Origin of the sequence: Methylocystis rosea, assembly GCF_003855495.1 — a bacterium.
GTDB lineage: Bacteria > Pseudomonadota > Alphaproteobacteria > Rhizobiales > Beijerinckiaceae > Methylocystis > Methylocystis rosea_A.
Genome location: NZ_CP034086.1, coordinates 3048931 through 3490722, shown reverse-complemented (window position 1 = coordinate 3490722; position 441792 = coordinate 3048931). Strand labels below are relative to the sequence as shown.

Sequence of the window (441792 nt, the reverse complement as noted above, 5' to 3'; positions counted from 1 at the left end):
CTCCGCATTCATCAAGGACGCGCGCAGGCTCCATAGTTGGCCGAATGGCGTCGCGCGCAGCACGACGCCAGGCGCGCGGCCTTCTTCGCGGGTCTTCGCCAACATTTCGTCGAGGACGCGCCGGTCGCGATCGTCGAGTCGCGCTAGGAACGGCGCGCCGGGGGCGAGGTCAAGATTCTTGGTTGCGCAAAGATTGGCTTCGACGACGCGCAGATCGGAGACGCTGACCAGAGCCACAGCCTCGCTCGTCGCATCAAACAGCATGCGATAGCGCGTCTCGATTTCGCGCATTTTCCAATAGTCGCGCTCGCGCGCTTCCTGGGCGAGCTGAAGACGCGATTGCAATTCGCTGATCGCTTCGAGACTGCGTCCGATCGCGACAAAACCCGCCTTCTTGCCAAGACTGAAGGTCGTATATTCCATCGCCAGTTCGCGGCCGCTCGGAAACCGCTGACGCACCTGAAAACAAGAGGAGTCGCCGTGCAAGCGCACATCCTCGATCTTCTGCAGCGCGCCGTCGTCGATCGCCGGCTCCATCATCTCGCCCCAGCGCCGGCCGAGCCACTGTTCGAGCGGCTCTTTCGCCAGTGATTTCGCTCGCACGACATTCTGGATGACGCCGTCTTTGTCGAGCGTCAGCGTTAGTTCGGGGCGCGTGTTGGACCTATCGGGCATTGCCGATCCCCAACGGGCGGACGGCAGGGAACGCTAGGACGTCCCATAGCCCCTCAAGGCGTCCGGCGTTGACGCCAGCAGACATGAACAGACCCCCGGTTTCATTCAGCCTACATCAGAGAATGGACCCTGTTGGTGGAGATTGCTACGCCACAGCCGTCAATTTCTGCGGATTAATTGACTAAATCTGTCACGCGAGCTTGCGCGGAGCGGCTAAAGGTGTCAATTTAAAATGACACATGGCGTGTAAGTTTACTTCACACCAAGCCGAGAGGACCGTGCATGTCGCCGCTTCCGGTCAAGCTTTCACGAACAACGACGCGCGCGATCGACGCGCGCCGCATGCAAGCTGAAGGCGCGCTCGCGGCGCAGAATTTCTCGCCGCCCGACTCGCTCGCGCCATTTCCCTTCACCGCGATCGTCGGCCAGGACGACATGAAGCTCGCCTTCGTGATCGCCGCGATCGATCCGTCCGTCGGCGGCGTGCTCGTCTTTGGCGATCGCGGGACGGGAAAGTCGACGGCGGTGCGCGCGCTGGCGCGCCTGCTGCCGCCCATGCGTTCGGTCGTCGGCTGCGCCTATAATTGCGATCCCGCAGCGACCGCTGCGCTTTGCGACGGCTGTAAAAAACGCGCCGCGCAGGGCGGGCTCAAAACGACGCTGCGCGCCGCTCCGGTCATCGATCTGCCTCTCGGCGCCACGGAGGATCGCGTCGTCGGCGCGCTCGATCTCGAACGGGCGCTGACGCAGGGCGAGAAGTCTTTCGAGCCCGGCCTGCTCGCCAAGGCCAACCGTGGCTTTCTCTATATCGACGAAGCCAATCTTCTCGAGGATCATCTCGTCGATCTCTTGCTCGACGTCGCCGCGTCCGGCGAAAATGTCGTCGAACGCGAGGGATTGAGCGTGCGCCACCCGGCGCGCTTCGTGCTGATCGGCAGCGGCAACCCCGAAGAGGGCGAGCTGCGTCCGCAGCTCCTCGACCGCTTCGGCCTCGCCGTCGACGTGAAGACGCCGACTGACATCCCGACTCGGATAGAGGTCGTGCGCCGCCGCGACGCATTCGAGCGCGATCCGGCGCGCTTCGCCAAGGCCTGGTCGGTCGAAGAGCACAAGCTGCGACGCAGGATTGCGACGGGACGCGAACGCCTCGGCGCCGTCCAGGCGCCGGACGAAGCGCTGGAGAAGGCGGCCATGCTATGCGTCGCGCTTGGAGCCGATGGTCTGCGCGGAGAACTGACGCTGTTGCGCGCCGCCCGCGCGCTCGCGAGTTTTGAGGGCGTGGAGCGCGTCGGCGACGCGCAGCTGCGGCGCGTCGCGCCATTCGCGCTCGGCCACCGGCTGCGGCGCAATCCGCTCGACGATATCGGCTCCGCGACGCGCGTCGCGCGCGGCATCGAGGAGATTTTCGGCGCATGAGCGGCGACGGCGAGGCCGCCGCCTGGGCGCGCGCGAGCCACGCTGCCGCGCTGTTTGCGGTTGACCCTTTGGGTTCGGGCGTCTCGCTGAGAGCCCCGCCGGGGCCCGCGCGCGACGCCTGGGTCGCCCTGCTGCGCGACTATCTCCCGAGCGACGCGCCGATGCGCCGCGCCCCGCTCGCCATCTCCGACGACCGCCTGCTGGGCGGACTGGATCTCGCCGCCACGTTGCGCGCGGGGCGGCCCGTCGCCGAAACCGGCCTGCTCGCGCAAGCGGACGGCGGAGTCGTCGTGCTCGCCATGGCGGAGCGCCTTGGCGGCGCGACGGCGGCGCGTATCGCGGCGGCGCTCGACTGTGGCGAGATCGAACTCGCGCGCGACGGACTTTCGGCCCGCCAGCAATCGCGCATCGGGGTCGTCGCCCTCGATGAAGGGCATGATGATGACGAGCGGCCGCCGGCGGCGCTGCTCGACCGCCTGGCTTTCCATCTCGACCTCGCCGAGGTGAGCCATCGCGCCGTCAAAGAGCGTCCCGCAAGCGCCGCGCAGGTGGCGGCGGCGCGCGCGCGACTCCCGTTGGTCGTCGCGCCTGAAAAGGCGATCGACGCGCTCGTCGTCGCCGCCGCGCGGCTCGGCATCGACTCCTTGCGTGCGCCGCTGCTGGCGCTGCGCGTCGCCCGCGCGTCTTGCGCTCTCCGCTGCGCCGATGTGGTCGACGACGAAGACCTCGCGGTCGCCGCCTGCCTGGCGCTGGCGCCGCGCGCGACATGCGCGCCGCCGATCGAAGAGAGCGAAGTCCCTCCCGAGGAGGCGGGTGACGAGCCCGGCTCAGCGAAAAATGACGCCGACCCCAAGAATGACAATGCGCAGCCGCGCGAGGCGCCGGCGCCCGACGATCTCATCGTCGCCGCCGCGCGCGCCGCCATTCCGGCTGATGTCTTGGCGCGGCTCGCAACCGACGCAAGAACGCGCGCGCCTTCCGCGCGCGGCGGAAAGTCTGGCGCCGCTGTCGTCTCCGCCCGGCGCGGCCGGCCGCTGGGCGCAAGGCGCGGCGCGCTGCGCGAGGGACGCCTCTGCCTCATCGCAACATTGCGCGCCGCTGCGCCCTGGCAGCTCCTGCGACGCGCGCATGCGGCTGACGAGGCGGGGCTCGCCGTGCGCGTGCGCGCCGACGATTTTCGCGTCACGCGTTTCCGCGAGCGTCGCGAAACCACCGCCATCTTCGTCGTGGACGCCTCGGGCTCCTCGGCCATGCAGCGCCTCGGCGAGGTGAAGGGCGCGATCGAACTGCTGCTCGCCGATTGCTATGTGCGGCGCGATAGCGTCGCCCTCGTCGCCTTCCGCGGCAAGAGCGCGGAAATCCTGCTGCCGCCGACACGTTCGCTGGCGCGCGCCAAGCGGCTGCTCGCGGCGCTGCCGGGCGGCGGCGGCACGCCGCTGGCGCACGGGCTCGACGCCGCCGGCGCACTGGCGGAAAGCGTTAGGCGCAAGGGCCAGACGCCGCTTCTGATTTTGCTGACCGACGGGCGCGGCAATATCGACCGCAAGGGCGCGCCCGATCGCGCCAAAGCGCTCGACGACGCGCTCGATGCGGCGCGGCGTTTACGCGCGCCGGGTCTCGCGGCGCTCGCGATCGACTCCTCGCCTGCAGCCGCGGCGCGCGCAGACGCCCCGACGCGCAAAATCGCCGAGGCGATGAACGGCCGCTATCTCAAAATGCCATTCGCCGACGCGGCGGCTCTATCTCAGGCGGTGCGCGCCGCCGTGCCGGCGCCGTGATCTTCCCGCATCTCTTCGCGCCCGTCGCTCGGCTCACTCTCGAGCGGGACGGCGCAGACTGGCCGAACCTGCATGCCAGCCGCATGATCGAAGCTGGCGGCGTCTGCTGGCATGTTCAGCTCATGGGCGAGGGTCCGCCGCTGCTTCTCTTGCATGGGGCGGGCGCATCGGCGCACTCCTATCGCGACCTCGCGCCGCTGCTTGCGTCACGTTTTCGCGTCATCGCCCCCGATCTTCCCGGCCACGGCTTCTCGACATCGCCCGGCGCGCACACGCAATCGCTGCCCGGCATGGCGAAAGCGCTCGCGGCCCTGCTGCGCGCGCTCGGCGCCCTGCCGAAGATCGTCGTCGGCCACTCCGCCGGCGCCGCCGTGTCGGCGCGCCTCGAACTCGACAAGGCGATTGCGCCGCAACTCATCGTCGCGCTCAACGGCGCGTTCGCGCCCTTCGGCGGCGTCGCCAGCCACGTGCTGCCCTCGCTCGCCAAGGCGCTGTTCCTCAACCCTTTCGCGCCGCGCTATTTCGCCTGGTCGGCGGACCGCGCCGCTGTGGCGCGACTTCTCGCCGGCAGCGGCTCGACGCTCGACGCGCGCGGCGTGGATCTTTACGCCAGACTGATGCGCAATCCGGCGCATGTCGAAGGCGCGCTCGCCATGATGGCGCATTGGGATTTGCATGCGCTCAATCGCGACCTGCCGCGCCTCGCCACGCCGCTTGCGCTGATCGTCGCCGCCAATGACCGCACCGTGCGGCCGCAGAGCGCGCGCAACATCGCCGCACGCCTGCCGACGTCACGCGTCCAGGAGATTAGGGACCTCGGCCATTTGGCGCATGAGGAAGCCCCCGAGCTGCACGCAAGATTGATTTTTGACCTCTGGGACGCCGCGCAGCGCCGTCACTGCGAAGAACCGGCCACCGTCACGCCGTGAGGCGATCCGTCGCGCGTTCATGGCGCCCTGGAATGTCAATCTCCGTTGCAAAACGTCAAGTATGATTTACGATCAGCGCAATTGACAAGCGTCGGAAAGGGAAAGCATGCGCATCCTTTTCATTCATCCGAATTATCATTCCGGCGGCGCGGAGATCGCCGGCAATTGGCCGCCGGCCTGGGTGGCCTATCTTTCCGGCGCGCTCAAGAAGGCCGGCTACGCCGACATCAAATTCATCGACGCGATGACCTTCGACATCGGTGACGAGGATTTGCGCAGAGGGATCGCCGACTACGCGCCCGATGTCGTCGGCGTCACCTCGATCACGCCCTCCATCTATAAAGCGGAGCGCGTGCTGCAGATCGCCAAAGAGGCCGCGCCCGGAGCCATCGCCGTGCTCGGCGGCGTCCATGCGACCTTCATGTACGGTCAGGTGCTCGCCGAGGCGCCGTGGATCGACGCGATCGTGCGCGGCGAAGGCGAGGAAATCATTGTCGATCTTGTGCGGACGATCGACGAAGGCGGCTGGCCCGCGCGACGCGACGCCATCAAGGGCATCGCATATGCACAGGACGGCAAGGCGGTCGCGACAGCCGCGGCGCCGACGGTGAAGGATATCGATTCCATCGTCGCCGACTGGAGCCTGCTGAATTGGGACAAATACAGCTACATCCCGCTCGGCGTGAAGGTCGCCATTCCCAATATGGCGCGCGGCTGTCCCTTTACCTGCAGCTTCTGCAGCCAGTGGAAGTTCTGGCGGGATTACCGCATTCGCGATCCGAAGAAAGTCGTCGACGAGATCGAGACGCTGATGCGCGACCACGGCGTCGGCTTCTTCATCCTCGCCGACGAGGAGCCGACGATCAACAAGAAGAAATTCGTCGCCTTCTGTCAGGAGCTGATCGACCGCAAGCTCGATATTCTCTGGGGCATCAATACCCGCGTCACCGACATTTTGCGCGATGAAGCGCTGCTGCCGTTCTACCGCAAAGCGGGATTGATCCATGTTTCGCTCGGCACCGAGGCGGCGGCGCAACTAAAGCTCGATCTCTTCAACAAGGAGACGACCGTCGCGCAGAATAAAAAGGCGATCGAGCTGCTGCGCAGCGCCGGCATCGTCGTCGAGGCGCAATTCATCGTCGGCCTCGAAAACGAGACAGCGGAAACGTTAGAAGAAACCTATCAGATGGCGCGGGACTGGAAGCCGGACCTCGCCAACTGGTCGATGTATACGCCCTGGCCGTTCTCCGATCTCTTCAAGGAGCTTGGGGACAAGGTCGAAATCTTCGATTATGAAAAATACAATTTCGTCACGCCGATCATCAAACCGCAGGCGATGGACCGCGGCGAACTGCTCGATCGGGTGATGAACAATTATCGTCGCTTCTACATGAAGAAGGCGCTGTTCTCCTATCCATGGGCGGGCAGCGGACAGCGACGACGCTATCTCCTCGGCTGCCTCAAGGCCTTCCTCAAGGCTGGCTTTGAACGCAAATTCTATGATCTCGGCAAAGTCGACTATTGGGGACCGCAGTCGCGCTCCAAAGTGAAGTTCAACTTCGACGCGACGCGCCGGCGCGCCGCCGACGAGGATGTCGAGTGGCAGGTCACGCATAAGCGCCCCGCCAGCACGATGCATGAGGCGGCGCAGGCCATGGCCTGCGGCGGCGGCAAGGAACAGCTCGTCGAGCAGGCGGACGACGCGCCGTTCGAGCCGGCCATCATGCGCGAATCCGCGACGCCGCATGAGCATCGCGCGCGCTGAAGGCGAGACGGCGCGCCTCGGTCTGATCGGACCGAACGCCATCACGCAAATGGCGGCGGCGCTGTCCGACGCATGCGGCGCGCCGCTGCGCCGCGACATTTTCGAAGACGCGGGGCTTGCGCGCTATCTCTGCGCGCCGCCGACGCAAATGATTTCCGAAGACGACGTCGCGCGGCTGCATCGGGCGGCGATTGGCCGTCTCGGCGAAACGAAAGCCGCCGAGATCTCGCGCGAGGCGGGACGGCGCACCGGAGACTATCTTCTCGCCAACCGCATTCCCGCAGTCGCCCAACGCGCGCTGAAATTCATGCCGCGTCCGCTTGCGGCGCGGATTCTCGTCGCGGCGATCGCGCGCCATGCCTGGACGTTTTCAGGCAGCGGCGAATTCTCCTATGAATTCGCGCCGCATCTGCGTTTGCGCATCGCCCGTTCGCCGATCTGCAAGGGGCTTTGCACAGAGGCGCCGGCCTGCGCCTATTTCGCCGCGACCTTCGAGCGGGTGTTTGGCGAAATGCTCGGGCCTTCACTGAGCGTCACGGAAACAGAATGCGCGGCGACGGGCGCCGCAGCCTGCGTCTTCGAGGCGCGCTGGTAAGCCCCGCGCCGTTGCGCGCGCAGCAATCCATGAGCTCGCGCTCCGCCCTCGATGGCTTTGTCGCTTGCGCTCCTGGCAATCACGGCGCGCGATTAGCTCCCCGCCGGCACGAGCCAGTCTTCGGCTGGCGCATAGCCTTCGCCCACCGCCTTGCGATAATGCATCGTGAAGCCGCTGATCGCTTTCCGCAATGCATCGCCTGGCGTATCCGCCTCCGACGCGCAGCTCCAAAAGGGACTCGGCTGGCGGGGCGTCTTGATCGCGTGGCTCAGGCGATAGGCCGTGCGCGAACCCCAGGTTCGGCGCAATCGAATGGTGACGACGGTCTCGAGCGTCCCGATCCGGATCATATAGGCGCCTTCGTCGTCTCGCCTTTGAACGACGCTGACGCAATCATCTTGCAGCGCGCTTTCCACTGTGCACACGGCGTCATCCTCCCTGCTTTGCGCCGAGCGAAACGAAAGCAAAGCTCCAAACTGCCGGTATTGAGACGTGCGCGACCATCCTTGTCAAAAATGGCTAAAAAGCGCCCGGCCGATGTGGCCGTCGGCCGGGCGAAAGCCGACGGTCAGCGCGCGGCCTTGCCGCCGAGCTCGGGGAAGTCCTGCAACATGCTCTGACCGTAAAGCGGCTTGCTCACGCCCTGATGACAGGTCCCGCAATTGGCCTTCGGGCTGTCGCCGAGCGGGCCTAACCGATTGGCGGGATACAGAGGTTTCAGCGTTTCAAGATAGACGGCGTTCAGTTCCCGCATCATCTGCAAGCCGTTCCAAGCGGCCGTGCGCTGCGGCGCGCTCTGGGACCAGTCCAGGAATGCGCGGCTATTGTGACAGAAGGTGCAATTAACGCCGAGCGCTTGTGACATGTGCATCATCAGCGCGTAGCTCTGCTCCGTTTGTTGGATGGAGGCGCCCCGTGTGGTCGGCAGGGCGGTTTTGCCCACAACGCGAATATTATCGTCGCCGAGCAGATGCGGCGTGAACGGATCGACGGGAAGCGCCGTCGTTCCATTCGACGTCGATGGATGGCCGAAGCCATAGTTATGCGCCGCCATGCCGCCGGCGTGCCGCGCGCCCGGATTTTCGTACCAGACGTTTTTGGGCACAGGCTGGCCGCGATGACAGGTGTAGCAGGTCACGCCGACATCGCCGACATGCGACGTCCATTCCTTGTTGAGGTCACGCGTCATTTCAATCATGCGCCGGGCGACGATCTTGGTGTAAATCCCGTCGTCGGCGAGATCGTCGGTGTGGCAATAGCTGCAGCCCTGGTCGGGCGACACCCATTGCGTGATGGCGACCATCAGGCGGTTGAACTCATCCGTGCTGAGGTCGGTCAGCACTTTCACGTTCTTGTAAGCGCTGGTCGCGCGCTCGCCCGAGGGCGTCGCCTTATCGATCGGCGCCGGCAAGGCGTTGGCCGCTTCCAGAATGCGCTTGTTCTGGGCGCTGATGAGCTGCTCCTGGCCCGTGCCGCGGTAGCCGGTTTGTGTGCTGATGATCGGCGGGCGAACCCATCCGGGAGTGAACAGCATGGCGACCGTGAGCAGCGTCGCCACGACGATGCCGAGGAGAGAGAAAGCCAGTCTCATGGCGCGCCTCCCGTGGTGAGCGCAGGATCGACGACCGGCGCGAAGACATGCGGATATTCCGGCGCAATGCCATGCAGCACGCCCCAGAGATACCAATTGTCGACGACGGTGCCGGTAAGGAGAATGCCAATGCCGCCGCTCAACGGGCACAGCACGGCGAACCACCAGGCCCAGCGGTGGATGGACTCCATCGTTGCGTTGAAGCCCATTGTCCAGCGCCAGAACAGCGCCGCGCGCTCCGAAGCGGTGCCGCGATCGATGATCTGCTCGATCTCGCGCTCGCCGCCGAAACGCCCGACCGCCAGAATCGTCGCGCCATGCATGGCGAACAGCAGCGCCGATCCATAGAGGAAGACGATCGAGAGCATGTGAAACGGATTGTAGAAGAGATTGCCGTAGCGGATGGAAAAGGCGGCGGTCCAATCCAGATGCGGAAAAATGCCGAACGGCACCGCCTCACTCCAGCTGCCCATCAGCAGCGGACGAATGAAGCCCAGCACCAGATAGAGCCAGATCGCCGAGAGAAAGGCCCATGCTGTATGCGTGCCGAGACCCAAGGCCCGCGCCCGGCGATACATGCGCCACCACCACAGCAACACGGATGACGTTAGGAAAAAGCCGGCGAACAGCCACCACCCGCCCTCGCTGAGCGGCGGAAAGATCTTGATTCCGTATTGCGGCTTTGGCGGTTCAAGCGCCAGCCACGGCAGTTGCCGCACGAACTGCACCGGATCCCAATTCACCGACGCCCACATGTTGAGGCCGATGATTTCGAAGGCGATGAACCCGAAGACAAGCGACAGCGTGCCGAGATAGCCGAGATAGATCGGCCCGATCTGCGCATTGCCGATGCGTCCGAGAAGATGGGAAAACGTCGCCCAACTCGTTCGCTTCATTCCGGGAACGGGAACGCCGGGGTGCGGCGCATCGGCGCGGACCTGAACCTGCGTAAAGATGTTCTGATAATAGGCCACGGTTCGTCTCCCTACGCGTTAGCGCCAGACGGGAAGATTGAGCCACCAGTTCCACCACTCGGGCCAGCCGCGAGTCCAGAACGGGCCGCTGATGATCATGCACACCGCGCTCCAGAATGCGGAGGACACCGCCAGAAACAGGCCGAGCCGATGAATGCCGAGCGTGCCGATGGAGTAGCCGATCGAGTCGCGGAAGAATGTGTCTTCGTGTTCGGGCGTCTTCACGGCCTCGCCCTTGCCGGGATTGGTCGCGGATAGCACCAGCGCGCCGTGCAGCGACAAGGCGAAACATGTCGCGAAGAAGAACGACACCGCGATCATATGCGCGGGATTGTAGTGAAAATGCAGATATTGGTAGCCGGTGTTCGACACCCAATCGAGATGACTGATGATGCCGTAGGGGAAACCGAAACCCCAGGCGCCCAGCAGCAGCGGACGAATCACGACGAGCGCCACATAGGCGAAGATCGCGAAACCGAAGGCGATGGGCACGTGATAGTTCATGCCGAGCTTGCGACAGATTTCAACCTGGCGCAGCGCCCATGAAATGAACGCGCCGGTCGCGCAGAAGGTGATGATCTGCCAGAGCCCGCCTTCCTTCAGCGGCGCGAGCGCCAGACCATATTTAAGATCGGGCGGGGCGATGTTGATCTGCCAGATATTCCAGGTCGGGCCCATCGCCGCGCCCCAGATGATCAGCGCCGTGCCGAGCGCCGAGAGGATGATCGTCGTCACGCCGAAAAAGCCGACGTAAAACGGGCCGACCCAGAAATCGAAGAGGTCGCCGCCGATGAGCGTGCCGCCGCGCACGCGATATTTTCGCTCGAAACTCAGCAGGGCCATGGCCGCGCCTCCCTCGGATGCCAGTCAAATTGTTTGCGTCCGCGGGCGGAAGCGAAACGCGTCCGTCCGCAGCGCGTGATGTGCGTCGAACCGATCAGCCGAATGCGGCGAGCGGGCCGCCGGGAATCGTCTGTTCGATCTGTCCTGTGCGCGCGGGACGCGGCCCTTCCAGCCAGTTGAAGCGGTCGGTGCTGAGCAGAATGAAATGAATCAGCAGCGCCAGCGTGAACAGGAAGGTAAAGAGCGCGACCAGCGTGCGACGCGGATCGAAAAGCAGCCATACTTTGTGCATGCCGATCTCCTATCAGCCGAGGAGCGACAGCGCCGCATGAGCGGCGTTCGTCACGCCGTCGAGCAGAGCGTAGCCCTTCGGACCCGGCAACCAGGGCCGCCAGAACCACACCAGCACATGCGCGATGATCGCGATGAAGGTGAAGATCAGGAAGCTCCTGACGAAGAGGCTATGAAATTCCATAGCCTCCGGCTCTGTCAGACCTGACAGAGAACTCCTTTCTCTCTCGATGGCCATCTATTGACCTCCGTTAGAATTGCCGCGCACGCCTTACGCGGCGGTAGCATCGCAACCCGAGAGTCACGACAGGCGTTCCGCCCGGCTTTCCCGGGCGAAGCTCTGCAACATGGCGCGCGCGATCAAGGCGTAGGAGATCACGATCAGCATGTGCTCGCGCGCTTCGGCGACGACCGATGCGGTCGATGGGCGCCGCGCTTCTCCATGGCTGCGCGCGCGCTGCAAAAGGCGCTGCGCCGCCGTCGCGACGAGGAACGCCGGGAACAACACGCCGAGCAGCAGCTGGAATTTGAATTCGGTCGCGCGAAGATCGGGGGTCGAATAGATCGCGGAACTCATGGCTTCTCCTTCCATGCGAGAACGAGAGTTTTCACCGGCGTCGTGCGATGCGTCATACGCCCCGCCCTTCCATCACCAAGTCGCGCGCGCGTTCGACCCGCGCCGCCGTCACCATGTCGTCGCCGGCGCTGCGCGCCGCGCGCTCGGCGGCGTCGCGCAGGCGTTTGGCCGCAGAGATGCGCACCAGCAGCGGCGTCGCTTCGACGAGATCGTCAAGCATCGATTTCGCGGCGTCATCCCAGGCGATTTCGCGATGCAGCCGCGCGGGAGTCGGCTCGACCTTGTCGAGCTCGGTCCCGAGCGGCAGAATGTTGAAGAGCGCATCGAACAGCGCGTTGCAGACTTCCTGCACGAGATAGACGGCGCCCGAATAGCCCATGAAGGGCGTGCCGGCGTGGCGCCGGATGATCGCGCCGGGGAAGGACGCCGGAATATAGATTGAGCGTCCACCGGCTTCCGCCGCATACATGCGCTCGTTGTAGCTGCCGAAGAGAACGAGCGGCGGCGTCTCCTTCACCGCCTTGCGCACCGCCGCGTTGTCGGTCTTCTCGCCCGGGCGCCGGCTGACGGCGAAGGCGCAGGGCAGGCCCATTTCGTCTTCGAGAAAATGCCGCACGCCGCGCGCATAGGTGTCCGTCGCGACGATGCCGAAGTTGGCGCTTCCAAAGAAATCCTGCGTCACCGATCGCCACAGATCCCACAGCGGCTTGATCGTCGTGTGCTTCTCGCGTTCGATGAACGGCTCGGGATCGAGACCCAGTTCTTGCCCGAGCGTGCGCAGAAATTTCGTCGTGCTGTGCAGCCCGATCGGCGCCTGGAGATAGGGACGCTCCAGCGCCTCGCAAAGATGGCGGCCGAACTCGCGATACATGCAGATGTTGACGTCGGCGTCCGCGAGTTTCGGCGTGTCGGCGATATGGCTGCCGAGTGGAAAGATCATGTTGATCTCGGCGCCGATTCCTTCGACCAGCCGCTTCATTTCCGCAAGATCGGACGGCATGTTGAAGACGCCGTAGCAGGGGCCGATGATGTTGACGCGCGGCTTCTCGCCAGCCGCGCGCGCTTTGCGCTTCGGAGTCTTGCCTTTCTTCAGGCCATATTCGCTCCAGAGCCAGCTCATCGCGCGATTGGCGCACTGCCACTGATCCTCGTCGATCGTGCGCGGCAGAAAGCGCTGGATGCCGGTTCCCTCAGGCGTCACCCCGCCGCCGATCATTTCGGCGATGGAGCCGGTGACGACGACGCTCGGCAGATCGGGATCAAGCGTCGCATGGGCGCGCTTCATCGCGCCTTCGGTGCCGTGGCGCCCGAGTTCCTCTTCCGACAGTCCGGTGACGACGATCGGCAGCTCATGCGGCGGCAGCGCGTCGGTGTAATGCAGCACCGAGGTGACGGGTAGATTTTCGCAGCCGACCGGACCGTCGATGACGACCTGCAAGCCTTTGATCGCCGTGAAGACATAGACGGCGCCCCAATAGCCGCCGGCGCGATCGTGATCGAGGACTAGCATGCGCCCATCTCCTCGATGGGCTTCGCCGCGGTTTTCGCGCGCTGCTTCTTCGCGAACTCGGGACGGTCCCGCGGAACGTCCTGCCAAACGCCCGCCGCAAATCCTTTGCCCACGCCTTCGAAGAAATCATTCATTTCGTCGAAGCGTCCGCGATTGGCGATCGCTGTGTTGACGACTTTCGCAAGCGAGCCTGCGCCGGCGACGCCCATCAGCGGGCGCGCGGAGATGAGATTGGTGAAATAGAGCGCCGGCGTCGCATTCTGCTTCGCCTTCTGCACCACCGGCGTCGTGCCGATGGCGAAATCCGGCTTGAATTCGTCGAAGGCGGCGAAGTCCTGTTCGAGCGAGGCGCGAAACTGCACATGCACACCTTTCGCTTCGAGCCATTCACGATCGGCATCGGAGAAGCGTGTGCGCGGACAGGCGGTGCCGACATAGCGAAGGTCGGCGCCGGATTCGACGAGCAGGCGGCCGACGAGGAGTTCTGAGCCTTCATAGCCGGAAAGCGTTACGCGTCCGGCGATCGGGGCCGCTGACAGGGCGCTTTTTATTGCGGGCAGCAGCCGATTCTTCGCCGCGTCGATTGTGTCGCGCGCGACGTTGCACGCGGCGCCGATCGCCTCGAGCCAGGCCGCCGTTCCGTCGTGACCGACGGGCGCCGAGCCCACCACGGCGCGCCCGGCGGCTTCGAATTCGCGCACGCAGGAAGCATAGAACGGGTGAATCGCGGCGACCGCCGCGCAATCCAATGCGCCATAAAGTTCGCGCCACTCGCGGGTCGGCGTCACCGGCCCGGCGGCGAGGCCCAGGAGATCCAGCATCGCGCCGATCTGCATCGGATCGGCGGGGAACATCTCGCCGAGCAAGGAGATCGTCGGCTTTTCGGCGCGCGGCGCACGCGGCGCCTGAACCGGTCCCTGCTCCGCCTCGAGCCGCGCGAAGCGCAGCATGGCGCCGGCGAGCACATCCTTTGCCTCGGCATGCGTCGGCACGCCAAAACCGGGCACGTCAATGCCGATGACGCGCACGCCGTTGATCTCTTTCGGCAGCAGTCGTAGCGGCACGCCCGACGCGGTCGGCACACAGAGATTGATGACGACGATTGCGTCGTAATTCTCAGGATCGGCGAGGCCGTGAACCGCGTCGCGAATGTCCTCGAATAATTTGCCGGTGACGAGCGTCTCCGAATTGAACGGCACATAGCCGACGGTGCGCTTCGCGCCGTAGAAATGCGACGTGAAGGTGAGGCCGTAAACGCAGCAGGCGGAACCTGAAAGCACCATCGCCGTGCGGCGCATGCGCAGGCCGACGCGCAGCGATCCGAAGGCCGGACACATGCTCTGCGGCTGATCATGCGGGCCTTGCGGATAGTCCTTCGCATATTGGCCGAGCGTCTCGCTCATGCCGGCGGCTTGGGCGGCGGAGCGTAGCCTCTCCTTGCCCGCATGACAGCCCAGTCCATCCGTCTGCAGCGCCGCGGCGGCGACATCATTCGCCGTGTCGAGAGCGACCGTGTTGGAGCCGAGATCATCCATCTTTCGCTTCCCTCAGATCGCTTCGTAGACGACTTCGAGAGAGGGCTTTTGCGTCAGCGTTCCGCCGCACATGTCCTGCGGCGTCGCAGGCTCGAGCACGACGTCGCGTCCGACCGATTCGCCGGAGAAAAGGCCGAGCAGTTCGTCCTGCGTCAGCGGCGTCGGACGATGCGCCTTCGCGTCTGCGACATTTCCGGCGAGTTCGGCAAAGAGCGCGCCCCAGCGTCCATCAGGACGGCCGATGATGTCGTAATTCGCGCTCTTGCGGCGGATGTCGTCGTCGGCCGGGATCGACGCCAGAATCGGTATGCCGGCGGCTTTTGCAAAGGCCTGCGCTTCGCCGGTGCCGTCGTCCTTGTTAATGACGAGGCCGCCGACGCCGACATTGCCGCCGAGCTTATGGAAATATTCCACCGCCGAGCAGACATTGTTGGCGACGTAGAGCGACTGCAGATCATTCGAGCCGACGACGATGACCTTCTGGCACATGTCGCGCGCGATCGGCAGGCCGAAGCCGCCGCACACCACGTCGCCGAGGAAGTCCAGCAACACGTAGTCAAAGCCCCATTCGTGGAAGCCGAGCTTTTCCAAAAGCTCGAAACCATGAATGATGCCGCGTCCGCCACAACCGCGTCCGACCTCCGGCCCGCCTAGCTCCATGGCGAAGACGCCGTCGCGCTTGAAACAGACGTCGCCGATCGCGACTTGGTCGCCTGCGAGCTTTTTCTTCGTCGATGTTTCGATGATCGTCGGGCAGGCGCGTCCGCCAAACAGCAGCGAGGTCGTGTCGCTCTTTGGATCACAGCCAATGAGCAGCACTTTCTTTCCCTGCTGCGCCATCATGTAGGAGAGATTGGCGAGGGTGAAGCTCTTGCCGATGCCGCCCTTGCCGTAGATCGCGATGATCTGCGTGTCTTTGGTCGCGGTCGTCGGCGCCGGATCTGGTTCTATGGCGGCTTCCTCGCGCAGAAGATGCGCGGGCGGATTGGCGAGTTCGTCGGCGGTGAGAAAGCCTTGCGAGTCATTCATGCTACCGCTCTCCAATCGAGAACCATTTTCAGACAGCGCGGATCGTCGAAGGCGATCGGATAGGCGTCTCGCGCCTGCAGCGCGAAGCGCCGATGCGTGATCAGCCCTTCGAGCGAAAGACGTCCGTCTTCGACGAGACCAATCACGCTCTTGAGATCGTCGGCGCGCCACTGGGCCGCGACCCGCAGGCGCGCCTCGCGCATGAAGGCGGGCGGAAAGGCGAAAGCGAGGTGACGCTCATAAAAGCCGGCGAGAACGATCTCGCCGCCAGGCGCGAGACGCGCGATGAGAGCGTCGAGGATCGTCGGATCGCCGCTGACGTCGTAGATCACGCGATAGTCGCGGCGCGCATCGTCCTCCGGCGTCATCACGAGATAGGCGTCGGCGCCTTCAGCGCGTTGCGGATCGCGCTCCCACACGGTCGGCGCGCCGCCGGCGGCGACGGAAAGACGCGCGAGCAACCGTCCAAGGACGCCATGTCCGACGATGAGCTCGGCGCCTTGCGCCGCGACGTCGCCGCGCGCGTGCTGCGCGGTGGCTGCGAGCGCAAGCAGCACGCCTCTGTCGCCAAGCTCTCTGGGAATGGCGGCGACGCGAGCGCCTTTGACGACAAGATGCGAGGCGGCGCCGCCAAACAGTCCCCGAACGGCGCCGTAGCAGGTCGCTCCCGGCGCAAAGACGCGCTGACCAACGCTATAGCCGCTGGCGGGACCCGCTTCGACGATTTCGCCGACGGTCTCGTAGCCGGGGACGAGCGGATAGCCCATGCCCGGGAAGTCCGGCATGCGCCCGCTATAGAGGAGTCGCTCCGTGCCAGTGCTGATTCCGCTCCAGGCGGTTTCGACGACGACGTCGGCGGCGCCGGGCGCGTCGAGCGGCAGGCGGCTGAGCGCCAGCCTTCCTGGCTCTTCAAGGACGATGGCAAGCGCTTCCAACATCATCGGCCTTTCGCGGCGTGCGCGCTGAAGGTGAACCAACTTGGATCGATCGTCAGTTTATATTGACATTAAATTGCGTCAAGTAAATATTACACACGACGCGCAGTCAGCACGCTGGCGAAAAGCGGACGCGACGATCTAAGGGCGCGAATCCGTTCAAAGCCGGCGGCTTGGAGCAGCCGCGTCATTTCAGCGTGGCGGCGGGGGCGGCCGCTGCCCATCGCCAGCAAATAGAAGCCGAAATAGGCGTCGCCGATCGCTTTCGCGCCGGGCGTCTGCGCCATGGGTTCGGCGATGACCAGCGTGCCGCCAGGAGGCAGAGCGGCGTACGCGGCGCCTAGCGCGGCGAGGGCTTTCTCATCGTCGTGATCGTGCAGCACGCGAATGAGCGTGACGACGTCGGCGCCGGTCGGGGGCGGCGTTTCGAGAAAGCTCCCGGCATGGATTTCGACCCGCGACAGCCCCTGCGCCGCAAGGAGACGGCTGGCGCGGGCCGCGACCGGCGGCAGATCGAAGAGCTGCAGGCGCAGCGCCGGATGCCTTGCCGCGACGGCGGCGAGGAAAGCGCCCTCGCCGCCGCCGATGTCGAGCAGACATCGATGGCGGTCAAGCCGATAGGCGTCGAGCACGTCTTGCGCGATGAGCTTTTGCGAGCGCGCCATCAGCTCGCTATAGGCGCCGCACGCCGCCTCGTCCCCGGTGCCGCCTTTGGCGTAGGGCCAGAAAGCCGAGAGCCGCGTCGTCGTTTCGCCGCGCAGCAGCGCGACCGGGTCGCGCAGATCGTCGTAAAGCAGCGTGTGATGCTCGACAAAGGCGGCGACCGAAGGATTGCCGAGCATCGAGGCGCCAAGATCGTCGAGCGCGAAACGGTCATTCGGCAGCGCGCGCAAGAGACGCAGCGACGCCGCGGCGCGCAGCAGCCGATGTGCGGCCTCGGGCGAGAGAGCGAGCCGCGAAGCGATATCAATTACATCCTGCGGGCCGGCCGCGAGCGTCTCAAAGAGCCGCAGCCGCACGCAGGCGAGCAGGATCTGCGAATAGACGAAGCCGGCGCAAAGGTCGAAGAGCGCCTTGGCGCGGCGCTGGGCGATGAAACGCGTGAACGGCGAGACCGCCGCCCAGCGCTGAAATCGCGGGTCGGCGACGAGGCCGTTGCGCCAGTTGAGCCAGCGTTCTCGCCAGGCGGCGCGACCGCCAGGCGCAGGATGCAGTGCGGCCGACATCGGCGGTCCGCTCAGGCCGCTTCGCGGGCGAGCTGTTTGGGAAAGAACAGCGCCGTCTGCGCCTTGATCAGCAAGCGCAGCTCCGTGGCCCCGGGGCAATCGGGAATCGACTCCACTGCGGCCCTGACCAGCTCCTCGAGCCTTGCCTTGGCGCCCCCGACGCCGAGCTGCGCCGCCGCGTTGGGGCGCAGGCGCACGGCGTCCTGGCCGATGGGCTTGCCGAGTTCGTCAGAATCGCACAGCACGTCGCGCAGATCGTCCGCGACCTGATAGGCCTCGCCGAGTTTGTCGCCGAGCATGCGCCAGGGCTCCGCCTCGACGCCGGCGGCGGCCGCGCCGGCCCGCGTCGCGGCGACGAAGAGCGCGCCAGTCTTCGCGCGCTGGTAATCGGCCAGCGGCACGGCGACCTCGCATTCCCAGGCCTGCCCGGCGACGATGCCGCCGGGCGATCCCACCGCCTCCGTGACGATGCCGAGCAGCGTCGCGAGGCGCGCGGGGTCGCGCGCCGCAACCTGCCCGAGCGTCGCGAAGGCGTGAACGATCAGCGCGTCGCCGGTCAGCACCGCGAGCGGAGCGCCATATTCGGCGTGAACCGAGGCCTTGCCGCGACGCAGAGCGGAATCGTCGAAACAGGGCAGATCGTCATGGACGAGCGAAGCGCAATGCAAAAGCTCGATCGCCGCCGCGGCGGCGTCGGCGGACTGCGGATCGGCGTCGCCACAGGCGCCGGCCACGGCAAGGCAAAGCTGCGGGCGGATGCGGTGGCCTGCGGGAAATACGGCGTAGCGCAGCGCCGACGCCAGCAGCGGCGGCGCGCCGGGACCCTGCGCCAGCGCCACGGCGCGGTCGAGCGCCTGTTCGATACGGTCGGCAATTTGCATGGCCCGCCTCCGCTATGTAATGTTTCGTGGTCTTCATTTATGTCAATATAGATTGACACAAGCGGGAAGTTCGATCAACTCTTTTCGACGTGGTGAAGCACCGGCGCGGCGCTCGTGGCCCGCTCTGCGATCAGGATGGATCCGAATGAGAACGCATCGCGTCGTCGTTATCGGCGCTGGGATCGGCGGGCTCGTCTCCGCGCTGCTGCTCTCGGCGCGCGGTTTCGACGTCACCCTGATCGAGCGCGCGCCGGCTCCCGGCGGCAAGATGCGAGAGATCGAAGCGGGCGGCGTAGCGCTCGACGCCGGTCCCACCGTCATGACAATGCGATGGGTGTTCGATCAAATCTTTGATGACGCCGGCGCCGATTTTTCCGATCGCGTAAAGCTGCTTCGCCTGGAAACGCTTGCGCGCCACGCCTGGAGCGAAAGCGAAAGGCTGGATCTCTTCGCTGATCCGGCGCGCAGCTTCGACGCCATCCACGCTTTCGCCGGCAAAAGAGAGGCCGAAGGTTTCGCGCGCTTCTGCGCGCGGGCGCGCGGCATCTACGAGACGCTGCGCGACTCCTTCATTCTCGCGCAACGGCCGAGCCCGATCGATCTCGTGCGCCGCGCCGGCGTTTCCGGCCTTCCCAATCTCACGCGCATTTCGCCCTTTGCGTCGATGTGGGATGAACTTGGCAAATATTTTCGCGATCCGCGGTTGCGCCAGCTGTTCGGGCGCTACGCGACCTATTGCGGCTCGTCGCCGTTTTTGGCGCCGGCGACTCTGATGCTCGTCGCGCATGTCGAGATGGAAGGCGTCTGGCGCGTCGAAGGCGGCATGCACCGGCTCGCCGTCGCGCTTGCCGATCTCGCCCGCGCGCGCGGCGCCAAAATTCACTACGGAGAGGGCGCCAAACGCATTCTCGTCGAAGGCGGGCGCGCCACGGGCGTCGAGACAGAGCACGGCGAGATCATCAGCGCCGATGCGGTGGTGATGAACGGCGACGCCGGCGCGCTGCGGGCGGGGCTTCTCGGCGCGCCCGCAATCGCCGCGCTGAACAGCGCGACGCGCGCGCAGCCGTCGCTTTCGGCCGTGACGTTCGCCATGCGGGCGCGGGTTCACGGCTTTCCCCTCGCCCATCACAATGTGTTCTTCTCGCGCGACTACCGCGCCGAATTCGACGACATCTTCCGCGATCGACGACTGCCCCGCGCGCCGACGGTCTATGTGTGCGCGCAGGATCGCGGCGACGAAGACGTCCGTTCCAGCGACGAAAGGCTTTTCGCGCTCGTCAACGCGCCCGCCGTCGATGGCGCTGGGGAACTTTCGACTGAGGAGTTACGCGAATGCGAGAAGAAGACCTTTCGATTTCTCGCCGACTGTGGTCTCGACATCCAGGCGCCGCGGCAGGCGATCGCGCGCACGACGCCCAAGGACTTCGCCCAGCTCTTCCCGGCGACGGGCGGAGCGATCTACGGCCAGGCGTCGCACGGCTGGATGGCCTCCTTCACGCGGCCGGGGTCGCGCACGCTTCTTCCGGGTCTATATCTCGCGGGCGGCAGCGCGCATCCGGGCCCGGGCGTGCCGATGGCGGCGATCTCGGGTCGTCTCGCTGCGAAGAGTCTGATGGCGGACCTTGCTTCGACGCGGCCGTTGCGCCAAGCGGCTATCGCTGGTGGTATGTCGATGCGCTGAGCGATGATGGCGAATACGGCGTGACGGTCATCGCCTTCATCGGCAGCGTCTTCTCGCCCTATTACGCCTGGTCGGGATGGGCCGACCCCTTCAATCATTGCGCCGTCAATGTCGCGCTTTACGGGCCGCGCGGCGCGCGCTGGGCGATGACCGAACGTGGTCGCAAAAGTCTCAAACGCACGCGGGACGTTCTGTTGATCGGACCGAGCTCGCTGGAATGGCGCGACGGCGCGCTGACAATTCGTATCAACGAGATTGCGGCGCCCCTGCCCAAACCGATCCGCGGCGAAATTGTTGTGAAGCCGCTGGCGATCAATACGAAGGAATTCACGCTGGAGACCAAGGGCAACCATACCTGGAGGCCGATCGCGCCCGTTGCGCGCGTGTCGCTTGATCTCGATGCGCCAGACCTGCGCTGGGAGGGCCACGGCTATTTCGACACGAACGCCGGCGACGAGCCGCTCGAAAAGGCATTTGCTTTTTGGACATGGTCGCGCGCCAATATCGGCGACGCCGCCGCAATCCTCTACGACGCCGAGCGACGCCGGGAGGCGCCGCTATCGCTCGCCTTGCGATTCAGCGCTTCGGGCAAGATGGAGACGCTCGACCCTCCGCCTCTCGCGCCGCTGCCTTCGACGAAATGGCGCGTCCAACGCCGCACGCGCGCCGATGATGGAGTCGCGCAGGCGCTGCGCAGCTTCGAGGACGCGCCCTTCTATTCTCGCTCGCTTGTCTCGGGGAAGTTTCGGGGCGAGGCGGTCAACTGGATTAATGAGAGTCTCTCGCTCGATCGCTTCGCGAATCCGCTCGTTCGACTGATGCTGCCGTTCCGCATGCCGCGCCGCGCCTGACGCCGCGCAAGTTCAACCTCTCTCGTCAGGCTTCGACTGCTCATCGCGCAGGCGCTTTCTTGCCTTCTCCAGCGCCCAAAGCTGCCAGACGCAGAGACCGATCACTACGCCGAAAGAGAACACTAGTTCGAGCACACCGAAGTAGTCATCAAACATCTGCTAGTCGCCGTAGCGTTCGGCGCGCTCCAAACGTTCAAACATTTCGAGGACGCGAAGGAACTGCGGCACGGCGCCATTGTCTGCTTCGCGCAGCGGGCGGACCGGATGACGCGCAACCGCTTCGATCAAAAACATCGCGGCGTCGATCGGCGGCAGAGGCGCGCCGCCCGAAAGCCAGGGCGATGCGATGCTGGCTCTGGCGACGAGCGCGAGCTTTCGAGCGCCGCCGACGCGCGCGCGACGCGTGATCGAGTCGAGCCCGCAGCGCGACGTGAGTTCGCGCCCGATTTCGGCGTAAAGCAGCGCGGCGGCGAGAATCGCGGGCCGGCATGAAAGAGGAAGTTGCGCGATGCCGCGCCGCGCGCGTGTGTAGAGCACATCGGCTTCGCGGAGCAGCCGCGCGACGACGCCTTTGAGCGCCGGCGTTGCGCCGGGACGCGCGAGGAACGCTTCAGGGTCGACGCCCGCCTCGCGCAGCCAGCAAAGCGGCAGATAGAGCCGGCCGGCGCGCGCGTCCTCGCCGACGTCGCGCGCGATGTTGGTCAGTTGCATGGCGATCCCGAGATCGCACGCCCGAGCCAATGTCTGCGGTTCGCGCACGCCCATCATCAACGTCATCATCACGCCGACGGTTCCGGCGACGCGCGCGGCGTAATCCAAGAGTTCGTCGAGCGTCTCATAGCGGCGCCCTTCGGCGTCCCATGCGAGGCCATCAAGCAGCGCCTCCGGCACGGCGCGCGGAATGGCGTAACGGCGCACGAGATCCGCCATTGCGCGGTCCGCGGCGACAGGATTGGGACGGCCCTCATAGGCGCCCGCCAATCGCTCCCGCAGCCGTTCCAAGGCGGAAAAGGAGCCGCCTTCGACATCGACCGCATCGTCCGAGAGACGACAGAAGGCGTAAAGCCCATAGGCGGGCGCGCGCACGCGACTCGGCAAGATCAACGAAGCCGCAAAGAAAGAACGCGACCCCTGTCTGATCGCATCCCGGCAGGCGGCATGATCGTCTCGAGCGGCGAATGCGACGTCAGGCGAAAACGGATGCATCTGGCGCCACCTTGTCGAGTATCCGCGCCGACGACAGAACGCCCGGCAGTCCGGCGCCGGGGTGCGTGCCCGCCCCGACCAAGAAAAGATTGCGCACGTCCTCGCTCGCATTATGCGGGCGGAACCAGGCGCTTTGCGTCAATATCGGCTCCAGTCCAAAGGCCGCGCCGTGGAAGGCGTTGAGCTCCGTTGCGAAATTCAGCGGCGTTACGACCCGCGACGTGACGATCTCCGAAGTGACTCCCGGCAAGATCGTCGCTTCGAGCGCCTGCGCGATCCTCTGGCGATAGCGCTCCGCGAGCGCTGACCAGTCCTGGCCGCCTTCGAGATTGGGCACCGGCGAAAGCACGTAAAACGTATCACAACCAGGCGGGGCGAGCGACGGATCGGTCGCCGTTGGCCGATGCAGATACAGGCTGAAATCTTCGGCGAGGGTCTTGTGCTGAAAAATGTCCTTCAGCAGCTCGCGATAACGCGGCCCGAGTAGAATCGTATGATGCGCGACGTCCTCATATCTGCGCCGCACGCCGAAATACCAGAGGAAAAGTCCCATCGAATAGCTGGCGCGATCGAGCTTGCGATCGCTCCACCGACGCCGAGCGGAAGCAGGCAAAAGATAGCGATAGGTCCAGGCTGAATCCGCGTTCGAAACCACGATGTCGGAGTCGATGCGCTCGCCCGACGCCAATTGCACGCCCTTGGCGACGCCCTTTTCGACGATGATGGAGCCGACCTCCGCATTACAGCGCATCTCGCCGCCCTGGCGTTCAATAAGACCGACGAGACCAGAGACCAGACTGCCCGTGCCGCCCATCGCGAAATGCACGCCCCAACGCTTTTCCAGCGCCGCGATCAGACAATAAATCGCGCTGGCGCGGAACGGGCAGCCGCCGATGAGCAGCGGATGGAAGCTGAAGATTGTGCGCAACCGCTCGTCGCGAAAGAATTGCGACACGAGCCCATAGACGCTGCGGTAGCCCTGAAGGCGGATGAGATCGCCGGCGATGCGCGCCATGTCGAGCGGCGACGAGAACGGAACATCGCCAAGCTCTTCGAAGCCAATGCGACAGATCTCTCGGCTTTTGTCCATGAAGCGCGTGAAGCCGTCGACGTCACGCGGCGAGAAGCGGGCGACCTCGGCCCGCATCGCATCCATATCGCCGCTGTAGTTGAAGCAGGCGCCATCGGCGAAACGGATGCGATAAAAGGGCGACATTGGCCGCAGGTCGATATCTTCGGCCATCTGGCGCCCGCAGAGCGTCCAAAGCTCTTCGAAAAGGAAGGGCGCCGTGATGATCGTCGGCCCGGCGTCGAACGTAAATCCGTCTTGACGATAGACAGAGGCGCGGCCGCCAGGGGCATCGCGCTTTTCCAGAACGGTGACGCTGTAGCCGCGCGCCCCCAGCCGGATCGCGGCGGCAAGGCCCCCAAAGCCGCTGCCGATCACGACGGCGCGGGGCTTCCTCCCGGTGGCCGCCGCCAAGCGGGGTCGCTCAGCCAGTGTCAACATAAGTAGACACTAGCGCGGTCAGGCGGAACGATCAAGGGTTTCGAGTGGGCCGTGTCTGCGCCATAAGGCGCCTGCGCGCAGCCTTACAAATTCAGCACCAGCAGGTCGCTCTTGGCGCGCGAGACGCAGGCCAGAAAAAAGCCGTCCGCCTTTTCCTGATCGGTGAGTCGCTTGTCGCGATGGTCCGCCTCGCCTTCGATGACCTGGATCTTGCAGGTTCCGCACATGCCCTGTTCGCAGGACGTCGGAATCTTGACGCCCTGCTCCTCGAGGAATGCCGTGACGGTCTTGTCGCCGGGGACCTTATACACGGCGCCCGTGCTGGCGATCTTGACTTCGAAGACCTTGTCGAGCACGGCCGGCGGAACTTTCGCGGTGAATCTCTCGACGTGGATCCGCTCCTTCGCCCAACCTTTCTGCTCAGCGAGGTGAATGATCGGATCCTGCCACCAATCGACGCCGCAGATGAAGAGCTGCGTCTCTTCTGGTTGGTCCTGCAGAAGGGTCACCGGATTGAGCAGCTGATTGAGTTCGCTCGCCTCATAATAATATTTCGTATTCTCCGCGAAATTCGATGTCGCGATCATCTCGCTGAATGAACCCGGCGACATCATTGCGTAGACGTAGTGCAGATCGAAGGGAATATCCTGGCGCTTGAGATGGTCCGCGATGCTCAGGATCGGCGTCACGCCAATGCCTCGCGCCATCAAGATCGCGCGTTTCGTTTGCCGCGGCACGCGAAACCGATTTCTCGGCAAGCCCACCTGCAATTTGTCGCCGACGTTCACTTGCGTATGCAGCGCCTTGGAGCCGCCGCGGCTGTTGGCGTCGTTCCACACGCCAATGACATAGCGATGGCGTTCCGTGGCGCTGTTGCACAAGGAATATTGCCGCACCAAACCGCCGGGAACCGTGACGTCGACATGCGCGCCAGGCGAGAAGGTCGGCAGTTCGGCGCCGGTGGGATCGACCAGTTCGAACGAGGCCATATTGTGGGCCTCCTCGCTCTTCTTGGCCACAATCACTTCACGCAGAGTTTCGTCCATCGCGTCGTCCGATCAAGATGCGGAACAGAGCGCAGAAAGTAGCAAGAAGCATACCCTTGGGGTCGCCGCAGACCCGAGCCGCGGCGAACCGACAATGTCACCTATCGGCCAAAAGCCCCTGGTTGCGTCTCCACTGTCGCGGTCTTGTGCGACATTCTTCCTCGCAATCTGCGCGCAGTCCTTCCCGGGCCTGTATAGGTCATTGATCTCGTTGGCTATTCTCCACCCACAAAACTGGGCGCCCTTCTTGAATTAAGAAGTCGACGAGGAGGCCGCATGGCTGACGCCGAAACCGAAATTCAGAGCCTGAAAGAACGCCCGCAGGACGCCGACGCTCTGCCAAGCGACATCCGCGGCTATCACCGGCGCACGAAACATGCTCCGACGCGCTATGCGCTTGGGCCGGCTTTTCTCGACTGGACCTCGCAGCCGTCGCCCTTCCGGCGCTTCGACGGCGCGCCGCGGATCGAACTGCCGTTACGCGATCGCGAAGAGACCGCGCCTTTCCCCGGCCCGGCGCTGCGCTCCGCGCCGCTCGACCGCATGGCGCTCGGCCTGTTCCTGGAGCTCGGCTTCGGGATCAGCGCCTGGAAAAGTTACGAAGGCTCGACGTGGGCGCTTCGCAACAATCCGTCTTCCGGCAATCTGCATCCGACCGAAACCTATCTCCTCGCCAACGCCGCCGAGGGACTCGGCGAGACCGCCGCGCTTTATCACTATGCGCAGGAAGATCATGCGCTGGAGCGGCGCGCTGATTTTGAAACGCCGCTGGTTCTGCCCGAGGGCGGCTTTCTGCTTGGTCTGAGTTCCGTCCCCTGGCGCGAGAGCTGGAAATATGGCGAGCGGGCGTTTCGCTATTGCCAACTCGATGTCGGCCATGCGATCGGCGCCGCCGCTCAGGCCGCCGCCGCGCTGGGCTGGCGCGCGCATCTTTTGTGCGAACCGGGCGACGCCGACATCGCGGCGCTGCTCGGACTCGATCGGCCGGACGCTTCTCATCGGCGCGAAGAAGAACATCCTGATGCGCTCTTGTGGATCGCCGCTGATGGGAACGCGCCTCCCGCCATCGACGTCTCCAACCTTGCGCGCGCGACGCGAACCTGGACGGGCGCGGCCAATCGCTTGAGCGAAGATCACGACGGCTGGCCGCTCGTCGACCGGGCGGCGCGGTTCTGCGTCAAGCCCCACACGCCGGCAGTGGAGCCCTTGTCGCGTGTTGCGCCGAAACCCGCCTTCCCATTCCCGCTGCCGGACATCGGGCGCGTGGTGCGGCGTCGGCGCAGCGCGCAGCGCATGGACGGGATCGCCCGCCTCTCGCAGGAGGCGTTTTGCGCGATGCTGACATCCACGCTTCCCGGCGCCGAGCCTTGCCTGGCGCCCTTCCCCCGGCCGCCGCGCCTGAATCTGCTGCTCTTCGTGCATCGCGTCGAGGGCGTGGAGCCGGGTCTCTATCTGTTGCAGCGCGACGCCGAAACAACGGCGCGGCTACGCGAGATGTCGGCGCTGGCATTGCTTTGGACGCCGATCGAGATCGGGCCGCTCAAACTCTTTCGTCTGCGGCGCGGCGCCGTCGAACGCGAGGCGAGTATGAACGCCTGCCGCCAGGCGATCGCCGGCAAGGGCTGCTTCGCCGTTGCGATGATCGCTGATTTCGATCGCACGCTTCAAGAAGATGGCGGCTTCGGCTATCGCTGGCTGCACTGGGAGGCCGGCGCGATCGGCCAGGCGCTCTATCTCTGGTCAAGCGCCATCGGCCTCTCCGGCACGGGGATCGGTTGCTTCTTCGACGACGAGATCCACGCGATGCTGGGTCTGTCGCCAGAGCAATACGCCTTTCAGGACGTCTACCACTTCACCGTCGGCGCCGCGCTGGAAGACCCGCGCATGCTGACGCTCCCCGCCTACCCCGAAGAGATGCGCGAGCGAACATGAACATCCAAATCGAAAGGCCGCATGTCGAAGCGCTGATTGCGCGCTTTCCCGCCCATTCGGGGCTCTCGTCGCAACTGCGTTTCGGCGACAGAGTCGAACTCGATCTCGCGCATCTCTCCGGCGCCGAATTCGATTTCCTCGAGGAGCTGTATCAGCAATCGGGTCCCGAATTGCGCGCCAGAGCCGCGCAGCTTGCGACGCTGCGCTCGGCGCTGGAGTCGCAGGGCAAGCGTTTTGAGGCAGGCGATCTCGAAGACGTCTTGCCGGCGCTGATCAAATACATGACGACCGACGCGCTGCGCGGCTGGCTGTTCACGGCCAGCGTCGCCGCCAAGGCGCTGCCCTATGTCGTGACGCGTTTCGACTATGTGCCGACTTCCAACGACGAGGCCGGCAAGATCCTGGTGGAACTGAAGGCCAACGCCAAGGGCACGCTGCAAACCAATCTCATGCGCATCATGGCGCCGGACATCGTCGGCCGAACCATCAGCGAAATCCTCGCCGCCAAAGGCTTTCTGCGCGAAACGCCGGCTTTGATCGAGGCCTTCGACGCGGCGAGCGAGACCTATTTCGATTGGCGCGGCCGCTATGGCGCGCAATTTTCCGGCAAAGGCTCCGGCTTTCACGCCGAAGACCCCAACGCCACGCATCGCGACACGGACTGGACGCGCAAGGACGTCATCGTGCTCTCGACGAGCGGCGGCGAGGCGCGCCTCGTCAACGACGAGGCGGTGCTTTCGGCGCGCAATCTGACGTTGGAGGCGCCGGGCGACGTGCTCGGGCATTTCCTGCGCAAGGCGGGCAAGAGCAACAATTTCTCCGGCGAGGACGAAATCGCCGAGCTGCGCGAACAGATTCCGCCGGGACTCTTCACGCAAGTTCCCGTGCATCCCTACATCCTGATGTTCCATCTCGATCTGCATCATCACGTCTGGGTGCATGTCGACGAGATGCGGCTTTATCGCTATCAGCCCGAGTTGAAGAGCAAGCTGGTGCTGCCGGAGGAGCAGACGGATCTCATCGACATTCTGACCGCCGAAATGGACGTGCTGATGGATGACATCGTCCAGGGCAAATCCGGCGGCACCACGGTGCTTTGCGCCGGCCCGCCCGGCGTTGGCAAAACGCTGACCGCGGAAGTCTATTCGGAAATCATCCAGCGTCCCTTGTACCGCGTGCATTCGGGGCAACTGGGCCTCAATGTCGGCACGATGGAGACGGCGCTAAAAGAGATTTTGACGCGCGCTCAGCGCTGGGGAGCGGTGATGCTGATTGACGAGGCGGACGTCTACATCAAGCGCCGCGACGACAACATCGCGATGAACGCCGTCGTCGGCGTTTTCCTGCGCGTGCTCGAATATTTCAATGGTCTGCTCTTCCTGACGACGAACCGCGTCGACGACATCGACGAGGCGATCGTCTCGCGCTGCATCGCGCTGATCAAATACAACCCGCCAGACGCTGACGCGAAGCGCCGGATCTGGCGCGTAATGACAGAGCAATTCGCGCTCAACGTCGATGACGCGCTCATCGACGACCTCGTGGAGATTTTCCCCGCCGCCACGGGCCGCGACATAAAGGGGTTGGCGAAGCTCACGGCGAAGTTCTGCCACCAGAAGAATGTGCCGCCGAGCGTCGCCGTTTTCCGCCGCTGCGCGATCTTCCGCGGCCTCGACACGGCGCATGCGGCGTAGATTCAGTCGTCGAATCCGCCGGACAGTCGCTCGCCCCAGCGTTCGCGAAAGGCGTTCGCCACATTCTCGCTCGCAAACGTGACTTCGATCGACCATTCCGTGGTGCGCGTATCGTCGGGCCACGCCCGTTCCGCGCGACGCCAGAGGATGCTTGGCCAGTCGGGATTACGCTGTGGCTTACCGCTTTCGCGCGACGACGGCCGGCCGACGCGCGCGATCAGCCAGTCCATGATTTCCGGCCGAAAGGCGGCGCCAAAAAACAGTCCGTGCCGACCCATGCGGTCGGGCGTGCGAAAGATACGCTGATTGAGCCAGGCGAAGGCAGGCGGATCAGGATCATTGTGAAAGCAACGCAGCGTCAACAGACGGAAACCCATGGGGACGGGAAGCGCCGGAACCGCGTTGACGCAGCCCGCTGACTCCTGCAACGCCGCCGTGTCGGAGCCATGAGTTTCCGTTCTCACGCGCTTTCCCCCCGCGCCTCGGGCGGCGGCCGGTCGACCGCCTTGAGCGCGTCGAGCACGGCGATCAGCGCGCGGCGCCCATCCTCCACCGCCTCCGCCTCGGTGCCGCCGACGCCAAAGCAGCCGGGAATATCTGGATAAGAGAGCACGTAGTAGCCGCCCTCCTCTGGCGGTCCGCGGCCCAGCTCGGTTCGATAGACGGGCGCCTCGCTCATTTGTCCAACTCATCCATGAGGTCCACCATCGCGACGAAGGCCTTCACGTGAACGCTTCTCACCTTCGCCTTCATCGGGATGGCGACGCAATTCGGCACGGAAGGATGCGTGAACACGACATGCGTTCCCGTCACCTTGCGGAACTTGATCGCATATTGCGAGGCGGTGATTTCAAAATCGGCGGGCGTCCAGGCGCCGCCCGGATCATTGCGAAACGCCTCCAAGCGCTTGTTATGCACGGCGTCGCCTCCCGTCGGTCCCGGCTCGAATCTTGCTCGCCATCGATGCAAATTCGCAGCCAGCCTTACGGAGCGCCTTCATGTTTGTTCGCGTCTGCAAGGAAGACACCCTCATGGAGGGCGGAATGCGCGTGGTCATCGCCGACGCGCAGCTCATCGTTCTCGCCTGGCCGGAAGACGGCGTCGTAAAGGCGTTTCAGGGAGTCTGTCCGCACACCAACGCTCCCTTGGCCGACGCCGATTTCGACGGGACGACGTTGACCTGTCCGCTGCATTTCTGGTCGTGGGACATGAACAGCGGCCAACCGACCCATGAGCATGCGACGCCGCTCGCCGAATATCCGGTGCGGATCGAAGACGGCGTCGTCTATATCGACGCTGAAGGCGTCGCGCCGATCTTCGCAGAACCCTGATCAACGCTGGTCCGCATATTGCGAGACCGCGATCACGCAAGGAAGGTGGGCGAGCATGGCGGTGGATCTGAAGACCGATTGGACGAATGACGATCTCGCCAGGCTGATGGCGTCCGTCGAAGACGACCGGGACTGGCGCCTCGAGGTCAGCGTCGCGGGAGTCGCCGATCTTAGCGACAAAACCGCCAATCCCACCGGCGCCGATTACGACGAGACGCTGCACTGTTTCTTCGAAACCTGGATGCAGGGAACTGATTTTGTCGGCGCCTCGGCCGCCGCAGACAAGACGCTCGTCGGAAAGATCGCGAACGCCTTGCGCGAAAATTATCCCGGACTGAAGGCGGGGAAGTTCATTTACGTGGCTTTGTAGCGCATTTGGCGACGCGACGAAGACGCACGTCGCTTCAGTCGCTGGCGTGCGTCTTGCTTTCGCCGAGTCGCGGGGGGACGATGACACACGTGCGATTCTGCGAATTTCTGTCCAAGCGAAGCGCCCCCTTCGTGATCGTTTTGGGCGCGAATGAGATTGCTTCGGCGGTTGCGGCGCGTCTGACGCGGGAGGGCTACCGCGTCGTGCTCAGTCACGACCCTTACCCGCCCGTCATTCGGCGCGGCATGTCGTTCCACGACGCTCTGTTCCAAGATCGCGCCGAGGTCGACGGCATTCAGGGCTACCGCGGCGAGACTGCGCTGGAAATCGTACGGGTGTTGACCGTGACGGGCGTCGTTGCCGTGACCTCGCTGCAACTGACCGATCTCCTTGCGCTCCGCACGCCCGACGTGTTGATCGACGCGCGAATGCAAAAGCACCGCATGACGACCAATCTGCGAAAGATCGCCAATCTCGCCATCGGCCTCGGCCCGCATTTCGCCGCCGGAGTGAACTGCGACGTCGCCATTGAGACGCATCCCGAACACGCCGGCGAGCTCGTCGAAACCGGCGAAACTCGGCCCAACGATCATGTTCCACGCTACCTTGGCGGCGTTGGCCGCGGCCGCTTCGTTTATTCCGCCCGAGACGGCGTTTGGCGCACGCCGCTCGACGTTGGCGCCAGAATTTTTAAGGATTACCTCCTCGGCCTTCTCGACGGTCACCGCGTCCTTTCGCCGATGGACGGCTTCCTGCGCGGCATCGCGCGCGACGGGGTCGTCGTGCCGCAAAATGTGAAACTCGTCGAGGTCGATCCGCGCGGGCGCGCCTCGACTTGGACGGGCACCGACGAATATGGGCGCGCCATAGCGGACGCCGCTTATCGCGTGATCGCCAAAGCGGCTCACGCACGCCATTGGACGCGGCCCGTTACCGTATCCTATCACTGAGGCTCGAAGCCGTGACGACGACCACTATCGACAATGCCGTATCCATATACGATCGCATCGGCGGCTTCGACACGGTCGACCGGCTTGTCGAAACCTTCTACCGCAACATGGACGAACTACCGGAAGCGCGCGGCATACGCGCCGTTCACGCGGACGATCTTGGACCGACGCGGGCCATTTTGAAGGTCTATCTGGCCGAATGGCTCGGCGGCCCCAAGGATTATTCCGCCAAGAAGGGGCATCCACGCCTGCGCATGCGACATAGCCATTTGCGCATCGGTCCGGCCGAGCGCGACGCCTGGATGCTGTGCATGAACGGCGCGCTGGATACGACGATCGAAGACGTCGGCATACGCGAAAGCCTGCGCGAAAATTTCACAAAGCTGGCCGATTGGATGCGCAACGATCCGGACAATGCGCATGACAAGCGCCATTGAGCGTAAACCGCGCATCCGTCAACGAGGCCGGTGCGCTTACGCGCCTCTCACCCGGCCCATCGGCTGAGGTGCGCGCCTCGAATTAGCTGCGATAGCCTTCTTCAGCGAGCACCTGACGCACGGCCGGGCGCGTTTTCATAAGCGCGTAATGCGCCTGGCAATTGCGCGGCAGCGTCATGCCCGTCTTGTCGGCCCAAAACTCCACATAGAACAGCGCCGCGTCGGCGATCGAAAAGCCGCCGGCGACATAGTCCTTGCCCGCAAGTTCCGTATCGATCGCGATCAGCGCCGCCACGACGATTTCGCGACCTTCGGCCTTGATCGCTTCGACGTCGGCCTGTCGCCCGGCGTAGCGCTCCGGCGTGAACACGCGTCGAAAGCCTTCGCCGTGAATATGCTGAACGCAAAAATGCATGGCGGCCAACGCCGACTCGCGCGCATCCGCGCTCTCCGGCAGGAGCTTGCGGCGCGGATAGGCCTCCGCAAGCCATAGAGCGATGGAGTAAAAATCCGTCAGCGCGACGCCATCGTCGCGCAACAGAGTCGGGATCGTCCCATGCGGGTTGATCGCCAGATAGTCCGGCTTGAGGTGATCGCCCTTGACCAGATTGACGATATAGGCCTCGAAGACCAGCCCTATCTCTTCGAGCAGGATGTGTATGCCCGTAGAACAGGATCCGGGCGTCATGTAGAATTTCATTCCCGGCTCGCCTTGCGCAGCTGATCGGCGTCGATTGATTAGCCGAATTTGAACAGCACGCCGTAGCCGCCGCGCGGATAGTTCCACTCGATGTCGCCGCTCGGCTCGGCGATGATCCGACACGTGCCGCATTCGACGCAGCCGTCGGTCGTGATCTCGACTTGCCCAGTCGAGTTCATTTCATAGCAGTGCGCCGGACAGACGTTCACCAGACTGAGCAGTTGCGGCGAAGGCGTGGTGTGCGGACGCACCTTGATGTGGGCGCGGCCGGCGTCGACGAGATAGCGATTGAGGTAAAGCTTGTCCTCCACCCGGACCGCTGCTTCTGCGCTCATTGTCCTACTCCGTTGCTAGAGGGCATCGCGCCCAACTACCTCCACGCGCGCGCCAGCCGAAAGGCGTCGCCGACCAGTCCGGTCAGCGAACGCGCCGCCAGGAAGGAGCGGAACGTGGTCTTCTCTTTTTCCCGCTTCGGCGTGCCGTCGACGCGCAGGAAATTCGCCATCGCCTTCGAGACGAGCTGCGGATAGGTCAGGAAGAAGTTCTGCGCCTGAATGTGAAGCAGATCCGGCATGTCGCGATATTTCTTCAAATCCTTCATGACGAAGGACTCGTCGAGCATCTTCTTGTAGAGCGCCAGATTCTCCTTCGTCATCGGATCGCGGCGCGATTTGATTTGGAAGATCGCTTCCGCGGCGATCCGTCCGGAGGTCATCGCCAGATTTGAGCCTTCGCGATGTATGGCGTTGTTCAACTGCGCGGCGTCGCCGACGACGACCCAGCCGTCGCCATAAAGCTGTGGTATCGCCTTGAAGCCGCCTTCGGGGATCAGATGCGCGGCGTATTCCTTGACTTCCGAACCTGCGATGAGCGCCGCCACCGATGGATGCTGCTTGAACTTTTCCAGCAGTCCGTACGGCGTCTGTCCCGTCTTCTCGAAGTCCGCGACGAGACAGCCGATGCCAAGCGAGATCGACTCCTTGTTGGTGTAAATGAAACCCATCCCGGTCATGCCTTGCGAGATTGTGCCCACCGCTTCGATGACCGCGCCTTCGTCGCCGCGCAGATTGAAGCGGGCTTCCAGAGTTTCCTGCGGGAGGAAGTGCATTTCCTTCACCGCCAGAGCGACATTGCTCTTGTCGGGCGTCTTGCGCAGGCCGGCTCTTGTGCCGAGCAGCCCGCTCACGCCTTCCGCCAGCACGACGACATCGGCGCCGACCTGTCCGTTCTTGCGGTCCGTGCGCACGCCGATGACTTTTCCATAGGCGTCCTGCAGCAGCTCTAGGACCGTGGTTTCGCACAGCACGACCGCGCCGGCCTCCTGAACCTTCTTGGAGAACCATTTGTCGAATTGCGCGCGGATGATCGTGTAGCGGTTGGGACGCTCCTCGTTGAATTCGTCCGAGCGATAATGGAGTCCCGTATGGGAGTTGTCGTCCATCATCCAAAAGCGCTGCTCGACGAGATGACGCTCCAGCGGCGCGTCCTCACGGAAATCCGGGACAAGCTTCTCGAGCATGTCGGAATAGAGGATCGCGCCCTGCACATTCTTGGAGCCGGAATATTCGCCGCGCTCCAACTGCAGGACTTTGAGGCCCTTGCGCGCCAGGGTCAGGGCGGCGGCGTTGCCGGCCATGCCGGCGCCAACTACGATCGCGTCGAATCTTTCTTCGATCATGCCTCTCTCCCCTAGCTCGCTAGACGGTCGCGCTGATGCGGAGACAATCGTTTCGAGAACGCTTCCGTGAGTGCAGGCAAAAGCCGTACCGCGTCGGTGACGATTCCAACATGAGCGAAATCGAAGATTGGCGCATTCTTGTCGGTGTTGATCGCGACGATGTAATCCGCGCCCTCAACGCCGACGCGATGCTGGATCGCGCCGGAAATGCCCGCGGCGATATAAAGCTTGGGCCGGATCGTCTTACCGGTCTGGCCGATCTGCCGATCAGAACTGACCCATCCCTTTTGCACCAGGGGGCGCGAACAGCCGAATTCCGCGCCGATCGTGCTCGCCAGCTGACGGATGAGTTGGAAGTTTTCCGGAGAGCCGAGACCGAGACCGCCCGCGACGACGACGTCGGCGAAGGCCAGGTTGGACTTTGTCGAATCGCGGTCGGGCAGAAACGACAATACTTTCGTGACAATGTCGTCTTCCACCAGGCCGAGCGGATGTTCGATCACGCGGCCGAGCGGCTTTTCGACGCGCTCCGGCATCGGCATCACGCGCGGGCGAACGGTCGCCATCTGCGGGCGATAGTTCAGCGTGAAGATCGTGCAGAGCAGCGAGCCGCCGAACGTCGGACGCGTCGCGGCGAGCGAACCTTCCGCATCGACGTCGAGTTCCGTACAATCGGCGGTGAGACCGGTCAGCAGCGTCGTCGCCACCGAGCCGGCAAGATCGCGCCCCAAAATCGTCGCGCCCAGCAGCAGAATTTCCGGCTGATAGGCGTTGACGAGATCGGTCATCGCCTTGGTGTAGCTCTCATTGCGGTAATCCGTGAGGATGTCGTCCGCGACGAGATAGGCGAGGTCTGCGCCATAATTGAAGCTTTCCCGCACGACCGCCTGCGTCGCCTCGTTGCGCGCGCCCACGACGACCGCGGCGAGATTGACGCCGAGCTTATCGGCGAGAATCCGCCCCGCGCCCATCAGCTCCCAGGACACGGGGTGCGCTTGTCCCCGCTCCTGCTCGATGAAGACCCAGACGTGCTTGTAGGCTTTGAGATGTTCGGGCAGCTCTTTTTTCGCCGCCGCGCGCCCCGCCGGAGCAGGAGCTTTTGCCGTATCGTTCATGTGTCGCGCTCCTGTTTCAAGATCAATAGCCGCGCGTCAGTTGTCCGAGCTCGGATTCGAGTTTCGGCCGGCGCTTGAACAATTCATCGACGAAGGCGTCCCCCGGCTTGTCGCCGAGTTCGATGAACTGGGCCTTTTCCGCGCGCGGCTTCGGCGCGAAGACGCGCTTGACGATCGTCGGCGAGCCGCGCAGTCCGCATTTGGTGATGTCCTCGACGCCGGCGTCCTGCGCGCTCCATTTGATGATCGTCGCGCGCGCCGCCGCCAACGCGTCGCTCAGCGAACCAATGCGCATCTCGTTGACGCCTTCGAGGACGGAGATCAGACAGGGCATTTTACTGCGCAACTTTTGAACGCCGCCCTCGCTGCGCCGCTCGACGTCGATCGTTCCCGCCTCAAGGTCGACGTTGTCGATGTGCGAGACATAAGTGAGCTGCATCAGGCCGAGCCGCTTGGCGACGCCGGGGCCGACCTGCGCGGTGTCGCCGTCGATCGTCTGCTTGCCGGTGAAGACGACGTGAGGCGGGCCAAACTCCACGCCGATCTTGCGGATCGCCGTCGCCAGCGCATATGTCGTCGCCAGCGTGTCGGCGCCGGCGAAGAAGCGGTCGGTCAACAGCACCGCGCGATCGGCGCCAAAGGTCAGCGCCTTGCGCAGACTGTCCTCTGCCGAAGGCGGACCCATGGTGAGAATGGTGACCGCGCCGCCGAATTTTTGGCGCAGCCGCAACGCTTCTTCGATCGCGAACAGATCATATGGATTGATGATCGTCGGAACGCCCTGGCGCATGATCGTGTTGGTCACCGGGTGAACGCGGATCTGCGCCGAGTCGGGCACTTGCTTCATGCAGACGACGATATGCATTCGAGTTGTCCCCGTTGATCCTTAGGCGTTCACTTCAGAACGTTGAGCTGCACCAATGACGGCGGCGCCGCCGGCTTGACGGCGTCTTTGTGAACTTTGAACAGGCGCTCGTCGATCGGCGTCGACGTCAGGAAGTCCTGATAGGCGCGCTCCAAAAAATCCTTGCAGCGCTGGGTCACCGTCGCGTCGTCCAGCTCGGCTAGATCCTCGCTGAAGAGATATTGTCCCATACGCCGCAGAATATGGAGGCGCGCGACATTGACCACTTTCGGATCATATTCGACGCCAAGCAGCGAGAAGAACTCTTCGGCGCAGGACGCCTTTTTCAGTTGCTCCAGAACGGCGGGCTCCGACATTTTGGTCTCCTTCATGTGATTTCCGCCGGCTCCGCCTTTGGCGCGGCGCCATCAGGGGCCTTGATGGTCGATTCGCGTTCCCGCAGACGCCTTTGCAGGTGCGACACGCGCGTCTCCAGGAACTCGACGCGATCGAGCAGGACCGAGAACGCCTCGCCGACCGGATCCGGCATCAGATGGTGATTGAGGTTGATGCGGCCATCGAATGTGCAGCGGCCGACGTCGCGGTGCACGATTTTTGCCGGGATTCCGACCACCGTCGCGTCGCGCATCACACTTTCGATCACGACGGAATTGGCGCCCACACGCGCATTGCGGCCGATTGTGATCGGACCGAGAATCTTTGCGCCGGCGCCGACGATGACTTCGTCCTCGAGCGTCGGATGGCGCTTGCCCGGCGACCACGAGACGCCGCCGAGCGTCACGCCGTGATAGAGCGTCACGTCATCGCCGACGACCGCCGTCTCGCCGATGACGACGCCGGCGCCATGGTCGATAAAAAAGCGTCGACCAATCGTCGCGCCGGGATGAATGTCCACATTGGTCAGAAAGCGCGCGAACCAGGAGAGCAGACGCGCCCAGAAGCGATGTTCGTTGATCCACAGCCAATTGGCGAGGCGGTGCCAAATGACGGCGTGCAGCCCGGGATATGTGAGCAGCGTCTCGAAACGTCCACGGGCGGCGGGATCGCGCGTCGCCACGCACGCCAGATCTTCGCGGATCAGTTGCAAACGCGTCGGCTCGGGCGCCGTGGGCGCCGCCTTGGTCTGCGCTGCCTCGTTCGTCATCGCGGCGACCCGTTCGAGCATGACGTTCACATGCCTCTCGCATGAGTGCTCGCGCAGACATTGCGCCAGATCGACGTCAAGGCTTCGCCGCTGACCGGCCCCTTGTGATCAAGCGCATGGGCGCGCACGCAGGAGACGATCTCGCCGAGCTCCTCGACACTGACCGACAGATCCAATCGCCGCAGCATCGCGGTGACGGCCGCTGAGCCGGAATGTTTGCCGATCACGATCTCATGCGCACGGCCGAGCATGCTCGGATCGAAGGCTTCATAGGTACGCGGGTCTTTGAGCAGACCGTCGACGTGAATGCCGGATTCATGTGTGAAGACGTGCTCGCCGACGATGGATTTGTTGAGCGGGATCGGCCGGCGCGCCGCGGCGGAGACGAGCGCCGCGACGTTTCGCAATTCGGTGAGCACAATCCCGGTTTCATATTTGTGCAGCTGACGCGCCGCCACGGCGACTTCCTCGAGCGGCGCATTGCCGGCGCGCTCTCCGAGACCCATCACGGTGACCGAAGCATGCGTGGCGCCTGCCTTGATGCCCGCCAGGGTATTGGCGGTGGCGAGGCCCAGATCGTCGTGACAGTGGATTTCGATTTCGAGATCGCTCTGCGCGCGCAGTTTAGCGATCAGATCGAAGGCGGCGAAAGGATCAAGCACGCTCAACGTGTCGGCGACCCGGAATCGGCGAGCGCCGGCGGCTCGTGCGACCGCCATTGTCTCCATCAGGAATTCGGGTTCGGCCCGCGAAGAATCTTCGCCGCCGACCGCGACGTCGAGGCCCTTGTCGCGCGCGTAAGCGACGACGCGCCGCGTCATCTCCAGCGCCTGGGCGCGCCCGCCACGCAATTTCGCTCTGATTTGAGTCTCCGAGACGGGCACGGAGAGATTGACCATCGAGACGCCCGACGCCAGCGCCGCATCGACGTCCTCGACGCGCATCCGGCACCAGGCGATGGCGCGCAGCGGCAATTGGGCGTCGACGATCGCTCGGATCATCGCGATCTCCACGGCGCCCATCGCCGGCGTTCCGGCTTCGAGTTCGGTAACGCCGGCGCGCGCCAAGGCGCGTGCGATTTCGAGCTTCTCTTCGCAGGTGAAAGCGACGCCCGGGGCCTGTTCGCCGTCCCGAAGCGTGGTGTCGTTCAACACCACATCCAGCGCTCTCTGCGTCGGCGAAGCGACGGGAGGGAGCCAACTCTTTCGGGGCACATATGTCGTCATCGGCTCATACGAACGCTCGAGGCGCCCGCTTCTATGCAACCAAGGAACAACCGCACAATCGCTTCACGCATCCCGGCGCTCCTTCAGTTGAAGGATTTTTGACAGCCGCAGGTGGAGCTTGCGTTGGGATTCTCAAAGGTGAATCCGGAGCCGGCGAGATCCTGGCGAAAGCCGAGCGTCATGCCTTCAAGGCGCGGACGCGAAGCCGGATCGATCAGCACGCGTATGCCGTCCGCCTCGACGACGATGTCGTCGTTTTTCTGCTGCGGATCTAGATCGACGACATACTCGTAGCCGGCGCAGCCGCCTTCCTTGACCAGAATGCGCAGACCACCCTCTCGTTGAGAGGCCCGCGCCATCGCATCCTTTACCGCGGCGACGGCTGCCTGCGAGACCGTGATCATACTGGAGCCTCCGAGATGAACTTGCCTGTGCCTGTATCAAGCAATCGACATGCCATCGCCAACGCGGGCAAAAACCGCCAGTCCGACCAGCAAATTATGAGATTGTCGAAAACTCGACAAAAGTTGTTCGAATGAACTTACACTGTCTGTCCGGCAGGCGTCGCGGGCGCTTGCGCCGCCGATGCGACGCGGCTCGTCCCGGTTTCCGCGCCATAGCAGAGCGCGTAATCCGCACAGTTCGAGCACACAGGCGTGCTGCACATGACGAAACCGTCGTTCTCGCACATCATGCGGTAGATGAACCGCTTCCAGCGCATGTTCTTGTCGTTGCGTCGGGCGAGCGGCGCGAAATGGCGTGCGATCAGCCGCGTCAATTCAGATCTGTCGCGAAGACCGAGGTCCTCCCACAGATGGTTGGGCTCCATGGCGCGGCGCGCGATCATCGCGGCGAGCCAGCGACCGAATTCGCCCTCGCTGGAGCGATTCTCAAGAAGGAGATCCCGCACCATTTCGATTTCGTCCGCGTCGGCGAGACTCGTCTCGCGGTCGCCGGAAGATTCGATGCTTCGCGCAGCGAAGTAGTGAGAAAAGAGATCGCCGAGTTCAGTGTCCGTCAGACCGGCTTGCGCCGCGAGACTTCCGCCCTCGCTCGACGCTAAGGCGAGGATCGACGCCAGAACGTGGCGGTCGAAATGCGCATCGGCTTCGATATTCGCCGCTTCGGGCAAAACGCCAGTCAGCTCGCGATAGGCGCTCTCAGCGTCACGAACGCTTGGCCCGCTTTCCGCCGCCGCGGATGCAGCGCCGCCGCCGCTCTCGATATTGGGGAAGGCGTGCACCATCACGTCACGCTCCGCTGACAACATAACGTCGACCTCCCGCGTGCGGGAGGTCGACGCTCATGCGTTGACGGGTTAGGCGATCGCCTGGAGTTCGGCAGCGGTCTTGCCGATCTGGCTCTCGTCGACCGCCTTCATGATGCCGTGCTCCATCAGCATGTCTTCGAGCTCGTCCATCGTGATCGGCGTCGGAATGATGCCCTTGCCCTGGTTGGCGTGGATCTTCACCGCAAGATTGCGGTAATGATTCGCCTGCTCGGACTGCGGCGCATATTCCAGCACCGTCATGCGGCGCAGTTCCGCGTGCTGCACGATATTGTCGCGCGGCACGAAGTAGATCAGCGTCGTGCCGAGCTTCTTCGCCAGAGCTTCCGCAAGCTCGAGCTCCTTGTCGGTCTGACGCTCGTTGCAGACCAGACCGCCCAGGCGCACGCCGCCGGAATTGGCGTATTTCAAAATGCCCTTGGAGATGTTGTTGCCGGCATACATCGCCATCATCTCGCCGGACATGACGATGTAGATTTCCTGCGCCTTGTTCTCACGGATCGGCATGGCGAAGCCGCCGCAGACCACGTCGCCGAGCACGTCGTAGGACACATAGTCGATGTCTTCGTAAGCGCCGTTTTCCTCGAGGAAGTTGATCGAGGTGATGACGCCGCGGCCCGCGCAGCCAACTCCAGGCTCCGGTCCGCCCGACTCGACGCAACGAATGTTGAGATAGCCAACCTTCATCACTTCTTCGATTTCCAGATCCTCGACGCTGCCTGCATTGGCGGCGAGGCTCAGGATGGTGTCCTGCGCCTTGGCGTGCAGGATGAGGCGCGTCGAGTCCGCCTTCGGATCGCAGCCGACGATCAAAATGCGATGACCCATCTCGGCCAGAGCGGCGAGCGTGTTCTGGGACGTCGTCGACTTGCCGATGCCCCCTTTGCCATAAAATGCGATTTGCCGTAGTGACGACATGTCTGTCTCCTCTTGAGCCCTTCGACAGCTACCCAGAGTTACTGGGCAGTTCCTATGCATCAGAAACTGGTCGCGGGTTATGGGAAGGAACACATCGCTCGGCGTAACGTAGGCGTGCGTTCAGCCCTCACTCGCATTCGACAGGTAGCAACCGCCATGCCAGTGCGGCAATTGTTGCTAGTCGCTTGTTTTCTTGTGATTTGATCAATCGATGAGCGCAGCCCACATCGGCCGCTTTTGTGAGGGAAGCCGACAGTCACGACATTTGTTGTGAACAGAACATCGCACGCCCTCGTTGATCCCCGACATTTGGAACAGAGCTTGCTTCATTAATTCTGCACTGCATTTGGCGGCGTATTCGAAAGGAGCAGGGATGCAGATTGGCGTCGAAACCGCGAAGGCGGTCGATCAACGGCGGGTGTTCGTCCTCGACGAAGACGAGATCGTGCGCGCCGCGCTCCAGTTCATGCTGCACGACGAGATCGAGACCCATGAAATCGCCAGCATCCAGGAGGCCTATGAAAAGGGCGTCGGCTGGCTGAAGCCGGATGTCGTTCTGCTCGGGGCGTCTTTTCTAAAGAGCAATGGCGTCTCGGTCCTTAAAGAATTGGCGGAGCGTTTCGCCGGCGTGCGCATATTAATCGTCTGCGATAAAGCTGACGAGGCGCTCGCGGTCGACGCGATGAAGCATGGCGCGCATGGCATCTTGGTGAAACCGCTGAAGATCGAGAATGTGCGGCAGAAGGTTGACACGGTCCTCGGGCGCGGCGGCGCCAAGCCGCTCGTGCAGTTGGGGCTACTTTAATTCAATACACGCCGACGTCTCGTCGGCGCTGCGATGGAGCGACGGCATTACCCCGCAGTTGACGCAATGGTTGACGACGCAAGGCTTTCCGACGGAAGGCGTGAACGCCGTCGGCGTCGACGGCCTCACGCCGCTTCTTCGAGCGGCGGCCGAGGCGAACGTCGATGCGTTGCGCGAAATCATTGCAGAGGGCGGGGATCTCCACGCCATGACGCGTGATGGCAACAACGCGGTTTGGTTGGCGTGCAAGCAGGACAGCGTCGAGGTCATCGAGCTGCTCTCCGCCGCCGGGGCCAACCTTCACCATCGCAATCCCGACGGCTCGACGGCGCTGATCTACGCGGCGTCGGCGGGCAAGACCGCGGTCGTGACGCTCCTGCTGGCGCTTGGCGCAGATCCCCTGCAAGAGAACGTCGATGGATTTTCGGCGCTTGATCTGGCGTCGAACATCGAATGCCTCCAAGTCTTGCGCATCGCGTCGCGCCAGCGCCGCGATCGGCTCAAAGCTGAAGGAATGGTCGAAACATGACGACGATCGACGACATCATCGAAAATTTCTCCCTGCTCGACGATTGGGAGGACCGCTACCGCTATGTCATCGAGCTCGGCAAAATGCTCGAGCCGCTTCCAGATGCGTTGAAGAACGATCAGAATAAAGTCTCGGGCTGCGCCAGCCAAGTCTGGCTGGCGACGACGATTTCCGACGCAAACGGCGGCGAACCGGCGTTGATGATCCGCGGCGACAGCGACGCACATATTGTCCGCGGCCTCGTTGCAATCTTGCTGGCGCTCTGCTCCGGCAAAACCGGCGCGGAAATCCTAAAGGCGGATCCTGTCGCGCTATTCGAGCGTCTTGGCCTACGCGAACATCTGACGCCGCAGCGCTCCAACGGCTTCAAGTCGATGGTCGGGCGCATCCACGCGGAGGCTCGCGAGTTGCTCGCGGCCTCCAGCGCGGTGTCCTGAACACTCGGGAATGCTCAGCGCGACAAGATCATCACCAGGCGATCGACGCGCTTGCCGCCCTTGAGATGCGAGTCGTAAATCTCGTCAATGTCTTCGGCCGTCGTCGGCCGATACCAGACGCCCTCGGGATAAACCACCATCAGCGGCCCCGCCGAGCAAAAGCCCATGCACCCCGCGGAGGTGAAGCCGATCTCTCCGCCGCCGTCCGCTTCAACGCGCTTGCCGAGCCGGTCCCAAAGCGGTTGCGCGCCGAGCGAGCCGCAACTGCCGCGCGGATGGTTCGGCGGCCGCTGCGTGAAACAAGCAAAGACATGTCGCTTGTAAAGTTGAGGAAGCTCAAATTCTTCTTCAGGCGTATCCGACATACTGCACCGAGCCTTTGTGAGGATTGTAACACGGCGCTCTGTGAGAAATGCGCTTCGTAGACGAAGGCGCTCAACCATGACGCCGCGGACCGTGGACGTGGAATGATTGCAAATTTCAGTCCAGCCTCAGCAAAGCTGACTGGCGCCTTACTTGCTCGTTTGAACAGAGCAGTCGCGAACGCGGCTCGCGCCACGTAGGATACTCCGATGGAACCACGAAGCGACATGACACAGCTTTCCGAGCCGAACAGTCGCGTCGGCCGCAGCGATTCTTCGCCCGAGGCGCAGGCGCTTTATGAAGAAGTCGTCCTTGCGCTGCGGACCGTGTTCGACCCGGAAATTCCGGTGAACATATACGATCTGGGACTGATCTATCGCATCGACGTTATCGATCGACGCGACATCGACATTGACATGACGTTGACGGCGCCAGGTTGTCCCGTCGCGGGCGAAATGGTCGGGATGACGAAGAAGGCTGTCGATGCGGTCGACGGAGTCGCGAGCGTAAAGATCAATCTCGTGTTCGATCCGCCGTGGCATCAGAGCATGATGAGCGACGAAGCCAAGCTGGAATTGGGATTTTTCGACTCTTAAGCCGAGTCGCTCGGCAAGACGTCGAACGATGCGTCTCGTCATGCAGGCATGATATTCGCAACGGGATGTGCAGGCGTGAGATGATTCCGCCGTCTCTCTTCGAGAGCTTCCGTAATCTTCCTGCACATCGAGGCCGTCATGATCGAACTTACTTCCGGAGACGGACGCAGTTTTTCCGCCTATCGAGCCGAACCCGCTGAGGCTCCCAAGGGCGCCGTCGTCGTGCTGCCGGACGTTTACGGCGTCACCCCACATCTGCAAAAGGAAGTCGAAAGCTTCGCGGCTGAGGGTTATGTCGCGATCGCGCCCGCGCTTGCGTCTCAGGAAGGCGAGAGCGACGGTCCTTCCGTCACGACGGCCCTGCAGGACATTCAGGCTACTGTCGACGCCGTCAAGGGCGTCGGCAAGGTGGCGATCGTCGGCTATGATTGGGGCGGCTATCTCGCCTATGTTTCTGCCAATAGCCTCAGCGACGTCGCCTGTGCGATCAGCTATTATCCGGCCGGAATTTCAGAGGAACGCTGGGTGAAGCGGAAAATTCCGACGCTGCTGCACCTGCCTGAAAATGATCCGTCGTTGCCGATGGAAGAAATCGTCCAATTTCGCGCCCAACGACCCGACGTAAGCGCCTTCTCCTATCCCGAAGCCCGCAACGGCTTCAATTTCGACGCCGCGGAGAGTTTCAACGAAGCCGCCGCGCAATCGGCGCGCGAGCGCACGTTGTTTTGGATCTCGCAATATGTCGAGGGTCAGAAGCCGATCGCGCTGAAGAACTCCGGCTCCTATGCGCAGGCCAAGGTCGACAAGAAAAAGAAGAAGAGCGGCGACGACATGGGTCCGCCGGACGCGTGAGGACGCGCTTCGCCGCAAGCGCCTTGGCGCATGCGGCGCCATTGTCCAACGTCAAGCGTCAGACAAGCTTTTGATTACGAGATTGGCGAGGAAGGGTTCGTCGTTGCGCGGATGGTTTGAAACATCGCAAACCTCCGCGCATTGTCACCGATGTGAGGCAGGAAGGCGGCGCCTTCTCGAACGCTCCGTCAAGACACTCACGAAGCTGCGGTCTTGCCTCAGTCAGACGTGATCATGACTTCGGGAGCCTCGTCCGGCTCTTCGAGACCCAACCCATCCTCCTCCGCGAGCTCCACGCCGGTGAGGCAAACGTCGCCGTCGTCAATGACGATTTGAATGGATTGCAACTTCTTGCCCTGGCAGGGACCGATGAAGCAATGCCCCGTGTCGAGATCGAACTGCGCCTGGTGATGGCCGCAGGTGAGGAAATTCCCCTCTTCATCGAGAAAATGCCCTGCCTCCGCGTCGAGACGCTCGCCCTTATGCGGACAGGCGTTCTCGAAACCATAGAAATTGTTGCCTTTGCGCGTGATCAGGATCGGCCAGGGCTTTGGCTCGCCGGTCTCCTCGATCCGCATCAAAATGAAGCCCGTGGCGTCGCCGTCTTCGATCTCCCCCGTTTGACAAATCGCATAGAGTTCGTTCATCCGCCGGCTCCTCGTTTGGCGCGCGCCTTGCAAAACCACGCTGTCTCAGCGACGCGCCCTGCCCGTGCAATTGACGAGCCATGCGTTGCGCGCTGTGATGCAAGAATTGAAGCCCATCAATACTTCTGGCCAATAGATCCGGCCAACAAGGAGCGACGATCATGAGCGTCATCGAACATGATTTCGGCTTGTCGAACCGCCTCACGGAGCGGCGCTTCGGCCAATTGCTGGAACTCGACGCGCTGCATGAGGCGAATATTCGCGCCAATCCGCTACCTTATCTCGAACGCGCCAGCGAACGCATCTTCCGCCTGCAAGCCGCCATGTTCGAGGCGATCCAGGCCACCAAGCCGCCGACGCCTGGCCCGGCGTCGGATGCGGAGAATGTCCTGGTCGACAAGGCGGAGTATCAGCGTCTGAAGACCTGTGTCGCCTTGCTGGAAAAAGCCTACGCCGATTATGGAGCGCAAGACGAGAGCGCCTAGAGCGCGGCGCGAGACGCGCCCGCACCACGCTTGGAAAGCGATCTCAGGCGGCTTTGGCTTCCGCCATCGGCTCCCATTTGTAGAGTTCTGCGCCCTCTTCCGTCTTCGTCAAGGAGAAGCCGCAGCCTTTGAGTTCCGCAGCTAACCCCTGCGCGTCGCCGGCTTTCACTTCGACATAGACCGGCGCATTGCGCTTCAATATCGCGTCGATCAGCACTTTGAATGCGCCGTTGTCGCGATGGTCGGCGGACACCGCCGCCAGCGAGACGTTGATTGTTTCAATGTTGCGCAGACCCCAATCGAGTTCATCGCGACGCGCGAGCAAGGCCCCGACGACATTACGCTTCGCATCGAGAATAACCGGCGAGAATTCGGCCGTGCAGCACTTCATGATTTCCGTCAGCGCCCGCTCCTGATCGCTTTCGCTTTCGATCGAACACGGAATGTCGGCAGCCGTTTGCCGCATCAAGGCCCAAAGGTCTTTCATGTCGTCAAGCGATGCATTTCTATGCGCGAGGTCAGCCACCTGCTTCTCCTTCGATTGCGCGCTTGCGTGCATTGCGCGCGAACATGCCTTTTGCAAGCAAGTCTCGTTCCCGCTGCAGCGCCGAAGGCATTGGCAAGAAACTTGCTGCCTTCCCGAGTGAGGGATTCAAACATCAACGCGAGAGGAAACATGGCTGACGAAGGCTTTTTCATCGACTGGGACGGCAACGCGCGCAGCACGAGCGATCCAGGCGGCGGCTATTTATGCGAAGCCGACACAGTGGCGCGCTATGTGGCGATCATGACCAAGAGCGGTGCGCTCATGCATGAAGGCACCTATTACAAAACCCTCGCCGATATCGAAAAGGCGGGTATCAAGGCCTCGCTGGTCCCCGGTTCGCATCCCTGGGGAAGCAAGGCGGAAGGTTTTTGATCCATCGCAACGGGAGCTGCGCTCATGCTGCCGACGACCATTCTGATCGATGAAGACCCGCGCTGCGTCGTCCGCCCGATCGACACGAAGGATCTCAATCGATTCTTGCGCAACGGTAAGGCGTTTCTTCTCGCCGAAAAGCCAGCCGGGAAAGTGACCCATCGCGCGGCGACGGAAGCGGAGCAAATCCGGTGGCGCGAAGCTTTCGCGCTGCATAAGGCATGGGGCGGCGACGACGAGGCATTCTTTGGGATACCGCTGCACGGAGAGCCTTCAGCGGCCCCCGAGTGAAGGCTCAGGCGAAAGCCGGGAGGCCAACCTTCATTCGTCGAGACTCGGCGCGAGGATGACTTCCGCCGGCGCGCCCGGACCTTGGCCCTCGACGAAGTCCAATCCGCTGACGCGAGAAAGCCCGCCGTCGCTGTCGATCAGCACCACGGCCTCCTGCGGCAACTCCGCCAATTTCACGATCAATTCAGCCACGGTCATCGTGCGCCTTTCATACGTACCATCCGCTGCGCCACTCAGCCTGGATGGATCATGATCTCCATCGTTTCGTCCAGATCGTCGTCGTCGGAAATCTCTTCTTCGGCGAGTTTGACGCCACACAGGCACACATCGCCATCCATGACGACGAGCGCGACGGGCTCGATCATTTTATCCACGCACGGCCCCGTGACGCACACACCCGTCTCGACGTCGAATTCGGCCTTGTGCCTGCCGCAACGCAATCTTTGACCGTCCTCGCTAAAAAATTTGCCATCGCCGATGTTGAGCCAGGAGCCTTGGTGCGGGCAGATGTTTACATAACCCACGCATTGATCGTTTTCGGTCCGAACGACGAAAATCGAAAAGGGGCGCGTTTCTCCTTCATCCGTGACGCGCGACAGGCTGAAAGGCGCCGCTTGGCCGCGCTCCAGACTGTCGAGCGCGCAAATGACATAGAGACTCACATCGCCCTGCATGCCAAAATCCCCGTAGTCGTCTATCCACTCCCGCGTAGGCGCATCGCGCGCGAGAGCGGAAATTTCAGCGCGCGATAGTGTCTGAAAGACAACAATCTTCCTCGCGCCGCGTCCAGGGCGCGAACAAGCATTATTCTTGCCGAACCCTGCGCCAAGCGCGATTATTGCTTCGTCGTAGAGGTCGAAGGCTTTCAGCGGAGGCGAAAAGTGGTCATGCTCCAGGTTGACGAACGCAATCAAGACGATCTTTCGCGCCTTGCCGGCTGCTACCTCTACGCCGGGACGCACATCAGCGTCGAAGACGGCATCGTCCATCGCGAAGACGGCCCCGCGGTGATTTTTCCCGATGGCGTGGTGCGTTGGTATTTGCGCGGCAAGGAAGTCAGCCGCGCCGTCAATTCATTATTTTACGACAATAAGTGGCCCATCGCCAATGGGCTCGACACGGCCGAAAAGCGCGCCCGTTTCGCCGAAACCTTCCTGACCTGAAACCAAGCTTCCCTTCCGCAATACGTCCTTCGCGGAAGGGATCCTTTTACGCGACGCGATGGGCCAAATCAGGCCGCCGCATTGTTGGCGGCGATGCTCGCGCGCAGTTCTTCGAGCTTGTCGCGCGTCAGACGGAACACGCCACGACCGCCGGAAAGCGCCTGATAGGCGTCGGGCGCGTTCAGGCTGACCCAGTCGAACCAGGCCTGCGCGGAATTCGGCGTCGGCCGCTCGCTGATTTCAACGACGCCGCCGTCAGGCGCAAAGCGAACATGAAGCATGACGATGTCGGAAGACATTTCTCCCCCCTCCCTTATAGGCCCGACGCAAAGCCGAGCAGTTCGACCTTGACATTTTCCGTGCCGAGGATCTTCGCCTGGCACGCCAGGCGGGACTTCGAGCCGATGCCAACGATGGTGTCGAGCCTTTCGTTCTCTTCGCGCGCGATCTTCGAAATGCCCTTGCGGCCTTCATGCACGTAGATGTGGCAAGAGCCGCATTGCGCTTTTCCTTCGCACTTGTGATTGATCTCCTCGCCGCTCGACATGATGATCTGCAGCAAGGTTGCGCCCTCGGCGGCGTCCACCGTCTTTCCGGAGGGCATGATGGTTACGGTCGGCATTTCGATACTCCTGGTTGGGATCTAGACGATTAGTAAATGGCGGCCCCCGCGCCGACATTGATCGACGCCTCCTTCATCGTCTGCACGATGAAAGCGATTTGGCGCTCTTGCAGATGGACGTGGAAAGGCATCGCGACGGCGCGGTCCGATACCTTTTCGGCGACGAGAAAACTGCCGCGACGATAGCCGTAGTCGAAATAGCGCCGCTGCGTATGCAAGGGATTGCTGTAAGCGGCGGCTTCCACCTTTTCGACCAGCAAATCCTCGACGATCGAGTCGCGGCTGGATTTGCTGAAGCGTGTGCCGAGATGAACGACGTAAAGAAACCAGTGCACCTCGTCGACTTCTGGCCCGATGAAGGGATCTTTGATGCCTTCGAAGGATTTGACGTGCTTAAAGTAGTAGTGCTCGATGAGCTTACGCTTCTCGAGAATTTCTTCGAGCCTTCGCAGCTGCGCCATGCCCAGCGCCGCGCTCATGTCGCTCATCGCCGCCTGATAGGGCGCGCTGGAGCCCACCACGACCGATGCTCGCTCGCTCGGTCTATGCGCGCGAAAGCGCCGCATCGCCACCGCGACGTCAATGTCGTCGGTGACCACCATCCCGCCTTCGCCGCAGACCAGCGGCCCGGGCTGCGAGAAATCGAACACCGACGCGTCGCCGAAGGTGCCGACAAGCGCGCCCTTGTATTTGGAGCCGATTGCTTCGGTGGAATCTTCGAGCAGGATGAGCCTATGCTTGGTTGCGATGTCGCGCAGCTCCGCCCATTGCGCCGGATGGCCATTGGTGTTGCTCGCCACGATCGCGCGCGTTTTGTCGGTGATCAGCGCCTCGATCTTTCCGCTTGCAATGACGCCAGACCAATAGTCGATGTCGGCGAACACCGGCTTGGCGCCGGCAAGTGCGATCGCATGCACGGTTTCGCGGAAGGAATGCGGAGAGGCGATCACTTCGTCGCCCGGACCGATCTCATACGCGGCGAGCGCGAGCAGCAGCCCCATCGTGCCGCTTGGCGCAGCCACGGCGTATTTGCGTCCGAGATAGGCGGCGAAGGCGGCTTCGAAAGCCTCCATCACCGGGCCGCTGGACAAGCGGCTGGAGCGCAGCACCGCCTCGACGGCGGCAATGTCGTCGAGCGTGATGTCGGGATCAGAGAGCGGAATGAGATCGCCGGCCAATGCCTCAGCGGGCGCAGGCGGCTTCGCTTCGAATTTATCGTTCACTTCGGCCCGCGCATTCATCGCAAACTCCCCCGGAAGGCGACGATAACGCCGGTGGCGCGCGCCGGATCGTCGGTAACCGTCACGCAATGATCGGCGCCGTCGAGCAAATGCACGTCGCAGGCCGTAAAGCTGCGGAAAGGCGTTTCGAGCACGTCCGACACGTCGCAGCGCGTCCAGGAGAGATGGGAGAATTTGGCGCGCAGCTCCGAAAGCGCCGGCGTCGCCTCGGCCCCGAGCAATCTTTCGATCTCCGTCAGTTCCACGTCGCTGATCGCCATCATCTATCCTCTGTCGAGATCAAACTCACTGCCAGAAGCGCCGCTCGGCGTCTTCCTTGAGATGGTCGAGCAACTCAGCAAGACGTGGAAACTCGCTGTCGAGCTCCCACACGCCGATTGCATGGTCCTTGCGAAGAAGGCGCCAATTGCCCTTGCGCTCGTCGAAGAGCACTAAGGCGATATCGATGACGCCGCCGTCCGGGTCGACGTTCCGCGAACAACACGGGCTCTGAATGCGATAGCCGTTCGCCGTTTTCGTCACGACTGGCGTGACATAGCGGTAGCGACGCCGTTGTTCCAAGGCGCGCACGATGCGCTTGTAGTCGAATTCGTTCGGCTGAGCCGACGCGGCCCCACCGAGTGTCGTGACCGTCGGTCGCATGCTCGCCATCGCTCCTCTTACAAGGGCGCGATCTCTTCCTCGAGACAACCGACGACACGGCCGTCAGGAAATTCAACGAGATAGATCGGCGTATTCGTATCCGTATGCGATCCGACCTGCACGATTTCGCCCAAACCGCCGTTGGCGACGAGCAGCGCCTCCGGTTTCTCGTCGGGATAACTTCCATCATTGACCAGATCGACGAGCGTCTTTACGCGCTGACCCCATTGATATTTCGGCATTCGTGGTTCGAACACGTTCACACTCCTCAAGGCAGCGGGAGATCGACGTCATCGCGCGGATTAGCCGACTCGAGTTCCTTGCGCTTCATGCCGACGCGATTGCCGCTTTCGGTGAACTCAATCCCGTAGATATAGAATTGTTGGAGAAAGGTGCCGATGCTGACGACGTAGCCTTCCTCGCCTTTCTTGGCGAGAACCTCGCCGATCTCCTTGCCGGCGTATGTCCCGTCGTTGCGGATCGTACGCTTCGCCTTCACTTTTTCGCCGAAGGAAAAGACGGGCGGCGCAGTCAGTTCACAAACTTCACTGTCGCGAACGATGTTGCTCATCGCTGTCTTCTTCCGTGGTGCCGGCCTGCAGTTGCACGCTGCTCAAGCCGCCGGGAATCGTCTCGTCATCGACCTGAGTCGGCGCCGTCGAACTGCGTGACGGAACCGCAAAGCCGCGTTTGTCACCTCGCCCGACAAGAGGCAACATGCGTGCCACGCTGCAGTGTGAAGAGGCCGAGCGAAAAAGGGCTGCGGGTCTGTACCTTTGCCGACAAGCGAGACATGGCAGTCAAGAATGAATGTAAAAAATGCAACATCGGTCGAAATTTGTTTGGCTACGCTTCTGCGCTGAAGACGCGACGGCAGTTTCGGCCATGCATCTTCCGCCGACGCGCACGAATCACCCAGCGCTTTGGTCAGCTCGACCGCCGCCGCGCCAGGCGCGAGAGTAAGGTAGCGATCGCTTAGCGGATCAGGATCTCGCATGCGCGATCGATGGGGAGCGCGATCGGTATGATTCCCTGGATCGTGAGAAACTTCAGCTCGTTTTTCGTCAGCACGGCCGGGTCGACGATGGCGTGATGCGTCGTCGTCGAGCGCTTCATGATCTGCCGGGCGTACGTGCGCAACAACTGATCGTGGAAGCGACAGCCGACAAACAGGAAGCTGCGCTCGGACCGGCGATTCTTTACCGCCTCCGGCAAGGGCGTCTGAATGTCGATCTCTGTCAGCACCTCGACGTAATCCGCGTCGGAGATCAGAAAATTCTTTGCGGGCGCAATGCTGCCATGCGGCTTGTAGAGGACGGTCTTCCAAGCGTCGGCTTGGTCCTTGGTGGCTTCCGTTCCGTCCGCTGCGTAGAACCGATACCAGCGATCCTCGCCGATGCCGGCGCGGGTGATGCCCTGGATCTCGCCCCAGTCGCTACGCCCTTCGAGCGCCGAACGCATCGTCGCGTCGTACCAGCTGTCGACGATCATGGGCAGCTGCAGCGATGCAAGGTAGAAATGCAGCGGCGTCGGCGCGATGCTGTCGTTGAAGGCCTGCGACATCAACGTCGAGACGGTCGAACGATGCTTCATGTTCTCGATGTGCTGCGCGCTTGCCCAGCAGTTGCCTTTGGCGCGTTTTGGCAGCGCCACCTTTGTCCCGAAAAACGCGGCCAGCGTCTCGGGCGTCATCGGCACCTCGGTTGGCGAGAGCTGCGTCAACCCAGGACCGATATAGGGAATCACGGTCCCCGTCTTCAGCTCAGCGGCGATTTCGCCGAGCGCTTCCTCGGCCTTCTCGCCTTCAAGGAGGACATAGCTGTCAAATGGCGCGTTCATCGCGTTCACTCCCCCTCGCCGCGCTTGCGCGCATTGACTGTGATCGGGAGCGAAGTGCCGGCCGCCATCTCGGGCAGATCGAGAACCCAGCCGTTGGCGATCTTGATCCAGCCGCCCCACAAACTCTCGTGCTCGGTTTCAACGATCGGCTCTTCCAGGTCCTTTTTGGGGACGTAGATCGACAAGCCGGTCTCTGGCGAACGGCGGATCATGATCTTCATTACATTGACTCCTTTGGCGCGGTCATCGCGCCCTAGTTCGTGAGCAGCTGCGCTTCCGTATGGCGCGACGCCCGCGCGATTTCTCTCAACTTGGCGACGATGCCGGGCAGCGTCTCCAGCACATCGTCGATCTCTGCGATCGTGTTTTCTCGCGACAGGGAGAAGCGTATCGCGCCATGCAAGGCCTCATCCGGCACGTTCATCGCGCGCAGCACATGCGAAGGCTCGGTCGATCCCGCCGTGCAGGCCGAGCCGGTTGAGGCGGCGATGCCGACGCGATCCAAATGGGTCAATATCGCTTCGCCCTCTATGTCGGAAAAGGCGATGTTGGACGTGTTGACGAGCCGATTGTCGACGTCGCCGGAAATCTGACACTCGTCGATCCGCTGAGTCACGCCGGTTTCGAGCCTGTCGCGCAAGGCCGCGATATGGACGGCGTCTTCTTGCAGGCGCAATCGCGCCAATTCGGCGGCGGCGCCAAGTCCGACGATCCCCGGCGTATTCTCTGTCCCGCCGCGGCGCGCCCGTTCCTGATGGCCACCACGAAGGAACGGAGCGAATTTCGTTCCCTTACGCACATAGAGCGCGCCGATTCCCTTCGGGCCGTGCAGCTTATGTCCGGAAAGCGAAAGGAAATCGATCTGCGTCGTTTTCAGATCGATCGGAATCTTGCCGACCGCCTGCACCGCGTCGGTATGAAACAAAGCGCCTGCCTCATGCGCGAGACGCGCCAGTTCTTCGACAGGAAACAGCGTGCCGGTTTCGTTGTTCGCCCACATCGCCGAGACGATCGCCGTCTTCGGCCCCAGCGCCGCGCGATAAGCGTCGAGATCGATGCGCCCGCGCGCGTCGACGCCAATGAGATGAACGGTGACGCCACGGTTCTTTTGCAGATGTTCGACGAGCGACAGGATCGCGGGGTGCTCGACGGCCGTGGTCACGATCTCGTCGTGACCCTCGCGCGCCGCGAGCCCGGCCAAGATCGCCGCATTGTCCGATTCCGTACCGCCTGAGGTGAACACAATCTCGTGATCATGCGCCGCGCCGAGCAGCGCCTGCACGCTGCGCCGTGCCTCTCGGACCGCGCCCGAGACCTCGACGCCGAAGCCGTGTGATGACGAGGCGTTGCCGAATTCCTCGCTGAAAAACGGCAGCATCTTCGCCACGACCTCAGGGTCGGTGCGCGTCGTCGCGTTATTGTCGAGATAGACGCGCCGCATCGACACTCTCGCTCAAAGACGCGCCGCGGCACCCGGCACAGGCACGAGCCGCACGAATTCGCCGAGCTCTTCGATCAGCTTGGCCTGGATGCCCTCGAGCGTGGCGCTGCTCAACTTGCAGAGCACGCAGGCTCCCGTGAGTCGCACCATGATTTTGTTGCCGCAGATTTCGATGAGCTCACAATCGCCCCCGTCGCGGCGCAGATTGGGGCGAATCTGGTCGATGACGGAGCGAATGACCTGCTCGCGCTCCGGCGACGGAGCCGTTTCGATCTGTTCAGCTTCTTCGTTCTTCTGGTTGTCGTGCAACATAGCTTCGTCCTCCGCAACGCAGTCCCGCGGACGCGCTCTCATGAATTGTGAAGTCGGGCCGAGATTATCCGAAAGACTTGCCGCAGGAGCAGCTTGATTGCGCGTTCGGATTGTCGAAGGTGAACCCCGAGCCCTGCACCGCGACGACATAGTCGATGGTCGTGCCTGTCAGGAGTTCGTGGCTGGTGTTGTCAATGAACACCTTGACCCCGCTGCGCTCAATCACCGTGTCGTCGGGACTGGCTTCACGCACAAGACCCATTTTGTATTGATAGCCAGCACAACCGCCGGCCTCCACCATGATCCTCAGCCCATCGACGGGATCGGCGGCGCTCGAAATGGCCGTCTGCACTGCATTTAGGGCGCTGTCGGTCAGGTTGATCATGTCGTTCTTCCAGTATCCAAATGCGGCTGCCTCACTCAAAGCAATTCATGTGCCGCGACAATCGCGCGCGAAACGGCGCAGGAGCCCGAAATATCGGGAGGTTTTGTCTTGTTTCGTACATTGCCAACCGGCCCATGTCGGTTCCGTCGCGCCGATCGCGCCATCGAGGCTTCGAAACTGCGGCGAAGTTTTTGCATGGGGCGCGGCGTAACGAAGGATCCCCCGCGCGGATGCTGCGTACGGATTGCAAAGCGGAGAACTGTCGATGACTCAAATTGAGAAGACTGCCCTTGCTCGGCTGGATCGGGAGGGCCGCCTGCTCAACGCAGTGCTTAAGGGGCCGACCGGCAAGCCGGGACGTTTCGGTTTTCGGGGCGATATCGCGCTAAAATTCCAGGCGCAGCTGGCCGACGAGAAGCGGCCGCCGGATTATAGCATCGAGCAGGTGCTCACCTACGCGAACGAAGGCGAAGCGACGATCCCGATCCTCGCCGGCTATCTGCATAATTTCGCTTATCTCGAAGCGGCCCATGAAGTGATCGGCGATCTTCTCTCGCCCACGGGCGCCTACTTCATGTTCTGCAACAATATCGACCTGCTCGCGAAATTCCGCGTCAAGCTCGGCGAGATCACTTACAATGTGCTGCCCTGCGATGAATCGACCGTTTGGAAGGAGATGATGGATCTCGCCATGGTCGACAAGAATGACATCAAGAAGCTCGACACCGGCGGCAAGCTCGACGTTCTTCTCGACACCGCGCAGAAGTTCAACGACGCTTACGAAGTCATCGCGTATCAACAGGGCGTCGAGCGCATGGAGCCCGTCAAGAACCGTAACGAAAACCGGCCGGTTTGATCCGGTGGATCCATGGAGCCGGGGTCGGCGGCTGATGCCGGCCCCGACCGTCTCCGGCTCCCGTCCCCTGCACTAGATAGCCGCAAAAACGTGGAGACAGTTTTTGCGAGAGGCGTGCGCTAGGGAACCGTTCCAATCGCGATGCGATTCGGGGGACGATGCCGCGGACTTCAAATCTTTACCTCCGCCGGCCCACGGCTTCGGGCGAACTTTCCGCTGAGGCGGAAGCGGATCGCGTCCGCGTCATTCGCCGGCGCATTCCCCTTCTTCGGCGTCTTCGTCGACATCTTCCGCCAGTTTGACGCCGACGACGCAGATGTCATTGTCGATGATCGCGAGAGGCACCGGAACGAGGCCGCGTCCCTTGCACGGGCCCTCAATGCACATGCCGGTGCCGAGCTCGAACAGCGCGCCGTGCTTGCCGCACATTAGGCGCAGCCCGTAATTGGGCTCGAGAAACGTATTTCGCTCCCAATCGAGATTGACGCCGTCGTGCGGGCATTTGTTCAGATAGCCGAACACTTGCTTGCCCCAGCGCACGACGACGATCGGAAACGGCTTCTCTTCGCCGTTGTCGTCGAGCCGCACGAGGTTGAAGCCGCGCGCCTTCTGGCTTGGAATGTCGCTCATTGCGCAAAAGGCGTAAACGACGACTTCCGGCGTCGCCTCGTTCTGCTCGATCGTCGTTCCCTGCTCGCTCATCGCGACATCTCCTGCTCCTGCGCCTCGCGCCGCTTCGCCAGCAATAGCCCATTCGCCGCAAGCGAAAATTCCCGCCAGGCCGCGGCGATGTCCTGCATGATGACCCGGGTGTATTCTTGAGACAATTTGTGTTCGTCCGGGAAGTTGGAAAGGGCGCAGGACGTCTGGTTGAAGGCGACCACGTCATCCATGATCGACTGCAGCAAGTCGCCAAAAGGCTTTTGGATGCGCGGCGTCAGCGCCGTGCGGCCGCGTTCGATCGCAACGTCATCCATGTCGAAGGGCAGCGTCGCCAACTGGCTCAGCGCTTGTTGGAACACCTCCTCCATCGCCCCGAGCACAGCCACCTGCGTAAGATTGTCGCGCTCTTGCGACGCCAGGGCGCGGTTGAGCCGCCGGCGATAATTTTCGAAAACCTCGTCGGCGCGCGTGTCCACCCAAGCGGAGAAACGCGCCAGACTCGCCTCGTTCACCGGCATTTCGTCGAACAGGGCGTCGCCGGAGGTCGCCTTTTTCGCCTCGATGCCGGCCAAGACGCGCTCGATGCGTCTCGCGGCGTCCAAAGCGCCTTCCAGATAACCGGCGTTGCGCGCCGCGGTTTCCGAGCCGCCGAGAAAGAGCTTCTTATCCCACAGCGCTTGGCGCAACAGAGGATTCGCGACGTCGTGCGTACCGTCGGCGCCCTGCTGCGCGCGGTCAGCCGCGCTGCACGTCAGTCGCTCTTTCGCCCAATCCTGATAGTGAATGTGCAATGGTTCGACATTGCGGGCAAACACATTGCAGATTTGACTCTCAAGCAACACCGGCAGACCTACGCCGAAAGCCTCGCGCAAATCAGCGTTGAGGGCCAAGAAGCCGCCGAGCGCATGAAGACCCGCGGCCATGTCGCAGGCGTCGAAGATTTCGCCGATCACGGCTTGCTCATGCGTGACGAAGGCGGAGCCGGAGAGATTCTGCTCCCGCCAAAAGGCGTCGCGATATTCCATCACAACCTTCGCCTGCGCCGCCATCCAGGTCTCGGCGCCAAGCATGGCTTGGTCCGTCGCCTCGTCCAAAGGCGGCGTGAAGCGAACGGCCTCGCACAGCAAGCGCGGCGGCAGAGCGAGAACGACGCGGCGCGCCGCAATCTCCATAGGTTCTTCGCCGGTCTTGAATTCGAGCATCACGTGGTCGCCGCAATCGCGCAGGCCCGCCAGCTCGTGACCGAGCTGCATTGACGCCGCCGGCAGTGCGCGGGCCAAAGCCTGCACCAAGACCGTCATCCCGCCGTGCAAACGCCGCGCGTCGTCGTAAAGGCGCTTGTCTTCGATGCGTTCGGCGCTTTTTTCGCCTTCGCGCAAATGCAGCACGGCGCCTTCATCGTGCTGGGCGAAGTCAGGCAGCGCCAGTTCTTTGACGAGTTGCGCGATCAGCGGTTGCGTTTTTGGCCAAAACCAAGTTGGGCCAAGGTCCAAACCGCCGCCGTCGCCGCGCGGCGCCGTGAGAATGCGCCCGCCAAGGCGATCGCGCGCCTCGAAGATCGCAATGTCTTGTCCGCGCAGATGGAGCTTTCGCGCCAGCGCCAAACCGCATAACCCGCCGCCGATGATCGCCACGTCCAACATGTTGCGTCGTCCGCTCCCTGTTCGATGCAGTGGATAGCAATTAGTGTGCAAGATTCTCGGCGACGCGCGAACGGCTGATCTATCGGACGTCATGGCACGAAACTTGAACCTCCCGGCTGGAGTTGCACAGCTAAGGAGTCGAAGATGAATCTGGCCACCGAATTCGCCAACTGCTCGCCGGACGAGTTGAAGGAATTGCTGAGCGGCGGCACGTTGACCGTCTACTCCGTCGCGCGCCCCGCGACGGCGAACATAGCGGTCGACCGCAGCGGCGTGCTGGCGGCCTTTACGTTCGCCTCGCCGGCTTTTGGTCCCGCCACCGACGGCGTTGAGACGCCCTTGTTCGTCGCCGATTCCGTTCCGGCGTCCACGACCGGCACCCCCGGATTTGCGCGGGCGCGCAAGGCCGACGGCACGGTGGTCGCGGATTTTTCCGCCGGCAGCGGCGATCGGGAAATCAAATTCGCCGAGGTTTCCTGCTCGCCCGGCGCTCCAGTGAAGGTTGTCAAATTCACCATTAAGCAGGGCGATTGGCCGGAGCGGCCCGACTATTACGGCACGCGTCCGCGCTCCGGCTATCCGCTTCCCGTCGCTCCGTGACGCTTGGCGACGCTTGGCGACGCGCGACTATTGTGAACTTGCAGACAAGAGGTCCGACCGATGGCTGAACCCCTGACCGGCGCGCTCGTCAGCGCGGCATGGCTAGCCGAGCATCTGAGCGACGGCGACATTCGCATTCTCGACTGCACCTGGCATCATCCGAGCACCAATCTCGACGGCCGCAATCAATATCGCGGCCGGCATTTGCCGGGCTCCGTTCATTTCGACGTCGATCACATCGCCGATCCGAATTCCGATCTGCCGCACATGTTGCCGGATGCGGCGGACTTTGCCAAAAAAGTCGGACTGCTCGGCATTGGAGACGGCGACCGCGTGATCGTCTACGACCGGCTCTTCGGCGGTTCGGCGGCGGCGCGCGTGTGGTGGATGTTCCGCGTCTTCGGCCATGACAACGTGGCGATGCTCGACGGCGGATTCAACCAATGGGTCGCCGCCAAACATCCAACCGAAATGTCGCCGGTGCGTCCGCAGCCCAGGACCTTCACGCCGAACTTCAGGCCCGAACTCGTCCGCAATTTCGATCAAATGAAACGCGTTGTCGGGAACGGCGGCGAGCAGATTGTCGACGGGCGCGGGCCGGGCAAATTCGACGGCTCGCAAGCCGACGTCTTTCCCTTCAAGAAACTCGGACATATTCCGGGCGCCGTGAACGTGCCTTGGGCCGATCTGGTCGATCCGCAGACAGGCGTGCTCCTCGATTCCAAGGGGCTGCGCGCGCGGTTCGAAGCAGCCGGCGTGGATCTGAGCAAGCCGATCGTGGCCACCTGTGCTTCGGGCATGACGTCCTGCATGGACGCGCTGGCGCTCTATCTCCTCGGACGGGGCGATGTCGCCGTCTACGACGGATCCTGGGCGGAGTGGGAGCGCGCCGAACAAGCGGCGGTGGCGGCTTAAGAAGGAGAGCAGCGCGTGAGCGTTCGCGATGACCATGAGCTCGAAACGGGAGACGAGTATGCTCTCTCCACCGCGGCCGATCGGACGCGCTTCACGCTCCACAACAAAGCCGACGGAATGATCGCTGAATTGCACGGCGACGACGCCGCGCGCTTTCTCAAGGATTACGACGAATTGAAGCTCCAATATCCCGACTGGAATGCAGATAGACTGCTCGCCCAACTTTGGGATCAGGGCGGCTATGGCTGGCTCGCGCAACAGGAAGAGTGACGATGACGACTCTCGTGAAGATCACTGAAGATGGACGAAAACTCGAAGTCAAAGGCTTTGCGCTCTATCTTGACGGCGCTCTCGAAGCGGTCGATCTCACCGAGGTGAAGATGCACCCCGCGAAGCGAAAAATCTGGTCGATCATGCCGGACGCGACCCATGTCGCCGGGCGCGTGGCGCTGAACGCGGAAGAGACCGCAACCGTCAGGAAGGCGCTCGCCGACGCTCAGGCGATGATGCTGGCCGATCCAATCGCGATCGCTGAGCGCTTTCGCATCGCCGCCATGTGGAAGGCGCGCGAGCAGGGCATCGAGTAGCGCAATTCACGATTGGCGTTGCGAGCCTCCTGGACGGAGGCTCGCATTTTTTCTACTCAAACCAGCGCGACGTCTTCCGCCGCATGCGTTTGACAATTGGTCGGACACACGCGCGCGCAGGCGCCGCAGCCGATGCAGGCGCCGGTATCATTCATCACCATAATTTTCTTTTCGACTTCTTCGTCCTCATCGTCGTCCAGCGCAACCAGTTCGCCGTCCTCGTTCAAACCTTTCAGCGTCATCACGTCGCGACCGCACACCTTGAAACAGCGCCCGCAACCGATGCATTTACCGGGATCGATCGCAACAAGGTATTCTGGACACCAATCGCGCCCATCGCGCGTCGCTTGTGACATGGCCGTATACTTTCTTTTCTCGAGTTAGACCGTCTCCAGGGACTTCAACTTTGCGCGCTTCTTCTCCAGCTCGGCGAAAGCTTCATGCGCCCTTTGCGCGATCTCAGGGATCGTGGGCCAATTGATCGGCAGCTCTTCCGAAAGATCATGCAGATCCATTTTGGCCTGCATGGCCTTCGCCGAAAGCTTTTTGATTTCCTGCTTCAGATCGTCGATCTCGCTCATCAGTGACCTCAGTATTTTGCGACGTCCGGGTATTTTTCGATCATCTCGACGCCGGACTGCACATATTTGTCGCCTTCTGACGCGAGCTTCTCGAAACTGTCGAATCCGAAGCGATGCACGTCGCGCAGCTGCTTGTTCACGACGATCAAGCGTCCGCCGATCAGCACCATGCGGCCGAAACCCTCGTGGCTCATCTTCAGCATGGGCGAGATCATGACGCCCGTGGCGCGTTCGATGGAGAGCGCGATGGCGTTGAAGAAGAGCTCCATGCGCCAGATCGTCTCGGGGTCGGGATCGCCGATGATCGGCAGCGCGCGGCGCGCCTCTTTGTCAAGAACATAGGGAGCCAAGAGTTCGAGGTCGCCCTTCGTCTCCCAGGTCCCGTGCGTGTCCTGGGCGCGCCAGACCTTGATGAGCTCCTTCATGAACGGAAGCTCGGCGACCGGAGTTTTTTCGAGCACGGCGGTAGGTTCAGACATGGTCGTTCCTCACTCTTCGAAATCGAGCACGCGCTCTTTTCCCTTGGTCAATGCTTTGCGCAGCCATGGCGGCGGCACGCCTCTCAACACTTCCTGGAGCTTGTCCAGGAGGTCTGAGATGGCTTCCGGTTGATTGACCTTCATCGGATGAATGTTGTTGGCGACGACTCGCGCCGCGCCAGAGCCGCCAATGGCAGCGACATAAAGAATGGCGCAATTCTTGATCGCGTCGATCTTCGGCGCGAGCTTGTCCTCATTGCCATCTTCCTTGAGATCGCCGTCAAATTGGATGGCCTCGACGAATTCGTGACCTTCCGGTCCAATCTCGTAGATCGCGATGTTCTTGGCCCAGCCGAAATGCGCGTCGACGCGTTTCAAATCCTGGGTTGCGAATGCGACTTTCATAGCGCCTCCTTTTTCGCCCCTAGTGCGAGGTTGCGGCGTGTGACGGGCCGACGCCATCGCGCCAGCTGTCAGGTGTCGGTTCGTGGTTGTCTTCGTGATCGGCCATCAACAGATTGCTGATGTCAAAGATCAAATCGCGACCGCCGCGATAGCCGACCATCAACTGATGCCCGCCGCCGAGGCGGTCGAACATCGGAATGCCCATGCGAAAGAACGGGATCTTCAAGCGAGAGGCCGCTTGCCTGCCGTGCGAATGGGTGACCATCAGATCGCAGTCCTTGGCCTTCGCCAAATTCTCGAGGTCTTCGAGATCGCCGATCAGCACCTCTTCGGTCGGCAGTCGTTCGAGCACCGGCGATTGCGTGGTCGTCACCGCGACAAGAAGTTGCGCGCCCATTTCGGTGAGCAGACCGCCGATCTCGTTGAGCAGATCCGGCTCGGCGCCGACCGCGAGTTTTCGCCCGCCGATGTGGAAATGACCGTCCAGCATCGCGTCGACGAGCTGGCCGCGCTGGCGACGATATTTCATCGGCGCCGGGCGACCGCTGATGTCCGTCAGGAACGACATGAGCGCATCATTGGCCTCAAGCCCGCACAGCCGTTCAAACAGCCGGAACGGAACGCCGGTCTTCTTTTGCATGGCTTCGGCGGCCTGCCGCATTTGCGCGCCGATCGCGATCGTCCAGCCGGCCTGGCCCATCATGGATATTTCTTCTACGCCGACGCCGCCGATCGTCGTCGGGGTGAAATCATCCGGTATGTGGCCGTCGAGCGAACCGGCGAGATCGGGCAGAAAAGTCGGCTCCAAGCCGAAATCCTCGATGATCGTGCGCAATTCATCGAGATCGCCCGGCGTCAGATGGCAGCCTGGCAGCACATTGATTTTCGTCGGATCGCGGCGCGCGGCGCTCTTTGGCGCCTCGACCATCGTTTCGACGATGCGCGTCACCGTCTTTTCCCAGCCGTCCTGGAAGGCGTCTTTAAAGTCGGGCGTCGACACATAGACGATCGGCAGATGCGCGACCGCCGCGTTCTTCTCGCGAATGAGCTTGATGTAGCCGTCGACGTCGTCGCCCTTCGTCTCGGTGACCCCCGTCGAGCAAATGCCGATGATCTCTGGCTTCGTGCGGTTGTAGATGTTGAGCACCGCTTGCTCGACATTGTCATAGCCGCCGAGGACCGTCGCGACTTCGCTCATCGCGGTGGTCTGCATCGGAATGGCTTCTTTGAAGTGCCGCGTGAACAGCACCAGGCCGAAAGACGTGCAGCCCTGCGAGCCATGCAGGAGCGGCATCGCGCCCCGCAGGCCCATGAAGGCCAAGGCGCCACCGATCGGCTGGCTCATCTTGAGCGGATTGACCGAGCAGGCCTTCTTGCTGACGGAGACGTTCGCCATCGCGTTACTCCGCCGCGATTGCGTGAGAGGCCGAGACCATCTGCGCGAGAATTTCTTCGATGCGCACGGCGCAGGCGCCGCAGCCGCCAGAGGCGTTCGTCTTCTCGCGCACGCCTTCGACCGTCGAGAGATTGTTCGCGAGGATCGCATCCTCGATGACGCCGAGTTCGACGCTCTTGCAATTGCAGATCTTTTTCGCGCGGCGAGCCTCTTCCGCCTTCACCGGATCGGCGGCGAGCGCCGCCGCCTCGGCTTCCGCCTGCGCCATCGCGCGGCTTTGCCAATTTTCTCCGGCCGTTTCCCAAGGCGCCGGCTTGCGCACCTGCGCCCAAACGGGATTGTAAAGCGCCTTGTCGATCTCTTCGACGAGCTTCACCATGCCGACATAGCCCATATAGGCGTGATGCCGCTCCTGGTTGATGTCGAGCCAGGGCATCGAGGCTTTCAGCGCGATGAACTGCGAGCGGCCGCCCGAGAGCATGATGTCGGCGCGCGCATCCTTGAGCATCTTGTACATTTCGCGCGGCGTCATATCCTCGATCATATGGGCGTCCTGACCCATCAGCTCCTTGATGCGCTCCTTGTCTTCCTTCGTCGACTTCTTGACGGAGGTGCCGACAAGTTCGAGACCCGCCTCTTGCAGCGCCGCGACGACCGACCAGGATTTGACTCCGCCGGTGATCAGCAGCACTTTCTTGCCTTCGAAGCGCGGCTTGTATTTGGCGATCGCCGCCCAGGCCTTTGCCTCTTCCCGCGCGATCAGCGCCTCGGTTCGATCCATCAGTTCGGCGGGCGCGCCGCGCTCGATCAGCATGCGCGCGATCTCGCGCAGCGAGTCGCTGCTATCCTCGATGCCGTAGAAGGAGCCTTCGAAGAAGGGGATGCCGTAGCGCTCCTCCATCTTGCGCGCGACATTGATCATCGCCTTGGAGCAGACCATCATCGCGGCCTTGGCGCGATGCGAGGAGGCGACCTCCTTATATTTTCCGTCGCCGGAGATGCAGGCCATGATGCGAATGCCGAGCTCGTCGAGCAGCGGCTTCACCTGCCACAATTCCCCGGACAGATTGTATTCGCCGATGATATTGAGGTCGTAGGGCGTCGTATATTCCGGCTCTTCCGTGCCGATCACATGTTGCAGCAGCGCCTCGCCCGCAAGCTTGTTGCCGAGATTTTTCGGCCCGACGAAGCCCGGGGAGTTGATCGGAATGACCGGCTTGTTGAATTTCTCGCGCGCCGCTTTGCACACGGCGTCGATATCATCGCCGATCATCGCGGGCACGCAGGTCTGATAGACGAAGATCGCCGGCGGATCGTATTTTTCGATGATCTCGCGGATGGATTTGAACAGCCGCTTCTCGCCGCCGAAGACCACGTCGGTCTCGTTGATGTCGGTCGTGAAGCCGGTGCGCCACAGATTGGAGCCGGAGGACTTCGCGCCGCGATTGTCCCAGCTATTGCCCTCGCAGGCGATCGGGCCATGCACGAGGTGGGCGACGTCGGTGAGTGGTTGAAGAGCGATCTTGGCGCCGTCGAAGGCGCAACCGCCAGCCGCGCCGCCGGGCTGCAATTGCTTGGTGCACCCCTTCTTGCGTTCGGCTTCTGATTTGTTCGCGTTCTTACCGCAGCCTGGCTCGTTGAAAACGTCCTGGATCGTGGCCGAAAGCGAACTCATGCCTCTTCTCCTTCACGTTGCGACAGCGATACTGCGAGCAAGGTGTGGCTCCCGCTGCAAAGCGGGAGCCACGTTGTCTTAACGGATGATGTCGAAGCTATAGTCGCTCTTCGCCGGCACGTTGGTGGTGGCGTCGATCGATTCGAAAATGCGATCGAGCACCCACACCAGAACGTTCAAGCCGCCCTGATAGCCCCACACCGGATAGCGGTGGTGATGATGGCGATCGAAGATCGGGAAGCCGATGCGGATCAGCGGCGTGCCGGTGTCGCGCTCGAGATATTTCCCGTAGGTGTTGCCGATCAGGAAATCCACCGGCTCGGTGAACAGCAGCGAACGCATATGCCAAAGATCTTTGCCGGCATAGACGTGGCAATTCTGACCGAACGGCGAGGAGTCGAACAGCTCCTGCACTTTTGCCGCCCAAGCCTTGCCGCCATTCGTGGCGAGCACGTGCGTCGGTTCGGCGCCAAGCTCCAGCAGGAACCCGGCGAGGCCGAGGCACAGATCCGGATCGCCGTAGATCGCGAATTTCTTGCCGTGAATGTGGGCGCTTGAATCGGCCACAGCGTCAACAAGACGACCACGCTCGCGCGCCAGCTCTTCAGGGATCGGCTTGCCGGTGATGCGCGACAAGGTCATAAGGAACTTGTCGGTCGCCGAGACGCCAATCGGGTGATTGAAGGCGGCGACTTCCTGCCCATGCGCGGCGATCAGCGGCAGCGTCTTCTCGGTGCAATATTCCTGCATCGAGATCGTCGCCTTGGCGTTGATCGCATCGGCAGCCTCTTCCAGCGTCGTGCCGCCGTCATACATGCGGAACTCGCCGTCCGTCGGCGTGTCGAAGACTTCGCTGTTGTCGGCGAGGATCGTGTAGTCGATGCCCATCAAGCCGAAGATGCGCTTGACTTCGCGCATGTTGCCGACCGTGTAGCCGTCGAAGCCGCCGATGAAGTTGATCTTGTCATTCGCCTTGCGCTCGAGCTTGGCCGTTGTGCCGGCCTTGCCGTCCCAGAAGTGCTCGATGATGCCCTTCAGCGCATTGTCGTAGCCGGTGACGTGGCTGCCGACGAAGGCCGGGGTGTGAGCGAAGGGAACGTCGTATTCCGCCGGAACCGAACCCTTTTCCTTCGAGGTCTTGATGAAGGCGTTCAGATCGTCGCCGATGACTTCCGCCATGCAGGTGGTCGAGACGGCGATCATCTTCGGCTTGTACATGTTGTAGGTGTTGGCCAGGCCGTCGATCATGTTGTTGAGGCCGCCGAACACCGCCGCATCTTCGGTCATCGACGAGGACACGCAGGAGCTCGGCTCCTTGAAGTGTCTCGACAGATGGCTGCGGTAATAGGCGACGCAGCCCTGCGATCCATGAACGAAAGGAATCGTTTGCTCGAAACCGACGGCGGCGAAGACCGCGCCGAGCGGCTGGCAGGCCTTGGCCGGATTGACCGTCAACGCCTCACGAGCGAAGTTCTTCTCGCGATATTCGGGGGTCTTGGCCCATTCCCGAACGCGTTCCACCTCAGCCGGATCGCGCGGGTTTTCGAACATCTTCTTCTTGTTCGCCAGCATCTGCTGGTACTCGGGACCTCTGAAGAGGTCAAAATGGTCTAGGACGTGTTCTGCGCTCTGCGGCATGGTCGAACCCTCGCGTCATGCATTTCGGGGAGCCGGCGCGCGCCTTCGCGACGCGCCGGCGCTGATTTATTCCGCGGCTTGGAGCAGCGGCAGTTCCTCGGTCTTCCAAGGCGCCTTGGTCATTTTCCAGACCGGCGAGTTGATCGCCATGTCCATGTCCCGCGCGAAGATCGCGAAACCGTCATAGCCATGGTAGGGGCCCGAATAGTCCCAGCTGTGCATCTGGCGGAAAGGCACGCCCATCTTCTGGAAGACGTATTTTTCCTTGATGCCGGAGCCGACGAGATCGGGCTGGATCTTCTCGACGAATTTTTCGAATTCGTAGCCGGTCACGTCGTCGTAGATCAGCGTTCCGTCCTTAACGTAGTGCTGGGCGGTGCGCTGATAGTCGTCGTTGTGGCCGAACTCATAGCCCGTGCCGACGACTTCCATGCCGAGGTCTTCGTATGCGCCGATCACGTGACGCGGGCGGAGGCCGCCGACGAACAGCATGACCGTCTTGCCTTCCAGACGCGGACGGTATTTGGCGATCACCGCGTCCATCAGGGGCTGATATTTGGCGATGACCTGCTCGGCGCCTTCCTTGATCTTGTCGTCGAAATAGCTAGCGATCTTGCGCAGCGATTCGGCGATCTTGCTCGGGCCGAAGAAATTATATTCGCACCACGGAATACCGTACTTCTCTTCCATGTGGCGTGAAATATAGTTCATCGAACGGTAGCAATGCAGAACGTTCAGCTTCGCCTTCGGCGTCGCTTCGAGTTCGGCGAGGCTGCCGTCGCCCGACCATTGCGCGATCACGCGCAGGCCCATTTCCTCGAGCAGAATGCGCGACGACCAGGCGTCGCCGCCGATGTTATAGTCGCCGATGATGGCGACGTCATAGGGCGTCGGCTCGAAACGCGGCGCGGCGTCGGGAGCGATCTTGTCGAACACCCAATCACGGATCGCGTCGTTGGCGATGTGATGGCCGAGCGACTGAGAAACGCCGCGGAAGCCTTCGCAACGCACCGGGACGATGGTCTTGCCGTCATATTCCTTCGACTTGGCCTTCGACACCGCTTCGATATCGTCGCCAATGAGGCCGATCGGGCATTCCGACTGAACGGTGATGCCGTTGTTCAGCGGGAACAGCTCCTGGATCTCGTCCATGATCTTCGCGAGCTTCTTATCGCCGCCGAAGACGATATCCTTCTCTTGGAAGTCGGACGTGAACTGCATCGTGACGAAAGTGTCGATGCCGGTCGTGCCGATGTAATAGTTACGGCGCGCCGCCCAGGAATATTGGCCGCAGCCCACCGGGCCATGGCTGATGTGGATCATGTCTTTGATCGGACCCCAGACAACGCCCTTCGAGCCGGCGTAAGCGCAGCCGCGAATGGTCATGACGCCGGGGATCGACTTGATGTTCGACTTCACGCCGCAATCCGGCTTGCCTTCCTGATGCACGTTGAGGTGCTTGGCGCGGCGCTTGGCGGTCTTCTCGGGATAGACCTTCAGAACTTCTTCGATGAGCGCTTTGTTGCGGTCCTTGATCTCCGCAACGCTCAATGTGGGCGAAACACTCATTTGATGTCTCCTTCAATGCTTTCTGGATTTCAGCTCGACCTCCCGCGTGCGGGAGGTCGTCGCTTATGCGTTGACGGGTTAGGCGATCGCCTGGAGTTCGGCCGCGGTCTTGCCGATCTGGCTCTCATCGACCGCCTTCATGATGCCGTGCTCCATCAGCATGTCTTCGAGCTCGTCCATCGTGATCGGCGTCGGGATGATGCCCTTGCCCTGGTTGGCGTGGATCTTCACCGCAAGATTGCGGTAATGATTCGCCTGCTCGGACTGCGGCGCATATTCCAGCACCGTCATCCGGCGCAGTTCCGCGTGCTGCACGATATTGTCGCGCGGCACGAAGTAGATCAGCGTCGTGCCGAGCTTCTTCGCCAGAGCTTCCGCAAGCTCGAGCTCCTTGTCGGTCTGACGCTCGTTGCAGACCAGACCGCCCAGGCGCACGCCGCCGGAATTGGCGTATTTCAAAATGCCCTTGGAGATGTTGTTGCCGGCATACATCGCCATCATCTCGCCGGACATGACGATGTAGATTTCCTGCGCCTTGTTCTCACGGATCGGCATGGCGAAGCCGCCGCAGACCACGTCGCCGAGCACGTCGTAGGACACATAGTCGATGTCTTCGTAAGCGCCGTTTTCCTCGAGGAAGTTGATCGAGGTGATGACGCCGCGGCCGGCGCAGCCAACTCCAGGCTCCGGTCCGCCCGACTCAACGCAACGAATGTTGAGATAGCCGACCTTCATCACTTCTTCGATTTCCAGATCCTCGACGCTGCCTGCATTGGCGGCGAGGCTCAGGATGGTATCCTGCGCCTTGGCGTGCAGGATGAGCCGCGTCGAGTCAGCCTTCGGATCGCAGCCGACGATCAAAATGCGATGACCCATCTCGGCCAGAGCGGCGAGCGTGTTCTGGGACGTCGTCGACTTGCCGATGCCCCCTTTGCCATAAAATGCGATTTGCCGTAGTGACGACATGTCTATCTCCTCTTGGGCCCCTACTCATTGCCGCAGCTCTCTCGCGGCGCCTTGCTTCGCTGCCGAGTTAGAGAAGGACTCCCAGTAAGAGGTTCTCTTCGACGGCCCTCGATTCTGTCGAGCCGGTCCCTCTTTCGCAATGTCCATGCCAGGGCTTGCAGAGTGTGATCGCCGAATGAACATGGCTTTGAATCAATCATTTGTGAATGAGCTACGACCGGTTGTTCGATGTCAAAAAGCTAACAACCATGTGATGTGGGCGACAAAGTTATTGCCGACGCGGTAGAAAGTTTTTGGGCGTTTTTTCGCCGCGCACGGGTGGTTTTGATTAGGGCCGCTTCCTTGGAAGACGCGGCGGCGCGATGGCGAACCCCGTGCGTGTGCGCCGCGCGCGCTTTGCGGTTTGGGGTTGAGGGTTGCAGCCATGGCAGGATCGTTGCTTCCAGAATCGATCCGGCGGGTCGCGCGCTTACGACAAACCGCGGCGGCTTACAGACGCGGTTGGAGCATAAGACACAATGTCAGCAGTCATCAGCCTGCGGGATCGCGGCATTGTCGAAATTGCCGGGGCCGACGCGACGAAATTCTTGCATAATCTCGTCACCAACGACATCTCCAAGCTCGTCCCGGGCGAAGCCCGCTTCTGCGCGCTGCTGGCGCCGCAGGGGAAGATATTGGTCGACTTCCTTGTCTTTGTGGAAGGCGACGGCGAGACGCGCCGCTATTTTCTTGATTGCCCGAGTAGCTTGGAGCCGGATCTCCTGCGTCGCCTTGGCATGTACAAATTGCGCGCGGCGGTGAGCGTCACATCCAGAAGCGACGAATTCGCAGCCTTCGCCGTTCTCGGGGAGGCGCGACCGGAAATTCCTGCGCTGGCGATGGCGCGGGACCCGCGCTCCGAGACGCTCGGCTGGCGTTTGATCGCGCCGCGCGGCGCGAAAGCGGTAGACGCTCGCGACGACTATGAAGCCGCGCGGATCGCCGCCGGCGTTCCGCAAGGCGGTGTTGATTTCGCCTATGGCGCCGCATTTCCGCACGAAGCGAACATGGACCTGCTCGCCGGCGTCGATTTCACCAAGGGGTGCTATATCGGCCAGGAAGTGGTCTCGCGCACGAAGCATCGCAACCTCGCGCGCAAGCGCGTGACGCCTTACCACGTGGACGGCGAAGCTCCGCCGCCCGGAACAAAAGTCATGGCGGGCGAGATCGAAGTCGGCGTGGCGGGCTCACACAGCGACGATCGGGGCCTCGCGTTGATCCGCCTGGACAGACTTGCCGACGCTATGGCGGCCGGAACAGTCCTGACTGCTGGCGGCGCGTCCCTCCAGTTCGTCGTGGGGTAGGCTGCGAGTTGAAGCCGGTCTAAGGCTGATGCGGCGCGTTTATCCAGATCAGCGACGACCCGCTTTCAACCCCGCCTTCACGTCGCAGAGCGCGCTTCTCGCAACCTTATTCGCCATGCGCTCTCTAGCCTGATCGGCGAGGATATGTGTCATGGCGGAGCGCCGACGGCAGGCACATCACTTCATTGCCTCGCCCGCGAGACGCTCGCGGGCCGCTTCCGCGACGAGCGGATCGCTGTCATTGATCAAATGTCCGATTTCGTCCACGTTCAGTCTGGTCGCGACGTAATGGCGCACACGCCAATCGACGTCATCTCTCAAATCCGACAATTGTTCGGGCGTCATCCTTTGCGCCGCTTCAAGGCGCACTTCGGCGTTTGAATCTCGACACATTCGCCCGAGCCACTGTGCGTCGACCCGTTGCGCGACAATACGCCGGACTTCCACTTCAGGGTCATCGAACATCATCACCAGCAGCGCTGGCGCGACCTTCCGCGCGATGACGATACGCACGTAATAGTCCTCATCCTGCATCATCGGCAGGAGGTCTGGATCATCAAGCAGAGTGGCGACGCGGATGCGCACCTCGCGATGCGGATCATTGCGCAATTCGCATTGATAGCGCGCAGGCAGTCGCCGCACGGCTTCCCAGCGCACGGTTTCATCGGGATCCGACAATAAGCGCGGCAAGAGAAACGGATTGGCGAATTTCGCCGCTATGGCGCGCACTTCGAAATGGGGATGCGCGAGATAGCCGTCGGCGAGTTCGGGATTCCAATTGAAGAAGCGATCGATGCGCCGCGCATATCGGTCGTGTACGCATGCTTTGCGCAATTCGCACCGTCCCGCGGCCAGCAGGTCTCGATGCGCGCAGTTCGCACAATCGATATCCAACCCGCGCCAGTCGCGCGCTTCGTCGATCTCACGCGTCATCGTCAAAGCCGATTCTGTCCAGAACGCCGAGAAGAACCTTGGCGCCGATCTTGTCAGATGGGTCGAGTTCGAGAAGCTTGGCGATGGCGACCCGGCTCTCGTCGAACTCGCCAAGGCGCATCTGCAAATAGGCGTAGCCCTTCAACGTAAAGAGAAAGAAGCGCGGCAGAATTTCGTCGTAGCGATCGAAAACCGCGTCCTGCGCCGAGGCGCGTCGCCAATCTCGCGGCATGTTGTTTTCGCGCGCCGCTTTTTCGAGACAGCGATTGGCGATCTCCAATGCTTCTCGCAATCTGCCTTTGTAGAAGTAAAAGCGATAGAAGCCGATCAGCACCGCGGCGTGGTCCGGGGCCCATTGCTGGGCCTGGCGTAAGTAACGCTCCGCCGTTTCAGAGTCAGCGTAGGTTTCGCTGGCGAGATGGAGAAACTCTTCGGCCTCCAGCGGCAGACCCTCGCCAAGCAGGGCCCCGGCGAGAAGTTCCTTCTCGTCGGGGCTTAGAGCAGCTTGCTCGCCATTCACCATGACGCGCGCCTTTAATGCACATGCTCCACCACGGGTCCGCTGGTGCTCTTGCACGATCCCGTGTTCTTTGGATCGTGAAAGACCAGCCCGCCGCTTGAAGAGGAATCGGCGAAGTCAATCGTGACGCCATCGAGCAGCAGGCGGCTTTCGGCCGGCAGGAAGAACTTCACGCCTTCGACGACGAACTCCTGATCGCCGGCGCGCGGCGCGGCTTCGACGTCAAACAGCGCGCTGAGCCCGGAGCACCCGCCCGGCGACACCATCAGGCGAAAGCCTCCGCCTGGATTGGCGCTGAACTGAATCATTCGCCGGATGAATTTTTGTGCGGCCGGCGTAAGCGTAAATTTCATTGCGGCCTCCTCAAGCCGGTGCTTGGTAACGGGGATAGGCGTTGTCGATCACGCAAGTGTTGTCGACCGGGCAGACCGCCGCGCACTGCGGCGCGTCGAAATGGCCGATGCACTCCGTGCATTTCTTCGGATCGATGACGAATGTGCCGTTCTTCTCGGTGATCGCCACATTCGGGCATTCCGGCTCGCAGGCTGAACAACTCGTGCACTGCGAGGAAATGATCTTAAGCGTCATGTCTTGCTCCCTAGCTGGTTCCTTGACGCATGTCTCAAGCCGCGTTGATGAGCGCGCCCTGTCGGATTTCGGCGTCGCCGCGCTCCTGATGTTCGATTTCCCCGCTGTTCACCTTGTCGAGATAGGCCTTGAACCAGGCGATCGCCGACTTCTCGATGAACTCATGGGCGAATTGATCGACGGGCTCGATCCCGGCCTTGATCAGGTCGTTCTTCGGGCAACCGCCGATCTTCGCGACGAACACCGCATGGCAGTCGTTGATGGCGCGGATAACCGTCTCCAGACTGTCCTCGTCGCCATATCCGCCCTGGCAGTAGAGATCGACGCGGCGATGTCCGACGAACTTCGCGCCCGAGGTCGAGAGTTCATAGACCTGGAACTCTTTGGCGTGACCGAAATGTTCGTTGATGAGGCCCGAACCCTTCGTCGCCACCGCGATCAGCAACTTGATGTCGCTCGCCGCGCCTGCCAGCGTCGCCAGCTCTTCCTGCTTCGCGGCCACCTTGGCGACGCGCTCTTCTTCGACCTTCTCTTGATAGGCCTTGCGGGACTCAAGATCGTAGTCGACCTCCATCGCCATGATCTTTTCGGTCGTGAACTCAGCGCTGCGATCTTCGCCGAGCAGGCCGACCGCGTCGGCGCGGCACTGGCGGCAGTGGCGCATCATATTCATCTCGCCTTCACAGCTGTCCTGCAGCGCCTTTAGCTCTTGCGCCGACGGACCGCGCTGACCGTTAAGGCCGAACACCGTGCCGTGCTCCGGAGCCGAGATCAGCGGCATGATGTTGTGCAGGAAGGCGCCGCGAGATTTGACGGCCTTGTTCACTTCGACGAGGTGCTTGTCGTTGATTCCCGGGATCATCACCGAATTCACCTTGCACAAAATGCCGCGCTCGGTGAGCATTTCCAGGCCCTGCAGCTGGCGGTCGGTGAGAAGCTTCGCCGCTTCGACGCCGGTGTAGCGCTTATGCTTCCAGAACACCCAGGGATAGATCTTCGCGCCGACTTCCGGATCAACCATGTTGATGGTGATCGTGACGTGATCGACGTTGTAACCAGCGATCGTGTCGACGTGATCCGGCAAGGCGAGACCATTGGTCGACAGGCAGAGCTTGATGTCCGGCGCGGTGCGCGAGATCAGATCGAATGTCTTGAAGGTTTTTTCCGGATTGGCGAGCGGATCGCCCGGGCCGGCGATGCCGAGAACCGTCATTTGCGGAATGGTGGAGGCGACGGCCAAAACTTTCTTCGCGGCCTGCTCCGGGGTCAGCTTCTCGCTGACGACGCCGGGGCGCGATTCATTGGCGCAATCATATTTGCGGTTGCAATAGTTGCATTGGATGTTGCAAGCGGGCGCGACGGCGACATGCATGCGCGCATAATGGTGGTGAGCTTCTTCGCTGTAGCAGGGGTGGTTCTTGACCTTCTCCCAAATCTCGGTCGGCAGGTCGCCCTCACCGGCGCCCGAACCGCAGCTCGCCTTGCCGCTGCCGCCCGACGTGCCGCACCCCTTGTGCTCGGCGATCTTCTGCATCACGTCGCCCATGGCGACCGCCCCGTTCACCCCTTCAGCTGCCTCCGCCGTTCCAACATCCAGAGACGTCATGGCTTTGCTTCCTTCTGTCGCTGCAAAGTCGTCTGTGCCGACTCTCGGCTGAGACGGAGCGATGCATCAGTTTGTCGGAGGGATCGCAACAACCATGCCAGCGACTGAACTAACCTTTTGCATTATATTTCAATGCTGTATCGCGATCCAACAATGTAAATATTCAAACACGTCCCTACAATCCGTATGACGACACTTGTTACAGATTCAACATCGTCGACAGTGTTCGGCGACGCAGGGCGGCTCATCCGCTAGACGAGCGTCTGCCGCATTATCCATGTCGAGGTATTTACGCCGCGTTGTCCAGATCGACGCGCGGCTACCGTGGATTTACATCCAAATCGAAACGTCACGACGCAACCGCGCGACGTCATATGATGCGTCGCTCACAGGTTTGGGAATCTTTATCGCGTTCTAAGCCGCTCGGAAACGAGGTCGGTGAGAGCCTCTCGAAGGCTGCGATTCGCCACGACGTCGATCACTTCCCCGACGAAGGCTTCCGTCAGCAGCGATTGGGCTTCCGCTTGGGGAATCCCGCGCGCCATCAGGTAGAAAATCAAATTCTCGTCCAACGCGCCGACGGTCGAACCATGCGCGCATTGCACGTCGTCAGCAAAGATTTCCAACTCAGGCTTACAGTAGGCCTGCGCCCCTTCGGACAACAACAGCGTGCGGGCCATCATGCGCGCATCGGTTTTTTGCGCGCCGGGCCGAACCAGGATCTTCCCCTGAAACACCGCCTGCGACGAGTCGTCCAGGACGGATTTGAACAGCGCCTTGCTTTCCGAACGTTCCGCCGCATGATCGAGGAACAAGGTCGCGTCGGCGTGCTCCTTGCCCTTCAATATGTTGGCCCCGCGCAGGCCGGCATGGGCGCCCTGCCCGTTAATGTTGATGAAGGACTGGTTGCGCAACACGGCTCCGCCGAGATTGAATCCGAAATCGCTCAGCTGGGCATCGGCGGCGAGCGAGGCGACGAATGTCGAGACATGCATCGCGGCGGCGCCTTCGCGACTGATCTTGAGTCGCTCGAGGGACGCGCCCTCTTCCAGCACAACTTCGGTCGCGGCGTTCACATGGTATTCCTGCGCCGTTTCGCCCTCAAAGCTCTCGATCAGAGTCGCCCGCGCGCCTTTTTCAACGATGACAAGCGAGCGCAGGAAATAGGTCGCCGGCTGCGCGCCCGCCACGAAAACCAAATGTATCGGCCTGTCCACGCATACGCCGTCGCCAACACGAACGACGACGCCTTCGCCCATGAAAGCGGTGTTGAGCGCAAAGGCCGGATCGTCGACCTCTCCCACATTCCCGATCCGCGCGGTCGTCGCGGCGTCGCCCTTGGCTAAGGCCTCCGACAGCGACATCACGCTCAGCCCTGCTTCCAAATCGCCAAGATCGGAAAGCTCCGGAACAAAATAGCCGCCGACGAACACGACGCGACGCGACGCGACGCCCTCAAGAACCGCCGCATTCCGCGCGCTTTGCTTCGCGCTATCTTCCGGCGGCGCGGCCAGGGGCTTCACGTCGCGCAGCAGGGCGCGCAAATCCGTGTATTTCCATGCCTCGTCGCGGCGGTTGGGAAGGCCGGTCTTGGCAAAGGCGTCGAAGGCGGCGGTGCGCAGCTTCGCAAGTTGCGGCGCGCTCGCGCTTTGCTGCATGGCGAAGATTTCCGCCAGCCGAGCCTCGGCGTCGGTGAGTTTGCGCGCGGGAGTGGTAGGTGCGTTGCCCATGACTTATGCCGCCTCGCTTTGGTAGCGCGCGTAGCCCGTTTCCTCGAGTTCCAGAGCAAGCTCCTTCCCGCCGGTCCGCACGATGCGGCCGGCCGACTGCACATGAACGACGTCCGGCGTGATGTAATCGAGCAGCCGCTGATAATGGGTGATCACAACGATGCCGCGGTCCTTCGAGCGCAATTGATTGACGCCGTTGGACACGACTTTCAGCGCGTCGATGTCGAGTCCCGAGTCGGTCTCGTCGAGGATGCACAGCTTGGGTTCAAGCAGCATCATCTGCAGCGTCTCGGCGCGCTTCTTCTCACCGCCCGAGAATCCGACATTCACCGGACGCCGCAGCATCTCCATGTCCATATCGAGGATCTTGGCGAGCTCCTTGACGCGCTTGATCAAATCGGGCGAAGACATTTCCTCCTCGCCGCGCTTCTTGCGCTGCGCGTTGAGCGCGGCGCGCAGAAAGGTCATCGTTGCGACGCCCGGCACCTCCAGCGGATATTGAAAGGCGAGGAACAGCCCCGCCGCGGCGCGTTCGTCGACGCTCATCTGCGACAGATCGGCGCCGGCAAGCAGCGCCTGTCCCTCAGTGATTTTATAGCCGGGCCGGCCGGAGAGCACATAGGACAGCGTCGATTTACCCGAGCCATTTGGCCCCATGATCGCATGCACCTCGCCCGCCTTCACGGTGAGGTCATAGCCATTCAGGATCTGCTTGCCGGCAATCTCGGCCTTGAGGTCGCGAATTTCCAGTAGCGCCGTCATTCCACCACTCCCACTCTATAGAGGCGTCAGCCGACGCTGCCTTCGAGACTGACCGAGATCAGCTTTTGCGCTTCGACCGCGAATTCCATCGGCAGTTGCTGCAACACGTCGCGCACGAACCCATTGACCACCAGCGCGGTCGCATCTTCCTGCGATAGGCCGCGCTGCATGCAGTAGAACAAGACGTCCTCCGAGATCTTTGAAGTCGTCGCCTCGTGTTCGAACACGCAGGACGGGTTCTTCGCTTCGATATAGGGGATTGTGTGCGCGCTGCAGGCGTCGCCGATGAGCAGCGAGTCGCAATTCGTGAAATTACGGGCGCCCTCCGCCTTGCGATGCGCCGAGACGAGCCCCCGATAGGCGTTCGACGAGCGGCCGGCGGAAATGCCCTTCGAGATGATGCGGCTGGACGTGCCCTTGCCGAGATGGATCATCTTGGTGCCGGAGTCGACCTGCTGGCGACCGTTGGAGATCGCGATCGAGTAGAATTCGCCGCGCGAATTATCGCCGCGCAACACGCAGCTGGGATATTTCCAGGTGATCGCCGAGCCGGTCTCGACCTGAGTCCAGCTGATCTTCGAATTGGCGCCGCGGCAATCGCCGCGCTTTGTGACGAAATTATAGATTCCGCCCTTGCCGTTCTCGTCGCCCGGATACCAGTTTTGCACGGTCGAATATTTGATTTCGGCGTCGTCGAGCGTCACGAGTTCGACCACCGCCGCGTGCAACTGATTCTCGTCGCGCTTGGGCGCGGTGCAGCCTTCGAGATAGCTGACGTAGGACCCTTTGTCGGCGATGATGAGCGTCCGCTCGAACTGCCCGGTGTTTTTTTCGTTGATCCGGAAATAGGTCGACAATTCCATCGGGCAGCGCACGCCCGGCGGGATGTAGACGAAAGAGCCGTCCGAAAACACCGCGCTGTTCAGCGTCGCAAAGTAGTTGTCGGAGGTCGGCACCACGGTCCCGAGATATTTGCGCACCAGTTCGGGATGCTCGCGCAGCGCCTCGGAGATTGGGCAGAAAATCACCCCCGACTTCTTCAGCTCCTCTTTGAACGTCGTTGCGACGGAGACCGAGTCGAATACCGCATCGACCGCGACGCGCGGGCGCTCTTCGCCCTCCGGCCGTTCGACGCCGGCAAGAATTTCGCGCTCATGCAGCGGAATGCCGAGTTTTTCGTATGTGCGCAGCAGCTCCGGGTCGACTTCGTCGAGTGATTTCGGACCGGCTTTCGATTTCGGCGCGGCGTAATAATAGAGATCCTGATAGTCGATCGCCGGGTAATCGACGCGCGCCCATTTCGGCTCGGTCATCGTCAGCCAGCGGCGATAGGCCTCCAGCCGCCATTCGAGCATCCATTCGGGCTCGCCCTTCTTCGCAGAAATGAAGCGGACGATCTCTTCGGACAGGCCTTTTGGAGCGAGGTCGGATTCGATGTCGGTGACGAAACCATATTTATATTGATCAGCGCCGACACGACGAACCTGTTCAACTGTCTCTTGCACCGCCGCCATTTCGCTCTCCGTTCACTGTTGCGCTTCGTCCAGGCGCGCCTGGACGAGGCGCCTCACTTCCGGATCAGGATCGTCGCGCAGACGCGCCAGCAATTCCGTCCCGCATCGCTCCGCCACCAGGAAGCGGACTCGTAAATCTTCGTCGGCGACGAGCAGTCCCAATTGCGCCGGCGCCAACCGCTCTGCAATAATCATGCGCACGCGGGGTTCGGGATCGCGCGCCATGGCCGGAAGCTTGTCGAGGGCGACCCGGCGCGCCGCTTCGCATCGCACCTGCGAGTCGTCATCGTTGGTCGCGCCGGCGAGGATATCGGGCGGCGCGCGACGCGCGGCGATCAGGCGCACGCCGCTGTCTTCGTCGAAAAGCAGCTTCACGAGACCTGCGCCCTCGACTCGCTGGGCCATCGCCATGCGCACTTTGCGGTCGGAGTCGCCGATCAATTTTTCAGCGAGACGCAACGGCAGACGTTGCGCCACCATGGCTCTGACGTCCGGCTCCTCGTCATCGATCAGCGCGCGCAACTGAAAGACGCTCGCATATTTGACCGCGCCGACGCGCAGTTCAAAATAGGGATGATCGAGATATTTCGCAGATTCTTGCGGACTCGCGGCGAAGAACCTGTCTATGCGGCGGGCCCTTCGGTCGCGCACGCAAACCTGGCCGAGATCGCAAAGGCCTTTCTCGCGAATCTCCCCATGCGGACAATCGCGGCAGGATAGGAAGTTTCCAAGCCAGTCGACAGCGTCCATGCGATCCATGCGTTGCATCGCCCCGCTCGGCCGCACTTATAGCGCTAGGCCGGCACGCATGTGTTTTCGACAGGGCACACGACCGCACACTGCGGCTTATCGAAGTGCCCCTCGCACTCGGTGCATTTCTTCGGGTCGATGATGTACATGTCGTTCTTGAGGCGGATCGCCGCATTCGGACATTCGAATTCGCAAGCGCCGCACACTGTGCATTGTGAGGCGATGATTTTGTACGCCATGTCGCGATTCCTCATGGATTCACTGCAAGCTTGTCCCCTCCTTTCAAATCGCATGCCAGCCGCATACCACGCCTGTTTGCCGCCAACGGCAAGCCGCGGAACGAAAGCCGATGATCGCATGTCGCCTGTAAACGCGCGGGCCAGGGTCGGTTTGGACCGTCCGCCCGGTTTAGTCCGTCCGCCTCCAGGCGCGTTCGCTCACCCCCTTCGGGTGAAACGATACGGCCCGCTTGGCTGCACGAACTGAACAAATGTTCTAAAAGCGACAATCGCCGGATGCGGTCAGATGCGCTTTATTTCGATGTTGTATTTCTTCAGCGCATAATTGACCTGGCGCAGCGACAGGCCGAGCAGTCGCGCAGCCTTGGCCTGGACCCAGGCGGCCTTCTCCATGCCTTCGATGAGGCGCTCGCGGTCGATCATCTTGCGGGAGGATGCGAAACCGTCGCTCTCCCCCGCCCCGGCGGCGTCCAGCGGCGACGAGTTCTCCTTGACGAAGGTCGGAACCGACGCAGCTGCGCCGCGGCTCGCCGTCGCCATCTCTTCGGGCGGAGCGGGGGCGCGCATGCCGGCCGGTTCGGGATGCGCATGCGGATAGGCGCCGCTGGCGCTGCTGGTCCATAGCAAGGCCGAGAGACATTTGCCGGACGCGCAGGCGAAGTCATGATCGACGATGGTTTCGTCGCGCGCCAAAGTCGCCGTGCGGCGCACGCAATTTTCCAGTTCGCGCACGTTGCCCGGGAAGTAGCAGCGTTGCAGCGTCTCAATGGCGCTCGCCGAGAGTTCGTGCTTTTGATCGTTTTCGCTGTTGAACGTCTCAATGAAATTCTGCGCCAACAGCGAAACGTCGCCAGGCCGCTCGCGCAACGGCGGGAGAAACACCGGCACAACGCTGATGCGGTAATAGAGGTCGGCGCGGAACTCGCCCTTCTCAACCGCCTCTTCGAGATTTTTGTTGGTGGCGAAAACGAAACGAACGTTGACTTTCAAGGTCTTGGACCCGCCAACCCGCTCGAATTCGCCTTCCTGCAGCACACGCAGCAGCTTCGCCTGGAAGGCGGGCGATATTTCGCCGATTTCATCGAGCAGCAGCGTGCCGCCATTGGCCAGTTCGAAGCGCCCCGCACGCTGCGCGACGGCGCCCGTGAAAGCGCCGCGTTCATGACCGAACAGCTCCGATTCAAGAACGCTTTCCGGCAGCGCGGCGCAGTTCAGCTTGACGAAGGGCTTGGCGCTGCGGCGCGACAGGTCGTGCACCGCGCGAGCAAAAAGCTCCTTGCCTGTGCCGCTCTCGCCGCGCAGCAGCACGGTCGAATTGGACTTCGCGACGATGGCGATGGTGTCGAGCACTTCCAAGATCGCCGGGCTCTCGCCGATGATGCCTGCGACGTCGGGCCGCTCTCCACGAATCTCCTTCGGCAGGCAGGAGACCAGCGCCTTCTCCAGCGTGCTGCATTCGTTCAGCAGCCGCTGCCGGTCGGCCGAAAACATGCGGTGCAGCTTCACCGTTTGGCCGATCAGATTGGCGATCATCGTCAATAAACGCAGATCGGCGTCGAAAGCGTAGGAGATCCAATCTTCTGACGAGCGATTGATCGACAACGTCCCAACGACGCGGCTATCGCTCTTGATCGCAACAGCGAGGAAGGAGACTTTCGCGCCCACCGCCCGGGTGATCGTCTCCGCGGCCGTCGCGAACAAGGCGTCGCGGGACACGTCCTCGACAATGACAGGCATGGCGGTGGCGACAAGTCGGTCGATCACCTTGGCCGGCAGCGTGTCGATCGGCTTGCTGCCGTCGCGGCTGGTCCAACCCGAGGTCGCGACGATCTCCGGATTGCCGTGCTGGTCGAGGATCGTGATCATCCCCAATTTCATGTCGAGGAAGGAGCTGAGCACGGCGACGACATTGCCCAGCGTCTGCTCGAGGCGGGCCGGCGCGGTCAGGATTTTTGAGATTTCATAGATGCCGAGCAGCGCCGTATCGGCGGACGGGGGTCTCGCCCGCGGCGGCTTTGCCGCCATGCCTCCTGTGAGCGTAGAGCGTGAAGTGGCTACGTCGTCCATGGCCGCCTTCCTCGAACAGCCGCCGTCAGCACGAAGCCAGGGTTTCCGTTCGCACATGCGAGGATCGATTCCGATCGTCTCACGCGGTTCATAGTTTGTTTTATGCAAGAACCACGCACAGCAGCGCTTTGTCGCCCAGGCGCAGCGCACAATGTCGGTTTTACGACAAGTGCAGCGCGATATCGGTCGAAGCGTGACATTCGTGCGCAGTTTTGTTGAGGTTACGACATGGCGGTGTCACGCGCATCGATCACACGCTGCCCTGCGCCAATTCCTCGATCACCTTCCACCCGACGCTGCCCTGCGGATCGGCGCGGGAGAGGATATCGAGATATTCCTTTGCGGTTTCGCTGTGACCGCGCTTCAATTCGATGAAGCTTAGCGCCTTCAGCGTATAGAGGGCGAAGCGCGCCGGCCCGTCATGCGCCTCGGCCGTCGCCGGCCACGCCATAGGATCGCTTGGCCAACCCGCCTGACGCGTGGCCTCCTTCATGCCTTGCGCGGCGACGTCAGCGGCGTAGTCGAGACTGCCCATGTAGGTGTGGATTTTGTAGAGACAGTAATAGGGCGCCAGCTCCTGCGGCGTCAGCGCCAAGGCCTGCTTGAACAGGTTGTCGGCCTTCTCACGGTCAGTCCGATAAGCGACGACGCCCTGCTGCAGCAGTTCGTTTGTCTTCGGGTCAAGTTCGCCGAAGTTCACGACGTCAGCGTCGGCGCGCGAAGCGTTCATGGCCGGCTCAAAGCAATCGCTGAGCCAATATGGGGATCGTCGTGGACGTCATCCGCAAAACGCCTCGCGCGATTTTCGCGCGCGATCGAGACGGCTGAGTAGCAGACGGAAATGACGCTCGACGAGGACGGGGCCGGCATGGCGCTTTTCCGATCTCCCAAGCGCCTCTTGCCTCCTTCAAAAGCAATTCAGTACATGTTCGTACAAAACCAAGGTCCACGACGCACAAATGGCACGCAGTTTGCGTGCGCGCCGGGCACGCGGGGGCCGCCAAACGCCAAGAGGCGCGCGATCGCGGACACAACCAAGCAAATGAAAAAAGGGCCAGGAATGATACGCGAATTCCGCTACAAGGGGGAAACCTTCCGGGTGAACGCGCATGGCTCTCCCGGCCATGAGGAAGTGTTTATTATCCATTTGGTCGACGACGAGGAGATGGGTGAAATCTCGATCGACCGCATGACCGAGGAAAACGACAGAGACGCGCCGATCGACGCCATTTGCATCATGCTCTGCGACAAGCTGATCGCCGAACAGGACATCGCCTGCGCCGAACCCGACGGGGCTTTCGTCTGGGTGGAAGGCAAGCGCATCCGCGACGTGCTCCCGAGCAACGAAGCCGCGCCACATTAACCACCGCGCGGCGCCAGCGAACCATCAAGGCGGACCCAAGCGCCGCGCGCGACTCTCCTTCCCTGGAAACGCCTCTTCCCAGCCGCCCCTCTGCTCTTTGCGCCCGACGAATTTTCTCGCCTGCGGCGCATCGGCGAAATCCGCCCGCAGCGATTGGCGCTTGACGTCCGGCAGCCGTATGTAATCCGCACAGGGAGGACGACTCCATGAGCGTCGAGAGCAACCGGCTCGGTCAAGAGACCAGCCCCTATTTGTTGCAGCACCAGCACAATCCGGTGCACTGGCAGGCTTGGAGCGCGGAAACGCTCGCGCTCGCCAAGCAGACGGGCAAGCCGATATTGCTCTCGTCTGGCTACGCCGCCTGTCATTGGTGCCATGTGATGGCCCATGAATCGTTCGAGGACCCCGAAATCGCGGCGTTGATGAACGAATTTTTCATCAATGTGAAGGTGGATCGCGAAGAGCGGCCGGACGTCGACTATCTGTATCAACAAGCTTTGATGATGATGGGTCAGCGCGGCGGTTGGCCCTTGACGATGTTTCTGACGCCGGAGGGCAAGCCCTTCTGGGGCGGAACATATTTCCCCCCTTCTGCGCAGGGCGGAAGGCCCGGATTCGCCGAGCTTCTAAAAACCATCGCGGAACTTTGGCGCACGCGCGCCAATGCGATCGAACATAATGTCGCCGAGCTCAGCGCAGGACTGGCCAGCCTGTCCGAAACGACTCCCGGAGAGCCGGTCTCGCCCGACCTCGTCGAGAGCATTTGCGCGCAGTTGGAGCAACGGCTCGACCACGTGGACGGCGGCTTCGGGTCGGCGCCAAAATTCCCGCAGGCGACCAGCCTCGACTTTCTCTGGAGGGCCTGGAAGCGAACGGGTCGCGACTCGTTGCGACAAGCCGTCGTTTTGACGCTCGATCATATTTCGCAGGGCGGCGTCTACGACCATTTGGGCGGCGGTTTCGCGCGCTACTCGACCGACAATCGATGGCTGGTGCCGCATTTTGAAAAAATGCTCTACGACAACGCGCAGCTGATCGAACTACTGACGGAGGTCTGGCAAGACGAACGTCGCGAACTGTATCGCCTGCGCGTGACAGAGACGATCGAGTGGATGACGCGCGAGATGCGCGCGCCAGGCGGCGGGTTCGCCAGCAGTCTCGACGCCGACAGCGAAGGCGAAGAAGGCAAGTTCTACAGTTGGAGCGAAGCAGAAATAGGGGAAGCTCTGGGCGCGCGCGCGCCGTTCTTCGAACGCGCCTATGGCGTCAGCCGCGAAGGCAACTGGGAACACGGCAAGTCCGTCCTCAACCGTCTGGGCTCAATCGAGCTGCTGGATGAGGAGAGCGAGGCGGCGCTGGCGGAAGACCGCGCCGCCTTGTTCTCGGTGCGCGAGCGCCGCGTCAGGCCGGGGTGCGACGATAAGGTCTTGGCCGACTGGAATGGATTGACGATCGCCGCCATCGCCAAGGCGGCATGCGTGTTTGAACGTGGGGACTGGCTCGATATCGCCATCGAAGCCTTCGATTTCGTCAAGGGCGCGATGACGACGGACGATGGTCGTCTGCTCCATTCCTGGCGTTGCGGGCGCCCACGTCATATGGCCGTCCTCGACGACTACGGCGCAATGTGCCGAGCGGCGCTGGCGCTCTACGAAGCCACCGGCGCGCCGTCCTATCTCGAACGCGCGCGACGCTGGGTCGAGCATGTGGAGCATCATTATCGCGATCGAAACGGCGGCTATTTTTATGCCGCCGACGACGCCGATACGCTGATCGCGCGCGTGAAAATCGCCGAGGACTCCGCCCTTCCCTCCGGCAATGGCATGATGCTGCAGGTGCTGGCGCAGCTCTATTATTTGACGGGCGAGAGCGTCTACCGGCAACGCGCCGAGGCGATCGCAAAGGACTTTTCCGGGACAATTCGCGAGCGCGTTCTTGGTTTTTCGTCACTGTTGAACGGCATAGAAATGCTGCGAGCGGCCTTGCAGATTGTCGTGATTGGCGAAACGGACGCCGCGGATACCGCGGCGCTGAAGCGCGTGATTTACGGCGTCAGTCGGCCCGGTCGGGTTTTGAGCGTCATCGCGCCGGGCGCCGCGCTGCCTCGCGCGCATCCGGCTTTCGGCAAAACCTTGCTGGGCGATCGCGCCACGGCTTATGTCTGCCGGGGAATGGTCTGCTCGCTGCCTATCGTCGAGCCCGATGCGCTCGCGGCGGCTCTGCGCGAGACGTGACTCGCTTCCCGCATCCGACGTCGCCTATTCGCGTCGCCATACGCTCGCCAGCCATGGCTGTTCGCCCGGCGGCGCGCCGCTGGGCCTGTAATAATGCTCGACCTCGATGAAGCCCACCGCCGACCCGAAAGCGCGCCAGCTTTCGGGGGCGTGAAACACGCCATAGCGTTCATTGCTCCATCCTTCCTGATCCGCGCCATGCGGAATGGAGCTGAACAGGATGCCCCCGGGCTTCAGAGCGGCGCGAAGCGCGCGCAGGACGCGTGGCAATTCGCTGCGCGGCACATGAAACAGCGACGCATTGGCGAAGACTCCGTCAAAGTGGCGATCAGGCAAATCGAGCGCGAGAAAATCCTGCAGCCACACCTCGCAACCGCTGTGAATGCGCGCCATTTCGACAAAGCGCGGCGCTCCATCAAGCCCGATCGCGACATGCCCAAGCGCGGCGAGCGCCTTCAAATCGCGTCCAGGCCCGCAACCGAAATCGAGCAAGGTGAAAGGAGGCTCGCCGCGAATGTGGCTGAGCATCGCCGCGATATTTTGTGTGACGTCGTGGCTGCGCGTTCCCTCCCAGAACGACTCGGCGCGCTGATTGTAATGTTGCAGCGTGCCGCCCGTGACCGCTTTCAACTCGTCCGCGCTTGCAGCCATTGTGGGGCCTCCGAACAATCTTCTCGCTATCGCCGACGCCGCGAGCACGTCGCGCTGCCTACCCGTCGATGTGGCGCAGGGAGCGACACGATCGCCTTGGAGCCTCGCGCGGGAGTACACGGCACATATGATGCTTGCCAGAGCCAACTTTGGGAACGGCTGAAGCACAGGCGGCCGGCGCCGCGACTGCGACAATTCTACACCAAACGGATCCACGATGAGTGAACCGGTGCGCGCCGTCCTGATTGAGCTCGAAGGCGCCGCCGTTCCGATGGCTTTCGCGACCGGGACTCTCATGCCGCTCGCGCAGGCGCGGCTAGGCGCCTTCATCGCAGAACATGCCTCGGACCCCGATGTGGAAGACGCCTTGGAGGAAACGGGGCGTCTCCTTGGCGGATTCGACTTGAAGCTCGAGGAAGCCGAAGCGCTGTTGCTGCGCTGGATGAAGCAGAACCGCAAGGCGACCCCGCTGAAGACGATCCAGGGCCTGATCTGGCGCGAGAGTTATGAGGCAGGCGCGATCAAAAGCGAGCTTTATCCGGACGTCGCGGAATCGCTGAGATCATGGGCCTCATCGGGCCTTCGCCTGTTTGTTTACTCGTCCCATTCGAGATTGGCGCAGCAACTCTTGCTGAGCCACAGCGCCTGCGGCGACCTCACAAGCCTGTTCGAGGATTTCTTCGACACGTCCATCGGTCAGAAAGTCGAACCGGCCTCCTACCGCGCGATCTGCGAGCGTCTCGATTTGCCTTCGGGATCAGTGCTGGCGCTGTCGGGCGATGGGGACGAATTGGACGCCGCCCAGTCGGCGGGCCTTGCCACGACGCTCATCGCGCGAGAAGGTCCTGCGGATAGTCGCCATGCGGTTTGCCTTGATTTCGCGTCAGTGAATTTGGGATCGTGACGCGCTCGCGCCAAGGAAAACATCGCTGACGGCTTCGGGCAGATGGAGACAGATGGCCACGTTCACTCTTGAAACCAGAGACGGCGCCAGCCAGGAAATCACCGGCAAAAATGGCGTCTCGCTGATGAAATTAATCCGGCGCGCCGGCGTCGAAGAGCTAGTCGCGCAATGCGGCGGCAGCTGCGCCTGTGCGACGTGCCATGTCTATCTCACCCTGCCTCAGGGGATTGAAATGGCCGACTCCGGACCCGGAGAAAACCGGATGCTTGCGACAGCCAGCCATCGCAAATTCAATTCGCGTCTCGCCTGTCAAATCAGGTTCGAAGAAACGTTCGACGGAATGGCGATCCGCATCGCCCCGGAGGATGCGACCGGCTTTTGATTCGCCCGCACCGTTTCGAACGTCGATGGTTGCAGCGAACGTTCCCGCGGAAACGCTATATGGTCTGGAACTTGCTCAACGGCCATGCACGCAGCGCCAAGATGCAGGGTGAGCATCCATGCCGATGAAGGAAGAAAGCGTTCTGCCCGGGAAGTGCTATCGGACGAAGGGCGGCGAAATCAACTCCGAAAAATACACGGTGATCAGCATCACCCGTGGGATCGTCACTTATCAAAGCTGGACGTCCGACCCCAATCGCCTGTCTCTACGCACGAACACCGGCCTCAAGGCCTTCGCCGAAGTTCTGTTCAAAGAAATCCCCTGCCCGAACAGGGATCCAGGCCAAAAGATCGAATATTTCGATCCCTCATAGAAATCACTCTCTTTCCGGCATCCTCTGGCGCGCATGATCAATCGCCGGTGGCGAGAACCTTCAGCGTTCGCGCCTCAATCCCGGATCTCGTTCTGAATTGAAAAAATATCGTAAGGAGGATCGTTGTCCGAATTGGCGTAGCCCAATGGCGGCGCGTCGCCGCTTCCGCCTGATGCGCCGGATCGGCGACTGATCCTGCCGATGTCGCCGCCATAAACATGGATGATGATGGATGTTTGATCATCCAGCGCGTTGCGAAGCTCGACGGCCTCGCCGCTCGCGGACGACCGGGCGGCTTCCACAGCGCTCGCTTGCAATAGACGGGACGCGCCGGCCTGCGCGCTGTTCGTGGGAGCATCGAGTTGCTGGCGGTTGATTGCGCCGCGCAACACGCCCGCAATCTCCCAAACCGAAGGCTGAGAGATTGTCACGCAGGCGCCGCCCGACAAAATTGTGCTCACGACGGAAAAGCGATCGAGCCCGTCGCGATAAATCTGGAATTGCTGGCCTCCGGCGGGATTTGGGACGGCGAAGACCGTTGGCAGCCAATCGTCCGTCGTAAAGAGCCGGGCCATGAGATCGCGGCCGATCAGCAAAATCTCCCGCTCGCTTTCGGCGAGTTCGACCATGGACTGAATGTCCCAGATGAATCGCCGCAGCGAGGGAGGAACCGGGTCTCGCCCGATGACTCGTAAATTTGGATCAGCCGCATTTATCTCGATCATGATGTTGAACGGTCCGCCAGGATTTTAAGGAATGCCTCAGTGAGGCGGAGGCGAACGACTCGCGCGCTCATCGTTCCTCCTGCGCGCAAACCATTTCGATGCAGGATACCGCCGCATCGATGTCGCTTTCCTCAGTTGTGAGCGGAGGAAATAAACCCAGGACCGACCCCATCGCGCGCGCGAGGAGCCCGTGCGCGGCCAGCTTCGCGCGCATGGGCTCCGCGTCTCCCGCGAGCGTTAGCGCCTGCATCAGGCCAAGGCCATCCCTTGCCGTAAAAGCTGCACGACGCCGATAAAACAAGGCGGACAGCCGGTCTTCGAGATACCAGCTTCGGTTCTGCACACGTTCCTGAAAGCCTGGCGTCGACAGAGCGTCGATTAGCGCGTGCCCAGCCAGAAGCGCGGCCCCGTCAGCAAGCGTCGAGCCGCCGAGCGCGCCTCGTGCCAGTCTTTGCGTGACGACGAGCGCAGCCAGCGGCGGGGCGTCTGCAGGCGAGTGACTGGCGACCATCATGTCAGGGGTGACGCCGGTCCATTCGTGCGCCCAAAGCATGCCTGAGCGGCCGAAGCCGCAAAAACTTTCGTCGAAAGCGAGTATGAGCCCATATTCGTCTGCGGTCTCGCGCAGTCTGGCGAGGACGCTTCCTGAGACGACCTCAAAACCGGCTTGCGTCCTGACCGGCGCGATCAGAATTCCCGCGGTCCTGACATCGACTTCCGCCTGCACTGCAGCGTGATCGTCGGTTCGGAGAGTGACGATCTCGTCGTCGCCCTCAAGGCCAGGCGGAAGGCTCTCCGATCCATCAGCAGGCCCGACGCAGACAATAAAGCGACGTCGCTTGGGGCGACCGACGAGGCGATGGTAGCGCCGAACCATTTCGACGGCGACACGCCAGGCGTCGGACTCGGAGGGAAGCAAAAACACGCGGTCGCCAAAAGAAACGGGCGAAATCTTCGCGCATAAAGCATCCGAGAGCGCCGCGGCTTCCGCCGCTGATTGAGGCGAACCTATCGGCGCATCCGTGCGGAGCGTTGATCCTGCATAATTTTCCGGAAAGAAGAGCGATGCGCCAGAAAAGTCGAGCGGCGCGCCTCCGACGCATGTGTCGTCGTCGACGGCGGGAGTGATGGGCGCGTTAGGCTCGCTCGTCGAATCTGGGAATGTGGCTGACATGTTGCTCTGAGCTCGCCTGGTCGCCGCTCCGATGAGCTCGGGCAAGCGTGGCGTTTCAGGCGCCGTGTTCGATGAGGTCAGGGAGTCTTTTGGCAAGAGAGTTCAACACGCTCTGCGAGCCTTTGAGCATGACGTCGTAGACCGCGTCCGCCGTAGGGGCAGCGTCGATTCCGTCCTGGACAAAAACAAAATGCGTGCCGCCATCCGGCAGCTGCGAGATCGTCCACGTAACTGTCGTGTCGATGTATCGGCCAAAACCCTTCAGCTCGTCATCACCGCCCGACCAGCTGAAACGCAACATACGGCCGGGCTCCACGGCGAGAACCTGGCACTTGAATTCGCCGTCCCAGCGCTCGATCGGGCGGCTCCAGATCGTGAACTTGTGGCCGACAACCGGCTCAACGTCATTTGGAAAGAACCAAACGGCGAGCCACTCCGAATCTGTCATCGCGCGCCAAACGGCCTCGATCGGATGTTCGAGGTCCTTCTCCGTCGTGAGACTGCGTGTCTGTGTAGCGTCAAGCACCGAGTCCTGCTCCCGTTACCGCCTAACATGCAAGGCTCAAGCCAGGCCTGCGGGCGGCGCGGAAGTAGACATCATGCGTTTATCGACGCCCGGCTCGGCTCACGCGCAGCATGCGCTTTGGCTCTGAACATGCATGGCTCATGGCTCAGCTCTCGTGAACGCTTTTGTACAAAAAGGCGAAGCGCGGGTCGGGTCAGCATGAGCGCTCCGCATGACGGACAAAGAGGAATGGGTCGTCTGGAACGGCTCGATGGGAATATTGGATATGGCGACCATCGGCGATATCCAGCATGACGAGACCGGCAGGAGGGCGTCTCTGGCGCCGCCCTATGGCGTCGTGGGGCCCTTCAGTCTTGACGAACTTGAAACGCTGGGCCGGATCGCCTTTGGCGAATGTCTGGTTATGTCACGCCAGCGATGGCGAGAGGATCAGCTCAATCTGCGCCTCGAGGCGCGAGCAAAGCGCCGCACGCTATTTTTTCGGGCGGATCTCGACGACGACCATGAACATCGGGAAATTTTAGGGCTGCCATTCGAGGGCCTGCTCAATCTGTCCGAGATCAACGCCGCCTTCCGTCAGTTGGCCAAGACCGCGCATCCCGATGCAGGCGGCAGCGACGAACAGTATCGCCGCATCGTCGAGGCGCGCGACGCGCTGCTCAAGCACCTCACGATGACGGGTTGACCATCATTGAGCGCCAACCAAACCCAGCGTCAATTCTGAGGCCGGCTGCCGCTTATGTGGAATCCGAGTGCGTGCGCGAGCAAAAAATACAGCGCAGGCATAGGCCAGAATTCTTAAGCTTGCCCAGCGGGAAGTGAACGCGGCAAACATGGGCTAGACTGCTAATTTATAGCGAAAGCACAAGTCCACAGGGAACATCTTATCCGTCGAAAAGGTTTTATGCTCGTGAAAGCTAGGCCCGGGCTCGGCTTTCCAAGGCGTCGCCGCGACTGCGGCCGCCTCCTGACAAGGAGGAATTCATGAACTGGGACACGATCGAAGGCAATTGGAAGAAGTTCACCGGAAACGTGAAGGAGCAGTGGGGCAAGCTCACCGACGATGACATTACGCGCATCAACGGGAACCGCGAGCAGCTCGAAGGCATGATCCAGGAGCGCTACGGCGTCGCCAAGGACAAGGCCAAGGAGCAGGTCGACAGCTGGATGTCGCGCCACTAGCTCCCGCCCACCATTGCAAGACGCCGGCGAAATAGCTTCGCCGGCGTTTTCATTTTGAAATGCAATCCACCCGCGCGCGAGCAATGTGTTCGCGAAATTGCGTTCAGCAATTAGAGCGCCGGAACATCTGGCTTTGCGCCGAGGTTTTATAAAGGCGCCCAAGACGAAGGTCTATCGATGAAGAAAACTGTTCGCCCGTTCACCGTCGAATATCGATCGAAACGTGGCAAATCGCACGCTTCCCGTGGCGGCGGCGCGTTCCGCTTTTCGGAGCAATCGACCGAACGTGCGCCCGCGCGCAAGCACATGCGCCCTGAACTCTCCGCCTGGCAGTCGTTGTTCAAGCAGGAGGCGCGTTCTTTATGATGAATGCAGCTTCTCCGAAAATCGCCCTTAGACAGGGCAAGAGAGCGCTGCTTCGGCGCTCTCTAAGCGAGGCGCTCGGAAAGCGCTTCTCGCTTTTATATCTCGACTTGATCATGAAGCCGGTGCCCGAGGACCTCAAAGGACTCCTGATCAAATTGGACTTCGCGGATCGTCCCAACAAGATGCGCTGAGATTCGAGAAATCTCTTTGCGCGTCACTCGACCGCGCTAATCTGGCCAAGCTCTTCCAGAAGGGCCAGCATATCGTCAGGCAGCGGCTCCGTAGCGATATCCGAAAATTGGCGCCGAAGCTGCTCACCGAGCCGCCTCACGCTCGGCTCCACATCAACCGCATCGCGTATGTATCGATTTCCTCGCATTGTCGTCTCTATCAGCCTCTGTTCATGTGGCGGCATCAGGAGCTCTCCACACGGGGAATGAAGCGCCGATTCGAAAATCTGTTCCGACAATGGTCCATATTTTTTAAGGAATAGAAAAGCTTAGCCGCAAATAAGCGCTGTGGAGAACCCCAAACTAAGCTTCACAACGTTCAGTCGCAGCTGACTATTCATAGCGGCGGTCGGTAAGCCTCGGCTCTCGAACCGCCTCCGTTCAAGCCGCAGCTATTTCTTGCCAATGCGAAATTGCACGGGCACTTCGAAGGTCAGCCCCTCGTCCGCGATCACCGGCGGCGGCGGCGGAACGGGGTCGGCGCGCTTCATCATCGCGAGCGCAGCGTCGTCGAAGAGTGGATGTCCCGCAGAACGTTTGATGCTGTAGCTGACGACATGGCCGTGCCTGTCGAGCGTGAACGAAACGCTCGCTTCCGCGGATCGACGCCCGGCGGCGCCAGGATAGCGCTTATGCCGGTTGAGATGCGAGAGCAGGGCCTTTTGCCACGTCAGCTTGACGGCGTTGGCGACGGCGTCAGCCCCTTGAACAGGCGCCACGGGCCGGTCGGATTGTCGGTCGGCGTCAGACTTGGGCGGCGCAGTCGCCTCGGAGGCGGCAGACTCGGCCGAGACGACCGGCTGCGCCTGATGTTTCTTCTCTTCTTCGATCGGCTTCTCCGGCCGAACGTTGTGCGTGAACTCGGCGTCTTCCGACTCGGCGTGGGTGATCCGCTCTTCGTTCGTCTCCTTCGCCTCTGATGCGGCGACGGAAGGCGCAGCGGCGGCCGCTTCGTCAGAGAGGGGTCCAGGCGGCAGATCCGCGGCCTCGGCGTCTCGCGGCGCGGCAGGCTCGAGAGACAATTCAATCGCTGGAGCGCCGGACGCGTCCTCGTCGAGGTCGCCCCGCAAGGTCACCAGCGCGGCGACGGCGCCGCCGACGTGCAGAAACAGCGCCAGGGCGACTGCGGCGCCCCAAAGCTTGCCGTTCGACTGCGGCTTCTGGAGAGCGGCGGCGGCGCTCATTGCGGGGCCTGCTCCTTGCCGCCCGCGTCGAGCGCGACGAGCGCCACGCGCAGATAACCGCCAGCGCGCAACCGCTCCAAGATCGCCATCATCTCGCCATAGGGCACGCTGGTGTCGGCTCGCAAATAGATGCGTTTCGACTTGTCGCCCAGGAGCCCGTCGAGAGCAGAAACGAGATCGTTGCGTTTGACGGGCGTCTCGCCCAGGGCGAGCGCGAGATCGCCCTGGATCGTCACGTAAATCGGCTTGTCGGGCTTTTCATGCGGCGCGGCGTTGGAAGCCGGAAGATCGACCGGAAGATCGACAGTGGCGAGGGGGGCCGCCACCATGAAGATGATGAGCAGCACGAGCATCACGTCGATAAACGGCGTGACGTTGATTTCGTGCGTTTCCTGAAGATCGCTTTTGAGATGAACGGCCATGATCTACTCCGCCGCATGAATCTTGTTGGTGGAGGCCTGTCCGGCGCGATCGAGGTCGCGCGAGACGATACGAAGCAACTCGCCGGCGAGATTCGAGACCAGTTCCAGATAGGACGTCGCCTGGCGCGCAAGATGATTGTAGATGAGCACCGCCGGGATGGCGGCGAAGAGGCCGACCGCCGTCGCGAGCAGCGCTTCGGCGATGCCGGGCGCGACGACGGCCAGATTGGTGGTCTGCGCTTTGGAAATGCCGATGAAGCTGTTCATGATGCCCCAGACGGTGCCGAACAGTCCGATGAAGGGGCCCGTCGATCCGACGGAGGCGAGCAGTCCGGTGCCCCGCTTGATCGAAAGCGCTTCGGCGCGCTCGATTTCGGCGAAGCACGCTGCAATGCGCTCCTTCACGCCCGGCGCCGCAAGAATATCGGACGACAGCTTCATTTCCCGCGTCGCCTCGCCAAGCAGCGCCTGCGTCAAACGGTCGCCGCCGCCAAGCGCCAGTCGCGCCTCGGAGAGGCCGCGCGCCTCGGAGAGGCGGCGTATCGCCGTCGTCACGCGCTCGCGCGCCCGTTTCAATTCGATCGTTTTGGCGATGAGGATCGTCCATGTCGCGACGGACGCCAACAACAACCCGATCATCACGATCTTCACGACGATGTCGGCGTTGACGAACATCGTCCACACAGAAAGATCATGAGGTTTAGTGGCCGCTATCGCTGCATCGAGCGCTGGCGACCCTGGTGCGGCTGCGACGCTCTGCGCAGCGAGAAGCGCGATGATTGAGATCACGAGAAACTGCAAAGAACGTTTCATGCTTCAGCCCATGTTCGGATCAGATTGTGATAAACGCCCGACATTTTGACGCAGGCAGGATCGCCGGCGCCCAGCCGAGTCGTCAGGGATTGGATGGCCTGGTCAAGATCGAAGAGCAAAGCGCGCGCCACATTGTCGCGAATCATGCTCTGCATCCAAAAAAACGAGGCGATGCGCTCACCACGCGTGACGCCTTTGACAAGATGGAGACTCGTTGAAGGATAAAGCACGAGATCGCCTGCCGGAAGTTTCACTTCCTGCTGTCCGACCCGATCCTCAATCACTAATTCGCCGCCATCGTACTCGTCCGCCTCTGAGAGGAACAGCGTGCAAGAAAGATCCGTGCGAATGCGAATCGGCGTTCCGGGAATGCCGCGGATCGCATTATCGACGTGCAATCCGAAGTCGTGCCCAACGCCATAGCGATTGAAGAGCGGCGGAAAAATCTTGTGCGGCAAGGCCGCCGAGACGAACATCGACGACTGCGCAAGCGCCTCGAGCACATGTTCGCCAAGTTCGCGCGCGACGTCGCCGGCTTGCGGCAGTTGAAGATTGTTCTTCACCAAAGAGGACTGCGAGCCAGCGGTCGCGCGGCCATCCTCCCACTGGGCCTGGTCCATGGCCGCGCGAAAAAAGGCCACCTGCTGCTTGGAAAGAACTTCGGGTATGCAAATAAGCATCAGCGCTATGCTTCTCCCCAGTAGCGGATGAGATTGTGGTACACGGTCACCAGCTTGCGCAGATCCGGATCGTCCGCGCCCACGCGCGGCGCGAGTTCCTGTATCGATTCGTCGAGATCGCAAACGAGGCTGCGCGCCTCGTCGGCGCGGATCATGCTTTGCAGCCACAAAAATGAGGCGAGACGTAGGCCGCTGGTGACGGGCGTCACCATATGCAGACTGCCGGCCGAATAAAGAATGAGATCGCCCGCCGGCGGCTTGAACCGCCTGGATCCGTAGATGTCCTCGACGATCAGTTCGCCGCCCTCATATTCGTCGGGATCAGAAAGAAGCACAGTCGCGGCGAGGTCAACGCGGATACGCGCGCCGGTCATGGCGTCGCCGCGTATCGCATTGTCGACATGCGGATCGAAGTGGTCGCCGACGCCGTAGCGGTTGAACAACGGCGGATAGATGCGCAGCGGCACAGCCGTTGAAACGAAAGCGGCATTGGCGAGGAGCGACGAGAGCAGCCGCTTGCCGAGCGCGCGCGAGATTTCAGAGTCAGGCGGGAGTTGCTCGTTGCGCTTCGCCTCGCCGGCGTTCGCCCCGGCGGTGGAGGCGCCGTCCTCCCACGCCGCCTGCGCCATCGCCTCGCGAAGGACGTTGACCTCCTTCCGATCAAGCGCGCCTTGTATGTGAGCAAGCATTCGAAGCGCTCCCTTAGAACAAAATGCTCGTTTCGAGATAGACGGAGCGGCCGGGCGACATCTGCGCGAAAGGCGTCGACGTCTGATAGAAGGCGTCATAGATCGTGCGGTCGAAGAGATTGTTGACCGAGAACTTCATCGTGATGTTTTGGCCGATCTTCGCCTCAGCAAAAACATCGAAGCGCCAGTATGAAGGCAGGATCGTTGGAACGTTCAGAAAATTCGTCGCGGTCGGCGTCGGCAAGCCAAACGCGTTGAACGATGTGCCGCCATTGGCGACGATATTGTTGCCGCCATAGATCCTGGAACGGTAGATGGCCTGGCCGCCAAATTCGAGCGCATTCGGAGCGAGGCCGATCAGGTCGCCGAATTTGTACTTGGACAGCAGGCTGAAGGACTCATGCGCGATATTTGCGAGTTGAAGACCGATATTCGTTCGCGCGTAGGAGTTGGTCACCCGCGAGTCCATCAGCACGATGCCGCCAAGGACCATCCACTTATCCGTGATATTGCCCGCAACCTCGAGGTCGACGCCCTGGACGTAATAGGACGCGTTGCCGGTGGTGGTGCCGGAGTTCACTTCTCTCGCGCCGCTCACATCCGTCTTAAAGAAGGCGGCTGTCGCGAGCAGATGCCTGTCGAACAGCTCCCATTTCAGACCGACCTCCGCCGCCTTGTTGAGTTGGGGAGCAAAGATTTGCGACGCCGTGTTCAGGCCGCCGTAGTTTGCCGCGCCGCCGTCAAGCTCGGCTCCGACGGGCGTCGCCGAGGTGGCGTAGGCGGCGTAGGCGCTGACGTTCGGCAGCGGCTTAAAGACGACGCCGGCGTTCCAGTTGAACAGACCCGAATGGCTCTTGGCGAATGTCGAAAGCGTCTCCGTGCGGCTTGTGATGTTGTAATCGTCAAAGCGCGCGCCGCCGTTCACGATCACGACGTCCTGATAGTTCGCAGTTTCGATCAAATAGCCTGATTTCGTGTCGACGGCGATCCGCGTGGGATTGGTATTGCGGTAGGGCGTGTTGAGGAACGGCAGATAGGTGCACGGAAGATAGAGGTTACAGGTCACCGTATTGCCGGTGGGTATCCCATTCAACTCGGAAGCGAGGCCCTGATAATTGGTGCGCGTGACGCCTTCGCGGGCGAACTCCACGCCGGCGACGAGCGCATGCTTGACCGGTCCCGTATCGACTTTGAGCGTCGCCTCCGTCTGGTTGTCGAGCGTGTTCACCACCTGATATCGGCTTTGCGCGCCGATTCTCACTGTCGAAGCGAATAGATCCGCGCTCCCCGTCAGCGATCCGATATAGTCCAGAACGGAGCGGCTCTGCCGGAACCGATTGTCGAATACGAGATTGTCGTTGTAGCGATAGTGGGCGGTGAAGGTGCCGAAATTCTGCATCGCAACTTGGAAATCGCGGTCGAGGAAACCGTACCAGTTGGAGCGAGGAATGACGCCTTCGGGGAACGGTCTATTCCAGACTCGGTTATACGGCACGCCGAAGTCCGGCAGGCCATTTTGATAGACATGCGTGTATTGAGCGGTCAGCGTCAGGTCCTCGATCGGCTTGAACACCACTGAGCCCGCGACGCCGTCGCGATAGTCGGTGACAAAGCTGCGGCCCGCGACATTCGAGTCGTGATAAAGAGCGTTGACGCGCACCGCGAGGATCGGGCTGATCACTTTGTTGACGTCAGCCGTCACCCGCTTCATGTGGTCGGAAAAGCCGCCAATCGCTTTGAGTTCGACGAAGTCGCGATCGGTCGCTTGTTTCGTTACGATGTTGATCGCGCCGCCCGCCGTGCCACGACCGGCGAAAGTCGATCCTGGCCCGCGCAGAATCTCGACCTGCTCGGTATAGAAGTTCTCGCGAATGCTGACGCCGGGATCGCGCACGCCGTCGACGAAGATGTCGTTGCGAACGTCGAAGCCGCGAATGAAGAAGCGATCGCCGAACGCGTTGCCGCCTTCGCCCGTCCCCAGCGTCACGCCTGCCGTGCTGCGACCAATTTCACGCAGCGTGAAGGCGTTCTTGTCGTCGAGCACTTCCTTGGTCAGCACCGTGATCGTGCGCGGCGTGTTGAGCACCGGCTCGGTGAATTTCGGCGAAGACAGGCGGTCGACCTTATAGGGCGCCACTGGATCGGCGTAAGGATTGGCGTTGGGCGCCGTTGCGAAGATCGGAAGGCCTCCGCTGCCTGCGCCTTGGCCGCCGGCGTTTGAAGCGCCCGGCGCGCCGCGCCGCTGCCCCGAGGCCTGACTGGCGGCGGCATGACGCGCCGGATGCGGCTGAGCGACGGCGATCGGCTTGGGTTTCGCCGGCGCCGCCGCGCGCGGCTTCTCCTGCGGCGCGTCGACTTTAACGGGCGGCAGCGTCGTCGAAGCGGATTGCGCCAGAGCCGATGCGCTGACGCTCGATGCAAGCGCCGCAGCAACGCTCAGCGCCTTCACCGACGTCAGATCTCCTGCACGAGTCCGCGGAAGCGACTGAGTCAACATTCGTAGAGAAATTGGAGTTTTTACGTCGCTCATGGGGAACCGCCAGGGAGGGTTGTGCGTTGTCTACTTTCGCCTCGTGCGAAGAAGTTGATTAAAGCTAAATTTGGCGGCGGCCACGGTCAACTGATAAACTGTTGAATGGAAGTATTGTAATCTGTATAGTTTCAGACAGATACAACAATTTTTTGGACAATTGTTACCTTTCGGCCACACGCTAGTTTGGAAACGCTTTAATTCCAAACTACGCGGCAGTAATTTTCCTGCGAAGATATTGTTCTTGATCCCAGCGCAGCGCCGCGCGCGTAGAGTTTCCGCGCAAGAGTTCGATTTGGCCGACGATTGGCGGCCCCCCAGTCGGGCGCCGCTATGCGCTGACGCAGGTGCGTCGACGCACTCCCGTCGAAAGCCGCGACGCTGCGCAACGCTGCAGTATCTAGCGCGGCACGCGACTTGCTTTGACATTCGTGAGTCAATCACCGCGCGAGGCTGCCATGCAGATCAGCGTCAAGGTGGCGAAAGCCATTGAACGCAGGCGCGTTTTTGTCGTGGACGACAATGAAAGCTTTCGCGCGGCGATCGAGTTCATGCTCCATGACGAATATGAGGCGCATGAACTCGCGAGCGCGTCCGAAACGCTCGCAAAAGCGGAGCAAATAAGGCCGGACTTACTGGTGCTTGCCGAAGGCGTCATCCGCGTCAACGGGCTGGATCTCATTCAAGAGTTTCTGGCGCGGGTTCCCGAAACCAAAATCATCGTCATCGTTGATCAGATATCGAGCGGATTCGGCCAGGAGTGCGTCGCCGAGGGCGCGCACGGTTTTTTGGCGAAGCCGCTGCAAATTGCACTGCTGCGCGATAAGGTCGACGCGCTGCTGAGCGCCAGGAAAAAGTCCGGCGCGATCCCCCGGGCCGTTCTGAACCTGCGCTAGCGCCTGAACAGCCGCCAATCGACATTATGCAGGGAGGTCGCCATGGAGCCCGCCATTCCGCCGATCGAGGACGGCGCCGAACGCGACAGCTTAGAGATCGCAATCGACGATTGCGTGCGTCGCTTCTACGCCAAGGGCGCCGAAGATCCGCTGTTGGGTCCTATCTTTATGGCGATTGACGGTCTCGACCAGCATATGGGGATCGTCGCGAATTTCTGGTCCAGGACCTTGCTCGGCACGGAGCGCTATCAGGGCCAGCCCTTCGCCGCGCATATCAATTTACCGATTGAGCCTCAGCATTTTACGCGCTGGCTCGAACTCTTTAGCGAAAGCGCCAATGAAGCGCTGCCGAAGACGCAGGCCGAGCAGGCGATCGCGAAAGCCGCCCACATGACGCAATGCTTCCAGTCGGGGCTGTTCCCCTTCGTCGACGCCGATGGAAAGCCGTCGCGCGTTCCGGCGCCATAGCGTCCATCGGCCGCCCACGAGCGTTAGTCGACCGCGATCATCACATCCGACGACTTGATGACTGCTTTGACCTTCGACCCTTCGCGGAGTCCAAGCTCCTCGACGGATTCGTTGGTGATTGAAGCTGTGACGGTCAATCCGTTGACGTCGATCGTCACATGCGCCGTGGTTGCGCCCTTCTGGATGTGCTTGACCGTCCCGGGAAGGCTGTTACGCGCGGAAATCTTCATGTCGTCGGCTCCTAAGAAAAGCAGCTATCGCTATGGCCTCCCTCGACGGCGCCCGACGTCGTTACGGCTACGGCATAATAATCAGCCGCTCGAGCCGGGTTTCCTTCGATGAAATGGGATTGCACGATCGCGTCTATATCATCGGTATGGCGCGGCGCATATCACACGCCTTCCGCATAACCGACCAATAACTATCCAATCTGTTACAAATCTAGGCAGCAGCGCGATCATGTCCTTCACGTCAGATTGCTTCGACTGCATGCAACCAAAGCGGCTTGCCGCCCGCCGCTGAGTTTCGGCGCGGATCAGGCGCAGTCGGTCGTCATTGCGTCGATCGCTCGAGCGCCATGGTAAGGAAGAATCGCGTAGATGTCGGTCGACGTGCTCGGTTCTCCGTGCCAGATCGTCAAAGATTGCGCTCAATAGGTCGCGCCGCTGCGCGATCGGGAGTGCGGAAATCGTTAAGCGCGACAGCCGACTCATGGCGGCGAAATGCCGCATAAGGCATGTAAGCGCCTGTAAATCAGCTATCGACCCGTTACGATGCGCGTGGCGACTAAGCGCAAGTCTTCGCGCCGGCGTCGGCAAGGCGACATCCATGTCGGTTGCGGCGCGAGCACGGTGTGGATGGAGCCGATCGCCGATCAATCGGGCGGCGGCGCCGGAGGAGACGGCAGAAGGCGCAAGAGTTGATCAAGCATGCGCGCCAACGCCGATGTCGAGGCAATTGCAGGCCATTGTTTTTGTGAGGCTAAGGGCAAAAAGGCGGTATGGCACGGTGCTTGCGTCAAAACCTGTGAAAACACCCACGCATGTCGTGAGGCTAAATAGTATGGGTTTGCAGCTGGCAGGCGGCGCATGCGCGCCGAAGGCGCGCGAATTCGATGTGAGAGACACCGCTCTCGTCGGCATCTACGAAATATCGAAGCTTCTGGCGTCGCCAAACCGTCTGGAAACTACGCTTGCGGGCGTGCTCGCGCTGCTTTCGAGTTTTCTTGATATGCGCCATGGCTTGGTCGCGTTGCTCGACGCGGCGGGCGGGCCCGAGGTTGTGGTTGGGTCGGGCTGGAGCGAAGATTCCGCCAAGCGTTTCTTCGACCGGCTGCCCGAACGCGCCGTAGGGCAGATCGTCGCGACGAAAATGCCGCTCGTCGTCGAGAATGTCGCAGCCTCGCCGCTCTTCCAAGGCTCCGACTTTTCCGAATGGGGACCGACCGACGGCCGGCCGTTCTCGCTGATCGGCGTCCCGATCAAGGAGGGCGACGCCGTCGTCGGCACGCTGACGGTGGATCGCGTCTACGACGATCGTTCAGTGACGCTGTTCGACCATGACGTGCGCTTCCTGACGATGATCGCCAATCTCGTCGGGCAGACCCTTCGACTGCACAAGCTCATCGCACGCGACCGCGAACGTTTGATGCAGGAAAAGGCCTGGCTCGAAAAAGGCGACCGCCTTCCGCAGATCGAAGCAAAGAACAGCGGCATCAATGGCGTTGTCGGCAGCAGCCCGGCGCTGCGCGCGGTGATCGATAAGATTCGCGTCGTCGCCAAGGCCAAGTCCACCGTCCTTCTGCGCGGCGAATCGGGCACCGGCAAGGAGCTGTTTGCCGCGGCGATACACAATCTCTCGCCGCGCCGCTCGAAACCCTTCATCAAGCTGAATTGCGCGGCGCTCCCCGAGAGCGTGCTGGAATCGGAGCTCTTCGGCCATGAGCGCGGCGCTTTCACCGGCGCAGTGAACATGCGCAAGGGCCGTTTCGAACTGGCCGACGGCGGCACATTGTTTCTGGACGAGATCGGCGAAATCACGCCGGCGTTTCAGGCAAAGCTGCTGCGCGTTTTACAGGAAGGCGAATTCGAACGGGTGGGCGGCACGCGCACGCAGAAAGTCGATGTTCGACTCGTGTGCGCGACGAACAAAAATCTCGAAGAGGCGGTCAAGCGCAACGAATTTCGCGCCGATTTATACTACCGCATCAGCGTCGTGCCCATTTTCGTGCCGCCGCTGCGCGACCGTAAGGGCGATCTCGAACCTCTCGCCAATGAATTTCTGCGTCGCTTCAACGCGGAGCAAGGCGGACGGCTGAGCTTTTCGGAATCGGCCCTGCACGTGCTCACGGCCTGCGCCTTTCCGGGCAACATCCGAGAGCTGGAAAACTGCGTGTTTCGGACAGCGACTTTGGCGCAAGGGAATGTCATCACCGACAAGGATTTCTCCTGTCGCAACGACGGCTGCCTCTCTTCGGTGCTTTGGAGCGGCTCATTGGAGCGTTCGGCGCCTCCTCCACCCGTCGCGAGCGTGCCGACCCTGGCGCCGCCGCGAGAGCGTCAGCCTGCGCCGCCGCCGGCGACGACGAGTGAGCGCCCTAACGCCGACCCTTCGCCCGAGACCTGTCCCGGCGCCGAAAACTGCACCGCCGTGGAGCGTGACGGCCCTTCCGATCGCGAACGTTTGGTGGACGCCATGGAGCGCGCGGGCTGGGTCAAGGCCAAGGCGGCCCGGCTGCTTGGACTGACCCCTCGTCAGATTGGCTACGCGCTGCAAAAACATGGCGTCGAGGTCAAGAAGTTCTGAGTTCCTCCGCGCTGGCGAAGCGCTCGGCGATTTGCTCTACCAGCGACAGTCGTGGCGTGCCGTCCGCGTCGTCCCCAGCGGGCGCCGCGCTAAAGCCGGCGCCCACCCTTCTCAGCAGTCGCCCGCATCAATTGAGACGTCGGCGATCACCTCGCCCTTATTGTCCTTCAGCGAATATCGGACGATGGCGCCGCTCGCGCGATGATTCGGCATCGTCAGACACACGCGCTCCTGCAGCTGGGCCCTCAATGCGGCGAGCTTCTTGGCGTTGCCGATTAGAGTTCGCGCTGTTTCATCGTCGACGATCGTATAGCTGTAATTGAACGCGTTGCCCGGACCCGCCGTCGCCTTATCGAGACGAACGCCCTCGCTGACCATCTCTGGAAGCGTCGCGTTCACCTCCGCCGCTTCTCGCTCCAAAGCCAGCGAGAGAGGCTCCGGCGGCTCATCGATATTAAGGCTTTCCCGATATTGCCTCGCGAGAAGGAAAGCCGTCGCCACGATGACGATCAGCGCGGCCGCTTCCCAGACTCCCATCCATGATTTCGTATCGCCCTCGTCCCTCACGGCAGCCCTCGCTCCAACCCGCCTCAATTTTGTCTCGGCGAAGCGCGTTGCGCAAGGTGGCGGTCATATGAGTTTTTCAGTGCACCTTGAATTCCTTATCAAGTAGCTTCAACTCAGCCGGTTTGATGAGGTTCGAATGCGCGACGGTGACGGAATGCAGCGGGCCATCGAGGCTGCGCATCCAGAAATCGAGAAATTTGCGCAGCTCCGGAAACTCGGGATGAAGATCATATTCCTGCCAGATGTAGGATTGGATGATCTTCGGATAATCCGGCAGACGATAGAGAATATTCGCCGTCGTCAGGCCGTAGCCTTGAAGCTGCAAACGGAAGCCGCTGGACGCCATGGCATGCTCCTTGACGATCTGATTCCCTTCAGATTAGGAGCAAATCCTCGGAGAGCAAGCGCCAGGAAAGGCAAAGGCCTGAAAAAACAATGTGCTATCAGCAGCCGGAGGTGAGTGCCAAAAATGCGCTCCTCAACGCCGGCGCAGCTTAGAAAAAACTCTGGGCGCGGAAGGCGCGCAAAAACAGCAGCGCCGTCGCAAGCGACGGCGCTAGCTCATGTTTATTTTGTCGACCAGGCTCCGCCCGGTGCTTCAGCTTAGGCGGGCCCAGGTCTCGACCCCCGCGACGGGCTGATCAGATCTCAGCCGATTCGTAGCTGGTGATTTCCATCCCGACGCAGATTTCGACGATGATCGGTTGCGACCAGGCCATGGCGTTGCTCCTCCATTTTTCGTAGTCCGCCCGACACGACGGCTCCGGTGGAGAATAATGAAGCGCGCGCATCGTTACACCTTCAAAATTTCGCCATCCACGCTTCCAAAATTTCCCGATCAGGACGGGGGTCGGAAGAACGAGCTCCTTGTCTCAGTCATTCCACATCGTCCAGCAGCGGAAGCGACACCGTGATCCGCGTGCCGCCGGACTCCTGCCTTTCGATCCGCTGCGCGCCGCCAAGCGCGCGCACGCGCTCGTTCATGCCAAGCAGACCCATGCCCGGAGCAACACGCTCCGAAATGCCGACGCCATTATCCTCAATCGTGATCTTTAATTGCGGCGGCGCTTCTGCGTCGACCTCCGAGGAGTTTGCTGACGCGTCAAAGCCGAATTCCAGCGTGACTTGGCCCTTATCCGCGCCGGAGTGGCGGAAGATATTGGTTACGCCCTCCTGCACCACACGGTAGGCCGTCAGCGCCGTCTCCTCATCAAGCGATGAGAGATCGTGGCGCGCGACGAGCCGCAGATCGACCTCGGGATGGGTGAGCGTCCAGGAGGCGAAGAGCGCCTTCAGCGCTGGTTCTAGACCAAGTTCCTCGAGGCCTTTTGGCCGCAGCCGTCCGAGCAGGCCTCTGAACAGCGATTGAAGCGACTCGCTCGCCTTGTCGATCGTTGCGCTCATCTGTCTCAGTCGGCTCAGGTCGGGAGCAGGATGCGAGAGAAGCTCCTGTAGCGTCGCCGACGTGGCGCGTATCGAAAACAGACATGGACCGGCTTCATCATGCAGATCGCGCGCGATATCCTTGCGCTCGCCTTCCTGCACCTGAAAAAGCCTATCGACGAGATCGCGATTCTCCTGCTTGACGCGATCAAGCGTCGCCCCGAGCGAATTCAGGGCGGCGGCGATCGATCGAAATTCCGTCGCGCCGCTGACCGACAGCCGCACGCCGCTCCTGCCAGCCTCCAATTGCGCCAGGCCGAACTTCAGCGCATCGAAAGGCGCAAGCGAGGAGCGCAGGAACAGCAGCACGAGCGTCAGGAAGATGATCGTGACGGCGAGGCTGATCGCCGCCAGCCATAGCATGTCGGACCAGATCTCTTCGAGTTCGTCGAAGGGGTTCGAAATCACCACAATATTGCTGTAGGCGCGCCCGCCGACCATCACGGGAATCGTCAACACGCGCGGCGAGGCGCCGACGAGCTTCACAAACCATTCCGGCACGTCCTGACCGGAATGGCGGATCTTCTCCAGCCAGTCGCGCGGCGCGGTCTCGTTAGCGGCGAGGATCTCAACATCAGCATGGCGAAGGTTCCCCAGCGACGCGTAGAGCCGCCGCAATGCGGGAAGCGGATCTTCATTTTCGGGAAGATTTGCAATCGTTGCCAGGACAAATTCCCGCATCAATCTGAGATTGCTTCCCGCTTCCGCGCGCACGCGCGGGCCAGCGTGAAGAAGCTGGATTGCAAGATTGATCAGCAACGTCGCGATGAGCACGACGCCGATCAATCCGCCCAGTCTGGCTTTAAGCGAAACCCCGCGCATGAACGCCCTCGTTTCCATGCTTAACCGTTGACGTCCATTTACAGTCGATTGACAAGACTAGCGGTTTTCACAACATAGGTTCAGGCTCTCAAACAAGCGAAAAAGGATGCGCATTCTCATCGTCGACGACCACCCCATGGTGATCGAGGGCTGCCGCGGCATGCTTTCGGGACAAAAAGACATCGAAGTCCTCGAGGCGCATGACGCCAATGAGGCGCTTGACTCCTATGCGTCCGCAGCGCCCGACGTCGTGGTGCTCGACATCAATCTACCCGGCGTGTCCGGCTTCGAACTGCTGCGCCGCATCTTGAAGCGGGACGCGAACGCTCAAATCATCGTTTTCACCATGAACGACGATCCGGTATTTGCGGCGCGGGCGATCGAGGGCGGGGCGCGCGGCTATGTCGCGAAGAACGAGGACCCACGCGTCTTTATCAAGGCGATCCGCGCCGTCGCGGCGGGCGAGCGCTATCTGTCGAACACTCTCGCGCTCAAGCTCGCCTTCGCCGATCAGAGCCGCGCCAGCAACCCCCTCGACGCGCTGAACGGCCGGGAAATCGAGATCCTGCGCAATCTCGCCGACGGCAAGGATATGACGGAAATCGCGCATATTCTTAAGGTCTCCTACAAGACCGTCGCCAATAATTGCATTCTTCTAAAGCGCAAGCTTGGCGCGCGTTCGAAAGCGGATCTTCTGCGTATCGCCGTCGAAAACAAGGTTGCAATGAAACTTGCCTAAAGCAGGTTCCGAAAAAGTTGACAGACTTTTTCGATGAGACCCTGCTCCAAAGGCGATTCCTTCGATCCCATGATTTCATGTGACCGGAAGCGCTTTAGGCGCCGCTATCTGAATTGCTTCTGTGTGCGATAACGGGCGGCGAGCATCCGCAGCGCCTCCTCCCGTTCAGCTCCGCTGTGGCGCAGATTGTAATAGTGCTGGCAAACCTCGCCATAGGTCTGCTTTTGACCGGCGATCGCGGCGACTTCTACAAGCGAGTTGATCAGCTCCGCGAAGTCCTCGGCATGGCCGTCGGCCGCGAGCATCTGCCCGACCTGAGCGGTGCGATTCGCGAGCATGCGGTCGGACTCGAGGAAATGCGGCTGCGCCGAGAGCAGAGCCGCGCGTATGCGCTCTACCGCAGATTCGCGCGCGCCGACGGCGCCGCCGGCTTCGCGTTGCGCGAGCCAGAGCGCAGGTTCAGTGCGATCGGTGGCGCGCAACCAGACGTCAACGCCCTTAAGGACTCCCGAGTCGATCAGATCATCCTGCTCGGCGGCGCGCCGCTCTTCGCCGCATGAGGCGAAGAGCGCGCAGACGCCTGCAAGAATGATCGCTTCGCGAAAGCGCATCGCCGAGCTATTTCCCTTCCACTTTCTTCTTCAGGCCCTGAAGGCCGTCGCGCAAGTAGCTCGTCATCGCCGCGCGCGCGGCGTCATCATTGAGGTTTTCCGGCGGCTCATTGCTGGTGTCGCCGCGATAGAGACGGCCATACCATTTCACTGCACTCCCTCCCCCTGACGCAGGTTCGATCGTGAAGGTGACCGTGTAGGAACTTACGGGCAGCGCGTCGAGATTTGGATCAGACATGCGCCAGGACAGCTTGAACGCCGAAGCGTCATATTCATCGAGCCCCTCCTTCAGAACGCCGCCCTTCTTGAGGGTGATTTCGCGCTCCGCGCCGGCGGCGTCTCCGCCCTTGGCGGCGACGCTCTGAACGTCAGGATGCCAGTTCGCGAGCCCGTCGAATTTACCGGCCACAGCCCATACGGCCTTGGGATTGGCGGCGATGACGATCGACTCGTCGACCTTGATCGGCGTCGGCCCATGCGCGAGCGCGGGCGCGCAGATCAGAAGGGCGAAGAGCCCCAGCAGCTTTCTCATTTTGATCTCCTTGGTTGGGGAAAGCGGTAGGACGGCGCGGTTCTGCGCGCCCGAATGAAAGCCTGCGCAAAAAAAGTCGCGGCGACGGCCATGAACGTGAGAAGCGCAGCCGCCACGCCAAAGAACGGGCGCAGGTCGAGCGCGGCTTCACGCGGTCGGACGGAGGCGACCGCGGCATAGTCCTTCCACAGTCGCTTGCCGTCTGAAAGATGAGCGTAGGAAAGCCCGGTCTTTTCAGCGAGCGAACGCAAATAGTCTTCCTTTACGGAAGACAGATGCTCGACGCCGATCGCCGCACTGGCGCCGAATGGCGCATTGCGGGCGTTGTAGCCCTCGCGCCGCTCCGCGCCTTCAGGCGGCAAGCCGAAGCGGCTCTCGTGCGGGACGTCGTCGGCGCCGAGAAATCCAACCTCGCGGCCCCTATCGTCAAATTTCGGGATGGGCGAAAGCTCATAGCCGCCGACGCCAACGACAAGGCCGCGCACCTCGCCCGCACGCCCTTCGAATGTCGGCGCGCCACGCGCCGGAAGCGGCGGGGCCTCCTGGCCATCGCTGAAAAACAGCAGGTCGCTTTTCAATTCCCTCGCCATATCGATTGCGCGGAAAAAGCCTGCGGATATCCGGCTGTCGCCTTCCCATGCCATGCGCCAGTCGAGCGCCTCAATCGAAGCTTGCAGAGGCGTGAAGTCCGCGCAGACGTCGATCGGTTCGAACAGCAGGAATGGCCTGCGTTCGGTAAAAACGCCGAGAGCGACATGCGACGGACAGGGCAATTCCGCGAGCATGGCGCGAAGCGCGGCTTTCACGGCGTCGAGACGGCTGACCGGCCGGCCGGAGACGACGTAATCGCGAACATTCATACTGCCGGTGATGTCGACGATGGCGAGAAAATCGAATGACGGACGCCGGATCATAACCTTTGGCGCGAAGAAAGTGGCTGCGAGCGACAGCGTCGCCAACGCGAGAAGAGCGACGCGGGGATCGCGCACATCCGGGCGCATCACGGCAGTCCCTTCGGTTTGCCGGGAATATCGGTCCAGAGCTTCTTGGGATCGGCGCTCAGTTCGTCGCCGCTCTTTCGCTCGAAATCCGGAAAATCCCGGACGAGCCGCGCCGCGACGTCGAGATTGAATTTCGCGTCCCAATAGTCGGGCGCGAGCTGCAGCGCACGTCGATATTCGCGCTTGGCGAGATTGACGAACGGATTGGCCGCTTCGAGTTGCGATCGTTCGACATGATCGAACGCCTTGCGCAGCAGCGCGTTCGCCAAGAGATAATGTCCCCGCGCGCGCGCCTCGATGCTCCCGCTGCGATCGAGCGCCTCCACCAAGGCTCGGGCGCGATCGACGTCGCTTCGCGCCGCAAGAAAGGCGACGCGCGCCAGAATCGTTTCCGGCCTGTCGTTCGCGTCGACGGCGACGTCGCGGCCCTCGCGCATCGCTGCGATCGCATCATTGGCGACGACGGCGCCGCGCCATTGGGTAAGCAATGCAGCCGTCGTGAGGATCAGCGTGAGAAAGAGCGCGACCAGAACAGACGATTTTGCTTCTCGCCAAAGCGCGCGCGCCCTGTTGCGCAGGATCGTGATCCTCGTCGCGAACGCCGTCATCGCGCGTTGTCCCCGACGCTCAGCCTGACCTCTGCGAGCTTCGCGACAAGGAGAAGCAGCGTCGCGGCGAGCGCCAGCCCGAACCCCCACGCGCTCAGATCCGTGCGCGGCAATTTTTCGACATATCGGACGGGATGGCGTTCGAGCCTGTCGATCTGTTTTAAGGCCTCCTCCGTCGCCTCGACGCCTTCAGCCTCGAAGGCCTGGTAAGGAACGCCGAGCGATTTGAAGAAGAGATCGAGATGGCGCTCTGGCGCGGCCTGTGGCGACTCATCGTCGCCCGCCGGCTGATCGGAGATGCCTCTGCTGCCTTGGGTGCGCAGGAACAGCCAGTAAAGGCTGACGTTCGTCTTGCGGAATTCCGCCTTTAGATCATCGCGCAGCTTTGGATCAATGACGCCGGCGCCGTCGGATATCAGCAGGACCGCGCGCGACAGATCGGCCTGGCTCGTCTTGAACATCGAGAGCGCCATGGCGAGCCCGCGCGCAATATTCGTATAGTCGAGGCCCGGACGGTCGATCGCGTCGATTGCGGCTTCGGTGGCGCCGATATGATCAGAAATCGGCGTCACCAGCATCGGCGCCGTCGAAAACGCCGCGACGCCCACGAGATCGTGACGGCGCGCTTCGACAAAGCGCTTGAGAATGCGCTTCGCCGCCGCGGCTTTCGATTCCTCGCCACCCGCGGGCGTTCGCCCCGCGAAGGTCTCGTTCATGCTGCCGCTGCGGTCGATCAGCATGACGATCTGCGCGCCCTCGGAAAAGCGCTCGACGTCCGCGCCTGCGACATAGGGGCTGGCGGCGCCGAGTAGGCTGGCGCTGATGGCCACGACGCCGCAGAACTTCAGAAGAACGCCGGCGACGGTGGAAAGGCCGTCGACCGGCGCTGCGAGGAGCGAGGGGATCGTCGCGCCGCGCAAGACGGACCGCAGCAGTGGAAGCAGGGCCAAAGGCGCTAGGAACAGCGGCTCGATGTGCTCAAAGCCGAAGCCGCTCATCCTGCGCGCTCCTGCCTGGCGAGCCTGCTGACAAATTGCGCGAGCTGCTCGGCGGCATCGTCGTCCTTAGAGCTCTCGCCGCCAAAAAAAATGCGCTTCGAGGTTTCGAAGAATCGCTCGAAGTCACCCCGCAGCGGCTTGAATTCCGGACGTCTGCCGAGAAACTCCGGAAGGTCGCCTGACAGCAGAATTGCGCCATTGGCCCGATCGAGCGCGCGATGCACCGATTGAATCGTCGCAGCAAAATGGACGTCACCAGCGGCGCGCCGCGTCGAGATTTGACGCGCGAGCGCTGAGAAGATTCGCGCCTGCCGTTGCTGGAAGGGCGGCCAGGCGCGATCTCGCGCGACAAGAGCGAGCGCCAGCAGGGCGGCGACGCCTGCGCCGAACGCCAGATTGAGCGGCGTGGCCTCGTCAACGAATGCCGACGAACCGTCTGGACGCAGATAATCCGACGCCTGCTCTTGCTTCTGCGGCGCGACCTCCCGCAAAGGAGAAACGCCAATTCTCCATGGGGGAACGGCGATGGTCTGCGCGCCTGTCGCCGTCGAAATGGAGAGTTCGAACCCAGGAATCTCAATGTCACGCGCATCGAGCGCGACATAGAAATTCTGATATGTGAGGTCGAGACGCCATAGGCGCGCGCCGTATTCTGACGTCTCGCTAAGTTTGACGTCCCGGAGATCGAGCGAACCGGTCAGCGGACCGGGATTGGGCAATGACGCACGCGAAAGCACGGCGTCGGCGGGGGCAGAGACATCGATGCTCGCATGGATGAGATCGCCCACGAAATAGCCGAACGGGCGCGCAGAGTGGATGCGCACCGTCGTTTCCTGCGCACATGCAGGAAGAGCCGCGGCGAGCATGAGGGCGATACATGCCATGCGCATCGCAGGGCTCACGCCGCCGTCAGCCGCATGCTGAGATCGCTGGCGTCGAAACTGTCTTGGATAAAAATCGGCGCGCGGCTGCGTCTTGAAGTTGCGCGGGCGAGATTTTTGCGGCGGAACTGCTCCGCTTCAACCCAGCGCCGCTGAAGCGCGGGCCTCATCAACAGGAGCTGACGGCGTCCGCTCTCGCTGTCGCAAAGCTCCAGCACGCCCCATTTTGGCGGCGCAGCTTCGAGTGAATCGATCAGAACGAGCGGCGCGACATCATGCAGTGAAAGCGCCTCGAACGCCTGCTCGATCAGTTGCGCGGGCCAGCGAAAATCGGAAATGAGAAACACCAGCTTGCGCGTGGCGCCGAGAGCCGCCGCGGCGTCGAGCACGCCTTTGGCGCTCGATCCGCCGGGCGTTTCGACGCCGATCCTTTCGACGGCGGCGAGCGCCGCCCTTCTCGAACGCGTCGCCGGCAACGTCGCCCGACCGACCAACGCCTCTTTGAAACCGAACACGCCAAAGCGATCGCCGCTGCGTGTGGCCGAATACGCCAGCGCGCCGCAAAGATCGACGGCGACCTGAAATCTGTTGACGGCTCCGGCGAAGCCCATCGACGCGGAAAGGTCCACGAGCGCGTAAACGTCGATCGCCGCCCTTTGCTCGAAGCGACGCACATAGGTTACGCCGAACGGATCGCGCAGCGTCGCGCGGAGGTCGATGCGGCGGGCGTCCGGATAGCGCATGAAAGGCGCCTGATCGCGAAAGACTCCAAAGCCGCCGACCTCGCTCGACGTGTGAGCGCCGACGTGGTTGGCGGCAAAGCGACCGCGCGGTCGATATAGGATGTCGACGACCGTATTCACGGAACCGGCGTCGCATCGAAAGCCGCGCGGCACAGTCGCTTGACGATGTCGTCGCTGCGCAAAGCGTGAATCGGATCGACAAAAATGCGGTGCGCCATAACTTCAATAAAGACATCGCGCACATCTTCGGGGATGAGATAGTCGCGCCCTTCGAGCCAGGCGCGCACCCGCGCGGCGCGCACCAGCGCCGCCAGTCCACGTGGACTCGCGCCGCCCTTGACGAGACTGTCGAGGTCGACGTCCGGCAGCGACACGCCTGCCGAACTTGGGTCGACAAGAGCTCGCCAGAGGTTCAGCACATAACGTTCAAGCGCTTCGCTCGATCTCACATGTGTCTGGATCGCGCGCGCAACGGCAGGCGTCTCGCGATAGTCCAACGTGCCGGAGTTCACCCGCTCGAGAAGCGTTTCCGTATCATGGAACGCTGGATCGAAAACGAGCCTGCGGCGCGCGTCCTCATCGTCCGGCGCAGCCATAAGAATTTCCATCAAAAACCTGTCGCGGGCGGCCGCCGGCAGTTCGAAGGTTTCTTCCCGCTCCACCATGTTTCGATCTGCAAACACATTGAGATAGGGGAAGTGATGCACGCGATTGAACGCCGACACGCTGCGCTCGGCCATCAGCCGCAGCAACAGCGAATGAACCTGCGGGCGCGCGCGGTTGATCTCATTGAAGAAAAAGACCGGCAGCGTCGCCGCATGGCGGAGAAGCTCGGATGGATCGACGCGTGGGCGACCGTCATCGCCCAAATAGGTATGATAAAGAATGTCGCTCGGCATCATGTCGACCGTGCCTTCGACGCGAGCGAAGTCGCCGCCGAGCGCGCGCGACACGGAACGCAGCAGCGTGGTCTTGCCGACTCCGACATCGCCCTCGATCAGCACATGACCGCGCGCGAAAATGCAGATCGTCACGAGCCTGACGACGCGCGCTTGCCCGATGACCGCCTTTTGAATTTCCTGTTCAAACTCAAGGGCGCGCGCGCGCCAATCGGAGAGCTTCTGGGCGACGTGCAGAGTTTCGTTCAAGGCCTGACCTTAGCGCGCCAAACATAAAGAGGCGGCCACGATCTCGGGAATAGAGCCGATGCGCTGTTGTCGAATACGCCGGCTCCAGATCGTGGCCGCTAGATCATCGCGCTTTTGTCGCGATGAAACTTATTGAGCAATCTTGCTCACGTCATATTCCCACTTGCCGGTCTTCTTGAAGTTCTCGACCCGCTTCTTGTTGCGCTCTTCCATGCCCTGAACTGACGCCTGCTGTTTGGCGATTTCCTTCGGGTCGTGCTTGGGATCGTATTTCGACCCCTCGACCTTGTCCGGGAAGCCGGGCTTGGGTTCCCAACAATTTCCGGGCGCCTTGCACTTGGTGCCGTCATAGGCGAGCGCGCTCCCGGCGCTAAATAGAATGCCGACGGTGAGCGCCGCGGCGAAATGCATCTTACGCATCCCTGTTTCCTCCTTTTTGCGAGGCTCGCGCCTCGGTGTTTGCGCCTCCGGCGACGGCGGCGTAGAACTTACTTCGCCTTCTCCTGGCACTTTCCAGGCGGGCTTTCCGGCAGGGTTTCGTGACCCGCGTAGGGTTTGAAAGACTTGCGCTGAGCGTCCGTCAGCCAGGTCGCCTTCTCCGGCGCTTCCTTGAAGAGATGTCGGATCCAGGCCATGACCTTCAGCATCTCATCGAGCGTGAGGTTCTGATACTGCGGCCCCATCGACGCTTGCCCGCCGCCATAGATCGTCGAGAACAGGCCTTCGTCCGTTTCGTTCTGCGGATAGGTCCAATAGGCGTCGTTGAGGCCGGGGCCGATCTTTCCTTCGGCGAGGTGGCCGTGACAGCCGGAGCAGGCGGAAAGGAAGAGCTGTTCGCCCAGCTTCAGACAGCTTGCATCCTCGTTATAGGGATTCTTGCCGGACGTCATGAATTCCTTGACGCCCGCGGTGTCCTTGCCCTCAGGCAGCGCATCATCAAAGTTCAGCACCTCGCCCGTGATCGTGTTGCGGAATGTGATCCCTGCGGTCTGCGCGATGGCGCCGAGCGCTACCAAACAGGCCGCAGCGCCAATGAGGGACAGGGAAACGCTTCTTTTGTTATTCGACACGTATTTCGTCCTGTTTTTCGTTTGCGCGCGGCGCATCATTGGGTGACGGGAAGAAGAGGAACGCCTTCCGCTTTGAGGATGTCATCGATCTTTGGCCGAGCGACGATGAGCGCCTGATCGATTTCAGTCAGCAAGGCTTTGTCGTCGCGCCGCACCGCGACCGATTGATCGAAGCGCTGCGGCACTTTTTCGCCACTGCTCTTCGCCGCATCGTCTTCGATCAGCGTCATCCGCAGCGGCGCCGATGACGCCTTGACGTAGCGCGCGACGTCGGGCGCGAATCCGACCGCGACGTCGGCGGCGCCGCTGATCACCTCCCCGACCATTCGGGCGGGATCAATCTGCGTGTATTGATTGCGCGCCGATTTGAAATTCACCAGCGAATAGAGATAGGCCATGTTGTCTTCGTATTTGCCCATATCCTTGAGCAGCGTTTCGCCCGGAGAGCCGAACGCGACGGCGATGTGGCCAAGCTTCTTCAGACGTTCGTCGGACCATGATTTGATGTCGAGGTCGCGATCGGCCCGGCTGACGAAGACATAGCCGGTGCGATAGTACGGCTTCGACGTCGCGACGCGCGGATCGCCGGTATCGAGTCCAATGACGACGTCGCAGAGCTTCTTGTCGAGAGAATCGCGCACGAGATAGATCGCCGGCTGCTGCGACCACACGAACTGGGCCTTGCGTTTCATGGCGTCGGCGAGCGCGACGCCGATTTTGTTCTCAAGTCCCGAGCCGTCTTCCATCGACAGCGGCGGCTGATTCTTCGCCGCGCAGATGCGAAGCGCATTGGGATCGGACGGCTCTGCCGTCGAAGCGGTCGCGGCGTTCGAGACGGCGTCGCCAGTAACGCCAAGCGAAGCGCCTTCTGCGCTCATGGCCGCAAGAGCGACGAAGAGCACACAGCATGCGCCGACGGGCAAGCGAGTGAATCGCGACATGGCTTTCTTTCCGTGATCATTTCGATCGCCTGTTCGGACGCATGGGGGCGCGTCCGAACAGGCGTCTCGTAACCGCCTCAGGCGGATGAGATCGATGGAACGAGCGGCGATTAGTTCGCCTTGTATTCGCCCACGCTCAGATCGTCGTAGGGGCCTTTGCCGTCGAGCGAGAACACCATCACGCCGCCGCCCATCTGCGTGTAGTTGGCGAGCTGCTTGAAGGCGCCAACCGCGCCGAGGCCGGCCGTCGGATCCTGGAGATCGAACACGAGGCCAACGCCCGGCCAACCGCCGACGCCATACATGATGGCGAGATATTCGACGCCCTTGTGCTGATAGACGATCGGATGTCCGATGACGCCGGACGGCAGCTTGAACTTCCACAGCAGTTCGCCGGTGTCGCTGTGACGGGCCTTGATGAAGCCGTCGAGCGTTCCGTAGAAGACGACGTTGCCGGCGGTGGCGGCGGTGCCGCCCCAAACAGCGAAGCGCTCCATCTTCTCCCATTTGAACTTGCCGGTGATGGCGTTGTAGGCCTTGATCTGGCCGAGGCCTTCAGCCTTCTGACGATCGCCCTTCGGACCCGGAAACATGTTGAGCGTCGCGCCGACGAAGAACTGACCCGCGCGATAGGGAAGCATGAAGGGCTCCCAGTCCATGCAGATGTGGTTCACGCCGAGGAAGAACAGCTCCTTATTCGGATCGTAGGAGTCGAGGCCCTGGTTGTGATAGCCCATCGCCGAGGGACAGATGTCCTTGGCGAGATGGTCCATCCGCGTGCCATATTCCGGATCGCGCACCGGCAGGCCGCTCTTCAGATCGACCTTCTTGAACACATTGACCGTGTCATCGATCTTGTCGGCGGAGACCAGCGTGCCGTCGGTACGGTCGAGCGTATAGACGATGCCGTTGCGGTCGGGATGGGTCAGCAGCTTGCGTAGCTTGCCGTCCTTGTCCTTTTGCTCGCTGAGCATCATGAAGTTGATGCCGGCGTAGTCCCATTCATCGTGCGGCGTCTTCTGATAGCCGAACTTCGCCTCGCCCGTGTTGAGGTCGCGGCCCCAAATGGTCATCGTCCACTTGTTGTCGCCAGGACGCATCGTCTCGTTCCACGGCGCCGGATTGCCGCTGCCGTAGTAGACGAGGTTGGTGCCCGAATCGTAAGCGAACCAGCCCCAATTGGTGCCGCCGCCGATCTTCCAGGCGTCGCCTTCCCAGGTCGCTGTGCCCAGGCCCTTCTGACCATAATGCGGATTGGCCTTGTTGAAGTCGTCGCCGATCAGCACATCCGAATCCGGACCGGTCGCGTAGGCGCGCCACTTCTGCTCGCCGGTGCGCACGTCATAGGCGGTCATGTAGCCGCGCACGCCCAATTCGGCGCCCGAGCTGCCGATGAGCACAATGTCCTTATAGATGTGCGGCGCGACGGTGAGCGTGGAGCCGACCTTGAAGTCGGAGTTTTCGATCTTCCAGTATTCCTCGCCGGTGCTGGCGTTCAGCGCGACGACATGGCCGTCGAGCAGCGTCTTCACGATCAGCGCGGGCGCCTTGCCGTCGCCGGGCCAGTAGGCGAGACCACGATTGACGATGTCGCAACAGGCGACGGCGCGCGCCGCGGCGTTCTGCTTGGGCTTATGCTGCCAGAGAATGCGGGTCGGGTCGTCGAGGTTGAGCGCGAACGTATTATTGGGGAAAGACGTGTGAACATACATTTTGCCGTCGATGACGATCGGCGAACCTTCGTGACCGCTGAGCAGACCGGTTGAGAACGACCAGGCGACCTTGAGGTTCTTGACGTTATCGGCGTTGACCTGGGTCAGCGTGCTGTAGTGGTTGGAGCTGTAGTTCTTGCCCTGCATGGCCCAGTTGTCTTCGCTCTTCGTCAGAGCTTCGAGCTTATCCTCGGCAGTCGCAGCGGACATCGTCACGATCGGCGCCGCGATCAGCACGGACAACAGGGACACGGAATTCAGCAGTTTCCTCATCGACGAGTCCTCCTGCAACCTCGCCCGGACGCCTTCATGGCGTCTTCGACGGCGACGTCGCCCCGCAAATAGACGGCAAAATGCAGCCGCCGTGGTTCATTGACGGTCGCCTATTCTCGCTGCGCGCCGGCGCAAATTCGAGAGACGATCCGCCGGCATATAAGTTTAAGCGCAAGGCCGAGTCTTCACGATTTATCGGTAATGTGTCTCGGGAAAGATCGGCATGTTTACTGCCCATGCTTCCCGACGTCGTGGCGCTTGACGCAAAACCGCACACAGATTTTGTTGAGGGACGATCTCTCCTCCTCATTAGAAGCATCGAATGCCAAAAACTGTCGCGCCCATGAATTCGCCTGCGCGCCGCCATCGCCTGTTCCCTCCGGCGATTCCGCGCTCGACCGCTCTTCCGGTCGCCCTGGTCATGCTCATGCTGCTCGGCGTGACGTTTGCGCGCATCGGCGCGCAGACAGCCCACGCCGCGCTTTACCCCGACGACCGGCGGCAAGCGATGACGGAGGCGGACGCCAGTCGCTTCGCCGGCGCCGGCGTGCTCATGTGCTACTCGGATTTCGGAACGCTGGAGCGCGCGGCGGCCGCCTGGCTCGTCGGTTCGCATGACCTCGTCGTGATGAACGCGCATAATTTCGTCGACCGGCGTCTCGTCCCCACGCATCCGGTGACGAATTGCTTCTTCAGGATCGCCGGCGGCGATTACTATTTCAATGAGGACAGCCTTCGCATCGGCGCGTCCGTCGAATCGAAAGCCCTGCACATCACGGACGATTGGGCGTTGCTGCGTCTGCTTCAGCCAACGCCTGAAACCGTGAAGCCGCAACCCGCGCCGGACGTCAGCGATGTCGCCACCGGCGCGCGCTTCAAGGTCGTGATGGTCTCTCCGGCCGGACATTCCAATACCCGCCTCGCGGCCAGTACTGAATCATGCGATGTTTATCGCGTCGACGAACCCACCGAAGGTCATATTCGTCGCGTGCGTCACGACTGCAATGACGGCTATGGCGGCTCGGGTTCTGGTCTCTTCACCGAAGACGGCCGCCTGATCGCCATGCACAGCGCTTCGCTCGACATGAATCAGAAGCGGCCCTTCGATATCGAGACGCATTACGGTTCAGCGATGCTTTTCGAAGGCGAACTCGCCGAGGCGATCCGCGACGCAGCGTCGAAGGCCCGTTAGCTCATTCCTTCGGCGGGATGGATCGCAGCCAGACGAGGAGCGCGTCGAGATCATCGGGCGACATTTTCGAAAAATGCGCCTTGGAGAGCGTCGACATGGGCGGCTTCAGCAGCGCGCCGTCGCGCGCCACGCCCTGTGTGATCGCGCGCTTCAAGTCATCGTCCGACCAGGCGCCGACGCCCCTTGCCGGATGCGACGTGATGTTGGGGGCGACGACGACGCCGGCGGCGTTGCGGAAGGTCTTTCCGCCCGCGCCGAGACGATTTTGATAATCAGGCGCCCCGTCGATCTCCTCGCTGTGACACGACAGGCAGCGGGCGAGCGACGCGACATAGAGGCCGCGCGTGTTTTTATCGGCAAGAGACGCTTCATCGAAGGGGGCCGCCGCTCCGGGCATCGGGTGGGGCGTCCATTCGCCGCTTCGCTGCTGCGGCGACTGAAGCGGCGCGTGGATCGGCGTCGTTGAGCGCAGAAAGGCGATGATCGCTTCAAGATCGCTCGGCGTCAGCGGCTTATACGAGTCCGATGGCATGACGGGCGCAAGGCGACCATCCCGGCCGACGCCGTCGACGATCGCGGCGCGCAATTCTTCATCGGTCCATGCCCCGACGCCGGTCTCTCTATCTGGAGAGATGTTTGGACCCCGCACGACATAGGATTTGTCGGAAAATGTCTGCGCGCCGCCGCTCAAGCGACTGGAGAGATCGTAGCCGGCTGCGCCGCGGGGCGTATGGCAATTGTCACAGGCCGTCAGCGCTTCGACGAGATAGCGGCCGCGTTCGATATCGCCAGCATGGGCTGTAGGACCGATCAGGCAGAACGCGAGCAGAGCGACCGGCATAACCAGACAGGATGGCGGACCTTTGGCGCTCATCAAGCAGAGGCGTTGTTCTCGGATACGGCGCACTTAATGCAACCTTCTCTTTGCGTCCGGCGGTAATATTCCCTGACAATGCAGGAACATTTGGCAATGACGCCGCAGGCATCAGCGCCCGAGCGAAAGGTTCGAGCCGTCGAGGAGGGCATAGTCGAAACGTGCGCCGGTGACGATCGCCGCGTTGAAATTGGCGCCGGTAAGAACCGCATGGGTGAGATTGGCGCGCGTAAGGTCCGCCCCGTCAAAATTTGCGTCAGGGAGTTCGGCGCGCACGGGAACCATGCCCTGATTGGCCGGATCGGCGCCGAGATCCGCGCCGATCAGCTTCGCCTTGCGAAAGTTGACGCTTTTTCCGCCGCCGATGATGCGCGCATCCGAAAGGTCGGCATCGGCAAAACTGGCGCCATCGAGGATCGCGGCGTAAAGCGTCGCACCCTTCATCTGAGCGCCCGAGAGGTCGGCGCTCTGCAAATCGGCGCGCGTGAAATTCGCGCCCGACAAATCGGTCTTCGCCAGCTTCGCGCCCGCAAGCTTGGTGGAGAAGAAGTCTGCGCCATGCAGGTTAAGGCCGGAGAGATCGACGTCGGAAAGATCGAGATTTGAAAGATCGACCGGCTTACCCTGCGCTTCGGCGATTTTATGTTCGATCTCGGCGCGAGTCATCTCCGCAGCTAAGGCGCACAAGGGCGCGGCGACGAAAAGAAGCGCGCTCGCGACAAATAAAAGTTCGCGACCGACGCGCTTCAGATTGGGCGAACTCATCACGCGAATCCCCGGCATATGGCTCTGCAAAGGTATGTACGGCGGCCCAAAAGACGCAACAGGACAATATCCCGGGTGCGCGGGGAAACAGCGCCAGCCGTCGGCCGCGGCGCCGGCAGCACGTAGATCGCCTTGCGCTTTCGCGATAGGAATGGAGATGCAACGCGCACAACTTTTTTCCTCCGGTCTCGTCGTCGCTCTCTTGTTTCTAGCGGGCGCGCATTCGCCTGCCCTGGCGAGCGACGCTGAATTGCCAAAGCGCCGGCCGGGCCTATGGCGCATTTCGACGATCTCGCCGGAGATCGGGCTGCAGACCAATGACGTCTGCATCGAAGAGGGCGACAGCATCATCGGCGCCCAGGACGAAAGTTGCGCGAAGCCTTCTGTTACGCACGCGAGTAATCAGATCATCGTCACGATCGAATGCGGCGCGAAGGATGCGCGCGACGTCACGAGCCTCCTGTTCACCGGCGATTTCCAGAGTTGGTATCGCGCGCAGTCCAAGGCAACGGCGAAGGGGACTCGCTCAGGCTTCACGATCGACGCGAAGTTTCTGTCCGAACGCTGCACGAATTAGCCGCTCCAGACGATCCAGTCGGGACTGCGTCGCCGAAAGCCCTGCTCTGGCGTGCTGTTCGAAGATGAAGATGGGAGCTCGGTCTCTGAATATGACCAGCCGTCATCGGTCTTCGGGCAGTTCGACGATGAACGCGTAACTGAGGTCGGCCGATATCTCGACGCCGCGCTTGAAGCTGCATTGCTCCAAGCGGCCGACTAGGCAGCGCGAAATTCGCGCGCTGACGCAATTCCTGCATGTAGCATTACTCTTATCTACGTTCCTGCCCATCTCAGCGAGATCCACCAGGGGATGACGAACGTCCCTGATCGGGTGGAGTAGCGGGAGGCGTGCGCCGCTCGACTCGGTATTTGTCGTGCAAACCGGCGAGCGCGCGATTTACGTAAGTATGGAACTGCGTCGCTTTGTCGATCGGCACGGTGAAAACGGCGATCCCGAAACCTATCGCTGCGGCGATCAAAGCCGTAATGACGACAGAAACGAACCTCGACGCGATCGTCCGAACGATCCCGCGACGGGGAGCGGGATGGACTTCGAACCGGCTTTTGTATCCTTGACTGTCTCCTACAATCTCGGGGGCTTTTTGCTCATATACTTGCTCGTGGGCGTGCAAGATCGCTCCCGCCTCTCGCGGTTCAACCTCGGCCTGAACAAATTGCGGTTGTTCGGCCTCCTGCCAGTGCGCCTGACTCTGATCAGGAGCTGTGTCAGTCGAGGTCCCCAAAACGACCTGTTCCTGCTCTTCCTCTCGCCGGGCGCGCGCCGCGGCCTCGATGCGTTCAGATCGCCGGCGCTCTTCTTCACTTTGTTCCACAGCGGCGAGTCTTTGCTCCAGAGCCGCAAATCTTTTCTGCAGAGCAGCGATCGTCCATTCGCTGCGCAGCATCTCATTGTCACGCGGCGGCGCCCCGGCTGGCGCGAACGGAGCCGTATCAACCTGCTCTCTTCCACGACGATTTTCTTCTCCACGACGCTCTTCCTCCCTTTGTTTGAACGCGACGAGGGTCCAGTCGCTGAGAAGGGTCTTGCTCATCTTTCACTCCAGTCATTCGATGTTCGCATCAGACGCCTCGCGCGGCATTGTCAGTCTCGGAAAATCCCGTAGATGCTTTCAGTGTCTCAACGGTTCAAAAGCTAGGCTGAGACGATGCTTGGCGTTTGTAAAGCTCGACGCGCGAAGCCGAGCACGAGAACTCCTTCCCTGAAAATTAGGTCCTCACATAGGCAGAGCATCCCAATGTCGATCTTGTTTCAACCCGTGCGCATCGGCGAGATGGAATTGCCGAACCGCATCATCATGGCGCCTCTCACCCGCTGCCGAGCCAGCGAAGGGCGCGTCCCCAACGCGCTCATGAGGGATTATTATGTGCAGCGCGCTTCCGCTGGGCTCATCCTCACTGAAGCAACATCGATCATGCCGATGGGCGTCGGCTATCCCGACACCCGGGGATTTGGTCGGAGGCGCAGACCGAAGGATGGAGACGGATCACGGAGGCGGTACACGATGCTGGCGGACGGATCATGCTGCAGCTCTGGCATGTCGGCCGCGTCTCGCATCCCATCTACCTCAACGGCGCGCCTCCTGTCGGGCCGAGCGCGATCGCGACCGCCGGACATGTGAGCCTGTTGCGCCCCTACCAGCCCTATCCGATACCCCGCGCCCTGGCGCTTTCAGAGATCGCGGAAATCGTCGCGGCCTATCGGCGCGGCGCTGAAAAAGCCAAAGCGGCCGATTTCGACGGCGTCGAGTTCACGGCGCCAATGGCTATCTGCTCGACCAGTTTCTCCAGGACAGCGCAAACACGCGAACGGATCGCTATGGCGGCTCGGTCGAAAACCGCGCGCGCCTCATGCTTGAAGCGACCGACGCCGCTATCGCCGTCTGGGGGCCAGGCCGCGTCGGCATGCATCTGGCGCCGCGCGGCGATTCCCACTCGATGGGCGATTCCGACCCTGCGGCGACGTTCGGCTATGTCGCGCGGGAACTCGGCAAGCGCGGCGTCGCCTTCATCTGCGCCCGCGAACATGCGGGACCCGACGCGCTCGGGCGCGTTCTCAAGAAGGAATTCGGCGGCGCCTATATCGTTAACGAGGGCTATGATGCTCAAGCCGCCGAAGCCGCGATTTCCGCTGGCGACGCCGACGCGGCGGCTTTCGGCAAGCTATACATCGCCAACCCGGACCTGCCCGAGCGTCTTCGCAGGCATGCCCCGCTGAATGAACCCCAACCGGCGACCTTCTATACGAAGGGTCCGGTGGGGTACACGGACTATCCGGCCATGAGCGCTTCCCGATCACACGAAATCATGTGATCGATACGGAATCGGTCAAAATCAATGGCGCAGCAGGTTCTCATCGAAAAAGTCTGTCCACTTTTTCGTAAACCCGCTCTGGCGGCATGAGCGGAGTTCGCCCGCCCAGGGGATCTGTAAGGCTTTAGCTGGGAGGCTACCGGCGCGCCACTTTGGCGGGAAGAACGACGACTCGGGTTCCAGGGGTCGTTTTTTGGTAGAGATCCATCGCGTCCTGATTGATCATCCGGATGCAGCCAGACGACTGGCTCTTCCCGATGGTCCAGGGCTCATTCGTGCCGTGGATGCGAAAGAGCGTATCTCGATCCCCTTGCCAGAGATACATCGCGCGGGCTCCCAACGGATTGCCGGGACCGCCATGCATGCCAAGACCGCTTTGCAGCTCAACCAGCTGTTTTTTAAGGTCGGGCCTGCGTTCGATCATTTCCTTTGGCGGATACCAGTCGGGCCATTCCTGCTTGCTCTTGATCGTCGCTTCCCCTGACCAGGCGAAACCGTCGCGACCAACGCCGATGCCGTAGCGGGTCGCCCGGCCGCCCGCCTCGACGTAATAGAGATAGTGTCCGGCGGGATCGACCACGATCGTCCCAGGAGCTTCTCTGGTCGAGTAGGCGACGTTCGTGCGATGGAATGCTGCATCGACGAGGCCGGGTCTGACCGCTGGAACGATGAAGCCAGCGTCCTTCATCTCGCCGTAGAGATTGCCGCCCTGGACGGCGACGGCGTCGATGCGTCCCCCCGGCGCGGCAGGATCGCTGCGAGGCGTCGGCGCAACCGCGGAGGCGCTCAGCGTCGCAGGCGTTTGCGTGCTGGCGCATCCGGCAAGGCCGGCCCCAGCCGCTGCTGAGGCAAATATGATCAGGATTTGTTGGATTCTGGGAGGCATGGGGGATCACCGTCCTCGGCTGCGTCCCTTCAATATAGCTATATCCGCGCCGTTAACCAATTCGCCCGATAGGGATCGGCGCGGAGGATGGCGAGGTCGGAAGCGCAACATGGCTGCTAAATCGTGATCAGATTAGCTTACGCCTCCCTCATTCTCCAGGGCGTCAACGACTTGCCAAGTCTTCGGACCAACGATGCCGTCACTGTCTAGGTGATAATCGTGCTGCAACTTTTTGACCGCCGCTTCAGTCGTGGCGCCGAAGCGCCCGTCGACTCCGCCAGTGTTGAAACCGACAGCGCTCATTCGGCTCTGCAGACGACGAACGGGTAGGCCCGTCGAGCCGATCTTCAGCACGGGGTGGCTTTGATCAGCTTCGTCAATGTTGATCCACGTAACTCGGCCCACCACGCCATCAACCGCGATCTCCCGCGCCTGCTGAAACTTCTTAACGGCGCTCTCAGTTTTCGCCCCGAAGACTCCGTCAACGGGGCCTACATCGTATCCGAGAGATTTAAGGGCCTCTTGCAGGTCGCGCACGGCGGGATCATTAGATCCTTTCTTCAGTACTGGTTCTGCCATGGCATACCCTCCTGCCAAAAAAACATAAGTTAAATTGCGCTGCGGCCTCTCACCAATGATCGGTTTGGACCGACGCTAAAAAGAAAGCATGCCGCTCACCAGAGCCTGCCAAGTAACCGGACCGACAATTCCGTCCACTTTCACCGAAGGGATGTCGAGCGAAAGCGCTTGCTGAAAACCACGCACCGATGCGTCTGTCACGGGTCCGAAGATTCCATCGACTTGCGGTCCCTTGCTGGGATCGCCGGAGAGGTTGCGGAACTGAAATTCCTCCTGCACCCCCTTAACCGCGTCGCCTTGGCTTCCTTTTTTGACCTGCACGACAAGGGCCGCCCAAGTGGTTGGGCCGACAATCCCATCCGCCGTCAATCCCTGGCTTGCTTGAAATGCCTTTACCGCCGCGTCGGTTTGCGGACCGAACAGACCATCCACGACGGCGCTATGTCCGCGCGCCCTCAGCAGATATTGCAGTGTCTTGATGGGATGTTCGCTAGAGCCGGTCTTGACCACTGGCCAAGGGCTGATGCTGCCAGACATTTACGCCTCCCCGCAAATTCGTGGAATAAAAATTATGAGCCCTGCTTGAAGAGGGTCGCGATCGACTGAAGCCGCGCTCCGAATACGCGACATGAGCGGCGGTTAAAGTATAAGACCCGAGAGGCTCTCGAGCGTCGCGCCGGCTGCGCCGGCGGGAGCCATCCAGGTCCGCTCGTCCATGACGCCAGTGACCGGGAGCCCGGCGTTAGTCTGGTATTGACGGACGACGTTCTCGGTGGTGGGGCCGAAAATGCCGTCGATGGCGCCGGTGTAACCAAAGCCCGTCTTGAGCACGCCTTGCAGCTTGGCCACCACCGGCCCTAAGGATGCGGCCTGAAGCGTCGGCGACGCCTCGCGGTAGGGATGCACGTGGCTCCATGTGATCGGCCCGACGACGCCGTCTGCCGCCAGCCCGTTCGATTGCTGGAAGTCCTTCACGGCCTCTTCCGTGCGCGGTCCGAAGACGCCGTCTACGTTGTCGGGTCCCAAGACCTTGTTGCGCGCGAAGACTCGTTGAAGTCGCTTCACGTCATCTCCGGTATCGCCTAGTTTGATCGTCGCCGGCATGTCGAGTTTCCCTTCGTTCATCGGTCGCTCGCGTTTAGAAATCCTGCTCGATGAGCTTCCTCCACGTCAGCGGGCCGATGATGGCGTCCTTGGCGAGATGGGCCGCCGTTTGGAAGGCGAGCAGCGCCTGCTTGGTATTCGCGCCGGCGGTCCCGTCCAGAACCAGGGGCAGGATCGGACTGCCATCCTCGCCGACATCGCCGGCGGTGAGGAAGAGATTCAGCAACGCCTGCAGCGTCTTGATGTCGTCGCCCGCGACTGGCTGCAGTTCGGCCTTCCGGAGGTCGATGGTTTTCATATTTACTGCGACCTGCGTCATGATTTCGTAGTCCTCTCATTTGCACGCCGCTCGTGAGCCACTGACACATCTTAATTCGCTCAGCGCGGTTGTGATCATGCAAATTGATGACGATGCGCGGAAATCGGCTGACCCTGCTTCAGTTGCGACACGAACATTTCCGCATTCGGCGCCTTATTGGAGATGCGCCCGCGCTACTGTTCGTTGCCGCCGTGCTGCGGTTTCTATCGCCAGCGAAACAACAGAAGCCAGGCAGGGCATAGCAACAGCCTGCTGCCCGATCGCGATTTCCGCTGAGGGTCATTAGCGGTCGGATGCCGTCTGGAATGTCGACCCCAGCAGTCGCTTTCGAACATCAAACCCACGAAGAGAGCAAGCGATGCGTTTCGCTTCGTCGCGCCAACAAAGATTCACTGTGTGGAAGAGCGGGTTTCTTGCAAAATGGAAAATTCGGCGGCGTTTTCCAAAACGCGAGAAATGCGCAATCTTTCTTAAATAGTTGATTTAACACAGTATTCTGGTGCCCAGGGGCGGGATCGAACCACCGACACTGCGATTTTCAGTCGCATGCTCTACCAACTGAGCTACCTGGGCTCGCGCGAACGCGATGTGTCGGGCTTATAGAAAGCGCGCAACGACTTGTCCAGACCCGCTAGGGTGGCGAGACCGTCCCGCGATCATGTAGCGCGACAAAACAAATGGCCTCCGGCGACAGATCAAATGGCCACGCCCCAGAGGGGCTAAGACCCTCCACGAGCGAATTCCGCTCCGGAAAAGGCATGCGGATAAAAGCCCGGTGGCAAGGCTCTGGGCAGATGGCGAAAGCCGGGCGCTTGCTGCTCCCCGAGCGCTATTTTACTTTGATCCTCAAGGCTCAGAATTCTTGCGACGTGCCCGGAACCTCGCAATCTGCTCCATCGCCTTGAGGGCGGGCGGATTGGCCTGGCCCAGCGGAACGACAGGCGGATCGTCAAGGTTCAAGGCGCAGCTATCGGGGTCGTTCTCACCGATCGTCCACGCAGGGCGAACGACGAGATCAGCCTTTTCCAGGCCAGAGCCGAGAATTTCGGAAGGACCGGCCTCGAGGCTCGGAATATACGTGGGGACAAGCTTGTAGCGACCTTTTCGTTGGAATTCGCTCACGAAAAGGTCGAGGTTGCGGGAGTCTTTTGGCGTCATGACGTTAACGCGCGAGACGAAGCCAACGATGTTGTTCCGTGCAGTCGATCTAACCCTATCCATGTTCGGGCCGACTATGACGGCGTAGGCCGCTGGATTCGAAATATTTATTCCGGTGATGATCGCGATACGAAGCTTGTTGTCCGTGTCACGGTCGCCGAAACGCTCGCGCCAGGCGCGGAAGATAGCAACCGCAGGGTCTCGTTCTGCGAAAGCGAGGCCAAGAACCGGGATCATATCCGTGGTGGGTGCGCACATGTAAAACACCGCCCGCCATTTTGCAGCGTCCCATTTACGGGCATCGATGGGGCTGACGATCCGGTAATCGGAATGGCGCGTTCTCTCTGGGCTGAAGAGATGCTCCGGAGGAGGGCCGACGGCGGGTTTTAATGGCGCATGCAAAGCTTCCGCTTCAACAAGCGAGGGCGTCCAGGCTGTCGTGCGAGAGATTTCGATCTCCGCATCATCGGCTTCGTATCTGTCGTCGAGCGACAGCCGCTTTGCATTGCCGAAGAGGTCGCCCAGCATGATTGGGATGTTGGAGAAAGTGATCGAGCGAGAAAAGCCGCTTTCACTTCCAAGAACGGTGTCGCCCCAAAGTTCGGCATCGGCCGGAACTGCGAACGTAAGAAAGAGCCGTAGCACGGCGTCTTGCAGCCAGCGCGGAAACCCTTCTGCCTCTTCGCGAGTGACGTAGCTCAAAGACGGTCGGTGCGTGACAACGGCGATCGTCGAGCCATTTTCCTCAGCGAACTCAAGGTGCGGTGTGAGAGCCGCGTCTGCTTTCGATTGAACGCGGATAGCGAGACTGTCGAGTTGCGGAATCACACGGAAATTGAGGCTGGTCGCCAGCAACGATTCGAGTGCCCCAAGAAGCGCCTCGGCGATGGCCAGTGAGGTCAGGGCGTTCTCACACTCTGCTGCAATATCGCAGCCAAGGACACGGGAGCGCAGCAAGACAGTGTCATTGAGCATGTGGTCCGGCTTCGGAAGTTCTGCCGAATGTCGGGCTGCTGCCATAAGGTCGAAGACCTTCACGATGCCTGCGGGCGTTTCTTCATCAGGGATCGCAGCTTGCGCGCGGAGTGCATCTTCGCCGCCCATGAGGAACAAAAGCGTGTTGCTGACCTGTGGCAGCCCTAATCTGTCGAGAGCGGCCGGAAATTTCCTCAAGCGGAGCAAGTCTCCGAAGTCGGTCGCAATCATCATGGCCGCAAGGCGGTCGCCCTGTGCGATGCGGCAGTTCTCGGCGAACGTGATCTGCTCTTGCGTTCGCGACCGGGCATTGCGAACGATGACGCCCAGCTCGTAAGCCCAAAGCGCATATGGTACGCGACCTAGCTGCAATTCGCATTCGAACCACTGGCTCAGCAGAGAGGGGTCGATATCATCGAGGCTACCGGACTGTTTGAACCTGCGGAAATTATTCGCCACTGCCGCGAGCGCGTAAGTGCGCGCAGCCCAGTATAGGCCCGAACTCATGTATGCGAAGCTGCAACCGCGAAGAGCGTGGACGAGCTCATCTTCGTATTCGGCCTTTAGCAGCAGCCCGACTGCGCGGCCGTATAAGCGGATAGCTTCGTAGTGCAGACCTTTATTTAGCTTTTGGTGTGCCCGCTCGGTGTTGAGCTTGGCGGCCGTGCCTTCCTTTTTGCGCTCAGCCAATGCCACTGTGAGGGATTCGTATAGCGAGTCGAACGTTTCACTTTCGGGGACAAATTCGCCGATTTGCATCAGACAATTGGCAATAGATTCGAAGGGGAAAGTGCCGAGGCCGCGGGACTGCTCGATGACCGACGTAAATTCGGTCCAGATTGCATCGAGCGTGCCCGCATCACACCCCGCGCGGATTGTGGAAATACGGATCAGCAGGAGCAGCGCGTGCGCGTGAAGCGCATTGTTGGGGCGTGAAGTGTTGCCTTTGGCGGATTCAAGGGACTGAACGAGGGCTGCGCTACGCACAGCAATCGCGGCGGCTTCGGGCGTCAGCATGTCATCCCGCACGGCGCCGACGAGCAGCGGCAAGAGGTTGCTCAAACGCTCGAGATCGTTGGCGTCTTGCGAGCGGATGGCGAGCTTTTCGACCTGGTCGTAAAGCTCGCTGAGCTTCTGCGCGTCGTCGAACCAGAAGTAGGATGTCCAAGCCCATTCGTAGATTGCCGCAAGCCGGTGCGTCGAAAGCTCATGCTGTCGGGCGATACTGACGGCGCGTTCGAAACGCCCATCCACCTCGAAGCGGGGCTTCTCCAAGCCCCTGGCGAGTTTGGCAGTCCGCAACGCGTCATCGGCTAGAGCAGGTGCCCGTCCCTCATAGGCCGCGTTGTCGGCGATCAGTTTTTCGAGCCCGTCAAGTTCGGTCTGCCTTTTGTGATCGCGCGGCCCAATCACAGTCGCCTCGAACTGCTTGCCGACGCCCAAGCACTTCTGCGCTATATCGAGGCAGCCATGGTCGAATACGCGCTCTAGTATCCACGTCCGGTCCATGATGGTGACCGGCACGCCGTACTCCTTCGTCAGAGCGTCCTGAACCTCTGCAGACTGGCGTGCGGACACATATTGGTTAGTGATGAAATATACGCGCTGGTACCCGCGACCGGTGCCGACGATTTCCCTTACGTCTGAGCGGACCTTGCTGCGCCACTCCCGCTTCGCGCTAAACGCGAACGCCCATCGCTCACTAGCCGCCAATTTGTCGGGAGAAAACCATCGCTCAGCGATTTCCGGAGACACGGGATAGGTCTCAGAATCCGTCTTGCCGTCGCCGCCGCCGGTGGGCCCTGTTTGTGGCCGCAGGTTCGGGGCGATAAATTTTTCAGCGAGCCGGACCGCGAACTTCTCGAAAACGTATTCGGCCTTCTGATTGGTCAACGTGTCGAGATGATGGGACAAAACCTCCTGCGTCAGCGCGATCTCGGTCGTTCGCTCGGAGTCGGAGAAAAGGTAAGGCCGCCGGGCACGCATGTAGCGCGACGGCGGATAGCCCTCGCTCGAATTATTTCCAGAATCCGGGTCTTCGTAGGTCATTCCCAAATCTAGTTTGGCAATCCGAAACTCGAAATGCGCGCGTTTATTTTTCCACCTTTCGGCCGACGAAGCGAACTCAGATAGCCGAACGCCGCATGTGGGGACTATTTACGCTTAGTGCAAGTCGATGCTGGGATCGGGTCGGGGACCGGAATGCCAGTCATTCCTGGACCTACTTGCGATAGGGCCGCCCACGACGAGCATGATGCGCGCGACCTGCAGGCCCTCGGCGTCGTAGAGCGTCTAGTCATCGGGGCAGACCTCGCGCTCCCCGCCAAGCAGCGAAAGGCTTGTTCGGCGCCAGCGCGACTCGCTCACAATCCCCTCACGATGATCTCGGCCGCCCTCTTCGCACCCGATCCCCCCGCGGCCGTGTAGGTCAGCTCAGCCCTGTCGATCCGCCCTCCGGTCTCGCGGTAGATGGCGCGCGTCTCCTTACTGTCGTTCATGGTCAGCACGAAGCGCCCTTTTATGCCCCTTAAAATCGCCGCCAAGGCCTCGTGATCGGCGCGAGGGAATGGCGCCCGATAGTAGCCCTCGGTCCCGTAGTAGGGTGGGTCGACATAGAACAGCGTTTCCGGCCGGTCCCAACGCGCGATGAACTCGCGCCAATCAAGACAGTCGATCGTCACGCCGCCAAGCCGCTCATGGACCGCCTCCAGCACGCCGCCGAGCCTATTGAGATCGAAGCGCGCCGGCCCATGAGTGTCCATGCCGAAGCTCTTGCCCCGCACCTTTCCCCCGAAAGTGAGTTTCTGCAGATAAAGAAACCGCGCCGCCCGCTCCAAATCAGTGAGGAGTTCCGGCGGCTGCTCGGCCAGGCGCTCAAAGTCGGAGCGGCTCGCGACCTGCCATTTGAGCGTGTCCATAAACTGCTGGTAGTGGCGCTGCAGGATACGGAAAAAATTCGCGACGTCGCGGTCAGCGTCATTGATCGTTTCGACCCGCGCGGCCTTCCGTCGCCGGAAGAACACGCCGCCCATGCCGACGAAGGGCTCGGCGTAGACCCTATGCGGCGTCGCCTCGATAAGGGCGCAGAGACGCTTCGCCAGCTGCTTTTTCCCGCCAATCCAGCCGGCCGCCGGGGAGACGGGCGCGACCTCACGCCAATCACTTAGATCGTCCATTGTTCGTTAATCCCGAGTCCGCATCCTCCCCTTGGCGGGGAGCGTTATCGGTTGGTTGCGCTGCGCGGGACTTGATTTGCCGTCTGGACCCGCGTCCGGGGCGACCCGGCCCCGCTAAGAGAATTCTAAATCGACCGGCGTCCCCGGCTTGTGCCACGCGCATAAACCAGACCTGTAGCTCCCTCGCTCACCCGTTCTTCCCCTTCTCGTCGTCGCCCGCCTTCACATGCACCGTGGTGTAAAAGCCGCCCGCCGACTCCCAGACTTTTTCGACGCTTTCGGCCTTCCAGCGGCCGTCGATCGGCTTGCCGAAGCCCGAAACATTGACCGGCGCCTCGGCGTGCGCGTGCGGAAGGCCGGGGCTGTCGAAGCGCCCGCTCCCCGTGGCGTTTCCCATTTCATAGGCTTCCGACTCGGCTGCCTTCTTCGCCTCGTCCTCGCTGCGAAACGGGTGCGGCATGGCGTGCAGCGGTCCCTTACGGCCGGTCTTGTGCTTCGCGACCTTCCGCTTGCCCGCCTTTTCGTCGTGCCAGCTGGCGGCGACATCGCCCACCTCCGGGCGCGGCTCGATCTCGATCTCATAGGCGAAGCCTTTGCGCCGCATGATCTCGATCGGCGTGAGGTTCTTGCCAGAGGCGCTCTTGCCAGCGCCGCGCTTCACCGCGATCAGCTTGCCGCCCGCGGGCTTGCAGATCGCGCCCACTTCCTCCGAAAGCTCGGTTGCAAAATCGATATGCGACTGGTTCCAGCGCAGCCGATAGGGCACTTTGATCTTGGCGACCTCGGAGTCGACCTGGGCCTCGAGCCCCGCCTGCTTGGCGACGTCCTCGATGATGTCGCCATAGGTCTTGTCGTCATAGTGTTTCGAGGCGTGGGCTTTCAGCTTGTCGACATAGTCGGCCGCCCGCAGCACGATTGTGATCCGGTCTCCCTCTTCCGGAGCTGGATCGCCGCTGCAGACGATTTTCTGCACGCTGAACTCGCCCTGCATCACTGGGCCTTCGTCCTCCCAGCCGCCGAGAATCGAGAATTTTTCGCCACGACCGGGAAGGCCGAATTTCGAGGGCGGGCCGACGCAGATGATTTCCGCTTCGTCGCTCTCGTCGCCGGCCTGCTCCGTCACCTTGCAGGAAAGCCAAAGACCCGAGAGACCGGGAAGGATATTCCGTCCCGAGCTGTTGTTGATGATGAGGATCGGCTTGCGCCACATGGGGAGAGATCAGTCCCAGGGATTGACGGTGGGGACGGTCGGCTTCTCCGGCGTCCGCGGGATTTCGACGAAGCGCGGCGCGACGACGAAAGGGCCTTCCCTGGCGAGGCCGGGATTGGCGTCGAGCAGCGCCTCCATGGCGCCGTCCAGCTCCGATCCCATCTGCTCCCTGGCGAGGATGTCGAGCCGCACGGGCTCGATGATCAGGCGTTTCAAAACCCACCTCCCGCATGCTCGCCGATGAAGAGCAATTCGATGGTGAACTCCCAGCGCCAGCCGACGCCACCCGGCGCGATGCGGCGTTCCTCGCGCGAGACGGTCTGGACCGCGACGAGCCCTTGATAGCCGCCGACCATCCCGCTCATCCGGATGTAGGGAACGGGCTCGCGCGCCTTGCAGTGGCGTTTCAGCGACTGGAAATTGTCGAGACCGCCGAAAATATGCGGCCGACAGGCAAGATGGAGGGTCTCGATATGATCGCCGCCCGACGTCGGCTGGTAATAAGGATCGCTGTCGAAGACGGGGTGACGCGCCCAGTTGGCTTCCATGATCTCGCCGAAACCGAGCGGCGTGATGCCGATCACGTCGACGATCGCGGAGCCGATTAGGGCGATCGGTTGCGACATCATCAGCCTATGTCGTGAAGGGCGTTGTCGCGCGCGCTGCGGATGCGGCGATCGAGCGCGGCCAGCTGGCGGCGCATGGCGCCAGCGTCCTTGACGCCGTGGAAATGCGCGGTTCCGATTTGAATGGCGCCGCCGCGACCGAGCCGCGACTGCTTTCCTGGCGTCGCTGGCGCGCTTCCGCCTGTCGAACCGCCGCCGCGGCGAGGCGCGCCTGTTAATGTGGGATTGACGCGCGTTCCTGAGGTCGGAGCGCCAAAGTTCTGTAGCGCGCGCATGGCGTTGGCCGTCTCCTGCGCTTTTTGCTTGAGGGCTTCCATCTGTGCGATAGCGCCGGCGCCGTCGACGTTCGGCCTCACCGTCACATTCAGCTTTTGCAGCGCGTCGTAGAGATCGTTAGCCTTGGCGACGCTCTCAGCCGCCGCCTGATTGATTTGCTGCGCGTCGATATGAGGCGTCGCGCCCTCGATTTGCGAGATCATCGGCGCGGGCGCCTTGACCGGCCGATCGAGGCGAAGTCGCCGCTCATACGCCGCAAGCGACTCGCCAGTGCCGGTTCTGGCGCGCTCCTGCGCCTCGATTCTCGCGCGCAGATCCGGATCGTTGACCACGCGCCTGGCTTCCGCCGCCGACAACGTTTCCTTGCCTGCCTTCGAAAGGATCCTGTCGGCTTCCGCAGCGCGCTCCCAGCGCTCCGCCGCGGCCTGCCATTTCTCGGAGGCATCGCCGATGGGCTTCAGCGACCAACGCATCAGCCCGTCGCCGATTTCGGAAACCAACGCTTTTAAGCGATTAAGGCGGTTAGCGGTCGTGTCGAGATCAATCTTGAGATTCTGGTCGAGCGAGCCCTTCCATGAGCCGCTGGCGAGCATCTCAAGGTTCTTGCGGATTTCGGGCAGCGCCTGGCCGCTACGCGCCGCCTCGTCCCACCATTCCTGTCCGAAGATTTTCACGGCCGCTGAAGCTTTTTCGGAGCTTTTCTCCAACCGGTCCAGTACGTCGAGGATTGTCTTCGTCGCGTTCGTCTTCATGCCCTGCTCGACCTGTTTCAGGGTCAAGCCGAGCATCCTGTAACCTTCCGCGGCCTGTTTCGCGCCGCGGCCGCCTGACGCCGCCGTGCGCATTTTCGACGAGAAGGCGTTCCAAAAGCGCGCAGCAACCTCTTCCTGCATGCCGATCGAATTGAGCGCCGTCGTCACCGCAAGCGACGTGTCGAGCGGAACGCTGGCCGCTTTCGCAGCGCCGGCCGCACGCTGAAACATCTCAACGATGTCCTTCTCTGCGGAGGCCGAGGAGTCGCCGAGAGCGTTCACTTTGTCCGCAAATTCTTCAAGCTGCGGAATGGTCCACTGCGTCTGCGCTTTGATTTTCGCGAGACGCTCCGACGCCTCTTTCGGCGCGACGTCCCAGCCCGTCGCCGCTTTAGCGGCGAGCCGCATGAACGCGCCCAGGTCCTTGTAGGCAATTCCAGCTTGCCCAGCCATGGCGGTCAGCGCCGCCGTATCGGTCCGCGCCATGCCCATTTCGCGCGATACCTTGTTGATCGCTCGCTCGACATCGAGCCAGCTCTCGCCTTGATCGAGCGTGACCTTCTTTTTCACATCGGCCATCGCCTTTTCGAAGTCGATCGCCTGTTTGGTTCCATAGGCCATCGCCGCGCCGACTGTTGCGACGGTTCCGCCGACGGCCGCGCCAACAGCCACGGCCCCGCCCGCGCCGACGAGATAGCCGGCTCCAGGAGAGACCTGCGAGGCGGCTTCCGCGAAGCCTTCTTTCAGCGCGGCCTTTCGCTTGGCCACGGCGCCGCCAAGCGCGCCGGCGGCGAGAACGCTTCCTCCGCCAGAAGCCGCTGCGCCGAGCCGGACCTTTCGATCGGCCGCGCCCAGCGCATTCGTCGACTTCGTCAGCCGGTCAACGGAAGCGCGCGTGCGATCAATGCCGCTCGCGCCCGTTCCGATCGCGCGTAAGCCGGTCGCGGTCTTGCCGGCGGACTTGGCGCTCTTGTCGAGCGCGCCGCCGAGCTTCACGCTCGCATGCCAAGCCTTGTTGAGATCGCCGCCGAAGCGGCCTGTCGCGCGCCCGGAGAGCCTCGATGCGCTCTTGCCGAAGTCGGCGAGACTCTTCGTCGCCGCCTTCAGCTTTCCTTCGCCGTCGGTGAGGAATTTGAGCCTTACGGCGACGTCGAGATCGGCCATGATTTTAGCTCCTGCGTCGCTCGCTCTGCGCCGCCGCAACCGCTCGCGCCGGTTCCCGTCTCACATCAATTTCGTCATCAGCTCGTTGAGCAGCCTGATCTGCGCGCCGGCGCCGTCCTCATCCTCGATCTGCTGTCCCTCGAAGACGTTGCGGATCACTTCGTCGAGCGGCATGCGCAGCACGCGGCTCCAGGGCTCGTTCATGAAGCGGCACGCCAGGAGGCCGATGCGCCGCAGATCGGACCAGTCTACGGAGAGGCGCGATCCTCCTCGGTCAGGGGCAAGAAAGGGAGGCAGGCCTTTGTGACGCGATCGGCGTCGGTAGCCTCCATGCCGCGGATCACGGGCGCCGACAGTGCGGTCATCGCCGCAAACAGGTCGATTGAAGTGACCTCGCGGCCCGCTTTCTGCGCCTCTTCGTTGACACGGAGCGCTTCGGCGAAGATGAGCCGGCGGATCGAGACTTTCCGCAGCCATTCTCCCTTCCAGCGGAAGGGATGGTTCAGCGGAACCTCCTCAATCATGCCCGCCGGATCTTCGAATTCGAGGATGGCGACTTCCGCCTGCGACTGGGACGGGCCGGCCGGAGCGCTCGCTTCCCTCACCTCGCCCTCGGCGCCATCGGGAGGGAGCGGCACTTGCGCAAAATCGGCTTTCACGGCGCTTTCAACGCCACTTTTGGCATCGTTCACAGCGCTGTCCCTCCATTGATCGCGAGATTTGCCGCCATGTCGGCGAAGAGCGCGGCTCCGCCGATGACGGTCGCGCCCGGCCCCATGAATTGATCGAAGCGATGCACCACGACGGCGTCGACGATGTCCTCGTAGTAGACGATGCTGGAGAACTCATATTCGGTCATCGACGATTTGACGCCCTTGCGGACATCCGCCTTCACCGAGTTCAAGAGGCCTTTCATCGTGATGATGCGGCCCTTGTTGGCGCCAGTCCGGAAAGAGCGCAGATTTTCGTAGTAAGTGGCGGTGACATAATCGCCGGGCTGTTTGCCGCAAAGCCCGCGAATGCGCGGATCGTCGCTCTTGAGTTTGATCGTCGCCTTCAGCGGCTGCATGTCCTCGGGCCAAGCGACGCCCATCATGTGGCCGCCCGGCGTGAAATCCTCGGTCTGAAACGTCAGCTCCGGCAGGGTCACTTCGTCGAGCACGCGCCAAACATTGAGCTGGGCGAAATACCAGTTGCAGCCGCGAACGATGTTGTCCATCTGTCAATCCTTTTCGCGCGCGGTCAAAGAGTTCCCGACACGTTGTATTGCGCCATCGCCGCTTGAATTTCAGAGGCGAGAATGTCGAAGCTCTGCTCGCGCCGGCCGGTGTAGATCTGCAGATCGACAAGCGCCGGGCTCTCTTCCCAATAGGCGTTGAAGACGAGGCCGCCGACGCGCAGCACCGCGTTGGAGTTCTGATCGCGATCCCAGATCACGTCGAAGCCGGGCAGGATCGCCGGCTCGGGGAGCGACGCCAGTTCGCCGAGGAAGTCCATCACCGACTGGCGCAGAACGACGACGAGATTGGTCCCGATATTCTGGCCGAGATAGCGAACGAGCGTGCGCGGAATGACCTCGCGGATCGCCTTGCGCGTGCGCACGACATTGATCAGCCGCCACAGCGGATCGTTGGACGTCGTGAAGAAGCCCCAGAACATCTTGCCCTGCGGCGAATTCACGCTGCGCGAGGTGCGGTTTTTTTCCAGCTGCACGATCGTGTTGACGCCGCGCTGCAGGAGCCAGTTATGCTCGCTGTCCGGGTCGGTGTAATTGCACTCGACGGCGCGCGAAGGCCCGAGAATGCCGAGCGGCTGATTGCCGGGATTGTAGTAAGGCCCGCCCATCTGCTTGTCGGTCTTCGCCATCAGCGCGGCGATATAGGGGGCGCTCGCGCGGGTGACCGGCAGGCCGGCTTCCGAGACGCGCGCGCCCTGGCCGCAGCAGATGACGTTGAGCGTATCGGCCCAGTCCGCCGCCCATTCGGCCGCCACGGTCTTATCGGCCGAAGGCGTGTCGGCGATCGCCAGCGGCGTGATCAGGCGCTCGCAGATGGCGTCGAAGGCCGCGATGATCGGATTGGCGGCGTCGCCCGGCCGCAGATGTGCGAAGTCCGGAGCGATCAGGAGATCGGGCACGACGCCGGTCTCGCCCTGCGCCGCCATCATCGCCCAGGCGCCGGTCTTGGCGACGGAGTCGCCAACCATCTTCGTCATCTTCTGATCAGCGGTGTCGGCGACCAGAATGTCGGGCACATTGGCGACGATCGAAGCAACGATGCCGGAGTAGTTGCAGGCCTCGATAAGTTGCTTGAGCGTGCCGGTGCCGGCCGCCGTGACCATCTCCGTGTCGCTCGTCGTGAAATGGACAGGTGTGTCGACGGGGAATTTCGAGCGGTCAATGCCCGTTCCCGGCGTGAAGACGCCGCCGATCGTCGACATGTCGGCGATGAGAAAAGGAACCTTGTCGGCCCGGTCGAGGAACGTCCTCACGCCGACATTAGGGGTGGTCGCAGGCATTCAAAACCTCGCTTGCAAAACCTTGCTTGACGCCCGATCAAACGCGCCGCACCCTACGAGGGCTCGCCGTCGTGTTTGGCCACGAAATTTTTCATGAGGAGAACGGCGTCAGCTAGTCGCCCTGGACGGTGATCATCTCGGCGTCTTGCCAAATGATCCGGTCTCGCCAGATTTGCGGGCGCGCCCAGACGTAAGTCTGCGAGCATTTTTGGTAGCTCTCGCGGATGGCGACGAACATCGCCGGCCAGACCGTGCTGGCGTTGATCGCGTCCTTGTTGAAACCGCTAAAAAACTGCGTCGTGTCCGGCGTGTAGCCGAGCGTCGTGAAGGCGGTGTCCCAGGTCGTCGCGTGACGGGCCCAGTCCCGACCGATGACCCAATCGTAATCCTCGATCTGGAGCACGTCGTATTCCGGCGCCTCCCAATAGGAGATTGGCAAATTGACGATCTCGAGCATCGGGTACGAAAACACCTGCGGCGTATAAACCAGGATCGCCGTTTTGACGGCTGGATGCGCGGTCTTCACGGCGTCGCGGATGTAATTGGTCGATTGCCCGAGCTTGTCGCCCAGCCAATTGACGAAAGCCGTCTGCTCTGGCGAGCTGAAATCCGCCGTCACGCTCGTAAGATAAGGCATCGGAGCATAGAGCCCCGTATCGGCGTTATAGGCGAGCAGCGTGGCGTAGTCGTAAAAGCATGGTCCGCCGCCGCCCTCGACATAGGAGTTATCCCACCACCACGGCTCGCCGATCTGGAAATAGGCCTCGCCGCCGAGCGCGATGATGCGTCCGACCAGATAGTTCGCGACGCCTGCCAAATAGTCGAGTGCATCGGTTCTGCACGGCGAGATAAACCGGCTTGGCGGGTCCCAGCCGGACTCCCCTGGGGCGCCGGCATGATCGCGCTGATACCAGTCGGTTGGCATCAAATAATGGATGATCTCATAGGAGACCGAGACCACGATCTTCTCGAACCCTTTGGCGACAAGATTGACGACGAGATCGTCCCACCAGGCGCGGGCCGCCGAATTGATGATCGGCTTGCCGATATCGACGATGAAACGCTCTTCGCTCTCCGACCAAGCGACCGCGTGATGGTGCGAGAGCCCAATATAAACATTATACCAGCCGCGGTAGCCGAGATCATGGGCGGCGTCGACGATGCGCTTTGGCGCAAGGTGATAGGAGTCGTCGTAGCCGTCTGTCATGCCGAGCCTATGCGGCGCGACGCCGGCGCGCCATTTGAAGAGATCAGGACCTTCGACGCTGATGTTGCTCATGGACAAATGGGCGATGACCTCTTCGGCGAGCGGCGTGAGAACCGGCGGATCGGCCGGGAGTTCGTAATCCTCTGGGATGAGCGAGAGAAACATCCGCTTGACGCTTGTCCAGTCGACAGGCTCCGTCCCTTCCCAGCCGCCGCCGACCTGCGAGAACTCCAATTTGATATGTCCGGACATGCCGTCGTCGGCCATGTCCGTCGCATAGGCCGCCGGACGCACATAGCTTAAAGACCCGTCAAGGTGCTCGACCGTGAAGGTCGGCGGGCGTTCAGAGAGCATGGAGGCGACGCCGACCATCTCGAAATCGAATTCGAGAACGGCGCCGCTGAAATCGTGGGCGCTCTCATAGCGGCACAGCGGATGCGAGATCGTGTCGTCGCATTCCCAGATCAGTCCCACGAGGTCATTGGTGGAGCGAAAGATCAGAGCGACCGTCAGCGCATCCTGCGCGGGCGTCGTCAGCGCCGCCGACGCCTCCACGTTGGAATTAACGGTCCAATATTCTGGCTGAAAGCGACGCATGTCAGACGCGGGTTCCGGCGAGCGCGCCGAAGATGCCTGAGATCACGTCGAGGCTCGCCTGCGTGACGATCTGCAGAATGTCTCCCGTCTCGAACTGCAGACTCTCGCCGTCGCTGGTCGAGATCGTCGCGATTGTTTCACTGGCGGCGAAGTCGATTGCGCCAACCTCGTCGCCGTTTTTGAGGATACGAAGCATGTAAGCCCCGTGCGGGGCGACGAGGCAGCGAAACTGCGATCCCGCAAAATTTGCAGGGAACGCCACGCCGACGACAAAGACTTCGCCAAGCACAAGCGCATTCGGCGACGGGATGCCAGGGTAGGTCAGCCGGATCAAATGCGGATCCGGGGTATTATAGGCCTTTAGCGAGTCGAGGATGTCGAAGAGCGTCTCGCGCAGGATCGGCGAGGGATCGATCGACGCGCCATGCGCAAGCAGATGCGCGTCGATATCCGCCTTTATTTGCGCGATGGATTTCGCCGTCATTTCTTCCGGCCGAAAATGTGGATTTTGCCCGTCGCCAGATTGCCGTTGTCGACAAAGAACTTCATGCCGGTGACTGGGTCCGTCGTCGTGTTTCTCGACGCCGATATATCGACAATCGCGCTTTGCCCGCTGTCGGAATAATCGCCAAAGCCCGTCTGTCCAACGATGCGCTTCACATTCGCCGTTTCGGCAGGATTGAAGAAGCGAAGAAAGCCGCTTAGCCCTACGCCCCCACTGTTTTTCAACCGCGGACTCGTCGCGCCGGAGAGGTCGATATACGCCGTTTGATGCGAGGCGATCGAGCCGGCCGCATTCGTCAAGCGCGCCAGGCTGGAATAGCCGTCGATCATCCAATAGCCGCCGATCTGCAGCTCCAACTTCAGATTGGCGCCATCGTTCGCCGGAACGAGATTTTCGAGGACGATCTCATAGTCGTCGAAGTCGGAAGTGAAGTGAGTCGTATCGGCGAGCTGCGCGACGTCCGCCGCGGTCAATGTCGCAAGCTGGATCCATGGTCCCGCGGGCAGAACGGCGGCGGTGCCTGGCAGTCCGCGCTCGACCATGCTGAGAATGGTCGCGGCGTCCGTGCCGGAGATGTCAATTATCGGCTCCCATGAGGCGAGATCCTCATAAGCCGGCGCCGGTCCTGGCAACCCGACCTGCGAAACGCCGCGCCTGAAGTTGAAGACGAACTGTCCGAGATTTTTGGGAAGGCCGTCCGACATAAACGAGATCGGCGAAATAGCTATCGGTCAGATCGGCGATGAGTTGCTGCGGCGCAAGCAGGGCGAGAACCGCCTTCCTGGCCGGCGCGTCAAAGGCGATGACGCGTAGATTGCCCGTCTCGCTCGAAAACGCGAACGCCGGCGCGCCTGTCGCGATCGTCCTGCGCCGCAGCTCCATCTTCCATTCGCCGGCTGGCGGCATGGCGTAGCCAGGCATGCGCACCACAATACTGCGGGAAATCGCCTCATTGTTGGAGAGGTAGATGCGTCTCATACTCACGACGGCCAGCCTCCTTCGATATCGATGGCCGAGAACGCCTGTTCGTCTGGCGCCGCCTGGATCTCTTCGGCGAGCGCCGCCTCGCGATCGAAGCACGCCTGCACATGTGCTCGGACGGCCCGCGCGATTGCGATGATCTGATCCCGATCGAGGGTCACGAAGCCCTGGTCGGCGATCTTCCACTGGACCGAATAGCTGGCGTCGAGCGTCGCCGCGAGACATGCGCCAACGAATTTCGCCTGAGATCTGTCATCCGTCGCCACAGGGGAACCATTGACGCTGATGCCGCCTGTCTCCGCGCGCCAACGGCGATCCGCAAGCGCCTGCAGAGCCGTTTCTTTGAGCTTCGCTAGCGTGTTTGCGGGAGCGGGCGTGTTTCCGAGCGCGGCCCAGGCCTGATATTCGGCCCAATCATCCGCCATCTCGGGGCCGATGATCCTGCCGTCGGCGTCGCGCACGACGGCGTCACTGAGAGGTCGCGCTGTGTAGGTCATTTCTTCCGCCCAAAGAGATAAATCTTGCCGCTCGAAATGTTGCCGCTCGACATGTAGAGCTGCATTTTGGTGATGGCTCCCGGGCCGCCTATCCACGCTCCCGAAAAGGCGATGAGGGCAGAACCCGAGACGCTGCTATCGTAAAAGCTGTTTTGCCCGAAGATCCGCTTGAAGTTCGCCGTTTGGCTCGGATTCAGGATGCGAAGAAATCCGCTCAATCCACTTTCGGCGGCGTTGTCCATTCGCCCGCTGCTACCGCTCAGGTCGATCGCGGTCGTGACGTGCGGGGTGGCCGAGCCCACAGAATTGGCAATGAGCGAGATGTTCGAATAGTCAGTCGTCTTGTATGCGCCGCCTGAGAAAATCTGCGCCCGAAAGTCAACAGCGTCAGTCGCCGGACGAATGTTCTCGAAGACGATCTCGTATTCATCATATGTGTTGTCGAGCGGCGTCACCTCCAATGCGGCGCTGTTGCTGGCGACGAGCGGCGCGTCGATGAGCACCCACGCGCCGGCCGGCAGATCGACGGGATTGACCGCGTTCTGCGTCGCGAGCGAGCCGAGCCCCAGATTTGTCTGCGCCTGAGTTTTTTCGCCGGCGCTCAGCGCTTGCGCCGCATCGAAGCGCAGGCGTGCGGCGAGAGCGGCGGTCACGGTCGACGCGAAATTGGCGTCGTCGCCGAGCGCGGCGGCAAGCTCGTCCAAAGTGTCGAGCACGCTGGGCGCGGAAGCGACCAGCGCGGCGATGGCCGTTTTCACAAAGGCGGTCGTCGCCAGTTTGGCCGAATTGTCGCCGGCGGCCGGAGTCGGCGCCGTGGGGGAGCCAGTAAAGTTGGGCGAAGCGCGCGGCGCCAGGAGCGCAACAGCGGCGACGAGATCGGCGAGAGCGGCGGCGGACGCCTTGGACGCGATCTCAGCGTCCGACGTAAAGCGCATCGACGGCGTGACGGAGATCAACGTCGCCGGAATGGCCGTCGCTAACAGAATGTTGAGGAAGGACTCAATCTGCTGGGCATGGGCCTGCGCCTGGGCGGCGGTCGGCGCGATTTCGTTCTGAACCGCCGCGATCGCCTGACCGACTCCAAGATTGATCAGGTTTTGGAACGAGGCTTCGAGCGCTTCCCGCGCACGGAGACGCTCGCCGATCGACGTCATCGCAGCGTCCCATGACGCCTTGTTCAGCGTCATGTTGGCCGGAGCGGCGTAGTCGTTATCTGGGGTTGGCAGAGACAATGGCGTCGGCCCCTTCTTCATCGACAATGGCGTTGAGCGTCGCGCCCGTCATCTGATGCTCGCCGAGCGGCTTGATGCGGGCGCGGCCAACCATCACCGTGCGGCTGAGCCGCACGTCGTAGATCGTCTCCGGGTCATACGACCCGGCCGAAGTCGCGCCGCCATGCGCTTGCTGCGCCATTGAAGCCTCCTTAAAGCGCGTAGACCGCGCGGTTCTGCAGGAAGGGAATGTCGGTCACTTCGGTCGTCGTCATGTCGAGCCGGTAGCGCGCCGTCGTTGTCGAGGGCACGGTGAACGTCGCGAGGATGCGCCGGCGCAGTCCATTATCGGAGTCTTCGTCGGTGATCGTGGTCACGCTCGGCGTGTAGATCGTCGCGCCGATAACGAGCTTCGGCGCCGCCGTATGCTTCACTGGCTCGAAAGCGTCGATTACGGAATCGGTCTGCACCGTCGTCGTCGCGACGCCGAAATTGATGACCGCGCTAATTGCGACGAAATCTCCACGGTTGCGGAAGGTCATGCCGCGCGCATAGGCGTCGAGCACGAGCGCCGGCTGCAGGTCCGTCGTGCCCATGAAGACGGCGCGAAGCTGAACGAGCGCCGGCAGGCCGTTGAGATCGTCGGCGCCGTCGGCGTTATCGAGCGTGAGCGGTCGCCATTGCGCGTTCGGGATCGAGGGAACCTTGATTTCCCAGGCGAGCTTCGTCCCCGCCGCCTCCCATCCGGCGTGCAGCAGTCGGATCTCGGTCATGCCGCCGTCGAGCGTGAGCGGCTGGAAGTCGAAGGTCGTGCGCGTTCTGGCGAATTTCGCGCAATTGAGGCGGAAGGCGAAGTCGCTGTCCGTCAACGGCTGCGCCCACACGCCGTCGGAACAGATGAAACGCGAGCCTTGCGCGAAGGCGTTGCCGGAAACTGTCGCCAGCGCATGATTGCCCGTCGTGACCGTCACCCAGGCGTAGCGCTTGCCGCCGTCGAGCAGCGTCGGCGCCAGAGCAAACTTGTTCCATCCGAGGACGAGGTCTTCAGGCTGCTTTTCGACCCGCGCAATGACCGCGCTGAAATTCGGCGCGCCATGTTCGAAGCACTCGCAGACGAGCAAATGCACCGGCCCGCTCGCGGCCTTCAACGTGAAATTAAGATCGACGCTGGTGAGCACGGATGGCTGAGTATTGAGCCATTGCTGCCCATGGATCGAGCCGTTGAGACCGACCGTCGAGGTCACATATTCCCAATAGGTCTCGATGATCTGACGCGTGATGATCTTGCGGACGCTGATCCATCGATAGATGCCGTGGCCGCTCGGCGCCGCGGCGATGATTTCAAAATCCTCTCCGCCGTAGCTGAATATCGCTCCGACGTTCTTGCCGATCGAGTAATTCGCCCATTCGGCGACGTTCTCGCAAGTTGTCACCGTCGGGCCATATTCGGTGACGCTGCGCGACAGCGTCTTCTGGATGGCGTCGACGATCGTATGGACCGCGCCGGCAATATTGACCGAGCCGCCGTCGCCGGCGACTTCAAGCCGCGTTTCCTCCGTCCATTCCGGCAGGAGGAGATTGCCGCTCTTCCTGATGTTCGACGCCTCATCGTCGATGAGCGCGAGTTGCATGTCGCGTTCGGCAGCGTAGGCGAATCGCACGCCTTCGTGCACGCGCGCGAGCCAGGAGGCGTGCACATGGTCCCATTTGTCGCCGACCAGACCCGGATCATAATCATAGGCGAGCGCCTCGGGGGGGACACTGGATCCGACCAGGAGCTGCGCAATCGAACGCTTCATCTGCCGAACGATCGCCGGCGACGGGATATCGCCGAGGCGCGCCTGAATGTTGGCGATGTCGGTCTTGATCGTGCGAACGGACGCCGAGATTTGGCCGATCTCGCCCTCGACGCTGACAAGCCGTCCCTCATGCTCGTAGAGCGTTTTGACGCGCGCGGCGTGATTGGGCTCGATCGCGACGACGCCGATCGGCGACAGCTCGACCCAGGCGATGCAGCAGCGATTCGCTGGAATCGCCGGCTTCAGAGGGGTCGGCGATGTCGCGCCGAATGCGACAGTGAAATCGATTTTGCGCTTTTCGACCTTCGGCGCCTGCTGCGCGATGGTCGCCTCCGTCTCGGCATCCGTCTCGAACAGGCGCTCCTCAGTCGTTGTTTCTACCGCGCCGTCCGCGAGGAGGGCGAGGAAGCGATTATCGCCGGCGACGATCGGCAGATATTGCTGAATGTTGATCGTCGTCTGCACGGCGTTGCGATAGAGCTTGCCCTCGGAAAAGAGGGTGCCTGGTGAAACGATCAGTTCCAGCGCATTGGGATTGGAGACGGTGAAGTCCGCCCAATGGGTGGGATAGTCGATCGCGCCGGCGACGAGCGCGTCTTCAGACGCCCGAGCGTTGAGGCCGATGTTCGTCCAATCGTCCGGTTCGGCGACTTCCGCCTCGTTGAATTTCACGACATCCATGTCAAAGCCTCGTGCGCGAGATGAACTGGCCGAGCGCATATGTCCCGTCGAGCGGGACGCCGTCGGCGACGGTGATTTGCCGCTTCGTCTGGAAACTGACGCGATATTCGGTCTCGGGCGCCTTCGCCGCACGCAGCGCCGCGCGCGCACGTTTGAACTTCTCACGCGAAGGCGTGCGGCCGGCGTGGCGGCCGAGCGCCGCGCGCCCATAAACGAAGCCCCTGCGCGGCGTCGACGTTTCGACGTAGACGAGGTAGCGCGCCATGAAGGGCGGATGGCGAACCGTCGTGCGGCCGATCACGGCGCTGCCGAAGACGAAGTGTTGCGGATAGGCCTTGGCGTCGATGAGAGTCGCGTCAACGCAGTCAAGCAAGGCAGGGACAGCCGCGCGCGTCCCGATCGCGAAATTGAGCGCCGGCGCTTCGTCGACCACGAATCGCTTGAGTGCTTCCGGCCAATCGGGAAACCACAGCCGCACCCCATAGTGGACGGCGAGCCAGGGAAGGAAGGCGACTGGCGTCCGCGCCGCTTCAACGATTTCTTCGATCGGAACCGGCAGAACGTCGGACATGCCGGCGGCGACCGCCTCTTCAAAGGCTCCGCGCGCGCCGGGAAGGAGTTCGCCGACAGAACTCATGTTTTGGCTCATGTCTGCGCCTCCGCATCGAGAGCGACGTTGCGCAGAATTGGGATTGCGTAGGGATTCGCGGAGACGTCAGTGGCCGGCGCCGTCGCGCTGGCGCGCAGCACGCCTGGACCATAGGCGGCGCCGGCGAGCGAATTGACCGGCACGAAATCGCCAATCTTCATGCGCTCCTTGGCGCTGGCGCGAATGCGCGCTTCGGCTTCGCTCGTGACCGCGGTCAGGTCAGGCCCCTTGGCGACGACGAGGGCGCCGGCGAAATCATAGAGCCTGCGCTGGGCTCTCAGGCAAATGACCGAGACGGCCTCTGGCTTTACGTCTTCCGCGAGCAGGCGATCGCTAACGGTAAACATTTCCTCGTCAGTAAGATCGCGACCGTCGGGTCCGGCGAGGACGATGTCGATGTCGCCGCGGCGGCCGTGAACGGCGCGTCCATTGACGGCGGCGTGATGCAGAATCGGGAGCGCCGTATAGGCTTCAAAAAGATAACGCTCGCGCGTGCCGGCCGCCGGGCGCGAAAAGGCGAGCAGATAGCGCAGGAGGAGCCGTTCGTCGGACTCCATCACCGCGGGTATAGACTCGGTCGCCGGGATGACGGCGAGACGCGCGATATTGACGCGCGCGACGACATTGTCGAGATCGTCGCCTTTGGCGAGCGGCGCGAGCACGGCGCGCACCGCATCATTGACGCGCGCGCGATCAAGCAGGCGCAGATATGACCACGCCTCGCTGGTGATGACGGCCGGATCAGTTTCGAGCGTCTGGACGTCATACTGCGGCAGGCTCGGATCGATGGCGCGCGCGGCAGCCCAGACCGCGATAAAACGCTCCATGAAGGCCGATTGCAGCGTTCCATAGTCCAACGGCTCGATGGCGTCCGGCGCCGGAAGGCGGGAGAGGTCGATCGTTTCGGCGGAGAGGACTATCATTGCATGGTCCTCAAAAGTGCGTAGCGGTTTTGAGATGAGGCCATGCGCATTAGGCCACGCCCCGCAATTCGGCGACGGAGAGCGGCAGGTTGAGATCGACGCCCTCGACGATCGCGTAATTGCCGAAACGGCCCTCTGGGTAATAGGACCCCTCGAACAGCACGCCGAGAGCGCCGACGCGGTCGAGCACGACGAGCTGCAGGCGGCGGATGCGATATTCCGGCTCGTAGGCGTGCACGGCGACGATGACGTCGCGGTAGAAGCGCGCCGCCAGCGCCGCTGAGATATTGCGGCCGATGTGGCGCGTCGGATTCATGCCGAAGTCGAGCAACATGACGCGCTCGGTCGGGATCGTCATCACGATTTTGATAATCGATTGCTCGAGATGGGCGCGACCGGAAAGCGGCCTGCCTGTTCTCGCGTCGATCCCGTTCCGATAGCGAACCATGCGAACGCCTTTTAAGAGGCCTTTTCAGCCTTCGGGTTTTTGGGTTCTTTCTTGAGCGCGATCGTTTTCTGCGCCAGCTCATATTCGGCCTCGGCGTCGAGAAGCTTCAGCTCAAAGCCGACTGTCGGCCGCGCAGGCTTGCCTTCCTCGTAGACAGGCGGAACACGTCGGCCGGCGACGACGAAGCCGGCGCGTTCGGTGGTGACATAGGTCTTCGGCTCTTCGGGCGCTTGCGGATTCTTCATCCTCTCCTCCTTCACGCGCTGGTCTCGATGAGCGCGAGCGGGTTGATGTAATAAGTCGTGTCGCCGGCGACGAATTTGATCTTCTGGATGCTCTCGCCGTGGATGCGGGTGGTCTTGCCCTTAATCCGCGCTTCGTCGGCCTCAGCTTCGAATTTCTTATCGCCCTTGATCGAGATCTCGTCCTTCCTTTGCTCTACGCTCGTCTTCTCGGTCGTTGACGTGATCTTTTCCTTCGTCTGCGCGACGCTCGTTTTCTCGGTCTTGCGCGTGAGATTTTCTTGCGTCTGCGACACGCGGGTCTTGCCAAACTCGCGCACGGCCTCGTCCTTGCCCTGGCCTTCGGGCCGCTTCAGCTCATCGTCGAAAGCAGAGGGAAGCGCGTAAGACGCCGCGCCGATGATGCCCGAAGGCGAATGCAGTCGCATGCGGTCGCCGACGGCCGGCAACGCCGGAGAATTCTTATAAGCGCCCGAAGAGTTGGAATGCGGCTTGACCCAGGGCGACAGGATTTTCTTGCCGTCCTCGTCGGTCCCGAGTTCGAGCCGCACTTTCCACTTCTCTTCGTCGCGCTCGGCGACATGTCCCTCGACATGAGAAAGCGCCAGGCGGCGATTGACGCGCACCGACTCGCGGCGCAGGCGGCGGAGCTCGGAGGCGTAAAGATTCACGCGTCGCCTCCGGTGAAGAAGTTCGCCGGCGCGACATGGAAGAGCGTCTGTTTCCAGGTCACGGCGTAATAGACGACGCCTTGTGCGACGGCCTTGATGGTGAAGAGCGGCTTCGCTTCGGCGTCTTCGGGCGGCCCGACGTCTTCCATGTCCCAACGCGTGAAGTCGTCGTCGGTCAGCGACAGCAGCAGGCCTTCGCAGATGGCGAGCGCCATTTCGTCGCGCTCGACGCGTCGACCGCCGACGAGCAGATCTTCCGTGACCACATAGGCGGTGAGGTCGACGACGAAATCATCGGCTCCGGAGAGCCGCCCCTCCGGCTTCGTGCGCGTCGCCGCCACGGCGATCGACGGAGGGTTGAACGTTCCCTTTTCGAGCACGTCGCTGATGTCGAGCTTGCCGAGATGCGACTTCACGTCGAGATCGACGAAGCGCGACTTCAGCCTCGAAACGATGGCGTCGCGCAATCCCTTGACGCGGGCATTGACCAGAAGCTCGGCGCGGGTGAGCGTCGTCACGGCAGGAGCCTCCCGAAATAATCAGTGACAAGCTCCTTGATCTCTTCGGCGTCTTCCGCCGACACGCCCACGAAGGGACGCGCCGGGATCGTCACCTTCTTGGCGAAGACGCGCTTGGCGCCGAGCATGAAGACGAGGCGGCCAGCGCTTTTTGGCGTAATGACCGCGCCTTCCTGATGGACATGCGCAAATTCCCAGGCCGCACCCCATTCGCCGCTCGTTCCCGATGAGGTGGAAGCGATGCTGTCATGCAGATGGCGGCCAGTGCGAAACAGGATTGGCGTGCCTTCCTTATTCGGCGACCATTTCGTGCCGTCAGGACCCGGTCCGCCGCTCTCGATGCGCTTGCGCGTCTGGTTTTCGCCAAGCTGCACGATCTCTTCGACGAGCGGGGCGGCGTCGAAGTCGGAAAGACCCGTCACCAGCGCGCTGATCGCGGCGAGATCATGCTTGTCGACTTCGATTTTGACGCCGAAGTCCATCACCAGTCCCTCATGGAGGCGCGCGAGAACTGGCGCTCGGGGGCGACGACGATCGCTTCGCCTGGCGAGCCCGTCGTCGGCGCGCCGTCGACCGACCCGCTGCCCGAGGAGTTGAACGTGAGCGAGCCCTTCTTGCCGGAAGCGACGCCCTCTAACCGCGTGACCGCGATGTCGTAGCGCGTCTTGATCTCTTCGGTGGAGCGCGCAAACGTCACGGCGACGCGATACATCGCCATGTCGATCGCAAAAAGCTTCAATGCGCCAAGCGACTCGGCGTCGAGATCATTAAGCTGCGCCCTCGTATATCGGGCCTGCAGGATGATGCGGATTTCCATAGAGACGTCGGCAAGAGCCGCGTCGAAGCGCGCCCAGTCCGGCTCGCGTGTCGTCTCATCGGCGCAGAGCAGCGCCGCGTCGCTTGGATAGCGCGCTTGGACGTCGTCTTTGGTTGCGAAGGGTTCAGCCATCAGATCCTCGGCGGCCAGGTCCAGTAGCTCACCGAATCTTCGGAGGCCTCTTCGAGCTTGATCACGCTGCCGGCGTGACGCGCGTCGGCGGGCTGCAGGACCATGAGATCGAGGATGACGTCGCTGTGGACGCGGGTGATGATCGCCGCATAGGGGCCTTGGCCCATGCCAGGCGTTTGCCTATTGGCGTCCTCAATAAAGTAGTGAACGATGCGTCCAACGGTCGGTTTCATGCGCCTGCCTTTGCGTGCTGTCGTGCGCGGGGCGCGAGTTTGGACGCCGCGCCCCGCGGTGGCTTTTTTGGTCGTCGGCATTTTGGTTGCGGAGGCCAGATTCGAACTGGCGACCTCTTGGTTATGAGCCAAGCGAGCTACCGGGCTGCTCCACCCCGCAGAACTTATTTTCAGTTCCAATCGCCCTCGATCGCGCCGAGGGGCTTCAGCTCATCGAACTGCGCGCGCGTGAGCGTCGCCGTCTCGCCGGGCGCATAGGTCTTGGCGCCGTCGACGACATTGAAGACGGCGACAAAGCTCTTGCGCTCCGGCTTCGGCGGAGTCTTTGCCTCCGGCGGCGGCGACGGCCGATTTTCCGTCGCCGGGCTTTCCGCTTGCGCGGCGGAGTTCTCCGCCGAAGCCGGAGACTGGTCGGGCGCCGTCGCGCTTTGCGGCTTCTTGGCCATGTTCGCCCCGCTTTAAGAGATCGCGTTCTGGATCAGCGCGCCGGCCGCTTTGCAGACAACCAGCTCGTTGATCGTTTCGCCGACGCGAACGACGTTGCCGCCCTTGAGACCGATATTGGAGTCGAACATCGTGAAGGCGAGCCGCCCGCCAAACTGAGGCGAGAAGCCCCAGGTGACAGCGCCCTCGTCCACTCTCTGAATGCTGCTGTCGAGATAGGAGAAGCTGATGTGCTTGCCCCAGACGCGCTGCATATTGGCCGGCTGGCCTTTACGCGCCGTGTTCACCCAGCCGGCGCCGATCAGCAAGGACTTTAGCTCGAAGTATTTCGTGAATTCCTCGCGCGTGATTTTGCCGGCCCCCTGGGTCGTGCCCTTGATCGCCTGAACGAGCTTTGGCTGCTTGCGCAACTTCTGCCAGACGCTTTCACTCATCGTGCAGGTGTTCGGCCTGAAGATCATCACCCCGTTGAGGGCCTGATCAATCTTCGCCTCCGGATCGCCGGTATCGACGTCGAAGCGATCGGCCGCATTCGCCAGAGCAATGATATTCCCTGCGTCGTAGCTCGCCGCGGATTGCACCTTCGCCGCCACGCGAATTTCGCGATCAAGTTCGACGAGCTTGGTCAGCATCTGCGTCGCGCGCGCCTCGGGATCATAGGTCGAGAGCTTCTGCTCGCGCTGCGCCCGAGCGGCGTCGATGTCGGACTGTGGGATCGGGTCCTGCAGACCATAAGTTTCGACCGAGCCGTCACGCTCTTCGCCGGAGAATTCGACCTCGCCGACCTTGCCCTTGCGGCCGACTTTGGTGTCCGGGACCGTGAAACCCTCGGCGAGAGGATATTCCGTCCACTTGAAGGTCTCGCCGCCGACCCCGACGCGCGGCATCGCCTGATCGGCGATCAGCGAGATGTCCGGATTGGCATATGAAATGGCGATGCCGGTGAGCACCGGATTGACGACGAAGGGGCGGTTGGGGGCCATGCGTGCCTCGAAGAGTTAGGAGTTAACCGCCGCTCAGCCGGCGATGACGGAAGGCGCCACGAGATAGGGGAAAATGTCGCCGGCGACGGCGGGAACGAGCGCCTTGCCGATGACATGGCGCGCCGCTCCAGCGGCGAAGACCGCAGGAACCGCCGCGCCATTGGCGTCGGTCGTCAGCAGATCGCCGGCCGCGATCACGCCGCCGGCGACGACCTCGTGAACCCCGCCCATGGCCACGTCGACGACCTGACCGGCCCCAGTCGCGGCGAGCGCCAGCACGCCGGCGATCTTGTCGGTCGCCGCCGTCGCCGGCGCGACCTCGCCGCGGTTGGCCGTGAATTTGACGATCGTCTTGTCGCCGGCGGCGCCGGTGATGGTGAAGCTCTTGAACCAGGCGTTGGCGCTCATATTCGCTGTCCTTAGATGAGGTCTTGGCGGAAGCCGCTCAGGCGGCGCCCGAAGAAAGCCTGTCGCTGAGCGCGATCATGGCGGATAGAAAGTCTTCCGCCTCGCCGTCAGCGACCATCTTCTTCGCCTTTGCCGACAGCTGCGTCGGCGTGAGCGCCGACAGCGCCGCAGCGTCTCCATCGGGCTCCTTCTTCTCATCGAGGCCGGACTTGGTCAGCGCCGGGCTCTTCGCCGCGAGCAGCGCCTTGACGCTCTCGAAGCCGGAATCGGTGGCGCAGAGCTGCGCGTAATGATCCTTCTCGGCTGGCAGGATCTTCTTCTCCTTCAGCGCGCCCTCAATCAGCGCGTCGACGCGCGCCTTGCGGTTGGCGTCTTCGATGTCCTTGAGCTTCGTCTCGGACGCGGAGAGTTTGGAGACAGCCTCGTCATGGACCGCCTTCGGCACGAAGCCGGCGTTGAGCGCGGTAAGCAGCGCGGCTTCATTCGCGCCGGCGGTCACGCCGAGCGCGGCGGCAAGCTTTTCCATTTTCGACTCCTGGGAAGATGCGGCGGCGAGCGCCTTCTGGCCGCCGAGGGCGGGCGCCGTGACGAGCGCCACCGAGCGCAGCCAAGTCGTCACGCCTTCAGACGTGTGGAAGAAGTCCGGCGAGATGAACCGATAGGACTTGGCGGCGAGTAGCGACTTGCCTTCGGCCAGCCATTCGACTTTGCCTTGCAACGCGCCGCCTTCGACGCGCAGCTCATTGATCCAGCCGACCGCGTCGGCGCGCGCGCCGGTCCTCGCCGCATGATGCGTTGAATGATTGACGTCGATCGGCACGGCGACGCCATCCGCCTTGAAGCGCGCAATCAGCGCCGCAGCGTCTACATCGTAGGTTCTCCCATCGCGGGTATCGATCCGGCCGACCTGCGGAAAAATCGCGATCCACTCCGGCGGCGCGTCCCCGACGGGGAGCGCGGCGGCGAGCGCGTGGAATGCGAAATCGGCTTGCGGAGCGTTCTGCATGCGCGCACACTGCGCTTGCGCGTCGGGCTGCTTGGCTACGAAAATTTTCTGATCACGCGACGCGCCGAACCCGCGAAGCGATTTTTGCCCTCAGCGGCGTGAAATGAACGCCGAGGCCCGCCGGGCCCAATCCCTTCCCCCTAAAATCGACGTTAAATGCCCATTGAACGCCGTGGGCGCGTTTTTCGAAACCGCGCGCAGCAACGCAGCGGATTTTTGGACTCGGGCGCCGGCGGGCCATTTCTGGGGGTTCTCATTTCGGGCCGTTGAAGGGGCGCGGCGATCGGCCTATATCGGAGGTCGTGACGGCGCAAAATCCGAGCAGCCGGCCGCCTCTAGGCCGCGGAGGGGTGTCGTCCTCCCCGTCACGCTTCTCCCGCCTTCGTTTTGCCAATCCGCTCCTGTTTGCGGCGGAGCCGCCCAATTTCGTGCGAGTTGGTTCGCAGGAACGTTTGCACGCGCAAGAAGCGCTGCGCCGATCGTTTGAGGACGAGCTTCCACCACGCGCCCTCGATCTCAGCGACGAGAGTCCGAAAATCCTCTCCCCGATCCTCGTCGATGATTTCGCCACCGTCGACTATCTGCTGCACGAGCCGGAAGCTGTCAGGATCGACATGCTCGTGCTTTTTGACCTTGCGAGACATCGTGGCGTTGAACGCGACAATGAGGCGCGACTTCGCGCGCATGTCCTCAAGAAAGCGTCCAGCCGTCGCAACGGGCAAGGCTAATGGCTCTCCGATTCCCATGAGGAGTTTCGGCGCGGGCGAATTGACGATCTCGGCGATGCGCTTGCGCGCTGCGTCCTCGCCGGCGGCCTCCAGCCGCGCGGCGACATTGTCGACGAGCGTATTCGCGCGCGACAATCCGGGATTGGTTCCCCAGCCGGGATCGATGCCGACGGGCACATGGGTGATCTCGCCCGTGCGGCGGTTGACGAATGGCCTCGTCTCGATCGTGGGCGGATCCAACAGGTAATCGCCCGTCGACGCCAGCCGCTGATATTCGAAGCGGGTGATCTGGCGAACGCTGCATTTGCAGCCCCAGCCGTTCGGCGGAAAATGCGTCGACCAGAAGGGATCGTCGACCAGCAGCATGATTCCGACGAAAGCGAGATGCTGCTCGCGCGGATTGGCGCTCGCAGTCCTCACATAAAGGAGATAGGGGAGACCCGCCTTCGTGCGCTGAATGCGTTCCCACTGGCCGGCGGCGCGGGCCGTGCGCACGTTCGACCAGAAAATATTTTCGAGCCGCGCCGGCCGTGAGAAGTCGACGATTTTGTTCTTCCATTTGCCGGTCGGATCGTCGACCTTGCGCTTGCCATACCAGCCGAGCGCCTGCAGCTCTGGAATGAGCTTCTTGCGCCAGCTCTCAAACCCCTCGCCCTTGTCGATCGCGCGCTGAATGCTGGTCTTGAAGAGCGTCAGCAATTCAAGGTCGACCGCCTTCGCGACGGTGAACGCATAGGCATGCTCCTGGCCCCAGACATCCTGCCAGGAGAACGCCGGCTTGAGGCTCTTCTCTTCGAAATAGCGGGTGATTTCGGGCGGCGTCTGGAACCCGCGCGTCGCCGGCTTCATCAATCCCTCACGTCGCCCAGGCCGCGCGACTTGGCGGTTGCGCGCGCCAGCGCCTCTTGGAGCGGCGCGGAGTCGATTCCCGCCTTTTCGATATTGGCGAGCGCCTCTTCATAGTTCTCGGCCCTGCCGACAGCGGCGAGCAGACCGGCGAGCAGCGGATCGCGGATCTCACGCCAGTCGGTAAGCGCCAAGTCGACGAGCGTGTCAGTGTCGTGGAGAGCCGTGATCGCCTGAGTTGGATCATCAGCGGCAAGCCGCGTGCCGTGAATCTCGCCGCAGCTCGGGCAGCGCGTCCCAAGCGCCGCGAGCTGCTCGGCCGCGACCTTCTTGCCTGTAGCGTCCTTCTTTTTGGCGCCCTTTTCCGACTGCCGATCACCGACTGCCGATTGCCGCTTCTCCGCTTCCTCCTGGCTCGCGTCAGCTTGCGCGGCAGGCGCGCCGAGCAGCTCCTCGTCCTCGTCCGGCTCGGGAATGGAGGCGCGCTTGCGCACATAGTTCTGGCTTACTTTGAGGCCAAGCGGTACGGCTTGCCCGAGAAACGCGCCAAGCGCTGCGAGGTCCTCGTTCTCGGCGAGTTCCATCTGGACCGTCGGATAAATATCCTGCGGGCCGAAATTCATGGCGACGGCCGGGCGGATCAGATCGCGATTCACCGTCGCCGAGTTCTGTCGCGCGTCGAAGCGCACGATGTCCATGCGGACATTCTCCTGCACCTTCGCCTGCGCGAGCGAGCCGCCGCTCTTGGAGACTTCGGCGGTCATCGTCTGACCGAGAATGATCAGAGAGACTTTCCCGTCGAGATAGCTGATGAAATTGCCGAAGACGGCCTCGCCGCGATTGCCGTTGGTCTCCTGAAAGTCGATCTCCATGCCCTGCGGAATGATGGCGGCGGCGTCATTGGCGATGGCGCGAACGGCGCGCAGCAGCGTCGCCTTGTCCTCGTTGGTCGCGCTCGAATGAAATTTGCCGATGCGGAAGGGAATGCCGTAGATCTCGCAGAAGGCCGCCCAATCCTGCAGGGCGAAGGTCTGCATGACGAAAGCCCAGGCGGCCGAGCGCGCGACGCCGCGCCGCACCGGCGATCCGGCGCGCAGATAGGGCTCATGCTTGATGAAATAGGGCGCCTCGATCCTGGGGCCGGGCAGGCCTGAGTCCTCGATGAGGCAGAGATCGCGCAAGCCCACTTCGTCGTAGCGGAAATAGCGCGGGTCGCGATGCTGATAGACGACCGGCCGCAGCGCGCCTCCTTCGTATTCCCAGATCGGCTCGACGACCGAATAGCCCTTGCCGACGCCATCCTGGAGCGAAGCGACCATGTCGGGGAACATCGGATCGGCGATCAGGCTCTCGATGAAATCGACAGCCTTCGGATTGACGCCCTTGGGCGCCGAGACGGAGATCGTCACGCCGTCGAGCGCCAGGCGGCGCGTCTGCAGCTGCGAGGCGTAATGGAGGTAGCGCTCCTCCATGTCGATCGCGAGCGTTAGATAGGGCTTGGCGAGGCCCATATTCGCGCCCCTCATGATCTCGCCGAGCCTCGCCGGCGTTAGTCCAGAGGCTTCCGAATAATGGATGAGGGCGCGCGCGCCATAGCGCTCGGGCGCGGCCGTCTCGCCTTTGAGCAGCGGAACCATAATAGGTTGGCCGTCCGGCCCGATAATGGACGAGCGGCGGGTCTCTACCATATCGATCGCTCCGCGCTTTGGTTTTCAGGAAACAACCAATCGCCGGGCTGCTCGCTGCCGACCCGCGGCGCCGGCGTATAGCCATATTCGACAGGACCGAGCGTTGAAGCGTGCCACATCAGCACGCCGGCGATCGCCGTGTCGCCGTGACGCTCGAAGCCGTCCGCGCCCTTGTAGCGCATGTCGTCGGGCACCTTGATGATCCCCTTGACATAAGCGAGCGCCTGATGATCGCGCAGCACGTCCTCATGGCGCGGCAACACCATCGTGCGATCGGCGAAGGCCTCGATATAGGGCGGCGAGTTCACGCGATACCATTCGACCGTGAATTTCACTTCGAGCGCGCGCTCACCCCAGCGCTGAACGGCTTTTTCGGCGAGATAGGCGCCATTGCCGGTGGCGTCGAGCGCCGCGCCGGAAAAGCGCGGCAGGCCGTCGCCGACATAGTAGAGCACGTCGCGCTGCTGATCGAAGGGGACATTGCGCATCTCGACGATGAATTGCGTCCGCCGCGTGAGCATGGCGTCCGTCGCAGCGACGAGAATGTCGGATGCGTCGCCTTTGCGCGCGAAGTCCTGGCCGAGATAATGCGGCCGGCGCGGATCGAGGGCGCCGAGGAGCGGTTTCAGCTCGCGCTCGCAAAACGCCTTGCACTCGGCCTTACGGACATGTTCGGGATAGTTCTTGAAGGCGTCGGGCAGAGACCAGCGCAAGATCGGAATCCCGCCCTCCATGCAGGCTTCGATCTGCACGCGCGTGAGCGCCGCGCCTTCCGCCTCCGACGGAATGGCGTCGAGTTCCTGCTCCATGGCGCTTGTGCGCGGTCCATAGGAGCTGCGGATTTTTTCTTCCCATTCGACTTCCGCTTCGGCCGACCAGGTCTTGCCGGTGATGAGGCAGACCCGTCGGAACAGGCCGTTCTCCACGGCCTTTTTGAAGGGGATAAAATGGACTTTGAACGGGGTCTTTCCGGCCTTCGCTTCGCGGATCAGCTCGTTGAAGGGATTGAGCACACCATTATGGGTGCTGATGACCCTAATCTTGCCGCCCCAGATCAGGAGCGCGTTCACCGCGTCGAGCACGGCGCGCACGTCCTTGTGAAAGGCAGCCTCATCGATAACGACGACGCCCTGCAGCCCGCGAATGTTTTCGGGGCGCGACGACAGCGCTTCGACGCGGCACCCCGAGGAAAAACGGATGCGATAGGCCGAAATGAATTTTGAAGAGCCGTCCTCGCGCTCGTCTTCGAACATGAAGTCTTCGATCTGCGCCAGTTCGCCGGCGACGATCCTGGCGAAATGCGCCACATAGCCGATGAATTCGCGGCCCTTGTCCTTGGTGTCGCCGATGTAGAAGACGTTCTGGCCGCCTTCGCTCTTCTTTTTCGCGGCGATCAGGGTGTCGTCGAGCGCCTCGGCGTAAGTGACGCCGGTGCGACGCCCTTTCTCGGCGGCCTTCAGGTCGCTCTCGTCTTCGATCCAGTCGAGCTGGTGCGCCATCAGCACGCCAGCAGCGAGCGGATCGTGATCTTCAGGGATCTCCGCGCCGCGTGGGAGCTCCTCCGGGAGGCGCGCCGGATCGCGAGGGAGAATGGGCGCCATGCCCGTTCCTTCGCTCATGTGCGCACGCCCAGCACGTCCCGACGGATCTTCGCGACCTGGTCGGCCGAGAGACCCGCTTCGCGCGCGACCTTGGCGACGGCGTCGGCCGCCTTTTCGGTCTTCGTCGCCAAATCCTTTTCGGCCTTCGTCTTGCGGTCGTGCGAGAGCTTCTGCGCGGTGACGACGGCGAGGAAGCCGCGAGAGAGCTTCATCGCCTCGTCGGCCGACAGTCCAGCGCCCTCGGCCTCGCTGATGATCTCGCCGATGAGCGCTTTGATGAACTCGGCCAGCGCGATATTGCCTTCGTCAATCTTCTCTGGGGTCAGATGCGGCGCGAGGCCTGAAAAAATGTCGCGTTGCATCTGCAGGCGCTGGCTAGCGCGATGAGCGGCGACGCTCGCGCGATTGAAAGCGCTCTTGCTGATGATGTAATCGGCGAGCCCCTTGTCGACGAGGCGGCCGTTCAGTTCGTCCAGGATTTCTTTTTGGGACCGCTCGCGCTTGTTCAGCTCCGAGAAGGCCCAGCGGATGTCTTCCTGTCCCTCTTCGGGAACGAGATCGAGAGAAGAAAGCCGACCGCGAGCGGAGGCCATGTCAGGCCTCCGGACTCGGCCGCTTCACGCCTTCGATGCGGATGCGGCGCTCGACATGGTCGAGGCCCTTCTGGGTGATGGAGGCAATCAGCACGCTGCCGGATTCGGCAAGCGTCACAGCCCCCACCATTTCCAGGTAGCGCAGCTCGTCGTGGACGAATGCGCGCGGCCGGTTGATCGCCCAGCGGACCTCCAAATCCTCGCGCAGCGCCTCGCTGTTCCAGCGGCCGTCCGGCTGTTCGGCGAGATCGCGCAGCATAATCAGGCGCGCATGTTCGCGAATGACGTCGCCCATGCTCATCGGCGCATCTCCCGCTCCCGGTCTTCACGCTCGGCAAGGCGATCCTGGGCGCGTTCGTTCTGCTGGATGACGGTGTCGATCTTGTCGGCCAGCGCCTCGAAACGCGCCTTGATCACGGAGCCGATCTCGGTGATCTTCACGTCGACCGCGTGGAACTCGATGCGCGTCGGCAGATGCTTGATCTCCACCTGCACGGCGGACACATCCGATTCGAGCTTGTCGATCCGTTCAAACTGCCGCGCGTCGTCGTCGCGCAGATCGCGGACAGCTTCATTGACGCTCAGCTTCAATTCGTCGAACGCCTTTTGATCGCGCCTTGTCAGCGCTCCCCAGACTGCGATGACGATCGCCGCCGCCGTTCCCGCCCATTGGCCCGCCGTGCCCCATTCGAACGTCACCAAAACCTCCCAGAGAACAGAAACGCCAAGAAAGTGATCCAGACCGGCGAGAGGCCAATCGCGGCGACGAGCGCCATGCCGAGCGCGTCGCGCGTTTCATGTCGCATCGCGTTGCCTCCTCAGCTTCCAAACGGTCGCCACGAAGACGATGAGCAGCAGGGCGAAGCGAACAAGCGCATGGACGCCGTTGACGTCCGGCTGGCCGGAGACGAAGAATTCCTTCACGGCGCCCCGCCCCTATTTTTCACGGGATGAAGGAGCGACGCGGCGGCGGCTTTCTGCGCTGAATTTGCGCAGAACGTCGTTATAGAAGAGCCCATCGCTCACGAGGCGGCGGTTGGCTTCCGAGGCGACGGCTCGGTTTCTAAGGCCCCAGACCTTCAGAGCTGCGCAGCGGTCGGACTTGGCAAGGGCACCGGCTTGCCGAAGTTCTTTGGCGGATCGGGCAGGGTCGGCGCCGCGATTTCCGGCGGCGTCGAGCGCGCGCACGATGGCAATGTAATCGCGATCGAGAAACAGAGGCCGAGCGCCAAAATCGGTCGACATCGCATCAGGCTCATGAGCCGCGTCCCTTCCCGTCAGGTTGGATATGAAATGATCGCTCGCCTGCGCCGCTCTTGCGTCTTCCTCGACGCGCGCCGTGGCGTCTCTGGCGACGTCCTTGGCGGCCGTCTCCCATTCGCTGACCTTTGCATCCACGGCCGCCTTGCGCGTCGCTTCTGCCTGCGCCCACGCCTTGCGGTCGATCGCCGCGCGATGCGAATAGCCGCCGTCGAAAATCGCCAGGACCAGCGCCCCGACGGCTAGCAGCGCCGCCGCCTCCCTCTTGAAGACCGGCATCAAAAACAGCGCCGCGGCCGCGCCGATCGCGAACAGAAGCGCGATGGCGCCGTAGCGATGATCGCTGGCGAAATCGAACGCCGGCGCGACATGCTCCGAGACTTGCTCAAAGAGCTTCGAGAGCAGCCAGATCATCGCCACATGCTCCAGAGTTTCCAGGCGAGCGCGAGACATACGGCGACGCCGAGCCAGAAGCGCAGCAACGGCCGGGGATCAATCCCTCCGCACATGGCTATTCTCCTCCAGCCAGCTCGGCGTTGACGTCATCGACCTTGGCGCGCTCGACGTGACCGACGCCGTTGAAGATGCGCCAGACGCAATAGGCGAGGACGATGGCGAGCGCGATATTGACGCCGACCATCACGCCAGGATGGTCGCGCACCCAGCCAAGCACGACCACAAACATGGTCGGCGCTGACTTTGTCGCCTCGTGAATGTTTTGGACATGCGCGGCGATATCAGAGGCGTTCTGCGCCGCATTCGATGCGGTCTGCGTCGCGTCCGCCGCCCGAGTGAGATAGTCGGCCCCACCGGACAACACGACGGTTCCGACGCCTGTCGCGAGGTTTTTCTTGATCTGGTCGGTTCCGGCCATCGTGCGCGAGCCGGTCTTGCGGAGATCCTGCGCTGTCACCTGCTCTTCGGAGGGCGCGGCCTTCGGCTGCGGCGCGGCAAGCGCGCGCTTCGCGGCCTTCAAATAGGCCTTACGCTGGGCGAGCCCGTTGTAACCGCCGTTAACGAGACGCGTGACCTCATTGACATCATCGCGGTCGGCGGCGGCGTTTAGACGCTTAGAGGTCCAAAAGACCGCCGCCGCCAATGCGGCATAGGGGAACTTTTCTAGAAGCTCAGGCTTGCTCACAAAATCAACGCCCAGAGCCGCGCTCACAAGGTTGTAGCCCGACAGAGGTTTCTTAGCGCTGCCGCGCCCGGTGTTCTGGATAATTCCTCGGCCTTTGAAGCGAACGCCGTCGCCGCGTTGCGTATTCCCAATGTCGGCGCGCCCTTCATAGGCGGCGCCGCTCGCGTATTCCTTTGTCGTTTGGAAGCCGTCGCTCTCGTGCGCGCATTGCGCCAAAAACTGCGCTTGGCGCAGCAGCGTGGTTAGCTTCGCAATCTGAATCATCTGCGGCATGGCGTCGGCGACGCCGTTGATGATCCAGCTCTTGCCCTTGGGCGCGATCGCGCGCAGCACGCGCTTCCAGTCGGTCATTGCAGCGCGCCGATGATTTCGAGATAGGCTTTCATGGACGAAACGCTACGCGCGGGCGCGTCCCGAATTGGCCCCGAAGACCTTCTGGAGAGTGATTTTTTGGCGGCTAAAAGAGCGAGCCTTGCCGTTTGTCTTTCATCCGCGCGCGGATGTTTTGCACGGTGCGCTGATGCAGGCCGGAGCGCCGCGCAGCTTCACTGAGACTCGCGCCGTTGTCGAGCGCTTCGCGGGCGCGGCGGCGCGCCTCGGCGGCCGTCCCGGAATCGCCGAGCGGCAGCAGGATCTTCACGCCATGCCGGGATCTGCCAGAGTCGCTCTCGATCGCCGCGACGAAATGCGCGCAGAGCTTGTCGGCCGCCTCACGTCCGACGCATTGCACGAGCCAGTGATCGTCCGGCGCGCGGGCGGGTATGTAGCACTCGGTACCGCCCTTGGCCTTCGCCAACTGCAGCGCCGCCACAGGTCCCGCCACTTCGGCGATCTCGGCGAGGAGCGGCGGCAGATGAGAGACGTCGGCTTTCACGACTTCTCTCCCATCATGCGCGCGTCGCGCTCGGCGTGAATGCGCCGGCGCAGCTTCCTGACCTTTGGATCCGGATGCCAGCCAGGCAGGCGGCGTCGCTCGGCGAGTTCGAGATCGCGCTGGCGCAGATAGGCGTCGCGCCGGCCGGGCGGAATGAGCAGCAGCTGGAGCCAGCCTTTCGGCGCATTCTCGCGGCGCTCCGCCCAGTCGCGGCCCGCTTCCTCAAGTCCCTCTCGCTGCAGCCAGATGAACCAGGCGTAATCGGTCGCCGTCGAGCCTCGCGGATCATAGCCGCCAAGGCACATCGGCACTCGCTCGACGAATTGCGCGACGAGATCGGGCGGAGTTTCGCGATAGACCTGCGCGTAGCGCTCGCCGCCGGTGAGCCAAGTCTGTTTTTGCATCAGCGCGACGCCCTTCGACGCCACCTTTAAGGCGCGTTGAAGGAAGGCTTCGGTCTGCCTGAAAGGCGGATTGGTGATGACCCATTCCGCTCGCTCTGGCGCCGGCTCGCTCGCCGACGGCTCACAGCCGAAATCGATGAGCTGCAAGCCATGGTCGCTCATCCGCGAGCCGTCTTCGAGCGGATAATCGGCGACGTCGCTCATCAGCACATTGGCGCAATATTCCTTGATCGTCTCCGCCATATGGCCGAGACCTGCCGCCGGCTCCCAGCAGGAGCCGATGCGCGTAACGCCCAGCGCGCTAAAAACTCTGGGAAGCACGCTTTCAAACAGCGTGCGTGTCGCCCAGGGCGGCGTCGGAAAGAGTTCGAGACGGCGCAGCTCCTTGTCCGACGGAGTCACGTTCGTCTCCCGACATCATCGTGGCGATGCGGGTCGTTGATGCAACGGAAGTTCACGCCATCGACGTTAGCCGCATATTGGCCGACGCCGATCGACTGCTCGGCGGTCACCGCGCGCACTCCTTGTTGCATTTCGGACAGGGGACGCCCCTCAGCTCCTCTTCGTGCGACGCGACGGTGATCCAGGAGCTGCGACTTCCGCAGCGCGGACATTTGAACAAAGCGATCTGCTCGCCGCGCCCGTTCCAGCCGCGATCGGCGAAGCTCATCATCGCGGGCCGCTTGGCGGTTGCGCGCTTGAAGAAATCGAGCTGCAGGGCGTCGGTCATGCCGCAATCTTTAGGACTCCGCCCTTGCGGCGCGCCGGCGCGTTGAGCTTCGGTAGCTTCCGGCCGCGCGGCGGTGCGAGCGCAACGCACTGAGCCTGCGCACGTAGCGTGCGCGCCTGGCCCCAGACGTATTCGAGGCACTTTGCGCGGTCCCAACCGAGGCCGAGTCGACGGGCGCGGCGCAGCTCCGAATTGGCGCGCCGCACGATCGCCTCGCGGTCGTAGCCTCCATCGTCTTTGAGGAGCTTATGGGCCATCACGCCGCTTCCTTCTTGGCTTTGACGCGCTTGCGCAGCCGCGCGCCGAGCCTGTTGGCCAGCCGGTCCCAATGTTCGGCCGAGTAATATTCAAAGCCGGCCGGACAGCCGCAGCGATAGCCGAAGGCCGGGAAATCGGACGCCCACGTCTCGTCGAAGCTCTTGCCCTTGATGAATGGCGTGAAGACGCCAGCGTCGAAGCATTTGCGCGCGACGCAATAGGCGATCTCGCGCTTGGCGACGTCGACGTCGTCCGACTCTGGCCATTCGACGCCGGCTTCGCGCGTCATCATGGCTTTCAACGCCTCGATGACCTTTTTGGCGTCGCGGTGATCTTGCAGGAAGCGCGGATGTGCGATCTTGGTCTGCCGTTCGGCGAAAGCGATCAGCGCGCGATCGTCGCGGCTGTCGACGACGCCAAGATTGTAGGCGGAAATCCATAGCGCCCTGAGCTTGCCAGCATAAGGACCGGAGACGGTCTCGCTCGCGCGTCTGATCTGCGGATGTTGACCGGCCAGCGCTTTCAAAATCTCGATGAGCTTCGCCGCCTGCGCCTGCGAAAGCAGCGAGGAGGAGGAGACACGAAATTCGCGCGTCAGCAGCGCGCGATAGTCATCGTCCGTGTAGTGCGGGATCTGCCGCAGCAGGGCGTGGATGGCGCGGGTCTGCGCGGCCGTCGTCATCGCAGCTGCTCCCGCAGCATGCGACCATGCGCGACGGCGAAATCGGCGACATCGCAAAGCCGATCGGCGACGCGCCGCGCGATGGTGGCGATCGCGTCGAACGCCAGCGCCGGAACGCTGATGAAGAAGAACAGCGCCAGCCATAGCGCATAGCGGGCGGCCAGCTGCGTCTTGCGCAGATTGATCTTCATGACGCCTCTCCTTCCGCCTGCAGCTTGCGCACGAGACGCCGATCGACGATGGCTTTGAAGGGCAGATCGTCGAATTTCACCTCGACATGATCGCCGTCGAAGCGGCCGAGCAGCACGCCGCGAAGGACGTCCTTGCGTCCTGCGTTGTCGGCGAGCACGATCTCGATCGGCGAGCCTTTCGTGGGCGCGTTCATTCGGCCGCTCCCTTGATCTCGACCTCGAAGGGCTCGACGTAAAAGCGTTCGCCTTCAGCCCCGATCGAAACGCCGGTGATGAGCCGCGCCTTTGCCGGCTCGCGGAGCATCGCCTCCTTGTCGATCTCATCCTTCGTGCGCAGGAAGGCGTTAACGCCGAGCGTCTTGATACGGGCGATCACATCTTCGACGTTGCGGATCGTCACCTTCGCCGGCGTTAGGCGCCACTCGATCTTGCCTGTGCCGAGATCGGCGAACTTGCGCTTGCCGCCGGTGAGCGTCTGGCGATTGGCGTCAGCCCAGATGCGTAGCCCCTCGGTCAGTCGGTCAACCTCCTCGGAGAGCGGGTTCGCCGTCGCTTCGGCGTCCTTGGTCGCCTGGGCGATACGATCGTTCATGTCGGCTTCAATGCGGGCGATCTCGCGCTGACGCACGCCGATGTCGTGAATGAAGCTGGCGGCTTCCTCGCGCGACTGCGGCACGGGGACATTGGCGCCGCGCGTTTTAACCTTGGGCTTTTTCGACATTGGCGGGCTCCTTAACGAGTTCTGAGTATCGTCTTGAAAGGGCTCTTACGGCGGCCTGGAACCGCTCCTGGGCCTCCCGTTCGGCGAGCGAATATTCGGCTCTGACGAGCGCGTCATAGGCGTTGAGCAGCGCGGCGACGGCGGACTCGCCGGCATGCATGCGCAGCGGTGCGATCGCGCGCTCGCGCGCCGCTCTCACATTGAGCGATGGACTTCGCCGATAGGCCGCCTCGGCCGCGAGGAAGTCATAAACGACCTCGGCGAGAGTCGGCGGCAGCGGGATCGGCACATCGAGCATGATGGGCGCAGTCGGCGCTGCGGACGCTGCTTCGACATCCTCGTCTTCGCTCAGCGCTTCCTGCGCGGCGCGCTGCGCCAAAAGCGCCTCGGCCAGCGCGCGCGTCTCCTCAACGGAAACCTGCATCGCGAAGCGATCGCCGGAGCGAACGATCTTTTCAGCGAGCAGGAACGCATCGATCGTTGCGCGCTGCGGCAACACGCCCTGCGCACGCAGACCGGCGATCGCGAGCGCCTCGATTTCCAGCTCTCCGACCGTCGCGCGCAGCGCCGCGTCTTCTTCTACCCTCGCCTCGATTTTGCGGATCCCGCTAAGCACGGTCGTGCGATCGCGAAGAAGCGCCGCGCCGATCTGCACGAGATTGCGTTGCGCGAGCCTATCCGAAAGATACATGGCGATCTGCCGCGGCGTCTTCAGCTCCGCCTTGCGCCGCGGACTCTTGATCTCCTCAGGCCGAACCCCGTAACGACTGCAGACGACGTCCAGGATGTCGGCGATTTGGACCTGCGCGCTCATGCCGCGTCTCCATTTCCGCCGTCGCTCGCGACAGCGGCGGAGTTTTCTGACGCTCGCTCCGGTCCAGACCGACCGCTCGCGTCCTGTGGCCATTCGCGGTCGAGATATGGGCGAAGATCGACGATGTTGCCGGCGCGGCGGCCATCACTGATCGCGATCTCTCGCCTGGCTTTGGCGACATGGTCGGGAGTCGTCAACGCCTCGACTCGAGCGTCGGCGGCCTTGCGCCACCTCTCCTCGCGCTCGTAACCGGCCTCGAGCGTGCGCGCCTCGAAGGCGAGCTGGTCGAGCGCGCCCGCAACAAAACTGCACCCCTCAGGCGTCATGTCGCGGCCTTCAAGGGCGCAATGGCGCATCATCTCGGCGACCGCGCCGATGTCGGCAGAAAGATGAGGCTCACGCATCGTGGCCTCCATCGCTTTTGAGGCGCGAGTGCTGACAACCGCTGCGGCAGGCGTGAAAGAGCGCCGTGCGCGCGGCGCTGGAGCCGACGTGGCGCTTCTTCTGCTCGTCGAGGCAATGATCGCGGCCGATCTCTCCAAGAACGGGACAGTGGACGCTTTCATTCATCAACGCGCCACGCACCCGCGCCTCGACCGCCGCGAGATCGCCCGAGTAGCGCGCCCTGCAGACGCTGGTGACGACCGAGGGGGACATGCCGATCCGCTTCGCGGCGGCAACGCCCGAGGTCGCCGTTGCGAATTTCGCCAGCTCTTCGACCCAGTCGGGCAGCGCGTCGCCCCATGCTTCGCGCGCGCTGGCGAGAAAATCGGTGGTTAATTTTGATGGTGAAGAATTAACGTTAACGGCCGTGTTCATGCGCGCAGCTCCGATACGACGGCGTCGCCGATGACGCGATTGCTGTTGGGATCGAAGACGAAGCCGGCGGCGCAGAGTTTGGGCGCCAGCGGTCCGGTGTTGGCGGATTTGACCAGCCGATAGACGCCGGGCGACGAGCCGTGACCCTCGTGAGTCTGCGGGCGCGACACGGTTTGCAGCACGCCGGCGTGCAGCAGCGCCCGCACATAATGATCCGCTGTTCGCTGCGCGACCGGACGCTCCTCCGTCGAGGCGCTGACGGCCAGTTCGATGACGGTGAACTGATTGAGCGCGCGTATGGCGTTCCACATCGCCTCGCGGGCGGTCAGCGGCGCACGTTGCGGATCAGGTCGCTTGATCGGCGGCTTCGTCTGCCGCTTCTTGACGGCGTAGACCGCCTGCAAGGCATAGCCGTCGCGCTTTGCGCCGATACGCACGACAAAGCCGCCGGCCTTTAGGAATTCGACGTAGCGCTTGACCGTCTTATAGGCGACGCCTTCCGAACAGAGGGCGATTTCGCGAATGGTGAAGCCTTTCGGCCGCGCCATCATCTCCCGCCAGTAATGCGCGGGCCCAGAGGGCATGGCGACTTCGATATGAATGGGCTTGCGGGTCATGCGTGGCCCTCGTTCTCAAACCAGCGCATGACCGCCTTGTTCAAATCACGGAGCTGCGATTCAGCAATGACCTTCTGCCCTTCCCGAGGGCATCTTTTGAGAGCTGAAAGGATCGCGGCATACGCCAGTCCATTAGCGGCCGAGAGCAGATGGGCAGGCGACGCGCCCTCAACCACAAGTTCGGCCATGATCGCGCCAATATGCGCACTCGGCGCCGAAGCAATACGTTCAATGATTTGATCGAGCGTCGGAGCCGCCATCACGCCGCCCTCCCATTCTTGGCGCGCGCGACGATCAGGCGCGAAGCGCGCGCCTTTGGCGGCTCGCCGGTGTAGATCGGGCCTGTGTAATTGGCGCGCGTCACTTCTTTGGCGCCGGCGTTGCGCGCCCATTGCGATACGCCGTCGAGTGACGTGGCGATGCGTCGCGCGCGGCCATCGCCCTGAATGCGGATTTCTTCGAGAAGATCGTCGCCGATCGCGACCGGCAAAAGCAGGTCGGCCAGCTTGCGCGCGTCTTCGAGATCGCAGGGCTCTGCCCCGAACCAGGCGAGCACGCGGTTGTGAAGACGCTCGATCCTTGCGAGCTTCTGCGGCAGCGCCTCTTCGCCGATGAGCAGCACAGGCACATTGCTGCTCATGGCGATCTCGCGCATGAGTTCCGCGTAACCCTTGTCGACGACCTTGTCGGCTTCATCGATGAACAGCGGCCGCCTGGGCTCTTCGGCGAGCATGGCGATCGCCTGTTCGGCAAGTTCCGGAATCGAGCCCTGCGGGCGCGCAACGCCGCCTTCGCGCAAAATCGCCGTCAGCAGCGTCTTGCGGGTCCAGGTGTCGCCAACCTCGACACGGATGGCGCGCGTCTTGTTCTGCGCGTAAATCGACGCATAGGTTTTGCCATCGCCGGAGCGGCCATGCATCACGCCGATGTTCGGCAGGCTCGGCGCTCGATCGATGACTCGCGCCACCAGTTCCCGAAAGCCCGAGACGTTTTTAAGCGCCGCGAAATTCGATGAACCCGTTCTTGGCGGCGGCGGTTTGATTTTTGGAATGGCGTCTGACATTATGTCCTCGTCTGATTATTTCTGTCCTTTGAGGGCGCGACCGTTGCGAGCGGTCGCGCCCTTCCTTTTTGGAACACACTCAACGCATGCGCCGCCGCTGTTGCGCGCGGCGGAACTCACCGCAACGCGGACTCGCCGAACTCCTCGAACATCTCCTTCATCGCGTGATATTCGGCGCCGACCTGGTAGCCGCCGAGCCACAACGCCTCTTCGTTCGAGAGGCGCTCATTGTTTTCGAGACGCGCTTCCAGTTCGCGCGCGCGGCGGAATCGCTGTTGGCGCGTTTCAGGAAGATGATGAACGGGGGCGACTTCCGATTTTGCATCGACAAATTGATTGGAATTCGGAAGCGGAGACGCTTGGACCTTTCCTGCCGCCTCGCCGGCGGCCTCAAGCCCCGCTGTCGTGTAGCTCTCTTCGCGCTTGGGAAACTCGACGAGTTTGCCGGCGTCCTTCGCCGCTTTGCGGACAATCACGTCGACCATGTCGCGCGCCTTGATCTGCCGCATGTCGGCCCGCAGCTGCGCGGCGCTTTCTTCGAGCAGACGTTTCTGCTGCGCGCGCGCTTCCATGACCGCCGCCTTGGGATCAATTCCCGCGAGTTCGGGGCAGATCGCTTCGCCCAAAAATTCCGCACCATCCTCTGAGAAGAGCCAGGCGCGCCCCATGTCCTCGGGGTCCATGCGCACGAAAACGCGTGTTTCGGGCATGACGTTCGGCGCCAGATAATAGGAATGATCGATGCGCACGCCCTTCTTGGTGACGATGCGCGTGCCATCGCCGCCGGCGATCGGAGCGAGCAGCAGATCGAGCGCGCGGACATCGTCGATGCGCCGCACGACGCCGTCGAACGCGGCGGCGATCTCGAAGGGAGTCGCGCCGTTCAAGCCGCTGTGCGGACGATTGGCGTAGCGCCCCCGGGCCCAATCGTCGCAGATCCCCTGCAGCTCCGCGCCGGCGTATTTCGGCTTCATCGCGCCGGCGTCGTCGAGTCCGAGCCGCTGCGAGAACGCCCGGCGCTCTTCGATCACCTTTCGATCGCCGACGTTGTGGCCGATGAACCCCTCGATCAGCGGCGCAAGATCATGCTGAAAGGTGCGCACCGCGCGTTCGACATGGCCTTTTTCCTGCGGCTGGAAGGGTCGCGACAGCTCGACTTCTATGCCGAGCGCCGCGAACAGACGTTGCGTGCTCTTGGCGGTGAAATCCGAGCCATTGTCGGTGTGAACCCGCTCGGGAACGCCCCAGGCGAGGATTGCCCGGCGGATGAGCAGCGCCACGGCCTCGGCGCGCGGCGTTTTCGAGACGTAAACGATAAGGCGACGCGAGAAGATGTCGACGCAGAGATAGACCGAATGGCGACCGTCGACGCACATGACGTCGGCCGGCGACGCGTCGATCTGCCAAAGCTCGTTGAGCCGCGACACGGGATGCGAGTTTGACCCCGTGAGCCTGTATTTGCTCTTGAAGGCGTCCGGATTCGTCGCCTTGGTGAGGAGAACCTTGTCCTCGCGCTCGATCTTGGCGCGCAGGCGCTGGAACGAGCGCAGCGAGACGCCGTTGATCGACGGAAATTTATCTTCGCAAAGCGCTTTGAGATGATCGCTCGTCAGATGCGGCTGTTTTGCGATGGCGGCGAGCAGGAACGCTCTTACCTTTCCCTGCTCGCCGGACTCTAGAGCACCCTTACCCCTACGCGCGGCGCCCTTGTCGACGCCGAGCCGTGAAATTCCATTGCGCAACTTAAGCGTGCGCCAGTGGCGCAGCGTGCGCGGCGTGACGACTGGGATCGCTTGCCGCACCCAGGGCGCGACCTCGATTTTTTCCATGCGGTAGAGCGCGACGAAGGCGCGGTCGGCGAAATTGCGCGACATGGCGCCGTCGCGCGCCAGGCGATCGGCGGCGGCGAGCAGCGCGAGACGCGCGTCGCGGGATTCAACGGCTGGCAGCGTTAGCTGCGCGTCATTCGCCGCCGATGTTTCGAGTGGCGAAAAACACTCCGCCTTCAGATCGACGGCGCCGACATGTTTCGCGACATAGGCGGCGAGAGTCGCGGACGGCAGAAGATCCATGTGGAATTCCAGTCCGCCGCCGCGACCCTGGCGCGCCCGCACCTTGTCATTTTGCGCAAGCCAGCCCTCGCGCTCGGCATAGTCGCGCCAGCCGCGCTCCGTGGCCGGAAGGCCCGGAAGCGCGAGCGATGCGAGATCTTGTGCCGAGAGCCAGTCGCGCATTGATCAGGCCTTCTCGTCCTTCTCGGCGTAGACGAGTCCGACGTCGGCCATGAATTGGCGCTTGGTCTTGTTGCTGGCCTTCGACCAACGATCGAGCAGGTCGGCGTAGATTCGCGCTTGCAGATCATCGGTTTTCGGCTTGTCGACGCCGATCGCGACGCGCGCCTGTGCGACGGTCTTGACCTCGCCGCCTCTGATCGCGGCGACGGCCTTGCGTTGACTTCCGCCGTCGAGCTCCGCGAGCTGTTTCAGCTCGTTTTGATTGTCCTCGATCATCGTCCCGCGCAGTTGCGGAATGACCAAGGGATCAAGCGCCTTGGCGATATGGACCGCCTCTCTGATTTTTGAATCCGAGAGGCCCACTCGCTCGGCGGCGTGCTTCGAGAAGCGCTCCGATAAAATAATGCCCGTTTCGGGCATTATTTTATCAAATTGAATCTGTTGATCTTTTCTCTTGCGGCCCCGCGCCTCGCCGCGTTTGGCGTCGTAGCGCCGTTTCGCTTCAGCGAGGAAGATCGCGCGATCGAGCGCCGTAAGTCCGGCGTCGGCGAGATTCTCGAAAATCTCCGAGTCGCGCGCGCCGTCGTCGCTCTCTGCGCGGATGACGACGTCGTCGCCGACGATGAGATCTTTGCGGCCGATCGCCCGCAAAACCTCGAGCCGATGCGCACCGGAGATAAGCTTATAGCCGACGCCCGTCGGCCGCACGATGATCGGCTGAATGAGCGGCGAAAGGCCCTCGTTGAGGCGCTGCTCGGCGATCGCCGCATAGGCGTCGACGGTCAGCTGATCGACCGGGCGCAGCCGGTCCGAGGCGTCGATCTGCGATAAGGCGATGGTCTGTGCGCTCATTCGGCGGGCTCTTGGTTTGAAAGGAAAGAGCGCGGCGGCCGGAGAAGGCCGTGGGAGGCCGGGAACACGGCCGCCGCGCAGTCGGGCGGGAGCAAGGGGGAAGACCGCCCGATGTGGTGGTTAACCATGTCTTAAGCCGCCCTCTTACGAGGTCTGGACGGGCTGGAACCGCGCGGGATACGCTTGATTTCCGGGCGAGGGGTCGCCTCGCGGGAGATCAGCTTGCCGTCTGCATCGAACCACTGCGGCCAAAGCTCGTTGAGCGGCACGCCGAGAAACTCGGCGATGGCCAGGTTCGCGCGCAGATGCGGGTGGATGAACGCCCACACCATCGTGGTCCGACGCAGGCCGACGCCGCGGCCGATTTCAGCCAAACTTGATCCGCGACGGCTAATCTCGGCCCGGATCGCATATCGATCCCACCCGCCTTTTATTTCTCTTGCCTGCAAGGACTCGCCCCGTTCGCTTAGACCAATGTTGGTCGAAGATTGCAGAGCTTTGGGCGACTGTCAATCAAGTTTGGTTTGCGTGGGCTCATGATCGGCCAAGATGAACCGAACTTGGTTGATTTTCCCGCGCGGCTCAAAGGCCTATTGGCGAAATATCCTTCCTACGCCGCCGCCGCCTCGGACCTCGGCATACCCGCGACGACCTTGGCGCGGCTCGCGCGCGGCGCGAATGATCCGGGGTCGGACACGCTGCTGAAGCTCGCGACGAGGCTGAATGTCTCAATGAGCTATTTGGCGGGAACGAGCGACGATCCGACGCCGACGCGCCTCGCAAAGCCCAGCCATCGCGAGAAGACCGCGCCGCTCGATGTGGCCAGGGTTCCCAAGCTCGACGTAAGGGCCGCAGCCGGCGCCGGATCGGTCAATCAAATGCACGCGGTCAATGCGACCCTGCCGTTCCCGCTCTGGATGCTGCATAAGCTCGCGGCGCCAGGCGCCAAGGTGAGCTTCATGCGCGCGTCTGGCGATAGCATGTGGCCGACCTTCGATGACAAGGCGCTACTCCTCGTGAATGAGAGCGAAACGGAGCTGCCCAGGATGGCTCCGAAGGCCTCTGGCGACCTCGATATTTTCGTCTTCCTGCAGGAGGACAATTTGCGCGTGAAGCGCCTAAGCCGTGTTGGCAAAGAGATTGTCGCGACGAGCGACAATCGAAAATATAGTCCCGAAATTCTGCGCGGCCCCGACCTCAAGCGCCTCAAGATCATCGGCCGCGTGATATGGTGGGATAATCGATTGTGAGGTAATTTCATGCGTCGTCTATCGCTGATCCTTTTTCTGCTCGCGCCACTCGAAGCGTTCGCCCAGACCGCTACTCAGGAGCGTTTCACTCGAAACGTTGCTCTTCTTATGTATGGCGAGTCTCGCTGCCCTAAGCTGCGGGTCAATATGCTGATCATTGCGCAAGTAGCGCCGACTTTTAAATTAAAGCCGGCTGATTGGGCCGAAGGAGGCCGCCTTCACCGCGTGTTGGCTAGTCAGTATCAGACGATTAAGGAGACTTTCGCGCAGGAGAGCGATGACGTGGTTTGCGGGATGATCGAAGACGGCTTCGGTCCGGATGGCACGATCGCTCCCGGGGTTATCAAGCGCCGCTGAAATCGCCTTAAATCCTGACTGACCCGCGCGCCGCGTGATATTGTGGGACAATCGATTGTAAGTCGTTTCGAAGAAAGGTAATTTACGGTGCACGCCCTTGTCACGGAGCGCATTGCATTATCTGAATTATTAGGAGGCCGGCCTTGCAATTTCAGGTCACGATCGACTGTAGCACCGCACCGCTTAGCGGGGATTCGATCTCGCGTAGCCAGGAACTCGCCAACATTCTAATCGCCGTCGCCGCGGATTTGTTGGACCAACGCTTGGCGCCTGGCGACAAACTGCCGTTGCGTGACCGCAACGGTCACTCTGTCGGAACAGCCCAACTGACCAAACAACCCCACGTGCTTTCGCTTCGAGCGTGCTCCTAAAGCACGCGGGAGGCGGCGCTGATCGTCTACGCCAAACAGGCGGCCAAGTGCCCGCCGTTGCGTCGGGAGCTTTTAAGACGCCGTGTCGACGCTTGGTTCTGAAGACGGCGAGCGCGGAAAGCGTGCGCTGGAGGGCACTGGACCCTAAGGCTGCCTTGGCTGAAATTCCGTTCGATTTTTGCGCCTATCTTTCGCACGCCGCGACCTCTTGAAAAGCTTAAGGGCGCGCCACTCGTGCGAAAGTCTTGATTTATGCACGCTCCGTCGTCGCCAACATGTCGAGCACGGGGCATGACGGGGCAAGGTCGCCAGAGCAACGGGCGATGGTCGCGCCAAGAATGCGCTCAAGCTTGGTAAGGTCGGCGAGCTTTGCCCGCACGTCATCAAGATGAGTTTGCGCAATCTCTAGCACCTCGGCGCAAGAGGCGCGGGACGGCTCGGCAAGAGCCAAGAGAGCGCGGATTTGCTCGATGCTAAATCCAAGTTCGCGGGCGCGGCGGATGAAGGTGAGCCTTCGGACGTGCGCCTGTTCGTAGGCTCGATGTCCGCTCGCCGTCCGTGCCGGCGGCGGCATGAGCTCGATACGCTCATAATAGCGCACGGTTTCAAGTTTGACGCCCGTCGTCGCCGCGAGCCTGCCAATCGTCAAGGGCTGCATGGATTTTTCTCTTGCGCCTGTAGTCACTACAGGGTGCAGGATAGCCCAACCATCAAGGAAGGACGAGCCATGACCACCAATGACGCCGCGCAAGCGACTACGCCAGCCGTTGCTTCTCCTCCCGCTCCGACGTGGTTCGCAGCGTTGGGGCTCGTCGCGGGTCTCGGCGCGGTCGTCGCCTCCTCGTGCTGCGTCATACCGCTCGGCCTCGCAGCGCTCGGCGCGGGCACGGGCATTCTCGGCGGCCTTGAGATGGTCGCCGAATGGCGCGTCCCGCTTCTGGCGATCAGCGCCTCGGCCATTGTCGGGGGATGGGGCTTATGGTGGTGGAAGCGTCCGGCTCCTTGCGCTTCAGGTTCGGCGTGTGCGTCGCCGCAGCGATCACGCGCAACGCTGGGGCTGCTCCTGTGCGTCTCACTCATTGTGGTGCTGGCGGCGAGCTGGAGCTATATCGACCCCGTGCTTCTCAAATTTTTCAAGGGGCGCTGAGTGCAACTGGTCTCGACGATAACCTGCCCATCTTGCGGCCACCAATCGGCTGAAACGATGCCAACGGATGCCTGCCAGTTCTTCTACGAGTGCAAGGGCTGCGGGACGTTACTCAGGCCGAAGGCTGGGGATTGTTGCGTCTTCTGCTCTTATGGCGACGTGCCATGTCCGCCAATTCAGGAGGCGAAAGAGCATGGCCGCGCCGCCGGATGCTGCTCGGGTGCACCCCTCGCATAAGGCCCATTATGGAACCCGAACGAAGGTCTGGAAATGACGCGAAGCAGTCGTGCAGCCGATGGCGCCGCTAATGACCCTAAGCAGTCATATCTGGGCTGCGCGTCGCTTCAGCTTTCTCCTGAAAAGCGATTGCGGCTTTCTGTATGATTTCGTTGGCTCGTTCCTCGAAGATAGCTTTCATAAAAGCCTGCTTATCAGTCTCCATTTTCAATCGGTAGAAATTAATCGTTTGAGCGTCAGACAATTCGATAGGTACAGTAACCTCGCCTTGCTGTGGTATGCTTACAGTAATATCGACGATGATTGGGCGGGGCTTGAAGACTCGCATTACGATTTGCGCATCCTTCAAATCCATCGGTTCAGCGTATCCTTTCGTCGCATCAAACTTCAGAATTTGCATGTTGCTACGAAAACGTATCGTATTCAGCACATCAAACTCTAAGCTCTTGGTGTCCTTGCGTTGAATAAAACGAACTCCCGGCGTCAGAGGAACTGGAACCTGTGGGTATGTGACAATCCCCGCCTGCGACAAAAAGCCGGACCAAAAATTAAGAGCGTTCGTGAGCGCTAAGTCGAGATTACGCTTTGTTCCATCCGAGCATTTTGCCATTATTAAGGTTTGAAAATCCGAGTAGATTCCTTCGGCGTCTTCAAACAGCGTTATGGCAACTACTTCTTGAACATCATCTGCAGAGGCTATCAACGAAGTGCCCTGCGGCGTCCTTCGTTTGACTTGTGCGTGTTTGGTCGCATTCGCTACATCTGCGATAAGGCGATAATCGGGACATGCAGCCTCAATGTCTCTTCGTGATTTGGCCAACTGGGCGGGCAAATGTTCCCGGATATGGAAAAGAGCAGTTGCTAAGCCTATAGCTGCTCTAAGATGCTGGTCCCTCCCGGACTTTCTTTCGTCACGTTTGATGACGTATTCATCATGTGCTGCAATGACACTATTCATAAACAATGCTCCGAGATCGTCGAACATTGTCGCCCTCCCGTGCTTTGCCGTGAAGCGGCCACTATACAGCACGGGCGGTTGCACCGAAGGCATGTGGTGGCGGAGCGCGCGCTTAGTTGCATAAGACCAAATCCGGGATCTAAAGCGATGTCCGGTAATGGCGCTTTGCGGAATTCAAATCGACCCACGGCTGCTGTTCAAAGCCCCTTTCCAGTTCCTAGTTTACAAATACGCTAGACTATTCCAGACAGGGCGCTCTCCCTAGATGTTTGGACGTTTCGCTGCTTTGGTCCTTGCACTCTCGATCGGCGCTGACTTCCGAGTTCGCGTGCCAGGCCAAGCTGCAACTCCCGCTTTTCCCGGCTTTTTTGATTTTCGAGGCGCTGCGCCGCGCAAGATTTTAGGCCATTTGATCTGTCGCGGCGCATACCGCTGTCAAAGCCCTGCGGAACGCGCCATCGCCCGCTTTTCCGGGCCATATGACCACTCAATCCCGCGCAATCCCACCTAAACCCGCCGAGGCCATCTGATCTGTCGCGTTACAGATCACGTGCAACGCAACGCATCAGGCGGCCTAGCTTGTCCCAAAATTTTTGGCGTGGGTTGAGTTTCATTCGTTCTACTGTGAAGTCCAGCATTGGCGGATCGCAGTTCGGCGCTCGCTAACCGCAGTCGCCCGACATGGAATTCTTAAGAGGTACTCGATGATCACTCGCCAGCTTGGCGCGAACGGCCCCATTGCATCAGCCATCGGACTTGGCTGCATGGGCATGTCGGACCTTTACGGCGCTTCGGATCGCGCGGAAGGCGTCGCCACCATTCACGCCGCTCTGGACGCTGGCGTCACGTTGTTCGACACCGGCGACTTCTACGGCATGGGCGACAATGAGATGCTGATCGAGGAGGCGCTGCGCGGCCGCCCGCGCGACGGCGTCATCCTCAGCGTCAAATTCGGCGCCCAGCGCGATCCGGACGGGAACTGGATCGGCTTTGATGGGCGGCCGTCCGCCGTGAAGACGGCGCTCGCCTACAGTCTGAAGAGACTTGGGGTCGATTATCTCGACATCTATCGCCCGGCGCGACTCGATCCGAACGTGCCGGTCGAGGAGACTGTCGGCGCGATCGCCGACATGGTCAAGGCGGGCCATGTGCGGTTTATCGGACTCTCGGAAGTCGGCCCGGAGACGATCCGCCGGGCGGCCGCCGTTCACCCGATCGCCGATCTGCAGATTGAATATTCGCTGGTTTCGCGGGGGATCGAAAGCTCGATCCTTCCGACGTGCCGCGCGCTCGGGATCGGCCTCACCGCCTATGGCGTCCTGTCGCGCGGGCTGATCAGCGGCCACTGGCAAGCCGGCGCGCAAACAGGAAGAGGAGATTTTCGCGCGAGCATTCCGCGCTTTCAGGGCGAAAACCTTGGAAAGAATTTGGCGCTCGTCGAGGAAATCAAGCGTATCGCCGACGCCAGGGGCGCAACTGTCGCGCAGGTCGCCATCGCCTGGGTTTTGTCGCGCGGCGACGACGTAGTGCCGCTCATTGGCGCGCGGCGGCGCGACAGGCTCGCCGAATCGCTCGGCGCGCTTGCGTTGACGCTCGATCGCGAGGAGCTTTCCGCCCTGGAGAATCTCGCGTCTTCCGTCTCCGGAGCGCGCTACGCGCAGGCGCAGATGGCGCATCTCGACAGCGAACGACGTTGAAATCGCGTCAGGAAGCCCAGGATCGGCAGAGGGCGGATCGCGAACGAGACGACGTCGGCCAAAGTTCACGCTGATCGAGATTTCCGCGGACGGGCGCGCCGTTGCCGGTCAAATCATTCGGTCACAATTATCGGCTTGCTATTTGCGCCTAATCGGCAAAGATCCCGCTTTCCTCATCTCACCATGGAAGCCTTAGATGCAGCGACAGTTTGACTCTTTCGTTTCAGGCGCCCCCGATGTTCTCGCCGTTCACTGGGGCTGGGTCATAGCCCTTGGAATATTGGTCGGGGCGCTTGGAATCCTCGCAATCATCCGAGCCAGAATGGCGACGTTCATCGCGGTCGGCTTTCTTGGCGCGCTGCTTATCGTCAGCGCGGTGTCGGTTCTCATCTTCGCCTTTTCGGCCGCGGGCCTGTGGACAGATTTCTTCGTCCACGTCATCTGGGCGGTTCTTCTGGCGATCGTCGGAATCATGCTGCTGACGCGCCCGGCGATCAGCGCGGAAGCGATCACGCTCCTCATCGCCTTCTATTTCATTGCCGAAGGCATACTCGTCATCGGTTTTGCTCTGACCTCCCAGATCGACGGTCTGTGGATGTATCTCCTGCAAGGCGGCGTCGCGCTGCTACTGGGCGCGCTGTTGGTGACCGGATGGCCGTTCACCGGGCTGTGGGCGATCGGCACCTTCCTGGGCATCGATTTGCTGTTCAAAGGATGGGGAATCATCGCTCTCGGCTTTGGCCTTCGGGCGATCTCGGAAGGCGCTCTGCTTTAAGCGTCTGGACGGGCGCGTGAGCGCCCGTCAGCCTCGATCGGGCGGGTTGGTCGCCGTCATCAGGCCGGAGCCGAACAAAGCTCCCGCCACCCCTGTTGGGGAAGCGCGCGCTCGCCAATCAGTAGGCTGAAGCGTACGACACGGCTGCGCCGGCTTGCCTTGAACCATCCGCGGCGACCGGATCATGACGGAAGCGGCCCGCCACATTGCCGGGCCGAGGACATGGCAGCCGCCACCCCGGCTCGAACGCGGGACCCCACCCAATCGCTCAACCCTATGAGGATTCGAGCGCTATGCCAAGAACGACGCGAGCTGCTCGCTGACAAGCGCAGAGTTGGCGCGCCTCGGGAACGCGTGAGGCCGCTCAGGCAAGCCTTCTGCCCAGCCAGTCTATCATATTTTCGACTCCTTTGACGACCAACATGATGAGATCATTGCTAATTTTGAGGAAGAATGCCCCTCACGCCCCATCTTCGCCGGCTCGAAGCCGAAGCGGTTTTCATTTTGCGAGAAGCGGTGGCCGAGTTCCGGCGTCCGGTGATGCTCTATTCCATCGGCAAGGATTCGAGCGTGATGTTGCATCTCGCGCTCAAGGCCTTCTATCCAGCCAAGCCGCCCTTCCCGCTGTTGCATGTCGACACGACGTGGAAGTTTCGCGAAATGATCACGTTCCGCGACCAAACCGCGGCGCGCGTCGAAATGGAATTAATCGTTCATACGAATGAAGACGGACGAAAGCGCGGCGTCTCGCCTTTCACCTGCTCCTCATCCGCATACACGCAAGCGATGAAAACCGAGGCGCTCAGACAGGCGCTGAACGACGGCGGATTCGACGCGGCCTTCGGCGGCGCGCGCCGCGACGAGGAAAAAAGTCGGGCGAAGGAGCGCATCTTCTCGCTTCGAACCGCTTCGCACGGATGGGATCCTAAGACTCAGCGCCCCGAACTTTGGCGGATTTTCAACGCTCGTCTGGGAGCCGGCGAGACCATGCGGATCTTTCCGCTGTCGAATTGGACCGAGACCGACGTCTGGGATTACATCGCCGCGGAGAACATCCCGGTCGTGCCTCTTTATCTCGCAAAGGAACGGCCGGTCGTTCGCCGCAACGGCGCTTACATCATGGTCGACGATGAGCGGTTTCCGCTGGCGCCAGAAGAGGTCGTCGAATCGCGGCGCGTGCGCTTTCGAACGCTGGGTTGCTACCCGCTGACGGGAGCGATCGAATCCGAGGCGGACACGCTTGAGGCGATCATCGCGGAAATGCGACAGGCCTCGACCTCTGAACGTCAAGGCAGGCTGATCGATTTCGACGAGTCTGCGTCGATGGAGCGAAAGAAGCGCGAGGGCTATTTCTGATGACCGCCCCCTTTATCGCCGATGCGGAAATCCTCGCAAAAGCCCAGCCAAGCCGGACGCGGCCCACTTTGCGGGTCTTGACCTGCGGATCGGTCGACGACGGCAAGTCGACGCTCGTCGGGCGCCTTCTCTATGAACGTCAGCTGATCTTCGATGATCAACTTGCCGCTCTGCGCAGCGACTCGCTGCGGCACGGCACTTTGGGCGAGGAGATCGATTTCGCTTTGCTTGTCGACGGACTTGAGGCCGAACGCGAGCAAGGCATCACGATCGATGTCGCTTACCGCTATTTCTCCACCCCGGCGCGTTCGTTCATTTTGGCCGACGCGCCCGGTCATGAGCAATATACGCGCAACATGGCGACGGGAGCGTCACACGCCGAGATAGCCATACTGCTCGTCGACGCGCGCAAGGGTCTGCTGACTCAGACGCGGCGACATGCGACGATCGCCTCTCTCCTTGGCGTTCGGCACATCGTGCTGGCCGTCAACAAAATGGATCTTGTCGATTACGACGAAGCCGTGTTTGAAAGAATTGTCGGCGAATTTGAAAGCGTCGCCGCATCGCTCGCCTTTCGCTCCGTCGAAGCAATCCCCATCTCCGCCCGCCACGGGGACAATGTCGTCGCCGACTCGGCGAATATGCCCTGGCGTGACGGCCCCAGTCTCTTGACCTATCTCGAAAACGCCGACGTCGAGACTGATGGCGGCGAAGCGCCGCTGCGGCTGCCGGTGCAATGGGTCAATCGCCGAAGCGACGCCTTCCGCGGCTTCGCCGGCGCCATCGCTTCCGGGCGCCTCCAGGTCGGCGATGAAATCGTGGCGGCCGCCTCCGGACGGAAAACCACAATCGCGCGTATCGTCGCCATGGGCGGGGACCTGTTCAGCGCCGCTGCGCCGGACTCGGTCATGGTGACCTTCGCCGACGAAATCGACGCGTCTCGCGGCGACGTTCTCTGCCATCCGACCACGCGCCCGAACGTCGCCGACCAATTCGCCGCGCATCTCATTTGGATGAGCGACGACAGCCTTCTGCCTGGCCGTTCATATTTGATGAAGATCAACGGCCGGTCTCTTGCCGCGAGCGTGACAGACATCAAGCACAAACTCGACGTTGATACTGGCGCAAAGAGCGCCGCCAAAACGCTGAGCCTCAATGAGATCGGCTTTTGCAACGTCGCGACCGCCGCCCCCGTCGCCTTTGACTCTTACGATGAAAACCGCACGACGGGCGCCTTTATCCTGATCGACCGCTTCAGCAATGCGACCGCAGCCGCAGGAATCATCGCCTTCCCTCTGCGACGCGCGACAAACATTCATCTTCAGGAGCAATCCGTCTCCAAGGCGACGCGCGCGCGTCTCAAACATCAGACGCCCGCGGTCCTTTGGTTTACGGGACTTTCCGGCGCGGGAAAATCGACGATCGCCAATCTCGTCGAATCAAAGCTTGTCGAACGTCACGCCCATACGCTGATGCTCGACGGCGACAATGTGCGGCACGGCCTCAACAAGGACCTCGGCTTTACCGAAGCCGACCGCGTCGAAAACATCCGTCGTGTCGGAGAAGTCGCGAAACTGATGGTCGACGCGGGCTTGATCGTGCTTTGCGCCTTCATTTCCCCCTTCCGCGCTGAGCGGCGGATGGTGCGAACGCTGGTCGGCGAACAGGAATTCATCGAGATCTTCATCGACGCGCCTCTCGATGTGTGCAAGGAGCGTGATCCCAAGGGATTGTATAAGCGCGCGCTCGCCGGCGAGATCAAGAATTTTACCGGCGTCGATCAGCCCTATGAAGCGCCTGAGTTTCCCGAACTGCAGCTGAGTTCAGCCGAGCGCTCGGCCGAAGCCATCGCCGATCAGATCGTCGCTTATCTTGAGGCGAACGGGATGTTGGGGGTCTAGTCAGTGCGGCGCAGCTCAGCATCGGCTTCATCATTCCGCCTCGCTCCTCTGCGATTTCGTAATTCGTGCGCACGTTGGAGTAAAAAGTTGAGCCTAGCCTTTGAATCGCTCGGACGGGGTTACTATACGAGGGTCGGCGGCTAGCTCGCGGAGTTTCGCCGCATCATTGGCGCTGTTCTGATCCAGGACATGCGCTCACGCTATGGATACAGTCATATCGGCTATTTGATCGCAATCGCCTGGCCGCTTTCGCATATTGGCGTTATCATGTCTGCTCACCTGCTGAAGACCAGCATCGCCCCTGTTGGCGACAGCCCAGCGACGTTCGTCGGAACTGGCGTCGTGCCTTATATATTATGTCTTTATCCTGCACGTCTGTTGGCGATGGCCATTCCGCAGAATCGCCAATTGTTGAACATCCCAGTCATCCAGCCGCTCCATCTCATTTTCAGTCGTTGCATCCTGGAAACGCTCAACGCTCTCATCGTGCTTGCGCTATTCGTGTTTGTCGTCAGCTTGTTCGATATTGACATCTTGCCTGTAGACACCGCCAAAGCGATTGGCGCCGCCGTGTTTCTCGGCATCGGTCTAGGATTTTTCAACGTCGTCATGTGCGCGCTCGTTGGGAATTTTTTTCTGCTTTTCTTCATCCTCGTCATGATTGGCCTTTACATGATCTCGGGCGTCTTTCTGCCGCCGACTGCGATGCCAGCAAGCGTTCGGGAATACATGGCATATAACCCTCTACTGCATCTGGTTGAATGGCTGCGCTCGGCTTATTATACAAGCTACGATATCGAGCTCATCAACAAGTCCATGGTTCTGTGGGTCGGCGGCATCAGCCTGACGCTCGGTCTCATTGGCGAGCGGTTCTTGCGCGGCAAATTCTTCTCCTAACTCGCGCTTCGAGCTTTTTTCCGCAACGAACCGATTACAGAGCGGTTTCTGCGCGGACATGCAACGAACCGAATGACCCTGATCTAAACCGCTTGCCCGCGACACGCGCTTCGCCTAGACCGGCGCGGCACGCATGGAGGCGAGATGAGCAACATAAAAAGGATCGGCGCGGGGCCGCGTATGAGCCAGGCCGTCATTCGCGGCAACGCCGTCTACACGGCCGGCCAGGTGGCCGACAAGACCAAGGGCGGATCAGTCGCCGATCAGACTCGCGAAATCCTCGCGCAGATCGACGCGCTCCTCGCCGAAGCCGGCAGCGCCAAGGCCAATATCCTGTCGGCGACGATTTACCTTGCCGACATCGCGACCTTTGCGGAGATGAACGACGTTTGGGACGAATGGGTCGACAAGGCCAATCCGCCTGCGCGCGCCACCGTCGAAGCGAAGCTCGTGGCGCCGGCCTACAAGGTTGAGATCGCCATCATCGCGGCGCTTTAGCGCCGCTCAGCGGATTTTCCGGGTCAAAAGCGTAGCGGATGGTCTCGAAACGCATGCCGCGCGCGTCGATGAGCAGCAGACGGCCGACCAGCCCCTCGCCGAAGCCGACGATCTCGCGAACGACTTCGAGCGCCATCATGGCGCCGACGATTCCGGCCAGCGCGCCGAGAACGCCGGCTTCTTCGCAGGTGGGGATTTCCCCCGCCTGCGGGGGGCCCGGAAAGAGGCAGCGATAGGTCGGGTTAGGGCCGCCGTCGGGACCGCGGTCGAAGGGCCGCAGCGTCGTCAGCGACGCGTCGAAGCCGCCGAGCGCGGCCGTCACGAGCGGCTTTCTTTCGTAATAGCAGGCGTCCGAGACGAGATAGCGCGTCGCGAAATTGTCCGAACCGTCGGCCACGACATCGTAGCGCCCGATCAGCGTCCGGGCGTTCATCTCATCGAGTCGCAGCGCATGCGGCTCGACGAGGACATGCGGATTGAGGCGCGCGATAGCGTCCCGCGCGCTTTCGACCTTGGGCCGGCCGACGTCCTGCGTCGCGTGGATCACCTGGCGCTGCAAGTTGGACAGCGAAACCGCGTCGTCGTCGACGACGCCGAGCGCGCCGACGCCGGCCGCGGCGAGATATTGCAGCAGCGGCGCGCCGAGGCCGCCAGCGCCGACGACGAGAACACGCGCATCCTTGAGCTTGCTCTGCCCCGGCCCGCCGATGTCGCGCAGCACGAGATGCCTCGCGTAGCGTTCGATTTCTTCAGGCGAAAGGCTCAAGAAGACGCTCCGGCGCCGCGCGGGATTGCGGCGGCGCGACCATAGCGGCTTCGCTCTCTTGTCTCCAGCAGCGAGTTGCAAGCGCAAAAATGACGAGGGTCAGGGTTGGACGGGCTGCCGCTTTTTCACCGATCGACGGTCCTCGGCGGACGCCTGGCTCGTTTCGCGCAACGCCTCAAGGCCGACGCCGCCGAGCGCGGCCGCGCCGCGCGCATAAGCGATATTGTCGAGGAACTGTCGCGCGCAATTCTCCCAGGTGAAGGTCAGCGCATGCGCGCGCGCCGCCTCCCTGCTGATGTCGAGCGCCGCCAGCGCGGCCGTCCCTAGATCCTCGTTCAGCGCGCCCGCGCCGCTCGCCCCGATGACGTCGAGCGGTCCCGTGACCGGATAGGCTGCGACCGGCAGGCCGCAGGCCATGGCTTCGAGCAGCACGATGCCGAACGTGTCGGTGCGGCTCGGAAAAACAAAGACGTCAGATGCCGCGTAGAGCGCCGCAAGTTCGGCGCTCGTTTTGACGCCGAGGAATTTCGCCTGCGGAAATTTGGCTTCGAGCCCCGCGCGCGCCGGTCCGTCGCCGGCGACAAGCTTCGTGCCCGGCAGATCGAGCGACAAAAACGCCTCGATGTTTTTCTCGACGGCGAGGCGCCCGGCGTAAAGGAAAATCGGCCGCTCATAGGGAAGCGGCGTCGCCGCATCGGGGGTAAACAACGCGTGGTCCACGCCGCGCGACCAGCGCAGGACCCGCCGAAATCCCCGCTCCGACAATTCGCGCGACAGGCTTGGCGTCGACACCATCACGCCGGCGCCGGCGTTATGGAAGCGGCGCAACGCCGCATAAGCGACCCCGACGGGAAGCCCAAAACGCGCCTGGATATATTCGGGGAAGCGCGTGTGGAAGCTCGTGGTGAAAGAGCGGCGCGCCCGCAAGAGGACGGCGCGGGTCACAAGGCCGATCGGCCCTTCCGTCGCAATATGGACGTGGTCATAACCATTTTCGAGCCGCCGGCGAACGGCGCGCGGCGAAGCGAGCGCCAGCGCGATCTCCGGATAGGTCGGCATGGGCAGCGAATTGAAGTCGCGCGGGGTCAAAAAGTCGATCTCGGCGCCCAGCGCGCGCGCCGACTGCGCCATGGTCTCCAGCGATCGGACGACGCCATTGACCTGCGGACGCCAGGCGTCCGTCGCAACCAATATTCGCATCAAGCCGCCGCCGCTCTCTCGGGCAAGGCCCTGGCGCGCTCGGCCGCGTCGGCCGCCTCGCGTTCAGCCGCCGTCTTGTGCCACCGCAAAATCTCAAATGCGCCATCGTCATGTTCGGCGATCGCGGTGCAGCTTTCGACAAAGTCTCCGGTATTGACGTAGAGCTTGCCGCTGATCGTCTTGATCGTCGCGTGATGGATATGTCCGCAGATCACGCCGTCAACGTTGCGGCGGGCCGCCTCGGACGCGAGGGCGTTCTCGAAATCGCCGATGAAATTGACGGCGTTCTTGACCTTCAGCTTCGCCCAGGCGGAAAGCGACCAATAGCCGACGCCGAACATGCGGCGCGCACGGTTGAACCAGGTGTTGACGACGATCGCAAAATCATAGGCCCAGTCGCCGAAGAAGGCGAGCCAGCGGGCGTTGCGCACGACGATGTCGAACTGATCGCCGTGGATGACCAGCATGGTCTTGCCGTCGGCGGTTTCATGCAGCGCGTGGTCGACGACATCGACGCCGCCGAAGTTGAGGCCGGTGTATTCGCGGGCGAATTCGTCGTGATTGCCCGGCACGTAGATGACATGCGCGCCCTTACGAGCCTTGCGCAACAGCTTTTGAATCACGTCGTTATGCGCCTGCGGCCAATACCAGCCGTTTTTCAGCCGCCAGCCGTCGACGATGTCGCCGACAAGATAGAACGTGTCGGCGTCGTTATGTTTGAGGAAATCGACCAGCAGTTCAGCCTGGGCGCCGCGTGCGCCCAGATGCAGATCGGACAAAAACAGCGTCCGATAGCGCTTCACTGCATATTCACTTGCCGGATCCGACATCTGCGCTGTGTTGGAGCGCACCGCTTGGGAGACATTCACCCTGGCGTTTCTGTCGAGCATGAGCTGTCCGCCTCTCGCCTTCGCCGCTTGGCCTGATTGACCAGATTCGCATCACAGCCAGATGACATGGCCGTCTCGGCTCGAGCAGGCGCAAGCGCGGGGGTTCGCTGTTCGATATTTCGAACGCAGTCGGCTATCTTGCCGATCGATTCTGAAACCTACGGGCGCAGCTGAAGCGCTGGAGATCATGGGCGTCGAAGGTCAGGACAAGCAAAAAATGTTGCAGGCGGGCGCGCTGGCGCTTTCTGGACAGCTCGGCGCGACCGTGCAGCGGCTGCGGAAAGCCTATAATTTGTCGCTTTCCGAACTCTCTTCGCAATCTGGAGTCGCCAAGTCGATCATCAGCCAGATCGAGCGCAATGAAACCAATCCCACGCTCGCCACCATCTGGCGTCTCGCGCAGGCGCTCGACGTCTCGATCGAGCGGGTATTGCAGACGACGGAAGACGGACCCTTCCTCGAGAAAACCAGCAAAGCGGACACGCCCATCCTGGTCTCCGACGACGGCAAATGCCGGCTCGAGATCATCGGCTGGATCAAGACGGTCGAGTGGCTGCAGTGCTATGAATTCGCCGCCGCGCCTGGAGGCGTATTGGAATCCGAGGCGCATCAGCGCGGCTCGGTCGAGAGCCTGTCCGTGCGCGACGGCGAGCTTGAGGTCGAGGTCGCCGGAGCGAAGTCCAGCGTGAAGGCTGGGGAAACCCTGCGCTATCGCTGCGACCGGCCGCACATTATCCGCAACCTCGGCAAAACGCCGGCGCAGGCGACGATGGTGTGCATTCTGAAGGCGGCGGTGATGGAATGACCCGCCGCCGCGGACGCGCGAAGCGTTCTGCGGCGGTGGATGGCGTGTCCCTCGGTCAGGAGGAGTGCAACTCGCCGACGTGCTTTTGCGAGTAAAGCTGGACGCCGAGCTGCTTGATCAACTCAAGCTGCGTCTCGAGGAAGTCGATGTGCTTTTCCTCGCTCTTCACCACGCCTTCGAAAAGCTGCTCGGAAACGCGATCATTGATCGAGAGACAATAGGCCGCGGCTTCGAGATACAGCTCGCGGGCGGCGAACTCGGTCTCGAGGTCCGCCTTAACGATCTCCTCGACGGATTGGCCGATGCGCAGCGGATCGAGCACCTGCATATTCGGGAAGCCCTCAAGGAAGAGGATACGCTCGGCGAAATGATCCGCGTGACGCATCTCCTCGATCGACTCTTCCCGCCATTTCTTGGCGAGTTCGAGAAAACCCCAATTGTGGAATATGCGGTAGTGCAGCCAGTATTGATTGACCGCGGTCAATTCTGCGCGCAACCCGCGATTGAGATAGTCGATGACCTTCGCGTCACCGCGCATGTCCGCATCCTTTCCATGAAAATAGACTTACGCCGCCAATTCGTCGGCGCGACAGCCTTCACAATCGCCGCTCCCCGAGCACTCATCCAATCCTCTCGCGGCGTGCTGGTCGACGATGGCGACAATGCTGCGCACGCAGCGCCCGCATTTCGCCTCGCAGCCCATATGCCGGAACACAGCTGAAACCGAAGGCCGGTCACCGCGTGGCCCAAGCGTATCGCGCACATCGCGGTCCGACAGGACGTTGCACGAACAGACGATCATTACTTAGCCTAGTTTGGAAAGGTTGCAAACTACTTTCTGGAAAGGTTGCAAATTTCCCTTCTTTGGAAAGATTGCAAACTACCTTTCGTATCAGTAGGTTACAACATCTCCTTCCGTTTGCCAACTCTCGCGTGTCGCCTTTCGGACAGACCCGCGCCGATGACCTCTGATTGGCAAGGACCATGCCGGTTTATCAAATACATCTCGAACGGATTGGTCTCGCGGCAAGTGTAAAAAAACGAGCCGCGAACGACGTCCGCGGCTCCTGATCTCGGGGCTTCTTGGGGTTAAATCTTTCCTACCAGTGACGGTGTCCCCAGCCGCCGCCGCCCCAGCCGCCGCGTCCGCCCCACCCTGGTCCACCCCATCCCGGTCCGCCCCAGCCTGGTCCACCCCAGCCTGGGCGTCGCCAACCATAGCCGCCGCCCCAGCGGGGACCACCCCAGCCGTAGCCGCCGCCCCAGCCATAGCCAGGCTGCCACCAGCACCGGTAGGGTCCGCACACCCAGCGCGCCTTCTCGACGCCGGGGCGGAGCTGAGCCGCGGGCGCGCGATCAATCCCCGGCAGCGCGGAAGCCTCTGGCGCGAATGCGTTCGAAGCGAGAACGAAGAGAAGCGCGGCGAAGGCCGGCTTGACTGGCGCCGATAGGGTTTTGACGGCTGCCGATCTCATGGAGCATCCTCCTTTTGAGAAATGATGGAACCGTTTTCCAATTACGGCGAATGCGCTGAACCGAGGCTGAAACTTCCGTTCATCAGAGGGTTATGAATGTCCAAACTCCTGGGCGCCCTCGATCAGGGCACGACGAGCACCCGCTTTGTCTTGATGGACAAGGTCGGCGGGATCGTCGCTAAGGCGCAGCGCGAGCACCGGCAAATCTATCCCCGCCCCGGCTGGGTCGAACATGACGCGGCCGAGATTTGGCGCAATGCGCAGAGCGTGATCCAAGCGGCGCTGGCCGAGGCCAACCTCTCGGCCAGCGACCTCTCGGCCGTCGGCGTCACCAATCAGCGCGAGACGACGGTCTTGTGGGATGCGGCGACCGGCGCGCCGCTTCATCACGCGATCGTCTGGATGGATACGCGCACGCAGGCCGCCGTCGACCGGATCGCGGCGCAAGGTCTGGGCGATCTTGTCCGCGCAAAGACGGGACTGCCGCTCGCGACCTATTTTTCCGCGCTCAAGCTCGGCTGGCTTCTCGACGAAATCCCCGGCGCCCGCGAAAGAGCGGCGCGGGGCGCGGCGCTGTTCGGCACGATCGATTCCTGGATCATCTGGAATCTGACCGGCGGCCCCGGCGGCGGCCGTCATGTCATCGACGCGACCAACGCCTCGCGCACGCAGCTGATGAATCTCGAAACACTGCAATGGGACGATGAGCTGCTGCGGATCTTCGACATTCCCGCGGCATGCCTGCCGAAAATATGCTCGTCGAGCGAAGTCTATGGGGAATGCGTCGGCGCGCTCGCCGGCGTTCCGCTCGCCGGCGCGCTTGGAGACCAGCAGGCCGCGCTGCTCGGGCAAGCCTGCGTCAATGTTGGCGACGCCAAGAACACTTATGGCACCGGCTGTTTTCTGCTGATGAACGTCGGGGAGACCTCGCGCATATCGACCAAGGGCCTGCTGACGACGCTCGCCTATCAGCTTGGCGACGCAAAACCCTGTTACGCGCTGGAAGGCTCGATCGCGATCGCCGGCGCTCTGGTGCAGTGGCTACGCGACAATCTCGGGATCATCAAAGAGAGCCGCGAGATCGAAGCGCTGGCGAGGAGCGTGCCGGACAATGGCGACGTCTATTTCGTGCCGGCCTTCTCTGGACTTTTCGCGCCACGATGGCGTGGCGACGCCCGCGGGATCATCGCCGGGCTGACGCGTTTCTCCAACAAGGGCCATATCGCCCGCGCGGCGCTCGAAGCCGCGGCGTTTCAGACCCGCGAAGTCCTGGCGGCGATGATCGCCGACGCGGGCGTTGAGATCAGCGCGCTCAAGGTCGATGGCGGCATGGCGGGGAGCGATTTGTTGATGCAGTTTCAGGCCGACGTCATCGACGCGCCGGTCGTCCGCCCCAGCCAGCTGGAGTTGACGGCGGTCGGCGCCGCCTATGCGGCGGGCCTCGCCGTCGGCGTTTACAAAAGCCTGGATGACATCGCCACGCACACGCGACAATCGCGTCGCTTTACGCCCCATATGAGACCGCAGGAGCGCGCGCGCCTGATCGCATCCTGGGAAAAGGCCGTCGAGCGTTCCCTCGGCTGGGCGGTCTGACAAGTTGGAGACGGCGCGCTATTCGAAATCCGCGCTCAAACCGTGCTTTTCGAGCTGCTTTTCGACCGCGTCGAGAATTTTCTGCAGCTCCTCGATGCCGATCGGCGTTTCATCATCGGGCGCGTCCCAATGTTCGAGGTCGTCGAGACGCACGATGAAATCGGCGTCTTCTTCAGATTCGCCGTCCGGCGGCGCGGCGGGGATGGTGAGCGTTTTCCCGGCGCGGCGCACGCGAATCGCGCCCTCCGTCACTTCGACCTGATAGCCGCCTGCGCGTCGCGCCATCGCTCCCTCCAGCCTCGCAGCCTCATGCGTCGAGAAGTCCGGCGCGAGCGGCGGCCTTGCGCATGAGGGTGGGCAATCCTTCTTTACCGAGATTGGCGCGCGCCGCCCAGCGGCAATCTGAAGGCGCCGCTTTGGCGCGCGTTTGCGCAACGAATACTGTCGCCTCCAGGGCGAAATGGGTGAACACATGCGTCACCGGCTCTTCGAGCGCGCGCCACCGCGCCGCGCAGGGCGCGAAACCCGAGAATTCCGCGGCGGCGATGTCCTGCGTCAAAGGCGTCGAAGGAAAGGCGTTCATGCCGCCAAAGAGCCCCCGCAGGGGCCGGCGCAGGAGCAACGCCTCGTCGCCGCGCCGCAGGATAAAGATCGCGCCGCGGCGTCTGGGCTTCGGCCGCTTGAGCTCGCGCGCTGGGTAGTCGCTCTGCGCGCCGAGACGCCGCGCGGCGCAGAAAGACGACAGCGGACAGGCAGGGCAGTCCGGCGTACGCGGCGCGCAAACAAGCGCGCCGAGCTCCATCAGCGCCTGAACGGAATCGCCGGGGCGCGCGGGGTTCATGAGCGCCGCGGCCTTTTCGCGAACGAGCGGCGCAATCTTGCGCGGCGGCGTCTCGATCGCGTGCAGACGCGCGACGACGCGCTCGACATTGCCGTCGACGGCGACGCAGGGCTGATCGAAAGCGATGGCGGCGATCGCCGCCGCCGTATAGGGACCTATTCCGGGAAGCCGGCGCAGCGCCGCTTCCTCGCGCGGAAATCCGCGGGCGGAATCCACGACCGCGCGGGCGCAGGCGTGCAGATTGCGTGCCCGGGCGTAATAGCCGAGCCCCGCCCATTGCGCGAGAACGTCATCGAGCGGCGCGCGCGCCAGATCATCGATCGCCGGCCAGCGCGACAGGAAGGCCGCATAGCGCTCCTTCACCGTCGCGACGGTCGTCTGCTGCAACATGATTTCGGAAAGCCAAATCCGATAGGGGTCCGGCGCTTCGCCGGCCCGCGCGCGCCAGGGCAGGTCGCGCCGATGGACGTCGTACCAGGCGAGCAGCGCCGCGCCCGGTTTGGTCGATCTCGCGCGAGGCTTTATCATGAGAGCGATTGATAGAGGGCGAAGCCTCGCCCCGGCAAGGAGGGCGGCGTCGCCGCAAGTCCAATGAGCGTCCCCATGCGCGCCAAAGGCTTCAAAGCGCGCTCGCTCGCGGATTACGTTGCGCGCGAACTCGACCCGCTCATCGCCGCGCGCGGCTTCGGAGAAGCTTCGCTGCTCTTGTGCTGGCGTGAGATCGTCGGGGCGCGAATCGCGCGTATCTGCGCGCCCGCCTCGCTGCAGTGGCCGCCGCAGCGGCGGGCGAAGCCGGCCGACCCGTCGCCGGGCAAACGCCGCGAAAAGACGCCGCGAGAGCCGGCGACTCTCGTGCTGCGCGTGGACCCCGGCTTCGGGCTTGAGGCGCAGCATCTCGCCCCGACCATTATCGATCGGGTCAATGCCCATCTCGGCTGGCGCTGCGTCGCGCGGATCGCGCTACGACAGGAAGCGATACACCCCGCAGCTGCGTCTCGGCCGAGCCTTGGCCGCGCGTCCAAGCCCGACGCGGCGGCGCGCGCGCGCGCCATCGCGGCGGCCGAGGGCGTCGCCGAGGAAGGCCTGCGCGACGCGCTTATCAGACTCGGCGAACGCGCGCTCGCCGGCCCGAGCGGCGCGCCCGGCGACGCTTGACGGCGCCCCGATCCGCCCTTGCGAAGGCTTGCAATCGCGAACGCTTGCTTTTAGGTTCGCGCCGCTAAACGCCGCCATAGCTCAGTTGGTTAGAGCACCAGATTGTGGATCTGGGGGTCCCCCGTTCGAGCCGGGGTGGCGGTACCATATCTTTCAATTAGTTATGTCACGTTTTTTTCTGTTGTGCATTGGTCAATCACTCTCGGTAAGCATTCGGTAAGCAGAACACAGCTTCCAAGACGTTGTGGCTATGAGCCCGACAACGATGGGATCATCGCTGCGCCGCCCTGTTGGCCCTGGTGAGGCGTTTGCCGCACTGGACGACACCAGATCATCTGACCGCGATAGGATTGTGCGGCGCGGGACTGACTCTCCTGGGCTTTATCGGCTGTCGCTGGTCCGACAGATTTCTCGTCCCGTCGTCGGAGGGTTGTTTCCCAACTGGTTCGGCGATTCGCTCGACGGCACGCTGGCGCGCTATCGAGCAATTGAGCGACCGCACTACGGCTATTTCATCGACCATTCGTCCGATTTTATCGCTCAGACTCTGATCGTCGTCGGTCTCGGCGTCTCGTCCTAATTCACGGTCGGCTCGTCTCTGCTGGGCTCTCTCTCTATATTCTGATGAGCTCCTACACCTATCTGAGAGTTGTGACGGAGCGGGTGCATCGCCTCTCATATGGCGGCATGGGAGCGACGGAATTCCGCCTGCTCGTCGCCGCATGGGCGCTCGTCGCAGCCTGGCTCGGGCCCGGCGTAACCGCGACGCAGGCCTATGGCTTCGCGGTGCTCGAAGTAGTCATCGGCGGGCTGTCCGCAGCGACCTTCCTTGGCTTCGTCGTCGTGATTCAGAAGGATCTTGCGCATGCAGCGCGACGATCGAATCGCGCGAGCCGGCCGAAGAGGCGCAATATTTATCCCTCCTCTCCGGCAATGTTGGATGGGCTCCCAGCCAGCCCCAACTCAACGATCCCTTGTCCGCGAGCCGCAACGCATGACCTGAACCCGAGCCCAGGGAATAGCGGTGCGGCTCTTCGATCAAGTGGCTACAATTGCGTGATCGGTCGCTCGCTTCCGATGCCACTCCGCTTACATTCGCCCCGCGCTCTCCCAGAGCTCCACGACGTCAACTCATACACCTTTTGATCGCATAGCCGAATCGCTGGTGGGTGCCCTCTGGCATTCCGTTTATGTCGGAATGTGTCCGTGTTGAAGATCTCGGGCTTGCCATGCTCGCCAACGCTCCATTCACCGCTTCGCAAAACTCCGCCTCCATCGTGATCGACACGCGATGCGCCAGGGCGTCGTCGGCCTCCGGCATGTGGCTACGCTGATGAAGCGAACGAAGCGCTCTATCACGTCGTCGACCATGTTGAGGATGCGGACCCGCCGGACACAAGCGAACTGGTCATGCACGAAGTCCAGCGAACAGCGTGCGTCCGGCCTTGGCTCTATCAGGATCGGCGCCCGTGTTTCTGATAGCGCGGCGGAGGGCTCGGCGCTTGCACACCGTGAGCCCTTGCTCGCGATAGAGCCGATAGATGCGGTTCTTGCCGGAACGCTCGCCTTCCTGACGCAGCAAGACGATTAGCCTCCTATAGCCAAAGCGGAGGCGCGCGTTGGCTAAATCCCGAAATATTACACGCAGTTCCTTATCCGGCGGCCGCTTTGGCGCATAGCGAAACCGTCGTGCGGTCGAGGCGACGATGCTGCAGGCCCGACGAAAGGCCCCATGACGGCCCGAAGGTGCGCGACGGCTTCGCGCTTGGCGGCGGGCCCTACCATTTTTTGCCAGAAGCTCCCGGAGTGCCGCTGCGTCGAGCATCTGGTCCGCCAGAAGCTTCTTCAGCCGCGCGTTCTCTTCCTCGAGCGCCTTCAAAAGCTTGGCTTCGGAGACGTCCATCTCGCCAAACTTGGCTTTCCAATTGTAGAGCGTCGCTCGGAAACCGAATATTTGCGCGCTAGGGCTCGGACCCATAAAGTTGTTGGCTTGGGTGCGACATCGACAGCTTCCGAAAGGAAGCAATGATTCCCGACCGTTTTTGGCTGACCGACGCCCAGTTTGCGAAGATTGCGCCGCACCTCTCCACTGACACTATTAGCACGTTCGTCGTTTTCCGATTCTGCGCGGAATTCCCGAACGGCTGAACAGTGAATCCTTCATTGCGACAGCGATGGAGGCGAAGCATGGCTCGGGCCTGCAGCCAGGATTTGCGTGATCGCGTGATCGACGCCGCGTTGGCGGGATTGCCGGCTCGCCATGCCGCAGCGCGGTTTGGGATCGGCGACGCGACGGCGATTGTGTGGATGCGGCGGGCGCGCCAGACGGGCGAGCGAAAGGCGCGCAAGCAGGGCAGCCGCGACGCTCGAAGGTCGATTCACATCGCGACTATCTGCTGGGACTGATCAAGGCGACGCCGGATTTGACCATCAGCGAACTCTTGGAGCGGCTGCTCGCCGAGCGCGGCGTTAAGGCCAGTCGCGCGAAGCTGTGGACGTTTCTCGACCGCTGCGGTCTGACATTCAAAAAAAGTCCGCCCATGCGAGCGAGCAAAACCGGACGGACATCATAAAGCGACGCCAAGACTGGTTCGATGGTCAGCTCGACCTCGATCCCAAGAGGCTCATCTTCATCGACGAGACTTGGGCGACCACGAACATGGCGCGCAAGAGCGGCCCCCCGCGAAGGGCGAGAGGCTGCACGCCAGCGTCCCGCATGGACATTGGAAAACGACGACCTTCGTCGCCGGCCTTCGCCACACGGACTTAACGAAGCCTTTTGTCCTCGACGGACCGATCAACGGCCTCTGGTTCCAGGCCTATGTCGATCAGGTTCTCGTTCCAACGCTACGCAAAGGCGACATCGTCGTCATGGACAATCTCGGCAGCCACAAGGGCGCTGGCGTGCGCAAGGCGATCGAGGCGGCAGGCGCAACGCTGCCTTATCTCCCGCCCTACAGTCCGGATTTTAACCCGATCGAGATGGCCTTCTCGAAACTCAAAGCGTTGCTGCGAAAGGCCGCCGAGCGAACCGTCGACGCCCTCTGGGATAGGATCACCGCCGTGCTCGAAGAGTTCACGCCGCAGGAATGCGCGAACTACTTCGCCGCCGTCGGATATGAGCCCGTTTTATGTGAATCCGCTCTAGGGGCAAGGCGCGAGTAGACGATCGGCGCGTGATCAGCGGGATTGTCCACGTGCTGAAATCCGGCGGGCGCTGGATCGACGCGCCGTCGGAAGACGGGCCGCGGAAGACGCTATACAATCGTTATGTCCGGTGGGCGGCCAAGGGCGTGTGGGTCAATCTCTTCCACGCGCTCGCGCAAGCTGGGGCCCGCCGCCGTAGCTTCTCCGCTTCTCATCGACTCCTCCGCGGCCAAGGCGCATCGCTCCGCCAGTAGCGGCAAAGGGAGGAGCGCGCCCAGGCGATTGGTCAATCGCGCGGCGGGCGCACGACCAAAATCCATCGCTGACAGACGCTCAATGCCGACCCGTCGCCTTCATGCTCACGGGCGGCAATGTCGCCGATTGCACCGCCGGCGCAGAGCCTCTGTCGAAGATGCCCACCTGTGACATCCTGCAAGGCAATAAAGGTTACGACAGCGACGCCATCCGCCGGCAGGTCGAGAATGTTGGCGCGATGCCGAACATCCCGCCCAAGGCCAACCCTTCCCTTACCGAAACCGCAACGCCATTGAGTGCATGTTCTGCCGGTTGAAGGACTTCAGGCGCATCGCCACGCGTTATGATCGAAGCGCGACTAACTTTCTCGCAGCCGTCTGCATCGCGGCGACAATCAGCTATTGATGGAGTGGACGCCCCGGCGGCATCACTGTGCCAAAGTGGCGGTGTTGAGAACACCTTTTTGAGGGAGGCGTCTGTGGGAGAGGTTAGCACGATCGGCTTGGATATCGCGAAGAACGTCTTTCTCATGGAGTTGACGACTCAGGGCGCGTGGTATTTCGAAAGAAAATCGCCCGACGGAAAATCATCGAGTTTTTTGTGACTCAGCCGTCTTGCCTCGTGGCCTTGGAAGCATGTGGCGGAGCCCATCATTGGGGACGGGAGATCAGAAAGTTGGGCCACACCGTCCGTTTGAAACGCCCACGTATGTAAAGCCCTTCGTGAAGCGGCAGAAGAATGACGCAGCCGACGCCGAGGCCATCCGTGAGGCGGCGCAGCGGCCAAACATGCGGTTCGTCGCGTCAAAGTCGAAGCGCAGCAAGCGAGCTCCGTCGTCTTTCGAGCCCGTGACCTTCTGGTGCGTCAGCGCACCCAATGCGTGAATGCCTTACGTGCCACTTGGCAGAGTACGGATGCATCGCGCCCAAAGGGATGACGCACGTTGAAACGCTGATCGCCTTTGTCAAAGACCGAACCAACGCTCTGCCAAACGGTGCGAGGTTGATGCTCGAAGTTCTAATCCGATCGCTGGCTTCTCTATAAGAAATCATCGCCGTACTCGATGCAGAAATTGCTCGTCGCGTAAAAGAAGATCCGGGAGCTCGTCGGCTGACGACGGTTCCAGGTGTCGGACCGATCTCGGCGGCGCGATTGCAGCGCTGGCGCCGCAAGCAGAGTTATTCAAGCACGGACGCGACTTCGCAGCCTGGCTTGGCCTTTCGCCTCTTCAAAGATCTACAGGCGGTAAGACCCAGCTCGGCGCGACCTCAAAAATGGGTGAGCGAACAATACGTCTGTTGCTCATCATTGGGGCACGCGCCGTTGTTCGCCAGGCTTGCAGCCGGAGCGGCGCATCGAATCCGTGGCTCAATCGGATGTTCGCACGCAAGCCGCGGATGCTGGTCACGGTCGCTGCCGCGAACAAAGCGGCTCAAATAATCTGGGCGCTCTTGGCGAACGGTGGAATCTATCAGGCTCCAGCGGCGGCGTAAGCAGTCGTACGCTGCGAGGTCGTATCCCTTCGGCGTGGGCCGCCTTTCGAATTTTGAGCAGGAACGCGATGCTGCGCAGCTAAGTCGGCTTTATGAGCGAGGCTAACTGCACAGCATGGGTCGGATGACATTGATCACGGGCGTCGAACGGCGCCGACGGTGGAGGGACGAAGATCGGGTTCGGATACTGGCGGCGATTGAGGAGCCCGGCGCGGTGGTCGCCGAGGTGGCGCGTCGCGAGGATGTCTGCACGAGCTTGGTCTACAAGTGGCGCCGAGCGGCGCAACGGAACGGAAGCATCGACGCTTGCGGGTTTTCGCCGGTAGTCATCGAGACGCCGCCGCCGCAATCACCGCCTCTGAACGACATCGACGCGAACGTCATCGAAGTGGACATAAAGGGCGCCCGTGTTCGGATTGGCGCCGGCGCGCCTTCTGCGACGATCGCCGCGACATTGAAAGCGCTGCGCCGATGATCCCGCTGCCGGCGGGCTGCCGGGTCTGGATCGCGACCGGCCATACCGACATGCGGCGTGGCATGCAGGGGCTGGCGCTTCAGGTGCAGGAGCAGTTGAAGCGCGACCCGCACGCGGGCGACCTGTACATCTTCCGCGGTCGCCGCGGTGACCTGGCGAAAATCCTCTGGCACGACGGGGTTGGCCTGTCGCTTTATGCCAAGCGTCTCGACCGAGGAAAGTTCATCTGGCCCTCGGCGAGTGCGGGCGTGGTGTCGATCTCGGCCGGACAGATGGCCTATATGCTGGAAGGAATTGACTGGCGAAACCCGCAACTCACCTACAGGCCGCAAAGCGCGGGGTAAGGCGTGAAAAAAGCTGGGGTCGACTGCATTTTGGGGCGCCACAAATCACTGGAAGTATGATTCACTTCGCGTCATGGACGCTGCGGCCAAAGCTCTTCTCGACGAAAACGCCGTGCTGAAAGCGCAGCTCGCCGTCGCGCTTGCAAAGGCGTCGGAAGACATGGCGCTGATCGCGGCGCAAAAGCTCCAGATCGCCAAATTGCAACGGCAGATCTACGGGCAGAAATCGGAGCGCTCTGCGCGGCTGCTCGATCAGTTGTCGCTCGAGCTGGAGGAGTTGGAGGCGAGCGCGACGGAAGACGAACTCGCCGCGGAGCGCGCCGTCGCGAAGACGACGACGGTCGCCGGCTTCGAACGCAAGCGGCCGGAGCGCAACACCTTCCCCGACCATCTGCCGCGCGAGCGCGTGGTCATCGAGGCGCCGAAGGCCTGCGCCTGTTGCGGCGGTTCGCGCCTGCGCAAGCTCGGCGAGGATGTCACGCGAACGCTGGAGACGATGCCGCGCCAGTGGAAGGTTGTGGAGACTGTGCGAGAGAAGTTCACCTGCCGGGACTGCGAGAAGATCACGCAAGCCCCCGCGCCGTTCCATGTCGTCGCGCGCGGCTGGGCGGGGCCGAGCCTCCTTGCGATGATCGCCTTCGAGAAGTTCGGCCAGCATCAGCCGCTGAACCGCCAGGCCGAGCGCTATGCGCTGGAAGGCGCGCCGATCGCCCTGTCGACCATGGCCGACGCGGTCGGCTCCCTCTGCTCCGTTCTCGATCCGCTGCGGCGTCTTGTCGAGGCGCACGTCCTCGCAGCCGAGCGGCTGCATGGGGACGACACCACGGTTCCCGTGCTGGCCAAGGGCAAGACCGACACAGGACGCTGCTGGATTTATGTGCGCGACGACGCGCCCTTCGGCGGCGCCGGGCCGCCGGCCGCGATGTTCTATTACTCGCGCGATCGGCGCGGGGAACATCCGCAGGGCCATCTGGCGGGATACTCCGGCATCCTGCAAGCGGACGCCTATGACGGCTACAACAAGCTGTATCTTGCAGACCGCGAGCCCGGCCCGATCCGGGAGGCGGCGTGTTGGACCCACGCACGGCGTCCGTTCTTCGCAATGGCGGACATCGACGAAAACGCGCGTCGCAGGGCGGCCGGGAAGAAGGAAATCCCGCTGTCGCCGATCGCCATCGAAATCGTGCGCCGGATCGACGCACTGTTTGCGATCGAGCGCACGATCAACGGCAAGAGCGCGGAGGAACGTCTTGCGGTTCGCCAGGCGTCGAGCCGCCCACTCGTCGACGAGCTCGAAAGCTATCTGCGCGAACAGGTCGCGAAGCTGTCGCGCGGACACGATCTCGCAAAGGCGATCCAGTACATGCTGAAACGCTGGACTGCCTTCACGCTGTTCCTCGGCGACGGACGCGTTTGCTTATCGAACAACGCTGCGGAACGAGGGCTGAGAGGCATTGCACTCGGCAGAAAAAGCTGGTTGTTCTGCGGTTCCGATCGCGGAGGCCAGCGCGCCGCGGCGATGTACAGCCTTATCGTGACCGCGAAGATGAACGGCGTCGATCCGCAGGCCTGGCTCGCCGACGTCCTCGCCCGCATCGCAACCCACCCCGCGCATCGGCTCGACGAGCTGCTCCCGTGGAACTGGCACAAGAACGACGCCGCGTCGGCGCTGGCGGCATAACCGCCGCGGACCTACCCTGCGGCCTACGGCGAAGGCTTACGCGAGGTCGTCGAGGACGTAGGGTGATCGAACGGAAAATATGGCGCATCAGTCGGTGAGACGGGGTCAGTCAGCCAGTTCATAACCAAGTGCGCCAAGCACGCGCTTCTGATTTGGAGCTGATCCGCCGAACTTCCATATGGGCCTGCGGCGTCTGTGTAGCCACATTCGAGGCCGGACAGATGTCGGCACCCAACCACGCGCCGTGGGTTCCGAAAAAATGCCTTGGGTCCAAAGGGGCGTCCACAGATGTTTAAGAGTCTGGACCCTAGATCGGCGACTTCGCGCCCGGTTCCTGCTCCCGCAAAATGCCAATGATCTGCTCTCCCGTAAACCGTTTCTTATTCATCTCGTCCGTCCCGCGATAGGCCGGACTCTAATCGATCGTGCAGGAGTTTTTCAGAGGCAGTTCAGACCGCACGCGAGCGACGTGGCAGGTGAGCCAAATTCCGGGATCAAACATCTAGCCTTGCTCCGGGATCACCAAATAGGGGCCAACCATAGCTTACCAATGCCAACGATGCTGCACAGTTCAAACTCGGTGAGCTCCGCACAATAGATAGTTTGCATTCGACGCCTACCCCCAAAGATGCTTTGTCCAGGACCGAGCTCGAGGCAAAGAAACGGTGGCGTAGTTGCTAACCTTATACCCGCTGCCGACCACGAGGGTTGGAAATAGACGGTCGAGTGAGTGGGCCAATGTACCATCGATAGCATCCAAATCGGGTTCAAAATCAGAAATATCAAACGGCAATTGGGTCGCCTTGGTCACTGCCGACAGGCGAAACCAGAACATCGAGTCCGCAACAAAGTCCTCGAGCTTCGCTCCTTCAAGTCCAATTCTAGCGAGAATTGCCCTAGCGGCCCTTTGGCTATTTTCGGTCTCGCTCAAGTCTGACCAAGACGCCATCGCGGTTAGGGGTGCAACAAGTCCTACGCTCGCGTTCGCGGCAAATTCAGCCATCGCGGATTCGATAGCATTCCGATTGCCAACCATGCTTTCAATCGACTGACTCCCGCTGGGCTCCTCGAGCTTCTGCGAATGAAGTTTACAGCCTAAAGTATAGCCCAAGTTTTCGGCTATATGCAATGCTTTCAAAAAGGCCCCCACGTCCCTTCCGCGATGGCTCGCAATCACGATTCTGACCGGATCCATAAGATCGACGGCCTTGATTGCCGCTCCTTCATCCCAAAAGGCAGGTAAGGAGAGGATGACATCACACGGCATGACAGACCGGGCTATCTCTATTGCAGCGGCGCACGCCTCGGTCGAGGCTTCATGAAATACATGAAGACAGAGGACCATTCTTCCTTTGGGCTTTCTGCTGCACGCCAATCGATCTGCGATGCAGGAAAGGGTAGGATCGTTGGATGCTCCTTTCGCTCGAACATTCGCCACGGCCGAAAGATAGGCATAGCCGAATTTGCGATCAGGTTCGAGGTAAGCTCCCTCCGCCCATTCGTTCCAGGCGTTTACGAATACGAAGCGTCGACCTGCCGGGTTATTGTTTTTCGACCATTCGACAGCGCCCCCCAGCCAACATCGAAACTTCTGAGGCGTTGAGTTGTGAAACACCTGCCCATTTCCCGGCTTGCGCGCTTCATTGTCCCACGCGGGCATAACGCCGGCAAAATAATCTCGATGGCGCCCTTCTTCGCCAATTCGTTGTAAAAATTTGAGGTTTGCGTTCACAGCCTCGCCGTAGTCGTATATCTTCCCCGAGAAGTCCCCATTTAAGAATTGCAGCCCAGTTTCATCGACTCTTCGAACATGCACGGCGTGAGGCGGAAATTGGCAGACCGCGTCAAATCCGATCTCTTCTGGATAGTCGAAACCGAAGGCGTTGGTTGCAACTAGATACAAGCCCGGCAAGCCAGCTTTTAGGGCCAATTTCCGCCAGATCTCAGCCATGTTTGTTACGTCCGGAATGATAGTCGGGCGATAGACCAAGATAACCGGCATGCCGTCGACGCGAATGTATCTCTTATCTCCCATGAAACGGCTGAGATCTTTAAAAACGCGCTCGTAGTCCAAGTGCGTGTGGATCTGCTGAATTAAAATATCGTGCTCCGAACCGTCCCAGCGCCTTGTCCAGTTCTCATTGGCCCAGCAAAGGCAATACGGAAAATCAAATTCAATTGCGGATTGACTGAGAAAAAGTTCCAGCGGCCGATCGAGCAACCTATGGCCATCAAACCAATAATAATGGAAACAAAATCCCGAGACGCCGTAGTGCTTCGCTAATCCGATCTGACGCGCCATAACTTCGGGGAGACGCAAATCGTAAAATCCAAGTTCGCCTGGAAGTCTGGGTTGATAATGTCCCACGAATTGGGCTGTGGCCTTAGAAACGTTGGTCCATTCGGTGAAACCTCTTCCCCACCACCGATCGTTCTCTGCTATCGGATGAAATTGCGGGAGATAGAAAGCTAGGATGGCAGGATCGTCCGCGGAAACCTGAACAGAGTGCAATGATAAAGGCGCGTACTGCGGCGCGCGGCGACCCGCTGCAATTTCGACTTGCGTGATGTATTGACTGCGATAGGCTTCTGCGGCCTCGCTCACGCTGCTCCTGGGATTTGCAGGCGTAGCGCTTCCATCATCCCTTTTCTTTTCCGTCGAACTCGGCGGAGGAGAAGGATTTCGACCTTCGCGCCGACCAAACTTCACGAAGTGAATAAGCGGTATGCTGCCGGCTTCGCGGACGTCGGGATTGGCATCTAAATACCTGTTTGTCGAAAAATCTGGACCCGGATCGTATCCCATGCGCCAGCCATAACGAAGATAGTGTTCGATTTGGTCGCCGAACACATCGGGATATCGCGCTTGGTAGAATTCAGCGTGGAACATTTCCGATTGGCTAACCAAGTCGTAATTTGCGGCAAACGCCCTCGCTATTGGTGGTAATGTTAGATTTGTCGCCGCATCGCGGATCCAATCCGGCGAAGCAAACTCGTCCGGCGCCCCCCGCGGCTTTTCTGGACAGCGCAAATAGTGAAGGAGCGGATTTACGCCGCTTAGAGCGGCATCGTGATGGATATGCAAATACCATAAAGTGTTGAAGCCTTCGCTCGGATTTCGCCCTTCGCACCACCCTGCTTCAAGATAGTGCTGAGCTGCGTCGACTTTTGCTTCGACTATATCCGGATACACCCTATAATAATACTCGGCGTCGACAAGCCGTCGTAGACTGGTCCTTTCAGGGTGTATCAAATTAGTGAACTTGACGGCTTCCGGGAAAATCCATCGCAACCAACCGAAGGCCACTGCGGCGATCTCCAAATCTTTGATCCTCTACCACGCGAACCGTCGGCTGCTCGGGAGCATCGAGATGTCAGCCCAGGCGGTCGCCAGCAAACATACCGACGACCACGGCTCTTGTTAAGAGCCGGATTCCGAGCTATTAGCATTACGGACCCGAATTTTGGTCCTTCCCCCAATCTTTGCCGAGTAGCGAGTTTTTTGTCTCACAACCGGTTGCGGCACCGTCATGGATGATCCATCAGAAAAAACTGCGATCGTTATTCTCGGGATGCACCGAAGCGGCACGTCGTCAATTGCGGGAACTCTTGTCAAACTGGGAGGAACAGCGCCCAAGAGCCTGATGCCGGCAAATGAAGCAAATCAGCTCGGCTATTTCGAATCGATCCCTATCATGGAGCTCAACGACGAAATACTCGCCTCCGCGACTAGTTCATGGCATGATTGGCGAGCTTTCGATCCTGCTTGGTACAATACCAAATACTACGATATTTTTAGAGAGAAGGCAAAGACGACAATCGTCGCCGAATTCGGTGATTCAGACCTCATAGTCGTAAAAGACCCTCGCATCTGCAGGGTGGCACCATTCTGGTTTGACACGCTTAAAGCCGCTGGCTACCGCTCACGGGTCGTTATGCCACTGCGCAGTCCGCTCGAAGTTGCGACTTCCTTGCAAACTGCATACGGCTTTGACCTTGCGACGGGTATGCTTATGTGGTTGCGGCATACTCTAGACGCTGAGACAGAGAGCCGCAGTTTCCCACGCGCTGTCGTCTATTGGCCGGATTTTCTGTCCGACTGGCGAGCCGCAATCGCGCGTCTAAGGGAGCGGTTTGATGTTACTTGGCCTAACGCGGTCGACGCCCCACACGTAGAAGTTGATCAATTTCTGACGCCATCGTTGCGTCATTTTGCTCAGGCGGAGCATGAGTTCGCTACGCATCCCGATGTGAATGAATGGGTTCAGCTCGCATACGAAGCGATGTTCACTCTTGCGCGGGATCCCTGTTCCCGCATCCCGTTAATAACTCTGGATCAGGTAAAGGGCGAGTTCGACAACGGTTCGACTATATTCAGTCGCGTGCTGTTTGCGACGCAAGCGCACATAGCTAAACTCGAAGCCGATGCGGCCGCAGCCCGCATAGAACGCGATGCAATGGCGTTGGAACGCGATCGTTTGGCTGCGGAGATCGAGCGGGACCGCGCGCGCTTCGATGCTCTTGCGTTAAGTCAAGCCGTACTACTGGGACAGTTGGGCTCCGCGCGCGACCGCGCGAAGCGGAGGATGGGCGACGCGCAGCCAACCACGTATCGGTGCACTCACTCTTTTGAGGATGTGAACGAACGATTGCGGGTGCCAAGCAGGGCCCGCAATCGCAACCGACAAAAAGGCAGCATTTCGCTTGACCGAGAGATTTCCGCCGCAATAAAGTCGCCTGGTGCAGAAGCCATGATGTGCGACAAAGCGACGGCTGCGTTTGACGATCAGTTGCAAACTATCCAGGCTAGCGGCGAGTCTATTCGGCGCAATATCGTTAGGCTTCAAGCGATGCTAACGGCGGACCGCGAAGCGGCGAAAGCCGATCGGATCGGAGAACAGACTGCGGCGCCTTCGATCCATGCTAGAGAGGCAGATAATGGAGATTGACAGCAAATCTCTACCCACCGCGGAGTTTGCAGGAAAGGGAGGACATCCGCTCTTTGACGCTAAATGGTACCATGCCACCAATCCGCATCTACCCTCTGAACGAGCGACATTTCATCATTATCTCACGGAAGGCTGGCGGCGGCTGAAATCTCCGCATCCGCTTTTTATCGTCGATTACTATTTCACTCAAAGGCCCGACGTACGCCGCGCCGGTGTCGAACCGCTGCAACACTTCATTCGGCAGGGATGGCGGGACGGCGCCAGTCCCTGCGCATTATTCGATGTGAATTACTATATGTTGCAGGACCCCGATCTGCGCGGGCTGGACCCGCTCACGCATTTTCTGACGTTTGGCTCGCTAGAGGGCCTCAAGCCTAACCCAGAATTCGACCCTGCGTTTTACCTGGAACGCCATGTCGACGTGCTCATTGCCGGCGACGAGCCGCTGACCCATTACGCGCGTGTCGGACATTTGGAAGGACGTGAGACTCGGCCAGCCACTAGGCTGAGTTCAGCCGCCTCGACCTCGGCGAAGATCTTGTTGCCCTCTGCGGACGAGAATAAGTCCCGCGCGCTCGACCCAGATTACGAGCGCCTTGTACGTAGCGCCCCGACACGGGGCGATGCCCGCTCCACATTCGTGAGCGCTGCTAAGCAAGATCCGCGAGTCATCGCTTTTTATCTTCCGCAATATCATCGTGTAAAAGAAAACGATGAATGGTGGGGCGAAGGCTTTACTGAGTGGACCAATGTTCGTAAAGCTCTACCGAATTTTGAAGGCCACTATCAGCCACATGTTCCTAAAGATAACTATTACTACGATCTCGACGATGTCAGCGTTATGGTCAACCAGGCGAAGCTTGCAAAGGAATACGGAGTCACTGCGTTCTGCTATTATTTGTATTGGTTTGATGGTCGGCGTGTGCTCGAAAAGCCGCTTGATAGAATGCTAGCCACGCCTGCTGTTGACATTGAATTCTGTGTTTGCTGGGCGAATGAAAACTGGACCCGGACGTGGGACGGCAAAGCGAATGACATTCTGCTGGCGCAGAGCCACTCGCCGGAAAGCGACCGTCGATTTATTCGTGACGCAATGAAGTATCTTGCCGACCCGCGCTACATTCGAGTCGACGGCAAGCTAATGCTCCTCGTGTACCGAGCCGACCTCATTCCGAATTGCGCGGACTCGATGGCGATTTGGCGCGACGAAGTGCGGCGCGCCGGGCTTGGCGAGTTGCACCTATGCGCGGTTCAATTCTACGGGATCACCGACCCGGAGCCATGGGGTTTCGATGCAGCCGTGGAATTTCCACCACATGGCTGGCTAGTTCCAGAAATAAAGCCGGATTCGCCGCCGAAGCTCCTGAACGACAAGTTTTCTGGGCACATTTTTGACTACTCTAAGGCAATAGATTTCGCATTGCGTAAGCCAATTCCTGACTATCGGTGGTATCGGGGAGTGTTCCCAGGCTGGGACAACACGGCACGCCGTCAGGATACGCCCCATATCTTTGCCAACAACCATCCATTCGAATTCCAACGTTGGTGCACCGAGTTACTACAACAAACAATGCTCGTGGCACCCTCTCAACATCAGATTTTGTTCATCAATGCGTGGAATGAGTGGGGCGAGGGCGCGCATCTTGAGCCCGACGCAAAATTCGATCGACAGAATCTTATGGCGCTGCATGCCTCTCTTGAGGAGGTACGCCAGCAAGACGCGATCGGCAGCGTCCTGCGGCGGCTACGTCAGGCCGGCACTTATGCTGGGCGGGAGCAGGATGAGCGCACCCTGCTCAATTTCATAAAAGGACAAGAACAGTCGCTGCGGGAGCTCTCATCTCGGCTAAAATTGTGTGTCTAAGTCACAGACTGGGGAGAGAACGAACTCAATGGCGAAGCCTTTGATAAGCGTTGTTGTACCAATGTACAACCACGAGAATTATATTGAGCGAGCACTTGCCTCGATATTCGAGCAAGATTACAGGCCAACAGAAATCATCGCCATCGACGATGGTTCTAAAGATCGCACATACGAGATTGCACGAAATTTTTTGGGCCGGCATGCGCCATCCGCCATCGTTCTGCGGCGGGACAACCGAGGTGCTGCGCAAACGATCAATCAAGCGATGAGCTTAGCGCGCGGAGACTATATCAACATTCTCAACTCCGATGATTTCTTTTCACCTCGGCGACTGTCGCGCTGCATGGATGCGGTACGACGCACTGGAAAGCAGCTTGTGTTCACGGGAGTAAACTTTGTAGACCATACCGGTCAAATGGCATCCGAAGATGACTATATCCGGAACTTGAAAAATGCGTCCTTAGAGAGTCGTAAACTACCGACGCTGGGCTTTGCCCTTATGCGTCATCAGCTTGCAATATCGACAGGTAACTTCTTTTTTGCATCCAAGCTCGCCTGGCGAGTGGGGCCGTTTCAAGACTATCGCTATGTGCACGATTGGGATTTTATCTTGCGTTCTCTTTTCTTTAGCGAGCCAGCTTTTATCGAAGATAAACTTTACAATTATCGGTTTCACGGAGAAAATTCGTTCAAGAGCCTAGCAAACGTCGCGGAATATGAGACATCGGAAGTGATGAGAAATTTTCTGTGCCTAATGACGTCAAGGGTGCCTGAAAACCACCGCGCGCCGTGTCCGTTTTTCTGGCCAGAGGTCTTCGAATATTATATACGTCAATGGAATTATCACATATATCTTCCTCCTAGATTTAGGCACGTGCTTAGCGAAGGGGAGCGAGTACTGTGAGAGCTCTCGTTTTTGCCCATTTTGACGCACATGGACAAGTAGATGATTACGTCCTACATGCGCTAAGGTGTTTTCGGCCGTATTTCGACCTGATCTGCTTTTCTTCTACGGCGGCTCTAAATACCGAGCAGCACAACCGCGCCTCGCTTTATGCGGATATCATCGTCATCAGGCCCAATATTGGCTACGATTTCTTTAGCTGGCGTGAAGGATTTGAAGCGCTACCAAACGCTGCGTTTGATGAGATCGTGTTCATCAACGACAGTTGCTATACTCCACTCTTTGATATTCGAAAATTCTGGGAGCGGGTCGACGCGCTCGGCGCCGACCTATGGGGCGCTGCGATAAACTACCAGTTTCGTCCGCATGTGCAGTCCTTTTGCATGGGGTTTGGCCGGCGGTTGGTGAGCTCTGGATTCGCCAAACGCTTTTGGAGGTCGCTCGAAATTGAGCCCGATAAATTCAATCTGATCTTGCGCTTCGAAGTGGGCTTGTCTGCGCGGGTCGAGGATGAGGGCTTCCGCATCGGTGCAGTGGTAGACCTTAGTGATTTGGATAACAGCACACGCCAGCGCGCCTATAAGGACAACGAGCCCTTCCCCAGCAGCGCCGCGTCTGCAACAGTTGCGCGTGGTGAAAAACCCGCTAACTTACAAATCATGTCGGATCCCTTCCCAAACCCGAGCCAGCTCTTTTGGGCGGAATCGCTGCGCCGCGGATCTCCCTTCTTGAAAGTGGAATTACTGCGAGACAATCCACTCGACGCAAATTTGGCCAACGTCAGACACTATTTCACGAGGGAGAAGTGGTACGATGTCGGACTTATCAATCGACATCTTGAGCGCGTCGCACCTAAAGCGAAGTGGTTCAGCCAAGCGTTCACATTTGCAGAATAGCTGAATCGCTTCCCGCGTTCCTCAGCGTGGAGCGGGGCCGCTTTTGATCGCACGAATTTCATTCACGAGCTGACGATAATATTTGTCGCCCTCTTTCGTACTGGGTTCGAGAGAAGAGTCGTATCCGTCACCATAAACATCCATAAACACGGCGCTTCCGTCGGGGAAAAGATTATTTTGACAACCGGCCACAGCGTCTGCATTGCAGGGCGTGCGTACCGCGCCCCATAGGTTCCAGCTATTAATGAAAACGATGGATAGATTTGGGTAGTCCCAGAAGCGATTGAATTGCTGATGAAGCGTAAGCCTTCGCCGTAGGCCGCAGGGTAGGTCCGCGGCGGTTATGCCGCCAGCGCCGACGCGGCGTCGTTCTTGTGCCAGTTCCACGGGAGCAGCTCGTCGAGCCGATGCGCGGGGTGGGTTGCGATGCGGGCGAGGACGTCGGCGAGCCAGGCCTGCGGATCGACGCCGTTCATCTTCGCGGTCACGATAAGGCTGTACATCGCCGCGGCGCGCTGGCCTCCGCGATCGGAACCGCAGAACAACCAGCTTTTTCTGCCGAGTGCAATGCCTCTCAGCCCTCGTTCCGCAGCGTTGTTCGATAAGCAAACGCGTCCGTCGCCGAGGAACAGCGTGAAGGCAGTCCAGCGTTTCAGCATGTACTGGATCGCCTTTGCGAGATCGTGTCCGCGCGACAGCTTCGCGACCTGTTCGCGCAGATAGCTTTCGAGCTCGTCGACGAGTGGGCGGCTCGACGCCTGGCGAACCGCAAGACGTTCCTCCGCGCTCTTGCCGTTGATCGTGCGCTCGATCGCAAACAGTGCGTCGATCCGGCGCACGATTTCGATGGCGATCGGCGACAGCGGGATTTCCTTCTTCCCGGCCGCCCTGCGACGCGCGTTTTCGTCGATGTCCGCCATTGCGAAGAACGGACGCCGTGCGTGGGTCCAACACGCCGCCTCCCGGATCGGGCCGGGCTCGCGGTCTGCAAGATACAGCTTGTTGTAGCCGTCATAGGCGTCCGCTTGCAGGATGCCGGAGTATCCCGCCAGATGGCCCTGCGGATGTTCCCCGCGCCGATCGCGCGAGTAATAGAACATCGCGGCCGGCGGCCCGGCGCCGCCGAAGGGCGCGTCGTCGCGCACATAAATCCAGCAGCGTCCTGTGTCGGTCTTGCCCTTGGCCAGCACGGGAACCGTGGTGTCGTCCCCATGCAGCCGCTCGGCTGCGAGGACGTGCGCCTCGACAAGACGCCGCAGCGGATCGAGAACGGAGCAGAGGGAGCCGACCGCGTCGGCCATGGTCGACAGGGCGATCGGCGCGCCTTCCAGCGCATAGCGCTCGGCCTGGCGGTTCAGCGGCTGATGCTGGCCGAACTTCTCGAAGGCGATCATCGCAAGGAGGCTCGGCCCCGCCCAGCCGCGCGCGACGACATGGAACGGCGCGGGGGCTTGCGTGATCTTCTCGCAGTCCCGGCAGGTGAACTTCTCTCGCACAGTCTCCACAACCTTCCACTGGCGCGGCATCGTCTCCAGCGTTCGCGTGACATCCTCGCCGAGCTTGCGCAGGCGCGAACCGCCGCAACAGGCGCAGGCCTTCGGCGCCTCGATGACCACGCGCTCGCGCGGCAGATGGTCGGGGAAGGTGTTGCGCTCCGGCCGCTTGCGTTCGAAGCCGGCGACCGTCGTCGTCTTCGCGACGGCGCGCTCCGCGGCGAGTTCGTCTTCCGTCGCGCTCGCCTCCAACTCCTCCAGCTCGAGCGACAACTGATCGAGCAGCCGCGCAGAGCGCTCCGATTTCTGCCCGTAGATCTGCCGTTGCAATTTGGCGATCTGGAGCTTTTGCGCCGCGATCAGCGCCATGTCTTCCGACGCCTTTGCAAGCGCGACGGCGAGCTGCGCTTTCAGCACGGCGTTTTCGTCGAGAAGAGCTTTGGCCGCAGCGTCCATGACGCGAAGTGAATCATACTTCCAGTGATTTGTGGCGCCCCAAAATGCAGTCGACCCCAGCTTTTTTCACGCCTTACCCCGCGCTTTGCGGCCTGTAGGTGAGTTGCGGGTTTCGCCAGTCAATTCCTTCCAGCATATAGGCCATCTGTCCGGCCGAGATCGACACCACGCCCGCACTCGCCGAGGGCCAGATGAACTTTCCTCGGTCGAGACGCTTGGCATAAAGCGACAGGCCAACCCCGTCGTGCCAGAGGATTTTCGCCAGGTCACCGCGGCGACCGCGGAAGATGTACAGGTCGCCCGCGTGCGGGTCGCGCTTCAACTGCTCCTGCACCTGAAGCGCCAGCCCCTGCATGCCACGCCGCATGTCGGTATGGCCGGTCGCGATCCAGACCCGGCAGCCCGCCGGCAGCGGGATCATCGGCGCAGCGCTTTCAATGTCGCGGCGATCGTCGCAGAAGGCGCGCCGGCGCCAATCCGAACACGGGCGCCCTTTATGTCCACTTCGATGACGTTCGCGTCGATGTCGTTCAGAGGCGGTGATTGCGGCGGCGGCGTCTCGATGACTACCGGCGAAAACCCGCAAGCGTCGATGCTTCCGTTCCGTTGCGCCGCTCGGCGCCACTTGTAGACCAAGCTCGTGCAGACATCCTCGCGACGCGCCACCTCGGCGACCACCGCGCCGGGCTCCTCAATCGCCGCCAGTATCCGAACCCGATCTTCGTCCCTCCACCGTCGGCGCCGTTCGACGCCCGTGATCAATGTCATCCGACCCATGCTGTGCAGTTAGCCTCGCTCATAAAGCCGACTTAGCTGCGCAGCATCGCGTTCCTGCTCAAAATTCGAAAGGCGGCCCACGCCGAAGGGATACGATGAAGCGTGGCACCGTTTAGTTTTGGCACCGCAGTAGCTTTGTCGCTTATGTATCCACTGCCCGGAAAACGTTGATAGGCAGCGCTTACAGATAGTTCCTCGGGCTTACCATTGTAAAACGCTATGCGCTGGTTACACGGTGCAGATCCATTGAGCTCTTTAAATCTGTCCTGACAATTTTCGATGAAGCTCCATTCTTCCGATGAATAACCTGCGCGTTCCGGACTTCCGAGCAGCCCCCACATCTTCCGTATTGTATAAAAGTGCGAGAGATCTGCGAGTGCTTCCGGATCTGAGGCGAAGGGGTGTTTGCCATCGGCGTCGAGGCATTTGTGAGCCGGTGCTTTAACGCGTGCACGGCTCGCGAGCCACAAAGGCTTCCCAAAATAGAGGAAACCCATGTTCTTATAGCGTCCGGTCCTCGGATTAAGCCTTTCGTTCCAGAACCGTTGCATGTCCGGTTTTGGGCACGGAGTTCCCGTAATTGTTTTCGCTTGGGGAGACGGATCATTTTTTACTGGCGTAAACGGAACAACCTTAGGTGCACCTGGAATACCGCTCCATATTTCTAATAGCGCGTCCACTGGTTGCTGGACCATCTTCACCGGATCGGTAAGCGGATCCCACCAGCGATTGTCGAATACCTGGTGCTGAGCTTCGGGATCTGCGTAATAGGAATTTGTTGAATCGATGGCAATGAAATCGACGCCGGCGTCTCGCAGCTGTTCCGCATGTTTCACGAGGACTTGTTTGTCCCGGCTCAGGCAGTAATATCCGAGTTGGGGCCGTCCCGACCAATGATATTTAAAGAGTGCACCCCATTCTTGACGGCCCGCCAGAATTTCCTCAATGTCGTGGTTCCGTCCCTGGTCGGTAAACATGCATTGCCAAGGTTCATACAATATGCCGAACTCAACCGACCGATCGGCCGATAAGCCAACTGTCCCCGCTCTCATCCAAACTGAGATTGCTAAAAGCAGGGAACTGATCTTCGGGAATGATTTCATGCGGAAACCCGGTAGAATTCTCGGTTCAAGCCAATCTCCGAGGACACGGGCAGTCGGCTGTCATCATCACGCGTTTCGTGCCAGCTCGAAAAAAACGAGCGGTCCGGATCGCTCTCGACCCGGGTGGGATAATTGGTAGGACATAAGGCATCGTATTTCAAGACAATCGGCGTTTGTGAAAACTATCCCGCTCAGAATTCCATCGATCTATCACCGTAGTCAGGGAAATACATCGCTGCGTTAGGGATACAAAAAAGCAAAGCGTCTGCGCCGAGAACTTTCGTCGATCAGCGATCAGAGTTCCGGTGTTGATAACCCTCGGGAGCGATGTTGCGGAGAGATTGGCGCATAGGCGATGGAAAACGCCAGCGCCACATTCCTCGACGCGGTGCGCAAATCGATGCGCCAGATAACATCGGCGCGCCGCGCGGAGTTTATCGACCCGGCGCTACTCACCGCTGAGTAGAGTCTTCAATGCGAGCGCTATATGCGACGCGCGGAGATAAGTCGAGCGTATGGCTTCCGCAACTGATTGCCCCTGTCGTCAGCACGTCGACCTGACGAAGCTTCGCGACAATCTCCTCGGGCTCGTGGCGTTTCCTGCCCATCTTAATTCCTCCTCAAAGGCTAAAAAGCCATACTTCAGGGAGGGCCACTTTTAAGGGGCAGACCACTGATAACCAGCGGCAATTCGAGCGCAGCGCGATCACGACGCCCCGTCATGGGTGCGGCCCGGCCGGCACGCCGTGGCGTTCGAGCGTCAGCCCATTGTTCTGCATGGTAAGCGCTGTTTTGACCGCACCTTTTCTGGGGCTAGGGACGGGGCGATATTCGGAGCGTTGAGGAGCTCCGACACATGTCGATTTTAGAGCATAAGCACGTGTCGGAGATTGAGGCGGCTCCGCCACGACGTGTCGAGATTTTTACTGGGGCCGGTCGCCGCCGCACGTGGACGGCGGAAGAAAAGGCGTCGATCGTTGCGGAGAGTTATGAGGAAGGCGTCCACGCCTGCCAAGTTGCTCGCCGACATGGTTTGACGCCACAGCAATTGTTCACGTGGCGGCGCGCGGCGCGGGAAAGTTTGAAGGCTGTTGACGCCGAAACTCCCTCAGCATTTGTTCCTGCGGTTGTTGAAGCGACAGCTGTGAAAGCAACGCCTGCCGAGCCGGCCGACGCCCAAGCGGCCTCTGTTCGGCCGCCGATTATCGAACTTGAGATCGGCGGTTCGCGCGTATGGATATGGCGCGGGGCGGAGGCGGCGCTGGTGACCGCGATCGTCGGCGCGTTGAAGGACGATAAAAGATCGGACTGCGCGTGATCGGCCCGACGGGCGCGGTCCGCGTCATGGTGGCGACGAAGCCCGTCGACTTCCGTAAGGGCGCGGAGGGTCTCGCGGCGCTGGTGCGCGAGACGATGCAGGCCAATCCCTTCGACGGCGCGATTTACGTTTTCCGCGCCAAGCGCGCGGATCGGATTAAACTCGTGTTCTGGGACGGCACGGGCGTATGCCTCTTCGCCAAGCGACTGGAGGACGGCGAGTTCCGCTGGCCCAAGATCGATGACGGCGTCATGCGATTGTCGGCGGCGCAATTGTCGGCGCTGCTCGAAGGACTCGATTGGCGGCGCGTGCGCGCGGCGAAAGAGACGCCGGCCCCCGCGTTGCCGGGATGAGCTGCGACACAGTGAATCAGGGCCTCGAAGAGCGTCGAAAGACGGCAGAAAATATGGTGTTCTGCGGCTATGGCGCAGGCGATCGAGAGGCTTCCCGACGATCCGAACGAACTGAAGGCGATGCTTCTCGCCGAGCGCGCGCGCAACGAGCGCCTGGTTCAGATCATCAAGGAGATGCAGCGCCATCGCTTCGGGCGGCGCGCCGAGACGCTTCCCGAAGACCAGATGCTGCTCGCGCTTGAAGAGGTCGACCAGACGGAAGCCGGCGCGGCGGCGGCGGCGGAAGCCAAATCCGCCGCCGAACGTGAGAAGGCGGCCAGAAAGCGCCGCACGAACCGTGGCGCGCTGCCTGCCCATCTGCCGCGCATCGAGACCATCGTCGACATCGACGAGAAGGCCTGTCCCTGCTGCAAGGGCGCGCTTCACCGGATCGGCGAGGATGTCTCCGAGCGGCTCGACATTGTGCCGGCGCAGTTCCGGGTGCTGGTGACTCGGCGTCCCAAATACGCCTGTCGCGCCTGCGAGGGCGCGGTCGTGCAGGCGCCGGCCCCGGCGCGGCTGATCGAAGGCGGACTGCCGACCGAGGCGACCGTCGCCCACGTGCTCGTTTCCAAATATGCAGATCACCTTCCGCTCTATCGGCAGGCCCAGATCTACGCCCGGCAGGGCATCGCGCTCGACCGTTCGACGCTCGCCGACTGGGTTGGACGCGCCGCCTGGCATTTGCGGCCCGTGCATGAGCGACTTCTGGAACACATAAGATTGTCGACGAAAATCTTCGCCGACGAGACAAAGGCGCCGGTGCTCGACCCCGGACGGGGGCGCACCAAGACCGGCCAGCTCTGGGCTTATGCGCGCGACGACCGGCCTTTCGGCGGCGCAGATCCGCCGATCGCCGTCTATGTCTATGCGCAAAACCGAAAATCCGAGCAGCCGCTCACGCATCTTGCCGGCTTCACGGGCGTCGTGCAGGTTGACGGTTACGCCGGCTATCGTGCGCTGGCGCAGAAGAACAGCGTGTCGCTCGCCTTCTGCTGGTCGCATGTCCGCAGGCGATTTTACGAACTCGCCGCCGCCGGCCCTGCGCCGATCGCCAGCGAGGCGCTCGAGCGCATCGGCGCGCTCTACGCGGTCGAGAGCAATATCCGGGGTCAGAACCCGGATGACCGGCGCGCGGCGCGACAGGAAAAATCCCGCCCCATCCTCGACGCCCTCGAGCCATGGCTGCGTGAAAAGCTCACGCTGATCAGCCAGAAGACCAAGCTCGCCGAGGCGATCCGCTACGCGCTCTCGCGCTGGGACGGCCTAACGCGCTTCGTCGACGACGGGCGCATCGAGATCGACTCCAACATCGTCGAGCGCGCCATCCGCCCCATTGCCCTTAATAGGAAGAACGCTCTCTTCGCGGGTTCCGATGGCGGGGCTGAGAACTGGGCGATCGTCGCATCGCTTATCGAGACCTGCAAGATCAACGGCGTCGATCCGCAAGCCTATATGACCGACGTCCTCACGAAGATCGTCGACGGCCATCTCGCCAGCAAACTCGACGAACTCATGCCCTGGGCCTACGCGCAGCCGGTCGCACTCAAAGACGTGGCCTGAAAACAGCGGTTACTCTGCATGATCCGCAACACGCCCTTGACGTTCACAGGCGGCTTGCCTCGACCCGCAGCTGGCGGTTCGCCAGCGCGCACACGCGCCGATAGCCATAGGTCGGACTCGCTTCGACGATGGCGCGGATAAGCGGCGCAAGGTCCGCGTCCTGCGCCTTGCGATAGCGGCCACGGGGCTTTGTCGCGCCCTTCATGCTCTCGGCAAGGGTGGAGCGGGCAACGGTGAGCGTTTCGGCGACAGCGCTCATCGGGAAGCGTCCGCCTTCCAGACACGAGCGGCAAGGTCGGTTTTTTTTTGCCCGGCCGTGTCAACCGCTTCCCGGAGGATCGCGACCTCCAACGTCTTCTTGCAGAACAGGCGTTCCGGTTCACGGACCTTCTTCTCGAGATCACGAACTTCCGAGGCACCGACCACATCCTCGTCCGCCGCCACGGCGGCCTGACCGCCCTCGGTCATACGCCGCTTCCCTGCGAAGAGTTGAGACGGCGCGATTCCGGCGCGTCGGGCGAGGAAGGATACGCTCATCACCAGCTCCGAGCTTCTTCCACGAGGCGGACTTTCTCGGCCGCACTCCAATGCCGGCGCAGTTGCACAGAGGTGATGACTCCGACGAGCGAAACGGGCGTCTCGGGGACATTGGTCCTAGTCGTATTCCTAGGCTTACGCCTATGCCTTATCGGCTATGCCGGATGTCCGGTCAAAACAGGGTGCGCGCCGAATGCTCCTAATTTGCGGCGAGAATCCTCGCCGTCGCCAGGCAGAATCCACTCAAGCTACTGTCCGAATTTACTAGGCCTCTCAATTACCAAAATCTCGGGAGCGCGCAATCACGTCAGCAGAAGGATCGAAGAACCCCCTATGGAGCGAGCGGCTTTTTTGCCGTCAATACTGTTCCGTAGGCGATATCTAGTTGCTGTTGTAGACTAAGTTTCGAATTATAATCTTTTGTATAGTCAGCTGGCGAGGCTTCTACGAATTCTCGTACCTTTGTATTCAATAATTGTTCCTTTGCAGGTTCATCTAGACTGGATATCCAATGGAGGAATAAGTGACGGGCGGACCATAGTGGAGCAAAAAAATGTGGCACGTATTGGTTACAGTCGACAAGCTCCTCCGGTAGCAGGCTTCGCAAGCCTTGCGCTGTCATATTGAAATAATGATGCGGATAACCATGATAAGGACAAAGAAATGGTGCAGCGATGTAAATTCCCCCGCCGGGCTTTAGGACCCGATATAATTCCTTCGCGGCTGCTGCAGGGTTACGAACGTGCTCAAGTACCGCAGAAGATATCACGTAATCGAAGACGCCGTCCTTGAACGGGAGTTTCTCGGCAATTCCTAGGACATCCGTAGTGTCGTAAGGAACTACTTCAAAATTAACGACGTTATGGTAGTACGAGGGACACAAGCCGGCCCCAACGTCTAAGATCCAAGAGGTTGGGTTACTTTCAATATATTTTAGATTGACGTCATCATATCCGTGGCTGGAAACAGCGGTCGTAGGTGTAATCCCGGCGCTAATCCTATATTCGGGGCGAAGACAATCAAGCGCCCCACAGTCATGAATTCCCAAAAGCTCATCTTTGTTTAACAAATTGCTTACAATATACTTAAGTTTTTTCTCCTTCTGCCGCGCGACAGCCGCTCTGCGCGCAAAAAATCTGTTCTCAGCATAGCCGAGCGCTTTAAAATGATGAAGGCCCGACTCGATGATACCCTTAGAGATCGCTTCCTGGATATCTTTGTTGGCATCCAAATACTCAGTTTCACTGAAGTGTTCGAGACTAGCTGGCACGAGATATGGCGTCACGTTGTCCATCTAATTAAACCTCTATCTGCACGTTAAGTCGCTCAGTGAGCAAGTTCCGCATCAAGCCTGCGCAACAAGTCAGTGCGGTCGACATACTGGCCAGGCTCGGATTTTTTCAGAGACACGAAAAATTCAAAGCCTACGGTTGCAGAGAACGAGGCGATTCCCATGTTGATTAAGCCTAGCACATTGAGATCCTGCATGACCAAGCGAAAGCTGGACGGAGTGAATACCCATGCGTGCGCATCTTCGAACTGGTTGCGGACGATATAGTCTTGCATTCTAGCGTACGCCTCCGAGACCGTGTGGACAAGTCTTGTTCCGTGAAGTTCGCGATCGAACCAAACCAAACTACCGTCACGCGTGGTGTGATAAGCGTATTGATCGAAAATTTGCCCAGGTGAGTGCTGCGTTCTGCGTTCCAGATGCGCTTGCAGTATCGCACCAGTCGTTGAAACAGTTTTAAAAATATCGAAACAGTATCGCTTGTCCGGAACCACGAGGCTCAGTACACCACCGCGCTTGAGGAGCCGCTGACAATCCCTTAGAAATCCGACCAAGTCGGCAGTATGCTCGATGACGTTAGAGGCGATAATAAAATCGTATTCGTCGGGTTTCTGAATCGCGTCGAACAGGGTTTGATTTTCAATCACGTAGTCAACATCTTCAATTTTGGACGTATCGACGCTCCACGCGGCATATTTTTTTCGTAGACCTTCTGCATCTAAATGATCAACGACGTCAACATTCCAGCCGCCGTTCTTCGGCGCAAGCGGATTATAGCTTGGGCCGACCTCAAGTCCTTTTCCCCGCTTATCAATAAGTTGCAGAACGAGCTGCTCCCTCATCGCTTTTTGTTCCCTTAGGCTAGAGCTCATGATCCTGAGCGCTCACCACAGCTGTTGATTAAGCTGGAAAAAACAGGCATCGCACCCGACGGTTCTATTCTCGCTTCCGGCAGACAATGACCTCGGTATACTCACCGAGAATTCCATGAGTTTGATCGGCAAAACGACAAATTCTCACATCGAAGGGCGCCCATTTAGCGATCTGATCCCCAATGTCATAGCCGTAATCGATTGTGACGAGAGCGCCCCTCTCGTCGATGGGATTGCCATGATATTCCGGTACTTCGACGAGCTGCTCAACTTCGCCGTCCGCTTTCAGCAAAGCTCGCGCTGTGACGGCGGTCACTAGCCATTTCCGGATCGGAAACGTATGCACATAATATCCGCGTGGCTTGAGGGTTCTCCACACCTCCAGATAGACCCTTTCCGGATTGAATACATGCTCCATAACGTCAAGTGTAATCGTTAGGTCGAAGGTCGCGGAGTTGAACGTCATTTGCTCCAAATTTTCATTTCGGAAAGAGCCACAGGTTTCGCCTGGGGTCCGATCCGGAAAATAATGTGTCGGAACATAGCCGGGCGCCTCCGCCGCCATGTAGCGTGATAGACCCGAGGGACTTGGCGAGGACTCGTGAATTTGCAGTTTGCGCCAGTTAGGCAGTATCTCGTTCATGACGAGTGCTAGACCGCGTTCGCGAACACTCGATCCACAATTGGGGCAAACGAGGAAATCCCGGAACCATTCAGAATGGGACTTCATCGTTTGGTGCGTTGAGCACACCGGGCAGAACGATTCAAACGAAAACATTCGAGCCTCTTGTAAGCGTGAACCTCCGGCGTTGTAGCCGCTCCGGACGGACAATTTCCGCTAGCTATGATCCGTCACACTGATAGCGCACTCGATCTTTGAGCAGGCGGAGGCCAAAATTGTATAACTGCTGATCAAATTTAACCTGATTTTCACATATGTACTTAATCTCTGGATTCTCTAGTCCTTTGAGTTCAACGAGCTTTTTATTCAGTCTCGCCATAGGTTTAAATTTCAAATTGGCACCCAGTAATTGGCAAATGTGCCGAGTCGACGACTCTGTAAACTCAGTGAGCCCAAAGGTGATCGATTTCAGATTCTCGATTGCATCATGAAGGTCTGCCTCTGTGACGCGGCTATTGCGATCAGCAGTCGACAAAAAGCGCGCGTTTGCATATTATCGAATAGATTCAGGCCGTGCTGGCCCTCAGCGAGCACATTCGTTAGCCAACGCTCGAACTCACCTGGGTTCGTGAAGTCCACTTCATGCATCCGCTCAGAAATAGAACGAAGCTCGGGGCTGACGTAACCGAACAGGTCTTCACCTTCTGGCGCTGTGATCGCGTACTGATATCGGATCACCGACATTAGATGCTGCAAGGGATCTCTAAGAAAGGTGACGATTTTGAAATGGGCGGGAACGAACTGTCGCACGACCTCGTATGCTACGTGCCCCGATACGAAGGGAAAACGCGTCCAAAAATCAGATTTGTGCCACTCGCAATGCAGTTCGATATGCTGAGCGGTTTCTGCCGGAGCATAAAGACTAGATAAGAGATCATTGACTGAGGTGCCGGCCGTTTTGGGAATGTGTATAAAAAAAACGGGGACCATTCGCGCCTATCTCCTGGATAATTCGGCTTTTTTTGAATTGCGGGTATGACACGGTTCGTTACGACAAGCAAGCGAAACGAACGTTGCTGTGCTGCACCCGAAAGAAGCATATCTGAAGCATATCTTACGTACCGTCTGGTGGCTGTTAAAACCTCGCCGGTAGCTGAGTCGAACTGAGGAATTGCGTGAGCAGCGAAGGGAGTGTAGTCAGAGTGGCGGCGACTTTTGCCTGGGCGCTATATGAATGGGTGCCTTGCGGGATCATTGTATGATTGAATGGAGTCTGAGGGCTCCAGCGCGAGACGAAAGAGCTGGCCTCAGAATTTCGGACAGTAGCTTGAGTGGAATTTGCCTGACGACGGCGAGGATTCTCGCCGCGAATCGGACTATTCGATGACAAAGCGAAAGCCGGACGCATTCTCCGGCGTTCAAAGCGGCAGTGGCCTTAGCCGCGATCAAGGGAGAGAAGACGCTGGCCGAACTGGCGCAGTAGTTCGACGTCCATCCAAACCAGATCACGACGTTGAAAGGCCAGTTGCTGGAAGGCGCGGCGGGCGTTTTCGGGCAGGAGAAGACGGAGCCTAAAGAGGCGGCCGTGGATTTGAAGGCGCGCTTCACGCCAAGATCGGTGAACTGACGCTGGAGAATGATTTTTTGGAAGGCGCGCTTACAAAAGCGGGTTGGGGAGCGCAAAAAGATGATCGACCGTACCCATGACCTTTCGATCGTTGACAGGCGAAGGCGCTCGGGCTTTCCCGCAGCACGGTATACTTCAAGCCGCGACTGGTCTCTGCCGAGGACTTGAATTTCAAGCGCCCCCTCGACAAGCTGCATCTCGATTGTCCTTTTGCAGGCGCGCGGATGCTGCGCGATCTGTTGCGACCCGAGGCCCCCCGTCGTCGGCCGCCGGCACGTCGCGACGCTGATGAAGCGAATGGGAATCGAAGCGTTCTATCGGCGATCGAATACGAGCAGGCCTTCGCCCGGACACAAGATCTACCCGTATCTCCTGCGCGGCGTGACAATCGAGCGGCCCGACCATGTCTGAGCGATGGACATCTCCTACATCCCGATGCGGCGCGGCTTCGTCTATCTCGCAGCGGTCGTCGACGTGGCGAGCCGGCGCGTGCTGGCGCATAGCGTGTCGATCACGATGGGGACGGAGTTTTGCATTGAAGCTGTGAAAGAGGCGCTGGCAAAGCATGGCACGCCCGAGATTTTAAACAGGATCAGGGGGAGCCAGTTCACCAGCCTCGACTTCAGGCGCGTTCTCGACGCGAAAGTCTCGATCAGCGTGGACCGCAAGGCAGCCTAGCGCGACAATGTCTTCGTCGAGCGGCTGTGGCGCAGCGCCAAATACGAGGAAGTCTATCTGTGCGCCTACGACAGCGTCTCCGAGGCGCGCGCTTCGATCGGCCGATACTTGGCGTTCTATAATGCGCGCCGACCCGCATTCGAGCCTTGACGGCGCACACCCGACGAGGCTTACTTCAGCCTTAAGAAAACGGCGATGGCCGCATGACTGTCGCCTTCGATTTGTCACAGCTCTGGTCGGGCCTACGGCCCTCCCGCCGCCACGATCGCAGAACCCCGCGTTCAGCAAACCCGGCAGAGATCTTAAAATCCGCGGAGAGCTATCCAAAGAGGCGGAGCCAGCTCTGTATGAGTCTGCCGGTTGTGCCGAACACGTCTTTGACAAAACAATTTTAGTAGGAGGTAGGAAATGTTCAGTTTTGTGTTGGAAATTGTCGCTGAAGCGGAGAAAAAGGCGGCAGGAGGCGCTACTCTCACTCATGTGCTTCCGCCTCTGAGGAAGTTGGGTCTCGATGACTTTGGACTTTTATTTCTTTCGATGCCTAACTCGCTATGGCCGAATTTATCTCGGATTTTACCGCGTATGGCCGACAAGAACGTACAGGAGAGGTTTACTGGCAGCTCCGGTATTGAGCTTTTTAGACAAACAGCTATTTTCGTTCGACAGCTGGAGAACAACTTTGTCCGAGAAAGTCGAACCAGTCTGCGGGACAAACAAATTTTGGATTTTGGATGTGGATATGGTCGCCTTATTAGGATGATGTATTATTTTTCGAGTCCCTCGCAGCTCATCGCCGTTGATGCTGAAGAAACACCGCTGAGGATCTGCAAGGACGACGGGGTAGAAGCGCACTTTGTGAATACGAAACATATACCTACGTCTATTCCCATTCGAGATGGCTCCGTTGACCTCGCGTATGCCTACTCGGTGTTCACCCATTTGCCCAAGTACGCTGCGGAAGCCTGTCTTAACGCGGTCAAGGCGGCTCTAAAGCCCGGCGGACTTTTCGTTGTTACGGTGTGTCCCGTTGAGCTGTGGACCCAGGGAGGAATTGCTGAGCGAGGCGAAGCACAAGCTTTGATTAGGCAACATAATGTCGAGGGCTTTGCTCACCGACCGCACGAGATTCACAAACATTACGGGTGGTCCACAGTAAAATTCGATTTTTTTCACCAATGCGGTTGGAGCGTGGTTGGCTATGACACCAGCCTCACCGCACCGCTGCAGGTTATATTGACGTTACGACGGACTTGACAAACGGTTGCCGGATTAAACTAGATACAAATCACCAGAGCGTGTTTGGAGTGCTCCGTTATACTCTGACCACGCCCTTGACCTGTCCCTGAACTTTCCTCGAACAGCAGTTAGCGTCCCGTTTGTTGGTACGCCCGAAGGCGCGAATGGAGCAACAGGCGATCGCGGAGCTGGTCGAGGTTGTGCAGCCGGTCGCCTGTTGCCGTGAGATTGGCCGCATATTCCGTCGGCGTGCGTAGCCGAGCGAAGAGTGCGGGCGTCGATGATTGTAGTCGCTGACCCAGGCACCGATCTTCGCGCGCGCGTGATCTAGAGTATCCGTTATGCGCAAGGGGGTTTTCGGCCCATGGACGGTTATTGCGCCATGGGGCGTTGGCGAGGACGACGAGCTTGCGCATGACGGCGGTTATGGCGACCTCGGCGGGTTTTCCGGCTTCGACGAGCTTTTAATGAAGCGCTCGACTGTCTTTGTTGAACCTGCAAGCGACGAGCGCTGGCATATAAAGGGCTTGGCGAAGGAAAGCCGCGAATGTATGCGTGGCCTTTCCATGCGCCGGATTGTCTTTGCACGGGCGCGAGGCTTGCGGCCTGTTTGCCTACGAGGTTTCCAAGCTCAGACACTTCGATCAGCAAAGCGAAAGCAGATCTTGGAGACGCCGGGGATTGGAGAGGAGAATCTTGAACGGGCGCGAGAGTTGCGCGTTATCGAGGATGAGCTTTTCGATCGCGGCGTCGATCTCCTCGCGTTTGACGTCGATCTTCACGAGGCGCTTTTTGTTCTGCTTTTCGAGCAGGGCAAGCGTGATCGCCTTGGCGCGATTTTTGGCGGCGGTGCGGTCTTTGATGAGCGCGGCACCAGATGCAGCTCCTTCAGTTCAGCGATGGTCTGGCTGTCGAAAGGCCGTGGTTCGAGGCCGAGTACCTCGCCCATGCGCGCGAGCATGGCGGCGTCGACGCGATCGGCTTTGACGAGCTTGCCGGCCGCCTCGGCGAAACGGCGCGCTTGGCGGGGATTGACCTTGGCGATCGGCACGCCGGCGGCGCCGAACGCGCGTTCCAGCGCACGGTGATGGGGCCTGTTGGCTCGAACACAACGCTCTTCACCGGCGCGGCGGTTAGCCATTTGAGCAGGGCTTTGCGACCGGTCTTGTCATTGGCGAAACGGCGCGAGGCGCCATCGGCGCGCGCCTCTGCTTGTCATTGGGGCCAAAAGCCCGAGCATCCGTCCAGGCCGAAGGAAACGAGGAGGGCGATCAAACTCTAGCTCGACCCGTCAAACGGTTCGCGGTTTCCCGATCCGTCCCTCGCCGCTGACGAGAGGCGGCAACCTTCTCCTAGCGGTTCCTTCTCGCCCAAGCGGCGCCAAAAGTCATAAGACAATCGCTTTCTTTTAAAAGAGGCTCATGGCCAGCAGCGGCGAAGAGGTTTGCGCATTCGTTTGGCGTGAACGCCTCGAGCAAGGCGCCAATCCTGTTCCACAAGGCATCGACGCTGCGCTCGGCGGCTTTGCGCAAGAGCGCCTTGAGTTTCGAGAAGGCTTTCTCGATTGGATTGAAGTTGGGGCTGTAGGGCGGCAAGTAAAGCAGCTCGCCCGGGCGGCCTCGATCGCTTTGCGCACGCCGGCGCCCTTGTGGCTACTGAGATTGTCCATCACGATGACGTCTCCCGGTTCGAGCGTTCGAACGAGAACCTGGTCGACATCGGCCTGGAACCAGACGCCGTTGATCGGGACGTCGAGAAACATCCGGTCAGGCCGGAGAGGCTTAGACCGACGACAAAGGTCGTGGCTTTCCAATGGGCGTAGGGAACGCTGGCGCATAACCTCTCGCCCCGTGGGGCGCGGCCGTTTCTTCGGGCCATGTTCGTGGTCGCCCAGGTCTCGTCGATGAAAACGAGTTTCTCGGGGTCGAGGTCGAGCTGACTGTCAAACCACGCGTCTCGGCGTTTCACGATGTCCACCGGTCCTGCTCGCTCGCATGGGCGGTTTTTTTTCCAGCTGATGTTGTGGCGATCGAAAAAGCGCCATAGCGCGCCAATGCTGAAGCGATGCCTGCGCTCGGCGAGATGCGCTTGAAGTCATGCTTCTTGAGCCAGTTGAAATAGGTCGCCTCACTGACCCGGCCAGGACAATAAATTAGATTTATTCAAACTGTTCAGGCGAGAAGATCGCCAGAATTTCCGATCCAGCCGAAAATTCTTAAATTTTATGTTTTTCTGTGGGGACCTCTGTGGTCGCGAGATAATGCTGGAGCGCATTGATATTCTGATCCGTCAATTCAGGGTGCTCTTTCAGATAATACGAGGTACAAAATAGCGGGTGAGGATCTCGCCCCTCTTTTGCGCCATGTGCATAGTAGTGTAGCAGCGGATTCATGCCCTGCTCTTTCACGTCGGGATAGCGTTCGAGATACCAGTTGGTATCGAACATCCGGTTCGGGTTTCTACCCTCGGAAACGCCATACTTGAGGTAATGACCGTATGGGTCGACACCCGTTGCAGCTACGTCGACATATTTGGCGAGATACCATTCAGCGTCGAACAAAGGGTTCGTGCCACCGTGCGGCCTGCCATCCACTTTTTTGGATAACACTCGCAAAGGTTTGGTCAAACGCCACGATTTAGTGCGTTTCATGGCGGTGATCGCTTGATCCCGCCAAACAATTTCTTCCCGCGCCTCCGCTAGACGAGCCGCGCAGTCCGTCAACTCACATTCGGCATCGATTATTCGATCGTTGAGCTGTGCTTGCCTTGCACGCGACTTCGACAGCTCCCGTTCCAGTTCTGAACGGAGAGCCCGGGCGTCATTCCCCACCGCCACTGCAGTTTCAAGTTGAGCTTGGAGTGACTTTAATTTTTCCCTGTCGGTTCGCAGAGCCTCGACGCTTTTCGTCTGCTCAGCCAGGACAGCGTCCATCTCGCATTTTGCCGATGTTAGCTCGTGCACCTTCTCTTCCAACGCACGCCTGAGCTGGTGTAGTGCAGACTCGGCGACCTGCGCGCGGGATTTTTCGCGTTCTGCAACATCACAGGCTGAACTGAGTTTCATCGAAAGCTCTGACAAACTGTCCTTGAGTTCGGCAATTTGCTGCAATTTCTGCGAAACCTCGGCCCGCGAGTCGGCCAGTTCTCCTTTCAGCGACATCAGCTCTTGTTGGGCGTTGAGAAGCGCCTCCATGTCGGCGCTGGCTCGAGCCTCATGCTGAGAAATCGTCGCGCTGAGCTGGGCGATTTGCTGCGATTTCTGTGAAACCTCACTCTTCGTCGTCGCCAACTCCTCCTTGAGCGACAGCTGCTGTTGTTCGGCGTTGAACAGCGCCTCCAAGTCAACGCTGGCTCGCGCCTCATGCTGGACAATCGTCGCGGTGAGCTGGGCGATTTGCTGCGATTTCTGTGAAACCTCAGCCTCCGTCGTCGCCAACTCCTCCTTGAGCAACAGCTGCTGTTGTTCGGCGTTGAACAGCGCCTGCAAGTCAACGCTCGCTCGAGCCTCATACTGGACAATCGTCGCAGTGAGCTGGGCGATTTGCTGCGATTTCTGTGAAACCTCCGTCTTCGTGTTCGTCAGTTCATCTTCGAGCAAGAGGTGCTGTTGTTCGGCTTTGTGAAGCGCCTCCATGTCTGCAAGCGCACGCGCTTCGTGGCGAGCAACCGTCGCGCTGAGCTCGCGGATCACGGTCGTGAGCGACTCCCTTTCTGCCGTTTCTTTTGCGAGATCGCGCACCGCCAATTCCTTATCCGCCGCTGCGCGATTTAGTTTTTCCGCGAGGTCTGCGGTCTCTTCAGACTTCGCTGCGACCTCGGCCTCGAGCTTCTCCGACTTCTGCCTTAACTCCTTCGTAAGTTCTCGCTCAATGGATAGATCCTTTTCCAGCAAGAAAAGATTTGCCTCAAGCGCATCCGCTCTCTTCAGCGCATATCCGAGCTGGGCGTCGTGCTGTCTGATCTGGGCTTCGAAGGCCCCCGCACGCTCTTGCGCTTGCTCTAGTTCCGTTGTCAGTTCAGCGGTAGAGGCGCGCTCCTTCTCGATATTGGCTTCTGCAACTGTAGCACGAGCGTCCTGTTCAACCGCGCGTGCCTGCTGCTTCGCAAGCAGTACCTGTGCCTCCGTAAGATCTGCATGCAGTTTTTCCCTTTGCGCCTCTAATTCTGCGAGAGACATCTGGAATGTTTCATTTTGGTGGCGCAACTGAACGTTGGCGGAACGCTCCACGGCTAGATCGCGACGCGCCTGCAAGGTATGCTCTTCACCGTTCACGAGATTCGCATATGCGTCGGAAAGCCGGTCACGCATATCCGCCAATAACTCGTGGTAAGTCCTTTCTATAGACACTTGATCCAGATAAATTTTCTGGAGTGCCGCGTGCATGTCGCCTTTAGCATCTACTAGCGTATCGAGCGTAGGCGCTTCAGAGGCGCGCACCCTCTTCTTTTTTCGTGCTTCGCCCTTGCCCTTGGGTGCTTCACCGGTCGATGGTTCTGAGTGTTGTACAGTGCTTGATGCTTGAGTGGTAGCCATTATCTAAGCCGCCGTTGAGAGCCTACCCAGGAGAACGACTTCCTGCCGTCAAATACTCCTTTGATTAACATGTCTTAGAGTGCAATGGAAGATAAGCACCCTTGAGCCGCTTATCCAAGCTGGTGAAGAGCAGTGGAGAGCGCGCCGAACTGAAACGTGCCAGCCAACCCCACCTACTTACGTCGTCACTCTCTGAAGAGCACATCGATGCCCGTCTAGGAAGGCCAGGACGATCCGTGATGATCGTGGTCGCCGCAGTTCATCAATGCGCTCTCCGGTCCACAAACAAAGGAATTCTCGCGCTGTCTGATACTCCTGTCGGAGATAGGTGTGTGAAGCGTCGAATTTTTGAAGAGAGCCTGAAGACGGTGGCATTGGTCGACGAGGTCACTCTGTCAGAACTCAAGGCCAATCTGCGCCCGCCTAGCACTACTCTGGCAGCTAATGTTGAGGGTTTTGTCGATGAGTCTCTCACAATACGGACATCCCTTTGGAGGAGGCGGGCGAAGAAGTCGAGAATGGTCTGACGGATGGCCGCCATGCTTGATTGTGGCGCGGTCCCCGGCTTTTTTTCGCCCCGCAGCTGCGAGGCGGAGAGACGCCCGCAGGTGAAGATCGAGAGCTCAGAGATAGGTGGCATCTCCCATCAACCTCGCGTCGTGCAGCGGAGAGAGCATGCAGACACCGTCGAGACGGTCTTTATTCTGTTCAAAAGGAGTTCGTCGAGGCTGCAGATGTACTTTGTACTTAGAGCAGCCGATATGATTTCGACTCCTCAATTTGCGCCTTGGGTCCGTCCAGAGCGCTCGCCGCGATGCGCTCATGTGGACGCGGTTGCTCTATCTTTGAAGCGGATCGAAGCATCGTTGAACGGCACCGAGGTCGAAGGTAGAGTCCGAGCTGCCGGACGATTCAGGCGAAGAATTTGCCCCGAAGGAAACGTTCGCCGATGAGACCGAGCGTGAGGCTAATGCCGCCGACCCACAGAATCAAGGACTTGTTGATCAGCTCGGCATCGTAGCTCGTATAATATGCGGAACGAAGCCATTCGACGAGTTGCAGCAAAGGGTTATAAGCCATGTATTCGCGAACGCTTTCGGGCATCGCCGTCGGCGGCAAGTAGATGCCTGAAAGAACGTAAAGACCGATCATGATGAAGATGAAAAACACTAAAAAGAAATGCCCTAAAAGCGCGCACATCACGACGTTGAAAAACCCAAGACCGATGCCCAGAAAAACGGCGGCACCAATCGCTTTGGTGGCTTCGAGGGAATCTGCCGGCAAAATGTCGACGTCGAGCAGGTTCACTACAAACATAAAAAGCGCGAGTACGATTATGGCGTTCAAAGTTTCCAGAATGCAGCGGCAAAAAATTAGATGGAGCGGCTGTATAACCGGAATGTTCAATAATTGGCGGTTCTGCGGAATTGCCATCGCCAGAAGACGTGCGGGGTAGAGGCACAGAATGTAAGGCACGATGCCAGTTCCGACGAACATCGTTGGGCTGTCGCCTACAGGCGCGATGTTGACCCTGAGAAGATATGCAAGCGTAATCACTCCGATGTGCGACAGGGGCCAGGCAATCGCAATCAAATAGCCTATATGGTTGTGTCCGAAGCGCGAGCGCATGTCTTGGATAAGAACCGCGCCCATGATTTGGCGAAACTGCGAGATCTGCTGGGCGTGCTTTGCGTAGTGCTCCTGCACGACTGAACGCATGACTATCTCCGCCACTCTGCTCTGAAAGGCTATGAAGGCTACAAGAACTCGTTGCGCTTGGTGGGGCGAGTTCCCCTGTGTCGCACCGCGCCACATTCACTAGGCTCCCAGCATTCCGCGTCGATTTCGTCGGCGAAGGTCACCATGACCGAGTCCGGCGCAGCGGCGCTGAACAGATCCCCGCCCATGGCGACGATACGCGCGATTGTGGTTTTCCGTCCGGAGGCGGCCGCCACGATTTCATCGCCAACCTGAATACGGCCGGAAGCGATGGCGCCGGCGAAGCCGCGGAAGGCGTCGCTTCGGCGATTGACCCATTGCACGGGGAGCCGCAGCGGCGCATCGCCGCCATCAGTCTCGACGTCGGCGTTTTCAAGATAGGTCAAGAGACTGGGGCCGTCGCGCCACGGCATATTCGCCGAGTCGGCGACGACATTATCCCCATGGCGGGCGGAGATGGGGATTGCTTCGACGGAGCGAAAGGCGAGCGATGCGGCGACGCTTTCAAATTCGCCGACAATTCTTTCAAACACGGCTTCGTCGTAATCGACAAGATCCATTTTATTGACGGCGAGCACGATGTGCCGGACGCCAAGGAGAGAGGCGATCGTCGCATGTCGCCGCGTCTGAGTCAGCAGACCCTTGCGCGCGTCGACGAGCAGTATGGCCAACTCGGCGTTCGACGCTCCCGTCGCCATGTTGCGCGTATATTGCTCATGACCGGGCGCGTCGGCCAAGATGAACGAACGCGCCGGGGTGGAGAAATAGCGGTAAGCGACATCGATCGTGATGCCTTGCTCGCGTTCGGCCTCAAGTCCGTCGACAAGCAAAGCGAAATCGATCTCCTCGCCCAAAGTGCCGTGCCGCAGCGAGTCGCTGCGCAGAGCGGCAAGTTGATCATCGAAGATCAGCTGACGTTCATAGAGCAGACGCCCGACGAGCGTCGACTTGCCGTCATCGACCGATCCGCAGGTCAAGACCCGCAAAGTGGGCCGCGGCCGGCCTGGCTGGGCTTTCGCGAGGATTTCCGCATCTGCGATAAAGGGAGCGGTCATCAGAAATAGCCCTCGCGCTTCTTTCGCTCCATCGACGCAGACTCATCGAAATCGATCAGCCTGCCCTGACGTTCAGAGGTCGAGGCCTGTCGCATTTCCGCGATGATCGCCTCCAGCGTATCCGCCTCGGATTCGATCGCTCCCGTCAGCGGGTAGCAACCAAGCGTTCGAAAGCGCACGCGGCGCGATTCGACCACTTCATCTGGCGCCAGCGGAAACCTTTCATCGTCGACCATGATGTAAGCGCCGTTGCGTTGAACGACTGGCCGTTCCTTTGCGAGATAAAGAGGCACGACCGGGATGTTTTCCGCGGCGATGTAGTCCCAGACGTCGGTCTCGGTCCAATTCGACAGCGGAAAGATCCGCATAGTCTCGCCGGCTCCCAAACGCGTGTTGAAAATCCGCCAAAGTTCGGGGCGCTGAGTCTTAGGATCCCATCCGTGCGAAGCGGTTCGATGCGAGAAGACGCGCTCCTTCGCCCGACTTTTCTCCTCGTCGCGTCGCGCGCCGCCGAAGGCCGCGTCGAATCCGCCTTCGTTCAGCGCCTGTCTGAGCGCCTCGGTTTTCATTGCTTGCGTGTATGCGGATGAGGAGCATGTGAAAGGCGAGACGCCGCGCTTTCGCCCTTCTTCATTCGTATGAACGATTAATTCCATTTCGACGCGCGCCGCGGTTTGGTCGCGGAACGCAATCATTTCGCGAAACTTCCACGTGGTGTCGACATGCAACAGCGGGAAGGGCGGCTTGGCTGGGTAGAAGGCCTTGAGCGCGAGATGCAACATCACGCTCGAATCCTTGCCGATGGAATAGAGCATCACCGGACGCCGGAACTCGGCCACCGCCTCTCGCAAAATGAAAACCGCTTCGGCTTCGAGCCTGCGAAGATGGGGCGTGAGGGGCATTCTTCCTCAAAATTAGCAATGATCTCATCACGTTAGTCTTCAAAGGAGTCGAAAATGTGACTGCACTCAGTAGCTGCGGCCAAATCCTCCGGCGAGGTTTTCACCAGCTTGGCGGCCAGCACGCTTTATGGATTATTGGAGATAGGCCGGACTTTGGGATCTAGGCGGCGTGGACGAATTTGATCAAGCACAGGCCTGCGGCGACTGACGATGGATCGGAAATTCCTGGCCGTCTTTCGCAGCGTAGGGCGACGCGCTTGAAGTGTTTGATGCGCCCCATTCCCTATTTGATCCGGGCGCGGGCTCCGATACGTGCGCGCGCACGATCGTTGAATCGAACATCTGGATCAGATGCGCCGACGAACTCATGGAGGCGAGCGTATCGAAGAAGGCCTAGAACACGCCGGCCTTGCTCAAGCGGTCGAACCGTTTCCATACGCTGTTCCAGTGTCCGAACCGCTCCGGCAACGCGCGCCATCTTACGTTTTCGACCGTGAAGAAATGAAGCGCTTCGAGGAAGCGGCGATCGTCTTCGCCTTCACGTCCGCGACGCGGACGGCAGGCCTGGAACACCACGAGCGTATGCGCACAGTCTTCCTCGCCCATTCGCGTAGGGTTATGTTAGGTCCGCAGCGCAATGTTTTGCTTGCCCGGGGGCGGACCTCACATAAGCCGGATTGAACGAAGCCGCGGGTCGTTAGCCGATATGGGGAAAGCGCGTCTCGTCGTTGTTAGCAGGGCCACGGCGGGCGCCGGCGCTTGTGGTGGGAGACGCGAAGTCCGCGCATGGGCAGGAAGTGCTCGAGTGGGCCGCAGTTTGGGGCCCTTGTCGCGGCATTGGCGTCATGTGGATGAAGATTTTTTGGATGAAGATTTTTGCGGTCACGGCGCGAGGCGGCGTCCCGTCGCCGTATCGTACGACGAGCGAAACAGGGAGTTGCGCAGGGTTCCACGCGGAGGTGATAGCCGGGCTCATCACGTGTCGCATCGGAGCGGGCGATGCCTCGCGGTCGGAACGATGCCGATGCGGCGCATGAGTCCGCCGCAGTCGGGCATGGGAAGGCGGAGACAAAGTGCGACGCTCGACGACTCCGCAAGCGCCGACCTTCGGCTCGACCGGATGTTCGGCGGCGACAGTGAGCCGGTGACATAACGCGAGCCGCTCCTCACGGTCGCCCCTGGGCAGGAGGCCATAAGGGCGGATGCGGTGAAAGCTGTCGGGGAGGACATGCAGCGGAAAGCGGCGAATGAACGCGTCCGGCGAGAGGCGACGCATGATCCGACAACGCCCCCGACGGCGATAGCCCTTGTAAGAGAAAGCGACATTGTCGTCGCCGGCCGCGACCAATCTCGAGTTGCTCTCCACATTGACGGCCGCGCCCAAGCGTGAGGCATGGCGCCGTCGCCATGCGAAGCTGAAGTCGCCAGGAGCATATCCGCGCGCGCCGCAATCACGCAATTCTGCGCCGTGGCGCTCGCCGCCGCGCCAAATTCTCGCGCAATGCCATGACGTTGTTCCGCCACATAGTCCGCGTAAACGCCTTAAGCGCCGACCGTCGCCTTCGCAATAGGGCTCCCCTGCGCGGGCGTGAGGGCGCGATTTCAGGGCGGAGCGATAGATAAAAGCGGGGCTTTGATGAAAATATTGATCACCGGAGGCGCGGGGTTCATCGGCTCGGCCGTTGCGCGCGCCGTCATCGGCAAGAGCGTCGATCAGATTCTCGTTTTCGACAAGCTCACCTATGCGGGGAATCTTGCCTCGCTGCGGCCCATCGCGGATAGTCCGCGTTTCTCCTTCCTCCAAGCCGATATCTGCGACGCGGCGGCAGTCGCGCGCGCCTTCGAGGATTTTCGGCCCGACGTGGTCATGCATCTTGCCGCCGAAAGCCATGTCGATCGCTCGATCGACGGGCCGGCGGCCTTCATCGAAACCAATGTCGTCGGGACCTTCGTCATGCTGCGGGCGGCGCTGGACTATTGGCGCCAGCTCGATCGCGCCCACGCGCGAGACTTCCGCTTCATGCATATCTCTACCGACGAGGTGTTCGGCGCCCTCGGCAAGGAGGGCCTCTTCTGCGAAGAAACGCCCTATGCCCCGACGTCGCCCTATTCGGCGTCGAAGGCGGGCTCCGACCATCTCGTGCGGGCCTGGCGTCACACCTACGGTCTTCCGACGATCGTCACCAATTGCTCCAATAATTACGGACCCTATCATTTTCCGGAGAAGCTCATTCCGCTCACCATCATCAATGCGATCGAGGAGAAGCCGCTGCCGGTTTATGGCCGCGGCGAGAATGTGCGCGACTGGCTTTATGTCGAGGATCACGCCTCGGCGCTGATGCGCGTGGCGCGCGAAGGCGACGTCGGCGAATCCTATAACGTCGGCGGCCGCAATGAATGGCGCAATATCGACGTGGTCGAAGCCATCTGCGAACTGATGGACGAATTTCGTCCGCGGCGCGCCGGATCGCATCGCGATCTCATCGCTTTTGTCGCCGACCGGCCGGGACATGATCTGCGCTACGCCATCGACGCCTCGAAGATCGAGCGCGAACTCGGATGGCGGCCGGCCGAGCGGTTTGAGACTGGTCTTCGCAAAACTGTTCGCTGGTATCTTGATAATTCGGAGTGGTGGCAAGCGATCCGTTCGGGCACATATCGCGGCGAGCGCCTCGGCGTGCTTACCGAGCAAGATGAAGAAGCCGTCGCCTGACGCGCGACAGGGGGGCTGTTTGTTTGAAGATCTCGAGCTTTCGGGGCTGAAGCTCGTCACGCCTAGAAAATTTGGCGACGAGCGCGGCTTCTTTTGCGAAACGCATAATGAAAAGACCTGGGCGAACGCCGGATTGAATTTCGACTTCGTCCAGGACAATCACTCATTGTCCCGCGACGTCGGGACGGTGCGTGGTCTGCATTTCCAGACCGCGCCTTTCGCGCAGGACAAGCTCGTCCGCGTGATCAGCGGCCGCATACTCGACGTCGCGGTCGATCTTCGACAGTCTTCGCCGACGTTCGGGCGTCACGTCGTGGTCGAGCTTTCAAAAGAGAACTGGCGTCAGCTGTTCATTCCCATCGGTTTCGCGCATGGTTTCGTCACGCTCGAGCCCGATACGGAAGTCATCTACAAGGTGACGAATTTCTATTCGCCGCAGCATGATTGCGGCGTCGCCTGGGACGACCCTGACATTGGGATCCCGTGGCCGGCCGCCGCCGAAAGCGCCGTGCTGTCGGACAAGGATCGCAAATGGCCGCGGCTGCGGAATCTGACGGAAGTTTTCGCGTAGAGTGGGCAAGATGAAGCGCATCGCCGTCACGGGGCTCACCGGCCAGGTCGTCAGCTCGCTCATCGAGCGTGCGCCGAGAGGCGTCGAAATGCTGGCGCTCGGCCGCCCGCGCTTCGATCTCTCCTCCCGCGACATGGTTCTTGCGTCTTTGCGCAGCGTGCGCTGCGACGCCATCATCAACGCCGCCGCCTATACTCAGGTCGACAAGGCCGAGAGCGAGCCTGACGTCGCGTTGCGCGTCAATGGCGCGGGCGCGGGCTTCGTCGCCGAAACCGCCGCCGAACTGAAGGTGCCGCTGCTGCATCTTTCGACCGACTATGTTTTCGACGGGACGCTCGACCGTCCCTATCGCGAAGACGACGCACCCAGTCCGACCGGCGCCTATGGGCGCTCGAAGCTCGAAGGCGAAAGGCAGATCGCCGCGCGCTGCGAGAATTGCGCCGTTTTGCGCACCGCCTGGGTTTACAGTCCGTTTGGAACGAATTTCGTCAAGACGATGCTGCGTCTCGGCGAGACCCGCGAGGAAATCGGCGTCGTCGCCGATCAGATCGGCAATCCGACAAGCGCGCTCGACATCGCCGATGCGCTGCTCGCCATCGCGGAAAGACTCGTCGACGATTCCGATCCGCGCCTGCGCGGCGTTTTCCACATGACCGGGCAAGGCGAAGCCAGTTGGGCGGACATGGCGGATGCGATCTTTTCGGCGGCGGAGACGAAAGGCCGTAAGCCCGTGCGCGTCAAGCGCATCGCGACGGCGGACTATCCGACGCCGGCGCGCCGCCCCGCGAATTCAAGGCTCGACAACGCCAAGCTCGAAGTCAGCTATGGCGTCGCGCTGCCGAAATGGCGCGACTCCGTGAACGCCTGCGTCGCCCGATTAATTCCAACCTGAACAGGATTCTCCATGCGCGGCATCATTCTCGCCGGAGGAAGCGGCACCAGGCTGCATCCGATGACGCTCGTCACGTCGAAGCAATTGCTCCCCGTCTACGACAAGCCGATGATCTACTACCCGCTCGCCACGCTGATGCTCGCGGGCGTGCGCGAGATCCTGATCATCACCACGCCCGAGGATCTGCTTTCTTTCAAGCGGCTGCTCGGGAGCGGCGCGCAATGGGGCCTGTCGCTGTCTTACGCCGTGCAGCCGCGGCCGGAGGGGCTGGCGCAAGCCTATCTCATCGGCGCCGAATTCGTCGATGGCGAACCCTCGGTGCTCATCCTTGGCGACAACATCTTCTACGGCCACGGCCTGCCGGAAGTGTTGAGCGAATCGTCGCGCAGCTCGGCGGCGGTCTTCGCCTATCACGTGCGCGATCCGGAGCGTTACGGCGTCGTCGAATTCGACTCCGCCGGCCGCGCCATCTCGATCGAAGAGAAGCCGCCTCGGCCTCGATCGAATTGGGCGGTGACCGGCCTTTATTTTTACGATGAACGCGCGCCGGAATTCGCGGCGCAACTGAAGCCTTCGCCGCGCGGCGAATTGGAGATCACCGATCTCAACCGCATCTATCTGGAGCTCGGCGAACTGCAGGTCGCCCGACTTGGCCGCGGATTCGCCTGGCTCGACACCGGCACGCCCGAGGCGCTGATCGAAGCCAGCGAATATGTGCGCGCCATCGAGCAGCGGCAGGGACAGCGCGTCGCCTGCCTCGAAGAGATCGCCTTCCGCGCCGGGTGGATCGACGCCGCGCAGGCGCGCGCCGCCTCGTCAAAACTCTCCAAAAGCGGCTATGGTCAATATATCTCGCAGGTGCTCGCGGAGATGGAGCGGGAATTCTCTCCCGTCGGATAGAGCGGCGAAGCCGCGACGCGGACATATCATGAGGCGTCAGGCCGTGCAGAGTCTTCAGGCGTTTCGCAAAGTTGTAGGCGGGCAAGGCTGCGAGATGCTCACGCAAGCCGGTATTGCCGTGCCGCTGAAGACAGCGACGCAGTGACGAATGCGTTAGATGCGGGATCGTCGCCTGCAAGGCGTAGAGGCATCATCGAGCGACAGCAGCGTGGGAGGAAGGCGACGATAATCGCCTCTTGCTCGATCGATAGAACTATCGACCTCGGCTCTTTGCGGTTGTGTGCTCGTCAGAAGCCGAAGTTCGCTTGTTTCATTGGCAATGATTTTCTGGTTGACGCCATACCGCTTGGCGAGTGCTCTCAGGCTGTCTTGATGGAGGGGACGTGCTCTCCACAGGTCCCGCCGTGCAGCGATCGTGCCAAGATGGCCGCCTGAGAAACCCTGTCTTGCGGAGCGACTTCCATGGGCAATGAAGTTGACCTTTCGGCCATAGCCGTCGGGCTCGATCTGGTGGAGCACACATTTGGATCGGCATGGACTAAGCGCTACGCTTTCGGGTTGATCGGGCGTCCCATCGGAACCCTCGGGGGAAAAAGGTCCACAATGGCCTTCTGGCGCGAGGGAGGTAGGGGTTGGCATGCAAGTTGTGGAAACGACTCGAATTCGTATCGACATGTTGTGTGATCGCCAAAACGAAGCCGACGGGTTCGCGCGATGGCGATAATGTCGATCGGCGCCTTATTGCCGCGCGCCAGCATGCTCTGATGTCGGGCACACAACCTGACCCGCACCTTCCAAGCATTTCAGGGATCGCGACCGCAGTCGACTGCTGTCGCAGCATTTTCGCCTGACCAATCGTCACGGGCAGACGATAGGCCCAAGCCGCTTCGACGATCAGTCGCCGCTTTGGTGATGCCGGTCAATTTCCGCTTGATGCCACTCAAGTGCTCGCCCGGAACGAGACCGATGAAGGCCATGAACTGGCGCGGATTGTCGAAGCGCGGCATATTGCCGAGTTCAGCGATCACACCGGCGGCAGCCACAAGGGAGTCGCCGCGCAACGCCTGGAGGGCTTCGACGTCGGGACCCAAGGACCATTTCGGAATGAGAGTTTCGATTTGCGTGAAATTCTTGCGGGCGATCGTTGATTCATGGCGTTAAGATGGGTCTGAAAGGCGATCTGCTGCGCGGAATGATTGGAGCTCTGATTGGCAAGCCACACACGATGCTTCTTCTTCCATACTGCGTCGGCATAGCGGTGACCCTGACGAAGGAGAAAACCCTGAATGTTTATCGCCCGGGCCTATCCGCGCGAGACGCAGGAGATGGCCTCTGACGCGCTCGAGCGCGCCTTCTTCCAAGGGCGCCCGCGCGCGCGGCGTCTACGAAAATCTATGTAAGCCTCAGGCGCACGGCGATCTACTGATGTCTGCGGGCATGGAATGCATGAATCTCTCCGGCCTGTCACGGGACAGTTCGTGCCCCTAGCCTTGATGGGAGTCCGCTGCTCTTCGCCTCATAACATGATTCCTCGGTGAACGCCGACGCTGTCAGACGTCCGGTAGAGATCCACGTCTATGCCGATAGCATCGTTATCCGCCAGGATGGGCGCGTCGTCGCCGAACATGCGCGCTGCTCCGGGCGCGGAGAGACGATCTACAACCCATGGCACTATGTTCCTGTTCTGGCCAGCAAGCCGGGCGCGCTGAAGAATGGGTCGCCGTTCAAGGACTGAGTTTTTGCCCGGGGTTTCAGAGCGCGTGCGGCGCAAACTTGCTGGGTCCGATGATGGCGATCGTCAGATGGTCGTCATTCTCGTCGCCGTGCTCACCGACGGATTTGCCCGCCATCGACGCGGCCTGCGCCGAAGCGCTCGAAAATGGCGTCCATTCTGCGACGACATCCTCAACATCCTGCGCGCCGCCGCGATCCCGAACCGCCGGCAATCCGCGACCCCGCAAGCGCTTCGCATGCGACATGTGCCGATCGCCGACTACGTCAGATACGATCAACTCAGCGACATCCCGCAGCGTAACGGACCACCTTTGACGCCGATCGGGGTTCGTTTCAATGCTTATTGACACGCGCGCCCTCCAAAGTCCGCTGGCGCTCATTAGAGTAGAGGGCTTGAACTAAGCCGCGTCATCCTTTCTCGCGTGGCTGTTGCTAGCCAGCCAAGCTACGCAACTTCGCGCTCGGGTCCGCAACCACATCGCAACCGGCCTTGTCGCAACCAATGATCCGCAACCCTGATCAAAATTGCGATTACGTCCTCACCCCGGGGCCCCTGCCTCTCCCGTATCGTCAGGACCGGAGAAGGACCCGCTGTCGCTCATGAGGGATCTCGACTGGCGCGACAGTCTCTTCCGGAGCTTACGCTCAGGGGTTTGCGGCCATGATGTAATTGGGGCTCGGGTCAATGCTTGCATGGCACAGGCCCGACAATCCGGCGGCTCGTCGGAAGGAAGCGTTGAGGCTATTCGCCCTCACGCAAGCAAAACCGTCGTTCGAAGCAGCGCGTCACCGGGGCGATCGCCGCCTCATGGCGATCGCTCAGTCGTAGCGAGAAAAGGCTCGGCCGAAGCGTCCATCCCGATTGGCCATTCGCTTGGTCTGAAGCAGCCGATGCCGAATTCCGTATTTAGCGTCGGTAATGGCCCCTCGACCCGCGACCATTCGCGCCACTGAGGAGACGATATGCGGATGAAAAAACCCCGGTCGGTGGGGATCGCCTCTGAAAGGCTCCGCTGTGGTCTTGGCCCCGATTGCGAGACCGCAGCATCTTGGAACAACTTCTCTCGCAGCCATCGGCTAGCACGACATCGCTTGGCTCCGCTGGCGCAACGCCGCAGATAAAAGGGCGCTTGCTCGATCGCCAGTCGCTGGTCCGCTGCAGATAGATTTTCAAACTCTCTTCTCGTGGCAGCGCGACGATCGCTCATGTCGAATCGCCAGGCCGATTCGAACGCTAGCCATGTAGAATGGGCATCGTCGCACGACGCATCTGTGGGGACTTTAGGGGTACAGGGTTCTATATAAGGGTTCGGGTGAACCTGATTTCGGGGTTTTGATGCTGCAAGTTTCTGGGTTTTACGACTCGAAACCCCGAAATGACCTTCGGGGTTTAGCGTGGCTGTACCCGGAAGAATGTTTGATGACTTCTCCGACTTCTTCTGATCCATTGGCGGAGCACAGAAGTCTGCGTCTTTGAAGACTGGCCGGTAGCGATTTGTCGCATGGCGACCGCCGCCGGTCTCAATCGTCAGATGACCGCGCTTCACCAGATCCTGCAGCAGGCTCTGCACCCGTCGCTCGGTCATTCTAATCGCGCGCGCAAGCGTTGCTACGGCGGGAAAAGCGTCCCCCGTCTTTCGATTGAGATGTTTGTTGAGCGCTATAGCGAGCCTGGCTGCGCTCGCCGGCAATTCAGGATCGGCTGCGATTCTTTCTAGCCATTTGGAATTTGAGGGCGGTGAATTTATCCCCCATCGACCCACTGCCTTTGAAGACTATCTCGAGGAGCGCCGCCGCTCTTCACGACTGCGACTCGTAAGGTGCCCAGCGACGTCTTGAATTCGGTGGTCGATCCCCCCGCCGGCCACGGCTATCCGCGTGCGTTCGCAAGTTTTCTTCTGCACATCTGCGCTCGGCATCCCCACACGCGAGCGAACCGCGGTTTACGCTACTCAGGCATCATCGTGAGTTGCTTCGGCCCGGCGGGCCGAATCGGCTTCCGACGTGCTGCGAACTGGCGCGCCAAGCTTGCTGAGCGCCCAAGCGTCCAACGCCTCTTTGGTGTAGAGGACGATTTTTCCGGCCTTGCGATACTCTGGCGAGTCGCCGGTCACCACACCTTTGCAGAGGGTGGGATAGCTGCCGAAGCCATATTTCGTTTGGAGATAATGCGCCGCCGCTCGGCGGCGCAGGAAGCATTGATCCATACTGCGGTTCCCTCGAGGAAGGTTGCGAGAACCCTGCAAACCGCAGAAAAATTAGTCAAACACGTCCGCACATGTCTCACGCCAAATCCCGCCAAGATCCGTCAAGAGCCGCCAATTCAGGCCGTTTCGTCAACGCCGACGGGCAGAGGTTGACAAAGGTTGCCTTCTCACAGGCCACGCATCGCAGATCGCACGCTCAATCGTTCTCTTCGAGAGCGTGCCAAAAGAGCCGTCCTTCAAAACAATTCGGCGCAACTCGTCCACGGATAATGGTGGCCGATTCTCAAAGCGAACGCGCATCCAATTGGCGAGCTCCGTTCTCTTGCACTGCCGGAGAACTGGCGTGGGCCCTTCAGTGGCGCGCGGCGGCCAAATGCTGGCCACTTGGTCGGGGCGGAACCGAACGTCGATTATTTCGCTCTGCGCTCCGCACTGGCTTGCAAATTTGCCATTGCAATCAAATGAAAGGTCGAAATCGTCCCATACGGATGGAAGAACCATGTAGCGTTCACCTAACGCAATATCACGGAATTTGGACGCGACAGGAAACGAACAGGGCTCTCCCCAAGGAACGCCTGTGATCTCAAGCAGCCCACCCGTATGAAGACTGCGAATTTTTTCGATAAAATTCAGTAAAATCAGATGATGCTCGCCAGCCGTCTCGGCAATTCCTCTTACTTGGTCTAGCGTCAAGTAACCCAGTTGCATGTGCGCATCCGAGCGCATCGAACGGGCGGCAGGAAACCGAGCGATGCATTCTCGGCTTTTCGGCCGTTTGGCCTATCCCTTCGCAACTCTCACGCGCGGTCGCCGCGCGTTTCCCGTGTCGGCTGTGCGGCGCGGCGCTCCGCGCCGTCCATTGCCGCGGAGATCGTCGCCCCGATCGTATCGACGGCGCGCCGCAGCGGATCGACGTCCAGGTGCGCATAGCGCGCGGTGGTCGCGGCTTGGGAGTGACCGAGGAGCTTGCCAATAATCGGAAGCCCGAGCGAGGCGCCCGCGCCAAACGACGCAAAGCTGTGGCGAAGATCGTGAAGACGGAGTCCCTCGAGGCCGGAGGCGCGCGTGACCGCCGCCCAAGGCTTTTTCAGATCTGATCGAGGAGCGCCTTCTTTTGCGCCAGCGATGATATGCGGACAGTCTTCTATGCGCGGCAGGTCGGCGAGCACCGCCTGCGCCGCCGCCGACAAATAGATCGGCTTCCTGCCAGTCTTGGAGTCGGAAAGGAAGATAACGCCGCGTTCCAAATCGACCTCTGACCATCTGGCGTTGAGAATCTCGCGCAGGCGAGCGCCAGTGAGAAGTAAGAGGCGAATCGCCGCGATGGCGAAAGGATCGAGCTTCACCCGGCGTTTGTCAGGCTTCGCGAGATGCTTTGCGTGAGGTCCGTTTTCATCGACCGCCCATGGAAGGCCGATCGATTCGGCGTCTCGCAGCGCATCGCCGAGACGCGCCAACTCTGCGCTCGTCAGAAAGCGTTCCCGCCGTTTCTCGGCATAGCGCTCGATCCCTCTCACAGGGTTGGCGGCGAACACAACTTCTTCGCGGCGCGCCGCCCAGTTCCAAATCGCCGAGATCGTCGCAAGCATATGGTTTGCCGCCCGCGGGGTCGCGGCCATCCTCGCATGGAGGCGCGTGAGATCAGCCCTACGCAATTCGCAGATCCGCTTCGATCCTATCGCCGGAAAAACATGTGAATTCAGGATGCGCTGATACTCCGACGCCGTTCGCGGCTTGCGCTTCGGCGTCACGTGCTGGCTCATCCAATCATTGGCGACTTCCCTGAAGGTCCTTACGGCCCGAGCGGTCCTGCGGTCAGCAATCGGGTCCGCGCCCGTCTCGACGGCGCCGAGTATGATCTTCGCCTGCGAGCGCGCTTCGTCCGGGGTCAACCGCCCGTGCTCCCCGATGCTGATTCGGCGTGAGCGCCCGTCCTTGCGAAACTGCGCGATGTAGATTTTTCGGCCGCTGGGGAAGGCCGTGACGCCAAATCCGGCAAGCGCGTCATCCCAAAAGAAGCAGCGATCTGCGCCTCGATCGCATGTTAAGGCGTCGACGGCGCGCTTGGTGATTCTGCCGCTGGGCATGGATGATTTCTCTCGATTTCCGGTAAGCACTCGGTAAGCAGAATTGAGAAAATGACGGCTCTGAATGGAAATCAAGAGAAAACAAAAATATTTAGTTTTTGACTTTATATCAATGCATTATATCATTTCATAAAATTTGAGAAAATGTGACGAATCGGATTGGGGATCTGGGGGTCCCCCGTTCGAGCCGGGGTGGCGGTACCATGCATATCAAGTGTTTCGCATCGACCTCCGCCAAGCCAACAGACGTCGGCTCACAGCGGCAAGCAGGACGTGGCATTCGCGAACGGTTGCTTACCCCTTATGCGGTCCAGGCGGCAGAATGGAATTGGCCGCATTCCGGACCGTAGCGCCTCTTGCCCTCGACGACCTTTGAATTCGCGAAGCGGCTCGTGCCCCTCCATTACTCGCCTCGCTACAAGGGAAAAGGCGCGGAACTTGCGCGGGAAGCTCAAGACGCGTTTCTTAGCGGCTGAAGGCGTGTTCGGCGGCAGGAAGCAGTTCATGAAATTTTTTCGAGCGACGGCGTTCGTGCTCTTTGCAGCGCTGTTGTTTTCGGTCGCCGCCGTCGGCGCCGAGAGAAGCCGTTCCGTCATTCCGCTGACCTTGAGCGAAGATCAATATTCCGGCGGGCGCATCTACCTGCCGGTCCGCATCGGCAATGTCATGGGAAACATGCGGCTTGACACGGGGGCGTCGAGCACGCGCATCAGGCTGGCGCCCTGGAACAAGGACCTGCCGGTGCTCGGCGCAAGCCTCTCCACGGGAGCCTCAGGCGCGACAATGCGCTGTGACGACGTTGAAGCGCAGAATGTCGAACTCGTCGCCGATCAAGGAAACAACATCGCGCGAGCGAAATATCAACTCACGCGATGTCCGCCTGGCGATGCTGACGACCTTTTGGGGCTCGATTTTTTCAAAGGCGCACGATTCAGCCTCGATATCGATCGCCGCGAACTCGTCTTTTTCGGCGACGCGACGGCGAGCGGCCGCCCGAAGCCGTTTCGGCGGCTGGGACCCGATGGGCGTCTTGTCGGCGTCGACCTGCGCCTGGGCGCCACGGCGGCGGTCGGCCTGTTCGACACGGGCGCCACGGCGGCGGTCGGCCTGTTCGACACGGGCGCGGAAGTCTCGGCCGTCGATCAGCAGTTCATACGCAAGCACAAGGGGCTGTTCACGGCGGTGAAGGCCAAAGCCCGCGCAAGCGGCGTCGGCGGAAAACGCATTTCCTTGCAAGTCTACAAGATCAAGTCGCTTGACCTGGGCGAAGGTCGCGTCCTGCGCGACCTCTATGCGATCTCCTATGACTTCGGCGCCTTGCGCGCCGCGCTTGGCCGCGATGTTTCTTTCCTAATCGGCTACAATCTCATCCGGCGATTCGCGTGGGACTTTGATTTTCGCGCGCCGGATTCGCCGACATGGGACGCGAAGTTGAAATAGACGATCCCGCTGCGCCGCGCGAGCGCAGCGGGTTTCGTGGTGAGTCACAGTCGCACGCGCGTTCAAAAGTTCACTTTCGACGCGAGATAGAAGGTGCGGCCCGGAGAGGGATAGCCATCGGCGAGCACATAGTAGTCATCGAACGCGTTGCGCACGCCCGCCGAGAATTTGATGTTGTCGCCCGGCGTATAATCGGCGTTGAAGTTCGTCAGACAATAAGCGCCGGTCCGATAATACCAATTGCCGTTTGTAATGGTCGTCCAGCGAGCGTCCGCGATTTCCAGGCTTGGCGTCAAGGTCAGCTGGGGAATGGGGCGGTATCCGGCGTAAAGAAACATTTTGAAGTCGGGCACGCCCGTCGGCTGAAAATTGAGGATCGACGGCGAATAGACCCGGCGCCGAATGAAGGTGACATTGCCGCCGAGCGAGAAATCCTCGCGTACGAAATAGTCGGCCGAGATTTCAGCGCCCCAGAACCTCCCGCCGCCGACATTCTGCGACTGTGTGACATTGGCGCCGAACTGCGGCGCAGGCACGCTTTGGATGAGTTTGTCGACAAGGCTGTAGAAGACGTCGACCGACACCCGCATTCCCGGCGCAATAAGACTCGACCAGCCGAGATCGAAATTGGCAGCGCGTTCGGGCATGAGCGTGGGATTGGACGTCGCGCCGCCAAAGCGCGTGCTGAAACGCTCGAAAAGCGTCGGATAGCGGGTTCGGCTCGAGCCGTTGAAATAAATGCGGTCGGTGTCGTTATAGCGCCAGATCGCCGCGCCCTGATAGTTCGGCGCCTGCACGTCGATGGGCCGATAGTCAATGACGCCCTGCGGAACTGCAAAGCCTTGCGCCTGGCGCAGATGCCGCCAATCATAGCTGAAGCCGGCAACGATATCGATGTCCTGCCTCGGATAGAATGTGTTCTCCACGGCCGCTGAATAGGTATCTTCTATGCTGGAGATCAGCGGCTGAGTGAAGCACGGCACGCTGGACACGCAGCCCGAACGCGTGCCGCGAAAATTCTGCCCGAAATTCTCCTGCCACTCGGAATGATTGTCGAGGCGATAGAAGAACAGCGCTTTCAGCGTGTCGATGTCGCCGATCTGCGCGCCCGCCTCAACCTCTGCGCCGAGCGCATAATCCGCATAGGCGCTGTTGAAGGATCGAGGCAGCGACTGATTGATGAAGGAAGGATCGTCATAGGAGACCAGCGAATTGTCGAATTTGCTCCAATAGCCGCGCGTCTTCACATAGGCGGCTTCATTGAGCTGAGTTCTCGACAGGAAATAGAGGTTTTGGACTCGCCAATACGGCCATCGCCAGAAGCGCTGCGTGGCGATGGGATCGGTCGTATGAAGCGGTGCGCCCTTTTGTCCCTCTTGGCGGCTGAAGCTTAGGGAATATTCGTCGGTCGCGTTGGGCGTCACGCCCACGCGCGCGTTGATATTGTAGTCTTGCGTATAGGATTGACTGCGCATGCCCGGTCCCTGAGCGAGCGTCGAGCGATAGCTCGCGGGCAGCATCCAGCCGTCGTAGTTCTGAAAAGTGCCGCTGAGCTGCGCGTAATACATGTCCTTTTTCGTGCCGACGAAGCCGTAGGTCATTGGTCCAAGGAATGTGCCGTCTCGACCAAAGTCGAATCGCGTGCGCCATTCGGCTTCAATCTCTCGGGTGGGTCTGCGCGTCACCAGATTGATCTGGCCGCCCATGCCGCCCGGACCGTCGAGCACCGAGACATAGCCCTTGGCGATTTGCACTTCGGCGATGTCGGCGGTGAGAAAGCGCGCGAAATCGAGTCTGTTGTCGACCGGCAGATAAACGCGAACGCCGTCGACGGTGAGCGGCACCTGCCAGCGATCGAACCCGCGCACATAAATATTTTGCTCATTGCGTGAATTGCCGGAGATCTGACTGTTGACGCCCGGCGCGATATTGACCGCGCTGTCGAGCGTTGGCCGCGCAAAGGTCTCCATCTGTCTGTTGGTGATGGTGTAGCCGCCGAAGGCGTCGGTGTGCTGACTGGGCGTCGGACCATTGTCGATCTTTTCCGATGGAACCGCTTGCGCCGAGCGGGGTTCGCCTGCGCCGTCGCCGGGCTCTGCAGCGCGCGTCGGGACTCCGAGCCGGCGTGCGCCGACTTTGATCTGGCCGAGTTCGAAGGCTTTGGGCGCGTTCACCTCGATCGGCGGCAGCGGCGTCTGCGCGCTCATTGGCGCTGATAGCGAGAGAAGAACGCCGCCTGAAATCGCCGTTGTCGTCAGCAGCCTGGTCATCATTGCCCCCATGGAGATCAGAGAGAGTTGAGGAAAGCGAGCAGCGCGTCGCGCTGGGGTTCGGGAAGATTGCGGAAGGCGTCGGCGGACGACTGCGCTTCGCCGCCGTGCCAGAGGATCGCCTCGACGAGCGTGCGCGCCCTGCCGTCGTGCAGAAAATCGGCGCCGTCTCCGCCTTTGCCCGCGAGGCCCAATCCCCACAGCGGCGGCGTTCGCCAGTCCCTTGGACCAGCCTCGAAATCTTCGCGGCCGTCGGCGAGCCCGTCGCCCATGTCGTGCAGCAGAAGGTCGGTGTAGGGATGGATCTCGACGCCGTTGAGCGCGGGCTGCAGCGAGAAGTCCGCGACATGCAGCGCATCGCGATGGCAGTTCGAACAGCCGATGTCATGGAACAGAACTTCGCCGTCCTTGACGCGCGGGTCGTCGAGATTGCGCCTGGCTGGCGGCGCAAGCGCGCGGATGTAATTGACGACGGCGTCGAGTTGGGCTTCGGTCAATTCCGGCGTCGAAGCGCCGCGATAGCATTCGCTGCGAGTCGGCGCGCAGCTCTCGACAGGAAACAGCGACGAGGTTATGCCGATGTCTTCGACGAAGGCGTTGGCGATCTGCTGCTTGAGATTGGGCTGATTGGCTTTGAGTCCGAAGCGGCCGAGCGTTCTCTGCCCGGTCTCAACGCTGAAGACGAAATTCGGTCTGCCCGCGCCGGCGAGAATTTCGGCGTCGGCCACCGACTCCAGCAAACCCAGGCCGAAGACCGGCGGCGCATTGCGCAGCGACGTCTTCGTCTCGGGCCCGAGCGAACCGTAAGCGAGATTGCGGAAGGAGAGCGTCGGCCGACGAAGCCTTACTGTCGCGCCATCAGAGAGCGCCACATCGAAATCGGCGTATTCGACGACCGCCTGGCCTTCGCCAGCAACGCCGGGAACGCCTTCGGGATTGAGCTGAGCGCCGTATTCAGGATGAACGCGCGGTCCGCCATGCGCGTCCTTTCCCTCGACGCTCAGCCTCGCCGCCATCGTGCGCGCGACGCCATTTTCGCTGTCTGGCGCGGCGCCCCGACCATTCTTGACGTGGCAGGCGATGCAGGAAAGCCGGTTGTAGAACGGACCAAGACCGACGAAGTCGGGATGATCCTGCGACGGTCCGATGACCCAGGCCTGGCGGAAGATGCCGCTGCCCTTGCGAAAGCTTGCGGCATGTTCGCCGTCCAATCCTTCAATCGGCTGGATGAAGGCTTCGGTATCGGGGCCGCTCGTCTCGTAGCGCGCTGCGCCCGCAAGCATCGCGGCGCATAGGAGGAGTCCGAAGCGTTTCATGGCGCCGGCTCCAGGCTTTTGACGAGGTCACGCGCCTGTCGCCGCGCCGCGCCGATCTCCTCGCGCCATTGTGCGAGGTGCTGCGGATCGATGGCGTCGCGACGCGCGAAGCGCTCGAGGAAGGTTCTTGTGCCCGCGTCGCTTTCGGAAACCGGAATGAAGCCGGCGAGTCTCTTCGCTTCGCCCAGCGCCGCCATGGCTTTCGCATTGCCGGCGAATTTTTTCTCGGCGTCGTGAATCTTGCGCCACAGTTCGGCGCTCTCGGCATGGCCTTCGACGATCGCGAGATCGAAGAGCAGCGTGATCAGCGGCGGCCGGCGGCCGCCGATCTCAGAATCATAAACAAGGAGGGTCGAGTCGGGCAGCGCAAAGGGATCGGCAAAGCCCTGCGGCGCGCTTTGATAGGCGTCGGGCCGCGCCGGATGCCGGCGGCTGTCGCGCTCCATCATCAGTCGCTGGCCGTCCGTCGACAGCAGGAAGTCGATGAACGCCTGCGCGGCGGCGACATGCTCGGAGCCGGTGGTCATCGCGACATGGGCGGGCAGAAACGCGGTGCGCTCGGGATAGATCATCTCGACCGCCGCGCCATTGGCTCTGGCGATCTCTGCAAAGAAATCGATCGTCAGCGCGAGCGCCGCTTTGCCTTCTCGCACAGCGGCCGTCGGCGCGACTCCGGAATCGAGCAGCGTCGCCTCGCCGGCCATCTCGCTAAGAAGTCGCCAACCTGCGTCCCAACCTTCGCTCTGCAGAACGATGTCATAGAGCGCAGGCGAAAAGCCGACCTTTGAGGCGATCGGCATGGCGAGCTGGCGCGCATATTCTGGCGACGCGAGGTCGCGCCAGCGTCGCGGCGCGGAAAGGCCGGCCGCCGCCAGCGCGCTTGGATTCGCGACGAACCCATAGCCGGCGACATCATAGGCTTCGTAGAGGCCAGCGGGATCGGACAATTGCTGCGCGCCCAGCCGGCCGGGAAGCGCAGCGCGGTCGACCGTTATCTTGCGAAACGCGCCACGGTCGCGCAGCAGCGCGAAATTCGCCGGCGACGGCGCCCAATAGACATCCGCACCGCCCTGTTCGGGCTTGGCGAGTTCGACAAGCGCGTCGCGGGACTGCTTCCAGACGAATCGAACGTGGATTTGCGGGTGGCCGCGCTCGAACTCCCGCTCGTAACGGGTCGTCAGTTCTTCAGGAAAGCTCGTGACGACGGTGATCGTCTCATTGGCCGACGCGCCAGACGGCGGAGTGCATAGAATGCTGAAAAAGCTTGCGAATGCAGCGACGGCGACAGCGCGGATCATGTGATCGATAACCGTTATGTAGTTAGCTTACATAGTGCTTGACTACAAACGAGCGGTACAAAAGTCAATGTTAGAACTTTAAGCAGCTTATGATCAGTACATGTGCAAAACTGTATGGAAAGATCGATATTGATATGTTTTCAGATGACATAGCGTTGTTCATCAAAAATAGTTATATATTTCAACATGATGAACGGACAAATTTTAGCGCCGTTTGCTGTTTGTTCGTATTGTCGGCTTCAATACAAAATGCGCGAAACGAGGATTCTCCGCCGCCTGGCCGGCGCCGAATTCCCTGCAAAACAAAGGCGTGCGACTTGGCGCGTCATTTGCTGAAAAGGCGCCGGAGGGCGCCCCATGCCAGGCTTTTCAGCAAAAGAATTCCTCTCCGACTGCAGTGAGCATTTCGTCATCATCCTCGGCACGAATGAGATCGCCTCCGCGGTCGCGGCGCGATTGACATGGGAGCGGCGCCGCGTGGTTCTCAGCCATGACGCATACCCGCCGGTCATCCGACGGGGCATGGCCTTCCACGACGCGCTTTATGGAGATCGCGCCGAAGTCGACGGCGTGGTCGCCGATCTGACGCAAACGACTCTGGATGTGGTCGACGTCTTGTCCCGGCCGGGACATGTCGCCGTTTCGCCTCTGCCCTTGACGGATCTCATCCCCCTGCGCGCGCCCGACGTTCTCATCGACGCGCGCATGCAAAAGCACCGCGTCACGCCGGATCTGCGCGGGATCGCAGGTCTCGTGATCGGGCTGGGTCCAAACTTCACGGCGGGCTGGAACTGCGACGTGGCGATCGAGACTCATCCGGCGCACACGGGCGAACTGCTCGAAAACGGCGCCACGCTGCCTTCAGACGGCGTCGCGCGCGTGCTCGGCGGCGTCGGCAAGGAGCGTTTCGTCTACGCGGCGCGCGACGGCGTCTGGCGGACGCCGCTCGACATCGGCGCTCGGGTTTTCAGGGATTATCTGCTCGGCCGACTCGACGGCCTTCCCATCCAGGCGCCGATGGACGGCTTCCTGCGCGGGATCGCGCGTGACGGAGTCCATGGGGCGCGGGGCGTCAAGCTCGTGGAAATCGATCCGCGCGGACGCGCCTCGAACTGGACCGGAACCGACGAACGCGGCCGCGCCATCGCCGAGGCGGTGGTCAGGGCGATCGCTGAGTCGCCGGCGGGGGGACGGAGACCATCGCGGACGAGAGTAACGCTCCACTAACCGAACATTCATCTTAGCCGCGGTTGCTTCCGGCCGTCTTGCCCTGTATCCGGGCGATGAGGCGGGACGCAGGACATGGCCGAAGGCAAGATCGATGCTTCACTGGCGCTGCGTAGCGAGGGCCGACTCCTCGTTGGGCGCGACCGCGTGAAGCTTCTTGAGGCCGTCGCCCTTCACGGCAGCATTACGAAGGCCGCCAAGGCCGTCGGCTTCAGCTACAAGGCCGCATGGGACGCGGTGAACGCGATCAACAATCTCTTGCCGACGCCCGCCTTCATCACCAAGGCTGGCGGCCGAACCGGCGGCGGCGCCGAGGTGACGGAGGAAGGGCGTCGGCTGATCGCCACCTTCCACCGCCTCGAAGAGAAACTTGCGCGTATCTCCGAGACGATCGCCGAAGAGGGTCTCGCGGGCGCCGAGGATTTTCTGCTGTGGACCACGGGCATGACAATTTCCGCGCGCAATGTTTTTCGCGCCGAAGTGACTCAGGTCAAGAAGTGGCCGGTCGACGTCGAAGTGACGCTGCGCGTGTCGGAAAAGGATACGATCCTGGCGATCGTCACCAATGAATCAGCCGAGCGGCTGGGCCTTTCTCGCGGGCGCAAGGCGCTGGCGCTGATCAAGGCGTCCTTCGTCAATCTGGCGCCAGCGGGGGACGCGACGCCGCTGCAGCGCAATTGCTTCCGCGGCATAGTCACGCAGCGGATCGACGCCGAACGCAATAGCGAAATCCTGCTCGACGTCGGTTTCGGAAAGACGATGACCGCGGTGACGCCGCGCCACCTCGTTGAAGACATGGGACTGAAAGAAGGGGACGCCGCGCTGGCGACCTTCGACGCTGCGGACGTCATTTTGGCGGTGGAATAGCGGGTCTGCGACGGCGCCAGCTCCAACTCTGGATACCGGCGCAATTCCGCAATAGTCTCTCGTCGGCGCTTTTCGCAGAAGGCTTGGACTCGAAGGAGCATCCTATGAAGCCAGTTTATTTCATTGCCGCGGCCGCATTATCTTTTTTTGCGACGAACGCGCTCGCCGAAACTAAGAAGCCGACGTCCAAGTGGACGTGCGAGGATTTCCTGGCGGTCGACGACCAATTTCAACCCAAGGTGATCTACTGGTCTTCTGCGCAGAGCAAGAAAGGCAAGCCGCTTGCAACAGACGTCGATATCGAAGGAACGGAGAAGGTCATTCCTATAATCATCGATGATTGCAAGAAGGCGCCGCAAGAGTCCTTCTGGAGCAAGCTCAAGGGCGCTTGGAAAAAGGTCGAGACCGACGCAAAGTCGCTTGGCAAAAAGTTGTGAACCCCCTTGCTGGCCAAATGGAAGGCTGAACAATGCTTGAAACGATCGCGGTCATCCTCATCATCATGTGGCTGCTCGGGCTGGTCTCCTCATATACGCTCGGCGGCTTTATCCACATTCTGCTTGTCATCGCCATCATCGTGATCATTCTGCGCGTCATTCAGGGCCGCAGCATTCTTTAGCGAACGCCGCGCGAGGAACGCTCTCGTTTGGCCGAAGACGAAGGCGGGGAAGCGAGCGCTACGCTGTTCGCTGGCTTTCCCCCGCCCCCGCTCCATGTCGACTCGAAGCGCTCGAAGCGCGTCTCGAGCTCCCATTGCAGTCTGGCTTTTTCGGAACCGGCCAGGAAACGTCGACACTCAGCGGAAGGCGAAGTCCCGCCAAGCTGTGCGTCGAGGCAAGCCGAAACGGGTCGCGCGGCCGCAGGATCGCGCCACAGGCTCTCGCCTGGAAGAAAAGCGTAACTCAGGCTGTTTCGAGAGAGCTGTTTCAAGTCGCGGTAGGAAAGTTGGTAGACGCGCGCGGCGCGCTGATATTCGTGCGTGAGATCGATTCGCGATACGCCCTCGTCGTCGGTCGATAGGGCCGTCGGCACGCCCGCGTTGCGATAGAGCGGGAATGGATGGTTCGCGCCTTCGACGCCGAGAATTTGCGCATTGGACGTGAGATTGATCTCGACCATTATTCCATCGCGCGCCATTCGCGCCATCAGACCTTTGGCGTCGTGCTCGAAGCCGATGTCGACGCCATGGCCGATGCGCCCCGCGCCAGCGACCTCGACCGCCTCGCGAATATGGAAGGTCAGGTCCTTGGGAGGCACGAGCCCCATTGTCAGCTCCCCGGCATGGAGACTGATCCGCGCCTTCGGGTGGCGGCGCCCGATGTCGCCGACGATCCGCATCTGTTCGCTATAATTTCCCAGCGTGATTTCATCGTCCTCAGCCGCGACGAGGTTCAATCCGACGACCGGCCCTTCGCGCGAGGCGAGACGCGCCGCAAGCGCCGTCTGCGCAAACAATTTCGCGCGGTCGACATTGCGATAGACCTGGGCGAGAAACCGTACCGCGACGTCGCATCCGGGCCGACGATGAACCGTGTCGCCGCAGGCGAGACGCCGGTCCTTGTCGGCGACGACGGCGACAACGCTCTCCGCCGCACGCTTGACGAGATCGCCGAGACCTTTGGCGTCGAGCGCCGCGAGCATTGCGTCGGGATCGTCCTTCCAGCCGATCTGCTCGCCAAGATCGCGCGCCTCGCCCATCAGCGGACTGATCATCAATTCGAGATATAGGATGTTCTGGGACGCGGCGCGCTCGACAACCTCCGCGAGGGCGGCGCCGATATTGTTTCCCGTCACGTCTGAAAATCGGAAGAAGCTGTTGAAGAACTGATCATGGCCGCTCACGCGCGCGGTGATAACGTCGCGCATCGACCAAGCGTTGACCGCGTCTCGGTAGGCCTGCGTCGAGCGCAACGCCTCGTCCAGAGGCGGCTTGGACGCGGCGTCGCAAGGCGGCGGCAGCGCGGCCTTGCTCTTGACGTCAAAACACCACCCCTCCGCGCGCGCCCAGGCCAATGCGCTCTCCGCATAGACGGCGCCCGCAAGGTGATTGTGCAAATCGGCGCCTTTCGGCATTTCGACAAGGAAGCTGCGTAGAGCGGCGCCATTGCCGCGCAGGCCTTCCAGCGCCGCGGACGTGTCGCTCACGGCGGCGGCGCGCGACATATCGCGCGCATGGACCGCGCAACCGCCCCATGCGACGGCGAGGGCCGTGCAGAAAATCCGCAACGACGCAGAGCCCAGCAGAAATTCAGCAAGCGAACAACTGAGACGCGAGGTCATGAGCAGCTCCGAGACGCGATTTATTGCGGCTTCTTAGCGAACCGCAACGGCCGCACAGCATTCGACGCCGCAAAATGATTTTTTGCAAAGGAAGCTTGCTCATTTCAGTCGATCTATGACAAGAGTGGCGCTCACAATCCCGGGGAAGCCAGATTTTGGCCAATGTCGATGTCGTCGCGCAAAAACTCAACATACAAGCTGTTTCGCATTCTTTTCATTAACTTTGGCCTGCTCCTCAGTCTCGTCGTCGTTGCGGAGATTGTTCTTCATCTCGTCTACAAGGGCGGCAATCCGTTTCTGGCGCCTGCGAGAAACGAGTTGAGGGTAAGCGATCCGCATTACACCCATGGCCTCAAGCCCAATTTTTACGGCTTCGACGCCTGGGGCTCCAATAAATTTCCCATTTTCACCAATTCACTGGGCTTTAGAGACGCCGCCGTGCGCAGGGTGCCGATGACGGCGGACCGCAAGCGCGTCGTCTTTATCGGCGATTCCTTCACCGAAAGCCTTGGCGTTCCTTACGAACAATCTTTCGTCGGCCTCTTCGCTCAGGCGTTTCCCGCGATCGACGTTCTGAACGCGGGCGTCTCGAGCTACGCGCCGTCGGTCTATTACGAGAAGCTCAAGTATTTTCTCGACTCTGGGCTCACGTTCGACGAGGCCGTCGTCTATATCGACATCTCCGACATACAGGACGAAGCCATTCTCTATTCGTATGATAAAAATGGCGCATTGCAGATGGGCTTGTTTCAGACCGGCTCTGAGGAATGTTCGCCGGTGCCGCGCCCGCCGCTGCCGCGCCCGGAGAAGCGATGGTGGGAGAAAGTCTCCTATGTCGGGGAGTTCCTCGGCCAGATGCGCTATTCGGCGCAATTGGGGAGAGCGATCGAACAGGCGAGCCTCGAGGACTTAGCCAAATCGCGGAGCGTTTATAGTCGCGACTACGCGCGCCCAAGTTGGACCTATAGGGACGATTCCAGCTGCTATGGCGCTCTGGGGATCGAAGCGTCAATCGACAAAGCCAAAAAGCAGATGGATCGCCTGCATGAACTTCTGTCGTCGCGCGGCATCGCGCTTTCGGTTGGCGTCTATCCCTGGCCGCAACAGCTTCTCTACGACGGCGAGAACTCGCGGCAAGCTCGGCTCTGGCGCGACTGGTGCGCGGGCAAATGCAGGAGATATTTCGATCACTTCCCCGACTTTTTTCAATACAAGTCGCAAAACGCTGATTTCCTCAAATCGCTGTATTTCTGGGGAGACTTTCACTTCAACGCCCGGGGCAACGAACTCCTGGCGCGCCAACTCATCAAGAATTACGAATAAGTGCGCGGCCGGCCCGCGACGGCTTTGCAACCTGCGGAAATAACGCGATGGGAGTGACGCTCCCCAGGCCCGGCGCGGCGGACCGGCAGCTTGATACGCCCGGCGATATCCCTTAATTTGCGCCTTCAAATGAGGCGATTTGGAATTTGGTGAAGCATCGCGAAGGTTTGCTGTTCGCGAGCCGCAGAGATCGTGAGGCGACCTGGGGGGGTCTCGTCTGAATGTCGCATGAGGACTATTCGAGAGACCGTTCCGCCGCTATGGGGTCCGATCGATCGTTCGGCCTGGTGATCGCCGCGGCGATCACGGTCATCAGCATGTTGCCGCTTCGGCACGGCGAGGCGCCTCACTTCTGGGGGCTCGCCGCAGCGCTGGGTTTCGCCGCGGCGGCGTTCGCCGCGCCAGCCAAACTGCGGCCGCTGAACCGACTGTGGCACCAGCTGGGCTTGGCGCTGCACAAAATCACCAACCCGATCATCATGGGCGTCCTGTTCTTTGGGGTGATCCTCCCGATCGCGGTGATTTTCCGACTGCGGCGCGCCGATCCGCTCAAACTTTCATTCGACAAGAACGCGACGTCCTACTGGACCCTGCGCAATACCCCCGAAGGGACGAGCGACATGAGCAAGCAGTTCTGAGGAGAGATAAAATGAGTTTCCTGCTCGAACTTTGGGATTATCTCAAAACCAGCAAGAAATACTGGATGGCGCCGGTTCTGGTCATCATGCTGCTGATTGGCGCGCTGATCGTTCTGCAAGGCACCGCGGTCGCTCCGTTCATCTATACGCTGTTTTAAAGCGCGATGCGGATACTTGGCATCTCCGCCTTCTACCACGACAGCGCAGCCGCCGTGGTGGAGGATGGCGAAATTATCGCCGCCGCTCAGGAAGAGCGATTCTCGCGCAAAAAGCACGACTCGCGCTTTCCGCGTCACGCGATCGACTATTGTCTTGAGGCCGCCGGCGCCGCGCCTCAAGATGTAGATTTCGTCGCCTTCTACGACAAGCCGTTCATCAAATTCGAGCGGCTGCTGGAAACCTATATCGCCTTTGCGCCGCGCGGATTCCAGTCGTTCAAGATGTCGCTGCCTCTATGGCTGCGCGAAAAGCTCTTTCAAAAGTCGCTGCTGTTGAAAGAGATGAAGGCCTATTCGGCGGATGTTGACTGGTCGAAAAGGCTGCTGTTCGCCGAGCATCACTTCAGCCACGCCGCCAGCGCCTTCTACCCCTCTCCGTTCAAGGACGCGATCGTTCTGACGATGGATGGGGTCGGCGAGTGGGCGACGACGTCGGTCGCTTTCGGCAGTGACAATCAACTGACCATGCAGCGCGAACTGCGCTTCCCACATTCCCTGGGCCTGCTGTATTCGGCCTTCACATATTACACCGGGTTCAAGGTGAACTCCGGCGAGTATAAGCTGATGGGCCTTGCCCCCTATGGCGAGCCGAAATACGCCGACGTGATCCTGGATAGTTTAATTGACCTCAAGCCGGACGGCACTTTCCGACTCGATCAGTCGTATTTCGATTATTGCACCGGACTGCGAATGACCAACGCCAAGTTCGACGAACTGTTCGGCGGACCGGCGCGCAAGCCGGAGGAACTGCTGACGCAGCGGCACATGGATCTCGCCGCCTCGATACAGGCGGTCACCGAGGAGATCGTCCTCAGGCTTACCCGCGCGCTCGCCAAAGAGACCGGCGCACGCAATCTTTGTCTCGCCGGCGGCGTGGCGCTGAATTGCGTCGCGAATGGAAAACTGCTGCGCGACGGCAGCTTTGACCAGATTTGGATTCAGCCGGCGGCCGGCGACGCTGGCGGCGCGCTCGGCGCGGCGCTCGCCGGCTACTATCACTACAAAAAAAATCCCCGAAGCCTCAACGGCGGCGGCGACGCCATGCGCGGCTCCTATCTCGGTCCTTCGTTCCCGCAAGCCGAGATCGAGCGCCGGCTGCATGCCGTTGGCGCCAGATTCGAGCCGATGGCGGAAGGCGATCTTATCGAAGCGGCGGCGCGGGACCTTGCCGACGAGAAAGCGGTCGGTTGGTTTCAAGGCCGAATGGAATTCGGGCCGCGCGCGCTTGGCGGACGGTCGATCCTGGGCGATCCGCGTTCCGACACGATGCAGAAAACGCTCAATCTCAAGATCAAATATCGCGAATCGTTTCGGCCCTTCGCGCCGTCAGTGCTGCGTGAGGATGTCGCCGAGTGGTTCGAGCTCGAAGGCGATTCCCCTTACATGCTGCTCGTCGCCGACGTCGCCGCAAAACATCGTCACGCAATGACGGCTGAGCAGCAGAATCTGTTTGGCATCGACAAGCTCAATGTGCCGCGCAGCTCCATCCCGGCCGTGACCCACGTCGACTATTCCGCGCGGATCCAGACCGTGCATCAGGAGACGAATCCGCGCTATCACGCGCTGCTTTCGGCGTTCAAGCGAATGACCGCCTGTCCCGTGCTCGTCAATACGAGCTTCAATGTGCGCGGCGAACCCATCGTCTGCACCCCCGAGGACGCCTTCGGCTGCTTCATGGGCACGGAGATGGACACGCTGGTGATCGGCGACTGCTATCTGCGCAAAGATGATCAGAACGCGTCGCTGAAGCACGATTATAAAGAAAAGTTTGAACTGGACTGACCGCATCTGGCGTTTTTCGTGAGCAGATCGGATAGCATTCAATGACTGACTTCTGAGCGCGCGCGGATTTTTGCTCTCCGTCAGGATCTCATCTCCAAATTTAAGTGATCGCTATTGGCGTGATGTCGATCGGCGCCGACGGCTTGACGACGCCGTTCTATGCACAGGAAAGGAACGCCGCTCAGCTTGACGGATTATGCAAAGCCGCGTCTCCTTTTGAAGACTGCCTAAACGCCTGAGATTGCATCGCATTTTTTGTTTATTGATGGAGCGGCAAATGGATTCTGATCGCGTCAATCGGGAAAGTCTTGTCCACAATCTGCGCGACGCCCTGCCCCTCTCCGCTCGCCCCCGGCCGGCGCTCCTTGCATTTCTGCGCGCGCGCGGCGCAATCGGGCGAAGCGCGCCGCGGCTCGTCGTCGTCGACATCTTCGATGCGGGCGGAACGCAGGGTCTGATGTGCCGCTTCGACATCGCTGACGAAATCGACGCCCCTAGTAGTTTCGTCGCCCCGTTGACGCAACTTGCGCTCGATCGCAGGCACCCCTTGGCGCAGCGGCTTGCCGAGCGTCGACGGCATACGCCGCGCACGGGGGCGGCCTGAGGCGACTGCGCCTAGAGCAGGTTCCGAAAAAGTTGACAGACTTTTTCGATGAGAACCTGCTCCAACGATTTTGCTTTTGAGCGATTCCTATCGATCACATGACTATGTTGTCTCGACCCGTACGACGCCCTCGGCGAATGTCGCCGTCAGCATGCCCGGAGTCGCGTGCGCCCGTCCGCATCTCCCCTCGCGATCGACGAGAATGAGGCCGCCGCGGCCGTCTACTCTGTCGACGAGATAGCGTATCGCGGCGCGGGCCGCTTCTTCAGCCTGCATCGAGCGAAATTCGACGAAGCAGGCGGCGGTGCGCGCCAGCGTCGTGCGGATGAAATCCTCGCCGACGCCGGTGCAGGACACCGCGCAACTGACGTTATCGGCGAAGGTTCCCGCGCCGATGAGCGGCGAATCGCCGACGCGGCCGACGCGCTGGTTCACGACGCCGCCGGTCGACGTCGCTGCTGCAAGATCGCCGTTGCGATCGCGCGCGACGGCGCCCACCGTTCCGAGCTTCGCATCGGTCGCGTCAGAATGATCGAGTGCGATCTCGTGCTTTCGCTTCGCCTTGGCGAGCTGCGCGACGCGTTCTTCGGTCCTGAAGTAGTCGTCGCTTTCGATCGCCAGATGCTGCTCTCGGGCGAAGCGCTCGGCTCCCGCGCCAACAAGCAGCACATGGCCGCTCTTCTCCATCACTTCATACGCCAGACGCACCGGATTTCTGACGCCGCGTATCGCTGCGACGGCGCCTGCCTTGAGGGTGCGGCCGTCCATGATCGATGCGTCGCACAAGGCGGCGCCTTCGGCGTTGAGCACGGAACCCCGACCGGCGTTGAAAAGCGGATCGTCTTCGAGCAGCGTGACGCAGTGAACGACCGCCTCGAGCGCCGACGATCTCTTTGCAAGAAGACTGGCGCCCGATTCAACGATCGCGCGCAAGGAAGCCTCATAACGATGCGGATCGCGAATCGCGCCGGCGCCGCCATGGATCATCAGAGAAACGTCGCTCATCGCCCAGCCAGCCGCTTGTCGATGCGTCTCGCGCCTGCGCTATAGTCTCGCGCCTCAAACCTTCGGAGTGAACGCCATGCGCAACCCATTGCTTCTTTCCTTGATCTTTGCAGCCCTTGTGTCGACGGCGGCGTCAGAGACGTCGATCATAGGCAACAAGGATGGGAAGGATATCGTGACGGTGCGTGTCGGCGAAGCGTCACAATCGAAGCAGTCGCTCCCGATCTTCCCTGGAATTTCTACAAAGACCGCCGGCGCAAAGGGACTGTCGTTGCTAAAGGTCGTCATTCCTCCCGGCGGCAAGGCGCAAGCTCACACCCATAAGGGCCATGAGTCCGCAATTTATCTCCTGCAGGGCCGTGTCGAGACGCGGTACGGAGAAAACCTGGAAAAGAGCGTCGTGAACGTCGCGGGCGATTTTATCTTCATTCCTCCTGACGTGCCGCACCAGCCCGTAAACTTGAGCGACAGCGAAGCAGCGATCGCCATCGTCGCCCGCAATGACGGCGACGAACAGGAGCATGTCATTCTCCATCCGACAAAAAAATAGCGGACGCTAATCGACCTCGCGCATCGCAAACTGCGCCTTGACGTCTTGAAAGCAGCCTCGAACGCAAACAGCTGTCGAGGCTTTCAAAACCATTCATTTGCAGGAGGACAAAGCTCGCGAAAGCGCGCTTATGAAACCCCATGTTGACTACCGCCCCATACGCCTCTGAAGGCGTCATGATGGCTCAATGTCGATGCGGTTTAACAACGGCCATGACGCTGAAACCGAAAAATTGCAGGCGATGACGCCCGGGCGTTACGCCTTTCAAATCGCGCCAATGTATTAGGCGCCCACTCAGACATAGCGCTCAGGAGTAGTTCCATGCCTCGGTTTGCGGCCTTCCGAGACGATTCCGCCCTGGACCCCGGTCTGTCAGCGCAGAGCGCGTTTGTTCCTGCATCGGCAAATCCGCCGCGAAACGCGCGCATCTTGATCGTCAGCGACATGCGCCTGTTCAGCGAGGCGCTTGGCTTGCGTCTCGGGCAGCATCAGGGAATGTGCGTTGTCGGCGTCGTCGAGTGTGACGCCGCGCTGGCGGTGGCGGCTGATTTGGAGCCCGATATTGCTCTGCTCGACGTCGGCGAGTTGGAAGGCCTTGCGATCGCGCAAGGTCTCGCCGCGCAGCATCCCGATTTGCAAATCGTCGCCATCGGCGCGCCGGCATCGGCTAGCCCAGCATTGGCGGCCGCCTGTCCCTCGATCGTCGGCGTCATCCCTCGCGAAGGGTCGATTGAAGACGTTGTCGAACTGCTCGAGCGATTGACGGCGGCGCCCGCGATTCATCCCGTCGAGGAGCGTCGGCCTATCGGCAAGGAGGCGCTCTCGTCCGGCGCGGACGCAAAGGACGCGCTTACCGCGCGCGAGCGGGAAATACTTGAACTGATCGAGCGCGGGCTGTCGAATAAGGAGATCGCCCGTCGGTTACGCATTGAACTCGGCACGGTGAAGAATCACGTGCACAATGTTCTGCAGAAGCTGCAAGTGCGCGGCCGTGGCGAAGCGGCGCACTCAATGCGAAAGCGCTCCCCCGCACATGACGGAGAAGCGCTTCATACGCCGATCAATCGGGCACCGCTCGCGCTTGCGACTAAATAAGTCCCGCGGCTCGCAGCTGCATCATGCGCTGGATGATCGCCGGATTGACCCTTTGCATCATCGCAGGATCGATGGCCCACGGCGCTGGCGCGCTCAGCGGAGCAAATCCGTCGATCATCGCTCCCGCCGGCGCCAGTCCCGCGTTCGCCGGCGCAGCCGCGCCCAAAGGCTGAGCCGCGGCGAGACTGGGTGTGCGCTCAAAATCCGGCGCGCCGGCTCCTTCGCGCGTGGAGTCGCCGAGATAGCGGACGCCCGACGCGGCCAACAACGAGAAGAGCTGCGCGACGCGTTGCTCGTTGCGCCCCGTCCGCGCCCCAGCGAGGAGCGGATGGTGCGCGAGAAGCAGCGCCGCCATGCCGGTGACGTGAGGCGTCGCCATCGAGGTGCCGTCCCAAGCCGCATAGCCCCCGCCAGGCACAGTGGAGACAATTGCAACGCCAGGCGCCGCGACAGTGATCTGCGGCCCAAAGCACGTGAATTTCGGCGAGAACATCGTCCCCGCGACAAGTTGCGGAACGACGGTCTGCGCATGGTAGCTGTCAGAAGGAAACTCGTCGAGTTTGCCCATCGCGGCGACCGTCAGCACCGTCGGCAGCATGCCGGGAAACTGCACAGGTCCGCTGGAGTTTCCGGCGGCGACGATGCAGGCGACGCCGCTCTGGCGCGCTTCGGCGATTTTCTGGGCGACGAGTTCGGAAGGATCGCCGCTGCCAAGGCTCATATTGACGACGTCGAGCTGCCGTTCGATGCATTCGTCGAGCGCATCGATAAGATCGCTGAACCGTCCGCCGGGAAATACTTTCAACGCGTGAACTTCCGCCCTCGGCGCAAAGCCGCGAATGCCGGCGACGCCATCGGAGGCGGCCGTAATGATTCCAGCGCAATGCGTTCCATGGCCGATTTGATCGTTCGACCAACTCGTCTTGTCGCCGCCATTGGTGAGATCGGCGCCCCGCGTCACATGGCGCAACTGCGGGTGCGCGCTGTCGCAACCTGAATCGATGATGCCGATCTTGACGCCGGCGCCGGTGAATGAAGGATCGAGCCGGTCGAGCTTCATGAGGCGCTGGCCCCAGCCAACCATGCCGTTTTGAGGAAAGCCGTTGAAGCGTTCGGTCAGCGGACGCAATTGCACCGTGTTCACGGCGCCGGCCTGAAGCGCTGGCCCGCGCAGCATACGATCCCAATGATCGGCGGCAGGTTTGACGTAAATCGCCTGGATGGTCTCGATCGGACCGCCGAACACGGTCACGACGACTTCGCCGCGCTCATTCGTGACGCCTTGGCCCGGAAAGCCCTGGCCATAGACATAGACGGTGGCCTTGGACAGCGGCTTGCCGCCAGCGCCCACGACGCGCAGCTGCACGTCGACTCCGACGCCCGCCGCAATCGGCATGGCTCCGTTGAAGTCGAAAGGACGGAAGTCGTCCGAGGCGCGAAGAAAGGCGTCGCGCTCCACGATGACGTTGGGCGGCGACGACGCCTGCAGCGCGGCGCCGCGCGCAGGGTCCATTTCGGCGACGAGAATTTCGGGCGACTGCGAAGCGGAGCCCCCCGCAGAAAAAGCGGTGAGCCCGCGCGGCTGAATTCGCCGCACAATCTTAACGTCGGGCAGCGCATTGGCGAGATCCATGGCCGAAGCGGGCGCGAATCCTGGCACGCGCCGCGAGGCGATCATGAAGCGCTCGGTGGGGGCTATCGCCATCGGTTCGACCCGCACTTCGGCGCCATTTGTTGACGGCGCGGGCGGCTCTGGGTTGTGGCCATTCGGCGCAGGATTGCTATTGTCGGGACCAGCCATTTCGACTCTCCTAATAAAATTGGGCCAGCCTGCGCATCGCTATGAAGGACGCGCGCCGGCGCTAAAATGGTTTCAGCGGAGCGTTTGGTTCGATGATCAGGGTCGCGCTAAATTGTTCGCGCAAGTGACTTGCGCTCGCCGCAGGTAAAGCGACGACCAGCCTTGGTTGACCGGCCTTGCCGGCGCGCTGAAGAATTGCGGCGCCGGGAACAGACTGCATCGCCTGTTCGAAAGCGGCCAAATCCCCTGTGCTCGCCGCGTTGCGGGGCGCCACCAGAAATTGATCGATGCCGTTCGTTGCGCTCATGATTTCGCGATCCTGATCTCTTGAGGGCTTCCGGGCCGATGAATCGGCCCGGAAGCGGCAGCAGATCATCCTTCATGCGTCGCGTCGATTGCGTCGCTCAGACGTCAGCCGTACATCGGCGCCTGCATCTGCGGCACGTAGTAGACGGGCTGCGGCGCTGCGTCGAAGGGCAGGAAGCGCTGGGCCAGTCCGCCTACCGTGCCGCCGATCGTCTGACCAAGTCCCGCATTGCCGAAGCGCCCGCCGATGAAACCGCCAAGCGGCGCGCCAATCGCGCCAAGCGCATCGCCGACGATGCCCTGCGGCGCAAACACAGGCGCAGCCGTCTGGGGGACATAATAAGCTCCAGCCTGTGGGCCAGCTTCGAACGGCAGGAAGCGCTGAGCGAGACCGCCCACCACATTGCCAACCGTCTGGCCAGCGCCGGCGTTGCCGAAGCGTCCGCCGATCCAGTTGCCAACCCGGCCCCCGACCGCGCCGAGCGCATCGCCGATGAAGCCCTGCGGAACGAAAACCGGCTCCGCCTCGAACGGCAGGAAGCGCTGAGCGAGACCGCCCACCGTGCCGCCGATCGTCTGACCGAGACCGGCGTTGCCGAAACGGCCGCCGATGAAGCCGCCGAGCGGCGCCCCGATCGCGCCAAGCGCGTCGCCGACGATCCCCTGCGGCGCGAACACCGGCGCGGATTCGAACGGCAGGAAACGCTGAGCGAGACCGCCCACCGTGCCGCCGATCGTCTGGCCGAGTCCGGCGTTGCCGAAACGGCCGCCAATGAAGCCGCCGAGCGGCGCGCCGATGGCGCCGAGCGCATCGCCGACGATTCCCTGCGGCGCGAACACCGGCGCGGATTCGAACGGCAGGAAGCGCTGGGCAAGACCGCCCACCGTGCCGCCGATCGTCTGGCCAAGTCCGGCATTGCCGAAACGGCCGCCGATGAAGCCGCCAAGCGGCGCGCCGATCGCGCCAAGCGCGTCGCCGACGATCCCCTGCGGCGCAAAGCCGGGCGCCGCCGTCTGCGGGACGTAATAGGTCCCGGCGTAGGGCTGCGGGCCGGCTTCGAACGGCAGGAAGCGCTGGGCAAGTCCGCCCACCGTGCCGCCGATCGTCTGGCCAAGTCCGGCATTGCCGAAACGGCCGCCAATGAAGCCGCCAAGCGGCGCGCCGATGGCGCCAAGCGCATCGCCGACGATTCCCTGAGGCGCAAAGCCGGGCGCAGCCGTCTGCGGAACATAATACGTTCCAGCGTAGGCCTGCGGGCCGGCCTCAAACGGCAGCAGTCCGCCGAGCACGCCGCCAGCGACGCTGCCGATCTGCCGACCGAGATTCTGGTTGCCAAAGGCGCGGCCAAGCGCGCCGCCGCCTAATCCGCCCAGCGCACTGCCGAGCGCGCCGCCGATAAAGCCCTGCGGCGCAAACATCTGATCCATGGTCACGCCCATCGGCGCGACCGACGGCGTTGCTCCGTTGTAAGCCATTTGCATATCTGATCCTCCCAAAGGGCCAAAGAAATCTGCGCCGCTCAAACGCATGTCGCATTTGCTGATCGACGCAGAGCAACGATAAGTCCTTTGGGAAACCCGATATATGGATCGTTGGGCACAGTTGAGGATACATGCGCGGCCAACCCTGGCGCGCTTACCGATCACATGGAATCATGTGATCGGTAGGGAGGTCGCTCAACTTAAAAAGTAAGAATGTTCGAGCAGGTTCTCATCGAAAAAGTCTGGCAACTTTTTCGGAGCCTGCTCTAGCGTCAACAAATCAATGAAGCGCGGCCTCGTCGAACAAGTGCCACAGGGATTTTTGTAGCTTACGGCTTGTAATATGCGCGCCGGCCGGACGGCGCTCAAGAACGAGTTTCTTGTCGTGAAAATCTTCCATGCCAACGCGATGGCCGACGCTGATCACCGTCGCGCCGGCGAGATCTTCATTGAACAGGCGAAGCATCGAAACCTGACTCTCTTCGTCGAGCGCCGACGTCGCCTCATCCATGATGATGATCTGCGGCCTTTCCAGCAAGAGCCGAACAAAAGCCGTTCGCTGCCGCTCGCCGCCGGAAAGCGTTTGGTCCCAGCGCTGCTCTTCGTCGAGATGCTTGACGAGATAACCCAGGCCGCATCGCCGCATCGCGCCTTCGAGCATATCGTCGGTGATTTCCTTGTCGGAAATTGAATAGAGCATGGCCTGACGAAGCGCGCCCAGGGGGATGTACGGCTTCTGCGGCACAAAGGCGATGTGGGCGTCTTTCGGCAAGAGGATACGCCCGGAGCCCCACGGCCATAACCCGGCGAGGGCGCGAACAAGCGTGCTCTTTCCCGTGCCGCTCGGCCCCGCCACCAGCAGCTTTTCGCCAGTTGGAATGACAACGTTCGCGCCAGCAATCACGATTCGGCCATTGCGATGCGCGACCGCGAGATCTTCTAAGTGAATCGTATCGTCGTCGCTGACGCCGAAATCGATAAACTCTTTCTCCTCCATGATGACGGCGATATCCAGACTCTCGAGCGCTTCTGCGAGTTCGTCGACCCGGTTGGCCGAGGCCATCCACTCCGCGACGCGCACCGAATTGTCGATGAACCAGTTGAAGGCGATCTGCACAGAGACGAAGGCGGCGGTAAGCTGCATGACCGCGCCGAGCGTGAGCGCGCCCGTGAGATATTTGGGCGCGACGAGCACGAGCGGGATCAGCGGCACCAGCGCGCCATTTGCGCTCTGCACGGTGGCGATGACCCCGTTGCGATGGATCTGGCGAATCCAGGCGGTGACGACGCGTCGATAGTTCTGCAGGATAGAACTCAATTCGTCGGCGTCGCCGCGAATGAGCGCAATGCTTTCCGCGTTTTCCTTCAGCCGTGTGAGTTCAGAGAGGAACTGCGCTTCAGCTTCATTCTTCTGCGCAACGGCCGGAACCAGCGGACGGCCGGCGAAGTAGGCGAGGCCGCCGGCGATCGTCGCATAAACCACCGCGGCGAAGCCGAGATATCCCGGCAACACGAGGCGCGCGCCAAGCAGATGAAGCTCCAGGGCGCCGCCAACGGTCCACAGAACCCCGACGAAGGCCAATGCCGTCGCCAGCGCCGTCAAAAAGCCGACGGCGAATTCGACCAGCGGCTCGACGGCAAGTTGCACGTCCTTGGCGATCCGGTATTCCGGCGAGGTTTGCTCGGCTGCGGCGATCTCGAGACGGTAGTAGCGTTGGTCCTCGAGCCACCAGCCGGCGAGTTTTTCAGTGAGCCATTCTCGCCAGCGCGTCTGCAACGTCATGCGCGCGACGAGCGTTCCGCTGATGGCGAGGCCGCTGAATGCGACGAGGCCGGGCAACAGGATCGTCGCCCAACTCAACGCTTCGACGTTCTTGCTTTCGAGCGCGTCGAAAAACTTGCGGTTCCATTCGTTGATGCTGAGCTGCGCCCCAAGCTGCAGCCCGATGCACAGGGCGACTAATCCCGTCAGACTCCATGCCCGTCGGCTCTGCTCGCCGGCCCAGAATCCCAGAGCAAGCGCGCAGAACTCCCGCCAACGCGCTCGAGCAGGCCGCGTCGCCTCTGCAGCTACGTTTGCCGCTATAGCTTGACTATTCACAGTCCAAGAGCCCCCTCGGCTCGAGCGCGCCGAACGCGACGAAGGCTCTTCTCGAGCGGCTCAGCGGAGCCCTAATGCGCATATCTTATATGGCGCGGCGAAACAGCCAGACTACAGCTTAGAAGCGGCCTTTTCGTGAAACTTGAGCGGCGTTGATGGGGATATTCCGCCGCAAACCGCTAGGCCGCGCGAGACGCCTTGCGCTCGAAGAACAGCGCCTGGCTGATCGTCGCCTTGACCGTGTCGACCTTGTAGGGCTTGCTGATGAGAAACGCCGGCTCGGGCCGCTCGCCGGTCAGCAGGCGTTCGGGAAATGCAGTTATGAAAATCACGGGCGCGTCGAAGCTTTCGAGCATTTCATTGACGGCGTTCAGGCCAGAGCTGCCGTCGGCGAGCTGAATGTCCGCGAGAATCAGCCCCGGCCGCTTGCGCGCCGCGAGCTCCACCGCCTCCTGATGGGTGCGGGCGACGCCGATGATGCGATGGCCCAGATCGCGCGCGATGAACTCGATATCCTGCGCAATGAGCGATTCATCCTCGATGATGAGCACGTCCGTCGCGACGCGTTCAGCGATTTCCCGGCCGGCCTCCGTTACGAGCGCTTCGACCTCTTCTTCGGTCGCGCCCAGGATGGCGGCGGCGTCAGCGACCGAAAACCCTTCGACCGTGCGCAGCAAAAAGGCCTGTCGCGACCGCGGCGTCAGCAAGCTGATATTCCGCTGTGCTGCGGATATCTCGTCATCGGGCGCTGCTTCGGTGTTCAGCCGGATCGACGACCACGAGGTCATGAAAAGGTGGTAAAGCCCGACTTTGGGCGACATATTCAGCGGAAAGGCATCCGGATCCACCACCAGCGCCTCGAGCGTGGCGACAACGTAAGCGTCGCCGCTCTTTTGCGAGCCGCAAAGCGCCCTCGCAAACCGGCGGAGGTAAGGCAGGTGGACCGCAATTTCTCTGGAGAGGTTCATAGTTTCATCCTATGCCGCCCAGCGCCCAAGTCAATTCAAGCGCCCGCTGATATGTCATAGTGTTCCTTGCTTGCAATGGCGGAACAATTAGTGTTCTTACGCGTTCCATCAAGGGAGGTCGTCCCTCGGCCGCCCCGGGTAGAGGCGGCAGTCTCGGGGCGAACTCGGGGTCGAGAATGAGCCAACGCGAAAATCCTCACGACAACGATGGCCCCTCCCGCGACGCGGAACCAAACTTGAACAATAAGACTGGTGGTCGTGAGGAGGCTGATGCTGACGGCTTCCAGGATGCTGACGGGGCACAAGCTGACGGCGTTGCGCTGGACCCAAAGGTGCAAGCTCAGCTCGGGCGGGTGTTTCGCGCCTATTGCGACGATCTGATCCACCAACCTATTCCAGACAAATTCACTGTGCTGCTGGCCAAGCTGGAAGCCAAACAGCGCGAAAAGAAATGAGCGACGAGGCCTTCGGAGATCAGATGGTGGCGCAGATGCCCTATCTGCGCGCCTTCGCCATTTCGCTTTGCGGATCTCATAGCCTCGCCGACGACCTGGTCCAGGACACTTTGGTCAAAGCCTGGTCGCACGCCGACTCCTTTCAGAGAAACACCAATCTGCGCGCCTGGCTCGTGACCATTCTGCGCAATACCTATTTTTCCGGCTACCGGAAACGCTCGCGCGAAGTGCAGGACAGCGATAATCTCCTGGCCCAGCAAATCCCTGTGAAAGGCGGACAGGAGTCGGCGCTCACCCTTTCGGATGTTCAGGCGGCGCTGGATAAGCTTGCCCCCGAACACAAGGAAATTTTGCTGCTGATCGGGATCACCGAGCTCTCCTATGATGAAGCGGCGGAGATTTGCGGCGTGGCCATTGGCACGGTCAAGAGCCGGTTGAACCGTGCGCGCGCCAAACTTGCCGAGCATCTGGGCCTGCTCAACACTAGCGACATCGACACCGACCCCACCGTGTCGGACCTGGCCGCGCGCCGACCTTCTCGCGCCGTTTGACAGCCCAAGCCTTCGCGTGGGATGCGCGACCAAGAAACCGCGCTATCTGACGGTTACGCCCGGCAGGGTCCCGAGAGTCTTGGCAGCGTCAATGACGGAAGGCCGTAACGGTCAATCAGCCCGGCCGTCGCCTCCCGTGGTGGCGGCGTTCAAAGCGTATCCGCGGGCGCAGGGGGTCGCCGCCCTGCGGGCTGCGCTGGCTTTCTTGCTGGCGATGACGTCTGCCGCCCGCGCCGCGGAAGGCGCGACAAACATGATCGAGGTCTGGCGCCCGATCGTTGGCGCGCTCACATTCGCGCTGGCGACGACTCTCGCCGTGATTTTTTGGCTGGTGAGACAGCGCCGGAAAGCGCAAAGGGCGCAACATGAACTCGCGGAATTAAGTCTGGCCGTGGAAGCGCGCGGCGCCTCGCATTGGAGCGACACCGGCGTTCCTGAGGTCGATGCGATCGCGCATAGCATTCAGGACATGGACGAGCGCCTGCGCGAAAAGCGCAAGAGGCTGTCCGAGCTAAACGATTTACTCCTGAAAAGCTCGACGATTGTCAGCCGCGCCGGGGCGAATCTGCAACTGCGCGCGCTGCTTGACGCCGTGCCGGTCGGAATCATCATCGCCGAAGCCCCGAGCGGCCGAATCGTCGAGGGCAATCACGTCATTGAAGCGATTCTGCGTCGCCCTGTTCGCTACTCGGAAAGCGCCCAAGCCTATTCCAAATGGAACGCCATTCATCAGGACGGCCGCCCGGTCGCGAATGAGGAATACCCGCTCGCGCGCGCCCTTGCTGGGGAGAACCATCCGCAGCTCGAGTGCAAGATCGAGCGCGGCGACGGCGCCTACGTCTGGATCAACATCGTCGGCGCGCCGATCCGCGACGACAAGGGGGCCGTTATCGGCGCGATCGTCGCCATTACCGACGTCGACAAGATCAAAAACGCGGAGATGCACAATCAGATGATGAACCGCGAACTGCATCACCGGGTGAACAATTCGCTCGCGATGATCCAGGGAATCGCCAATATTACCGCGCGCACGGCGCAGGACTTTTCGAGCTTTCAGCAAGGCTTCTCGCACCGCGTGCAGTGTCTCAGCCGCATCTCCACGCTGCTCGTGCAGACCTCCTGGGAACGAACGCCGCTCAGGGACCTGCTCATGATCGCGCTGTCTTGTGGCAGCCACGACTACGCCGAGCGCATCTCACTGTCGGGCGAAGACGTGGAATTGCGCTCCGCGGTCGCCTCCGCCTTGGGTCTGACCATCAACGAACTGCTTGCCAACGCCGAGCAGCACGGAGCGCTCTCCGAAGACGACGGTCGGATCGCGATCAGCTGGCGTATCGATCGCGAAGAGGATCGTCCGCGTCTCATCTTGAATTGGACGGAGACGGGGGGGCCAAAGGTCGAAAACCCGGAGCAAACCGGGGTCGGGCACTTCCTGATCACCAATGTGCTCGCGCGCCAGATGGGCGGAGACGTCAGGCTCTCGTATCGCGCCGAAGGCCTGCAAGCCGAATTATCCGCCGAAATTTAAGAAAAAATGATCCTCTGCGCGGGTCGTCAAACGGCTTGCTGCGGCGTCACCCGCAAGGCGGTGACGCGATTTCTGATCTTCCGCATCACCTCGAAACGGAAACCGTGATAGGTGAAGACCTGCCCGGCTTCTGGAATCGCGCCCGCCTCGTGGATCACCAGTCCCGCGATCGTTGTCGCTTCCTCGTCGGGCAGCTCCCACGCCATGACGCGATTGAGATCGCGCACCGGCACGGCGCCGTCGACCAGCACCGACCCGTCGGGCTGCGGACGCACGCCCTGGACCGCGAGATCATGTTCGTCGCGAATGTCGCCGACGATTTCCTCGAGGATATCTTCGAGTGTGACGAGTCCCATCACCTCGCCATATTCGTCGACGACCAAAGCGAAATGCGTCTTACGCTTCAGGAAGGCTTCGAGCTGATCCTCGAGCGTCGTCGCCTCAGGGACAAACCACGGGGCGAACATCACCTCGCCGACGTCGAGCTTGGAGGCGTCGCCGCCTGCGGCGTTCAGCGCCCGCAGTATGTCCTTCGAATGCAGGACCCCGACGAAATTGTCCGGTCGCTCGCGCCAGAGCGGCATGCGGGTGAAGGGCGACGACAGCACCTCGCGCACGATCTGGTCCGGCGGCAGATCCGCGTCGATCGTGCGCATTTTGGTGCGGTGGATCATCACGTCCGACACATGCAGCACCTGCAAATCGAGGACGCCGCCGAACATGTCGCGCGCGGCGCGCTCGACATTGCCTTCGTCATGCAAAATGTCGACGGCGCTCTTTAATTCGTCATAGGGCGAGCGAACCGTTCGGCCATGGCCGACCTCGACGCCCGCCAACGCGAGCACCATGCGCACGATATATTCGACGCCCGCGAGAAGCGGCCCGACGACTCGAACGAAGGGCGCAATAAACTTCGCGACGCGCAGCGACGTTTCGTCGGGATGATTGATCGCCAGCGTTTTCGGCAAAACCTCGGCGAAGACAAGCAGCAACACGGTCATGATGACGGTCGCATACACCGCCCCATTGTCGCCCGCGACGACGACCAGCACGCTCGTGGTGAAAGCGGAGCCGCCGATATTGACCAGGGTGCCGCCAAGCAACAGCGCGGCGATCATGCGGTTGCGCTGGCGCAGCAGCCGATTGACGGCGGCGGCGCGCTTATCGCCCTCTTTTTCCAGCGAATGCATCCGGGCGTGCGACGCGGCGGTGAGCGCCGTCTCCGATCCAGCAAAGACCGCCGACAGGAATACGCAGACGATGACGATGCCAACCGCAGTCCATATGTCGACCTGCGGCGCGCCGGATTCGAGCCCATGCATGGCGCTATGTCCGCTTTAGCTCGTCTTTAAGAAAGCCAAGCACCTCATTGGCGTCGACGGATTTTGCAATGAACGCCTGGCCGATGCCGCGCAGGAGAATGAAGGTCAGCGCGCCGCGCTCGACCTTCTTGTCCTGATACATGGCGTCGAGGATGGCCTGGGCGTCGTCGCGCCAATCCGGAATGTCGTGGATCTTCGTCGGCAGACCGACGCCCTTCAGATGGCGTTCGACGCGCTCCGCGGCGGCCTCGGGGCACAGGCCGCGGCGCACGGAGAAGCGCGCGGCGCACGCCATGCCGATCGCAACGCCCTCCCCGTGAACCAGGCGCGCGCTGTTGTAATCGGTCAGCCGCTCGAAGGCGTGGCCGAACGTGTGACCGAAGTTGAGCAACGCCCGTTCGCCCTGCTCTGTTTCGTCCCGCGCGACGATCGTCGCCTTGGTCTCGCAGCTCACCGCGACGGCGCAGATCTGTTCCGCCTGACTATGGAATACCGCTTCCGAGTCGGCGTCGAGCCAATCGAAGAACCGGGCGTCGCCAATCAGGCCATATTTCACCACCTCCGCGTAGCCGGCGCGGAACTCGCGGAGCGGCAACGTCCGCAGCGTGTCGACGTCGGCCAGAACCAACGAAGGCTGGTGAAAGGCGCCGATCAAATTCTTGCCATGGCGCGAATTGATCCCGGTCTTGCCGCCGACCGAAGAATCGACTTGCGACAGCAACGTCGTCGGAATTTGCACGAAGCGCGAGCCGCGCCGCACGCTCGCCGCGACGAATCCGGCGAGGTCGCCGACGACGCCGCCGCCAAGCGCGACGATCAGATCGCGCCGTTCGATCCTTGCGGTCAGCACATCGTCGCAGACGCGGCCATAGACCGAAAGCGACTTTGACGCCTCGCCAGGCGGAACGATGATGGTCGTCGCACGCAGGCGGGCGTCCTTTAGGCTCTGCTCAACCGTCGGAAGGTGCAGTCTGGCGACATTCTCATCCGTGATGATGGCGCATGCCGCTCCGGGCGCGATTTCCGCAATATAATCGCCGGCGCGCTGCAGCAGCCCGTCGCCGATGATGATGTCGTAGGAGCGTCCGCCAAGCGCGACCCGGACAACTTCCTGGCGGCGGGCGTCGCCTTCCGTGCGCGCGGGATACAGATGCGTCATGGCTTTGGCGAAACCTTTGCTTTGCGCCCGCTGTCGCAAGTCTTCCAATATCGGCAAGCCTGCAGCGAGAACGGCGAGCGTATCATCCACCATCGCATCCTGCGGAACTTCGCGCGACTCGACGCGAAGATCGGCGAGTTCGTATAGGGGGCGTCGCGCCTCCAGCAACTGGCGCAGCGTCTCCTCCGGATCCTCCGTTTGCAGCAGGGGACGATCGTTCTTGCGGCGCACGCGCTTCAACAGGGTCTTCAGATCGGCGTCAAGCCATACCGATACGCCCCGTTCGTCGATGCGATCGCGCGTGCGAGGGTCGAGAAACGCGCCGCCCCCGGTCGCGAGCACGACCGGGCCGCCGTTCAGCAGGCGCATGATGACGCGCCTCTCGCCGTCGCGAAAATAGCGCTCGCCATATTTGGCGAAAATCTCGGGAATGGACATGCCGGCCGCCGCGGCGACGATCTCAGCGTCCGCGTCGACGAACGGAAGGCCGAGCCGCACAGCGAGCCTCTGGCCGATGGCGCTCTTGCCGGAGCCCATCATGCCGACAAGCACGATAACCCTGCCGTTCAGGGCGGCGCGCACGGCCAAAGCGCGCTCGTCACTGGGCGCTTGCGGAGCTGGTAGGACGACGCCGGAGTGTTGCGGTCGAGTCATTTGCGCAAATCTAACTCGCGCCGAGCGAAATTTCATCCGCGCCGGCGAGGGCGCGCGAAAGATACGCGACCATGAAGGCGGGCAGGCGCGGGTCGGAAAGCGCCGTCAAGCTCGAAACCATATGCGCGTCCGCGAGTTCGGGCGCGCTTTCGGTCGCGATAAAGTCCTTCACCCTGGCGAGGATGGCGTGCGACGGCGCATCGAAATCCAGCTTCTTGACGCAGGCGACATGCTGTCGATCGAATATCGCCGTCCAGACGGCCGACGCATGCGCCTCCGAAGCGGCGAGGCCCGTCTCTTCTGCGAGTTCGCGCACAAGACTGCCGGCAAGATCGACGCGACCGCCCGAGACGACGTCGGAAAGGTCGGGGGTGCCGCAGGGAAAATAGAGCTGACCGGCGAATGAGTGGCTTGGCCCCATTTCCCCGAGGAGATAGGCGCCGTCGCGCGCGCGCGCCGCCGGCATCGAGAAGCAATTGTATACGGCTTCGTCCGGCCAGCCGAATTCTCGCCAGGCAAGAAAGCTTGAGAAAGGCGTCTTGAAGAACGCCATGCGCAAGATGCGCGCGCCGTCTTCGCCGATCGCCCGCTCGACGCGACAGGCGAGCAACACCGAGCCGTCGTAGAGCGCCGGATTGGCGCGTCGACGCTCCTCCCAATGGCGCTCGATGTCGACGGCGCGCTCCTCAACGAAGCCCCAGCGATGGTCGACAAAGCGACACTCGAGCCGATCGAAATCCACAATTTCGAGAGTCACGGGCGGACCGCTCCTTGGCCGCAACGGCGCGCCGGGCCGTCACATCTGTAATCAACGGGACTGCGCGCGATGATTGCCGGATGTCGACTGGACCGACTAAATCGCATCGCACACGTCACGCGCTTTGTTACGCCTGCATCTGCAAAAGCGCCGTGCTGTCGCGAAATTCGACGATCTCGACGATGCGGCCGTCCTCGAAGCGCACGAAGTCGGCAAGCTGAACTTGGCCGCAGCGGCCTGTGCCGCGATGACGCCATTCGACGATCCGACGCGCAGCGGCGGCGCCGCCGTCGACGATGACCTCGGGCATGGCGAGTCCGAGTTGCTCGAACTCGACCTCGATGCTGCGCACGATGTTGATCAGCGCCTCTATGCCGCGATGTCGCCCGGCGTGCGAAACCGTCGTGCGGTCGCCGACAAATTCGCACACGACGTCAGGCGAACACAGCTCACGGAACAGCGCAACGTCGGGCGCGCACGTGAAACTGCCCATGGCGATCAACCGGCGCGCCATTTCATCGCGCGACAGTCCCGGGCTGCGGGGATTGAGAATGTCGTCGAGGCTTTGCGGCAGGAAATCGGCGCCGCGCGCGACGCAACGATGATCCCGGAACTCGTACATTTCCGAAACGAGTCCGTTCCGCCAGCGCAGAAAATGCGCCATGTCCATGCTGTGGATATGGCCGGTGGCGCGGTGGCGCCACCGGCTGATCCATCGCACCACGGTATTGTCGCCTTCGACAAGAACCGAGAGAACTTCCGCGTCGAGCGGTTCATAATCGACGTCGACGCGACGCAAATGGGCGCGCAGCGCGTCGCGCCCGCGCCATTGGCCCGGGGGAAGCACGCCAAGTCGCGAGCAGCTGTAGTTCAACTCGACGTCTTCGACGAAATGTTCGACCAATGTCGAGACGTCATACGACATGCGGCTCCGTACAATCTCATGTACGCGCCGACGCGTTTCGCTCTCGATAACATTACTCGACCGCCCGCCCGGCCCGTGCATTCATTCCCCGCTATGGCGATGCATTTGTCGATGCGCGATGCGCCGACTGCGCCTCGGCAACGCCCCAAACCCGAGTGCGCGCTCGCCTTTTTGGGATCATTATGCGCTAATTACGGTCCTTGTCGACCAGCTTATTCTTGCCGATCCAGGGCATCATGCCGCGCAAGCGAAGGCCGACCTCTTCGATTGGATGCGCGTTATTTCGTGCGCGCGTGGCCTTAAAGGAGGTCTGGCCGACTTTGTTCTCCAACATCCAATCGCGCGTGAATTTGCCCGATTGAATATCGTCAAGCACACGCTTCATCTCGGCCTTGGTGTCCTTGGTGATAATGCGCGGACCAGTGACATATTCGCCATACTCGGCCGTGTTCGACACCGAATAGTTCATGTTGGCGATGCCGCCCTCATAAATGAGGTCAACGATCAGCTTCACTTCATGAAGACATTCAAAATACGCCATTTCCGGCGCATAGCCGGCCTCGACCAGCGTCTCGAATCCGGCGCGGATCAATTCCACGAGTCCGCCGCAGAGCACGACCTGCTCGCCGAAAAGATCAGTTTCGCATTCCTCGCGAAAGGTCGTTTCGATGATGCCCGCGCGGCCGCCGCCGATCGCCGCGGCATAGGAAAGCGCGATCTGCTTGGCGTTGCCGGAAGCGTCCTGATGCACCGCGATCAGGCAGGGCACGCCGCCGCCTTTGAGATATTCGCCGCGCACCGTATGGCCCGGGCCTTTCGGCGCGATCATGGCGACGTCGATATCCTTGCGCGGCTCGATCAGGTTGAAATGGATGTTGAGTCCGTGGGCGAAGAGCAGCAGCGCGCCCGGCTTCAGGTTCGGCGCCATCTCATTGGCGTAGATCTCGCCCTGCAGCTCGTCGGGCGTCAGCATCATGATGACGTCGGCCCATTTGGAGGCCTCCGCGACGGTCATGACCTTGAGGCCGGCGCCTTCCGCCTTGGCGGCCGAGGCGGAGCCGGGGCGAAGCGCGACCGCCACTTCCGAGACGCCGGACTCTTTGAGATTCAGCGCATGCGCGAAGCCCTGGCTGCCATAGCCGACGATGGCGACTTTTTTGCCTTTGATCAAATTGATGTCGGCGTCCCGATCGTAATAAACGCGCATGTGCTCTGCTTCCTTGATGTGCGTGCGCTCTTGGGGGAACGGCGCGCCCCGCGCCGTCGAATTCGCTGGCGGCTCCTTCTACGCGGGCCGCCCGGCAAGGTCAAAATTCTCCAGCCTTAGATGGGATCGGGCCCACGCGAGATGGCGGCGACGCCTGTGCGGGAGACTTCGACGAGCCCGATCGGAAGCATCAGGTCGATAAATTCATCAATCTTGTGCGGTTTGCCGGTCAATTCGAAAATGAAGCTCTCAGTCGTCGCGTCGACGATGCGGGCGCGAAAGGCTTCGGCGAGCTGTAGCGCGAAGGTGCGGTGCTCGCCGCGACCTTTGACCTTGACCATGGCGAGCTCGCGTTCGAGCGAGCGCATCGACATGGTGAGGTCGGTCACCTGATGCACCGGGACGAGTCGCTCGAGCTGATGATGGATCTGGTCGATCGTCTCCGGCGCGCCGGAGGTCAATATGGTGATGCGCGAGAGGTGCTCGGCGTGGGCGACCTCGGCGACCGTGAGGCTCTCGATATTGTAGCCGCGGCCGGAAAACAGGCCGACGACGCGCGCCAAGACGCCCGGCTCATTGTCGACGAGCACGGAGAGCGTATGCGACTCGACCTTGGCGTTCGGCGCAGCGGCGGAATAGGGAGATGGCGGAGAAGCGGGAGCGTTCATCTTTTTTCCTGGACGGTCGGCAAATCGGCGGTCGGCGGTCGATTGCAGCGCTACGACTGCCGAGCGCCGAAACCCGACCGCCTAAACAAGCATCTTGCCTTTTTCGTCGATGACCGCGCCGATCTCTATCCCAGCGTCGTCGGAAAGATCGGCGAGCAGCATGTCGTTATGCGCCTTGCCGGAGGGAATCATCGGGAAGCAATTCTCGACCTTGTCGACGACGCAATCGAAGATCACCGGTCCGTCATAGTCGATCATCTCCTGGATCGCGGCGTCGAGCGAGGCGGGATCAGAGCAGCGGATGCCTTTGGCGCCGAACGCCTCAGCAAGCTTGACGAAATCGGGCAGCGCCTCGGAGTAGCTATGGGAATAGCGCCCGCCATGCAGCAGCTCCTGCCACTGGCGCACCATGCCCATATATTCGTTGTTGAGGATGAAGATCTTCACCGGCAGGCGATATTGGATCGCCGTCGACATTTCCTGAATGCACATCAGAATCGACGCTTCGCCGGCGATGTCGATCACGAGCGACCCCGGGTGCGCGAGCTGGGCGCCGATCGCCGCCGGCAGGCCGTAGCCCATGGTGCCGAGTCCGCCCGAGGTCATCCAGCGGTTCGGCTCTTCGAAATGATAATGCTGGGCGGCCCACATCTGATGCTGCCCGACCTCGGTGGTGACATAGACGTCGCGATCCTTGGTCAGCGCATAGAGCCGCTGCACCGCATGCTGCGGCTTGATCGCGGCGTCCGAATTGCGGAACGCCAGTGACTTGCGCGCCCGCCACTCGTTGATCTTCGCCCACCAATCGTCGAGCGGCTGCTTGTCGGCGCTCATCGCCTCGGCGCGCCACAGGCGCACCATGGCTTCGAGCACATGGGCGCAATCGCCGACGATGGCGAGATCGACCTTGACGTTCTTGTTGATGGACGAACGATCGATGTCGATGTGGATCTTTTTTGAGCCCGGCGAAAAGGCGTCGAGACGTCCGGTGATGCGGTCGTCGAAACGCGCGCCGACCGCGATCATCAGATCGCAGTCATGCATGGCGTGATTGGCTTCCCAGGTGCCGTGCATGCCGAGCATGCCAAGCCAGTTTTCGCCCGACCCCGGATAGGCGCCGAGCCCCATCAGCGTCGAGGTGATGGGAAAGCCCGTCAGGCCGACGAGTTCGCGCAGCAGGGTCGAGGCTGCGGGTCCGGAATTGATGACGCCGCCGCCGGTGTAAAAGATCGGACGCTTCGCCGCCGCCATCATGCGCACGGCCTGCTGCATCGCCTCCATGTCGGCGTCGAGCTTGGGATGATAGGTCTTGTGCGCGGCGCTGCGCGGCGGGGCGTAGACGCCGCGCGCAAACTGCACGTCCTTGGGGATGTCGATGACCACCGGTCCCGGCCGGCCGGACGAAGCCACATAAAAGGCTTCATGCAGCACGCGCGGCAGATCGGCGATGTTCTTGACGAGATAATTGTGCTTCGTGCAGTGGCGGGTGATGCCGACCGTGTCGCATTCCTGAAAGGCGTCGGAGCCGATGAGATGCGTCGGCACCTGCCCGGTGATGCAGACGAGCGGGATCGAATCCATCAGCGCGTCGGTGAGGCCCGTCACCGTATTGGTGGCGCCTGGTCCCGAGGTGACGAGCAACACGCCGACCTTGCCCGAGGAGCGCGCATAGCCCTCCGCGGCATGGGCGGCCCCCTGCTCATGGCGCACGAGAATGTGCTGCACCTTCTCCTGCTGGAAGAGCACGTCGTAGATCGGAAGGACGGCGCCGCCAGGATAGCCGAAAAGAATCTCCACGCCCTGGTCCTTCAGGGCTTCGACCACCATTTCGGCGCCGGACATTTCCTTCGACATCATGATTTTCCGTCTTGCTTCTCGCGGCGGGCGACTAGGATGTTTTTCGTCTTCGGGCAACAAAAAAGGCCCTCTTGGGGCCTTGGGTCAAGCGCCATTGACGGAGGTCGGGCCTAGCCCTGCTCCGTCCGTGGCGCTTCAGATACGAGAATTGCACGCATTACGCGTTCCGCCCCTTTGTTCGCAGGCGACGTTACGGGAGGCGCGGCGGAGAATCAAGCGCGGAGAGCGACTCTTCAGCGGGCGATCCATCCGCCGTCGACAACGAGGAGGTGGCCAACGATGAAGCGCGCCTGTTCGGAGCACAGGAACAGCACGGCCTCGGTCAGCTCTTCGGCCTTGCCCATCCGCCCGATCGGAAACAGCTTCCCGGCTTGCTCAGGGCTGATGTGCTCCTTCTCCATCCATTGGTGGAAGACGTCGCCGGGGGCGTCGATCCCGCAGGCGCAAATGGCGTTGACGCTGATATTGTCCTTAGCGACCTCGAGCGCGACCGTCTTGGTCAGGCCGTCGACGCCGCCCTTGGAGGCGGCATAGGCGCCCTCCGCGGGATTGCCGGTGAGGCTGCCGGTGATCGAGGACTGGTTGACGATGGCGCCGCCGCCGTTTTGGCGCATCTGCCGGATCTCGTGCTTCATACAGAAGAACACGCCGCGCAGATTGACGTCGATGTGGAAATTGAAGCCCTCCTCCGTCTCCTCGGCGATGGGCTTGAAGCGCACGACGCCGGCGTTGTTCACCGCGCAGTCGAGGCGGCCATAGGCCTCGACGGTCTTCGCGACCATGGCTTCGACGTCCCGCTCGATCCGCATATCTGCGAGCGTGAAGAGGCCCTCACCGCCCGCCGCGCGGATCATGTCGAGAGTCTCGCGCCCGCCAGCCTCGTCGATATCGGCAAGCGTGACCCTCGCCCCCTCGCGGGCGAAGGCGAGCGCCGTGACCCGGCCAAGACCTCGCGCCGCGCCCGTAACGAGCGCAACTTTCCCATCAAATCGAGCCATGAACCTCTCCCGCGCCTGAGCGGAAGCTTTCACTCGCCGCCGTCGCGGTCAAGCTCGTAAGAAGCGATCATTCAAGGCGTTCACGCGCCTTCGGCGGCGAGCACGCGCTTTACGGCTTCGTCCGCCGCCATCATGTCATGATGTTTCTGAATGTTGGGGTATTTCGACAGCCCGTCCTCCAGCAGCGACGCGCCCCAGCGCTCCATCGGGAAAACATAGGCGTCGAGATAGCTCAATTTGTCGCCGGCCATGAAGCGGCGGCCCGCAAGATGCGCTTCGACAATATCGAATTTCTTACGCACCAGCGCCTTTGCGGCTTCGCGCACATTGTCGAACGCCTCCTTCTCGCGGGCGCGCGTATAGCGGTCCGGCAAAAACAGCGGGAAAAAGGCCGGGTGGAGATCGCCGGTGATGAAGGAGGACCAGCGATCGGCCTCGGCCTCGTCGCGCGGCGACCCGTCGGGCGCGATCCCCGCCTGCGGGAAGCGGTCGGCGAGATAGCGCAGCACGGCCGCGGCCTGGGTCAGGACCCAGCCTTCGCCGGTGTCGAGCGCGGGCACCGCCCCCGCCGGATTGATCTTCAAATATTCCTTGTCGCCGAACTCGACCGCCTTGGTTTCGTAGGGTTCGCCAATCCATTCAAGCGCGATATGCGGCGCGAGCGAACACGCGCCTGTATGATAGTAGAGCGTGAGCATGAGGGCCTCCGGTTGAGAGCGTCGCTCTTAGAATAGGGCGGCGGCCCGCGAGTGCGTCGCGTCTATCCCTCGCCGCAGTCGAGAATCCAGGTTTTGTCGCAGAAGGCGACATAGAGGCGCTCCTGCCCCAGCGCCGCCCCGAGTTCGCCGGCGAGTTCGTTCAGCATCGCCTCGATATGCGCGTCGGGAAGGCCGCCGAGATAGGCGTGCACCGCTTCGCCGGTGAGGATCGCAACCGGCTCGCGGTCGGAACCGACCGTGCCGTCGTCCTTGGGCCAGGCGTAGGTCACCTCGCCGCGGGTGAACATGCCTGAGAGCGCGGGCTGGCCCGCTTCGACGCGGCGGCGCATCCAGGCGTGCGCGCAGCGCACCGCTTCGGAAACGTCATAGACGCGGCCCTCCGCCTCCCAGCCCTCGCGTAGCCCGACGGTGATGCGGAAATCCCGCCGCGGCCCGCGTGAGCCGTCAACGAGGCGATAGACGCGCTTGCTCATGAGCGGAAGGTAAGGCGCCGGGCGCACGCGAGAAAGGCCGTGAACCGAGATAGCGCCGCGCGCTTATGGGTCTTCGAGAGCGCCCGTGGGCGGTGTCGAACGCGCTTTACCCTTCGTCGCGCGGGCGCAATGGCTGGTCAGCGCTTGCCCGTCCATGTGGACGCGAGCTTTTGCAGCGCCTTATCCGCTTCCTGCTCAGCCTCGCGCTTGGTCGCGTAGGAATGCGGCGACCGCAGATGAATCTGGGAGCCCTCGCAGACAGTCCAACGGAACCGCTCAGCGTAGAGCGGGTCAGGCTCGATTCTGGATGTAAACAGATCTGTTTCGCGCATGGCTACATTATGCGCGCGGCCGCCTGTTTATTCCAGAGCGCTCACGAATGTCATAATCAAACTGTTCGGACGATCGCCGAGATCTCCCCGCCCTAACGCGCGCATTCTCTCCACGGAAGGCTCAAGGAGGCTCCAATGCCCATCCCCGTCTGGGTCCTGCTCGGTTTCGCGCTTTGGACACTACTGCTGCTTTTTACGACCGTCGGCGTTTATCGCTGGAGCCGGATCTTGACCGGTCGCACGGCGATCTCCGACTGGCGCGCCGACGAGCCGCAAGGCGGCGAATGGTATCGCCGCGCTGTGCGCGCCCATATGAACTGCGTCGAGAACCTGCCCGTCTACGGCGCGATCGTTGTCGCGATGCTCGCCGCGCGCGTCGCGAGCCCCCTCCTCGATGCGCTGGCGATCATCATCCTTATCGCGAGGATCTGCCAGAGCGCGGTTCATCTGCTCTTCGAGCAGACGAATGTCGTCGTCTCGGTCCGCTTCGCCTTTTACTTCGCGCAAGCGATCTCAACGCTCGCCATGGGCGCGCTGATCGCGATTTTGGCGCAGGGGTGACGAGAAGCTTCAGTCTCTGAGGCGGCAGCTCATGGGAGCGTCATGCCCGCGACAAGCGCGGGCATGACGCGGAGAAGTTGCGCTTCTTCGATTCAGTCGTCGCGTTTTTAGTTTATCGGCCTCGCCCTTCGCCGTCAGCGCTGCTCGCGCCCTACTGCGCCGCCACCGGCGTGTGTCGCGTCTCGTCGCCGCGGCCGGCGAGCAGTCCTTCGATGGAGATGTCCTCGTCGAGTTCATCCCAATGCAGCCCTTTGCGACTGAGCTCGTAAGCGAGGCGCTGCGCCCGTGTCGCATGCAGAAGACGCGGGAACCAAACGAGCGGCACGCCGAGCGTGCGTCCATCCGACAGTTCGACCCACATGCTGTCGTCGTCAAAGCGCAGGGACTTAGCCGAAATGCTCATGCCAGGCCCTTTCTATGAAGGTTGCGCGATCCTGGACGATTTTCTCCAGTTGGCGCAAGGTCCGCGCGTCAAAACCGTCGCTGGCTGCGAGGCCGACGGGCGAAAGCCAAAACTTCGCGTCGCCCTCGCCTTTTCGCACATGCACATGGATCGGCTCGAGCGGGCTGCCTTCGTTTGAATAGAAAAGAAGCGAAAGCCGTCCTGTCGAAAGATGACCGGCATTTCGCTCTGCTCCCCATTCTCGTCCGCCGCCCCTACCCCTCCAGAAGCCGCCGCGCGATGACCTGCGCCTGAATTTCCGCGGCGCCTTCAAAAATGTTGAGGATGCGGGCGTCGCAGAGCACGCGCGAGACCGGATATTCGAGCGCGAAGCCGTTGCCGCCGTGGATCTGCAGCGCGTTGTCCGCCGCCGCCCAGGCGACGCGGGCGCCGAGCAGCTTCGCCATCCCCGCCTCGAGATCGCAGCGCTTGCCCTCGTCCTTCTCGCGCGCGGCGAAATAGGTGATCTGGCGGGCGACGTGAATCTCGATCGCCATCGAGACAATCTTGTTGAAGACGCGCGGGAAGGAGAACAGCGGCTTGCCGAACTGGATCCGCTCCTTGGCGTATTTCAATCCGAGGTCGAGGGCGCATTGAGCGACGCCGAGCGCGCGCGCCGCCGTCTGGATGCGGGCCGACTCGAAGGTCTCCATGAGCTGCTTGAAGCCCTTGCCCTCCTCGCCGCCGAGAAGATTTTCGGCCGGCACTTCGAAATTGTCGAAGCCGATTTCGAACTCCTTCATGCCGCGATAGCCGAGCACTTCGATCTCGCCGCCGGTCATGCCCTTGGCGGGGAAGGGATCACTGTCCGTGCCGCGCGGCTTCTCAGCGAGCAGCATCGACAGGCCCTTATAGCCCTTCTCATTCGGATTGGTGCGCACGAGCAGCGTCATGACATCGGCGCGGACCGGATGGGTGATCCAGGTCTTGTTGCCGAAGACCTTGTAGACGCCGCCCTCGAGCGTCGCGCGGGTGCGCAGGCCGGCAAGGTCGGAGCCATTGTTGGGCTCCGTGAAGACGGCGGTCGGCAGGATGTCGCCAGCGGCGATCTTGGGGAGATATTTCTCCTTCTGCGCCTCTGTCCCGCCGACCAGGATCAGTTCCGCCGCAATTTCCGAACGCGTGCCGAGCGAGCCGACGCCGATATAGGCGCGCGACAATTCCTCGGAGACGACGCACATGGCGATCTTGCCCATGCCCGAGCCGCCGAATTCTTCCGGAATCGTCAGGCCGAAGACGCCGAGTTCGGCGAGGCCGGAGATGACGTCGAGCGGGATGTAGTCATTTTTCGAATGCCAGTCGTGCGCATAGGGCGTGACATTGGCGGAGGCGAATTTGCGCATCTCGCTGCGGATCGCCTCGAGCGTCTCGTCGAGACCCGACGCGCCGATGGTTTCGGCCGCGGCGTGGTGGTCGATGAGTTCGGCGAGGCGGGCGCGGTTTGCCGGCGTGTTGCCGGTGAGGATCAGCCGGTCGATCGAGGCGGGGCGCCGCGCCGCGATCTGCTGGCTTGAAAGCCCGAAATCGCTGAGCCGGACGATCTCGCCCTGGCTCATCGGAATGCCGCCATAGACCTGGGCGAGGAATTCGGCGAAGCCGATCTGGTTCAAAAGCTCTTCGGTCTCGCCATAGGCGCCTTCCGCCGAGAGGCGTTCGGCATAGTCGATGAGTTCGCGCAGACCCTGCACATAGGTCGCAAGCCAGGCGAGCCCGTGGGCGGCGTGCTGGTCGGCCTCGAACAGATCATTGGCGATCTTGCCGTCGCGGGAATCGCGGGCGCGCACGCTGGCGAGCGCGTCCTTGTAAAGCGCCTCGACGGCGGCGAGCGCCTCTTTCGCGTCACTCGTCCAATCGGCGGCTTCAAGTTTCGTCGCGACGGCTGCGGTCATTCTTTCTTTCCGGAAGTCGAGGCGCCCGTAGGCGCTGGGCGAATTTGCGCCTTACATGCCGCCATTTGGCCGGAGACGCAACCGGAGGGCTGGAGCTACGCTGCGAAGCGACATAAATTCTAAAGCTAAGAGTTTTTTATGGGGCTAGGCCTCCGGGAAGCCGGGGGCGGCCTTCGAGAAAGTTTTTCAAGAATGGTCAATCGCCTGCAACGCGTCGCGATATTCGGGTTTGTTGCATACGCGCTCCTGGCGGCGGGCGCATGGGTCTGGGTAAGCCATGTCTCCAGTCCTCATATCGCAGACTCCGTGCGGGATGTGACCCCGGTCCAGGCAGGTCTGGTTCTCGGCGCCTCGCCTAGAAATCGCAATGGCGATGCGCCCAACGCCTACTTCGCCTACAGGATCGACGCGGCGGCGGCCTTGTACAAGGCAGGCAAGATTCAATATCTCGTCGTTAGCGGCGATCGTCGGGACGATGGCTATGACGAGCCCACAGCCATGCGAGATGCGCTAGTTGCCGAGGGAGTTCCGCCAGATCGCATCTATCGAGACGCTGCGGGCTTTCATACGCGCGACTCTGTAGCCCGAGCGCATCTCCTGTTCGGCCTGAGTGACGCGATTGTGATCTCGCAACGCTTCCACGCCGAACGTGCGATCTTCATGGCGCGCGCCCACGGGCTGCGCTTCTCAGGCTATGCAGCGCAGGACGTAGACGCCTATTTTGGCGTGTTGACGATGGCTCGCGAAACCTTTTCGCGCATTGTCGCGCTTGTGGACGCCTACACGTCAGACAGGGCGGCCAAGGGCAAGGCGATTACGCTCGGTTCAGATACGCCGAGCTAACCGGTGCTTGCGCGCCTTCATGTCGCAGCAATCGGAAAATCTCCTCATAGCCGGAAGCGCGCAAGCCTCATTGTGGGGCCTTCGTTATCCATAGAGGCGGCCCGCCCCCGCGCGGGTCGTGCTGCCGCTCCCGTCAGATCCTGCAGCGGCGATAGCCGCGCATGGCGAGCGCGGCGAGTATCAGCATCGGCAGCGCGACGCCGATGAGCGGGCCGGCGAGCCCCGCCGGGGCGGGCCCCACCAATTCTTCATCCGCCTGCGTGAATTTCGGCATTGCGGCGTAATCCTGCGCCGTCAGCGCGGCGCCGGCCTTGGCGCGCGAAAGGAAGAATTCGCGCCAGTCGAGATGAAAGGCGCGGATACGGTCGAGAAAGGCGCGGTAGCGCGTCTCCCCCGAGCCGGCGATATCGGCGAGCGCCTGATAGGTTAGATAGGCCGGCGAGAGATAGCCGAGCCGGTCGGCCATATCGCGCTGGCGCGCAAGCTGCGCGTCATGCTCGGCGACGATCGCTTCGACGCGCTGAAACGCCGCCTCCTGCGTCGCCAGACGCCGCAACGTCGCCTCCTGCGGACCGCCGGCCGGCTTTTCCGCGTCGCCATGTTCCTGAGCGTAGCGCGCGAGCGAGGCGTCGCGGGCGCGGTCGGCGTCGATCGAGGCCGCCCGCGCCGCGAGCACCATGTCGGTTCGCGACGGCGCGGGATGAGCGAAGCCGGCGATACTGTTGATCGCCGCCGGCAGGATCATGGTGATCGCCACCCAGGCGCCGATCAGCGTCAGCGCGTTAAAGGCGGAGCTCCGGCCGAGCCCGTCGACGGCGGCCGCCAGCGCCGCCCAGAAGAGACCGTAAAGCAGCACGACAATGAGCAGCACTGCGAAGCCGGGCGTCGCAAGCCGCTCCCAGCCGGCGAATATCCAGACGCCAGCGGCGACGGCGAGAAGCGTCGCGAGGATCGGCGCGGCGACGCGCGCCGTCAGCTTGCCGGCGAGCGCGGCGGCGGGCCGGCGCGCCGAGGCCAGCGACATCGACAGCGTTCCCTGCTCTCGCTCGCCGGCGAGCAGATTGAAGGCCATCGCCAGGATGACCAGCGGATAGACGAAGACGACCACGAAGGCGAGATCGGTCGCGCCTGACATCAGATTCGCCGGATTGTCGATCTCATCGGCGAAGAGAAAACTGTCCTTCGAGCCGGTCGTCACCCGGACGGCGGGCGGAAGCAGGTCGCTCTGCCCGGTGGCGACGAGCGCCAAGGGCCCGGGCGCGAGCGCGGCGACCGCCGCGGCGGGGCCTCCGCCCATGAAGGCGGCGTTGCGCGGATCTCGGAACGGCGGCGGCTCCGGCGCGGGCTTTCCCTGCGTCTCACCCTGCTGCAATTGCGCCAGAGTTTTCTGGAGATTTGTCAGGCGCTGCGTCTCGTCGGCGCGGGCGCCCGCGATCGCCGCCTGTTGCGACACGACGCGCGAGGCGCCCATTGCGAGCGCAAAAAGCGCGACGCCCGCCAGCGCGAGCAGCGCGAACCAGATGGCGCCGTCACGGCGCATCATGCGCGCCTCGAACCGCAAGCCTGCGAGAAAAGCCGAAGACATGGGCGCGCTCATACCGGCCGCAGACGCCGCGCCGCAAAGAGCGCGAAAGCGCAAGCGAGCGCGAGCCAGGCTAACAGGCCGATAATGGGGAGGGCGCTGTAGCCGAGGGCGAAGACCGCGCCGGGCGCGCGATAGGCGAAGGAAGCGATCTTTCGCCATAGCTCCGGCCCCGCGACATATTGTTTGTCGTGGGCGAAATGGATGATGTTGTCGCTGACCTGATTTTGGATGTCGCGCCGATGCGCCTCGGCCGCCGTGGCGAAATCGAACTGGCTGCGGCTGTCGACGCCGGCGAAGGCCATGGAGATCGGCCGCAGCGCGAGCAGCGGGAACAGGAAGCCGGGCGCGGCGCGCAGCGCGTCCTGACGGTCGAAGGCCGACTGCAGCGCGCCGAAGTGGCGATCGAAGATCGCATAGCCGGCCTCGTCGTCCTTGCGCAGCGAGAGGCCGCGGAAGCTGACCGGCAGATCCTCGACGCGCGACACGCCGTATTTCTTGAGCGTCTCGTCGCGGAAGGCGACGAAGGCGGGATGGCTCTCGTCATGGCCGAATGTCTTCGCCTTGTCCTGCGCGATGCGGGCGCGAAAGTCTTGCCATGTCGGCGTCGGCGCGAAGGCGCGCGCCGCGTCGGTGGCGAGGCGCGGCGCGAGAAAGGAGTTGGCGAGCCAGAAGGCGAGCAGCGTCACGAGCGCCGCGCGGGAGTTTCTCGCCAAAGCCGAAACGCCCAGCGCGAGAAAAGCGAAGCCCGCGAGATAGGCGGCATAGGCGGCGCCGAGCGCTGCGAGCCTAAGGAATTGATCGGCAAGCGACAGGCGCTCGCGATCGACGAAGAAGACGAGCGCGAGCGCCGCGCCGAAAAAGGCCGGCGCGAGCAGCGCGAAAATGGCGCCGATGAGCGCCATCGCCTTGCCGGCGAGAATGTCTCGCGGCCGCGCGCCCACGCTGAGCAACTGCTTCAGCGTGCCGCTTTCGCGCTCGCCCGAGAAGCTTGCGAAGCCCATCAGGATGACGATCAGCGGCGCGATCGTCTGCAGGATGAAGGCGAGCGACAGCGAACCGAGCCGCGCGCCAACGCCGCCGTCGCGCGCCTGTTTGAACTGGGTCTCGTTCTGCTTATGCGCCTCGAGCCACACCGCCGAGCCGACATAGGCGTCGACGCCGGGATCGGCGAGCGCCAGCGGGCTTAAGGGCTTGAACGCGTATTGGCCGAAATGCGCGGCGGCGTGGGGATTCTTGGCGCTCTGTCCGACCCAGAGTTCGCGATCGGCTCGCGCCGCCGAGTCGCGCTCGCGCAGGATGCGGGCGTTCTCGACATAGCCGAAGGCGAGCGCGGCGAGCATCAGCGCGACGACGAAGGCGCAGAGCCAGACAAGGCGACGGTCACGGAACAGCTCCAGCCATTCCTTGGCGGCGACGGCGCGCACGACGCGCCAGCGGCTCTTCGCCGGCGCAGTCGTGGCGAGCGGGGCGAGGGCGAGATCGCTCACGCCGCCGCCCTCGCGAAGAGATCGAGATAGGCACGCTCCAGCCCCAGATGATCGACGTCGTCGGCGCCGAAGACGGACGCCAGACGCCCCTGCGCCATGATGCCGATCTTGGTGCCGCACTGCTTGGCGAGGAAGAGGTCATGCGTGACCATCAGCACCGCCATGCCGTCCTTGCGCAGCCGCTCGATCAGCGCCGCGAACTCACTCGCCGCGAGCGGATCGAGGCCGGATGTCGGTTCGTCGAGCACGAGCGCCTGCGCGCGCCTTGCGAGCGCGATGGCGACGCCGACCTTCTGGCGCATGCCCTTGGAATAGCCGCGTACGGGACGATCGAAGGCGTCGCTCGGCAGGCCGGCGGCGGCGAGCAGCGAGAGCAGCGTCTCGCGCGGCGCCTCGGCGCCGGAGATTTCGGTGAAATATTGCAGATTCTCAAGGCCCGTCAGCGCGCCGTAAAGCATCACCTGCTCGGGGATATAGGCGAGAAGCGCGCGCGCCTCCGAGGGATCAACCGCGGCGTCGACGCCGCAGACGAGCGCCTGGCCTGCGGTCGGCTGTATAAAATTCAAGAAGAGATTGACGGTCGTCGTCTTCCCGGCGCCGTTCGGACCGAGCAGGCAAAACACCTCGCCCGCCGGCACGGTCAAATTCAAACGATCGAGCGCCGGAGAGTCCGCGCCGTCGTAACGCTTGGTGAGATTGCGCGCTTCGAGCATCGCCGCATCCGCCTTACAGCCCCCGACTCGGCGCGCGTGGCCCGCGCCTGCATCGAGTATGATCTCTGCGTCGAGACTGCATCTTTGCATGAGGGCCGTCAAGCAACGCTGGCCGCGCAATTGACTTGAACCGTCGCTTTCGCCCGCTCATCCTGCGTCGGAGTCGATCTACAAATAAGTCGATTGGGCGGCCGCGCTTTCGCAAGTCCAGATGAGAGAAGACTGATATGCATTCGCTCCTCCTCTTGCCGATCGACTATTTTCTTGCCGCATGGTTTGCGCTAACCGCCGCCTGCACGCTCTACGTCGCCATCGACGGCTACAAGAATCCCGAACCGGTCGTGATGAAGTGGGGGTTCATTCTCGTCACGCTCTATACGGGACCTTTCGGCCTTCTGCTTTATGTCATCGCCGACAAGGAGCCGCGGCCCGGGGCGCATGAGCAATTTGTGCGGCCGCAGTGGAAGCAGGGCGTCGGCTCGACGATCCATTGCGTCGCCGGCGACGCGACAGGCATCATTCTGGCCGCCGTCATCGTCGCCTGGATGGGCCTGCCGATGTGGCTCGATCTCATCGTCGAATATCTCGCCGGATTCGCTTTCGGCCTCTTCATCTTTCAGTCGCTGTTCATGAAGGAAATGATGGGCGGCTCCTATTGGGAGAATGTGCGGCGCAGCTTTTTTCCTGAATTCATCAGCATGAATTTCATGATGGCCGGCATGGCCCCGGTCATGAGCTTCCTGATGATGGGGCATGACATGCGCGCCATGGTTCCCACCGAACTCATCTTCTGGGGAGTCATGTCGCTTGGCGTGATGGCGGGCTTCGCCACAGCCTATCCCTCGAACGTCTGGATGGTCGCGCAAGGGCTGAAGCATGGGCTGATGACGGAGCGGAAGGTCGGCATTCAACCTGAGAAGAGTGAGAGCGCCGAGTCGACCGAACGCGGCGCCCATCATCCGCATCACGATCACAATGGGCATGCGGACGCGACCGAAGAGACAGCGCCGAGTGACGCGATCGCTTCACATGCTGTCGGTCACGCGGCCTCCATGCATATGCACGCGACGCCGGAGGCGACAAGCGCTCAGATCGCGGCTTTCAGCCTGACGTCGCTCGTTCTTCTCGCCACCGGCATGCTCGCGCCCGCCAATTGGGTGAACATGGGGCTTTCTGCGCATGAGGTGGGCGGTCTGATCATGCCGCCCGGAATGCTCATGTTTCGAGACACAACCGCCGAAGCGATGCGCGAGATGAGCTTCGCGGATTCGCGGCTCGTGCGCGCGCGTTTTCCAATTGACGTCCGCGGCGATCGGGAGCTGCCTTTCACGATGGACGACGGCGTTAAGGTCTTCGAACTCACCGCGTCCGTCATCCGCTGGAGCATCCTCCCCGACGTCGCCGTCGACGCCTATGCGTATAACCAGCAGATACCGGGACCACGCATCCATATTCGTGAGGGCGACCGGGTTCGAATAAGGGTGCGCAACGACTTGCCGGAAGGCACGACCGTTCACTGGCACGGGCTCATTCTGCCGAACGCCATGGACGGGCCGAGCGAAATCACGCAGCCGCCGATTCCGCCGGGCGGATACTTCGACTACGCGTTCACGGCGCATCAGCATGGAACTTATTTTTATCACCCGCACGCAGAGCCGGATCGAAGCCAGGCTCTCGGCCTCTATGGCGCGCTCATCATCGACCCCGCAACGCCCGCCAAGGAGGTCCCCGCCGACCAGGAATATGTCATGCAGCTGCAGGAATGGCTGTGGCGCGAAGGCTTGACGTTTCCGGCGATGCCTATGGACGGCATGCAGCCGAATTACTTCACCATTAACGGCAAGTCATTTCCGTCGACGGACACGATCCGCATGAAGCTCGGCGAAACGCTCAAAGTGCGCTTCGTCGGCACCAACAACGGCTTCATCCACCCGATGCATATTCACGGGGGACCATTTGAAGTGGTGGCGCGCGACGGCGAGACGCTTGCTGAAAGCGCACGCTATCTCGCCGACACGGTCAATGTCGGCCCCGGTCAGCGCTATGACGTCATCTGGACGGCGCGGCGACGAGGGAAGTGGCTGATCCATTGCCACATCCCCCATCACACCAGCAATGACAACACCGAGACGAAAGGCGGCGGCGGGTTGATGGCGATCATCGAGGTCGAGTAGCTCATCGACCGCCGCAGCGCTCTACTTCTGCTTATAGGCGTCCGTCACATCCTCGACCGTGCGCAAGCCGGGCTTTGGCGACATCACGAGCACCGCCATATTGCCGGGCGCATGTTCGTTCTTCCACATCTTGGTGTGGGCGAGGGGAATCTTCTCCCATGAAAAGACTTCCGACATGCAGGGGTCGACGCGCCGGTCCAGGACGAAGCGATTGGCGGCCGACGCCTGCTTCAGATGCGCGAAATGCGAACCCTGGATGCGCTTCTGACGCATCCACACATAGCGCGCGTCGAAAGTCAGGTTGAAGCCGGTGGTGCCGGCGCAGAAAACCACCATGCCGCCCCGCTTCACCACGAGGCAGGAGACCGGGAAGGTCTGTTCGCCCGGATGTTCGAAGACGATGTCGACGTCCTTCTTGCCGGTGATGTCCCAGATCGCCTTGCCGAAGGCGCGGGCGTTCTTGGTCCATTCATTGAACTCGGGCGTGTTGACCTTCGGCAACTGGCCCCAGCATTTGAAGTCCTTGCGGTTGATGACGCCCTTGGCGCCGAGCGAGAGCACGTAGTCGCGCTTGCTCTCGTCCGAGATGACGCCGATGGCGTTGGCGCCCGAGGCGGCGCAGAGCTGCACGGCGAACACGCCGAGGCCGCCGGAGGCGCCCCACACCAGCACATTGTCGCCGGGCTTCAATTGATGCGGCGCATGGCCAAAGAGCATGCGATAGGCGGTCGCGAGCGTCAGCGTGTAACAGGCCGCCTCCTCCCAGGTGAGGTGCTTGGGGCGCTCCATGAGCTGGCGGTCCTGGACGCGGCAGAACTGGGCGAAGGAGCCGTCCGGCGTCTCATAGCCCCAGATGCGCTGCGAGGGCGAGAACATCGGATCGCCGCCGTTGCACTCCTCGTCGTCCCCATCATCCTGGTTGCAATGGATGATGACCTCGTCGCCGACCTTCCAGCGCTTCACCTTGGAGCCCACCGCCCAGACGATGCCCGAGGCGTCGGAGCCGGCGACATGATAGGGATTCTTGTGAACGTCGAGCGTCGAAACCGGCTCGCCCAGCGACGCCCAGACGCCGTTGTAATTGACGCCGGCCGCCATCACGAGCACCAGCACGTCGTGACTATCGAGCTCCCAGGTCGGCAAGACCTCGAGCTGCATGGCGGTTTCCGGCGGCCCATGCCGCTCCTTGCGGATCGCCCAGGCGTACATGTTCTTGGGAACATGCCCGAGCGGCGGAATCTCGCCCATCTCATAGAGGTCTTTCTTCTCGCTCAAGGTTTCGTTCCCTCCGACTTTGAATCTTGCGCCGATAAAGTTCCGGCGGAGCTTATAATAGGGCGACGACGCGCTTCATAGCGCGAAATTCCTATGGATCGGCAAGTGTTTCTCTATGGCTGCAGGAAGCCTTTCGGCGCTCGCGCATTATTTATCTGCGCTTGGAGGCAGAAAGAGACCCGATGGAAACCGCGCCCGAGATCGATTTCATCGACATGGAGCCGCGCCCCGAGTTGGGCGCCAAGATCGTCGCCAAGCTGGCGCAGCTGGAGAAGGTTTATGGGCGCATGACCGCCTGCCGCGTCGTCGCCAAGGGGCCGAGCGGCCATCATCGGACGGGCGGCCAACACCATTTCACGATCTACATCGCACTCCCGGATGGTCGGGAAGTGTCGGTGGAGCGCACGCCCGACGCCGACGAGCGCTTCATGGACGCCGAGTTCGCCCTCAACGACGCCTTCAGGCGGGCGCGGCGGCAGTTGCGCGATCAGTCGCGCCAGATACGCGGCAAGGTCAAGCATCACGAGACGGTGCCGACGGCCGTGGTGAAAAGCGTCTTTCGCGCCGACGGCTTCGGCTTCCTCGAAAGCGAGGATGGACGCGAGATTTATTTTCACCGCAACAGCGTGGCCGAACCCGGCTTTGACGCGCTCAAAATCGGCGAGCGGGTGGAGTTTCTGGAAGGTCAAGGCCGTGAGGGTCCGCAGGCCAGGCGCGTGCAGTCGCTGAACGAAATCGCGCCGCGCCTGACATCGCAATAGGCGTGGCCCTTATAGGACCTGGAACTCAGGAAGGCCGGGAAAGCGGGTTTCTCTGGCCGGAGGCAACGCCATGCCGCGTAGGTTCAAGCCCGGCGACCCTGTCAGCTGGAAGACATCCCAGGGAGTGACGACCGGCAAGGTCGTCAAGAAGGTCACGGCGCGGGCGCGCGTGAAAGGCCATGTCGCCGAGGCGAGCCCGGACGATCCACAATATCTGGTCGAAAGCGGCAAGACGGGCGCCCGCGCGATCCACAAGCCGAAGGCGCTGAAGAAAGATGAGCGCTGACTCGACGCGTGCGTCGACCTACTCAAGCCGCCATATCACTCAATGGCTAAGTAAAATATCGGGCGGGCGGCCGCTGGATTTCGGAGGGCTTACCGCCAATTGCGCCCGTCTTCCTCCGGCGCTGGCCGCATGCTAAGCGCAACGGCGGAGGAGAGGCTATATGAACGACATGTCCGCCCCGCGCCGCGACAAGCCCTGGATGTTTCGCACTTACGCCGGCCATTCGACGGCCAGCGAGTCCAATAAGCTCTATCGCTCCAATCTCGCCAAAGGGCAGACCGGTCTCTCTATCGCCTTCGATCTGCCGACGCAGACGGGCTACGACTGCGACCACATTCTCTCGCGCGGCGAGGTCGGCAAGGTCGGCGTGCCGGTCTCGCATCTTGGCGACATGCGCGCGCTCTTCGACGGCATTCCGATCGCCGAGATGAATACGTCGATGACCATCAACGCCACCGCCGTGTGGCTGATGGCGCTCTACATCGCCGCCGCCGAGGAACAGGGCGCGCCGCGCGTAAAACTGCAGGGCACGACGCAAAACGACATCATCAAGGAATATCTGTCGCGCGGCTCCTATGTGTTTCCGCCGACGCAGTCGCTGCGCCTCACGCAGGACCTCATTCTCTTCACCACGAAGGAATGCCCCAAGTTCAATCCGATGAACGTCTGCTCCTACCATCTGCAGGAAGCGGGCGCGACGCCGTCGCAGGAGCTCGCCTACGCGCTCGCGACCGCTGTCGCCATTCTCGACGGCGTGAAAGCCGCGGGAATGCCTGGGGAGGACTTCGCTCAGGTCGTCGGCCGCATCTCCTTCTTCGTCAACGCCGGCATGCGCTTCGTAACCGAACTGTGCAAAATGCGGGCGTTCGCGGAGCTTTGGGAAGAGATCACGCGCGAGCGCTACGGCGTGAAGGACGAGAAGCTCCGCCGCTTCCGCTATGGCGTGCAGGTCAATTCGCTCGGCCTGACCGAGCAGCAGCCGGAAAACAACGTCTATCGCATCCTGATCGAGATGCTGGCCGTCGTTCTCTCCAAGAACGCCCGCGCCCGCGCCGTGCAGCTGCCGGCCTGGAACGAAGCGCTCGGCCTGCCCCGCCCCTTCGATCAGCAATGGTCGCTGCGCATGCAGCAGATCATGGCCTATGAGACGGATCTGCTCGAATATGGCGACATATTCGACGGCAATCCCGAGATCGCCCGTAAGGTTGCTGAACTGAAGGCCGAGGCGAAAGCCGAACTCAAGAAAATCGAAGAACTCGGCGGCGCGGCCGCGGCGGTCGAGATCGGCTATATGAAGGGCAAGCTCGTCGAAGCTAACACCGCGCGTCTTGAGTCGATCGAAGCCGGCGAGCAGATCGTCGTCGGCGTCAATAAATTCATCGGCGGCGAACCGTCGCCGCTCGCCTCGGGCGACGACCAGATCATGGTCGTTCCGGAACATGTCGAATCCGAACAGATTTCGCGGCTGAAGGCCTGGCGCGAAGCCCGCGACCAGAAGGCCGCCCAAGCCGCGATCGAAGAGTTGGCGCGCGCCGCCAAGGAAGGCCGCAACATGGTCGAGCCTTCCATCGCCGCGGCGAAGGCGGGCGTCACCACCGGCGAATGGGGCAATGTTTTGCGCGGCGTGTTTGGGGAATACCGCGCCCCGACCGGCGTCTCTTCGACGGCCCGTCAGGTCGGCGGCGCGCTCGACGCGGTGCGCGGCGAAGTCGAACGCGTCTCGCAAAAGCTCGGCAAGCGGGCGAAATTCCTGGTCGGCAAGCCGGGCCTCGATGGCCATTCCAACGGCGCCGAGCAGATCGCCGTGCGCGCGCGCGACGCCGGCTTCGACGTCATCTATGCCGGCATCCGCTCGACGCCGGCTGAACTTGTCGAGGCGGCGAAGAAGGAAGGCGCGCATTGCATCGGCCTCTCCATTCTCTCCGGCTCGCATGTGACGCTCGCCCATGAGGTGATCAAGCTGATGAAGCAGGAAGGCGTCGACGCGCCGCTGGTCGTCGGCGGCATCATTCCCCCGGCCGATGAGAAGCTCTTGCGCGAAGCGGGCGTGGCGGCGGTCTATACGCCGAAGAACTACGACCTCAACGCCATCATGACCGACCTCGCCCACATCATCGAGAAGGCGGCCGTTTAGAAGGTGCTGATCTACAAATTTCCCCTCACGGTCGTTTTAGTTGCGTTGTTCGTTTCGCCGTTCGCGCATGCGCAATATCTTGCGCCCACGCCGGAGGCTTCGATGAATGCTGACCTCGGCGCAATGCGTGGATTTTACAATTGGCTGGCGCTGGAGCTGCGGCGACGCCTGCCACAGTCTCAATCCCCGGGGGAAGCGCGTGTTGGCGTAGCGTTCAAGATCGCGCCAAGCGGGCGTATGAGGATAGTTCGAATTACGGGCGGTACGGAGGTCCACGCTGAAATTCTACGCCGTCTGTTCGCGAGCATTCGTCCACCGCGTCCCCCGAATGGTCGGGAACTGTATCTGGCGCAGGATTTCTACTTTCACTGATCGGTCGTGGCGATTTAGCACCAGCAGTGGAATTGTGCCGGGCGCTTAAGAATGCACCGAAACAGGCGTCCTCAAATGGAGCAGGAGTGTTGCGTCGAAAATTATTGAATTAGCTGGTTGTCATAGAACCGATGCCCTGTCTCGATGTACGAGCGAAATATTATGACAAAGGGTTTTGGTTTAGCCGCGATTGACCCTCCTTCCGCGAAGACTCGCCGGCTCACTTCTTAAAAATTGACTTCGCGCACTCCGAAGCGCCGGTTTTCACCTTCTCCAAGAAAAGCGACGGCGAGTCCCCCTTCAAGATATTGATCGCATCAGAAGGTTCTATGTTGTCGGCTGCATAGTTCAACGCGCATTCGCAATACATGCGAATCGTTTCTGCCGAAACGCCGGCCTTTTTCAGGGCTTCTTCATTGCCCTCAAGCTGTTTGCTCGCTGCGGGGACGCAAGTCTTCATACCGCCGCTTATAAGACTAGCTCTGTCGCTGCCTGAAACCCCACGCACTTTGACGACCTCAGCCGCATCACTTGAGATATCGGCGAGACGGGAGGCGCCGCCGCTCTTCCCAAAGACCAAGATCGCTCCAGCAGCGGCCGCCATTGCGCTACTCATCGCCGGCGCGGCAAATCCCAAAGCGGCGCCCACGATAAGAAGCAATCTAATTTTCATAGTATCTCTCCCCAGCTCAGCGCGATGCTATTGTCATCTGTGGAAGGATTATTCAATTGGCGTGCTGAACATTATTGGACAGCAGGGTGAGCGCGATGCCGCCCACGGGAGTCGCGCGACAGGTCGAAGACATTGCGGCATAGGCCGTGAGAATCCGCGCTTGTGCCGCGCGCCGCGCATGCGCAATAACCGACCTACAAAAACCAGCCCGGAAGTTTAATGTCTGCCGACGCCATCGCCCGAACCGATTTTTTCAGCCGGGAGCGAACTGTCGCCGCGCCGACATTCAATCGCTGGCTCGTGCCGCCGGCGGCGCTCGCCATTCATCTGTGCATCGGCATGGCCTATGGCTTTTCGGTCTTCTGGCTGCCGCTGTCGCGGATCATTGGCGGCGCGCAGCCGAAGGAATGCGCAGAAACGCTCGGTCTTTTCGCGACGCTTATCGCCACCGATTGCGACTGGAAGATCAGCTGGCTCGGGTGGACGTTCACGCTGTTCTTCGTGTTTCTGGGCTCCTCGGCGGCGGTCTTCGGCCATTGGCTGGAGTCGGCCGGACCTCGCAAGGCCGGACTCGCGGCAGCCTGCTGCTGGTGCGGAGGCCTGCTGATCTCGGCGCTCGGGGTCTATCTCCATCAGATCTGGATGCTGTGGATCGGCTCCGGCGTGATCGGCGGCATTGGTCTCGGGCTTGGATACATCTCGCCCGTCTCGACGCTCATCAAATGGTTTCCCGACCGGCGCGGCCTGGCCACCGGTCTCGCGATCATGGGGTTTGGCGGCGGCGCGATGATCGGCGCGCCGCTCGCCGACCGGCTGATGGGCTTCTATGCGACGCCGGCTTCGCCGGGCGTCTGGCAGACCTTCGTCACGCTCGCGGCGATTTATTTCGCCTTCATGGTCGCCGGCGCGCTCAGCTATCGGGTGCCGCCCGAAGGTTGGGCGCCGGAAGGATTCACGCCGCCCACGGCGGCCAAGAACGCCATGGTGACGCACCGTCATGTGCATCTCGACGTCGCATGGAAGACGCCGCAATTCTGGCTGCTCTGGGCCGTGCTCTGTCTCAACGTCTCCGCCGGCATCGGCGTTCTGGGCATGGCCTCGCCAATGCTGCAGGAAGTCTTCGGCGGCAGACTGATCGGCCTGGACATCGGTTTTGACCTGCTCGCCCCCGATCAGAAAAAGCAGATCGCGGCGATCGCGGCAGGCTTCACCGGCCTCTTGAGCCTGTGCAACATCGGCGGGCGCATCGGCTGGGCCTCGGCCTCCGATAAGTTTGGCCGCAAGCTCACTTACGCGATTTTTTTTGTCGTCGGCATCGCGCTGTATTCGGCCGAACCCTTCGCGGCGAAGGGCGGCATGGTGGGCGTCTTCGTCCTGCTCTTTGCGGTCATCATCACCATGTATGGCGGCGGCTTTTCGACGATCCCCGCTTATCTCGCCGACATTTTCGGCACGCATCATGTCGGCGCCATCCACGGCCGGCTTCTGACCGCCTGGTCGACGGCGGGCGTGCTCGGACCCGTGCTTGTCAATTACATTCGCGAATATCAGCTGAGCGTCGGCGCGCCGCGCGAGGCCGCCTATAATCAGACGATGTATGTGCTCGCAGGCCTGCTGCTCTGCGGTCTCGTCTGCAATCTGCTCGTGCGGCCCTGCGCCGAGAAATATTACATGAGCGACGAAGAGGTCGCGGCGCAAAAGCACGTCACGGTCGCTGAAGTCCTCAAGGAAGAGGACGAGACCCACGCCGATTTCGAGGATTTCGTCGAAGAAGGGTTGGACCCCGTCCCGACGACTGACGCCATTCCGCCTGGCGCCAGGCGCGCGCCACCCGGCTCAAAGGGCGGATCGCTGCTGCTGGTCTTCGCCTGGGCCGCCGTTGGCGTCCCCCTCGCCTGGGGCGTCTGGTCGACGCTCCTCAAGACCGCCGCGCTGTTTCACTGATCTTGTGTAGGTGCGTGAAATGCCTCCCCCTTGCGGGGAGGTCGGCGGGCGCAGCCCGCCGGGTGGGCGCTTGGCGTCCCAGATCGAGTGGATGTGACCCCACCCGCCCCCGCTTCGCGGGGCCACCCTCCCCGTAAAGGGGAGGGACGCGCAAACGCACAGGCGTCGCGCGATTGCCTGCGCCTCGCCTTGATCGGGGCCGGCTTGTTTGCCAGAAGTCGGAGTCGCTTGACGCCTTCGTGATTCGTCGCGGGGCCGACAAACGAGACGAGGGCCTCTATGGCGACCGCTTGCACGAATGGGCTCGACACCGGTTTTGTCGATCTCGGCTATTGGAAAGTCGCCGTTCTTGGCGTGGTGCAGGGCATCACCGAGCTTCTGCCGATCTCCTCCACCGCGCATATGCGCATCGTGCCGGCGCTGCTCGGCTGGAAGGACCCCGGCTCCGCCTTCTCCGCGGCGATGCAGCTCGCGGCGCTCGCCGCCGTCGTCAGCTATTTCTGGAGCGACATTCGCGCGCTTGCCGAGGGATCCGTGCGGGCGCTGGTGCGGCGCGACTTCAACGACTGGACCTTTCGTTTCGTGGTCTGGATCGCGCTCGCGACCGTCCCGATCGGCATCGCCGGCCTCGCGCTGTCGCATACGCTCAACACCTGCGGCTCGCCGCTACGCACGCTGCCGGTGATCGGGATTTCCTGCATCGTCATGGCGGCGCTGCTCGCCATCGCCGAACTCTATTGCAATCACAAGCGCACGCTCGAACATGTCAGCCTGAAGGACGCGATGATCGTCGGCTTCGCGCAGGTCGGCGCGCTCATTCCGGGCGTCTCGCGCTCGGGCTCGACTCTGACGGCGGCGCTGTTTCTCGATTTGAAGCGGGAGGAAGCGGCGCGCTTTTCCTTCCTGCTTGGCCTGCCGGCGATCGCCCTCGCGGGACTGAAGGAGCTGTGGGAGCTGCATAAGGCGCAGCTCGATTTCCACGGCTGGGCGGTGCTGACGCTCGGGCTTTTCGTCGCGTCGATCTCCGCCTTTGTCGCGATCTGGGGCTTGTTGCGAATTCTCGAGCGCTTCTCCGCCTGGCCCTTCGTCTTCTACCGCGCCTTCATCGGAATCGTGCTGCTCGTCGGCTTCTACGCAGGCTTTTTGGTCTGATACGAATTCCGTCGACCCCTGCGCTGGGTGTCATTCCCGACAGGCCGAAGGCCTGATCGGGAATCCAGAGCCGATACAAGAATGCTGGTCTGCTCTGGATTCCCGATCGCGCTTCGCGCGTCGGGAATGACGTGAGAAGGTTCAGACCGAAATAGTTTGAGGCGCTCTACCCTTCCTCATGGAAGAGAGCAGGTCACTCGGCCGCCACTTTGAGACGTTCGCGAGCCTCGGCGCGAAGATCGTCGATCGGCGCGAGCGCGCCCTTTTCTTCATAGTGCCAGAAGGTCCAGCCGTTGCAGGCCGGCAGGCCTTGCGCCAGCGCCCCGGTCTTGTGGATCGAGCCGACGAAGCCGGAGAGCGACAGCGCGCCGTCGGCGCGCACCACCGCGCGATGGCGACGCTTCGCGTCAACGAGCGTCGCGCCCGGCGCGATGAGTCCTGCTTCAACGAGGCTGGCAAACGCGATACGCGGCTCCGTGCGCTTCGACGGGGCCGTCGCGAGCGTTTCATGCGGCAAGGGTTCGATCGCCGCGATCCGCGCCCGCGCCGCGGCGCGATAGTCGCCGTCGCGCTCGATGCCGAGCCAGTCGCGCCCGAGGCGCTTGGCGACAGCGCCGGTCGTTCCCGTGCCAAAGAAGGGATCAAGCACCAGATCGCCTGGCTTCGAAGCCGCGAGAATAACGCGCGCGAGCAGCGCTTCCGGCTTTTGCGTCGGATGGGTCTTGCGGCCCGCGTCATCCTTGAGGCGCTCGGTCCCGCCGCAGATCGGCAGCAGCCAGTCGGACCGCATCTGGCAATCTTCGTTCGCCGCCTTCAGCGCTTCGTAATTGAAGGTGTAGTTCTTGGCGCTTTGGTCGCGCGCCGCCCAGATCATCGTCTCATGGGCGTTGGTGAAGCGCCGGCCGCGAAAGTTCGGCATCGGATTATTTTTGCGCCAGACGATGTCGTTCAGGATCCAGAACCCGAGATCCTGCATGATCGCGCCGACGCGAAAAATATTGTGGTAGGAGCCGATCACGAAAATCGTCGCAGAGGGCTTCATCACCCGGCGCGCCTGCGCGAGCCAGTCGCGCGTAAAGGCGTCATAGGCGGCGAAATTTGCGAATTTGTCCCAGTCGTTATCGACCGCATCGACCAGACTTTGATCCGGGCGATGCAACCGATTGGCGAGCTGGAGATTATAGGGCGGATCGGCGAAGACGAGGTCGACGCTCTCCTGCGCCAGTCGCTCCATTGACGCGACGCAGTCGCCGCACAGGATTTCGTTGCGCGCCGTCGCGCGGAGCGGCCCTTCATTTGTGCGCCCGATACGCGTGACCTGATTTCGGGCTTTGAGGCGAGCCGCCCCGACGCGCGCGCTACGCATGAACTGAACACCATCAACGCAACCAACATGCGAGATAGTGAAGGAGGGAGGTAAAGGGGGCGTTTAGATTGGCAAAATGCAGACGTCTCTTTTTCGAACGGAAGTCTTAAAGAAGTAAAAAGGTTAGCGAATAGTTGACGAGGCCTCACGCCTCGCGGACGGGCGCGAAGCTGACGCGGTGCGCCGGGCTCGCGCCGTGCAGCGCCAGCGCATCGAGGTGACGCTGCACGGCGTAGCCGACATTGGTCTCAAAACCATAGTGCGGATAGTGGACGGCGAGGCGGCGCATCATGGCGTCGCGCGCGACCTTGGCGACGATCGAGGCGGCGGCGATGCTGAGCGCCGTCGCGTCGCCCTTGATGATCAGCTGGCAGGGGCAGTTGACCGGCGGCCGGTCGTTGCCGTCGATGAGAAGATAGGCCGGCGTATGAGAAAGGCCGGCGACGGCCCGCGCCATCGCCGCGAGCGTCGCCTGGCGGATATTGATGCGGTCGATCTCGGCGGGGGCGACGAAGGCGACGCTCACCGCGAGCGCGCTCGCCATGATGCGCTCAAACGCTTCTTCGCGCTGCGCCTGGTTCAGCGCCTTCGAATCATCGAGGCCCCGCGGCCGTCGTTCGGGATCGAGAATCACCGCCGCCGCCGCCACCGGACCCGCGAGCGGCCCCCGTCCGACCTCGTCGACGCCGGCGATCGGCCAGACGCCTTTCCGGCGCAGCTGGGCTTCCAGTCGAAAATGGGGCCCCTTGGCCGTCACCAACGCTCCCCCCGGGGCGAATCGCTAGGGTTCTGCGCGACAGTGGCGTCAGTGCAGGACCGCGCAGCGAATAAAGCGCGGAGGGCGGGCGGCTGGCAACCGGAAAGACGGCGTTTGCGGCGGCGTCCAAAGAATTCTCGGCCCGCGCGAGCGCGATAAGCTCGCCGGAGACCAGCCTAAGAGTGGGCTCAGAAGAGGTTGAGCTGCTGCGGCGCGCGTCGGGGCGGCTCGAACAGATCCGTTCGCATTCTTGTTTTCTGCGCAAAACCGAGCCGGGCGGCCGCGAGCTCAAAACGCCGGCCGATCATCCAGGCGTAGGGCCCCTCGCCTTTCATGCGGGTCCCGAAGGACGGATCGTAAAGCTTGCCGTCTCGCGTCGAGCGCACGAGCGCGAGGGCTCGGCGGGCCCTTTCAGGAAAATGCGTCGCCAGCCATTCGGTGAAGAGATCGCGCAATTCGAGCGGCAGGCGCAGCATCACATAGCCAGCCTCGCGAGCGCCGGCGGCGTGCGCCCGCGCCAAGATCCGCTCGATTTCGTCGTCATTGATGGCGGGAATGATCGGCGCCGTCATCACCGCCGTCGGCACGCCGGCGGCGCTGAGCTTCTCCAGCGCATCAAGCCGCAACTCGGGCGTCGCGGCGCGCGGCTCCATCAGCCGCGCCAACTTGCGGTCGAGCGTCGTCACCGAGATCGCGACCTTCGCGAGGCCCTTCGCCGCCATTGGCGCGAGCAGATCGAGGTCGCGCAGGACGAGCGCGGACTTCGTCACGATGCCGACCGGATGATTGGCGCGCGCCAGCACTTCGAGGATCGAACGCATGATTCGATGGCTCTTCTCGGCGGGCTGATAGGGATCGGTGTTGGTGCCGATGGCGATCGTCTTGGGGACGTAGCGCGGCGCCGATAATTCGCGTTCGAGAAGCTGCGCCGCGCCTTCCTTGACGAAGATCTCGGTCTCGAAGTCGAGGCCCGGCGAAAAGCCCATATAGGCGTGCGTCGGCCGCGCGAAGCAATAGACGCAGCCATGCTCGCAGCCGCGATAGGGATTGATTGAGCGATCGAAGGAAATATCCGGCGAATCATTCCTGGTGATGATCGTGCGCGGCTTCTCGACGTGGAAATTGGTCTTGAGCGCCGGCAAGCTCTCCAGCGATCCCCAGCCGTCGTCGGCCTCCTCGCGGGTCTCCTTTTCGAACCGGCCGCTGCGCTTCGACAAGGCGCCGCGTCCGCGCCGGCGATCGGCGTCGATGAGGGCCGCAGCGTCGATCGGCTGCGGCGCTCCTTTGATTTCTACCGATGCCTGAGCCGCACGCCCCATGTCCGCAACCTCTGCCCAGCGTCGCGCTGAGCATCGCTTGGGCGATTGCTCAGAACTGACGCTAGCCAGAACATATAGAGAACATTAAAGTGAGGCAAGCGGCTATCTGAACGAAAAAGCGCGCCGAGGGGCCCCGCGCGTGTTGAGGCCGACTCTGATGCGCGCCCTCACCGCACCAGAATGTTTTTGAACTGCCACGGATCGCTTTCGTCGATATCTTCCGGGAACAGCCCGGGACGCCCCTCGAGCGGCGTCCAATCCGTGTAATAGCCCTTCACCGGGCCGAGATACGGCAGCTGCACGTCGAGGCAGCGCTTGTAGTCGACCTCGTCGGCTTCGACGATTCCCGCCTGCGGGTTCTCCAGCGCCCAGACCATGCCGGCGAGCGCCGCCGAACTCACCTGCAGTCCGGTGGCGTTCTGATAGGGCGCGAGATCGCGCGTCTCCTCGATCGAGAGCTGCGACCCGTACCAATAGGCGTTCTTGGCGTGGCCATAGAGCAGCACGCCGAGCTCGTCGATTCCGTCGACGATTTCATGCTCGTCGAGAATCTTCCAGCTCTCCTGCATCTTGCCGGCGGCGCCGAACATCTCGTGCAGGGAAAGCACGGCGTCGTCGGCGGGATGATAGGCGTAGTGACAGGTCGGACGATAGATCGCCTGACCCTTATCGTCGCGCAGGGTGAGATAGTCCGCGATCGAGATCGACTCATTGTGAGTGACGAGGAAGCCATATTGCGGCCCCGGCGTCGGGCACCATGAGCGCACGCGCGTATTGGCGCCGGGCGAGAGCAGATAGATCGCCGCGCCGCAGCCGGAGGGATGCGTGCGGCCGATGTCGGGCAAAGATTTTTCATGCGTGCCCCAGCCGAGTTCGGCGGGCTGCAAGCCCTCGGAGACGAAGCCTTCGACCGACCAGGTGTTGACGAAAACATTGCGCGGCTTCGGATCGCGCGCGCGCTGCGTGTCGCGTTCGGCGATGTGAACGCCCTTGACCCCGAGCTTTTGGGCGAGCGCGCCCCATTCGGCGCGCGTCGCCGGCTCCTTGTCGAAAGCGCCCGTGTCGCGCGCGATATCGACGAGCGCCTGCTTGACGAACCAGGACACCATGCCGGGATTGGCGCCGACGCAGGAAACCGCCGTCGATCCGCCGGGATTTTTGCGGCGCTCGTCGAGCACCGTCTCGCGCAGGGCATAATTGGTGCGCGCTTCATTGGACATGGTCTTGTCGAAATAGAAGCCCGGCCATGGCTCCACCACCGTGTCGACGCATAGCGCGTTCAATTCGCGCGCGAGCTTGATGATCGCGAGCGAGGAAACGTCGACTGAGAGATTGACGATAAAGCCCTGGCCTTCGCCCTTCGTCAGCAGCGGGGTCAAGACCTCGCGGTAGTTCTCCGGCGTCAGCTTGGTTTTGAGAAAAGCGATGCCGCGCTCGTCGAGCAAACGGCGATGCGTATCGACCGGGTCGATGACGGTGAAGCGCGATTTGTCGAAATCGAAATGGCGCTCGATCAGCGGCAAAATGCCTCGGCCGATGGAGCCGAAGCCGATCAGCACGATCGGACCGGTGATTTTGCCGTAGTTTGGCCAAGTCGACATGAGGCGCAGCTCCCGAGAAAGATATTGCGCCGCGATAAAGCAAGCGTGGACGTATTAATCAAGAGCTTGAGAGATTGACGGCGGGCGCATGGCGTGGCGCCGCCCGCGCTTTTGCGGGGCTAACGCCAGCGCCCCTCGTCCTTCGAGACGGCCGCTAAGCGGCCTCCTCAGGATGAGGGGCCTTTGGTTTCGCAAAACTGACCTGTTTTAGAGGGTCCAAGCTTTTTAGAGCCCCTGCGGTCCTCATCCTGAGGAGCCGCCCGCAAGTCGGGTTTACCCGACTTGCGAATTTGAATGTCGATCTTCGGCAAGCCCGAGATCGAAGGCGGCATCTCGAAGGACGAGGGCCGCGACGCCAAAGGTTGGCGATGCAGCGCTCCCCCGCGCAACCCCGTTTCACGCGGGCGCAGCGGCGTTGCCGTCGATGCGCCCCTGCAGGCCGTTGGGTAGGCGCGGATTGGGCAGAATGTAGCGCCCGCGCTCGCGCACCATTTTGGTCACCGCCGCGAAATCGAGCTTGCCGGAGCCCAGAAGCGGCACCTGCTCCACAAGCATGATTTCCGCCGGAATCATCAGGTCGGAGGCGCCCTTCGATTTGGCGTAGGCCTGGAAATCGGCGCGCGTCGCGTCCTTCTGCTGCGTGATGAGAGTGATTCTCTCGCCCTTGCGCGGATCGATCTCGGTCGCCGCCGCCGACAGCGCGTTTGGCCAAAGTTCCGCCGCCAGCTGTTCGATCGCCGCGAGCGACACCATCTCGCCGCCGACCTTGGCGAAGCGCTTGGCGCGACCCTTGATCGTCACATAGCCCTGCGCGTCGATGGTGACGATATCGCCCGTATCATGCCAGCCGTTCTCCGTCGGCTGCACCACGCCCGGTTTGTCGATCTTGAGATAGCCCATCATCACATTGGGCCCCCGCACCAAGAGCCTCCCGCCGTCCTCCACACCCGGCACGGGTTCGAGCCGATGTTCGACGCCCGGCATCAGGCGTCCGACAGAGCCGAATCTGTTGAACATCGGCGTGTTGAGCGCGAGGACCGGCGACGCTTCCGTCACGCCATAGCCTTCAAGGATGCGGACGCCGAACTTCTCCATCCACAGATCGCGCGTCGATTGCTTCACCGGCTCGGCGCCGGCGACGACATAACGGATCGACCGGAAGTCATAAGCGTGGGCCGGGCGCGCGTAACCGGCGAGAAAAGTGTCCGTCCCGAAAAGAATCGTGGCGTTTGAGCCGTAAACGAGTTCCGGCACGATGCGATAGTGCAAGGGCGAGGGATAAAGATAGATCGGAACGCCGGAGATGAGCGGCAACGTGAAGCCGACCGTCAGACCGAAGGAATGGAACATCGGCAGCACGTTGAAGACCTTGTCGGTGCGTCCGAAGTCGATGCGCGCCGCCGCTTGGGCGGCATTGGCGAGCATGTTTCGATGCGACAACGCCACGCCCTTTGGCGCGCCCTCTGAACCCGAGGTGAAAAGTATCGCCGCCATCTCCTCGGCCTTGCGCGGGGCGACGGGTTTGCGGAGCCGCCTAAAGGCGTCGAGTCTGTCGGCGAAGGAGATGCGCGCCCGAATATCTTCGAGATAGACGAGCGCAACTTTCTCTTCGAGCGCCGCGACAAGCTTTTCGAGCTTGGCTTTCTCGATGAAGCCGCGCGACGTCAGAATCGTCCTCGCCTGCGCCGCCTCGCAGCCCGCCAGAATATTGGCGGCGCCGGCGGTGAAGTTGATCATCGCCGGCGTGCGGCCGGCCGAAATGACCGCGAGGAACGCTATTCCCGCGCCATTGGCGTTCGGCAGCATCAGACCGATCGCCTCGCCCGGCCTTCCAATGCGCGCAATCTTGCCGGCGAGCGCGCGCGTCCCGATCAGCAGCCTGCGATAGCTGAGCTTGCCGGCGATCGGGTCTTCGAGAGCGACGCGCGACAGCCCATGCGTGCGCGCGGCTTCAACGACGGCTTCAAAAAGCGTGCGATCGGCGTTGGTCGCGCGAAAGACGAGATCCGACATGATCTGATAGAGCGCCGCGCCGGCCGCCATCCGCCGCGCCTTGCCCTTCAGCGCGTCATCGACCGTCAGGCGGATCGGTTCGAGCACGGTGAGCGTGAATTTCGGAAACCAGCGCCGGCGCGCCTGTTCGCGCGTCAGCCGCGAGAACATCGTCGCCTCGGCGCCGTCGATGTGCACCGGGACGACCATCGCGCCGGATTTCTCCGCGATCAGCCCCGCGCCGTCATAGACTTTCATCAGACTGCCGGTGACCGTGAGACGGCCTTCCGGGAAGATGACGAGCGGGTTTCCGTCCTTGACCGCATTGATGAGCGCGCGCGCGCCAAGCGGATTGGCTGGATCGAGCGGGATCACGCGCATGAATTTCAAAAACGGCTTCGCCCACCATGTCTTCGAGATCGCGCGGTCAACGGCGAAGACCGGCTGCTTTGGCATGACGGCGAAAATCGCCGCGGCGTCGAGAAAACTCACATGGTTGAGCGCGACGATCGGATTGGGTCCCGCCTTCTCGAAATTCTCGAGTCCCTTAACCTCGAGACGGTAGAAGGCGCGAAAATAGATCGAGAGCAGATCCTGCAAAGGCGACGCGACGACCGCCTTGACGATCCAGATCGAAGCGACGAGCGCGACGACGGCCATGCCAATCAGGAGCGCCGCGAAAGAGACGCCCAGGCTCTGCAGACCCGCAACCCCCACGCCGCCGAGCGCCATGAAGGCGGCGTTCTGCACATTCACGGCGGCGATGGTGCGGGCGCGCTGCTGAGGCGCGCTCTGCGCCTGAATGGCGGCGAAGGACGGAACGATCATCAGTCCGCCGGCGAGCGCGAGCAGTGAAAGATCAATCGCGGCGCGCCAGGCGAGCGGTTGAGCGAAATAGGCTTGCGGCGACAGCGCCGTCGCTGCGGCGGGCGCATTCGAAAGCAGCAGCGCGAGGCCAAGGTCCGCGGACGCAAAAGCGACGAGCGCCGCGCCGACGGCGGAGGGCAGCAGCACGATCTTGCCCTTGAGCAGGAAGGCGGCGAGCCCCGATCCGATGGCGATGCCCACGGCGAACAGCGCCAGATGAATGCTGACGAGGATCTCCGCGCCATGCAGCGTCTGAGTGATAAGCGAGGGCGTGAGCGACATGGCGACGGAGCCGAACAGCCAGAAGAGGCTCGTCACCACGGCCAGCCGCCGCAGTTCTATTTGACCACGCAGATGCCGCAGCAATTTGAAGGTTGAGCGGAAGACATTGGCGTCGATCGTAAGATCGGGATCGGCGCGCCGCGTTGGGGGAATCAGCCACGCCGCGCCAAGAGCCAGCGCCGCGACGCCCATGACTCCCGCGGCGAGGATCACCCCGTCGCCGACATGCAACGCCATGCCGCCGGCGACCGTGCCGCTGAGAATTGCGAAAAAGGTCGCGCTCTCGACGAGGGCATTGCCCGCCGGAAGTTCCTCGCGCGTCAGATGGTCGGGCAAGATGCCGTATTTGACGGGACCGAACAGCGCGCCGGTGACGCCGAAGAGGATGAGCGCGCCAAAGAGCGTGGGGATATTGGCGAACAGAAAGCCGGTCGCGGACAATGCCGCCACGGCGATCTCCGCGACGCTAAGCCAGCGCACGACGCGCGCCTTGTCGTATTTGTCGGCGAATTCGCCGCCGATCGCCGACAGAAGAAAGAACGGCGCGATGAAGGCCGCGCCGGCGAGCGTCACAAGCGACGCGCCGCCTTCGGCCGCATGCGCCAGGATCAAGAGAACCAGGGCGTTCTTCAGGAAATTGTCGTTGAAGGCGGCGAAGAACTGACGCCAGAACAATGGCGCGAAACGCCGAGAAGCGAGAAGCGAATGCGTCATGTCGAAGCTTCCGGGAGGTGCGTCGTGACTTTCGCCGATCAGCCTTAAGGATCGGTCAAACCGGACGCGTTGCAATGGGCGTGGCGATCGGCGTTGCAATCGGGTTGCGAGGGGGTGAAGGTCAGCCTTTCGCCATGAACTATGTTCAATATGGAGACTGCAGCGCTTTCGCTCTGCCGTCAACAAGAAAATGAACGGTGTTCATGTCGAATTGGGAGACGCCCTTGAACGAGAAGAATGCCGACGCGGGAGCCGACCGCCGGACGCAATTGCGTGACCGGCTTATCGACATCGCGCAGGAAACGGTGGCGGCGCAGGGTCTCGCCGGACTGAAAGCGCGCGATCTCGCCGCCGCGGCCGGCTGCGCGCTCGGCGCGATCTATACCGCTTTTCATGACCTCGACGAGCTGATCCTGCGGGTCAACGCGCGCACGCTGGCGCGCCTGGAGCTCGCGCTCGACGCGGCCTTCGTTGACGCAGAGGCGGAGCAGGCGCTCGAAGCCATGGCGCGGGCCTATCTGAGCTTTGCGAGAAAAGAGGAGCCGAGCTGGCGCGCGCTGTTCGAGCACCGATTGCCCCCTGGCGCGCCCGTGCCGGCCTGGTATGCGGACGCGCGCAACCGGCTGTTCAGTCGGTTGGACGCGCCGCTTGCGCAACTGCTGCCAGGCAAGGACGCGACGGCGCGCGCCGCGCTCGCGCGCACGCTGTTTTCGGCCGTGCATGGAGTCATCGCGCTAGGGCTTGAGGAGAAGATCGCTGAGACCCCGCCAAAGTTGCTGGATGAGCAGCTCGGCGTGCTGATACGACTTCTCGCGGCGGGACTGATGATGGAGTCGGCCCGCTTGATTTGAGCCGCGCGAGCTGACATAGGCGCGCATGGCTTACATTCTGCTGTTTGCGGTAGCGACCTGGGCGGGCGCGCAGAATGCGCTCGCCGGCGGCGGCTCGTTCCTCACGCTTCCCGCCCTGATGTTCACGGGCATGGACGCGCTCGCCGCCAATATCACGTCATGCGCGGCGCTGTTTCCGGCGCAGGTCGCGACCGGCTGGACCGGCCGTAAGCTGGCGAGGGGCGCCAATGGGCTTTCGCTGCGCACGCTGTTCGTTATCAGCATCGTCGGCGGCGCCGTCGGCGCGGCGGTGTTGCTTGGCACGCCGCGCGGACTCTTCGCGCGTCTCGTGCCATGGCTCGTGCTCTTTGCGACGCTGGTCTTCGCCTGGGGCAGCTTCTTTCGCAAGCCCGTCGAAACGCATAGCCATCTCGGCCCGCCGCGCGCGGCCCTCGCGCAATTTCTAATTTCGGTTTACGGCGGCTATTTCGGCGGCGGCATCGGCTTCCTCATGGTCGCCGCTCTGACCATGGCCGGACAGGGCGTGCGCGTCGCCAGCGCGACGAAAAATGTTCTGGCCGGCGTCATGAACGCCTCCGCCGTCGCGATCTTCCTGTTCTCGCCGGATCTGCACTGGCCGCAGGCGCTGGTGACGAGCGTGGGCGCGACGATCGGCGGCGTCGCCGGCGCCCGCCTCATCCATCACATCGACGAAAAAATCCTGCGCACCTTCATCGTCGTGGTCGGCGCGGCGCTGACCGTCGGCCTCTTCCTCAGAGCGCCATAATCCCGGGCGCCCGACGCGTTCAGCGCGTCGTGGCCGCCCCGCCCGCCATCGCTTTTTCGATCTCGGGAATAAGCGTCGTCGCAATGGCGGAAGGCGTCAGCGGTCCGACGAACTTATAGGCGATCGTTCCGTCGCCCTTGATCACGAAGGTCTCCGGCACGCCGTACACGCCGAAGTCGATCGCCGTGCGGCCGGCAGGATCGACGCCGACGCGCGCGAAAGGATTGCCGCCCTCCTCAAGAAAACCTAAGGCCTTGGTCGTTTCATCCTTGTAGGAGAGCCCGTAAAGCTCGACGCCTTTGGCCCCGAGCGCTTCGTCGCCGGCGATCGCCATGAGCGCCGAGTGCTCCTGTCGGCAGGGTCCGCACCAACTCGCGAAGACATTGACGAGGCTCACGTGACCCTTGCTCAAATCTTCGGTCGAGAGACCGGGAACGCCGGCCAGTCCTTCAAGCGCCGGCAGATCGAAAGCCGGCGCGGGCTTGCCAATCAGCGCCGAGGGGATACGCGACGCGTCGCCGGAGAAGAGTCGCACCAGGAAGACGAGCGCCAGCAGCGCGAAAAGCGCCAGCGGCAGAAAGCGCAGCGCCGAGCGCGGCGCGACGGCGTCGCTCACGCGCCCTCTCCTTCATCGCGCGCGCCCGCCGCGCCAAAGCGCGCCAGCGCCGCGCGCAGGCGGCGATAATCCAGGACGATGCGCAAGGTCACGACGCCGAGCGTCGCGGCCGTCACGCCATAGGCGGCGGCGATATAGAACCCGTGGCCGCTCATTCCGCCGCCTCCATGCTTTCGTCTCCGGCGACTTCGCCGGCGCGGACGGCCTGCATCGACAGGCGCGCGAGGCGCCGGCGCAGGATTTCGTTGCGGATCGCCATGATATGCAGCGTCGAAAACAACAGCGTCGCGGCGAGCGCCATGACGATCAGCGGCCACAGCATCGATCCGGAGATCGCGGGTCCGTCAATGCGAAACACCGAGGCCGGCTGGTGCAACGTATTCCACCAGTCGACCGAATATTTGATGATCGGAATGTCGATGGCGCCGACGAGCGTCATGATCGCCGCGATGCGCGCGCCGCGCGGCGTATCGTCCATCGTCTGCCTGACGGCGATGAGGCCGAGATAGAGAAGAAAAAGAACCAGCATCGAGGTGAGGCGCGCGTCCCAGACCCAGAACGTCCCCCACATCGGCTTGCCCCAAAGCGAGCCCGTGACGAGGCAGATGAAGGTGAAAGCGGCGCCGAGGCTGGCGGCGGTTTTCTGCGCCGCGTCGGCGAGGGGATGACGCCACACCAGAACGCCGAGCGACGCCGAGGTCATCACGATATAGGCGAAGATGGCAAGCCAGGCGGACGGAACATGGATGTACATGATCCGAACGGTTTCGCCCTGCTGATAATCGGGCGGCGCCGTGAAGGCGCCGTAGAGCCCGATCGCGAGCAGCAGCGCCGTGGCGCTTGAGAGCCACGGCAACGCGCGTTCTGCGAAACGCAGAAAGCGCGTTGGATTAGCGTAAGTGGACAGAAAGCTCATCGACCGCCGGAAACTCCCGCCGACCGTCTAAGCCCCACGGCCATCACCGTCAATTGGCGGCCTTTGACGGCGGCTTGGTCGTGTCCTTGGCGACTTCCTTGGACTGTTCGGCGAGGATCTGCGCCCTCGGCTTGCCGTGCAGAAGCTCGACCGCGGCCGTCAGCTGCTTGTCCTTCGCCTCATCCGGCGGGACATAAGCTTGCGAGCCGGTCTTTTCCTCGTCGCCAGTCTTGAGATGGCCCTTCAGCGAGGCTTCGCCCTTGGTGTCGTCCTTGCCTTTGAGCTCGTCCGGCACGTCCTGCAGGATGATCATGTCGGGATCGATGCCCTTGGCCTGGATCGTGCGGCCGGACGGCGTGTAATAGCGCGCCGTCGTCAGCCGCAACGCGCCGCTGGAGCCGCCGAGCGGAATGATCGTCTGCACCGAGCCCTTGCCGAAGGAGCGCGTGCCGATCAGCGTCGCGCGCTTGTGATCCTGCAAAGCGCCGGCGACGATTTCGGACGCCGAGGCCGAACCGCCGTTGATCAGCACGACGACCGGCTTGCCCTTCGACAGATCGCCGGAGCCGCGGGCGTTGTAGCGCTGGGTTTCATCAGCGTTGCGGCCGCGCGTCGAGACGATCTCGCCCTTGTCGATGAAGGAGTTGACGACCTGGATGGACTGATCCAGCAAGCCGCCCGGATTGTTGCGCAGATCGAGGATGTAGCCTTTGAACTTGTCCGCGGGGATGTCCTGCTGCGCCTTGGCCATGGCGGTGCGCAGGCCCTCCGCGGTTTCTTCATTGAACTGCGAAATACGGACATAGGCGATGTCGTCGCCCTGTTTGCGCGAGCGCACGGATTTGATGTGGATCTCGGCGCGGACCAGCTTGACCTCGACCTTGTCCTTGTTCTTGCCGCGGAAGAGCGTCAGCTTGACAGGCGTGTTGATCGCGCCGCGCATTTTGTCGACGGCCTGATTGAGGGTCATGCCCTGCACGGTCTCGTCGTCGATGGCGCCGATGAGATCGCCGGACATGATCCCGGCGCGCGACGCTGGCGTGTCGTCGATCGGCGTGACGACCTTCACGAGCCCGTCTTCCTGCGTGACCTCGATGCCCAAGCCGCCGAACTTGCCCTCGGTCTGCGTCCGCATATCCTTGAAGGCCTTGGCGTCCAGGTAGCTCGAATGCGGATCGAGCGAGGTCAGCATGCCGTTGATGGCGTTTTCGACGAGCTTTTGCTCATCGGGCTTCTCGACATAGTCGGCGCGCACCTTGTCGAACACGTCGCCAAACAGGCTGAGGTTCTTGTAGGTGTCGGCGGAAGCGGCTTGAGCCGGAGCGCCGATGACGGCGCGCGCCTGCTGGCCAAGCGTGGCGCATCCCGCTCCAATTGCGATTCCTGTGGCGATAAGGGCTGTTTTGCGAATCATCCGCCGACCTTCCGACTGTCTGACTTTGCCCACCATGGGCCCGAGTCGATTGACGCTCCGTCCTTGCGGAACTCAACATAAAGAATGGGTTGTTTCGCGCCGATTGCGATGGTCGCCGCGGTTTGCGCGGCTCCGTCTCCCATGCTGGCAACCGGCTCACCTGCGAGAACGAACTGTCCCACGTTCACATTGGTGCGACTCATGCCGGCCAGGACCACATAATAACCGCCGCCGGCGTTAATGATCAAGAGTTGTCCATAACTTCGGTAAGGCCCTGAAAAAGCGATCCATCCGTCGCAGGGAGCGATAACCACCCCATTTTCGCGCGCCGCGATCGACAGGCCCTTCTCCTTGCCGCCAAAACCGTCGGGCGCGCCGAAACGCCGCACCACCGATCCCGCGGCCGGGGCCGGCAGCCGGCCTTTAAGATCAATGAAAGCGACGGCGGGTGCAAGCCGCGCCGGATCCTTGAACGGCGCAGACAGCGCTTTGAGCCGCTCCCGCTCGGAAAGCATCGCTTGAGCTTTTGTACGCTCGTCGTCGGCCTTGCGCGCCGCCTCCGCCGCGCGCCGCGCCGCCGCGCTGTCCGCCTCCATGCGCGAGATCAGGTCTTTGAGGCTCGTGGCGCGCTGCGCCAGCGTGCGCGCGCGCTCCGTCTCCGCCTGCAAGGCGCTTTGCGCAGTGGAAAGCGCCTCCTGACGTTCTCCGATCATCGGGGCGAGCCTTTCGCGCTGAGCGCTGAGACTCGCTTGCTGCTCCGCGAGGCGTTCGCGCTCGCGCCGAACGCCATCGCGCACCTGCTCCAGCTCCGATAGATCGCGCTGCAGCTGGCGCGCTTCGGCGCGCATTTGCGGCAGCAGGGCGCCGAGCGCGAGCGACGCCCGGACGGCCTCGAGAATCTCGTTCGGACGCGCGATCAGCGCCGGCGGCGGCTTACGGCCCATCCGTTGCAGAACGGTAAGGATCTCCATGATCAATCCGCGGCGGCTCTCGAGCGAAGAGACGATCTTGCGCTCATTCTCGGTGAGCGCCGAAAGCCGCTCTTCGATTTCAGCCGCGCGACTTTCCGTCTCCTGCAGCCGCTGCGTCGCTTCGATGAGCGCGCCATTCAGTCGTTCGCGCGCGGCGGCGTGATCGACAAGCTGCTCTTCGAGTCGACGCGCGCGCTCCTGGGCGGCGCCCATCGTGTCTTCGACGCCGCGCAATTCTTGTTGCTTCGACGAGATGTCTTTGGCGTCTGGACCTTGTTGTTCGGCATGCGCGGAAAATGCGACAGAAATCGCAAAGAGCGCCGCAGAGATGAGCCCGCGCTCGGTGGCTTGGTTACCCGCCATGCTCGAAACGCTCATGTCCGTCCGCGGCATCAATTTCGCCCGGAGGCCGATATGCGCCGGGAATCGCGTCCACATTGCGGCAAAGCCCGGCGAGGATCGCGCGGGCGCGGCGCAAATCAAAGAGCGCGTCGAGCGATTCTGGCAGTCTGCGTCGCCAGTTCAAGCGTTCGCGATCGGTGCCGGGCAAGTTGATCGCCTGCGTTTGCCCCGCGAGATCGTCGAGTTGCGCCATGGCGAGCAATGACGGCGTGCGCGCGATGAAGGCATGGAGCGCCCGAGCCAAGGCGTCGTCGAAGTCGTTTGATGCGTGATGCGCGCCGTCGATCAGCGACTGCGCGCGCAATGCGTCGAGAAGCGCGTCCTTTTCCGCGCGGCGCGCAGCGCGGGCGGCTTCGGCCAGGTCTGGCGCGATCAGCCCCAGGGCTTCCTTCTCGGCGATGTCCGCCGCCGCCCACCAGCCTTCAAGCGTCGGCAAGTCATGCGTCGAGACGCAGGCCATGGCTTTCATGGGATAGTGCGTCGGCGACGCGAAGCCCTCTCCCGAACGTTCGAACCATAGAACCCGGTAGCTCAGCACGTCGGCATGGGCGATGCGCTCGCGGAAGCCCCACGGCGCCGTGCCGAGATCTTCGCCGACGACGAGACATTGCCCGCGTTGGCTTTCGAGCGCGAGCTGACCCATCAAGGTTTCGAACGGGTAATTGACGTAAGCGCCGGCCGCAGGCTTTTCGCCGTCCGGAATGACGAAAAGCCGCGCCAGGCCCATGACGTGGTCGATGCGCAGCGCGCCCGCGTGGCGCATATTGGCGCGCAGCAGCTCCGCGAAATCGGCGCCCCCGTTCTTCCCGATTTCGATTGGATTTGGCGGCGGCAAGCCCCAATTCTGGCCCTCCCGACTGAAGGCGTCGGGCGGCGCGCCGATCGAAAAGCCGTCGACGAAACATCCCGCGCGGCTCCAGCTCTCGGCGCCGTCGGGCGCCGCGCCGATGGCGAGGTCGCGGCAGAAGCCGAGCGACAGACCAGCGGCGCGCGCGTCCTGCGCGGATCGCGCAAATTGCGCATCGGCGAGCCATTGCAGAAATTGGTGAAATTGGACCCGCGTCGCATGTTCGCGCGCGAAGGCGCTCAGCGCCGCGGGGCGCGCCTCACGCAGCTCTTTCGGCCACATCCGCCAGCTTTGGCCGTTGCGCGCCTCGCTGATCGCCTGGAAGACGCAGAAGCGCGCGAGCGCCGCCCCGCCCTCGGCGACGAAGCGCGCGAATGAGGCGGCGGGCGCGGCGTCAGGCTGGCGGCGCGACAGATTAAGGAAGACGGCGAAGGCGCGTTCGAGCGCTTCCATCTTCAGCGCATGAACGGCTGGATAGTCGACATCCGCGGCGGCGCTGAGAGCCGTGGTCTTCTCGGCGAAATCAAAGGACGCGCCGAGCGTGCGCTGCAATGCAACGACATCGATATAGAGCGGATCGAGGAAACGCCGGTCGGACGGATAATACGGGCTGACGCGCGTGCGGTCTTGCGCAAACAAGGCGTGCAGCGGATTGATCGCGATGAGCGCCGCGCCGGCCTTGGCGCCAGCGCGCGCGAGTTCGCTAAGCGTCGAGAAGTCGCCGATTCCCTGATCGCCGTCGCGGCGAACGGAATAGAGCTGTGCGGAGAGACCAAATTCGCGGCGCGCATCGTGAGGCAGATAGCAGCGCGGCGGCGCGATAGTGAGCGCACAGTCTTCGCCGCCCTCAATCGACAAATGATGACGACCGGCGGGCATCGGCGGCATTCGCGCCTCGACGCCGTCGCAGCGCCGGCCATCCAATCCGCGCCATGTGACGGGTGCGGCGTTCTCCGCGCGCAGCGCGATGTGCGAACAGCTTCCGCCTTCCTGCGTGACGACGATCCAGCCCGGCGTGCGGCCGTCGCGCGCGGCGAGCCGAAGCGTGAAGGACTTGCCCTCCCTAGCCGGTAAACTTGCGGGAAGGGCCCGCCTGTCGCGAAAGTCCGAAAGCCGCGCGAGACTCTCGCGGGCCTCATCGAGCGTGCAGGACGGAAAGCCGAGCTGCGCCAATAGTGCGCAGACCGTCTCGCGCGGTACATCATGCAGCCCGCCTTCGACGTCGCGCCATTGTCGTTCAACGCCTGTCGCCTCGGCGAGACGCGAGAGGATGTCTTCCGAAGCAGGCGCGGAAGATCGGCGCCGCGCGCGCTTTTCCTCGATCAGAAGCGCCACGGAGCGCGGCCCCATACGGAGGAATTGTTCAACGTCTTCGGTCGCGCCGTCGTTCGCCGAATTAAACGCCCATTTCCAGCCGTGATTGTCACGAGCGGGGGGCGGGCGCACGATGATCTCGCCGGAACCGCGATGCAAAATCACGAGAACCCGATCGCCTTCGGCATAAAGCGCGGCGACAAGCGTCTGCGCATCGCCGTCGCGCCAGTCGTCTTCGCGCATCGTCGCGCCGTCAGGACGCAACCATTCGACGTCGGGGATGAGCGAAGCGTCACGCGGCGCGCCGTCGAGAAAGCGATCATCGTGCAAGGCCGCGTGTCGCTTGCGCAGTGCGATGAGCTTCGACGTCGTCGCGATCAGTTCTTCGTCGGCGTGCGCCCAATCGATCCATGAGAGGGCGTTGTCCTGTGCATAGGCGTTATTGTTGCCGGACTGCGTCTTACCCAACTCCGGGCCCATCGCAAGCATCGGCGTTCCGCGAGAGAAAAGCAGCGTCGCGAGCAGATTGCGCGCATCCCGCGCCCGCGCCGCATGGATCGCGGCGTCTGCGCTCTCGCCTTCGACGCCATTGTTCCAGGAAAGATTGTGGTCGGCGCCGTCACGGTTCTCTTCGCCGTTCGCTTCATTGTGCTTATGCGCGTAGGAAACGAGATCACGCAGAGTGAAGCCGTCATGCGCCGTAATGAAATTGACGCTGCGTGACGGGCGCCTGCGCGCAAACACGTCCTGCGAGCCGGAAAAGCGCGTCGCGAGCTCGGCGACGCCGCAGGAGTCGCCGCGCCAGAAACCGCGCGCGCTGTCGCGATAGCGATCGTTCCATTCGGCGAAAGGCTCGGGAAAATCGCCGAGCCGATAGCCGCCTTGGCCCATGTCCCAGGGTTCGGCGATGAGCTTTAAGTCCCGCAGCACCGGGTCTTGCAGGATGGCCGAAAGCAGTGGCGCGTCGCGATCGAACCCCGAGGATCGACGCGCAAGCGTCGTCGCGAGATCGAAGCGAAAGCCATCGACGCCGCCATAGACCGCCCAGGCGCGCAGCGCATCCATGATGAGCCGCACGACAGGCGCACGGTCGCAGTCGAGAATATTGCCGCAGCCGGAGTCGTTCACATAGCGCGCGCGGTCGTCAGCGAGCCGATAATAGCTGGCGTTGTCCAATCCTCGGAACGAGACTGTCGGGCCGAATTCGTCGCTCTCGCCGGTATGGTTGAACACGACGTCAAGAATGACTTCGAGCCCGGCGTCGTGGAGCCTGGCGACGGCTTCGCGAACTTCACGCCAGCCGCCCGGTGCGAGGCGCGGGTCGGGCGCCATCATGGCGATGGGATTGTAGCCCCAGTAATTGGAAAGGCCGAGTGGCGGCAAATGACGCTCGTCGATCCACGCCGCGCAAGGCAGAAGCTCCAGCGTCGTGACGCCGAGCCGCCTCAAATGCGCAATCGCCGCGTCATGCGCGAGACCGGCGAAGGTCCCGCGCAGATGTTGCGGAATGTCGGGATGCGTCGCGGTGAAACCCTTGACGTGAAGCTCGTAGATGATCGTATCGCGCCAGGGATGCTTTGGCCGCAGCGACTCCGCAGGGACTGGCTTCGTGACAATGGCTTTCGGCACATGCAGGGCGCTGTCGACACGCGCCGTCTCGCCATAGGCGAAGAGCGAAGGATGCAGCGTGAAGGCGCGATCGAGCGCCAGCGCATAAGGATCGACGAGCAGTTTCGCCGGACTGAAGCGATGGCCCGCCTCCGGCGCATCGGGTCCGTGAGCGCGAAAGCCATAGCGCTGGCCTTCTGTGAGGCCCTCGATATGGCCATGAAAAACGTCGCCGCTGCGCGCCGGCAATTTTATGCGGGCGATCTCCTCGTCGGAATCATCGAAGAGACAAAGTTCGATCGCCTCCGCATGAGCGGAAAACACCGCGACATTCGCGCCGCTCGCGTCCGGCGTGAGGCCGAGCGGCTCCGGCGCGCCCTCGGTGACGCCGCTCATGCCCCCTCCCCATCCCTCCCCCGCTGCGCTTCGCTTGGGGGAGAGGGAGGCAGACGCGGCGCATGTCGCACATCGCGCGCTATGCCGATCGCTAGGGTTCCCTCTCCCGCGAAAGCGGGGGAGGGACAGGGAGGGGGCTTTATCGCCGAAACAGTCACCCAACCCTCGTGGCGGCCACGTCCCGAAACAGCCTTGCGTAGCGGCGCGCCGGATTGCGCCAGGAGACATCCGTTCTCATGCCATTGACCTGAATCTTGCGCCACGTCTCGGCGTCCTCGAATAGGCGTTCGGCTTCGCGCAGCGCGATGGCGAGCGCATCGGCGGTCGTCGGCGAAAATTGCAGGCCGGTGGCGACGTCGGCCTGCAGGGCCATCTCATTGGCGTCGACGATCGTATCTTTCAGTCCGCCGACGCGCGAAACGATCGGCACGGCGCCGTAGCGCAGCGCATAGAGCTGCGTCAGTCCGCAAGGCTCGAAGCGCGACGGCACGAGGAAGGCGTCAACGCCAGCCTGGATCATATGCGCAAGCTCTTCGCTATAGCCGATATGAACGCCGACGCGGCCCACATGCGCCGCTTCTGCAGCGACAAATCCTTCTTCAAGCGTCTTGTCGCCAGCGCCAAGCAGCGCGAGTTGCGCGCGGCCGCGCATGAGCTGCGGCAAAACGTCGAGCAGCAGGTCGAGCCCCTTCTGCCAGGACAGCCGGCTGACGACGCCGAGGAGAAAGGCGTCGGGATCGACGCGCAGTCGCAGACGTTTCTGCAAAGCCGCCTTGTTCCTGGCGCGCGACGGCAGGCTCCAATGATCGTAGCGCGTTCCAAGATGCGCATCGGTCGCCGGATTCCACGTCTCTTCATCGACGCCGTTCAATATGCCGCTCACGCGATCCGCGCGTGCGCGCAACAGGCCCTCGAGGCCCATGCCGAATTCCGGCGTCTCGATCTCGCGTGCATAGCTGGGTGACACCGTGGTGATGCGGTCGGCGAGTTGCAGGCCAGCCTTCAAGAAGCCGATCGCGCCGTAATATTCGACGCCGTCGATATCGAACGCGTGCGGCGGCAGTCGCAAAGGCTGCAGCAGTTCTTTGGGGAATTGTCCCTGGAAGGCGATGTTGTGGATGCTGACGATCGTCGCCGGCCGCGGCCGCTCTGCATAATGCATATAGGCCGGCGCGAGCGCCGCCTGCCAGTCATGCGCATGCACAACGTCGGGCGTAAAGCCATCGAGCGCGCCGAGCCCGATCTGCGCGCCGGCCCAGGCGAGCGCGGCGAAGCGGAAGGCGTTGTCGGGATAATCGGCGCCGTCCGGTCCCGTATAGAGTCCGCTTTCGCGCGCATAAAGATGCGGCGCGATGAGCGCATAGATCGCGGCTCCGTTATGGCGCGCCGCGTGGATCCAGGCCGGGCCGCCAAAGAGATCATCGAACTCAAGAACCGTTTCGCCCGCATGTAAGACGCCGAGAACCTCGGGATAGCCCGGAATGAGCGTGCGCAGCTCGATGTTTTCAGCGGCGAGCGCATGCGGCAGCGCGCCGACGACATCGGCGAGTCCGCCGGTCTTGACCAAAGGCGCCATCTCCGAAGCAATGGCGAGCGCGCGCAGCGAACTCATGCGCCGAGCCTGTCGATCATCGGCTGGGTGATGAGACAGACCCCGCCCTCGGTGCGGCGGAAACGCGCGGCGTCTAACGCCGGGTCCTCCCCAACGATAAGGCCCTGCGGGATCTGCACGCCGCGGTCGACGACGACATTGGTGAGTCGCGCCGAGCGGCCGACGTCGACATAGGGCAGGACGACGGCGTTCTCGACGGTCGCGTAGGAATTCACGCGCACGCCGGTAAAGAGCAGCGTTCGCCGCAGCGTCGAGCCGGAAACGATGCAGCCCCCCGAGACGAGCGAGGACAGCGCCTGTCCGCGCCGTCCGACCTGGTCGTGCACGAATTTCGCCGGCGGGGTGATTTCGGCATATGTCCAGATCGGCCAGTTGCGATCGTAAAGATCGAGCTGCGGCGTGAAATCGGTGAGATCGATATTGGCCGCCCAATAGGCGTCCACCGTCCCGACGTCGCGCCAATAGGCGTTGGGCTCGCTCGCCGCGCGCACGCAGGAGCGCTCGAAATGATGCGCGACCGCCTTGCCGTGCGAGACGATATAGGGGATCAAATCCTTGCCGAAGTCATGCGTCGAGAGCGTCTCCGCGGCGTCGCGGCGCAATTGCTCGTAGAGAAACTTCGCCTCGAAAACATAGATGCCCATGCTGACGAGCGCACGGTCCGGACGTCCCGGCATTGCCGGCGGATCGCGCGGCTTTTCGATGAAGGAGATGATGCGGTCGTTTTCGTCGATATGCATGACGCCGAAACCGGACGCCTCGGCGCGCGGCACCTCGAAACAGCCAATCGTCACGTCGGCGCCGGAATCCACATGCTGTTGCAGCATGGGCTCGTAATCCATCTTGTAGACGTGATCGCCGGCGAGCAGCACGATATATTTGGGATCATAGCTCTCGACGATGTCGAGGTTCTGATAGACGGCGTCCGCCGTGCCGAGATACCAATGATCTTCGGACACGCGCTGACTTGCCGGCAGAATGTCGAAGCTCTCGTTGCGTTCGGTGCGAAAGAAGCTCCAGCCGCGCTGCAAATGGCGGATGAGGCTGTGCGCTTTGTACTGCGTCGCAACGCAAATGCGCCTGATGCCGGAGTTCAGCGCATTGGAGAGCGCGAAGTCGATGATGCGCGACTTGCCGCCGAAATAAACCGCGGGCTTGGCGCGCCTGTCGGTCAATTCCATCAGCCGAGCGCCGCGGCCGCCGGCGAGGACATAGGCCATGGCGTGGCGCGCGAGGGGCGGATTTTCAAAGGCGGACATCGCCAGTTCCCAACAAATCGATGACGCGGTGATCGCGCGAATGGGGCGCCTTCGCCCTCATGCTGAGGCGGCGTCTCGAAGCCCTTTCGGGCCTCCTCAGGATGAGGAAACCCCTGCCCCGATCTCTTGAAGCGGACATCTTCATCGCCCTGCTCGATTCGATCTTCATTCTAATTCATCGCTTTCGAATGCGAAGAAGAGAGTCGACAGCGGCGGCAGAAGAATTTCGGCGCTCGCGGGAAAGTCGCGGAACGGTTCGGCGCGCGCATGAATCGCGCCAAGATTGCCAAGTCCCGAGCCGCCATAGATCGCCGCGTCGGAATTGACGAGTTCACGCCAGCGTCCCGCGCGCGGCAAGCCGAGCCGATAGGCGCTGCGCGTCACCGGCGTAAAATTCGTGACGACGACGATCGCGCGGGAACGATCCGCGCCAAAACGCGCGAAGGCGAATACCGAACTCTCCGCGTCGTCCGCGACGATCCACTGAAAGCCTTCGGCCTCGCAGTCGCGCGCGTAGAGCGCTTCGTTTTCGCGATAGACGCGGTTGAGATCGCGAATGAACGCCTGAAGTCCGCGATGCGGGGGAAAATCGAGCAACCACCAGTCGAGGCTGTTCGCGAAATTCCACTCGCCCGTCTGACCAAACTCCTGACCCATGAACAGGAGCTTCTTGCCGGGATGGCCCCACATGAATCCGTAATAGGCGCGCGCTGTCGCGAAGCGGCGCCATTCGTCGCCGGGAATCTTGCCGACGATCGCGCCCTTGCCGTGCACGACCTCGTCGTGGGAGATCGGCAGCACGAAGTTTTCGGTAAAGGCGTAGAGCAGGCCGAAGGTCAGCTCGCTATGGCGCCATTTGCGATGGACGGGTTCGGATGAAAGATAGCGCAGCGTATCGTTCATCCACCCCATGTTCCATTTGAAGCCGAAGCCGAGTCCGCCTGCATATGTCGGCCGCGTCACGCCGGCCCAGGCGGTCGATTCCTCAGCGATCGTCACGACGCCCGGATAAAGCGCGTAGACGAGCGAATTGAACTTTTGAAGAAAGGCGACGGCGTCGCGATTGTCATTGGAGCCGTCGGGATTTGGCGACCATTCGCCCGGCTTTCGCGAATAGTCGAGATAGAGCATGGAGGCGACGGCGTCGACGCGCAGCCCGTCGATGTGGAAGCGGTCGAGCCAATAGAGCGCGCTGGCGATGAGAAAATTCGCCACCTCGCGACGCCCGTAATCATAGATCGCGGTGTTCCAGTCGGGATGAAAACCGCGCTTGGGATCGGAATGCTCATAGAGCGGCCCGCCGTCGAATTGCGCGAGGCCATGTTCATCGGTCGGAAAATGCGCCGGAACCCAGTCGAGAATGACGCCGAGGCCGGCCTGATGCGCGCGATCGACGAAGCGGCGAAAGCCATAGGAGTCGCCGTGCCGCCGCGTCGGCGCAAAGAGCCCTATCGGCTGATAGCCCCAGGAGGCGTCGAGCGGATGCTCGTTGATCGGCATCAACTCGATGTGCGTGAAGCCGAGATCGGCGACATAGGTCACGAGCTGATCGGCGAGTTCGTCATAGGTGAGAAAGCGCCCATCCTCGCCGCGCCGCCACGACGGCAGATGCACTTCATAGACCGACATGGGCGAACGTCGCGGGTCAACTTCGGCGCGCGCGCGCATGTGACTCTCATCGCCCCAGTGATAGGGCGCGTTCGAGGCGACGACGGAAGCGGTCGAAGGCCGCAGCTCCGCCTCGAAGCCGAGCGGATCGGCTTTGAGCGGCAAGAGCTCGCCATGCCGCCCGATGATTTCGTATTTGTAATTCGCGCCCGCCCCAACGCCGGGAACGAAGATCTCCCAGACGCCGCTGTCGATCCGCTTGCGCATCTGCGCGCGGCGCCCGTCCCACTGGTTGAAGTCGCCGACGACGGAGACGCGCTTGGCGTTCGGCGCCCAGACGGCGAAATGCGTTCCCTCGACGCTCTCATGCGTCAGCACATGCGCGCCGAGCTTGTCATAGAGCTTCTGATGGGCGCCCTCGACGAGAAGATGGTCGTCTGTGGGACCGAGCACCGGGGAAAAGGCGTAAGGGTCGGCGAATTCCCCTCGCGCCGCGTCGTTCGAGGCGACAAGGCGATACGGCGCACGCGCCTTCAGCGGCGTCACCCCTTCGAAGAAGCCATCGGCGTGAACGCGACCCAGCGGCGCGATCATGGCGCCGTCGGGCGCAATCGCCTCCACTCGCGTCGCGCCTGGGACGAACGCGCGGATCACGTAACCCGCGGGCGTTTCATGCAGGCCGAGCACGGCGAACGGGTCGCCATGGCGCGCGCCGATGATGGCGTCGATGTCATTTGCGGAAGCGCGCCAGTCGGCTTTTGTCACTCTATCGTCCTTGAAGCCGCATCGTCATTGCGAGGAGCGAAGCGACGAAGCAAACTAGATATGATCGAACGACGCTGGATTGCTTCGCTTCGCTCGCAATGACGCAGTCTTACTCACACCGCGACATTCCAGATCTCTTGCGCATATTCGCGGATCGTGCGGTCGGAGGAAAACCATGCAACACGCGCCGTATTGAGAATGCTCGACCGCCGCCACGCCTTCTGGTCTCGCCAGCGGGCGTCGACGCGGCGCTGCGCCTCCCAATAGGAGTCGAAGTCCTTCGCGACCAAAAAGTGATCGTAATAGGTGAGCGTATCGACGAGTTGCGCATAGCGGTGCGGATCGTCGGGCGAAAAGACGCCGGCGGCGATCGCCCGCAGCGCCTCGGCGAGACGGGGACTCGCCGCGATCGTCTCGCGCGCGTCGATGCCCTTCGCGCGGCATTCCTCCACTTCCTGCGCCGTGAGGCCGAAGATGAAAATATTGTCGTCGCCGACACGCTCCCTGATTTCGACATTGGCGCCGTCCAGCGTGCCAATGGTGAGCGCGCCGTTGAGCGCGAATTTCATATTGCCGGTGCCGGACGCCTCCATGCCGGCGGTCGAAATCTGCTCGGAAAGATCGGCCGCCGGGATGATCATCTCGGCGAGGCTCACATTGTAATTCGGCAGGAACACGATCTTCAAAAGGCCGCGCGTCGCCGGATCGGCGTTCACGACCTTCGCCACATCGTTCGCGAGCTTGATGATGAGCTTCGCCTGATGATAGCTCGCCGCCGCCTTGCCGGCGAAGATCTTCACCCGCGGCGCGAATTCGCGCGCCGGCTGCGCGATGATGTCCTGATAGAGCGCGACGGCTTCAAGCACGTTCAAAAGCTGGCGCTTATATTCATGGATTCGTTTGATCTGCGCGTCGAAGAGCGCGGCAGGATCGACGCTGACGCCGACGCGCTCGAAGACCGTGGCCGCAAGGCGCGACTTGTTCTCGCGCTTGGCCGCCGCGAATCGGTTCTGGAACTCGACGTCGTCGGCGAATTTCTCGAGTTCGATCAGTCTTTCCGGCTCATCGAAGACGCCAGCGCCAATCGTGTCGGCGAGCAATCGCGACAGCGGCGGATTGGCCTCGAGCAGCCAGCGGCGGAAGGTGACGCCATTGGTCTTGTTGACGATGCGGTCGGGGTAGAGCCGATGGAAATCCTTGAACACCGTCTCCTTGACCAGCGCGCTATGCAACGCCGAGACGCCATTCACCTTGTGCGAACCCAGAAACGCCAGATGGCCCATACGCACATGCCGGCCGTTATGCTCATCGATGAGCGACACCGAGGAGAGCGTCGCCGGGTCGCTCGCGCCCTTGGCGCGCAGGCAGTCGAGGTGCATGGCGTTGATGAGATAGATGATCTGCATGTGGCGCGGCAGCAGCCGCTCCATCAGCTGCACCGGCCAGGTTTCGAGCGCTTCCGGCAAGAGCGTGTGATTGGTGTAGGAGAAGGTCGCCTGGGTGATGCGCCAGGCCTCCTTCCATTCAACGCCGTGGACGTCGACGAGAAGCCGCATCAGTTCCGCGACGCCGATCGCCGGATGCGTGTCGTTGAGCTGGATCGCCACCTTGTCGGCGAGCCTGTGGATGTCGCCGGTCTGCCTCAGGTGACGGCGGATCAAATCCTGCAGCGAGGCGGAGGCGAAGAAATATTCCTGCCGCAGCCGCAGCTCCTGTCCCGCGGGCGTCGAGTCGCTTGGATAAAGAACTTTGGAAATCGCCTCGGCGCGCGCCTGCTCCGATTGCGCGCCCACGTGATCGCCCTGATTGAAGGCGTCGAGGCGCAGCGCGTCAGGCGCTCTCGCCGACCACAGCCGCAGCGTGTTGACGTGTTTGCCGCGCCACCCGACGACGGGCGTGTCATAGGCGACGGCGACGATGGTTTCGCCCGGCCGCCACACATGCGCCAGCATGCCGTCGGCGAGGCGCGAACTTTCGACATGGCCGAAGAAGCCGACGTCATAGGTGATTTCCGGCCGCGGAAATTGCCAGGAATTGCCGAAGGAGAGCCAGTCTTCGGGATATTCATGCTGCCAGCCGTCCTTGAGCGTCTGGCGAAACAGGCCGTGGTCGTAACGAATGCCATATCCCATGGCGGCGATTTCGAGCGTCGCCATGCTGTCCATGAAACAGGCGGCGAGGCGCCCGAGCCCGCCATTGCCGAGCGCCGCATCGGGCTCCAGGGCGCGCAGCATATCGAGGTCGACGCCAAGTTCGGCGAGCGCGTCGCGCATCGCCTCGGTCAGGCCGAGATTGGTCAGCGTGTCGATGAGCAGTCGGCCAATCAGAAATTCGAGCGAGAGATAATAAACGCGCCGCCGGTCTTCCTGATAATTGCGCTTCGTCGACGCGAGCCAAGAAGGAACGAGCCGATCGCGGGTCGCAAGCGCGGTCGCGACGAACCAGTCGCGCGGACTGGCGTCGGCGTTGTCCTTGCCGACCGTGTAAGTGAGACGCCGCTGCACGTCGTCGCGCAGCGCGGCGACGACGGCCTTATGGGCGGCCTTGGGCGGGTCAAAAGCGTTCAAGGCGATCCTTTCGCGGCGGACGGGGCTCCCCAGACAGTCTTAGAGGCCGCTGTTTTAAGTAGAATTGGAATTTGGCGCTACCGGGCCGCGCCGGCGCCTGAAGTTGAGGCGCCGAGCGCTGCTCATCGAACCTCAAAGGTGAGGGCGCGGTTTTCCGCCTGATCCGGTTCGCCGGGGGATGCGACGAGGCGGCGCCCGCCGACGCCCTGACCCTCGATATAGCCCGTCGCGGCCTCCGCGCGCCTCTGCGCCAGCGCGTCATTGGGCGCTCTGGCGCCCGAACCGCGAACATGGCCCCTGATCGCGATCGTCGCGTTTTCCGGGCACCGGCGAATGATCGCCGCCGCCTTGTCGAGCGCGCGCGTTGCTGACGGCGTGAGTTGCGCGCTGCCTTTGCGAAAGACCAGTACGCCGGGCGTCGAAGAGGCTTTAAGGGCCGTCTGGCAGTCGACGAGCGTCATGCCGCCTGATACGGCCGTGGCTGACGCGCTCGGCCCTTGCGCGTGGACGGGCGATATGGTCGCGCCGGCGGTTGGCGTTTCGTCGGCAGGCGGCGACGTCGCGGGCGGCTTGTCGGCGCCCGCGCTTTTTGTCGGCGCGGCCAGGCGGCGACCCTCTTCGCCGTCGGACTGGCCGATCACGACCGCTCCGACCCAGAGGAGCGAGGCGGCGACCAGCCCTACGGCCCAGCCCTCATGCGCCCAGATCGAACGATGCCTGGCCAAGGCGCCGAGGGCGGCGCCGATAATCAATGCCGCATAGGCCGCGAGCCCGCCCTCGACCAAAGGCGCGGCGGCGTCGAGCGCGCCGAGGCGGACGAGAAGGAGGCCGACGCCGAAAGCGAGCGCGGTCCACACCAGCCAGCGGGCGACGATGCCGTTTTCAGGCGCGCGCCGGGTCAACGCCCCGGCGGCGGCGCCGATGGCGAAACAGGCGAGAAGCCACGGCCAGAGGCGAGGGAATTCAACAAGCACGCGCCGACCCTAACGAGCTAATGGCGTCGCACCAAGACTTAAACGCGCATCGGCATCAAGACGTAGAGCGCAGTGGCCCCGTCGCGGTCCTGCACCAGCGTCGGCGAGCCGGGGTCGGCGAGCTTGAAGAGCGCCGTGTCGCTGTCGAGCTGCTGGGTGATGTCCAAGAGATAGCGGGCGTTGAAGCCGATATCGAGCGGCGGCCCGTCATAGTCGGCTTCGAGCTCCTCGACCGCCGAGCCCTGGTCCGGATTGGTGACGGACAGCACGAGTTTGCTCTCGGAGAGCGAAAGTTTGACGGCGCGGCCGCGCTCGGAGGAGATCGTCGAGACGCGATCGACCGCCTTGGCGAAGACGTCGCGCTCGACGGTGAGCCGCTTGTCATTGCCGGCGGGAATGACGCGCCCGTAATCGGGGAACGTGCCGTCGATCAGTTTGGTCGTTAGCAGCGCGTCGCCGAAGGTGAAGCGCATCTTGTTGATCGAAAGCTCGACTGAAACCTCTCCCTGTGCGTCCTCGATCAGACGCATCACTTCGGTGACGGCCTTGCGAGGCAGGATGATTCCCGGCATGCCGGCGCTGCCTTCGGGCGCGGGAAGCTCCAGCCGCGCCAGACGATGGCCGTCGGTCGCGACGGCCCGGAGCATCGGCCGGCCCTCGACGTCAAGCGTGTGAAGATAGATGCCGTTGAGGTAGTAGCGCGTCTCTTCGGAAGAGATGGCGAATTGCGTTTTTTCGATCAGCCGCTTGAGATCCGCCGGCGCGAGCGCGAACTTATGGCTGAAGTCGCCGGAGGTGACGTCGGGAAAGTCGCTCTCGGGAAGACTCGAGAGGTTGAACCGCGAACGTCCCGAACGCAGCGTCAGCTGCCCGGCGTCCCCCGTCGCTTCCAAAGAGACCTGCGCGCCCTCCGGCAGTTTGCGCACGATGTCGTAGAGCATATGCGCCGGCAGCGTCGTCGCGCCGGGTTGGGAGACCTCCGCCGCGGTCTTCTCGGTAATCTCAAGATCGAGATCAGTGGCCTTGAGCGTCAGCGCGCCGTCCTTGGCGGACAGCAGCACATTCGCCAGGATCGGAATGGTCGTGCGTCGCTCCACCACGCGGTGAACATGGCCGAGCGCCCGCAACAGCGCCGCTCTCTCGATGGTGACCTTCATCGCCGGAAAATCCGCATATTATTGCGGCGCGGCAGGCCGCCGCGCCGGGGGCGAAGACTTTGGCGCGGCGGGACGCGAAGCGCAAGGGCGGGTGACGCGCCGCCGGGGGTTCGTCCACGAATTTCGGCCGGGCGCTGCGCTAAGGCGTCATCACAAAGCATTCAAACCCGGCAGGGAGCGCATGAAACCGCCTGGAGTTTTTTCGGCGAAGTCGTATCGCAAGCTCAGATAATAGGTGCGTTGGGGATAGGGGTGGAAGGCATAGGCCTTATAGCGGCCGATATTGTCGACGCCCGCCGCGAGCGTCCACTCGGGCGTAAGCCGGTAGCTCGCCTTGGCGTCGAAAAACAGGAACGAACTGGAGCCGCCGGCAAGCACGTCATGGTTGAAGTCAGAATTGTCGAGGTTGTTGAAGGCGGCGGTTTGGTATCGCACGCCGGCCGACAGGATGAGATTGGGCTCCCACGGCGGCGTATAGACAGCAAGACCGCGCAGGCGGATGCGCGGAATGCGCAGGAACTGCATGCCCTGCGTATTGGGCTGGCGCCAATTGGATAGGGTTTTCGCGTCCGTGAAGGTCACGCTGCCATTGATGTCGAGGCGTTCCGTCAAGAAGTCCTTCATGTCGATCGCGCCCTCGACGCCGCGGAAACGCACCTTGTCGACATTGACATTGGCGCTGGTTCGAAGAGCCGGATCGATGAGGTTGGCGATGGAGTTCCAGCGGTCGTCCATGAACAGGGTGACGCGCGGCCGCGCCCAGCCGATCGACCCCCACAGGTTCTCAAGCGTATATTCTCCGCTCAGCTCATAGACCGTCGAAATCTCCGGCTGAAGATCGGGATTGGCGATGGTGATGGCGTTCGGGGTCACGAGGTTTTGGAACAATTCATTGACCGTCGGATAGCGATAGGCGCGTCCGATCGCGCCGCGCATCACAAAATCCCGCGACACATTCCATACGAGTCCGCCGCTCGGCGAGAAGGACTGCTTGTAACGATTGGTGAAGAAGGTCGGCGCCGCTCGAACGCCAAAGGTGTTGAAGCCTGTCAGCGTCTGGTTCATGCCGTTAAAGGCTTCCCAAAAGTCGCCGCGCCCTCCGGCGCTGATCAGCCAGTCGGGATGAAAGCGCCATGCGTCCTGGACATAGACGCCCTTAGTTGACGTCTTGCCGGTGTTAACCGCCTGAATCGATGTGAAGAACGTGTCGGTGAAGACTGGCGTATTGGTCTGCGTCGAGGCCAGCGAATAGACATCCCAATGGCCGCCCATCGACACTTCATGCTTGCCGAAAAGATCCCATTCGGGACGCCACGTGCCGCGCGCGTCAAGCGTGCGCCAATATGTGCCGGTTTGCACGACATTCACGCCGCCCGGCTGCACGCCATAGCGAACGGCGGCGTGGCGATAGTCCCGGAGGAAATTATAGGACGTGCCGGTGATGTCGAAATCGAAAACGCCGCCATCCTTCTTTACCAACGACGCCGCCTGCATCAGATGGCTGGCGTTGGCGTGCGCCGGATTTGTGGCCGGCAGATTGAAACGCCAAGGGCCGAACTGCACGGCGTTGCTTGGCGAATTATAGAATTCGGCGCCATTGTCGGCGCGACGCAGGAAGGGAGTCACAACCGCGTCGGAGACGAAAGACCACAAGCCCGCCTGATATTTGGCGTGCACATTGGGTAGGAACTCGTAATCGAGTTTGACCTTGCCAAGATGTTGCTGCGAATGGTCGCGACCGGTCAGCGCGGCAATGAGGCGCGGGCGCCCTTGCGGGTCAACGTCGAACCATCCCTTGGCGATGACGGGCGTTCCGCCGCTCCCTACCGTCGGATTGGCGACGGTAAAATCAGCGGACTGACCGCGCGCGTCGAGCCAGTCGTAACCGACCCAATATCTCAAATTGTTAATCTTATCGCCGATCAACAAATTCATATGGCCTGAGAGGTTGTTCTCCTTGGCGCCGAAGATGCCGAAGTTCTGAAACGCGCCGTCGCCCTGATAATGGACCTCGAATTTCTCCGGCATCCGCGTCGTGATGGTCATAACGCCGCTGATTGAATTGCCCGGGTAGGCCGCCGAAAACGGCCCATACATGATGTCCACACGTTCGATTTCCGCAGGCGAAACCATCCCCCAGCGCGGCGGAAAGCTGGGGCTGTTGCCGAGATAATTCGACAGCAGGACGTTGTCGGCGAACACCATGGTCTGCGCGCCCGCGAGCGTGCTGTTCGTGCGCAGGGACAGTATGCCGTTGCGGTCGCCAATGAAGCGCTCGCGCACGGTGACGCTCGGCATATATTTCACCACGCCCATGGTCGTCAGCGAATTGACCGATTTATCGATTTGCGCGCGCGAGAGGGTCGCGATCTCAGCGCCAGGCGCCGGCTGCATGGCGCTCGGAACGCGCGGCGCGTCGCGCAGGGCAAGCAGCGTCGAGGACGGTTGTTGCGCGGGCGCGGGCGCGAGCGCGCGGCCTGGACCGGGTGGGCCCGGCCGCGCAGCGCTTGCCTGCCGCCGCGCGCCGCCGACCTCGATCGTCGGCAGCGCCTGTTGGGCGAGCGCGACAGACGCCGAGACGCCGCTGAGGCAGACGATACTGAAAATAGCTGGCGTGCGGCGCATGTGGCGCATCGGCGATCCCCCCAGAGCTTGGCTCTGGGCGCGCGCCGCAGAGTATGCACTCTTTAGTAAATTAGCTTAACGTTAGCAGGAGAGGCGCCTGCGTCTAGCGCGGCGTAAGATGATTGCTTCAATTTTACTTACCTGTGTCGGTTTGGCCACAGCCTAACTGCGCTCAAATGCTGGATGGCATAAGGACGCCGCCCCTTAACCGGCCCTTAAACGGCCTTCGTTACGCTTCATCAGGCACTTCGGCCCCGTGCGGCGGCGACAGGCGAGCATCCGATGGCGCGCAGCGATAAGCGTCGCGAACCGCGGTTCGACGACGACGATGACGGCGAATTGCGCGCCGAGCGCCGTCCGCCGCCCCGTTCGCGCGCCCGCAAAACGCCGCGCCGCTCCCGCTCGCTCTTCGGCGCGCTGATCTACTGGAGCTTCACGCTGGCGCTCTGGGGAGCCATCGCCGGGGGCGGCCTCGCCGTCTATTACGGCGCGCGACTGCCGCCGATCGATCAGCTGGCGGTGCCCAAGCGCCCGCCCAATATCGCCATCCTCGACGTGAACGGCGAACTCCTCGCCAACCGCGGCGACACCGGCGGCGCGGCGATCCGGCTCGCGGACCTCCCGCCCTATGTCCCAAAGGCCTTCATCGCCATTGAGGATCGCCGTTTCTATTCGCATTGGGGGGTCGATCCGATCGGCATCGGCCGCGCCATCGTCCGCAACGTCACGGGCCGCGGCGGCATGCAGGGCGGCTCGACCCTGACTCAGCAGCTCGCCAAAAACCTGTTTCTGACCCAGGAGCGCACCATCTCGCGCAAGATCCAGGAGGCGATCCTCGCGCTCTGGCTCGAGCACAAATACTCAAAGGACCAGATCCTCGAACTCTACCTCAACCGCGTCTATTTCGGGTCCGGCGCCTATGGCGTCGAAGCCGCGGCAGAGCGTTACTTCGGCCATGGCGCGAAAACCATCACCTTGTCTGAAGCCGCCGTCCTCGCCGGGCTGATGAAGGCGCCGAGCAAGCTTGCGCCGGATCGCAATCCGGAGGGAGCGGCCGAGCGCGCGGCGCAGGTGATCGCCGCCATGGCGCAGGAAGGCCATATCAGCGAGTCGACGGCGACGACGGCGCTGTCGCATTCCGCACGCGCGCGGAGCGACATCGGCGCAGGGTCGATCAATTACGCCGCCGACTATGTCATGGACATGCTCGACGACACGATCGGCGCGATCGACCAGGACATCGTCGTCACAACGACGATCGACGCGCGCATGGAGATGGCGGCGGAAGGCGCGCTCAAGCAGGAGCTCGACGAGAAAGGCGCGAAATTCGGCGTCGCCCAGGGCGCGATCGTCGCCCTCGATCCCACAGGCGCGATCCGGGCGCTCGTCGGCGGACGCGACTATTCGGCCAGCCAGTTCAATCGCGCGGTCTCGGCGAAACGCCAACCCGGCTCCGCCTTCAAACCCTTTGTCTATCTGACGGGGCTCGAACAGGGACTTACCCCTGAGTCCGTGCGCGAGGATGGGCCGCTCGACGTCAAAGGCTGGCGGCCCGAAAACTACAGCCGTCAATATCTCGGACCCGTCACGCTCACCAAGGCGCTGTCGCTGTCGCTCAACACCGTGGCCGTGCGCGTGGGCCTCGAAGTCGGCCCCAAGGCCGTGGCGAAGACTGCGCATCGCCTCGGCGTCCAGTCCGACCTGCAGGCGAACGCTTCGATCGCGCTCGGCACGTCGGAGGTGACGCCGCTGGAGCTCGTCGCCGCCTATACGCCTTTCGCCAATGGCGGGATCGGCGTCCAACCGCATGTCATTCTCAAGGTGAAGACCGCCGCCGGCAAGACTCTCTATCAGCGCAAGAATGCGTCGCTCGGCCGCGTCATCGCGCCGCAATATGTGGCGATGATGAACGACATGATGCGCGAGACGCTGCTCACCGGCACCGCCCGCAAGGCCGAGCTTCCGGGATGGAACGCCGCCGGCAAAACCGGCACGAGCCAGGATTTCCGCGACGCCTGGTTCGTCGGCTACACGGGCCGGCTGGTCGCGGGCGTCTGGCTCGGCAACGACGACAACTCGCCGACGAAAAAAGCTTCCGGGGGCAATCTGCCGGTCGAAATCTGGAGCCGCTTCATGAGCGTCGCCTTGAAGGGCCAACCCGTCGCCGGACTGCCCGCGGGCGCCTGGCGGTCAGAGAACATTACGCTCCCCGAGGAGATCGCCAAGCCGATGGATGACCTCATCGGCTTGTTCACCGGGGAGTCGAGGCCTGCGCCCCGGCCGCAGTCCGCGAGAACGACGCCGGCGCCGCGACCGCCCGCGCATATCCCCGCCGACTCGCCCGACCAACCGCCCGTAGCGGAGGCGTCGCCCGCGCCACGCGACGCTCCGCCCAGGTCGCCGCCGCCTCGCGCGATCGACGATCTTCTGCCGCCGGAAGACATCCCGACGGTCGGCTCGATCGAACGGCCGCGGCAGAGGCGCGGGGCGCCGGATAGAAGCATATTCGAGGATCTCTTCGGCGGCGGCTGAGGCAGCGGTCGATCGCCGCGCGCGCGACCGCCAGACGCTACTCCGCCGGAGCGCCCACCGAGGCCGAAGGCGGCCGCGCGGCAAAAAATTTGGTGGCCGCGACGATGACGACGAGCGTCGCGAGATACACTGCGACCTGCATGGCGGAAGGCTGGTCGGCATAGCCGATCAGCGTGTGCAGCACCCGGCCGACGATGCTCTTATCCGACAAAATCCACGACGAGTCCCAGGCGGTGTCGGAGAGCGCCGTCACGAAGCCCGCCTGCTGCAGAAAAGCGACGCATTGCGCCGCAAGGCCGGCGGCGAGCAGCGTGATGAGCCATGTCGTTACGGCGAATAGGCGCCGCGGGGGGATCGCGACGAGCCCATAGAATGTCGCGACGCTCGTCAACGCGCCGAGCGCCAGTCCGGCGAGTCCCCCGGCGAAGACGTCCCAGCCGGATTCGCCAGAGGCGAGAATGCCGTAAAGAAACAGCGCCACCTCGGCGCCCTCGCGCAAGACGGCCAGTCCGACGACGGCCGTCAGCGCGAAGAGCGTCTCGTCGCCGCGCGCCACCGCCCGCCCGACGTCGGAAAGGTTCTGCGCCAGCTCGCGCCCATGCTGCGCCATCCAGATGTTGTGCCAGACGAGCATGACGACGGCGATCGCGAGGATCGAGGCGTTAAAGAGCTCCTGCCCGCTGCCGGCGAAAGCTTGCGAGAGCCGGTCGGCGAAAGCGGCGACGACAATCGCGCCCAGCGCGCCAACTCCGACGCCGGCAGCGACGAAGCCGCGAGAGCCGGCGACGCCGCGCGTCACGGCCAGAACAATGCCAATGATGAGACCGGCTTCGATGGCCTCGCGGAAGACGATGATGAGCGCGCCGAGCATGGCTATTCCGCGATGACCTCGCCCTTGGCCGTATTATCGTGAAACTCGCCTTCGAATTTGTAGCGGCCGGCTTTCAGCGGCCGAAGCGTGAAGGTCGCCTCGCTATTGCCGGGGATCACCTTCTCGATCCGCAGGCTCTTGCTTTCAAATTCTTCGGGCGTGGCGTCGAGGTTCTTCACGGTCAGCGTCGCCGGCTGATTGGCTGGAACGCGAAGTTCGGCCGGTTCGAAGCGGTGATCCTTGATCGTGAGCGTAAAGGCGTTCTCAGCCGCAGCGGCGGCGGAAATGCCCATAACCGAGGCCACGAGGACCCCCACAAAATGGTCGCGCTTCAAAAACCGCATCTCCCGAGTTCGCTGAGCGCCGACGGTCCCGCCGCGTCCTCATCAAAAGTAAGAAGCCCAAAACATGAGGTCAATCAATCTAGTCTGGAGCGCTTCCAAGCTGATGTCGCAGGGGCGCGCGCCTCACCCTGGATAGCCGTGCCGCGATTTCGAGGCGCGCAGCAGCGATAGCGCGCGGCCGTCCTGACCGTTGGAGCAGGCTGACGCCGCCTCGCCGATCTCATTCGAGATCTGAGCATGGACGCTCTTATTGACGTGTCCCATCGCGAGATCATTGTCGATCACTGAGCGATAGCGGGCGACGGCGCCGGCGCAGCCCGGGGCGTCCGGCGGAGGCGCTTCGCCCATCCGCGCCGGCGGCGGGTCTGCTGGTCCCGGAGGAACGATCTGCGGTTGGCGCGCGGCGTTGCAGCCGGCGAGGCCAGCCGCGGCGCATGCGGCCAAGAAAAGCAAACCTGCGCGCATCCGTTTCTCCAATGCTTGGCTGAGGTTTGGCTTCTCATAACGGCGAGCGCCCGTCTTGGGCAAATATGTCCTCTTCGCTTGCCGGCGCCGCCAAACCGCGTCAGCATCGCAAAGCGCCCTGACGCTCTTTTGTCCGCAGTTGCTTAAGCTGTTGGAGGAAAAAATGATTCGCAACATTATCCTGCTCGACGGCACATGGAATACGCCGCGCGATTTCACCAGCATCTGCAAAAAGTCCTGGGATGAGAAAGTCGCCGAAAAGCTCATCCCGCCGAAAGGCGCGGACGGCGTCGAGCAGAACGTCCGCTACTTTTCCGGCGTCGGCGCCGAAGGATTCAAGATCGTCGGCGGCGCCGCCGGCCTCGGCCTGCGGACCATCGTGCAGGACGCCTACAATTGGGTCGTCGACAATTATCGGGACGATCAAGAGCTGTATATTTATGGATTTTCGCGCGGCGCCTATGCCGCCCGCGCCTTGGCCGGCCTGATCGGCGCCTGCGGCATCCGAAAGACAAAAGACAAAAACATCTTCGACATCGTGAAGACCAACAAGAGCGCGAAGAAGGCGGCGCGGCTCGGCGCGCCGCCGAGCGATCCCGACGTTCAGGCGAACAATCGCATCAAGCTGCTCGGCGTTTTCGACACCGTCGGCTCATATGGCGTGCCCGCCGGTTTCAGTGGGCTTGCGCCGCTCGGCCGCTACGTCACGCTGGCGGTGTTCGGCGGTTTTGAGGACACGCAGCTCGGTCCGCATGTCGACCACGCGCTGCACGCGATCGGCGTCGACGAGCGCCGCCGTCCCTTTACGCCGACTTTCTGGACGGTGAAGAAAGGGACGCCGCATCCCTCGAACATCGAGCAGAACTGGTTTCCGGGCGTTCATTGCAACGTGGGCGGCGGCTATCCGGAATCTGGCCTTTCGGACATCGCTTTGATCTGGATGATTGCGCGCACGCAGGCGCTCACTGGACTCTCCTTCGACGAAGCGGCGATCCGGCGCGCGCTGAAGCCCAATATCGACGGAAACATCCCCGATTCCGCCGAGAAATATCCGATCGACAGGAACTTTCCGCGCAGCCGCGAGATGTTTCCGGCCGGGGCGCCCGCCAACAGTTTTTTCAGCTCCGGCGGCGATCCCGCCGAGGAACAGGTCAATGAGAAGGTCCATTGGAGCGTGCTGGCCAAGCTCGGTCGCAGCTGCAACATCTATGGCGCCAATAGTCCTTACGATCCTCCAAACCTGAAAGAAGCGATGGCGCGGCTCGGCTCGAACCTCGCCGGAAGGGTGGCGTCCATCACCGAAGAGGAGGCGCGATTGCTGCCGCCCGATCTCGTCGAGCTGGCGAAGGCCAGCGCCGGCCAGCCTGCCGACGCGACGCCGTGAACGGCAGGACGACCCGGCGTCGGTGGCCCGGGGCTCCCGCGTTTTTCGCTTGGCGGCGCGGCGCTAAGGGGCTATAAGCCGCTTGAATTCGTGGCGCGCGGCCGGCAGGTCCCGCGCCGCGATCGTTTTACGGCGCGAGTCATTCGCGACGTGAGTTCAGAGGGGTGGATCGCGCGCCCCCGCACAGCCCGGTAGCCGAATGGTCAATCCGTTTCAATTCCTGCAGGAAGTCCGCGCCGAGGCGGGCAAGGTCACCTGGCCTTCGCGGCGCGAGACGCTCATCACCACCGGCCTCGTCATACTGATGGTGCTATTCGCAAGCCTTTTTTTCGTCGTCGTCGATTCGGCGCTGCGTTTCGGCGTCGGGTTGATGCTGGGCGTCGGTCGATAGACAATTGGAGCTAGTCGCGCCGCTATGAGCATGCGCTGGTACATCGTCCACGCCTATTCGAACTTCGAAAAGAAGGTCGCCGAGGCGATCCGCGAGGGCGCGGCGCAGCGCGGGCTCGCCGACCAATTCGAAGAGATTCTGGTCCCGACCGAACAGGTCATGGAAGTGCGGCGCGGACGCAAGGTCTCCGCCGAGCGCAAATTCTTCCCCGGCTATGTGCTGGTGAAATGCGAACTCACCGATCAGGTGTTCTCGCTCATCAAGAATACGCCGAAGGTCACGGGCTTTCTGGGCGCCGACAACAAGCCGATGCCGATCAGCGAAGAAGAGGCCCTGCGCATCAAGGGCCAGGTCGCCGATGGCGTCGAGCGGCCAAAGCCGACGATCATGTTCGAGGTGGGCGAGACGGTGCGCGTCGCCGACGGGCCTTTCGCCTCTTTCAACGGCCTCGTCGAAGAAATCGACGAGGCGCGTTCACGCCTCAAGGTCGCCGTGTCGATCTTCGGCCGGCCGACGCCGGTCGAGCTGGAGTTCGCCCAGGTCGAGAAGGTTTAAGCCGCCTGCTGCCGGAAGAGGCGCATCCCTCCCCTTGACGGGGAGGGTGGCTTGCGCAGCAAGCCGGGCGGGGTGCAAAGCATCCCCAACCCGATCTCCTGCGGCGATCGACCTCCCCGCACGGGGCGAGGTAGAGGCTCGGATCAACTGGGTTCGTCCCGCGCTTTTGCAAAATCATGTTATGAAAGAACGCCGCCCGTGTTCAGCGGCGATCGGAGCCGCGATGAGCGACGAGCCCGAGAATTTCACGCTGGCGCTGCTGCGCAAGATCGACGCGAAGGTGGATGGCCTTCGCGAAGAGATGGCGACGAAGAGCGACCTAGCTGACGTCCGCTCGGAGCTTAGCTCTGAGATTCATTCGCTGCGCGCCGACGTGGCCTCGGACATGATGAATCTGGAAAAGCAGATCAAGGAGCAGGAGAAGCGCCTGAGTGACCAGATTTCCGGGCTGCGCCGCTCGGTGATGGAATATCATTCCTCGCAAATCGGGCACGGAGTTCTGCTGACCGAATTCGAAGAGCGCTTACGCCGCCTCGAACAACATGTAGGACTCACGCCCGAGGGGCACTGAGGTCTATTGCGGACGGAACGAGGAGGTTTTCGCACCCGTTTTTCTGAGGCGCTACGACAATTCTCGTTCAACGGAACTTAGCCCTGGTCGCTAAAATGAGTCGGGCACTAAGTCATGCGCCTTGAGCGCGTTAAACAAATCGGCGATGTCAGGGTAGCGATCGCCAAGCAGCGTTGTCTCTGTGGCGAAACCCGGCTTGCGGAAAGCAGTAAAGGCGATCTCAAGCCCAGCGTAATAATCTTCCATCCCCATCTGGTAGCTTGGGACATTGGTGAAAACAATAAATGCCGATATGTCAGGCTTTAAATTACCCGGCTGCTTTTCTACTGCGCGGACTGAAGCGATAGCATCGCTCTGCCACCATACACCCTCATCAGTCCCCGACGGCATTGGAGGTAAATTCATATCAAGAAAGATAAGTCGCTCGCCAGAGGCTGGCTTTTCCAAGGCAACTCGGAGTAGACGAGAAACGTCGCGCTTCATTTCGTCCGGCGAGGGACTCGGGCCAGGTTTGCCCAGGATGCCGGGTCGGCCCTTTGCTTTCATTTCGACGAAATAGCTTCGGGCCGTCCTTCTGTGTATTGCTGTTGCATCGCAATGTTTCCGGTCAGAATCCGTTTCGTCAGAAAAGTCGATCTTGAAGCCCGCCCGCACAAGGGAAGCGGCGACCATTAACTCGTGGCGCGCGCCGTGGAATTGATCTGGGACTCGTAGCGACTTCAACAGCCGCTCCCTGGGTCTCGCATTGTCGGCGATGATAAAAAGATCGTGAGCGACGGTGAAGAAGTTAATTGCTGCCACTGTCGACAGAATTTTGCCGTGCGCGCCAGACTTACTGTAAGCCTCGGCATGGGCACGCATAGACTTCCACCATACGTGGAGAGGATGTGCTTCATTGCGGCGAAACCCTTCGCCCATGTCGCGAAGTAAGTCAGACTCCAAAAAGTTGAGAAAGCTGCCTCCGCCAGCCCAATGCAGAATTTGATCCCCGCGAACGATGAAGCGATCGCGGTCACTGCCCGCAACTAGAGGAGGGCGATGCAGACCAAATTGCTGATAATGCCTCACCTTTGCCATTTGGCCTTGGTTGAAGGCGTCGCGCACATATTGCGGCACAACATGCCAGTTCTCTATCGGCGCGTCGGGACGATTGATGGTGTAGGCACCATGACAGTGCTTGAAGCGTTTTCCGCTTCCACAGAAACAGGGCTTATTTCGAGACAGCATATTCTGGGCTGACCTCTCAGATCTGCTTGATTTCTCAATATTAATGAGCCTGGAACCAACGGTTCTGCCAAGTTGATGAGCTTACAATCCGGGCTTTTGCCGACCCCCAAATTAACAGATTTGTTCGATTCAGATCAGGCAGTTGATCATTTCTCGGGCATCGCTTAGAAGCTCGGGTTCCTGCGGCAACTTTGCGCTGGACATCATACGTGGCGGGTCTGCCCCGACGCCATTGGGGAGCTCAGACCGGACCACGAACTGCAACCGGCGCCGACGCGTGAAAAATCGCGGCGGGCGTCAAACGTTGGAGAAAGCAAATGGCGAAGAAAATCGCCGGCTATATCAAACTGCAAGTGCCGGCCGGCGCGGCCAATCCGTCGCCGCCGATCGGTCCCGCGCTCGGCCAGCGCGGCCTCAACATCATGGAGTTCTGCAAGGCGTTCAACGCCAAGACGGGACAGATCGAGAAGGGGACGCCCATCCCCGTCGTCATCACCGCCTATCAGGACCGCTCCTTCACCTTCGAAATGAAGCAGCCGCCGGTCAGCTTCTTCCTCAAGAAGGCGGTGGGCCTCAAGATCGGCAAGAAGCCGGCCTCCGGCTCCAAATTGCCGGGCCGCAACGTCGTCGGAAAGATCACACAGGCGCAGATCCGCGACATCGCGGAAAAGAAGATCGTCGATCTCAACTGCGCTTCGATCGAATCCGCGATGTCGATGATCGCCGGCTCCGCCCGCGCGATGGGCCTTGAGGTGGTGGAGTAAGACCATGGCGCATGTCGGAAAACGTATTGCCAAGTCCCGCGAGGGCATCGAACGCACCAAGCTCTATGCGATTGACGAGGCGGTGAAGCTCGTGCGCGAGCGCGCTAAGGCCAAATTCGACGAGTCTGTCGAAATCGCCATGAATCTCGGCGTCGACCCCAAACACGCCGACCAGATGGTGCGCGGCGTGGTCAATCTGCCGAACGGCACCGGCCGCGTTCTGCGCGTCGCGGTTTTCGCGCGCGGCGCCAAGGCTGATGAAGCCACGGCGGCGGGCGCCGACGTCGTCGGCGCCGAGGATCTCGTGACGACGGTGCAGGGCGGAACGATCGACTTCGACCGCTGCATCGCGACGCCCGACATGATGCCGCTCGTCGGCCGTCTCGGCAAGGTGCTCGGCCCGCGCGGCCTGATGCCGAACCCGAAGGTCGGCACGGTGACGATGGACGTCGCCGGCGCGGTGAAGGCCTCGAAGGGCGGCGCGGTCGAGTTTCGCGTCGAAAAGGCTGGCATCGTGCAGGGAACGATCGGCAAGGCCTCGTTCGACGACGGCAAGCTCGTCGAGAACATCAAGGCTTTCGTCGACGCCGTGGCCAAGGCGAAGCCGCAGGGCGCCAAGGGCACCTATATTCAGCGCGTCGCGCTCAGCTCCACCCAGGGGCCGGGCGTGAAGGTCGACGTGTCGAGCCTGGGCGCCGCCCCGCACTGAGCCAAGTCCTTTCGACAAAAAAGCCGGCGGGAAACCGCCGGCTCCGTTCATTTTTTGGCCAACGCAGCAAGCAGAGCGTATTGATTGTCAAGCAAAGTCCTAATTTCTCTATAGTATGCTGCCTGCTCGGAAACGATTGCCCGCTCATCTTGCATTAGCTTTATTTTAGCAGTCAATATCGCCCCTGGAATTTCGGCAATTGCCTTCGCAATACTTAAAGGTATCTCTAAGCACTCAAGTATTTCGCTTGGCTTTGTCAATTCTGCCTTTGTTAACATCCCTGACTCAAAAGTCAGGTCTGTTTGGCGCTTAATACAAGGGCCACGCTCAATCTCAAACCTGACTACGGATGAAGGGTCTGGAAGCATCACTACAAATTCGTTGTCAATATGCACTGGAATACTTTGCTCCAGGGCGCGGGTGCTTGTCACTCTTACTTTGATGGGCACCGGCACACGAAGGCAAATCGCAGCAATACAATCGTCAGCTAAAGCATCAATCTCAGCATCAGTAAGGCGTGAGATTCTGTTCCCGTTCATTTTTCTGAAAGAGACATCAAAGAACTCATTACTTGCCGAACTATTGCATTTCTTTTCGCTACAAAACGGATCTATAGTTTTCCTGATATCAAATTTCGGCGGCTGAGCTGCTAATCCGCTTGGTGCTGAAAATGGAATCAGGCCCTTCCCAGCTTCTTTTGCTATGTCCGCAATTTTCTGAATAATTTCTGGGATTTTATCTTCGTTAATTGAGGATACTGACGTAAGCAAACCCTTGCTATTAATAGCAAATGTAAATTTATCCTCTGCTGAGGATGCTTCATTCCATAAGGCCGCAAATTGCGCCCGGGAATCAGGAATAATCTCCGCAGTAGGAGCGGCAACAGTTACTGTATTACCGTCCGATTTGAATTCCAGCTTTACAATTCCTCTTGGCAAATAATACACTTTTGCAGATGGAATCTCGTCTCCTGCGCGGACGTGAACTGAATTCTGAGCCGGCCCCGACCCGCATGACGCTGTGAAGATCGATAAACTAAATATCGTTGATGTCCGGAAAATGGACTTCATTTCAATCACCTATGCAAATGCGTTGATGACTCCGTTTTACGCTCGCAACTGGTTTAGTGACTGGTTTATGACAATATAGCTCTGCGTTGTCGTCAAGCTATTGAGACAACTTTCCACAGGTTGCAGCGGCGCTCACGGCAAGTCTGGCTGCCCTTCATCGCGGCCCCCTGTCGCAGGGGCCTTCTCCGCCTTGTGCGGCTGAGCTTTTGTCAATAGGTTCCGCGCGGGCGACGACGGGCGGCGGCTCCGGTTTTTCGCTTATTCAAAGGCGCGCGCGCCGTTTTCGCTTGTTTCGGGATTTGCGCTTCATGTCCGTGCTGATCGACAAGAACACCAAAGTCATCACCCAAGGCTTCACCGGCAAGACCGCCACCTTCCACTCCGTCCAGGCGCTCGACTACGGCACCAAAATGGTCGGCGGCGTGTCGCCCGGCAAAGGCGGGTCGATCCATCTCGATCTTCCGGTCTTCGACACGGTGCTCGAGGCGCGCGAAAAGACCGGCGCCGACGCGTCCGTGGTCTATGTGCCCCCGCCGGGCGCCGCCGACGCCATCTGCGAGGCGATCGAGGCGGAGATCCCGCTCATCGTCTGCATCACCGAGGGCGTTCCGGTCCAGGACATGATCCGCGTCAAGCGCGCGCTCTGCGGCTCCAAATCCCGGCTCATCGGCCCGAACTGCCCCGGCGTCGTCACCGCCGGCGAGAGCAAGATCGGCATCATGCCCGGCAATATTTTCTCACGTGGCTCGGTCGGGGTCGTGTCGCGCTCCGGCACGCTCACCTATGAGGCGGTGTTCCAGACGACGCGCGAAGGCTTAGGTCAGACGACAGCCGTCGGCATCGGCGGCGATCCCGTCAAAGGCACGGATTTTATTGAAGTGCTGGAGTTGTTTCTCGCAGACGAGGCAACTAAGTCCATCATCATGATCGGCGAGATCGGCGGGGCGGCCGAGGAAGACGCGGCCCAATTCTTGAAAGACGAAGCTAAGCGCGGCCGCAAGAAGCCAATGGTCGGGTTCATCGCGGGCCGCACCGCGCCTCCCGGCCGCCGTATGGGCCACGCGGGCGCGATCGTCTCGGGCGGCAAAGGCGACGCCGAAAGTAAAATCGCAGCCATGGAGTCGGCGGGCATCAAAGTGTCGCCCTCGCCTGCGAGGCTGGGAAAGACCTTGGTCGAAGCGCTGAAGGGCTAGCGGCTCGCCCGCTCATCGCTTCGAAAGTCGTCGGGGGCTTTGAGCGCCGGCGCTTTTGGGAAAGATTGAGATGGCGCGTTTTGAAACCAATGGCGGCGCCGGACCCGCCGCGCCGGTGGGCGCGCGCTCGCCGCAAAATGACTTTCTTGCTTCGACATCGTTTCTGCAGGGGGCGAACGCGGGCTATCTCGAGGGCCTGCTTGCGGCCTACGAGGCCGATCCCTCTTCCGTCAGCGCCGACTGGCGCAATTTCTTCGCCGAGATGGGCGTCAGACCGCAGGAGCAGGCCGCCGCCGACGGCCCGAGCTGGGCGCGGCGCGACTGGCCGCAGCCGAACGGCGAATGGGTGAGCGCGATCGTCGGCGAGGCGCCGGCGCCTGTTAAATCGCCAGTCGCTCCCGTCGCCGCCCCGACGCCCGGCGGCGAGGACGTGCTGCGGGCGACGCGCGATTCCGTGCGCGCCCTGATGATGATCCGCGCCTATCGCATGCGCGGCCATCTACACGCCAATCTTGATCCGCTCGGACTGGAGCAGCGCTACGATCACGGCGAGCTCAATCCGCAGACCTACGGGTTCACCGACGAGGACTACGAGCGCAAAATCTTCCTCGATGGCGTGTTGGGGATGCGATACGCCACGCTCTTTGAAATGGTCACGATCCTGCGCCGCACCTATTGCGGGACGATCGGCTTCGAATTCATGCATATCTCCAATCCGGAGGAGAAGGCCTGGCTGCAGGCGCGCATCGAAGGTCCCAAGAAGGAGATCGTCTTCACGCAGGAAGGCAAACGCGCCATTCTCAACAAGCTCGTCGAGGCGGAAGGTTTCGAAAAGTTCCTCGACGTGAAATACACCGGCACGAAGCGCTTCGGGCTCGACGGCGCCGAATCCATTGTTCCGGCGCTGGAGCAGATCATCAAGCGCGGCGGCGCGCTCGGCGTCCAGGAAATCGTTCTCGGCATGGCCCACCGCGGCCGTCTCAACTTGCTTTCGCAAGTGATGGCGAAGCCGCATCGCGCGCTGTTTCACGAATTCAAGGGCGGCTCCTTCCTGCCCGATGAAGTCGAAGGCTCCGGCGACGTCAAATATCACCTCGGCGCGTCATCGGATCGCGTGTTCGACGACAACAAGGTGCATCTTTCGCTCACCGCCAATCCGTCGCATCTCGAGATCGTCGATCCGGTCGTGCTCGGCAAAGTGCGCGCCAAGCAGGATCAGCATCATTGCGCCGACGGCGACCGCCGCTCGGTGATGCCGCTCCTCATCCACGGCGACGCGGCCTTCGCCGGCCAGGGCGTCGTCGCGGAATGTTTCGGCCTTTCCGGATTGAAGGGGCATCGCACCGGCGGCTCGATACACTTCATCATCAACAATCAGATCGGCTTCACGACCTATCCGCGCTACTCGCGGTCCTCGCCCTATCCGTCCGATGTCGCGAAGATGGTCGAGGCGCCGATTCTCCACGTGAACGGCGATGACCCGGAGGCCGTCGTCTTCGCCGCCCGCGTCGCGGCCGAATTCCGTCAGCAGTTCCAAAAGCCCGTCGTCATCGACATGTGGTGCTATCGCCGCTTCGGCCATAATGAGGGCGACGAGCCGGGATTCACCCAGCCGCTGATGTATAAGAAAATCCGGGCGCACCGCACGGCGCTCGATATCTATGCGGACCGTCTGATCGCGGAAGGCGTGACGACTCGCGAAGATGTCGATCGCATGAAGGAAGACTGGCGCACGCGGCTCAACGAAGAGTTCGAAGCGGGCCAGAGCTACAAGCCCAACAAGGCGGATTGGCTCGACGGCCGTTGGGCGGGAAAGAAATCGGGCTGGCAACTCTCGGAGAACGAACGTCGCGGACAGACCGGCGTAGCGCTCGAGACCCTGCAGCACATCGGCGCCGAGATCACGTCGACGCCGCCCGATTTCCACGCCCACCGCACGATCCAGCGTTTTCTCGACAATCGGAAGGCGGCCATCGAACATGGCGGGCCGATCGACTGGGCGACGGCCGAAGCGCTGGCGATCAGTTCGCTGCTCTATGAAGGCTACAATGTGCGGCTCTCCGGGCAGGACAGCGAGCGCGGCACCTTTTCGCAACGTCACAGCGTGCTCATCGATCAGGAGAATGAAGCGCGCTATCTGCCCTTCAATCACATCGCCGAAGGCCAGGGCCGCTACGAAGTGGTCAATTCGATGCTCTCCGAAGAGGCGGTGCTCGGCTTCGAATATGGCTATTCGCTGGCCGAGCCCGACGCGCTGGTGTTGTGGGAGGCGCAGTTCGGCGATTTCGCCAATGGCGCGCAGGTCGTCTTCGACCAGTTCATTTCATCGGCCGAGCGCAAGTGGCTGCGCATGTCGGGACTCGTCTGCCTCTTGCCGCATGGCTACGAAGGCCAGGGTCCGGAACATTCCTCGGCGCGGCTCGAGCGCTATCTGCAGCTGTGCGCCGAAGACAATATGCAGGTGGCCAATTGCACGACGCCTGCGAACTACTTCCATATCCTTCGCCGGCAGCTGCACAGAAGCTTCCGCAAGCCGCTGGTGCTGATGACCCCGAAATCGCTGCTGCGCCATAAGCGCGCCGTCTCGCGGCTCGGCGAAATGGGCATGGCCTCAAGCTTCCAGCGGCTGCTCCTCGACGACGCCGAAACGTCGCCGACGGAGACGTTCGTCCTCAAAGCCGACGAAAACATTCGCCGGGTCATTTTGTGTTCGGGCAAGGTCTATTACGATCTCCTCGACGAACGCGAGAAACGCGGCGTTGACGACGTTTATCTGCTGCGGGTCGAGCAGCTCTACCCTTTTCCGCTCAAGGGCCTCGTCGCGGCGCTTGGGCGCTTCAAGGACGCGGACGTCGTGTGGTGCCAGGAAGAGCCCAAGAACATGGGCGCCTGGTCCTTCGTCGACTCCTATCTCGAATGGGTGCTGACGCAAATCGGCGGCAAGTCGAAGCGCGCCCGCTACGTTGGACGCGCCGCCTCGGCGTCGACGGCCACGGGCACCATGTCCCGGCACCTCGCACAGCTGAAATTGTTCCTGGAGGAAGCGTTCGCGCCTTGAGACGCGACGCGAGCGAAGAGAGAGCCGATGGCTGAAATACGCGTGCCGACCTTGGGCGAATCGGTGACTGAAGCGACGATCGGCCGCTGGTTCAAGAAGGCGGGCGACGCGGTGCGCGCCGACGAGGCGCTCGCCGAGCTCGAGACCGACAAAGTCACGCTCGAAGTCAACGCCCCCGCAGCCGGCGTGCTCGCCGAGATCGTCGCCAAGGAGGGCGAAACTGTCGGTCCTGGCGCGCTGCTCGGACAGATCGCCGAGGGCGCCGCGGCGCCGGCGAAGGCAGGCGAGACCGCCGGCAAAAGCCCCGCGCCTAAACCGGCGCCAGCCCCCGCAGCGCCTGCGCCCAAATCCGCTCCGGCTCCGGCGCCGGCAGCGCCCGCGCCCGCCGCGACCCAGATGCCGCCCGCGCCGTCAGCCGCCAAGATCGCCGTCGAGCAAGGGATCGACGTTGCTCAGGTTCCCGGCAGCGGCAAGCGCGGCCAGGCGCTGAAATCGGACGTCGTTCAATTCGCCGCGCGTCAGGCGGCTGCGCCGCAGCCCGCGCAAGAAGGCCGCGTCCAGGAGCTTCCCGCCCAGGAAGCGCGAGTCGAGGCGCCGCCGCCCCGCGTCCCAGTTCCGCAGGAAGACGCACGCCACGAAGAGCGGGTTAAAATGACGCGCTTGCGTCAGACGATCGCGCGCCGGCTGAAAGAAGCGCAAAACACCGCCGCCATTCTGACGACGTTCAACGAAGTCGACATGTCGGCGCTCATCGAATTGCGCAAACGCTACAAGGAGGCGTTCGAGAAGCGGCACGGCGTGAAGCTGGGCTTCATGGGCTTCTTCGTGAAGGCCTGTTGCCAGGCGCTGGAAGAGATCCCCGCCGTCAATGCGGAGATCGACGGGACGGATATCATCTACAAGCGCTTCTGCCATATCGGAGTCGCCGTCGGCACGGAGAAGGGACTCGTCGTGCCGGTGGTGCGCGACACCGACCGTCTATCGCTCGCCGATATCGAAAAAACCATCGCCGAACTTGGCCGCAAAGCGCGCGAGGGCTCGCTCGACATCTCCGATCTGCAGGGTGGCACGTTCACGATTTCCAACGGCGGCGTCTATGGTTCGCTGATGTCCACGCCGATCCTGAATGCGCCGCAATCGGGCATTCTCGGCATGCACAAGATTCAGGAACGCCCTGTGGTCGTTGACGGCAAGATCGAAGCGCGGCCGATGATGTATCTGGCGCTTTCCTACGATCACCGTGTCGTCGATGGGAAAGAAGCCGTGACTTTCCTGGTGCGCGTCAAAGAGTTGCTCGAAGATCCTGCACGGCTGGCGCTCGGCCTGTAGCCGCGACCCCTTCAAAATCTCCAAAGGCTACACATCTTAAATCAGACGGCGCGCCCGCTAATGGGGCCGTCGGCGGGGACGAAAGGACCGCCTTGGAGGTAGAAATGGAAATGAAAACCGCCACCGAAACCAGAGAGTCTCCGCTGACGCCCGAGCAGTTCGCGCAACTTGGCGATGGCCTCATCGCTTACGTGCGATCGATGAGTTCGGAAGACGTCAACCGGCTTTACCCGCAGGCGCCGCAGATTGCGCCAGGGCTGACGATCTTTGCGCTTTTCGGTGCGGATGGCGCGCCGATCGTGCTTGCGGATTCAGAAGAAGGCTGCATCGGCAACGCCCGTGAAAATCATCTGCAGATGGTGAGCCTGCACTAACCGTCCCACTCAGAGGCGCGCCGCCGGCGCGCCTGCCGCCCGGGCAAACCTCACACGCTCGGCCGACGACCCCTCCCGCAACTCAGCCGTTAGCTTCTCTCGAGCGGGCGCCGTTAATCGGGGGGGAGCTTGGACGCGAGCACCTTGTCGAGACGGCGTCCGTCGAGGTCGATGACTTCGAAGCGCCATCCGAGCTTCTCCACCGTTTCGCCGAGGGTCGGGAAGCGGATCAGCCCATCGAGGACAAGGCCGGCCACCGTTTCAAAGCTCCTGTTCTCGGGCAGGGCAACGTGCAAAAGCTCGGCCATTTCGTCGACCGGCATCCAGCCGGCCAGCAGCCAGCTGCCGTCTTCGCGCTGAAGCGCCTCTGGCTCCTCATGCCCCTCGTCGGATCTGAACGCCCCGGCGATGGCGTCGAGAATATCGGCCGGCGTCACCACGCCTTCGAAATGGCCATATTCGTCGTGCACGAGCGCCATCGGCGTCTCGGCTTCGCGCAGAACATTCAGCGCGTCGAGCGCGTCGATCGAATCGGGCACGACCGGCGCCGACCTCACATGGGATTCGAGGTCGAGCGGCTCGCCGCGCAGCGCGGGTCCAAGCAGGTCTCGGATCAGCAGGACGCCGATCATGTCGTCCATGTCGCCCCGACTGACGGGCAGGCGCGCATGGGACGTCTCGATGAGCTTCTCCCGCAGAAGGTTCTCCGGCTCGCTGAGATTGAGCCAGTCCACCTCCGTGCGCGGGGTCATCAGCGCACGCGCGGCGCGATCGCCAAGGCGCAGCACGCCCGCGATCATCTGCTGTTCGTCGGCCTCGATCGCCCCCGCCGAATGCGCCTCGGCGACGAAGGTCTTGATTTCCTCATCGGTGACCCAGGACTGAAGCTCGTTGGCCTGGCCGACGAATAGCAAGATGAGCTTCGTCGACTCATCGAGCAGCCAGACCACCGGCGTGACCAGAGTGGAAAGCAACGCCATCGGCGCCGCCATGCGGCAGGCGATGGCTTCCGCATGGCGCAGCGCGATGTTCTTGGGCAGCAATTCGCCAATCACGACGGAAAGGTAGGTGATGACGCCGATGACGCCGCCATAGCCGATCCAATCCGCCGCACTGTCCGACAGACCAAGCGCGCGCAGCTCTTGCGAAAGCCGCTGACCCAGCGCGGCGCCTGAAAAGGCGCCTGCGAGGACTCCGACGAGCGTGATCCCGATCTGAACGGTGGAGAGGAAGCGTCCCGGATTTTCCGCCAGCGCCAGGGCGGCGGCGGCGCCGCGGCGACCTTCGGCGGCCAAAGTCTTCAGCCGCACTTTGCGCGACGAAACGATGGCGAGTTCTGACAACGAGAAAATCCCGTTGATGACTATCAACACAAGCGCGACGGCGAGCTCGAACATGACACCTGATAGGGCTTTCTGCGCAGGCTCTCAAGCAAATGGCGCCGGCAAGCGTTGAGGGCGACGACATTTGTCGCCTGGGCGTCGATCCTGCCGAGGCGGGCAATCGACCGGTCCGAAAAGGACATCACAGGGTTCCCTGTGATCCGGAAGCGCTCAGTCGCGAGCCGCGATTTCGATCTTTTTGATGACCCGCTCCGGCTCGGGCCGCGCCAGATCGATGGAGAGCAGCCCGTTGACGAGATCGGCCCCCAGCACCTGCATTCCTTCGGCCAGGAGAAAGGCGCGCTGAAACTGCCGCGCGGCGATGCCGCGATGCAGGAAATGCCGCTCTCGATCCTCGGTTTGGCGCCCGCGGATGACGAGCTGATTTTCTTCGAGCGAGACGTCGAGCTGGTCGCGGGTGAAGCCGGCGACGGCGAGCGTGATCCGAAGCCGCTCCGGCGCGCTTTCGACGCGCGGAATGCGCTCAATATTATAGGGAGGGTAGCCGTCGGAGGCGGTGCGGGCGACGCGGTCGAGCGCCCGTTCGATCTCATCGAAGCCGAGCAGGAACGGCGAATTGAGCGGCGGACGCGACATGTCGTTGAAGCCCTGTTGGCGCCTCTTCGGCCAGAGCCCGTGAAGCGCTCCGGCTCCAGCTATATGGCCGAGCCGGCCGAGCCATTCAAGCGCGGCCGATGCGCGCGCCCGCCATTGACGCGCGAACGACAAACGCCCATGTGCCAGCAAGCTTCCCCTTAAGAGCGGCGACCATGGGCAAAGCACAGCATTTCTTCCTCGCGATCGTCCTTGTCGCGCTTTTCGGGGCGCCGGCGGCCGCCGAAACGCCGCCCCCGATCATCGCGCCGGAAGGCGAACGCTTCACGCTCACCCCCGCCGAGGGCGGCTATGTCCGGCTGAACAAAGAGACCGGCGCCCTGTCCTATTGCTCGGTGAAGGACGGCGTCACGGCGTGTCGGCTTGGCGCCGAGGAGCGCGCCGCTTTTGAGGCGGAGATCGACCGTCTGCGCAAGGAGAACGCCGCGCTCAAAGCGCGCGCCGAGGCTGCGCCCGTCCCGCCCACGGCAAGGCCGAACATCGCGCCGAGCGAAGAGGAATTCGAACGCGCGCTCTCCTTTACCGAGCGCTTTCTGCGCCGCATAATGCGCCTCTTCCGCGAAGAGACATCGCCTGGAGGCGCGCTGTGAGAACCAAAGCGACGACGTGTCCGCGGGAGCGCCCCGGTGGCTGATCAGGGACCCTTCGCCAATTGGCCGCATCTCGACAAGCCGCCCCGGCCTGAGCGGCCAGAGGCCGCGCATGACGTGCTGCTTCTGCCGAATTCGGATAAAATTTCACAGGAAACCAGAGAGATGGCGTCGAACAACACGCTTGAAAATTTCCTCGGCGGCTCGCCGCTCAACATTCTCGCGCGGTTGCTCGTCATTTCGCTCGTCGTCGGCGCCCTGCTGATGTGGCTGGAACTGCGGCCGATCGACATTTTTCGCGGGGTGCAGGCCTTCTTCGACCGCATCTATCAGCTGGGCTTCGGCGCGGTGCGGGAGCTTGTGAGCTATGTGCTCGCCGGCGCCATTTTCGTCGTCCCGGCTTGGCTCGTTCTGCGGCTCGTCAATGTGGGCGCGAGCAAGCGCTGAGGAAGGGCGATGAAACTGACTGTTGAGACCGAGCAGGAGGTGGACGGCCGCTGGATCGCCGAAATTCTGGAAATTCCCGGCGCGTTGAAATACGCGACGACCCGCGAGGCGGCCATCGCTCAGGTGGAGGCGCTGGCCCTACGCGTCATCGCAGACCGCATCGAACATGGCGAACGCCCGACTGAGCCGATTCATATTACTTTCGCGGCTGCATGACGCCATGGCCGAGCGTAAAGGCGAAGCGTCTTCGTGCGGCGCTGGAAAGAAAAGGTTGGACGGAAAAGCGATCCGCCGGCTCTCACCGGACGTATGCCAAAAGTGGGTTTCCTGATTTCATATTTGCGTTTCACGATGGCGAGGAGATCGGGCCACGAATGTTGGCGAGGATAGCCAAACGAACAGGACTGACGCGGGAAGATTTATAGTCTTCGGCGCCGGTCGATGCTCGACGTCTGATCCGGATCTTCGATGAGCTGGCCGATGCCGTCCCGGCGCGGCGGAAGCGGCGGCGGCGCATAGGCCTCAGGTCCGGCGACGGGGCCGAACCCGTCCCGCGCGCCGACTCCCGGTCCTTCGAACGCGGCGAGCGGCGGCTTGCCCGTCGTGTCATTGTCGGTCTCGTCATCCGGCGCAGGCGGCGCGCGTCCCTGCGCGATCAGCGGCGATGGGTCGGGCGGCGGCAGCGTCTCTTGCGGCGCGGGCTTGCAGATGCTGCGCCCCGAGCGGCCGTGCAGGGCGAGATCGACGTGAATATGATTGTAGTGAAAGGCGTTGGAGCCTGGCGACAGCACCGTCGAGAAATGCCCGCATGAGCCGCGATGCACGTCCATCAGAAAGGCGCGTGTCTGCGCGTCGCCGCGCCCCCAGTCGCGGACAAGCGTGATCTCGCGGCCGTCGGCGAGCACAAAGCCGCCGATGTCCAGCGCATTGCCGAAGGAATGTTCAGAAAGCTGCGCGCCGCGCTGATTGTTCATGCCGCGGCAGGCATAAGAGCCCATTGAATTGATCTGAATCACCTGCTGTCCGAAGCGCGCCTGCGCGGCGGGCTGGACAGTGTCGGCGAGCCAGGCGTCGAGTTCGGCCACCATCGAGCAGTCGAGCGTGGCGGTCGCGTTGAACGAAACGGCCCCGCCCTGCAGCGCCGTCACTTTGAACGGCCTCGTCAGGCCGCAAATGCCCGGACCGTCGACTTCGGGCGCGAGCGCGATGTAGTCGGAAGGGTTGACGCGCTTTTCGGCGAGACAGGCGTTTTCAGCCTGCGTGCGCCAGGCCGGGCGCTGCGGCTTCTGCCCGATCGAGCAAGCGGAAAGCGTCGACGCGACGAGCGCCGGCACGAGCAACGAGTGATGGGCGCGGCGGACCATGGCCGCGACAATGGGCGCCGGGCCGTTAATTCAGGGTCGAGAATTGTGGTTAATGCTCAGATATTTGAGGACTGTGGCGGGCGATCCACACGCCCGCGCAAGCTGCACGGGATGTGCTGCTCACGAGCGCGATAACGGGCGACGTGATCAGCGCGCAAATTTGCTCAAGCGCCGCTTCCATGTTTCGCCGGCCTTGAGTTCGGTCTTCAACACCCATTTCCTGCGAATCGTCCTGATCGCCCGCGACGATGTCTCGAGAATGACTTCCGGTTCCGGTTCTTTCGCGCGCGGCGCCGTGAAAATCGGGGTCACTACTGCCTGCGGCGCGGTCTGCGGCTTCGCCTTTTTTGGTTTCGCAGGAACAGCCTCTGCAACTTTGGCCGGCTGACGCACACGACGCGTCCGAGTTGATGCGCCTCGCGCCGGAGGATCGCTTATGACGTCGTCCTGCAAGAGGTTCGGGAGCACACGTCCCGGCAGGCCTGTCGATGGCGAGAGAATCTGGGGACGTTCAGCCATTTTGGCGCCGAAAACCGCGTCCGCCGCGTTTAGAGCCGCCAAATATGAGGCGTCGCGTTCGACCTCTGGTGCCGCCGAAGCGCTGGAGCCATTAAGCGATGGACTCCCACTCGCATTTTCAGGCTCGTCGATCTTCCATGGATTTGAAGTGCGAGATTTGGGAGACCGACCTTTATAGGCCGTTATGAACGGACGAGTGGGCTGGCGCATTGAAGCTGAAGATCTTTCTGTTGACGTATATGGCAAGGAAGGTCGCTCGAAAGACCCGCCTCGGCACAAGCGTAATTGAGTATTGATAAAACGCCCGGGCATGACGCTCAGTCCAAGCGTCTGAGACGAAGGACATTTGCTACCTATAACAGAAAAGCCGCAAGAAGTCATCGTAATGGCCCACTGATGGCGCAAAGGGGACATTGCCGATTTGCGCCTCGCGAGTCCGCTGTCGCCGCCGTTCCGAAGGAAAAACGGCTTCCGTTGAATGAAATGCGCGTTCCCTCTGCTGGCGCCAACTCTGAATTCGTAAGGGTCGGAGGCGTCTCTTGCAGACGCACGCTGCGGCGATGGGCTGCGCGCTCCGATCTCAGAATGTTGTGCAACCCCTCTAGAAAAGCTTGAGGTCTATCCCAACTGAGAAACGATCAAGCGCTGCGATTTGTGTTCTTCTTGTCTCTCCAACAACGAACGACTCGGAGCGTTGCTGAAAGGCACTCTAACGGATCAGCAAAACCCTCCATTCGCTCGCCTGATATGTCGGCGCAACGCGAGAAAACAGAAGTCCATTGACGTTCACCTGGGAGATTTAATCATGCGAAACATTCTCGCTGCAGCGACGGTCGGCCTCGTCGTTTTTCTTGTCCACGACATCGCCCAGGCCGCCACCGCTCAAAGTCCGGCGACGCTACGCTCTGGACCGGGAACCTCGTGGCGTAGAATTGGCCAGATCCCGGCCGGATCGGATGTGCAGGTGTTGAGCTGCAACCCGGGCTGGCGTCACAGCTGGTGCCAGATCCGCTATGGTTCGAAGACGGGATGGGTGAACGCGCCTGCGCTCGGGACCTCCGGATCGCAGGTCATCGTTGCGCCAGTCGTGACGACTGACGCAGCCAGCCTAAAACGGCGCGCCAGCATGTTTTCCTCCGTTATCACGGTGATTCCCGGCGGCAAAAAGGTCGACGTCCTTCGCTGCAGAAGTGGTCTCGGCAGGGGCTGGTGCCGCGTCTCCTATCAGGGCAAGACCGGATTCGTCAGAGGGGGTCTTTTGACGCGCCAAAGGTCCGTCATTCCCCGTTAAGAACGCGGGCGAGGCGAGAAAATTCGGCCCCAAAGGCGCAAAAAATAAAGGCGCAAATCGGACATCGCCGATTTGCGCCTCTTCTGTTCAGGTAAGCGCTTGAGCAGCCTTAACCGGCGTTATGCGCCTTTATCCTCGCCTTTGCGGCCACGCATAAAGGATTCGAACTCCTCGCGGTCGCGGGCGCGGCGCAGTTGGTCGATATGTTCGGCGAAGTCGCGCTCCGCTTCGGCGACCTTGCGACGCTCTTCCTCGAGACGCGCGAGTTCGCCTTCGCGCCACTCATCAAAGGCGACATTGCCGGTCGAGCGCATGAAGGAGGGACCGCCCCAGGCGGCCGAACCCTCTCGAGCGACGCCGCTCACGGCCTCCTTCACCCGCGCGCCCTGCTCCTGGGCGAAGGCGAAGAAGTCGCCTTCAAAGCCCTGGCTGCGCTGCCAAAGCTTCCAGACCAATATGCCGAGGCCGAGCGGCCAGAAGATCAAAAAGCCAAGGATCACCGCCGCGATCTCGTAGGGCCTCCAGGACATTCGTCCGTGATGCCCCCAGGGCGTGCCGCCCTCTGCGGATGACGACATGCGAGAATAACGATGGCAGCTCATGATGGGCTCCAGTTTGTCAACGGCCGCCCGCCGCAAAGCGGGGCCGACACCAATGTAATATGCATTAACATTGGCGCAAGGGAAAGCGCCGCGCCAAGAAAATTGGCGCGGCGCCCCGTCAACCGCTTCGCGTCGAGAAATCAAGCCGCCTTGCCGCTCAGATCCTCTTCAAGCACGGCGTCATCCGCGAAGGCCGCGGCGCTCTCGAGCGTCGCCGCCGGCTCGATTTCAATGTCGATTTCGAGCAGCGACATGTCTTCCTTGCGATGCATCTTCACCATGACCTTTTCAGGGTCGACGTTGATGTGCTTGGAGATCGCGATGAGGACTTCCTTGTGCAGCACGGCGATCAGATCCGAATCGCGCGCCGACTTGCGTTCATGCGCGAGAAGGATCTGCAGGCGCTCGCGCGCAACCGGCGCGGTGGCGCCGCGGCGCCCGAACAATCCAAAAATATTCATGCCGCCCTCCGACCAAAGAGCCGAACGAAGAGTCCCCTCTTGTCCGCGGGAATGTTCACCGGCAGTTTTTCGCCGCACAGCCTCTTAGCCGCTTCCGAATAGGCGCGCGCCGCGGGGCTCATGGCGTTGTGAAGAATGATGGGCGCGCCGACGTTCGACGCGCGCAGGACGTCTTCGCTCTCCGGCACGATCCCAAGCAGCGGTATCGAGAGAATTTCGAGCACGTCGTCGACGCTGAGCATCTCGCCGCGGCCGGCGCGCTGCGCGTCATAGCGCGTCAGCAGCAGATGCTTCTCGACGCGTTCGCCCTTTTCGGCGCGTTCGGTCTTGGCGTCGAGCAATCCGATGATGCGATCGGAATCGCGCACCGAGGAGACTTCCGGATTGGCGACGACCACCGCGACGTCGGCGAAGCGCATCGCGAGCGTCGCGCCGCGTTCGATGCCGGCGGGACTGTCGCAGACGATCCAGTCGAATTTCTCGCGCAATTCATTGATGACGCGCTGCACGCCCTCTTCGGTCAAAGCGTCTTTGTCGCGCGTCTGCGATGCGGGCAGCAGATAGAGATTGTTTAAGCGCTTGTCGCGGATGAGCGCCTGATGCAGCTTCGCGTCGCCCTGCGCGACGTTGATGAGATCGAAGACCACGCGCCGCTCGGCGCCCATGACGAGATCGAGGTTGCGCAGGCCGACGTCGAAGTCGACGACCGCGACCTTGTGACCCTGTTGGGCCAGCGCGGCCCCGAGAGCCGCGGTCGACGTTGTCTTTCCGACGCCTCCTTTGCCGGAGGTCACCACCAAAGTCTTGGCCATTGTTCGTCCTCTCTTAATCGAGCCGCGCGATCTTGACCGTCTCGTTTTCGAGCCAGGCCTGGATGGATTGGCTCTGAACATTCGCCGAGATCTCGTCGGCGGTGAGATAAACGCCGCAAACCGAGAGCAGCTCGGCTTCGAGCTTGCGGCAAAAAATTCGCGCGCGCTTTTCGCCATAGGCGCCGGCCATCGCGCGGCCGCGCAGCGTTCCGTAGATATGCACGGAGCCGCCCGCCATGATTTCCGCGCCCGACGCGACGGAGCCGATGACCGTCACGTCGCCGTCCGGGTGATAAATCGACTGCCCGGAGCGCACCGGCTCCAGCAGGATCAGCGGCGCAGCCGTCGGCGCCGGGGGCTCGGACGCTTTGGGATCGGCGGACTGCGCGCCGCCGGCGCCGAGCGCGTTGGCGATATCCTCGAAGGCTGCTTCTTCGCTTGGGGACAGCGTTCCAGGGCTTGCGTCTTTGGCGCGCGTTGCGCTGACGTCCGGCGGCGGTTGCGGGGTGGCGCGACCACCGGCCAGAATCGGCGGCAGATCGTCGCAGGCCCATGAAGGGTCGACCCCCGACAATCCCATCAGGCGTATGCCGCGCCGGGTGAGATTTTCGAGGAGTTCGGTGAGTTGTGGCCGCTCAATCGTCAGTTTGGCGAGGTCGATGACGATCGACTTCCGGCTGAAAAAGGCGGGCGACTGCTCAAGCAGCGCGTCGAGCTGCTCGAACCAGCCTTCGATCGGCTGCTCGGGCTCCAGCGTCAGGACGGGAAAGGACCTGCCTCTGAAGCGGATGTGTCGGGATGACGCTTGCGTCACGGGAGCCCTCACGCAATTGGGATTTGCGTCATTTGAGGGCGTTAACGTTAATGAAGGATTAAAGCGCGCGCGTAATTTGGCGCCCGGTCGCGCTTTATCAAGAGATTAAGCTGGCGCGGCTTTCGCGCGCGCCGCAGCGCTCTCCATGACGCCTTGCGCGGCGCTCTCGAGCACCAGCGCGGGATCGGCGCTTTTGACGGGATCGAAATGGCCCGAGATGGTCAGCATCGCGACGCCATGGGCGAGCGACCATATTTGCAGCGCCGCGTAGCGCGCGCCCTGCGCCGGCGCGCCCGCCTGCTGCAGCCAGGCCACGACGGCGCGCCAAAGGATTTCGAGCGCATGGTCGGCGGCGCCGCCGGCGCCGGGATCGGCAAGCGTCTTCGCCTGCCCGAACATCGCCGCGTAGAGTCCGGGCTCTTCGCGCGCAAATTTGAGATAGGCGGCGCACATCGCCCGCATCGCGCTCTTGGCGTCAGGCCGGCCTTCGTCCCACGCCGTTTCAATTCGTGCGCCAAAGGTCTCGAAACCGCGGCGCGCCAGCTCGCTCATCAGCGCGTCGCGTCCGCTGAAGTGACGGTAGGGGGCGGCGGGCGAAACGCCGGCGCGGCGCGCCGCCTCGGTCAGCGTCAGCGCCGATGGTCCGCCTTCGGCGAGAATGTCCAAAGCGGCGTCGATCAGCGCCTGTTTGAGCGAACCGTGGTGATAGCCTCGCTTATTGTGCATCTCTCACCCCGGCGCGGATCGGCGTCATCGCCCCGTCGCCGGGTTATCCCGAGAGCTTGGCGACCAGCGCGTCGGAGACCTCGAAATTGGCGTAGACGGTCTGAACGTCGTCATTGTCCTCGAGCGCGCCGACGAGCTTGAGGATCTTCTCGCCCGAATCATCGTCGACCTTGATCGTGTTCTGCGGGCGCCAGACGAGCGCCGCCTTGCGCGGCTCGCCGAATTTCTCCTCGAGCGCCTTGGCGACGTCGCGCAGCGATTCGACGGACGTGATGACTTCATGCGTCTCGTCGGTCGTCGAGACGTCGTCGGCGCCGGCGTCGATCGCCGCCTCCATCATCGCATCTTCAGTCGCCGCCTTCTTATCGAATTCGATGAGCCCGACGCGGTCGAACATGAAGGACACGGCGCCGGTCTCGGCGAGCGCGCCGCCAGCCTTGGTGAAATAGGAGCGCACCTCGCCGGCCGTGCGGTTGCGATTGTCGGTCAACGCCTCGACGATTACGGCGACGCCGCCCGGCGCGTAGCCCTCGTAACGCACTTCATCGTAATTTTCGGCGTCGGCGCCCGAGGCCTTCTTGATCGCGCGTTCGATGTTGTCCTTTGGCATGTTCTCCGCCCGAGCGGCGAGAACGGCGGCGCGCAGCCGCGCGTTCATATTCGGGTCGGGCATGCCCATCTTGGCGGCGACGGTGATTTCTCGGGCGAGCTTTGAAAACAGCTTGGAGCGGATCGCGTCCTGCTTGCCCTTCTTGTGCATGATATTCTTGAATTGACTATGCCCGGCCATGCGCTCCCGCCCTGCTCCTCGATCAATCTTCGCCGTCCGGCGTCCGGCGGCTCATATACGCCGGACGTATCCGGAAATAAAGAAAAGCGCCAAGGCGAGTATGGGCGCCAAAGGAGAGTATGATTGAGCGCAAGCGATGAAGAGCGAAATTCTCGGCCTGAGCCCGACGGGCCGGCCCCGTCCGCACTCCCGGCGCCGCATATCCCGGACCTCGCCGCCGCCAAGCGGCTGCAGGCGATCCTCTCCAGTCCGTCCTATCGCAAGGCCGACGAGGACATTCATTTCCTGACGTCGGCCGAAGCGCGCGGTCCCCGCCTGGAGCTCGAATATCTCAAGGCCGAACTGCTGCTGCGACGCCATGGCGTCACCGACACGGTCGTCGTCTTCGGCTCGACTCGCATCGTCGAGCCGGCTTTAGCGGAAAGCCGCCTCGCCGAATCTCAGGCGCGCGCGACAGCCAATCCCAATGACGCGGCTCTCGCCAGACAGCTTGCGGCGGCGAAACGCGCCCGCGAAAATTCACGCTATTATCAGATCGCGCGCGAGTTCGGCGGCCTCGTCGGCGCCGCCCGCGAGAGCGGAGACCGGCCGCGCCTCGCGATCGTCACCGGCGGCGGACCGGGCATTATGGAGGCGGCGAACCGCGGCGCCTTCGAGGCCGGCGCCGAGACGGTGGGGCTCAACATCACCCTCCCGCACGAGCAGCTGCCCAACAGCTATGTCACGCCGTCGCTTTGCCTGCGCTTTCGCTATTTCGCGCTGCGCAAAATGCACTTCATGCTGCGGGCGCGGGCGCTGGTCGCCTTTCCGGGGGGCTTTGGCACGTTCGACGAATTGTTCGAGACGCTCACGCTGGTGCAGACCGGCAAGGTCAAGCCGATCCCGATCATTCTCGTCGGCGAAAGCTATTGGCGACGCGCCTTTGACGTCGACTTCTTGGTCGACGAGGGCGTCATCGCTCCACAGGACCGCGATATTTTCCGCTACGCCGAAACCGCCCCTGACATTTGGGCTGAAATCCGGCGCTGGGGCGAACGCAAGAAGGATCTTCTATTTGAATGAAGGCCTTAGACTATGTCGGCGACCGCCTGCCCGATCCCCTGCCCCATCCCCCGCCATTGTAAAGCCTATGCCCCGCCTTATCTCAGCTAGCGCGGCGCAAAGCGCGCGCTTTTTTAAAAAGGGAGAATACTCATGAGTTGGCTCAAAGCCATCGCTGGCGGCGTGATCGGGGCTGAAGCCCTGAACCTTATTAAGGATTATGTGGAGAAGCAGGGCGGCCTAGACGGCGTCGTCAAGAATTTCGAGAACTCCGGACTGGGCAAGCAGATCCACTCCTGGGTCGGCCTCGGTCCCAATGAAAAGATCAGCGAGATGGACATCAGCAAGGTGGTCAACGCCGATAAGCTGATGGAAATCGCCAAGAACGCCGGCATCGACATCGACAAGGCGAAAGCGCTTCTCGCTCAGTATTTGCCGGAAGTGATCGACAAGGCGACGCCGGAAGGCAAACTGCCGCCGCCCGACAAACCGGCGTAAGCGGACCAACGCCAATTCCCGACACTGCGACGGCGGCGCCTGCCGCCGTCGGGCCTGTTCCCGCCCACGCTCTTGCTTCAGGCGCCCTGTTTCTGTAATTCCGTCGCGCGGCCCTTTGCGCCCGCTCGCGGCTAGGGCGAGAACCGCCCGAGGCCGCCGCCGCGGAGTTCGCCTTCGCAACGGCCGCCGGCCATTTTGAACAGGACCATTAATGACCAAGCGCGCGCTGGTGACCGGGGTTACAGGACAGGACGGCGCCTATCTCTCCCAGTTTCTCCTCGACAAGGGCTATGAGGTGCATGGCGTGGTGCGGCGCTCGTCGCACCGGGGCGTCGAGGACCATCGCCTGCGCTGGCTCGGCATCAGCGGCAAGCTGAATCTGCACGACGCCGATCTTGCAGATCTTTCAAGCCTGCTGCGCACTGTTCAGGCCATCCAGCCGGACGAAATCTACAATCTGGCGGCGCAATCCTATGTCGCGTCGTCCTGGCGCCAGCCGATCCTCACCGCGAACGTCACCGGCGTCGGCGTCACCAACGTGCTTGAGGCGATGCGGCTCGGCGCGCCCAAAGCGCGCTTCTACCAGGCGTCCTCCTCCGAAATGTACGGGCTCATCCAGGAGCCGATGCAAAGCGAGAAGACGCCCTTCTATCCGCGCAGCCCCTATGCCGTGGCGAAGCTCTACGGCCATTGGATCACGGTGAACTATCGCGAGAGCTTCGGCCTTCACGCGTCCTCGGGCATTCTCTTCAATCACGAAAGCCCGCTGCGCGGCGTCGAATTCGTCACCCGCAAGGTCACGACCGGCGTCGCCGCGATCAAACTCGGCCTCGCGACGGAGTTGCGGCTCGGCAATATCGACGCCAAGCGCGACTGGGGGCACGCCAAGGATTACGTGCGCGCCATGTGGCTGATGCTGCAGCAGGAGAAGCCGGACGATTACGTCGTGGCGACCGGCGTCACCACCACGGTGCGCGATATGTGCCACATCGCTTTCGAGCACGCCGGCCTCGACATGGAAAAATTCGTCATCATCGATCCGGCGTTCTACCGCCCGGCCGAGGTGGACGTTTTGCTTGGCGATTCCAGCAAGGCGCGGCAGGTTCTCGGCTGGAAGCCGGAGATCGATCTTCGCGAAATGATTTGCGAGATGGTCGACGCCGATCTCGAGCGGCTGCGGCGCGAGTCGGCCTAACCCGAAAAAGGGCGCCCGCGATGGCCGCCTTCGAGCGCATCTTGGTGACGGGCGGCGCCGGATTTGTCGGCGGCCACCTCTGCGCCGCCCTGGCCGAGGCCTATCCGCAGGCGACGCGGTCGCTGCTGCTGCGTCCCGGCGAACGCGGCGGCCATGAGGCTTTCGCCGCAGCTGTCGCCGATCTTGTCGATGAAGCCGCGATCGATTCGCTGATTGCGCGCATGCGTCCCGATCTCGTCGTCCATCTCGCGGGTCAGTCGTCGATCGCGCAGGCGCTGCACGCCGCCGAAATGACCTGGCGGGTGAATTTTCATGGTTCTTTCGCGCTCGGGGCGGCGGTCGCCCGGCACTGCCCAACCGCGGCGTTTCTCTTCGCCTCAACTGCGGCGGCCTATGGCGCAAGCTTTCGCGACGGGGTCTTGAACGAGGACGCCCCGTTGCGGCCGGTGGACGTCTACAGCCGCTCGAAGGTCGCCGCCGAGAGCGCGCTTTCGGATCTTCTGGCTCCCAAAGGGCGGCTCATTGTGGCGCGGCCGGTCAATCATTCAGGACCCGGCCAGCGCAATCGCAACTTCGCGCTCGCCTCCTTCGCCGCGCAGATCGCGGCGATCGAGGCGGGGCGCGCCGAGCCCCGCCTCAGGGTCGGCGATCTCTCCAAGGCCCGCGATTTCCTCGACGTGCGCGACGTGATCGACGCCTATATGCGGCTGATCGCAAGTGCGCGGGATCTGCCCGCCTCCGTCTCGATCTTCAACATCGCGTCCGGAAGGGCGCATCGCATGGAGGCGCTGCTCGAGCGGCTGCGCGGACAGGCAAGGGCGCAATTCGAGATCGAGGTGGATCCGGCGCTGCTGCGCCCTGAAAGCGACATCGCCAGCGTCGCCTGCGACGCGACGAGACTGACCGAAGCGACCGGCTGGCGTCCCCGCCACGACATCGACGACATGCTGCAGGCGCTCCTCGACGACGCCCGCGCCGCCCAAGCGCAGACCACAACGCCGTCATGAGCAAACAGTCATGAGCGAGCGGCAAAACCGAGAGCCCGAGCAGGACAGCGAACGCATTCGCCTGCTCGAATTTCAGCTCGATTATCTGCGCGCCGAACTCCTGCATCTGACCCACGAGCGCTATCGGCTGATCTATTCGGTCTCCGGCCATATCTATCGCTTTCTTCGGCCGGTCGAAGCGTTTCTCGCCGACGCCGCCAACGCTGTCGTCGCGCGTTTTCGCCCGCCGCCGCCCGACGCGACGACGCCGTCGGCGTCCGGTGAAGTCGCGCCGGCCGCTCGAGGCGCGCCGCTGCCGGCGCAAAGGCTGCTGGTCGATGTGACGGGAACGATCAAGCGCGACGCCGGCACCGGCATTCAGCGCGTGGTCAAGGAAGTGACGCGCGGCCTCTATAGCGGCGAAAGCTTCGACCTGCCGGTTCTGGCGGCACGCTGCGAGGACGGCCGGCTGCTGACCGCCAATGGCTTCATCGCCGAACTTGTCGGCGGAGACGCCGCGCCCGACTCCGAGATCGCGATCGCCGAAGGCGACCGCTTTCTGATGCTTTCTGACAGCTGGAACGCCTTCGACGAACTCGCGCCGGTTTTTGCGAAGATTCGGGACGCGGGCGGCGAGGTCGTCACCTGCATCTTCGATCTCATTCCGGAGCTTTATCCGCACGCCTGCCACGAAGTGACGGTGCCGCGCTATCGCGCCTGGCTGCGCAAGGCGCTCCTCGAGAGCGACAGTTTCCTCGCGATTTCGCGAACCGTCGCCGACGAACTCGCCGACTATGTCGCCGCGCAAGGGCTGCCGCATCGCCCTGGTCTCAAGATCGGCTGGTTTCACTGCGGCTCCGATCTTGCGCTGCGCGCCGACGCCGCGCCGCGCGATAAAATCAAAGCGGCGGTCACCGGCGATGCGCCGGTCTTTCTCGCCGTCGGCACGATCGAACCGCGCAAGGGTCAGCGCGTCGCCCTTCGCGCCTGTGAAGACCTCTGGGCGAGTGGCCGCGACGTCCGACTCATCGTCGTGGGTCGGCGCGGCTGGTTTGAAGAAGCGGTGGCAAGCGAAATTCTCGGACATAAGGAATTCGGCCGTCGGCTGTTCTGGTTCGACGACGCGGACGACGACGAGCTTTCGTTTCTCTACGACCATGCGGCGGCGCTGATCTTCCCCTCCTATGCCGAAGGGTTCGGCCTGCCGATCGTCGAGGCGGCGCGCCGCGGCCGCCCGGTCATCTGCAGCGACATCCCGGTCTTTCGCGAGGTCGGACGGGCCGGCGCGCTCTATTTTCAGGTCAATGACGCCAAAGCGCTGGCGGAGACGATCGCCGACTTTCTCGACGGCCGCCGCTTTGCCGACCCGGACCAGGTCTTGCGCGTCGCCTGGCGCGACGCCGCGCGGCGCATCGTCGAGGTGGTCGCGCGTGAGGACTGGAGTCGGCGCCTGCCGTAGCCTGCTGGTTTGCGTTGCACCATGAGAACGCCGGATTTCCGCGCTCCCTCAAAGCGTGTTAGAGAGGCGCCAATTGGCCGTGCGGCCCGGCCAGCGCTCTCGCGGCGCGCTGGGCCACGCGGCTTTTCGCTTCCAATGCGGGTAGGGCTTTCGCCTTCTCCCACGCCAAAAACGGAAACGCTCTCCATGCCGATCAATATTCCGCTTCTCAATCAGCAGACGCCGCAGACCGTGCTCAAGATGATCAATCTCGAAGCGTCGCAGCTCTCGCTGCCGGATTCGCGCGAATTGATGTGGGGCGCTTTCGGCGCCTATGGCGTGCTGCAGGCGATCGCGCAGTCGTTCAACCACTCGCTGCTCGGGAGCCTGATCTACGGCGTGCTGAGCGTGGTCCTTCTCTACGGCGGAACGTACGGCCTGCTGCGCGTTCTGAAAGAGGACGCAAAGTTTCAGCGCACCGCCACGGCGCTCGCCATCATGAGCGGGCTTGCGGCGCTCGTCTATACTATCCTGCACCTCCTGTTCGGCATCGCCCTGCCGCCGCCCTTGCCGACCGAAAAGCTGCTGCGCTTTCTGCTCTTTCCGATTCTGATTTGGATGGTGTTCATGTACGCCTTCGTGTTCCGGCACGTGTCGCTGCGCCCGGCGCCGGCCTTCTTCGCGGCGGCGCTGTTCGTCATCGTCATCGAGGTGATTCTGTCGCCGATTAGCCGATAAAAGCAAATCCCTACTCGCACGGCGCGGCGCCCGGCCGCCTCGTTTCGCGAGTTTCGCGGATGCCTCGCATGTGATCGACGGGACCGCGGCGCAATGCTAAACAACGCGCCAGCGGCGCGCAGACGCCCGATTGCCTACGCTAAACGGATTAACGACGCTTATGACCTTATCATTTGATGTTCTGGGCATTGGCAACGCCATCGTCGACACGATCGCACGCGCCGAGGACGACGATTTGCTGCAGGCCGGACTGCGCAAAGGCTCGATGACGCTCGTCGACGAAGCGCGGGCCGCTGAACTTTATACGGCGATGGGTCCGACGACGGTTATTTCCGGCGGCTCGGCCGCCAACACCATGGCGGGCCTTGCGAGCCTGGGGCGCGCCGCGGGATTCGTCGGCAAGGTCAAGGAAGACGACGCGGGGCGCGAATTCGCGCACGACATCCGCAAGGCCGGAGTCGCCTTCGACACGCCGGCCGCCGCCGACGGCGCCGCGACCGCGCGCTGCTTGATTTTCGTGACGCCGGACGGCCAGCGCACGATGAACACGTTCCTGGGCGCCTGTCAGGCGCTCGCGCCGACGGACATCGACGAGGAGACGGTCGCGCGCGCGAAGGTCCTCTACATGGAAGGCTATCTCTGGGACCCGCCCGGCGCCAAGGAAGCCTTCCTGAAGGCCGCGAAGATCTCGCGCGCCAACGGACGCAAGGTGGCGATCACCCTTTCCGACAGTTTCTGCGTCGATCGCTATCGCGGCGAATTTCTCTCTCTCATCCGCGATCGGGTGGTCGACGTCGTTTTCGCCAATGAAAGCGAATTGCACGCGCTCTATCAAACCGGAGATTTCGAGACGGCCCTCGCGGCGCTGCGCGCCGAAGACGGACTTCTTGGCGTCGTCACGCGGTCGGAAAAGGGCTGCGTCGTCGCGAATGGCGCGAGCGCCCTCGCCGCGCCGGCCTGTTCTGTCGATGCGGTCGTCGACACGACCGGCGCGGGCGACCTCTTCGCCGCCGGTTTTCTCGCCGGCTACACGCAAGACTTGCCGCATGAACGCAGCGCCATGCTCGGCGCGCTCGCCGCGGCGGAGATCATCTCTCACGTCGGCGCGCGGCCGCAGAAGGATTTGCTGCAGCTCGCCCGCGACACGGGCGTGCTGGAATAAGTTCGGGTTTCCTCGACGTGAGGCGCTCGATCGGCGATTCAAACAAGCTGGAGGAACGAAAAGATGCGCCTTGTCTCCAAAGCGGTTCTGGCCGCATTTGCCGCCCTCGCGAGCCTCGCGCTCACCGTTGACGCGCGCGCGGAAGCGGAAATGACGAAAAGCGTGACCGGCCTTCAGTATAAGGACGCGAAGGTCGGGACCGGCGCGACCCCCAAGATCGGTCAGACGGCGGTCATGCATTACACCGGCTGGCTCTACAACAATGGCGAGAAGGGCAAGAAATTCGACTCGTCTCATGATCGCGGCCAACCGTTCGAATTCCGGCTGGGCCAGGGTCAGGTGATCAAGGGCTGGGACGAAGGCGTTGAAGGCATGAAGGTCGGCGGCAAGCGCACATTGGTCATCCCGCCGGACCTCGGCTACGGCGCGCGCGGCGCCGGCGGCGTCATTCCGCCGAACGCCTGGCTGATCTTCGATGTGGAGCTGGTCGGGGTGAAGTAGCGCTCAGATCAGCGACTCGGCGACGCCGCCGTCAACGCGCAATCCCGCCCCCGTCGTCGCCGACGACAGGGGCGAGGCGAGATAAACGGCAAGATTTGCGACTTCCTCGACGCTCGCCACGCGCTGAATGATCGATGTCGGCCTTTGCGACGTCACGAACTCCGTTGCGACGATTTCGATTGGCTTGCCGGATTTTCGCCGTTCGGCCTCGAGCATCTCCGCGACCCCTTCGGAAAGCGTCGGTCCCGGCAATATGGCGTTCACCGTCACGCCCGATCCCGCCATGCGCTTCGCAAGCCCTCGCGAAAGGCTAAGCTGCGCGGTTTTCATCACGCCGTAATGAATCATTTCGACAGGAATGTTCAGCCCCGATTCGGACGAGACGAACAGGACCCGGCCCCAGCCATTCTTGCGCATCTGCGGCAGATAGGAACGCGAAAGGCGCACGCCAGACATTACATTGACGGCGAAATAGCGCTCCCAATCCTCGTCGCTCGTGTCGAAAAAATCCTTTGGTCCATACATGCCCACATTGTTGACGAGAATGTCCGCGGTGGGCGCGGCGGCGACAAGCGCCGCGCAGCCCGACGCGGCGCCGAGGTCAGAAGCAACGCCGCGATGTTTTTGCGCGGGCGCAACTTGGAGCAGGCGCTCGACCGCAGCCTCGACCGTCGCACTTTTGCGCCCATTGACGATGACCGCCGCGCCAGCCTCCGCCAGCCCCTTGGCGATGGCGAAGCCGATGCCTTCGGTCGAGCCTGTGACGACGGCGGTTTTGCCGGAAAGGTCGATCCGCACAATGCGATTTCCGTGATCTACGCCTGCTAACGCCCGAAAATCCAAATAGCGGCAAAGAGCACTAAGACGAGTCCGATCAGCAGCGTTCTGTCCGACCTTCGGCGCGTCTCGCCCAGCGCCTCGATCGAGCGCGGCGAAAGATCGACGCCGCGCTCAGACATTTCGCTCACCCGCTGAATCGCCGTTTCGGCGTCCTGCAATGTCTGCGGCAGCCGCGTCGCGAGCTTCGCCAGCTCCGTGAGACTTCTGCTCGCGTCCTCGATCTTCGCCTTGACGCCAAGATTCTCCTCGATCCAGGAGCGCACCACGGGGTCGCAGGTCTTCCAGATGTCGAGCTTGGGATCATAGGCGCGGGCGACGCCTTCGGCGACTACCATGGTCTTTTGCAGCAGCACCAGCTCGGTGCGCGTGCGCATGTCGAAGAGCGCCGTCACTTCGAAGAGCAGGGTCAAGAGCCGCGCCATCGAAATATCGGCGGCGTTGATCGTATGCATCGGCTCGCCGATCGCGCGCAGCGCCTGCGAAAATTCTTCGATGGAATGGCTGGCGGGAACATAGCCTGCCTCGAAATGAACCTCGGCGACGCGTTTGTAATCGCGAATGATGAAGCCGTAGAGGATTTCGGCGAGGAACCGACGCTCCTTCAGGCCCAGCCGGCCCATGATGCCGAAGTCGATGGCGACGAGCCGGCCCCGCTTGTCGACGAAGAGATTGCCCTGATGCATGTCGGCGTGAAAAAAACCGTCGCGCATCGCATGGCGCAGGAACGACTGCAGCACATTGCGGCCGATCGCCTTGAGGTCGTAACCTTCGGCGGCGACCCGCTCGATATCCGAGAGAGGAACGCCGTCGACCCATTCCAGCGTCAGCACTTCGCGATCGGTGCGGCTCCAGTCGACGCTGGGCACGTGAATCTCGGGATCGCCGGCGACATTGTCGGCGAATTCGGAGGCGGCCGCCGCCTCGAGACGAAAGTCGGTTTCAAGCCTGACGGTGCGCGCGAGCGTATCGACGACCTCGATCATACGCAGCCGGCGCGCTTCGGAAGAATAGCGCTCAGCCAGTCGCGCCACGCGATACATATCGCGTAAATCGAGCGCGAATCGGCCTTCGATCCCCGGCCGCAGCACTTTCACCGCAACCTTGCGCACGCCCTCCTTGTACTGCGCCTGGGCGACATGCACCTGCGCGACGGAGGCGGCGGCGACAGGCTCGCCGAAAGACACAAACAGCTCGTCGATGCTTCGGCCGAGCGCCTTTTCGACGATCGCGACCGCCTTGTCGCGGCCGAACGGCTCCATCCGGTCCTGCAGCGCGGTCAGCGCATCGGCGATCTCGCCCCCGACGATGTCGGGGCGCGTCGCCAGAAACTGCCCGAGCTTGACATAGGAGGGGCCGATCTGCGCCAGCGCGCGCACCAGCGCCCGCCCGGCGCCGTCGCGCTTGCCGCCCGCGAAAAGATTGGCGAAGCGCACGAGCGGCGCCGCGGCCGGCGGCAAAAGCGCCGGATCGAGGAGCGCAAAGACGCCTTCGCGCGCCATGATGTAGCCGGCGCGCGCCAGACGATAGAAATGACCGACGCCAAGGATCACGAACGCCGCCGCTCTTTAGATCACGCTGAACTTGAGCAGAATCGCCCAAATTAGCGGGATCGAATGCAAAAGATTAGAGCGCGGCGTCACCGGGTCCCGATTTTTCGCAGCGCGCTCGTTAGAGATCAGCTCTTCCAGCCGGAATGGATCGCCACCACGCCGCCCGTCAACCGCTCGAAACCCGTGCGCCGAAAGCCCGCCTTGCGGATCATCCGTTCGAATTCTTCCGCGCTTGGGAATTTGCGGATCGATTCGACGAGATAGCGGTAGGGCTCCGAGTCTCCCGCGACAAGCTTGCCGATCGCCGGAATGACGTTGAACGAATAGGCTTCGTAGAGCTTGTCGAGGCCAGGAACGGCGACCTGCGAAAACTCAAGGCACAGGAAGCGGCCGCCGGGCTTCAGCACGCGATAGGCTTCGGCGAGGGCGACGTCGATGCGCGGCACGTTGCGAATGCCGAAAGCGACCGTGTAGCTGTCGAAATGCGCGTCGGGAAAAGGCAGCGATTCGGCATTGGCCTGTACGAACTCGACGCCGGAAACGCCGCGCTCGCGCGCGCGATCGCGGCCCACTTCGAGCATGTCGCCATTGATGTCGAGCACGACGATTTCCGCATCATGCGCCGCGCTCGCGGAAATGCGAAAAGCGACGTCGCCCGTGCCGCCTGCGACGTCGAGATGGCGAAAGTCCTTGCGCCCCCGCGCATTGACCTTGGCGACGAGCGTGTCCTTCCACAGCCGGTGCATACCGCCCGACATGAGGTCGTTCATGATATCGTAGCGCCGCGCAACCTTGTGGAAGACGTCGTCGACGAGGCCCTGTTTCTCGTTCAAGGGGACCTCGGAATAGCCGAAATGGGTCGAGCCCTCTCGCTCGGAAGTTCGATCAATCATCAGGCGCTCGGGTGACGAGGAAGGAAGGGGAGGGTATAGCCTGTCGCCGAGCCGGTGGCTACGCCCGCGCCGCCCCAGCCCGCCGGCGCTTTGACGGGATCAACCCACTTCATGCCAGAGCTGCCCGAAGTCGAAACCGTGCGACGGGGATTGGCGCCCGCGCTCGTCGGCGCGAAGATCGAGCGCGTCGAACTGAGGCGCCGTGATCTACGCTTTCCTTTCCCCGAACGCTTTGCCGCGCGTCTTCAGGACCGGCGCGTTCTCGACCTTCGCCGGCGCGCGAAATATCTCCTCGCCGATCTCGACGACGGCCATTCGCTGATCATGCATCTTGGCATGAGCGGCTCGTTTCGGATCGATGAAGAAACGCCAGGCGCGTTTCACCACAAGCGCGACAAAATCGCCGCGCATGACCATGTCGTCTTGCATCTCGATCATGGGCGGCGCGTCGTCTACAACGACCCGCGCCGTTTCGGCTACATGCTGCTCATCGCCACGCCTGCGATCGATGACGACAAGCTGTTTCGCGGTCTCGGCGTCGAACCTTTGAATGGCGCGCTCGACGCGGCGCTCCTTGCCCGCGCCTTTCGCGGACGCGCCGCGCCGGCGAAGGCGCTGCTGCTCGACCAGCGCCTGATCGCCGGCCTCGGCAATATCTACGTCTGCGAGGCGCTGCATCGGGCGCATATTTCGCCGCTGCGCGCCGCGGGATCGCTCGTCACCGCCAGCGGCCGGCCGACGGCGGCGCTGGCGCGGCTGCCGGAGGCGATCAAGCATGTCTTGACCGATGCGCTGAAGGCCGGCGGCTCGTCTCTTCGCGATCATCGCCAGATCGACGGCTCGCTGGGCTATTTCCAGCATAGTTTCCGCGTCTACGACCGCGAAGGCGCCGCCTGCACGACCCCGGGCTGCACGGGAACGATCACGCGCGTCGTACAATCGGGCCGCTCGACGTTTTATTGTCCTGTGTGCCAGAAATAGTGCGGGCTTTTCATTGAAGAATGCGTGACTCGGCTAATTTGGAGAAGGAAAAATGCGGCTTTTGCCCTTAACCATCGCTATCGTTGCGTTGCTTGTCGGCTTAACTCCCGCCCATGCAAAAGGCCGGGCCTACAGCGCGCCGCCCTGCGTGCGGGGAACCCAAGATGTTCCGGCTTGCGCCGCCTATAGCGCCTATCTCAGTGAAGCGCTGCTCTCTCAAGCGTCGCAGGCGACAAATTTGGGAGAAGGCGTGGCCGACGTAGAGTTTAAAATCCTCGCGTCTGGCGCGTTCTCCTTTATCCGATATTCCGGATCAAGCCCCGCGCACGCGGAAATGGCTCTTCGCATCCTAAAGTGGGCCCGCCTGCGGCCGCCGCCTGGACCTTATGCGCTCGCGCATCAAACCTTTCGTTTCCACTGAAGACGGCGCTGGCGGTTATTTGAAGTTGTTTCGCGGTAGCCGGATGGTAAGTGTGCGCCATGGCTATCTTGCATCCCGCTCTCGCGGTTCACGGCCTCTCCAAGAGCTATGGCGATCGCAGAGTGGTCGGCCCGCTCGACTTCTCGCTGGAGGCCGGCTCCGTCACCGGTCTGCTCGGCGGCAATGGCGCCGGCAAGACTACGACCATCGGCATGGTGATGGGGCTGATCGAACCGACGCAAGGTTCGGTCCACGCTTTCGGCTGCGACATGTCGCGCGAGCGCTACGGCGCGCTCGGCCGGATGAACTTCGAAAGTCCCTATGTCGACATGCCGCATCGCCTCACGGTGCGGCAGAATTTGCGCGTCTTCGGCATGCTCTACGGCGTCGAGGATCTCGACGCCAAGATCGAGCAGCTCGCGAAGGATCTGGCGCTTGGCGATTTCCTCGACCGCCAGACCGGACGCCTGTCCGCAGGCCAGAAAACGCGCGTCGCCATCGCCAAGTCGCTGATCAACGACCCGCAGCTTCTGCTGCTCGACGAACCGACCGCGTCGCTCGACCCGGACACGGCGGACTGGGTGCGGGCGCGGTTAGAGGCGCATCGGCGCACGCATAATTGCGCCATTCTGCTCGCCTCACACAACATGAGCGAGGTCGAGCGTCTGTGCGACCGCGTGCTGATGTTGAAGGACGGGACGCTCGTCGACGATGATTCGCCCGCAAGTCTCCTGGCGCGCTATGGCCGCGACACGCTCGAAGAAGTGTTTCTCGACGTCGCCCGCGGCCGCGTCGACGGAGCGCCGGCATGAATTTTTCCTTCAAGCGCATCGGCGCGATGGTGCTTCGCTACGCCTATCTCTTACGCGCGTCCTACACGCGCGTGCTCGACATCATCTATTGGCCGACCGTCCAGCTCCTCACCTGGGGATTTCTGCAGACCTATCTCGTGCGCGCCGGCGCGCTTGCAGCCCCTGGCGGCGCGGCGCAGGCCGCCGGCACGCTGATCGGCGCCATTCTTCTGTGGGACATTTTGCTGCGCGGACAACAGGGCTTCTGCTTCTCGTTCATCGAGGAATTGTGGTCGCGCAATCTCCCCAACATTCTGATGAGCCCGCTGCGGCCGGCGGAGTTTGTCGGCGCGCTTGTGGCATTGAGCCTCATTCGACTTGCCGTCGGCGTGCTTCCCGTTACGATTTTTGCGATCCTGTTCTTCGGTTTCAATCTCTGGGCGCTCGGTATCGCTTTCGCCGCCTTCTTCGTCGTGCTGATGTTGTTCGCCTGGAGCATCGGTCTCTTCGTCTCCGGCATTCTGCTGCGTTATGGACTTGGCGCGGAAAACCTCGTCTGGTCGCTGATGTTCTTCGTGCAGCCGCTCGGCGCCGTCTATTATCCAGTCACGACGTTGCCGGCATGGCTGCAGCCGATCTCGTGGATGCTGCCGCCGACCTATGTGTTCGAAGGTCTGCGCGCCGTATTGATCGATCACGTCGTCCGCTGGGATCTGCTGGCGCAGGGCTTCGCGATCGACGTTTTTCTCTTCGCGGCCGCATCGGCGGCGTTCGGCCTGCTGCTGAAAAGCGCGCGGCGCGCCGGCACGCTGCTGCAGACGGGAGAATGACGATGGCCGCGAGCCGCGCCGACACAGCTCTCCACGCGCGAGGGCTTTTCGAGAGTCGCGCCAAGGCGCGCGAGGCGATCGAAGCCGGTCTGGTGAGCGTCGACGGACGCATCGTCAAAAAGCCCTCCGAGCCGATCGCCGCCGACGCGCATATTGTCGCGCAAGCGGCTTATCCCTGGGTGTCGCGCGGCGGCGTGAAGCTGGCGCATGCGCTCGATCAGTTCGGCGTCGATCCAGACGGGCGCTTCTGTCTCGACGTCGGCGCCTCGACCGGCGGCTTCACCGACGTTCTGCTGACGCGCGGCGCGCGCCATGTCGTCGCGGCCGACGTCGGTCACGGACAACTGCATGCGCGGCTGCGCGCGGATCGGCGCGTGACCTCGCTCGAAGGGCAGGACGCCCGCACGCTGACGGCGGCTCATCTGACTGAGGCGCCAAGCCTGATCGTGATCGACGCGAGCTTCATTTCGCTTAGCGTCCTGCTGCCGCATGTTCTTTCGTTCGCGGGGCCGCGCGCCGACCTTGTCGCGCTGATCAAGCCGCAGTTCGAAGCCGGGCGCGCAGCGGTGAAGAAGGGCGTAGTGCGCGACGAGAAGATTCACGCAGAGGTTTGCGCGCGCATCGACGGCAAAATCGAAGCGCTTGGCTGGCGTGTAAGCGGCGTCATTCCTTCGCCGATCGAGGGCGGCGACGGCAATCGCGAGTTTCTCGTTCACGCGACGCTTGGATAGGACAAACGGATTGTTTGAAATTCAGGCCAAGCCATCTGCCCCTCATCTCACTTCTCCCCGCAAGCGGGGAGAAGGGATATCGGCGCCACGCCTTTGGGACAGAGCAAGCGCGCGATTTTTTCGCGGAACGCCTGCCGTCCCCTCTCCCCGACGCAAGTCGGATGTTTCCGACTTGCGCATCGGAAGCCAAAGTCGGCAACAGCCGACTTTGGGTCGGGGAGAGGTAAGGTGAGGGGCTTGGTGATTGGCCCGCAGCGTCTCGTCATCGAACGACTCGGCAATCGCGGCGAGGGCGTGGCGCTGCTTGGCGGACGGCGCGTCTTCATTCCCTATGCGCTTGCCGGCGAGACCGTGACGGCGGAGGTCGACGGCGAGCATGCGCATCTCGTCGACATCGTCGAAGCGTCGCCGCAGCGCATCGCGCCGATCTGTCCGCACTTTGAGGATTGTGGCGGCTGCGCCGTTCAAACGCTGCGCGCCGACGCCTATGCGGACTGGAAGCGCAGTCTCGTCGAGACGGCGCTCGTAAATACGGGGCTGACGCTCGACGTGGCGCCGACCGTCGACGCGCATGGCGCAGGCCGGCGGCGCGTGACCTTCCATGCCCGGTTCGACGCCGGCAAGGCGCGGGTCGGCTATATGGCGGCGCGCTCGCATCGAATCGTCGAGATCGAAGCCTGTCCATTGCTCGCGCCCGAACTTGCCGGCGCGCTGCCCGCCGCCCGCGCGATCGCGACAATTCTCGCGCCACGCGGCAAGCCGCTCGACATCGCCGTCACGGCGACCCTCGGCGGCCTCGACGTGGAGCTACGCGGCGGCGGGCCGCTCTCCGAGACGGAAACCGGCGCGCTGCTCGCCGCGGCTGACGCGCATGATCTCGCGCGGCTGACGAATCACGGCAAGCTCATCGCGCTTCGCCGGTCGCCACAGATCAAAATCGGCGAAGCGATGCTCACGCTTCCGCCTGGCGCATTCCTGCAGGCCACCCAGGCCGGCGAGGAAACGCTCGCGGCCCGCGTTTTAAGCGCGACGGCGAAAGCGCAAAATGTCGCCGATCTGTTTTGCGGCGTCGGCGCCTTCGCACTTCGGCTGGCGCGGCGCGCGCAAGTGAAAGCCTATGATATGGACGCCGGCGCACTCGCGGCGATGCGCGCCGCAGCTCATGCGACGCCCGGCCTGCGGACACTCGAAGACGTCGCCCGCGATCTCTTCACGCGTCCGCTCAGCGCCAGTGAACTCAATGAGTTCGACGCCGTCGTGTTCGATCCGCCGCGCGCCGGCGCCGCCGCGCAGGCGGCTGAAATCGCGCGATCGGAAGTTCCCATCGTCGTCGCCGTCTCCTGCCATGCACAAAGTTTCGCCCGTGACGCCGCAATTTTGCTCAAAGGCGGGTACGTCATCCGGGAAATCACGCCCATCGACCAGTTCCGCTATGCGGCGCATGTCGAGATCGTGGCCGTTTTTGAGAAGGCGAGTGGACGCAAATCCGCAAAACGGCGGCTGCTTGGATGAAATTGTCGGCGCCTGCGCCGCTCGTGCGTGCCAAGAATGTCACAGGATAGTCAAGAAACGCAGAGGCGCGGCCCGGTTCTCGCAGAGCGGAGTTGCCGGGCGCCCAAATCAGGCATAGGATTTGCGAGTGGTCCAGCGTAGCCGGAAATTCAATGATTTCCGAGGTCTGGAAGGAGAACGTCATGATGAATGCGCTTATCGCCGCGACATTATGCAGTATCGTCCTCGCAAGCGCGCCGGTCGCCATGCGCGCTTATGTCTATGCCCGCCGCAAAGATGATCGCCGCCGTCACTATCGCTGAGGACAGCGCGACAAAAAGGGCGCATCTTACTGCCTGTGACAGCCATTCGGTCTGACGCGCCTCTTTTGCTTTCTCGACTCGCGGCCATTGTCGGCGAGGCGGCCGTCGTAACGGATGCGACGGCGATGTCCCCTTACCTGGCCGAGCCTCGCGACCTCTATCATGGCCGCGCGCTCTGCGTTCTCAAGCCAAGCGTCCCGCAAGAAGTCGCCGGCATCCTGGCGCTGTGCAATGAAACCCGCGCGTCGGTAACGCCCCAAGGCGGCAACACCGGACTCGTCGGCGGACAAACCCCCGACCCAAGCGGCGCATCCGTCGTGCTTTCGCTCGAACGCCTCAATCAGATTCGCGCCGTCGACGCGACGGCCGACGCGATGACGGTCGAGGCCGGCGTAACGCTCTCGCAGGCGCAAGACGCCGCGCAGGCGGCCGACCGCTATTTCCCGCTTTCGCTCGCGTCCGAAGGAAGCTGCACCATCGGCGGCAATCTCGCGACCAACGCCGGCGGCGTGCATGTCCTCGCCTATGGCTCGATGCGCGACCTTGTCCTGGGCGTCGAGGTCGCGCTTGCCGACGGCCGGCTGCTTTCGACGCTCGGCGCGCTGCGCAAGGACAACACCGGCTACGATCTGACGCGCCTCTTTGTCGGTTCGGAAGGCACGCTCGGCGTCATCACCGCCGCGACGCTGAAGCTTTTCCCCTCACCGCGCTCCCACGCCGTCGCCTTTCTCGGGCTTCGCGATCCCGCTCAGGCGCTTTTACTGCTGAATTTCGTCAAAGGCCGTGCGGGTCCGATGCTCCACGCCTTCGAGCTCGTGTCGCGTCAGGGCCTCGAACTCGTTCTGCGTCACATTCCCGGAACGCGCGATCCTCTGGCGCAGCCGCATGACTGGTATGCTCTGATCGAGCTTGCGGCCTTCGCCGATGGCGAAGCCGAGCGCGCCGCCGCCGAGATTCTCGCCGCCGCCATCGAGGCGGAGTTGGCGCAAGATGCAACGCTCGCGCAATCGCTGGATCAGGCGCGCGCCCTGTGGAAGCTGCGCGAAAGCATGTCGGAAGCCCAGAAGCGCGAAGGCGGCTCGATCAAGCACGACATCGCCGTTCCGGTGAATACGATTCCGCGCTTCATCGATGAGGCTGGGCGACGGCTGCGCGCCGCTTTCCCGCAGGCCCGGCCGGTTCCCTTCGGCCATATGGGCGACGGCAACATCCACTATAACGTCTCGCAGCCTGTCGGGGCCGATAAGGCGGAATTCATCGCGCATTGGGCGGAGGTCAACGCCATCGTCCACGGCGTCGTGCACGAGTTCGGCGGATCGATTTCCGCCGAACATGGGATCGGACGGCTGAAGCGGGATCTCCTGCGCGAAACGAAAGACCCGGTCGCGCTCGACGCCATGCGCGCCATCAAGGCGGCGCTCGACCCCAACGGCATCCTCAACCCGGGCGTGTTGCTCTAGCTTCGGCGTTGCGGACAGACGATCTTCACCGTGATCCCGTCCCTGTAGATGAAATATTCGACGCAAGACTGACCATTGACGTCGACCGGCCGCTTGCCGACGTCAGCGGCGCGCAGGAAATCCGTCATCGACGTATGGCCCTTGTCGTCCCAATCCATTTCCGCCCAGTCGTAGCCTTGCCGCCAGGCCGTGATGGCGCGCGCGGCGAAAAAGAACGCCGGAATCGCGAGGATCGCGGCGATTGTCGCCACAATGAGCCATTTGCCGAAGGGCGCCGACATGTCATCCTTTCCTGGAGCGCTTCACCTCGGTGAGCGCCCATTCAGCGGTTTTTTCGCGACAGGCCGCGCCCTGAAGGCTTTCCTCAGTCTCTTTCACGACGACGTCGCCATGAAAGGCCCGGCAGATCCTGCCCTCCAGCGGATAGGGCTGGCCCACGGGCGTGAAGGAGCCCTTCGCGCCGCTCTGCGGATTGTCCCAATTGACGCTCGTCCCGCTTCCTTGCGGATCGAGCGCTGTGCTCAGCGCGGCGATGGCGCGGCGCTGATCTTCCGCATCGAGCGCGCCGGACAGTTTGGGAGGAGATTTTGGAATCGCGCTTGTGACGTCCGATGCGACGCGTTCCGAATTCCACATGACGGAAGGGTCCGAGGCCATGGGCACGGCGATCGAGCAGCCGGCGAGGCCGCCGGCCGTCGTCGTCAGGACGATGAGCCTTGCGCCGCGCGACATTTGAGCAATGACGCAAGCGGCGGTATGTCTGACGCACTGGAACTGCAAAGCGCCACCTTTGAAGCGCCGATCTTTAAATCGGCTTGAGAAAGGATTCTCGCTTGAACGCGTTAACGTCGGGTGACTTTGTCGAGGCCGCCGAACCTTTCGCATTGTTTGGTCAATGGTTCCAGGAGGCTCAACTCAAGGAGTTGAACGATCCCGAGGCGATGGTCTTGGCGACGGCCGACGCCCAGGGCCTGCCCGACGCGCGCATGGTGCTCCTGAAGGAATGGACGCCAGAGGGCTTCGTCTTCTACACCAACGCCGAGAGCGCCAAGGGGCGCCAACTCGAGTCGAACATGCAGGCGGCGGGGCTCTTTCACTGGAAATCGCTTCGCCGGCAGGTGCGGCTGCGCGGACCCGTCAGTCGCGTCAGCGAGGCCGAGGCGGACGAATATTTCGCCAGCCGGCCGCGCGATTCCCGCATCGGCGCGTGGGCGAGCCAACAGTCGCGCCCGCTGGAAAGCCGGTTCGCGCTCGAAAAGTCCGTCGCCGTCTTCGCCGCCAAATTTGCGGTGGGCGGCATTCCACGCCCGCCATATTGGCGCGGCTTTCGAATTGCGCCGGTCGCGATGGAATTCTGGTCCGATCGGCCGTTCCGGCTCCACGACCGCGTCCGCTTTTTCCGGGCCGAGCCGGGTCATGATTGGCAAAAGGAGCGGCTCTATCCATGACAGGGCAAGCAAAGCGCGCGACGGCGGCGCTCGTTGTGGCGGCGGCCGCGGCGCTTTTTTCGGCCGAGGCCGCCGCGCAGGACCCCTTTGATTTCCTCTTCGGCGGCTATGATGGTCCCCGCCGCGCCAGGCGCGCGCCCAGCGCGCCGAGGCGGTCCGAGCGTCCGCCGCCGCGCAAGCGGGACGGCGCCGCGCAGACCCAAACCAAGGGTCAAAATCAACAGGCTCCCGGGGCGCCAGGGACGACCGGAGCGCCGGCGGCGCCGAGCGGACCGGAGGGGCCGCCGCCGCCCTACGATCCCCAGATCACGCGGCTCTCGGAAGTCCTCGGCGCGCTGGCCTTCCTGCGCGACCTCTGCGGGTCGGGCGACGGCGAGGAATGGCGGGGGAAGATGTCGGCGCTGCTCGACGCCGACGCCCCCAGCGGCGCGCGCCGCCAGAGGCTCATGGCGTCCTTCAACCACGGATTTCGCGGCTATGAGCTGACCTATCGCGCCTGCACGCCCAACGCCAAGACGGTGATTTCCCGCTATCTGGCGGAGGCCTCCCGGCTGACCCGCGACATCACCTATCGCTACGGAAACCCTTAAGCGGACTCGCGAAATTAACCTTCCGGCGAGCGTCGCCTCGCGCGGCGCGGGCGGCTTCTCTAGAGTGGCGTCATGAACGAATTGAACGTCGCCTCGCTCTACGACTTGGGCGGGGACCAGCACCGAGCGGCCCTTGCCTATGTCACCGAGGCCTTCGCCGAGGCGATTCTCGCGGGGATCGAAAGCGATTCCTTCGCGCATGCCGCCCTCTGCGCGGCGTTGCGCGAACTGGTGGCGACCTATGGCGAGGAATCGGTGGCGGTCTTCGCCGAAACGCTGCCCGCGAGGCTGCGGGCGGGCGAATTCACCACCGGCCTGAGACATTAGATCGCGCTGCATTTGAGCAAAATCGCTCGAATGCGGATCAATCTCAAAAGTTTACGGCGCGCTCCCCGCCGATAGCGCCGCCACTTCTGCGCAGCGCGCGCCAAATCGCTTGCGGTTATTCGCCGCGACCCCGCGAATGCGGACTGACTTTTGCAGTGCAAGGCCCTAGAACGCCGGACGCTGCGGGCGTAGACGCCCGGCGGCTTTGCACAGCGACTCCTGCGCCTTAAATCCGAAACGACATGCCCCGCACGCTTCTGTGTCTCGCACGGCACGGCGAGACCAACTGGAATATCGAAAGGCGCTTTCAGGGCCAGTTCGACATTGCGCTGAACGCCCGCGGACGCGCGCAGGCGGCCGCCCTGGCGAAGGAGCTCGCCGGCGCGCATTTCGACCGAGTCTATTCAAGCGACCTTCGCCGCGCGCTCGCGACAGCGACGCCGATCGCCGGCGCGCGCGGCCTCGACGTCGCCAAGACCCCGGCGCTGCGCGAGAAAGACGACGGCGTCTGGCAAGGCCACACGCATGCGGAAGTGCAGGCGACGCACGCCGACATCTATCCGAACTATCTGACGCGCCGGCCGGATTTCGCCGCGCCGCAAGGCGAAAGCCTCGAACATTTCGCCGAGCGGGTGCGCAAGGCCTTGACCCAGATCGCCAGGGAAAGCGCCGGCGAAACCGTGCTGGTCGTCGCCCATGCCGGCGTGCTCGACATCGCCTGGCGGCTCGCCGCCGGCAAGAAGCTCGACGAAAAGCGCGAGCATCCGGTGCTCAACGCCACGCCGAATTGGATCGCCTATGAGGATGGGAAATGGTCGCTCGTCGACTGGGCGACGCCGGAGGGACGCGCCGAAATCGCCGCGCCATGGGACGGCCGTGAACTGCCGCGTCGCGAAGCCGCACGCGCCTTGATCGTCGATCAGGATAACGACGTCCTGCTGATGCGCTACGCCGGCGGGCTCACGCCGCATTTTCTGGCGCTCGGACATCATCACTTCTGGGCGACGCCGGGCGGCGCGGTCATGGAAGGCGAGGACTTCGAGTCGGCGCTGCGTCGGGAGGTCTATGAAGAGACGGGCCTCACCCTGCTCGATCCCGGTCCGGTCGTCGCGACGCGCGAATTTCCGATGGAGATCGGCGACGACTGGCATCAGGCGGTGGAGCGCTATTTTCTTATCCGCACCGAACGCTTCGCGCCCGAGCCGCACGACCTGACGCAGGAGGAAAAAATCCATGTGCTCGGCTGGCGCTGGTGGAGCGCGGACGAGATCGCGGTCTCGCACGATCTGATCTTCCCCGAGGGGCTCGAGGCGCTGCTGCGAAAGGTCAGCAAGTGACGAGCGTATAAGAGGCATTGCTGATGCGAGCGTCTCAGACGCATTCCGCTCGCCTGTCATTCCCGACGCGCGTATATGACGCGCGATCGGGAATCCAGAGCAAATCCAGCACTCCTGAGTGGGCTGTGGATTCCCGGTCAGGCCTTCGGCCTGCCGGGAATGACAGGCCCCGCAAATGGATCAAACCGATTTCGTATCTCACTTCGTCATGAAGACGTCCCTGCGCGGGAATTTCTCGAAGACCGACGGATCCTGCCCGAAATTCGTCGCGAGAATGTCCGTCGGATTGCCGGCGATCCATTGCGAGAGGTCGATCGTCTGATAATGCGCGTTGTTGAAGACGATGAGCACGCGCACCGTATCGGTCCCGACATTTTCGAGCGAATGACCCATGCCCTGGGGAATATAGCCGACGTCGCCTTTCGAGAACGTCTCCTGGCGCCAGCGCCCCTTTGACCCAAACAGCGTGACGCAAAGCTGGCCGCTCAGCACATATTGCCATTCCGAGGCGTTCGGGTGCCAATGCAGTTCGCGAAGCGCGCCGGGCTCCATTTCCAGAACGACGCCGGTCATCGTCGTGGAAATCGGGAATTGCGATCCGTCGACGCGCCACTCGATTCCGCCGGGGAACGTCTCGAAGGGCTTCTGCGACAGAAGGCTGTATTTGTGGGTCAGCGGCGGCGGCTTCCATCCCTGCAACGGTCGCGAGGGGATCTCCGGCGGATTATTGCCCCTGGCGAAATAGACTTCCTGCTTGGGGAAACTGTCGAAGGTCGACGCGGGGACGCCGAAATTCTTCGCGAGCAGCTCCTTGGGCGCATGGCCGAGCCAGTCGCTGATGCTGAAGGTGCCGAATTCGGAGAAATAGCCATTGTCGAAGACGAGGATGAAATGACACAGGTCTTTTCCCAGCGTCTCGATGACATGGCCATGGCCGCGCGGAAAATACCAAAGATCGCCCGCCTCAAAGTCGTTTGTCTCCGAGCAGCCCGCCGGATCGATGACGGTGGTGCGCACACGTCCCTCGGTGACGAAGCCCCATTCGGCGGCGGTCGCGTGCCAATGAAGCTCGCGCATGACGCCCTGCTCCATGCGCATGGAAACGCCGGCGATATCCTTGGAGATCGGCAGCTGAGCGACCGTCGCCTCCTTGCCATAGCTCGCGCCGTCGACGCGACCTTGAGATTTTTCAAGCTCGAACTTGAACGTCGGCAGCTCGGCGCCCGAGGTCACGGGGTCGGGCACATTATTATGGAAGCTCGTGTGTCCGCCTTCCGAGCTTATCGGGATCGTCAATGAGAACATTACCAGCCCCCGCTGTTCTGACTGTGTGTCGCAATCTCTCGTCGCATGACAAAGCACATCGGCTGATTCTGAATCGCGACGGCTCAGCTTGCGAGCATGCCTGCTCGAACGGCGCGCGACAAGGCGCGGCTGCGGCGACTGCGCTCCGCCCGCAGATGAAATTCTTCCGTCACGATTTACATTGGTGACAAAGGGAAGCCTTAAGGCGAAAACTTCTCGCCGAGAAGCGGCCCTACCCGGGCCTTGCCAAGCAGCGGCCCTTGCCAAGTAGATCCTGTGTCCGGCCGCCGCCGGCGCCTCGTGGAGACAAATGTGACGCCAGCGACGACCGCCAACGCGCCCGCTCCGCAACGCGGCGACATGCGCCGCTCCGTGCATGTGCCCGAAGGCGGCAGATTTCTCCGGCGGCTCTTCGTGTTTCTGGGTCCGGGCTATCTCGTCGCCACCGGCTATATGGACCCCGGCAACTGGGCGACGGCGCTCGCCGGCGGCTCGAAGTTCGGCACGGCGCTGCTTTTCGTCGCCGTGCTGTCGAGCCTGATGGCGATCGTCCTGCAATCCCTTGCGGCGCGGCTCGGCGTCGGCGCGGAGCTGGATCTGGCGCAGGCCTGCCGGCGGCATTATCCCTTCCCGGCCGCGGTCGGGCTCTGGATCTTGGCGGAAATCGGCATTTTCGCCACGGATCTCGCGGAAGTGATCGGCACCGCCATCGGGCTGCAATTGCTGTTCGGCCTGCCGCTCGCGGTCGGCATCTTCATCACGGTGCTCGACACCTTTCTGGTCCTTGCTTTGGAGCGGGCCGGCTTTCGCAAGATCGAGCTTTTCGTCGTGGCGATGCTTGCGCTGATCGCCTTTTCGTTCCTGGCGCAACTCATCATGGCGCGCCCCGATCTGGCGCAGATCGCGCAAGGACTGGTGCCGACGAGGCGCTTTTTCACCGATCCAGAGATGCTCTACATCGGCCTGGGCATCCTCGGCGCGACGGTCATGCCGCACAATCTCTTCCTGCACTCCTTCGTCGTGCAAACCCGCGCCGTGGCCGAGCCGCTCGATAAGAAACGCGAGGCGATTCGCTTCGCGGTGATCGACAGCACGCTGGCGCTGTTTCTCGCCCTGTTCGTCAACGGCGCCATCCTCGTTCTCGCCGCTGCGGTCTTCCACGCGACCGGCCACACGGAAGTCGCGGAGCTTGGCGAGGCGTATCGGCTCATCGCGCCGCTGCTCGGGCAGCCAGTCGCGGCGACGCTCTTCGCCGTCGCGCTCATCGCCTGCGGGCTCAATTCGACCGTGACCGCCACCCTCACCGGACAGATCGTCATGGAGGGATTTGTGCGGCTGCGGATGAAGCCGGCGACGCGTCGGCTCATCACCCGCTGCATCGCGATCGCGCCGGCGATCGGCGTGACGCTTTACGCGGGCGAGTCGGCGACGGCGCAGCTGCTCGTCCTGAGCCAGGTGGCGCTGAGCGTGACGCTGCCCTTCGCCGTCGTGCCGCTCGTGGCCTTCACGGCGCAGCGCAGCGTCATGGGAGAACTCGTCGCGCCCAGACGCACCACTGCGCTTGCGGCGCTCATCGCCGGCGTCATCATCGCGCTGAATGCGAAGCTTCTGTGGGACGCCGTCGCCGGCTGAGCGCCTTGCGGACGTGACAGAGCGCGCCATTGCCAAGCCGACGCATCTGGCTTAACTCGACGCAGTTTTTTTGGAGCCGCGTCGAGATGAAACTTCCCAATCAATTCTACCGTCCGCTCGCCATCGGCGCCCCGGCGCCGCTGCGCGAACCGCCCGTCAAGGTCGAGCGGATGATCCATTTCGTGCCGCCGCATCTTGAAAAATTCCGCGCCAAAGTTCCCGAGCTCGTCAAACAGGTCGATGTCGTGCTCGGCAATCTTGAAGACGCGATTCCCGCCGACGCCAAGGAGGCCGCGCGCGCAGGCTTTATTGAAATGGCCAAGGCGACCGACTTCGGCTCGACCGGCCTGTGGACGCGCATGAATGCGCTGAACAGCCCCTGGGCGCTCGACGATATGATCGAGATCGTCGGCGCGGTCGGAAGTAAGCTCGACGTCGTCATGCTGCCCAAGGTCGAGGGTCCCTGGGACATCGCCTATCTCGACCAGCTTTTGGCACAGCTCGAGGCCCGGCATGGCGTGACGAAGCCGATCCTTATTCACGCCATTCTGGAGACGGCGGAAGGCGTCAAGAATGTCGACGCCATCGCTTCGGCTTCGCCGCGCATGCATGGCATTTCGCTTGGACCGGCCGATCTCGCCGCCTCTCGCGCCATGAAGACGACCCGGGTCGGCGGCGGCCATCCTGACTACAAGGTGATCGCCGACGCTGAGCCCGGCCAGGGCCTGCGCGCCTCGTTCCAGCAGGACCTTTGGCATTACACCATCGCCAAGATGGTCGACGCCTGCGCTTCCGCCGGCATCAAGGCCTTCTACGGCCCCTTCGGCGATTTCTCCGACGCCCCGGCCTGCGAGGCGCAGTTCCGCAACGCCTTTCTGCTCGGCTGCGCCGGCGCCTGGTCGCTGCATCCGTCGCAAATCGCCATCGCCAAGAAAGTCTTTTCGCCCGATCCGCAAGAAGTCGCCTTCGCCAGGCGGGTGCTTGACGCAATGCCGGACGGCACCGGCGCGGTGATGATCGACGGCCGAATGCAGGACGACGCCACCTGGAAACAGTGCAAGGTCGTCGTCGACCTCGCCAAGCAGGTCGCCGCCAAAGACGCCGACCTCGCCACGATCTACGGATTCTGAGAGATTTGGCTGTGGCGCGACGTCCGATTGACGGCTGCGCCCCGGCTGCGTTACTAAAAGGCAAGTAAACAGCGTGTTAAAGGCGCCTTGGAATGCCGCGAGAAAACTCCGCGAAATTTTCTATTGGACAGGTGGTCAAGCATCGCCGCTATCCGTTCCGCGGCGTGATCTATGACGTTGATCCGGTGTTCGCCAACACTGAAGAGTGGTGGCTTTCAATTCCGGAAGAGCTGCGTCCGAACAAGGATCAGCCTTTCTACCACCTCTTCGCCGAGAACGCCGAAACCGAATATGTCGCCTATGTGTCGGAGCAAAATCTGCTGCCCGACAACAGCAACAGGCCGGTGCGCCATCCACAGGTCGACGAGACCTTCGAACGCGATGACGACGGCGTCTATCGCATGCGGGCGCCCAAGCGCCACTGAGCAGCGGCGCTTCCGATCCCCGCGCTGCCGCATTGCAAAAAAACGCGCAGCGCCGGGATTGACGATCGCGCGAATCGACCACATTTTGTTTGCAGGTCGAACTTCATCGCGGGAGAGACCGGCGCTCGCGCCGGCGCCGAAGGCGAAACCGCCCCGGAAACGCTCAGGCCCAAAGGACCGCGACGAAGTAGAAACTCTGGAAAGCGGCGAAGCGCGCAAGCGTTTCGCCCACCGAAGGGCGTAACCTGACGCTTTTGGCGCAGGGAAATCTCTCAGGTCACCGGACAGAGGGGGCGCGTAGCGAAGTTTTAGCTTTGCTGCGCCAACCATGTCCTGGCGGAGTTGATGGTGACCGAACTCGACGTCGCGACCGCCGCGCCTCCCGCGCTGGCCAAACTTCCGCTCGACGCCGTGCATCGACGGCTTGGCGCGCGCATGGCGCCTTTCGCCGGATACGAGATGCCGCTGCAATATGAGCAAGGCATCGTCGCCGAAACGCTCCATACGCGACGCCGCGCGAGTCTGTTCGACGTTTCGCATATGGGTCAGGCGATCCTCGCCGGCGCGCGCGCCGCACGGGCGCTCGAAAGCCTGACGCCGGCGGATCTGGCGTCGCTTTCGCCGGAGCGCACGCGTTACACGCAGCTGCTCAATGAGAGCGGCGGCATACTAGACGATCTTCTCGTCACCCGTCTGCCAGGCGTCGAGGAACGGCTGCTGCTTGTGGTCAACGCCTCGCGCAAGCAAGCCGATTTCGCGCTTATCAGCGCCGCGTTGCCCCAGTTCGACTTCAATCCATTGGACCGTGCGTTGCTCGCCCTTCAGGGCCCGCGCGCGTCCTCGGTCCTCGGCGCACTCCTCCCCGGCGCCGAGGACCTTCCTTTCATGGGCTGGCGCGCCTTCGACTTCGGCGGCGCGCCGCTCTTCGTGTCGCGCAGCGGCTATACGGGCGAAGACGGATTTGAACTGTCGCTGCGCGCCGAGCACGCCGAAGACCTCGCGCGCCTGTTGCTGTCGCATGAGGACGTCGCGCCGGCGGGCCTTGGCGCCCGCGACGCCCTCCGGCTGGAGGCCGGCCTGCCGCTCTATGGCCACGACCTCGACGAAACCACAGATCCCGTCGAAGCCGGACTCGGCTGGTCGATCGGCAAACGCCGGCGCGTCGAAGGCGGGTTCCCCGGCTTCGAGCGCATTCGGCTCGCACTTGAGCAGGGTCCCGCCCGCAGGCGCGTCGGGCTCGAGCCGCAATCAAAGGCGCCGCTGCGCGAAGGCGCGGAGCTCTCAGCGCGCGACGGCGAAGCTGTTGGCCATGTGACGTCGGGCGGCTTTTCGCCGACGCTGCAACGACCGATCGCGATGGGCTATGTCGCCAGCAATGATGCAAACCTCGGCGCGACGCTTTCGGCGCCGCTGCGCGACAAACGCGTCGACGTCACAGTGGCGGCTCTGCCCTTCGTCCCGCACCGCTATTTCAAAACGCCGGCTGGAAAGGATGCGAGATGACCGATCTTCGCTACTCGAAGGATCATGAATATGTCGCGCTCGATGGGGATCTCGCGACGCTGGGCATATCGGACTATGCGCAGTCGCAGCTCGGCGACATCGTCTTCATCGAACTGCCCGAAGTCGGCAAAAAGGTCACGAAGGGCAAAGAGATCGCGGTCATCGAGAGCGTAAAAGCGGCGAGCGAAGTCTATTCGCCGGTGAGCGGCGAAGTCGTCGAAGTCAATCCCGAGCTTGGCGAAGCGCCGGCGCTCGTCAACGACGATCCGCTTGGACGCGGTTGGCTCATCAAGGTGAGAGTCAGCGATCCTGGCGAATGCGCATCGCTGATGGACGACGCCGCCTATTCGAGCTTCCTGAAGACGATCTAGAGCAGGTTCCGAAAAAGTGCTCCAGCATTTTGATTTTGAGCGATTCCTATCGAGCACATGATTCCATGTGATCGGGAAGCGCTCTAAGCGCAAGGAAAAGAACGATGCGCTATCATCCGCTGTCAGAGGCCGACAGAAACGCGATGCTCGCGACGATCGGCGTGTCGTCGATCGAAGCGCTCTATGCCGACGCGCCGCCCGCGACGCTGCTAAAAACGCCGCTTGACCTGCCGTCCGGCAAGTCGGAGCTCGACGTCGAGCGTTTCTTCGCGAGGCTTGCCGCCCGCAATATGCCTGCGTCGCGCGCGCCGTTCTTCGTCGGCGCCGGCGCCTACAAGCATCACATTCCTGCAAGCGTCGATCATCTCATTCAACGTTCGGAATTCTTGACGAGCTACACGCCTTATCAGCCGGAGATCTCGCAGGGCACGCTGCAATATCTCTTCGAGTTCCAGACCCAGGTCGCTCTGCTCACAGGCATGGAGGTCGCCAACGCCTCGATGTACGACGGCTCAACGGCGACCGCCGAAGCCGTGCTCATGGCGCATCGCGTGACGAAGCGACGCAAGGCGCTACTTTCCGGCGGACTGCATCCGCATTACGCCGAAGTGGTCCGCACCATCTCGCGGCTTGCCGAAGACGAAGTCGAGACGATGGCGCCCGACATTCGCGCCGCCGAAGATCTCATCGCGCGCATCGACGACACGCTCTCTTGCGTCGTCGTGCAGACGCCCGACGTGTTCGGCAATCTGCGCGATCTGACGAAGATCGCGGAAGCTTGCCACAAGAACGGCGCGCTTCTTGTCGCCGTCTTCACCGAAGCCGTGTCGCTTGGTCTCCTCAAATCGCCTGGCGCGATGGGCGCCGACATCGTCGTCGGCGAAGGCCAGTCGATCGGCAACTCGCTCAATTTCGGCGGACCTTACGTCGGTCTCTTCGCGACGCGACATGAATTCCTGCGGCAGATGCCCGGCCGCCTCGCCGGCGAAAGCGTCGACGCCGACGGCAGGCGCTCCTATGTGCTGACGCTGTCGACCCGCGAGCAGCATATCCGTCGCGACAAGGCGACCTCGAACATCTGCACCAACTCCGGCCTCTGCGCGCTCGCCTTCACCATTCATCTGACCTTGCTTGGCGAAGCCGGATTGACGCGGCTGGCGCGCGTCAATCACGCCAATGCGGTCTTGCTGGCGCAAATGCTCAATGACGTTCCAAAGGTCGAAGTGCTCAACGCCACTTTCTTCAACGAGTTCACGCTTCGCATCGAAGGCGACGCCGCGGCGCTTGTTGAGAGAATGGCGGCGCGCGGCGTTCTCGCCGGGGTTCCCGTCTCGCGGCTCCTGCCGCTGGTTGGGCTTGACGATCTTCTCCTCGTCGCCGCCACCGAAGTGAATACGCAAGAAGATCGCGACGCATTCGTCGCGGCGCTTAAGGAGTCGCTCTGATGCTCGACAGACCCGCGGTCGTCGAACCGCTCGATGACGACAAAACGCCTGCGACCTTCACCGGCAATCGCGGGCTCGATCAGGAAGAGCCGCTGATCTTCGAGATCGGCCGGCTCGACGCGACCGGCGTCGACATCGACGATCCTGCGCCCATCGCGACGCGGCTCGGCGCGCTGGAGCGCAATGCGCCCATCGGTCTTCCGGGCCTCACCGAACCGGAGACGATGCGCCATTACGTGCGTCTGTCGCGCAAGAATTATTCGATCGACGCCGGACTCTATCCGCTCGGCTCCTGCACGATGAAGCATAATCCGCGCAGCAATGAGAAGATCGCGCGCTTCGAGGGCTTCGCGGATCTGCATCCGCTGCAGCCGCAATCGACCGCGCAGGGCGCGCTGGAATTGATGCAGATTCTCGCCGATTGGCTGATGACGCTCACCAATATGCAGGCGGTGGCGATGTCGCCGAAGGCCGGCGCGCATGGCGAACTCTGCGGCATGATGGCGATCAAGTCGGCGATCGCGGCCAGAGGCGAAAGCGCGACACGCAATGTCGTCCTCATTCCGCAGTCGGCGCACGGCACCAATCCGGCGACCGCGGCGCTGCTCGGCTTTTCGGTTCGCGTCGTACCGGCGGCGGCGGATGGAACCGTGCGCGCCGAGGCTGTCAAAGAGGCGCTCGCTCCCGACGTCGCGGCGATCATGCTGACCAACCCCAACACCTGCGGGCTGTTCGAGCGCGAGATCGTCGAGATCGCCGACGCGATGCACGAGGCCGGCGGCTATTTCTATTGCGACGGCGCGAATTTCAACGCCATCGCCGGCGTCGCGCGGCCCGGCGACTTCGGCATCGACGCCATGCACATCAATCTGCACAAGACCTTCTCGACGCCGCATGGCGGCGGCGGACCTGGCGCAGGCCCGGTCGTTCTCTCAGAACGCCTTGCGCCTTTCGCGCCCGTTCCGTTCATCCGCCGCAACGGCGACGCGCTGGAGCTCGTCGAAGCGGCTGAGGGCACGCAGAGCTTTGGACGCCTGACCGCCTTCCACGGCCAGATGGGCATGTTCGTGCGTGCGCTCGCCTATATGCTTGCGCATGGCGCCGACGGGGTCGCCCAGGCCTCGAAAGACGCCGTGCTGTCGGCGAACTATGTCCGCGCGTCGCTACGTGACGTGATGACTCAGCCGTTCGGCGATCGCATCTGCATGCATGAAGTTTTGTTCGACGACGCCTGGCTGCGCGGCACCGGCGTGACGACGCTCGATTTCGCCAAGGCGATGATCGACGAAGGCTATCATCCGATGACGATCTATTTCCCGCTGGTCGTCCATGGCGCGATGCTCATCGAGCCGACGGAATCAGAATCGAAAGCCTCGCTCGATCTCTTCATCGCGACGCTGCGCGATCTCGCGCGGAGCGCCAAAGCCGGCGAGGTCGCGCGCTTTGGCCCCGCGCCGCGATTGGCGCCGCGCCGACGCGTCGATGAAGCGCTCGCGGCGAGAAAGCCGGTGCTGCGGTGGGAGAAGAAAACGGCGGCGAGTTAGGAGCGGATCGTTGATGGCGGAATCGCATTGCGAGTCCGTCTCACACGAACGCCCTTGACGCGTTTGCTCGGCGTGTCATTCCCGGCAGGCCGTAGGCCTGACCGGGAATCCAGAGCAACGTCACGAAGGATTATTCTTTCTGAATTCCCGATCGCGCTATGCGCGCGTCGGGAATGACATTCGAACTGTTCGATAGACGCGATATCAGAGCGCCGGCGGCCCGGTGCGCGGCGGCAGAATCGGCAGCACCACCTCAGGCTGGCGCCCGGTCAGCGAATCCAGGAAGGCGACGATCTTGTCGGTCTCGTCACCGCTGAGTGCGACGCCGAGCTGGCTTTCGCCCATCACTGCGACGGCCTTCTTAAGATCGAAGGTCGCGCCAGTGTGGAAATAGGGCGCCGTCAATTCAACATTGCGCAGCGAGGGAACCTTGAAGGCGTATTTGTCGGCGACCGCCTTGGTGACCGCGAAGCGGCCCAGATCGTCCGGCGGCAGAAATTCCGCGGTCGGCTGTTTGACGACGCCGAACCGCGCATACATGCCGCCGCCGACGTTGACGCCGTTGTGGCAGGTGACGCAGCCCTTCTCGATGAAGAGCTTCAGACCATCCTTCTGCGCGTCGGACAGCGCCTGATCGTCGCCCTTAAGCCAGCGGTCGAACGGCGCGTCGGGCGTGATCAGCGTCGCTTCGAACAACGCGATGGCGCGGCCGATATTGTCGTAGGCGACGGGATCGCTCTGTTCGGGAAAGGCCTGTTTGAAGGCCGCCACGTAACCTGGGATTTTCTTGAATTGCTCGACGGCGCGCTGTTTGGCGATTGCGTGCTCCGTCGGATTGATCGGCATCGGCCCCCCGCGCGTCTTCAACATCGCCTTGGGATTGGCCATCACCGAATTGACCACCTGGTCCGAAAGATTGGCGGCGCGCCCGTCCCAATATTGGGCCTTGTTGAAAATGGCGTTCAACACCGTGAGGACTTCGCGGCCGGCGAGCTGCGCGTTGTGCCCGCCGGACAGCGCGCCGCCGTCGACGCCGCCCATGCTCAGATTGTGACAGTCGGCGCAGCTGACATCGCCGCTGCCGGAAAGTCGCGGCTCGAAGAACAGCATCTTGCCGAGCGCGAGTTTTTCCGGGGTCGCCGTCTCTCCAGGAATCGCCGGCGGCGCCGTGGGAATCGGCTCGAACAAATCCTTCGCCCGGTCCCGCAGGCCGGCTTCGGCAAAAGCCGGGCCCCCGACAAGAAGCGCGACAAGAGAGAGGATCGAAGAAAGACGCATGGCGGATTTCACCCGGATGGAAGCGGCGCAAGAGGTTGAAGCTTATACCACAGCTGCATGGGCGCGAGGCTAGATGCGTTGATCGGCGGCTAAGCGTCACACGTCATTGGCTCGCCCAGAGAATGCGAGCCATCCAGCTGACCTCGTCGCGCGGAATCGTGCGGTCAGGATAGGCCGGATTGACCGAACGCAATTCGATGGTTCGCGCCGTCTCGCGCTTCAGCTCCTTGGCCATGATCTCGCCCGAAATGGTCTTGACCACCACCCGGTCGCCGCGCCGCACCGGCGCCGCCGGCGAGACGATCACTACATCGCCGTCGCGATACAGCGGCGCCATGGAGTCGCCGGAAATCTCGAGCGCGTAGGAATGTTCGTCGGTCTCGGCGAGGATGTCGATTTCGTCCCAGCCGGCGCCGGTGGCGAAGCCCGCATCGTCGAAAAAGCCGCCGACCCCCGCCTGCGCCAGGCCGATCAGCGGCCGCGTATGGCGCCAGCGGCCCGCGGCGCTGTTCGCCATCACCAAGGACATGAATTCATCGAGCCCGGCGCCGGTCGCCTGCAACACTTTGGCGATCGATTCGGTCGAAGGCCAGCGCTGGCGCCCGCTCGTCGTTTCGCGCTTGGAGCGATTGAAGGTCGTGGGATCGAGGCCGGCTTTGCGCGCTAGGCCCGACGGCGTCATGCCATATCGCTCGCCGAGCGCGTCGATCGCCGCCCAGATCTGAGCATGGGTGAGAATGTCGGACATGGCTGGCCGCGTTCGGAAGAATTTCCTAGTGGGTAGGAATATATCTATTAACTATGCCGCACAATAGGAAATCGGCGCTGCCGGCTTGGCGCGCGCAAGGGCAGGCGCCATAACCCCTCCTCCTTGCGTCGTCTTCCACGCCGCGCGCTCTAACTTGCCGGGTTGCATGTCTTCCTCGCCCGAGCCCGCGCCAAATCGCCCGCGCCACCCTTTCCTCACGCTCTGGCTTGGGATTCTCGTGGCCATCATTGTCGCCGGGAGCGCGGCCTTGGCCGCTGTCGCGATCCTCGGGCTCGGCGAATTCCTGTCGCTGGTGAGCCGCCTGCCGACGCCGACGCCGCGGACGGCCGCCGTCGCAGCGATCTTCGCGGCGACCTATCTCGTGCTCGCGATCGGCAAGCTGCCCTATTATCGGCTCGACCGCGCCGGCGCCGCGCTGCTCGGCGCGAGCCTGATGATCGGCGTCGGCGCTCTGACGCTGGACGAGGCCTATCGCGCCATCGATTTCGACGCCATCACTTTGCTGCTCGGCATGATGATCGTCATCGCCAATCTGCGCCTTTCAGGCTTCTTCCGCCGCGCCGCCGACTGGCTCGCCGACGTCGCCCGGCGTCCGATCTTTCTGCTCATCGCGGTCGCGGCGGCGACGGGGCTGTTTTCTGCCTTTCTCGTCAATGACGCGATCTGTCTCGTCATGCCGCCACTGGTCGTCGATTTGGCGCAGCGGCTGAAGCGCGATCCGACGCCCTATGTTCTGTCGATCCCGCTCGCCTCCAATGTCGGCAGCGTCGCGACGATCACCGGCAATCCGCAAAATATGATCATCGCTGCCGCCTCGGGCATTTCCTACGGCGACTTCGCTGAGGCGCTTTGGCCGATCGCCCTCGCCGGCGTCGCGCTCACGATCCTTTTGGTGGCGATCGCTTTTCCGCGCGAATTTTTTTCGCGCGAGAAGCTGACGCCGATCGTCGCCGCGCCGCGCCCTTTTCATGCGGCGCTCGCCTCAAAAGCGCTGCTGATCACCGCGGCGATGATCGGGTTCTTTTTCGCCGGCGTCCCGCCCGCCAAAGCGGCGATCATCGCCGGCGGGCTGCTGCTGCTCACACGGCGCATCGGCTCGAAGAAAATCTACAGCGAAATCGACTGGCCGCTGCTGCTGATGTTCGCCGGACTCTTCATCGTCGTCGGCGCCTTCGACAAGGTGGTGCTGACGCCAGGAGAAATCGCGGACGTCGGGCGGCTCCGACTCGATGACGCATCGACGCTCGCGCTCGTCTCCGCCGTGCTGTCCAACATCGTCAGCAATGTGCCGGCGGTTCTCGCGCTAAAGCCGTTCATCGTCGGACTGAGCGATCCGAGGCGTGCCTGGCTGATCGTGGCGATGGCCTCGACGCTCGCCGGCAATTTCACGCTTGTCGGCTCGATCGCCAATCTCATCGTCGTCGAGCGGGCGCGCGCGCTGGGCGTCACGATCGGCTTCTGGACCTATTTTAGGGTCGGCGCGCCGCTGACCCTCGCGACGATCGCGCTCGGACTCTGGAGGTTGTGAGGAGCCCTACGCCTCCTCCCCGCTCTCTTCCGCCGCGCGTCCCGATATGCGCCGACGCGTATGCTCGCGCCGGATCTTTCGATTGCGCTCCGCATGCCGCGCGCGCGTCTTGTCGTCGGACGGCTGCAGCAGCTTGCGAAACTCGTCGCGCTTTTCGTGGATCGACGCGATGACGAAGCCCATCGGCACGCCGATATCGACGAGCACGGTTTCGGCGAGCTGCAGGCTGGCTTCGACCGTTTCTGGAATCGCGTCGGTTGCGCCAAGCTTGTAAAGTTCGGTGGCGTGGTCGGCGTCGCGCGCCCGCGCGACGATGGTAAGATCGCCGCGGATTTCATGCGCCAGACGGACGATCTCTCCGGCGGCGTGAACATTCTCGATGGTCACGACGAGCGCGCGGGCCTGCGCCACGCCGCAACGCATCAGGAACTCGCGCCGCGTCGCATTGCCCCAATAGATTTCGACGCCGTCCTCGCGCCCCGCGGTCACCAGCGACACGACGTTTTCAACGGCGACGAACGGGATGTCGTGGCGCTTCAGCATTTCGCCGACAAGGCTGCCGATTCTGCCATACCCGACGACCACGACGCGGTCCTCGGCGACTTCGGCCGCCGGCGCGAGATCCTCATAAAGCTGTTCTTCCTCCGCTTCCGTCGCCGGCGGGACGAGAGCCGCGCCGATCCGGCCAAGAAGGGGAATGGCGAAAATGCTGATCGTGACGACGATCATCGCGTCGGCGCCATAGTGACCCGGCAGCACGCCGACGGCCATCGCCGAGGTCAGCAGCGCGAAGGCGAATTCGCCGCCCGGCGCCAGCAGCAGCGACGCCTCGGCTGAGGGGCGCCATTCGACGCCAAAGAGCCGCGCTAGAATGAAGATAATCGCGCCCTTAACCGCGATCAGCCCGGCGGCGTATATGAAGATCGGAACCGGATCCGCGGCGACGGCGCCCATGTCGAGGCCGGCGCCGACCGAAACGAAGAAGAGCCCGAGCAACAGGCCCTTGAACGGCTCGATCGTCACCTCGACCTCGCGCCTGAACTCCGTCTCCGCGAGCAGCAGCCCGGCGATAAAGGCGCCAAGGCCCATGGAGAATCCGGCGGCCGCCGAAAGCGCCGCCTCGCCGATGACCACGAGTAGGCAGGCGGCCATGAACAGTTCGGTCAGCTGCACGGCCGCGACCATGCGAAACAGCGGACGCAGCAGCAGCCGTCCGATGAAGATCAGGGCGCCCATGGCGAGGAAGGCCCGCCCAAACGCCCACGCCGCCTGTTCTCCCGTGAAGCCGCCGTTCTTGGCTTCGGCGAGCGCGGAAACGAGAAAAAGCGCGGGCGCAACGGCAAGGTCCTGAAACAACAACACCGAGAACGCGACGCGTCCGGAGGTCTTGTTTAATCGCCGCGCCTCGGCGAGCACCGGCAGGACGACGGCGGTCGACGACATGGCCAGCGCCAGGCCCATCAAGATCGCAGGCCCCAGCTCGACGTGAAAATAATAATAGCCCACAGCCGCGAGCACGCTTGCGCACACCACGACCTGCGCGAGACCCAGTCCGAAGACGAGCCGCCGCATGCGGGCAAGTCGTTCCCAGGACAGTTCGAGACCGATCATGAACAGCAGGAAGACCAGTCCGAATTCGGCGAGATTGGACACGCCTTCGACATTGGTGATGGTGAAATTGCGCGCCCATTCATGATCGCCCGCCAGTCGGCCGAGACCGAACGGCCCAAGCACGACGCCGGCGAAGAGAAAGCCCAGCACCGGCGACACCTTGATGCGATGAAACAGCGGGACGACGACGCCCGCCGTGGCGAGAAAGACCAGAGCCTCGCGATAGGATTCAAGATGCAAAGAGCCTGTCATGCCGCCTCGTCGTTCGCGCGCTGGTCCTTAGCGAAGGATAAATGGGTCACGCGGCGATTGGCGACGAAACAGCAAGAGTCGCGCCGCCGGGCGAGCTTAGGGGAAGCCCGACTGGCGCGACCATGGCGCTGCGCGCGAGATCAGTCCGATTGACGGGGAAACTCTATCCGATTCGGTGGTGTCTCGCGCCAGCAGCGACGGTTGATAATAGTTATTGGTCCGTGCATGTTAACCACAAGGAGAATCGTGTCATGGCCATCAGCGCAGACTTGGGAAGCCAGCTCGAGGCCTTCGTCGCCAAGCTGGTGGCGTCGGGCCGCTACAACTCAAAGAGCGAGGTCTTGCGCGAGGGGGTTCGCCTCATTCAGGAGCGCGAAGCCCATCTTGCCGCCCTGGACGCCTCCATTGCGAGGGGCATCGCCGACGCTGACGCCGGACGCGCCAAGCCCGTGAAAGCGGTGTTCGATCGCTTGGAGGCTAAATTCAAGGCCAAGTCGCAAGCCCGGCGCCGATGATTGTTGTCATCACCCAGGAGGCCGAAGCCGATCTTGAATCGATCGGCGATCATATTGCGCAAGAAAGCCCCGAGAGCGCCGTGACATTCGTGCGGGAGCTCCGGGAGGCGTGCGAGGGACTGGGCGATATGTCGAAACGATTTCCGCTCGTGGCGCGCTATGAACACGCCGGAATCCGCCGTCGCGTCCACGGCAATTATCTTATTTTCTATCGGGTCGGGATTGAAACGGTTGATGTGATCCATGTGCTGCATGGAGCCATGAACTATGAACCGTTGCTGTTCCCTGAGGGATGATTGGCGGTCGCAATTCAGGGACCGCCGTTGCTGCGTTGTAGAGTTTGCCGTCAGCATGAACGGAGCTGACGCTACGGCTAAAGCCCGAGCAGACTCTCATAGACCTGCAGCGTGGCGCGCTGCATCTCCTCGACGGAGAAGCGCTCCTGCGCGTTTCGGCGCGCCCGCAGCGCCAGGTCGTCATGCGCCGAGGCCTGCAGGCTCAGCGCCTCGGCGATGGCGTCCGCCAGCGCCACCGGATCGCCGGGCGGCGTCCGCCAGCCAGTCGCAAGATGGCGCGGCGTTTGCGGCGGCGCCAGGACGATCTCCGGCGCGGCGCCGATATCGGAGATGATCACCGGCGCCCCCATCGCCTGCGCTTCGACGGCGATCCGCCCGAACGCCTCCGGCTCCGTCGCCGGCGCGACAATGACGGCCGCGGCCATATAGGCGGCGGGCATGTCTTCGCAGTAGCCGGCGTTGCGAACGACGTCGCCGAGGCCGGCGTGCTCGATCTGCGTTTCGAGGGCGCGGCGCGTCGAATCGCTGTGCGGGTCGCCGACAAAAACGACGCGCAGATCGCAGATTCCTTGCTTGATCAGCCGCTTGGTCGCCTCGACCAGAACCGAATGGCCTTTGCGCGCGGAAAGCCGCGACGGCAGCAGCACGACGCGATCATGCGCCGCGACGCCCCACGCCGCGCGCAGGCGCTCGACGCGTCGCCGGTCGACGGCGGCGGGCGAGAAGGCGCGCAGATCCGCGCCGCGCGGGATGACGACGATCCGATCCGCGCTTTCCGGATGCAATTCCCGGATGCGCTGGGCGGCGAATTCCGAAATGGCGATCACCGCGTCGCCCGCCGACATGATGGCGTTGTAGCGCTGCTTGATCGGCGACGCGCCGCTATAGGCGCTGTGATAGGTGGTGACCAGCTTTGCGCCGGTCTGACGCGTCGCGTAATAGGCGACCCAGGCGGGGGCGCGCGAGCGCGCATGCACGATGTCGACGCCTTCGTCGCGAATGATTCGCGCCAGCCGCACCGAATTCAGCGCCATCGCGAAGGGATTTTTCGTCGCCGCTGGAAACGGCGCCCAGACGCCGCCTTTCGACTGCAGTTCGCTGACCATGCGGCCGCCGCGTGACGCCACAAGACAGCGGGCGCCGACCCGGCTTAACGCTTCGGCCACGTCCACCGTCGCGCGCTCCGCCCCGCCCGACTGGAGATCGGGCACGATCTGCAGGATCGTTCGTCCGGCGAGTCGCTGGCCGGGGGCGGCGATCATGGCGGGTTCTTGCGACATCGCTCGGCTAACGCGCGCCCCGGACAGAATTGTCCGGCGGCGGCATTCTGTTGCGAGATCCTTTACCAACTATGAGCAAACCGCCTATTTTCAATCGCGACGCCTCTTAGATCATAAGTGAATCTGCTTGTCCGACACGCTCGACTTCCTCGACATTCCCAATCCGGCGGGGGGCGTCTGGCGCATCGCGCGACGATGGCGCGCCGCGACGGCCGAGGCCGGACACGCGCCGGGCCTCGTCTGGCTCGGAGGCTTCGCCTCCGATATGGACGGAACCAAGGCGGGCGCCCTCGACGCATGGGCGCAGGCGAGGGGGCGCGCCTTTCTGCGCTTCGACTATTCGGGCCATGGCCGCTCGGCGGGTCGTTTCGAGGAGGGCTGCATCGGCGATTGGCTGGAGCAGAGCCTCGCCGTTTTCGAGCGCTCGACGCAAGGGCCGCAGATCGTCATCGGCAGTTCGATGGGCGGCTGGATCGCGCTGCTTCTGGCGCGCCGGCTCGCCAAAAAAGGCGAGAGCGCAAGGCTCGCCGGGCTAATCCTGCTCGCGCCGGCGGTGGACTTCACCGAGGCGCTGATGTGGGAAGGCTTCGACGAGGCGACGCGGCGCGAACTCATGGAAAAGGGCGTGCTGCCCGCCAAGGAGCCGGATCACGGGCCGGTCACAAGGCGGCTGATCGAAGAGGCGCGCAATCATCTGCTGCTCGGCGGCCTCATGCGCGCTTATGCGCGCGTGCATATTCTGCAGGGCATGCGCGATGACGCCGTGCCCTGGCGGCATGCGCTGACGATCGTCGAGCATCTGAACGCCGATCCAGTCACGCTGACCTTCATCGCCGACGGCGATCATCGGCTGTCCCGCCCCGAAGACCTCGCGCAGCTCGCCGCCGCAGTGGAGACGATGAGCGCCCCGCCGCCGGGCGAGCCGCCGCGCACGCTTTTCGATTGAGGGGGCGGCTACCCGGCCCGCTCCTGACAAGCGCGCCGCCGCGCGGCGCTTGACACCTCCGCCGGCCCCATCGATGTTGCCGAACGAATTGTTCGGCATATCGAACGCTAGGATGATCGCTTGTCCGTATTGTCAGAAGCGCGGCCGGCCTACGGCGAGGGCTTCGCGCCGAAAACCGTCGTTTTTTCCCCGGACCGTCCGCTTTTGACCGACGGCGGCGGCCGCATCGCGCCGCTCGCGATTGCGTACGAGACCCGTGGAACGCTCAACGCCGCGCGCAGCAACGCCATTCTGCTGTGCCATGCGCTCACCGGCGACCAATATGCCGCGGGCGTAAATCCCGTCACCGGCAAGCCCGGCTGGTGGGAGGCGATGGTCGGCCCCGGCAAGCCTTTCGACACGGATCGCTATTTCCTGATCTGCTCGAATGTCGTCGGCGGCTGTATGGGCACGACCGGCCCGGCGTCGATCAATCCAACGACCGGCAAGCCCTATGGCGTCGACTTCCCCGTCGTCACCATCCGCGACATGGTGCGCGCGCAGGCGATGCTTATCGATCATCTTGGCATCGAGACGCTGTTTTGCGTCGCCGGCGGCTCGATGGGCGGCATGCAGGTGCTGCAATGGGCGGCGAGCTATCCGGAGCGGGTCTTTTCGGCCATGCCGATCGCCACCGCCGCCAAACATTCGGCCCAAAACATCGCCTTTCACGAAGTCGGCCGACAGGCGGTGATGGCCGATCCGGACTGGCGCTCGGGGCGCTATCAGGAGCAGGGCGTGCGGCCGGAGAAGGGACTCGCGGTGGCGCGCATGTCGGCGCACATCACCTATCTCTCGGAAGCGGCGCTGCAGCGTAAGTTCGGCCGCAAGCTGCAGGACCGCAGCGCGCCGACCTTCTCCTTCGACGCGGATTTTCAGGTCGAGAACTATCTGCGCTACCAGGGCCTCGCCTTCGTCGAGCGGTTCGACGCCAATTCCTATCTCTTCGTCACCCGCGCCTGCGACTACTTTGATCTTGCCGCCGACTATGGCGGTTCGCTGGCCATGGCCTTCAAGGACACGAAGACGCGCTTTTGCGTCGTCTCCTTCACGTCGGACTGGCTCTATCCCACCTCGGACTCGCGCGCCATCGTTCACGCGCTCAACGCCGGCGGCGCGTCGGTGTCTTTCGTCGAAATCGAATCCGACAAGGGGCACGACGCTTTTTTGCTGCACGAGCCGATGTTCATCGCGACGACGCGCGGCTTTCTCGATTCAGCCGCAAACGCGCGCGGGCTCGCGCCTGACGGAACCTCGAAATGAACTACACGCCTGCGGCCGACGCGCCTGAGCGGCCCGCGCAGCCGCTCGAGCAATCGCGTCTCGATCTCGCTGTCATCGCCGAGATGGTCGCGCCCGGCGCGCGCGTTCTCGACGTCGGCTGCGGCGACGGCGCGTTGCTGCAGCTCCTGGCGCAAAAGAAGGGCGTCGACGGCCGCGGCGTCGAACTCTCGCAGCGCGGCGTCAACGAATGCGTGGCGAAAGGACTCTCCGTCATTCAAGGCGACGCCGACACCGACCTCTCCGATTATCCGGACGACGGATTCGACTATGTGATTCTTTCCCAGACGCTGCAGGCGACAAGGCGCCCGCGCGCGGCGCTCGCCAATATGCTGCGCATCGGTCGGCGCGCCATCATCTCATTTCCCAATTTCGGCTATTGGCGCGTGCGCGCGCAGCTCGCCTTTAGCGGCCGCATGCCGGTCACCGGCCGACTCGACTATCACTGGCATGACACGCCCAACATTCATCTTTGCACCATCCGTGACTTCGTCGAGATTGTCGACGAACTCGGCGCGCACATCGAGCGCGGCGTCGCCTTTGACCGCGCCGGCGCCCCGATCCGCTTCAGCGCGCCTTGGTGGGTTTGGAATCTCTTCGGCGAACAGGCTGTGTTTCTGCTGGAGCGTGGCGACCAACGACGCTGACCCGTGCGACGGTTTGTCCCGCGTGCGTCGCCTTTCGCGGGTTGACGGTTCGCGTTAGCCTTCCCTTTGGCGGCATTAAGAGAATTATGCGCGGGAGGGAGCGGCGGCGCCTCCGCTTCATGCGTCGTCATCCCTTGGATGACGCGCGTAATTCCGCGCGCTTCGGTAGGAGGCGCGAGCTTGACAGTCGACACCGGCACCGCCGTGCGGAGCTATGACAGCGTTTCGCAAAAGAGCCGCGCCGGTCCGTGCGCGCCGCAGCCTGCGGGCCCGGGGGAGTTGCGCAGAGCGCCGCTCTTCGCCAGGGTCGACGAAGCGACATTGTCGCGTCTGTCGGCGGACGCCAGGATCGAGTCCCTCCAGGACGGCGATGTGCTTTTCCATCAAGGCGCTGTCGTCACGGACCTCGCATTCGTCTTGAGCGGCTATGTGAAGCTGCTGCGCATTTCGTCTTCGGGACGCCAAACGCTCATTGGCATTTGCTCGGACGGCGAGATCATCGGCGAGGCCCCGACCAGCGCCGATGAGAGTCACACGCTCTCCGCCAAGGCGGTAGGCGCGACCCGCGTGCTCAAGCTGCCGGCGGCGCTGTTCGCTCGGCTCGTCAAGGAGTCGCCGTCGCTCTGCGCCGCGGTGATGCAAAACTCCAAGGAGAGCATCGCGCGTCTCCTCGGCGAGATCGAGTCGCTCAAGAGCCAGAACGCAGATCAGCGCCTTGCCAGTTTCCTACTCGGCCTCTGCCCGCCGGGCGAAGACCGGTGCCGCTTCCGCCTGCCCTATGACAAGCGCCTGATCGCCGCGCGTCTCGGCGTAAAGCAGGAGACGCTGTCGCGCGCCTTCGCCAAACTGCGCGCCCATGGCGTCCGCACGGAGACGCGCAACGTGCATGTCGAAAGCGTGTTGCATCTCGCGGATCAGTGCGACCGGCTCGGTCGGCCGCCGCGTCTCGCTTTCGGACGACGCAAGATCGAGAAGCGGCACGACGCCGCTTAGAGCGCGGCTCGCGAAAAAAGTGAAGTCCGGTTTTTCGCGCGAGGCGCGCTATAAGCCGTGAAGGGAGTTCCCCGGCTTTGCCGGAGGCCATAAAAGTGTACACATAGCGGAAATGCTTTGGCCCCTCGCCGTCGGGCGCGAAGAAAGCGTCGGAAAGTATGGCGTTCGATTAAAATTGGCGGCGCGTATGGCTTCTCAGGGCGGCAAGAATGAAAAGATCGCGCCGATTCTGGATGACGCTGCATTTCGGAATCGCCAAAATGCAAATGACGTGATCGCTTCCAAAAGCTTAGAGCGCGCTCAACGCGAAAAACCGGATTCCACTTTTTTCGCGAGCCGCGCTCTAAAGATCGGCTTGCTCCTCGCGGGCGTCGAGATGCTTTTCTTTTCCGTCGCCGCTCGCGGGCAGGCGATTTCGCCCGACGCGTTGACGCACGCCTATCCAGATCAAATCGCCGGTCGCGACGACGCCGGGATCATATTCCGCGATGGAACAAGACAAAATCTCTCTGACGGCAGGACCGACAAGAGCTTCGACGAGAAGCTGAAAAACGCCTCGCTCTTAGATCAGTTGAGCCTTCCCTATCCTAAGGGCGCGCTGACGAAGCCTCCCGGACCGCAGGACGATCCGGGGCGCTTCCGCAACGCCACCTTCTTCGACAAAATGTATGGGGATTGCGACAAGGGCGAAACGCAGAAGCATTTGACCGATATTCCCTGGTTCACTGGCAAGGTGCGAGTCACCAAGATCAATGGCGTCGCCGAAAGGTTGCGCGCGGTCGCCACGGAAATCGATCGTCTGCCACAGGACATTAAGCGTCATGCTTATCCGAGCGCAGGCGCCTTCAATTGCCGCGTTGTGAAGGACACCGGCAAACGCAGCATGCACGCCTATGGCGCGGCGATTGATCTCAACACCGGCTTCTCTGATTATTGGCTCTGGGGCAAAGGCGGTTACCGCAATCGGATTCCTTACGCGATCGTGGAGATTTTCGAACGCCACGGGTTCATCTGGGGCGGCAAATGGGGGCATTTCGACACGATGCATTTCGAATACCGGCCGGAATTTTTCGACACGCCGCCAGGCAGCGAAGAGAAAAAACAACACGGCGATTGAAAAGAACTGCGCGGATCGTACGTAACATCAATTAAAGGAGGGAATTCCTATGAAATCACAGAAGATTTTCGCGGCGTTTAGTCTTATCGCCGCGATAGGCGCGGGATCGATGGGGGTCGTCGCGCCGACCCCGGCGGCGGCGCAGGATCCGGCTTACATGTCTTGCGGGGATCTGTGGTACGCACGCAACCGGATATACGCGCGTAACGGCCATTGCTTCAATACCGACCGGGGACGGGCCGCCTTCGGAGCGGGCTGTTTTCCACCTTACGGGCGGCTGAGCGGTTGGGAGAAAAGCCGCGTCAATCAGCTTCAAATGTGGGAGCGCCGTAAGGGCTGCTGAGCCCCATGTGCCGGCCAAAATTTCGTAGCTCAACAAGAGCCGCCACATATCGCGCGTAGACGGTCCGCCTGCGCCTCTAATTTTCAGACGCGCATTCACGGTCGCGGAAATGGCGGCTATGTTCGTCGCCGTCGACTGAACGCGCCTGCGTCGCAAATTCGGCGTCGGCTCTTGGTCAATTGCGCAGATGCATTTGTCGGGGAATCGCCATGATCGCCAATAAATCAATTGGGCTGCTTTTCTTATCCGTCCTCGCGCCGGCCGCGGCTCAAGCGGGGGCGAGCAATGGCTCGAACGCCCTGGCGCTTTCGGCGATCGTCGGCGAATTGGCGCCTCAGACGAGCGCGCCCAATAAAAAGCTTCTTGCGGCGTTCTTCAGCGGTAAGGCGGACGCGCCGCACGCCAAGGATCTGCGCATTGCGGTCAAGGCGGATGCGATCGACTGCCGCGCCGGCAACGTCGACATCACGTCACGCGCCTGCGAGCTGACCTTCGGCGGCAAGAAGATCGAACTGCGCGGCCGCAAGGCGCACGAACTCTATGCGACCTTGATCGAGAATGGCGTCGCCCTGGACGGCGCCGCCGGCGCCTCGCATGCGTCGCTCTCCGGGCTCGACTGCATCGTCGACGCCGACGAGGTGGCGGAAAAGGCCGGCGGCGGCGCGCGCTGCGCCTTCAATCCCTAAAAGCTACGCCCCGGCACGACTTGTCTTTGGCGCGACTTTGGCCGAGAAGGCGCGTCCATAGACAGGAGTTCCAAAAATGGCTGCGCCGGGCGTCACGGTCTTTGTTTGCGTCTCATGCCGCGACGGCGGCGACGCCGACATGCGTCCCGGCGCGCTTTTGCTGGAGGCGCTGCGCACGCGGCTGAACGAGCGCAATCTCGATATCGCCGTCGAACCGGTGGAGTGCCTCGCAGTGTGCAAGCGCCCGGCGACGGTCGCCTTCGCCGGCGGCGGCAAATGGACGTATGTGATCGGCGATCTCGACGGCGGCGTCCATCTCGACGAGCTGATTGATTCGGCGCAAAGCTTCGCTGCGACGGACAATGGCATCGTCGCCTGGAAGGACAGGCCGGCGTGTTTCAAGAAGGGCGTGGTGTCGCGCACGCCGCCGCTTCGCTAGGGTTACTTCGCCGCTCGCGCGCGTTCGATCGCCTCGCTGATCAGCGCGCGCGCCTCGGCGGCGTCGCCCCAGCCCGCGATCTTGGCCCATTTGCCCGGCTCGAGATCCTTATAATGCACGAAGAAATGCTCGATCCGGCGCCAGGTCATCTCCTGCAGGTCGGTGTAATTCTCGACGTCGACATAGCGTTGCGTGAGCCGCGCGGACGGCACGGCGACGATCTTTTCGTCGCCGCCAGCCTCATCCGTCATGCGCAGCACGCCGATCGGCCTGACCGCGATAACCGCGCCCGGCGCCACGGGACGGGTGTTGGCGACGAGCACGTCGCAGGGATCGCCATCATCGGAAAGCGTATGCGGAATGAAGCCGTAATTGCCGGGATAGCGCATCGCCGTATAGAGGAAGCGATCGACGAAGAGCGTGCCGGAAGCCTTGTCGAGCTCATATTTGATCGGCTCGCCGCCAAGCGGCACCTCGACGATGACATTGACTTCGTGCGGCGGGTTCGCGCCGATGGGAATGGCGTCGAGACGCATTCAAGTGCTCCGATTGAGATCGAGGGCGCGGCCTGAACGGCCGGCGCAGTATTGGATTGTCGAGTGAGGTTCGCGCAACAGCCCTGGCGAGGATCGCGGCGCTGCGCGGTCAGTATCCTCACATTGCTTCGCGTTTATGTCGCCAAATTTGCTTTACCGCACCGGCGCGGAAACGAAGCCGAAGGCGACGCGCGTCAGCATGTCCGCGCCGAAGCGCTCCTCGGCGCGGCGAACCGTCTGGCCGCCGAGACTGCGATAGAAGGCGAGCGCCTTCTCATTGTCGGCGAGCGCCCAGACGATGGTGGAGAGATAGCCGTGCTCGGCGAGTTCGCGCCGGGTGGCGTTGAACAGCCGGCGACCCAAGCCAAGCCCTTGCTGCTCAGGCGCCAAATAGATCTCAAAGATCTCACCCGAATACGGCATCGACGGAACGCGGTTTCGCCCATAGGTCGAGTAGCCGACGATAGCATCATCGAAGTCGAGCACGAGAAGACCGGTGCCGCGCACGATGGCCGAATGCCACCAGTTGGGACCGCGGCGAGCGATCATCCGCTCAAGCTCGGCGCCGGGTATGACGCCGCGATAGGCGTAGCGCCACGAGGCGTCGTGAACGCGCGTGATCTGCTCTGCGTCTCCGGGACGTGCATGACGGATGGAGAATGCGGTTTTGACCATGCCTTTGATGTTAGGTCCCATCGGTTCGTTTCGGCAAGAGCCATAAGCGTTTCAGCCGCAAAAATTCTCCTCGCCGGGACGCTTAGGCGTTTGGCGTCATTGCCTGTTTCACTTTATGACGCTCGCAAGTGGCGCGAGATACCGGGCGGCGACGCGGCGCTTGCGGCGCGGGGCCTTCTTGCGCTATTCTTCCTACGATTGCGGCTAACGCCGCCGGAACGGGACGAGATCGTTGCCCCACGCAACCGCCATTGCGAATGACCCTGTGACGCCCGCGCGCGCACACGGATTCGCGCGGCCGCGTTCCCTGCCGCTTTTCGGCCTGCTGCTTCTTAGTCGCCCCTGAGCGCCCGACGGGCTCGCGCCCAGGCCTTCAGGGGACATGTCATGCAGTCAGACGACAAGAGCCCCTCAGCGGGCGCGGCACAGCAGGATTTCAAAACCGATGAGCAACACGTCACAGCCCGGCGCCGTCGTAGATAATGACGCGCGCGTCCTGATTTTCGACACCACCCTGCGCGACGGCGAGCAATCGCCCGGCGCCTCGATGACCCTGGAAGAGAAGCTCGAGGTCGCGGATCTCCTCGACCAATTGGGCGTCGATATTATCGAAGCTGGCTTCCCGATCGCCAGTCCCGGCGATTTCGAGAGCGTCAGCGAAGTGGCGCGGCGCGTCAAGAACGCCTCCGTCGCCGGATTGGCGCGCGCGTCCGAGAAGGACATCGACCGTTGCGCCGAAGCGCTGCGCGAGGCGAAGCGCCCGCGCATCCACACCTTCATCTCCACCTCGCCGGTGCATATGAAATACAAGCTCCAGCTGGAGCCCGAGCGCGTCTTGGAGATGGTCTCCGCGTCGGTGACGCGCGCGCGCAATCACGTCGCCGACGTCGAATGGTCGGCGGAGGACGGCACCCGCACTGAGCTCGATTTTCTGTGCCGCTGCGTGGAGGCGGCGATCAAGGCCGGCGCAACCACGATCAATATTCCAGATACGGTTGGCTACATCACGCCCACGGAATATGAGCAGCTGTTCCGCACGGTGCGCGAGCGGGTGCCCAATTCCGACAAGGCGATCTTCTCGGTGCATTGTCACGACGATCTGGGGCTGGCGGTCGCTAATTCGCTCGCCGGCGTGCGCGGCGGCGCGCGGCAAGTGGAATGCACGATCAACGGCATCGGCGAGCGCGCCGGCAATGCGGCGCTCGAAGAAATCGTGATGTCGATGAAGACGCGCGCCGACGCGCTGCCGTTCTTCACCGATATCGACGCCAAGCTCTTAACGCGCGCCTCGAAGCTGGTCTCGGCGGTCACGTCCTTTCCGGTGCAATACAACAAGGCGATCGTCGGGCGGAACGCTTTCGCGCATGAAAGCGGCATCCATCAGGACGGCATGCTCAAGAATGCGCACACCTATGAGATCATGACGCCGGAAAGCGTCGGGGTCTCCAAGACCTCGCTGGTCATGGGCAAGCATTCGGGCCGGCATGCGTTTCGCGAGAAGCTGAAGGAGCTCGGCTATGACCTCGGCGAGAACGCGCTGCTGGACGCGTTCAATCGCTTCAAGGATTTGGCCGACCGCAAGAAATTCGTTTACGACGAAGATCTGGTCGCGCTGGTCGACGACGAGATCGTCAACGCTCATGATCATATCAAGGTCGAGGCCTTGATGGTGATGGCCGGCACGCATGGCCCGCAATCGGCGGCGCTCACTCTCGACGTCGACGGACAGAAGCTGACGCATCAGGCGACCGGCAACGGCCCCGTCGACGCGATCTTCAACGCCATCAAGGCGCTCGCGCCGCACGACGCCACTCTGGAGCTGTTCCAGGTTCACGCCGTCACCGAAGGCACTGACGCGCAGGCGGAAGTCTCCGTGCGCTTGAGCGAGAACGGCAAGTCGGTCACGGGCCGCGGCGCCGATCCCGACACGCTCGTCGCTTCGGCGCGCGCCTATGTCTCGGCGCTCAACCGGCTGATGGCGAAACGCGCGCGCGGCAAGCCCGAAGCCATGCAGGCGATCTAGGCCGCGCGGCGACGCCTGACGCATACGGCGGCCGCGAGCGGATTTGACGATCCCGCTCGCGGCGCCAATCGGCCGTCCTTAAAATTCGACGCGCAGCCAACCCGTGACGTTTTGTGACGCATAACGCCGGCACGACGGTGAAGCTGTTGACGAGAGGGCCGCGCGCCTCCGTCGCCGCAAATATATTCAATCAGTGAAAGAACGCGATCGTGCAACGGACAGTGTCCGTGCGGGTCGACACGCGTGCGACTACCATCAAGATATCTTTGAAGAAATAGCACAGCGCTCGCCCATCGTCTGAGCCGCTTGATCGCCGCCGCAAAGGAAACGCGCGCGCGCGCCTGCCGTAGCCATGGCCAAGCGGCCTTGCCTCCCGAGGAAAGTCGGGTCTATCCTCGAAATTGGGGCAATTCGCGTTTTTTTCAAACGGGCGAAGACGAGCGCGCTTTTGGCGCAGGGGGCAGTAATGACGACTCCAATCGAGCGTATCATCATACGACATCTGTCGGGCTCCAAAGCCAATCAGATCGAACAGCTGCCCGTCGGCGACTCGCGCGAATTCACTATCGGCCGCGATCCCACGTCGAAGATCGCTTTCGATCCTGTCGGCGACAGCGTCGTCAGCCGCAAACATGCGCTCATCCGCATCATGGGCGAAGGCGACAATATCTCCTTCAAGCTCTCGGACGCCGGCAGCAGCAATGGCACCTTTCTCAATGGCGAGCGGGTGAACGGCGAGGTCGAACTTCTTCCCGAAGACACGATCGAACTTGGCGCCAAAGGTCCGAAGTTCACCTTCGACGTGCAGCCGCGGCCCGCAAGTTTCGCCGCCAGAACGAAAGTGATCGGCGTCTCAGACACCGCTGCGACCCGCGTCATCAAGACCGCAGAAGCCGCCGCCTCGACGGCTGTGAACGCCGCCGCGACCGGCGCCAGCACGGCGGCAGGAGCGAACGCCGACGGCGGAGCGCCGAAGAAGGTCGGAATCGGCCACGAAACTGTGCAGCGGCTCATCGGAGAAGAACGCGGCAAGGCCAATCGAAACATGACCGGCGCGATCGCCGCGGTGGTCGCCTTCTTCGTACTCGGCGGCGCGGCGCTCTACTGGGCTCAGCATCGCGAACTCGAGCGAAGAGACGCGGAAGACAAGCTCGCTCAAACCGAGACGGATGAAAGGCTGTCGCGTATCCCCGGCGACGTCAACCTCAAGATCGGCATGAAGCCGCGCGAGATTTATGACAAGTACGCGAAAGCGACTGTCCAAGTCGGCATGATGTGGCGGCTGTATGATAAGCAGACCGGAAGGCCCATCCAGCACAAGACGATCGACTATAAAGGCCGGCGCTATCCCGCCTATGTGCAGCTGCCGAACAATCTCGGCGTCGTGCGCTGGCTGACCCTTGAAGACGATCACATCACCAATCTCATGGTCGGCGGCGGCGGCACCGGCAGCGGCTTCGTCATCAGCGAGCAGGGCTACATTCTCACCAACAAGCATGTCGCCGCCGGCTGGCAGGTCGCCTATGGCGCCGAAGGCGGCAGGGACGGCATCCTCTACGATTACGTCGTCGTCTCATCGGGAAAGAAGCGCAAAGCCAAAATCAAGGAGCCGAAGCTCATCGATCTCTATGATTCGGCCTATGCCGACGTGTTTCATTGGATTCCTGAATCCGGCGGCTACATTTTCAAGACCGACGATCCAACGACGGCGCTCACGGGCAACACCCCGGATCCAAATTCCAACAACAAGGCGTCTTTCGTCGGCCGCAACGAAGTTCTCGAGGTCAAGTTTCACGGCAGCCGTTTGGGCGTGAACGCCAGTCTCGTGAGGACGTCGGCTGACGCCGACGCGGCGCTCGTCAAGATCGATTCGCCCCAGACCTTGACCAGGGTGGAGATGGCGCCCAACGCTCCCGTCGAGATCGGCGAGAACATCACCGTGCTCGGCTATCCCGCCGTCTCGGTCGAGAATTTCGTGCTGCGGCAAACCGAAGAGCGCGGCCGCATTCGCAGCCAGCTCGAAAAGATCACCGAGGCGACCGTCACCGAAGGCATCGTGTCGAAGACCGCGAGCGGCGTGAAGTCGACGGAGGGCGGCACCTTCGCCAGCGACATGGGCGACGTTTACCAGCTCAGCGTCGTCGCCACCGGATCAGGCAACAGCGGCGGGCCGGTGTTCAACTCCTCCGGCAAGGTCATTGGTCTGTTCACCTACAGTCGCAATGTTGGCGACACAAAAGCGACCATGGCGGTTCCGATCAAATATGGCGCCGAACTCACCCAGGCGCAGCGCGAATAGCAAAGGGTCCGTCCTCCCATGACGGCGAACCGGCCAGAAGACCCGTTGCGCATCGCAGGCGCCATCCGCACGGATGTCGGATGCGTCAGGCAGCTCAACGAAGACTCCGTCGCCTTCATCGCAAGCGCCGGCCCTTCGGAGGCGCGCGACTTCGGCGCGCTGGCGCTTGTCGCCGACGGCATGGGCGGCCACGCCGCCGGCGAAGTTGCGAGCGCGCTCGCGCTCGAAGTCGTGCGGCGCGTCTATTATTCGCTCGACAAGAGCCCTTCCGAGGCGCTGCGGGCCGCTTTTGACGCCGCCAATCGGGCGATCTTCGACTACGCCGCCAAACATCCTGATTGCGCCGGCATGGGGACGACCTGCACGGCGCTCGGCGTCAGGGACGGTCTTCTGTGGCTGGCGCATGTCGGCGACAGCCGCGCCTATATGATGCGCGACGGCCAGCTTGTCCAACTTTCCGACGATCAGACGCTGCACGCGCAATTGGTGCGCGACGGCGTCATGGCGCCGGAGGACGCAGGCAAAGGCTCCGGAAGCAATGTCATTCTGCAGGCGCTCGGCACGCGTCTCGACGTCGAGCCGACAATCTGGACGGAAGGCCTGCCGCTGCGACAGGGCGACATCGTGATCTTGTGCTCCGACGGCTTAACCAATCTCGTCTCCGACGCAAGGATCGCCGAAGTGGTCTCAAAAAACCCGCCGCCGGAGGCCTGCCGGCTATTGATCGAAGCCGCGCGCCGCGGCGGCGGACACGACAATATTTCGGTGGGCGTCTTCGTGGCGGAGACCGACGCCGCCGGTCGGATGGTCGATCAAGCGGCGACGAAACGGATTAACATCGCCGACCCGTCGACGGGCGCCCTGACGGCGAAGATCGACGCCGTCGCGGAGGGTTGAGCCATGACCGACCCGCAAATGATCGGACATTATCGCATCGTCAAGCTGCTCGGCGTCGGCGCGATGGGCAAGGTGCACGCCGCGCTCGACACCTTCCTCGAGCGCGAAGTCGCGATCAAATCCCTGCGCGCGGAGCTCACGCAGGACCCCGACTTCGTCGGACGATTCCGCGCCGAAGCGACGAGTCTCGCTAAACTCAACCACCCCAACATCACGACGCTCTATTCGCCGGTGCTGCAAGGCAGCGACCTCTACATGGTCATGGAGCTCGTAAACGGCCGGCCGCTCGACGAGATCTTGAGGGAGCGCGGCAAGCCGCTCGGCGTCAAGGAAAGTCTCGCCATCATCGCGCAGGCGGCGGACGGACTCGCCTATGCGCATCAGATGGGCGTCATTCATCGCGACATTAAGCCGTCGAACCTCATGGTCGCGGACGACGGCCGAATCAAAATCATGGATTTCGGCATCGCGCGGGTGCGCGGCAGCGTGCGTCTGACGCGCGCCGGCACGGCGGTCGGCACGCCGCTTTACATGTCGCCCGAGCAGTGCCGCGGCGGCGAAGGCGACGAGAGGAGCGATCTCTATTCGTTGGCCGTCGTGCTTTACGAGATGCTTGCCGGCGCGCCGCCCTTTTCCGGCGCGACCGAATATGATCTCACTCAGGCGCAGATCCACGCCGAGGCGCCGCCGCTCGTGCCGCGCATATCGGGCGTCACGCCGGAAATTGAATCGGCGATCATGACGGCGCTGTCGAAACGTCCGGAGCAACGCTTCCCGAATATGCGCGCCTTCAGCGACGCGCTCGGCGCCACGGCCCTGCGCATCGACGCCTCGAGCATTATTCGAAGCGCGGGACATCTCGTCCAGGATTCGACGGCCGAGCGCGACGTGCCGACGCCTGAGCGCATGTCGACGAAGCTTATCGCCCTTGCGAAAAGTCGCAGCGCGACGCTCGTGCGCCGCTTCAAGCGGCTGCATCCTGCGGCGCAAGGCGCTTCCCTCGGCATCGCGGCAGCGGCGCTCGCCACCTTGGCTTTTCTCGCGCTGATCGAGCCGTCGTCGCCAGCACGGGACGAACGCCAGAGCCGAATCGATCCAGGCGACGGCGACCACCGCCCCATCAGCAAAGTCAATGATGCGCCGATCGCTCGGAGCGGCGACTGCAATTCGCAGTTCGCGACGCGGAACGATCCTTTGGGCTGCAATTGGCGCCAGCCATCCTCTTCAAACTCGAGCGCTTCGATTTCCGAGCTGCGCGCGGCGATGAAGGATCGCGGACGATGGGACGTCGCCTTCCCTCTTGCGCAAAAACTGGCGGAGTCCGGCGACAAGGAGGCGCAGTATTACCTCGCCACTCTCTACGCCAAGGCGCCGGGCCGGCAGAATTTCTCGGAGGCCTTCAACTGGTTCAAAAAATCCGCCATGCAGGGCTATGCCGACGCGCAGGCGTCGCTCGGCGTCATGTACAAGGACGGCATGACGCCCGACGGCAGGCAAGACCCGACCGAAGCGGTGCGTTGGTTTGAGCAGGCAGAAACGCAAAACAACGGCAGAGCGCAATATTGGCTCGGCGAAGCCTATGAGAAGGGCCTGGCAGGACTGGACGTTAGTCGCAGCAAGGCCGAAGAACTCTATTACAAGGCGAGTTTGCAGGACGTCCCCGACGCCGCGGAAGCCTTGCAGAGACTCAAGCGGCGACGCGGCCGGCGTTAAAGTCCGCCTTTGCTGAACTGTCCGCCGCCGCCAGAACCGCCGCCTCCATCGCCACCCCCGCCCCCGCCGCCATGACGGCGACGGTTCGCGACACGTACGCGTCCGCGATGACGCGCGTAATGGCGGCGCGCATGATAATGATGGTAGCCGCCAGAATGTCGGCGGTGAAATCGGAAGCGAAACCCTCCGAGCATCGCGCCAATGAGACCCAGCTGCGCGGACGCCGGCTCCGGCTCCACAATGACAAGAGGCAGCGTGAAAGCGCCGAGCAAGAGAGCTCGGCGCGAAAGCCGACGGTCGGCGCCGTCGTCATTGTCAGTCATGGAACTCGCCCCCGCAGACGGTAGGCGATGATATTGTTCTCGCGGCTGCGTCCTGTCAATTTGCCGCGCGCTTCGTCAGAGATCGCATCGGTTCTTGGAAAATCGCGCTCAGGCCGACGGTCGGCGTTGGCCGCGTCTTTCACAATGTCGTGGATGCAGGATATTCCCGAAGCCGCAAAGATTTGGAGCAGGGATAATGGGGGACATTGACAATCGCGGCGCCGCGCCGTCCGACTTTGTCGACGCGCGCGCGGACGGACCGGGAGTCGTCCGCGTCTTTGAAGATGATCCAGCCGCGCCCTTCTATCGATTGCTGTCGAAACTGCGCGCGCCCGTCGCGATGCGAGACATGATGATGGCGCCTGTGCGCGCCTGCTACAGAGGCGAGGGGCTGGCGATCGACCCGGCGGAACTGCCGCCGGGCGCCGCGCAGCTCTATCCGCAGGTCTCGGTTTCGACGCTCGCCGTTCCTTCGGACGCGGGGCCGATCCGCTGCGAATGTTATGCGCCGCCCGGCGACGGCCCGAAACCGCTGATGCTGTACGTGCATGGCGGCGGCTTTGTCGTCGGACGATCCGAGGACACCGCCTATGTCACCAGCCGCATCGCCGCCGAAAACAACGTCATCGTGGTCAGCGTCAATTATCGCTGGGCGCCCGAATGGCCCTTCCCAGCCGGCCTCGACGATTGCATGGCGGTTTTGCGCTGGATGCGCGATAGAGGCGCGGACATCGGCGGCGACGCATCGCGCATATTGGTCTGCGGCGATTCCGCCGGAGGCAATCTCGCGGCGGCGGCGCCGCTAAGAGGTCGCGAGGAACGCATATCCATTCTCGCGGCCGTGCTTTTATGTCCGGTCACGGATTTTCACTTCGAAGAATTTCCCTCCTTCGAGCGGCTGGCGCCGACCGGCGTTGTGATCGACGCCGCCTTCATGGGATTTGCGCGCGGCGCCTATCTCACAAAGCTCGAGCAGTGGCGAAATCCCTGGGCGAGCCCGGCGCTCGGCGATTTGAACGGCTACCCGCGAACGCTGCTCGTCAGCGGAACCGCAGATCCGCTTGTCGACGACAATCGCGCCTTTGCGGACAGATTGACGGCGGCGGGGGTCGAGGTCACGCATTTCATTGGCGAGGCCATGCCGCACGGCTTCTATTTCTTCCCGGGCATATTGAAGGAGACCGACGCAGCTTTCGCGGCGATCGCGAAATTCCTCCCGGCGGCGCTCCAAGCCTAAGTCAAAACAACGCTCTCTTTGCTGCGCACGAAGCAAAGCTCAAGCATTGGGTCTTGATCTTGGTTGCTGTTTGGCCACGCATTAGCCATTCATTATCGTTTAAATAAGAAATTCGCCTTAGTACCGAAGGTGCTCAACCGCAGTTTGGAGCGGCACATGCGCTTGCGAACGCGCTCTCGCGCCCGGCTTTTTTCGAAGGTGGCGGTGACCGCCGCCGCGACGCTCGGCTTGGCGCGGACGCCTGCCGTGGCGCAGTACTATTATTTCTGGGGCGACCGCGAGCCTCTCATCAATGCGGTTCCTGAGCCAGAGCGCATCGCTCGCCCGCAACGCCCGGCCGCGCGAAAAAAGATCTCCCGTCCAGCGAGCGACAAAAGCGGCGCAGAGCCTTCGCGCGACGCCAAGCCGGAGGCTGCACGGCTCGATCGGCCGCTCTTCGTCGTCGCCTCCATCGCCGACCAGCAGGTGTCGATCTACAACCATAGCGGCTTGGTCGCCCGTTCCGCGATCTCGACAGGCATTGCCGGACATCCGACGCCCAAAGGCATTTTCTCCATCATCGGCCGCGAGCGGTTCCACCGATCCAACATCTATTCCAGCGCGCCGATGCCCTTCATGCAGCGGATCACCTGGTCCGGCATCGCCATGCATCTTGGAGTCGTGCCGGGACATCCGGCCTCGCATGGCTGCATCCGGCTTCCCGCCGCATTCGCGGCGAAGCTCTGGGGCATGACCAGAATCGGCGAGCGGGTCGTGATCTCGCCGCATGACGTGTTTCCCGCCGAATTCGAACACCCCTTGCTGCCTGCGCCTATGATGCGCGCGTCCGTAGAAGCAGAAAAAGCCGCGCCAGGGGGCGACCCTCAGCCTGCCAACGTGGCCGCAGATCGCCCCGCCCAGCCTCAGGCGGAGCAGCCCAAAGCCAACGCCGGCGGTGAAGGCGACGCGCGGCGCGAAAAAGCTGAGCAGCCCAAGGCCGAAACCAGCGAAACTGTCGCGAGAATTGCAGACCCGCAGAAGCAGCCCCTCGCCGCGACCGACCAGCCGGCGGCCAGACCGCAGCAGCCGGCCACTCAAGCCGACGCCGTCGCCGACGCGATTGGAGCCGGTTCCAAGCAAGCCGAGCAGCCCAAGGCGGAAGCCGGCGCTGAGGTCGCGGCCGATACAGCCGCGCCCGCTGCAGACTGGCAGCAGCCGGACTCCGCCGACGCGGCGTCGAAGACGGAGCAGGATTCGGAGCAGCTCAAATCCGGAACCACGGCAGAGAAATCGGCATCGTCGGTCCCCGCAACCCCAGCCCCCGTCGCTGAGCGCCTGACGGTAAACCCGCATCAATATGCCCAGCGACTCAAGGCCAAGGCCCAGGCTGACGCCGCCGCCGCCAGCAAGGCGATCAAGGCTTTGTCCGCTGAAGTGGTCATCAAGCAGAAAGAGGCTGCGCGCGCCGCGGCCGAGCTCCGCGCCGCAAAGGCCGCGCAGGCCTTGGCCGTCGTCAAGGCGGACGCGGCTGCGGCCTCCTATGACGCTGCTAAGGCCGCGGCCAACAGCCAGCAGGAGCCGGCCGTAACGGCGGAACGCGGCGCGTCGGCGGGCGACGAGCAGGCCAAAGCCAGAGCCGACCGTCTGACGAGAGCCTATGGCGAAGCTCTCCTCGCTGAGGACGCGGCGCTGCTGATTCAGACGAACGCCAGCTCCGCGTTGGCCGAAGCCACGGCAAAGCTCGAACAGGCGGGCGCGGCCGTCGTCGCCGGGGAATCGGATCTGGCGGACGCGGAGCGGCGTTTGGATGAGGCGAGAACGACCGCCGCCGCCGCCTCAACCGCTCAAAGAGAAGCCGAGCGGCGGTTGGCGCCCATCTCGGTGCTGATCAGCAAGAAGGATCGGCGGATCTATGTTCGCCAGGGCCTGTCGCCGCTTTTCGATGCGCCAATCGAGATCCGCGATCCGGACGCGCCGCTCGGCTCGCATCTTTATATTGCGACGGCGGCCAAGGAGGACGGGAGTTCGCTCAAATGGTCGGTCCTGTCGATGCCGGAAGCGCAGACGGAGCGCAGGAAGAATCTGGCGTCGGCCGATGCTAAAGCCGACATATCCTGGGATTGGCGCCCTGCGAGCGCGAGCCCGTCCGAGGCGCTGGAGCGCGTCGACATCCCGAAAGACGTACGCGACCGGATCGCGGAGCGGCTATGGACTGGGGCGTCGCTCATCATCTCGGACCAGCCGGTCAGCGGCGAGACCGGAAACGACGGCACGGATCTGACGATCAAATTGCGCTAGCCCGCTCGCGCCGCGCTTCATCGTTCTCCCGCGCGCGACGGCGATATTGCTCGGCAGTTGGAAGCTGCGCCTGTATCCTCCCGGCGTCATGCCCGCGAGCGCTGTAGAGGCGCTGAGCGCAATTTCCCAAGGCGCGCCTGCGTCCATCCACAATGAGAGGTGAGCGATGAACCTGGACATGAACAAGCTCGACTCGCTGCTCGGAACGGTCGTCAATGAACTGGGCGCCGCCTCCAACGCGGCTCTGGTGATCATCGGAGACAAGCTCGGCCTGTTCCGCGCGCTCTCGCAAGGCGCCGCCACCTCCGCCGAACTCGCCGACAAGACCGGCACGCATGAGCGCTATGTGCGCGAATGGCTTTCCGCGCAAGCGGCTTCCGGCTTCGTCGATTATGACGCGAAGGCGCATAAATTTTCGATGTCGCCCGAGCAGACCGCGGTGTTTGCCGCCGAGGACAGCCCCGCCTTCATGGTGGGAGGCTTTAGCCTGATGTCGGCGATTTTTCACGACGAACCCAAACTCGCCGAGGCCTTCAAAAGCGGAAAGGGCATGCATTGGGGCGACCATTGCAATTGTCTGTTCTGCGGCGTCGAGCGCTTCTTCCGGCCGGGCTACCGGACACATCTCGTCGCCGAATGGCTGCCGGCGCTTGACGGCGTCACCGCCAAGCTCGAGCGCGGCGCGAACGTCGCCGACGTTGGCTGCGGCCATGGCGTCTCGACCTTGCTCATGGCCGACGCCTTTCCGAATTCGGAATTTGTCGGGATCGACTACCACGAGGGTTCGATCGCGCACGCAAGGGAGAAGGCGAACGGTCGCAAGAACGTGCGCTTCGAAGTGGCGCGGGCGCAGGATTTCGCCGGCGCGCGCTACGACCTCGTGACGATGTTCGATTCGCTGCATGACATGGGCGATCCCGTCGGCGCCGTCGCGCATATCCGCGATGTTTTGGCGGACGACGGAACGCTGATGCTGATCGAACCCGCGGCCGGCGACAGCCTTGCGGAAAATCTAAACCCTGTTGGGCGGGTCTATTATGCCGGCTCGACCCACATCTGCGTGCCGACGTCGCTCAATCAGGACGTCGGACTCGCGCTCGGCGCGCAAGCCGGCGCAAAGCGCATCGGCGAGGTCGTGCGCGAAGGCGGCTTCTCCCATTTCCGCAAGGCGGCGGCGACGCCCTTCAACATGATCCTCGAGGCGCGGCTCTAACGCGACACGTAAACGCTTCGCGGATGTCTAACGGACGGGCGTCGTGTTCTGACTGCCGTTACGGCGCCGCTGGCCGATTGATCGTGACGTCGCCGCCGGGCGGCAATTGATCGATGACCAGCAATTTGACCGGAACGGCCCCGACCGTCGCGCCGAAATGCCAGCTGTCGACGCTCTCTATGACGAATTCTCCAGCGTGATAGACGCGCGACGCGGAATCGCCCTGCTGGACCATCAGCTGCCCTTCAAGAATATAGGCATAGCGCTGATACGGATGCTTATGTTCCGGCAATCTGACGCCGGGCTCCAGAGTGTACATCGAAGCCACGACCTCCAAGGGCCCCTGCGGAAGCGTGATCGGCTGCCCGGTGGCGGTTTTTGTCGCCCTGGCGATTTCCGTCACGACCTCGGCTGGCGCAGGCTCCTTCGCGACGGCCGCCCCGACCATATTGAAAGCGACGCTCAGGACCGCGACAAACCCCAGGCGAATCATCTGCTGCTCCGTTCGCAATCTGCTTCTTGCATTCGCCATATAGACACCGTTTCCGCGATCGCCGGTTCTTTTAAACCGCCATGCCGAATATCTTGCCGAGCACCGCCGCCCGCAGCCAGCCGCTGCGCTGGACGAGATGACTCTCCCTGTGGATGCGAAGTGGGCTCATGTTCCCTCTTGGTCGGCGCCGCGTCGCGAGCGCATGCGCTATTCCCGTGTCGTGTCGATCGCTAAATCAAGCGCCGCGACGCGCCGCGCCGAAGCCGACCAGTTCGCGATGCTCAGGGCGTTGTCGGCGAGCCAATTGAGGGAAAGCTGCACCTGCAAAAAGGCCGCGGCCGCCTGCATCAGATCTCCGAGCGTCAGATCGCCGGCAAGATATTTCGGCGCGCCAAGCAACAGGGGGACCGCGGGAGCCAGTAGATTGTTGGCGTGCGTTAAAAAGACGATCTTTGTCTGCCCCTGGATCACGCGCCCCCAGGTTGTTGCGAGCAGAAAGAGAAATCTGTCGAACGGGTTCCCGCTCTTGGCGTCGATCTCGGGCAGCCGATCCGGAATGATCGGAACCCCCTTAACGACGGGATGGCGCAGGTAATCGCCAATATCGCGGTCGATGTCATCGTCGACTTCCACCACCGCTCTCGACTCGAACTCATGACGGGCGCGGGTGAGCGCATAGCGGAAGTTCCCCTCCGCCGCGGCCTTTGCTTCGACGCTCGCCACCAGCGGTCGCCCGAGCACCCACATGCAAAACGACGTCACCACTGAATAGACGAAGACCGCGAGCACCAGATAGCCGGGGATGACCACGCCGAGAAACTCATAGGAGCCCCCGACTTGCCAGAGAACGAGGATGAAGGCGGCCGAAACCAAGAAAATATTGATGACGCCTCCGGCGAGATCGACAAAAAGATCGATCGCCAGCCGACCGTCATCGGCGATGCGGGCTTCCGGATTATCGATTGCGGGGGATATGGCGCAAGCCTGGCGCGATTCGTTGACAAGCCATTTCTCGATGAGCGAGGCGGTGAGCCACAATCGCCAGTTGACCTGAAGCCGCATACGAAACTGCGTTGTGGCGATTGAGGCAAGACCGACGCCGACGGCCAGAATGGCGAGTTGCAGAATTCCCCCGGTCACTTCATCGACTTTATGCGTTTGAAGCGCGTCGAAGAAACTCTTGCTCCAGCGATTCACCGCCAGAGCCATGTAAGTGTTCACGACCAGGCAGATGAGGAATCCAACCGAGAGAACCCACGCCGGGCGTTGCGTCTGGCCTTTCCAATAGCCCATCGCAAGCCAGAGGAACCGCTGAATCACGTCGTTCCCTTTTAGCGAGATTTGTGAGATCGGCTCGAGGATTGCGCTGCGCGCGCGCGCGACAAGACCCTATTCATGCTTCGCTTTGTATCTGGTCTGGGCGCAGCAGGAAATGCGAATGGCTCTCGGAAGCGTTTGGCGCCCGGCGCGACGTTCTCAGACGGACCGATGAGCTGGCGCGAGGACGAAGAGCGCCGAAGGGCGTCGACGTCGGGCTTCAGATCATTTGTGGCGAAGTATTGGGGTTCAACGTCATGGAAACATGGTGACGACGACTCGCCATTGTCTTTTAGCAATTTAGTTGCAAACGCATTCAGCAAATTATCCCGGTGGGCTACGACCGATAGCGCGATGACTACGTCTTCGCTTTGGCTCTATGAGGCGTCTATTCTGATCGCAACGCATCGCCCTTTTGGGCGCGCGCCAATGACAACTCGACGATTCTACCCGCAACCCATTCCACGCGCCACGACGCGGGCTGGGTATTCCGCGTGTCGGTCGGATGGCGTTACGTTGCAGACGAAGTTATCCAATGATTTCAAGTAGCTTTAGGCATATTTTCGGGCGCCTCCGGTTGGAATTCGCTTCCCATATCCAGCGCTGAGTGATAGGTTACATGTAACTGAATAGGAGAACAAGCCAATGGCGGCGGCGAGAGGCGCGAAGCCGACGCGCGTGAAGGTGCAGGAGCATCGCGAGCGGCTGCGCGCGCAGGGCCTGCGGCCGATCCAGATTTGGGTGCCTGACGTGCGCGCATCGTCCTTCCGGGCGGAGGCGCACCGGCAATCGCTGGCCGTAGCGGCCGGCGCCCATGCACGCGAGGATCAGGCGTTCATCGATGCAGCGTCCGACTGGGATGATGAATGAGGCGCGGAGACATCTGGACAGTCTCCGGCGGCAAGGACTATGCGGGCAAGCCACGCCCCGTCGTCATCGTGCAGGACGACGCCTTCGACGGGACGGACTCGATCACGATCTGCGCCTTCACCACGGACCCGACCGAAGCGCCGCTGTTCCGGCTGCCGGTAGAGCCGAACGAGCGCAACGGGCTGCGTTCCTCCTCCCGACTGATGGTGGACAAGATCACCACTGTTGCGAAGACCAAGGTGCGCGAGCGGATCGGGCGACTCGACGACGAGGACGTGGTCCGGCTCAACCAGGCCGTGATGGTGTTCCTAGGCCTGACAGTGTCGCCGAAGACGGCCCGGAAAGGCAATGATGGGAAGCGCCGCTGACCGCGAGGTCCGTATCATGAGATCAAAGAGCGATTTGCTCGGAACGCTTGCTGCCATTTCCGGCGCGAAAATCGGCGGCAAGCGGCGTTCGCAATTCTACTCTGAACTGGCGGAGGGGGCGGGATTCGAACCCGCGATACGGTTTCCCGCATACACACTTTCCAGGCGTGCGCCTTCAACCACTCGGCCACCCCTCCGCGAAGCGCGCACTATATTCACGCGCGACCGGAACGCAACGCCAAGCATGGACAGACGCGGCCGCGGCGCCTATTCTCCCCACGCTTTTCGACCGCGCATCATTACTTTCTAACGAAGAGACCATGCTGCGACTCCTCACAAGACTGATCGGCCTTCTCTTGCTCGCGGGCGGCTTCATCGCCCTCATCGTCGATGGCACACGCTCGATCGCCGCCGGCCGCGTCATGGTGACGAGCATCAGCAGGGGAACGGCGGCGGTGTTCCCCGGCCTCTACCAGTCGCTGCAGTCGAGCGTCGAGAATGTCTCGACCTTTCTGTGGGACCCGGTTTTGACCACGCTGATGCTGGCGCCGGTCAGCGTCGCCTTCGGCGGCGTCGGGGCCCTGCTGATCCTGCTCAGCCACCGGCGGTCGGCGCCTCTCTATTACGCACGGCGCTAGTTTCCCTCGAGCCGCCACACTATATCGGCGCCATGACGATCTTCGACGAACTCGGTCTTTCCAAACTGCTCGGGCCCATTCCCGACCGCGAAACGCCAGTGGCGCATGGGGCGCGCCATTTCGTTAACGGGCGGCCGCTCGACCCGCCGTTTCCGCTGGGGTCCGAACAGGTCCTCTTCGGCATGGGCTGCTTTTGGGGCGCGGAGCGCAAATTCTGGCAGGCGGGCGAGGGCGTCTATGTGACGGCGGTCGGCTACGCCGGCGGCGTGACGAAAAATCCCACCTATGATGACGTCTGCAGCGGCCGCACCGGCCATGCGGAGGTGGTGCGCGTCGTCTATCAGCCGCCGGCGATGAGCTTCGAACAGCTGTTGCGCATTTTTTGGGAAAGCCATGACCCGACGCAGGGCATGCGCCAGGGCAATGACGCCGGCACGCAATATCGCTCGGCCCTCTATGTTTCGACGCCGGAACAGCTCGCCGCCGCGAAGGACTCTCTCGCCATGTATCAACGCGTATTGACGCAGGCGAATCTCGGCGTGATCACGACGGAAATCCGCGAAAGTCCGCCGTTTTATTACGCCGAAGAGTATCACCAGCAGTATCTCGCCAAAAATCCCGGCGGCTACTGCGGACTCGGCGGAACCGGCATCGCCTGCCCGCTGGGCTCGTGCGACTAGAGCGCTTCCCGATCACATGGAATCATGTGATCGATAAGGAAACGCTCAAAATCAAAACATTGGCGCAGGTTCTCATCGAAAAAGTCTGTCAACTTTTTCGGGACCTGCTGAGTCCTATTGCGCGCGCAACACCTCGCGGCAGGCGGCGGGCAGGCCCGCCATGGTCATCGGCGGCCAGCTTTTCCCCGATTTCTTCGCGTGCAGCACACCGTCCTGGAACCACCAGGCGAGCGAGGCGTCGCAGCCGTCGCCGGCGGGCGTCGGGTCCTGGTCGCGGCAGTTGGAGCCGTTCGGGCAGTGAAGCCGGATGTGGAAATGGTAGTTGTGCCCATACATCGGCCGCACCTTGTGCATCCAGCTTTCGCCCTGCGCCGAGCGGCATAACGCGCGTTTGATCGCGGCGTTGACGAAGATGCGCTGCACGGCCGGCTCCATCGCCGCGGCGCGGATCAGGGCGATGTGGCCCGCGCTCCAGACCTCGGGACGAACGTCGAGCCCGTCGTCGCGCACCACGTCCGTCGACATCAACTCTTCGCGCTCTTCGCGGGTGAGTTCGCGGTTGGGCATCGGCGTCAGCCAGATGTCGGCGTCGAGCCCGATCTGATGCGACGCGTGTCCAGAGAGCATCGGCCCGCCGCGCGGTTGCGACAGATCGCCGACGAGCAGGCCTGGCCAGCCCGATTCGCGCGCCGCCTTCGACGAAAAATGTTTCAAAAAGGCGATGAGATTGGGATGTCCCCAATTGCGGTTGCGCGACAGGCGCATGACCTGCCAGTGGGGGCCGTTGATCGGAAGCGGCTCGCCGCCCGCGAGACAGCCGCGCGAATAGAAGCCGATCGGATCGGGATGGAGCGGCGCCGCCTCCTGCGCGCGGCCAAACAGTTCTCGCGCCGGCGTCACCGGACTGGAGGGATTGGCGAGCGGCGGCAGCGGCTTTGGATCGAGCACCCCTCTATCCTGCGCCAGAGCGCCATTTGTCGTCGCCAAGGACGCCAAGGACGCGAAGGACGCCAAGCCTGCTGAGGCGAACAGCGCCACGCGCAGCGCGCGCAATATCGAATTTGTCGTCATGGGCGTTTCGCCCCCAGTGTCGAAGAGCGCGTCGCCGGCGCAAAGGTTTGCGATTCATCCTTGCCGGGAAAGCTTACCGCTTCATTTAGCTTGATGGCGCGCCAAGCCACAGCAGAATGCCCGGCGCGGCGCCTGCGCGTTTGGTTAGGAGTCCATCATGCGTATTCCCGTCATCCTTCCTTTGATTCTTTGTCCGTTCGCGTGCGCGAGCGCGGCGAACGCCGCCGCCCACATCCACATCAATCTTTCGACGCAGACCATGCATGTGCAGTCTTCGTCGGGCAGCTATTCGTGGCCGGTGTCGACGGCCCGCGCCGGCTATTCTACGCCGCGCGGCTCGTTTGCGCCCACCGGCATGCAGCCCATGCATTATTCCCGAAAGTATCACATGTCGCCCATGCCCCACTCGATCTTTTTCCGCGGCGGCTATGCGATCCACGGGTCTTATGCGACGGGGATGCTCGGCCAACCGGCGTCGCACGGCTGCGTGCGCCTGTCGCCCGGCCACGCGGCGATGCTGTATCAAATGGTGCAGAATGAAGGGGGCCGCATTTCGATCACCGGCTCGCCGCCACACGGCCACTACTATGCCAGCGCGCGGCGGGGGAGCAGCGTCCACTATGCGTCCTCGCGCGGCCGTTCCTATTATGGCTCGGGCTACGCCGTCGCCGATCCTTTCGCCGCTTTGTTTGGCGGCGGCCTTTTCTGAACGCTTGGAGCGCTTCCCGGTCGCATGGAACATGTGACCGGTAAGGAAGCGCTCAAATCGAGCAGGTTCCTGTCGAAAAAGTCCGTCAACTTTTTCGGCGCCTGCTCAAGGCAAGGGCCCCTCCTAGCCGGGGGTCCTACTCCTTGTTTTCGCCTTTTGCGCCCCGTTAATGGATCGCGACGCTTGCCGCGCGCTTCCTTCGCGCGCGATAAGGAGTTCAAAAAGCAGCAAGGAATCTTCCAGTTGACCACATTCGATCGCCGCCGCTTTCTTTTGGGAGCCGGCGGCTTGGGGGCTGGCGGCTTGGCCTTCGCCGGCTCAGCCTCGGCACAGGCGCCGGACGCAGCCGAAGAGCTGCAAGTTCGCGTCGAGAATAATTCGGCCCCGGAACTCTGCGCCGAGAAGGACAATGTCGAGCTCGACTTCATCTCGCCGCGCGTGCGCAGTCTGCAGATCCAGGCCGTGCACCCCTCCTACATCAACACGATCGCCTCGGATCGCTGGGCACCCGACTGGTCGAGCTGCGATTTCACCGTGGACCCCAAGGCGTTTTCGCAAGCGCGCCGCAAGACCTTCTGGGAGACGCCGGAATTCTGGCTGACGGGATACACCTTTCCCTCCTTCTGGCGCCCCAACGACGTGCCGATCCGCGTCGGCGATTCCGTCGAGCACGGCTTCCATCTAATCCAGCTCTGGATGTGGCATCGCGAGCGCGCCGAAGAGATCATGGTGCTCTATCCGCCCGACGGCTATTGGCGCGCGCGGCCGCTGCCCTTCGACGACATGCGCTGGACGGCTTACGGCTCGTCCTTTCTCGTGGGGCCGGTCGAGACGCAGGAGCGGCCGATCGTCGATCTCGAGGAAATCGTCTTCGAGCCTCAATCGCGCAGCCTGATCCTCAAATTCAGGCGCGGCGGCGAAGGCCGCCTCTCGATCAAGAGCGTCGATCAGGACCGGATAACGCTCGACGTCTCCTTCAGTCAGGCGATGCCGAACGGATTGCCCTTCGCGGCGCTGCGGTCGATGTACGCCATGGAGACGATGAGCGACGCCGCCATCGTCGCCTGGCGCAGCAAGCGCGGCAAGAGCTGGGAGGAAGCGCCGGTCATTCGCTTTCCTGGCGCCAGCGCGACAGAAGTGTGGGTCGGCCGTCATCTGCCGTCGCGCCATAATCTTTCGGCGCCCGACATGGTGTTCAGCAAGTTCCAGGGCGCGCCGCCGGCGGCCGCGCGCCGATGAGTCAGGGCCGATGGTGGGCGCTCGACGCGGCGCGCGGGCTCGCCGTCCTAGCGATGGTGGTTTTTCACGTCATCTGGGATCTCGCGCATTTTGGCTATGCGCCGGCTAATCTCCCCTGGTCGGCGCCCGTTAAAATATTCGGCCATTCGATCGCTTTCGCCTTCCTCTTCATCGCGGGCGTCGCGCTGGTCCTGGCCAATCGGGAGCATATGCGCTGGCCGGCCTTCTGGCGCCGCTTCGCGCTCATCGCCGCGGCGGCGGCGCTGGTGACGGCCGGCACCTATGCGCTCTTTCCCACCTCCTATGTGTTCTTCGGCATTCTGCATTGCATCGCGGCCGCCAGCCTGATCGCGGTTCCCTTTCTTTTCGCGCGGTGGCCAGCCGCATTCGCTTGCGGCGCCTTTTTCGTTCTCGGCGGGGAATTCTTCGCGTCTTCCGCCTTCAACGCCGATTGGCTGCAATGGATCGGGCTTTCGACCAGCGAGCCGATGACCCAGGACTGGCGTCCACTGTTTCCCTGGGCCGGCGCGCTGCTGCTCGGCGTGGCGGCGGGAAAACTCGCTCTCCCCGTTTACGGGGAGAGGCTTGGCGTGAGCGGCGAAGGCGCTAACCCTCTCCCGACACATGCTAGGAGGGAATGGCTTCCCTTCCTCGGCCGGCACAGTCTTCTCATCTATCTCGCGCATCAGCCGGCGCTCTTCGCGCTCTTTATGGGACTCGCCTATCTCATTCCGCCCGCCGTCGACGCGACGGAATTCGTCGCCTCATGCGAAACGCGCTGCATGAATGAGGGCGGAGAAGGAAAGATCTGCCACGACGCCTGCACGTGCACGGCGCGGGAAGCGATCCGCAGCAAGGCGCTCGCCGGCGTGACCGACGAGGCAGAGCGCGGACGAAGTCTCAATGAGATCGCGCAGAGGTGCGTGGCGCGGGGCAATGAATGAGGGCGCGCTTGCCTTCTCCCGGCGCAAACCGGGTGTTCCCGGTTTGCGCATTGGGATGCCGAAGTCGGCAACAGCCGACTTCGGTTTGGGAGAAGGTGGCCCTCGCGTAGCGAGGGTCGGATGAGGGCCCCTCACCCGTCACGCGTTCCGCGTGACACCCTCTCCCGCAAGCGGGAGAGGGTTTCCGTCCCCTTCACATCCCGCCGAGATGCTCCGCGACCGTGAAAATATCCTTGTCGCCGCGGCCGCACATATTCATCACCATCAGATGATCGCGCGGCTTTTCCGCCGCGAGTTCGAACACTTTCGCCAGCGCGTGCGAGGGCTCGAGCGCGGGGATGATGCCCTCGAGTTTCGAGCACAGCTGAAAGGCGCTCAGCGCCTCCTGATCGGTGGCGTTCAGATATTTCACCCGGCCGATCTCATGCAGCCAGGAATGTTCGGGGCCGATGCCGGGGTAATCCAATCCCGCCGAAATCGAATGGCCTTCGAGAATCTGGCCGTCGTCGTCCATCAGAAGATAGGTGCGGTTGCCGTGCAGCACGCCCGGACGCCCGCCGGTGAGCGAGGCCGCATGGCCGTTCGGCACATGGACGCCATGGCCCGCCGCCTCGACGCCGTAGATCTCGACACTCGCGTCGTCGAGAAACGGATGGAACAGGCCGATGGCGTTGGAGCCGCCGCCGATGCAGGCGACGAGTGAATCGGGAAGCCGCCCCTCCATCTCCTGCATCTGAACGCGCGTCTCATTGCCGATGATCGACTGAAAATCGCGCACCATCGCCGGATAGGGATGCGGTCCCGCCGCCGTGCCGATGCAATAGAAAGTGTCGGCGACATTCGTCACCCAGTCGCGCAACGCCTCATTCATCGCGTCCTTCAAGGTCCGCGCGCCCGACTGCACGGGAATGACTTCGGCGCCGAGCATCTTCATCCGGAAGACGTTCGGCTTCTGCCGCTCGACGTCGACCGCGCCCATATAGACGACGCAGTCGAGGCCAAAGCGCGCGCAGGCGGTGGCGGTCGCGACGCCATGCTGGCCGGCGCCGGTCTCGGCGATGATGCGCTTCTTGCCCATGCGCCGCGCGAGCAGGATCTGCCCCAGCACATTATTGATCTTATGCGCGCCGGTGTGGTTGAGCTCGTCGCGCTTGAAATAGACCTTGGCGCCGTTGCCCTCGCCCGCGCGCTCCCGCACATAGTCGGTGATGCGCTCGGCGAAATAGAGCGGCGAGGGGCGCCCGACATAGTGCTTGTGGAGGCTCGTGAGCTCCTCGTGAAAAGCCGGATCGATCTTCGCCTTCTCGTACGCCGCTTCGAGGTCGAGCACGAGCGGCATGAGCGTTTCGGCGACGAAACGCCCGCCGAAAATGCCGAAGCGGCCGTTTTCATCCGGGCCGGCGCGGAAGGAATTGGGAAGCGGCTTGTTCACGGGGGGCGTCCTCGCTCTGCGTCGTTACCCCCTCCCCAGCCCTCCCCCGCTACGCGGGAGAGGGAGTCAGATTCGGCGCTTCATCGAGTTTCCCGCAATGCGGCTCGTTGGCGTCCCCTCTCCCGCGTAGCGGGGGAGGGACAGGGAGGGGGCCGATCCGTCGGCGCAGTCTTAAACTGTCAAACGCCGCTATGAAAGCCGAGCGGCGGCCAGGAAGGCTGCAATCTTCGCCGCGTCCTTGACGCCGCGTTCGCGCTCGACGCCGGAAGACACGTCCACCGCGCGGGCGCCGGTGAGGCGCATCGCTTCCGCCACATTCGCGGGCGTCAGCCCTCCCGAAAGCATCCAGCGTTTCGCAGCGACGCCGCGCAGCAGAGACCAGTCGAAAGCGACGCCGGCGCCGCCGGGAACCGCCGCGTTCGGCGCGGGCTTGGCGTCGAATAGAATGACGTCAGCGACGCCTTCATAGGCCCGCGCCGCCTCGACATCGGCGGCGGTCGCGACGCCCGCCGCCTTGATGACCGGCAGGCCGAAGCGCGCCTTCACCTCGGCGACCCGCGCCGGCGTCTCACTTCCGTGAAGCTGGAGATAGTCGGGCGCTAGCGCCTCGATGATGTCTTGAAGCGCGGCCTCGTCAGCGTCGACTGTGAGCGCGACTTTGCTGGTGCGATCCTGCGCGAGAAGGCCGAGCGTGCGGGCGGTCTCAAGATCGATATGGCGCGGGCTTTTCTCAAAAAAGACAAAGCCCGCCATGTCCGCGCCGGATTCGATCGCCGCGAGAAGCGTCTCGGGCGAGGACAGACCGCAGATTTTAACGATGGCTGATTGCGTCATAGCCGCGCTTGTCGCGGCCATCCACGCCGGCCGCTGCGGTTATTTTGCAAAATTGGCGCGGGTCGACTACCCCCGATTATAGGCGTCCTCGAAGCGGACGATATCGTCTTCGCCAAGATAGGAGCCCGTCTGCACTTCGATCAGCTCCAGATCGATCTTTCCGGGATTGGTCAGGCGGTGCTTGCTGCCGATCGGCAGATAGATCGACTCGTTCTCATGGACGAGATGGATTTCCTCGTCACGGCCGACCTCCGCCGTGCCGCGCACGACGATCCAATGTTCGGCGCGGTGGAAATGCTTCTGCAGCGACAGGCGCTGGCCGGGCTTCACCACGATGCGCTTCACTTGATAGCGCTGGCCTTCGTCGATCCCTTGATAGTACCCCCACGGCCGAAAAATGCGTTTGTGCTCGCCCGCTTCGCGGCGGTTTTCGCTGCGCAGCTGCTCAACGAGCTGTTTGACCTGATCGCCATGCTCATGGCTGAGCACCAGCACGGCGTCTTGCGTCGTCACGACGATGATGTCGTCGACGCCGACCACCGTCGTCAGCGTGTCCTCCGAGCGCACATGGACGTTGCGCGCATCCATGACGACGCCATGGCCGCGCACCGAATTGCCGTTTTCGTCGCGCTCCGACAATTCCCACACGGCGCGCCAAGTGCCGACGTCGGACCAGCCGATGTCGGCCGGAATCAACGCCGCCTTGTCGGTCTTCTCCATCACCGCGTAGTCGATCGATTTCTTCGGCGCATGCGCGAAGGCCTCGGCGTTCAAAATCAGGAAGCCGAGGTCCTGCCGGGCCGCTTCGATCGCGGCCTCGGCGGCGGCGAATATGCCGGGCTCGAACTGCGCGATCTCCGATTGCATGACGTCGGCGCGAAAAATGAAGTTGCCGCTGTTCCAGAGATAGCCGGCCTCGACATAGTCCTGCGCCGTCGCGCGGTCCGGCTTTTCGACAAAAGCGTCGAGTTTGTAGACCTCGCAACAGGTCTCGAGCGGCGCGCCGGGGCGTAGATAGCCGTATCCGGTCGCGGGGCCGTCGGGCTTGACGCCAAGCGTGACGATATAGCCTTCGGCGGCAGCGGCGCTCGCGCGCTTGCACAGATCCACGAGGCCCTGCGTGTCGCGCACGACATGGTCTGCGGCAAGCACGACGACAATGGTGTCGGGCGCGCGGCGCGCGGCGAGGCCCGCCGCGACGGCGACGGCCGGACCCGAGTCGCGGCGCGACGGCTCCAGCACGACATCGGCCTCCGCGCCGATCTCGCGCAGCTGGTCGGCGACGAGGAAGCGGTATTCCAAATTGGAGACGACGATTGGCCGTTCGAACGCCGGGTCGGCCAGCATCGCGATCGTCGTCTGGAAGGTGGAGCGCTCGCCCACGAGCGGAATGAACTGCTTGGGAAACGTCTCGCGCGACTCGGGCCACACCCGCGTCCCCGATCCGCCGCACATAATAACGGGCAGAATCTTCTTCATAAGCCCCTCTAAGCACTCGGCCGCGCCCGCCCCCGGGCAGCAATAATTGTCTGCCCGACTATTGGCAATACGATGGCGAAGCTAAGGGCAGAAGCGCAAGCGCCGCTATTTGCCCTTCTTCTCAAGCTCGGCCTTGAGAGCCGCAAGCTTGGCGAAGGGCGAATCCGGGTCGGGCTGGCGCTCGCGCCGCTCCGGCGCGGCGAAGCCTGCAGGGCGCCGGGCGCGAGCGTCATCGCGCGGCGGGCGGCCCTCGAAGCGCGGCTTTCCGGCCGGACGCCCCTCCTTGCCCGGAGCGTTGCCGGGCCGCTGGTCGCGGCGCGGCGGCCTCTGTTGCTTGTCCTCAGCGCCCTGACCGGGCGTTTGCCGATGCGCGCCGGCCTCGCGCGGGCGCGGAGCGGCATGCACGTGGCGCTGCGGACGCCAGATCTCGATGGATTCCGGCTCGGTCGGCGCGGCTTTGGCGGGCGCAGCGTCCAAGGCGGGCTCTTCCTGCGCTTCGGTCGCGGTCGCCTCTTCTTCGCGCGCCTCGGCGCTTTCTTCTTCCACGGCGACGGACGCTAGCGCCTCTGTCGCCGGCTCTTCCACGGCGGCAGGCGTCTCGACCTGCGCGTCCTCCGAGCCGGCCGGCTGCGACGCGAGAGCGTTCTCCGCTTCCGCGGCGGCGGGCGCCTCGGCGGCGGCGCCTTCGGCCTGAATATCCTCGCTCACGGATTCCGCTGGCTTGGCCGCGGTCTTTGGCGTCACCGGCTCCATCGCCGCCGCCGGCACGATCGCAACGGTAATGGCCGGCCCCGGGCGCTGCGTCGAAGCATAGCCGAGCGACTTCAGGATCGAGGAAAAAGCCTCGCCGGAACAGCCCGTGAGCGAGGTCATCGCGACGGTGACGACGAAGCCGTCGGCGTCGGCCGCGCCGGGCGGCGGCTCGCCCGCGGTGAGCCCCGGACGGTAGGCGATCGACGGCCGAATGAGATCGGCGAGACGTTCGAGAATGTCGACGCGGACGACGCGCTCGCCACACACTCGAAAGCCGGCGGCGCGGTAAAAGCCTTTGGGGATCGAAGCGTCGGCGGCGAAGGAGGTGCGTCCGGAGGCCGCCAGATGCGGCACTTCCTCAAGACCCCTCACGTTTTCGAGACCGCCGTGATGCAGGGCCCAAAGTAGCGCCGAAAGCGCGCGCGGCGCAGGCTTGAGAAGCGCGGGCAGATAGATGTGATAGGCGCCGAACCGCACGCCGAGCTTGCGCAGCGCGGCGCGGTCCTCCTGGGAGAAAGCCTTCACGTCCTTGGCGACGCGCGCGCGGTCCAGCACGCCCAATTCTTCGGCGAGCTGAAAGGCGACGCCGCGCGTCACCCCTTCCAAGCCTTCGCCCTTCTCCAGCTGCTCGAGCGGCCCCAGCAGCTTCTTGACATGTTGCGCGAGCCAGAGGTCGAGGCGCTGCTTGACCTTCTCCAGAGCCGGTCCTGTCAGCTGCTCGTCGGCAAGCACGCGCGTCGTCGGCGCGAGCACGCCAGCGCCCGAGGCGATTTTCCCCACAGGTTCGCCGAGCCAGCGAATCAGGCCGTCATTGCCGAGCGCGAAGGCGTCGTCGACCGCGTCGAACACGCGGGTCGCGCGCGCCTCGAATTCTCCAGCAAGCGCCTTCTGCGCCGCGGCGTTCAACGTCTTGGCCGCTTCGCCCGCCGCGCCGGGATCCGGCGTGAAGCGAAATCCCTGGAGGCTTCCGACATGCTGGCCCTCGACCAGAACGTCGCCGGCGGCGTTGATTTCGGCTTCAAGCATCGCGTTCTCTCTTAAGCGGCGCGCCAGCACGCTGGTGCGGCGGTCGACGAAACGCTGCGTCAGTTTGTCGTGCAACGCGTCGGATATGCTGTCCTCTACCCGACGCGCGACGCTCTGCCAATGCTGAGAGTCATCAAGCCAGCCGGAACGGTTGGCGATAAAACTTGCGGTACGCACTTGCGCGAGGCGGCTCGACAGCGTCGCGATGTCGCCGTCGATGCGGTCGACCGCTTCGATCTGCCGCGCCATCCAGTCCTCGGGGATCTTGCCGCGCCGGGCGATGAACGCGAATATGGCCAGCGCGAGCTCGGCATGAGCGGCGGGCGAAGTCTTGCGGTAGTCGGGGATTTGGCAGGCTTCCCAAAGCCGCGCGACATCGGCCGACGTCTTGGCGTGGCGCCGCGCGATTTCATCACGGCTCGCGGCTTCAAGCGCCCTTTGATCGTCTGCGACCCGGGCGCGCACCAGATCCGGATGCGCCGGGACCTGGTCGAGAGAATGCATGAGCGCGTCGATCGAAGAAAAATCGAGGGCGCTGGTGCGCCATTGCAGCGTCTTAACCGGATCGAAGCGGTGGTCCTCCAAAGCCTCGATCAACTCCTCGTCGAAGGGCGGGCAGCGGCCGGTCGCGCCAAAAAAGCCGTCGCTCATATGGCGCCCCGCTCTGCCGGCGATCTGTCCAAATTCCGCCGGCGTCAGCCTGCGATGGCGTAATCCGTCGAATTTGCGATCGGAGGCGAAGGCGACATGATCGACGTCGAGATTGAGGCCCATGCCGATGGCGTCCGTCGCGACGATGTAATCGACGTCTCCGCCCTGATAGAGCTCGATCTGCGCGTTGCGCGTGCGCGGCGACAGCACGCCGAGCACGACGGCGGCCCCGCCGCGCTGGCGCTTGATCAGTTCCGCGATCGCGTAAACCTCTTCGGCTGAAAAGGCGACGATGGCGGTGCGCGGCGGCAGCCTTGAGATTTTCTTGTCGCCGGCGAAGGAGAGTTTTGAAAGCCTCGGGCGCGTGAAGATCGGCGCGCCGGGAAAGAGTTCTGTAATGAGCGGCGCCATCGTGGCCGCGCCGATCAGGAGAGTCTCCTGGCGTCCGCGCCAGTGGAGCAGCCGGTCGGTGAAAATGTGGCCGCGGTCGAGATCGGCGGCGAGCTGGATTTCGTCGATCGCGACGAAATCCGCCTGGACGTCGCGCGGCATCGCTTCAACCGTCGCGACCCAATAGGCCGGCGCGCGGGGCTTAATTTTTTCCTCGCCGGTGATGAGCGCGACATTGTCCACGCCGACGCGTTCGGCGACGCGATTATAGACCTCACGCGCGAGCAGGCGCAGCGGCAGCCCAATGACGCCCGAGGGAAAAGACAACATACGCTCGATGGCGTGATGCGTCTTGCCGGTGTTGGTGGGGCCGAGCACCGCCGCCACGCCCCTGTCGAACGGCCTTGCGCGGGGGGCGGCGCGGCTCGTCGGGTAAGACGGCGCGACTGTCATTTTGTTCTTTGCTGCCTGACGCGCGCCGAAGCGCGCTTCGTTTCATATCGAAACTTAGAGCAGGGCGCGACTTTACCTTCTGAACAGCCTGCGAACGAATCGCGCCCGAATCGCTGACTCTCGCCGAGTCATGCTCTGTTCCAACAATATATGGACGCGCGGGCAAATCGAAACGCCAGAACTTGCGAGAACGGCCCGTCGATGGCGTCGCACGCGCTCTTGGCGAAAGAGTCGGCGGCGGACTCTTTTCCGCCCTTCTGTCAACGGCCAAGATTAGGCGGTTTGGCGTCTTGCGGTTAAGCTTTGGGATCAACCGGGAACGCAGCAGGCACGAATCGGCGGTCGATCTCAGTTGGCGTTGCGTTCCGGCGAGTTTCCGCCACCTCCCAGCGCCTCATCCGCGGCGTCGACGCGAGGAACGCGGCGCAAACATCCAAGAACGCTTAACGCCATGTCCTTCTCTGGGACGCATGGACGAGGCGGCGCGGCGTTCGCGCGCGCGGCGTCTCGACGTTGCGGCGGCTTTGCACGGCGCGCCTTTACGCGTCATTGGTAAACGGCAAGGTCGATTCGCGCATTGGCGAAACTCTAAACACGAGGCCGGAGAGGCTGTCGCAGCGGGCAAGGCGGCGCGGCCGAACGCAAAGAACAGCCGGGCCGTATCGCTCGCGCTGGGAAAGTTCACCGGAAGGGGATGGAGCGGGTGAAGGGAATCGAACCCTCGTATTCAGCTTGGAAGGCTGCTGCTCTACCATTGAGCTACACCCGCATGACCGCGATTCTATGCCAATCTGCGCGGCGCTTGGCAATGGGCGCGCAGACAATGCATTTCCCATTTGACAGCGAGGCGGGACGCCACTAACCGGAGCGCCCAAACAGTCTCTCAATATAGGCGGGGCGTTCCCACGCTGCTTCTCGAGGACCCATCGACCGTGGCAAAACCCGAACTCGGCGCCAAACGCCAATGTCAGTCCTGCGGGACGAAGTTTTACGACTTTAAAAAGGACCCGATCGCCTGTCCGAAATGCGGCGCGATTTATCAGGTGGTGGCGCTGACGCGAGCGGCGGCGCGCGCGCAACAAGAAGAAGAAAGCGAACTCGAAAAGGAGAGCCCTGAAACCGTGTCGCTCGAAGAAGTCGGGGAGACGGAGACCGTGGCGGAATCGATCGATGTCGAAGATGATGTGGAGATCGAAGCAGATGACGCCGAAGACGACACCTTCCTCGAGGAAGAAGAATCCGACGACGATGTCTCCGGATTGATCGACGGCGACATCGAAACCGACGAAGAGACCTGAACCGCGGACGTCGTCATCAGCGCTGGCCTGGCGCGACCGCGCGCCGCGGCTTTCAGGTCAATTGGAGAAAGGCGGCCGTTTGGCCGCCTTTTTATTTGCCGCGACGCCGGCGCTGCTGGCCGAGCCCCATCTGCTTGGCGAGATTAGACCGCGCCTTGGCGTAGTTGGGCGCAACCATCGGATAGTCGGCCGGGAGGCCCCACTTCTCACGATAGTCTTCGGGCGACAGCCCATACTGCGTGCGCAGATGACGCTTCAGCGACTTGAACTTCTTCCCGTCCTCAAGGCAGATGATGTAATCATTGGTTACCGAACGCTTGACGGGAATCGCCGGTTTCGGCGGCTCGGCGGGCGCCGCCGCGGAGCCCGCGCCAACGCGCAACAGGGCGTTGTAGACTTCGCTGATGAGCCCGGGCAACTCTCCGGCGGGGACTGAGTTGTTGCTCACATAGGCGGAGACGATGTCGGCCGCGAGTTCAATGTTGTTGGCTTGATTCATCGGATTGCTCACCACTTCCTGTTGAGACGGACGCCGCCCCCGTCGCCCTTGATCAATGCTTTGCTGCATAGAATCGTCGCTCTGCCGTTACTTGTTGACTGACTAACAGAATAGTGCGACTGCATCAAGAAATATTATGCACTATTGGCGCTGCCCAATTCAGCATAGTTGATCCGTCAGAATTTATGGGTTTACGGCCATGACGGCCTCATGTTCTCCTTTTTTTGACTTTTTTTCTCCGCTAAAAAGCGCTGGTTTGTCGCAGCCAACGGCGGAGGCGCAGCCCCATGACTGACTTCAGGGCCATTCGCATCGACAAAGACGATCACGGCCAACACGCCGATTACGTCGTCATGCGTGAGCGCGATCTGATGGAGGGCGATGTCGACGTGGACGTCGCTTTCTCGGCGATCAACTACAAGGACGGTCTCGCCGTGACCGGCGACGGACCGGTGGTGCGTCGCTTCCCGATGATTCCAGGCGTCGATTTCGCGGGCCGCGTCACGCGCTCCGCGCATCCGGATTTTGCGGCGGGCGACATTGTCGTTGCGACGGCGTGCGGCCTAGGCGAAGCGCATTATGGAGGCTTTGCGGAAAAGGCGCGGCTATCGGGCGATTGGCTCGCGAAACTGCCGCCGCCGCTGACGCCGGCGCGCGCCATGACGGTCGGCACCGCGGGACTGACCGCCATGTTCTGCGTGCTTGCGCTGGAGCGCCATGGCGCTCGGCCCGACGACGGACTCGCGGTGGTGACGGGCGCGACGGGGGGAGTCGGCTCTTTCGCCGTCGCATTGCTCGCCAAGGCTGGTTGGCGCGTCGCCGCCGTCACCGGACAGGCGAGTCAAGACGCCTATCTCAGACGCCTCGGCGCGTCCGAGATCATCGGCCGCGACGAATTGTCCGCTCCCGGAAAGCCGCTGCAAAAGCAGCGCTTCGCCGTCGGCGTCGACACTGTCGGCGGCGTCACTCTCGCCAATCTTCTTGCGCAGACGCGCTTCGATGGGGCCGTCGCCGCCTGCGGCAATGTCGGCGGCATGGCGCTTCCGGCGAATGTCGCGCCTTTCATTCTGCGCGGCGTGTCGCTGCTCGGCGTCGAAAGCGTGCGCCCGCGCATCGACTTGCGGCGGGCGGCGTGGACCCGAATCGCGCGAGATCTCGATCCCTCTACAATCGACGCCATGAGCGAAATCATCCCCTTCGATGCGGCGCTGGATCGGGCCCGCTCGATCGTTGGAGGAACGATTCGCGGACGCGTCGTCATCGACATGGGCCGGCATCTTCCGCTCTAAGATGCAAATGGTAAGATCGTCGTTCAAACGACGAGGAGCGTCCGTGTCGCGACCGCCCCTGCCGCCCTTCACGCTCGAAACCGCCACGCAGAAAGTGCGCATCGCTGAGGACGCCTGGAATACGCGCGACCCCGAGCGCGTATCGCTTGCCTATACGGTCGACAGCCGCTGGCGAAATCGCGCGGAATTTCTCGTCGGCCGCGACGAGATCGTCGCTTTTCTCACCCGCAAATGGCGCAGCGAATTGGACTATCGATTGATCAAGGAGATCTGGGCGTTTCGCGACAATCGGATCGCGGTGCGTTTCGCTTATGAATTTCATGACGACTTAGGCAGTTGGCGCCGCGCTTATGGCAATGAGAATTGGGAATTCGACGAGGACGGCCTGATGCGGCTCAGACTCGCCAGCATCAACGACCTGCCGATCAGCGAGAGCGAGCGGAAGTATCGCTGGCCGGCGGGCCCGCGTCCGCCCGATCATCCCGGGCTTTCCGATCTCGGCCTTTGAGCCGCCAAGCTAAGCCTTCGGAAGCGCGCGCGAATCGTCGCATTGCGGCGTCCATTTCTCGACAAGCGCGCCCGTCTCGGCTCTAATGCCCACGACGGCCCGCTTGGGCCGATTATTTTTGTTAAGGACGCTCGCCGCATCGGCGCGGCGAACCAAAGGTCAAAAGCGCATGAGTTCGGCTTTTACGAAAGAACAGGACGACGACAATCCGCGCGAGGACCTGCCTGACCGGCCGGTCAGTCCGCACCGCAATCTGGTCACGCCCGAAGGCCTCGAACAGATTGAAGCCGAGCTTACGCGCCTGCATAAGGAAATCGACCGCGCGACGGCGAGCGAAGACAATCACGCGCTCGCGCTGGCGCAGCGCGATCTGCGCTATTGGTCTGCGCGTCGCGCCAGCGCCGAAGTCATCCGGGCGATCGCCGATCATTCGCATGTGCGGTTCGGCCATCGCGTCGTCGTCGAACTCGAGGACGGCGAACGCCGCAGCTTCCGGCTCGTCGGCGAAGACGAAGCCGATCCGACCAAGGGGCTCATTCCCTATGTCGCGCCGCTCGCAAAGGCGCTGATGGGCAAGTCCGTCGGAGACAAGGCGGAGGTCATCCACCACAGCGCGCGAATCGTGGAGATCGGGTAGCGCAAGCGCGCCGATCATGCGCTGCGCGGTTCTCTCGCGCGATTCTCTCGATGACGATCAGGCGGCGTTCCTGATCGCCTTCGTCGGCTTCGCTGACGCCGTCTTGGCGGCGTTCGCCGGCTTTTTCAATCTGCGCTTGATCGAGGCCCAAAGCTCCCGCATCTCCTCCGCCGCGACGCCGTCGGGGTTATATTCGCCGACCCCTTGCCCGAGCCTCGCGGCTTCCTGATAATCGACGCGCGATGAAACGAGCGGCGCGAGAAGACCGCCCATGGCCTGCAACGCCTTGGCCCCGAGTTCGACGCGCGCGCTCTGTTGCGCCGGCGGACATTGGTTGAGCAGAAAGGCGTAGTCCTTGCCTTTCTCCTTCACGCGCATGCGCGTTGCTTCCGACGCCCACAGATCGAAGGCGTTGGGGCGCGCCGGAATGACGCAAAGATCGGCGGCGCGCACGGCCGCCGAAAGATAGTCGCCCTCCTGGCCTGGCGCATCGATAATGGCGAGCGTCACGCCCTTTGCCGCGAGCGCGGCAAGCGCCTTGCTCAGCTTCGCCGGCGGCACGTGTTCGACCGGGATGTCGGCGGCGCCGCGCGCGCGCGACCATTTGACCAGTGTTTGCAGCGGGTCGAGATCGATGATGAATACGCGTTCCCCAGCCTGACGCGCGGCGACGGCGACGCTGCTGGCGAGCGTGCTCTTGCCGGCGCCGCCCTTCTGGGTGACGAAAGCGATTTTGCGCATGTGCGACGGTCCAGTTTTTTGGTTGATGTCGACGCTGTGCACGCGAAGCTTAACGAATGAGATCCCAGCCCCGAATTCATTCACTGAATCGTAATACTTGCGGCAAGGTTAATCGAGGGTTAACGGCTCCGCTTTAGTAGTCGAGACTCTGATCAGGACACTCGTCGATGCTGCGATGACTGATCATCAAACTCGGGGCTGGGAGCGTTCGCTTCACCACGGCGCACGTTCCGCCGCGCTCCCTTTTTCTTCGGCTCCAGAGATTCTCGCGAGCGAGCCGCCCCGCTATGTTAATCAGTGACCATGTCCGATCTGTTCCAAGCCGCGAAGCTCGAAGAAGACGCGCCGCGTCCGCTCGCCGACCGATTGCGGCCGACGCGTCTCGATGAGGTGGCGGGACAGGATCACCTGCTTGGACCCGAGGGCGCGCTGACGCGGCTCGTCCGCGCCGGCGCGCTCGGTTCGCTCGTCTTCTGGGGTCCGCCCGGCACCGGCAAAACCACGGTCGCGCGGCTTCTCGCGCATGAGACCAAGCTCGCCTTCGTGCAGATTTCGGCGATCTTTTCGGGCGTCGCCGATTTGAAGAAGACCTTCGAGGCGGCGCGCGCCAGACGCGCGGCCGGCCAGGGGACCTTGCTCTTCGTCGACGAGATTCACCGTTTCAATCGCGCCCAGCAGGATTCCTTCCTGCCGGTGATGGAAGACGGCACGATCACGCTCATCGGCGCAACGACCGAAAACCCATCCTTTGAACTCAACGCCGCGCTGCTTTCGCGCGCCCGCGTCATGACCTTCAAGGCGCTCGACGAAGCGGCGATCGAACAGCTGCTCAAACGCGCCGAAAACGCCGAAGCCAAACCATTGCCGCTCGAAGCGGACGCGCGCGAAGCGCTGGTCGGCATGGCCGACGGCGATGGCCGCGCGGCGTTGACGCTCGCCGAGGAAATCTGGCGCGCGGCAAAGCCCGGCGAGATCTTCGATCGGACGGGGCTCGTCGACGTCGTGCAGCGCCGCGCGCCGATCTACGACAAGGCGCAGGAAGGCCACTACAATCTCATCAGCGCATTGCATAAATGCGTCCGCGGTTCGGATCCCGACGCCGCGCTCTACTATCTCGCGCGCATGCTCGCCGCCGGCGAGGATCCGCTGTTTCTCGCACGCCGCATCGTGCGCATGGCGGTCGAAGACATCGGCCTGGCCGATCCGCAAGCGCTCGTCGTCGCCAACGCCGCCAAGGACGCCTATGATTTCCTCGGCAGCCCCGAGGGCGAACTCGCGCTGGCGCAGGCGGTGATCTATGTGGCGACCGCGCCCAAATCCAACGCCGCCTATGTCGCCTTCAAGCGCGCGCAGCGCGTCGCGGAGGAGAAAGGCTCGCTGATGCCGCCGAAGGTCATCCTCAACGCGCCGACGAAAATGATGCGCGAAGAGGGCTATGGCGCGAACTACGAATATGACCATGATTCGCCCGAGGCCTTCTCGGGCCAGAATTACTGGCCTGATTCGCTCTCGCGGCAGAAGTTTTACAAACCGGTCGAGCGCGGATTCGAGCGCGAGATCGCCAAACGCATCGACTATTGGGATCGACTGCGCAAAGAGCGCGGCGATTCATGATTGGGTCGTGGCCGAGCTTTTCCTTTTAAAAACTGCTGCATGTGCGAAACAGCCGCGAGCCGCCGCATGGACCAAGCCCGCCAACTCCTTTAAAGAAAAATGAATCAACGCCGACGCGCGATATCCCCCTTGCGCCGCGGCGGCCAATGGCTCGAGCGGCGCGCCAATGCTACGCCCCTGCAGACCGATCGTGACGGAGCTGACTTCGCCATCATGACCCGTTATAGGTCCGTTCTGGTTCTTGCCGTTCTCGCGAGCCTGGCGATTGGCGCCGCGCTGCCGTCGCTCTTTGGCGCCATGCGCAGCCGCGTCGCGCCTGACCGCCAAAGCGAGACGATTCCGCCCGAGTCCGCCGACGGCGAAGTCCGGCTTTCCGCCGCTCAGATCGAAACGTCCAAGATCGCGATGGCGACGGTCGGCCCTGGCGTCATTACGCGGCGGATCACGGCGCCTGCGGCCGTGAAGCCCGATCCGGACAAAATCGCGCGCGTCGCCGCCAAGGTCGCAGGCGTCATCGAAGAGCTGCGCAAGCGTCTAGGAGACCAGGTCGCGCGCGGCGAAACCATCGCGATTATCGACTCCCGCGAAGTGGCCGAAGCAAAAAGCGAGTATCTCGCCGCATCGGCGAATTTCGATCTGCAGAATGTGCTTTTTCAACGCGAAAAAGGACTGTTCGAGAAGAAAATCACTGCGGAGCAGCTGTTTCTGAAGGCCAAAGCGGTCTTCATGGAATCCAAAGTGAAGCTCGATCTTGCACGGCAGAAACTCGCCGCGCTGGACATGAGCGAGCAGGAGATCTCCGCCCTGCCCTCCCAGGCGATTGCGGACCTTCGCCGCAAGGAGATCCACGCGCCGATCTCCGGGCGCGTCATCGAGCGTCTGGTCAGCGTCGGCCAGCCAGTCGGCGGGGAAGGTCAGGCGAAGGAACTCTACGTCATCGCGGATCTCTCTGTCGTAGAGGTCGAACTTGCGGTGCCTGCCGCCGATCTTGGCCTGTTGCGCGAGGGCCAGGAGGTTCGGCTGCAAAATGCGGAAGGTCGCGGATTCGAAGGCAAGATCACTTATGTCAACGCGCTGATCACGCGCGAGACGCGTTCGGGCCAAGTCCTGGCGCGCTTTGCGAATCCCGATTTCGCGCTGCGCCCGGGCAGCCTGCTGGAGGCCGATATCGCGCTCAAGGAGACCCGGGTGAAGCTCGAGATTCCGCGCTCCGCGATAATGATCGTCGACGGCAAGCCCAATGTCTTCGTTCGGACTTCCGCTGGCTTTATCAAGCGCGAAATCGAGTTGGGACGTGGCGATGATGACTCGGTCGAGGTCGTCGACGGCCTGAAAGAAGGAGAGGAGATCGCCGTTTCTAACGTCTTTCTGCTGAAGGCGGAGCTCGGCAAGCGGAGCATCCCGGAGGAATGATGCGCGCGGACGGCCTCTTGTTCTCGTCTCCATCGCTTCGACCGGGCGCCGCAATTGCGCCTTCGACCGCCAGTTGCCGTCGATGATCAAGAATCTCATCGCCTTCTCGGTCCGAAGCCGGTGGCTCGTGGTGTTGTTGACGGCGCTCGCCGTGCCGCTTGGCGTCTGGTCGCTCGTGCGATTGCCGATCGACGCGGTGCCGGACATCACGAATAACCAAGTTCAGATCAACGCCTTCGGACCGGCGCTTTCCGCCTTCGAGATCGAAAAACAGGTCACCTATCCGATCGAGAACGCCATCGCGGGAATACCTGGGCTCGAATATACCCGCTCGCTTTCCCGCAACGGCTTCGCCCAGGTGACCGCCGTCTTCGGCGACAGCGTCGATATTTATTTCGCCCGCCAACAGGTCGGTGAACGGCTCACGCTCGCCAAGGAGTATTTTCCACCCGCCGTCGAGTCGCATATGGGCCCGGTCGCCACCGGACTGTCAGAGATCTACATGTGGTCGGTCGCCTACGCGCCGCGAGGCGGGGATGAACCGGCGCCGGACGGAAAGCCGGGCTGGCAGAGCAATGGCGATTATCTGACGCCGGAGGGGCAGAGACTTCGCAACTTGGTCGAAATGACCGCGTATCTGCGGACGGTGCAAGATTGGATCATCAGGCCGTTGTTGCGCACCGTGCCCGGAGTCGCCGGCGTCGACTCGCTTGGTGGCTACGTCAAGGAATATCACGTTCAGCCCGACCCCGCGAAAATCTTCGCTCTCGGACTGTCCTTCGCCGATCTCGCGGGCATTATCGAGCGCAATAACATCAGCCGCGGCGCAGGCTACGTCGAGCGCAACGGCGAGGGCCTCGTCGTGCGCAGTCCGGGGCGGCTCGAGTCCATGGACGACATCGCCAAGGTCGTCGTGTCGACGAGAGGCGGCACCCCCGTGCGCGTCGAGGATATCGCGGAGGTGGGCGTCGGACGCGAGCTGCGCGTGGGCAGCGCCAGCATGAACGGCGAAGAGGTGGTGATCGGCACCGCGCTGATGCTGATCGGCGCGAACAGTCGTGAAGTGTCGAGCGCCGTCAATGCGAAGATGAACGAAATCCGGCGGCTGCTGCCGCCTGGCGTCGAAGTGCGCACGATCTTGAACCGCACCGTGCTCGTCAACGCCACGATCAAAACGGTCGCCCTGAATCTTGTTGAGGGCGCCGCGCTCGTCATCCTCGTGCTCTTTGTCATGCTCGACAATTTTCGCGCGGCGCTCGTGACGGCGATGGTCATACCGCTGACGATGCTGCTGCTCGGCATCGGCATGCATGTCGGAAAGATCAGCGCTAATCTGATGAGTCTCGGCGCGCTCGATTTCGGATTGATCGCCGACGGGGCCATCATTGTCACCGAGAACTGCTTGCGCCGTCTTTCGCAGCGTCAGAGCGCCTTGGGCCGCGCGCTCACGCTGGAAGAACGGCTGACGACCGTGATCGACTCGGCGGTCGAAATGCGGCGGCCGACCGTCTACGGCCAGGCGATCATCATCCTCGTCTATGTGCCGATCCTGACCTTTTCTGGGGTCGAAGGCAAAATGTTCCATCCGATGGCGATGACCGTCATCATGGCGCTCGCCTCCGAGTTCGTCCTGTCGCTGACGTTCTTTCCGGCGATGATCGCCATTGCGCTTTCAGGTCGCGTGCGCGAAACCGAAAACGTCGTCGTGAGCGCCCTCAAGCGCGCATATGAACCCATTTTGAAATGGGCGATGGCCGCGCCTTTGAAGCCGATCGCGCTGGGCGCGGGCGCCTTCGTCTTCGCGGCGCTTCTCTACTTGACGCTGGGCGAAGAGTTCGTGCCGACGCTCGATGAAAAAAACCTCGCAATGCAGGCGAACCGAATTCCCAGCGCGTCGCTGACGCAGTCGCAGGCGATGCAGTTCGAGATCGAGAGCGCGCTACGCAGTTTTCCCGAAGTCGACTATGTCTTCTCCAAGACCGGCACGGCCGAGATCGCCACCGATCCCATGCCGCCGAACCTGACCGACACGTTCATCATGTTGAAGCCGCGCGACAAATGGCCCAACCCAGGCCTCGACAAGGCGGCGCTGATTCAAAAATTGGAGGCGCGGCTCGCGCAACTGCCGGGCAACGCCTATGAGTTCTCGCAGCCCATTCAATTGCGCTTCAACGAATTGCTCGCCGGCGTGCGCGGCGACATCGCCGTAAAAGTGTTTGGCGAAGACTTTAACGTCACGTTGAAGGCGGCCAACCAAATCGCCGGCATTCTCAATTCGATCAAGGGCGCGAGCGACGTCAAGGTCGAACAAGTGGCCGGATTGCCGATCCTCGATGTCGCCGTCAACAAGGGCGCGATCGCGCGGCTTGGCCTCAGCGTCGCCGCCGTGCAGGACGTGATCGGCGCGGCGATCGGCGGACAAAGGGCTGGAGTGGTGTTCGAGGGCGATCGCCGCTTCCCGATTGTCGTCCGGCTGCAGGACAATTTGCGCGAGGACGCGCAGGCGTTGGAGTCCATTCCCGTCGCGCTTCCCGGAGCGACGAACGACAACGCGCCGGTCGTGCTGCTGAAGCAGGTGGCGAAATTTTCAATTGTGGATGGGCAGAACCAAATTTCGCGGGAAAACGGCCATCGCCGCGTCGTGGTCACCGCCAATGTGCGCGGACGCGACATTGCGTCCGTCGTCGATGAGGCGCGGGCGAAAATCGAGTCGAAAGTTATCCTGCCGCCCGGCTACTGGATTGCATGGGGCGGCCAGTTTGAGAATCTCGCGGCGGCGCGCGCGCGTTTGCTGTTCGTCGTGCCGATCTGCTTTTTCCTCATTCTTCTGCTGCTCTACTCCTCGCTCGGCTCGGCGCGCGACGCGCTGCTGGTGTTCACCGCGGTGCCGCTGGCGCTTTCCGGCGGCGTCGCCGCGCTGTGGCTGCGCGGCATGCCCATGTCGGTCTCGGCCGCGGTCGGCTTCATCGCGCTTTCGGGCGTCGCTGTGCTGAACGGCCTCGTCATGCGCACCTATATTTCGCAGTTGATCGCAGGCGGCATGGCCGAACGTCAGGCGATCTTCAAAGGCGCGATGACGCGACTGCGCCCTGTCGTGATGACGGCCCTCGTCGCCTCGCTCGGATTTCTGCCGATGGCGCTTGCCACGAGCACCGGCGCCGAAGTGCAAAAGCCGATCGCGACGGTCGTCATCGGCGGCCTGATCAGCGCCACGCTTCTCACTCTCGTCGTTCTGCCGGCCCTTTACGCGTTCTTTTGCCGCACGCCAGAGTCAGCTTCCGCGCAACAAAGCGGGGGCTGACCGTGAGCGTGCGCGGCGTCGCCTCGGTCCTGATCTGCTTCATTCTGAGCGGCGGCGCGTCCCACGCCGAAACCTTGATGGGCGCGATGTGTCGCGCCTATGACGCCAATCCGCAGCTCAACGCCGGCAGAGCGGAGCTGCGCGCGATTGATGAGAATGTGCCGCAGGCGCAGGCCGGCATGCGGCCGCGCGTTTCCGCCGACGGCTATCTCGGCGTGCAGCGCAATCGCTATATCACGCAACAACGGGACGTCGATCTCAACGACCCCACCCTCACAGCCCGCACGAAGAGCATCCAAAACGGCGGCAGCGTTCCTCGCTCCGCCCAATTGACGTTCGAGCAGCCGATCTTCGACGGCTTCAAGGCGCGAAACCAAACGCGCGCGGCGGAGTCGGGCGTCTTCGCCGGGCGCGAGCGACTGCGCCTGACCGAGCAACAGGTCCTATTTGACGCGGTCGCCGCTTATATGAACGTCTTGCGCGACACGGCGGCGCTCAAACTCCAAGAAAGCAATGTCGCCGTCCTGAGTGAACAACTGCGCCAGACGCGCGAGCGCTATCAATATGGACAGATCACGTTAACCGATGTCGCGCAGGTCGAGGCGCGTCTCGCAGGAGGAAAATCTCTCGCCAGCGCCGCGCGCGCCGCGCTCGACGCCAGCATCGGCGTCTATCGCAAGACGGTTGGCGTCGAGCCGACAAAGCTCGCGCCCGGCGCGCCTATAGATCGCTTGCTGCCGAAGTCGCGCGAGACAGCGGAGAGCATTGCGCAGATCGAACATCCGTTCATTCTTGCCGCTCTGCACGACGCCGACACCGCTGACCTCGACATCAAGGCGCTCGAGGCGGACTTCATGCCCAAATTGTCGATCGTCGGCGATATTTTCACGCAAACCGACATCGCCGGCATTGGGAACCGCAACATCGGCGGCAGCGTCCTGGGACATCTCAATGTGCCGATTTACGAGGGCGGCCTGACATCCTCCCGAGTGCGCCAAGCCAAGGAAACCGCCGGGCGGCGCCGGTTCGACGCCGATGTTGCGCGCGCCGAAGTTCTCTCGCTGGTGCGCGCCTATTGGGGCGCGCTGCAGGCCGCCAAAGCGCAGATCGCCGCGGCGCAAACGCAAATCGCCGCGGCCGAGCGCGCGCTTTACGGCGTGCGGGAAGAGGCCAAGGCCGGTCAGCGGACGACGCTCGAGATTCTTATCGCGCAGCAGGAGCTGCTCCACGCGCGCATCGCGCTGGTCTTCGCTCAGCGCGACCGCGTCGTCGCCTCCTATGCCGTGCTCGCTTCGCTTGGGCGGCTTTCATCGGCCTGGCTCGGTCTTACGCCCGGCGGTTATGATCCGGCGATCCACTTCGACCAGGTTAAGGATCTCTGGGGCGATCCGACGACGCCCGACCGTTAGAGCAGGTTCCCAGAAAGTTGACGGACTTTTTCGATGAGCGCCTGTTCCACCATTTTGATGTGAGCGATGCCTTATCGACCACGTGACTCCATGTGATCGGGAAGCGCTCTAGGACTTAAGACGCGCCGCGAATGCTGCGATAAGATGCTAGAGTTTAAAAAAGACGCGCCGCCGGGCGGCGAAATCATAAAGGCTGAGGGAGAGGACATCATGCGAGGCGCTTTCATCACGTTCGCTGTTGCGATGCTGCTGGCGTTGCTATCGGCGATCCCGGCCAATGCTTTTTGCATGTTCGGCTGCAATCCAACTGAAGCGCATGCGCGGCAGATTTTCGAGAACTTGCTGAAGCAGCGCGTCGACAAGCCGTTCAAGATCGTCGAGTTCAAACAGACGATGGCCGAGCGCCTCGAGATGCACGCCACCGGAGAAAAGGGCTACGAGATCTTCTTCAATGCGCGGGTTGAGTTTCCCGAAGGCGCAAATCTCGAATGCAAACCTGACGAGGCTGGAAAATTTCCCGAAGGCTGTTCGCCAAGCAATCATTATGTAACTGCGCCGCGCAGTTCCGATCCCCCGGGCAAGCAATATATCGCGCCCGGTTCAACGGTTCTGTTCGATGAGGAATATCGCTTTTATGAAGCGGCCAGCGGCTGGAAAGGCCCGGACGGCAAAGTCTATACGGCGGACTGACCAAAAAAACGGGCGCGCATTAAATGCGCGCCCCGTCTAAACCCGACCTCGCTCGCGAGGCTCGGCCTTATTGCTCTTTGGTGTTCTGCGGGCAGCCGCAGGCGGCGTCACAGGCCTTTTTATTGGCGCGGACTTCGCTCTGGTTGGCGCCGTAATTCATCTTACGGGCCAGATACTCGTCGTCGCATTTTTCGGCGCATTTGGCCTGCTTGTCTTCGTCCGCATTGTGGACGTCGCAATCCGCGAATGCCGGGCTGATCATGCCGGCGACAAGGAGAGCCGCCGTCATAATGGCGTATTTATTCATTTGGTCGTTTCCTTCACTTGCCCGTTGGGCGTCTAGACTGCGCTTGCGCTCGACCCCTCCCGCCATGGAACAGCAACGGCGTCACATAACGCAATAAGCGGCCGGACGATGTCGTAAGTGGCCGCTCATGTCAATTGCGCGTCACTGGCGCCATGTCTCAAGCCGCTTCGTCGGTCTGCGGCGCGGTTCGCGAAAAGCCTGTTGTTTCCATGTCCTTGACGAACACGAAGACGCGGCGTGACGGCTGTCCGACGTTTGATTGGCGCAACGGGAAAAGGGCGCGCGATCGCTCGCGCGCCCTTATGCCGCTGTTCGAACCAATGAGACTGTTAAAGGCCCTTCGAGTTCTGCGGGCAACCGCACTTGTCGTCGCACGCTTTCTTGGCGGACTTGATCTTGCTCATGTCCGCCGTCCAGCCCTGCTGGTCCTTGAGATAGGCGTCCTCGCACTTGCTGGCGCAAACGGCCTGATCGTCTTCGGCGTGCGTGTCGCAGCTGATGCGCGTCGCCTGGCTCGGTGCGCGCAAACCGACACCGGCGTCGAAGGCGAACGACGGCGCGGACGTCGCCAGGAACAGGGCGGCGGCGGCCGTAAGGGCGTATTTATTCATATGCTGATTTTCCTCTTCTTCGCGTCGTGAGCTTTTTTGTTATTGTAGAGCGCTGCGTTGAAGACATTGCAACCGCAACGGCTCGAAACCAACGCAAAGCACAGCAACGCTGTCGGAGGACATCGACTGAGTCAATGGTTTTTTGTCGAGATCTAAGGGGCGAGTTGTCGCAACACATAAGCAAGGATGCCGCCATTTTTGAAGTATTCTAACTCGTCGAGCGTATCGATGCGCGCGAGCAGCGGCACAGTCTTCGTGGACCCATCCGGGAATGAGATCGAGGCGACCAGCGTCTTGCGTGGCGCAAGTCCCTCGCACAAGCCATGGATGGTTACGGTCTCATCGCCTTTGAGTCCGAGCGTGTCCCAACCTGTCCCCTCCGCAAAGGTGAGCGGCACGACGCCCATGCCGACGAGATTGGACCGGTGGATGCGCTCGAAACTTTTGGCGATCACGGCGCGAACCCCAAGCAGCATGGCGCCCTTCGCCGCCCAGTCGCGCGACGAGCCATTGCCATATTCGGCGCCGGCCATGACGACCAGCGGCGCGCCCTCGTCGCGGTAGCGCATGGCGGCGTCATAGATCGGCATGATCTCGCCGCCCGGATAATGCTTGGTCAGTCCGCCTTCCGGCGTGAGGCCTTTCGCATCCCGCATCATGTGATTCTTGATGCGGATGTTGGCGAAGGTGCCGCGCATCATCACTTCATGATTGCCGCGACGGGTGCCGTATTGATTGAAGTCGGCGGGCGCGACGCCATGCTCCACCAGCCATTGGCCGGCGGGCGAGGCCGCCTTGATCGAGCCGGCGGGCGAGATGTGATCGGTGGTGATCTTGTCGCCAAAGAGCGCGAGGATGCGGGCGCCGACGATATCTTCCACAGGCGCGGGCTCGCGCTGCAGACCGACGAAATAGGGCGGGTCGCGCACATAGGTGGACTGGTCGTC

The 441792-nt window shown here is 62.3% G+C and carries 458 protein-coding genes, 5 tRNA genes, 12 pseudogenes and 1 riboswitch (2 of these 476 cut by a window edge); of the genes and pseudogenes, 181 read left to right on the top strand and 294 right to left on the bottom strand.

Going from position 1 to position 441792, the window contains the following annotated elements; translation table 11 throughout:
• A protein-coding gene (gene ppsR / locus EHO51_RS17110) for a transcriptional regulator PpsR (protein ID WP_124739860.1) crosses the window boundary here: on the bottom strand, positions 1-675 show its 5' portion. It extends 642 nt beyond the left edge of the window; 675 of the gene's 1317 nt are visible here — the first part of the coding sequence; its start codon is at positions 673-675; the stop codon falls past the left edge of the window.
• Positions 676-1017: 342 nt separating this feature from the next.
• Between ppsR and bchI the strand changes: the two genes are divergently transcribed.
• The 5 genes from bchI to bchJ all read left to right on the top strand — a co-directional run bounded on the left by bchI (position 1018) and on the right by bchJ (position 7158).
• Complete coding sequence (gene bchI / locus EHO51_RS17105) at positions 1018-2091, top strand: magnesium chelatase ATPase subunit I (RefSeq protein WP_124740203.1); 1074 nt, start codon at positions 1018-1020, stop codon at positions 2089-2091.
• The gene (locus EHO51_RS17100) at positions 2088-3869 is read left to right on the top strand and encodes a magnesium chelatase subunit D (RefSeq protein ID WP_124739859.1); all 1782 of its coding nucleotides are present in this window, start codon (positions 2088-2090) and stop codon (positions 3867-3869) included. The genes bchI and EHO51_RS17100 overlap by 4 nt, the downstream gene beginning before the upstream one ends.
• The gene (bchO, locus tag EHO51_RS17095) at positions 3866-4798 is read left to right on the top strand and encodes an alpha/beta fold hydrolase BchO (protein WP_124739858.1); all 933 of its coding nucleotides are present in this window, start codon (positions 3866-3868) and stop codon (positions 4796-4798) included. Before EHO51_RS17100 ends, bchO begins: the two co-directional genes overlap by 4 nt.
• Before the next feature lie 106 nt (positions 4799-4904).
• Positions 4905-6563, top strand: a complete 1659-nt coding sequence (gene bchE, locus EHO51_RS17090; protein WP_124739857.1) for a magnesium-protoporphyrin IX monomethyl ester anaerobic oxidative cyclase — start codon at positions 4905-4907, stop codon at positions 6561-6563.
• Positions 6544-7158, top strand: coding sequence for a bacteriochlorophyll 4-vinyl reductase (gene bchJ, locus EHO51_RS17085; RefSeq protein ID WP_124739856.1), 615 nt, complete (start codon positions 6544-6546; stop codon positions 7156-7158). Before bchE ends, bchJ begins: the two co-directional genes overlap by 20 nt.
• 92 nt (positions 7159-7250) lie before the next feature.
• Here bchJ and EHO51_RS17080 read toward each other — a convergent pair whose 3' ends face one another.
• The 13 genes from EHO51_RS17080 to EHO51_RS17020 form a co-directional block, all read right to left on the bottom strand.
• Positions 7251-7583, bottom strand: coding sequence for a hypothetical protein (locus EHO51_RS17080; RefSeq protein WP_245434644.1), 333 nt, complete (start codon positions 7581-7583; stop codon positions 7251-7253).
• A gap of 143 nt (positions 7584-7726) precedes the next feature.
• On the bottom strand, positions 7727-8749 hold the full coding sequence (pufC, locus tag EHO51_RS17075) for a photosynthetic reaction center cytochrome PufC (RefSeq protein WP_124739855.1): 1023 nt from the start codon (positions 8747-8749) through the stop codon (positions 7727-7729).
• Positions 8746-9723, bottom strand: coding sequence for a photosynthetic reaction center subunit M (gene pufM, locus EHO51_RS17070; RefSeq protein WP_124739854.1), 978 nt, complete (start codon positions 9721-9723; stop codon positions 8746-8748). Before pufM ends, pufC begins: the two co-directional genes overlap by 4 nt.
• An 18-nt stretch (positions 9724-9741) precedes the next feature.
• The gene (gene pufL / locus EHO51_RS17065; RefSeq protein ID WP_124739853.1) at positions 9742-10566 is read right to left on the bottom strand and encodes a photosynthetic reaction center subunit L; all 825 of its coding nucleotides are present in this window, start codon (positions 10564-10566) and stop codon (positions 9742-9744) included.
• 94 nt (positions 10567-10660) lie between these two features.
• Positions 10661-10858: a light-harvesting antenna LH1, alpha subunit gene (gene pufA, locus EHO51_RS17060; protein ID WP_124739852.1), complete on the bottom strand. Its 198-nt coding sequence runs from the start codon at positions 10856-10858 to the stop codon at positions 10661-10663.
• Positions 10859-10870: 12 nt separating this feature from the next.
• Positions 10871-11095: a light-harvesting antenna LH1, beta subunit gene (pufB, locus tag EHO51_RS17055; RefSeq protein WP_026222719.1), complete on the bottom strand. Its 225-nt coding sequence runs from the start codon at positions 11093-11095 to the stop codon at positions 10871-10873.
• 63 nt (positions 11096-11158) lie between these two features.
• A complete protein-coding gene (locus tag EHO51_RS17050) occupies positions 11159-11434 on the bottom strand; it encodes a hypothetical protein (protein WP_124739851.1) in 276 nt (91 codons plus the stop codon).
• A 52-nt stretch (positions 11435-11486) separates the two neighbouring features.
• Positions 11487-12944, bottom strand: coding sequence for a chlorophyllide a reductase subunit Z (bchZ, locus tag EHO51_RS17045; RefSeq protein WP_124739850.1), 1458 nt, complete (start codon positions 12942-12944; stop codon positions 11487-11489).
• Positions 12938-14479, bottom strand: a complete 1542-nt coding sequence (bchY, locus tag EHO51_RS17040; protein ID WP_124739849.1) for a chlorophyllide a reductase subunit Y — start codon at positions 14477-14479, stop codon at positions 12938-12940. Before bchY ends, bchZ begins: the two co-directional genes overlap by 7 nt.
• Positions 14480-14491: 12 nt before the next feature.
• Positions 14492-15508 (bottom strand): chlorophyllide a reductase iron protein subunit X, encoded by a 1017-nt coding sequence (locus EHO51_RS17035; RefSeq protein ID WP_124739848.1) that lies wholly within the window; start codon positions 15506-15508, stop codon positions 14492-14494.
• Positions 15505-16443: a chlorophyll synthesis pathway protein BchC gene (bchC, locus tag EHO51_RS17030; RefSeq protein ID WP_164479460.1), complete on the bottom strand. Its 939-nt coding sequence runs from the start codon at positions 16441-16443 to the stop codon at positions 15505-15507. The genes EHO51_RS17035 and bchC overlap by 4 nt, the downstream gene beginning before the upstream one ends.
• Before the next feature lie 92 nt (positions 16444-16535).
• Entirely contained in the window at positions 16536-17669 is a 1134-nt protein-coding gene (locus EHO51_RS17025) for a methyltransferase (protein WP_124739846.1), read from the bottom strand.
• A gap of 11 nt (positions 17670-17680) precedes the next feature.
• Positions 17681-18550, bottom strand: a complete 870-nt coding sequence (locus EHO51_RS17020; RefSeq protein WP_124739845.1) for a polyprenyl synthetase family protein — start codon at positions 18548-18550, stop codon at positions 17681-17683.
• Positions 18551-18695: 145 nt separating this feature from the next.
• On the opposite strand from EHO51_RS17020, the gene crtD reads away from it, so the two are divergent.
• Together crtD and EHO51_RS17010 are read left to right on the top strand one after the other, a co-directional pair.
• Entirely contained in the window at positions 18696-20231 is a 1536-nt protein-coding gene (gene crtD / locus EHO51_RS17015) for a 1-hydroxycarotenoid 3,4-desaturase CrtD (protein ID WP_124739844.1), read from the top strand.
• Positions 20232-20251: 20 nt separating this feature from the next.
• On the top strand, positions 20252-21082 hold the full coding sequence (locus EHO51_RS17010) for a hydratase (RefSeq protein WP_124739843.1): 831 nt from the start codon (positions 20252-20254) through the stop codon (positions 21080-21082).
• A 12-nt stretch (positions 21083-21094) separates the two neighbouring features.
• On the opposite strand, the gene EHO51_RS20590 is transcribed toward EHO51_RS17010, so the two are convergent.
• The 4 genes from EHO51_RS20590 to EHO51_RS16995 form a co-directional block, all read right to left on the bottom strand.
• The gene (locus tag EHO51_RS20590; RefSeq protein ID WP_164479426.1) at positions 21095-21238 is read right to left on the bottom strand and encodes a hypothetical protein; all 144 of its coding nucleotides are present in this window, start codon (positions 21236-21238) and stop codon (positions 21095-21097) included.
• A 3-nt stretch (positions 21239-21241) separates the two neighbouring features.
• A complete protein-coding gene (locus tag EHO51_RS17005) occupies positions 21242-22288 on the bottom strand; it encodes a phytoene/squalene synthase family protein (protein ID WP_124739842.1) in 1047 nt (348 codons plus the stop codon).
• Positions 22269-23798, bottom strand: a complete 1530-nt coding sequence (locus EHO51_RS17000; protein WP_124739841.1) for a phytoene desaturase — start codon at positions 23796-23798, stop codon at positions 22269-22271. The genes EHO51_RS17005 and EHO51_RS17000 overlap by 20 nt, the downstream gene beginning before the upstream one ends.
• 83 nt (positions 23799-23881) lie before the next feature.
• Positions 23882-24844 (bottom strand): PDR/VanB family oxidoreductase, encoded by a 963-nt coding sequence (locus tag EHO51_RS16995; protein ID WP_124739840.1) that lies wholly within the window; start codon positions 24842-24844, stop codon positions 23882-23884.
• A 276-nt stretch (positions 24845-25120) separates the two neighbouring features.
• Between EHO51_RS16995 and EHO51_RS16990 the strand changes: the two genes are divergently transcribed.
• Together EHO51_RS16990 and EHO51_RS16985 are read left to right on the top strand one after the other, a co-directional pair.
• On the top strand, positions 25121-26776 hold the full coding sequence (locus tag EHO51_RS16990; protein ID WP_124739839.1) for a SagB/ThcOx family dehydrogenase: 1656 nt from the start codon (positions 25121-25123) through the stop codon (positions 26774-26776).
• Positions 26773-28470: an ATP-binding protein gene (locus tag EHO51_RS16985; protein WP_124739838.1), complete on the top strand. Its 1698-nt coding sequence runs from the start codon at positions 26773-26775 to the stop codon at positions 28468-28470. Before EHO51_RS16990 ends, EHO51_RS16985 begins: the two co-directional genes overlap by 4 nt.
• A 2-nt stretch (positions 28471-28472) precedes the next feature.
• Here the strand turns inward: EHO51_RS16985 and EHO51_RS16980 are convergent, their stop codons facing one another.
• From EHO51_RS16980 to EHO51_RS16970, 3 genes are read right to left on the bottom strand one after another with little or no spacing between them, the layout of a single operon-like run.
• The gene (locus tag EHO51_RS16980) at positions 28473-28934 is read right to left on the bottom strand and encodes a hypothetical protein (protein ID WP_124739837.1); all 462 of its coding nucleotides are present in this window, start codon (positions 28932-28934) and stop codon (positions 28473-28475) included.
• Positions 28931-29149 carry a type II toxin-antitoxin system HicB family antitoxin gene (locus EHO51_RS16975; RefSeq protein WP_029649181.1) on the bottom strand — a complete coding sequence of 73 codons (219 nt, stop codon included), beginning with the start codon at positions 29147-29149 and terminating at the stop codon, positions 28931-28933. Before EHO51_RS16975 ends, EHO51_RS16980 begins: the two co-directional genes overlap by 4 nt.
• Complete coding sequence (locus EHO51_RS16970) at positions 29146-29388, bottom strand: hypothetical protein (RefSeq protein WP_018406810.1); 243 nt, start codon at positions 29386-29388, stop codon at positions 29146-29148. Before EHO51_RS16970 ends, EHO51_RS16975 begins: the two co-directional genes overlap by 4 nt.
• 80 nt (positions 29389-29468) lie before the next feature.
• On the opposite strand from EHO51_RS16970, the gene EHO51_RS16965 reads away from it, so the two are divergent.
• The 4 genes from EHO51_RS16965 (at position 29469) to EHO51_RS16950 (ending at position 31558) form a co-directional block, all read left to right on the top strand.
• Entirely contained in the window at positions 29469-29801 is a 333-nt protein-coding gene (locus EHO51_RS16965; protein ID WP_123174942.1) for a Rieske 2Fe-2S domain-containing protein, read from the top strand.
• 55 nt (positions 29802-29856) lie between these two features.
• Complete coding sequence (locus tag EHO51_RS16960; protein ID WP_124739836.1) at positions 29857-30171, top strand: hypothetical protein; 315 nt, start codon at positions 29857-29859, stop codon at positions 30169-30171.
• An 80-nt stretch (positions 30172-30251) separates the two neighbouring features.
• Entirely contained in the window at positions 30252-31121 is an 870-nt protein-coding gene (locus EHO51_RS16955) for a xanthine dehydrogenase (RefSeq protein ID WP_124739835.1), read from the top strand.
• 11 nt (positions 31122-31132) lie between these two features.
• Entirely contained in the window at positions 31133-31558 is a 426-nt protein-coding gene (locus EHO51_RS16950) for a group II truncated hemoglobin (RefSeq protein WP_124739834.1), read from the top strand.
• A gap of 82 nt (positions 31559-31640) precedes the next feature.
• Here EHO51_RS16950 and EHO51_RS16945 read toward each other — a convergent pair whose 3' ends face one another.
• The 11 genes from EHO51_RS16945 to nifH (EHO51_RS16895) form a co-directional block, all read right to left on the bottom strand.
• The gene (locus EHO51_RS16945) at positions 31641-32258 is read right to left on the bottom strand and encodes a glutathione S-transferase family protein (protein WP_124739833.1); all 618 of its coding nucleotides are present in this window, start codon (positions 32256-32258) and stop codon (positions 31641-31643) included.
• 38 nt (positions 32259-32296) lie between these two features.
• Positions 32297-32593: a ferredoxin family protein gene (locus EHO51_RS16940; RefSeq protein ID WP_018406804.1), complete on the bottom strand. Its 297-nt coding sequence runs from the start codon at positions 32591-32593 to the stop codon at positions 32297-32299.
• A gap of 35 nt (positions 32594-32628) precedes the next feature.
• On the bottom strand, positions 32629-33936 hold the full coding sequence (locus tag EHO51_RS16935) for an FAD-dependent oxidoreductase (protein ID WP_124739832.1): 1308 nt from the start codon (positions 33934-33936) through the stop codon (positions 32629-32631).
• A gap of 11 nt (positions 33937-33947) precedes the next feature.
• Positions 33948-35051, bottom strand: coding sequence for an electron transfer flavoprotein subunit alpha/FixB family protein (locus EHO51_RS16930; RefSeq protein ID WP_029649192.1), 1104 nt, complete (start codon positions 35049-35051; stop codon positions 33948-33950).
• Between the two features lie 22 nt (positions 35052-35073).
• Positions 35074-35916: an electron transfer flavoprotein subunit beta/FixA family protein gene (locus EHO51_RS16925; protein ID WP_124739831.1), complete on the bottom strand. Its 843-nt coding sequence runs from the start codon at positions 35914-35916 to the stop codon at positions 35074-35076.
• 29 nt (positions 35917-35945) lie between these two features.
• Entirely contained in the window at positions 35946-36287 is a 342-nt protein-coding gene (gene nifW / locus EHO51_RS16920; RefSeq protein ID WP_029649198.1) for a nitrogenase stabilizing/protective protein NifW, read from the bottom strand.
• Positions 36284-37060, bottom strand: coding sequence for a serine O-acetyltransferase (cysE, locus tag EHO51_RS16915; protein ID WP_124740201.1), 777 nt, complete (start codon positions 37058-37060; stop codon positions 36284-36286). The genes nifW and cysE overlap by 4 nt, the downstream gene beginning before the upstream one ends.
• Before the next feature lie 26 nt (positions 37061-37086).
• Positions 37087-38286 (bottom strand): homocitrate synthase, encoded by a 1200-nt coding sequence (gene nifV, locus EHO51_RS16910; protein WP_205788977.1) that lies wholly within the window; start codon positions 38284-38286, stop codon positions 37087-37089.
• A gap of 83 nt (positions 38287-38369) precedes the next feature.
• On the bottom strand, positions 38370-38690 hold the full coding sequence (locus EHO51_RS16905; protein WP_018406797.1) for a HesB/IscA family protein: 321 nt from the start codon (positions 38688-38690) through the stop codon (positions 38370-38372).
• A 137-nt stretch (positions 38691-38827) separates the two neighbouring features.
• A complete protein-coding gene (locus tag EHO51_RS16900) occupies positions 38828-39532 on the bottom strand; it encodes a nitrogen fixation protein NifQ (protein ID WP_124740199.1) in 705 nt (234 codons plus the stop codon).
• Between the two features lie 72 nt (positions 39533-39604).
• Positions 39605-40492, bottom strand: coding sequence for a nitrogenase iron protein (nifH, locus tag EHO51_RS16895; RefSeq protein WP_018406756.1), 888 nt, complete (start codon positions 40490-40492; stop codon positions 39605-39607).
• Positions 40493-40865: 373 nt separating this feature from the next.
• Between nifH (EHO51_RS16895) and EHO51_RS16890 the strand changes: the two genes are divergently transcribed.
• Genes EHO51_RS16890 through EHO51_RS16880 form a run of 3 tightly spaced genes read left to right on the top strand, consistent with a single transcriptional unit; the run spans position 40866 to position 42263 of the window.
• Positions 40866-41297 (top strand): response regulator, encoded by a 432-nt coding sequence (locus EHO51_RS16890; protein ID WP_018406795.1) that lies wholly within the window; start codon positions 40866-40868, stop codon positions 41295-41297.
• On the top strand, positions 41239-41826 hold the full coding sequence (locus EHO51_RS16885) for an ankyrin repeat domain-containing protein (protein WP_245434643.1): 588 nt from the start codon (positions 41239-41241) through the stop codon (positions 41824-41826). The genes EHO51_RS16890 and EHO51_RS16885 overlap by 59 nt, the downstream gene beginning before the upstream one ends.
• A complete protein-coding gene (locus EHO51_RS16880) occupies positions 41823-42263 on the top strand; it encodes a SufE family protein (RefSeq protein ID WP_018406793.1) in 441 nt (146 codons plus the stop codon). The genes EHO51_RS16885 and EHO51_RS16880 overlap by 4 nt, the downstream gene beginning before the upstream one ends.
• Positions 42264-42277: 14 nt before the next feature.
• Here the strand turns inward: EHO51_RS16880 and EHO51_RS16875 are convergent, their stop codons facing one another.
• On the bottom strand, positions 42278-42628 hold the full coding sequence (locus EHO51_RS16875; protein ID WP_029652179.1) for a (2Fe-2S) ferredoxin domain-containing protein: 351 nt from the start codon (positions 42626-42628) through the stop codon (positions 42278-42280).
• 225 nt (positions 42629-42853) lie between these two features.
• Here EHO51_RS16875 and EHO51_RS16870 point away from each other — a divergent pair, with 225 nt between their 5' ends.
• Together EHO51_RS16870 and EHO51_RS16865 are read left to right on the top strand one after the other, a co-directional pair.
• The gene (locus EHO51_RS16870; protein WP_124740198.1) at positions 42854-43222 is read left to right on the top strand and encodes an SUF system Fe-S cluster assembly protein; all 369 of its coding nucleotides are present in this window, start codon (positions 42854-42856) and stop codon (positions 43220-43222) included.
• A 138-nt stretch (positions 43223-43360) separates the two neighbouring features.
• Entirely contained in the window at positions 43361-44074 is a 714-nt protein-coding gene (locus EHO51_RS16865; RefSeq protein ID WP_029652181.1) for a dienelactone hydrolase family protein, read from the top strand.
• 218 nt (positions 44075-44292) lie between these two features.
• Here the strand turns inward: EHO51_RS16865 and EHO51_RS16860 are convergent, their stop codons facing one another.
• The gene (locus EHO51_RS16860; RefSeq protein ID WP_018406789.1) at positions 44293-44721 is read right to left on the bottom strand and encodes a Rieske (2Fe-2S) protein; all 429 of its coding nucleotides are present in this window, start codon (positions 44719-44721) and stop codon (positions 44293-44295) included.
• Positions 44722-44882: 161 nt separating this feature from the next.
• Between EHO51_RS16860 and EHO51_RS16855 the strand changes: the two genes are divergently transcribed.
• Complete coding sequence (locus tag EHO51_RS16855; RefSeq protein WP_124739829.1) at positions 44883-45206, top strand: hypothetical protein; 324 nt, start codon at positions 44883-44885, stop codon at positions 45204-45206.
• A 43-nt stretch (positions 45207-45249) separates the two neighbouring features.
• Here EHO51_RS16855 and EHO51_RS16850 read toward each other — a convergent pair whose 3' ends face one another.
• Positions 45250-45732, bottom strand: a complete 483-nt coding sequence (locus EHO51_RS16850; RefSeq protein ID WP_245434641.1) for a hypothetical protein — start codon at positions 45730-45732, stop codon at positions 45250-45252.
• 150 nt (positions 45733-45882) lie between these two features.
• Between EHO51_RS16850 and EHO51_RS16845 the strand changes: the two genes are divergently transcribed.
• On the top strand, positions 45883-46125 hold the full coding sequence (locus tag EHO51_RS16845; RefSeq protein ID WP_029652184.1) for a hypothetical protein: 243 nt from the start codon (positions 45883-45885) through the stop codon (positions 46123-46125).
• A gap of 24 nt (positions 46126-46149) precedes the next feature.
• Positions 46150-46416, top strand: coding sequence for a hypothetical protein (locus EHO51_RS16840; RefSeq protein WP_029652185.1), 267 nt, complete (start codon positions 46150-46152; stop codon positions 46414-46416).
• 30 nt (positions 46417-46446) lie between these two features.
• Here EHO51_RS16840 and EHO51_RS20585 read toward each other — a convergent pair whose 3' ends face one another.
• Complete coding sequence (locus tag EHO51_RS20585) at positions 46447-46614, bottom strand: hypothetical protein (protein ID WP_014892132.1); 168 nt, start codon at positions 46612-46614, stop codon at positions 46447-46449.
• A gap of 35 nt (positions 46615-46649) precedes the next feature.
• A complete protein-coding gene (locus EHO51_RS16835; RefSeq protein ID WP_029652186.1) occupies positions 46650-47090 on the bottom strand; it encodes a Rieske (2Fe-2S) protein in 441 nt (146 codons plus the stop codon).
• 213 nt (positions 47091-47303) lie between these two features.
• On the opposite strand from EHO51_RS16835, the gene EHO51_RS16830 reads away from it, so the two are divergent.
• On the top strand, positions 47304-47579 hold the full coding sequence (locus EHO51_RS16830) for a hypothetical protein (protein WP_040573635.1): 276 nt from the start codon (positions 47304-47306) through the stop codon (positions 47577-47579).
• Positions 47580-47647: 68 nt separating this feature from the next.
• On the opposite strand, the gene EHO51_RS16825 is transcribed toward EHO51_RS16830, so the two are convergent.
• The 12 genes from EHO51_RS16825 to EHO51_RS16770 form a co-directional block, all read right to left on the bottom strand.
• Positions 47648-47878, bottom strand: a complete 231-nt coding sequence (locus tag EHO51_RS16825) for a hypothetical protein (protein WP_029652188.1) — start codon at positions 47876-47878, stop codon at positions 47648-47650.
• Between the two features lie 14 nt (positions 47879-47892).
• Complete coding sequence (locus EHO51_RS16820) at positions 47893-48201, bottom strand: 2Fe-2S iron-sulfur cluster-binding protein (protein ID WP_109024514.1); 309 nt, start codon at positions 48199-48201, stop codon at positions 47893-47895.
• Positions 48202-48230: 29 nt separating this feature from the next.
• Positions 48231-49442, bottom strand: coding sequence for a DegT/DnrJ/EryC1/StrS family aminotransferase (locus EHO51_RS16815; protein WP_124739827.1), 1212 nt, complete (start codon positions 49440-49442; stop codon positions 48231-48233).
• Positions 49439-49705 (bottom strand): hypothetical protein, encoded by a 267-nt coding sequence (locus EHO51_RS16810; RefSeq protein ID WP_124739826.1) that lies wholly within the window; start codon positions 49703-49705, stop codon positions 49439-49441. Before EHO51_RS16810 ends, EHO51_RS16815 begins: the two co-directional genes overlap by 4 nt.
• Positions 49706-49727: 22 nt before the next feature.
• Positions 49728-50093, bottom strand: coding sequence for a DUF3024 domain-containing protein (locus EHO51_RS16805; RefSeq protein ID WP_245434640.1), 366 nt, complete (start codon positions 50091-50093; stop codon positions 49728-49730).
• Positions 50094-50101: 8 nt separating this feature from the next.
• On the bottom strand, positions 50102-50341 hold the full coding sequence (locus EHO51_RS16800) for a nitrogen fixation protein NifZ (RefSeq protein WP_026222711.1): 240 nt from the start codon (positions 50339-50341) through the stop codon (positions 50102-50104).
• 11 nt (positions 50342-50352) lie between these two features.
• On the bottom strand, positions 50353-50655 hold the full coding sequence (locus tag EHO51_RS16795; protein WP_014892123.1) for a nitrogen fixation protein NifZ: 303 nt from the start codon (positions 50653-50655) through the stop codon (positions 50353-50355).
• A 404-nt stretch (positions 50656-51059) separates the two neighbouring features.
• The gene (locus tag EHO51_RS16790) at positions 51060-51923 is read right to left on the bottom strand and encodes an SIR2 family NAD-dependent protein deacylase (protein WP_124739824.1); all 864 of its coding nucleotides are present in this window, start codon (positions 51921-51923) and stop codon (positions 51060-51062) included.
• A gap of 5 nt (positions 51924-51928) precedes the next feature.
• Positions 51929-52144 carry a putative nitrogen fixation protein NifT gene (gene nifT, locus EHO51_RS16785; protein WP_018406774.1) on the bottom strand — a complete coding sequence of 72 codons (216 nt, stop codon included), beginning with the start codon at positions 52142-52144 and terminating at the stop codon, positions 51929-51931.
• Positions 52145-52176: 32 nt separating this feature from the next.
• Positions 52177-53364 (bottom strand): cysteine desulfurase NifS, encoded by a 1188-nt coding sequence (nifS, locus tag EHO51_RS16780; RefSeq protein WP_124739823.1) that lies wholly within the window; start codon positions 53362-53364, stop codon positions 52177-52179.
• Between the two features lie 12 nt (positions 53365-53376).
• Positions 53377-53676, bottom strand: coding sequence for a NifU family protein (locus tag EHO51_RS16775; protein ID WP_124739822.1), 300 nt, complete (start codon positions 53674-53676; stop codon positions 53377-53379).
• A 64-nt stretch (positions 53677-53740) separates the two neighbouring features.
• Positions 53741-54061 carry an iron-sulfur cluster assembly accessory protein gene (locus tag EHO51_RS16770; protein ID WP_014892118.1) on the bottom strand — a complete coding sequence of 107 codons (321 nt, stop codon included), beginning with the start codon at positions 54059-54061 and terminating at the stop codon, positions 53741-53743.
• Positions 54062-54326: 265 nt separating this feature from the next.
• Here EHO51_RS16770 and EHO51_RS16765 point away from each other — a divergent pair, with 265 nt between their 5' ends.
• On the top strand, positions 54327-54917 hold the full coding sequence (locus EHO51_RS16765) for a hypothetical protein (RefSeq protein WP_029652196.1): 591 nt from the start codon (positions 54327-54329) through the stop codon (positions 54915-54917).
• A 243-nt stretch (positions 54918-55160) separates the two neighbouring features.
• Here the strand turns inward: EHO51_RS16765 and EHO51_RS16760 are convergent, their stop codons facing one another.
• Both EHO51_RS16760 and EHO51_RS16755 read right to left on the bottom strand, forming a co-directional pair.
• Entirely contained in the window at positions 55161-55619 is a 459-nt protein-coding gene (locus EHO51_RS16760) for a Rieske (2Fe-2S) protein (RefSeq protein ID WP_124739821.1), read from the bottom strand.
• Positions 55616-57223, bottom strand: coding sequence for a flavin monoamine oxidase family protein (locus EHO51_RS16755; RefSeq protein ID WP_124739820.1), 1608 nt, complete (start codon positions 57221-57223; stop codon positions 55616-55618). The genes EHO51_RS16760 and EHO51_RS16755 overlap by 4 nt, the downstream gene beginning before the upstream one ends.
• Before the next feature lie 144 nt (positions 57224-57367).
• Between EHO51_RS16755 and EHO51_RS16750 the strand changes: the two genes are divergently transcribed.
• Genes EHO51_RS16750 through EHO51_RS16735 form a run of 4 tightly spaced genes read left to right on the top strand, consistent with a single transcriptional unit; the run spans position 57368 to position 59325 of the window.
• Positions 57368-57823 (top strand): hypothetical protein, encoded by a 456-nt coding sequence (locus tag EHO51_RS16750; RefSeq protein ID WP_124739819.1) that lies wholly within the window; start codon positions 57368-57370, stop codon positions 57821-57823.
• Positions 57824-57883: 60 nt separating this feature from the next.
• On the top strand, positions 57884-58738 hold the full coding sequence (locus EHO51_RS16745; RefSeq protein ID WP_124739818.1) for a sulfurtransferase: 855 nt from the start codon (positions 57884-57886) through the stop codon (positions 58736-58738).
• Between the two features lie 15 nt (positions 58739-58753).
• On the top strand, positions 58754-59008 hold the full coding sequence (locus tag EHO51_RS16740) for a hypothetical protein (protein ID WP_124739817.1): 255 nt from the start codon (positions 58754-58756) through the stop codon (positions 59006-59008).
• A gap of 2 nt (positions 59009-59010) precedes the next feature.
• Positions 59011-59325, top strand: a complete 315-nt coding sequence (locus EHO51_RS16735; protein ID WP_026222706.1) for a hypothetical protein — start codon at positions 59011-59013, stop codon at positions 59323-59325.
• A 56-nt stretch (positions 59326-59381) separates the two neighbouring features.
• On the opposite strand, the gene fdxB is transcribed toward EHO51_RS16735, so the two are convergent.
• From fdxB to nifH (EHO51_RS16690), 9 genes are all read right to left on the bottom strand, one after another.
• A complete protein-coding gene (fdxB, locus tag EHO51_RS16730; protein ID WP_026222705.1) occupies positions 59382-59681 on the bottom strand; it encodes a ferredoxin III, nif-specific in 300 nt (99 codons plus the stop codon).
• A 24-nt stretch (positions 59682-59705) separates the two neighbouring features.
• A complete protein-coding gene (locus EHO51_RS16725; protein WP_124739816.1) occupies positions 59706-59906 on the bottom strand; it encodes a CCE_0567 family metalloprotein in 201 nt (66 codons plus the stop codon).
• Between the two features lie 8 nt (positions 59907-59914).
• Complete coding sequence (locus EHO51_RS16720; protein ID WP_124739815.1) at positions 59915-60385, bottom strand: NifX-associated nitrogen fixation protein; 471 nt, start codon at positions 60383-60385, stop codon at positions 59915-59917.
• 9 nt (positions 60386-60394) lie between these two features.
• A complete protein-coding gene (gene nifX, locus EHO51_RS16715; RefSeq protein ID WP_018406761.1) occupies positions 60395-60790 on the bottom strand; it encodes a nitrogen fixation protein NifX in 396 nt (131 codons plus the stop codon).
• A gap of 19 nt (positions 60791-60809) precedes the next feature.
• Complete coding sequence (gene nifN / locus EHO51_RS16710) at positions 60810-62186, bottom strand: nitrogenase iron-molybdenum cofactor biosynthesis protein NifN (RefSeq protein WP_124739814.1); 1377 nt, start codon at positions 62184-62186, stop codon at positions 60810-60812.
• A 4-nt stretch (positions 62187-62190) separates the two neighbouring features.
• Entirely contained in the window at positions 62191-63861 is a 1671-nt protein-coding gene (nifE, locus tag EHO51_RS16705; protein ID WP_029652203.1) for a nitrogenase iron-molybdenum cofactor biosynthesis protein NifE, read from the bottom strand.
• A 78-nt stretch (positions 63862-63939) separates the two neighbouring features.
• A complete protein-coding gene (gene nifK / locus EHO51_RS16700) occupies positions 63940-65499 on the bottom strand; it encodes a nitrogenase molybdenum-iron protein subunit beta (RefSeq protein WP_124739813.1) in 1560 nt (519 codons plus the stop codon).
• Positions 65500-65565: 66 nt separating this feature from the next.
• A complete protein-coding gene (gene nifD, locus EHO51_RS16695) occupies positions 65566-67068 on the bottom strand; it encodes a nitrogenase molybdenum-iron protein alpha chain (RefSeq protein WP_018406757.1) in 1503 nt (500 codons plus the stop codon).
• Between the two features lie 78 nt (positions 67069-67146).
• Positions 67147-68034 carry a nitrogenase iron protein gene (nifH, locus tag EHO51_RS16690; RefSeq protein WP_018406756.1) on the bottom strand — a complete coding sequence of 296 codons (888 nt, stop codon included), beginning with the start codon at positions 68032-68034 and terminating at the stop codon, positions 67147-67149.
• A gap of 518 nt (positions 68035-68552) precedes the next feature.
• Here nifH (EHO51_RS16690) and EHO51_RS16685 point away from each other — a divergent pair.
• On the top strand, positions 68553-69377 hold the full coding sequence (locus EHO51_RS16685; RefSeq protein ID WP_124739812.1) for a YgfZ/GcvT domain-containing protein: 825 nt from the start codon (positions 68553-68555) through the stop codon (positions 69375-69377).
• Between the two features lie 177 nt (positions 69378-69554).
• On the opposite strand, the gene EHO51_RS16680 is transcribed toward EHO51_RS16685, so the two are convergent.
• The 12 genes from EHO51_RS16680 to EHO51_RS16625 all read right to left on the bottom strand — a co-directional run bounded on the left by EHO51_RS16680 (position 69555) and on the right by EHO51_RS16625 (position 80816).
• Complete coding sequence (locus EHO51_RS16680) at positions 69555-70310, bottom strand: 4Fe4S-binding leucine-rich repeat protein (protein WP_124739811.1); 756 nt, start codon at positions 70308-70310, stop codon at positions 69555-69557.
• Positions 70300-70833 (bottom strand): tetratricopeptide repeat protein, encoded by a 534-nt coding sequence (locus tag EHO51_RS16675; protein ID WP_124739810.1) that lies wholly within the window; start codon positions 70831-70833, stop codon positions 70300-70302. The genes EHO51_RS16680 and EHO51_RS16675 overlap by 11 nt, the downstream gene beginning before the upstream one ends.
• Positions 70834-70844: 11 nt before the next feature.
• Positions 70845-71183 carry a HesB/IscA family protein gene (locus tag EHO51_RS16670; protein ID WP_029649216.1) on the bottom strand — a complete coding sequence of 113 codons (339 nt, stop codon included), beginning with the start codon at positions 71181-71183 and terminating at the stop codon, positions 70845-70847.
• 10 nt (positions 71184-71193) lie between these two features.
• Positions 71194-71418: a 4Fe-4S binding protein gene (locus EHO51_RS16665; RefSeq protein WP_018406750.1), complete on the bottom strand. Its 225-nt coding sequence runs from the start codon at positions 71416-71418 to the stop codon at positions 71194-71196.
• Between the two features lie 34 nt (positions 71419-71452).
• Entirely contained in the window at positions 71453-72964 is a 1512-nt protein-coding gene (gene nifB, locus EHO51_RS16660) for a nitrogenase cofactor biosynthesis protein NifB (protein WP_051013311.1), read from the bottom strand.
• Between the two features lie 464 nt (positions 72965-73428).
• Complete coding sequence (gene sufD / locus EHO51_RS16655) at positions 73429-74754, bottom strand: Fe-S cluster assembly protein SufD (RefSeq protein ID WP_124739809.1); 1326 nt, start codon at positions 74752-74754, stop codon at positions 73429-73431.
• A 3-nt stretch (positions 74755-74757) separates the two neighbouring features.
• Positions 74758-75516: a Fe-S cluster assembly ATPase SufC gene (sufC, locus tag EHO51_RS16650; protein WP_018406747.1), complete on the bottom strand. Its 759-nt coding sequence runs from the start codon at positions 75514-75516 to the stop codon at positions 74758-74760.
• Between the two features lie 26 nt (positions 75517-75542).
• The gene (sufB, locus tag EHO51_RS16645) at positions 75543-77030 is read right to left on the bottom strand and encodes a Fe-S cluster assembly protein SufB (protein WP_124739808.1); all 1488 of its coding nucleotides are present in this window, start codon (positions 77028-77030) and stop codon (positions 75543-75545) included.
• Between the two features lie 12 nt (positions 77031-77042).
• A complete protein-coding gene (locus tag EHO51_RS16640; RefSeq protein ID WP_245434639.1) occupies positions 77043-77780 on the bottom strand; it encodes a 4Fe4S-binding leucine-rich repeat protein in 738 nt (245 codons plus the stop codon).
• 44 nt (positions 77781-77824) lie between these two features.
• Positions 77825-78019 carry a 4Fe-4S binding protein gene (locus EHO51_RS16635; protein WP_018406744.1) on the bottom strand — a complete coding sequence of 65 codons (195 nt, stop codon included), beginning with the start codon at positions 78017-78019 and terminating at the stop codon, positions 77825-77827.
• A 282-nt stretch (positions 78020-78301) separates the two neighbouring features.
• Positions 78302-80086 carry a nif-specific transcriptional activator NifA gene (nifA, locus tag EHO51_RS16630; protein ID WP_245434638.1) on the bottom strand — a complete coding sequence of 595 codons (1785 nt, stop codon included), beginning with the start codon at positions 80084-80086 and terminating at the stop codon, positions 78302-78304.
• Between the two features lie 250 nt (positions 80087-80336).
• Positions 80337-80816 (bottom strand): hypothetical protein, encoded by a 480-nt coding sequence (locus tag EHO51_RS16625; protein ID WP_124739805.1) that lies wholly within the window; start codon positions 80814-80816, stop codon positions 80337-80339.
• 330 nt (positions 80817-81146) lie between these two features.
• Here EHO51_RS16625 and EHO51_RS16620 point away from each other — a divergent pair, with 330 nt between their 5' ends.
• Both EHO51_RS16620 and EHO51_RS16615 read left to right on the top strand, forming a co-directional pair.
• Complete coding sequence (locus tag EHO51_RS16620; protein WP_026222700.1) at positions 81147-81449, top strand: hypothetical protein; 303 nt, start codon at positions 81147-81149, stop codon at positions 81447-81449.
• Positions 81450-81655: 206 nt separating this feature from the next.
• Entirely contained in the window at positions 81656-83683 is a 2028-nt protein-coding gene (locus tag EHO51_RS16615; RefSeq protein WP_124739804.1) for a thioredoxin domain-containing protein, read from the top strand.
• Positions 83684-83707: 24 nt separating this feature from the next.
• Here the strand turns inward: EHO51_RS16615 and EHO51_RS16610 are convergent, their stop codons facing one another.
• Positions 83708-84334 (bottom strand): class I SAM-dependent methyltransferase, encoded by a 627-nt coding sequence (locus EHO51_RS16610; protein ID WP_124739803.1) that lies wholly within the window; start codon positions 84332-84334, stop codon positions 83708-83710.
• 217 nt (positions 84335-84551) lie between these two features.
• On the opposite strand from EHO51_RS16610, the gene mtnC reads away from it, so the two are divergent.
• From mtnC to EHO51_RS16595, 3 genes are all read left to right on the top strand, one after another.
• Positions 84552-85238 (top strand): acireductone synthase, encoded by a 687-nt coding sequence (gene mtnC / locus EHO51_RS16605; RefSeq protein WP_124739802.1) that lies wholly within the window; start codon positions 84552-84554, stop codon positions 85236-85238.
• Between the two features lie 52 nt (positions 85239-85290).
• Entirely contained in the window at positions 85291-85620 is a 330-nt protein-coding gene (locus EHO51_RS16600; protein ID WP_124739801.1) for a 2Fe-2S iron-sulfur cluster-binding protein, read from the top strand.
• A gap of 118 nt (positions 85621-85738) precedes the next feature.
• On the top strand, positions 85739-85993 hold the full coding sequence (locus tag EHO51_RS16595) for a hypothetical protein (protein ID WP_014892083.1): 255 nt from the start codon (positions 85739-85741) through the stop codon (positions 85991-85993).
• A gap of 74 nt (positions 85994-86067) precedes the next feature.
• On the opposite strand, the gene EHO51_RS16590 is transcribed toward EHO51_RS16595, so the two are convergent.
• The 3 genes from EHO51_RS16590 to EHO51_RS16580 all read right to left on the bottom strand — a co-directional run bounded on the left by EHO51_RS16590 (position 86068) and on the right by EHO51_RS16580 (position 88418).
• On the bottom strand, positions 86068-86718 hold the full coding sequence (locus EHO51_RS16590; RefSeq protein WP_124739800.1) for a hypothetical protein: 651 nt from the start codon (positions 86716-86718) through the stop codon (positions 86068-86070).
• A gap of 67 nt (positions 86719-86785) precedes the next feature.
• On the bottom strand, positions 86786-87892 hold the full coding sequence (locus tag EHO51_RS16585; RefSeq protein WP_124739799.1) for an aminotransferase class III-fold pyridoxal phosphate-dependent enzyme: 1107 nt from the start codon (positions 87890-87892) through the stop codon (positions 86786-86788).
• Between the two features lie 55 nt (positions 87893-87947).
• The gene (locus EHO51_RS16580; protein WP_124739798.1) at positions 87948-88418 is read right to left on the bottom strand and encodes an SRPBCC family protein; all 471 of its coding nucleotides are present in this window, start codon (positions 88416-88418) and stop codon (positions 87948-87950) included.
• A 211-nt stretch (positions 88419-88629) separates the two neighbouring features.
• Here EHO51_RS16580 and EHO51_RS16575 point away from each other — a divergent pair, with 211 nt between their 5' ends.
• The 3 genes from EHO51_RS16575 (at position 88630) to EHO51_RS16565 (ending at position 89966) form a co-directional block, all read left to right on the top strand.
• On the top strand, positions 88630-89103 hold the full coding sequence (locus tag EHO51_RS16575; RefSeq protein ID WP_124739797.1) for a J domain-containing protein: 474 nt from the start codon (positions 88630-88632) through the stop codon (positions 89101-89103).
• Between the two features lie 299 nt (positions 89104-89402).
• Positions 89403-89600 carry a CsbD family protein gene (locus tag EHO51_RS16570; RefSeq protein ID WP_124739796.1) on the top strand — a complete coding sequence of 66 codons (198 nt, stop codon included), beginning with the start codon at positions 89403-89405 and terminating at the stop codon, positions 89598-89600.
• A 177-nt stretch (positions 89601-89777) separates the two neighbouring features.
• Complete coding sequence (locus EHO51_RS16565; RefSeq protein ID WP_124739795.1) at positions 89778-89966, top strand: hypothetical protein; 189 nt, start codon at positions 89778-89780, stop codon at positions 89964-89966.
• 214 nt (positions 89967-90180) lie between these two features.
• Here EHO51_RS16565 and EHO51_RS21430 read toward each other — a convergent pair whose 3' ends face one another.
• The 7 genes from EHO51_RS21430 to EHO51_RS16530 form a co-directional block, all read right to left on the bottom strand.
• Complete coding sequence (locus tag EHO51_RS21430) at positions 90181-90345, bottom strand: NepR family anti-sigma factor (RefSeq protein WP_432431930.1); 165 nt, start codon at positions 90343-90345, stop codon at positions 90181-90183.
• A 243-nt stretch (positions 90346-90588) separates the two neighbouring features.
• Positions 90589-91380: an energy transducer TonB gene (locus EHO51_RS16555; RefSeq protein WP_124739794.1), complete on the bottom strand. Its 792-nt coding sequence runs from the start codon at positions 91378-91380 to the stop codon at positions 90589-90591.
• Positions 91377-91802: a TonB system transport protein ExbD gene (gene exbD, locus EHO51_RS16550; RefSeq protein WP_109024358.1), complete on the bottom strand. Its 426-nt coding sequence runs from the start codon at positions 91800-91802 to the stop codon at positions 91377-91379. The genes EHO51_RS16555 and exbD overlap by 4 nt, the downstream gene beginning before the upstream one ends.
• A gap of 3 nt (positions 91803-91805) precedes the next feature.
• A complete protein-coding gene (gene exbB, locus EHO51_RS16545) occupies positions 91806-92615 on the bottom strand; it encodes a tonB-system energizer ExbB (RefSeq protein ID WP_124739793.1) in 810 nt (269 codons plus the stop codon).
• The gene (locus EHO51_RS16540; RefSeq protein WP_124739792.1) at positions 92612-93295 is read right to left on the bottom strand and encodes a Fe2+-dependent dioxygenase; all 684 of its coding nucleotides are present in this window, start codon (positions 93293-93295) and stop codon (positions 92612-92614) included. The genes exbB and EHO51_RS16540 overlap by 4 nt, the downstream gene beginning before the upstream one ends.
• A 5-nt stretch (positions 93296-93300) precedes the next feature.
• Complete coding sequence (locus EHO51_RS16535) at positions 93301-93984, bottom strand: Fe2+-dependent dioxygenase (protein ID WP_124739791.1); 684 nt, start codon at positions 93982-93984, stop codon at positions 93301-93303.
• 13 nt (positions 93985-93997) lie between these two features.
• Positions 93998-96514, bottom strand: a complete 2517-nt coding sequence (locus tag EHO51_RS16530; protein ID WP_432431914.1) for a TonB-dependent receptor — start codon at positions 96512-96514, stop codon at positions 93998-94000.
• 458 nt (positions 96515-96972) lie between these two features.
• Here EHO51_RS16530 and EHO51_RS16525 point away from each other — a divergent pair, with 458 nt between their 5' ends.
• Together EHO51_RS16525 and EHO51_RS16520 are read left to right on the top strand one after the other, a co-directional pair.
• Complete coding sequence (locus EHO51_RS16525) at positions 96973-97410, top strand: response regulator (RefSeq protein ID WP_124739790.1); 438 nt, start codon at positions 96973-96975, stop codon at positions 97408-97410.
• Positions 97411-97452: 42 nt separating this feature from the next.
• A complete protein-coding gene (locus EHO51_RS16520; protein ID WP_124739789.1) occupies positions 97453-97878 on the top strand; it encodes a group III truncated hemoglobin in 426 nt (141 codons plus the stop codon).
• A gap of 23 nt (positions 97879-97901) precedes the next feature.
• Here EHO51_RS16520 and EHO51_RS16515 read toward each other — a convergent pair whose 3' ends face one another.
• Complete coding sequence (locus EHO51_RS16515; RefSeq protein ID WP_123174874.1) at positions 97902-98108, bottom strand: TOBE domain-containing protein; 207 nt, start codon at positions 98106-98108, stop codon at positions 97902-97904.
• 832 nt (positions 98109-98940) lie between these two features.
• Between EHO51_RS16515 and nifA (EHO51_RS16510) the strand changes: the two genes are divergently transcribed.
• Positions 98941-100683 (top strand): nif-specific transcriptional activator NifA, encoded by a 1743-nt coding sequence (gene nifA / locus EHO51_RS16510; protein WP_124739788.1) that lies wholly within the window; start codon positions 98941-98943, stop codon positions 100681-100683.
• 111 nt (positions 100684-100794) lie between these two features.
• Here nifA (EHO51_RS16510) and EHO51_RS16505 read toward each other — a convergent pair whose 3' ends face one another.
• From EHO51_RS16505 to EHO51_RS16490, 4 genes are all read right to left on the bottom strand, one after another.
• Positions 100795-101250: a hypothetical protein gene (locus EHO51_RS16505; RefSeq protein ID WP_245434637.1), complete on the bottom strand. Its 456-nt coding sequence runs from the start codon at positions 101248-101250 to the stop codon at positions 100795-100797.
• A 76-nt stretch (positions 101251-101326) separates the two neighbouring features.
• A complete protein-coding gene (locus tag EHO51_RS16500; RefSeq protein WP_123174873.1) occupies positions 101327-101596 on the bottom strand; it encodes an usg protein in 270 nt (89 codons plus the stop codon).
• 295 nt (positions 101597-101891) lie between these two features.
• On the bottom strand, positions 101892-102041 hold the full coding sequence (gene pqqA, locus EHO51_RS20715; protein ID WP_205788976.1) for a pyrroloquinoline quinone precursor peptide PqqA: 150 nt from the start codon (positions 102039-102041) through the stop codon (positions 101892-101894).
• Positions 102042-102126: 85 nt separating this feature from the next.
• Entirely contained in the window at positions 102127-103515 is a 1389-nt protein-coding gene (locus tag EHO51_RS16490) for an ATP-binding protein (protein WP_164479424.1), read from the bottom strand.
• Between the two features lie 106 nt (positions 103516-103621).
• Here EHO51_RS16490 and EHO51_RS16485 point away from each other — a divergent pair, with 106 nt between their 5' ends.
• Entirely contained in the window at positions 103622-104254 is a 633-nt protein-coding gene (locus EHO51_RS16485) for a response regulator transcription factor (protein WP_018406713.1), read from the top strand.
• Positions 104255-104358: 104 nt separating this feature from the next.
• Here EHO51_RS16485 and EHO51_RS16480 read toward each other — a convergent pair whose 3' ends face one another.
• The 12 genes from EHO51_RS16480 to EHO51_RS16425 form a co-directional block, all read right to left on the bottom strand.
• Positions 104359-104865, bottom strand: coding sequence for a hypothetical protein (locus EHO51_RS16480; protein WP_124739786.1), 507 nt, complete (start codon positions 104863-104865; stop codon positions 104359-104361).
• A 7-nt stretch (positions 104866-104872) separates the two neighbouring features.
• Entirely contained in the window at positions 104873-105397 is a 525-nt protein-coding gene (locus tag EHO51_RS16475) for an SRPBCC family protein (protein ID WP_124739785.1), read from the bottom strand.
• Positions 105394-106398, bottom strand: a complete 1005-nt coding sequence (locus tag EHO51_RS16470) for a VWA domain-containing protein (protein ID WP_124739784.1) — start codon at positions 106396-106398, stop codon at positions 105394-105396. The genes EHO51_RS16475 and EHO51_RS16470 overlap by 4 nt, the downstream gene beginning before the upstream one ends.
• On the bottom strand, positions 106398-107006 hold the full coding sequence (locus tag EHO51_RS16465; protein ID WP_124739783.1) for an MxaK protein: 609 nt from the start codon (positions 107004-107006) through the stop codon (positions 106398-106400). Before EHO51_RS16465 ends, EHO51_RS16470 begins: the two co-directional genes overlap by 1 nt.
• Entirely contained in the window at positions 107003-108004 is a 1002-nt protein-coding gene (locus EHO51_RS16460; protein WP_124739782.1) for a vWA domain-containing protein, read from the bottom strand. The genes EHO51_RS16465 and EHO51_RS16460 overlap by 4 nt, the downstream gene beginning before the upstream one ends.
• A complete protein-coding gene (locus EHO51_RS16455) occupies positions 108001-108894 on the bottom strand; it encodes a nonribosomal peptide synthetase MxaA (protein ID WP_164479423.1) in 894 nt (297 codons plus the stop codon). Before EHO51_RS16455 ends, EHO51_RS16460 begins: the two co-directional genes overlap by 4 nt.
• A gap of 8 nt (positions 108895-108902) precedes the next feature.
• Complete coding sequence (locus EHO51_RS16450) at positions 108903-109748, bottom strand: DUF58 domain-containing protein (protein ID WP_164479422.1); 846 nt, start codon at positions 109746-109748, stop codon at positions 108903-108905.
• Entirely contained in the window at positions 109745-110776 is a 1032-nt protein-coding gene (locus tag EHO51_RS16445; protein WP_124739780.1) for an AAA family ATPase, read from the bottom strand. Before EHO51_RS16445 ends, EHO51_RS16450 begins: the two co-directional genes overlap by 4 nt.
• A gap of 129 nt (positions 110777-110905) precedes the next feature.
• Positions 110906-111196 carry a methanol dehydrogenase [cytochrome c] subunit gene (locus tag EHO51_RS16440; protein ID WP_109024373.1) on the bottom strand — a complete coding sequence of 97 codons (291 nt, stop codon included), beginning with the start codon at positions 111194-111196 and terminating at the stop codon, positions 110906-110908.
• A gap of 68 nt (positions 111197-111264) precedes the next feature.
• Positions 111265-111846: a cytochrome c(L), periplasmic gene (gene moxG, locus EHO51_RS16435; protein ID WP_124739779.1), complete on the bottom strand. Its 582-nt coding sequence runs from the start codon at positions 111844-111846 to the stop codon at positions 111265-111267.
• Between the two features lie 35 nt (positions 111847-111881).
• Positions 111882-112787 carry a methanol oxidation system protein MoxJ gene (gene moxJ / locus EHO51_RS16430; RefSeq protein ID WP_124739778.1) on the bottom strand — a complete coding sequence of 302 codons (906 nt, stop codon included), beginning with the start codon at positions 112785-112787 and terminating at the stop codon, positions 111882-111884.
• A 110-nt stretch (positions 112788-112897) separates the two neighbouring features.
• Positions 112898-114772: a methanol/ethanol family PQQ-dependent dehydrogenase gene (locus EHO51_RS16425; RefSeq protein ID WP_029649305.1), complete on the bottom strand. Its 1875-nt coding sequence runs from the start codon at positions 114770-114772 to the stop codon at positions 112898-112900.
• A gap of 322 nt (positions 114773-115094) precedes the next feature.
• Between EHO51_RS16425 and EHO51_RS16420 the strand changes: the two genes are divergently transcribed.
• Positions 115095-115964, top strand: coding sequence for a trypsin-like serine peptidase (locus EHO51_RS16420; RefSeq protein ID WP_164479421.1), 870 nt, complete (start codon positions 115095-115097; stop codon positions 115962-115964).
• Position 115965: 1 nt separating this feature from the next.
• Here the strand turns inward: EHO51_RS16420 and EHO51_RS16415 are convergent, their stop codons facing one another.
• Together EHO51_RS16415 and EHO51_RS16410 are read right to left on the bottom strand one after the other, a co-directional pair.
• Positions 115966-116838: a c-type cytochrome gene (locus EHO51_RS16415; RefSeq protein WP_245434636.1), complete on the bottom strand. Its 873-nt coding sequence runs from the start codon at positions 116836-116838 to the stop codon at positions 115966-115968.
• A gap of 111 nt (positions 116839-116949) precedes the next feature.
• Entirely contained in the window at positions 116950-117603 is a 654-nt protein-coding gene (locus EHO51_RS16410) for a pentapeptide repeat-containing protein (RefSeq protein WP_124739777.1), read from the bottom strand.
• A gap of 157 nt (positions 117604-117760) precedes the next feature.
• Between EHO51_RS16410 and EHO51_RS16405 the strand changes: the two genes are divergently transcribed.
• On the top strand, positions 117761-118180 hold the full coding sequence (locus EHO51_RS16405; protein ID WP_124739776.1) for a DUF3617 domain-containing protein: 420 nt from the start codon (positions 117761-117763) through the stop codon (positions 118178-118180).
• A gap of 271 nt (positions 118181-118451) precedes the next feature.
• Here EHO51_RS16405 and EHO51_RS16400 read toward each other — a convergent pair whose 3' ends face one another.
• Positions 118452-119213 (bottom strand): hypothetical protein, encoded by a 762-nt coding sequence (locus EHO51_RS16400; RefSeq protein ID WP_124739775.1) that lies wholly within the window; start codon positions 119211-119213, stop codon positions 118452-118454.
• A gap of 204 nt (positions 119214-119417) precedes the next feature.
• Here EHO51_RS16400 and EHO51_RS16395 point away from each other — a divergent pair.
• Positions 119418-120492, top strand: a pseudogene (locus EHO51_RS16395) (alkene reductase).
• Positions 120493-120628: 136 nt separating this feature from the next.
• Here the strand turns inward: EHO51_RS16395 and EHO51_RS16390 are convergent.
• From EHO51_RS16390 to EHO51_RS16085, 64 genes are all read right to left on the bottom strand, one after another.
• Positions 120629-121378, bottom strand: coding sequence for a L,D-transpeptidase (locus EHO51_RS16390; RefSeq protein WP_124739774.1), 750 nt, complete (start codon positions 121376-121378; stop codon positions 120629-120631).
• 132 nt (positions 121379-121510) lie between these two features.
• Entirely contained in the window at positions 121511-121957 is a 447-nt protein-coding gene (locus tag EHO51_RS16385) for a peptidoglycan-binding domain-containing protein (RefSeq protein ID WP_124739773.1), read from the bottom strand.
• A gap of 75 nt (positions 121958-122032) precedes the next feature.
• Positions 122033-122494 (bottom strand): peptidoglycan-binding domain-containing protein, encoded by a 462-nt coding sequence (locus EHO51_RS16380; RefSeq protein ID WP_164479420.1) that lies wholly within the window; start codon positions 122492-122494, stop codon positions 122033-122035.
• Between the two features lie 102 nt (positions 122495-122596).
• Positions 122597-123082, bottom strand: a complete 486-nt coding sequence (locus EHO51_RS16375; RefSeq protein WP_124739772.1) for a peptidoglycan-binding domain-containing protein — start codon at positions 123080-123082, stop codon at positions 122597-122599.
• Between the two features lie 13 nt (positions 123083-123095).
• Complete coding sequence (locus tag EHO51_RS16370; RefSeq protein WP_124739771.1) at positions 123096-123380, bottom strand: peptidoglycan-binding domain-containing protein; 285 nt, start codon at positions 123378-123380, stop codon at positions 123096-123098.
• Positions 123381-123877: 497 nt separating this feature from the next.
• Positions 123878-123953, bottom strand: a tRNA-Phe gene (locus EHO51_RS16365).
• A 273-nt stretch (positions 123954-124226) separates the two neighbouring features.
• Positions 124227-127562 carry a hypothetical protein gene (locus EHO51_RS16360; RefSeq protein WP_124739770.1) on the bottom strand — a complete coding sequence of 1112 codons (3336 nt, stop codon included), beginning with the start codon at positions 127560-127562 and terminating at the stop codon, positions 124227-124229.
• Positions 127563-127876: 314 nt separating this feature from the next.
• Positions 127877-128689 (bottom strand): DNA adenine methylase, encoded by an 813-nt coding sequence (locus EHO51_RS16355; protein ID WP_124739769.1) that lies wholly within the window; start codon positions 128687-128689, stop codon positions 127877-127879.
• A 187-nt stretch (positions 128690-128876) separates the two neighbouring features.
• Complete coding sequence (locus EHO51_RS16350; RefSeq protein WP_124739768.1) at positions 128877-129899, bottom strand: phage late control D family protein; 1023 nt, start codon at positions 129897-129899, stop codon at positions 128877-128879.
• Positions 129900-129908: 9 nt separating this feature from the next.
• A complete protein-coding gene (locus EHO51_RS16345; protein WP_124739767.1) occupies positions 129909-130115 on the bottom strand; it encodes a tail protein X in 207 nt (68 codons plus the stop codon).
• The gene (locus tag EHO51_RS16340; protein ID WP_124739766.1) at positions 130112-130528 is read right to left on the bottom strand and encodes a phage tail protein; all 417 of its coding nucleotides are present in this window, start codon (positions 130526-130528) and stop codon (positions 130112-130114) included. Before EHO51_RS16340 ends, EHO51_RS16345 begins: the two co-directional genes overlap by 4 nt.
• Positions 130528-132717, bottom strand: coding sequence for a phage tail tape measure protein (locus EHO51_RS16335; RefSeq protein ID WP_124739765.1), 2190 nt, complete (start codon positions 132715-132717; stop codon positions 130528-130530). The genes EHO51_RS16340 and EHO51_RS16335 overlap by 1 nt, the downstream gene beginning before the upstream one ends.
• A gap of 60 nt (positions 132718-132777) precedes the next feature.
• The gene (locus tag EHO51_RS20575) at positions 132778-132921 is read right to left on the bottom strand and encodes a hypothetical protein (RefSeq protein WP_154451532.1); all 144 of its coding nucleotides are present in this window, start codon (positions 132919-132921) and stop codon (positions 132778-132780) included.
• A 44-nt stretch (positions 132922-132965) separates the two neighbouring features.
• Positions 132966-133409 carry a hypothetical protein gene (locus EHO51_RS16330; RefSeq protein WP_124739764.1) on the bottom strand — a complete coding sequence of 148 codons (444 nt, stop codon included), beginning with the start codon at positions 133407-133409 and terminating at the stop codon, positions 132966-132968.
• Complete coding sequence (locus EHO51_RS16325) at positions 133406-133936, bottom strand: phage major tail tube protein (RefSeq protein ID WP_124739763.1); 531 nt, start codon at positions 133934-133936, stop codon at positions 133406-133408. Before EHO51_RS16325 ends, EHO51_RS16330 begins: the two co-directional genes overlap by 4 nt.
• 23 nt (positions 133937-133959) lie before the next feature.
• Positions 133960-135234: a hypothetical protein gene (locus EHO51_RS16320; RefSeq protein ID WP_124739762.1), complete on the bottom strand. Its 1275-nt coding sequence runs from the start codon at positions 135232-135234 to the stop codon at positions 133960-133962.
• A gap of 112 nt (positions 135235-135346) precedes the next feature.
• Positions 135347-137038, bottom strand: a complete 1692-nt coding sequence (locus tag EHO51_RS16315) for a non-contractile tail sheath protein (RefSeq protein ID WP_124739761.1) — start codon at positions 137036-137038, stop codon at positions 135347-135349.
• Between the two features lies 1 nt (position 137039).
• Positions 137040-137522 carry a hypothetical protein gene (locus tag EHO51_RS16310; protein WP_124739760.1) on the bottom strand — a complete coding sequence of 161 codons (483 nt, stop codon included), beginning with the start codon at positions 137520-137522 and terminating at the stop codon, positions 137040-137042.
• Positions 137519-138247 carry a hypothetical protein gene (locus tag EHO51_RS16305; RefSeq protein WP_124739759.1) on the bottom strand — a complete coding sequence of 243 codons (729 nt, stop codon included), beginning with the start codon at positions 138245-138247 and terminating at the stop codon, positions 137519-137521. The genes EHO51_RS16310 and EHO51_RS16305 overlap by 4 nt, the downstream gene beginning before the upstream one ends.
• Entirely contained in the window at positions 138150-138527 is a 378-nt protein-coding gene (locus EHO51_RS16300; RefSeq protein WP_124739758.1) for a hypothetical protein, read from the bottom strand. The genes EHO51_RS16305 and EHO51_RS16300 overlap by 98 nt, the downstream gene beginning before the upstream one ends.
• Positions 138524-139021, bottom strand: coding sequence for a DUF4376 domain-containing protein (locus tag EHO51_RS16295; protein WP_124739757.1), 498 nt, complete (start codon positions 139019-139021; stop codon positions 138524-138526). Before EHO51_RS16295 ends, EHO51_RS16300 begins: the two co-directional genes overlap by 4 nt.
• The gene (locus EHO51_RS20710) at positions 139018-140253 is read right to left on the bottom strand and encodes a hypothetical protein (RefSeq protein WP_205788975.1); all 1236 of its coding nucleotides are present in this window, start codon (positions 140251-140253) and stop codon (positions 139018-139020) included. The genes EHO51_RS16295 and EHO51_RS20710 overlap by 4 nt, the downstream gene beginning before the upstream one ends.
• Positions 140231-140434, bottom strand: a complete 204-nt coding sequence (locus tag EHO51_RS16285) for a hypothetical protein (protein WP_124739756.1) — start codon at positions 140432-140434, stop codon at positions 140231-140233. The genes EHO51_RS20710 and EHO51_RS16285 overlap by 23 nt, the downstream gene beginning before the upstream one ends.
• A gap of 10 nt (positions 140435-140444) precedes the next feature.
• On the bottom strand, positions 140445-142712 hold the full coding sequence (locus tag EHO51_RS16280; protein ID WP_124739755.1) for a hypothetical protein: 2268 nt from the start codon (positions 142710-142712) through the stop codon (positions 140445-140447).
• A 1-nt stretch (position 142713) separates the two neighbouring features.
• Positions 142714-143361 carry a phage tail protein I gene (locus tag EHO51_RS16275; protein WP_124739754.1) on the bottom strand — a complete coding sequence of 216 codons (648 nt, stop codon included), beginning with the start codon at positions 143359-143361 and terminating at the stop codon, positions 142714-142716.
• Positions 143358-144284 carry a baseplate J/gp47 family protein gene (locus EHO51_RS16270; RefSeq protein WP_124739753.1) on the bottom strand — a complete coding sequence of 309 codons (927 nt, stop codon included), beginning with the start codon at positions 144282-144284 and terminating at the stop codon, positions 143358-143360. The genes EHO51_RS16275 and EHO51_RS16270 overlap by 4 nt, the downstream gene beginning before the upstream one ends.
• A 49-nt stretch (positions 144285-144333) precedes the next feature.
• Positions 144334-144732: a GPW/gp25 family protein gene (locus EHO51_RS16265; RefSeq protein ID WP_124739752.1), complete on the bottom strand. Its 399-nt coding sequence runs from the start codon at positions 144730-144732 to the stop codon at positions 144334-144336.
• Between the two features lie 11 nt (positions 144733-144743).
• Positions 144744-144977 (bottom strand): hypothetical protein, encoded by a 234-nt coding sequence (locus EHO51_RS16260; RefSeq protein WP_124739751.1) that lies wholly within the window; start codon positions 144975-144977, stop codon positions 144744-144746.
• 11 nt (positions 144978-144988) lie between these two features.
• Positions 144989-145645 (bottom strand): hypothetical protein, encoded by a 657-nt coding sequence (locus tag EHO51_RS16255; RefSeq protein ID WP_124739750.1) that lies wholly within the window; start codon positions 145643-145645, stop codon positions 144989-144991.
• Positions 145642-146163: a hypothetical protein gene (locus EHO51_RS16250; RefSeq protein WP_124739749.1), complete on the bottom strand. Its 522-nt coding sequence runs from the start codon at positions 146161-146163 to the stop codon at positions 145642-145644. The genes EHO51_RS16255 and EHO51_RS16250 overlap by 4 nt, the downstream gene beginning before the upstream one ends.
• Positions 146160-146645, bottom strand: a complete 486-nt coding sequence (locus tag EHO51_RS16245; protein ID WP_124739748.1) for a phage virion morphogenesis protein — start codon at positions 146643-146645, stop codon at positions 146160-146162. The genes EHO51_RS16250 and EHO51_RS16245 overlap by 4 nt, the downstream gene beginning before the upstream one ends.
• On the bottom strand, positions 146645-147112 hold the full coding sequence (locus EHO51_RS16240) for a phage protein Gp36 family protein (protein ID WP_124739747.1): 468 nt from the start codon (positions 147110-147112) through the stop codon (positions 146645-146647). Before EHO51_RS16240 ends, EHO51_RS16245 begins: the two co-directional genes overlap by 1 nt.
• On the bottom strand, positions 147112-147345 hold the full coding sequence (locus EHO51_RS16235) for a hypothetical protein (RefSeq protein WP_124739746.1): 234 nt from the start codon (positions 147343-147345) through the stop codon (positions 147112-147114). The genes EHO51_RS16240 and EHO51_RS16235 overlap by 1 nt, the downstream gene beginning before the upstream one ends.
• An 83-nt stretch (positions 147346-147428) precedes the next feature.
• Positions 147429-147505 (bottom strand) — tRNA-Met (locus EHO51_RS16230).
• Between the two features lie 10 nt (positions 147506-147515).
• Positions 147516-147791 carry a hypothetical protein gene (locus tag EHO51_RS16225; protein ID WP_124739745.1) on the bottom strand — a complete coding sequence of 92 codons (276 nt, stop codon included), beginning with the start codon at positions 147789-147791 and terminating at the stop codon, positions 147516-147518.
• A 12-nt stretch (positions 147792-147803) separates the two neighbouring features.
• Positions 147804-148772, bottom strand: coding sequence for a capsid protein (locus EHO51_RS16220; protein ID WP_124739744.1), 969 nt, complete (start codon positions 148770-148772; stop codon positions 147804-147806).
• Between the two features lie 33 nt (positions 148773-148805).
• Positions 148806-149180 (bottom strand): DUF2190 family protein, encoded by a 375-nt coding sequence (locus EHO51_RS16215; protein WP_124739743.1) that lies wholly within the window; start codon positions 149178-149180, stop codon positions 148806-148808.
• A 37-nt stretch (positions 149181-149217) separates the two neighbouring features.
• Positions 149218-150186 carry a phage protease gene (locus EHO51_RS16210; RefSeq protein WP_124739742.1) on the bottom strand — a complete coding sequence of 323 codons (969 nt, stop codon included), beginning with the start codon at positions 150184-150186 and terminating at the stop codon, positions 149218-149220.
• A 365-nt stretch (positions 150187-150551) separates the two neighbouring features.
• The gene (locus tag EHO51_RS16205; protein ID WP_124739741.1) at positions 150552-151763 is read right to left on the bottom strand and encodes a phage head morphogenesis protein; all 1212 of its coding nucleotides are present in this window, start codon (positions 151761-151763) and stop codon (positions 150552-150554) included.
• The gene (locus tag EHO51_RS16200) at positions 151763-153448 is read right to left on the bottom strand and encodes a phage portal protein family protein (protein ID WP_124739740.1); all 1686 of its coding nucleotides are present in this window, start codon (positions 153446-153448) and stop codon (positions 151763-151765) included. The genes EHO51_RS16205 and EHO51_RS16200 overlap by 1 nt, the downstream gene beginning before the upstream one ends.
• Positions 153442-155067, bottom strand: coding sequence for a hypothetical protein (locus tag EHO51_RS16195; RefSeq protein WP_205788974.1), 1626 nt, complete (start codon positions 155065-155067; stop codon positions 153442-153444). Before EHO51_RS16195 ends, EHO51_RS16200 begins: the two co-directional genes overlap by 7 nt.
• Positions 155064-155642, bottom strand: a complete 579-nt coding sequence (locus EHO51_RS16190; RefSeq protein ID WP_124739739.1) for a phage protein Gp27 family protein — start codon at positions 155640-155642, stop codon at positions 155064-155066. Before EHO51_RS16190 ends, EHO51_RS16195 begins: the two co-directional genes overlap by 4 nt.
• A gap of 1 nt (position 155643) precedes the next feature.
• A complete protein-coding gene (locus tag EHO51_RS16185; RefSeq protein WP_124739738.1) occupies positions 155644-155943 on the bottom strand; it encodes a VpaChn25_0724 family phage protein in 300 nt (99 codons plus the stop codon).
• Entirely contained in the window at positions 155940-156341 is a 402-nt protein-coding gene (locus EHO51_RS16180; RefSeq protein WP_124739737.1) for a hypothetical protein, read from the bottom strand. Before EHO51_RS16180 ends, EHO51_RS16185 begins: the two co-directional genes overlap by 4 nt.
• Before the next feature lie 96 nt (positions 156342-156437).
• A complete protein-coding gene (locus EHO51_RS21265; protein ID WP_275548821.1) occupies positions 156438-156566 on the bottom strand; it encodes a hypothetical protein in 129 nt (42 codons plus the stop codon).
• Between the two features lie 12 nt (positions 156567-156578).
• Positions 156579-157355: a hypothetical protein gene (locus tag EHO51_RS16175; RefSeq protein ID WP_124739736.1), complete on the bottom strand. Its 777-nt coding sequence runs from the start codon at positions 157353-157355 to the stop codon at positions 156579-156581.
• A 58-nt stretch (positions 157356-157413) separates the two neighbouring features.
• Complete coding sequence (locus EHO51_RS16170) at positions 157414-158394, bottom strand: glycoside hydrolase family 19 protein (protein ID WP_124739735.1); 981 nt, start codon at positions 158392-158394, stop codon at positions 157414-157416.
• Between the two features lie 106 nt (positions 158395-158500).
• Positions 158501-158917, bottom strand: a complete 417-nt coding sequence (locus tag EHO51_RS16165) for a hypothetical protein (RefSeq protein ID WP_124739734.1) — start codon at positions 158915-158917, stop codon at positions 158501-158503.
• A complete protein-coding gene (locus EHO51_RS16160; RefSeq protein ID WP_124739733.1) occupies positions 158914-159723 on the bottom strand; it encodes a hypothetical protein in 810 nt (269 codons plus the stop codon). The genes EHO51_RS16165 and EHO51_RS16160 overlap by 4 nt, the downstream gene beginning before the upstream one ends.
• Before the next feature lie 106 nt (positions 159724-159829).
• Complete coding sequence (locus EHO51_RS16155; RefSeq protein WP_124739732.1) at positions 159830-160051, bottom strand: hypothetical protein; 222 nt, start codon at positions 160049-160051, stop codon at positions 159830-159832.
• A complete protein-coding gene (locus EHO51_RS16150) occupies positions 160048-160308 on the bottom strand; it encodes a hypothetical protein (protein ID WP_124739731.1) in 261 nt (86 codons plus the stop codon). The genes EHO51_RS16155 and EHO51_RS16150 overlap by 4 nt, the downstream gene beginning before the upstream one ends.
• On the bottom strand, positions 160308-160991 hold the full coding sequence (locus tag EHO51_RS16145) for a regulatory protein GemA (protein ID WP_124739730.1): 684 nt from the start codon (positions 160989-160991) through the stop codon (positions 160308-160310). The genes EHO51_RS16150 and EHO51_RS16145 overlap by 1 nt, the downstream gene beginning before the upstream one ends.
• The gene (locus EHO51_RS16140) at positions 160988-161182 is read right to left on the bottom strand and encodes a hypothetical protein (RefSeq protein ID WP_124739729.1); all 195 of its coding nucleotides are present in this window, start codon (positions 161180-161182) and stop codon (positions 160988-160990) included. Before EHO51_RS16140 ends, EHO51_RS16145 begins: the two co-directional genes overlap by 4 nt.
• Complete coding sequence (locus EHO51_RS16135; protein ID WP_124739728.1) at positions 161179-161376, bottom strand: hypothetical protein; 198 nt, start codon at positions 161374-161376, stop codon at positions 161179-161181. Before EHO51_RS16135 ends, EHO51_RS16140 begins: the two co-directional genes overlap by 4 nt.
• On the bottom strand, positions 161373-161903 hold the full coding sequence (locus EHO51_RS16130; protein ID WP_124739727.1) for a host-nuclease inhibitor Gam family protein: 531 nt from the start codon (positions 161901-161903) through the stop codon (positions 161373-161375). The genes EHO51_RS16135 and EHO51_RS16130 overlap by 4 nt, the downstream gene beginning before the upstream one ends.
• Positions 161881-162717, bottom strand: a complete 837-nt coding sequence (locus tag EHO51_RS16125) for a helix-turn-helix domain-containing protein (protein WP_164479419.1) — start codon at positions 162715-162717, stop codon at positions 161881-161883. Before EHO51_RS16125 ends, EHO51_RS16130 begins: the two co-directional genes overlap by 23 nt.
• On the bottom strand, positions 162714-163121 hold the full coding sequence (locus EHO51_RS16120) for a hypothetical protein (protein ID WP_124739725.1): 408 nt from the start codon (positions 163119-163121) through the stop codon (positions 162714-162716). The genes EHO51_RS16125 and EHO51_RS16120 overlap by 4 nt, the downstream gene beginning before the upstream one ends.
• Positions 163114-163536, bottom strand: a complete 423-nt coding sequence (locus tag EHO51_RS16115) for a transcriptional regulator (RefSeq protein ID WP_245434635.1) — start codon at positions 163534-163536, stop codon at positions 163114-163116. The genes EHO51_RS16120 and EHO51_RS16115 overlap by 8 nt, the downstream gene beginning before the upstream one ends.
• Positions 163533-164153 carry a hypothetical protein gene (locus EHO51_RS16110; RefSeq protein ID WP_124739724.1) on the bottom strand — a complete coding sequence of 207 codons (621 nt, stop codon included), beginning with the start codon at positions 164151-164153 and terminating at the stop codon, positions 163533-163535. The genes EHO51_RS16115 and EHO51_RS16110 overlap by 4 nt, the downstream gene beginning before the upstream one ends.
• Positions 164150-164413, bottom strand: coding sequence for a hypothetical protein (locus tag EHO51_RS16105; protein ID WP_124739723.1), 264 nt, complete (start codon positions 164411-164413; stop codon positions 164150-164152). Before EHO51_RS16105 ends, EHO51_RS16110 begins: the two co-directional genes overlap by 4 nt.
• Positions 164413-165216, bottom strand: coding sequence for an AAA family ATPase (locus EHO51_RS16100; RefSeq protein ID WP_124739722.1), 804 nt, complete (start codon positions 165214-165216; stop codon positions 164413-164415). Before EHO51_RS16100 ends, EHO51_RS16105 begins: the two co-directional genes overlap by 1 nt.
• Before the next feature lie 116 nt (positions 165217-165332).
• Positions 165333-167450, bottom strand: a complete 2118-nt coding sequence (locus tag EHO51_RS16095) for a DDE-type integrase/transposase/recombinase (protein WP_124739721.1) — start codon at positions 167448-167450, stop codon at positions 165333-165335.
• A gap of 3 nt (positions 167451-167453) precedes the next feature.
• The gene (locus tag EHO51_RS16090) at positions 167454-168302 is read right to left on the bottom strand and encodes a ParB/RepB/Spo0J family partition protein (RefSeq protein ID WP_124739720.1); all 849 of its coding nucleotides are present in this window, start codon (positions 168300-168302) and stop codon (positions 167454-167456) included.
• Between the two features lie 131 nt (positions 168303-168433).
• Complete coding sequence (locus tag EHO51_RS16085) at positions 168434-168676, bottom strand: helix-turn-helix domain-containing protein (protein ID WP_245434634.1); 243 nt, start codon at positions 168674-168676, stop codon at positions 168434-168436.
• 186 nt (positions 168677-168862) lie between these two features.
• Between EHO51_RS16085 and EHO51_RS16080 the strand changes: the two genes are divergently transcribed.
• Positions 168863-169552, top strand: coding sequence for an XRE family transcriptional regulator (locus tag EHO51_RS16080; protein ID WP_164479417.1), 690 nt, complete (start codon positions 168863-168865; stop codon positions 169550-169552).
• A 9-nt stretch (positions 169553-169561) separates the two neighbouring features.
• Positions 169562-169909, top strand: a complete 348-nt coding sequence (locus EHO51_RS16075; protein ID WP_124739717.1) for a hypothetical protein — start codon at positions 169562-169564, stop codon at positions 169907-169909.
• A gap of 621 nt (positions 169910-170530) precedes the next feature.
• Here EHO51_RS16075 and EHO51_RS16065 read toward each other — a convergent pair.
• Positions 170531-170938 carry a MerR family transcriptional regulator gene (locus EHO51_RS16065; RefSeq protein WP_124739716.1) on the bottom strand — a complete coding sequence of 136 codons (408 nt, stop codon included), beginning with the start codon at positions 170936-170938 and terminating at the stop codon, positions 170531-170533.
• A gap of 69 nt (positions 170939-171007) precedes the next feature.
• On the opposite strand from EHO51_RS16065, the gene EHO51_RS16060 reads away from it, so the two are divergent.
• Together EHO51_RS16060 and EHO51_RS20945 are read left to right on the top strand one after the other, a co-directional pair.
• Positions 171008-171427: a mercury transporter MerT gene (locus EHO51_RS16060; RefSeq protein WP_124739715.1), complete on the top strand. Its 420-nt coding sequence runs from the start codon at positions 171008-171010 to the stop codon at positions 171425-171427.
• On the top strand, positions 171428-171664 hold the full coding sequence (locus EHO51_RS20945; RefSeq protein WP_124739714.1) for a GDCCVxC domain-containing (seleno)protein: 237 nt from the start codon (positions 171428-171430) through the stop codon (positions 171662-171664).
• Positions 171665-171740: 76 nt separating this feature from the next.
• Here the strand turns inward: EHO51_RS20945 and EHO51_RS16050 are convergent, their stop codons facing one another.
• Positions 171741-172649: a hypothetical protein gene (locus tag EHO51_RS16050; RefSeq protein WP_124739713.1), complete on the bottom strand. Its 909-nt coding sequence runs from the start codon at positions 172647-172649 to the stop codon at positions 171741-171743.
• A 677-nt stretch (positions 172650-173326) separates the two neighbouring features.
• Between EHO51_RS16050 and EHO51_RS16045 the strand changes: the two genes are divergently transcribed.
• From EHO51_RS16045 to EHO51_RS16020, 6 genes are all read left to right on the top strand, one after another.
• On the top strand, positions 173327-174319 hold the full coding sequence (locus EHO51_RS16045) for an aldo/keto reductase (RefSeq protein ID WP_124739712.1): 993 nt from the start codon (positions 173327-173329) through the stop codon (positions 174317-174319).
• A gap of 322 nt (positions 174320-174641) precedes the next feature.
• Positions 174642-175094, top strand: a complete 453-nt coding sequence (locus EHO51_RS16040; RefSeq protein WP_018406686.1) for an HdeD family acid-resistance protein — start codon at positions 174642-174644, stop codon at positions 175092-175094.
• Positions 175095-175547: 453 nt separating this feature from the next.
• Positions 175548-176450, top strand: coding sequence for a sulfate adenylyltransferase subunit CysD (gene cysD, locus EHO51_RS16035; RefSeq protein WP_124739711.1), 903 nt, complete (start codon positions 175548-175550; stop codon positions 176448-176450).
• Positions 176450-178351, top strand: coding sequence for a sulfate adenylyltransferase subunit CysN (gene cysN / locus EHO51_RS16030; RefSeq protein ID WP_124739710.1), 1902 nt, complete (start codon positions 176450-176452; stop codon positions 178349-178351). Before cysD (EHO51_RS16035) ends, cysN begins: the two co-directional genes overlap by 1 nt.
• Positions 178352-178540: 189 nt before the next feature.
• Entirely contained in the window at positions 178541-179248 is a 708-nt protein-coding gene (locus EHO51_RS16025) for an ABC transporter permease (protein ID WP_124739709.1), read from the top strand.
• Between the two features lie 144 nt (positions 179249-179392).
• Positions 179393-179746, top strand: coding sequence for a RidA family protein (locus EHO51_RS16020; RefSeq protein ID WP_124739708.1), 354 nt, complete (start codon positions 179393-179395; stop codon positions 179744-179746).
• Here the strand turns inward: EHO51_RS16020 and EHO51_RS16015 are convergent.
• The 3 genes from EHO51_RS16015 to EHO51_RS16005 all read right to left on the bottom strand — a co-directional run bounded on the left by EHO51_RS16015 (position 179730) and on the right by EHO51_RS16005 (position 182542).
• A complete protein-coding gene (locus tag EHO51_RS16015) occupies positions 179730-180512 on the bottom strand; it encodes a HesA/MoeB/ThiF family protein (protein WP_124739707.1) in 783 nt (260 codons plus the stop codon). The two genes, EHO51_RS16020 and EHO51_RS16015, sit on opposite strands and share 17 nt — an antisense overlap.
• Before the next feature lie 99 nt (positions 180513-180611).
• Positions 180612-181712: a glycosyltransferase family 4 protein gene (locus tag EHO51_RS16010; protein WP_124739706.1), complete on the bottom strand. Its 1101-nt coding sequence runs from the start codon at positions 181710-181712 to the stop codon at positions 180612-180614.
• Complete coding sequence (locus tag EHO51_RS16005; RefSeq protein WP_164479457.1) at positions 181712-182542, bottom strand: UDP-2,3-diacylglucosamine diphosphatase; 831 nt, start codon at positions 182540-182542, stop codon at positions 181712-181714. The genes EHO51_RS16010 and EHO51_RS16005 overlap by 1 nt, the downstream gene beginning before the upstream one ends.
• 247 nt (positions 182543-182789) lie before the next feature.
• Between EHO51_RS16005 and EHO51_RS16000 the strand changes: the two genes are divergently transcribed.
• Complete coding sequence (locus EHO51_RS16000; RefSeq protein ID WP_124739704.1) at positions 182790-183407, top strand: helix-turn-helix domain-containing protein; 618 nt, start codon at positions 182790-182792, stop codon at positions 183405-183407.
• Positions 183408-183462: 55 nt separating this feature from the next.
• Here EHO51_RS16000 and bfr read toward each other — a convergent pair whose 3' ends face one another.
• The 3 genes from bfr to EHO51_RS15985 all read right to left on the bottom strand — a co-directional run bounded on the left by bfr (position 183463) and on the right by EHO51_RS15985 (position 184882).
• Positions 183463-183945 carry a bacterioferritin gene (bfr, locus tag EHO51_RS15995; protein WP_029649358.1) on the bottom strand — a complete coding sequence of 161 codons (483 nt, stop codon included), beginning with the start codon at positions 183943-183945 and terminating at the stop codon, positions 183463-183465.
• A gap of 27 nt (positions 183946-183972) precedes the next feature.
• The gene (locus EHO51_RS15990) at positions 183973-184209 is read right to left on the bottom strand and encodes a (2Fe-2S)-binding protein (RefSeq protein WP_014891379.1); all 237 of its coding nucleotides are present in this window, start codon (positions 184207-184209) and stop codon (positions 183973-183975) included.
• A gap of 298 nt (positions 184210-184507) precedes the next feature.
• Positions 184508-184882, bottom strand: a complete 375-nt coding sequence (locus EHO51_RS15985; protein WP_124739703.1) for a hypothetical protein — start codon at positions 184880-184882, stop codon at positions 184508-184510.
• A 96-nt stretch (positions 184883-184978) separates the two neighbouring features.
• On the opposite strand from EHO51_RS15985, the gene glpK reads away from it, so the two are divergent.
• A complete protein-coding gene (gene glpK, locus EHO51_RS15980; protein WP_124739702.1) occupies positions 184979-186475 on the top strand; it encodes a glycerol kinase GlpK in 1497 nt (498 codons plus the stop codon).
• Between the two features lie 18 nt (positions 186476-186493).
• Here the strand turns inward: glpK and EHO51_RS15975 are convergent, their stop codons facing one another.
• Positions 186494-186760 (bottom strand): Imm74 family immunity protein, encoded by a 267-nt coding sequence (locus tag EHO51_RS15975; protein WP_018406673.1) that lies wholly within the window; start codon positions 186758-186760, stop codon positions 186494-186496.
• Positions 186761-186782: 22 nt separating this feature from the next.
• Complete coding sequence (locus EHO51_RS15970) at positions 186783-187844, bottom strand: A/G-specific adenine glycosylase (protein WP_124739701.1); 1062 nt, start codon at positions 187842-187844, stop codon at positions 186783-186785.
• Between the two features lie 75 nt (positions 187845-187919).
• Here EHO51_RS15970 and EHO51_RS15965 point away from each other — a divergent pair, with 75 nt between their 5' ends.
• The 3 genes from EHO51_RS15965 (at position 187920) to EHO51_RS20705 (ending at position 189051) form a co-directional block, all read left to right on the top strand.
• On the top strand, positions 187920-188471 hold the full coding sequence (locus EHO51_RS15965; RefSeq protein ID WP_124739700.1) for a DUF721 domain-containing protein: 552 nt from the start codon (positions 187920-187922) through the stop codon (positions 188469-188471).
• Positions 188472-188541: 70 nt separating this feature from the next.
• Positions 188542-188618 (top strand) — tRNA-His (locus EHO51_RS15960).
• A 205-nt stretch (positions 188619-188823) separates the two neighbouring features.
• Positions 188824-189051, top strand: coding sequence for a hypothetical protein (locus EHO51_RS20705; RefSeq protein ID WP_205788972.1), 228 nt, complete (start codon positions 188824-188826; stop codon positions 189049-189051).
• A 95-nt stretch (positions 189052-189146) separates the two neighbouring features.
• Here the strand turns inward: EHO51_RS20705 and EHO51_RS20700 are convergent, their stop codons facing one another.
• Positions 189147-189338 (bottom strand): hypothetical protein, encoded by a 192-nt coding sequence (locus EHO51_RS20700; RefSeq protein ID WP_205788971.1) that lies wholly within the window; start codon positions 189336-189338, stop codon positions 189147-189149.
• 489 nt (positions 189339-189827) lie between these two features.
• Positions 189828-190436 (bottom strand): annotated as a pseudogene (locus EHO51_RS15950) (transposase); the annotation flags it as partial.
• Positions 190437-190658: 222 nt separating this feature from the next.
• Between EHO51_RS15950 and EHO51_RS15945 the strand changes: the two are divergent.
• The 6 genes and pseudogenes from EHO51_RS15945 to tnpC (EHO51_RS15920) all read left to right on the top strand — a co-directional run bounded on the left by EHO51_RS15945 (position 190659) and on the right by tnpC (EHO51_RS15920) (position 195866).
• A pseudogene (locus EHO51_RS15945) lies at positions 190659-191636 on the top strand (IS630 family transposase).
• Positions 191615-192278: pseudogene (locus EHO51_RS15940) on the top strand (IS5 family transposase); the annotation flags it as partial. The pseudogenes EHO51_RS15945 and EHO51_RS15940, both read left to right, overlap by 22 nt.
• A 73-nt stretch (positions 192279-192351) precedes the next feature.
• Positions 192352-193366: pseudogene (locus EHO51_RS15935) on the top strand (IS110 family transposase).
• A gap of 124 nt (positions 193367-193490) precedes the next feature.
• Positions 193491-193841 carry an IS66-like element accessory protein TnpA gene (gene tnpA, locus EHO51_RS15930; RefSeq protein WP_205788970.1) on the top strand — a complete coding sequence of 117 codons (351 nt, stop codon included), beginning with the start codon at positions 193491-193493 and terminating at the stop codon, positions 193839-193841.
• The gene (gene tnpB / locus EHO51_RS15925; RefSeq protein WP_124737200.1) at positions 193838-194185 is read left to right on the top strand and encodes an IS66 family insertion sequence element accessory protein TnpB; all 348 of its coding nucleotides are present in this window, start codon (positions 193838-193840) and stop codon (positions 194183-194185) included. The genes tnpA (EHO51_RS15930) and tnpB (EHO51_RS15925) overlap by 4 nt, the downstream gene beginning before the upstream one ends.
• Before the next feature lie 73 nt (positions 194186-194258).
• Positions 194259-195866, top strand: a complete 1608-nt coding sequence (tnpC, locus tag EHO51_RS15920) for an IS66 family transposase (RefSeq protein WP_124737199.1) — start codon at positions 194259-194261, stop codon at positions 195864-195866.
• A 616-nt stretch (positions 195867-196482) separates the two neighbouring features.
• Here the strand turns inward: tnpC (EHO51_RS15920) and EHO51_RS15915 are convergent.
• Complete coding sequence (locus EHO51_RS15915; RefSeq protein ID WP_245434633.1) at positions 196483-199173, bottom strand: glycoside hydrolase family 99-like domain-containing protein; 2691 nt, start codon at positions 199171-199173, stop codon at positions 196483-196485.
• Between the two features lie 223 nt (positions 199174-199396).
• On the opposite strand from EHO51_RS15915, the gene EHO51_RS15910 reads away from it, so the two are divergent.
• The 4 genes from EHO51_RS15910 to EHO51_RS15895 are packed head-to-tail and all read left to right on the top strand — an operon-like array spanning position 199397 to position 204479.
• The gene (locus tag EHO51_RS15910) at positions 199397-200815 is read left to right on the top strand and encodes a sulfotransferase family protein (protein WP_124739698.1); all 1419 of its coding nucleotides are present in this window, start codon (positions 199397-199399) and stop codon (positions 200813-200815) included.
• Entirely contained in the window at positions 200805-202679 is a 1875-nt protein-coding gene (locus tag EHO51_RS15905; RefSeq protein WP_164479416.1) for a glycosyltransferase WbsX family protein, read from the top strand. Before EHO51_RS15910 ends, EHO51_RS15905 begins: the two co-directional genes overlap by 11 nt.
• Before the next feature lie 28 nt (positions 202680-202707).
• A complete protein-coding gene (locus EHO51_RS15900; RefSeq protein ID WP_124739696.1) occupies positions 202708-203583 on the top strand; it encodes a glycosyltransferase family 2 protein in 876 nt (291 codons plus the stop codon).
• Positions 203580-204479 (top strand): rhamnan synthesis F family protein, encoded by a 900-nt coding sequence (locus EHO51_RS15895; protein WP_124739695.1) that lies wholly within the window; start codon positions 203580-203582, stop codon positions 204477-204479. Before EHO51_RS15900 ends, EHO51_RS15895 begins: the two co-directional genes overlap by 4 nt.
• 341 nt (positions 204480-204820) lie before the next feature.
• On the opposite strand, the gene tnpC (EHO51_RS15890) is transcribed toward EHO51_RS15895, so the two are convergent.
• The 4 genes from tnpC (EHO51_RS15890) to EHO51_RS15875 form a co-directional block, all read right to left on the bottom strand.
• Positions 204821-206428, bottom strand: a complete 1608-nt coding sequence (tnpC, locus tag EHO51_RS15890; RefSeq protein ID WP_124737199.1) for an IS66 family transposase — start codon at positions 206426-206428, stop codon at positions 204821-204823.
• Between the two features lie 73 nt (positions 206429-206501).
• Positions 206502-206849: an IS66 family insertion sequence element accessory protein TnpB gene (tnpB, locus tag EHO51_RS15885; RefSeq protein ID WP_124737200.1), complete on the bottom strand. Its 348-nt coding sequence runs from the start codon at positions 206847-206849 to the stop codon at positions 206502-206504.
• Positions 206846-207196 carry an IS66-like element accessory protein TnpA gene (gene tnpA / locus EHO51_RS15880; RefSeq protein ID WP_205788970.1) on the bottom strand — a complete coding sequence of 117 codons (351 nt, stop codon included), beginning with the start codon at positions 207194-207196 and terminating at the stop codon, positions 206846-206848. The genes tnpB (EHO51_RS15885) and tnpA (EHO51_RS15880) overlap by 4 nt, the downstream gene beginning before the upstream one ends.
• A 41-nt stretch (positions 207197-207237) precedes the next feature.
• Entirely contained in the window at positions 207238-208182 is a 945-nt protein-coding gene (locus tag EHO51_RS15875) for a hypothetical protein (RefSeq protein WP_124739694.1), read from the bottom strand.
• A 982-nt stretch (positions 208183-209164) separates the two neighbouring features.
• On the opposite strand from EHO51_RS15875, the gene tnpA (EHO51_RS15870) reads away from it, so the two are divergent.
• The 3 genes from tnpA (EHO51_RS15870) to tnpC (EHO51_RS15860) all read left to right on the top strand — a co-directional run bounded on the left by tnpA (EHO51_RS15870) (position 209165) and on the right by tnpC (EHO51_RS15860) (position 211581).
• Complete coding sequence (gene tnpA, locus EHO51_RS15870) at positions 209165-209626, top strand: IS66-like element accessory protein TnpA (protein WP_109027271.1); 462 nt, start codon at positions 209165-209167, stop codon at positions 209624-209626.
• A 26-nt stretch (positions 209627-209652) separates the two neighbouring features.
• On the top strand, positions 209653-209979 hold the full coding sequence (tnpB, locus tag EHO51_RS15865) for an IS66 family insertion sequence element accessory protein TnpB (protein WP_210330407.1): 327 nt from the start codon (positions 209653-209655) through the stop codon (positions 209977-209979).
• Positions 209980-210048: 69 nt separating this feature from the next.
• The gene (gene tnpC / locus EHO51_RS15860; RefSeq protein ID WP_124737198.1) at positions 210049-211581 is read left to right on the top strand and encodes an IS66 family transposase; all 1533 of its coding nucleotides are present in this window, start codon (positions 210049-210051) and stop codon (positions 211579-211581) included.
• Positions 211582-211589: 8 nt separating this feature from the next.
• Here tnpC (EHO51_RS15860) and EHO51_RS20940 read toward each other — a convergent pair.
• The 5 genes and pseudogenes from EHO51_RS20940 to EHO51_RS15830 all read right to left on the bottom strand — a co-directional run.
• Positions 211590-212195 (bottom strand): annotated as a pseudogene (locus EHO51_RS20940) (transposase); the annotation flags it as partial.
• Positions 212196-212449: 254 nt separating this feature from the next.
• Positions 212450-213412 (bottom strand): methyltransferase domain-containing protein, encoded by a 963-nt coding sequence (locus EHO51_RS15845; RefSeq protein ID WP_124739691.1) that lies wholly within the window; start codon positions 213410-213412, stop codon positions 212450-212452.
• 32 nt (positions 213413-213444) lie between these two features.
• Positions 213445-214251 carry a class I SAM-dependent methyltransferase gene (locus EHO51_RS15840; RefSeq protein WP_164479415.1) on the bottom strand — a complete coding sequence of 269 codons (807 nt, stop codon included), beginning with the start codon at positions 214249-214251 and terminating at the stop codon, positions 213445-213447.
• A 94-nt stretch (positions 214252-214345) separates the two neighbouring features.
• Positions 214346-214924 carry a class I SAM-dependent methyltransferase gene (locus tag EHO51_RS15835; protein ID WP_164479414.1) on the bottom strand — a complete coding sequence of 193 codons (579 nt, stop codon included), beginning with the start codon at positions 214922-214924 and terminating at the stop codon, positions 214346-214348.
• A 447-nt stretch (positions 214925-215371) separates the two neighbouring features.
• A complete protein-coding gene (locus EHO51_RS15830; protein ID WP_124739688.1) occupies positions 215372-215893 on the bottom strand; it encodes a sulfotransferase family 2 domain-containing protein in 522 nt (173 codons plus the stop codon).
• A gap of 439 nt (positions 215894-216332) precedes the next feature.
• Between EHO51_RS15830 and EHO51_RS15825 the strand changes: the two are divergent.
• Positions 216333-217415, top strand: a pseudogene (locus tag EHO51_RS15825) (IS3 family transposase).
• A 201-nt stretch (positions 217416-217616) separates the two neighbouring features.
• The gene (locus EHO51_RS15820; RefSeq protein ID WP_124739687.1) at positions 217617-218462 is read left to right on the top strand and encodes a class I SAM-dependent methyltransferase; all 846 of its coding nucleotides are present in this window, start codon (positions 217617-217619) and stop codon (positions 218460-218462) included.
• Positions 218463-218520: 58 nt separating this feature from the next.
• On the opposite strand, the gene EHO51_RS21425 is transcribed toward EHO51_RS15820, so the two are convergent.
• The 10 genes and pseudogenes from EHO51_RS21425 to EHO51_RS21420 all read right to left on the bottom strand — a co-directional run bounded on the left by EHO51_RS21425 (position 218521) and on the right by EHO51_RS21420 (position 228020).
• Positions 218521-218793 carry an integrase core domain-containing protein gene (locus EHO51_RS21425; protein ID WP_164479413.1) on the bottom strand — a complete coding sequence of 91 codons (273 nt, stop codon included), beginning with the start codon at positions 218791-218793 and terminating at the stop codon, positions 218521-218523.
• Between the two features lie 295 nt (positions 218794-219088).
• Positions 219089-219226: a hypothetical protein gene (locus EHO51_RS20570; RefSeq protein WP_164479412.1), complete on the bottom strand. Its 138-nt coding sequence runs from the start codon at positions 219224-219226 to the stop codon at positions 219089-219091.
• On the bottom strand, positions 219223-219585 hold the full coding sequence (locus EHO51_RS15810; RefSeq protein ID WP_124739686.1) for an IS110 family transposase: 363 nt from the start codon (positions 219583-219585) through the stop codon (positions 219223-219225). Before EHO51_RS15810 ends, EHO51_RS20570 begins: the two co-directional genes overlap by 4 nt.
• Before the next feature lie 274 nt (positions 219586-219859).
• Positions 219860-220526, bottom strand: a pseudogene (locus tag EHO51_RS20930) (IS630 family transposase); the annotation flags it as partial.
• Between the two features lie 133 nt (positions 220527-220659).
• Entirely contained in the window at positions 220660-222978 is a 2319-nt protein-coding gene (locus EHO51_RS15800; protein WP_124739685.1) for a hypothetical protein, read from the bottom strand.
• Positions 222979-223890: 912 nt separating this feature from the next.
• Positions 223891-224697, bottom strand: coding sequence for an ABC transporter permease (locus EHO51_RS15795; RefSeq protein WP_124739684.1), 807 nt, complete (start codon positions 224695-224697; stop codon positions 223891-223893).
• 119 nt (positions 224698-224816) lie between these two features.
• Positions 224817-225752 (bottom strand): annotated as a pseudogene (locus tag EHO51_RS15790) (sulfate adenylyltransferase subunit 1); the annotation flags it as partial.
• A complete protein-coding gene (cysD, locus tag EHO51_RS15785; RefSeq protein WP_124739683.1) occupies positions 225752-226654 on the bottom strand; it encodes a sulfate adenylyltransferase subunit CysD in 903 nt (300 codons plus the stop codon). The gene cysD (EHO51_RS15785) and the pseudogene EHO51_RS15790, both read right to left, overlap by 1 nt.
• Before the next feature lie 393 nt (positions 226655-227047).
• Positions 227048-227260, bottom strand: coding sequence for a transposase (locus EHO51_RS15780; protein WP_124739682.1), 213 nt, complete (start codon positions 227258-227260; stop codon positions 227048-227050).
• Between the two features lie 91 nt (positions 227261-227351).
• Positions 227352-228020 carry a transposase gene (locus EHO51_RS21420; RefSeq protein WP_432431913.1) on the bottom strand — a complete coding sequence of 223 codons (669 nt, stop codon included), beginning with the start codon at positions 228018-228020 and terminating at the stop codon, positions 227352-227354.
• 270 nt (positions 228021-228290) lie between these two features.
• Here EHO51_RS21420 and rfbB point away from each other — a divergent pair, with 270 nt between their 5' ends.
• The 4 genes from rfbB to rfbA are packed head-to-tail and all read left to right on the top strand — an operon-like array spanning position 228291 to position 231730.
• Positions 228291-229367 carry a dTDP-glucose 4,6-dehydratase gene (gene rfbB, locus EHO51_RS15770; protein ID WP_124739680.1) on the top strand — a complete coding sequence of 359 codons (1077 nt, stop codon included), beginning with the start codon at positions 228291-228293 and terminating at the stop codon, positions 229365-229367.
• Positions 229348-229938: a dTDP-4-dehydrorhamnose 3,5-epimerase gene (rfbC, locus tag EHO51_RS15765; RefSeq protein ID WP_124739679.1), complete on the top strand. Its 591-nt coding sequence runs from the start codon at positions 229348-229350 to the stop codon at positions 229936-229938. The genes rfbB and rfbC overlap by 20 nt, the downstream gene beginning before the upstream one ends.
• A 10-nt stretch (positions 229939-229948) precedes the next feature.
• Entirely contained in the window at positions 229949-230830 is an 882-nt protein-coding gene (rfbD, locus tag EHO51_RS15760) for a dTDP-4-dehydrorhamnose reductase (RefSeq protein ID WP_124739678.1), read from the top strand.
• 12 nt (positions 230831-230842) lie between these two features.
• Positions 230843-231730, top strand: a complete 888-nt coding sequence (rfbA, locus tag EHO51_RS15755; RefSeq protein ID WP_124739677.1) for a glucose-1-phosphate thymidylyltransferase RfbA — start codon at positions 230843-230845, stop codon at positions 231728-231730.
• A 25-nt stretch (positions 231731-231755) separates the two neighbouring features.
• Here rfbA and EHO51_RS21415 read toward each other — a convergent pair.
• The 3 genes and pseudogenes from EHO51_RS21415 to EHO51_RS15750 form a co-directional block, all read right to left on the bottom strand.
• Positions 231756-231836 (bottom strand): annotated as a pseudogene (locus tag EHO51_RS21415) (transporter substrate-binding domain-containing protein); the annotation flags it as partial.
• Positions 231828-232144: pseudogene (locus EHO51_RS21410) on the bottom strand (IS481 family transposase); the annotation flags it as partial. The pseudogenes EHO51_RS21410 and EHO51_RS21415, both read right to left, overlap by 9 nt.
• Positions 232145-232533: 389 nt before the next feature.
• Positions 232534-232821 carry a transposase gene (locus tag EHO51_RS15750; RefSeq protein WP_164479409.1) on the bottom strand — a complete coding sequence of 96 codons (288 nt, stop codon included), beginning with the start codon at positions 232819-232821 and terminating at the stop codon, positions 232534-232536.
• Between the two features lie 440 nt (positions 232822-233261).
• Here EHO51_RS15750 and EHO51_RS20915 point away from each other — a divergent pair.
• Positions 233262-233811 (top strand): annotated as a pseudogene (locus EHO51_RS20915) (Mu transposase domain-containing protein); the annotation flags it as partial.
• A 459-nt stretch (positions 233812-234270) separates the two neighbouring features.
• On the opposite strand, the gene EHO51_RS21405 reads toward EHO51_RS20915, so the two are convergent.
• From EHO51_RS21405 to EHO51_RS15725, 4 genes are all read right to left on the bottom strand, one after another.
• Positions 234271-235227, bottom strand: a complete 957-nt coding sequence (locus EHO51_RS21405; protein ID WP_432431912.1) for a helix-turn-helix domain-containing protein — start codon at positions 235225-235227, stop codon at positions 234271-234273.
• 189 nt (positions 235228-235416) lie between these two features.
• The gene (locus EHO51_RS15735) at positions 235417-235671 is read right to left on the bottom strand and encodes a hypothetical protein (protein ID WP_124739674.1); all 255 of its coding nucleotides are present in this window, start codon (positions 235669-235671) and stop codon (positions 235417-235419) included.
• A 129-nt stretch (positions 235672-235800) separates the two neighbouring features.
• Entirely contained in the window at positions 235801-236379 is a 579-nt protein-coding gene (locus tag EHO51_RS15730; RefSeq protein ID WP_124739673.1) for a hypothetical protein, read from the bottom strand.
• A gap of 89 nt (positions 236380-236468) precedes the next feature.
• Positions 236469-237758: a tyrosine-type recombinase/integrase gene (locus tag EHO51_RS15725; protein WP_124739672.1), complete on the bottom strand. Its 1290-nt coding sequence runs from the start codon at positions 237756-237758 to the stop codon at positions 236469-236471.
• Positions 237759-238262: 504 nt separating this feature from the next.
• Here EHO51_RS15725 and EHO51_RS15720 point away from each other — a divergent pair.
• Positions 238263-239198: an aspartyl protease family protein gene (locus EHO51_RS15720; protein ID WP_124739671.1), complete on the top strand. Its 936-nt coding sequence runs from the start codon at positions 238263-238265 to the stop codon at positions 239196-239198.
• A 62-nt stretch (positions 239199-239260) separates the two neighbouring features.
• On the opposite strand, the gene EHO51_RS15715 is transcribed toward EHO51_RS15720, so the two are convergent.
• Genes EHO51_RS15715 through EHO51_RS15705 form a run of 3 tightly spaced genes read right to left on the bottom strand, consistent with a single transcriptional unit; the run spans position 239261 to position 244082 of the window.
• Positions 239261-241471, bottom strand: a complete 2211-nt coding sequence (locus EHO51_RS15715) for a TonB-dependent receptor plug domain-containing protein (protein WP_245434632.1) — start codon at positions 241469-241471, stop codon at positions 239261-239263.
• Positions 241472-241485: 14 nt separating this feature from the next.
• A complete protein-coding gene (locus EHO51_RS15710; protein WP_124739670.1) occupies positions 241486-242784 on the bottom strand; it encodes a di-heme oxidoredictase family protein in 1299 nt (432 codons plus the stop codon).
• Positions 242781-244082, bottom strand: a complete 1302-nt coding sequence (locus EHO51_RS15705) for an ABC transporter substrate-binding protein (RefSeq protein WP_124739669.1) — start codon at positions 244080-244082, stop codon at positions 242781-242783. The genes EHO51_RS15710 and EHO51_RS15705 overlap by 4 nt, the downstream gene beginning before the upstream one ends.
• 357 nt (positions 244083-244439) lie before the next feature.
• Between EHO51_RS15705 and EHO51_RS15700 the strand changes: the two genes are divergently transcribed.
• The 4 genes from EHO51_RS15700 (at position 244440) to EHO51_RS15685 (ending at position 246795) form a co-directional block, all read left to right on the top strand.
• Entirely contained in the window at positions 244440-245309 is an 870-nt protein-coding gene (locus tag EHO51_RS15700; RefSeq protein ID WP_124739668.1) for a xanthine dehydrogenase, read from the top strand.
• A gap of 75 nt (positions 245310-245384) precedes the next feature.
• Positions 245385-246176, top strand: coding sequence for a TOBE domain-containing protein (locus EHO51_RS15695; protein WP_124739667.1), 792 nt, complete (start codon positions 245385-245387; stop codon positions 246174-246176).
• Positions 246177-246280: 104 nt separating this feature from the next.
• Positions 246281-246613, top strand: coding sequence for an acid-activated periplasmic chaperone HdeA (gene hdeA / locus EHO51_RS15690; RefSeq protein WP_018406662.1), 333 nt, complete (start codon positions 246281-246283; stop codon positions 246611-246613).
• Between the two features lie 32 nt (positions 246614-246645).
• Positions 246646-246795 (top strand): lmo0937 family membrane protein, encoded by a 150-nt coding sequence (locus EHO51_RS15685; protein ID WP_018406661.1) that lies wholly within the window; start codon positions 246646-246648, stop codon positions 246793-246795.
• Here EHO51_RS15685 and EHO51_RS15680 read toward each other — a convergent pair.
• Positions 246792-248456 carry an adenosine deaminase family protein gene (locus EHO51_RS15680; protein WP_245434631.1) on the bottom strand — a complete coding sequence of 555 codons (1665 nt, stop codon included), beginning with the start codon at positions 248454-248456 and terminating at the stop codon, positions 246792-246794. The genes EHO51_RS15685 and EHO51_RS15680 overlap by 4 nt on opposite strands.
• A 162-nt stretch (positions 248457-248618) precedes the next feature.
• Here EHO51_RS15680 and EHO51_RS15675 point away from each other — a divergent pair, with 162 nt between their 5' ends.
• From EHO51_RS15675 to EHO51_RS15660, 5 genes are all read left to right on the top strand, one after another.
• Entirely contained in the window at positions 248619-249779 is a 1161-nt protein-coding gene (locus EHO51_RS15675; protein ID WP_124739666.1) for an SGNH/GDSL hydrolase family protein, read from the top strand.
• Positions 249780-250066: 287 nt separating this feature from the next.
• The gene (locus tag EHO51_RS15670) at positions 250067-250417 is read left to right on the top strand and encodes an SxtJ family membrane protein (RefSeq protein ID WP_245434630.1); all 351 of its coding nucleotides are present in this window, start codon (positions 250067-250069) and stop codon (positions 250415-250417) included.
• An 11-nt stretch (positions 250418-250428) separates the two neighbouring features.
• Positions 250429-250575 carry a DUF5989 family protein gene (locus tag EHO51_RS20560; protein WP_014891398.1) on the top strand — a complete coding sequence of 49 codons (147 nt, stop codon included), beginning with the start codon at positions 250429-250431 and terminating at the stop codon, positions 250573-250575.
• A gap of 6 nt (positions 250576-250581) precedes the next feature.
• A complete protein-coding gene (locus EHO51_RS15665) occupies positions 250582-252417 on the top strand; it encodes a carbamoyltransferase family protein (RefSeq protein ID WP_124739664.1) in 1836 nt (611 codons plus the stop codon).
• 277 nt (positions 252418-252694) lie between these two features.
• The gene (locus EHO51_RS15660; protein ID WP_124739663.1) at positions 252695-253021 is read left to right on the top strand and encodes a hypothetical protein; all 327 of its coding nucleotides are present in this window, start codon (positions 252695-252697) and stop codon (positions 253019-253021) included.
• A gap of 102 nt (positions 253022-253123) precedes the next feature.
• Here EHO51_RS15660 and EHO51_RS15655 read toward each other — a convergent pair whose 3' ends face one another.
• Complete coding sequence (locus EHO51_RS15655; RefSeq protein WP_124739662.1) at positions 253124-254026, bottom strand: isoaspartyl peptidase/L-asparaginase family protein; 903 nt, start codon at positions 254024-254026, stop codon at positions 253124-253126.
• A gap of 76 nt (positions 254027-254102) precedes the next feature.
• Here EHO51_RS15655 and EHO51_RS15650 point away from each other — a divergent pair, with 76 nt between their 5' ends.
• A complete protein-coding gene (locus EHO51_RS15650; protein ID WP_245434629.1) occupies positions 254103-254576 on the top strand; it encodes a cupin domain-containing protein in 474 nt (157 codons plus the stop codon).
• A 321-nt stretch (positions 254577-254897) separates the two neighbouring features.
• Positions 254898-255671, top strand: coding sequence for a response regulator transcription factor (locus EHO51_RS15645; RefSeq protein ID WP_124739660.1), 774 nt, complete (start codon positions 254898-254900; stop codon positions 255669-255671).
• On the opposite strand, the gene EHO51_RS15640 is transcribed toward EHO51_RS15645, so the two are convergent.
• The 5 genes from EHO51_RS15640 to EHO51_RS15620 all read right to left on the bottom strand — a co-directional run bounded on the left by EHO51_RS15640 (position 255664) and on the right by EHO51_RS15620 (position 262329).
• On the bottom strand, positions 255664-257472 hold the full coding sequence (locus EHO51_RS15640) for a S8 family serine peptidase (RefSeq protein WP_245434628.1): 1809 nt from the start codon (positions 257470-257472) through the stop codon (positions 255664-255666). The two genes, EHO51_RS15645 and EHO51_RS15640, sit on opposite strands and share 8 nt — an antisense overlap.
• 61 nt (positions 257473-257533) lie before the next feature.
• A complete protein-coding gene (locus tag EHO51_RS15635; RefSeq protein ID WP_245434627.1) occupies positions 257534-257779 on the bottom strand; it encodes a hypothetical protein in 246 nt (81 codons plus the stop codon).
• Positions 257780-257883: 104 nt separating this feature from the next.
• Positions 257884-259254 (bottom strand): hypothetical protein, encoded by a 1371-nt coding sequence (locus tag EHO51_RS15630; RefSeq protein WP_245434626.1) that lies wholly within the window; start codon positions 259252-259254, stop codon positions 257884-257886.
• 286 nt (positions 259255-259540) lie between these two features.
• Positions 259541-261361, bottom strand: a complete 1821-nt coding sequence (locus EHO51_RS15625) for an ABC transporter ATP-binding protein/permease (protein WP_124739657.1) — start codon at positions 261359-261361, stop codon at positions 259541-259543.
• A 179-nt stretch (positions 261362-261540) separates the two neighbouring features.
• Positions 261541-262329: a response regulator gene (locus EHO51_RS15620; protein ID WP_124739656.1), complete on the bottom strand. Its 789-nt coding sequence runs from the start codon at positions 262327-262329 to the stop codon at positions 261541-261543.
• 176 nt (positions 262330-262505) lie between these two features.
• On the opposite strand from EHO51_RS15620, the gene EHO51_RS15615 reads away from it, so the two are divergent.
• From EHO51_RS15615 to EHO51_RS15605, 3 genes are all read left to right on the top strand, one after another.
• On the top strand, positions 262506-262784 hold the full coding sequence (locus tag EHO51_RS15615; protein WP_124739655.1) for a NepR family anti-sigma factor: 279 nt from the start codon (positions 262506-262508) through the stop codon (positions 262782-262784).
• Positions 262781-263335, top strand: coding sequence for a sigma-70 family RNA polymerase sigma factor (locus tag EHO51_RS15610; protein WP_124739654.1), 555 nt, complete (start codon positions 262781-262783; stop codon positions 263333-263335). Before EHO51_RS15615 ends, EHO51_RS15610 begins: the two co-directional genes overlap by 4 nt.
• A gap of 91 nt (positions 263336-263426) precedes the next feature.
• Entirely contained in the window at positions 263427-264863 is a 1437-nt protein-coding gene (locus EHO51_RS15605; RefSeq protein ID WP_124739653.1) for an HWE histidine kinase domain-containing protein, read from the top strand.
• A gap of 26 nt (positions 264864-264889) precedes the next feature.
• On the opposite strand, the gene EHO51_RS15600 is transcribed toward EHO51_RS15605, so the two are convergent.
• The 11 genes from EHO51_RS15600 to EHO51_RS15550 all read right to left on the bottom strand — a co-directional run bounded on the left by EHO51_RS15600 (position 264890) and on the right by EHO51_RS15550 (position 275934).
• On the bottom strand, positions 264890-266185 hold the full coding sequence (locus EHO51_RS15600) for an HlyC/CorC family transporter (RefSeq protein WP_029649008.1): 1296 nt from the start codon (positions 266183-266185) through the stop codon (positions 264890-264892).
• 4 nt (positions 266186-266189) lie between these two features.
• Complete coding sequence (gene aroB / locus EHO51_RS15595) at positions 266190-267998, bottom strand: 3-dehydroquinate synthase (RefSeq protein ID WP_124739652.1); 1809 nt, start codon at positions 267996-267998, stop codon at positions 266190-266192.
• 10 nt (positions 267999-268008) lie between these two features.
• The gene (locus EHO51_RS15590) at positions 268009-268755 is read right to left on the bottom strand and encodes an NUDIX hydrolase (RefSeq protein ID WP_124739651.1); all 747 of its coding nucleotides are present in this window, start codon (positions 268753-268755) and stop codon (positions 268009-268011) included.
• 127 nt (positions 268756-268882) lie between these two features.
• The gene (locus EHO51_RS15585; RefSeq protein WP_124739650.1) at positions 268883-269680 is read right to left on the bottom strand and encodes a nuclear transport factor 2 family protein; all 798 of its coding nucleotides are present in this window, start codon (positions 269678-269680) and stop codon (positions 268883-268885) included.
• 187 nt (positions 269681-269867) lie between these two features.
• A complete protein-coding gene (ilvC, locus tag EHO51_RS15580; RefSeq protein WP_124739649.1) occupies positions 269868-270887 on the bottom strand; it encodes a ketol-acid reductoisomerase in 1020 nt (339 codons plus the stop codon).
• A 116-nt stretch (positions 270888-271003) separates the two neighbouring features.
• The gene (gene ilvN / locus EHO51_RS15575; protein WP_124739648.1) at positions 271004-271555 is read right to left on the bottom strand and encodes an acetolactate synthase small subunit; all 552 of its coding nucleotides are present in this window, start codon (positions 271553-271555) and stop codon (positions 271004-271006) included.
• 81 nt (positions 271556-271636) lie between these two features.
• Positions 271637-273409, bottom strand: a complete 1773-nt coding sequence (locus EHO51_RS15570) for an acetolactate synthase 3 large subunit (RefSeq protein WP_205789023.1) — start codon at positions 273407-273409, stop codon at positions 271637-271639.
• A gap of 236 nt (positions 273410-273645) precedes the next feature.
• Positions 273646-274410: a glucose 1-dehydrogenase gene (locus EHO51_RS15565; RefSeq protein WP_124739647.1), complete on the bottom strand. Its 765-nt coding sequence runs from the start codon at positions 274408-274410 to the stop codon at positions 273646-273648.
• An 80-nt stretch (positions 274411-274490) separates the two neighbouring features.
• Positions 274491-275108, bottom strand: a complete 618-nt coding sequence (locus EHO51_RS15560) for a glutathione S-transferase family protein (protein WP_124739646.1) — start codon at positions 275106-275108, stop codon at positions 274491-274493.
• A gap of 62 nt (positions 275109-275170) precedes the next feature.
• Positions 275171-275602: a hypothetical protein gene (locus tag EHO51_RS15555; protein ID WP_124740183.1), complete on the bottom strand. Its 432-nt coding sequence runs from the start codon at positions 275600-275602 to the stop codon at positions 275171-275173.
• A 137-nt stretch (positions 275603-275739) separates the two neighbouring features.
• Complete coding sequence (locus tag EHO51_RS15550; protein WP_029648998.1) at positions 275740-275934, bottom strand: hypothetical protein; 195 nt, start codon at positions 275932-275934, stop codon at positions 275740-275742.
• A 135-nt stretch (positions 275935-276069) separates the two neighbouring features.
• Here EHO51_RS15550 and EHO51_RS15545 point away from each other — a divergent pair, with 135 nt between their 5' ends.
• The gene (locus tag EHO51_RS15545; RefSeq protein ID WP_124739645.1) at positions 276070-276495 is read left to right on the top strand and encodes an MAPEG family protein; all 426 of its coding nucleotides are present in this window, start codon (positions 276070-276072) and stop codon (positions 276493-276495) included.
• A gap of 151 nt (positions 276496-276646) precedes the next feature.
• Here the strand turns inward: EHO51_RS15545 and EHO51_RS15540 are convergent, their stop codons facing one another.
• The 3 genes from EHO51_RS15540 to EHO51_RS15530 all read right to left on the bottom strand — a co-directional run bounded on the left by EHO51_RS15540 (position 276647) and on the right by EHO51_RS15530 (position 278826).
• Complete coding sequence (locus EHO51_RS15540) at positions 276647-276898, bottom strand: DUF2442 domain-containing protein (RefSeq protein ID WP_124739644.1); 252 nt, start codon at positions 276896-276898, stop codon at positions 276647-276649.
• On the bottom strand, positions 276882-277037 hold the full coding sequence (locus tag EHO51_RS15535) for a DUF4160 domain-containing protein (RefSeq protein ID WP_245434899.1): 156 nt from the start codon (positions 277035-277037) through the stop codon (positions 276882-276884). Before EHO51_RS15535 ends, EHO51_RS15540 begins: the two co-directional genes overlap by 17 nt.
• A 115-nt stretch (positions 277038-277152) precedes the next feature.
• Positions 277153-278826, bottom strand: a complete 1674-nt coding sequence (locus EHO51_RS15530) for an acyl-CoA dehydrogenase family protein (RefSeq protein WP_124739643.1) — start codon at positions 278824-278826, stop codon at positions 277153-277155.
• Positions 278827-278964: 138 nt separating this feature from the next.
• On the opposite strand from EHO51_RS15530, the gene EHO51_RS15525 reads away from it, so the two are divergent.
• Positions 278965-279669 carry a SanA/YdcF family protein gene (locus tag EHO51_RS15525; protein WP_124739642.1) on the top strand — a complete coding sequence of 235 codons (705 nt, stop codon included), beginning with the start codon at positions 278965-278967 and terminating at the stop codon, positions 279667-279669.
• A gap of 133 nt (positions 279670-279802) precedes the next feature.
• On the opposite strand, the gene EHO51_RS15520 is transcribed toward EHO51_RS15525, so the two are convergent.
• The 3 genes from EHO51_RS15520 to EHO51_RS15510 are packed head-to-tail and all read right to left on the bottom strand — an operon-like array spanning position 279803 to position 283544.
• Positions 279803-281254, bottom strand: coding sequence for a DUF3526 domain-containing protein (locus tag EHO51_RS15520; RefSeq protein WP_245434625.1), 1452 nt, complete (start codon positions 281252-281254; stop codon positions 279803-279805).
• A gap of 8 nt (positions 281255-281262) precedes the next feature.
• Entirely contained in the window at positions 281263-282741 is a 1479-nt protein-coding gene (locus EHO51_RS15515; RefSeq protein ID WP_124739640.1) for a DUF3526 domain-containing protein, read from the bottom strand.
• Complete coding sequence (locus EHO51_RS15510; protein ID WP_245434624.1) at positions 282738-283544, bottom strand: ABC transporter ATP-binding protein; 807 nt, start codon at positions 283542-283544, stop codon at positions 282738-282740. The genes EHO51_RS15515 and EHO51_RS15510 overlap by 4 nt, the downstream gene beginning before the upstream one ends.
• Before the next feature lie 137 nt (positions 283545-283681).
• Here EHO51_RS15510 and EHO51_RS15505 point away from each other — a divergent pair, with 137 nt between their 5' ends.
• Positions 283682-285628: a DUF4396 domain-containing protein gene (locus tag EHO51_RS15505; protein ID WP_124739639.1), complete on the top strand. Its 1947-nt coding sequence runs from the start codon at positions 283682-283684 to the stop codon at positions 285626-285628.
• 21 nt (positions 285629-285649) lie between these two features.
• Here the strand turns inward: EHO51_RS15505 and ccrA are convergent, their stop codons facing one another.
• Complete coding sequence (ccrA, locus tag EHO51_RS15500; protein WP_018406624.1) at positions 285650-286903, bottom strand: crotonyl-CoA carboxylase/reductase; 1254 nt, start codon at positions 286901-286903, stop codon at positions 285650-285652.
• A 182-nt stretch (positions 286904-287085) separates the two neighbouring features.
• On the opposite strand from ccrA, the gene EHO51_RS15495 reads away from it, so the two are divergent.
• The 4 genes from EHO51_RS15495 to EHO51_RS15480 all read left to right on the top strand — a co-directional run bounded on the left by EHO51_RS15495 (position 287086) and on the right by EHO51_RS15480 (position 290456).
• Positions 287086-287664 (top strand): HPF/RaiA family ribosome-associated protein, encoded by a 579-nt coding sequence (locus EHO51_RS15495; RefSeq protein WP_124739638.1) that lies wholly within the window; start codon positions 287086-287088, stop codon positions 287662-287664.
• Positions 287665-287734: 70 nt separating this feature from the next.
• Complete coding sequence (locus EHO51_RS15490) at positions 287735-287950, top strand: DUF2945 domain-containing protein (protein WP_124739637.1); 216 nt, start codon at positions 287735-287737, stop codon at positions 287948-287950.
• A gap of 160 nt (positions 287951-288110) precedes the next feature.
• Positions 288111-290084, top strand: coding sequence for a protein meaA (locus EHO51_RS15485; RefSeq protein ID WP_124739636.1), 1974 nt, complete (start codon positions 288111-288113; stop codon positions 290082-290084).
• Positions 290085-290087: 3 nt separating this feature from the next.
• On the top strand, positions 290088-290456 hold the full coding sequence (locus EHO51_RS15480; protein WP_124739635.1) for a hypothetical protein: 369 nt from the start codon (positions 290088-290090) through the stop codon (positions 290454-290456).
• Between the two features lie 220 nt (positions 290457-290676).
• On the opposite strand, the gene EHO51_RS15475 is transcribed toward EHO51_RS15480, so the two are convergent.
• Positions 290677-291129: a hypothetical protein gene (locus tag EHO51_RS15475; protein WP_124739634.1), complete on the bottom strand. Its 453-nt coding sequence runs from the start codon at positions 291127-291129 to the stop codon at positions 290677-290679.
• 219 nt (positions 291130-291348) lie between these two features.
• Between EHO51_RS15475 and EHO51_RS15470 the strand changes: the two genes are divergently transcribed.
• Together EHO51_RS15470 and EHO51_RS15465 are read left to right on the top strand one after the other, a co-directional pair.
• Positions 291349-293073 carry an OFA family MFS transporter gene (locus tag EHO51_RS15470; protein WP_124739633.1) on the top strand — a complete coding sequence of 575 codons (1725 nt, stop codon included), beginning with the start codon at positions 291349-291351 and terminating at the stop codon, positions 293071-293073.
• 279 nt (positions 293074-293352) lie between these two features.
• Complete coding sequence (locus tag EHO51_RS15465) at positions 293353-294225, top strand: undecaprenyl-diphosphate phosphatase (RefSeq protein ID WP_124739632.1); 873 nt, start codon at positions 293353-293355, stop codon at positions 294223-294225.
• 193 nt (positions 294226-294418) lie between these two features.
• Here the strand turns inward: EHO51_RS15465 and EHO51_RS15460 are convergent, their stop codons facing one another.
• The 5 genes from EHO51_RS15460 to EHO51_RS15440 form a co-directional block, all read right to left on the bottom strand.
• Positions 294419-295591, bottom strand: coding sequence for a site-specific DNA-methyltransferase (locus EHO51_RS15460; protein ID WP_124739631.1), 1173 nt, complete (start codon positions 295589-295591; stop codon positions 294419-294421).
• A 145-nt stretch (positions 295592-295736) separates the two neighbouring features.
• Entirely contained in the window at positions 295737-296348 is a 612-nt protein-coding gene (locus tag EHO51_RS15455) for a ribonuclease HII (protein WP_164479408.1), read from the bottom strand.
• 188 nt (positions 296349-296536) lie between these two features.
• Positions 296537-297667: a PA0069 family radical SAM protein gene (locus EHO51_RS15450; protein ID WP_124739630.1), complete on the bottom strand. Its 1131-nt coding sequence runs from the start codon at positions 297665-297667 to the stop codon at positions 296537-296539.
• 167 nt (positions 297668-297834) lie between these two features.
• Positions 297835-299268 (bottom strand): homospermidine synthase, encoded by a 1434-nt coding sequence (locus tag EHO51_RS15445; protein WP_124739629.1) that lies wholly within the window; start codon positions 299266-299268, stop codon positions 297835-297837.
• 396 nt (positions 299269-299664) lie between these two features.
• A complete protein-coding gene (locus EHO51_RS15440; protein WP_124739628.1) occupies positions 299665-303123 on the bottom strand; it encodes an acyl-[ACP]--phospholipid O-acyltransferase in 3459 nt (1152 codons plus the stop codon).
• 224 nt (positions 303124-303347) lie between these two features.
• On the opposite strand from EHO51_RS15440, the gene EHO51_RS15435 reads away from it, so the two are divergent.
• Together EHO51_RS15435 and EHO51_RS15430 are read left to right on the top strand one after the other, a co-directional pair.
• Positions 303348-303974, top strand: coding sequence for a TetR/AcrR family transcriptional regulator (locus tag EHO51_RS15435; RefSeq protein WP_245434623.1), 627 nt, complete (start codon positions 303348-303350; stop codon positions 303972-303974).
• Positions 303975-303999: 25 nt separating this feature from the next.
• Positions 304000-304740, top strand: coding sequence for a sulfite exporter TauE/SafE family protein (locus EHO51_RS15430; RefSeq protein WP_124739626.1), 741 nt, complete (start codon positions 304000-304002; stop codon positions 304738-304740).
• A 19-nt stretch (positions 304741-304759) separates the two neighbouring features.
• On the opposite strand, the gene EHO51_RS15425 is transcribed toward EHO51_RS15430, so the two are convergent.
• The 13 genes from EHO51_RS15425 to EHO51_RS15360 all read right to left on the bottom strand — a co-directional run bounded on the left by EHO51_RS15425 (position 304760) and on the right by EHO51_RS15360 (position 325800).
• Positions 304760-305356 carry a DsbE family thiol:disulfide interchange protein gene (locus EHO51_RS15425; RefSeq protein WP_124739625.1) on the bottom strand — a complete coding sequence of 199 codons (597 nt, stop codon included), beginning with the start codon at positions 305354-305356 and terminating at the stop codon, positions 304760-304762.
• The gene (ccmD, locus tag EHO51_RS15420; RefSeq protein WP_029649106.1) at positions 305353-305511 is read right to left on the bottom strand and encodes a heme exporter protein CcmD; all 159 of its coding nucleotides are present in this window, start codon (positions 305509-305511) and stop codon (positions 305353-305355) included. The genes EHO51_RS15425 and ccmD overlap by 4 nt, the downstream gene beginning before the upstream one ends.
• Positions 305508-306272, bottom strand: a complete 765-nt coding sequence (locus tag EHO51_RS15415) for a heme ABC transporter permease (RefSeq protein ID WP_124739624.1) — start codon at positions 306270-306272, stop codon at positions 305508-305510. Before EHO51_RS15415 ends, ccmD begins: the two co-directional genes overlap by 4 nt.
• A gap of 49 nt (positions 306273-306321) precedes the next feature.
• Positions 306322-307686 carry a S41 family peptidase gene (locus EHO51_RS15410; RefSeq protein ID WP_018406603.1) on the bottom strand — a complete coding sequence of 455 codons (1365 nt, stop codon included), beginning with the start codon at positions 307684-307686 and terminating at the stop codon, positions 306322-306324.
• A complete protein-coding gene (locus EHO51_RS15405) occupies positions 307683-309020 on the bottom strand; it encodes a murein hydrolase activator EnvC family protein (protein WP_245434622.1) in 1338 nt (445 codons plus the stop codon). The genes EHO51_RS15410 and EHO51_RS15405 overlap by 4 nt, the downstream gene beginning before the upstream one ends.
• The gene (gene glgX / locus EHO51_RS15400) at positions 309010-313224 is read right to left on the bottom strand and encodes a glycogen debranching protein GlgX (protein WP_124739622.1); all 4215 of its coding nucleotides are present in this window, start codon (positions 313222-313224) and stop codon (positions 309010-309012) included. The genes EHO51_RS15405 and glgX overlap by 11 nt, the downstream gene beginning before the upstream one ends.
• Positions 313225-313378: 154 nt before the next feature.
• Positions 313379-314836, bottom strand: a complete 1458-nt coding sequence (glgA, locus tag EHO51_RS15395; RefSeq protein WP_124739621.1) for a glycogen synthase GlgA — start codon at positions 314834-314836, stop codon at positions 313379-313381.
• Positions 314833-316095 (bottom strand): glucose-1-phosphate adenylyltransferase, encoded by a 1263-nt coding sequence (glgC, locus tag EHO51_RS15390; RefSeq protein WP_124739620.1) that lies wholly within the window; start codon positions 316093-316095, stop codon positions 314833-314835. The genes glgA and glgC overlap by 4 nt, the downstream gene beginning before the upstream one ends.
• Before the next feature lie 165 nt (positions 316096-316260).
• Entirely contained in the window at positions 316261-318468 is a 2208-nt protein-coding gene (gene glgB / locus EHO51_RS15380) for a 1,4-alpha-glucan branching protein GlgB (protein WP_124739618.1), read from the bottom strand.
• Between the two features lie 113 nt (positions 318469-318581).
• On the bottom strand, positions 318582-321035 hold the full coding sequence (locus EHO51_RS15375) for a glycogen/starch/alpha-glucan phosphorylase (protein WP_432431911.1): 2454 nt from the start codon (positions 321033-321035) through the stop codon (positions 318582-318584).
• A gap of 122 nt (positions 321036-321157) precedes the next feature.
• Positions 321158-322009 carry an OmpA family protein gene (locus EHO51_RS15370; protein WP_124739617.1) on the bottom strand — a complete coding sequence of 284 codons (852 nt, stop codon included), beginning with the start codon at positions 322007-322009 and terminating at the stop codon, positions 321158-321160.
• Between the two features lie 38 nt (positions 322010-322047).
• Positions 322048-323166: a DNA polymerase III subunit beta gene (dnaN, locus tag EHO51_RS15365; protein ID WP_124739616.1), complete on the bottom strand. Its 1119-nt coding sequence runs from the start codon at positions 323164-323166 to the stop codon at positions 322048-322050.
• 150 nt (positions 323167-323316) lie between these two features.
• Positions 323317-325800: a TonB-dependent receptor gene (locus EHO51_RS15360; RefSeq protein ID WP_124739615.1), complete on the bottom strand. Its 2484-nt coding sequence runs from the start codon at positions 325798-325800 to the stop codon at positions 323317-323319.
• A 273-nt stretch (positions 325801-326073) separates the two neighbouring features.
• Here EHO51_RS15360 and EHO51_RS15355 point away from each other — a divergent pair, with 273 nt between their 5' ends.
• Entirely contained in the window at positions 326074-328323 is a 2250-nt protein-coding gene (locus EHO51_RS15355) for a transglycosylase domain-containing protein (protein ID WP_124739614.1), read from the top strand.
• Between the two features lie 37 nt (positions 328324-328360).
• Here the strand turns inward: EHO51_RS15355 and EHO51_RS15350 are convergent, their stop codons facing one another.
• The 3 genes from EHO51_RS15350 to EHO51_RS15340 form a co-directional block, all read right to left on the bottom strand.
• On the bottom strand, positions 328361-329194 hold the full coding sequence (locus EHO51_RS15350; RefSeq protein ID WP_124739613.1) for an FTR1 family iron permease: 834 nt from the start codon (positions 329192-329194) through the stop codon (positions 328361-328363).
• A gap of 2 nt (positions 329195-329196) precedes the next feature.
• A complete protein-coding gene (locus EHO51_RS15345) occupies positions 329197-329499 on the bottom strand; it encodes a cupredoxin domain-containing protein (protein WP_245434621.1) in 303 nt (100 codons plus the stop codon).
• A gap of 162 nt (positions 329500-329661) precedes the next feature.
• Complete coding sequence (locus tag EHO51_RS15340; RefSeq protein ID WP_124739611.1) at positions 329662-330003, bottom strand: hypothetical protein; 342 nt, start codon at positions 330001-330003, stop codon at positions 329662-329664.
• A gap of 163 nt (positions 330004-330166) precedes the next feature.
• Here EHO51_RS15340 and EHO51_RS15335 point away from each other — a divergent pair, with 163 nt between their 5' ends.
• From EHO51_RS15335 to EHO51_RS15320, 4 genes are all read left to right on the top strand, one after another.
• Entirely contained in the window at positions 330167-331387 is a 1221-nt protein-coding gene (locus tag EHO51_RS15335; RefSeq protein WP_124739610.1) for a DUF2235 domain-containing protein, read from the top strand.
• 199 nt (positions 331388-331586) lie between these two features.
• Positions 331587-331778: a preprotein translocase subunit SecE gene (gene secE / locus EHO51_RS15330; RefSeq protein ID WP_018406587.1), complete on the top strand. Its 192-nt coding sequence runs from the start codon at positions 331587-331589 to the stop codon at positions 331776-331778.
• Positions 331779-331802: 24 nt separating this feature from the next.
• The gene (gene nusG, locus EHO51_RS15325) at positions 331803-332333 is read left to right on the top strand and encodes a transcription termination/antitermination protein NusG (protein WP_018406586.1); all 531 of its coding nucleotides are present in this window, start codon (positions 331803-331805) and stop codon (positions 332331-332333) included.
• Positions 332334-332556: 223 nt separating this feature from the next.
• Entirely contained in the window at positions 332557-332904 is a 348-nt protein-coding gene (locus EHO51_RS15320; RefSeq protein ID WP_029649125.1) for a hypothetical protein, read from the top strand.
• 90 nt (positions 332905-332994) lie between these two features.
• On the opposite strand, the gene EHO51_RS15315 is transcribed toward EHO51_RS15320, so the two are convergent.
• A complete protein-coding gene (locus EHO51_RS15315) occupies positions 332995-334131 on the bottom strand; it encodes an SEC-C domain-containing protein (protein WP_124739609.1) in 1137 nt (378 codons plus the stop codon).
• Positions 334132-334448: 317 nt separating this feature from the next.
• Here EHO51_RS15315 and rplK point away from each other — a divergent pair, with 317 nt between their 5' ends.
• Both rplK and rplA read left to right on the top strand, forming a co-directional pair.
• Positions 334449-334895, top strand: coding sequence for a 50S ribosomal protein L11 (gene rplK / locus EHO51_RS15310; RefSeq protein ID WP_014891468.1), 447 nt, complete (start codon positions 334449-334451; stop codon positions 334893-334895).
• 4 nt (positions 334896-334899) lie between these two features.
• A complete protein-coding gene (gene rplA / locus EHO51_RS15305; protein ID WP_018406583.1) occupies positions 334900-335604 on the top strand; it encodes a 50S ribosomal protein L1 in 705 nt (234 codons plus the stop codon).
• A 47-nt stretch (positions 335605-335651) separates the two neighbouring features.
• On the opposite strand, the gene EHO51_RS15300 is transcribed toward rplA, so the two are convergent.
• Positions 335652-336674, bottom strand: coding sequence for a hypothetical protein (locus tag EHO51_RS15300; protein ID WP_124739608.1), 1023 nt, complete (start codon positions 336672-336674; stop codon positions 335652-335654).
• Between the two features lie 308 nt (positions 336675-336982).
• Between EHO51_RS15300 and sucD the strand changes: the two genes are divergently transcribed.
• The 4 genes from sucD to EHO51_RS15280 all read left to right on the top strand — a co-directional run bounded on the left by sucD (position 336983) and on the right by EHO51_RS15280 (position 342628).
• Positions 336983-337867, top strand: coding sequence for a succinate--CoA ligase subunit alpha (gene sucD / locus EHO51_RS15295; protein ID WP_029649127.1), 885 nt, complete (start codon positions 336983-336985; stop codon positions 337865-337867).
• 70 nt (positions 337868-337937) lie between these two features.
• Entirely contained in the window at positions 337938-340925 is a 2988-nt protein-coding gene (locus tag EHO51_RS15290; protein ID WP_124739607.1) for a 2-oxoglutarate dehydrogenase E1 component, read from the top strand.
• A 27-nt stretch (positions 340926-340952) separates the two neighbouring features.
• Positions 340953-342254, top strand: a complete 1302-nt coding sequence (gene odhB, locus EHO51_RS15285) for a 2-oxoglutarate dehydrogenase complex dihydrolipoyllysine-residue succinyltransferase (protein ID WP_124739606.1) — start codon at positions 340953-340955, stop codon at positions 342252-342254.
• Between the two features lie 104 nt (positions 342255-342358).
• Positions 342359-342628 carry a DUF1150 family protein gene (locus tag EHO51_RS15280; RefSeq protein ID WP_018406579.1) on the top strand — a complete coding sequence of 90 codons (270 nt, stop codon included), beginning with the start codon at positions 342359-342361 and terminating at the stop codon, positions 342626-342628.
• 113 nt (positions 342629-342741) lie between these two features.
• On the opposite strand, the gene EHO51_RS15275 is transcribed toward EHO51_RS15280, so the two are convergent.
• Positions 342742-344025, bottom strand: coding sequence for a hemolysin family protein (locus tag EHO51_RS15275; RefSeq protein WP_124739605.1), 1284 nt, complete (start codon positions 344023-344025; stop codon positions 342742-342744).
• Between the two features lie 156 nt (positions 344026-344181).
• Positions 344182-344607: an Hsp20 family protein gene (locus tag EHO51_RS15270; RefSeq protein WP_124739604.1), complete on the bottom strand. Its 426-nt coding sequence runs from the start codon at positions 344605-344607 to the stop codon at positions 344182-344184.
• 173 nt (positions 344608-344780) lie between these two features.
• Between EHO51_RS15270 and EHO51_RS15265 the strand changes: the two genes are divergently transcribed.
• The 4 genes from EHO51_RS15265 to EHO51_RS21260 are packed head-to-tail and all read left to right on the top strand — an operon-like array spanning position 344781 to position 346087.
• Complete coding sequence (locus EHO51_RS15265) at positions 344781-345215, top strand: hypothetical protein (protein ID WP_124739603.1); 435 nt, start codon at positions 344781-344783, stop codon at positions 345213-345215.
• A 36-nt stretch (positions 345216-345251) separates the two neighbouring features.
• Positions 345252-345662, top strand: a complete 411-nt coding sequence (locus tag EHO51_RS15260; protein WP_124739602.1) for a DUF6460 domain-containing protein — start codon at positions 345252-345254, stop codon at positions 345660-345662.
• A 9-nt stretch (positions 345663-345671) separates the two neighbouring features.
• The gene (locus EHO51_RS15255) at positions 345672-345878 is read left to right on the top strand and encodes a type II toxin-antitoxin system HicB family antitoxin (RefSeq protein WP_018406574.1); all 207 of its coding nucleotides are present in this window, start codon (positions 345672-345674) and stop codon (positions 345876-345878) included.
• Entirely contained in the window at positions 345875-346087 is a 213-nt protein-coding gene (locus EHO51_RS21260) for a type II toxin-antitoxin system HicA family toxin (protein ID WP_083909727.1), read from the top strand. Before EHO51_RS15255 ends, EHO51_RS21260 begins: the two co-directional genes overlap by 4 nt.
• On the opposite strand, the gene EHO51_RS15245 is transcribed toward EHO51_RS21260, so the two are convergent.
• Complete coding sequence (locus tag EHO51_RS15245; protein WP_124739601.1) at positions 346082-347026, bottom strand: extensin-like domain-containing protein; 945 nt, start codon at positions 347024-347026, stop codon at positions 346082-346084. The two genes, EHO51_RS21260 and EHO51_RS15245, sit on opposite strands and share 6 nt — an antisense overlap.
• On the opposite strand from EHO51_RS15245, the gene EHO51_RS15240 reads away from it, so the two are divergent.
• Both EHO51_RS15240 and EHO51_RS15235 read left to right on the top strand, forming a co-directional pair.
• Positions 347025-347414 carry a hypothetical protein gene (locus tag EHO51_RS15240; RefSeq protein WP_124739600.1) on the top strand — a complete coding sequence of 130 codons (390 nt, stop codon included), beginning with the start codon at positions 347025-347027 and terminating at the stop codon, positions 347412-347414. The two genes, EHO51_RS15245 and EHO51_RS15240, sit on opposite strands and share 2 nt — an antisense overlap.
• 936 nt (positions 347415-348350) lie before the next feature.
• Positions 348351-348836, top strand: coding sequence for an SH3 domain-containing protein (locus tag EHO51_RS15235; protein WP_124739599.1), 486 nt, complete (start codon positions 348351-348353; stop codon positions 348834-348836).
• A 119-nt stretch (positions 348837-348955) separates the two neighbouring features.
• On the opposite strand, the gene EHO51_RS15230 is transcribed toward EHO51_RS15235, so the two are convergent.
• From EHO51_RS15230 to EHO51_RS15205, 6 genes are all read right to left on the bottom strand, one after another.
• Positions 348956-349438, bottom strand: coding sequence for a DUF2852 domain-containing protein (locus EHO51_RS15230; RefSeq protein WP_245434620.1), 483 nt, complete (start codon positions 349436-349438; stop codon positions 348956-348958).
• A gap of 140 nt (positions 349439-349578) precedes the next feature.
• A complete protein-coding gene (minE, locus tag EHO51_RS15225; RefSeq protein ID WP_018406568.1) occupies positions 349579-349899 on the bottom strand; it encodes a cell division topological specificity factor MinE in 321 nt (106 codons plus the stop codon).
• Positions 349896-350711: a septum site-determining protein MinD gene (gene minD, locus EHO51_RS15220; protein WP_018406567.1), complete on the bottom strand. Its 816-nt coding sequence runs from the start codon at positions 350709-350711 to the stop codon at positions 349896-349898. Before minD ends, minE begins: the two co-directional genes overlap by 4 nt.
• A 13-nt stretch (positions 350712-350724) precedes the next feature.
• Positions 350725-351525: a septum site-determining protein MinC gene (gene minC, locus EHO51_RS15215; RefSeq protein WP_124739598.1), complete on the bottom strand. Its 801-nt coding sequence runs from the start codon at positions 351523-351525 to the stop codon at positions 350725-350727.
• A 105-nt stretch (positions 351526-351630) separates the two neighbouring features.
• Positions 351631-352251: a TetR/AcrR family transcriptional regulator gene (locus EHO51_RS15210; protein WP_029649139.1), complete on the bottom strand. Its 621-nt coding sequence runs from the start codon at positions 352249-352251 to the stop codon at positions 351631-351633.
• 43 nt (positions 352252-352294) lie between these two features.
• Positions 352295-353041, bottom strand: a complete 747-nt coding sequence (locus EHO51_RS15205) for a YebC/PmpR family DNA-binding transcriptional regulator (protein WP_124739597.1) — start codon at positions 353039-353041, stop codon at positions 352295-352297.
• Between the two features lie 123 nt (positions 353042-353164).
• On the opposite strand from EHO51_RS15205, the gene EHO51_RS15200 reads away from it, so the two are divergent.
• The 8 genes from EHO51_RS15200 (at position 353165) to EHO51_RS15165 (ending at position 360600) form a co-directional block, all read left to right on the top strand.
• Positions 353165-354103, top strand: a complete 939-nt coding sequence (locus EHO51_RS15200) for a TIGR00730 family Rossman fold protein (RefSeq protein WP_124739596.1) — start codon at positions 353165-353167, stop codon at positions 354101-354103.
• 132 nt (positions 354104-354235) lie between these two features.
• Complete coding sequence (locus EHO51_RS15195; protein ID WP_109024460.1) at positions 354236-354580, top strand: YidB family protein; 345 nt, start codon at positions 354236-354238, stop codon at positions 354578-354580.
• Between the two features lie 211 nt (positions 354581-354791).
• Positions 354792-355775 carry a GDP-mannose 4,6-dehydratase gene (gene gmd, locus EHO51_RS15190; RefSeq protein WP_018406561.1) on the top strand — a complete coding sequence of 328 codons (984 nt, stop codon included), beginning with the start codon at positions 354792-354794 and terminating at the stop codon, positions 355773-355775.
• 20 nt (positions 355776-355795) lie between these two features.
• Positions 355796-356782, top strand: coding sequence for an NAD-dependent epimerase/dehydratase family protein (locus EHO51_RS15185; RefSeq protein WP_124739595.1), 987 nt, complete (start codon positions 355796-355798; stop codon positions 356780-356782).
• Between the two features lie 10 nt (positions 356783-356792).
• Positions 356793-358220 (top strand): glycosyltransferase family 4 protein, encoded by a 1428-nt coding sequence (locus EHO51_RS15180; RefSeq protein WP_124739594.1) that lies wholly within the window; start codon positions 356793-356795, stop codon positions 358218-358220.
• A gap of 186 nt (positions 358221-358406) precedes the next feature.
• On the top strand, positions 358407-358937 hold the full coding sequence (locus tag EHO51_RS15175) for a hypothetical protein (RefSeq protein WP_018406558.1): 531 nt from the start codon (positions 358407-358409) through the stop codon (positions 358935-358937).
• A 160-nt stretch (positions 358938-359097) separates the two neighbouring features.
• Complete coding sequence (locus tag EHO51_RS15170) at positions 359098-360099, top strand: adenosine kinase (protein WP_124739593.1); 1002 nt, start codon at positions 359098-359100, stop codon at positions 360097-360099.
• 63 nt (positions 360100-360162) lie between these two features.
• Positions 360163-360600 carry an FKBP-type peptidyl-prolyl cis-trans isomerase gene (locus EHO51_RS15165; RefSeq protein WP_124739592.1) on the top strand — a complete coding sequence of 146 codons (438 nt, stop codon included), beginning with the start codon at positions 360163-360165 and terminating at the stop codon, positions 360598-360600.
• Between the two features lie 3 nt (positions 360601-360603).
• On the opposite strand, the gene EHO51_RS15160 is transcribed toward EHO51_RS15165, so the two are convergent.
• From EHO51_RS15160 to ubiE, 3 genes are all read right to left on the bottom strand, one after another.
• Complete coding sequence (locus EHO51_RS15160) at positions 360604-361398, bottom strand: SDR family NAD(P)-dependent oxidoreductase (RefSeq protein ID WP_124739591.1); 795 nt, start codon at positions 361396-361398, stop codon at positions 360604-360606.
• A 26-nt stretch (positions 361399-361424) separates the two neighbouring features.
• On the bottom strand, positions 361425-362990 hold the full coding sequence (gene ubiB, locus EHO51_RS15155) for a 2-polyprenylphenol 6-hydroxylase (protein ID WP_124739590.1): 1566 nt from the start codon (positions 362988-362990) through the stop codon (positions 361425-361427).
• 125 nt (positions 362991-363115) lie between these two features.
• Complete coding sequence (gene ubiE, locus EHO51_RS15150; RefSeq protein ID WP_196391885.1) at positions 363116-363886, bottom strand: bifunctional demethylmenaquinone methyltransferase/2-methoxy-6-polyprenyl-1,4-benzoquinol methylase UbiE; 771 nt, start codon at positions 363884-363886, stop codon at positions 363116-363118.
• Between the two features lie 108 nt (positions 363887-363994).
• Between ubiE and mutM the strand changes: the two genes are divergently transcribed.
• From mutM to EHO51_RS15120, 7 genes are all read left to right on the top strand, one after another.
• Positions 363995-364864, top strand: coding sequence for a bifunctional DNA-formamidopyrimidine glycosylase/DNA-(apurinic or apyrimidinic site) lyase (mutM, locus tag EHO51_RS15145; protein ID WP_124739588.1), 870 nt, complete (start codon positions 363995-363997; stop codon positions 364862-364864).
• Between the two features lie 480 nt (positions 364865-365344).
• Positions 365345-366097: an ABC transporter ATP-binding protein gene (locus tag EHO51_RS15140; protein ID WP_124739587.1), complete on the top strand. Its 753-nt coding sequence runs from the start codon at positions 365345-365347 to the stop codon at positions 366095-366097.
• Positions 366094-366906, top strand: a complete 813-nt coding sequence (locus EHO51_RS15135; RefSeq protein ID WP_124739586.1) for an ABC transporter permease — start codon at positions 366094-366096, stop codon at positions 366904-366906. Before EHO51_RS15140 ends, EHO51_RS15135 begins: the two co-directional genes overlap by 4 nt.
• Entirely contained in the window at positions 366903-367637 is a 735-nt protein-coding gene (locus EHO51_RS15130; RefSeq protein WP_124739585.1) for a TlyA family RNA methyltransferase, read from the top strand. The genes EHO51_RS15135 and EHO51_RS15130 overlap by 4 nt, the downstream gene beginning before the upstream one ends.
• A gap of 243 nt (positions 367638-367880) precedes the next feature.
• A complete protein-coding gene (locus EHO51_RS15125) occupies positions 367881-369149 on the top strand; it encodes a class I SAM-dependent RNA methyltransferase (protein WP_124740180.1) in 1269 nt (422 codons plus the stop codon).
• Between the two features lie 152 nt (positions 369150-369301).
• Entirely contained in the window at positions 369302-369451 is a 150-nt protein-coding gene (locus tag EHO51_RS20555; RefSeq protein ID WP_018406546.1) for a hypothetical protein, read from the top strand.
• Positions 369452-369486: 35 nt separating this feature from the next.
• Positions 369487-370911 (top strand): FAD-binding oxidoreductase, encoded by a 1425-nt coding sequence (locus EHO51_RS15120; protein WP_124739584.1) that lies wholly within the window; start codon positions 369487-369489, stop codon positions 370909-370911.
• On the opposite strand, the gene EHO51_RS15115 is transcribed toward EHO51_RS15120, so the two are convergent.
• Positions 370908-371192, bottom strand: coding sequence for a hypothetical protein (locus tag EHO51_RS15115; protein ID WP_124739583.1), 285 nt, complete (start codon positions 371190-371192; stop codon positions 370908-370910). The genes EHO51_RS15120 and EHO51_RS15115 overlap by 4 nt on opposite strands.
• 1 nt (position 371193) lies before the next feature.
• Positions 371194-371643 carry an RT0821/Lpp0805 family surface protein gene (locus tag EHO51_RS15110; RefSeq protein WP_124739582.1) on the bottom strand — a complete coding sequence of 150 codons (450 nt, stop codon included), beginning with the start codon at positions 371641-371643 and terminating at the stop codon, positions 371194-371196.
• A 101-nt stretch (positions 371644-371744) separates the two neighbouring features.
• Here EHO51_RS15110 and pdxH point away from each other — a divergent pair, with 101 nt between their 5' ends.
• The 4 genes from pdxH to EHO51_RS15090 all read left to right on the top strand — a co-directional run bounded on the left by pdxH (position 371745) and on the right by EHO51_RS15090 (position 374613).
• Positions 371745-372359 carry a pyridoxamine 5'-phosphate oxidase gene (pdxH, locus tag EHO51_RS15105; protein ID WP_124739581.1) on the top strand — a complete coding sequence of 205 codons (615 nt, stop codon included), beginning with the start codon at positions 371745-371747 and terminating at the stop codon, positions 372357-372359.
• Positions 372356-372949 carry a TIGR02301 family protein gene (locus EHO51_RS15100; protein ID WP_124739580.1) on the top strand — a complete coding sequence of 198 codons (594 nt, stop codon included), beginning with the start codon at positions 372356-372358 and terminating at the stop codon, positions 372947-372949. Before pdxH ends, EHO51_RS15100 begins: the two co-directional genes overlap by 4 nt.
• A gap of 72 nt (positions 372950-373021) precedes the next feature.
• A complete protein-coding gene (locus EHO51_RS15095) occupies positions 373022-373276 on the top strand; it encodes a hypothetical protein (RefSeq protein ID WP_018406540.1) in 255 nt (84 codons plus the stop codon).
• Positions 373277-373518: 242 nt separating this feature from the next.
• Entirely contained in the window at positions 373519-374613 is a 1095-nt protein-coding gene (locus EHO51_RS15090; RefSeq protein ID WP_124739579.1) for a histidine phosphatase family protein, read from the top strand.
• A gap of 198 nt (positions 374614-374811) precedes the next feature.
• On the opposite strand, the gene EHO51_RS15085 is transcribed toward EHO51_RS15090, so the two are convergent.
• Positions 374812-375918: a cupin domain-containing protein gene (locus tag EHO51_RS15085; protein ID WP_051381722.1), complete on the bottom strand. Its 1107-nt coding sequence runs from the start codon at positions 375916-375918 to the stop codon at positions 374812-374814.
• Positions 375919-376278: 360 nt separating this feature from the next.
• Between EHO51_RS15085 and EHO51_RS15080 the strand changes: the two genes are divergently transcribed.
• From EHO51_RS15080 to gcvPB, 7 genes are all read left to right on the top strand, one after another.
• Positions 376279-377550 (top strand): Nramp family divalent metal transporter, encoded by a 1272-nt coding sequence (locus EHO51_RS15080; RefSeq protein WP_245434896.1) that lies wholly within the window; start codon positions 376279-376281, stop codon positions 377548-377550.
• 86 nt (positions 377551-377636) lie between these two features.
• A complete protein-coding gene (locus EHO51_RS15075; RefSeq protein ID WP_124739577.1) occupies positions 377637-378680 on the top strand; it encodes an HpcH/HpaI aldolase/citrate lyase family protein in 1044 nt (347 codons plus the stop codon).
• A gap of 92 nt (positions 378681-378772) precedes the next feature.
• Complete coding sequence (gene hspQ, locus EHO51_RS15070) at positions 378773-379105, top strand: heat shock protein HspQ (RefSeq protein WP_018406534.1); 333 nt, start codon at positions 378773-378775, stop codon at positions 379103-379105.
• Between the two features lie 99 nt (positions 379106-379204).
• A riboswitch (glycine riboswitch) is annotated at positions 379205-379295 on the top strand.
• A 155-nt stretch (positions 379296-379450) separates the two neighbouring features.
• Positions 379451-380608 (top strand): glycine cleavage system aminomethyltransferase GcvT, encoded by a 1158-nt coding sequence (gene gcvT, locus EHO51_RS15065; RefSeq protein WP_124739576.1) that lies wholly within the window; start codon positions 379451-379453, stop codon positions 380606-380608.
• Positions 380605-380979, top strand: coding sequence for a glycine cleavage system protein GcvH (gene gcvH, locus EHO51_RS15060; protein WP_109024484.1), 375 nt, complete (start codon positions 380605-380607; stop codon positions 380977-380979). Before gcvT ends, gcvH begins: the two co-directional genes overlap by 4 nt.
• 104 nt (positions 380980-381083) lie before the next feature.
• Positions 381084-382424 (top strand): aminomethyl-transferring glycine dehydrogenase subunit GcvPA, encoded by a 1341-nt coding sequence (gcvPA, locus tag EHO51_RS15055; protein ID WP_124739575.1) that lies wholly within the window; start codon positions 381084-381086, stop codon positions 382422-382424.
• Complete coding sequence (gene gcvPB / locus EHO51_RS15050; protein ID WP_124739574.1) at positions 382424-383968, top strand: aminomethyl-transferring glycine dehydrogenase subunit GcvPB; 1545 nt, start codon at positions 382424-382426, stop codon at positions 383966-383968. The genes gcvPA and gcvPB overlap by 1 nt, the downstream gene beginning before the upstream one ends.
• Before the next feature lie 204 nt (positions 383969-384172).
• Here gcvPB and EHO51_RS15045 read toward each other — a convergent pair whose 3' ends face one another.
• Together EHO51_RS15045 and EHO51_RS15040 are read right to left on the bottom strand one after the other, a co-directional pair.
• A complete protein-coding gene (locus EHO51_RS15045) occupies positions 384173-385246 on the bottom strand; it encodes a cytochrome-c peroxidase (protein ID WP_124739573.1) in 1074 nt (357 codons plus the stop codon).
• Between the two features lie 103 nt (positions 385247-385349).
• Positions 385350-385994, bottom strand: coding sequence for a S24 family peptidase (locus tag EHO51_RS15040; RefSeq protein ID WP_124739572.1), 645 nt, complete (start codon positions 385992-385994; stop codon positions 385350-385352).
• A 166-nt stretch (positions 385995-386160) separates the two neighbouring features.
• Here EHO51_RS15040 and EHO51_RS15035 point away from each other — a divergent pair, with 166 nt between their 5' ends.
• Positions 386161-387543, top strand: a complete 1383-nt coding sequence (locus EHO51_RS15035; protein WP_124739571.1) for an anion transporter — start codon at positions 386161-386163, stop codon at positions 387541-387543.
• 6 nt (positions 387544-387549) lie between these two features.
• Here the strand turns inward: EHO51_RS15035 and EHO51_RS15030 are convergent, their stop codons facing one another.
• Positions 387550-389406 carry a cation:proton antiporter gene (locus EHO51_RS15030; protein ID WP_124739570.1) on the bottom strand — a complete coding sequence of 619 codons (1857 nt, stop codon included), beginning with the start codon at positions 389404-389406 and terminating at the stop codon, positions 387550-387552.
• Between the two features lie 251 nt (positions 389407-389657).
• Here EHO51_RS15030 and EHO51_RS15025 point away from each other — a divergent pair, with 251 nt between their 5' ends.
• Positions 389658-389921 (top strand): type II toxin-antitoxin system ParD family antitoxin, encoded by a 264-nt coding sequence (locus EHO51_RS15025; protein ID WP_124739569.1) that lies wholly within the window; start codon positions 389658-389660, stop codon positions 389919-389921.
• Positions 389918-390217: a type II toxin-antitoxin system RelE/ParE family toxin gene (locus EHO51_RS15020; RefSeq protein ID WP_018406525.1), complete on the top strand. Its 300-nt coding sequence runs from the start codon at positions 389918-389920 to the stop codon at positions 390215-390217. The genes EHO51_RS15025 and EHO51_RS15020 overlap by 4 nt, the downstream gene beginning before the upstream one ends.
• 77 nt (positions 390218-390294) lie before the next feature.
• Here EHO51_RS15020 and EHO51_RS15015 read toward each other — a convergent pair whose 3' ends face one another.
• Positions 390295-391497 (bottom strand): glycosyltransferase family 4 protein, encoded by a 1203-nt coding sequence (locus EHO51_RS15015; RefSeq protein ID WP_124739568.1) that lies wholly within the window; start codon positions 391495-391497, stop codon positions 390295-390297.
• Between the two features lie 127 nt (positions 391498-391624).
• On the opposite strand from EHO51_RS15015, the gene EHO51_RS15010 reads away from it, so the two are divergent.
• The 8 genes from EHO51_RS15010 to EHO51_RS14975 all read left to right on the top strand — a co-directional run bounded on the left by EHO51_RS15010 (position 391625) and on the right by EHO51_RS14975 (position 397988).
• Positions 391625-392443, top strand: coding sequence for an alpha/beta hydrolase (locus EHO51_RS15010; RefSeq protein ID WP_124739567.1), 819 nt, complete (start codon positions 391625-391627; stop codon positions 392441-392443).
• A 129-nt stretch (positions 392444-392572) separates the two neighbouring features.
• Positions 392573-393745 (top strand): homoserine O-acetyltransferase MetX, encoded by a 1173-nt coding sequence (gene metX, locus EHO51_RS15005; RefSeq protein WP_432431929.1) that lies wholly within the window; start codon positions 392573-392575, stop codon positions 393743-393745.
• Positions 393742-394410 carry a methionine biosynthesis protein MetW gene (gene metW / locus EHO51_RS15000; protein WP_124739565.1) on the top strand — a complete coding sequence of 223 codons (669 nt, stop codon included), beginning with the start codon at positions 393742-393744 and terminating at the stop codon, positions 394408-394410. Before metX ends, metW begins: the two co-directional genes overlap by 4 nt.
• Positions 394411-394590: 180 nt before the next feature.
• Positions 394591-395403, top strand: a complete 813-nt coding sequence (locus EHO51_RS14995) for a Crp/Fnr family transcriptional regulator (RefSeq protein WP_245434619.1) — start codon at positions 394591-394593, stop codon at positions 395401-395403.
• A gap of 376 nt (positions 395404-395779) precedes the next feature.
• Positions 395780-396520, top strand: coding sequence for a M15 family metallopeptidase (locus tag EHO51_RS14990; protein ID WP_245434618.1), 741 nt, complete (start codon positions 395780-395782; stop codon positions 396518-396520).
• Positions 396521-396569: 49 nt separating this feature from the next.
• A complete protein-coding gene (locus tag EHO51_RS14985; RefSeq protein ID WP_124739562.1) occupies positions 396570-396863 on the top strand; it encodes a YARHG domain-containing protein in 294 nt (97 codons plus the stop codon).
• A gap of 209 nt (positions 396864-397072) precedes the next feature.
• A complete protein-coding gene (locus EHO51_RS14980) occupies positions 397073-397549 on the top strand; it encodes a hypothetical protein (RefSeq protein ID WP_124739561.1) in 477 nt (158 codons plus the stop codon).
• A 76-nt stretch (positions 397550-397625) separates the two neighbouring features.
• Complete coding sequence (locus EHO51_RS14975) at positions 397626-397988, top strand: DUF1636 family protein (RefSeq protein WP_124739560.1); 363 nt, start codon at positions 397626-397628, stop codon at positions 397986-397988.
• 2 nt (positions 397989-397990) lie between these two features.
• Here the strand turns inward: EHO51_RS14975 and ppa are convergent, their stop codons facing one another.
• Together ppa and EHO51_RS14965 are read right to left on the bottom strand one after the other, a co-directional pair.
• Positions 397991-398524: an inorganic diphosphatase gene (gene ppa / locus EHO51_RS14970; protein WP_124739559.1), complete on the bottom strand. Its 534-nt coding sequence runs from the start codon at positions 398522-398524 to the stop codon at positions 397991-397993.
• A 153-nt stretch (positions 398525-398677) separates the two neighbouring features.
• On the bottom strand, positions 398678-399199 hold the full coding sequence (locus EHO51_RS14965) for a GNAT family N-acetyltransferase (RefSeq protein ID WP_026222669.1): 522 nt from the start codon (positions 399197-399199) through the stop codon (positions 398678-398680).
• Positions 399200-399644: 445 nt separating this feature from the next.
• Between EHO51_RS14965 and EHO51_RS14960 the strand changes: the two genes are divergently transcribed.
• The 4 genes from EHO51_RS14960 (at position 399645) to EHO51_RS14945 (ending at position 406131) form a co-directional block, all read left to right on the top strand.
• Positions 399645-401222, top strand: coding sequence for a 2-isopropylmalate synthase (locus EHO51_RS14960; RefSeq protein WP_124739558.1), 1578 nt, complete (start codon positions 399645-399647; stop codon positions 401220-401222).
• Positions 401223-401688: 466 nt separating this feature from the next.
• A complete protein-coding gene (locus EHO51_RS14955; protein WP_124739557.1) occupies positions 401689-403521 on the top strand; it encodes a trypsin-like peptidase domain-containing protein in 1833 nt (610 codons plus the stop codon).
• 18 nt (positions 403522-403539) lie between these two features.
• Complete coding sequence (locus tag EHO51_RS14950) at positions 403540-404418, top strand: PP2C family protein-serine/threonine phosphatase (protein WP_124739556.1); 879 nt, start codon at positions 403540-403542, stop codon at positions 404416-404418.
• Between the two features lie 3 nt (positions 404419-404421).
• Entirely contained in the window at positions 404422-406131 is a 1710-nt protein-coding gene (locus EHO51_RS14945; protein WP_124739555.1) for a serine/threonine-protein kinase, read from the top strand.
• Here the strand turns inward: EHO51_RS14945 and EHO51_RS14940 are convergent.
• Positions 406106-406444 (bottom strand): hypothetical protein, encoded by a 339-nt coding sequence (locus EHO51_RS14940; RefSeq protein ID WP_124739554.1) that lies wholly within the window; start codon positions 406442-406444, stop codon positions 406106-406108. The two genes, EHO51_RS14945 and EHO51_RS14940, sit on opposite strands and share 26 nt — an antisense overlap.
• 206 nt (positions 406445-406650) lie before the next feature.
• Between EHO51_RS14940 and EHO51_RS14935 the strand changes: the two genes are divergently transcribed.
• The 3 genes from EHO51_RS14935 (at position 406651) to EHO51_RS14925 (ending at position 411181) form a co-directional block, all read left to right on the top strand.
• A complete protein-coding gene (locus EHO51_RS14935; protein WP_124739553.1) occupies positions 406651-407691 on the top strand; it encodes an alpha/beta hydrolase in 1041 nt (346 codons plus the stop codon).
• Positions 407692-407847: 156 nt separating this feature from the next.
• A complete protein-coding gene (locus EHO51_RS14930) occupies positions 407848-409968 on the top strand; it encodes a L,D-transpeptidase family protein (RefSeq protein WP_124739552.1) in 2121 nt (706 codons plus the stop codon).
• A gap of 166 nt (positions 409969-410134) precedes the next feature.
• Entirely contained in the window at positions 410135-411181 is a 1047-nt protein-coding gene (locus tag EHO51_RS14925) for a class I SAM-dependent methyltransferase (RefSeq protein WP_124739551.1), read from the top strand.
• Positions 411182-411239: 58 nt separating this feature from the next.
• Here the strand turns inward: EHO51_RS14925 and EHO51_RS14920 are convergent, their stop codons facing one another.
• Together EHO51_RS14920 and EHO51_RS14910 are read right to left on the bottom strand one after the other, a co-directional pair.
• The gene (locus EHO51_RS14920; protein ID WP_245434617.1) at positions 411240-411674 is read right to left on the bottom strand and encodes a cupin domain-containing protein; all 435 of its coding nucleotides are present in this window, start codon (positions 411672-411674) and stop codon (positions 411240-411242) included.
• Positions 411675-411881: 207 nt separating this feature from the next.
• Positions 411882-412994, bottom strand: coding sequence for an SbmA/BacA-like family transporter (locus EHO51_RS14910; RefSeq protein WP_124739549.1), 1113 nt, complete (start codon positions 412992-412994; stop codon positions 411882-411884).
• 642 nt (positions 412995-413636) lie between these two features.
• Here EHO51_RS14910 and EHO51_RS14905 point away from each other — a divergent pair.
• Positions 413637-413861, top strand: coding sequence for an antitoxin MazE family protein (locus EHO51_RS14905; RefSeq protein ID WP_124739548.1), 225 nt, complete (start codon positions 413637-413639; stop codon positions 413859-413861).
• Positions 413858-414229, top strand: coding sequence for a type II toxin-antitoxin system PemK/MazF family toxin (locus EHO51_RS14900; protein WP_124739547.1), 372 nt, complete (start codon positions 413858-413860; stop codon positions 414227-414229). The genes EHO51_RS14905 and EHO51_RS14900 overlap by 4 nt, the downstream gene beginning before the upstream one ends.
• Positions 414230-414336: 107 nt before the next feature.
• On the opposite strand, the gene EHO51_RS14895 is transcribed toward EHO51_RS14900, so the two are convergent.
• Positions 414337-414426, bottom strand: a tRNA-Ser gene (locus EHO51_RS14895).
• A 123-nt stretch (positions 414427-414549) separates the two neighbouring features.
• Between EHO51_RS14895 and EHO51_RS14890 the strand changes: the two genes are divergently transcribed.
• Together EHO51_RS14890 and msrA are read left to right on the top strand one after the other, a co-directional pair.
• Positions 414550-414867, top strand: a complete 318-nt coding sequence (locus EHO51_RS14890; protein WP_124739546.1) for a hypothetical protein — start codon at positions 414550-414552, stop codon at positions 414865-414867.
• Between the two features lie 32 nt (positions 414868-414899).
• Positions 414900-415547 (top strand): peptide-methionine (S)-S-oxide reductase MsrA, encoded by a 648-nt coding sequence (msrA, locus tag EHO51_RS14885; RefSeq protein WP_124739545.1) that lies wholly within the window; start codon positions 414900-414902, stop codon positions 415545-415547.
• A 114-nt stretch (positions 415548-415661) separates the two neighbouring features.
• Here msrA and mepA read toward each other — a convergent pair whose 3' ends face one another.
• Positions 415662-416618 carry a penicillin-insensitive murein endopeptidase gene (gene mepA, locus EHO51_RS14880; RefSeq protein WP_124739544.1) on the bottom strand — a complete coding sequence of 319 codons (957 nt, stop codon included), beginning with the start codon at positions 416616-416618 and terminating at the stop codon, positions 415662-415664.
• A gap of 157 nt (positions 416619-416775) precedes the next feature.
• On the opposite strand from mepA, the gene EHO51_RS14875 reads away from it, so the two are divergent.
• The 3 genes from EHO51_RS14875 (at position 416776) to EHO51_RS14865 (ending at position 419510) form a co-directional block, all read left to right on the top strand.
• Positions 416776-417327, top strand: coding sequence for a L,D-transpeptidase (locus EHO51_RS14875; protein WP_124739543.1), 552 nt, complete (start codon positions 416776-416778; stop codon positions 417325-417327).
• A 243-nt stretch (positions 417328-417570) separates the two neighbouring features.
• Complete coding sequence (locus EHO51_RS14870; RefSeq protein ID WP_124740179.1) at positions 417571-418566, top strand: hypothetical protein; 996 nt, start codon at positions 417571-417573, stop codon at positions 418564-418566.
• A complete protein-coding gene (locus tag EHO51_RS14865) occupies positions 418563-419510 on the top strand; it encodes a heparan-alpha-glucosaminide N-acetyltransferase (protein ID WP_124739542.1) in 948 nt (315 codons plus the stop codon). Before EHO51_RS14870 ends, EHO51_RS14865 begins: the two co-directional genes overlap by 4 nt.
• A 193-nt stretch (positions 419511-419703) precedes the next feature.
• Here EHO51_RS14865 and trpB read toward each other — a convergent pair whose 3' ends face one another.
• From trpB to EHO51_RS14840, 5 genes are all read right to left on the bottom strand, one after another.
• The gene (gene trpB, locus EHO51_RS14860) at positions 419704-420942 is read right to left on the bottom strand and encodes a tryptophan synthase subunit beta (protein WP_124739541.1); all 1239 of its coding nucleotides are present in this window, start codon (positions 420940-420942) and stop codon (positions 419704-419706) included.
• A gap of 189 nt (positions 420943-421131) precedes the next feature.
• Positions 421132-421776 (bottom strand): phosphoribosylanthranilate isomerase, encoded by a 645-nt coding sequence (locus EHO51_RS14855; protein ID WP_245434615.1) that lies wholly within the window; start codon positions 421774-421776, stop codon positions 421132-421134.
• Positions 421777-421842: 66 nt separating this feature from the next.
• On the bottom strand, positions 421843-423255 hold the full coding sequence (locus EHO51_RS14850; RefSeq protein ID WP_124739539.1) for a mannose-1-phosphate guanylyltransferase/mannose-6-phosphate isomerase: 1413 nt from the start codon (positions 423253-423255) through the stop codon (positions 421843-421845).
• Between the two features lie 105 nt (positions 423256-423360).
• Complete coding sequence (locus EHO51_RS14845) at positions 423361-426528, bottom strand: helicase-related protein (protein ID WP_124739538.1); 3168 nt, start codon at positions 426526-426528, stop codon at positions 423361-423363.
• 695 nt (positions 426529-427223) lie between these two features.
• Positions 427224-427297, bottom strand: a tRNA-Gly gene (locus EHO51_RS14840).
• A 163-nt stretch (positions 427298-427460) separates the two neighbouring features.
• Here EHO51_RS14840 and EHO51_RS14835 point away from each other — a divergent pair.
• Positions 427461-427826 carry a TIGR02300 family protein gene (locus EHO51_RS14835; protein ID WP_124739537.1) on the top strand — a complete coding sequence of 122 codons (366 nt, stop codon included), beginning with the start codon at positions 427461-427463 and terminating at the stop codon, positions 427824-427826.
• A gap of 91 nt (positions 427827-427917) precedes the next feature.
• Here EHO51_RS14835 and EHO51_RS14830 read toward each other — a convergent pair whose 3' ends face one another.
• Entirely contained in the window at positions 427918-428325 is a 408-nt protein-coding gene (locus tag EHO51_RS14830) for a MucR family transcriptional regulator (protein WP_124739536.1), read from the bottom strand.
• A gap of 287 nt (positions 428326-428612) precedes the next feature.
• Here EHO51_RS14830 and EHO51_RS14825 point away from each other — a divergent pair, with 287 nt between their 5' ends.
• The 3 genes from EHO51_RS14825 (at position 428613) to greA (ending at position 430759) form a co-directional block, all read left to right on the top strand.
• Positions 428613-429614, top strand: a complete 1002-nt coding sequence (locus EHO51_RS14825) for an MDR family oxidoreductase (protein ID WP_124739535.1) — start codon at positions 428613-428615, stop codon at positions 429612-429614.
• Between the two features lie 7 nt (positions 429615-429621).
• Positions 429622-430122 (top strand): DUF1348 family protein, encoded by a 501-nt coding sequence (locus tag EHO51_RS14820; protein WP_124739534.1) that lies wholly within the window; start codon positions 429622-429624, stop codon positions 430120-430122.
• Positions 430123-430291: 169 nt separating this feature from the next.
• Positions 430292-430759 carry a transcription elongation factor GreA gene (gene greA / locus EHO51_RS14815; RefSeq protein WP_124739533.1) on the top strand — a complete coding sequence of 156 codons (468 nt, stop codon included), beginning with the start codon at positions 430292-430294 and terminating at the stop codon, positions 430757-430759.
• Between the two features lie 57 nt (positions 430760-430816).
• Here the strand turns inward: greA and EHO51_RS14810 are convergent, their stop codons facing one another.
• A complete protein-coding gene (locus EHO51_RS14810) occupies positions 430817-431500 on the bottom strand; it encodes a ParA family protein (protein WP_124739532.1) in 684 nt (227 codons plus the stop codon).
• 303 nt (positions 431501-431803) lie between these two features.
• On the opposite strand from EHO51_RS14810, the gene EHO51_RS14805 reads away from it, so the two are divergent.
• The 5 genes from EHO51_RS14805 to EHO51_RS14785 all read left to right on the top strand — a co-directional run bounded on the left by EHO51_RS14805 (position 431804) and on the right by EHO51_RS14785 (position 439927).
• Positions 431804-433114, top strand: a complete 1311-nt coding sequence (locus EHO51_RS14805; RefSeq protein WP_124739531.1) for a replication-associated recombination protein A — start codon at positions 431804-431806, stop codon at positions 433112-433114.
• A 213-nt stretch (positions 433115-433327) separates the two neighbouring features.
• Positions 433328-434527 carry an efflux RND transporter periplasmic adaptor subunit gene (locus EHO51_RS14800; protein WP_124739530.1) on the top strand — a complete coding sequence of 400 codons (1200 nt, stop codon included), beginning with the start codon at positions 433328-433330 and terminating at the stop codon, positions 434525-434527.
• A gap of 82 nt (positions 434528-434609) precedes the next feature.
• On the top strand, positions 434610-437828 hold the full coding sequence (locus EHO51_RS14795; RefSeq protein WP_124739529.1) for an efflux RND transporter permease subunit: 3219 nt from the start codon (positions 434610-434612) through the stop codon (positions 437826-437828).
• A gap of 2 nt (positions 437829-437830) precedes the next feature.
• Positions 437831-439237, top strand: a complete 1407-nt coding sequence (locus tag EHO51_RS14790) for a TolC family outer membrane protein (RefSeq protein WP_124739528.1) — start codon at positions 437831-437833, stop codon at positions 439235-439237.
• Between the two features lie 144 nt (positions 439238-439381).
• Positions 439382-439927: a hypothetical protein gene (locus EHO51_RS14785; RefSeq protein WP_245434614.1), complete on the top strand. Its 546-nt coding sequence runs from the start codon at positions 439382-439384 to the stop codon at positions 439925-439927.
• Positions 439928-439994: 67 nt separating this feature from the next.
• On the opposite strand, the gene EHO51_RS14780 is transcribed toward EHO51_RS14785, so the two are convergent.
• The 3 genes from EHO51_RS14780 to acnA all read right to left on the bottom strand — a co-directional run.
• Complete coding sequence (locus EHO51_RS14780; RefSeq protein ID WP_029648648.1) at positions 439995-440234, bottom strand: hypothetical protein; 240 nt, start codon at positions 440232-440234, stop codon at positions 439995-439997.
• Positions 440235-440563: 329 nt separating this feature from the next.
• The gene (locus tag EHO51_RS14775; RefSeq protein WP_124739527.1) at positions 440564-440845 is read right to left on the bottom strand and encodes a hypothetical protein; all 282 of its coding nucleotides are present in this window, start codon (positions 440843-440845) and stop codon (positions 440564-440566) included.
• Positions 440846-440997: 152 nt separating this feature from the next.
• Positions 440998-441792, bottom strand: the 3' end of a protein-coding gene (acnA, locus tag EHO51_RS14770; RefSeq protein ID WP_124739526.1) for an aconitate hydratase AcnA. The gene runs 1917 nt beyond the window's last position; the window shows 795 of its 2712 coding nt (coding positions 1918-2712); its start codon lies off the right edge, out of view; its stop codon occupies positions 440998-441000.

What these genes read in the sequence shown, in the direction of transcription:
- EHO51_RS16555 (WP_124739794.1), bottom strand. Translation starts at nt 91,380, where the DNA reads ATGAGCGCCGCCGCCGCTCTCCAGAAGCCGCAGTCGAACGGCAAGCTT.
- EHO51_RS16150 (WP_124739731.1), bottom strand. Translation starts at nt 160,308, where the DNA reads ATGGCCCATAAGCTCCTCAAAGACGATGGAGGCTACGACCGCGAGGCG.
- EHO51_RS15585 (WP_124739650.1), bottom strand. Translation starts at nt 269,680, where the DNA reads ATGTCGTATGACGTCTCGACATTGGTCGAACATTTCGTCGAAGACGTC.
- EHO51_RS15555 (WP_124740183.1), bottom strand. Translation starts at nt 275,602, where the DNA reads ATGAGCAAGCGCGTCTATCGCCTCGTTGACGGCTCACGCGGGCCGCGG.
- aroB (WP_124739652.1), bottom strand. Translation starts at nt 267,998, where the DNA reads ATGACTCGACCGCAACACTCCGGCGTCGTCCTACCAGCTCCGCAAGCG.
- EHO51_RS15465 (WP_124739632.1), top strand. Translation starts at nt 293,353, where the DNA reads ATGGCGACCGCTTGCACGAATGGGCTCGACACCGGTTTTGTCGATCTC.
- EHO51_RS16500 (WP_123174873.1), bottom strand. Translation starts at nt 101,596, where the DNA reads ATGGCGTCCAGCGGCTTCCGTTTGCAGCTTCAAGGCTACGGCCTGACG.
- EHO51_RS16595 (WP_014892083.1), top strand. Translation starts at nt 85,739, where the DNA reads ATGCCGATGAAGGAAGAAAGCGTTCTGCCCGGGAAGTGCTATCGGACG.
- bchJ (WP_124739856.1), top strand. Translation starts at nt 6,544, where the DNA reads ATGAGCATCGCGCGCGCTGAAGGCGAGACGGCGCGCCTCGGTCTGATC.
- EHO51_RS16325 (WP_124739763.1), bottom strand. Translation starts at nt 133,936, where the DNA reads ATGGACAACATCGTTCGCGGCTGCAACTGGTATTTCGCCCAGCTCAAT.
- EHO51_RS16215 (WP_124739743.1), bottom strand. Translation starts at nt 149,180, where the DNA reads ATGAGCGCCAACGCCTGGTTCAAGAGCTTCACCATCACCGGCGCCGCC.
- EHO51_RS15165 (WP_124739592.1), top strand. Translation starts at nt 360,163, where the DNA reads ATGCGCCTTGTCTCCAAAGCGGTTCTGGCCGCATTTGCCGCCCTCGCG.
- EHO51_RS16370 (WP_124739771.1), bottom strand. Translation starts at nt 123,380, where the DNA reads ATGACGCAGGTCGCAGTAAATATGAAAACCATCGACCTCCGGAAGGCC.
- EHO51_RS16665 (WP_018406750.1), bottom strand. Translation starts at nt 71,418, where the DNA reads ATGACGCTTAAGATCATTTCCTCGCAGTGCACGAGTTGTTCAGCCTGC.
- EHO51_RS15905 (WP_164479416.1), top strand. Translation starts at nt 200,805, where the DNA reads ATGGAGATTGACAGCAAATCTCTACCCACCGCGGAGTTTGCAGGAAAG.
- dnaN (WP_124739616.1), bottom strand. Translation starts at nt 323,166, where the DNA reads ATGAAGGTCACCATCGAGAGAGCGGCGCTGTTGCGGGCGCTCGGCCAT.
- ccmD (WP_029649106.1), bottom strand. Translation starts at nt 305,511, where the DNA reads ATGAGCGGCCACGGGTTCTATATCGCCGCCGCCTATGGCGTGACGGCC.
- EHO51_RS16675 (WP_124739810.1), bottom strand. Translation starts at nt 70,833, where the DNA reads ATGGTGAATGGCGAGCAAGCTGCTCTAAGCCCCGACGAGAAGGAACTT.
- EHO51_RS16200 (WP_124739740.1), bottom strand. Translation starts at nt 153,448, where the DNA reads ATGGTAGAGACCCGCCGCTCGTCCATTATCGGGCCGGACGGCCAACCT.
- EHO51_RS16090 (WP_124739720.1), bottom strand. Translation starts at nt 168,302, where the DNA reads ATGAGCGCACAGACCATCGCCTTATCGCAGATCGACGCCTCGGACCGG.
- EHO51_RS17020 (WP_124739845.1), bottom strand. Translation starts at nt 18,550, where the DNA reads ATGCAAATTGCCGACCGTATCGAACAGGCGCTCGACCGCGCCGTGGCG.
- EHO51_RS15570 (WP_205789023.1), bottom strand. Translation starts at nt 273,409, where the DNA reads ATGTCGAAGGAAATGTCCGGCGCCGAAATGGTGGTCGAAGCCCTGAAG.
- EHO51_RS16405 (WP_124739776.1), top strand. Translation starts at nt 117,761, where the DNA reads ATGCAACGCGCACAACTTTTTTCCTCCGGTCTCGTCGTCGCTCTCTTG.
- fdxB (WP_026222705.1), bottom strand. Translation starts at nt 59,681, where the DNA reads ATGTCACAAGCGACGCGCGATGGGCGCGATTGGTGTCCAGAATACCTT.
- EHO51_RS16440 (WP_109024373.1), bottom strand. Translation starts at nt 111,196, where the DNA reads ATGCGTAAGATGCATTTCGCCGCGGCGCTCACCGTCGGCATTCTATTT.
- nifA (WP_124739788.1), top strand. Translation starts at nt 98,941, where the DNA reads ATGGGTTTGCAGCTGGCAGGCGGCGCATGCGCGCCGAAGGCGCGCGAA.
- EHO51_RS15900 (WP_124739696.1), top strand. Translation starts at nt 202,708, where the DNA reads ATGGCGAAGCCTTTGATAAGCGTTGTTGTACCAATGTACAACCACGAG.
- tnpA (WP_205788970.1), bottom strand. Translation starts at nt 207,196, where the DNA reads ATGACATTGATCACGGGCGTCGAACGGCGCCGACGGTGGAGGGACGAA.
- EHO51_RS20585 (WP_014892132.1), bottom strand. Translation starts at nt 46,614, where the DNA reads ATGACCGTGGCTGAATTGATCGTGAAATTGGCGGAGTTGCCGCAGGAG.
- EHO51_RS16355 (WP_124739769.1), bottom strand. Translation starts at nt 128,689, where the DNA reads ATGGACGATCTAAGTGATTGGCGTGAGGTCGCGCCCGTCTCCCCGGCG.
- cysN (WP_124739710.1), top strand. Translation starts at nt 176,450, where the DNA reads ATGACCGCCCCCTTTATCGCCGATGCGGAAATCCTCGCAAAAGCCCAG.
- moxJ (WP_124739778.1), bottom strand. Translation starts at nt 112,787, where the DNA reads ATGTCGCGATTCACTCGCTTGCCCGTCGGCGCATGCTGTGTGCTCTTC.
- EHO51_RS16865 (WP_029652181.1), top strand. Translation starts at nt 43,361, where the DNA reads ATGATCGAACTTACTTCCGGAGACGGACGCAGTTTTTCCGCCTATCGA.
- sufD (WP_124739809.1), bottom strand. Translation starts at nt 74,754, where the DNA reads ATGGGCAACGCACCTACCACTCCCGCGCGCAAACTCACCGACGCCGAG.
- EHO51_RS21260 (WP_083909727.1), top strand. Translation starts at nt 345,875, where the DNA reads ATGACGCCATGGCCGAGCGTAAAGGCGAAGCGTCTTCGTGCGGCGCTG.
- EHO51_RS16750 (WP_124739819.1), top strand. Translation starts at nt 57,368, where the DNA reads ATGAATCTGGCCACCGAATTCGCCAACTGCTCGCCGGACGAGTTGAAG.
- EHO51_RS15360 (WP_124739615.1), bottom strand. Translation starts at nt 325,800, where the DNA reads ATGCGCCACATGCGCCGCACGCCAGCTATTTTCAGTATCGTCTGCCTC.
- EHO51_RS15695 (WP_124739667.1), top strand. Translation starts at nt 245,385, where the DNA reads ATGGCCGAAGGCAAGATCGATGCTTCACTGGCGCTGCGTAGCGAGGGC.
- EHO51_RS16245 (WP_124739748.1), bottom strand. Translation starts at nt 146,645, where the DNA reads ATGGACTTCGGCGTCAAAATCGAAGTCGACAAGCATGATCTCGCCGCG.
- EHO51_RS16965 (WP_123174942.1), top strand. Translation starts at nt 29,469, where the DNA reads ATGTTTGTTCGCGTCTGCAAGGAAGACACCCTCATGGAGGGCGGAATG.
- EHO51_RS15910 (WP_124739698.1), top strand. Translation starts at nt 199,397, where the DNA reads ATGGATGATCCATCAGAAAAAACTGCGATCGTTATTCTCGGGATGCAC.
- EHO51_RS16905 (WP_018406797.1), bottom strand. Translation starts at nt 38,690, where the DNA reads ATGATCACGGTCTCGCAGGCAGCCGTCGCCGCGGTAAAGGATGCGATG.
- EHO51_RS16860 (WP_018406789.1), bottom strand. Translation starts at nt 44,721, where the DNA reads ATGAACGAACTCTATGCGATTTGTCAAACGGGGGAGATCGAAGACGGC.
- EHO51_RS15140 (WP_124739587.1), top strand. Translation starts at nt 365,345, where the DNA reads ATGGCTATCTTGCATCCCGCTCTCGCGGTTCACGGCCTCTCCAAGAGC.
- EHO51_RS14940 (WP_124739554.1), bottom strand. Translation starts at nt 406,444, where the DNA reads ATGACGACGGCGCCGACCGTCGGCTTTCGCGCCGAGCTCTCTTGCTCG.
- EHO51_RS16835 (WP_029652186.1), bottom strand. Translation starts at nt 47,090, where the DNA reads ATGCAGGGCGATGTGAGTCTCTATGTCATTTGCGCGCTCGACAGTCTG.
- EHO51_RS15210 (WP_029649139.1), bottom strand. Translation starts at nt 352,251, where the DNA reads ATGCACAATAAGCGAGGCTATCACCACGGTTCGCTCAAACAGGCGCTG.
- glpK (WP_124739702.1), top strand. Translation starts at nt 184,979, where the DNA reads ATGTCCAAACTCCTGGGCGCCCTCGATCAGGGCACGACGAGCACCCGC.
- EHO51_RS14900 (WP_124739547.1), top strand. Translation starts at nt 413,858, where the DNA reads ATGAGGCGCGGAGACATCTGGACAGTCTCCGGCGGCAAGGACTATGCG.
- EHO51_RS20560 (WP_014891398.1), top strand. Translation starts at nt 250,429, where the DNA reads ATGAGTTTCCTGCTCGAACTTTGGGATTATCTCAAAACCAGCAAGAAA.
- EHO51_RS14785 (WP_245434614.1), top strand. Translation starts at nt 439,382, where the DNA reads ATGCTAGAGTTTAAAAAAGACGCGCCGCCGGGCGGCGAAATCATAAAG.
- EHO51_RS16315 (WP_124739761.1), bottom strand. Translation starts at nt 137,038, where the DNA reads ATGCGTCGCTTTCAGCCAGAATATTGGACCGTTAATTCCAACGTGGAG.
- EHO51_RS15110 (WP_124739582.1), bottom strand. Translation starts at nt 371,643, where the DNA reads ATGTCGCGCGGCGCAAGGCTCATCGTCCTGACGACGACGGCCGGCGGC.
- EHO51_RS16270 (WP_124739753.1), bottom strand. Translation starts at nt 144,284, where the DNA reads ATGATAGTCCTCTCCGCCGAAACGATCGACCTCTCCCGCCTTCCGGCG.
- minE (WP_018406568.1), bottom strand. Translation starts at nt 349,899, where the DNA reads ATGAATATTTTTGGATTGTTCGGGCGCCGCGGCGCCACCGCGCCGGTT.
- EHO51_RS16515 (WP_123174874.1), bottom strand. Translation starts at nt 98,108, where the DNA reads ATGAAGATTTCCGCGCGTAACAGCCTTCCCGGGACGGTCAAGCACATC.
- EHO51_RS16210 (WP_124739742.1), bottom strand. Translation starts at nt 150,186, where the DNA reads ATGCAGAACGCTCCGCAAGCCGATTTCGCATTCCACGCGCTCGCCGCC.
- EHO51_RS14990 (WP_245434618.1), top strand. Translation starts at nt 395,780, where the DNA reads ATGCTTTTCTTTTCCGTCGCCGCTCGCGGGCAGGCGATTTCGCCCGAC.
- EHO51_RS15095 (WP_018406540.1), top strand. Translation starts at nt 373,022, where the DNA reads ATGAACGAATTGAACGTCGCCTCGCTCTACGACTTGGGCGGGGACCAG.
- mepA (WP_124739544.1), bottom strand. Translation starts at nt 416,618, where the DNA reads ATGACGACAAATTCGATATTGCGCGCGCTGCGCGTGGCGCTGTTCGCC.
- gcvH (WP_109024484.1), top strand. Translation starts at nt 380,605, where the DNA reads ATGACCGATCTTCGCTACTCGAAGGATCATGAATATGTCGCGCTCGAT.
- odhB (WP_124739606.1), top strand. Translation starts at nt 340,953, where the DNA reads ATGGCTGAAATACGCGTGCCGACCTTGGGCGAATCGGTGACTGAAGCG.
- EHO51_RS14800 (WP_124739530.1), top strand. Translation starts at nt 433,328, where the DNA reads ATGACCCGTTATAGGTCCGTTCTGGTTCTTGCCGTTCTCGCGAGCCTG.
- EHO51_RS14950 (WP_124739556.1), top strand. Translation starts at nt 403,540, where the DNA reads ATGACGGCGAACCGGCCAGAAGACCCGTTGCGCATCGCAGGCGCCATC.
- EHO51_RS14810 (WP_124739532.1), bottom strand. Translation starts at nt 431,500, where the DNA reads ATGCGCAAAATCGCTTTCGTCACCCAGAAGGGCGGCGCCGGCAAGAGC.
- minD (WP_018406567.1), bottom strand. Translation starts at nt 350,711, where the DNA reads ATGGCCAAGACTTTGGTGGTGACCTCCGGCAAAGGAGGCGTCGGAAAG.
- EHO51_RS16360 (WP_124739770.1), bottom strand. Translation starts at nt 127,562, where the DNA reads ATGACCTACGAAGACCCGGATTCTGGAAATAATTCGAGCGAGGGCTAT.
- EHO51_RS16490 (WP_164479424.1), bottom strand. Translation starts at nt 103,515, where the DNA reads ATGCGCGGGGTTTCGCTTAAAGCCAGACTGGGCGGATTGATCGGCGTC.
- EHO51_RS20555 (WP_018406546.1), top strand. Translation starts at nt 369,302, where the DNA reads ATGATTTCCGAGGTCTGGAAGGAGAACGTCATGATGAATGCGCTTATC.
- EHO51_RS15470 (WP_124739633.1), top strand. Translation starts at nt 291,349, where the DNA reads ATGTCTGCCGACGCCATCGCCCGAACCGATTTTTTCAGCCGGGAGCGA.
- EHO51_RS15025 (WP_124739569.1), top strand. Translation starts at nt 389,658, where the DNA reads ATGGCCATCAGCGCAGACTTGGGAAGCCAGCTCGAGGCCTTCGTCGCC.
- EHO51_RS16390 (WP_124739774.1), bottom strand. Translation starts at nt 121,378, where the DNA reads ATGCCTCCCAGAATCCAACAAATCCTGATCATATTTGCCTCAGCAGCG.
- EHO51_RS14845 (WP_124739538.1), bottom strand. Translation starts at nt 426,528, where the DNA reads ATGACAGTCGCGCCGTCTTACCCGACGAGCCGCGCCGCCCCCCGCGCA.
- EHO51_RS14850 (WP_124739539.1), bottom strand. Translation starts at nt 423,255, where the DNA reads ATGAAGAAGATTCTGCCCGTTATTATGTGCGGCGGATCGGGGACGCGG.
- EHO51_RS16610 (WP_124739803.1), bottom strand. Translation starts at nt 84,334, where the DNA reads ATGGCTGCAAGCGCGGACGAGTTGAAAGCGGTCACGGGCGGCACGCTG.
- EHO51_RS15705 (WP_124739669.1), bottom strand. Translation starts at nt 244,082, where the DNA reads ATGATCCGCGCTGTCGCCGTCGCTGCATTCGCAAGCTTTTTCAGCATT.
- ilvC (WP_124739649.1), bottom strand. Translation starts at nt 270,887, where the DNA reads ATGCGCGTTTATTACGATCGGGACGCCGACATCAATTTGATCAAAGGC.
- EHO51_RS17100 (WP_124739859.1), top strand. Translation starts at nt 2,088, where the DNA reads ATGAGCGGCGACGGCGAGGCCGCCGCCTGGGCGCGCGCGAGCCACGCT.
- pufB (WP_026222719.1), bottom strand. Translation starts at nt 11,095, where the DNA reads ATGGCCATCGAGAGAGAAAGGAGTTCTCTGTCAGGTCTGACAGAGCCG.
- EHO51_RS14935 (WP_124739553.1), top strand. Translation starts at nt 406,651, where the DNA reads ATGGGGGACATTGACAATCGCGGCGCCGCGCCGTCCGACTTTGTCGAC.
- nifH (WP_018406756.1), bottom strand. Translation starts at nt 68,034, where the DNA reads ATGTCGTCACTACGGCAAATCGCATTTTATGGCAAAGGGGGCATCGGC.
- EHO51_RS14830 (WP_124739536.1), bottom strand. Translation starts at nt 428,325, where the DNA reads ATGAATCAAGCCAACAACATTGAACTCGCGGCCGACATCGTCTCCGCC.
- EHO51_RS15565 (WP_124739647.1), bottom strand. Translation starts at nt 274,410, where the DNA reads ATGGCTCGATTTGATGGGAAAGTTGCGCTCGTTACGGGCGCGGCGCGA.
- EHO51_RS16125 (WP_164479419.1), bottom strand. Translation starts at nt 162,717, where the DNA reads ATGAGCGCGCAGGTCCAAATCGCCGACATCCTGGACGTCGTCTGCAGT.
- greA (WP_124739533.1), top strand. Translation starts at nt 430,292, where the DNA reads ATGAGTTCGGCTTTTACGAAAGAACAGGACGACGACAATCCGCGCGAG.
- EHO51_RS14780 (WP_029648648.1), bottom strand. Translation starts at nt 440,234, where the DNA reads ATGAATAAATACGCCATTATGACGGCGGCTCTCCTTGTCGCCGGCATG.
- EHO51_RS20700 (WP_205788971.1), bottom strand. Translation starts at nt 189,338, where the DNA reads ATGCGCAAGATCCTTCTGAATCACGACGACGAAGCCAAGGAAGGTCGC.
- EHO51_RS16120 (WP_124739725.1), bottom strand. Translation starts at nt 163,121, where the DNA reads ATGCGTGAGCCTCATCTTTCTGCCGACATCGGCGCGGTCGCCGAGATG.
- EHO51_RS15080 (WP_245434896.1), top strand. Translation starts at nt 376,279, where the DNA reads ATGCGCCGCTCCGTGCATGTGCCCGAAGGCGGCAGATTTCTCCGGCGG.
- EHO51_RS15645 (WP_124739660.1), top strand. Translation starts at nt 254,898, where the DNA reads ATGCCTCGGTTTGCGGCCTTCCGAGACGATTCCGCCCTGGACCCCGGT.
- EHO51_RS16615 (WP_124739804.1), top strand. Translation starts at nt 81,656, where the DNA reads ATGAGCGTCGAGAGCAACCGGCTCGGTCAAGAGACCAGCCCCTATTTG.
- tnpC (WP_124737199.1), bottom strand. Translation starts at nt 206,428, where the DNA reads ATGGACGCTGCGGCCAAAGCTCTTCTCGACGAAAACGCCGTGCTGAAA.
- EHO51_RS15290 (WP_124739607.1), top strand. Translation starts at nt 337,938, where the DNA reads ATGGCGCGTTTTGAAACCAATGGCGGCGCCGGACCCGCCGCGCCGGTG.
- EHO51_RS14805 (WP_124739531.1), top strand. Translation starts at nt 431,804, where the DNA reads ATGTCCGATCTGTTCCAAGCCGCGAAGCTCGAAGAAGACGCGCCGCGT.
- EHO51_RS16145 (WP_124739730.1), bottom strand. Translation starts at nt 160,991, where the DNA reads ATGACGACGGCCGCGCAGACCCGCGCCATCCACGCCCTGCTGCGGCAG.
- EHO51_RS15240 (WP_124739600.1), top strand. Translation starts at nt 347,025, where the DNA reads ATGGCCGCGACAATGGGCGCCGGGCCGTTAATTCAGGGTCGAGAATTG.
- exbD (WP_109024358.1), bottom strand. Translation starts at nt 91,802, where the DNA reads ATGGCCGTTCATCTCAAAAGCGATCTTCAGGAAACGCACGAAATCAAC.
- EHO51_RS16890 (WP_018406795.1), top strand. Translation starts at nt 40,866, where the DNA reads ATGCAGATTGGCGTCGAAACCGCGAAGGCGGTCGATCAACGGCGGGTG.
- EHO51_RS15100 (WP_124739580.1), top strand. Translation starts at nt 372,356, where the DNA reads ATGACAGGGCAAGCAAAGCGCGCGACGGCGGCGCTCGTTGTGGCGGCG.
- EHO51_RS15035 (WP_124739571.1), top strand. Translation starts at nt 386,161, where the DNA reads ATGTCTTCCTCGCCCGAGCCCGCGCCAAATCGCCCGCGCCACCCTTTC.
- hspQ (WP_018406534.1), top strand. Translation starts at nt 378,773, where the DNA reads ATGCCGCGAGAAAACTCCGCGAAATTTTCTATTGGACAGGTGGTCAAG.
- EHO51_RS16485 (WP_018406713.1), top strand. Translation starts at nt 103,622, where the DNA reads ATGCGCATTCTCATCGTCGACGACCACCCCATGGTGATCGAGGGCTGC.
- EHO51_RS15875 (WP_124739694.1), bottom strand. Translation starts at nt 208,182, where the DNA reads ATGTTTACCGACCAGGGACGGAACCACGACATTGAGGAAATTCTGGCG.
- EHO51_RS16280 (WP_124739755.1), bottom strand. Translation starts at nt 142,712, where the DNA reads ATGGATGTCGTGAAATTCAACGAGGCGGAAGTCGCCGAACCGGACGAT.
- EHO51_RS16590 (WP_124739800.1), bottom strand. Translation starts at nt 86,718, where the DNA reads ATGATCGAGATAAATGCGGCTGATCCAAATTTACGAGTCATCGGGCGA.
- EHO51_RS14960 (WP_124739558.1), top strand. Translation starts at nt 399,645, where the DNA reads ATGAGCAACACGTCACAGCCCGGCGCCGTCGTAGATAATGACGCGCGC.
- EHO51_RS16790 (WP_124739824.1), bottom strand. Translation starts at nt 51,923, where the DNA reads ATGAACGCGCCATTTGACAGCTATGTCCTCCTTGAAGGCGAGAAGGCC.
- EHO51_RS16940 (WP_018406804.1), bottom strand. Translation starts at nt 32,593, where the DNA reads ATGAGCGCAGAAGCAGCGGTCCGGGTGGAGGACAAGCTTTACCTCAAT.
- EHO51_RS15490 (WP_124739637.1), top strand. Translation starts at nt 287,735, where the DNA reads ATGCCGCGTAGGTTCAAGCCCGGCGACCCTGTCAGCTGGAAGACATCC.
- EHO51_RS14890 (WP_124739546.1), top strand. Translation starts at nt 414,550, where the DNA reads ATGCTGCGACTCCTCACAAGACTGATCGGCCTTCTCTTGCTCGCGGGC.
- rfbC (WP_124739679.1), top strand. Translation starts at nt 229,348, where the DNA reads ATGAAGAAGCCGTCGCCTGACGCGCGACAGGGGGGCTGTTTGTTTGAA.
- gcvPB (WP_124739574.1), top strand. Translation starts at nt 382,424, where the DNA reads ATGCTCGACAGACCCGCGGTCGTCGAACCGCTCGATGACGACAAAACG.
- cysD (WP_124739683.1), bottom strand. Translation starts at nt 226,654, where the DNA reads ATGCCCCTCACGCCCCATCTTCGCAGGCTCGAAGCCGAAGCGGTTTTC.
- ppa (WP_124739559.1), bottom strand. Translation starts at nt 398,524, where the DNA reads ATGCGTCTCGACGCCATTCCCATCGGCGCGAACCCGCCGCACGAAGTC.
- EHO51_RS15090 (WP_124739579.1), top strand. Translation starts at nt 373,519, where the DNA reads ATGCCCCGCACGCTTCTGTGTCTCGCACGGCACGGCGAGACCAACTGG.
- EHO51_RS16565 (WP_124739795.1), top strand. Translation starts at nt 89,778, where the DNA reads ATGAAGAAAACTGTTCGCCCGTTCACCGTCGAATATCGATCGAAACGT.
- EHO51_RS16540 (WP_124739792.1), bottom strand. Translation starts at nt 93,295, where the DNA reads ATGCTTATTTGCATACCCGAAGTTCTTTCCAAGCAGCAGGTGGCCTTT.
- nusG (WP_018406586.1), top strand. Translation starts at nt 331,803, where the DNA reads ATGAGCATGCGCTGGTACATCGTCCACGCCTATTCGAACTTCGAAAAG.
- EHO51_RS15300 (WP_124739608.1), bottom strand. Translation starts at nt 336,674, where the DNA reads ATGAAGTCCATTTTCCGGACATCAACGATATTTAGTTTATCGATCTTC.
- EHO51_RS15530 (WP_124739643.1), bottom strand. Translation starts at nt 278,826, where the DNA reads ATGACCGCAGCCGTCGCGACGAAACTTGAAGCCGCCGATTGGACGAGT.
- EHO51_RS16520 (WP_124739789.1), top strand. Translation starts at nt 97,453, where the DNA reads ATGGAGCCCGCCATTCCGCCGATCGAGGACGGCGCCGAACGCGACAGC.
- EHO51_RS16935 (WP_124739832.1), bottom strand. Translation starts at nt 33,936, where the DNA reads ATGATCGAAGAAAGATTCGACGCGATCGTAGTTGGCGCCGGCATGGCC.
- tnpC (WP_124737198.1), top strand. Translation starts at nt 210,049, where the DNA reads ATGGCGCAGGCGATCGAGAGGCTTCCCGACGATCCGAACGAACTGAAG.
- EHO51_RS16600 (WP_124739801.1), top strand. Translation starts at nt 85,291, where the DNA reads ATGGCCACGTTCACTCTTGAAACCAGAGACGGCGCCAGCCAGGAAATC.
- bchE (WP_124739857.1), top strand. Translation starts at nt 4,905, where the DNA reads ATGCGCATCCTTTTCATTCATCCGAATTATCATTCCGGCGGCGCGGAG.
- EHO51_RS16795 (WP_014892123.1), bottom strand. Translation starts at nt 50,655, where the DNA reads ATGAGCAACATCGTTCGCGACAGTGAAGTTTGTGAACTGACTGCGCCG.
- EHO51_RS20590 (WP_164479426.1), bottom strand. Translation starts at nt 21,238, where the DNA reads ATGTTTGATGACTACTTCGGTGTGCTCGAACTAGTGTTCTCTTTCGGC.
- EHO51_RS16985 (WP_124739838.1), top strand. Translation starts at nt 26,773, where the DNA reads ATGAACATCCAAATCGAAAGGCCGCATGTCGAAGCGCTGATTGCGCGC.
- EHO51_RS15440 (WP_124739628.1), bottom strand. Translation starts at nt 303,123, where the DNA reads ATGACGCATTCGCTTCTCGCTTCTCGGCGTTTCGCGCCATTGTTCTGG.
- EHO51_RS16530 (WP_432431914.1), bottom strand. Translation starts at nt 96,514, where the DNA reads ATGAGCGACGTAAAAACTCCAATTTCTCTACGAATGTTGACTCAGTCG.
- EHO51_RS15780 (WP_124739682.1), bottom strand. Translation starts at nt 227,260, where the DNA reads ATGGGCGAGGAAGACTGTGCGCATACGCTCGTGGTGTTCCAGGCCTGC.
- EHO51_RS16275 (WP_124739754.1), bottom strand. Translation starts at nt 143,361, where the DNA reads ATGAGCCAAAACATGAGTTCTGTCGGCGAACTCCTTCCCGGCGCGCGC.
- EHO51_RS14930 (WP_124739552.1), top strand. Translation starts at nt 407,848, where the DNA reads ATGCGCTTGCGAACGCGCTCTCGCGCCCGGCTTTTTTCGAAGGTGGCG.
- EHO51_RS15015 (WP_124739568.1), bottom strand. Translation starts at nt 391,497, where the DNA reads ATGTCGCAAGAACCCGCCATGATCGCCGCCCCCGGCCAGCGACTCGCC.
- EHO51_RS15685 (WP_018406661.1), top strand. Translation starts at nt 246,646, where the DNA reads ATGCTTGAAACGATCGCGGTCATCCTCATCATCATGTGGCTGCTCGGG.
- EHO51_RS15730 (WP_124739673.1), bottom strand. Translation starts at nt 236,379, where the DNA reads ATGCAACTGGGTTACTTGACGCTAGACCAAGTAAGAGGAATTGCCGAG.
- EHO51_RS14925 (WP_124739551.1), top strand. Translation starts at nt 410,135, where the DNA reads ATGAACCTGGACATGAACAAGCTCGACTCGCTGCTCGGAACGGTCGTC.
- EHO51_RS16305 (WP_124739759.1), bottom strand. Translation starts at nt 138,247, where the DNA reads ATGTCGGACGGCCTTCCCAAAAATCTCGGACAGTTCGTCTTCAACTTC.
- EHO51_RS15115 (WP_124739583.1), bottom strand. Translation starts at nt 371,192, where the DNA reads ATGTCGGCGCCCTTCGGCAAATGGCTCATTGTGGCGACAATCGCCGCG.
- EHO51_RS16065 (WP_124739716.1), bottom strand. Translation starts at nt 170,938, where the DNA reads ATGCAGCCCTTGACGATTGGCAGGCTCGCGGCGACGACGGGCGTCAAA.
- EHO51_RS15020 (WP_018406525.1), top strand. Translation starts at nt 389,918, where the DNA reads ATGATTGTTGTCATCACCCAGGAGGCCGAAGCCGATCTTGAATCGATC.
- EHO51_RS17005 (WP_124739842.1), bottom strand. Translation starts at nt 22,288, where the DNA reads ATGCATCCGTTTTCGCCTGACGTCGCATTCGCCGCTCGAGACGATCAT.
- EHO51_RS16960 (WP_124739836.1), top strand. Translation starts at nt 29,857, where the DNA reads ATGGCGGTGGATCTGAAGACCGATTGGACGAATGACGATCTCGCCAGG.
- EHO51_RS16685 (WP_124739812.1), top strand. Translation starts at nt 68,553, where the DNA reads ATGTCAGCAGTCATCAGCCTGCGGGATCGCGGCATTGTCGAAATTGCC.
- EHO51_RS15245 (WP_124739601.1), bottom strand. Translation starts at nt 347,026, where the DNA reads ATGGTCCGCCGCGCCCATCACTCGTTGCTCGTGCCGGCGCTCGTCGCG.
- EHO51_RS15520 (WP_245434625.1), bottom strand. Translation starts at nt 281,254, where the DNA reads ATGTCTTCGGCTTTTCTCGCAGGCTTGCGGTTCGAGGCGCGCATGATG.
- EHO51_RS16820 (WP_109024514.1), bottom strand. Translation starts at nt 48,201, where the DNA reads ATGCCGACCGTAACCATCATGCCCTCCGGAAAGACGGTGGACGCCGCC.
- EHO51_RS15605 (WP_124739653.1), top strand. Translation starts at nt 263,427, where the DNA reads ATGACGGAAGGCCGTAACGGTCAATCAGCCCGGCCGTCGCCTCCCGTG.
- EHO51_RS16480 (WP_124739786.1), bottom strand. Translation starts at nt 104,865, where the DNA reads ATGCGCTTTCGCGAAGCGATCATTCTTGCAGGCGTCTGCGCGCTCTTC.
- EHO51_RS14975 (WP_124739560.1), top strand. Translation starts at nt 397,626, where the DNA reads ATGGCTGCGCCGGGCGTCACGGTCTTTGTTTGCGTCTCATGCCGCGAC.
- EHO51_RS16760 (WP_124739821.1), bottom strand. Translation starts at nt 55,619, where the DNA reads ATGAGCGAGCAGGGAACGACGATCGAGCAGAACGAGGCGACGCCGGAA.
- EHO51_RS16295 (WP_124739757.1), bottom strand. Translation starts at nt 139,021, where the DNA reads ATGACCTACACAGCGCGACCTCTCAGTGACGCCGTCGTGCGCGACGCC.
- sufB (WP_124739808.1), bottom strand. Translation starts at nt 77,030, where the DNA reads ATGGCGGCGGTGCAAGAGACAGTTGAACAGGTTCGTCGTGTCGGCGCT.
- EHO51_RS15710 (WP_124739670.1), bottom strand. Translation starts at nt 242,784, where the DNA reads ATGAAACGCTTCGGACTCCTCCTATGCGCCGCGATGCTTGCGGGCGCA.
- nifW (WP_029649198.1), bottom strand. Translation starts at nt 36,287, where the DNA reads ATGAAGGAGACCAAAATGTCGGAGCCCGCCGTTCTGGAGCAACTGAAA.
- EHO51_RS16415 (WP_245434636.1), bottom strand. Translation starts at nt 116,838, where the DNA reads ATGAGCGCCAAAGGTCCGCCATCCTGTCTGGTTATGCCGGTCGCTCTG.
- nifT (WP_018406774.1), bottom strand. Translation starts at nt 52,144, where the DNA reads ATGAAGATCATGATCCGCCGTTCGCCAGAGACCGGCTTGTCGATCTAC.
- EHO51_RS16130 (WP_124739727.1), bottom strand. Translation starts at nt 161,903, where the DNA reads ATGTCGAAAAAGCCCAAGGTTAAAACGCGCGGCGCCAATGTCCCCGTG.
- EHO51_RS14920 (WP_245434617.1), bottom strand. Translation starts at nt 411,674, where the DNA reads ATGATTCGCCTGGGGTTTGTCGCGGTCCTGAGCGTCGCTTTCAATATG.
- EHO51_RS15185 (WP_124739595.1), top strand. Translation starts at nt 355,796, where the DNA reads ATGGCCGCCTTCGAGCGCATCTTGGTGACGGGCGGCGCCGGATTTGTC.
- EHO51_RS15085 (WP_051381722.1), bottom strand. Translation starts at nt 375,918, where the DNA reads ATGTTCTCATTGACGATCCCGATAAGCTCGGAAGGCGGACACACGAGC.
- EHO51_RS15350 (WP_124739613.1), bottom strand. Translation starts at nt 329,194, where the DNA reads ATGCTCGGCGCGCTCATCATCGTCTTCCGCGAGGCCATCGAAGCCGGT.
- EHO51_RS16955 (WP_124739835.1), top strand. Translation starts at nt 30,252, where the DNA reads ATGACACACGTGCGATTCTGCGAATTTCTGTCCAAGCGAAGCGCCCCC.
- EHO51_RS21430 (WP_432431930.1), bottom strand. Translation starts at nt 90,345, where the DNA reads ATGCGAGGAAATCGATACATACGCGATGCGGTTGATGTGGAGCCGAGC.
- EHO51_RS20575 (WP_154451532.1), bottom strand. Translation starts at nt 132,921, where the DNA reads ATGAACGAGCCCTGGAGCCGCGTGCTGCGCATGCCGCTCGACGAAGTG.
- nifK (WP_124739813.1), bottom strand. Translation starts at nt 65,499, where the DNA reads ATGCCGCAGAGCGCAGAACACGTCCTAGACCATTTTGACCTCTTCAGA.
- EHO51_RS16720 (WP_124739815.1), bottom strand. Translation starts at nt 60,385, where the DNA reads ATGTCTGAACCTACCGCCGTGCTCGAAAAAACTCCGGTCGCCGAGCTT.
- EHO51_RS15075 (WP_124739577.1), top strand. Translation starts at nt 377,637, where the DNA reads ATGAAACTTCCCAATCAATTCTACCGTCCGCTCGCCATCGGCGCCCCG.
- EHO51_RS15335 (WP_124739610.1), top strand. Translation starts at nt 330,167, where the DNA reads ATGATTCGCAACATTATCCTGCTCGACGGCACATGGAATACGCCGCGC.
- mutM (WP_124739588.1), top strand. Translation starts at nt 363,995, where the DNA reads ATGCCAGAGCTGCCCGAAGTCGAAACCGTGCGACGGGGATTGGCGCCC.
- EHO51_RS15030 (WP_124739570.1), bottom strand. Translation starts at nt 389,406, where the DNA reads ATGACAGGCTCTTTGCATCTTGAATCCTATCGCGAGGCTCTGGTCTTT.
- nifX (WP_018406761.1), bottom strand. Translation starts at nt 60,790, where the DNA reads ATGAAAGTCGCATTCGCAACCCAGGATTTGAAACGCGTCGACGCGCAT.
- EHO51_RS16455 (WP_164479423.1), bottom strand. Translation starts at nt 108,894, where the DNA reads ATGCGCATGGCATGTATCGCCCTCATGCTCGCCGCGGCTCTTCCTGCA.
- nifB (WP_051013311.1), bottom strand. Translation starts at nt 72,964, where the DNA reads ATGGGCGACGTGATGCAGAAGATCGCCGAGCACAAGGGGTGCGGCACG.
- EHO51_RS16745 (WP_124739818.1), top strand. Translation starts at nt 57,884, where the DNA reads ATGGCTGAACCCCTGACCGGCGCGCTCGTCAGCGCGGCATGGCTAGCC.
- EHO51_RS16925 (WP_124739831.1), bottom strand. Translation starts at nt 35,916, where the DNA reads ATGCATATCGTCGTCTGCATGAAGCAAGTGCCCGACTCGGCGCAGATC.
- EHO51_RS15045 (WP_124739573.1), bottom strand. Translation starts at nt 385,246, where the DNA reads ATGCGTCTTTCTTCGATCCTCTCTCTTGTCGCGCTTCTTGTCGGGGGC.
- sufC (WP_018406747.1), bottom strand. Translation starts at nt 75,516, where the DNA reads ATGACGGCGCTACTGGAAATTCGCGACCTCAAGGCCGAGATTGCCGGC.
- EHO51_RS15255 (WP_018406574.1), top strand. Translation starts at nt 345,672, where the DNA reads ATGAAACTGACTGTTGAGACCGAGCAGGAGGTGGACGGCCGCTGGATC.
- EHO51_RS15270 (WP_124739604.1), bottom strand. Translation starts at nt 344,607, where the DNA reads ATGTCGCGTCCGCCGCTCAATTCGCCGTTCCTGCTCGGCTTCGATGAG.
- EHO51_RS15640 (WP_245434628.1), bottom strand. Translation starts at nt 257,472, where the DNA reads ATGGCTGGTCCCGACAATAGCAATCCTGCGCCGAATGGCCACAACCCA.
- EHO51_RS16115 (WP_245434635.1), bottom strand. Translation starts at nt 163,536, where the DNA reads ATGAACACGGCCGTTAACGTTAATTCTTCACCATCAAAATTAACCACC.
- nifN (WP_124739814.1), bottom strand. Translation starts at nt 62,186, where the DNA reads ATGGCGAACGTCTCCGTCAGCAAGAAGGCCTGCTCGGTCAATCCGCTC.
- EHO51_RS15560 (WP_124739646.1), bottom strand. Translation starts at nt 275,108, where the DNA reads ATGCTCACGCTCTACTATCATACAGGCGCGTGTTCGCTCGCGCCGCAT.
- EHO51_RS16320 (WP_124739762.1), bottom strand. Translation starts at nt 135,234, where the DNA reads ATGCCTGCGACCACCCCTAATGTCGGCGTGAGGACGTTCCTCGACCGG.
- EHO51_RS15550 (WP_029648998.1), bottom strand. Translation starts at nt 275,934, where the DNA reads ATGCGCGAAACAGATCTGTTTACATCCAGAATCGAGCCTGACCCGCTC.
- EHO51_RS15505 (WP_124739639.1), top strand. Translation starts at nt 283,682, where the DNA reads ATGCATTCGCTCCTCCTCTTGCCGATCGACTATTTTCTTGCCGCATGG.
- EHO51_RS14965 (WP_026222669.1), bottom strand. Translation starts at nt 399,199, where the DNA reads ATGGTCAAAACCGCATTCTCCATCCGTCATGCACGTCCCGGAGACGCA.
- EHO51_RS16870 (WP_124740198.1), top strand. Translation starts at nt 42,854, where the DNA reads ATGACACAGCTTTCCGAGCCGAACAGTCGCGTCGGCCGCAGCGATTCT.
- tnpA (WP_205788970.1), top strand. Translation starts at nt 193,491, where the DNA reads ATGACATTGATCACGGGCGTCGAACGGCGCCGACGGTGGAGGGACGAA.
- crtD (WP_124739844.1), top strand. Translation starts at nt 18,696, where the DNA reads ATGAGAACGCATCGCGTCGTCGTTATCGGCGCTGGGATCGGCGGGCTC.
- bfr (WP_029649358.1), bottom strand. Translation starts at nt 183,945, where the DNA reads ATGCGCGGTGACGCGAAGGTCATCGACTATCTCAATCGCGGGTTGCGC.
- cysE (WP_124740201.1), bottom strand. Translation starts at nt 37,060, where the DNA reads ATGACGAACGAGGCAGCGCAGACCAAGGCGGCGCCCACGGCGCCCGAG.
- EHO51_RS16640 (WP_245434639.1), bottom strand. Translation starts at nt 77,780, where the DNA reads ATGGACGCTGTCGACTGGCTTGGAAACTTCCTATCCTGCCGCGATTGT.
- tnpB (WP_210330407.1), top strand. Translation starts at nt 209,653, where the DNA reads ATGGTGGCGACGAAGCCCGTCGACTTCCGTAAGGGCGCGGAGGGTCTC.
- EHO51_RS15975 (WP_018406673.1), bottom strand. Translation starts at nt 186,760, where the DNA reads ATGGCGCGACGCGCAGGCGGCTATCAGGTCGAAGTGACGGAGGGCGCG.
- EHO51_RS15540 (WP_124739644.1), bottom strand. Translation starts at nt 276,898, where the DNA reads ATGAGCATTTCGGCTAAGTCCCTGCGCTTTGACGACGACAGCATGTGG.
- EHO51_RS15430 (WP_124739626.1), top strand. Translation starts at nt 304,000, where the DNA reads ATGGCTTACATTCTGCTGTTTGCGGTAGCGACCTGGGCGGGCGCGCAG.
- EHO51_RS16140 (WP_124739729.1), bottom strand. Translation starts at nt 161,182, where the DNA reads ATGAAGATCAATCTGCGCAAGACGCAGCTGGCCGCCCGCTATGCGCTA.
- EHO51_RS16235 (WP_124739746.1), bottom strand. Translation starts at nt 147,345, where the DNA reads ATGAAACCGACCGTTGGACGCATCGTTCACTACTTTATTGAGGACGCC.
- EHO51_RS15725 (WP_124739672.1), bottom strand. Translation starts at nt 237,758, where the DNA reads ATGCCCAGCGGCAGAATCACCAAGCGCGCCGTCGACGCCTTAACATGC.
- rfbB (WP_124739680.1), top strand. Translation starts at nt 228,291, where the DNA reads ATGAAAATATTGATCACCGGAGGCGCGGGGTTCATCGGCTCGGCCGTT.
- pufC (WP_124739855.1), bottom strand. Translation starts at nt 8,749, where the DNA reads ATGAGACTGGCTTTCTCTCTCCTCGGCATCGTCGTGGCGACGCTGCTC.
- EHO51_RS16350 (WP_124739768.1), bottom strand. Translation starts at nt 129,899, where the DNA reads ATGTGGCGCAAGCCGATCCTCATCATCAACAACAGCTCGGGACGGAAT.
- EHO51_RS16310 (WP_124739760.1), bottom strand. Translation starts at nt 137,522, where the DNA reads ATGACGGCGAAATCCATCGCGCAAATAAAGGCGGATATCGACGCGCAT.
- EHO51_RS15320 (WP_029649125.1), top strand. Translation starts at nt 332,557, where the DNA reads ATGAGCGACGAGCCCGAGAATTTCACGCTGGCGCTGCTGCGCAAGATC.
- EHO51_RS15840 (WP_164479415.1), bottom strand. Translation starts at nt 214,251, where the DNA reads ATGAGGGAGCAGCTCGTTCTGCAACTTATTGATAAGCGGGGAAAAGGA.
- EHO51_RS17025 (WP_124739846.1), bottom strand. Translation starts at nt 17,669, where the DNA reads ATGTCGGCCGCACTGCATCCTGCGCCTGGCGGTCGCGCCGCCTGGCGA.
- EHO51_RS15415 (WP_124739624.1), bottom strand. Translation starts at nt 306,272, where the DNA reads ATGAGCTTTCTGTCCACTTACGCTAATCCAACGCGCTTTCTGCGTTTC.
- glgC (WP_124739620.1), bottom strand. Translation starts at nt 316,095, where the DNA reads ATGTCCGCCTTTGAAAATCCGCCCCTCGCGCGCCACGCCATGGCCTAT.
- EHO51_RS15660 (WP_124739663.1), top strand. Translation starts at nt 252,695, where the DNA reads ATGGATTCTGATCGCGTCAATCGGGAAAGTCTTGTCCACAATCTGCGC.
- EHO51_RS15205 (WP_124739597.1), bottom strand. Translation starts at nt 353,041, where the DNA reads ATGGCCGGGCATAGTCAATTCAAGAATATCATGCACAAGAAGGGCAAG.
- nifS (WP_124739823.1), bottom strand. Translation starts at nt 53,364, where the DNA reads ATGCGGCGCGTCTATCTCGACAATAACGCGACGACGCGCACCGACCCT.
- msrA (WP_124739545.1), top strand. Translation starts at nt 414,900, where the DNA reads ATGACGATCTTCGACGAACTCGGTCTTTCCAAACTGCTCGGGCCCATT.
- nifA (WP_245434638.1), bottom strand. Translation starts at nt 80,086, where the DNA reads ATGGACGACGTAGCCACTTCACGCTCTACGCTCACAGGAGGCATGGCG.
- nifD (WP_018406757.1), bottom strand. Translation starts at nt 67,068, where the DNA reads ATGAGTGTTTCGCCCACATTGAGCGTTGCGGAGATCAAGGACCGCAAC.
- EHO51_RS15180 (WP_124739594.1), top strand. Translation starts at nt 356,793, where the DNA reads ATGAGCGAGCGGCAAAACCGAGAGCCCGAGCAGGACAGCGAACGCATT.
- EHO51_RS16400 (WP_124739775.1), bottom strand. Translation starts at nt 119,213, where the DNA reads ATGAGCAAGACCCTTCTCAGCGACTGGACCCTCGTCGCGTTCAAACAA.
- EHO51_RS15445 (WP_124739629.1), bottom strand. Translation starts at nt 299,268, where the DNA reads ATGTCGACTTGGCCAAACTACGGCAAAATCACCGGTCCGATCGTGCTG.
- exbB (WP_124739793.1), bottom strand. Translation starts at nt 92,615, where the DNA reads ATGAAACGTTCTTTGCAGTTTCTCGTGATCTCAATCATCGCGCTTCTC.
- EHO51_RS16195 (WP_205788974.1), bottom strand. Translation starts at nt 155,067, where the DNA reads ATGAGCGAAGGAACGGGCATGGCGCCCATTCTCCCTCGCGATCCGGCG.
- EHO51_RS16570 (WP_124739796.1), top strand. Translation starts at nt 89,403, where the DNA reads ATGAACTGGGACACGATCGAAGGCAATTGGAAGAAGTTCACCGGAAAC.
- EHO51_RS14775 (WP_124739527.1), bottom strand. Translation starts at nt 440,845, where the DNA reads ATGAATAAATACGCCCTTACGGCCGCCGCCGCCCTGTTCCTGGCGACG.
- tnpB (WP_124737200.1), bottom strand. Translation starts at nt 206,849, where the DNA reads ATGATCCCGCTGCCGGCGGGCTGCCGGGTCTGGATCGCGACCGGCCAT.
- EHO51_RS14980 (WP_124739561.1), top strand. Translation starts at nt 397,073, where the DNA reads ATGATCGCCAATAAATCAATTGGGCTGCTTTTCTTATCCGTCCTCGCG.
- EHO51_RS16810 (WP_124739826.1), bottom strand. Translation starts at nt 49,705, where the DNA reads ATGATGGCGATCAGCGACGTGGAACTGACGGAGATCGAAAGATTGCTC.
- mtnC (WP_124739802.1), top strand. Translation starts at nt 84,552, where the DNA reads ATGAGTGAACCGGTGCGCGCCGTCCTGATTGAGCTCGAAGGCGCCGCC.
- EHO51_RS15970 (WP_124739701.1), bottom strand. Translation starts at nt 187,844, where the DNA reads ATGATAAAGCCTCGCGCGAGATCGACCAAACCGGGCGCGGCGCTGCTC.
- EHO51_RS15680 (WP_245434631.1), bottom strand. Translation starts at nt 248,456, where the DNA reads ATGACCTCGCGTCTCAGTTGTTCGCTTGCTGAATTTCTGCTGGGCTCT.
- EHO51_RS16830 (WP_040573635.1), top strand. Translation starts at nt 47,304, where the DNA reads ATGCTCCAGGTTGACGAACGCAATCAAGACGATCTTTCGCGCCTTGCC.
- EHO51_RS15130 (WP_124739585.1), top strand. Translation starts at nt 366,903, where the DNA reads ATGACGATGGCCGCGAGCCGCGCCGACACAGCTCTCCACGCGCGAGGG.
- EHO51_RS16755 (WP_124739820.1), bottom strand. Translation starts at nt 57,223, where the DNA reads ATGTTGGACGTGGCGATCATCGGCGGCGGGTTATGCGGTTTGGCGCTG.
- EHO51_RS16010 (WP_124739706.1), bottom strand. Translation starts at nt 181,712, where the DNA reads ATGCGAATATTGGTTGCGACGGACGCCTGGCGTCCGCAGGTCAATGGC.
- EHO51_RS16770 (WP_014892118.1), bottom strand. Translation starts at nt 54,061, where the DNA reads ATGATCAACCTGACCGACAGCGCCCTAAATGCAGTGCAGACGGCCATT.
- EHO51_RS16425 (WP_029649305.1), bottom strand. Translation starts at nt 114,772, where the DNA reads ATGAGGAAACTGCTGAATTCCGTGTCCCTGTTGTCCGTGCTGATCGCG.
- EHO51_RS15820 (WP_124739687.1), top strand. Translation starts at nt 217,617, where the DNA reads ATGTTCAGTTTTGTGTTGGAAATTGTCGCTGAAGCGGAGAAAAAGGCG.
- EHO51_RS16260 (WP_124739751.1), bottom strand. Translation starts at nt 144,977, where the DNA reads ATGAAGAATCCGCAAGCGCCCGAAGAGCCGAAGACCTATGTCACCACC.
- EHO51_RS16205 (WP_124739741.1), bottom strand. Translation starts at nt 151,763, where the DNA reads ATGAAGCCGGCGACGCGCGGGTTCCAGACGCCGCCCGAAATCACCCGC.
- EHO51_RS16840 (WP_029652185.1), top strand. Translation starts at nt 46,150, where the DNA reads ATGCTGCCGACGACCATTCTGATCGATGAAGACCCGCGCTGCGTCGTC.
- EHO51_RS15715 (WP_245434632.1), bottom strand. Translation starts at nt 241,471, where the DNA reads ATGATGACCAGGCTGCTGACGACAACGGCGATTTCAGGCGGCGTTCTT.
- EHO51_RS15665 (WP_124739664.1), top strand. Translation starts at nt 250,582, where the DNA reads ATGCGGATACTTGGCATCTCCGCCTTCTACCACGACAGCGCAGCCGCC.
- cysD (WP_124739711.1), top strand. Translation starts at nt 175,548, where the DNA reads ATGCCCCTCACGCCCCATCTTCGCCGGCTCGAAGCCGAAGCGGTTTTC.
- EHO51_RS15735 (WP_124739674.1), bottom strand. Translation starts at nt 235,671, where the DNA reads ATGGATCAATGCTTCCTGCGCCGCCGAGCGGCGGCGCATTATCTCCAA.
- EHO51_RS16285 (WP_124739756.1), bottom strand. Translation starts at nt 140,434, where the DNA reads ATGGCGCAGCAAGCGCATGGCGGCGCGACTTCGGCCGGGTCGTATGAC.
- sucD (WP_029649127.1), top strand. Translation starts at nt 336,983, where the DNA reads ATGTCCGTGCTGATCGACAAGAACACCAAAGTCATCACCCAAGGCTTC.
- EHO51_RS16105 (WP_124739723.1), bottom strand. Translation starts at nt 164,413, where the DNA reads ATGGCGGCTCCGACGCTCGATCAAATCATTGAACGTATTGCTTCGGCG.
- EHO51_RS15450 (WP_124739630.1), bottom strand. Translation starts at nt 297,667, where the DNA reads ATGGGGCGTGCGGCTCAGGCATCGGTAGAAATCAAAGGAGCGCCGCAG.
- EHO51_RS16945 (WP_124739833.1), bottom strand. Translation starts at nt 32,258, where the DNA reads ATGAAATTCTACATGACGCCCGGATCCTGTTCTACGGGCATACACATC.
- EHO51_RS15835 (WP_164479414.1), bottom strand. Translation starts at nt 214,924, where the DNA reads ATGAACGAGATACTGCCTAACTGGCGCAAACTGCAAATTCACGAGTCC.
- EHO51_RS16465 (WP_124739783.1), bottom strand. Translation starts at nt 107,006, where the DNA reads ATGACGGCGTTCGCGACGAGGATCACGATCCTGCGCAACAGGGCGCGC.
- tnpA (WP_109027271.1), top strand. Translation starts at nt 209,165, where the DNA reads ATGTCGATTTTAGAGCATAAGCACGTGTCGGAGATTGAGGCGGCTCCG.
- EHO51_RS16855 (WP_124739829.1), top strand. Translation starts at nt 44,883, where the DNA reads ATGAGCGTCATCGAACATGATTTCGGCTTGTCGAACCGCCTCACGGAG.
- EHO51_RS15235 (WP_124739599.1), top strand. Translation starts at nt 348,351, where the DNA reads ATGCGAAACATTCTCGCTGCAGCGACGGTCGGCCTCGTCGTTTTTCTT.
- EHO51_RS15545 (WP_124739645.1), top strand. Translation starts at nt 276,070, where the DNA reads ATGCCCATCCCCGTCTGGGTCCTGCTCGGTTTCGCGCTTTGGACACTA.
- EHO51_RS15170 (WP_124739593.1), top strand. Translation starts at nt 359,098, where the DNA reads ATGACCTTATCATTTGATGTTCTGGGCATTGGCAACGCCATCGTCGAC.
- EHO51_RS15985 (WP_124739703.1), bottom strand. Translation starts at nt 184,882, where the DNA reads ATGAGATCGGCAGCCGTCAAAACCCTATCGGCGCCAGTCAAGCCGGCC.
- nifV (WP_205788977.1), bottom strand. Translation starts at nt 38,286, where the DNA reads ATGACGACATATGTGCCCCGAAAGAGTTGGCTCCCTCCCGTCGCTTCG.
- EHO51_RS14985 (WP_124739562.1), top strand. Translation starts at nt 396,570, where the DNA reads ATGAAATCACAGAAGATTTTCGCGGCGTTTAGTCTTATCGCCGCGATA.
- nifE (WP_029652203.1), bottom strand. Translation starts at nt 63,861, where the DNA reads ATGAGTTCGCTTTCGGCCACGATCCAGGACGTTTTCAACGAGCCAGGC.
- EHO51_RS16340 (WP_124739766.1), bottom strand. Translation starts at nt 130,528, where the DNA reads ATGATGTCGCAACCGATCGCCCTAATCGGCTCCGCGATCGTCGACGTG.
- EHO51_RS17050 (WP_124739851.1), bottom strand. Translation starts at nt 11,434, where the DNA reads ATGAGTTCCGCGATCTATTCGACCCCCGATCTTCGCGCGACCGAATTC.
- glgA (WP_124739621.1), bottom strand. Translation starts at nt 314,836, where the DNA reads ATGAGTTCGCTGCGCGCGCTCGCCATTGCTTCGGAGATGGCGCCTTTG.
- EHO51_RS15830 (WP_124739688.1), bottom strand. Translation starts at nt 215,893, where the DNA reads ATGGTCCCCGTTTTTTTTATACACATTCCCAAAACGGCCGGCACCTCA.
- EHO51_RS15655 (WP_124739662.1), bottom strand. Translation starts at nt 254,026, where the DNA reads ATGAGCGACGTTTCTCTGATGATCCATGGCGGCGCCGGCGCGATTCGC.
- hdeA (WP_018406662.1), top strand. Translation starts at nt 246,281, where the DNA reads ATGAAGCCAGTTTATTTCATTGCCGCGGCCGCATTATCTTTTTTTGCG.
- EHO51_RS16410 (WP_124739777.1), bottom strand. Translation starts at nt 117,603, where the DNA reads ATGAGTTCGCCCAATCTGAAGCGCGTCGGTCGCGAACTTTTATTTGTC.
- EHO51_RS16240 (WP_124739747.1), bottom strand. Translation starts at nt 147,112, where the DNA reads ATGGCTGAACCCTTCGCAACCAAAGACGACGTCCAAGCGCGCTATCCA.
- EHO51_RS15475 (WP_124739634.1), bottom strand. Translation starts at nt 291,129, where the DNA reads ATGAAAATTAGATTGCTTCTTATCGTGGGCGCCGCTTTGGGATTTGCC.
- EHO51_RS15620 (WP_124739656.1), bottom strand. Translation starts at nt 262,329, where the DNA reads ATGAACCTCTCCAGAGAAATTGCGGTCCACCTGCCTTACCTCCGCCGG.
- EHO51_RS16585 (WP_124739799.1), bottom strand. Translation starts at nt 87,892, where the DNA reads ATGTCAGCCACATTCCCAGATTCGACGAGCGAGCCTAACGCGCCCATC.
- EHO51_RS14795 (WP_124739529.1), top strand. Translation starts at nt 434,610, where the DNA reads ATGATCAAGAATCTCATCGCCTTCTCGGTCCGAAGCCGGTGGCTCGTG.
- EHO51_RS16375 (WP_124739772.1), bottom strand. Translation starts at nt 123,082, where the DNA reads ATGAACGAAGGGAAACTCGACATGCCGGCGACGATCAAACTAGGCGAT.
- EHO51_RS16050 (WP_124739713.1), bottom strand. Translation starts at nt 172,649, where the DNA reads ATGTTCGACGATCTCGGAGCATTGTTTATGAATAGTGTCATTGCAGCA.
- pufA (WP_124739852.1), bottom strand. Translation starts at nt 10,858, where the DNA reads ATGCACAAAGTATGGCTGCTTTTCGATCCGCGTCGCACGCTGGTCGCG.
- EHO51_RS15355 (WP_124739614.1), top strand. Translation starts at nt 326,074, where the DNA reads ATGGCGCGCAGCGATAAGCGTCGCGAACCGCGGTTCGACGACGACGAT.
- EHO51_RS16535 (WP_124739791.1), bottom strand. Translation starts at nt 93,984, where the DNA reads ATGCTTGCTCACATACAAGGCGCGCTTGATCGGAAGGAGGTCAACGTC.
- pufL (WP_124739853.1), bottom strand. Translation starts at nt 10,566, where the DNA reads ATGGCCCTGCTGAGTTTCGAGCGAAAATATCGCGTGCGCGGCGGCACG.
- EHO51_RS16875 (WP_029652179.1), bottom strand. Translation starts at nt 42,628, where the DNA reads ATGTCGGATACGCCTGAAGAAGAATTTGAGCTTCCTCAACTTTACAAG.
- metW (WP_124739565.1), top strand. Translation starts at nt 393,742, where the DNA reads ATGAACTACACGCCTGCGGCCGACGCGCCTGAGCGGCCCGCGCAGCCG.
- gmd (WP_018406561.1), top strand. Translation starts at nt 354,792, where the DNA reads ATGACCAAGCGCGCGCTGGTGACCGGGGTTACAGGACAGGACGGCGCC.
- nifH (WP_018406756.1), bottom strand. Translation starts at nt 40,492, where the DNA reads ATGTCGTCACTACGGCAAATCGCATTTTATGGCAAAGGGGGCATCGGC.
- EHO51_RS16020 (WP_124739708.1), top strand. Translation starts at nt 179,393, where the DNA reads ATGAGCAACATAAAAAGGATCGGCGCGGGGCCGCGTATGAGCCAGGCC.
- EHO51_RS15040 (WP_124739572.1), bottom strand. Translation starts at nt 385,994, where the DNA reads ATGTCCGACATTCTCACCCATGCTCAGATCTGGGCGGCGATCGACGCG.
- EHO51_RS16135 (WP_124739728.1), bottom strand. Translation starts at nt 161,376, where the DNA reads ATGAACGCGCCCACGAAAGGCTCGCCGATCGAGATCGTGCTCGCCGAC.
- tnpC (WP_124737199.1), top strand. Translation starts at nt 194,259, where the DNA reads ATGGACGCTGCGGCCAAAGCTCTTCTCGACGAAAACGCCGTGCTGAAA.
- EHO51_RS15630 (WP_245434626.1), bottom strand. Translation starts at nt 259,254, where the DNA reads ATGGCTTACAACGGAGCAACGCCGTCGGTCGCGCCGATGGGCGTGACC.
- EHO51_RS15175 (WP_018406558.1), top strand. Translation starts at nt 358,407, where the DNA reads ATGCCGATCAATATTCCGCTTCTCAATCAGCAGACGCCGCAGACCGTG.
- EHO51_RS16005 (WP_164479457.1), bottom strand. Translation starts at nt 182,542, where the DNA reads ATGTCGGATCCGGCAAGTGAATATGCAGTGAAGCGCTATCGGACGCTG.
- EHO51_RS16725 (WP_124739816.1), bottom strand. Translation starts at nt 59,906, where the DNA reads ATGAGCGAGATCGACGATCTGAAGCAGGAAATCAAAAAGCTTTCGGCG.
- EHO51_RS16420 (WP_164479421.1), top strand. Translation starts at nt 115,095, where the DNA reads ATGCCAAAAACTGTCGCGCCCATGAATTCGCCTGCGCGCCGCCATCGC.
- EHO51_RS16110 (WP_124739724.1), bottom strand. Translation starts at nt 164,153, where the DNA reads ATGACCCGCAAGCCCATTCATATCGAAGTCGCCATGCCCTCTGGGCCC.
- EHO51_RS14820 (WP_124739534.1), top strand. Translation starts at nt 429,622, where the DNA reads ATGGTAAGATCGTCGTTCAAACGACGAGGAGCGTCCGTGTCGCGACCG.
- EHO51_RS15720 (WP_124739671.1), top strand. Translation starts at nt 238,263, where the DNA reads ATGAAATTTTTTCGAGCGACGGCGTTCGTGCTCTTTGCAGCGCTGTTG.
- EHO51_RS16880 (WP_018406793.1), top strand. Translation starts at nt 41,823, where the DNA reads ATGACGACGATCGACGACATCATCGAAAATTTCTCCCTGCTCGACGAT.
- rplK (WP_014891468.1), top strand. Translation starts at nt 334,449, where the DNA reads ATGGCGAAGAAAATCGCCGGCTATATCAAACTGCAAGTGCCGGCCGGC.
- EHO51_RS15230 (WP_245434620.1), bottom strand. Translation starts at nt 349,438, where the DNA reads ATGAGCTGCCATCGTTATTCTCGCATGTCGTCATCCGCAGAGGGCGGC.
- EHO51_RS16805 (WP_245434640.1), bottom strand. Translation starts at nt 50,093, where the DNA reads ATGGCGAGCATGCGACCGACGGTCACGACACTCGGTGGGGCCGCGTCG.
- EHO51_RS17000 (WP_124739841.1), bottom strand. Translation starts at nt 23,798, where the DNA reads ATGTTGACACTGGCTGAGCGACCCCGCTTGGCGGCGGCCACCGGGAGG.
- EHO51_RS15135 (WP_124739586.1), top strand. Translation starts at nt 366,094, where the DNA reads ATGAATTTTTCCTTCAAGCGCATCGGCGCGATGGTGCTTCGCTACGCC.
- EHO51_RS17035 (WP_124739848.1), bottom strand. Translation starts at nt 15,508, where the DNA reads ATGAATGACTCGCAAGGCTTTCTCACCGCCGACGAACTCGCCAATCCG.
- EHO51_RS15315 (WP_124739609.1), bottom strand. Translation starts at nt 334,131, where the DNA reads ATGCTGTCTCGAAATAAGCCCTGTTTCTGTGGAAGCGGAAAACGCTTC.
- EHO51_RS14865 (WP_124739542.1), top strand. Translation starts at nt 418,563, where the DNA reads ATGAGTCAGGGCCGATGGTGGGCGCTCGACGCGGCGCGCGGGCTCGCC.
- EHO51_RS15675 (WP_124739666.1), top strand. Translation starts at nt 248,619, where the DNA reads ATGTCGATGTCGTCGCGCAAAAACTCAACATACAAGCTGTTTCGCATT.
- EHO51_RS16025 (WP_124739709.1), top strand. Translation starts at nt 178,541, where the DNA reads ATGCGCTCACGCTATGGATACAGTCATATCGGCTATTTGATCGCAATC.
- EHO51_RS16670 (WP_029649216.1), bottom strand. Translation starts at nt 71,183, where the DNA reads ATGAAATTTACGCTTACGCCGGCCGCACAAAAATTCATCCGGCGAATG.
- EHO51_RS16220 (WP_124739744.1), bottom strand. Translation starts at nt 148,772, where the DNA reads ATGGCCCCCAACCGCCCCTTCGTCGTCAATCCGGTGCTCACCGGCATC.
- EHO51_RS16900 (WP_124740199.1), bottom strand. Translation starts at nt 39,532, where the DNA reads ATGGTGCACGCCTTCCCCAATATCGAGAGCGGCGGCGGCGCTGCATCC.
- EHO51_RS15265 (WP_124739603.1), top strand. Translation starts at nt 344,781, where the DNA reads ATGGGCAAAGCACAGCATTTCTTCCTCGCGATCGTCCTTGTCGCGCTT.
- glgX (WP_124739622.1), bottom strand. Translation starts at nt 313,224, where the DNA reads ATGAGCGGCGTCACCGAGGGCGCGCCGGAGCCGCTCGGCCTCACGCCG.
- EHO51_RS15965 (WP_124739700.1), top strand. Translation starts at nt 187,920, where the DNA reads ATGCGCGCCAAAGGCTTCAAAGCGCGCTCGCTCGCGGATTACGTTGCG.
- EHO51_RS16380 (WP_164479420.1), bottom strand. Translation starts at nt 122,494, where the DNA reads ATGTCTGGCAGCATCAGCCCTTGGCCAGTGGTCAAGACCGGCTCTAGC.
- EHO51_RS16470 (WP_124739784.1), bottom strand. Translation starts at nt 106,398, where the DNA reads ATGCGCCCGGATGTGCGCGATCCCCGCGTCGCTCTTCTCGCGTTGGCG.
- rfbA (WP_124739677.1), top strand. Translation starts at nt 230,843, where the DNA reads ATGCGCGGCATCATTCTCGCCGGAGGAAGCGGCACCAGGCTGCATCCG.
- EHO51_RS16175 (WP_124739736.1), bottom strand. Translation starts at nt 157,355, where the DNA reads ATGTCTCGCGCTCGCCTGGAAACTCTGGAGCATGTGGCGATGATCTGG.
- EHO51_RS16620 (WP_026222700.1), top strand. Translation starts at nt 81,147, where the DNA reads ATGATACGCGAATTCCGCTACAAGGGGGAAACCTTCCGGGTGAACGCG.
- EHO51_RS14945 (WP_124739555.1), top strand. Translation starts at nt 404,422, where the DNA reads ATGACCGACCCGCAAATGATCGGACATTATCGCATCGTCAAGCTGCTC.
- EHO51_RS15460 (WP_124739631.1), bottom strand. Translation starts at nt 295,591, where the DNA reads ATGCGTAGCGCGCGCGTCGGGGCGGCTCGCCTCAAAGCCCGAAATCAG.
- EHO51_RS16815 (WP_124739827.1), bottom strand. Translation starts at nt 49,442, where the DNA reads ATGAATGCGCGGGCCGAAGTGAACGATAAATTCGAAGCGAAGCCGCCT.
- EHO51_RS15700 (WP_124739668.1), top strand. Translation starts at nt 244,440, where the DNA reads ATGCCAGGCTTTTCAGCAAAAGAATTCCTCTCCGACTGCAGTGAGCAT.
- EHO51_RS16045 (WP_124739712.1), top strand. Translation starts at nt 173,327, where the DNA reads ATGATCACTCGCCAGCTTGGCGCGAACGGCCCCATTGCATCAGCCATC.
- rfbD (WP_124739678.1), top strand. Translation starts at nt 229,949, where the DNA reads ATGAAGCGCATCGCCGTCACGGGGCTCACCGGCCAGGTCGTCAGCTCG.
- EHO51_RS16625 (WP_124739805.1), bottom strand. Translation starts at nt 80,816, where the DNA reads ATGAACGCTTCGCGCGCCGACGCTGACGTCGTGAACTTCGGCGAACTT.
- bchI (WP_124740203.1), top strand. Translation starts at nt 1,018, where the DNA reads ATGCAAGCTGAAGGCGCGCTCGCGGCGCAGAATTTCTCGCCGCCCGAC.
- EHO51_RS14875 (WP_124739543.1), top strand. Translation starts at nt 416,776, where the DNA reads ATGCGTATTCCCGTCATCCTTCCTTTGATTCTTTGTCCGTTCGCGTGC.
- EHO51_RS15405 (WP_245434622.1), bottom strand. Translation starts at nt 309,020, where the DNA reads ATGGCGGGTAACCAAGCCACCGAGCGCGGGCTCATCTCTGCGGCGCTC.
- EHO51_RS16735 (WP_026222706.1), top strand. Translation starts at nt 59,011, where the DNA reads ATGACGACTCTCGTGAAGATCACTGAAGATGGACGAAAACTCGAAGTC.
- EHO51_RS16040 (WP_018406686.1), top strand. Translation starts at nt 174,642, where the DNA reads ATGGCGACGTTCATCGCGGTCGGCTTTCTTGGCGCGCTGCTTATCGTC.
- EHO51_RS16525 (WP_124739790.1), top strand. Translation starts at nt 96,973, where the DNA reads ATGCAGATCAGCGTCAAGGTGGCGAAAGCCATTGAACGCAGGCGCGTT.
- EHO51_RS16100 (WP_124739722.1), bottom strand. Translation starts at nt 165,216, where the DNA reads ATGTCAGACGCCATTCCAAAAATCAAACCGCCGCCGCCAAGAACGGGT.
- ilvN (WP_124739648.1), bottom strand. Translation starts at nt 271,555, where the DNA reads ATGAACGCTCCCGCTTCTCCGCCATCTCCCTATTCCGCCGCTGCGCCG.
- EHO51_RS15810 (WP_124739686.1), bottom strand. Translation starts at nt 219,585, where the DNA reads ATGGCTAACCGCCGCGCCGGTGAAGAGCGTTGTGTTCGAGCCAACAGG.
- EHO51_RS15275 (WP_124739605.1), bottom strand. Translation starts at nt 344,025, where the DNA reads ATGTTCGAGCTCGCCGTCGCGCTTGTGTTGATAGTCATCAACGGGATT.
- EHO51_RS14825 (WP_124739535.1), top strand. Translation starts at nt 428,613, where the DNA reads ATGACTGACTTCAGGGCCATTCGCATCGACAAAGACGATCACGGCCAA.
- EHO51_RS14855 (WP_245434615.1), bottom strand. Translation starts at nt 421,776, where the DNA reads ATGACGCAATCAGCCATCGTTAAAATCTGCGGTCTGTCCTCGCCCGAG.
- bchY (WP_124739849.1), bottom strand. Translation starts at nt 14,479, where the DNA reads ATGGATGATCTCGGCTCCAACACGGTCGCTCTCGACACGGCGAATGAT.
- EHO51_RS16975 (WP_029649181.1), bottom strand. Translation starts at nt 29,149, where the DNA reads ATGAGCGAGGCGCCCGTCTATCGAACCGAGCTGGGCCGCGGACCGCCA.
- EHO51_RS15340 (WP_124739611.1), bottom strand. Translation starts at nt 330,003, where the DNA reads ATGCGCGCAGGTTTGCTTTTCTTGGCCGCATGCGCCGCGGCTGGCCTC.
- EHO51_RS15635 (WP_245434627.1), bottom strand. Translation starts at nt 257,779, where the DNA reads ATGAGCGCAACGAACGGCATCGATCAATTTCTGGTGGCGCCCCGCAAC.
- EHO51_RS15280 (WP_018406579.1), top strand. Translation starts at nt 342,359, where the DNA reads ATGGAAATGAAAACCGCCACCGAAACCAGAGAGTCTCCGCTGACGCCC.
- EHO51_RS15800 (WP_124739685.1), bottom strand. Translation starts at nt 222,978, where the DNA reads ATGGCTACCACTCAAGCATCAAGCACTGTACAACACTCAGAACCATCG.
- EHO51_RS16990 (WP_124739839.1), top strand. Translation starts at nt 25,121, where the DNA reads ATGGCTGACGCCGAAACCGAAATTCAGAGCCTGAAAGAACGCCCGCAG.
- EHO51_RS15485 (WP_124739636.1), top strand. Translation starts at nt 288,111, where the DNA reads ATGAACGACATGTCCGCCCCGCGCCGCGACAAGCCCTGGATGTTTCGC.
- EHO51_RS16000 (WP_124739704.1), top strand. Translation starts at nt 182,790, where the DNA reads ATGGGCGTCGAAGGTCAGGACAAGCAAAAAATGTTGCAGGCGGGCGCG.
- EHO51_RS16475 (WP_124739785.1), bottom strand. Translation starts at nt 105,397, where the DNA reads ATGAGAAAGCTGCTGGGGCTCTTCGCCCTTCTGATCTGCGCGCCCGCG.
- EHO51_RS15795 (WP_124739684.1), bottom strand. Translation starts at nt 224,697, where the DNA reads ATGCGTTCAGTCGTGCAGGAGCACTACGCAAAGCACGCCCAGCAGATC.
- EHO51_RS15845 (WP_124739691.1), bottom strand. Translation starts at nt 213,412, where the DNA reads ATGGACAACGTGACGCCATATCTCGTGCCAGCTAGTCTCGAACACTTC.
- EHO51_RS16680 (WP_124739811.1), bottom strand. Translation starts at nt 70,310, where the DNA reads ATGACGCGTGAGATCGACGAAGCGCGCGACTGGCGCGGGTTGGATATC.
- EHO51_RS16575 (WP_124739797.1), top strand. Translation starts at nt 88,630, where the DNA reads ATGACGGACAAAGAGGAATGGGTCGTCTGGAACGGCTCGATGGGAATA.
- EHO51_RS16225 (WP_124739745.1), bottom strand. Translation starts at nt 147,791, where the DNA reads ATGGCCAAGAAGCCGCAAAGCGCGACGGCGCCCGACCAGTCTCCGGCT.
- EHO51_RS16095 (WP_124739721.1), bottom strand. Translation starts at nt 167,450, where the DNA reads ATGCGCGACTGGCTCTCGGCACAAGATCTCGCATCGCTCGCGCTTCCG.
- EHO51_RS16155 (WP_124739732.1), bottom strand. Translation starts at nt 160,051, where the DNA reads ATGACCGACGCCCTGCAGCTCGATTTCTTCAAGCGCGCAACCGCCAAG.
- EHO51_RS16265 (WP_124739752.1), bottom strand. Translation starts at nt 144,732, where the DNA reads ATGGTTCGCTATCGGAACGGGATCGACGCGAGAACAGGCAGGCCGCTT.
- EHO51_RS16170 (WP_124739735.1), bottom strand. Translation starts at nt 158,394, where the DNA reads ATGACCGACTGGAAGCGCGTGCTGCGCGCGATCGCGCCCAAGGGCAAG.
- EHO51_RS16765 (WP_029652196.1), top strand. Translation starts at nt 54,327, where the DNA reads ATGACTCAAATTGAGAAGACTGCCCTTGCTCGGCTGGATCGGGAGGGC.
- EHO51_RS16060 (WP_124739715.1), top strand. Translation starts at nt 171,008, where the DNA reads ATGACCACCAATGACGCCGCGCAAGCGACTACGCCAGCCGTTGCTTCT.
- EHO51_RS15410 (WP_018406603.1), bottom strand. Translation starts at nt 307,686, where the DNA reads ATGATTCGCAAAACAGCCCTTATCGCCACAGGAATCGCAATTGGAGCG.
- EHO51_RS15195 (WP_109024460.1), top strand. Translation starts at nt 354,236, where the DNA reads ATGAGTTGGCTCAAAGCCATCGCTGGCGGCGTGATCGGGGCTGAAGCC.
- EHO51_RS15495 (WP_124739638.1), top strand. Translation starts at nt 287,086, where the DNA reads ATGGAAACCGCGCCCGAGATCGATTTCATCGACATGGAGCCGCGCCCC.
- EHO51_RS16460 (WP_124739782.1), bottom strand. Translation starts at nt 108,004, where the DNA reads ATGAGCGGCTTCGGCTTTGAGCACATCGAGCCGCTGTTCCTAGCGCCT.
- EHO51_RS16995 (WP_124739840.1), bottom strand. Translation starts at nt 24,844, where the DNA reads ATGGACGAAACTCTGCGTGAAGTGATTGTGGCCAAGAAGAGCGAGGAG.
- gcvPA (WP_124739575.1), top strand. Translation starts at nt 381,084, where the DNA reads ATGCGCTATCATCCGCTGTCAGAGGCCGACAGAAACGCGATGCTCGCG.
- EHO51_RS16075 (WP_124739717.1), top strand. Translation starts at nt 169,562, where the DNA reads ATGCGTCGTCTATCGCTGATCCTTTTTCTGCTCGCGCCACTCGAAGCG.
- EHO51_RS14905 (WP_124739548.1), top strand. Translation starts at nt 413,637, where the DNA reads ATGGCGGCGGCGAGAGGCGCGAAGCCGACGCGCGTGAAGGTGCAGGAG.
- secE (WP_018406587.1), top strand. Translation starts at nt 331,587, where the DNA reads ATGGTCAATCCGTTTCAATTCCTGCAGGAAGTCCGCGCCGAGGCGGGC.
- EHO51_RS15650 (WP_245434629.1), top strand. Translation starts at nt 254,103, where the DNA reads ATGCGCAACCCATTGCTTCTTTCCTTGATCTTTGCAGCCCTTGTGTCG.
- EHO51_RS14955 (WP_124739557.1), top strand. Translation starts at nt 401,689, where the DNA reads ATGACGACTCCAATCGAGCGTATCATCATACGACATCTGTCGGGCTCC.
- EHO51_RS15990 (WP_014891379.1), bottom strand. Translation starts at nt 184,209, where the DNA reads ATGATCGTCTGTTCGTGCAACGTCCTGTCGGACCGCGATGTGCGCGAT.
- EHO51_RS16930 (WP_029649192.1), bottom strand. Translation starts at nt 35,051, where the DNA reads ATGAACGATACGGCAAAAGCTCCTGCTCCGGCGGGGCGCGCGGCGGCG.
- EHO51_RS16775 (WP_124739822.1), bottom strand. Translation starts at nt 53,676, where the DNA reads ATGTTGCACGACAACCAGAAGAACGAAGAAGCTGAACAGATCGAAACG.
- EHO51_RS15600 (WP_029649008.1), bottom strand. Translation starts at nt 266,185, where the DNA reads ATGCATGGGCTCGAATCCGGCGCGCCGCAGGTCGACATATGGACTGCG.
- EHO51_RS15525 (WP_124739642.1), top strand. Translation starts at nt 278,965, where the DNA reads ATGGGGCTAGGCCTCCGGGAAGCCGGGGGCGGCCTTCGAGAAAGTTTT.
- tnpB (WP_124737200.1), top strand. Translation starts at nt 193,838, where the DNA reads ATGATCCCGCTGCCGGCGGGCTGCCGGGTCTGGATCGCGACCGGCCAT.
- EHO51_RS16190 (WP_124739739.1), bottom strand. Translation starts at nt 155,642, where the DNA reads ATGGCCTCCGCTCGCGGTCGGCTTTCTTCTCTCGATCTCGTTCCCGAA.
- EHO51_RS15615 (WP_124739655.1), top strand. Translation starts at nt 262,506, where the DNA reads ATGAGCCAACGCGAAAATCCTCACGACAACGATGGCCCCTCCCGCGAC.
- pqqA (WP_205788976.1), bottom strand. Translation starts at nt 102,041, where the DNA reads ATGCGCGCGCTTCATTATTCTCCACCGGAGCCGTCGTGTCGGGCGGAC.
- EHO51_RS16845 (WP_029652184.1), top strand. Translation starts at nt 45,883, where the DNA reads ATGGCTGACGAAGGCTTTTTCATCGACTGGGACGGCAACGCGCGCAGC.
- EHO51_RS15510 (WP_245434624.1), bottom strand. Translation starts at nt 283,544, where the DNA reads ATGCAAAGATGCAGTCTCGACGCAGAGATCATACTCGATGCAGGCGCG.
- gcvT (WP_124739576.1), top strand. Translation starts at nt 379,451, where the DNA reads ATGGTGACCGAACTCGACGTCGCGACCGCCGCGCCTCCCGCGCTGGCC.
- EHO51_RS16825 (WP_029652188.1), bottom strand. Translation starts at nt 47,878, where the DNA reads ATGTCTTCCGACATCGTCATGCTTCATGTTCGCTTTGCGCCTGACGGC.
- EHO51_RS16635 (WP_018406744.1), bottom strand. Translation starts at nt 78,019, where the DNA reads ATGGCGTACAAAATCATCGCCTCACAATGCACAGTGTGCGGCGCTTGC.
- EHO51_RS15610 (WP_124739654.1), top strand. Translation starts at nt 262,781, where the DNA reads ATGAGCGACGAGGCCTTCGGAGATCAGATGGTGGCGCAGATGCCCTAT.
- EHO51_RS16385 (WP_124739773.1), bottom strand. Translation starts at nt 121,957, where the DNA reads ATGGCAGAACCAGTACTGAAGAAAGGATCTAATGATCCCGCCGTGCGC.
- rplA (WP_018406583.1), top strand. Translation starts at nt 334,900, where the DNA reads ATGGCGCATGTCGGAAAACGTATTGCCAAGTCCCGCGAGGGCATCGAA.
- EHO51_RS16335 (WP_124739765.1), bottom strand. Translation starts at nt 132,717, where the DNA reads ATGGCCGATCTCGACGTCGCCGTAAGGCTCAAATTCCTCACCGACGGC.
- EHO51_RS16185 (WP_124739738.1), bottom strand. Translation starts at nt 155,943, where the DNA reads ATGAGCATGGGCGACGTCATTCGCGAACATGCGCGCCTGATTATGCTG.
- bchZ (WP_124739850.1), bottom strand. Translation starts at nt 12,944, where the DNA reads ATGCTAGTCCTCGATCACGATCGCGCCGGCGGCTATTGGGGCGCCGTC.